The 459,253-nt window shown below is 60.5% G+C and carries 429 protein-coding genes, 2 tRNA genes and 12 pseudogenes (1 of these 443 cut by a window edge); 215 read left to right on the forward strand and 228 right to left on the reverse strand.

Going from position 1 to position 459,253, the window contains the following annotated elements:
* Positions 1–234 precede the first annotated feature (234 nt).
* Positions 235–429 carry a hypothetical protein gene (locus A6U98_RS18170; protein ID WP_003541553.1) on the reverse strand — a complete coding sequence of 65 codons (195 nt, stop codon included), beginning with the start codon at positions 427–429 and terminating at the stop codon, positions 235–237.
* Positions 430–552: 123 nt separating this feature from the next.
* On the opposite strand from A6U98_RS18170, the gene A6U98_RS18175 reads away from it, so the two are divergent.
* From A6U98_RS18175 to A6U98_RS18185, 3 genes are all read left to right on the forward strand, one after another.
* Positions 553–1,278, forward strand: a complete 726-nt coding sequence (locus A6U98_RS18175) for a LuxR family transcriptional regulator (protein ID WP_064651860.1) — start codon at positions 553–555, stop codon at positions 1,276–1,278.
* 181 nt (positions 1,279–1,459) lie between these two features.
* Entirely contained in the window at positions 1,460–2,125 is a 666-nt protein-coding gene (locus A6U98_RS18180) for an acyl-homoserine-lactone synthase (RefSeq protein WP_027683681.1), read from the forward strand.
* Positions 2,122–2,325, forward strand: a complete 204-nt coding sequence (locus A6U98_RS18185) for a hypothetical protein (protein WP_003541563.1) — start codon at positions 2,122–2,124, stop codon at positions 2,323–2,325. Before A6U98_RS18180 ends, A6U98_RS18185 begins: the two co-directional genes overlap by 4 nt.
* A gap of 120 nt (positions 2,326–2,445) precedes the next feature.
* On the opposite strand, the gene A6U98_RS18190 is transcribed toward A6U98_RS18185, so the two are convergent.
* On the reverse strand, positions 2,446–2,814 hold the full coding sequence (locus tag A6U98_RS18190) for a response regulator (RefSeq protein ID WP_064651861.1): 369 nt from the start codon (positions 2,812–2,814) through the stop codon (positions 2,446–2,448).
* A 199-nt stretch (positions 2,815–3,013) separates the two neighbouring features.
* On the opposite strand from A6U98_RS18190, the gene A6U98_RS18195 reads away from it, so the two are divergent.
* Positions 3,014–3,089 (forward strand) — tRNA-Ile (locus A6U98_RS18195).
* A gap of 45 nt (positions 3,090–3,134) precedes the next feature.
* Here A6U98_RS18195 and A6U98_RS37675 read toward each other — a convergent pair.
* Together A6U98_RS37675 and A6U98_RS18205 are read right to left on the reverse strand one after the other, a co-directional pair.
* Positions 3,135–3,432, reverse strand: a pseudogene (locus A6U98_RS37675) (integrase); the annotation flags it as partial.
* Between the two features lie 478 nt (positions 3,433–3,910).
* Positions 3,911–4,525 (reverse strand): super-infection exclusion protein B, encoded by a 615-nt coding sequence (locus A6U98_RS18205; RefSeq protein WP_064651863.1) that lies wholly within the window; start codon positions 4,523–4,525, stop codon positions 3,911–3,913.
* 619 nt (positions 4,526–5,144) lie between these two features.
* On the opposite strand from A6U98_RS18205, the gene A6U98_RS18215 reads away from it, so the two are divergent.
* From A6U98_RS18215 to A6U98_RS35965, 3 genes and pseudogenes are all read left to right on the forward strand, one after another.
* Complete coding sequence (locus tag A6U98_RS18215; RefSeq protein ID WP_064651865.1) at positions 5,145–6,161, forward strand: DUF2806 domain-containing protein; 1,017 nt, start codon at positions 5,145–5,147, stop codon at positions 6,159–6,161.
* 1,040 nt (positions 6,162–7,201) lie between these two features.
* Positions 7,202–7,396: a hypothetical protein gene (locus A6U98_RS37680; protein WP_064651866.1), complete on the forward strand. Its 195-nt coding sequence runs from the start codon at positions 7,202–7,204 to the stop codon at positions 7,394–7,396.
* Positions 7,397–7,474: 78 nt separating this feature from the next.
* A pseudogene (locus A6U98_RS35965) lies at positions 7,475–8,237 on the forward strand (IS5 family transposase).
* Between the two features lie 26 nt (positions 8,238–8,263).
* Here the strand turns inward: A6U98_RS35965 and A6U98_RS18230 are convergent.
* Both A6U98_RS18230 and A6U98_RS35970 read right to left on the reverse strand, forming a co-directional pair.
* Positions 8,264–9,487 (reverse strand): DUF6161 domain-containing protein, encoded by a 1,224-nt coding sequence (locus tag A6U98_RS18230; RefSeq protein WP_156667858.1) that lies wholly within the window; start codon positions 9,485–9,487, stop codon positions 8,264–8,266.
* A gap of 547 nt (positions 9,488–10,034) precedes the next feature.
* Positions 10,035–10,184 (reverse strand): transmembrane anchored protein, encoded by a 150-nt coding sequence (locus tag A6U98_RS35970; RefSeq protein ID WP_082243892.1) that lies wholly within the window; start codon positions 10,182–10,184, stop codon positions 10,035–10,037.
* Positions 10,185–10,727: 543 nt separating this feature from the next.
* Here A6U98_RS35970 and A6U98_RS37685 point away from each other — a divergent pair.
* Positions 10,728–10,922: a hypothetical protein gene (locus A6U98_RS37685; protein ID WP_082933939.1), complete on the forward strand. Its 195-nt coding sequence runs from the start codon at positions 10,728–10,730 to the stop codon at positions 10,920–10,922.
* Between the two features lie 557 nt (positions 10,923–11,479).
* Here A6U98_RS37685 and A6U98_RS18235 read toward each other — a convergent pair.
* Together A6U98_RS18235 and A6U98_RS35985 are read right to left on the reverse strand one after the other, a co-directional pair.
* Complete coding sequence (locus tag A6U98_RS18235; RefSeq protein WP_064651868.1) at positions 11,480–12,106, reverse strand: outer membrane protein; 627 nt, start codon at positions 12,104–12,106, stop codon at positions 11,480–11,482.
* 139 nt (positions 12,107–12,245) lie between these two features.
* Positions 12,246–12,437 carry a hypothetical protein gene (locus A6U98_RS35985; RefSeq protein WP_082933931.1) on the reverse strand — a complete coding sequence of 64 codons (192 nt, stop codon included), beginning with the start codon at positions 12,435–12,437 and terminating at the stop codon, positions 12,246–12,248.
* A 252-nt stretch (positions 12,438–12,689) separates the two neighbouring features.
* Between A6U98_RS35985 and A6U98_RS37195 the strand changes: the two genes are divergently transcribed.
* A complete protein-coding gene (locus tag A6U98_RS37195) occupies positions 12,690–12,836 on the forward strand; it encodes a hypothetical protein (protein WP_003561157.1) in 147 nt (48 codons plus the stop codon).
* 100 nt (positions 12,837–12,936) lie between these two features.
* On the opposite strand, the gene A6U98_RS18245 is transcribed toward A6U98_RS37195, so the two are convergent.
* Positions 12,937–13,383, reverse strand: a complete 447-nt coding sequence (locus A6U98_RS18245; protein ID WP_082933940.1) for a GNAT family N-acetyltransferase — start codon at positions 13,381–13,383, stop codon at positions 12,937–12,939.
* A gap of 196 nt (positions 13,384–13,579) precedes the next feature.
* Here A6U98_RS18245 and A6U98_RS18250 point away from each other — a divergent pair, with 196 nt between their 5' ends.
* On the forward strand, positions 13,580–14,320 hold the full coding sequence (locus tag A6U98_RS18250; RefSeq protein ID WP_064651870.1) for an SIMPL domain-containing protein: 741 nt from the start codon (positions 13,580–13,582) through the stop codon (positions 14,318–14,320).
* Between the two features lie 478 nt (positions 14,321–14,798).
* Here the strand turns inward: A6U98_RS18250 and A6U98_RS18255 are convergent, their stop codons facing one another.
* The 4 genes from A6U98_RS18255 to A6U98_RS18270 all read right to left on the reverse strand — a co-directional run bounded on the left by A6U98_RS18255 (position 14,799) and on the right by A6U98_RS18270 (position 16,705).
* A complete protein-coding gene (locus tag A6U98_RS18255; protein WP_064651871.1) occupies positions 14,799–15,134 on the reverse strand; it encodes a hypothetical protein in 336 nt (111 codons plus the stop codon).
* A gap of 174 nt (positions 15,135–15,308) precedes the next feature.
* Positions 15,309–15,614: a hypothetical protein gene (locus tag A6U98_RS18260; protein ID WP_064651872.1), complete on the reverse strand. Its 306-nt coding sequence runs from the start codon at positions 15,612–15,614 to the stop codon at positions 15,309–15,311.
* A gap of 209 nt (positions 15,615–15,823) precedes the next feature.
* The gene (locus A6U98_RS18265) at positions 15,824–16,246 is read right to left on the reverse strand and encodes a secondary thiamine-phosphate synthase enzyme YjbQ (protein ID WP_064652272.1); all 423 of its coding nucleotides are present in this window, start codon (positions 16,244–16,246) and stop codon (positions 15,824–15,826) included.
* 105 nt (positions 16,247–16,351) lie between these two features.
* On the reverse strand, positions 16,352–16,705 hold the full coding sequence (locus A6U98_RS18270; protein ID WP_064651873.1) for a DUF1428 family protein: 354 nt from the start codon (positions 16,703–16,705) through the stop codon (positions 16,352–16,354).
* Positions 16,706–16,913: 208 nt separating this feature from the next.
* On the opposite strand from A6U98_RS18270, the gene A6U98_RS18275 reads away from it, so the two are divergent.
* Positions 16,914–17,600 (forward strand): HAD family hydrolase, encoded by a 687-nt coding sequence (locus A6U98_RS18275; RefSeq protein WP_064651874.1) that lies wholly within the window; start codon positions 16,914–16,916, stop codon positions 17,598–17,600.
* A 122-nt stretch (positions 17,601–17,722) separates the two neighbouring features.
* Here A6U98_RS18275 and A6U98_RS18280 read toward each other — a convergent pair whose 3' ends face one another.
* From A6U98_RS18280 to A6U98_RS18290, 3 genes are all read right to left on the reverse strand, one after another.
* Positions 17,723–18,322: a DUF922 domain-containing Zn-dependent protease gene (locus tag A6U98_RS18280; RefSeq protein WP_064651875.1), complete on the reverse strand. Its 600-nt coding sequence runs from the start codon at positions 18,320–18,322 to the stop codon at positions 17,723–17,725.
* A 74-nt stretch (positions 18,323–18,396) separates the two neighbouring features.
* Positions 18,397–19,617, reverse strand: coding sequence for an MFS transporter (locus tag A6U98_RS18285; protein WP_064651876.1), 1,221 nt, complete (start codon positions 19,615–19,617; stop codon positions 18,397–18,399).
* 129 nt (positions 19,618–19,746) lie between these two features.
* Positions 19,747–20,466, reverse strand: coding sequence for a Crp/Fnr family transcriptional regulator (locus A6U98_RS18290; protein ID WP_064651877.1), 720 nt, complete (start codon positions 20,464–20,466; stop codon positions 19,747–19,749).
* Positions 20,467–20,600: 134 nt separating this feature from the next.
* Here A6U98_RS18290 and A6U98_RS18295 point away from each other — a divergent pair, with 134 nt between their 5' ends.
* Entirely contained in the window at positions 20,601–20,846 is a 246-nt protein-coding gene (locus A6U98_RS18295; protein ID WP_064651878.1) for a hypothetical protein, read from the forward strand.
* A 158-nt stretch (positions 20,847–21,004) separates the two neighbouring features.
* Here the strand turns inward: A6U98_RS18295 and A6U98_RS18300 are convergent, their stop codons facing one another.
* From A6U98_RS18300 to dnaG, 17 genes are all read right to left on the reverse strand, one after another.
* The gene (locus tag A6U98_RS18300; RefSeq protein WP_018242968.1) at positions 21,005–21,247 is read right to left on the reverse strand and encodes a hypothetical protein; all 243 of its coding nucleotides are present in this window, start codon (positions 21,245–21,247) and stop codon (positions 21,005–21,007) included.
* A gap of 81 nt (positions 21,248–21,328) precedes the next feature.
* Positions 21,329–21,727, reverse strand: coding sequence for a DUF427 domain-containing protein (locus A6U98_RS18305; protein WP_003541590.1), 399 nt, complete (start codon positions 21,725–21,727; stop codon positions 21,329–21,331).
* 97 nt (positions 21,728–21,824) lie between these two features.
* Positions 21,825–22,517: a phenylalanine--tRNA ligase beta subunit-related protein gene (locus tag A6U98_RS18310; protein ID WP_064651879.1), complete on the reverse strand. Its 693-nt coding sequence runs from the start codon at positions 22,515–22,517 to the stop codon at positions 21,825–21,827.
* 3 nt (positions 22,518–22,520) lie between these two features.
* Positions 22,521–23,417: a DMT family transporter gene (locus A6U98_RS18315; RefSeq protein WP_064651880.1), complete on the reverse strand. Its 897-nt coding sequence runs from the start codon at positions 23,415–23,417 to the stop codon at positions 22,521–22,523.
* Positions 23,418–23,774: 357 nt separating this feature from the next.
* Positions 23,775–24,581, reverse strand: coding sequence for an AraC family transcriptional regulator (locus tag A6U98_RS18320; RefSeq protein WP_064651881.1), 807 nt, complete (start codon positions 24,579–24,581; stop codon positions 23,775–23,777).
* 75 nt (positions 24,582–24,656) lie between these two features.
* Complete coding sequence (locus A6U98_RS18325) at positions 24,657–25,454, reverse strand: APH(3') family aminoglycoside O-phosphotransferase (protein ID WP_064651882.1); 798 nt, start codon at positions 25,452–25,454, stop codon at positions 24,657–24,659.
* A 100-nt stretch (positions 25,455–25,554) separates the two neighbouring features.
* Positions 25,555–25,716 (reverse strand): hypothetical protein, encoded by a 162-nt coding sequence (locus A6U98_RS37200; RefSeq protein ID WP_197496402.1) that lies wholly within the window; start codon positions 25,714–25,716, stop codon positions 25,555–25,557.
* A gap of 106 nt (positions 25,717–25,822) precedes the next feature.
* A complete protein-coding gene (locus A6U98_RS18335; protein ID WP_064651884.1) occupies positions 25,823–26,923 on the reverse strand; it encodes a DUF930 domain-containing protein in 1,101 nt (366 codons plus the stop codon).
* A 35-nt stretch (positions 26,924–26,958) separates the two neighbouring features.
* Positions 26,959–27,696 carry a DUF930 domain-containing protein gene (locus A6U98_RS18340; protein WP_064651885.1) on the reverse strand — a complete coding sequence of 246 codons (738 nt, stop codon included), beginning with the start codon at positions 27,694–27,696 and terminating at the stop codon, positions 26,959–26,961.
* A 175-nt stretch (positions 27,697–27,871) separates the two neighbouring features.
* Positions 27,872–28,165: a GYD domain-containing protein gene (locus A6U98_RS18345; protein WP_064651886.1), complete on the reverse strand. Its 294-nt coding sequence runs from the start codon at positions 28,163–28,165 to the stop codon at positions 27,872–27,874.
* A 314-nt stretch (positions 28,166–28,479) separates the two neighbouring features.
* Complete coding sequence (gene rpoD / locus A6U98_RS18350; RefSeq protein ID WP_064651887.1) at positions 28,480–30,537, reverse strand: RNA polymerase sigma factor RpoD; 2,058 nt, start codon at positions 30,535–30,537, stop codon at positions 28,480–28,482.
* Positions 30,538–31,005: 468 nt separating this feature from the next.
* Entirely contained in the window at positions 31,006–31,353 is a 348-nt protein-coding gene (locus A6U98_RS18355) for a GFA family protein (RefSeq protein WP_064651888.1), read from the reverse strand.
* Between the two features lie 9 nt (positions 31,354–31,362).
* Positions 31,363–32,400 carry an L-threonine 3-dehydrogenase gene (tdh, locus tag A6U98_RS18360; protein ID WP_064651889.1) on the reverse strand — a complete coding sequence of 346 codons (1,038 nt, stop codon included), beginning with the start codon at positions 32,398–32,400 and terminating at the stop codon, positions 31,363–31,365.
* 189 nt (positions 32,401–32,589) lie between these two features.
* On the reverse strand, positions 32,590–33,777 hold the full coding sequence (locus A6U98_RS18365; RefSeq protein ID WP_064651890.1) for a glycine C-acetyltransferase: 1,188 nt from the start codon (positions 33,775–33,777) through the stop codon (positions 32,590–32,592).
* Between the two features lie 67 nt (positions 33,778–33,844).
* Complete coding sequence (locus tag A6U98_RS18370; protein WP_064651891.1) at positions 33,845–34,573, reverse strand: class I SAM-dependent methyltransferase; 729 nt, start codon at positions 34,571–34,573, stop codon at positions 33,845–33,847.
* Positions 34,574–34,640: 67 nt separating this feature from the next.
* On the reverse strand, positions 34,641–36,509 hold the full coding sequence (recQ, locus tag A6U98_RS18375) for a DNA helicase RecQ (protein ID WP_064651892.1): 1,869 nt from the start codon (positions 36,507–36,509) through the stop codon (positions 34,641–34,643).
* Positions 36,509–38,518: a DNA primase gene (gene dnaG, locus A6U98_RS18380; RefSeq protein WP_064651893.1), complete on the reverse strand. Its 2,010-nt coding sequence runs from the start codon at positions 38,516–38,518 to the stop codon at positions 36,509–36,511. Before dnaG ends, recQ begins: the two co-directional genes overlap by 1 nt.
* Before the next feature lie 61 nt (positions 38,519–38,579).
* On the opposite strand from dnaG, the gene A6U98_RS36810 reads away from it, so the two are divergent.
* Both A6U98_RS36810 and A6U98_RS18385 read left to right on the forward strand, forming a co-directional pair.
* Entirely contained in the window at positions 38,580–38,879 is a 300-nt protein-coding gene (locus A6U98_RS36810) for a hypothetical protein (protein WP_156667859.1), read from the forward strand.
* 309 nt (positions 38,880–39,188) lie between these two features.
* A complete protein-coding gene (locus tag A6U98_RS18385; protein WP_064651894.1) occupies positions 39,189–40,079 on the forward strand; it encodes a hypothetical protein in 891 nt (296 codons plus the stop codon).
* A 3-nt stretch (positions 40,080–40,082) separates the two neighbouring features.
* Here the strand turns inward: A6U98_RS18385 and A6U98_RS18390 are convergent, their stop codons facing one another.
* Positions 40,083–40,538 carry a GatB/YqeY domain-containing protein gene (locus A6U98_RS18390; RefSeq protein ID WP_064651895.1) on the reverse strand — a complete coding sequence of 152 codons (456 nt, stop codon included), beginning with the start codon at positions 40,536–40,538 and terminating at the stop codon, positions 40,083–40,085.
* Between the two features lie 269 nt (positions 40,539–40,807).
* Between A6U98_RS18390 and carA the strand changes: the two genes are divergently transcribed.
* Complete coding sequence (gene carA / locus A6U98_RS18395) at positions 40,808–42,013, forward strand: glutamine-hydrolyzing carbamoyl-phosphate synthase small subunit (protein ID WP_064652274.1); 1,206 nt, start codon at positions 40,808–40,810, stop codon at positions 42,011–42,013.
* Between the two features lie 273 nt (positions 42,014–42,286).
* Positions 42,287–42,607: an antibiotic biosynthesis monooxygenase gene (locus tag A6U98_RS18400; RefSeq protein WP_064651896.1), complete on the forward strand. Its 321-nt coding sequence runs from the start codon at positions 42,287–42,289 to the stop codon at positions 42,605–42,607.
* Positions 42,608–42,624: 17 nt separating this feature from the next.
* On the opposite strand, the gene A6U98_RS18405 is transcribed toward A6U98_RS18400, so the two are convergent.
* Both A6U98_RS18405 and A6U98_RS18410 read right to left on the reverse strand, forming a co-directional pair.
* Positions 42,625–44,028 (reverse strand): MATE family efflux transporter, encoded by a 1,404-nt coding sequence (locus A6U98_RS18405; RefSeq protein ID WP_064651897.1) that lies wholly within the window; start codon positions 44,026–44,028, stop codon positions 42,625–42,627.
* Between the two features lie 142 nt (positions 44,029–44,170).
* On the reverse strand, positions 44,171–45,415 hold the full coding sequence (locus A6U98_RS18410) for a TCR/Tet family MFS transporter (protein ID WP_064651898.1): 1,245 nt from the start codon (positions 45,413–45,415) through the stop codon (positions 44,171–44,173).
* Between the two features lie 399 nt (positions 45,416–45,814).
* Here A6U98_RS18410 and A6U98_RS18420 point away from each other — a divergent pair, with 399 nt between their 5' ends.
* Positions 45,815–46,810: an aldo/keto reductase gene (locus A6U98_RS18420; RefSeq protein WP_064651900.1), complete on the forward strand. Its 996-nt coding sequence runs from the start codon at positions 45,815–45,817 to the stop codon at positions 46,808–46,810.
* A gap of 56 nt (positions 46,811–46,866) precedes the next feature.
* On the opposite strand, the gene A6U98_RS18425 is transcribed toward A6U98_RS18420, so the two are convergent.
* A complete protein-coding gene (locus tag A6U98_RS18425) occupies positions 46,867–47,787 on the reverse strand; it encodes a neutral zinc metallopeptidase (protein ID WP_064651901.1) in 921 nt (306 codons plus the stop codon).
* Between the two features lie 76 nt (positions 47,788–47,863).
* Positions 47,864–48,394 carry a DUF2306 domain-containing protein gene (locus A6U98_RS18430; protein ID WP_064651902.1) on the reverse strand — a complete coding sequence of 177 codons (531 nt, stop codon included), beginning with the start codon at positions 48,392–48,394 and terminating at the stop codon, positions 47,864–47,866.
* A gap of 47 nt (positions 48,395–48,441) precedes the next feature.
* Here A6U98_RS18430 and A6U98_RS18435 point away from each other — a divergent pair, with 47 nt between their 5' ends.
* Positions 48,442–49,218, forward strand: a complete 777-nt coding sequence (locus tag A6U98_RS18435; RefSeq protein WP_064651903.1) for a LytTR family DNA-binding domain-containing protein — start codon at positions 48,442–48,444, stop codon at positions 49,216–49,218.
* Between the two features lie 274 nt (positions 49,219–49,492).
* Positions 49,493–52,981: a carbamoyl-phosphate synthase large subunit gene (carB, locus tag A6U98_RS18440; protein WP_064651904.1), complete on the forward strand. Its 3,489-nt coding sequence runs from the start codon at positions 49,493–49,495 to the stop codon at positions 52,979–52,981.
* A gap of 56 nt (positions 52,982–53,037) precedes the next feature.
* On the opposite strand, the gene A6U98_RS18445 is transcribed toward carB, so the two are convergent.
* Positions 53,038–54,492, reverse strand: a complete 1,455-nt coding sequence (locus A6U98_RS18445; protein WP_064651905.1) for a UdgX family uracil-DNA binding protein — start codon at positions 54,490–54,492, stop codon at positions 53,038–53,040.
* A complete protein-coding gene (locus tag A6U98_RS18450; RefSeq protein ID WP_064651906.1) occupies positions 54,492–55,724 on the reverse strand; it encodes a putative DNA modification/repair radical SAM protein in 1,233 nt (410 codons plus the stop codon). Before A6U98_RS18450 ends, A6U98_RS18445 begins: the two co-directional genes overlap by 1 nt.
* 254 nt (positions 55,725–55,978) lie before the next feature.
* Here A6U98_RS18450 and greA point away from each other — a divergent pair, with 254 nt between their 5' ends.
* Both greA and A6U98_RS18460 read left to right on the forward strand, forming a co-directional pair.
* Positions 55,979–56,455, forward strand: a complete 477-nt coding sequence (gene greA, locus A6U98_RS18455; RefSeq protein ID WP_012758398.1) for a transcription elongation factor GreA — start codon at positions 55,979–55,981, stop codon at positions 56,453–56,455.
* Between the two features lie 27 nt (positions 56,456–56,482).
* Positions 56,483–57,541: a glycosyltransferase family 4 protein gene (locus tag A6U98_RS18460; RefSeq protein ID WP_064651907.1), complete on the forward strand. Its 1,059-nt coding sequence runs from the start codon at positions 56,483–56,485 to the stop codon at positions 57,539–57,541.
* 73 nt (positions 57,542–57,614) lie between these two features.
* Here A6U98_RS18460 and A6U98_RS18465 read toward each other — a convergent pair whose 3' ends face one another.
* Positions 57,615–58,949, reverse strand: a complete 1,335-nt coding sequence (locus tag A6U98_RS18465) for a dicarboxylate/amino acid:cation symporter (RefSeq protein WP_064651908.1) — start codon at positions 58,947–58,949, stop codon at positions 57,615–57,617.
* Between the two features lie 224 nt (positions 58,950–59,173).
* On the opposite strand from A6U98_RS18465, the gene A6U98_RS18470 reads away from it, so the two are divergent.
* Together A6U98_RS18470 and A6U98_RS18475 are read left to right on the forward strand one after the other, a co-directional pair.
* Positions 59,174–61,042, forward strand: coding sequence for an ATP-binding protein (locus tag A6U98_RS18470; RefSeq protein WP_064651909.1), 1,869 nt, complete (start codon positions 59,174–59,176; stop codon positions 61,040–61,042).
* Between the two features lie 4 nt (positions 61,043–61,046).
* Entirely contained in the window at positions 61,047–62,393 is a 1,347-nt protein-coding gene (locus A6U98_RS18475) for a sigma-54 dependent transcriptional regulator (protein ID WP_064651910.1), read from the forward strand.
* Between the two features lie 31 nt (positions 62,394–62,424).
* On the opposite strand, the gene A6U98_RS18480 is transcribed toward A6U98_RS18475, so the two are convergent.
* Positions 62,425–62,892, reverse strand: a complete 468-nt coding sequence (locus tag A6U98_RS18480; protein ID WP_003541645.1) for an Lrp/AsnC family transcriptional regulator — start codon at positions 62,890–62,892, stop codon at positions 62,425–62,427.
* Between the two features lie 230 nt (positions 62,893–63,122).
* Between A6U98_RS18480 and trxB the strand changes: the two genes are divergently transcribed.
* The 6 genes from trxB to A6U98_RS18510 all read left to right on the forward strand — a co-directional run bounded on the left by trxB (position 63,123) and on the right by A6U98_RS18510 (position 69,056).
* Positions 63,123–64,097, forward strand: coding sequence for a thioredoxin-disulfide reductase (gene trxB, locus A6U98_RS18485; protein ID WP_064651911.1), 975 nt, complete (start codon positions 63,123–63,125; stop codon positions 64,095–64,097).
* A 22-nt stretch (positions 64,098–64,119) separates the two neighbouring features.
* Positions 64,120–65,016 carry a LysR family transcriptional regulator VtlR gene (locus A6U98_RS18490; protein WP_018446649.1) on the forward strand — a complete coding sequence of 299 codons (897 nt, stop codon included), beginning with the start codon at positions 64,120–64,122 and terminating at the stop codon, positions 65,014–65,016.
* 553 nt (positions 65,017–65,569) lie between these two features.
* Positions 65,570–65,863: a metalloregulator ArsR/SmtB family transcription factor gene (locus A6U98_RS18495; protein ID WP_064651912.1), complete on the forward strand. Its 294-nt coding sequence runs from the start codon at positions 65,570–65,572 to the stop codon at positions 65,861–65,863.
* Between the two features lies 1 nt (position 65,864).
* Positions 65,865–67,031: an MFS transporter gene (locus A6U98_RS18500; protein ID WP_064651913.1), complete on the forward strand. Its 1,167-nt coding sequence runs from the start codon at positions 65,865–65,867 to the stop codon at positions 67,029–67,031.
* Between the two features lie 25 nt (positions 67,032–67,056).
* On the forward strand, positions 67,057–68,181 hold the full coding sequence (locus tag A6U98_RS18505; RefSeq protein ID WP_064651914.1) for an alkene reductase: 1,125 nt from the start codon (positions 67,057–67,059) through the stop codon (positions 68,179–68,181).
* 74 nt (positions 68,182–68,255) lie between these two features.
* Complete coding sequence (locus tag A6U98_RS18510) at positions 68,256–69,056, forward strand: aminoglycoside phosphotransferase family protein (RefSeq protein ID WP_064651915.1); 801 nt, start codon at positions 68,256–68,258, stop codon at positions 69,054–69,056.
* Here the strand turns inward: A6U98_RS18510 and A6U98_RS18515 are convergent.
* Entirely contained in the window at positions 69,053–70,072 is a 1,020-nt protein-coding gene (locus tag A6U98_RS18515) for an NAD(P)H-binding protein (protein WP_064651916.1), read from the reverse strand. The two genes, A6U98_RS18510 and A6U98_RS18515, sit on opposite strands and share 4 nt — an antisense overlap.
* A gap of 94 nt (positions 70,073–70,166) precedes the next feature.
* Between A6U98_RS18515 and A6U98_RS18520 the strand changes: the two genes are divergently transcribed.
* The 3 genes and pseudogenes from A6U98_RS18520 to A6U98_RS38030 form a co-directional block, all read left to right on the forward strand.
* On the forward strand, positions 70,167–71,066 hold the full coding sequence (locus tag A6U98_RS18520; protein ID WP_064652276.1) for a LysR family transcriptional regulator: 900 nt from the start codon (positions 70,167–70,169) through the stop codon (positions 71,064–71,066).
* A gap of 108 nt (positions 71,067–71,174) precedes the next feature.
* A pseudogene (locus tag A6U98_RS38025) lies at positions 71,175–71,444 on the forward strand (GrpB family protein); the annotation flags it as partial.
* 103 nt (positions 71,445–71,547) lie between these two features.
* Positions 71,548–71,793 (forward strand): annotated as a pseudogene (locus A6U98_RS38030) (GrpB family protein); the annotation flags it as partial.
* Here A6U98_RS38030 and A6U98_RS18535 read toward each other — a convergent pair.
* Entirely contained in the window at positions 71,790–72,077 is a 288-nt protein-coding gene (locus A6U98_RS18535) for a DUF2188 domain-containing protein (RefSeq protein ID WP_003541669.1), read from the reverse strand. The pseudogene A6U98_RS38030 and the gene A6U98_RS18535 overlap by 4 nt on opposite strands.
* A 231-nt stretch (positions 72,078–72,308) precedes the next feature.
* Between A6U98_RS18535 and A6U98_RS18540 the strand changes: the two genes are divergently transcribed.
* Entirely contained in the window at positions 72,309–73,406 is a 1,098-nt protein-coding gene (locus A6U98_RS18540) for a calcium:proton antiporter (protein WP_064651917.1), read from the forward strand.
* 108 nt (positions 73,407–73,514) lie between these two features.
* Here the strand turns inward: A6U98_RS18540 and A6U98_RS18545 are convergent, their stop codons facing one another.
* The 5 genes and pseudogenes from A6U98_RS18545 to A6U98_RS18565 all read right to left on the reverse strand — a co-directional run bounded on the left by A6U98_RS18545 (position 73,515) and on the right by A6U98_RS18565 (position 77,467).
* Entirely contained in the window at positions 73,515–74,384 is an 870-nt protein-coding gene (locus A6U98_RS18545) for a hypothetical protein (protein WP_064651918.1), read from the reverse strand.
* Between the two features lie 46 nt (positions 74,385–74,430).
* Positions 74,431–75,417, reverse strand: a complete 987-nt coding sequence (locus A6U98_RS18550) for a glycosyltransferase family 8 protein (protein WP_082933941.1) — start codon at positions 75,415–75,417, stop codon at positions 74,431–74,433.
* A 100-nt stretch (positions 75,418–75,517) separates the two neighbouring features.
* Positions 75,518–75,901 (reverse strand): annotated as a pseudogene (locus A6U98_RS37695) (type II toxin-antitoxin system VapC family toxin).
* Between the two features lie 2 nt (positions 75,902–75,903).
* Positions 75,904–76,163, reverse strand: a pseudogene (locus A6U98_RS18560) (type II toxin-antitoxin system prevent-host-death family antitoxin).
* A gap of 101 nt (positions 76,164–76,264) precedes the next feature.
* Positions 76,265–77,467 (reverse strand): pyridoxal phosphate-dependent aminotransferase, encoded by a 1,203-nt coding sequence (locus A6U98_RS18565; RefSeq protein ID WP_064651921.1) that lies wholly within the window; start codon positions 77,465–77,467, stop codon positions 76,265–76,267.
* 384 nt (positions 77,468–77,851) lie between these two features.
* Between A6U98_RS18565 and A6U98_RS18570 the strand changes: the two genes are divergently transcribed.
* Genes A6U98_RS18570 through A6U98_RS18580 form a run of 3 tightly spaced genes read left to right on the forward strand, consistent with a single transcriptional unit; the run spans position 77,852 to position 82,204 of the window.
* The gene (locus A6U98_RS18570; RefSeq protein WP_064651922.1) at positions 77,852–80,239 is read left to right on the forward strand and encodes a marine proteobacterial sortase target protein; all 2,388 of its coding nucleotides are present in this window, start codon (positions 77,852–77,854) and stop codon (positions 80,237–80,239) included.
* Positions 80,229–81,002, forward strand: a complete 774-nt coding sequence (locus tag A6U98_RS18575; protein WP_064651923.1) for a class GN sortase — start codon at positions 80,229–80,231, stop codon at positions 81,000–81,002. Before A6U98_RS18570 ends, A6U98_RS18575 begins: the two co-directional genes overlap by 11 nt.
* 59 nt (positions 81,003–81,061) lie before the next feature.
* The gene (locus A6U98_RS18580; protein WP_064651924.1) at positions 81,062–82,204 is read left to right on the forward strand and encodes a PQQ-dependent sugar dehydrogenase; all 1,143 of its coding nucleotides are present in this window, start codon (positions 81,062–81,064) and stop codon (positions 82,202–82,204) included.
* Positions 82,205–82,208: 4 nt separating this feature from the next.
* Here A6U98_RS18580 and A6U98_RS18585 read toward each other — a convergent pair whose 3' ends face one another.
* Positions 82,209–82,679: a hypothetical protein gene (locus tag A6U98_RS18585; RefSeq protein WP_064651925.1), complete on the reverse strand. Its 471-nt coding sequence runs from the start codon at positions 82,677–82,679 to the stop codon at positions 82,209–82,211.
* 104 nt (positions 82,680–82,783) lie between these two features.
* Between A6U98_RS18585 and A6U98_RS18590 the strand changes: the two genes are divergently transcribed.
* The 3 genes from A6U98_RS18590 to A6U98_RS18600 all read left to right on the forward strand — a co-directional run bounded on the left by A6U98_RS18590 (position 82,784) and on the right by A6U98_RS18600 (position 84,973).
* Positions 82,784–83,674, forward strand: coding sequence for a DMT family transporter (locus A6U98_RS18590; protein WP_064651926.1), 891 nt, complete (start codon positions 82,784–82,786; stop codon positions 83,672–83,674).
* A 486-nt stretch (positions 83,675–84,160) separates the two neighbouring features.
* Positions 84,161–84,376 carry a cold-shock protein gene (locus A6U98_RS18595; protein ID WP_003561293.1) on the forward strand — a complete coding sequence of 72 codons (216 nt, stop codon included), beginning with the start codon at positions 84,161–84,163 and terminating at the stop codon, positions 84,374–84,376.
* Between the two features lie 147 nt (positions 84,377–84,523).
* The gene (locus tag A6U98_RS18600) at positions 84,524–84,973 is read left to right on the forward strand and encodes a BA14K family protein (RefSeq protein ID WP_018446664.1); all 450 of its coding nucleotides are present in this window, start codon (positions 84,524–84,526) and stop codon (positions 84,971–84,973) included.
* A gap of 60 nt (positions 84,974–85,033) precedes the next feature.
* Here A6U98_RS18600 and A6U98_RS18605 read toward each other — a convergent pair whose 3' ends face one another.
* Positions 85,034–85,900 (reverse strand): oxidoreductase, encoded by an 867-nt coding sequence (locus A6U98_RS18605; RefSeq protein ID WP_064651927.1) that lies wholly within the window; start codon positions 85,898–85,900, stop codon positions 85,034–85,036.
* Between the two features lie 34 nt (positions 85,901–85,934).
* Between A6U98_RS18605 and A6U98_RS18610 the strand changes: the two genes are divergently transcribed.
* A complete protein-coding gene (locus tag A6U98_RS18610) occupies positions 85,935–86,396 on the forward strand; it encodes a helix-turn-helix domain-containing protein (protein ID WP_082933932.1) in 462 nt (153 codons plus the stop codon).
* Here the strand turns inward: A6U98_RS18610 and A6U98_RS18615 are convergent.
* The 3 genes from A6U98_RS18615 to A6U98_RS18625 are packed head-to-tail and all read right to left on the reverse strand — an operon-like array spanning position 86,393 to position 88,987.
* Positions 86,393–87,769 (reverse strand): ATP-binding protein, encoded by a 1,377-nt coding sequence (locus A6U98_RS18615; protein ID WP_025395442.1) that lies wholly within the window; start codon positions 87,767–87,769, stop codon positions 86,393–86,395. The genes A6U98_RS18610 and A6U98_RS18615 overlap by 4 nt on opposite strands.
* A 24-nt stretch (positions 87,770–87,793) precedes the next feature.
* Positions 87,794–88,495 (reverse strand): response regulator transcription factor, encoded by a 702-nt coding sequence (locus tag A6U98_RS18620; protein WP_011652933.1) that lies wholly within the window; start codon positions 88,493–88,495, stop codon positions 87,794–87,796.
* Positions 88,496–88,987, reverse strand: a complete 492-nt coding sequence (locus A6U98_RS18625) for a MarR family transcriptional regulator (RefSeq protein ID WP_064651929.1) — start codon at positions 88,985–88,987, stop codon at positions 88,496–88,498. It lies immediately after the preceding gene.
* Positions 88,988–89,290: 303 nt separating this feature from the next.
* On the opposite strand from A6U98_RS18625, the gene A6U98_RS36815 reads away from it, so the two are divergent.
* Entirely contained in the window at positions 89,291–89,452 is a 162-nt protein-coding gene (locus tag A6U98_RS36815) for a hypothetical protein (RefSeq protein WP_156667860.1), read from the forward strand.
* A gap of 129 nt (positions 89,453–89,581) precedes the next feature.
* Here the strand turns inward: A6U98_RS36815 and A6U98_RS18630 are convergent, their stop codons facing one another.
* Positions 89,582–89,851 carry a hypothetical protein gene (locus tag A6U98_RS18630; protein WP_003541697.1) on the reverse strand — a complete coding sequence of 90 codons (270 nt, stop codon included), beginning with the start codon at positions 89,849–89,851 and terminating at the stop codon, positions 89,582–89,584.
* A 185-nt stretch (positions 89,852–90,036) separates the two neighbouring features.
* Positions 90,037–90,654, reverse strand: coding sequence for a DUF1236 domain-containing protein (locus A6U98_RS18635; RefSeq protein WP_064651930.1), 618 nt, complete (start codon positions 90,652–90,654; stop codon positions 90,037–90,039).
* A gap of 287 nt (positions 90,655–90,941) precedes the next feature.
* On the opposite strand from A6U98_RS18635, the gene A6U98_RS18640 reads away from it, so the two are divergent.
* Entirely contained in the window at positions 90,942–91,601 is a 660-nt protein-coding gene (locus tag A6U98_RS18640) for an MBL fold metallo-hydrolase (protein WP_064651931.1), read from the forward strand.
* Between the two features lie 13 nt (positions 91,602–91,614).
* Here A6U98_RS18640 and A6U98_RS18645 read toward each other — a convergent pair whose 3' ends face one another.
* From A6U98_RS18645 to A6U98_RS18660, 4 genes are all read right to left on the reverse strand, one after another.
* On the reverse strand, positions 91,615–91,956 hold the full coding sequence (locus tag A6U98_RS18645; protein WP_064651932.1) for a tRNA-binding protein: 342 nt from the start codon (positions 91,954–91,956) through the stop codon (positions 91,615–91,617).
* Between the two features lie 10 nt (positions 91,957–91,966).
* Positions 91,967–92,794 (reverse strand): pyrroline-5-carboxylate reductase, encoded by an 828-nt coding sequence (proC, locus tag A6U98_RS18650; RefSeq protein ID WP_064651933.1) that lies wholly within the window; start codon positions 92,792–92,794, stop codon positions 91,967–91,969.
* Position 92,795: 1 nt separating this feature from the next.
* Positions 92,796–93,296 carry a YbjN domain-containing protein gene (locus A6U98_RS18655; RefSeq protein WP_064651934.1) on the reverse strand — a complete coding sequence of 167 codons (501 nt, stop codon included), beginning with the start codon at positions 93,294–93,296 and terminating at the stop codon, positions 92,796–92,798.
* Between the two features lie 389 nt (positions 93,297–93,685).
* Complete coding sequence (locus A6U98_RS18660; RefSeq protein WP_003541711.1) at positions 93,686–93,946, reverse strand: accessory factor UbiK family protein; 261 nt, start codon at positions 93,944–93,946, stop codon at positions 93,686–93,688.
* A gap of 202 nt (positions 93,947–94,148) precedes the next feature.
* Between A6U98_RS18660 and lgt the strand changes: the two genes are divergently transcribed.
* The 6 genes from lgt (at position 94,149) to A6U98_RS18690 (ending at position 100,130) form a co-directional block, all read left to right on the forward strand.
* The gene (gene lgt / locus A6U98_RS18665; RefSeq protein ID WP_017961465.1) at positions 94,149–94,997 is read left to right on the forward strand and encodes a prolipoprotein diacylglyceryl transferase; all 849 of its coding nucleotides are present in this window, start codon (positions 94,149–94,151) and stop codon (positions 94,995–94,997) included.
* Between the two features lie 18 nt (positions 94,998–95,015).
* Positions 95,016–96,116, forward strand: coding sequence for a class I SAM-dependent methyltransferase (locus tag A6U98_RS18670; protein ID WP_064651935.1), 1,101 nt, complete (start codon positions 95,016–95,018; stop codon positions 96,114–96,116).
* 111 nt (positions 96,117–96,227) lie between these two features.
* Complete coding sequence (gene pgeF / locus A6U98_RS18675) at positions 96,228–97,022, forward strand: peptidoglycan editing factor PgeF (protein WP_064651936.1); 795 nt, start codon at positions 96,228–96,230, stop codon at positions 97,020–97,022.
* A gap of 5 nt (positions 97,023–97,027) precedes the next feature.
* Positions 97,028–98,179 carry a Xaa-Pro peptidase family protein gene (locus A6U98_RS18680; protein WP_064651937.1) on the forward strand — a complete coding sequence of 384 codons (1,152 nt, stop codon included), beginning with the start codon at positions 97,028–97,030 and terminating at the stop codon, positions 98,177–98,179.
* 91 nt (positions 98,180–98,270) lie between these two features.
* The gene (locus A6U98_RS18685) at positions 98,271–99,092 is read left to right on the forward strand and encodes a hypothetical protein (protein ID WP_064651938.1); all 822 of its coding nucleotides are present in this window, start codon (positions 98,271–98,273) and stop codon (positions 99,090–99,092) included.
* A 105-nt stretch (positions 99,093–99,197) separates the two neighbouring features.
* A complete protein-coding gene (locus tag A6U98_RS18690) occupies positions 99,198–100,130 on the forward strand; it encodes a ribose-phosphate pyrophosphokinase (RefSeq protein ID WP_011652946.1) in 933 nt (310 codons plus the stop codon).
* A 223-nt stretch (positions 100,131–100,353) separates the two neighbouring features.
* Here A6U98_RS18690 and A6U98_RS18695 read toward each other — a convergent pair whose 3' ends face one another.
* Positions 100,354–101,904, reverse strand: a complete 1,551-nt coding sequence (locus A6U98_RS18695; protein WP_064651939.1) for a hypothetical protein — start codon at positions 101,902–101,904, stop codon at positions 100,354–100,356.
* Positions 101,905–102,006: 102 nt separating this feature from the next.
* Positions 102,007–104,090: pseudogene (locus tag A6U98_RS18700) on the reverse strand (EAL domain-containing protein).
* A gap of 296 nt (positions 104,091–104,386) precedes the next feature.
* On the opposite strand from A6U98_RS18700, the gene A6U98_RS18705 reads away from it, so the two are divergent.
* From A6U98_RS18705 to A6U98_RS18725, 5 genes are all read left to right on the forward strand, one after another.
* The gene (locus A6U98_RS18705) at positions 104,387–104,995 is read left to right on the forward strand and encodes a 50S ribosomal protein L25/general stress protein Ctc (protein ID WP_003541728.1); all 609 of its coding nucleotides are present in this window, start codon (positions 104,387–104,389) and stop codon (positions 104,993–104,995) included.
* Between the two features lie 185 nt (positions 104,996–105,180).
* Positions 105,181–107,532: an EAL domain-containing protein gene (locus tag A6U98_RS18710; RefSeq protein ID WP_064651940.1), complete on the forward strand. Its 2,352-nt coding sequence runs from the start codon at positions 105,181–105,183 to the stop codon at positions 107,530–107,532.
* A gap of 25 nt (positions 107,533–107,557) precedes the next feature.
* Entirely contained in the window at positions 107,558–108,271 is a 714-nt protein-coding gene (locus A6U98_RS18715; RefSeq protein WP_064651941.1) for a transporter substrate-binding domain-containing protein, read from the forward strand.
* Between the two features lie 191 nt (positions 108,272–108,462).
* Positions 108,463–109,194, forward strand: coding sequence for an aminoacyl-tRNA hydrolase (gene pth, locus A6U98_RS18720; protein WP_064651942.1), 732 nt, complete (start codon positions 108,463–108,465; stop codon positions 109,192–109,194).
* Positions 109,191–109,652, forward strand: a complete 462-nt coding sequence (locus tag A6U98_RS18725) for a GNAT family N-acetyltransferase (RefSeq protein WP_064651943.1) — start codon at positions 109,191–109,193, stop codon at positions 109,650–109,652. The genes pth and A6U98_RS18725 overlap by 4 nt, the downstream gene beginning before the upstream one ends.
* A 31-nt stretch (positions 109,653–109,683) precedes the next feature.
* On the opposite strand, the gene clpS is transcribed toward A6U98_RS18725, so the two are convergent.
* The 3 genes from clpS to A6U98_RS18740 all read right to left on the reverse strand — a co-directional run bounded on the left by clpS (position 109,684) and on the right by A6U98_RS18740 (position 110,756).
* Positions 109,684–109,995 carry an ATP-dependent Clp protease adapter ClpS gene (gene clpS / locus A6U98_RS18730; RefSeq protein WP_003541733.1) on the reverse strand — a complete coding sequence of 104 codons (312 nt, stop codon included), beginning with the start codon at positions 109,993–109,995 and terminating at the stop codon, positions 109,684–109,686.
* A 94-nt stretch (positions 109,996–110,089) separates the two neighbouring features.
* Positions 110,090–110,488 (reverse strand): type II toxin-antitoxin system VapC family toxin, encoded by a 399-nt coding sequence (locus A6U98_RS18735; RefSeq protein WP_064651944.1) that lies wholly within the window; start codon positions 110,486–110,488, stop codon positions 110,090–110,092.
* Positions 110,478–110,756, reverse strand: a complete 279-nt coding sequence (locus tag A6U98_RS18740; protein WP_064651945.1) for an AbrB/MazE/SpoVT family DNA-binding domain-containing protein — start codon at positions 110,754–110,756, stop codon at positions 110,478–110,480. The genes A6U98_RS18735 and A6U98_RS18740 overlap by 11 nt, the downstream gene beginning before the upstream one ends.
* A 153-nt stretch (positions 110,757–110,909) precedes the next feature.
* Here A6U98_RS18740 and ychF point away from each other — a divergent pair, with 153 nt between their 5' ends.
* On the forward strand, positions 110,910–112,013 hold the full coding sequence (ychF, locus tag A6U98_RS18745; protein ID WP_064652278.1) for a redox-regulated ATPase YchF: 1,104 nt from the start codon (positions 110,910–110,912) through the stop codon (positions 112,011–112,013).
* 99 nt (positions 112,014–112,112) lie between these two features.
* On the opposite strand, the gene A6U98_RS18750 is transcribed toward ychF, so the two are convergent.
* Positions 112,113–113,210, reverse strand: coding sequence for a hypothetical protein (locus A6U98_RS18750; RefSeq protein WP_064651946.1), 1,098 nt, complete (start codon positions 113,208–113,210; stop codon positions 112,113–112,115).
* Between the two features lie 81 nt (positions 113,211–113,291).
* On the opposite strand from A6U98_RS18750, the gene A6U98_RS18755 reads away from it, so the two are divergent.
* Both A6U98_RS18755 and A6U98_RS18760 read left to right on the forward strand, forming a co-directional pair.
* Positions 113,292–113,783, forward strand: a complete 492-nt coding sequence (locus tag A6U98_RS18755; RefSeq protein WP_064651947.1) for a MaoC family dehydratase — start codon at positions 113,292–113,294, stop codon at positions 113,781–113,783.
* Positions 113,780–114,247, forward strand: coding sequence for a MaoC family dehydratase (locus A6U98_RS18760; RefSeq protein ID WP_064651948.1), 468 nt, complete (start codon positions 113,780–113,782; stop codon positions 114,245–114,247). The genes A6U98_RS18755 and A6U98_RS18760 overlap by 4 nt, the downstream gene beginning before the upstream one ends.
* A gap of 24 nt (positions 114,248–114,271) precedes the next feature.
* On the opposite strand, the gene A6U98_RS18765 is transcribed toward A6U98_RS18760, so the two are convergent.
* The 4 genes from A6U98_RS18765 to petA form a co-directional block, all read right to left on the reverse strand.
* Positions 114,272–114,814 (reverse strand): adenine phosphoribosyltransferase, encoded by a 543-nt coding sequence (locus A6U98_RS18765; protein ID WP_003561340.1) that lies wholly within the window; start codon positions 114,812–114,814, stop codon positions 114,272–114,274.
* A gap of 115 nt (positions 114,815–114,929) precedes the next feature.
* A complete protein-coding gene (locus A6U98_RS18770; protein WP_064651949.1) occupies positions 114,930–115,814 on the reverse strand; it encodes a cytochrome c1 in 885 nt (294 codons plus the stop codon).
* A gap of 25 nt (positions 115,815–115,839) precedes the next feature.
* Complete coding sequence (locus A6U98_RS18775) at positions 115,840–117,108, reverse strand: cytochrome b N-terminal domain-containing protein (RefSeq protein ID WP_064651950.1); 1,269 nt, start codon at positions 117,106–117,108, stop codon at positions 115,840–115,842.
* 14 nt (positions 117,109–117,122) lie between these two features.
* Positions 117,123–117,701: a ubiquinol-cytochrome c reductase iron-sulfur subunit gene (petA, locus tag A6U98_RS18780; RefSeq protein WP_064652280.1), complete on the reverse strand. Its 579-nt coding sequence runs from the start codon at positions 117,699–117,701 to the stop codon at positions 117,123–117,125.
* A 283-nt stretch (positions 117,702–117,984) separates the two neighbouring features.
* Here petA and A6U98_RS18785 point away from each other — a divergent pair, with 283 nt between their 5' ends.
* Positions 117,985–118,917, forward strand: coding sequence for an endonuclease/exonuclease/phosphatase family protein (locus tag A6U98_RS18785; protein WP_064651951.1), 933 nt, complete (start codon positions 117,985–117,987; stop codon positions 118,915–118,917).
* On the opposite strand, the gene A6U98_RS18790 is transcribed toward A6U98_RS18785, so the two are convergent.
* On the reverse strand, positions 118,873–120,786 hold the full coding sequence (locus A6U98_RS18790; protein WP_064651952.1) for an ABC transporter ATP-binding protein: 1,914 nt from the start codon (positions 120,784–120,786) through the stop codon (positions 118,873–118,875). The genes A6U98_RS18785 and A6U98_RS18790 overlap by 45 nt on opposite strands.
* 162 nt (positions 120,787–120,948) lie before the next feature.
* Here A6U98_RS18790 and A6U98_RS18795 point away from each other — a divergent pair, with 162 nt between their 5' ends.
* Complete coding sequence (locus A6U98_RS18795) at positions 120,949–121,179, forward strand: ribbon-helix-helix protein, CopG family (protein WP_064651953.1); 231 nt, start codon at positions 120,949–120,951, stop codon at positions 121,177–121,179.
* Positions 121,180–121,216: 37 nt separating this feature from the next.
* On the opposite strand, the gene A6U98_RS36000 is transcribed toward A6U98_RS18795, so the two are convergent.
* From A6U98_RS36000 to A6U98_RS18810, 3 genes are all read right to left on the reverse strand, one after another.
* Entirely contained in the window at positions 121,217–121,531 is a 315-nt protein-coding gene (locus A6U98_RS36000) for a type II toxin-antitoxin system RelE/ParE family toxin (RefSeq protein ID WP_082933933.1), read from the reverse strand.
* Positions 121,528–121,797, reverse strand: coding sequence for a ribbon-helix-helix domain-containing protein (locus A6U98_RS18805; protein WP_003541771.1), 270 nt, complete (start codon positions 121,795–121,797; stop codon positions 121,528–121,530). The genes A6U98_RS36000 and A6U98_RS18805 overlap by 4 nt, the downstream gene beginning before the upstream one ends.
* 98 nt (positions 121,798–121,895) lie before the next feature.
* Entirely contained in the window at positions 121,896–123,752 is a 1,857-nt protein-coding gene (locus A6U98_RS18810; protein WP_064651954.1) for an ABC transporter ATP-binding protein, read from the reverse strand.
* A 386-nt stretch (positions 123,753–124,138) separates the two neighbouring features.
* Here A6U98_RS18810 and A6U98_RS18815 point away from each other — a divergent pair, with 386 nt between their 5' ends.
* Together A6U98_RS18815 and A6U98_RS18820 are read left to right on the forward strand one after the other, a co-directional pair.
* Positions 124,139–124,600 (forward strand): tRNA (cytidine(34)-2'-O)-methyltransferase, encoded by a 462-nt coding sequence (locus A6U98_RS18815; protein WP_064651955.1) that lies wholly within the window; start codon positions 124,139–124,141, stop codon positions 124,598–124,600.
* 216 nt (positions 124,601–124,816) lie between these two features.
* A complete protein-coding gene (locus A6U98_RS18820; RefSeq protein ID WP_064651956.1) occupies positions 124,817–126,463 on the forward strand; it encodes a Na/Pi cotransporter family protein in 1,647 nt (548 codons plus the stop codon).
* Between the two features lie 3 nt (positions 126,464–126,466).
* On the opposite strand, the gene A6U98_RS18825 is transcribed toward A6U98_RS18820, so the two are convergent.
* On the reverse strand, positions 126,467–126,727 hold the full coding sequence (locus A6U98_RS18825; protein ID WP_018243054.1) for a hypothetical protein: 261 nt from the start codon (positions 126,725–126,727) through the stop codon (positions 126,467–126,469).
* 178 nt (positions 126,728–126,905) lie between these two features.
* Here A6U98_RS18825 and hemF point away from each other — a divergent pair, with 178 nt between their 5' ends.
* The 3 genes from hemF to A6U98_RS18840 all read left to right on the forward strand — a co-directional run bounded on the left by hemF (position 126,906) and on the right by A6U98_RS18840 (position 128,490).
* The gene (gene hemF / locus A6U98_RS18830) at positions 126,906–127,817 is read left to right on the forward strand and encodes an oxygen-dependent coproporphyrinogen oxidase (RefSeq protein ID WP_064651957.1); all 912 of its coding nucleotides are present in this window, start codon (positions 126,906–126,908) and stop codon (positions 127,815–127,817) included.
* A gap of 103 nt (positions 127,818–127,920) precedes the next feature.
* On the forward strand, positions 127,921–128,190 hold the full coding sequence (locus tag A6U98_RS18835; RefSeq protein ID WP_003561356.1) for a hypothetical protein: 270 nt from the start codon (positions 127,921–127,923) through the stop codon (positions 128,188–128,190).
* 114 nt (positions 128,191–128,304) lie between these two features.
* Positions 128,305–128,490, forward strand: coding sequence for a DUF1059 domain-containing protein (locus A6U98_RS18840; protein ID WP_027683567.1), 186 nt, complete (start codon positions 128,305–128,307; stop codon positions 128,488–128,490).
* Here A6U98_RS18840 and A6U98_RS18845 read toward each other — a convergent pair whose 3' ends face one another.
* From A6U98_RS18845 to A6U98_RS18855, 3 genes are read right to left on the reverse strand one after another with little or no spacing between them, the layout of a single operon-like run.
* Entirely contained in the window at positions 128,491–129,744 is a 1,254-nt protein-coding gene (locus A6U98_RS18845) for a CCA tRNA nucleotidyltransferase (protein WP_064651958.1), read from the reverse strand.
* A complete protein-coding gene (locus A6U98_RS18850) occupies positions 129,741–130,391 on the reverse strand; it encodes a CoA pyrophosphatase (protein WP_064651959.1) in 651 nt (216 codons plus the stop codon). The genes A6U98_RS18845 and A6U98_RS18850 overlap by 4 nt, the downstream gene beginning before the upstream one ends.
* Positions 130,388–131,011, reverse strand: a complete 624-nt coding sequence (locus A6U98_RS18855; RefSeq protein WP_064651960.1) for a DUF1285 domain-containing protein — start codon at positions 131,009–131,011, stop codon at positions 130,388–130,390. Before A6U98_RS18855 ends, A6U98_RS18850 begins: the two co-directional genes overlap by 4 nt.
* A 158-nt stretch (positions 131,012–131,169) precedes the next feature.
* Here A6U98_RS18855 and A6U98_RS18860 point away from each other — a divergent pair, with 158 nt between their 5' ends.
* The 5 genes and pseudogenes from A6U98_RS18860 (at position 131,170) to A6U98_RS36005 (ending at position 138,415) form a co-directional block, all read left to right on the forward strand.
* Entirely contained in the window at positions 131,170–132,180 is a 1,011-nt protein-coding gene (locus A6U98_RS18860) for a MoxR family ATPase (protein WP_003541786.1), read from the forward strand.
* A 13-nt stretch (positions 132,181–132,193) separates the two neighbouring features.
* Positions 132,194–133,114, forward strand: coding sequence for a DUF58 domain-containing protein (locus A6U98_RS18865; RefSeq protein ID WP_064651961.1), 921 nt, complete (start codon positions 132,194–132,196; stop codon positions 133,112–133,114).
* The gene (locus tag A6U98_RS18870) at positions 133,111–135,924 is read left to right on the forward strand and encodes a DUF4159 domain-containing protein (protein ID WP_064651962.1); all 2,814 of its coding nucleotides are present in this window, start codon (positions 133,111–133,113) and stop codon (positions 135,922–135,924) included. Before A6U98_RS18865 ends, A6U98_RS18870 begins: the two co-directional genes overlap by 4 nt.
* Before the next feature lies 1 nt (position 135,925).
* Positions 135,926–137,995, forward strand: coding sequence for a hypothetical protein (locus A6U98_RS18875; RefSeq protein WP_064651963.1), 2,070 nt, complete (start codon positions 135,926–135,928; stop codon positions 137,993–137,995).
* Between the two features lie 4 nt (positions 137,996–137,999).
* A pseudogene (locus tag A6U98_RS36005) lies at positions 138,000–138,415 on the forward strand (GNAT family N-acetyltransferase).
* A 52-nt stretch (positions 138,416–138,467) separates the two neighbouring features.
* Here the strand turns inward: A6U98_RS36005 and A6U98_RS18880 are convergent.
* Complete coding sequence (locus A6U98_RS18880; RefSeq protein ID WP_082933942.1) at positions 138,468–139,031, reverse strand: N-acetyltransferase; 564 nt, start codon at positions 139,029–139,031, stop codon at positions 138,468–138,470.
* Positions 139,032–139,225: 194 nt separating this feature from the next.
* Here A6U98_RS18880 and A6U98_RS18885 point away from each other — a divergent pair, with 194 nt between their 5' ends.
* Positions 139,226–140,212, forward strand: a complete 987-nt coding sequence (locus tag A6U98_RS18885; RefSeq protein ID WP_156667861.1) for a glutathione S-transferase family protein — start codon at positions 139,226–139,228, stop codon at positions 140,210–140,212.
* Positions 140,213–140,218: 6 nt separating this feature from the next.
* On the opposite strand, the gene A6U98_RS18890 is transcribed toward A6U98_RS18885, so the two are convergent.
* Positions 140,219–140,698, reverse strand: coding sequence for an NUDIX domain-containing protein (locus A6U98_RS18890; protein ID WP_064651965.1), 480 nt, complete (start codon positions 140,696–140,698; stop codon positions 140,219–140,221).
* 70 nt (positions 140,699–140,768) lie between these two features.
* Here A6U98_RS18890 and A6U98_RS18895 point away from each other — a divergent pair, with 70 nt between their 5' ends.
* The 4 genes from A6U98_RS18895 (at position 140,769) to A6U98_RS18910 (ending at position 143,943) form a co-directional block, all read left to right on the forward strand.
* Complete coding sequence (locus tag A6U98_RS18895; protein WP_064651966.1) at positions 140,769–141,677, forward strand: metallophosphoesterase; 909 nt, start codon at positions 140,769–140,771, stop codon at positions 141,675–141,677.
* Between the two features lie 159 nt (positions 141,678–141,836).
* Entirely contained in the window at positions 141,837–142,397 is a 561-nt protein-coding gene (locus A6U98_RS18900; protein WP_064651967.1) for a hypothetical protein, read from the forward strand.
* A 188-nt stretch (positions 142,398–142,585) separates the two neighbouring features.
* On the forward strand, positions 142,586–143,095 hold the full coding sequence (locus A6U98_RS18905; protein WP_003541801.1) for an RNA polymerase sigma factor: 510 nt from the start codon (positions 142,586–142,588) through the stop codon (positions 143,093–143,095).
* A 2-nt stretch (positions 143,096–143,097) separates the two neighbouring features.
* Complete coding sequence (locus tag A6U98_RS18910) at positions 143,098–143,943, forward strand: anti-sigma factor (RefSeq protein WP_064651968.1); 846 nt, start codon at positions 143,098–143,100, stop codon at positions 143,941–143,943.
* Positions 143,944–144,000: 57 nt separating this feature from the next.
* On the opposite strand, the gene A6U98_RS18915 is transcribed toward A6U98_RS18910, so the two are convergent.
* Positions 144,001–144,981, reverse strand: coding sequence for an NADPH:quinone oxidoreductase family protein (locus A6U98_RS18915; RefSeq protein ID WP_064651969.1), 981 nt, complete (start codon positions 144,979–144,981; stop codon positions 144,001–144,003).
* A 5-nt stretch (positions 144,982–144,986) separates the two neighbouring features.
* Here A6U98_RS18915 and A6U98_RS18920 point away from each other — a divergent pair, with 5 nt between their 5' ends.
* A complete protein-coding gene (locus tag A6U98_RS18920) occupies positions 144,987–145,496 on the forward strand; it encodes a helix-turn-helix domain-containing protein (RefSeq protein ID WP_197496404.1) in 510 nt (169 codons plus the stop codon).
* Positions 145,497–145,601: 105 nt separating this feature from the next.
* Here the strand turns inward: A6U98_RS18920 and leuA are convergent, their stop codons facing one another.
* The 3 genes from leuA to A6U98_RS18935 form a co-directional block, all read right to left on the reverse strand.
* Positions 145,602–147,353 carry a 2-isopropylmalate synthase gene (leuA, locus tag A6U98_RS18925; protein ID WP_064651971.1) on the reverse strand — a complete coding sequence of 584 codons (1,752 nt, stop codon included), beginning with the start codon at positions 147,351–147,353 and terminating at the stop codon, positions 145,602–145,604.
* A gap of 429 nt (positions 147,354–147,782) precedes the next feature.
* Entirely contained in the window at positions 147,783–149,012 is a 1,230-nt protein-coding gene (locus A6U98_RS18930) for a benzoate/H(+) symporter BenE family transporter (protein ID WP_064651972.1), read from the reverse strand.
* 161 nt (positions 149,013–149,173) lie between these two features.
* The gene (locus A6U98_RS18935; protein ID WP_003561390.1) at positions 149,174–149,758 is read right to left on the reverse strand and encodes an ATP-dependent Clp protease proteolytic subunit; all 585 of its coding nucleotides are present in this window, start codon (positions 149,756–149,758) and stop codon (positions 149,174–149,176) included.
* 232 nt (positions 149,759–149,990) lie between these two features.
* Between A6U98_RS18935 and A6U98_RS18940 the strand changes: the two genes are divergently transcribed.
* Complete coding sequence (locus tag A6U98_RS18940) at positions 149,991–150,767, forward strand: DUF2076 domain-containing protein (RefSeq protein WP_064651973.1); 777 nt, start codon at positions 149,991–149,993, stop codon at positions 150,765–150,767.
* Positions 150,768–150,893: 126 nt separating this feature from the next.
* On the opposite strand, the gene queF is transcribed toward A6U98_RS18940, so the two are convergent.
* The 6 genes from queF to A6U98_RS18970 form a co-directional block, all read right to left on the reverse strand.
* The gene (queF, locus tag A6U98_RS18945) at positions 150,894–151,358 is read right to left on the reverse strand and encodes a preQ(1) synthase (protein WP_012758487.1); all 465 of its coding nucleotides are present in this window, start codon (positions 151,356–151,358) and stop codon (positions 150,894–150,896) included.
* Positions 151,358–152,272 (reverse strand): CDF family cation efflux transporter EmfA, encoded by a 915-nt coding sequence (emfA, locus tag A6U98_RS18950; protein ID WP_064651974.1) that lies wholly within the window; start codon positions 152,270–152,272, stop codon positions 151,358–151,360. The genes queF and emfA overlap by 1 nt, the downstream gene beginning before the upstream one ends.
* 154 nt (positions 152,273–152,426) lie before the next feature.
* Positions 152,427–153,098 carry a DUF2161 family putative PD-(D/E)XK-type phosphodiesterase gene (locus A6U98_RS18955; RefSeq protein WP_064651975.1) on the reverse strand — a complete coding sequence of 224 codons (672 nt, stop codon included), beginning with the start codon at positions 153,096–153,098 and terminating at the stop codon, positions 152,427–152,429.
* Positions 153,099–153,113: 15 nt separating this feature from the next.
* Complete coding sequence (locus A6U98_RS18960; protein WP_017961519.1) at positions 153,114–153,353, reverse strand: hypothetical protein; 240 nt, start codon at positions 153,351–153,353, stop codon at positions 153,114–153,116.
* A gap of 124 nt (positions 153,354–153,477) precedes the next feature.
* The gene (locus A6U98_RS18965) at positions 153,478–155,667 is read right to left on the reverse strand and encodes an anthranilate synthase (RefSeq protein ID WP_064651976.1); all 2,190 of its coding nucleotides are present in this window, start codon (positions 155,665–155,667) and stop codon (positions 153,478–153,480) included.
* A gap of 265 nt (positions 155,668–155,932) precedes the next feature.
* Positions 155,933–158,191, reverse strand: coding sequence for a TonB-dependent hemoglobin/transferrin/lactoferrin family receptor (locus A6U98_RS18970; protein ID WP_064651977.1), 2,259 nt, complete (start codon positions 158,189–158,191; stop codon positions 155,933–155,935).
* Positions 158,192–158,399: 208 nt separating this feature from the next.
* On the opposite strand from A6U98_RS18970, the gene A6U98_RS18975 reads away from it, so the two are divergent.
* Entirely contained in the window at positions 158,400–159,413 is a 1,014-nt protein-coding gene (locus tag A6U98_RS18975) for an extensin family protein (protein ID WP_082933943.1), read from the forward strand.
* Positions 159,391–159,732, forward strand: coding sequence for a hypothetical protein (locus tag A6U98_RS18980; protein ID WP_245304537.1), 342 nt, complete (start codon positions 159,391–159,393; stop codon positions 159,730–159,732). The genes A6U98_RS18975 and A6U98_RS18980 overlap by 23 nt, the downstream gene beginning before the upstream one ends.
* Here A6U98_RS18980 and A6U98_RS18985 read toward each other — a convergent pair.
* Positions 159,711–161,390 (reverse strand): formate--tetrahydrofolate ligase, encoded by a 1,680-nt coding sequence (locus A6U98_RS18985; protein ID WP_064651980.1) that lies wholly within the window; start codon positions 161,388–161,390, stop codon positions 159,711–159,713. The two genes, A6U98_RS18980 and A6U98_RS18985, sit on opposite strands and share 22 nt — an antisense overlap.
* A gap of 258 nt (positions 161,391–161,648) precedes the next feature.
* Here A6U98_RS18985 and A6U98_RS18990 point away from each other — a divergent pair, with 258 nt between their 5' ends.
* Positions 161,649–162,179: a TIGR00645 family protein gene (locus tag A6U98_RS18990; protein ID WP_082933934.1), complete on the forward strand. Its 531-nt coding sequence runs from the start codon at positions 161,649–161,651 to the stop codon at positions 162,177–162,179.
* A gap of 84 nt (positions 162,180–162,263) precedes the next feature.
* Here A6U98_RS18990 and A6U98_RS18995 read toward each other — a convergent pair whose 3' ends face one another.
* Entirely contained in the window at positions 162,264–163,946 is a 1,683-nt protein-coding gene (locus A6U98_RS18995; RefSeq protein WP_064651981.1) for a hypothetical protein, read from the reverse strand.
* 459 nt (positions 163,947–164,405) lie between these two features.
* On the opposite strand from A6U98_RS18995, the gene A6U98_RS19000 reads away from it, so the two are divergent.
* Positions 164,406–165,131 carry a LuxR family transcriptional regulator gene (locus tag A6U98_RS19000; protein WP_064651982.1) on the forward strand — a complete coding sequence of 242 codons (726 nt, stop codon included), beginning with the start codon at positions 164,406–164,408 and terminating at the stop codon, positions 165,129–165,131.
* 46 nt (positions 165,132–165,177) lie between these two features.
* Positions 165,178–165,639, forward strand: a complete 462-nt coding sequence (locus A6U98_RS19005; RefSeq protein ID WP_064651983.1) for a PAS domain-containing protein — start codon at positions 165,178–165,180, stop codon at positions 165,637–165,639.
* An 11-nt stretch (positions 165,640–165,650) separates the two neighbouring features.
* On the opposite strand, the gene A6U98_RS19010 is transcribed toward A6U98_RS19005, so the two are convergent.
* The 3 genes from A6U98_RS19010 to A6U98_RS19020 form a co-directional block, all read right to left on the reverse strand.
* The gene (locus tag A6U98_RS19010; protein ID WP_064651984.1) at positions 165,651–166,781 is read right to left on the reverse strand and encodes a DUF2333 family protein; all 1,131 of its coding nucleotides are present in this window, start codon (positions 166,779–166,781) and stop codon (positions 165,651–165,653) included.
* Between the two features lie 151 nt (positions 166,782–166,932).
* Entirely contained in the window at positions 166,933–168,006 is a 1,074-nt protein-coding gene (locus tag A6U98_RS19015) for a hypothetical protein (RefSeq protein WP_064651985.1), read from the reverse strand.
* 76 nt (positions 168,007–168,082) lie between these two features.
* Positions 168,083–168,685, reverse strand: a complete 603-nt coding sequence (locus tag A6U98_RS19020; protein WP_064651986.1) for a thymidine kinase — start codon at positions 168,683–168,685, stop codon at positions 168,083–168,085.
* A gap of 235 nt (positions 168,686–168,920) precedes the next feature.
* On the opposite strand from A6U98_RS19020, the gene A6U98_RS19025 reads away from it, so the two are divergent.
* From A6U98_RS19025 to A6U98_RS19045, 5 genes are all read left to right on the forward strand, one after another.
* Positions 168,921–169,877, forward strand: coding sequence for a choline ABC transporter substrate-binding protein (locus tag A6U98_RS19025; RefSeq protein ID WP_064651987.1), 957 nt, complete (start codon positions 168,921–168,923; stop codon positions 169,875–169,877).
* A 72-nt stretch (positions 169,878–169,949) separates the two neighbouring features.
* Positions 169,950–170,795: a choline ABC transporter permease subunit gene (choW, locus tag A6U98_RS19030; protein ID WP_064651988.1), complete on the forward strand. Its 846-nt coding sequence runs from the start codon at positions 169,950–169,952 to the stop codon at positions 170,793–170,795.
* Positions 170,792–171,844: a choline ABC transporter ATP-binding protein gene (choV, locus tag A6U98_RS19035; RefSeq protein WP_064651989.1), complete on the forward strand. Its 1,053-nt coding sequence runs from the start codon at positions 170,792–170,794 to the stop codon at positions 171,842–171,844. Before choW ends, choV begins: the two co-directional genes overlap by 4 nt.
* Positions 171,845–171,875: 31 nt before the next feature.
* Positions 171,876–172,625, forward strand: a complete 750-nt coding sequence (locus A6U98_RS19040) for a pyridoxamine 5'-phosphate oxidase family protein (protein ID WP_064651990.1) — start codon at positions 171,876–171,878, stop codon at positions 172,623–172,625.
* Between the two features lie 115 nt (positions 172,626–172,740).
* Entirely contained in the window at positions 172,741–173,058 is a 318-nt protein-coding gene (locus tag A6U98_RS19045) for a metalloregulator ArsR/SmtB family transcription factor (protein WP_003541857.1), read from the forward strand.
* Positions 173,059–173,316: 258 nt separating this feature from the next.
* Here A6U98_RS19045 and A6U98_RS19050 read toward each other — a convergent pair whose 3' ends face one another.
* A complete protein-coding gene (locus A6U98_RS19050) occupies positions 173,317–175,290 on the reverse strand; it encodes a PhoX family phosphatase (protein WP_064651991.1) in 1,974 nt (657 codons plus the stop codon).
* A 291-nt stretch (positions 175,291–175,581) separates the two neighbouring features.
* On the opposite strand from A6U98_RS19050, the gene A6U98_RS19055 reads away from it, so the two are divergent.
* Positions 175,582–176,907, forward strand: a complete 1,326-nt coding sequence (locus A6U98_RS19055) for an aspartate aminotransferase family protein (protein ID WP_018243099.1) — start codon at positions 175,582–175,584, stop codon at positions 176,905–176,907.
* 170 nt (positions 176,908–177,077) lie between these two features.
* On the opposite strand, the gene A6U98_RS19060 is transcribed toward A6U98_RS19055, so the two are convergent.
* A complete protein-coding gene (locus tag A6U98_RS19060) occupies positions 177,078–177,992 on the reverse strand; it encodes an HD-GYP domain-containing protein (protein WP_064651992.1) in 915 nt (304 codons plus the stop codon).
* Between the two features lie 233 nt (positions 177,993–178,225).
* Here A6U98_RS19060 and A6U98_RS37210 point away from each other — a divergent pair, with 233 nt between their 5' ends.
* The 3 genes from A6U98_RS37210 to ade all read left to right on the forward strand — a co-directional run bounded on the left by A6U98_RS37210 (position 178,226) and on the right by ade (position 181,801).
* On the forward strand, positions 178,226–178,474 hold the full coding sequence (locus A6U98_RS37210) for a hypothetical protein (protein WP_197496405.1): 249 nt from the start codon (positions 178,226–178,228) through the stop codon (positions 178,472–178,474).
* Positions 178,471–179,574: a branched-chain amino acid ABC transporter substrate-binding protein gene (locus A6U98_RS19065; RefSeq protein WP_011653012.1), complete on the forward strand. Its 1,104-nt coding sequence runs from the start codon at positions 178,471–178,473 to the stop codon at positions 179,572–179,574. Before A6U98_RS37210 ends, A6U98_RS19065 begins: the two co-directional genes overlap by 4 nt.
* Before the next feature lie 529 nt (positions 179,575–180,103).
* Positions 180,104–181,801, forward strand: a complete 1,698-nt coding sequence (gene ade / locus A6U98_RS19070) for an adenine deaminase (protein WP_064651993.1) — start codon at positions 180,104–180,106, stop codon at positions 181,799–181,801.
* Positions 181,802–181,873: 72 nt separating this feature from the next.
* Here the strand turns inward: ade and A6U98_RS19075 are convergent, their stop codons facing one another.
* Positions 181,874–183,520, reverse strand: coding sequence for an alpha-glucosidase family protein (locus A6U98_RS19075; RefSeq protein WP_064651994.1), 1,647 nt, complete (start codon positions 183,518–183,520; stop codon positions 181,874–181,876).
* A 286-nt stretch (positions 183,521–183,806) separates the two neighbouring features.
* On the opposite strand from A6U98_RS19075, the gene A6U98_RS19080 reads away from it, so the two are divergent.
* The 6 genes from A6U98_RS19080 (at position 183,807) to A6U98_RS19105 (ending at position 190,394) form a co-directional block, all read left to right on the forward strand.
* Positions 183,807–185,387 carry a peptide ABC transporter substrate-binding protein gene (locus A6U98_RS19080; RefSeq protein ID WP_064651995.1) on the forward strand — a complete coding sequence of 527 codons (1,581 nt, stop codon included), beginning with the start codon at positions 183,807–183,809 and terminating at the stop codon, positions 185,385–185,387.
* Between the two features lie 48 nt (positions 185,388–185,435).
* On the forward strand, positions 185,436–186,359 hold the full coding sequence (locus tag A6U98_RS19085; RefSeq protein ID WP_003541883.1) for an ABC transporter permease subunit: 924 nt from the start codon (positions 185,436–185,438) through the stop codon (positions 186,357–186,359).
* Positions 186,356–187,273 carry an ABC transporter permease subunit gene (locus A6U98_RS19090; protein WP_064651996.1) on the forward strand — a complete coding sequence of 306 codons (918 nt, stop codon included), beginning with the start codon at positions 186,356–186,358 and terminating at the stop codon, positions 187,271–187,273. Before A6U98_RS19085 ends, A6U98_RS19090 begins: the two co-directional genes overlap by 4 nt.
* Entirely contained in the window at positions 187,274–188,266 is a 993-nt protein-coding gene (locus tag A6U98_RS19095; RefSeq protein ID WP_064651997.1) for an ABC transporter ATP-binding protein, read from the forward strand.
* Entirely contained in the window at positions 188,259–189,245 is a 987-nt protein-coding gene (locus tag A6U98_RS19100; RefSeq protein WP_064651998.1) for an oligopeptide/dipeptide ABC transporter ATP-binding protein, read from the forward strand. Before A6U98_RS19095 ends, A6U98_RS19100 begins: the two co-directional genes overlap by 8 nt.
* A gap of 228 nt (positions 189,246–189,473) precedes the next feature.
* The gene (locus A6U98_RS19105) at positions 189,474–190,394 is read left to right on the forward strand and encodes a sugar kinase (RefSeq protein ID WP_064651999.1); all 921 of its coding nucleotides are present in this window, start codon (positions 189,474–189,476) and stop codon (positions 190,392–190,394) included.
* Between the two features lie 238 nt (positions 190,395–190,632).
* On the opposite strand, the gene gstI is transcribed toward A6U98_RS19105, so the two are convergent.
* A complete protein-coding gene (gstI, locus tag A6U98_RS19110; RefSeq protein ID WP_018243111.1) occupies positions 190,633–190,824 on the reverse strand; it encodes a glutamine synthetase translation inhibitor GstI in 192 nt (63 codons plus the stop codon).
* Between the two features lie 432 nt (positions 190,825–191,256).
* Here gstI and A6U98_RS19115 point away from each other — a divergent pair, with 432 nt between their 5' ends.
* Together A6U98_RS19115 and A6U98_RS19120 are read left to right on the forward strand one after the other, a co-directional pair.
* Positions 191,257–192,297: a glutamine synthetase beta-grasp domain-containing protein gene (locus A6U98_RS19115; protein WP_064652000.1), complete on the forward strand. Its 1,041-nt coding sequence runs from the start codon at positions 191,257–191,259 to the stop codon at positions 192,295–192,297.
* Between the two features lie 245 nt (positions 192,298–192,542).
* Positions 192,543–193,724 carry a glycosyltransferase family 1 protein gene (locus A6U98_RS19120; RefSeq protein ID WP_064652001.1) on the forward strand — a complete coding sequence of 394 codons (1,182 nt, stop codon included), beginning with the start codon at positions 192,543–192,545 and terminating at the stop codon, positions 193,722–193,724.
* Positions 193,725–193,730: 6 nt separating this feature from the next.
* Here A6U98_RS19120 and A6U98_RS19125 read toward each other — a convergent pair whose 3' ends face one another.
* Positions 193,731–194,744: an alpha/beta hydrolase gene (locus A6U98_RS19125; protein ID WP_064652002.1), complete on the reverse strand. Its 1,014-nt coding sequence runs from the start codon at positions 194,742–194,744 to the stop codon at positions 193,731–193,733.
* 161 nt (positions 194,745–194,905) lie between these two features.
* Here A6U98_RS19125 and A6U98_RS19130 point away from each other — a divergent pair, with 161 nt between their 5' ends.
* On the forward strand, positions 194,906–195,343 hold the full coding sequence (locus tag A6U98_RS19130; RefSeq protein WP_064652003.1) for a MarR family transcriptional regulator: 438 nt from the start codon (positions 194,906–194,908) through the stop codon (positions 195,341–195,343).
* Positions 195,344–195,597: 254 nt separating this feature from the next.
* Here A6U98_RS19130 and der read toward each other — a convergent pair whose 3' ends face one another.
* From der to A6U98_RS19145, 3 genes are all read right to left on the reverse strand, one after another.
* Positions 195,598–197,022: a ribosome biogenesis GTPase Der gene (der, locus tag A6U98_RS19135; protein ID WP_064652004.1), complete on the reverse strand. Its 1,425-nt coding sequence runs from the start codon at positions 197,020–197,022 to the stop codon at positions 195,598–195,600.
* Between the two features lie 18 nt (positions 197,023–197,040).
* Positions 197,041–197,724, reverse strand: a complete 684-nt coding sequence (locus A6U98_RS19140) for a tetratricopeptide repeat protein (protein WP_064652005.1) — start codon at positions 197,722–197,724, stop codon at positions 197,041–197,043.
* A gap of 103 nt (positions 197,725–197,827) precedes the next feature.
* Positions 197,828–198,412: an NnrU family protein gene (locus tag A6U98_RS19145; RefSeq protein WP_064652006.1), complete on the reverse strand. Its 585-nt coding sequence runs from the start codon at positions 198,410–198,412 to the stop codon at positions 197,828–197,830.
* Between the two features lie 121 nt (positions 198,413–198,533).
* Here A6U98_RS19145 and A6U98_RS19150 point away from each other — a divergent pair, with 121 nt between their 5' ends.
* Entirely contained in the window at positions 198,534–199,520 is a 987-nt protein-coding gene (locus A6U98_RS19150) for a hypothetical protein (RefSeq protein WP_064652007.1), read from the forward strand.
* 254 nt (positions 199,521–199,774) lie between these two features.
* Here the strand turns inward: A6U98_RS19150 and sbmA are convergent, their stop codons facing one another.
* Together sbmA and A6U98_RS19160 are read right to left on the reverse strand one after the other, a co-directional pair.
* Positions 199,775–201,040 (reverse strand): peptide antibiotic transporter SbmA, encoded by a 1,266-nt coding sequence (gene sbmA / locus A6U98_RS19155; protein ID WP_064652008.1) that lies wholly within the window; start codon positions 201,038–201,040, stop codon positions 199,775–199,777.
* 125 nt (positions 201,041–201,165) lie between these two features.
* Entirely contained in the window at positions 201,166–202,350 is a 1,185-nt protein-coding gene (locus A6U98_RS19160) for a YbfB/YjiJ family MFS transporter (protein WP_197496406.1), read from the reverse strand.
* A gap of 166 nt (positions 202,351–202,516) precedes the next feature.
* Between A6U98_RS19160 and A6U98_RS19165 the strand changes: the two genes are divergently transcribed.
* Positions 202,517–203,092 (forward strand): PadR family transcriptional regulator, encoded by a 576-nt coding sequence (locus A6U98_RS19165; protein WP_064652010.1) that lies wholly within the window; start codon positions 202,517–202,519, stop codon positions 203,090–203,092.
* Positions 203,093–203,413: 321 nt separating this feature from the next.
* Here A6U98_RS19165 and map read toward each other — a convergent pair whose 3' ends face one another.
* The 6 genes from map to A6U98_RS19195 all read right to left on the reverse strand — a co-directional run bounded on the left by map (position 203,414) and on the right by A6U98_RS19195 (position 208,721).
* Positions 203,414–204,172: a type I methionyl aminopeptidase gene (map, locus tag A6U98_RS19170; protein ID WP_064652011.1), complete on the reverse strand. Its 759-nt coding sequence runs from the start codon at positions 204,170–204,172 to the stop codon at positions 203,414–203,416.
* 256 nt (positions 204,173–204,428) lie between these two features.
* A complete protein-coding gene (locus tag A6U98_RS19175) occupies positions 204,429–205,490 on the reverse strand; it encodes an LLM class flavin-dependent oxidoreductase (RefSeq protein WP_064652287.1) in 1,062 nt (353 codons plus the stop codon).
* A gap of 255 nt (positions 205,491–205,745) precedes the next feature.
* Positions 205,746–206,213 carry an SRPBCC family protein gene (locus A6U98_RS19180; protein WP_064652012.1) on the reverse strand — a complete coding sequence of 156 codons (468 nt, stop codon included), beginning with the start codon at positions 206,211–206,213 and terminating at the stop codon, positions 205,746–205,748.
* Positions 206,214–206,313: 100 nt separating this feature from the next.
* Complete coding sequence (locus tag A6U98_RS19185; RefSeq protein WP_064652013.1) at positions 206,314–207,573, reverse strand: RNA polymerase sigma factor; 1,260 nt, start codon at positions 207,571–207,573, stop codon at positions 206,314–206,316.
* Entirely contained in the window at positions 207,570–207,944 is a 375-nt protein-coding gene (locus tag A6U98_RS19190) for a YciI family protein (protein ID WP_011653034.1), read from the reverse strand. The genes A6U98_RS19185 and A6U98_RS19190 overlap by 4 nt, the downstream gene beginning before the upstream one ends.
* Before the next feature lie 135 nt (positions 207,945–208,079).
* Positions 208,080–208,721 (reverse strand): HD domain-containing protein, encoded by a 642-nt coding sequence (locus A6U98_RS19195; protein ID WP_064652014.1) that lies wholly within the window; start codon positions 208,719–208,721, stop codon positions 208,080–208,082.
* Between the two features lie 111 nt (positions 208,722–208,832).
* Here A6U98_RS19195 and A6U98_RS19200 point away from each other — a divergent pair, with 111 nt between their 5' ends.
* Together A6U98_RS19200 and A6U98_RS19205 are read left to right on the forward strand one after the other, a co-directional pair.
* Complete coding sequence (locus tag A6U98_RS19200; RefSeq protein WP_082933944.1) at positions 208,833–209,819, forward strand: GlxA family transcriptional regulator; 987 nt, start codon at positions 208,833–208,835, stop codon at positions 209,817–209,819.
* A gap of 135 nt (positions 209,820–209,954) precedes the next feature.
* Positions 209,955–210,908: a hypothetical protein gene (locus A6U98_RS19205; RefSeq protein WP_064652016.1), complete on the forward strand. Its 954-nt coding sequence runs from the start codon at positions 209,955–209,957 to the stop codon at positions 210,906–210,908.
* A gap of 42 nt (positions 210,909–210,950) precedes the next feature.
* Here the strand turns inward: A6U98_RS19205 and glpK are convergent, their stop codons facing one another.
* Positions 210,951–212,444: a glycerol kinase GlpK gene (gene glpK, locus A6U98_RS19210; protein WP_064652017.1), complete on the reverse strand. Its 1,494-nt coding sequence runs from the start codon at positions 212,442–212,444 to the stop codon at positions 210,951–210,953.
* Between the two features lie 258 nt (positions 212,445–212,702).
* Between glpK and A6U98_RS19215 the strand changes: the two genes are divergently transcribed.
* The 4 genes from A6U98_RS19215 to xdhC all read left to right on the forward strand — a co-directional run bounded on the left by A6U98_RS19215 (position 212,703) and on the right by xdhC (position 218,525).
* On the forward strand, positions 212,703–213,479 hold the full coding sequence (locus tag A6U98_RS19215) for a 3-hydroxybutyrate dehydrogenase (RefSeq protein ID WP_064652018.1): 777 nt from the start codon (positions 212,703–212,705) through the stop codon (positions 213,477–213,479).
* Positions 213,480–213,506: 27 nt separating this feature from the next.
* Positions 213,507–214,973 (forward strand): xanthine dehydrogenase small subunit, encoded by a 1,467-nt coding sequence (gene xdhA / locus A6U98_RS19220; protein WP_064652019.1) that lies wholly within the window; start codon positions 213,507–213,509, stop codon positions 214,971–214,973.
* Positions 214,974–215,076: 103 nt separating this feature from the next.
* Positions 215,077–217,416: a xanthine dehydrogenase molybdopterin binding subunit gene (gene xdhB / locus A6U98_RS19225; protein WP_064652020.1), complete on the forward strand. Its 2,340-nt coding sequence runs from the start codon at positions 215,077–215,079 to the stop codon at positions 217,414–217,416.
* 293 nt (positions 217,417–217,709) lie between these two features.
* Positions 217,710–218,525 carry a xanthine dehydrogenase accessory protein XdhC gene (xdhC, locus tag A6U98_RS19230; protein ID WP_064652021.1) on the forward strand — a complete coding sequence of 272 codons (816 nt, stop codon included), beginning with the start codon at positions 217,710–217,712 and terminating at the stop codon, positions 218,523–218,525.
* On the opposite strand, the gene A6U98_RS19235 is transcribed toward xdhC, so the two are convergent.
* Entirely contained in the window at positions 218,501–218,692 is a 192-nt protein-coding gene (locus A6U98_RS19235; RefSeq protein ID WP_027683503.1) for a hypothetical protein, read from the reverse strand. The genes xdhC and A6U98_RS19235 overlap by 25 nt on opposite strands.
* A gap of 101 nt (positions 218,693–218,793) precedes the next feature.
* On the opposite strand from A6U98_RS19235, the gene gcvA reads away from it, so the two are divergent.
* The gene (gene gcvA / locus A6U98_RS19240) at positions 218,794–219,690 is read left to right on the forward strand and encodes a transcriptional regulator GcvA (protein ID WP_027664042.1); all 897 of its coding nucleotides are present in this window, start codon (positions 218,794–218,796) and stop codon (positions 219,688–219,690) included.
* Between the two features lie 88 nt (positions 219,691–219,778).
* Here the strand turns inward: gcvA and A6U98_RS19245 are convergent, their stop codons facing one another.
* A complete protein-coding gene (locus A6U98_RS19245; RefSeq protein ID WP_003541942.1) occupies positions 219,779–220,111 on the reverse strand; it encodes a hypothetical protein in 333 nt (110 codons plus the stop codon).
* 163 nt (positions 220,112–220,274) lie between these two features.
* Positions 220,275–220,961 (reverse strand): Type 1 glutamine amidotransferase-like domain-containing protein, encoded by a 687-nt coding sequence (locus A6U98_RS19250; protein ID WP_064652022.1) that lies wholly within the window; start codon positions 220,959–220,961, stop codon positions 220,275–220,277.
* A gap of 113 nt (positions 220,962–221,074) precedes the next feature.
* Here A6U98_RS19250 and A6U98_RS19255 point away from each other — a divergent pair, with 113 nt between their 5' ends.
* From A6U98_RS19255 to A6U98_RS19280, 6 genes are all read left to right on the forward strand, one after another.
* Entirely contained in the window at positions 221,075–222,313 is a 1,239-nt protein-coding gene (locus tag A6U98_RS19255) for a urate hydroxylase PuuD (protein ID WP_064652023.1), read from the forward strand.
* Positions 222,310–223,620, forward strand: a complete 1,311-nt coding sequence (gene guaD, locus A6U98_RS19260) for a guanine deaminase (protein WP_064652024.1) — start codon at positions 222,310–222,312, stop codon at positions 223,618–223,620. The genes A6U98_RS19255 and guaD overlap by 4 nt, the downstream gene beginning before the upstream one ends.
* A 121-nt stretch (positions 223,621–223,741) precedes the next feature.
* The gene (locus A6U98_RS19265) at positions 223,742–224,884 is read left to right on the forward strand and encodes an alpha-hydroxy acid oxidase (protein ID WP_064652025.1); all 1,143 of its coding nucleotides are present in this window, start codon (positions 223,742–223,744) and stop codon (positions 224,882–224,884) included.
* A 130-nt stretch (positions 224,885–225,014) separates the two neighbouring features.
* Positions 225,015–226,172: a PspA/IM30 family protein gene (locus tag A6U98_RS19270; protein ID WP_064652026.1), complete on the forward strand. Its 1,158-nt coding sequence runs from the start codon at positions 225,015–225,017 to the stop codon at positions 226,170–226,172.
* Between the two features lie 4 nt (positions 226,173–226,176).
* Positions 226,177–226,824 carry an OB-fold-containig protein gene (locus A6U98_RS19275; RefSeq protein ID WP_064652027.1) on the forward strand — a complete coding sequence of 216 codons (648 nt, stop codon included), beginning with the start codon at positions 226,177–226,179 and terminating at the stop codon, positions 226,822–226,824.
* Positions 226,821–228,578 carry a flotillin domain-containing protein gene (locus A6U98_RS19280; RefSeq protein WP_064652028.1) on the forward strand — a complete coding sequence of 586 codons (1,758 nt, stop codon included), beginning with the start codon at positions 226,821–226,823 and terminating at the stop codon, positions 228,576–228,578. The genes A6U98_RS19275 and A6U98_RS19280 overlap by 4 nt, the downstream gene beginning before the upstream one ends.
* Positions 228,579–228,712: 134 nt before the next feature.
* On the opposite strand, the gene A6U98_RS19285 is transcribed toward A6U98_RS19280, so the two are convergent.
* The 8 genes from A6U98_RS19285 to A6U98_RS19320 all read right to left on the reverse strand — a co-directional run bounded on the left by A6U98_RS19285 (position 228,713) and on the right by A6U98_RS19320 (position 234,214).
* Positions 228,713–229,453, reverse strand: a complete 741-nt coding sequence (locus tag A6U98_RS19285) for a metallophosphoesterase family protein (protein ID WP_064652029.1) — start codon at positions 229,451–229,453, stop codon at positions 228,713–228,715.
* A gap of 3 nt (positions 229,454–229,456) precedes the next feature.
* Entirely contained in the window at positions 229,457–229,813 is a 357-nt protein-coding gene (uraH, locus tag A6U98_RS19290) for a hydroxyisourate hydrolase (protein ID WP_064652030.1), read from the reverse strand.
* Complete coding sequence (locus A6U98_RS19295) at positions 229,810–230,310, reverse strand: ureidoglycolate lyase (RefSeq protein ID WP_064652031.1); 501 nt, start codon at positions 230,308–230,310, stop codon at positions 229,810–229,812. The genes uraH and A6U98_RS19295 overlap by 4 nt, the downstream gene beginning before the upstream one ends.
* 5 nt (positions 230,311–230,315) lie before the next feature.
* Positions 230,316–230,678, reverse strand: coding sequence for a HepT-like ribonuclease domain-containing protein (locus tag A6U98_RS19300; protein ID WP_064652032.1), 363 nt, complete (start codon positions 230,676–230,678; stop codon positions 230,316–230,318).
* Positions 230,675–231,175 (reverse strand): 2-oxo-4-hydroxy-4-carboxy-5-ureidoimidazoline decarboxylase, encoded by a 501-nt coding sequence (gene uraD / locus A6U98_RS19305; RefSeq protein ID WP_064652033.1) that lies wholly within the window; start codon positions 231,173–231,175, stop codon positions 230,675–230,677. Before uraD ends, A6U98_RS19300 begins: the two co-directional genes overlap by 4 nt.
* On the reverse strand, positions 231,175–232,098 hold the full coding sequence (gene puuE / locus A6U98_RS19310) for an allantoinase PuuE (protein ID WP_064652034.1): 924 nt from the start codon (positions 232,096–232,098) through the stop codon (positions 231,175–231,177). Before puuE ends, uraD begins: the two co-directional genes overlap by 1 nt.
* 115 nt (positions 232,099–232,213) lie before the next feature.
* Complete coding sequence (locus A6U98_RS19315; RefSeq protein ID WP_064652035.1) at positions 232,214–232,921, reverse strand: DUF1045 domain-containing protein; 708 nt, start codon at positions 232,919–232,921, stop codon at positions 232,214–232,216.
* A gap of 114 nt (positions 232,922–233,035) precedes the next feature.
* Positions 233,036–234,214 (reverse strand): FAD-binding oxidoreductase, encoded by a 1,179-nt coding sequence (locus tag A6U98_RS19320; protein ID WP_064652036.1) that lies wholly within the window; start codon positions 234,212–234,214, stop codon positions 233,036–233,038.
* Here A6U98_RS19320 and mnmD point away from each other — a divergent pair.
* A complete protein-coding gene (mnmD, locus tag A6U98_RS19325; RefSeq protein WP_064652037.1) occupies positions 234,213–234,956 on the forward strand; it encodes a tRNA (5-methylaminomethyl-2-thiouridine)(34)-methyltransferase MnmD in 744 nt (247 codons plus the stop codon). The two genes, A6U98_RS19320 and mnmD, sit on opposite strands and share 2 nt — an antisense overlap.
* Here mnmD and A6U98_RS19330 read toward each other — a convergent pair.
* Positions 234,950–238,351, reverse strand: coding sequence for a response regulator (locus A6U98_RS19330; protein WP_064652038.1), 3,402 nt, complete (start codon positions 238,349–238,351; stop codon positions 234,950–234,952). The two genes, mnmD and A6U98_RS19330, sit on opposite strands and share 7 nt — an antisense overlap.
* 319 nt (positions 238,352–238,670) lie before the next feature.
* On the opposite strand from A6U98_RS19330, the gene A6U98_RS19335 reads away from it, so the two are divergent.
* The gene (locus tag A6U98_RS19335; protein ID WP_064652039.1) at positions 238,671–238,979 is read left to right on the forward strand and encodes a hypothetical protein; all 309 of its coding nucleotides are present in this window, start codon (positions 238,671–238,673) and stop codon (positions 238,977–238,979) included.
* 127 nt (positions 238,980–239,106) lie between these two features.
* Here the strand turns inward: A6U98_RS19335 and A6U98_RS19340 are convergent, their stop codons facing one another.
* Both A6U98_RS19340 and A6U98_RS19345 read right to left on the reverse strand, forming a co-directional pair.
* Entirely contained in the window at positions 239,107–240,492 is a 1,386-nt protein-coding gene (locus tag A6U98_RS19340) for an MFS transporter (protein WP_064652040.1), read from the reverse strand.
* 196 nt (positions 240,493–240,688) lie between these two features.
* Positions 240,689–241,636 (reverse strand): dihydrodipicolinate synthase family protein, encoded by a 948-nt coding sequence (locus tag A6U98_RS19345; protein WP_064652041.1) that lies wholly within the window; start codon positions 241,634–241,636, stop codon positions 240,689–240,691.
* Positions 241,637–241,798: 162 nt separating this feature from the next.
* Here A6U98_RS19345 and A6U98_RS19350 point away from each other — a divergent pair, with 162 nt between their 5' ends.
* From A6U98_RS19350 to A6U98_RS19360, 3 genes are all read left to right on the forward strand, one after another.
* Complete coding sequence (locus A6U98_RS19350; protein WP_064652042.1) at positions 241,799–242,827, forward strand: LacI family DNA-binding transcriptional regulator; 1,029 nt, start codon at positions 241,799–241,801, stop codon at positions 242,825–242,827.
* 154 nt (positions 242,828–242,981) lie between these two features.
* On the forward strand, positions 242,982–244,097 hold the full coding sequence (locus tag A6U98_RS19355; RefSeq protein ID WP_064652043.1) for a DNA alkylation repair protein: 1,116 nt from the start codon (positions 242,982–242,984) through the stop codon (positions 244,095–244,097).
* Between the two features lie 246 nt (positions 244,098–244,343).
* On the forward strand, positions 244,344–246,077 hold the full coding sequence (locus tag A6U98_RS19360) for a DEAD/DEAH box helicase (protein ID WP_064652044.1): 1,734 nt from the start codon (positions 244,344–244,346) through the stop codon (positions 246,075–246,077).
* 122 nt (positions 246,078–246,199) lie between these two features.
* On the opposite strand, the gene A6U98_RS19365 is transcribed toward A6U98_RS19360, so the two are convergent.
* Positions 246,200–247,099: a DMT family transporter gene (locus A6U98_RS19365; protein ID WP_064652045.1), complete on the reverse strand. Its 900-nt coding sequence runs from the start codon at positions 247,097–247,099 to the stop codon at positions 246,200–246,202.
* Positions 247,100–247,530: 431 nt separating this feature from the next.
* On the opposite strand from A6U98_RS19365, the gene A6U98_RS19370 reads away from it, so the two are divergent.
* From A6U98_RS19370 to A6U98_RS19380, 3 genes are read left to right on the forward strand one after another with little or no spacing between them, the layout of a single operon-like run.
* Complete coding sequence (locus A6U98_RS19370) at positions 247,531–248,940, forward strand: circularly permuted type 2 ATP-grasp protein (RefSeq protein WP_064652046.1); 1,410 nt, start codon at positions 247,531–247,533, stop codon at positions 248,938–248,940.
* A complete protein-coding gene (locus A6U98_RS19375; RefSeq protein ID WP_064652047.1) occupies positions 248,940–249,881 on the forward strand; it encodes an alpha-E domain-containing protein in 942 nt (313 codons plus the stop codon). Before A6U98_RS19370 ends, A6U98_RS19375 begins: the two co-directional genes overlap by 1 nt.
* A gap of 12 nt (positions 249,882–249,893) precedes the next feature.
* Complete coding sequence (locus A6U98_RS19380; protein WP_064652048.1) at positions 249,894–250,718, forward strand: transglutaminase family protein; 825 nt, start codon at positions 249,894–249,896, stop codon at positions 250,716–250,718.
* Between the two features lie 169 nt (positions 250,719–250,887).
* Here A6U98_RS19380 and araD read toward each other — a convergent pair whose 3' ends face one another.
* The 6 genes from araD to chvE form a co-directional block, all read right to left on the reverse strand.
* Positions 250,888–252,627: an L-arabinonate dehydratase gene (gene araD, locus A6U98_RS19385; protein ID WP_064652049.1), complete on the reverse strand. Its 1,740-nt coding sequence runs from the start codon at positions 252,625–252,627 to the stop codon at positions 250,888–250,890.
* 61 nt (positions 252,628–252,688) lie between these two features.
* The gene (locus A6U98_RS19390; RefSeq protein ID WP_064652050.1) at positions 252,689–254,122 is read right to left on the reverse strand and encodes an aldehyde dehydrogenase family protein; all 1,434 of its coding nucleotides are present in this window, start codon (positions 254,120–254,122) and stop codon (positions 252,689–252,691) included.
* A gap of 69 nt (positions 254,123–254,191) precedes the next feature.
* Entirely contained in the window at positions 254,192–255,187 is a 996-nt protein-coding gene (araD1, locus tag A6U98_RS19395) for an AraD1 family protein (protein WP_064652051.1), read from the reverse strand.
* A gap of 119 nt (positions 255,188–255,306) precedes the next feature.
* The gene (gene mmsB, locus A6U98_RS19400; RefSeq protein ID WP_064652052.1) at positions 255,307–256,512 is read right to left on the reverse strand and encodes a multiple monosaccharide ABC transporter permease; all 1,206 of its coding nucleotides are present in this window, start codon (positions 256,510–256,512) and stop codon (positions 255,307–255,309) included.
* The gene (gene mmsA / locus A6U98_RS19405; RefSeq protein WP_003542034.1) at positions 256,509–258,047 is read right to left on the reverse strand and encodes a multiple monosaccharide ABC transporter ATP-binding protein; all 1,539 of its coding nucleotides are present in this window, start codon (positions 258,045–258,047) and stop codon (positions 256,509–256,511) included. The genes mmsB and mmsA overlap by 4 nt, the downstream gene beginning before the upstream one ends.
* A gap of 93 nt (positions 258,048–258,140) precedes the next feature.
* Entirely contained in the window at positions 258,141–259,205 is a 1,065-nt protein-coding gene (gene chvE / locus A6U98_RS19410; RefSeq protein WP_064652053.1) for a multiple monosaccharide ABC transporter substrate-binding protein, read from the reverse strand.
* Between the two features lie 271 nt (positions 259,206–259,476).
* On the opposite strand from chvE, the gene A6U98_RS19415 reads away from it, so the two are divergent.
* The 3 genes from A6U98_RS19415 (at position 259,477) to A6U98_RS19425 (ending at position 262,320) form a co-directional block, all read left to right on the forward strand.
* The gene (locus tag A6U98_RS19415; RefSeq protein ID WP_003542037.1) at positions 259,477–260,481 is read left to right on the forward strand and encodes a LysR family transcriptional regulator; all 1,005 of its coding nucleotides are present in this window, start codon (positions 259,477–259,479) and stop codon (positions 260,479–260,481) included.
* Positions 260,482–260,662: 181 nt separating this feature from the next.
* Positions 260,663–261,136 (forward strand): hypothetical protein, encoded by a 474-nt coding sequence (locus A6U98_RS19420; RefSeq protein ID WP_064652054.1) that lies wholly within the window; start codon positions 260,663–260,665, stop codon positions 261,134–261,136.
* A 305-nt stretch (positions 261,137–261,441) separates the two neighbouring features.
* A complete protein-coding gene (locus tag A6U98_RS19425) occupies positions 261,442–262,320 on the forward strand; it encodes a Hint domain-containing protein (RefSeq protein WP_064652055.1) in 879 nt (292 codons plus the stop codon).
* Positions 262,321–262,639: 319 nt separating this feature from the next.
* Here the strand turns inward: A6U98_RS19425 and A6U98_RS19430 are convergent, their stop codons facing one another.
* Positions 262,640–262,921 carry a hypothetical protein gene (locus tag A6U98_RS19430; protein WP_003542043.1) on the reverse strand — a complete coding sequence of 94 codons (282 nt, stop codon included), beginning with the start codon at positions 262,919–262,921 and terminating at the stop codon, positions 262,640–262,642.
* A 281-nt stretch (positions 262,922–263,202) separates the two neighbouring features.
* Between A6U98_RS19430 and iolG the strand changes: the two genes are divergently transcribed.
* Positions 263,203–264,195, forward strand: coding sequence for an inositol 2-dehydrogenase (iolG, locus tag A6U98_RS19435; protein ID WP_064652056.1), 993 nt, complete (start codon positions 263,203–263,205; stop codon positions 264,193–264,195).
* Positions 264,196–264,471: 276 nt separating this feature from the next.
* On the opposite strand, the gene A6U98_RS19440 is transcribed toward iolG, so the two are convergent.
* Complete coding sequence (locus tag A6U98_RS19440; RefSeq protein WP_064652057.1) at positions 264,472–265,713, reverse strand: ROK family transcriptional regulator; 1,242 nt, start codon at positions 265,711–265,713, stop codon at positions 264,472–264,474.
* 339 nt (positions 265,714–266,052) lie between these two features.
* Between A6U98_RS19440 and xylF the strand changes: the two genes are divergently transcribed.
* The 4 genes from xylF to A6U98_RS19460 all read left to right on the forward strand — a co-directional run bounded on the left by xylF (position 266,053) and on the right by A6U98_RS19460 (position 269,753).
* A complete protein-coding gene (gene xylF / locus A6U98_RS19445; RefSeq protein WP_003542055.1) occupies positions 266,053–267,093 on the forward strand; it encodes a D-xylose ABC transporter substrate-binding protein in 1,041 nt (346 codons plus the stop codon).
* A 266-nt stretch (positions 267,094–267,359) separates the two neighbouring features.
* On the forward strand, positions 267,360–268,673 hold the full coding sequence (locus A6U98_RS19450) for a sugar ABC transporter permease (RefSeq protein WP_064652058.1): 1,314 nt from the start codon (positions 267,360–267,362) through the stop codon (positions 268,671–268,673).
* A gap of 14 nt (positions 268,674–268,687) precedes the next feature.
* A complete protein-coding gene (locus tag A6U98_RS19455) occupies positions 268,688–269,470 on the forward strand; it encodes an ATP-binding cassette domain-containing protein (RefSeq protein WP_003542059.1) in 783 nt (260 codons plus the stop codon).
* A gap of 206 nt (positions 269,471–269,676) precedes the next feature.
* Positions 269,677–269,753, forward strand: a tRNA-Arg gene (locus tag A6U98_RS19460).
* Between the two features lie 37 nt (positions 269,754–269,790).
* Here A6U98_RS19460 and A6U98_RS19465 read toward each other — a convergent pair.
* The 3 genes and pseudogenes from A6U98_RS19465 to A6U98_RS19475 all read right to left on the reverse strand — a co-directional run bounded on the left by A6U98_RS19465 (position 269,791) and on the right by A6U98_RS19475 (position 271,175).
* Positions 269,791–270,132, reverse strand: a complete 342-nt coding sequence (locus tag A6U98_RS19465; protein WP_245304538.1) for a transposase — start codon at positions 270,130–270,132, stop codon at positions 269,791–269,793.
* 435 nt (positions 270,133–270,567) lie between these two features.
* Positions 270,568–270,696 (reverse strand): annotated as a pseudogene (locus A6U98_RS19470) (transposase domain-containing protein); the annotation flags it as partial.
* Between the two features lie 29 nt (positions 270,697–270,725).
* Positions 270,726–271,175 (reverse strand): hypothetical protein, encoded by a 450-nt coding sequence (locus A6U98_RS19475; protein WP_064652060.1) that lies wholly within the window; start codon positions 271,173–271,175, stop codon positions 270,726–270,728.
* 577 nt (positions 271,176–271,752) lie between these two features.
* Here A6U98_RS19475 and A6U98_RS19485 point away from each other — a divergent pair.
* The 8 genes from A6U98_RS19485 (at position 271,753) to A6U98_RS19520 (ending at position 284,787) form a co-directional block, all read left to right on the forward strand.
* Entirely contained in the window at positions 271,753–273,123 is a 1,371-nt protein-coding gene (locus A6U98_RS19485) for a DUF882 domain-containing protein (RefSeq protein WP_064652062.1), read from the forward strand.
* A 991-nt stretch (positions 273,124–274,114) separates the two neighbouring features.
* Positions 274,115–275,071 (forward strand): NAD-dependent epimerase/dehydratase family protein, encoded by a 957-nt coding sequence (locus tag A6U98_RS19490; RefSeq protein ID WP_064652063.1) that lies wholly within the window; start codon positions 274,115–274,117, stop codon positions 275,069–275,071.
* Between the two features lie 31 nt (positions 275,072–275,102).
* Complete coding sequence (locus A6U98_RS19495) at positions 275,103–276,323, forward strand: glycosyltransferase (RefSeq protein WP_064652064.1); 1,221 nt, start codon at positions 275,103–275,105, stop codon at positions 276,321–276,323.
* A complete protein-coding gene (locus A6U98_RS19500) occupies positions 276,317–279,319 on the forward strand; it encodes a trifunctional glycosyltransferase/class I SAM-dependent methyltransferase/polysaccharide deacetylase (RefSeq protein WP_064652065.1) in 3,003 nt (1,000 codons plus the stop codon). The genes A6U98_RS19495 and A6U98_RS19500 overlap by 7 nt, the downstream gene beginning before the upstream one ends.
* Before the next feature lie 7 nt (positions 279,320–279,326).
* Positions 279,327–280,403: a glycosyltransferase family 2 protein gene (locus A6U98_RS19505; RefSeq protein ID WP_064652066.1), complete on the forward strand. Its 1,077-nt coding sequence runs from the start codon at positions 279,327–279,329 to the stop codon at positions 280,401–280,403.
* Positions 280,396–282,150, forward strand: a complete 1,755-nt coding sequence (locus A6U98_RS19510; protein ID WP_064652067.1) for an ABC transporter ATP-binding protein — start codon at positions 280,396–280,398, stop codon at positions 282,148–282,150. The genes A6U98_RS19505 and A6U98_RS19510 overlap by 8 nt, the downstream gene beginning before the upstream one ends.
* Positions 282,147–283,271: a glycosyltransferase family A protein gene (locus A6U98_RS19515; protein ID WP_064652068.1), complete on the forward strand. Its 1,125-nt coding sequence runs from the start codon at positions 282,147–282,149 to the stop codon at positions 283,269–283,271. Before A6U98_RS19510 ends, A6U98_RS19515 begins: the two co-directional genes overlap by 4 nt.
* Before the next feature lie 1,309 nt (positions 283,272–284,580).
* A complete protein-coding gene (locus A6U98_RS19520) occupies positions 284,581–284,787 on the forward strand; it encodes a hypothetical protein (protein WP_003542083.1) in 207 nt (68 codons plus the stop codon).
* Between the two features lie 404 nt (positions 284,788–285,191).
* On the opposite strand, the gene A6U98_RS19525 is transcribed toward A6U98_RS19520, so the two are convergent.
* The 7 genes from A6U98_RS19525 to A6U98_RS19555 all read right to left on the reverse strand — a co-directional run bounded on the left by A6U98_RS19525 (position 285,192) and on the right by A6U98_RS19555 (position 290,873).
* The gene (locus tag A6U98_RS19525; RefSeq protein WP_003542090.1) at positions 285,192–285,440 is read right to left on the reverse strand and encodes a hypothetical protein; all 249 of its coding nucleotides are present in this window, start codon (positions 285,438–285,440) and stop codon (positions 285,192–285,194) included.
* Positions 285,441–285,543: 103 nt separating this feature from the next.
* Positions 285,544–286,251 (reverse strand): TfuA-like protein, encoded by a 708-nt coding sequence (locus tag A6U98_RS19530; RefSeq protein WP_064652069.1) that lies wholly within the window; start codon positions 286,249–286,251, stop codon positions 285,544–285,546.
* Complete coding sequence (locus tag A6U98_RS19535; RefSeq protein WP_064652070.1) at positions 286,248–287,456, reverse strand: YcaO-like family protein; 1,209 nt, start codon at positions 287,454–287,456, stop codon at positions 286,248–286,250. The genes A6U98_RS19530 and A6U98_RS19535 overlap by 4 nt, the downstream gene beginning before the upstream one ends.
* Before the next feature lie 42 nt (positions 287,457–287,498).
* The gene (locus A6U98_RS19540; protein ID WP_064652071.1) at positions 287,499–287,711 is read right to left on the reverse strand and encodes a hypothetical protein; all 213 of its coding nucleotides are present in this window, start codon (positions 287,709–287,711) and stop codon (positions 287,499–287,501) included.
* A 20-nt stretch (positions 287,712–287,731) separates the two neighbouring features.
* Positions 287,732–289,576: a hypothetical protein gene (locus A6U98_RS19545; RefSeq protein WP_064652072.1), complete on the reverse strand. Its 1,845-nt coding sequence runs from the start codon at positions 289,574–289,576 to the stop codon at positions 287,732–287,734.
* A gap of 9 nt (positions 289,577–289,585) precedes the next feature.
* A complete protein-coding gene (locus A6U98_RS19550) occupies positions 289,586–290,011 on the reverse strand; it encodes a helix-turn-helix transcriptional regulator (protein WP_064652073.1) in 426 nt (141 codons plus the stop codon).
* A 169-nt stretch (positions 290,012–290,180) separates the two neighbouring features.
* Positions 290,181–290,873: a methyltransferase domain-containing protein gene (locus A6U98_RS19555; RefSeq protein WP_064652074.1), complete on the reverse strand. Its 693-nt coding sequence runs from the start codon at positions 290,871–290,873 to the stop codon at positions 290,181–290,183.
* A gap of 526 nt (positions 290,874–291,399) precedes the next feature.
* Between A6U98_RS19555 and A6U98_RS19560 the strand changes: the two genes are divergently transcribed.
* Positions 291,400–292,290: a DUF6030 family protein gene (locus tag A6U98_RS19560; protein ID WP_064652075.1), complete on the forward strand. Its 891-nt coding sequence runs from the start codon at positions 291,400–291,402 to the stop codon at positions 292,288–292,290.
* A 30-nt stretch (positions 292,291–292,320) separates the two neighbouring features.
* Here the strand turns inward: A6U98_RS19560 and A6U98_RS19565 are convergent, their stop codons facing one another.
* Positions 292,321–292,695, reverse strand: coding sequence for a hypothetical protein (locus A6U98_RS19565; RefSeq protein WP_064652076.1), 375 nt, complete (start codon positions 292,693–292,695; stop codon positions 292,321–292,323).
* A gap of 206 nt (positions 292,696–292,901) precedes the next feature.
* On the opposite strand from A6U98_RS19565, the gene A6U98_RS19570 reads away from it, so the two are divergent.
* The 14 genes from A6U98_RS19570 to A6U98_RS19635 all read left to right on the forward strand — a co-directional run bounded on the left by A6U98_RS19570 (position 292,902) and on the right by A6U98_RS19635 (position 306,346).
* Entirely contained in the window at positions 292,902–293,975 is a 1,074-nt protein-coding gene (locus tag A6U98_RS19570; RefSeq protein WP_064652077.1) for an endo-1,4-beta-xylanase, read from the forward strand.
* A 31-nt stretch (positions 293,976–294,006) separates the two neighbouring features.
* Positions 294,007–295,158: a glycosyltransferase gene (locus A6U98_RS19575; protein ID WP_064652078.1), complete on the forward strand. Its 1,152-nt coding sequence runs from the start codon at positions 294,007–294,009 to the stop codon at positions 295,156–295,158.
* Complete coding sequence (locus tag A6U98_RS19580) at positions 295,158–295,664, forward strand: acyltransferase (RefSeq protein ID WP_003542119.1); 507 nt, start codon at positions 295,158–295,160, stop codon at positions 295,662–295,664. Before A6U98_RS19575 ends, A6U98_RS19580 begins: the two co-directional genes overlap by 1 nt.
* The gene (gene pssM / locus A6U98_RS19585) at positions 295,661–296,563 is read left to right on the forward strand and encodes an exopolysaccharide glucosyl ketal-pyruvate-transferase (protein WP_064652079.1); all 903 of its coding nucleotides are present in this window, start codon (positions 295,661–295,663) and stop codon (positions 296,561–296,563) included. The genes A6U98_RS19580 and pssM overlap by 4 nt, the downstream gene beginning before the upstream one ends.
* A gap of 151 nt (positions 296,564–296,714) precedes the next feature.
* Entirely contained in the window at positions 296,715–298,217 is a 1,503-nt protein-coding gene (locus tag A6U98_RS19590; RefSeq protein ID WP_064652080.1) for a lipopolysaccharide biosynthesis protein, read from the forward strand.
* Between the two features lie 32 nt (positions 298,218–298,249).
* On the forward strand, positions 298,250–299,254 hold the full coding sequence (locus tag A6U98_RS19595) for a polysaccharide pyruvyl transferase family protein (RefSeq protein WP_064652081.1): 1,005 nt from the start codon (positions 298,250–298,252) through the stop codon (positions 299,252–299,254).
* Between the two features lie 39 nt (positions 299,255–299,293).
* A complete protein-coding gene (locus A6U98_RS19600) occupies positions 299,294–300,115 on the forward strand; it encodes a hypothetical protein (protein WP_064652082.1) in 822 nt (273 codons plus the stop codon).
* A gap of 83 nt (positions 300,116–300,198) precedes the next feature.
* On the forward strand, positions 300,199–301,143 hold the full coding sequence (locus tag A6U98_RS19605) for a glycosyltransferase family 2 protein (protein WP_064652083.1): 945 nt from the start codon (positions 300,199–300,201) through the stop codon (positions 301,141–301,143).
* 171 nt (positions 301,144–301,314) lie between these two features.
* Positions 301,315–302,283 (forward strand): glycosyltransferase, encoded by a 969-nt coding sequence (locus A6U98_RS19610; protein WP_064652084.1) that lies wholly within the window; start codon positions 301,315–301,317, stop codon positions 302,281–302,283.
* 91 nt (positions 302,284–302,374) lie between these two features.
* Entirely contained in the window at positions 302,375–303,349 is a 975-nt protein-coding gene (locus A6U98_RS19615; protein ID WP_064652085.1) for a glycosyltransferase family 2 protein, read from the forward strand.
* Positions 303,346–304,230 carry a glycosyltransferase family 2 protein gene (locus A6U98_RS19620; RefSeq protein ID WP_064652086.1) on the forward strand — a complete coding sequence of 295 codons (885 nt, stop codon included), beginning with the start codon at positions 303,346–303,348 and terminating at the stop codon, positions 304,228–304,230. The genes A6U98_RS19615 and A6U98_RS19620 overlap by 4 nt, the downstream gene beginning before the upstream one ends.
* Complete coding sequence (locus A6U98_RS19625) at positions 304,227–305,204, forward strand: glycosyltransferase family A protein (RefSeq protein WP_064652087.1); 978 nt, start codon at positions 304,227–304,229, stop codon at positions 305,202–305,204. Before A6U98_RS19620 ends, A6U98_RS19625 begins: the two co-directional genes overlap by 4 nt.
* A gap of 210 nt (positions 305,205–305,414) precedes the next feature.
* Complete coding sequence (locus tag A6U98_RS19630) at positions 305,415–305,873, forward strand: glucuronosyltransferase (RefSeq protein WP_064652088.1); 459 nt, start codon at positions 305,415–305,417, stop codon at positions 305,871–305,873.
* Positions 305,870–306,346 (forward strand): glycosyltransferase, encoded by a 477-nt coding sequence (locus A6U98_RS19635; protein ID WP_064652089.1) that lies wholly within the window; start codon positions 305,870–305,872, stop codon positions 306,344–306,346. Before A6U98_RS19630 ends, A6U98_RS19635 begins: the two co-directional genes overlap by 4 nt.
* 42 nt (positions 306,347–306,388) lie before the next feature.
* On the opposite strand, the gene A6U98_RS19640 is transcribed toward A6U98_RS19635, so the two are convergent.
* From A6U98_RS19640 to A6U98_RS19655, 4 genes are all read right to left on the reverse strand, one after another.
* On the reverse strand, positions 306,389–307,084 hold the full coding sequence (locus tag A6U98_RS19640) for an SGNH/GDSL hydrolase family protein (RefSeq protein WP_064652289.1): 696 nt from the start codon (positions 307,082–307,084) through the stop codon (positions 306,389–306,391).
* A gap of 150 nt (positions 307,085–307,234) precedes the next feature.
* The gene (locus A6U98_RS19645) at positions 307,235–308,542 is read right to left on the reverse strand and encodes an HlyD family type I secretion periplasmic adaptor subunit (protein ID WP_064652090.1); all 1,308 of its coding nucleotides are present in this window, start codon (positions 308,540–308,542) and stop codon (positions 307,235–307,237) included.
* Positions 308,543–308,557: 15 nt separating this feature from the next.
* Complete coding sequence (locus tag A6U98_RS19650) at positions 308,558–310,324, reverse strand: type I secretion system permease/ATPase (RefSeq protein WP_064652091.1); 1,767 nt, start codon at positions 310,322–310,324, stop codon at positions 308,558–308,560.
* 468 nt (positions 310,325–310,792) lie between these two features.
* The gene (locus A6U98_RS19655) at positions 310,793–312,424 is read right to left on the reverse strand and encodes a right-handed parallel beta-helix repeat-containing protein (protein ID WP_064652092.1); all 1,632 of its coding nucleotides are present in this window, start codon (positions 312,422–312,424) and stop codon (positions 310,793–310,795) included.
* 688 nt (positions 312,425–313,112) lie between these two features.
* On the opposite strand from A6U98_RS19655, the gene A6U98_RS19660 reads away from it, so the two are divergent.
* The gene (locus A6U98_RS19660; RefSeq protein WP_064652093.1) at positions 313,113–313,811 is read left to right on the forward strand and encodes an Ig-like domain-containing protein; all 699 of its coding nucleotides are present in this window, start codon (positions 313,113–313,115) and stop codon (positions 313,809–313,811) included.
* Between the two features lie 235 nt (positions 313,812–314,046).
* On the opposite strand, the gene A6U98_RS19665 is transcribed toward A6U98_RS19660, so the two are convergent.
* The 5 genes from A6U98_RS19665 to A6U98_RS19685 form a co-directional block, all read right to left on the reverse strand.
* Positions 314,047–314,751 carry a hypothetical protein gene (locus A6U98_RS19665; RefSeq protein WP_064652094.1) on the reverse strand — a complete coding sequence of 235 codons (705 nt, stop codon included), beginning with the start codon at positions 314,749–314,751 and terminating at the stop codon, positions 314,047–314,049.
* Complete coding sequence (locus A6U98_RS19670) at positions 314,751–317,027, reverse strand: polysaccharide biosynthesis tyrosine autokinase (RefSeq protein WP_064652095.1); 2,277 nt, start codon at positions 317,025–317,027, stop codon at positions 314,751–314,753. Before A6U98_RS19670 ends, A6U98_RS19665 begins: the two co-directional genes overlap by 1 nt.
* Positions 317,028–317,078: 51 nt before the next feature.
* Positions 317,079–317,789 (reverse strand): sugar transporter, encoded by a 711-nt coding sequence (locus A6U98_RS19675; protein WP_197496407.1) that lies wholly within the window; start codon positions 317,787–317,789, stop codon positions 317,079–317,081.
* 74 nt (positions 317,790–317,863) lie between these two features.
* Entirely contained in the window at positions 317,864–319,075 is a 1,212-nt protein-coding gene (locus tag A6U98_RS19680; RefSeq protein ID WP_064652097.1) for a polysaccharide biosynthesis/export family protein, read from the reverse strand.
* Between the two features lie 289 nt (positions 319,076–319,364).
* Entirely contained in the window at positions 319,365–320,789 is a 1,425-nt protein-coding gene (locus A6U98_RS19685) for an O-antigen ligase family protein (protein ID WP_064652098.1), read from the reverse strand.
* Positions 320,790–321,098: 309 nt separating this feature from the next.
* Between A6U98_RS19685 and A6U98_RS19690 the strand changes: the two genes are divergently transcribed.
* The gene (locus A6U98_RS19690; protein ID WP_064652099.1) at positions 321,099–321,698 is read left to right on the forward strand and encodes a transglutaminase-like cysteine peptidase; all 600 of its coding nucleotides are present in this window, start codon (positions 321,099–321,101) and stop codon (positions 321,696–321,698) included.
* Positions 321,699–321,966: 268 nt separating this feature from the next.
* Complete coding sequence (locus tag A6U98_RS19695; protein WP_064652100.1) at positions 321,967–323,295, forward strand: UDP-glucose/GDP-mannose dehydrogenase family protein; 1,329 nt, start codon at positions 321,967–321,969, stop codon at positions 323,293–323,295.
* 121 nt (positions 323,296–323,416) lie between these two features.
* On the opposite strand, the gene A6U98_RS19700 is transcribed toward A6U98_RS19695, so the two are convergent.
* On the reverse strand, positions 323,417–324,208 hold the full coding sequence (locus A6U98_RS19700; RefSeq protein WP_064652101.1) for a metallophosphoesterase family protein: 792 nt from the start codon (positions 324,206–324,208) through the stop codon (positions 323,417–323,419).
* Positions 324,209–324,281: 73 nt separating this feature from the next.
* Positions 324,282–324,524 (reverse strand): annotated as a pseudogene (locus A6U98_RS37700) (TolC family protein); the annotation flags it as partial.
* 359 nt (positions 324,525–324,883) lie between these two features.
* On the opposite strand from A6U98_RS37700, the gene A6U98_RS19710 reads away from it, so the two are divergent.
* Entirely contained in the window at positions 324,884–325,126 is a 243-nt protein-coding gene (locus A6U98_RS19710) for a KTSC domain-containing protein (RefSeq protein WP_012758625.1), read from the forward strand.
* Between the two features lie 101 nt (positions 325,127–325,227).
* Here A6U98_RS19710 and A6U98_RS19715 read toward each other — a convergent pair whose 3' ends face one another.
* The 3 genes from A6U98_RS19715 to ung form a co-directional block, all read right to left on the reverse strand.
* Positions 325,228–325,833, reverse strand: a complete 606-nt coding sequence (locus A6U98_RS19715; protein WP_064652102.1) for an alpha/beta hydrolase — start codon at positions 325,831–325,833, stop codon at positions 325,228–325,230.
* Between the two features lie 12 nt (positions 325,834–325,845).
* Positions 325,846–326,778, reverse strand: coding sequence for a VOC family protein (locus A6U98_RS19720; protein ID WP_064652103.1), 933 nt, complete (start codon positions 326,776–326,778; stop codon positions 325,846–325,848).
* Positions 326,779–326,914: 136 nt separating this feature from the next.
* Positions 326,915–327,616 (reverse strand): uracil-DNA glycosylase, encoded by a 702-nt coding sequence (gene ung / locus A6U98_RS19725; RefSeq protein ID WP_064652104.1) that lies wholly within the window; start codon positions 327,614–327,616, stop codon positions 326,915–326,917.
* A gap of 238 nt (positions 327,617–327,854) precedes the next feature.
* On the opposite strand from ung, the gene A6U98_RS19730 reads away from it, so the two are divergent.
* From A6U98_RS19730 to A6U98_RS19740, 3 genes are all read left to right on the forward strand, one after another.
* Positions 327,855–329,279 (forward strand): phosphomannomutase, encoded by a 1,425-nt coding sequence (locus A6U98_RS19730; RefSeq protein ID WP_064652105.1) that lies wholly within the window; start codon positions 327,855–327,857, stop codon positions 329,277–329,279.
* A gap of 39 nt (positions 329,280–329,318) precedes the next feature.
* Positions 329,319–330,746 carry a mannose-1-phosphate guanylyltransferase/mannose-6-phosphate isomerase gene (locus A6U98_RS19735; protein ID WP_064652106.1) on the forward strand — a complete coding sequence of 476 codons (1,428 nt, stop codon included), beginning with the start codon at positions 329,319–329,321 and terminating at the stop codon, positions 330,744–330,746.
* A gap of 118 nt (positions 330,747–330,864) precedes the next feature.
* Positions 330,865–331,170, forward strand: a complete 306-nt coding sequence (locus A6U98_RS19740; protein WP_064652107.1) for a hypothetical protein — start codon at positions 330,865–330,867, stop codon at positions 331,168–331,170.
* Between the two features lie 29 nt (positions 331,171–331,199).
* Here A6U98_RS19740 and A6U98_RS19745 read toward each other — a convergent pair whose 3' ends face one another.
* On the reverse strand, positions 331,200–332,156 hold the full coding sequence (locus tag A6U98_RS19745; protein ID WP_064652108.1) for an endonuclease/exonuclease/phosphatase family protein: 957 nt from the start codon (positions 332,154–332,156) through the stop codon (positions 331,200–331,202).
* Between the two features lie 281 nt (positions 332,157–332,437).
* Here A6U98_RS19745 and A6U98_RS19750 point away from each other — a divergent pair, with 281 nt between their 5' ends.
* Positions 332,438–333,454: an NAD-dependent epimerase/dehydratase family protein gene (locus A6U98_RS19750; RefSeq protein WP_064652109.1), complete on the forward strand. Its 1,017-nt coding sequence runs from the start codon at positions 332,438–332,440 to the stop codon at positions 333,452–333,454.
* A 45-nt stretch (positions 333,455–333,499) separates the two neighbouring features.
* Here A6U98_RS19750 and A6U98_RS19755 read toward each other — a convergent pair whose 3' ends face one another.
* Both A6U98_RS19755 and A6U98_RS37215 read right to left on the reverse strand, forming a co-directional pair.
* Complete coding sequence (locus A6U98_RS19755) at positions 333,500–333,814, reverse strand: hypothetical protein (RefSeq protein WP_245304540.1); 315 nt, start codon at positions 333,812–333,814, stop codon at positions 333,500–333,502.
* Positions 333,815–334,065: 251 nt separating this feature from the next.
* Positions 334,066–334,218, reverse strand: a complete 153-nt coding sequence (locus A6U98_RS37215) for a hypothetical protein (RefSeq protein WP_003542181.1) — start codon at positions 334,216–334,218, stop codon at positions 334,066–334,068.
* Between the two features lie 434 nt (positions 334,219–334,652).
* Between A6U98_RS37215 and A6U98_RS19760 the strand changes: the two genes are divergently transcribed.
* The 6 genes from A6U98_RS19760 (at position 334,653) to A6U98_RS19785 (ending at position 340,859) form a co-directional block, all read left to right on the forward strand.
* The gene (locus A6U98_RS19760) at positions 334,653–335,354 is read left to right on the forward strand and encodes a CerR family C-terminal domain-containing protein (RefSeq protein ID WP_064652111.1); all 702 of its coding nucleotides are present in this window, start codon (positions 334,653–334,655) and stop codon (positions 335,352–335,354) included.
* Positions 335,351–336,364: a secretion protein HlyD gene (gene hlyD / locus A6U98_RS19765; RefSeq protein WP_064652112.1), complete on the forward strand. Its 1,014-nt coding sequence runs from the start codon at positions 335,351–335,353 to the stop codon at positions 336,362–336,364. The genes A6U98_RS19760 and hlyD overlap by 4 nt, the downstream gene beginning before the upstream one ends.
* Positions 336,361–338,106 (forward strand): ATP-binding cassette domain-containing protein, encoded by a 1,746-nt coding sequence (locus A6U98_RS19770; protein ID WP_064652113.1) that lies wholly within the window; start codon positions 336,361–336,363, stop codon positions 338,104–338,106. The genes hlyD and A6U98_RS19770 overlap by 4 nt, the downstream gene beginning before the upstream one ends.
* A complete protein-coding gene (locus tag A6U98_RS19775) occupies positions 338,103–339,230 on the forward strand; it encodes an ABC transporter permease (RefSeq protein ID WP_064652114.1) in 1,128 nt (375 codons plus the stop codon). The genes A6U98_RS19770 and A6U98_RS19775 overlap by 4 nt, the downstream gene beginning before the upstream one ends.
* A 1-nt stretch (position 339,231) precedes the next feature.
* Positions 339,232–340,341, forward strand: a complete 1,110-nt coding sequence (locus A6U98_RS19780; RefSeq protein ID WP_064652115.1) for an ABC transporter permease — start codon at positions 339,232–339,234, stop codon at positions 340,339–340,341.
* Positions 340,342–340,463: 122 nt separating this feature from the next.
* Positions 340,464–340,859, forward strand: a complete 396-nt coding sequence (locus A6U98_RS19785) for a DUF1236 domain-containing protein (protein WP_003542187.1) — start codon at positions 340,464–340,466, stop codon at positions 340,857–340,859.
* A gap of 9 nt (positions 340,860–340,868) precedes the next feature.
* Here the strand turns inward: A6U98_RS19785 and A6U98_RS19790 are convergent, their stop codons facing one another.
* From A6U98_RS19790 to A6U98_RS19815, 6 genes are all read right to left on the reverse strand, one after another.
* Positions 340,869–341,072, reverse strand: a complete 204-nt coding sequence (locus A6U98_RS19790; protein WP_064652116.1) for a hypothetical protein — start codon at positions 341,070–341,072, stop codon at positions 340,869–340,871.
* 97 nt (positions 341,073–341,169) lie between these two features.
* Positions 341,170–342,705, reverse strand: a complete 1,536-nt coding sequence (locus tag A6U98_RS19795; protein WP_064652117.1) for a winged helix-turn-helix domain-containing protein — start codon at positions 342,703–342,705, stop codon at positions 341,170–341,172.
* A 104-nt stretch (positions 342,706–342,809) separates the two neighbouring features.
* Positions 342,810–343,853, reverse strand: a complete 1,044-nt coding sequence (locus tag A6U98_RS19800) for a Gfo/Idh/MocA family oxidoreductase (RefSeq protein ID WP_003542190.1) — start codon at positions 343,851–343,853, stop codon at positions 342,810–342,812.
* 9 nt (positions 343,854–343,862) lie between these two features.
* On the reverse strand, positions 343,863–344,648 hold the full coding sequence (locus tag A6U98_RS19805) for a ThuA domain-containing protein (RefSeq protein ID WP_064652118.1): 786 nt from the start codon (positions 344,646–344,648) through the stop codon (positions 343,863–343,865).
* A 191-nt stretch (positions 344,649–344,839) separates the two neighbouring features.
* A complete protein-coding gene (locus A6U98_RS19810) occupies positions 344,840–345,181 on the reverse strand; it encodes an SMR family transporter (protein WP_018243243.1) in 342 nt (113 codons plus the stop codon).
* An 18-nt stretch (positions 345,182–345,199) separates the two neighbouring features.
* The gene (locus A6U98_RS19815) at positions 345,200–345,763 is read right to left on the reverse strand and encodes a TetR/AcrR family transcriptional regulator (RefSeq protein WP_064652119.1); all 564 of its coding nucleotides are present in this window, start codon (positions 345,761–345,763) and stop codon (positions 345,200–345,202) included.
* A 164-nt stretch (positions 345,764–345,927) separates the two neighbouring features.
* On the opposite strand from A6U98_RS19815, the gene A6U98_RS19820 reads away from it, so the two are divergent.
* Positions 345,928–346,338: a group II truncated hemoglobin gene (locus tag A6U98_RS19820; protein WP_064652291.1), complete on the forward strand. Its 411-nt coding sequence runs from the start codon at positions 345,928–345,930 to the stop codon at positions 346,336–346,338.
* Complete coding sequence (locus A6U98_RS19825; protein ID WP_064652120.1) at positions 346,335–346,706, forward strand: DUF423 domain-containing protein; 372 nt, start codon at positions 346,335–346,337, stop codon at positions 346,704–346,706. Before A6U98_RS19820 ends, A6U98_RS19825 begins: the two co-directional genes overlap by 4 nt.
* Before the next feature lie 283 nt (positions 346,707–346,989).
* On the opposite strand, the gene A6U98_RS19830 is transcribed toward A6U98_RS19825, so the two are convergent.
* From A6U98_RS19830 to A6U98_RS19850, 5 genes are all read right to left on the reverse strand, one after another.
* The gene (locus tag A6U98_RS19830) at positions 346,990–347,304 is read right to left on the reverse strand and encodes an antibiotic biosynthesis monooxygenase (protein ID WP_027663899.1); all 315 of its coding nucleotides are present in this window, start codon (positions 347,302–347,304) and stop codon (positions 346,990–346,992) included.
* Positions 347,305–347,313: 9 nt separating this feature from the next.
* The gene (locus A6U98_RS19835) at positions 347,314–347,586 is read right to left on the reverse strand and encodes a hypothetical protein (RefSeq protein ID WP_064652121.1); all 273 of its coding nucleotides are present in this window, start codon (positions 347,584–347,586) and stop codon (positions 347,314–347,316) included.
* Positions 347,583–347,990: a DUF2325 domain-containing protein gene (locus tag A6U98_RS19840; RefSeq protein ID WP_064652122.1), complete on the reverse strand. Its 408-nt coding sequence runs from the start codon at positions 347,988–347,990 to the stop codon at positions 347,583–347,585. The genes A6U98_RS19835 and A6U98_RS19840 overlap by 4 nt, the downstream gene beginning before the upstream one ends.
* A gap of 109 nt (positions 347,991–348,099) precedes the next feature.
* Positions 348,100–349,443 carry a TonB family protein gene (locus A6U98_RS19845; RefSeq protein WP_064652293.1) on the reverse strand — a complete coding sequence of 448 codons (1,344 nt, stop codon included), beginning with the start codon at positions 349,441–349,443 and terminating at the stop codon, positions 348,100–348,102.
* A gap of 56 nt (positions 349,444–349,499) precedes the next feature.
* On the reverse strand, positions 349,500–349,922 hold the full coding sequence (locus tag A6U98_RS19850; RefSeq protein ID WP_064652123.1) for a hypothetical protein: 423 nt from the start codon (positions 349,920–349,922) through the stop codon (positions 349,500–349,502).
* A gap of 176 nt (positions 349,923–350,098) precedes the next feature.
* Here A6U98_RS19850 and A6U98_RS19855 point away from each other — a divergent pair, with 176 nt between their 5' ends.
* The 7 genes from A6U98_RS19855 to A6U98_RS19885 all read left to right on the forward strand — a co-directional run bounded on the left by A6U98_RS19855 (position 350,099) and on the right by A6U98_RS19885 (position 355,128).
* Positions 350,099–350,281, forward strand: coding sequence for a hemin uptake protein HemP (locus A6U98_RS19855; protein WP_012758649.1), 183 nt, complete (start codon positions 350,099–350,101; stop codon positions 350,279–350,281).
* An 8-nt stretch (positions 350,282–350,289) separates the two neighbouring features.
* Positions 350,290–351,339, forward strand: coding sequence for a ChuX/HutX family heme-like substrate-binding protein (locus A6U98_RS19860; RefSeq protein ID WP_064652124.1), 1,050 nt, complete (start codon positions 350,290–350,292; stop codon positions 351,337–351,339).
* 11 nt (positions 351,340–351,350) lie between these two features.
* Positions 351,351–352,277: an ABC transporter substrate-binding protein gene (locus tag A6U98_RS19865; RefSeq protein ID WP_064652125.1), complete on the forward strand. Its 927-nt coding sequence runs from the start codon at positions 351,351–351,353 to the stop codon at positions 352,275–352,277.
* A gap of 2 nt (positions 352,278–352,279) precedes the next feature.
* Positions 352,280–353,392 (forward strand): iron ABC transporter permease, encoded by a 1,113-nt coding sequence (locus A6U98_RS19870; RefSeq protein ID WP_064652126.1) that lies wholly within the window; start codon positions 352,280–352,282, stop codon positions 353,390–353,392.
* A gap of 37 nt (positions 353,393–353,429) precedes the next feature.
* Positions 353,430–354,224 carry a heme ABC transporter ATP-binding protein gene (locus A6U98_RS19875; protein ID WP_064652127.1) on the forward strand — a complete coding sequence of 265 codons (795 nt, stop codon included), beginning with the start codon at positions 353,430–353,432 and terminating at the stop codon, positions 354,222–354,224.
* A 148-nt stretch (positions 354,225–354,372) separates the two neighbouring features.
* Complete coding sequence (locus A6U98_RS19880; protein ID WP_064652128.1) at positions 354,373–354,717, forward strand: DUF883 family protein; 345 nt, start codon at positions 354,373–354,375, stop codon at positions 354,715–354,717.
* A gap of 9 nt (positions 354,718–354,726) precedes the next feature.
* Positions 354,727–355,128, forward strand: a complete 402-nt coding sequence (locus A6U98_RS19885) for a hypothetical protein (protein WP_064652129.1) — start codon at positions 354,727–354,729, stop codon at positions 355,126–355,128.
* Between the two features lie 544 nt (positions 355,129–355,672).
* Here A6U98_RS19885 and A6U98_RS19890 read toward each other — a convergent pair.
* Complete coding sequence (locus tag A6U98_RS19890; protein WP_003542247.1) at positions 355,673–356,230, reverse strand: RNA polymerase sigma factor; 558 nt, start codon at positions 356,228–356,230, stop codon at positions 355,673–355,675.
* Between the two features lie 10 nt (positions 356,231–356,240).
* Complete coding sequence (locus A6U98_RS19895; protein WP_003542250.1) at positions 356,241–356,447, reverse strand: NepR family anti-sigma factor; 207 nt, start codon at positions 356,445–356,447, stop codon at positions 356,241–356,243.
* A gap of 89 nt (positions 356,448–356,536) precedes the next feature.
* Between A6U98_RS19895 and A6U98_RS38035 the strand changes: the two genes are divergently transcribed.
* The 5 genes from A6U98_RS38035 to preA all read left to right on the forward strand — a co-directional run bounded on the left by A6U98_RS38035 (position 356,537) and on the right by preA (position 361,793).
* On the forward strand, positions 356,537–356,671 hold the full coding sequence (locus A6U98_RS38035) for a hypothetical protein (protein ID WP_280818216.1): 135 nt from the start codon (positions 356,537–356,539) through the stop codon (positions 356,669–356,671).
* 33 nt (positions 356,672–356,704) lie between these two features.
* Positions 356,705–357,499, forward strand: coding sequence for a response regulator (locus A6U98_RS19900; RefSeq protein ID WP_003561916.1), 795 nt, complete (start codon positions 356,705–356,707; stop codon positions 357,497–357,499).
* 192 nt (positions 357,500–357,691) lie between these two features.
* Positions 357,692–358,687, forward strand: coding sequence for an HWE histidine kinase domain-containing protein (locus A6U98_RS19905; protein ID WP_197496413.1), 996 nt, complete (start codon positions 357,692–357,694; stop codon positions 358,685–358,687).
* A gap of 415 nt (positions 358,688–359,102) precedes the next feature.
* The gene (locus A6U98_RS19910) at positions 359,103–360,464 is read left to right on the forward strand and encodes an NAD(P)-dependent oxidoreductase (protein WP_064652130.1); all 1,362 of its coding nucleotides are present in this window, start codon (positions 359,103–359,105) and stop codon (positions 360,462–360,464) included.
* A gap of 15 nt (positions 360,465–360,479) precedes the next feature.
* Positions 360,480–361,793, forward strand: coding sequence for an NAD-dependent dihydropyrimidine dehydrogenase subunit PreA (preA, locus tag A6U98_RS19915; protein WP_003561920.1), 1,314 nt, complete (start codon positions 360,480–360,482; stop codon positions 361,791–361,793).
* 107 nt (positions 361,794–361,900) lie between these two features.
* Here the strand turns inward: preA and prfH are convergent, their stop codons facing one another.
* From prfH to ftrA, 3 genes are all read right to left on the reverse strand, one after another.
* Positions 361,901–362,515, reverse strand: a complete 615-nt coding sequence (gene prfH, locus A6U98_RS19920) for a peptide chain release factor H (RefSeq protein WP_064652131.1) — start codon at positions 362,513–362,515, stop codon at positions 361,901–361,903.
* A complete protein-coding gene (locus A6U98_RS19925) occupies positions 362,502–363,725 on the reverse strand; it encodes an RNA ligase RtcB family protein (RefSeq protein ID WP_064652132.1) in 1,224 nt (407 codons plus the stop codon). The genes prfH and A6U98_RS19925 overlap by 14 nt, the downstream gene beginning before the upstream one ends.
* A 200-nt stretch (positions 363,726–363,925) precedes the next feature.
* A complete protein-coding gene (gene ftrA / locus A6U98_RS19930) occupies positions 363,926–364,927 on the reverse strand; it encodes a transcriptional regulator FtrA (RefSeq protein ID WP_064652133.1) in 1,002 nt (333 codons plus the stop codon).
* A gap of 71 nt (positions 364,928–364,998) precedes the next feature.
* Between ftrA and A6U98_RS19935 the strand changes: the two genes are divergently transcribed.
* Entirely contained in the window at positions 364,999–365,409 is a 411-nt protein-coding gene (locus A6U98_RS19935; RefSeq protein WP_064652134.1) for a rhodanese-like domain-containing protein, read from the forward strand.
* Positions 365,410–365,467: 58 nt separating this feature from the next.
* Here A6U98_RS19935 and A6U98_RS19940 read toward each other — a convergent pair.
* Positions 365,468–366,490 (reverse strand): annotated as a pseudogene (locus A6U98_RS19940) (NAD(P)-dependent alcohol dehydrogenase).
* A gap of 101 nt (positions 366,491–366,591) precedes the next feature.
* Between A6U98_RS19940 and A6U98_RS19945 the strand changes: the two are divergent.
* From A6U98_RS19945 to A6U98_RS19955, 3 genes are all read left to right on the forward strand, one after another.
* Positions 366,592–367,491, forward strand: a complete 900-nt coding sequence (locus A6U98_RS19945) for a LysR family transcriptional regulator (RefSeq protein WP_064652135.1) — start codon at positions 366,592–366,594, stop codon at positions 367,489–367,491.
* A gap of 139 nt (positions 367,492–367,630) precedes the next feature.
* The gene (locus tag A6U98_RS19950) at positions 367,631–368,167 is read left to right on the forward strand and encodes a biliverdin-producing heme oxygenase (protein WP_064652136.1); all 537 of its coding nucleotides are present in this window, start codon (positions 367,631–367,633) and stop codon (positions 368,165–368,167) included.
* Positions 368,164–370,731 (forward strand): HWE histidine kinase domain-containing protein, encoded by a 2,568-nt coding sequence (locus A6U98_RS19955; RefSeq protein ID WP_064652137.1) that lies wholly within the window; start codon positions 368,164–368,166, stop codon positions 370,729–370,731. Before A6U98_RS19950 ends, A6U98_RS19955 begins: the two co-directional genes overlap by 4 nt.
* Before the next feature lie 5 nt (positions 370,732–370,736).
* Here A6U98_RS19955 and A6U98_RS19960 read toward each other — a convergent pair whose 3' ends face one another.
* Positions 370,737–371,387, reverse strand: a complete 651-nt coding sequence (locus A6U98_RS19960; RefSeq protein WP_064652138.1) for a TetR family transcriptional regulator C-terminal domain-containing protein — start codon at positions 371,385–371,387, stop codon at positions 370,737–370,739.
* 16 nt (positions 371,388–371,403) lie between these two features.
* Here A6U98_RS19960 and A6U98_RS37440 point away from each other — a divergent pair, with 16 nt between their 5' ends.
* From A6U98_RS37440 to hydA, 4 genes are read left to right on the forward strand one after another with little or no spacing between them, the layout of a single operon-like run.
* A complete protein-coding gene (locus A6U98_RS37440) occupies positions 371,404–371,679 on the forward strand; it encodes a hypothetical protein (RefSeq protein ID WP_210179353.1) in 276 nt (91 codons plus the stop codon).
* Between the two features lie 11 nt (positions 371,680–371,690).
* Positions 371,691–372,944, forward strand: coding sequence for a Zn-dependent hydrolase (locus A6U98_RS19965; RefSeq protein ID WP_064652139.1), 1,254 nt, complete (start codon positions 371,691–371,693; stop codon positions 372,942–372,944).
* On the forward strand, positions 372,941–373,558 hold the full coding sequence (locus A6U98_RS19970) for a hypothetical protein (protein ID WP_156667863.1): 618 nt from the start codon (positions 372,941–372,943) through the stop codon (positions 373,556–373,558). The genes A6U98_RS19965 and A6U98_RS19970 overlap by 4 nt, the downstream gene beginning before the upstream one ends.
* 26 nt (positions 373,559–373,584) lie before the next feature.
* Entirely contained in the window at positions 373,585–375,039 is a 1,455-nt protein-coding gene (gene hydA, locus A6U98_RS19975) for a dihydropyrimidinase (RefSeq protein WP_064652141.1), read from the forward strand.
* 58 nt (positions 375,040–375,097) lie between these two features.
* On the opposite strand, the gene A6U98_RS19980 is transcribed toward hydA, so the two are convergent.
* Positions 375,098–375,511 (reverse strand): cupin domain-containing protein, encoded by a 414-nt coding sequence (locus A6U98_RS19980; RefSeq protein ID WP_064652142.1) that lies wholly within the window; start codon positions 375,509–375,511, stop codon positions 375,098–375,100.
* A gap of 94 nt (positions 375,512–375,605) precedes the next feature.
* Here A6U98_RS19980 and A6U98_RS19985 point away from each other — a divergent pair, with 94 nt between their 5' ends.
* The 7 genes from A6U98_RS19985 to A6U98_RS20015 all read left to right on the forward strand — a co-directional run bounded on the left by A6U98_RS19985 (position 375,606) and on the right by A6U98_RS20015 (position 385,481).
* Positions 375,606–376,382 carry an ABC transporter ATP-binding protein gene (locus A6U98_RS19985; RefSeq protein ID WP_064652143.1) on the forward strand — a complete coding sequence of 259 codons (777 nt, stop codon included), beginning with the start codon at positions 375,606–375,608 and terminating at the stop codon, positions 376,380–376,382.
* Positions 376,383–376,620: 238 nt separating this feature from the next.
* Complete coding sequence (locus A6U98_RS19990; RefSeq protein WP_062943510.1) at positions 376,621–377,550, forward strand: ABC transporter permease; 930 nt, start codon at positions 376,621–376,623, stop codon at positions 377,548–377,550.
* Positions 377,547–378,674 carry an ABC transporter permease gene (locus tag A6U98_RS19995; protein WP_064652144.1) on the forward strand — a complete coding sequence of 376 codons (1,128 nt, stop codon included), beginning with the start codon at positions 377,547–377,549 and terminating at the stop codon, positions 378,672–378,674. The genes A6U98_RS19990 and A6U98_RS19995 overlap by 4 nt, the downstream gene beginning before the upstream one ends.
* 58 nt (positions 378,675–378,732) lie before the next feature.
* Positions 378,733–379,704 (forward strand): ABC transporter substrate-binding protein, encoded by a 972-nt coding sequence (locus tag A6U98_RS20000; protein ID WP_003542286.1) that lies wholly within the window; start codon positions 378,733–378,735, stop codon positions 379,702–379,704.
* A gap of 398 nt (positions 379,705–380,102) precedes the next feature.
* The gene (locus A6U98_RS20005; protein ID WP_064652145.1) at positions 380,103–381,293 is read left to right on the forward strand and encodes an efflux RND transporter periplasmic adaptor subunit; all 1,191 of its coding nucleotides are present in this window, start codon (positions 380,103–380,105) and stop codon (positions 381,291–381,293) included.
* A 12-nt stretch (positions 381,294–381,305) separates the two neighbouring features.
* On the forward strand, positions 381,306–384,632 hold the full coding sequence (locus A6U98_RS20010; RefSeq protein ID WP_064652146.1) for an efflux RND transporter permease subunit: 3,327 nt from the start codon (positions 381,306–381,308) through the stop codon (positions 384,630–384,632).
* Positions 384,633–384,797: 165 nt separating this feature from the next.
* A complete protein-coding gene (locus A6U98_RS20015) occupies positions 384,798–385,481 on the forward strand; it encodes a Crp/Fnr family transcriptional regulator (RefSeq protein ID WP_064652147.1) in 684 nt (227 codons plus the stop codon).
* A gap of 57 nt (positions 385,482–385,538) precedes the next feature.
* Here the strand turns inward: A6U98_RS20015 and ureG are convergent, their stop codons facing one another.
* From ureG to A6U98_RS20105, 18 genes are all read right to left on the reverse strand, one after another.
* Positions 385,539–386,150 (reverse strand): urease accessory protein UreG, encoded by a 612-nt coding sequence (gene ureG, locus A6U98_RS20020; RefSeq protein ID WP_003542294.1) that lies wholly within the window; start codon positions 386,148–386,150, stop codon positions 385,539–385,541.
* Between the two features lie 189 nt (positions 386,151–386,339).
* The gene (locus A6U98_RS20025; protein ID WP_064652148.1) at positions 386,340–387,011 is read right to left on the reverse strand and encodes an urease accessory protein UreF; all 672 of its coding nucleotides are present in this window, start codon (positions 387,009–387,011) and stop codon (positions 386,340–386,342) included.
* Between the two features lie 6 nt (positions 387,012–387,017).
* Positions 387,018–387,608 carry an urease accessory protein UreE gene (gene ureE / locus A6U98_RS20030; RefSeq protein WP_062942712.1) on the reverse strand — a complete coding sequence of 197 codons (591 nt, stop codon included), beginning with the start codon at positions 387,606–387,608 and terminating at the stop codon, positions 387,018–387,020.
* Positions 387,609–387,803: 195 nt separating this feature from the next.
* Positions 387,804–388,664 (reverse strand): GGDEF domain-containing protein, encoded by an 861-nt coding sequence (locus tag A6U98_RS20035; RefSeq protein WP_064652149.1) that lies wholly within the window; start codon positions 388,662–388,664, stop codon positions 387,804–387,806.
* 331 nt (positions 388,665–388,995) lie between these two features.
* Positions 388,996–389,667 (reverse strand): TIGR02117 family protein, encoded by a 672-nt coding sequence (locus tag A6U98_RS20040; RefSeq protein ID WP_064652150.1) that lies wholly within the window; start codon positions 389,665–389,667, stop codon positions 388,996–388,998.
* Between the two features lie 31 nt (positions 389,668–389,698).
* Positions 389,699–391,411, reverse strand: a complete 1,713-nt coding sequence (gene ureC, locus A6U98_RS20045; protein WP_018493805.1) for an urease subunit alpha — start codon at positions 391,409–391,411, stop codon at positions 389,699–389,701.
* A gap of 3 nt (positions 391,412–391,414) precedes the next feature.
* A complete protein-coding gene (locus tag A6U98_RS20050; protein WP_064652151.1) occupies positions 391,415–392,038 on the reverse strand; it encodes a hypothetical protein in 624 nt (207 codons plus the stop codon).
* Between the two features lie 16 nt (positions 392,039–392,054).
* Positions 392,055–392,462 (reverse strand): lysozyme inhibitor LprI family protein, encoded by a 408-nt coding sequence (locus tag A6U98_RS20055; protein ID WP_064652152.1) that lies wholly within the window; start codon positions 392,460–392,462, stop codon positions 392,055–392,057.
* Positions 392,463–392,484: 22 nt separating this feature from the next.
* Entirely contained in the window at positions 392,485–392,790 is a 306-nt protein-coding gene (locus tag A6U98_RS20060; protein WP_064652153.1) for an urease subunit beta, read from the reverse strand.
* A gap of 10 nt (positions 392,791–392,800) precedes the next feature.
* Complete coding sequence (locus tag A6U98_RS20065) at positions 392,801–393,052, reverse strand: DUF1272 domain-containing protein (protein ID WP_064652154.1); 252 nt, start codon at positions 393,050–393,052, stop codon at positions 392,801–392,803.
* Between the two features lie 10 nt (positions 393,053–393,062).
* Positions 393,063–393,365 carry an urease subunit gamma gene (locus tag A6U98_RS20070; protein ID WP_003561955.1) on the reverse strand — a complete coding sequence of 101 codons (303 nt, stop codon included), beginning with the start codon at positions 393,363–393,365 and terminating at the stop codon, positions 393,063–393,065.
* Between the two features lie 33 nt (positions 393,366–393,398).
* Positions 393,399–394,220: an urease accessory protein UreD gene (locus A6U98_RS20075; protein ID WP_064652297.1), complete on the reverse strand. Its 822-nt coding sequence runs from the start codon at positions 394,218–394,220 to the stop codon at positions 393,399–393,401.
* Between the two features lie 151 nt (positions 394,221–394,371).
* Positions 394,372–395,067 carry an urea ABC transporter ATP-binding subunit UrtE gene (urtE, locus tag A6U98_RS20080; protein ID WP_003542323.1) on the reverse strand — a complete coding sequence of 232 codons (696 nt, stop codon included), beginning with the start codon at positions 395,065–395,067 and terminating at the stop codon, positions 394,372–394,374.
* A gap of 198 nt (positions 395,068–395,265) precedes the next feature.
* On the reverse strand, positions 395,266–396,021 hold the full coding sequence (urtD, locus tag A6U98_RS20085) for an urea ABC transporter ATP-binding protein UrtD (RefSeq protein ID WP_026158829.1): 756 nt from the start codon (positions 396,019–396,021) through the stop codon (positions 395,266–395,268).
* Positions 396,022–396,026: 5 nt separating this feature from the next.
* Positions 396,027–397,190 (reverse strand): urea ABC transporter permease subunit UrtC, encoded by a 1,164-nt coding sequence (gene urtC / locus A6U98_RS20090; protein ID WP_064652155.1) that lies wholly within the window; start codon positions 397,188–397,190, stop codon positions 396,027–396,029.
* Positions 397,187–398,824, reverse strand: a complete 1,638-nt coding sequence (gene urtB, locus A6U98_RS20095; protein ID WP_064652156.1) for an urea ABC transporter permease subunit UrtB — start codon at positions 398,822–398,824, stop codon at positions 397,187–397,189. The genes urtC and urtB overlap by 4 nt, the downstream gene beginning before the upstream one ends.
* A gap of 115 nt (positions 398,825–398,939) precedes the next feature.
* Complete coding sequence (gene urtA / locus A6U98_RS20100) at positions 398,940–400,232, reverse strand: urea ABC transporter substrate-binding protein (RefSeq protein WP_064652157.1); 1,293 nt, start codon at positions 400,230–400,232, stop codon at positions 398,940–398,942.
* Between the two features lie 196 nt (positions 400,233–400,428).
* Positions 400,429–402,333 (reverse strand): phosphatase PAP2 family protein, encoded by a 1,905-nt coding sequence (locus tag A6U98_RS20105; protein WP_064652158.1) that lies wholly within the window; start codon positions 402,331–402,333, stop codon positions 400,429–400,431.
* 179 nt (positions 402,334–402,512) lie between these two features.
* Between A6U98_RS20105 and A6U98_RS20110 the strand changes: the two genes are divergently transcribed.
* Positions 402,513–405,899, forward strand: coding sequence for an ATP-binding protein (locus A6U98_RS20110; protein ID WP_064652159.1), 3,387 nt, complete (start codon positions 402,513–402,515; stop codon positions 405,897–405,899).
* Positions 405,892–406,809 carry a DNA-binding response regulator gene (locus A6U98_RS20115; RefSeq protein WP_064652160.1) on the forward strand — a complete coding sequence of 306 codons (918 nt, stop codon included), beginning with the start codon at positions 405,892–405,894 and terminating at the stop codon, positions 406,807–406,809. The genes A6U98_RS20110 and A6U98_RS20115 overlap by 8 nt, the downstream gene beginning before the upstream one ends.
* Positions 406,810–407,302: 493 nt before the next feature.
* Here the strand turns inward: A6U98_RS20115 and A6U98_RS20120 are convergent, their stop codons facing one another.
* The 6 genes from A6U98_RS20120 to A6U98_RS20145 all read right to left on the reverse strand — a co-directional run bounded on the left by A6U98_RS20120 (position 407,303) and on the right by A6U98_RS20145 (position 412,837).
* Complete coding sequence (locus A6U98_RS20120) at positions 407,303–408,424, reverse strand: branched-chain amino acid ABC transporter substrate-binding protein (RefSeq protein WP_003542332.1); 1,122 nt, start codon at positions 408,422–408,424, stop codon at positions 407,303–407,305.
* A 120-nt stretch (positions 408,425–408,544) separates the two neighbouring features.
* On the reverse strand, positions 408,545–408,898 hold the full coding sequence (locus A6U98_RS20125; RefSeq protein WP_017961754.1) for a DUF6867 family protein: 354 nt from the start codon (positions 408,896–408,898) through the stop codon (positions 408,545–408,547).
* Between the two features lie 19 nt (positions 408,899–408,917).
* The gene (locus tag A6U98_RS20130) at positions 408,918–409,661 is read right to left on the reverse strand and encodes an ABC transporter ATP-binding protein (protein WP_184500905.1); all 744 of its coding nucleotides are present in this window, start codon (positions 409,659–409,661) and stop codon (positions 408,918–408,920) included.
* Positions 409,661–410,539, reverse strand: a complete 879-nt coding sequence (locus A6U98_RS20135; protein WP_003542337.1) for an ABC transporter ATP-binding protein — start codon at positions 410,537–410,539, stop codon at positions 409,661–409,663. The genes A6U98_RS20130 and A6U98_RS20135 overlap by 1 nt, the downstream gene beginning before the upstream one ends.
* Positions 410,539–411,930 carry a high-affinity branched-chain amino acid ABC transporter permease LivM gene (livM, locus tag A6U98_RS20140; protein ID WP_064652161.1) on the reverse strand — a complete coding sequence of 464 codons (1,392 nt, stop codon included), beginning with the start codon at positions 411,928–411,930 and terminating at the stop codon, positions 410,539–410,541. Before livM ends, A6U98_RS20135 begins: the two co-directional genes overlap by 1 nt.
* Before the next feature lie 4 nt (positions 411,931–411,934).
* The gene (locus A6U98_RS20145; protein ID WP_003542342.1) at positions 411,935–412,837 is read right to left on the reverse strand and encodes a branched-chain amino acid ABC transporter permease; all 903 of its coding nucleotides are present in this window, start codon (positions 412,835–412,837) and stop codon (positions 411,935–411,937) included.
* 545 nt (positions 412,838–413,382) lie between these two features.
* Here A6U98_RS20145 and cysQ point away from each other — a divergent pair.
* Positions 413,383–414,180 (forward strand): 3'(2'),5'-bisphosphate nucleotidase CysQ, encoded by a 798-nt coding sequence (gene cysQ / locus A6U98_RS20150; protein ID WP_064652162.1) that lies wholly within the window; start codon positions 413,383–413,385, stop codon positions 414,178–414,180.
* 669 nt (positions 414,181–414,849) lie between these two features.
* Positions 414,850–415,575: a sugar transferase gene (locus tag A6U98_RS20155; RefSeq protein ID WP_026158830.1), complete on the forward strand. Its 726-nt coding sequence runs from the start codon at positions 414,850–414,852 to the stop codon at positions 415,573–415,575.
* 128 nt (positions 415,576–415,703) lie between these two features.
* Here the strand turns inward: A6U98_RS20155 and A6U98_RS38040 are convergent.
* Positions 415,704–416,549 (reverse strand): annotated as a pseudogene (locus A6U98_RS38040) (LuxR C-terminal-related transcriptional regulator).
* A gap of 391 nt (positions 416,550–416,940) precedes the next feature.
* Between A6U98_RS38040 and A6U98_RS20165 the strand changes: the two are divergent.
* Entirely contained in the window at positions 416,941–417,216 is a 276-nt protein-coding gene (locus A6U98_RS20165; protein WP_007533628.1) for a DUF1153 domain-containing protein, read from the forward strand.
* Positions 417,217–417,239: 23 nt separating this feature from the next.
* On the opposite strand, the gene A6U98_RS20170 is transcribed toward A6U98_RS20165, so the two are convergent.
* Complete coding sequence (locus A6U98_RS20170) at positions 417,240–417,797, reverse strand: paraquat-inducible protein A (protein ID WP_184500904.1); 558 nt, start codon at positions 417,795–417,797, stop codon at positions 417,240–417,242.
* Between the two features lie 55 nt (positions 417,798–417,852).
* On the opposite strand from A6U98_RS20170, the gene A6U98_RS20175 reads away from it, so the two are divergent.
* Positions 417,853–418,131 carry a GNAT family N-acetyltransferase gene (locus tag A6U98_RS20175; RefSeq protein WP_064652164.1) on the forward strand — a complete coding sequence of 93 codons (279 nt, stop codon included), beginning with the start codon at positions 417,853–417,855 and terminating at the stop codon, positions 418,129–418,131.
* 207 nt (positions 418,132–418,338) lie between these two features.
* Here A6U98_RS20175 and A6U98_RS20180 read toward each other — a convergent pair whose 3' ends face one another.
* A complete protein-coding gene (locus A6U98_RS20180) occupies positions 418,339–418,689 on the reverse strand; it encodes a hypothetical protein (protein WP_003542353.1) in 351 nt (116 codons plus the stop codon).
* 436 nt (positions 418,690–419,125) lie between these two features.
* Between A6U98_RS20180 and ctrA the strand changes: the two genes are divergently transcribed.
* Positions 419,126–419,827, forward strand: a complete 702-nt coding sequence (gene ctrA, locus A6U98_RS20185; RefSeq protein WP_003542362.1) for a cell cycle two-component system response regulator CtrA — start codon at positions 419,126–419,128, stop codon at positions 419,825–419,827.
* A 217-nt stretch (positions 419,828–420,044) separates the two neighbouring features.
* Here ctrA and A6U98_RS20190 read toward each other — a convergent pair whose 3' ends face one another.
* The gene (locus tag A6U98_RS20190; RefSeq protein ID WP_003542364.1) at positions 420,045–420,407 is read right to left on the reverse strand and encodes a response regulator; all 363 of its coding nucleotides are present in this window, start codon (positions 420,405–420,407) and stop codon (positions 420,045–420,047) included.
* A 121-nt stretch (positions 420,408–420,528) separates the two neighbouring features.
* Positions 420,529–421,176: a histidine phosphotransferase family protein gene (locus A6U98_RS20195; protein ID WP_064652165.1), complete on the reverse strand. Its 648-nt coding sequence runs from the start codon at positions 421,174–421,176 to the stop codon at positions 420,529–420,531.
* A 194-nt stretch (positions 421,177–421,370) separates the two neighbouring features.
* Here A6U98_RS20195 and A6U98_RS20200 point away from each other — a divergent pair, with 194 nt between their 5' ends.
* The gene (locus tag A6U98_RS20200) at positions 421,371–421,958 is read left to right on the forward strand and encodes an EipA family protein (protein WP_012758704.1); all 588 of its coding nucleotides are present in this window, start codon (positions 421,371–421,373) and stop codon (positions 421,956–421,958) included.
* Between the two features lie 116 nt (positions 421,959–422,074).
* Positions 422,075–423,235, forward strand: coding sequence for a hypothetical protein (locus A6U98_RS20205; RefSeq protein ID WP_064652166.1), 1,161 nt, complete (start codon positions 422,075–422,077; stop codon positions 423,233–423,235).
* Between the two features lie 89 nt (positions 423,236–423,324).
* Here A6U98_RS20205 and A6U98_RS20210 read toward each other — a convergent pair whose 3' ends face one another.
* A complete protein-coding gene (locus A6U98_RS20210; protein WP_064652167.1) occupies positions 423,325–424,149 on the reverse strand; it encodes an RNA methyltransferase in 825 nt (274 codons plus the stop codon).
* Between the two features lie 7 nt (positions 424,150–424,156).
* On the reverse strand, positions 424,157–424,543 hold the full coding sequence (locus A6U98_RS20215; protein ID WP_003542374.1) for a hypothetical protein: 387 nt from the start codon (positions 424,541–424,543) through the stop codon (positions 424,157–424,159).
* Between the two features lie 42 nt (positions 424,544–424,585).
* On the opposite strand from A6U98_RS20215, the gene A6U98_RS20220 reads away from it, so the two are divergent.
* A complete protein-coding gene (locus tag A6U98_RS20220) occupies positions 424,586–425,611 on the forward strand; it encodes an RluA family pseudouridine synthase (protein WP_064652168.1) in 1,026 nt (341 codons plus the stop codon).
* Positions 425,612–425,800: 189 nt separating this feature from the next.
* Positions 425,801–426,709 carry an RNA polymerase sigma factor RpoH gene (rpoH, locus tag A6U98_RS20225; RefSeq protein WP_003542378.1) on the forward strand — a complete coding sequence of 303 codons (909 nt, stop codon included), beginning with the start codon at positions 425,801–425,803 and terminating at the stop codon, positions 426,707–426,709.
* Positions 426,710–426,832: 123 nt separating this feature from the next.
* Here rpoH and A6U98_RS20230 read toward each other — a convergent pair whose 3' ends face one another.
* The gene (locus A6U98_RS20230) at positions 426,833–429,367 is read right to left on the reverse strand and encodes a hypothetical protein (RefSeq protein WP_064652169.1); all 2,535 of its coding nucleotides are present in this window, start codon (positions 429,365–429,367) and stop codon (positions 426,833–426,835) included.
* Between the two features lie 60 nt (positions 429,368–429,427).
* Positions 429,428–430,726 (reverse strand): adenylosuccinate synthase, encoded by a 1,299-nt coding sequence (locus tag A6U98_RS20235; protein ID WP_017961768.1) that lies wholly within the window; start codon positions 430,724–430,726, stop codon positions 429,428–429,430.
* A 191-nt stretch (positions 430,727–430,917) separates the two neighbouring features.
* Between A6U98_RS20235 and A6U98_RS20240 the strand changes: the two genes are divergently transcribed.
* Positions 430,918–431,835 (forward strand): DMT family transporter, encoded by a 918-nt coding sequence (locus A6U98_RS20240; protein WP_064652170.1) that lies wholly within the window; start codon positions 430,918–430,920, stop codon positions 431,833–431,835.
* Positions 431,836–431,858: 23 nt separating this feature from the next.
* On the opposite strand, the gene A6U98_RS20245 is transcribed toward A6U98_RS20240, so the two are convergent.
* The 7 genes from A6U98_RS20245 to A6U98_RS20275 all read right to left on the reverse strand — a co-directional run bounded on the left by A6U98_RS20245 (position 431,859) and on the right by A6U98_RS20275 (position 443,160).
* Positions 431,859–432,707 (reverse strand): GNAT family N-acetyltransferase, encoded by an 849-nt coding sequence (locus A6U98_RS20245; RefSeq protein WP_064652171.1) that lies wholly within the window; start codon positions 432,705–432,707, stop codon positions 431,859–431,861.
* Positions 432,708–432,981: 274 nt separating this feature from the next.
* Positions 432,982–434,805: a GGDEF domain-containing phosphodiesterase gene (locus A6U98_RS20250; protein WP_064652172.1), complete on the reverse strand. Its 1,824-nt coding sequence runs from the start codon at positions 434,803–434,805 to the stop codon at positions 432,982–432,984.
* A gap of 131 nt (positions 434,806–434,936) precedes the next feature.
* A complete protein-coding gene (locus A6U98_RS20255; RefSeq protein ID WP_064652173.1) occupies positions 434,937–436,721 on the reverse strand; it encodes an IlvD/Edd family dehydratase in 1,785 nt (594 codons plus the stop codon).
* Complete coding sequence (locus A6U98_RS20260; RefSeq protein WP_064652174.1) at positions 436,718–437,629, reverse strand: NAD(P)-dependent oxidoreductase; 912 nt, start codon at positions 437,627–437,629, stop codon at positions 436,718–436,720. Before A6U98_RS20260 ends, A6U98_RS20255 begins: the two co-directional genes overlap by 4 nt.
* 161 nt (positions 437,630–437,790) lie before the next feature.
* Positions 437,791–440,991, reverse strand: coding sequence for a multidrug efflux RND transporter permease subunit (locus A6U98_RS20265; protein ID WP_064652175.1), 3,201 nt, complete (start codon positions 440,989–440,991; stop codon positions 437,791–437,793).
* A gap of 119 nt (positions 440,992–441,110) precedes the next feature.
* Entirely contained in the window at positions 441,111–442,301 is a 1,191-nt protein-coding gene (locus tag A6U98_RS20270; protein WP_064652176.1) for an efflux RND transporter periplasmic adaptor subunit, read from the reverse strand.
* Between the two features lie 46 nt (positions 442,302–442,347).
* On the reverse strand, positions 442,348–443,160 hold the full coding sequence (locus A6U98_RS20275; protein ID WP_064652177.1) for an alpha/beta hydrolase fold domain-containing protein: 813 nt from the start codon (positions 443,158–443,160) through the stop codon (positions 442,348–442,350).
* 164 nt (positions 443,161–443,324) lie between these two features.
* On the opposite strand from A6U98_RS20275, the gene A6U98_RS20280 reads away from it, so the two are divergent.
* Positions 443,325–444,236, forward strand: a complete 912-nt coding sequence (locus A6U98_RS20280) for a LysR family transcriptional regulator (RefSeq protein ID WP_064652178.1) — start codon at positions 443,325–443,327, stop codon at positions 444,234–444,236.
* A gap of 265 nt (positions 444,237–444,501) precedes the next feature.
* On the opposite strand, the gene A6U98_RS20285 is transcribed toward A6U98_RS20280, so the two are convergent.
* Both A6U98_RS20285 and A6U98_RS20290 read right to left on the reverse strand, forming a co-directional pair.
* On the reverse strand, positions 444,502–445,404 hold the full coding sequence (locus tag A6U98_RS20285) for an SDR family oxidoreductase (protein ID WP_064652179.1): 903 nt from the start codon (positions 445,402–445,404) through the stop codon (positions 444,502–444,504).
* A gap of 86 nt (positions 445,405–445,490) precedes the next feature.
* On the reverse strand, positions 445,491–446,231 hold the full coding sequence (locus A6U98_RS20290) for an SDR family oxidoreductase (RefSeq protein WP_064652180.1): 741 nt from the start codon (positions 446,229–446,231) through the stop codon (positions 445,491–445,493).
* A 121-nt stretch (positions 446,232–446,352) separates the two neighbouring features.
* Here A6U98_RS20290 and A6U98_RS20295 point away from each other — a divergent pair, with 121 nt between their 5' ends.
* From A6U98_RS20295 to A6U98_RS20305, 3 genes are read left to right on the forward strand one after another with little or no spacing between them, the layout of a single operon-like run.
* Positions 446,353–447,261, forward strand: coding sequence for a LysR family transcriptional regulator (locus A6U98_RS20295; protein WP_064652181.1), 909 nt, complete (start codon positions 446,353–446,355; stop codon positions 447,259–447,261).
* Positions 447,262–447,300: 39 nt separating this feature from the next.
* Positions 447,301–447,615 carry a hypothetical protein gene (locus A6U98_RS20300; RefSeq protein WP_064652182.1) on the forward strand — a complete coding sequence of 105 codons (315 nt, stop codon included), beginning with the start codon at positions 447,301–447,303 and terminating at the stop codon, positions 447,613–447,615.
* 53 nt (positions 447,616–447,668) lie between these two features.
* Positions 447,669–448,286 (forward strand): DNA-3-methyladenine glycosylase, encoded by a 618-nt coding sequence (locus tag A6U98_RS20305; RefSeq protein WP_064652183.1) that lies wholly within the window; start codon positions 447,669–447,671, stop codon positions 448,284–448,286.
* A gap of 91 nt (positions 448,287–448,377) precedes the next feature.
* Here A6U98_RS20305 and A6U98_RS20310 read toward each other — a convergent pair whose 3' ends face one another.
* The 3 genes from A6U98_RS20310 to A6U98_RS20320 are packed head-to-tail and all read right to left on the reverse strand — an operon-like array spanning position 448,378 to position 451,598.
* The gene (locus A6U98_RS20310) at positions 448,378–449,919 is read right to left on the reverse strand and encodes a DHA2 family efflux MFS transporter permease subunit (RefSeq protein WP_064652184.1); all 1,542 of its coding nucleotides are present in this window, start codon (positions 449,917–449,919) and stop codon (positions 448,378–448,380) included.
* Positions 449,912–451,141: an HlyD family secretion protein gene (locus A6U98_RS20315; RefSeq protein ID WP_064652185.1), complete on the reverse strand. Its 1,230-nt coding sequence runs from the start codon at positions 451,139–451,141 to the stop codon at positions 449,912–449,914. The genes A6U98_RS20310 and A6U98_RS20315 overlap by 8 nt, the downstream gene beginning before the upstream one ends.
* On the reverse strand, positions 451,134–451,598 hold the full coding sequence (locus tag A6U98_RS20320) for a MarR family transcriptional regulator (RefSeq protein ID WP_064652186.1): 465 nt from the start codon (positions 451,596–451,598) through the stop codon (positions 451,134–451,136). The genes A6U98_RS20315 and A6U98_RS20320 overlap by 8 nt, the downstream gene beginning before the upstream one ends.
* Before the next feature lie 250 nt (positions 451,599–451,848).
* Between A6U98_RS20320 and A6U98_RS20325 the strand changes: the two genes are divergently transcribed.
* The 3 genes from A6U98_RS20325 to A6U98_RS20335 all read left to right on the forward strand — a co-directional run bounded on the left by A6U98_RS20325 (position 451,849) and on the right by A6U98_RS20335 (position 458,017).
* Positions 451,849–453,393, forward strand: coding sequence for a cation:proton antiporter (locus tag A6U98_RS20325; RefSeq protein ID WP_064652187.1), 1,545 nt, complete (start codon positions 451,849–451,851; stop codon positions 453,391–453,393).
* 263 nt (positions 453,394–453,656) lie between these two features.
* Positions 453,657–454,832, forward strand: a complete 1,176-nt coding sequence (locus A6U98_RS20330; protein WP_064652188.1) for an efflux RND transporter periplasmic adaptor subunit — start codon at positions 453,657–453,659, stop codon at positions 454,830–454,832.
* Complete coding sequence (locus tag A6U98_RS20335) at positions 454,829–458,017, forward strand: multidrug efflux RND transporter permease subunit (RefSeq protein WP_064652189.1); 3,189 nt, start codon at positions 454,829–454,831, stop codon at positions 458,015–458,017. The genes A6U98_RS20330 and A6U98_RS20335 overlap by 4 nt, the downstream gene beginning before the upstream one ends.
* Positions 458,018–458,047: 30 nt before the next feature.
* On the opposite strand, the gene A6U98_RS20340 is transcribed toward A6U98_RS20335, so the two are convergent.
* Complete coding sequence (locus A6U98_RS20340) at positions 458,048–458,824, reverse strand: metallophosphoesterase family protein (RefSeq protein WP_184500888.1); 777 nt, start codon at positions 458,822–458,824, stop codon at positions 458,048–458,050.
* A gap of 164 nt (positions 458,825–458,988) precedes the next feature.
* Between A6U98_RS20340 and A6U98_RS20345 the strand changes: the two genes are divergently transcribed.
* On the forward strand, positions 458,989–459,253 hold the 5' portion of the coding sequence (locus A6U98_RS20345) for a monooxygenase (protein WP_064652190.1). The gene runs 863 nt beyond the window's last position; only the first 265 of its 1,128 coding nucleotides appear in the window; its start codon is at positions 458,989–458,991; the stop codon falls past the right edge of the window.

Consider the following 459,253-nt stretch of genomic DNA (forward strand, 5'->3'; position numbering starts at 1 on the left):
TCTTCGTCAACCCGTTTTGACACAAATCGATGAAATAGTGCGGGTTTATTAACCGTATATCCGAAAACGCTATCGTCCTACGCTTCCATCGTAGAATCGAATCGCGACAAGAATGAAGACGTGTTCATCGATAGTTATATGAAAAGGCGGCGGGACTTCCTTGCTGCCGCGCCCGGGTGGTGCGCTGTTTAGCCAAGGAGAAAAGCCTGAGCCGTTCTTCCGCAAGGCTGATTGTCAGAAGGCGTTGGTTTCCTGGCAGAGCGCCCGGTGAACCTCGGTCCAGAACAGCGCCAGCGGCGTGTCGCCGTTGCGTTCGGCAACGAGCGCGCGGATCAGCGCTTCGGAACCTGCCATGTCCTGCCAGCTGGATTTCAGGCCCTTGGCCGCCTGTTGGCATTCGGCAATCTCGAATGGTCTCTTGCTGTCCATATGAGGTCTCCTCATGACAGGCGCTAGCAGATGGGGCCCGGATTGTCATTCCCCGCATATGTGGGGATGCCTTGTATTTATGACGGCCCTCGCGGTAGGATTGAGGGGATTGGGGCAGTGGAAATGATTGAAAATACCTACAGCGAAAAGTTCGAGTCCGCTTTCGAACAGATCAAGGCTGCGGCCAATGTCGACTCCGCCATCCGCATTCTCCAGGCGGAATATGGCCTCGATTTCGTCACCTACCATCTCGCCCAGACGATCGCGAGCAAGATCGATTCGCCCTTCGTGCGCACCACCTACCCGGATGCCTGGGTCTCCCGCTACCTGCTGAACAGCTATGTGAAGGTCGATCCGATCGTCAAGCAGGGCTTCGAACGCCAGCTGCCCTTCGACTGGAGCGAGGTCGAGCCGACGCCGGAGGCCTATGCCATGCTGGTCGACGCTCAGAAACACGGTATCGGCGGCAATGGCTACTCCATTCCCGTCGCCGACAAGGCGCAGCGCCGCGCCCTCCTGTCGCTGAACGCCCGCATACCGGTCGAGCAATGGACCGAACTTGTCCGCCGCTGCCGCAACGAATGGATCGAGATCGCCCATCTGATCCACCGCAAGGCCGTCTACGAGCTGCATGGCGAGAACGATCCCGTGCCGTCATTGTCGCCGCGCGAGATCGAGTGTCTGCACTGGACGGCGCTGGGCAAGGACTACAAGGATATCGCAGTCATATTGGGCATATCGGAGCACACCACGCGCGATTATCTGAAGACTGCCCGCTTCAAGCTCGGCTGCGCCACGATCTCTGCCGCCGCCTCCCGGGCCGTGCAATTGCGCATCATCAATCCCTAAAGATTCGCTCCTCGCGCTTTAGCTCTTTGTTTTACGCATATCGTTGTCGCAAAACCGCGGCACAGTTTTGCGCGACATGCTCTGCCCCCCCTCATCTGAGGGGGCCCATCTGAGGGAATTTCCGATCCGGCCCGCATGAACCATTCTGCTTTCCACGAACTTGAAAACGCTGGAGGGCAAAATGTTCGTTATCATTCAGGCACATGAGTATCAGAAATACGCTGCCGTACTCGACCAGATGTTTCGCCTGCGAAAGAAGGTCTTCGCCGATACACTCGGCTGGGACGTTCCCGTCATCGGCCCTTACGAACGCGACAGCTACGATTCGCTGGCTCCCGCCTATCTCGTCTGGTGCAACGACAGCCGCACCCGCCTTTATGGCGGCATGCGCCTGATGCCGACGACGGGCCCGACCCTTCTCTACGATGTCTTCCGCGAGACGTTTCCAGATGCCGCCAATCTTATCGCCCCCGGTATCTGGGAAGGCACGCGCATGTGCATCGACGAGGAGGCGATCGCCAAGGATTTCCCCGATATCGACGCCGGCCGCGCCTTCTCCATGATGCTGCTTGCGCTTTGCGAATGCGCGCTCGATCACGGCATCCATACGATGATCTCCAACTACGAGCCCTACCTCAAGCGCGTCTACAAGCGTGCCGGCGCTGAAGTGGAAGAACTCGGCCGTGCAGACGGCTACGGCAAATACCCCGTCTGCTGCGGCGCCTTCGAAGTCTCGGACCGGGTGCTGCGCAAGATGCGCGCCGCCCTCGGCCTCACCCTACCCCTTTATGTCAGGCACGTGCCGGCCCGCTCGGTCGTGACCCAATTCCTGGAGATGGCAGCATGAACCGCCTCGCTGAAACCGCTACGCAGACCGCAATACAGAAGGATATCGGCGCGCTGGAGCGCCATGTTCTCGCATCCCGCGACATCGCCACGCAGATAGGGGATCCCTTCCTCTCCTATCTCCTCTCGATGGCGCTGTTCACGATCTACGAAAAAAAGGCCCATCATGAGAACGAGGCGCTGAAGAGCAGCTTCAGCTGAGGGTGCGGTTCCCCTCCGCCCGCCTGAAGACGAGCATGTCTCCCGGCGCCTCGCGCGCAGCCGCAAAAACAGTCCCCGTTTTGCGGCTGCGCGCCCTGTCCTGTCATCAGTGTATTGCCGTTACGTCATCAGGGAATTGATGGTCGAAATCAGCGTGTCGTGCATATAGGGCTTCGGCAGGAAGGCGGTATTGGCGGGCAGCGCCATCGGATCAAGCCGCACCATGCCCGAGGTGATGATGATGCCGATGTTCGGACGCATCGCCCTCACCCGATTGGCAAGCTGGAGACCGTCCATCGAACCGGCCATATTGACGTCGGTGAACAGGATATCGACATCCTGCCTGCCCTTCAGCACCACCAGAGCCTCGTCGGCATTCGCCGCCTCCAGCGCCACATGGCCGACCTCCTCCAGCACATCGAGGATATTGAACCGGATCAGCGGTTCGTCTTCCACGATGAGCACCACGGCACTGTTCAAAGCCACCATCTGCGATCGCCCTCTTCATGCGGAATGTGACTTGAATAAGTGTAACCCGCACGAGAAGGTTCCAGTGGCTGCCCACGAATTATGCATCGTCCACAGATGCTTGCGCTCACCGCTTGTGGCTCCCGCGGATTTGCGTTAGAGCGAACCGATGCTCGCGGGAACCATTGCCCCGGCATCACGGTGCCGCTACCGGCGCCAAGGGCCTGTAGCTCAATGGTTAGAGCCGGCGGCTCATAACCGCTTGGTTGGGGGTTCGAGTCCCTCCGGGCCCACCATTTTTCTCTTGTTTCAAGGTGTTTAGAGAGTGGTTAGCCAACTGGTTAGCCACGCTTCTTTTTGCCCTGCACAAGTGGTGTGACCTTGCTCGTGCCGTCTTTGGCCAGAATCGCCTGTGAGGCCTCTTGGCTGCAGAGCTCCGCATGCTCGATATCGTCATGTCCGAGAGTTTCCATCAGTTGGCGAGTACTGCCCCAGGAGCCATCATGCCGGTAAGCGACTTCTCGCTGTAGGGATTGCCATAGGCGTTCATCAAACGAAGTCCGTCGTTCGGTCGAGCGGTGCAAGAATCTCCAGCAGCATCGGGGTGATCGGCAAGACAAGCTCTTTGTCGCCCTTCTTTTGCATTGATGCAGTGGAGCGCTGACGGTCGCGGCGCCTGCCGGGTGATCAGCCATGTCCAAGCTGACGAGTTGCCGACAATCTCAGGAGAATCTCCCCATGACGCAACAGCTTGATTTCTTCGATCTCTTAAACTGGACGGCGACCATTCTGGCGTTTCCTCCGGGTCACCTCACGCGCTAGGTGGAAGCCGTTGCCGAGTGCGTCCACTATGCCGGCCCTGACGCCCGGCAAGCGCCGCTGAACGAGGCCAGTCTGTTTCAGCTCCGATACATCGTGGCGGGCATCGATGGCGACAAGGCATACAGCCTCGCCAACGAGATTGAGCAAGCCACCATAGCCGAAGTACATCGGCTGAAGTGGAGCGGTCGCCGGCCGGACCCGCGAGGTGTCGCGTGAGCACGCGCCCCCGGCCGCTACCGTCCGGGGCCTTCGTTCGCAGTGAGAGCAAAATACGCACCCCCTTTGGGTTAGAAGCTCACCAACGATCGAAAGGCCGGACGCCGATGAGTGCGCTCAGATTTTCGCCCTGCAGACCTTCCTTCAAAGCCTTCCAGATATGATCTGGTATCAACAGTGGCGTCTCGTTTATGCTGTGACTGCCGGGAGTTGTCAGAAGATAGCCCCTGGTGATCAGGCCTTTGACGTGGGCGTTGAAGTACGGAGCGGCGACAACTTGCGTGCTGTTGGCTATGGCCCAAGCAAGTATGTATCGTTCTGAATCGGGAAGATCTTCAAGTCCGGCAACGTGCTCCGCTTGCCATGCGAGACGCCGCTTTCTCATAAATGGCTTTCTCGCGAGATTGATGAGCGACTTCAGCGCCGAGACAATCAGGACGCTTCCGCTGAAAAGCGCGGCTACGAAAGCAGCGCCAGGCGCCCATTTTGGCAATGATGCCAAGTAGGATGAAGCGACGTTGTCCGCGTATAGGATACCGCTGGACGCGAGCAGGACACCCAAGGCAATGGGCCAGCTTGCTCCCATGAACTCCATGAGGTCTTTCAGTGATGGCATGAACTGTGTGCCCCTGGGGTCGCCGAGCTCCCTTGTCCTCAACCCAAGCAACTCCGCGGCGGCGAACAGCGGATGCACGTCGAAAATCGATGCAATTCGAAACAGACAACGATGCTGCCGACTGACGGTTGGCCCTTTCCTTTATCCGAACAAACGTTGTCCCCAAGAGTTTGAGTGCAAAGGCTTAAGGGGCACAAACTCTTTGAAGCTTTTGAAAGGCAGAAACTCCTTTAAGCCCTTAAAATTTTCCAATTGTTTGAGTGGTTTGAGCTGGCCGCCGGCCGCGGCGGCTGAGAAGTAAGAATGCCCGCCGTTGTGGTCCATTACCCAGCCGTCTTCAAGCCAACCAACATGTCTTCCCGTAAACGAATAGATGTTTCCACCGTCGAGATAAGCTAACGGTTCCCGCCCCACGCGTAAATCGTCTCGCCATCCTCATCAACGTACGCGACGGCCGCACCGTCCTGATCATAGAATTTCATTGTTCATTTCCTTTGCTGGTTGCATCGGTAGCGCAACATGCACGTAGTGAGTCGGCATCGGTCCAGTGTTGTTTTTCGCCCGTTCTCAATGTAATCCACACTTAGGCCTTTATGAGCCGCCACTTTGCCCATCACAGCCTCGTCTAGCTGATGCACCGTTGCCACGAATCGCATTCAACCCGATGCTGTGCTCGCACATAAAATCGGGGCGATACATGGCGGAAGATCATCTCAGCAACGAAACATCTGTCTCTGCGGAGCTTACTGATACTGGCGTCAAAGCTGCTGCCAAAAGTCGTGCCGTGGCCGCGATCGACCGCTTGGCAGGGAACATCGCGGATCTCGGTAACTCTTGGCTCGAAAGTATCAATATTCGCCGCCGAGCGAAGTCCGAGGGAGAGCGCCAACTTATTGAGGCGACGGCGAGATATGGGATCGAACGACTGCAAATCGATGAAGCGTTCGCTAACCGTGCTTTCGAAAACCACTTCAAAAAAATCGCTGGTCAGCAGGTTAACAAGGACGCTGTGGTTACAGAAGCGATCGACGATCTTCGACGGACGCCGCCTACTGATGACGAAGCCCCAGCCGGACCTGCAGCCGTGAGTGAAGAGTTCATGTCTCGCTTCGAGCACTTTGCAGAGGCAGCAACCTCGGAAGAGCTTCGCGAGCGCTGGGGCCGCGTCCTAGCGGGTGAGATCCGAAAGCCGGGTACCTTCAGCCCCAAGGTTCTTCGCGCGACGGATGAACTTGATAGGGAGGCGGCCGCCCTTTTCGAAAGTCTTATGCCTTACCGTGTGCGTGATCTTCTAGTAATTTCGATCATGCCGGAACTCTCGTTTGAGGAGAAATTATTGTTGGTTTCTGCCGGCCTTATTGTTGAGCCGGGAACTTCAGGACATCGAAACACGTTTGGGACGATAAAGGTAAAGGGCGAAGAAGAAGCATGGGCGTCTTCTTTCGGAAGTCTCACGCTTTCTTTCCCAAAATCTGTTTCAGTTTCCCATAAAAATAGTGAGATAATTTCTTTGGCTCGACAAGAACCAGCTTTTGGCGTCTATATTTTGACCGATGTAGGCAGAGCCTTGAGTTCAATCCTACCTTTCAACGAGATCCAGGTTGGCGTTGAGTACGCAAAGCGACTCATAACTGAAATCCCTGCTGCGAATATCTCTTTCTGGCAACAGTATGAACCCGGACAATACGCCAGAATACCCTCTCCTCTGGCTTAGTGAGCGAGGACTCAGCATCGGCCAAGCCGGCTTGCAATTTTCAATATTACGGCGTTGCGCGGAAGCAAACCGAACCCAACACCGACATCGAATATGGTGCAGGGCGCGTTCCCCGGCGCCGAAACGCCGGAGATCGAAATCGAAGAGCCCAACTGGCCCCTCACTATCAACGTCAAGGAATGGGCAAGCGCCGTGCGAAGATCGTAGCGGTGGTGGCGCCGCCTCGGACGGTGCTACGACTATTCTCACTGCTTCTAGGCGAGTCGGCATGGCTTTGAACTGTCCGTGCCCGAAAAGTCCCTTCCCATAGTCGGCCTCATTCCCGAAATAAGGCGGGTCGGAATATTGCTGCTGTCACTCGCACATTCCTCTGCTCCGATCGTCCGAGCGCAATATTTCAGCTTTCCCGGGCGGCTCTTCTAATTTGATGGCCCGGCGCAAAAGCCGAATTTCCCAGTCGCAGGTTGTTCCCCCTATAATTTAAGCTCCCTACTGGTTGGAAAGACTTGCGACAAGGATATCTGCCCTGTTTTCCAAAGCCCTCTTCGTTGCCGCTTGCTGTTCTTTTGCCGTGGAACCCAAGCGTTTCAATGCGACCTGACCCTGTGCGCGCTGGATATGGCATCCGCGCCTCGAGGCGCCTTCTGCCAATGCAAGCTGCTGGATGTCCTCGAGTAGAGCGCCTATTCGGCCGTCCTATCTCCTTTGTGAAAGGCGACCACCTCGGCGAATCCGTCGCCGACCGGGCGACGCTTCGCTCTGCATTGATTGCCGCACCCATGAGCCTCCTACTACTCCGGATCTGCAATCGACCGGGGTGAATCGGAACCCTTTGAACAGGCTGCGGCTCCCTATATCGTTGTCCAAACAAACGACATCTGCAAGCGTGGCCGAGGCAGCCGTGATCGCGGCAGCGAACGCTGGCGAAGGGGTTTTCACACAATAACAAAATCTTGATCGACAACGACAGTTATCGGAACGCCTCATTGGCCCTACTTGCCAGGATTATACGGACACTTTGGCCAGTAAGGGGTGGGGAGATGCTTCAAACTCGCAAACTATCGGGGGCCATGGCAGCCGTCTTCGTCATTGCCATATCGGCGTCGTCGTGTACCACGAGCTTGAGCGACTCGGTGCAGACGGGTTCGGTCGGCTATACCGCTCAGAGCGCTGAATTTGCCCTCCGGCCTGCCTGCCGCGATGGATTCGGCAATGATCGTCCGTGCAGCTATTAGGCTGAGGTGACAAATTAATGATTTGGGATTCCGTTTGAGGAGCAAATCAGATTCAACGCTGACTTTTGGAGGTCAGCGATGGAAGGTGAAGTTCTCCGGGATGATCAGTGGGAGCGGCTGAAGCCGTTTGTGCCTGGCGGTCGCAAAGGCAGGCGGGGTCCACGCAGCGACGGGCGGCGGTTCTTCAATGCGATCTTGTGGCTGGCCCGCTCCGGTGCGCGTTGGCGCGACCTGCCTGAAGACCGCTTCGGCCCTTATCAGACAGTCAAACGGCGGTACTACCGCTGGATCGATCAAGGCGTATTCGACCGGATATTCGAAGCGGTGGCTGCCGATCCGGATATGGAATGGCTGTCCATCGATGCCACCGTGATCCGAGCGCAGGCGCAAGCAGCTGGCGGACGCCGCAAAAGGGGGGACCGCAAGCCCAGGCTCTCGGCCGCTCCCGTGGCGGATTTGGCAGCAAAATCCATGCTGTAGTGGATGCCCTCGGGCTGCCGGTTCGTTTCCATCTCGGCCCGGGACAGCAGAACGACATGGCTCCGGCTTGCGACCTCGTTCGTGGACTGCCAGCCAAACAGGTGCTCGCCGATCGCGCCTATGATGCCGATAGTCTGCATGACATCATCCTTGATCAGGGCGGGGAACCGGTCATTCCGCCGCGGCGCCATCGCAAGCATCAGCATGCCTACAACCGCATCGCCTACAAGCAGCGCTGGGGCATCGAGAGTTTCTTCGCCAAACTCAAACATGGCGACGCCTCGCCACACGCTATGACAAACTCGCAGCCAATTTCCTCGGCTTCATCAAGCTGGCAAGCATCATGCTCTGGCTCAAATAGTTAATTTGTCACCACAGCCTAGCTCGCTAGCCTTTGCTGACTGCCTTTTCGAGTAATTCCGTGAAGTTCGGCGGCTCCACAGCTTCGGACTGTTGCCCAGGCGTAGGACGGAACAACGCATTGAGAACGAGCGCGCGGTCTGTCTTTGTCGCCGCATCCTTCTCAATCAGGTGGAAGTACGTATCGAGCATCGTATGACGCTGGCGCGCATCATCCAGAAGCATCTGTGCCCTCATATTGTACCGGACCAGCAGGCGAACGATCCAGAAATAGAGCGCGATTGGCACCGTTACGACGACGACCCTGTTGATCGCGATAGCGGTTAGAGCTGCAGGACTCAAAGTAGCAGCGTTGAAGCCGATTAGGGTGGTCTGCATCACATGGCCCAAAATCGCGAGCACTTGGTCTAGGTGATAGAGAGCAACCACCGGGATTACGATCAGGAAGGCACAGATGACGGCCGCCGAGCACCAAAAAGCGATGGCATTGATCGTGGCACGGCGATCCCAAAGCTTCCTCGCGGTATCGATCTTGGTGGCCTCAAGAACGGCCGACTTGAACGCGGAGATGTTGCCTTCGGCTGTCGACGCAATCTCCGCGGCTTTTTGCGATGCTTCCGCCGCCTGATCCGACTGGCGTTTTGCCATCCCGATGGCGTTTCCATAACTGTCGAGGCTAGCGGAAAACCTAGTCTCCTCGTCCGATATTCTCTTGATGGCGTCCGCAGTGCGTGATTGGAGCTCGATTACCTCGTTGCTCGCGGCCTGCAGCACATGGGCGGAATCCGCCGAGAACTTTTCCACCTGCTGAGCTTGCTGCTCTAGAACTCGGGACACGGCTTTGTCGAAACCGCTAAAGCGGGACTTTGCAGTTTTCCAGGCCTCATAGCTCGCAATTTCTGCCTGGATCGGAATGCCGAACCTGGTGTCAGCGAACTTGATACCGAATGCATGATACTTGGTCTCGGCAACTAGAGCGGCAATGAGCGAAATTATAAGTTCGACCTGCTCTTCCGGCGAAGCGTGGTCGAAGGCTGACTCGAACCTGGGGCCGAAGTCACGGACGTTGTCGACGTTCAATTGCGGGCGCATCATTTTGCCGCCTTTGAGAGTTGACCTCTGAAGGGTACCTAACAGTCCTGCCAAGTCCCCCTCTTTTTCGATGCGACTGACATACCGAATGGCAATGGTGATGATTTGGACTAGCGGCGGAGTTGCCTGTGGGTCTTGAATAATTATCTCGTCAGGCATTACCGTTTCCTGCGCCGGCAAGAACGGGAAATTGACGAGTTCGAACGTTAAGACATCCATCGTACCACCGCGCAGCAAATGACGACCTGAAGTCGCAAGTTCTAATTGGATTCGATCTTCCGCTGCAAGCGCAGACCACCATCTGCGATTGAGCTACGGCATGCCGTACTGTGGCACTTGCTACATGACAAGCGGTTTTATAATCTAGCCCCGACGCTTCGATCCGGATTTTCAGGATAGGGGCGAATCGACGACATATTCCATTCTTCGGCGACCGAAGTAGAGTAAGTCGACCGGGTGCATCAGCCCTTGATCGACGGTTACGTGACGAGATGGCACGCATTGCTGAAAAGGTCTTGCAAAGGTGGCATCTGCCTGTAGAGGATGTCCGGCTCGGCCACGCCACGATTCCTGTCGGGTATTCAATCCCCACGATCGTGCGCACAATCACCATCCACTTTGATTATAGGTCGAGATGCGATCGTCGGGCGAGGTGATGGACATGGCGGGATGCTCTTCCGACATGCCCTATCATGCAAAGCACAGGCTATTCGCCGCCGTCCCTTTGATCTGCAGCCCTGCCGCCGCAGCGAGACCCATCCGAAGCGCGATCGGACGATGTCTGGCAGTTCCCTGCTACAGCGATGGATGGAATGGCAAACGAAAGCAAGATGATCGCAATGATGGTCTTCGTCATGATATCCCCTTTTGGTTGAAGAGGTCGGGACTAGTACACCTTTTGCGTCTATCTGCAATTGGTAAATTTAGGACTATCTAATACTAGATGTCTGGCGCACGCGATGGAAAAGCACGCTTCAATTCGGACGTCCTTCGGGTCCGCACGAACAGAGACGTGAGTAGGCTCCAGCCCATGTAAATGGTGGCAAACGAACCTAGAAAGGAAAACGCCGTGCTCATTTAATTTCCGGTCAAGCCGAAGGTGCCCACCCTCAATGTCCAGCTCCCTCGCATTTGATGCCGACCCCCGCATAGACCAAATAGCGAAATCCACCGGGTGAATGAGACCCCTTTGAACCGGCTGCGGCTCCCTATATCATCGTTGTCCAAACCAACGACATCTGTAGGCGTGGCCGAGGCAGCCTTTGATCGTGGCAGCGAACGCTGGCGAAGAGGTTTTCAGCCAATAACAGAATCTTGATCGACAACGACAGTTATCGGAACGCCTCATCGGCCCTACTTGCCAGAATTATTCGGACACTTTGGACAGATGGGTGGGGAGATGCTTCAAACTCGCAAACTATCGGCAGCCATGGCAGCCATCTTCGTCATTGCCATGTCGGCATCGTCGTGTACCACGAGCTCAAATGACTCGGTGCAGACGGGTTCGGTCGGATATACCGCTCAGAGCGCTGACTTTGCCCTTCGGCCTGCCTGCCGCGATGGATTCGGCAATGATCGTCCGTGCAGCTATTAGCGCTGGAAAATGAGAAGTCTGATTGCCGCGATGGTTCGTCTCTGGGGATGGCCACTATTACACGACTTCGTCCGGCTGCATCATGCCCGATCGGCGCACAATTCTATAGCTGCAAGAACGCCCATCATTAGGTCTGAACCCACCCCCACAGGCTGGGTTGAGCGGCAGTTCCTCCCGATAGGAGCCCGATCGGGGAAGTCGGGTCGACACGGTCACAGGGCCGGACTGGAGTGTCGCTGCTTGCATCCCTGGACGACGTGCGCGTTTGTTAGCAGTCAGCCGCTCCGGGTTACTGCGAAACCGGTACCCGACGACGTCGGGGCATCGGCAAGGCATGTGGAAGCAAGGGCAGCGGAAAGGAAGGCGCTCAGGATCGAGCGACGCACGGTTACCATTAGCATATCCCCAGTGTCTGGAGCTTAGACGTTTGACCGAGCGCTTTTCAACCGGCACTTGCAGTCGGGCTTAGTCGAAGGATTTTCCTGGCATTGTCATGAAACGCACAAAGCCCCGCTTTTTCCGGCGGGGCTTTCCTCCTGCTGATCCGACAGCCAATCTTAGAACTTCACGCCGATTCCGAACTTGAGTTCGTGCTGATCGAGGTCGACATCTACGCCGAGAATGTCCTTCTCGCCGAAGTCATTATACCGATACTCGCCGCGGGCGAAGATGTTGTTGGTGATGGCAAAGTCGACGCCAGCGCCGACGGTGTAACCGTTGAAGGTCTCCGTTTCCTTGTCGAGTCCCGGCAGGTCAACATATCCGCGCGTGGCGGTCCAACCAGCTGCGCCGTAAAGCAGCGCTCTGTCGAAGGCGTAGCCGACACGGCCACGAACAGCGCCGGCCCAATCGGTCCCAACGTCCGCGCCCAGCGCTTCCTCTTCGTTCCAGTTGTATTCGAGGTTGCCCTCGATACCGACAACGAAGTTGTTGTCGAACTGGAAATTGTAACCCACAAATCCACCGAAGACGCCGCCGTTGAAATCCTGAGAATCGCTGGCGCCGCCGACGCTGAAATCACCATTCAGCCAACTGGCGCCGCCATCGATACCGAGATACGGGCCTGACCAGGTGAAAGCCGGCGCAGCCGCAACGGGTGCGGCCGGGATGTACTCTACGGCATCCGCTGCAAGCGCGGTCGTTGCGACAAGCGCTAGAAAAGTGGTGGCGATCGTTAGCTTCATTTTCGTTTACCCCATGTCTTACAACACGCCAGAGGATACAGCCAACTCAACAAATAGATGCAACGCTAAAGACACACTCGCATAACTATACGATTAGAGAACATATGCGCCAAAGTGGTCGTGACAAGTATCGCGCCATCTAATAACTGCAAGAACGCCCATCACTCGGTCTGAACCCACCCCCACACGCCGGATTAAGCGGCTGACGCTCATAATATCCGCCGCCGATCGACGACGTCTGGTCGAGGCTTCCGGATGAAGTGCAGCCCGACATGATCGTGGCAAGGCTGATCAGCGTTCCAGTCGCGACAAATGCGAAAAATCGGTTCATCTGAGCTTCTCCTTCGGAGGGGATCTTTGGCCCAAGATTGCAATTTACCACGCCATCACGAGGGTAGGCGAGGACTTATAGGGCCTGAGCAGCCTCAGCGGCCCCCTTCTAACGCCAATGTGATCGTTTTTCAGCCCCACTGCCTCAAGCCATGCACCGTCACATAACTGTCATGCAAAATTGCCCATTGTTATGGCAGCCTGGGCAAAATATATGCTGCCAGCTAACAAAAAAAAGAATGAGTGAACTGCCATGAGTGCCATACATAAACTTTTCAACCGCAATCTCCTGACCCGCTTCGTCGCTGGTCTCGGTGCGGTTCCCCAGCGTATTCGCGACGCACGCGAAGAGCGCAAGCCCGCTATCCATCCATCCTTCATGGACGATTTCGGCGCCTAGTAGGACAATTGGCGAGTCAACCGGCTCGTCTGCCCCCGCGATTACGTCCTCCAATATCATTTCAGTTGATATCTGATGGGAAGCCGCCAGCGACTTCTGATCAAGTTGCGGCGGCAAATTCCTTCCGGAACCAGATCCGGTCAACGGGCCGGCCTCCGGCATGCCCGCTGACCCTGCCGAATTCGACATATCCAAGCTTCGGATAAAAATCCGGGGCCTGGGTCGAGAGCGTGTCGACGCAGGCCGCGACCGCGGCGCGGCGGCGCCCTTCCTCTTCCGCCGCCGCCATCAGCTTCCGGCCGATGCCGCTGAGACGCAGCGATTCAGCGACCCACAGATTGCCGATGAAAAGAACCGAGAAGGAAACGGACGCCGTTATTCCGGCGATAAGCCCCCCGTTCTCCCGCCAAACGATGGCGAAGGCCTCGCGTCTGATCTCAGCGCTCTCGTTGAAGGCGTTCAGGCCATCGGAAATCGCGGTGGCGATCTCGGACGGGACGGGATCGAGCGTTTCGAACATTGCTTCCTCGTCGTTGGTGGTCGCCATATGATAGTGAGCCGTCGGTTCCGATCCAGCCATTTCGGCTTTTAAGGTCGGCGGACGTCCTCCGGGTTCAAGCTCCAACGCATGCGCCCCTTAGATTTTTTTCTTGCTACGCATGCGCCTGTCTTTTCCGCCGTAATAGCTTCACAATCAACCGACAGAAAGCTGTTCCGGGAAACGACAACCAAGGAATGAAAACATGGCGCCGATCTATACCAGAACTGTCCTGATGACCGCCCTTCTGGCGCTGCCGCTCGCCGCCGCAGCGCCCGCCTTCGCGCAGGAGGCAAAACCGCGCGAGCCGGTGATTTCGGTGACCGGCGATGGCGAATCGTCCGTCGCTCCCGATATGGCCGTCGTCAATCTCGCCGTCGTCAAACAGGCGAAAACCGCCCGCGAAGCGCTCGACGAAAACAACAAGGCGATGAACGACGTGCTTGCCGCGCTGAAGAGCGGCGGCATCGCCGAGCGCGACCTGCAGACCTCAGGCTTTTCCATCCAGCCGCAGTACAATTATCCGCAGCCGGTCGACGGCCAGCAGCAGCAGCCGCAACTGATCGGCTACCAGACCATCAATTCGGTCACCGTCAGGCTGCGCGATCTCGCCAAGCTCGGCGCGGTGATCGACCAGTCCGTCACCCTCGGCATCAACCAGGGCGGCGAAATCCAGTTCACCAACGACAAGCCGGACGCAGCGATCGAAGAGGCACGCAAGAATGCGGTCGCCGATGCCGTCAAGAGGGCGAAGACGCTGAGCGAAGCCGCCGGCGTCAAGCTCGGCCGCATCCTCGAGATCAACGAGAATGTGCCGCGCGCAATGCCGCAGCCGGTCTATCGCGCCACGATGATGAAGGAGGCCTCCGACGCTGCCGTTCCCGTCCAGGGCGGCGAGAACAATTACAATGTCAGCGTCACCGTGACCTTCGCCATCGAGCAGTAAAATGAAAGCGCCGCGTGTCTTTCCAGACGCGCGGCGCTCAGACTGCCGACAAAGTCGGCCAATTACCCTTTCGCCATGCTCGGGCTTGTGCCCCAAGCATTTGCCTCGGTTGATCCTCGGCACAAGGCCACTGCTGTCCGGTTCGCGCCGGCGACTGCCGCTCACCCCTCCCCAACCCCTCCCCACAAGGGCGAGGGGCTAGCCTGCGGCACTGTCGCACTTCGACCGCACTCGCTGTTGCGTTAATCGCGTGGCGAGGCGGCGCGGCAGGTTAAGCCCCTCCCCCTTGTGGGGAGGGGTTGGGGAGGGGTCTTGGATTCATACACAAGACCCACGATGACGCCGGAGGAAAGAGCGCAGTCAAACCGAGCGCAAAAAGAATCCGACAAAAAGAAAACCGCCCTTGCCGATCCGGGGAGACTGGCAAAGGCGGTTGTGGCCGCCGCATCGGGGAGACGAGGCGGTATTCTGTTTGATATCAGCGGCGCAGGGCGGGGCAACCGCGCACATTGCCGAAGCTCATTTCACCGGGACCACGACGCGTCCAGCCCTGGACGATCACGCGACGCGGCGTGATATCGACGACCCTGGCGCGACGAAAGCCGTAATCGCGAGCGAGGTTTTCGGCGAGCTGCGGATTGCAGCCGCGCGACGGCCGGTCGCGGCCCGGCGGGCGGCGGTAATCTTGCGGCGGACCACGGTCCGGCTCGCCAATAATGATATTCAACTGAGCGGCGGCCGGGACCACCGTGCCGGCAAGAGTACCGGCTGTCAGCATGACGGCAAGACCCGCCTTTGCCAGAAACTGCATCATCGAAAAACCTTTCGTTTGAAAGTCGGTGCGGTCGAGCCGCCCTCCACTACTCCGCATGACGCCGAAGCGTCATTTGAGAATCACTCATACAGGTCAGAGAAGAGACGGCTGAAAGTGTCACCGTCAAGGCAAAAACGGGCGGCAAGCGCCGCATCGGCGCTTGCCGCGGAGTCCTCAGCGCCGGATCAGCGGGCAGCCGCGGACATTCGCGAAGGTGATCCTGTCCCAGCCGCGGCGGTCGCGCCCGGCAACGACGACGACCCGCGGCGACATGCGGGTGACATGGGCTCTCCGCAGGCCGAAATCACGCGCTTTGCGCACCGCGTGCATCGGCGAGCAGCCGCGGATCGGACGATGGTATTGCGCCTCGACGATATAGCTCGTCTGCGGTCCGGCGGCGGCGGCCGTGGAAACAGTGGCCGGAATGGTGCAGAGGGCGAGCAGAGCGGCAAGCGAAGCCTTGGTCAGGAAATGCGTCATGTTGTGTCTCCGTCGATTGAATTCCAAGCTCTCCCTTCAGGGATTGTCTCGACAGTAGACCCAGCAAACTGAATGGGGTTCGAACCGGGCATTCAGTTTGCATTCACAAGAGCATGATGCCGAAAAGTGTAAGCGGTTTTCGGACGACATCATGCTCTCCTTCTTCGATCTAGATCCGGATGATGATCGGGATCTGGCATTCAACGATTTCAGGTGCAGAGATGCAGCACGATTTCGCGCCGGTGCGGCCGGTCGCGATGTTCGAAAAGATAAAGCCCCTGCCAGGTGCCGAGCATCAAACGCCCCCTGGCGACGGGAATGCCGATCGAGACCTGCGTCAGCGCCGCCTTGATATGCGCCGGCATGTCGTCCGGCCCCTCGGCCCTGTGCACGATCCAGCCCATGTCGGGATCGGAGGCCGGCGGCACGAGGCGGCGGAAGAAGGCGAGAAGATCGGTGCGCACATCGGGATCGGCATTTTCCTGGATCAGCAGCGAACAGGATGTGTGGCGCACGAAGACGGTGAGAAACCCCTCTTCCCGCCCCGATGCGTTGACGAAGGCCTCCGCCTGGTCGGTGAATTCGTAAAGGCCCTGTCCGCGTGTGGACAAGGTGAGGATCGTCTGGGCCAAGGCGTTCTCCTGCTTCGAGATGACATCTCGCGGGAGTTGGCGCGCCGTGACGGCCAAGTCAATGCTTGCCTCACGCAAGTCTACACGCGCTCTGGCAAAGCGGCATCAAAGCCTGAGCAGTGTCTCGAAGCCGCCGTAGATCATCCGCTTGCCGTCGAACGGCATTTGCCACTGATCGCCCTTGAGCCTGGCATCGGCCATCACCTTGGCATTGATATCGTCGCGCTCCTGGCGCGAGCCGTAGACGATCCAGGAAAACACCACCACCTCTTCCTCCTTCGCCTGCACGGCGCGGGGAAAGGAGGTCAATTCGCCATAGGGCACGTCGTCGCCGATACATTCGACATATTCGAGCGCGCCATATTCCTTCCAGATCGAGCCGGCGAAGGTCGAGAATTCCTTGTAGGCCTCGATATTCTCTTTCGGCACCGCGACGATGAAACCGTCGACATAGGACATTGCGCTTCTCCTCCACCTGCCCTCGTTAGCGGGAGAGATAGGAGGGCGGTCGAACAGGTCCAGGGATGAAGCGGTCGACCGCCTTTTTCATCTGTGATTTGCGCCAGAGTCGATCGTTCATTCAATTCGTGAGGTTTGACCCCGATCCGGTTTTCGGCTCTACCGACTTTGCAGAACAATCCTTCAAGTAAGCATCGGGCGGGACACCATGATTAGAGCGGTCCTTTTTGATCTTGACGAGACCCTCATCGACAAGACCGCTACCGTCCTCACCTTCCTGCCGCTCCAATATCAGCGGTTTCGTCTTGGCGAGCACGGCGTCGACGAACAGCGCTACATCGCTGAATTCCTGCAGCTGGAGAAGGCCGGCCTGGTAAGGAAGCGCGATCTTTATCCGCGCCTGGCGGAGACATTCGGTCTTCCAGCCGAGCTTGCAGCAGCCCTCTTCCACGACTTCGAGACAGTATATCCCGGCATGGCTGTTCCCATGTCAGGGGCAAAACAGACCATTTCGGCGCTGAAGCAATATGGCGCTCTGGTCGGCGTCGTCAGCAATGGCGAAGGCAATGTTCAGCGACCGAAAATCGCGGCGGCGGGACTGAACGAAGGGCTCGACCTGGTGGTCATTTCAGGAGATGTCGGCCTTCGTAAACCGGCACGGGAAATTTTCGAGCTGGCTGCTGGCCGTCTCGACCTGCCCGTCGACAACTGTCTCTTCGTCGGCGACAATCCCGAGGCCGATATTCTGGGAGCAGACAGCGCGGGCATGCATGCCGTCTATTTCGGCCCGAAAAACGCCTGGCCCGCTTCGCTGCCCTCGCCGCGGTATCGAATAGAGTTGCTGCCACAGCTGATCGCCCTTGTCCGCGACCTGAACGCACCCACCGAGACTTGACAGCGACGAAGCGCCCACTCCGAAAGGCGACGGCCATGCATCTGGCTGCGGCCTGATAGCCTTGCCCGACGCTTTCCGTCTATACCGCTTTGAGAAGCTCGCCCGTTATCCGCGTCAGCCAATCACGGCCCATTGACCAGCTTGAGGATGAGCTGCTGGATATTGCCGCCATCACCCATTTCGATCTTGTCGAAGTCGCGGCCGCGCTGGCGCTGTCTTTGGGAGATCTCGCCGAGCCGGCGGGTCAGCTCGATCCTGATCTTCTTGCAATCGGGATCGTCGGCAACGGTGAGGCCGATGCTTGTCGCCTCGATCTCCTTGACCATCTCCTTGATGGTCTCGCCATGCACCCGCTCATGCGCCTGCACACCTGATATGAAGGCCTCCCAGTTGCTCTTCACGGCGGCTGGCAGCTCAGCAGATGGTTTCGGCAGCGTATAGCTGATGATGAGCTTCGGCCGATTGGTCACGATAACGCAGGCATTTCCCTGCGGTTCGTATTTCCTGGTCCAGGTCAGCTTGAACGTCGTATGCGCGATTGCCCGGCCGAAGCCGCCCGCTTTCGGCCCACGCTCGCCGATCGAAGCATAGAGCCCGGCCCCCGACGTGCCTGATATCGAATAGGGCCGCACCTCTTCGACCGCCTGCCACTCGGCCAGCGCCACGGCCGGCACCGACGTGAAAATCGCAGCAAGCACACAGGATAGAAAATTTGTCGTCACGCGCGGCTCCGCCGAATGATGTTTGGGCCGAACCTAACGGGAGCGGTCACCGCTTTCAACGCGTCATACATGCGCTAGCCCTGCAGCGTCTTGACCTTGGTGAGATCCGGGAAGAGCCGCATCCACAGCAGCACGACGACGATCGTGCCGAGCCCGCCGACAACGCCTGTGGCGACGGGCCCGAGGGCTGCCGCCATCATGCCGGATTCAAATTCGCCGAGCTGGTTGGAGGTGCCGATGAACAGCGAGTTGACGGCGCTGACGCGGCCTCGCATCTCGTCGGGCGTCAGAAGCTGCACCAGCGAGCTGCGCACGACGACGCTCACCGTATCGGACGCGCCGATGACGAACAATGCCAGCACGGAAAGCGCGATGTTGGTGGAGAGCGAGAAGACAATGGTGGCGACGCCGAACACGGCGACGGCGGCGAGCATCTTGCGTCCGACATTGCTGCTCAGTGGCCGGCGGGCGAGCACGATAGACATGGCGAGGGCGCCGACCGCCGGGGCCGCGCGCAGAAAACCGAGGCCCCAGGGACCGGCATGCAGGATATCGCTGGCGAACATCGGCAGCAGCGCCGTCGCGCCGCCGAGCAGCACTGCGAAGAGATCGAGCGAGATCGTGCCGAGCATGACCGGCCGGCTGCGGATGAAGGAGACGCCGGCAAAGACCGAGGCGAGCGTCACCGGCTCACGCTTGGCGGGGCTCCATTGCATGCGGATCGAGATGACGTTGAAGCTTGCGACGGCAAAGAGCAGCGCCGCTATAGCAAAAGGCGCGACGGGGTGGAGACCATAAAGCAGGCCGCCGAGCGAGGGGCCGATGATCATCGCCGTCTGCATCAACGAGGTCGAGGTTGCGACCGCCTTCTGCAACATCGAGGCCGGCACGATGTTCGGCAGCAGCGCCGCCATGGTCGGGCGCTCGAAGGCGACGACGGCGCCGAGCACGGTGACGGCGGCAAGGATGCCGGCCGGCGTCAGCCATTGCTGCCAGGTTGCAACCGCCAGCACCAGCGCCGTCACCGCCTCGATCACCTGGCAGACAAGCCCGATGCGCCGCCGGTCGAACCGGTCGGCGACATGGCCGACGACGAAGGTCAGCACCGCCATCGGCAAAAACTGGCACAAGCCGACGAGGCCGAGCGCAAAGGCGCTGTGCGTCTGCTCGTAGATCATCCAGCCCATGGCGATGCCAATGGACTGGAAGGAAAGCGAGGAAAAGACGCGGGAGGCAGCGAAGTTCAGATAGCCGGGGTGGCGAAGAACGCTCCCCGGGCTTTGGGATATGTCCATTGCGATGTCACCGGCCGGCCAAGGCTGCGCCGGCCTTTATGAGAGTTTTCAAGGTCGGAGCGGTGTTCTGCCCGAATGGATGAATTGTCAATCGCAATGAACTGGTGTCAACGGATTGTGTGATACCTCTCACCGCGGTTCCCGGAAGATGCTGAGATAGCCAGGATCGAATTCGGCGATTTCCTGCAGGCGTTCCCAGTCGACGATGGTGATCGTCCGGTTCTCCCATATGAACACGCCCTCGCGCCTCAGCGCCTGCAATGTCTTGTTGAGGTGGACGACGGAGACGCCGAGCACATCGGCCATTTCGATCTGCGTCAACGGAAACTGGAAGCTCGCGCCCCGCGTCCGCTTCACCACCTGCAGCCGCACGAAGAGTTCGCAGACGAGATGGGCGATATGGGAACGCTTGGAGCGCCGGCCCATGGCGACGATCCACTCGCGGTGGATGGCGCCATCGACCAGCGTATCGAGCCAGAGCAGCCGGGTCAGATGCGGCATTCGCTCGGTGATCGCCTTGAGATCAGCGTGATCGGCGAAGGCGACATGACAGGACGACAGCGCGACGATGCCGTGATCCATCTTCTTGATCGGGAAAGCATGCAGATCGACGAAATCGCCGGCGACATGCAGCGCGGTGATCTGGCGGCTGCCATCGGCCATCACCTTATAGCGCGCCGCAAAACCATCGAGCAGCAGCGTGCTGTAGCCCGGTCGGCTCCCTTCGGAGACGAGATCCTCCCCGGCAGCAAAATACCTGTCTTTGACGATGATCGCTCTGAGATGGCTTTCCTCTTCGGCCGACAGCACATCGCGGCTTCCGAGGTTCAGCAGCAGGGATTCAATCACGGTCTTGCCCGCCGATATCGCTGGAGCCCGACCGATTTTCGCTGCGACCCATATTTTCTATAAGAATCAATGCCTAGCCTCTGGAACAATTGTCTTCATCTGTGATTTCTCCCTGTGACGCGCAGGGAAAAAACATGGCTCGCTACTATTTCGATCTACACAACGGGGAAGGTCCCACGCGCGATGAGCACGGCACCGAGCTCAGATCTCGTGAAGACATTCCGAAAGAAGTGACCCGCATCCTGCTGGATGTGGCCCGCGACGAACTGCCCGCGGGTGATCGCATGACCATCGCCATCACGGTTCGTGACGAGAGCGGCGATCCGGTCACGGTTGCCAGCCTCGTCTTCAACAATGAATGGCTCGACGTCTTACGATAGCGGTCGCCGTTTAAGGGCTGCCGCCGGTCACTCCTACGCATCAATCCGACTCGGTCGTTGGCGCGACGCTAAGACCCGCCTTCATAGCCAGCAATTAAATTTGACATAGTCTTTTGATTGCTTTGGCTCGAGCGACCGGCATTCACAGCTTGGCGTGCCTATCGTGGCTGTTTCGCAATTTCTTCGAGAATCAGCCGGATTTCCGCGAGAGGGCGCCGGCTTTCATCGAAGAGCTCCACCGACATCATGTTCAGAGGTGCTGCCGGCAGGCCTTCGGTGGCCATCTCCGCCAAGACGCGCCGTGCCTCCGCTTTCGCAGCTTCGATGGATTCAAAATCATATGCCGTCTCGGTCGTCCCGGCGCCATCACGATCGAAGAGCTGAAAATAGAATTTTGGCACGACACATCTCCCCGCTAGATGATCCTAACGGTCCGGCGGCAAACATGTTCCGCCGGAACGGGTTCAATGTCATGCGTGACGTCAGAAGGCGCCGGCTTCCGGAGAGGCCATCTCCTCGATGCCGTCGACACGGTCGGGATAGAAGGCGAGATGGTCCTTGATGCTGCTGACCGCGGCATTCGGGGCCTCGTAGGTCCAGACGGCATTCTTCGAGCGCTCGCCGCCCGGAATGATGCTGTAATAGGAGGCGTCACCCTTATAGGGGCAATGGCTGCTATGGTCGGTGCGCTGAAGCAGCGACATGTCCACATCCCTGCGCGGAATATATTGCACCGGCGGATAGGAGGCCTCGCACAGAGTCAGCGCATCGCGCGTATCGGCAATCGTCTTGCCGCCGAGCGTGACGACGACGCGGGAGGGATTGTGCTCGACGGTGATCGGATGATCCGGCCCCGGAATCTTGAACGACTTGTCTGACATCGGGTTCGTCTCCAGAAGCTATCGATCGCCTAGAGATAGGGCGGGCATGCCGCCAACCCAAGGCCCGGAACACCACCTTTGCTGAAGTCTCGCTCCCTTAGAATTCGAAGCGCGGCGATAGCGGACTGAGTATCGCCGTTTTCGCCACCACCGGCCAGTGACGTGCAAGCGCATCCGCAACTGTTTCGACCAGCCTAGCGATATCGTCGCCGGCGGAGGCATGCAGGGCCTCGGCAACGATCAGCACCGAGCACGTCGTCTCCCGCACCGCCGAAAGCCCGCTCTGCCGGTTCGTCCAGCGCCGCGCATGTGCCCTGTGCTCATCGTCTGCGAAGATCACTTCGTTCACCTCCGGATGCTCGATTTCACCGCCGAAGGTCAGATAGGTCTCGTCACCCTTGGCTCGCCGGACTTCGAGATCGCCAGCGATCTTTTCAGCGTCGAAGACGGCGATCGGAATGGCGAAGGCGAGCGAAATCGCATTGCAGAGATCGATGAGCGGATGCAGGCGCGGCAGCGCATATTCCTGGCGGAAGCGGCGCAGCAGCGCCTCGGAAGCGCAGCGATATTGCGTCGGCTTCAGCCCCATGCGGGAAAAGCCGCGCCGCCAAGCCTGGATTTCAGGGAATTCGCCTTCCTGCGCTTTGGCCAGGCGGCCCTCGGCGATCGCGTTGAAGTCTGCGATCGCCGCCTCGACATCGGCACCCGCATGGATGCCTCCCGCATGCAGCGCGCCGGCGCGAAGCTCCGGAAAGGCCTGCCATAGGGCATCGGAATGGCTGAACTGCATGATCTATCTCCCCCCGGCAAGTTTGACGGTGCGGTTCCCGGCAAAGGCAAGTCCGAGCACGGCCGCAAGCACGCAGGCGATGCCGGCGATCTGGCTGAGCCCGACCGGCTCACCAAGGATGATGAAGGCAAGCATGACGGCGGAAACCGGCGCCAGCGCGGTGAAGAGCGCGGCCTCCGTGCCGCTCACCCTTTCTGCCCCCGCATACCACAGCAGAAATCCGCCGACTGTCGGCACCAGCGCATAATAGACGACGGCGGCGACAGCGCTTGTCGAAATGCCATGTGCGAAAGGCGCTTCGAAAATGGCCGGGATGGCGGCGACGATGAAGCCGATGCCGGTCATCAGCGCCGACTGGGCAAGCGGCGCAATCTCCGTCTTCAGCTTCTTGTTCAGCAGGATGAACAGTCCCTCGCAGACGACCGCCAGGAAGATCAATGCATTGCCGGAGAGCGATCCTCCGGCCGCATCCGGCGTGAAGGCGATCGATAGCACGCCTGCCGTCGCAAGCGCCACGGCCAGAAGCAGGGCACGCTGCGGCCGTTCGCGAAGCAGCAGGATGGAGATTGCGGCCGACACGACCGGCAGCGTGCCGACGATGACGCCGGCATCGGCCGCCGAGGTCAGGCTGAGGCCGGAAATCAGCAGCGTCGTATAACCGACACTGCCGGCCCCCGCCTGGATTAGCAGAATGAGGCGGTCTTCCCTGCAGAGTTTCGGCAGCCGCGCGCCAGTCGCCCGCATCAGCAGGAGCAAGACAGGAAAGGCGATGGCGAAGCGCAATGCGGTGGCGCCGAACGGCGGCAGACCCGACGCGATGAGTTTGCTTGCGATCACAGTGCTTCCGACTGTCAGCATCGCCAGCGCCAGATAGAAAAACCCAAGAACCTGTCTCGACATTCAGCGTCTCCTGTTGGAAGCGCCGAGAAAACAGCAGGGATGGATCAGGGTCTTGAACGAAATTGCAGGCACAAAACAAAGAACTAAAGCGCGGCGGCCAGCCCCGTCCTTCGAGGCCCCTTACGGGGCACCTCAGGATGAGGCTGGAGAGAGGTGGCAGCCGGCGGTACCCACGATCAGCCCTCATCTTGAGGCGCGCAGGCTGCAGGCCGGAGCCTCGAAGGACGAGGGCGGGTGGCTGTACCTCAAGCACGGAGGACTGATCTCTCCATCACCTACCCGACATCCTGCTGATCGAAACCCCGGCATCCGCCAGCATCGCCGTGCCGGTGACGAAGCTCGACATGCCGGCATCGCTCAGAGAAAAGCGCCGGCATAGAGGCGCGGCGACAGACCGTATTTGCGCACGAAGACACGCGTCATGTGGCTCTGGTCGGCAAAGCCGCTGGCAAAAGCCGCTTCCGCAAGCGGCATGCCCTGAGCGATCAGCCGGCGGGCGATATGGATGCGGGCCTGGACGAGATAGGCGTGCGGCGTCAGGCCGGTCGCCCTGGCAAAACCGCGCAGCACCTGGAAGCGGCTGAGGCCGCTTTCTTTGGAGAGATCGGCAAGCGAGACGGCGGCAAGCGGATCGTCGTCGATCAGGTTTCGAGCCGCGCGGATCGACGCCGGCACCAGCGGCCGCTCTTCGCTACCAGAACACTCCCGCATGACATCGGCGACGAGTTGCAGAAGCAGTTCCTCGCAGAGCAGCTCCGCCGCCGCCCTGCCGCCGGTCACCGCGTCAAACAGCATTTCGAAGCGGGCGGCGATCACCGCATTGCGGATGACAGGATGCGGGATTTCCGATCGCCCTGCCCCGCTTTCGCTGATCTCTTGCGACAGACCGCTGACGATGGCGGGATCGAAATAGAGGATGCGCCACGACCGCCCCTCGCCGATCGGCGCGCCGTCATGCACTTCGTTCGGATTGACCGTGATGATGTCGCCGGCCTCAGCCTCCACCATGCCGCGGCCGCTGAGCGACGACTGCGCACCGGCGGACATCAAGCCGATGCCGAATTGCTCATGCGTGTGCCGGTCGAAGCTGTGAGGCGTTTCTGCTTCCACCGCTTCGACGCCAGCCAGCGCCGAGCGCAACATCCTGAATTGGTTCTTCGCCATCGTCTGTCCACAGATCCGATCACCGGGCACTTTGCCAGCCGCTTGGACATGACGCAATCGTTGCAGCCTGGAGGCCTAAAAGAACTCATCGAGCAGCTGATAGTATTCGAGCCGAGCCGGATCAGTGGCCGGCATGCCATAGCGATCAAGGAAGGGCTGCACCAGCGCCTCGCCGAAATTATGGGCGATGCTGCGGCAGGCGAGCGCGATATCCTGGTGGCGGTCGGCGACACCGAGCCGGCTGCAGTCGATATAACCCGAAAATCCCTCTTCCGATGCGATGAAATTCGGCAGGCAGGCGTCGCCGTGGGTGACGACGAGATCCTCGCCTTCCGGCCTTTTCCGCTCGAGTTCGGCAAACAAGGCTTCAGCACTCTTTCCAAGCCGCGTCTCGTCAAAATCGGTCTCGTCGACGATGCCGGCCTGCATCCGCGCTTTTGCGGCCGCGATACGTCTCTCCAGCCGATGATCGAACGGGCAGGATGCGATCGGCAGGCGATGCAGGTCAAGAAGTCCCGCCGCCAGCAGCTCGACCCGCGCAAGCGGCATCAGCACTGATGCACTGGCGAGATCACTCCCGGACAGCGCACTGATCAGCAGCCGGTTGTGCACACCGTCACTGTCCTCTGCAATGATATCGGGACAGGACAGACCGCAAGTCTTGAGCCAGCGAAGCCTGGCTGCCTCGTCGGCGAGTTCGCCGAAAGCACCAGCCTCTTCGACCTTCAGATAAAGCGTCGGCAATCCGGGAGCTTCCAGCCGAAAAACGCTCGCGGCCGAACGACCGAGCGCATCGCGTTCGAACCGGTAACCGGCTAGGCGGGCATCAAGTGCGCCCGCTGACAACGGTTGATCCTCTTGTGAAATCGACATGATATCCGCGCCATTGACGCTGCCGTATTATCGCGACAAGGCGACGCACTACAAGCGGCACGATCAGTCAGCGCACATCGGCACTGAACCTTCGGAGACCTCAATGAACGGTGTCGGCGGGGGCAGCTTCGAGCAGGATTTCGAAAGCCTCTTCCAGAGCAGCCACAAGAATATCGGTCAGTTCATCGCCCTTGTTTTCCAGGAACAGCGTGCTCACGGCCTCGTCCTGACGCTCAAAGAAACGCTCGATCTCATTCGACATATCATTGTCCTCTTCTTCACCGGATCATCACGGCCATGGGAAGAAGCTAGGTAGGGTTGCTTGCGCGTGGCTGTTGCCGGTGAGACGCAATCCAGGATCACGAGGACTAGTCACGAATTTCATATTTCGCATACTGACTGCGGGGGATCAATCCACCAACCTCGTGGGCAAACGACACGACTTTCGTCGCTTCCTCATCCACCTCGCACCGGAAACGAACCTGGTACCAGCCCTTGACTGTGCCAAAGGCGGCATCCCTTACATCAAGGATGGTACCGGCTCGCAATCCAAAACTAGGCAATGCGGACGGGAAATAAGGCGGCGAACCGTGAACGAGTTGGCCCTGAAGCTCGGTGGTGCAAAGCGTGGCCACTCGATCTTTGCGTGGAAGACCACTGACCGCAGTTTGCGCAAACAAACTGCCATCTTCCGTCCGTGAAAACAGCGTTTTTGCCTTGGGCAGATCGTCTTTAGCTATCACTTTCGGTTTCTCAGCGGTCTGCTGCTCCGGCGGCTTGGTCTGCTCGATACTTGTATTGGCTTCGCCGGAGACGTCTGTCGGCGGCCCATTGCGCTCCGGAGAAACTTCAGTCGTCGCGACCTCCGGAAGCTTCACATCGTCCGGCACCGGCTTTGACGGAGGCTCCTCAGTTTTTGGTTTTTCTGCAGCAGTCTTTGTCGGCATCTGCGCCGGGTCGGCATCGTGCTGCGGCGGAGTTGTTGCGGGTTTGGTTTCGCCCTGAGAAGAATTTCCCGCCAACGACTTTTCGGGGCCACTATTCCTGTCGCCAAACTCGATGACAGGGCTCAGAGTCGGCATGGGCCTCGGCTTAGCTTGCTCGGGAGTCTTGCTGGCCGGCGGCGGAGGTGGTGGCGGTGGCGGTGGCGGAGGTGGTTCCTTCTTCGCCTCTTCCGGCGGCTTCGGTTCCGGTGGCTTTTCCTCGGGCTTGGGCTCCGGCTTCTTCTCCTCCGGCGGAGGAACGAGCTCCACCTTCACGCTCTCGTCTTCGACAGGCTTCGGCTCGATCTTCGGCAGCCCGAAAATGAGAAGAGCAACGATAGGAATATGGGCAGCAACGGACGCAACGACGCCCCAGCGGATTTCAGGCCGCTGCTTTCCCGTTTCGTGCTGCGCTTCCGCCGGTTCTACGTCTTCTTCTGTCACAGCAGCGATGTGGCCTCTAAAGCCGGCAGCATCAAGCCACAAAAGAAAAAAACCGCGTGATCGAGCAGCAATGGGAGCTATTGATCGGCGGCTCCGTCCTCGGCCAACAGATTGTGCTCCTGCCATTCACCTTGCGGAATGGCATCGCCGACGAGGAAGGCGAAGGAGACGACCTTGCCGGAGCCGGCATCGAGCTCGCATTTGAACTGGATGTTGTACCATTTTCGTTTGCTGCGGAAAGCGCCGCCCTTCACCTCGACCCTATTGCCACTGACCTTCTCCGCCGCCATCGCATAGGGCGCAAGCGCATCCGGCGCCGTGGCCGGCTGCGCCCGGCGGACCTGCTCCAGCGCCTCGAGATCACAGAGCTGCAGATTGCGCTCGCTGCCAGCAAGGCCGCGCAACGCCTCGCGGGCGCGGCGGCTGCGGGGATCGGCAAGGACCTTGTCGGAAAACAGCTGCCTTGCCTCGACGAATTCAGCCGGCTTTGGCACCGGCAAAGTGATCGGTGCCACAGAAGGCATTGCCGCAGCAGGCGGATTATTTGCAACCGGCGCCGCCGGCTCGGCTTCGGGTTCTGCGACCTCGGGCTTAGCCTGTTCCGGCGAAGGCGCTATGATGGGCTCAGGCATTTTCAGCGATTCCGCGGCCTGAGGGACGATCTCCACCGAGAGACCGTCATCCGGCAATGGCAGCGGCGGCTCGGCCTTCGGCAACAGCAGCAGAAGGAGCAGGATCGCGATGGCATGCAGAGCGAACGACGCCGTAGCGCCCCACCGGATCCCGTCATCCCACTTGCCCGCCGCCAGTTCCATCGGTCAGGAAGCGGCTGTCGGACGATCGATGACGATCATGAAACTGAGGAGCGCTTTCATCATGAGCTTGCCGAAAAGTCGGGCCGGAGCCTGCCGCGGAAATTGAAGCACACCGCGACACTGCCAGCGCAGCGAGTGCTCCGCAACATCTAAGATCGACGATCTCTGGCTCCGGCTACCCGAGCGAGCCGATGAGATCCCGGTAGGCGGCCTCCGGGAATGCCTTCAGCGTCTCCGTGCGGACATTGCCGCCCATCGCCAGCGAGAGGGTAAAATGCGCCATGACGGCGTCATCGGGCGCCTCGCAGACGGCGACCATGTCATGCCCGCCCATCGTCAGATAGAACTGGTTGAAGGAGCCGCCGACGCTGGTGAGCAATTTCTTCGCCGCATCGAGCCGTTTTGCCGAGTCGCGCACATTGCGGATGCCCTGATCCGTCCAATTGATCAAAAGAATGTAAGTGGTCATGTCGCACCTCCCAGAGCAGGATGCCGAAAAGTGTCAGCGGTTTTCGGACGACATCACGCTCTATTTTTGGGTGTAGATCCGAATTCAGATTTTGGCCGGTCAGGCCTAAAATTATTCGGATCTAGGGAGGACTGGCCCATGCAGGCATACATCGACCCTCGGTCGCGCGTTGCGATGCCTTCCCCCGTGGCCGGATTATAGGCTTGTCACCATGGAGGGACAAGAAAGGCGCCAGGATCATTGGTATTAATCAGGAAAAGCAAAAGCCGGGCATAAAGCCCGGCTTTTCCAATCAGAACGGCGTGGCCGAAGCCTTAGCTGTCGAGGAAGCTTCTCAGCTTTCTAGAGCGGCTCGGATGCTTCAGCTTGCGCAGCGCCTTCGCCTCGATCTGGCGGATACGTTCGCGGGTGACCGAGAACTGCTGGCCGACTTCTTCGAGCGTGTGGTCGGTGTTCATGCCGATGCCGAAGCGCATGCGCAGAACACGTTCTTCGCGTGGCGTCAGCGAGGCGAGAACACGGGTCGTCGTTTCGCGCAGGTTCGCCTGGATGGCGGCGTCGATCGGCAGCAGCGCGTTCTTGTCCTCGATGAAATCGCCAAGATGCGAATCCTCTTCGTCACCCACCGGGGTTTCGAGCGAAATCGGCTCCTTGGCGATCTTCAGGACCTTCCGGACCTTTTCAAGCGGCATGGCAAGCTTTTCGGCCAGCTCTTCCGGCGTCGGCTCGCGGCCTATCTCGTGCAGCATCTGGCGCGATGTGCGGACGATCTTGTTGATCGTCTCTATCATATGCACCGGAATGCGGATCGTGCGGGCCTGGTCGGCGATCGAACGGGTGATCGCCTGACGGATCCACCATGTCGCATAGGTCGAGAACTTGTAGCCGCGGCGGTATTCGAACTTGTCGACCGCTTTCATCAGGCCGATATTGCCTTCCTGAATGAGGTCGAGGAACTGCAGGCCGCGGTTCGTGTACTTCTTGGCGATGGAGATGACCAGGCGAAGGTTCGCTTCGACCATTTCCTTCTTGGCGATGCGCGCTTCGCGCTCGCCCTTCTGCACCATATGGACGATGCGGCGGAATTCTGAGATCGAGATACCGGTTTCGGTCGCCAGATTCTGGATTTCCTGGCGGATGTCGCGGATCGTCGTGTTTTCGCCCCTGGCGAATTCCTTCCAGCCGCGGGCAGCCAGATTGCCGATCGACTTCATCCAGTTCGGATCGAGCTCGGCGCCCTGGTACTGCTCCAGGAAGGAGTCGCGCTTGACGCCGTAGGATTCGGCCAGACGCAGCAGGCGGCCCTCGTTGGAAACGAGGCGCTTGTTGATGTCGTAGAGCTGCTCGACGAGGGCGTCGATGCGGTTCTGGTTCAAGGACAGAGATTTGACGGCCTTGATGAGCTCATCTTTGAGTTCCTTGTAGCGGCGCTCCTGGGCAGTGGACAGCGTGCCGGAAGCCGACAGCCGCTGCTCGACCTGCTGGTCCTGCAGCTTGCGCAGCTTCTTGTAGGTCTCGGCGATCGTATCCAGCGTCTCCATCACCTGCGGGCGAAGCTCGGCTTCCATCGCCGCCAGCGAAAGGTTGGATTCGTCCTCGTCCTCTTCCTCCTCCTCGGGAGGCAGGCCTTCGCCGCCGACATCGGTGATGTCGTCGTCGCCGGAGCGGGCGCGACGGGTCTTTTCCTTCTCTTCTGCCAGCTTGCGATCGGCTTCGATCTTTTCCGGGCTCTGGAACTGCGGCGCAGCCTTGGCTTCAGGGCCGGAATAGGTCGTTTCGAGATCGATGATCTCGCGCAGCAGCGTCGTGCCTTCGTTGAGTTCGTCGCGCCAGATGATCAGCGCCTGGAAGGTCAGCGGGCTTTCGCAGAGACCCGCGATCATCGTCTCGCGGCCGGCCTCGATGCGCTTGGCGATCGCGATTTCGCCCTCGCGGGAAAGAAGCTCCACCGAGCCCATCTCGCGCAGGTACATGCGAACCGGATCGTCGGTACGGTCGGTCGGTTCTTTTTTCTTGGCGGTCGCCAGCGCCGTGCCGCTCGAAGGCGCGAGTTCGCCGCCTTCGCTCTCCTCGTCGCTGCCGGCATCGTCGTCATCGCTGCTGCCGGAAGCACCGGCTTCCTCGGCTTCCTCGTCTTCGATGACGTTGATGCCCATGTCGGACAGCATCGACATCGTGTCTTCGATCTGCTCGGACGTCACTTCTTCGGACGGCAGGACCGCGTTGAGCTCGTCCATGGTCACATAGCCGCGCTTCTTGGCGGCTTTGATCATCTTCTTGACCGCGTCGTCGGAAAGATCGAGAAGGGGGCCGTCGCTTGCGCCGTCGCGTTCGACTTCCGCGTCTTCGTTCTCTTTGACCTTGGTTGCCATTTATATCGTCGCCTTCCTGACGCTATCCAATCTCGCTACGGTGAACGGGCTGTCTCAGGGCCTGACGCGCCGCACGCGCCGCCCTCGAATCACCTTTGCCCACCTAACGGGATGACATTTAAAGCCTGATTAACCACGATTACCGGCACCGGACAGCAAAGCTTTCTTGCTCTTGGATTTCCGGCCATGGTTGCGCGATCCGCCTTGACCCAGTTCACCATTCAACAAGTCGAACGGTGATTCCCACATTTTTTGTTCTCGTCAAGCTTTTCCAGAAAAAAAGCCCACAAAAATACGGAAAAAGCCTTATCCACAGGCTTCGAACCGCGGCAGCGATTGCGAACCCTTATTTAAGATGCGGCGAACAAAAGACAAGGGCAGCAAATATTTTGCCCGGGATACCCGTCATTTCCGCCATTTCTGCGGTTGTGCCGACGACATATGCGCCTTTGGCGTGAGGCTCTTGGCCTAACGCGCCGCGCCGTCATACGCCGTCACCTTCAGCGCACCGAGATCGACCGCCGGGATGCAGCGCAGATTGATCGAGGCCATCGCCGAGCCGTCCGGGGCCACGCCTTCGCCGAACGGTGCAATGCCGCAATTGGCGCAGAAGTGATGCCGGATGACATGCCGGTTGAAAGTATAGGTGGAGAGATTGTCCTCCGCCGTTGTCAGCACCAGCTTCTCGCGCGGCACGAAGGCGAGAAGTCCGCCGCGCCTGCGGCAAAGCGAACAATTGCAGTCGAGCGCCTCGGTGAATTCGCCTTCGACTTCGAAAGCCACGTTGCCGCAATGGCAGCTTCCTTCATAGAGCATGTCGTCTCCTCACATCCAGTCCATCACTACCTTGCCGGAATTGCCCGACCGCATCGCCTCGAAACCGTCGCGGAAGTCGTCAATGCCGATCCGGTGGGTGATGATGGGCGCGAGATCGAGGCCGCCCTGGACGAAAGCGATCATCTTGTACCAGGTCTCGAACATCTCGCGGCCATAGATGCCCTTGAGATTGAGCATCTTGAAGATCACCTTGTTCCAGTCGATCTCGAAGCCCGCCGGCGCGATGCCGAGGATGGCGATCTTGCCGCCATTGTTCATTTTGTCGATCATGTCGCGGAAGGCAGGTGCGGCCCCCGACATTTCGAGGCCGACGTCGAAACCCTCCGTCATGCCGATCGACTTCATGACGTCGGTGAGGTTTTCCTTCGATGCGTCGACGACGTGATCGATACCGAGCTTGCGCGCCAGCTCCAGCCGGTGTGGATTGATATCGGTGATGACGACCTTGCGGGCGCCGGATCGCTTGGCGACGAGCGCGCCCATGATGCCGATCGGCCCGGCGCCGGTGACGAGCACGTCCTCGCCGACGAGATCGAAGGAAAGCGCAGTGTGCACGGCATTGCCGAACGGATCGAAGATCGCGGCAATCTCGTCGGAAATATCATCCGGGATCGGCACGACATTGCTTTCGGGAATGCAGACGAATTCGCCGAACGAACCCGGCCGGTTGACGCCGACACCGAGCGTGTTGCGGCAGAGATGCCCCCTGCCCGCCCGGCAGTTGCGGCACTTGCCGCAGACGATATGCCCCTCGCCGGAGACCCGCTCGCCGACATGATAGCGGGTGACCGCAGAACCGATCTCGGCGATCTCGCCGGAGAATTCATGGCCGACCACCATCGGCACCGGAATGGTCTTCTGCGCCCACTGGTCCCAGTTCCAGATATGGACGTCGGTGCCGCAGATCGCCGATTTCTTCACCCGGATCAGCACATCGTTCGGCCCGACCTCGGGCACCGGCACATTCTCCATCCAGAGCCCGACTTCCGGTTTCGCTTTGACCAGCGCCTTCATCATGTTCGACATATCTGTATTCCTTGGCCCCGTATCTGTCGCAGCCCCTCATCCGCCTGCCGGCACCTTCTCCCCGCAAGCGGGGCGAAGGGATATGCAGCACCGGCTTCCTTCCCCTCGACGCTGCGTTTGGCAGGTCCCCTCTCCCCGCTGGCGGGGAGAGGGTTAGGGTGAGGGGCAAGCCCTATTCTCAAATCCCACTCAAATCACACCCAGTTCCCGCCCTGTCTCGGCAAAGGCCGCGATCGCCCGCTCGACGTCCGCCCGCGAATGCGCCGCCGACATCTGCGTGCGGATGCGGGCCTGGCCTTTCGGCACGACAGGGAAGGAGAAGCCGATCACATAGATCCCCTTCTTCAGCATCAGGCCGGCCATATCCTGGGCGAGTTTGGCGTCACCCAGCATGACGGGGATGATCGGATGGCCTTCGCCGGCAAGCGTGAAGCCGAGCTTGGTCATTTCTGTGCGGAACAGATCGGCATTGTCCGAAAGCCGCTTGCGCAGGGCATCGCCGTTTTCGATAAGGTCGAACACCTTGAGCGAGGCGGCGGCGATGACGGGCGCCAGCGTGTTCGAGAACAAATAGGGCCGCGAGCGCTGCCGCAACCATTCGACGACTTCCGTCTTGGCGGAGGTATAGCCGCCCGAGGCGCCGCCGAGCGCCTTGCCGAGCGTGCCGGTGATGATGTCGATCCGGCCCTCGACGCCGCAATATTCCGGCGACCCACGGCCGTTCTTGCCGACGAAGCCGACCGCATGGCTGTCATCGACCATGACCATCGCCCCGTATTTCTCGGCGAGATCGCAGACACCGCCCAAATTGGCGATGATGCCGTCCATCGAGAAGACGCCGTCCGTGGCGACCAGCTTGAAGCGGCTGCCTTCGGCCTTTTTCAGTTCTTCTTCCAACGCCGCCATATCGTTGTTGGCGTAGCGGAAACGCTTGGCCTTCGAAAGCCTGACGCCGTCAATGATCGAGGCGTGGTTCAGCGCGTCCGAGATGATTGCGTCCTCTTCCGACAGCAACGTTTCGAACAGGCCACCATTGGCGTCGAAGCAGGAGGAATAGAGGATCGTGTCCTCCATGCCGAGGAAGGAGGAGATGCGCGCTTCGAGCTGCTTATGCTCTTCCTGCGTGCCGCAGATGAAGCGCACCGAAGCCATGCCGTAGCCGTAGCGGTCGAGCGCCTGCTTGCCGGCCTCGGCCAGTTCCTCGTTGTCGGCAAGGCCGAGATAGTTGTTGGCGCAGAAATTCAGCACCCGCTCGCCGGTGGAAATCGCGATCTCGCCCGCCTGCTTGGAACTGATGACGCGCTCGGATTTGTAGAGGCCGGCATCCTTCAGCGCTGAGATCTCGTTGCTGAGATGGGAGAGAAATTGCGAGGTCATGGACGGCCTTTCCCAGAGATTTCCGTTTTGCCCGCCGGGTTAGCATATTGCCGCCGGCTTGTCTTCTTCAGCGCTGGACCGCAATCAGCAGGAACATCGGCCGGTCCATCTCCTCCGCCCAATCGGGATTGTCGCGCAATTCCTGATCGTTCGGGCTCCACTCCTCGACATGGCGAAGGGCAAAGCCGGCCGCGATCAAGCTGTTGAGCGTCGTGCCGAGCTTGCGGTGCTGCTTGACGACACCCTTGGCGAGCCAGTCGGTGGTGCGTGGACCTTCGACGGAATAGCGGTCGAGCGGCCAGATGCGCCGCCCCTCGGCATCGGCCGCCCAGGCCGGGTTGGTCGGCGCCATGAAGATCGGATGCTCCATGGTGAAGACGAATTGCGATCCCGGTAAAAGCGCGCGATAGACGGTCGCGACGAGACCGGCGAAATCCTCGATATAATGCAGCGCCAGCGAGCTGTAGGCGAAATCGAAAGAAGCTTGAGCAAGCGTCAGATGCTCGAGATCGGCGATCTCGTAGGTGATCACGGCTTCAGCCGTATCGGCCCTCGCTCTGGCGATCATCTTTTCCGAGATGTCGAGCGCCAGCACGCTGGCAGCACCCTGGCTCACGGCGAAACGCGAAAACCAGCCGAAGCCGCAGCCGAGATCGACAACCCGCCTGCCGGCAAGATCGGGCAGCAACGCGCGTACCGCCGGCCACTCGGACGCTCCGTCGAGACCATGGACGGAGCGGCGCATCTGACTGTATCCATGAAAGAATTCCGGCTTGTCGTAGATATTCTGCGCCATCAGCTCTCCCCTCTGGGCAAGCATCTACCATGCTCCCTCGCCCGACCTCAAGGATCAGCGAACCCGCTTAGCCGTTATCCTGCGCCAGGATGATCTCCAGGAAGGCATCGCCGTAGCGTTCGAGCTTCGCCTGCCCGACACCTGATATGGCGAGCAATTCCTTGCGGCTGCGCGGCTTCTCGGTTGCGAAGGCGATCAGCGTCGTATCGGGAAAGACGACATAGGGCGGTACGCCGAGCGATTTCGCGATCGCCATGCGCTCGGCCCGCAGTGCCTCGAAGAGACTGCCGTCGGCGCCTGACAGTCCCGATTTGCGCTCGCTGCGCTCTGCCTTGTTCGTGCGACGCTCCGAGGCCGGCCGGTCCTTGCGGAAGAACACCTGCCCCTCGTGTTTGAAGACGGCGCGCGCCTCCGGCTCCAGCTTTAGCGCCCCGTAAGCCTCATGATCGACACGGATCAGTCCCATGGCGAGCAACTGGCGCAAGACCGACTGCCAGACGCGCGCCGGAATATCCTTGCCGGCCCCGAAGACCGGCATTTCGGCATGGCCGAAACGTTCGGTCTTTTCGTTGACGTTGCCGAGGAGCACATCGACGACATGGCCAGCGCCGAAACGCTCGCCGGTGCGATAGACGGCGGCCAGCGCCTTGATTGCCGCCTCGGTGCCCTCCCAGGTCTCGACAGGCTTCAGGCAGGTGTCGCAATTGCCGCATTGTCCGGCATGCGCCTCGCCGAAATGGGCAAGGATTGCCTGGCGGCGACAGGAGGCGGTCTCGCAGATCGCCAGCAATGCGTTGAGCTTGGCGCGTTCGACCCGCTTGATCTCCGCGGCGGCATTGCCCTCGTCGATCATCCGGCCCCGCTGGATGACGTCGGCCATGCCGTAGGCCATCCAGACCTCGGACGGCAGACCGTCGCGGCCGGCGCGCCCGGTCTCCTGATAATAGGCTTCCACCGAACCCGGCAGGTCGAGATGGGCGACATAACGCACGTTCGGCTTGTCGATACCCATGCCGAAGGCGACGGTGGCAACCAGGCAAAGATTCTCTTCTTTCAGGAAAGCATCCTGATTGGCGTCACGAACCGCCCTGTCCATGCCTGCATGATAGGCAAGCGCGCGAATGCCCTGCCCGTTCAGCCATTCGGCCGTATCCTCGACCTTGGCGCGCGACAGGCAATAGACGATGCCGCTGTCGCCCTTGTGGCCGGACAGGAACCGCAGCAGCTGCTGGCGCGGCTGGTCACGCTCGACGATCTCGTAGGCGATGTTCGGGCGGTCGAAGCTGGTGGTGAAGATCCGGGCTGTATCCAAACCCAGCCGCTCGATCATGTCGTCGCGCGTATGCGGATCGGCCGTCGCCGTCAGCGCCACCCTGGGCACACCGGGATATTGCTCGCCAAGCCGGCCGAGCTCGCGATATTCCGGCCGGAAGTCATGGCCCCATTGCGAGACGCAATGGGCCTCGTCAATCGCAAACAGCGCGATCTTCTCGTTGGCGATCAGCTCGCGGAAACCATCCGTCAGAATACGCTCGGGCGTCACGTAGAGAAGGTCGAGCTGGCCCGCCGAAAGCGCGCGGCGAACCTCGACGAACTCCTCCCGCGACAGCGACGAATTAAGCGCTGCCGCCCGGATGCCAAGCTGCTTCATCGCCTCGACCTGATCGCGCATCAGCGCGATCAGCGGCGAAACGACGATGCCGACGCCGTCGCGGCAGAGCGCCGGGATCTGGAAACACAGCGATTTGCCGGCACCTGTGGGAAAGAGCACGACCGCATCGCCGCCTGAAACCAGATGCTCGACCACCTGCTGCTGCTTGCCGCGGAAGGAGGAATAGCCGTAGACCTGCTTGAGGATATCGAGCGGCGAGCGGCCGGAAGAAAGCAGCGCGCCGGAAGCGGAAAAGCCCGGTTCATTGCGTTCGGTCAGCGACATCAGTGGTTCGCCGCCCCTTTGACACGGCCGGAAAGCACGCCGAAACCATCGATGATCGCCTCCTGGTTCTCAAGGCGCACCCCTTCGAAATGCACTTCCTGCTGCGCTCGCATCAGCTGAACGATCGCCTCGCCGTCGCCGGCTTCGGTCGCCAGCGCGATCTCGCGCTCGAGCTCGATCTTCTGCCGGCGCAGCGCCTTCGCCCGCTTGTGGGAGGCCAGCGCCTGCCGGTATCCCTCACGCGCATCCTCCATCGCCGCCTCCTCGGTCGCGATCCACAGCCGGGCATTGCGCACCTGCTGGTCGAGGCTCTTGATGAGCGGACCGAAGCCTTCGAATTCCAGCCTTTCGGTCAGATATTCGCGTGTCAGATGCGGGCCGGCGACGGCTGCGGCCGCTCCCAGCATCGCCGACCAGAGCCGCTGCAGCTCGCGGCTGTCATATTCGATCGCGGCGATCTCGTCATAATCGTCGATCATCAGCGAGGGGTGATTGACGACGGTCAGCGCCAGCACGCTTTCCCGCAGCGCCGTATTGTTCTGGTGGCCGCGCACGGGGCCTGAGCGCGCGAGCCTTTCGGAAATGACGCTCGGGCTTTTCGGCCCGGCCTTGCCCGCATTGTCGCGGCCCGTCCGGTAATTGCCGTTGCCGTTGAAGCCGCCGCGGCGATCGCCATTATTGCGGTTCTGGAACTGCGGCTGGAAGAAGGCGTTCAGCCGGTCGCGAATATCCTGCTGGTAGTGACGGCGCACGTTCTCGTCGGCGATGACGGCGACCAGTTGCTTCAGCCGCGCCTCGAGTTCGGCACGCGCCTCCGGCGTGTCGAACTTGCCGGTGTTGACCTCCCGGCTCCACAGCATCTCAGACAGCGGCTTTGCCTGGCTCATCACCTTGTCGAAAGGCGCGCGCCCGTCATCGCGCACGAGATCGTCGGGATCCTTGCCATCGGGCAGAAGCGCGAAGCGAACGGAACGGCCGGGCTTCAGATGCGGCAACGCCAGTTCGGCGGCGCGATTGGCGGCGCGGATGCCGGCGCCGTCGCCGTCGAAGCAGAGCACCGGCTGCGGCACCATCTTCCAGAGCAGCTCGAGCTGGTTTTCGGTGAGCGCCGTGCCGAGCGGCGCGACGGCATTCTCGATGCCCGCCTGATGCAGCGCGATCACGTCCATATAGCCTTCGACGGCGATGATGGTGCCGGTCGCATTGTCGTCCTGAGGATCGCCGCGGCCCGGTCCCTGGATCGCGCGCCGCGCACGGGCGAAATTGTAAAGGACATTGCCCTTGTGGAAGAGCTCCGTCTCGTTGGAGTTCAGATATTTCGCCGGCGCGTCGGCCGACATGGCGCGGCCGCCGAAGGCAATCACCTTTTCCCGCGACGAAAGGATCGGGAACATGATGCGGTCGCGGAAACGATCGTAGGAAACCGGCACGTTTTCATGGACGACCAGACCGCAGGCCTCGATCTGCTCCTTGGAGACACCCTTGCCGGCGAGGAATTCCTTGAGCGCATTGCGGCTGTCGGGCGCATAGCCGAGACGGAAGGTCTCGATGGTGCGCCCCGTCAATCCGCGGTCGCGCAGATAGGCGCGCGCCCTCGCCCCATTCGCCGTCTGCAGCTGATCCTGGAAAAATTGCGTCGCCATTTCCATGACGTCGATCAGCGAGCCGCGCTCCTTCTCGCGCTTCTCCATGACAGGGTCGGCAAGCGGCATCGGCACGCCGGCCATATCGGCGATCTGCTGCACCGCCTCGGGGAAACTCAGACCTTCAAGTTCTGTCAGGAAGCGGAAATGGTCTCCGGTGACGCCACAGCCGAAGCAGTGGTAGCGGCCCTTTCGGTCCTCGCAGTGGAAGCTCGGCGATTTCTCGCCGTGGAACGGGCAACAGGCCCAGTAATCACCACGCGACACATTGGTCTTGCGCTTGTCCCAGCTCACGCGGCGCGCGATCACGTTCGAAATCGGAACGCGGTCGCGAATATCATCGAGAAAGGTGTTGGAAAAGCGCATTTATACCTCTTGGCCACTCTCCATATAAGCTGCTTTTCCGCTCCATGCCACGAAACTTGTCATGAAAACCCACTATTCACAGGCTTTACGGCCGTCTTCAGCGGCGCGGATTATCCAATCAACAACACGTTATCGCCCCCTGCGACAGGGTGCGACATTATTGTCCTTTCAGAGCCAGAATTCCGCCGTCGGAAAAGCTTCAGCAAGAGCGGAGACCTTCAACAAATTTAAGAAAAAATCTCTAGGAAACAATGGATTATTTTCTCAGGTGATTGCGCATCATCATCATCCGCGCCCCTTCCGCGAGTCAACTTCGAAGCCTCCCAAACCGCCGATTTCGGCAATTATTATTTTTTTGTAATTTGAATAAGCCGCCGCACCGCAATAGGTTCGATCTCAACAAAGCGATCCCCGAGCGAAGCACCATCCCTACCCCCGGCGCCGCTTCGCAAGGGTGCCTTTGCAAATACCCTCCGGCTTGGGCTTCGGCCCTGCGTGCCGGTGGAAGCAAAGAGCAAGAAGGCAGGAGCGCCCCCAGCTCCTGCCTTCTTAAATTTTTGGCTCTCCCTGCGACAACTCTCCCTTTGAAATTAACCGCTTATTGACAAAACCGTTGACAGGCGGCGCTCGCATGAAAGATGTATGCGCCGAACTCCCTGGACCTCTCCAAATGGCTTTTACCGCGGACAATCTTGCAGCAGACGATCGCTTTCTCGCTGCCATCCTGCGTTGCGCCGATCAGATGCTCGCCATCTATCGCGAGAGCCCGCGCATCGCCTCGATCTTCGCCGCGCAACAGCGCTGGCTGATGGCCCATGCCGGCTTCGCGCTCCATTACGGTTATTCCGACGACGGGAAGAGCGGCGGTCTCTATTCCGGCCGCTTCATCGATTTTGCGGTCAGGAACGACATCGCCAGCCGCAACACGGCCGCGGCCTTCATGCAGGAGATGCTGGCCTATCGCTTCCTGCGACCGGTCCCCGGCCCCGACAAGCGCACACGCTACCTCGAGCCCACCGAAATCGCCGAGCAGCATTTCACCCGATGGCTCGTCGCCCATATGATGATCCTCGACAGCCTCGACGGCGGTGAGCGCGCCGATAAGATCACCGCCAACCCCTCGGCGATGATGACAGCGATCCAGCCACTGATCGCAAGGGCGATCATCGGGAGTGAAGCGGTGCGCAATCCGGGCGCCACCTTCAACCTCTTCAACTGGGCAAATTCCGGCGGGCTGGTGATGGACTATATGATCTCGCGCCTTCCCGAATTTCCAAGGACGGCCGATCGCGTCGTGCTCGGCCCTCTGTCGCTCAGGGAAATCCGCGAACAGTTCATGATCTCCAACACCCATTTGAAGCGGCTTCTGATGCAGGCAGCGACCATGGAGAGCATCGGCTGGACAGAGCCCTCCCGCAAGGGCGACTTCTGGCTGTCGGCCCATTTCATCGGCGAATACTGGAATTATCAGGCGGCGAAATTCGCCATTATCGATGCCGCCGCCGAAGCGGTGCTCGGGCCTGCGGTCCGTGACGAACCGCAGGCAAGAAAGGCGATCTGAGGCTTATCCGTTCAACAGTTCCTTGACGGTCGCCGACGCCTTGGCGAAATCCATCTGGCCGGCGTAACGCTCCTTCAGCGCCGCCATCACCTTGCCCATGTCCTTGGCACCCGCGGCACCCGTCTCGGCGATGATCGCCGAGACGTTGGCGCGCACTTCGCCGTCCGAAAGCTGCTTCGGCATGAAATCCTGGATGACGATGATTTCTGCGCGCTCCTTGGCGGCAAGCTCCGGGCGGGAATTCTCCTCGTAGATCTTTGCCGATTCGTCACGCTGCTTCACCATTTTAGCAAGGATCTGCAGGATCTCGTCGTCGCTCGCCTGTTCCTTGCCAATGCCGCGATTGGCGATATCGCGGTCCTTGACCGCGGCCTGAATCAGCCGGACGGTGGAAAGCCGCTCCGCATTCTTGGCCTTCATCGCCTCTTTCAGCTGGGTGGCGAGTTGATCGCGCAGCATGGTCTTCACTCCTGTTTTGATGCCGCTTCATAAACCACGCTGATGCGGCGGATCAAATAAATTGCGCGGTCAGCGCGATAAAGCGCAGGAAAACAGCAGCGATCTCGGCTACAAAGATTGACGCTAAGCGATTGCGTGGCTATTTACCGCCACCTGCACCAAAATTCGTGATCAGGCCTGAAGCGCGCGGCATTGCCGTGTCCAAACGCCTGCGAAATCAAATGGCGACGAGCGCGGCAACGCGCCCACCTGCCGGAAACGGGATGAAGATGACCGCGACAGCACCCTGGACAATCGAAAAGCCGACCGCCCTACTCGTTCTTGCCGACGGCACGGTCATCGAAGGCAAGGGCATCGGCGCTACCGGCAAGGTGCCGGCCGAAGTGGTCTTCAACACCGCGCTCACTGGCTATGAGGAGATCCTGACGGACCCCTCCTATCTCGGCCAGATCGTCACATTCACCTTCCCGCATATCGGCAATATCGGCACCAATGATGAAGACATCGAGGATCTGACGCCTGCCGCCCGCCACGGCGCCGTCGGCGTCATCTTCAAGGCCGACATCACTGAGCCCTCGAACTACCGCGCCGCCAAGCACCTCGACCAATGGCTGAAGGCCCGCGGCGTCATCGGTCTCTGCGGCATCGACACGCGGGCGCTGACCGCCTGGATTCGTGAGAACGGCGCCCCGAACGCGGTGATCGCCCACGATCCGAACGGTGTCTTCGACATCGAGACGCTGAAGGCCGAAGCCAAAGCCTGGAGCGGCCTTGAAGGTCTCGATCTCGCCAAGATCGCCTCGTCGGGCCAGTCCTCGCAATGGACCGAAACGCCGTGGGTGTGGAATGAAGGTTACGGTGAACTCAAGGCGACTGACGCGAAATACCACATCGTCTGCCTCGATTACGGCGTCAAGCGCAACATCCTGCGCCTGTTTGCCGGCCTCGACTGCAAAGTGACTGTCGTGCCGGCCGCAACGAGCGCCGAAGACGTGCTCGCCATGCAGCCGGACGGCATCTTCCTGTCGAACGGCCCTGGCGATCCGGCGGCAACCGGCGACTATGCCGTGCCTGTCATCAAGACGCTGATCAAGACCGATATCCCGGTCTTCGGCATCTGCCTCGGCCACCAGATGCTGGGCCTGGCACTCGGCGCGAAGACCGAGAAGATGCATCAGGGCCATCACGGCGCCAACCACCCCGTCAAGGACCACACGACCGGCAAGGTCGAGATCGTCTCGATGAACCACGGCTTCGCGGTCGACTCGAAGTCGCTGCCGGATGGCGTTGAAGAGACTCATATTTCGCTTTTCGACGGCACCAATTGCGGCCTGCGCGTCCTCGGCAAGCAGGTCTTCTCCGTCCAGCACCATCCAGAAGCCTCTCCCGGCCCGCAGGACAGCCACTATCTCTTCCGTCGCTTCATCAACATGGTGCGCGAGAAGAAGGGCGAACCGGCGCTTGCTGAACGCTAATTTCTAGCGATTTCCGACCGCCAAGGTCGGCCTTTAACTTGTTGACAAACCTCACTCTTCGTCATCCTCGGCCCTGTGCCGAGGATCTGCCACATATCGACCGAAGGCAGATGCTCGGGACAAGCCCGAGCATGACGAAATAGGAGTTGGCCGCTTTGTCAGTAGCCCAAAGGTTCGCCCAGGCGGGCCCTTTTCTTTATCCGCCTATTGACCTCAGCTTAACTTGAGGAATTACAGATCTGCCTGCAGACATCTGATGCAGGAGAAAACTGGATGAGCGGAGCTTTCTTTCGAGTCGACAAATTCATCGTGCCGGCGGCGGCACGCGAGGAATTTCTCGTCAAAGTGATGATGACCCACAAGGTGTTGGAGACGCAGGACGGTTTCATCGATCACAGGGTGCTGGAGCAGGTCGCCGGTCCAGGCGAATTCAATTTCGTCACGATCGCCGAATGGGAAAATGCCGAGGTCGTCGAGCGCGCGCGGGCAGCCGTGGCGGCGGCCCAGAAGGCCGCCAATTTCGATCCGCAGGAAATGTTTGCGCGTCTCGGCATTCACGCCGATATCGCCAGCTACAAGCCTGTCGCGGCCTGACAGCAGAGGCGGCTGGCTCAGGCGTGCGTCAGTTCCGCCTCGCGGCGCAGGAGAAGGTAGAAGCGCGCACAGAGCATGACGGCGGCGGCCGCCAGCCCGACGAGAAAGCCGAACCAGATGCCGATGCCACCGAAACCCAGCGGGAAGGCAAAGGCCCAGGCGAGGAAGAAGCCGATCGGCCAATAGGCGATCAACGCCATGATCATCGGCACGCGTGCGTCCTTCAGGCCGCGCAGCAATCCATTGGCGATCACTTGCAGCCCATCGACGAGCTGGAAAAGCCCGGCAACGACGATCAGCGGCCCGGCATAGGCAAGCACCTCGGGCGCCTCGGGCGAGTTGACGTCGAGGAACCAGCTGCCGAGGAATTGCGGCATGGTGGCAAAGAGCACGCTGCCCACCGCCGAAATGGCGCAGGCGAGGACGAGCACGGTGATCGAAGCGCGCACCAGCCCCTGATAGTCGCCCTGCCCGTGGGCGACACCGACGCGCACCGTTGCCGCCTGGCTGAGGCCGAGCGGAATCATGAAAGCGATCGAGGCCCATTGCAGGGCAATGCCATGAGCCGCAAGCTCGATGGTGCCGATATAGCCCATCAGCAGCGAGGCCACCGTGAACAGGCTGACCTCGGCAAGGAGGGTAACGCTGATCGGGAAACCGAGCCGGATGACCTCCAGCAGCGCGTGCCAGTCGGGTTTCCAGAACCGCACGAAGATCTCGTAGCGCCGCGTCTCTTCCCGCCGCTGCACGAAAGCCAGGATGAAGAGGAAGCCGGCCGTCTGCACGACGACCGACACGATCGCCGCGCCCTCGAGCCCCATCGCCGGAAAACCGAAATGGCCGAGCACGAGCATATAGGCGAAGATCGCGTTCATCACCAGCGTGGCGATGGTGACGTTGAGGATGATGCCCGCCTTGCCGATGGCGCTGACGAGCGAACGCATGACGTTGAAGAGCAGGCCCGGCAGCACGCCGAACTGGCCGATCATGATATACCCATGTGCGAGCTTGGCCACCTCGGGCTTCTGCTGCGCAAAGAGCAGGATCTGTTCCGCATTGAAGAAGGCCGGTTGCATGATGATCCAAAATCCGATCACCACCCAGAGACCCATGCGCAGCGATCGGCGCACCGAGACGACGTCGCCGCGGCCATAGGCCTGTGCCACCATCGGAATGACGGCGATGGCAAAGCCCGAACCGAAGATGAGGATCGTGAACAGGAACTGCGCCGACAGCACCATCGCCGCCAGCTGCTCAGCGCCGAGGCGGCCGACGATCATCACATCGGTGGTGTGGATACCGAGCTGGGCGAGCTGCGCGCCGATCAGAGGAATGCCGAGCGCCAGCGTGGCACGGAAATGTGCGCCCCAACGATTATCGGTTGTCGGCGCAAGCCTGCGCGCGTCGATCGGCGTGTCCATGACACCAGTCCTGTGATTGAAATATGCATCGCCGCAGCTTGCGGCGAAATATCATCCGGACTTAGATCAAAGCCCCGCAAAGAACTACCCCAAATGAGGCAGATGATGAAAAATTCATCATCGCATCAGCGTTTCTGATCGATCAACTTGCCGCTTCCAGCGCCTCGGCCGGCTGACGGACCCGGACCCGCAGGAGGAACACGCCGGCCGCCACCAGGATGAACAGGGCGGCAGCAAGATAGGGCGCGCCGGCAAAAGTGACCGGCGCCTCGGGCCGCGTGAAGTAGCCGAACATCTGCGTGAAGATCAAAGGCCCAGCAATGGTGGTGATGCTGCTGAGGCTGGTAAGCGCGCCTTGCAGCTCGCCCTGCGCCGAGGGTGGCACCATGCCGGCGGCGATGCTGCGCAGCGGCGGATCGGCGACGTTTTCCATGACAGTCGCAACGATGATGACATAGACGATCCAGCCCTCCCAGGCGAAGGCATAGCCGGTGAGACCGACGGCCGAGAAGCAGAGGCCGAGAAGAGCGGTCTTCCACTCGCCGAGCACCGGCACGATCCGCGGCAGAACCAGCCCCATGACGATCACGGCGCCGATGCCATAAATGCCGAGTGACAGCCCGATCTGTCCCTCGCTCCAGCCGTAGCGATAGGTCGAGACGAACGCCCAGACCGAGGGATAGACGGCATGCGCCAGGAAGAACAGGAACATGACGAGGCTGACCCAGCCGATGCCGGGATAATGGCGCATCTGGCGCAAAGCGCCGAGCGGGTTGGCACGTTTCCACTCGAACCGACGGCGGTTCTTCGCCTCCAGCGTTTCCGGCAGCAGGAAGCAGGCGGCGATGAAATTGACAAGCGACAGCGCGGCCGCACCGAGGAATGGCACACGCGGGCCGAATTCGCCGAGGACACCGCCGACGACGGGGCCGATGGTGAAGCCGACGCCGAAGGCGATGCCGATCAGCCCGAAATTCTTCGCCCGGTTCTCCTCCGTGCTGATATCGGCAATATATGCCGAGCACGTGGCAAAGCTGCCGCCGCTGATGCCGGCAAGCACGCGGCCGACGAACAGCATCCAGAAGCTGGTGGCGATGCCGCAGATGAAATTGTCGATCGCGAAGGTCAGCACCGAAAGCAAAAGGATCGGCCGGCGGCCGAAACGGTCGGACAGGTTTCCGAGCAGCGGCGCGAACAGGAATTGCATGCCAGCATAGACGAGCATCAGCCAGCCGCCGTCGATCGCCGCATCGCTGACGCTGCCGCCAGTCAGTTGCTCCAGATAGGCAGGCAGCACCGGCATGATGATGGCGATGCCGATAATGTCGAGGAAAAGGATGATGAAGACCAGGAAAAGGCCGCGGCGCACGAATTTCGGGTCAAGCATGAGGCATCTCTACAGCGGTTGGTTCTGAAAAGACGATCTCGTCGCCGAGAAAGTGACATAGCTCAGAAAAGAAACCGAAACAATCCGTGAACATTTCAAAGTTTTTGATAATGCGCAACGGGAAATTTATGATAGGCCTCAACCGGTGGGCGCGCGCCGTAGTCCCAGTTTCAGAAAATCGCCAGCCGCCCAGCGGATCGCCGGGCAATGCGTTCCCTTGCAATCGCCGCGACGGCATCCAGATCAGAAGACAAGACCGATCATTGTGCATTTCCCCGCACAGCCTGTTCGATGCCGTCCGATTATCGCCCAAATGCGAAAGCGGTAAAACGGCGTCCGGCAACGCCGCCCGGCGCGGATGCTCGATCGCACCGCGCGGAGCAGAAATAGGAGAAAACTATGCAGACCTATCGTTTGGGAAAGACCGGACCCGATGTCTCGGCCATCGGCCTCGGCTGCATGGGCATGTCGGGCATGTACGGCCCCTCCGATCGCGCAGAAAGCATCGCGACGATCCATGCCGCGCTCGATGCCGGCATCAACCTGCTCGACACCGGCGATTTCTACGGCATGGGCCATAACGAAATGCTGATTGGCGAGGCATTGAAGGGCCGCAGGCGCGAGGACGCCGTCATCAGCGTCAAGTTCGGCGGCCTGCGCGATCCCGTCGGCGGCTGGAGCGGCATTGACGCCCGGCCGGTCGCGGTCAAGAATTTCCTCGCCTATACGCTGCAGCGCCTCGGCGTCGACTATATCGACATCTACCGTCCCGCCCGCCTCGATCCGAACGTGCCGATCGAGGACACAGTCGGCGCCATCGCCGACATGGTCAAGGCAGGTTATGTCAGGCATATCGGCCTGTCGGAAGTCGGCGCCGACACCATCCGCCGCGCCGCTGCTATCGCCCCGATCGTCGACCTGCAGATCGAATATTCGCTGATCTCCCGCGGCATCGAGGAGAAGATCCTGCCGACGACACGCGAACTCGGCATCTCGATCACCGCCTACGGCGTGCTCTCGCGCGGCCTGATCAGCGGCCACTGGCAGAAGGGTCAGGGCGGAACGGCAGGCGATTTCCGCGCCTACAGCCCGCGCTTCCAGGAGGGCAATATCGAGCAGAACCTCGCTTTGGTGGAGAAGCTGCGCGAGATTGCCCAGGCAAAGAGCGTCTCTGTCGCCCAGATCGCCATCGCCTGGGTCGCCGCCAAGGGCAAGGATATCGTCCCGATCATCGGCGCTCGCCGCCGCGATCGGCTGACCGAGGCGCTCGGCTCACGCGCCGTCGACCTGTCGCCAGAAGATTTCGCCGTCATCGAGCGCGCCGTGCCGAAAGACGCGGCCGCAGGTGGGCGTTATCCCGAGCATATGCTGCAGCATATGGACAGCGAGAAGTAAGCAAGGAGTGGAAGGGGCTGCGATGTGCTTTGTGCCATGCGTCCCTTCATCTCTCCTCAAACCGGTCCCGAGAACGTATCGCAGGCCGCCAGCTGGCCGCTGTCGAAGCCGCGCTTGAACCATTTGACCCGCTGCTCCGAGGTCCCGTGGTTGAAGCTTTCCGGAACGACATAACCCTGTGACCGCTTCTGCAGCGAATCGTCACCGATCTGCTGGGCGGCGTTCAGCGCCTCCTCCAAGTCGCCTGACTCGAGCAGCCCCTTCTGCTGGGTATATTTGCCCCAGATGCCGGCAAAGCAATCGGCCTGCAGCTCGACGCGCACCGACATCTTGTTGGCGTCGGCCTCGCTCATACGCTGGCGGGCCTGGTTGAACTTCGGCAGGATGCCGAGCAGGTTCTGCACGTGATGGCCGACCTCATGGGCAACGACATAGGCCTCGGCGAAATCACCTGACGCGCCGAAGCGGTCGGAAAGCTCCTGGAAGAATTCGGTATCGAGATAGACCTTGTGGTCGCTCGGGCAGTAGAACGGACCTGTTGCAGATGATGCGGAGCCGCAGGCCGATGCGGTCGAGCCAGAGAACAGCACGAGACGCGGCTCCTCGTAATTCTGGCCCTGCGCCTGAAAGATGCCCTGCCAGGTATCCTCGGTCTCGGCAAGAACGGTGCGCATGAAGGCGGTCATCTCGTCATTGGCGGGCGTGCGCGTTCCGCCGGACTGGCTCTGCTCATAGCCTGGGCCGCTCGTCGTGCCGCCGGTATCGAGCATCTGCAGCAGATCGATGCCCATCATCTTGAAGATGAAATAGATCACGACGAGGAAGATGATCGTGCCGATGCTGAGGCCGCCGCCGGCACGGCGAACGCCGCCGCCGGAAGGAAAGTTGAAGCCACCGCCGCGGCCGAAACCGCCGCCGGTCGAACCGCCACGGCGATCCTCGATATTGTCGGACTGACGCCGGCCTCTCCATTCCATCTTCGCTCTCCCCGGCAATGCCTGTGCTTGCGCTCAAGGAGTTATATATCCGTCGGCGGCCGGAATTCCAGCGGCTTCATCGGGCAATCAGGCGCCCGCGTCGGCGGCGCAGCACGATCGCGGCCAGGATCGAGCCGATCACCGCCGCAGCAAGGACAGCCGGCCATTCCGCACCGGTGAAGACGACCGCATGCATGATCCGGCCAGGCACGAAAGTGAACAGGCCGGCGAGGATGATGCCGCCGAAATAAAGGCCGGCGACGATGCGTTTATGCAGAAGGATATCGCCGCGGCGGGCCGCCGTGATCGCATTCCAGCTGCCGAACAATGTTGCGATCGACAAAAGATGGATCGGGCTGAACCCGTAGAAGAGATCGAGTTGGTGAATGAAGAAGCTCGATATCGCCGTTACAATCATCAGCACCATCCAGATCCTGCCGAGCAGCCGGTGCAAAGGCGTTCCCTTGGGGCGCAGCAGGATATAGGCGCCGAGAAGGGCCGCCGGCGTAACAGCGGCGACATGGATCTGAACGGCGAGCGGGGCATCAAAGAGCGGTTCGAGGGTCATGAGCGGCATCCGGTTGAATTCGATCGCTCTTTCCGCCAAGACTTCATCCGCCTCAATCCGAACCGCGCGAACGGCAGGAAAACTTCGTGATTCACCCCTTCTTGCAATCCACGCTTCGCGAATTGCAGGTCTTTCTCCACTCCCGGCGCTTCTGGGGAACCTTTGCCGCGATCGTCCTGCTCTTTGCCGTCACCGGCCCCTACGGCACGATGGAAAGCATGGCCTTCGGCGAACGCCTCGCCTATTGGCTGAGCCTGCATGCCCTTGCCTGGGTGATCGCTATCCTCTGCGCGGTAGTGGCCGAAAGACTGCTGCGGAGGATGCTCACTTCCATGTTCGCCCGCATGATGGCGGGTTCGCTCGCCGCCGCCCTGCCGATCGGTTTTGCCATCGGCCTCGTCGACTATGTCTTCACCGGCGAAACGACCACGCTGGACAGCGGCCTGCACCGCGCGCTTTTTGCGTTGCCGCTCTGCGCCCTCTTCTGTCTTTTGACCTATATGGCGATGAGCCAGAAAATCGCCGAAGCCGCAGCCCCTGAGGAAACCAGCCCCGCAGCCTCGATCCTCGACCGGCTGAAGCCTGAGAACCGTGGCTCGCTGCTGCGCCTTTCCGTCCAGGATCACTATACCGAGGTGGTGACCAGCCGCGGGCGCGAACTGGTGCTCTTGCGTTTCGCCGACGCGCTGAAAGAAACCGCCGCGACGCCGGGCCTTCGCGTCCATCGCTCGCACTGGGTGGCCGACGCCCATGTCGAAAGCCTGAAACGCGACAATGGCAGGCTGCTGATCCTCACCCGCGACGGCACGAAAATCCCGGTCAGCCGCAGCTATGCCGAGGATGTGCGCCGCCGCTTCGCGTAAAGAAGACGCGCGGCGCTGCAGGTGCTTGACGGGACTCACGCTTTCGCTCTTCCGCAAGCAGGGCTACGAAATCCGGCTGCTCGTCGGGCCTGACGAGAAAATCGGCTTTCGCGCCGTGTTGGATTCCTGTCGATTCCGCGATTTATGGGGTTCCGTTTGCAAATACATTTGCCTATAAGCCGCTTCTAGCCTGAAAAGACCCAGCATGCGCGACCCGACCCGGTGATCTCCCACCCTGGCCGGCTTTCTGCGCAGCCAGAAAACGGAAGCACTCATGCCGAAGCGCCAAGATATCAAATCGATCCTCATCATCGGCGCGGGACCGATCGTCATCGGCCAGGCTTGTGAGTTCGACTATTCCGGCACCCAGGCCTGCAAGGCGCTGAAGGAGGAGGGCTACCGCGTCATCCTCGTCAACTCCAACCCGGCGACGATCATGACCGATCCGGGCCTTGCCGACGCCACCTATGTCGAGCCGATCACCCCCGAGGTCGTCGCGAAGATCATCGCCAAGGAGCGCCCGGATGCGCTGCTGCCGACCATGGGCGGCCAGACGGCGCTGAACACCGCGCTTTCGCTGAAGCGCATGGGCGTGCTCGATCGCTACAATGTCGAGATGATCGGCGCCAAGCCCGCCGCCATCGACATGGCCGAGGACCGCGCGCTGTTTCGCGAGGCGATGGCCCGCATCAGGCTGGAAACCCCGCGCTCGATGCTGGCGAACGCCACCGACATCAAGGACCTCGACCGCAAGACGCACGAGGCCGAGCGCAACAAGCTGCGCGACAGCCTCTCCGGATCCGATCTCGACAAGGCCCTGGACGAGCTGGAAAATCAGTGGAACCTTGGCGAGAGCGACCGCAAGCAGCGCTACATGAGCCATGCCATGGCGATTGCCGCCCAGGCGATCGACCATGTCGGTCTTCCCGCCATCATCCGTCCCTCCTTCACGCTCGGCGGCACCGGCGGCGGCATCGCCTACAATCGCTCGGAATTCTTCGAGATCGTCGGCGGCGGCCTCGATGCCTCGCCGACCACCGAAGTGCTGGTCGAGGAATCGGTACTCGGCTGGAAGGAATATGAAATGGAGGTCGTCCGCGACAAGGCGGACAACTGCATCATCATCTGCTCGATCGAGAACATTGATCCGATGGGCGTCCACACCGGCGATTCGATCACCGTCGCGCCGGCGCTGACGCTGACGGACAAGGAATACCAGATCATGCGCAACGCCTCGATCGCGGTGCTGCGCGAGATCGGGGTCGAGACCGGCGGCTCGAACGTCCAGTTCGCCGTCAATCCGAAGGACGGCCGTCTCGTCGTCATCGAAATGAACCCGCGCGTCTCGCGCTCGTCGGCGCTCGCCTCCAAGGCCACCGGCTTCCCGATCGCCAAGATCGCCGCCAAGCTCGCGATCGGCTATACGCTCGACGAACTGGATAACGACATCACCGGCGGCGCAACGCCTGCCTCCTTCGAACCGTCGATCGACTACGTCGTCACCAAGATCCCGCGTTTCGCCTTCGAGAAATTCCCCGGCGCCTCGCCGGTGCTGACGACAGCGATGAAATCGGTCGGCGAAGTCATGGCGATCGGCCGCACCTTCGCCGAATCGCTGCAGAAGGCGCTGCGTGGCTTGGAAACCGGACTGACCGGCCTCGACGAAATCGAGATCCCCGGCTTTGAAGAGGGCGAATCCAGCCAGAACGCCATCCGCGCCGCAATCGGCACACCGACGCCCGATCGCCTGCGCATGGTCGCCCAGGCGCTGCGCCAGGGCATGAGCGAAGCCGAAGTCCACGAAGGCTGCAAGATCGATCCCTGGTTCATCGCCGAACTGAAAGCGATCGTCGAGATGGAGGCTCGCATCCGCGAGCACGGCCTGCCCCAGGATGCCGCCAACCTGCGCATGCTGAAGGCCATGGGCTTCTCCGACGCGCGCCTGGCGACCCTGACCGGCAAGCGCCCGAAGGAAGTCGCCGAATTCCGCAACAGCCTCAACGTCCGGCCGGTTTTCAAGCGAATCGACACCTGTGCCGCCGAATTCGCTTCACCGACCGCCTATATGTATTCGACTTACGAGACGCCTTTCGTCGGCGCCGCCCGCTCCGAGGCTGAAGTCTCCGACCGCAAGAAGGTTGTCATCCTTGGCGGTGGCCCGAACCGTATCGGCCAGGGCATCGAGTTCGACTATTGCTGCTGCCATGCCGCCTTCGCGCTGAAGGATGCGGGTTATGAAGCGATCATGATCAACTGCAACCCGGAAACCGTCTCGACCGACTACGATACGTCGGACCGCCTCTATTTCGAGCCGCTGACGGCCGAGGACGTGATCGAGATTCTGCGGGCAGAACAGGAAAAGGGCGAAGTTGTCGGCGTCATCGTCCAGTTCGGCGGCCAGACGCCGCTGAAGCTTGCCGAGGCGCTGGAAAAGAACGGCATCCCGATCCTCGGCACCGCACCCGATATGATCGACCTTGCCGAGGACCGCGACCGCTTCCAGAAGCTCCTGATGAAGCTCGACCTCAACCAGCCGAACAACGGCATCGCCTATTCGGTCGAGCAGGCCCGCATGGTCGCCACCGAAATCGGCTTCCCGCTGGTCGTGCGTCCCTCTTACGTGCTCGGCGGCCGCGCCATGCAGATCCTGCATTCGGAAGGCCAGTTGCAGAGCTACCTGCTCGATACCGTGCCTGAACTGGTGCCTGAGGATATCAAGCAGCGCTATCCCAACGACAAGACCGGCCAGATCAACACCCTGCTCGGCAAGAACCCGCTGCTCTTCGACAGCTATCTCAGCAACGCCATCGAAGTCGATGTCGACTGCCTCTCCGACGGCACCGATGTCTATGTCGCCGGCATCATGGAGCATATTGAGGAAGCCGGCATCCATTCCGGCGACAGCGCCTGCTCGCTGCCGCCACGCTCGCTGTCGGTCGAACTGCTCGACGAACTGGAGCGCCAGGCCAAGGCCATGGCCAAGGCGCTCAATGTCGGCGGCCTGATGAACGTCCAGTTCGCCATCAAGGATGGCACCGTCTACGTTCTCGAAGTCAATCCGCGCGCCTCGCGCACCGTACCCTTCGTCGCCAAGACCATCGGTGCGCCGATCGCCAAGATCGCCGCTCGCGTCATGGCCGGCGAGAAGCTCGATGCGACCTTCGCCGCCTATGGGCAAAAGCCCGATCCGCGCAAGCTGAAGCACATCGCCGTCAAGGAAGCCGTCTTCCCCTTCGCCCGCTTCCCCGGCGTCGACACACTGCTCGGCCCGGAGATGCGCTCGACCGGAGAAGTCATCGGCCTCGATACTGATTTTGCGCTGGCCTTCGCCAAGTCGCAGCTCGGTGCCGGCGTCGAGCTGCCGCGTGACGGGACGGTCTTCGTCTCCGTCCGCGACGCGGACAAGCCGCGTGTGCTGCCGGCGATCCGCATCCTCGTCGAGCAGGGTTTCAAAGTGCTGGCGACCGGCGGCACTGCCCGCTTCCTTGGCGAAAACGGCATCACCGCCACCAAGATCAACAAGGTGCTCGAAGGCCGTCCGCACATCGAGGACGCGATCCGCAACCGCCAGGTCCAGCTCGTCATCAACACCACCGATGGCAACAAGGCGATCTCGGACTCCAAGTCGCTGCGCCGTGCGACGCTGATGCAGAAGGTGCCCTACTACACGACGATGGCAGGCGCCGAGGCCGCCGCGCAGGCGATCAAGGCGCTGAAAGCCGGCAATCTGGAAGTGCGGCCGCTGCAGAGCTATTTCGCCTGAGATACGGAACGCCATCGCTCGATCAGCGATGGCGCCAGCCTTGCCATTGAATCAGTTTATGCAGCCGCCAGCATAAGGCGCTGAACCGTCAGCATATCTTCGCGAAATCGTGCCAGCTCATCCGCTTTCAGCCGCTCGTCTGGAATACGCAACAGATAGGATGGGTGCACCGTCACGAAGAGCGTTCGCCTTTCGTCGATCGCGATCGCTTTCCCCCTGACATCCTGCAGCCGCTGTTTTGTATCGGTCAGCGCCGCGAGCGCCGTCGCCCCCATCGCAACGACCAGCTTCGGCTTGATCAGCGCCATCTCCAGATCGAGCCACCAGCGGCAATGCTTCACCTCGCCCATATTGGGCTTCTGATGGATGCGGCGCTTGCCGCGCGGCTCATATTTGAAATGCTTGACGGCATTGGTGACGTAAAGCGTTGAGCGGTCGATGCCCGCTTCAGTGATCACTTGATCGAGGAGCCTGCCGGCCGGACCGACGAAGGGGCGCCCTGATATATCCTCCTGGTCGCCCGGCTGCTCGCCGACGAACATCACGTCGGCATCGCGCGGCCCCTCCCCGAATACGGTTTGCGTGGCCTTCGCATGAAGCGGACATCGGGTGCAGGAAGCAGCTTCCGCGCGCAGTGCTTCCAGCGTGCCCGCCGGCGCTGCGGGCTCGGCAGGAATAGTGCGCGCGGCTTCCTGCAGGCGATCGTGAAAGGGCAATGACTGGGTCGCCTCCCGTGCGGCCATGGCCCGCACCTTGCTCTCCGCCGATGCGATCAGCCCAGGGATGAGATCGGCTTCCGGCAGGTTCTTCCAGTATTTTTTCGGCATCTCCGCCTGCATCGCCTTCAGCTTCAACCGCGCCGGATTGAAAATGCTGGCGTAGTAGGTGCGCCAAAGTTCATCGGCAGCATCGGTGAGATTGGGTTTTTCGCACGGCTCGTCGCTCATCGTCAGCCGCTCGCCGTCCCAGGCGGCCGATCCCTTGGGCGTTGCGATCAGCCAGTCCATGTCGGTGAAGCGCCGTTGGAAGAAAGGCGCTGTGCGCCTGACGATATGGTGATCCGGCTCAAGCCAGGCGAGGAATTTTCGACGGTCGGCCGATACAGCATCAACCTCTTTGAAGCGGACGAAGGCCGTCATCTTGTGCGCGTCGCGTCGAACGGTTTTCGCCATCAGCCTGGCACGGGCGACGTCCTCATCAGAAGCCACTTCAAGCAGTTGCCGGTCCAGTTGCAGCCGCCAGAGCAGACGGTAAAGCAGGGAAAAGCGCGCCGGGTCGGAATGGCAGAGAACTGTCTCCGCGAGCTCGATGAAGGCGGGCGGCACCGTCATCGGCTTGCGTGCCATGATCGGCGCCGGCGGCATGGCGTCACGTTGAAACGCAAGGTCCGCCTCCTCGCCCTTTTCGCGCCAATCGATCTCTTCCGGCAGGATGCCCGCAGCCGCGAAAGCGCGCGCGGCGTCACGCCATTCGGCAAGCTCCCCGCGTCCTGCAAGTACGATCCGGCGCATCACAGCAACGACAATTGTTCGGGTTGCGGTTCGAACATAGCGCGAAGGTCGGGGCGCTCGATCAATCGACGCGGCGACCAGCCTTCCGCCGAGATGAAGGACTGAACCTTCTTGATCGAAACGCCGAGCCGCTGGAGATCATCGAGCCGCAACCGGCGAAAACGCCGGGCCGAAACGATCGCTTTGACCGTCTTGGTGCCGAGACCGGGCACACGCAGCAACCGCTCGCGCTCGGCCTTGTTGATATCGACGGGAAATTCGGCCCGGTTGGCGAGCGCCCAGGCAAGTTTGGGATCGAGGCTGAGATCGAGCATGCCTCCCGCCTGGTTCGCGGTGATCTCGTCTATGCCGAAACCGTAAAATCGATAGAGCCAATCGGCCTGATAGAGCCGGTGTTCCCGCATCAGCGGCGGTTTGATCAGCGGCAGATTTTTCGACGAGTCCGGAATCGGGCTGAAGGCGGAATAATAGACGCGCTTCAGCCCGTAGCTGCTGTAAAGCCGGCCGCTGGTCGCAAGGATCGTCGCATCGCTCGCGCCATCGGCGCCGACGATCATCTGCGTGCTCTGGCCGGCCGGCACGAAACGCTGACGCTGCTTCGTCCGCAGCGTCGGTTCGCTGGCGGCCTCGATCTTCAGCCTCAGATCCCCCATCGAACGCCGAATATTGGCAGGCTTCTTCTCCGGCGCGAAGCGGGTGATGCCGTTATCCGTCGGCAACTCGATATTGAGCGACAGCCTGTCTGCATGAAGCCCCGCCTCCTCGATCAGACGCGGCGACGCCTCGGGGATCGATTTCAGATGGATATATCCGCGGAAATTGTGGGTCACACGCAGTTCGCGGACGATGCGGACCATCTCTTCCATCGTGTAATCGGATGAACGAATAATGCCGGAGGAAAGGAACAGGCCTTCGATATAGTTGCGGCGATAGAATTCTAGCGTCAGCCAGATGACCTCCTCGGGCGTAAAGCGCGCCCGTTCGACATTGCTCGACGAGCGATTGACGCAATAGGCGCAATCGTAGATGCAGAAATTGGTCATCAGTATTTTCAGAAGCGAAATGCACCGCCCGTCCGGAGCATAGGCATGACAGATGCCGGATCCCTCGGTCGAACCGAGCCCGCCACTAGCCCGAGAATCACGCTTCACCGTTCCACTGGAAGCGCAGGAAGCATCATATTTCGCGGCATCGGAAAGGATTGCCAAGCGTTCTTTTAGCGACTTCTTCATTAGTATGTTCACTATATGTTCCGCCATGCAGAGTCAATCGGAACGATTCGATTTTCTGCCCATTTTCAAGTCGCACCACCTGATATCGGGGCGGGCCGCGTTTCTTTTATGCGAATTTTCTGGAAATCGGCCTTGGCGATCTGCTATAAGCGTCCGACTAAGATTGTGGCACGGTTCCGAAGCTCCCCTTCGGGACCTGTTTTCTTTTGTGTTCGCCGCTAATTGTGCGGATACGAGGATTGAAGGACAGAAAAATGGTTGAAAAGGTACCCATGACACCGGGCGGTTTCGTCAAGCTGCAGGAAGAGCTGCGCTGGCGTCAACAGGAGGAGCGCCCTCGAATCATCGAGGCGATCGCCGAAGCCCGTGCCCATGGCGACCTTTCCGAAAACGCCGAATACCACGCCGCCAAGGAAGCCCAGAGTCACAATGAAGGCCGCATCAGCGAGCTGGAAGACCTGACGGCGCGCGCCGAGGTCATCGACCTCACCAAGATGTCGGGCGACAAGATCAAGTTCGGCGCCAAGGTAAAACTCATCGACGAGGACACCGATGAAGAAAAGACCTACCAGATCGTCGGCGACCAGGAAGCCGACGTCAAGGCCGGCCGCATCTCCATCTCCTCGCCGATCGCCCGTGCTCTGATCGGCAAGGAAGTCGGCGATTCCATCGAGGTCAATGCGCCGGGCGGCTCCAAGGCCTACGAAATCCTCCAGGTTTCCTGGGGCTGATCGCCCACCGGCCGCGAGACCCCTCCCTTGCCCGATATCCGTGACGTCGAGATCATTGCGCCCAATTTCAAGCGCCGGCTCTCCGGCGTCACGTCGACGATCGTCCAGCTCATCCCGTGCCAGATCCGGCTCGGCATCAAGATCGCGACACTCGGCCCCGGCCTGCCGGAGGACCTGCCGAAACTTGAGTGGCGGCAGCTCTTCGGCCTCTGGCGCCCGCCGGCACGCCGGCGCCGGCGCGTCTGGCACGCTCGCCGCAACAACGAGATGGCAGTCGGCATCCTGCTGCGCCATCTGTTGCGCATGCCGCTGAAGCTTCTCTTCACCTCGGCCGCGCAACGCCGCCACACCGCCTATACGAAATGGCTGATCCGTCGCATGGACGCCGTCATCGCGACCAGCGATCGATCCGGCTCGTTCCTCGAGGTGCCGCATACGGTGATCCAGCACGGCGTCGACCTTGCTCTGTTCCATCCGCCGGAAACGGCGGAGGACGGCATCGCCGCCACCGGCCTGCCGGGCCACTATCTCATCGGCTGCTTCGGCCGTGTGCGCCATCAGAAGGGCACTGATCTTTTCGTCCAGGCGATGATCGAACTGCTGCCGCAGCACCCCGAGTGGACGGCGGTCGTCTCCGGCCGGGTGACGGCCGAACACACGGCATTTGGCGACAAACTCAAGGCGGATGTCGCGGCCGCCGGGCTCAGCGACCGTATCCTCTTCCTCGGCGAAGTACCTGACATCAAGGTCTGGTATCGCCGCGTGACGCTTTACGTCGCCCCTTCCCGCAACGAGGGTTTCGGCCTGACGCCGCTCGAAGCCATGGCCTCGCGCACCGCGGTGGTGGCATCGGATGCGGGCGCCTATGCCGAGCTCATCGTCACGGGCGAGACGGGGTTCGTCGTCGCCGCCGGCGATGGCAAGGCGCTGACGCGGGCAATCGCGCCCTATATCGCAGATCCCGCTCTGGCGATCGCTCATGGCGAGAATGCGCTGCGGCATGTCAGGACGAATTTCGCGCTGGAGAAGGAAGCGAGCGCGATCGGCGCCGTTTACGACCGCCTTCTCGGCGACAATCGCGGCTGAAGCAGAAAAGAGAAACGGCCCGTTGGATAACGGGCCGCTGCAGGGAGTCTAAGGATGAAGGGATAGCGGCTGACTATTCGGCCGGCTGCAGCCCGGCAGCCGAAGTATCCTCTCCGGTCTGGCCGCCCAGTGCCGCGGCGAGCTGCGCCGTATCCAGCTCATTTTCCCAACGTGCCACGACGATCGTCGCGACCGCATTGCCGACGAGGTTGGTCAGCGCCCGGCATTCCGACATGAAGCGGTCGATGCCGAGAATGAGCGCCATGCCGGCGACCGGCACGGATGGGACGACGGAGAGCGTTGCGGCAAGCGTGATGAAGCCGGCGCCGGTGATCCCTGCGGCACCCTTGGAGCTCAGCATCGCCACCAGCAGCAGCAGGATCTGGTCACCCCAGGAGAGATGGATGCCGGTTGCCTGAGCAATGAAGAGCGCTGCCAGCGTCATGTAGATGTTGGTGCCGTCGAGATTGAAGGAATAGCCTGTGGGGATGACGAGGCCGACGACCGAGCGCTTGCAGCCGGCCTTTTCCATCTTGTTCATCAGCCCCGGAAGGGCCGCCTCCGAAGACGAGGTGCCGAGGACCAGCAGCAGTTCTTCCTTGATGTAGCGCAGCAGCGCCACGATCGAGAAGCCGTTGTAGCGGGCAACAGCACCGAGAACGATGAAGACGAAGAGCAGAGACGTGATGTAGAAGGTCCCGATCAACATGGCGAGGTTGGCGATCGATCCAACACCGTACTTGCCGATGGTGAATGCCATGGCACCGAAAGCGCCGATGGGGGCAGCCTTCATGAGTATGGCGACGAGCTTGAAGACGGGAGCCGTCAGGGAATTGAGGAAGTTGACGACCTGCTCGCCCTTTTCGCCGACCATGGCGAGCGCGATACCGAAGAGCACCGAGAAGAACAGCACCTGCAGAATGTCGCCATCGGCAAAGGCGCCGACGATCGTCGTCGGGATGATGTTGGTGAGGAAGCCGACGATGCTCTGCTCATGCGCCTTGGCGGCAAAGGTGGCGACGGCGGCCGGATCCAGCGAGGCCGGATCGATGTTCATGCCGGCGCCTGGCTGGACGACATTGGCGACGATCAGGCCGATGATGAGCGCCAATGTCGAGAAGGTCAGGAAGTACAGCATCGCCTTGCCGGCGACGCGGCCGACCTTCTGCAGGTCGCTCATGCCGGCAATGCCGGTCGCAACCGTCAGAAAGATCACCGGCGCAATGATCATCTTAACGAGCTTGATGAAGGCATCGCCGAGCGGCTTCAGCTGGGTGCCGAGTTCGGGATAGAAATGGCCGAGAAGGATACCCGCAGCGATGGCCACGAGAACCTGAACGTAAAGATGGCTATAAAAGGGCTTCTTGCCCTTGCTGCCTGCGACTGCATCGAGTGGTGCTGCGATCATGATGTCCTCCTAGTGGCTCGTCCGGAACGAACTCCGGCCTCCCGAGCCGTTCGCTTCAAGTCCAACAGCTCAGCCGTTGTTGCCACCTCCTTCGCAATCGCCGTGCCAGTTTTACGCCGCCCACCAACGAATTGAATTTATTAAGAAAAAATTTGCGGGACTGCTGACAACCAATTAATCAATGCGGAAATCCGCACAAATCCATTTGCGTTTCGTGCAGAAGAATGCACAAATCCGCCATGTCCATGGCGCAGAAATTGTGGCCTTCCCTGCCCGTGCAACACCGCATCCGCCGGATGTGGTGGGCCTATGCCGTGCTCGCCCTTCTCGCTGTCGTCGCAAGCCTGTGGGCCAGCGGCGAGATCGGCCGGCACCGGGCGGAGGCTGCCCTCGAGGAACAGGCCCGCATGGATGCGAGGCTGAATGCGGCGTTGCTGCGCACAGTTCTTGAAAAATACCGGGCGCTTCCCTTCGTGCTATCGCAAGATACCGCAATCGCCGCGGCCCTGGCGGGAAACGATGCCGGCACGTTCGCCCGGCTCAGTCAGAAGCTGGAAATGCTGGCAGCGGGCACCAAGGCCGCCGTCATCTATGTCATCGACAAGGACGGCATGGCGGTTTCAGCCAGCAACTGGCGCGAGCCGACGAGCTTCGTCGGCAATGACTACCGCTTCCGGGAGTATTTTCAGGGGGCGGTCGAACGAGGACAGGCCGAGCACTTCGCGCTCGGCACGGTCAGCAAGAAACCGGGTCTCTATATCTCCCAGCGGATTTCGGGCAGCAATGGCTTGCTGGGTGTCGTTGTGGTCAAGGTCGAATTCGACGACGTCGAGGCGGACTGGAACGCCTCAGGCACCCCGTCCTACGTCGTTGACGAGCGCGGCATTGTCCTCATCACCAGTCTTCCATCATGGCGGTTCATGACGATCGGCCGGATCGCCGAGGACCGGCTGACGGCGATCCGCGAAAGCCTTCAATTCGGCGATGCGCCGCTTCAACCCTTGCCCCTCGACATGGTCCGAAACCTCGGCGCCGGGCTCGATGTCGTCGAGATCGTCATGCCTGGCGATGCCGGGAAAACCAGGTTTCTCGATGTCGGGATGCCGGTTCCGGCCACCGGCTGGCATTTACAGCATCTCGTGACGCTCGGGCCGTCCGTTGATGCGGGGATTCGTGAAGCCCGCATGCTGGCCTTGCTCATACTCTTGCCGCTGCTGGCCGGAGCAGCCTTCCTCTTGCGCCGCCGCCATACGATCGCCCTGCGAATCTCCAGCGAACAGCAAGCACGAGAGGAACTGGAACGGCGGGTAGTCGAGCGGACGCTCGATCTCAGCCAGGCGCGGGACCGGCTGCAAGCTGAAATCATCGGCCACAAGAGCACGGAGCAGAAGCTGCAGGCCGTGCAACAGGATCTGGTGCAGGCCAACCGGTTGGCCATCCTGGGTCAGGTGGCTGCCGGCGTTGCCCATGAGATCAACCAGCCGGTCGCAACCATCCGTGCCTATGCGGATAACGCCCGCACCTTCCTCGATCGCGGCCAGACGGCGCCTGCCGGCGAAAATCTCGAAAGCATCGCGGCGCTGACGGAGCGCATAGGTTCGATCACCGAGGAGCTGAAGACCTTTGCCCGCAAAGGCCGCGGCAGCGCCGAACCAACCGGATTGAAGGACGTCATCGAGGGCGCGGTGATGCTGTTGCGCAGCCGGTTTGCCGGCCGCATGGATACGCTCGACATCGACCTGCCGCCCGACGAACTGCAGGTGATGGGAAACCGGATTCGTCTCGAGCAGGTCCTTATCAACCTGCTTCAGAACGCCCTGGAGGCGGTGGCGCCGAAGGCCGGAGAGGGTCGCGTCGAGATCAGAACATCAACTGACGCGGGGATGGTAACGGTGACAGTCGCCGACAACGGCCCCGGCATTCCGCCTGATATTCGCAAAGGCTTGTTCACGCCGTTCAATACCTCGAAGGAAAGCGGTCTCGGCCTTGGCCTCGTCATCTCCAAGGATATCGTCGGCGATTACGGCGGCCGGCTGGAGGTTGCAAGCGACAGCGGCGGTACCCGGTTCATCGTTCAGCTGAGGAAGGCTTGAGGTCATGGACACACTGATGCCCGTTGCGCTGATCGACGACGACAAGGACCTGCGCCGTGCCACCGCGCAGACGCTCGAACTCGCCGGATTTTCCGTTTCCGCCTATGACGGTGCGAAAGCCGCGCTGGCGGATCTGCCGGCGGACTTTGCCGGCCCCGTCGTCACCGATATCCGCATGCCCGAGATCGACGGACTGCAGCTCTTCGCCACGCTGCAAGGGATGGATGTCGACCTGCCGGTGATCCTGATGACCGGCCACGGCGATATTCCGATGGCCGTTCATGCGATCCAGGACGGCGCCTATGATTTCATCGCCAAGCCCTTCGCAGCCGATCGGCTCGTGCAGAGCGTGCGTCGCGCAAGCGAGAAGCGGCGGCTTGTTCTGGAAAACCGCATGCTGCGGAAGGCAGCCGAAGATGCGCAGGAGAATTTGCCGCTGATCGGCCAGACGCCAGTCATGGAAAATCTCAGAAACATTCTTCGGCATATTGCCGATACAGATGTGGACGTACTCGTCGCCGGTGAAACGGGCAGCGGCAAGGAAGTGGTTGCCCAGCTCCTGCATCAGTGGAGCCACCGCCGGAAGGGCAATTTCGTAGCGCTGAACTGTGGCGCCCTGCCCGAAACCGTCATCGAAAGCGAATTGTTCGGCCACGAGGCCGGCGCCTTTACCGGCGCCCAGAAGCGCCGCACGGGCCGCATCGAACATGCAAGCGGCGGCACGCTGTTCCTCGACGAGATCGAAAGCATGCCGGCCGCCACCCAGGTCAAGATGCTGAGGGTGCTGGAGATGCGCGAGATCACGCCGCTCGGCACCAATGAGGTGCGTCCGGTCGATCTTCGCGTCGTCGCGGCTGCCAAGATCGACCTCGGGGATCCCTCGGTGCGCGGCGATTTTCGCGAGGATCTCTATTACAGGCTGAATGTCGTGACGATCTCCATTCCGCCGCTGAGAGAACGTCGTGACGATATCCCGCTGCTGTTCTCCCACTTCGCCGCTCGTGCCGCGGAGCGCTTCCGCCGCGATGTCCCGCCGCTTTCACCGGATGTGCGGCGGCATCTCGCCTCCCACACATGGCCGGGCAATGTCCGCGAGCTCTCGCACTATGCCGAACGCGTGGTGCTTGGCGTGGAAGGCGGCGGAGCGGCAGCGGCCCCTCCGCAGCCGACGGATGCGACGCTTCCTGAACGGCTGGAACGTTACGAGGCGGAGATCATTCGCGACGCGCTGTCGGCCAATGACGGCGACGTGCGCCGCACCATCGAGGCGCTCGGCATTCCGAGAAAGACGTTTTACGACAAACTTCAGCGCCACGGCATCAACCGGGGCGGCTATATCTCGCGCAAGTAATCGGCGATGACGGTTTATCTGCCGAGTGGCTTTAGACTTCGACCAGTCCCAGCTTCTTCACCTGCCGGATCGTCAGCATGGTGCGCACGGTATCGACATGTTCGTTCGCCGTCAGCACCTCGATGACGAAATCCTGAAACCGGGTGAGGTTCTCCGCCACGCAATGCAGCAGGAAATCGCTGTCGCCCGAGACCATCCAGGCCTGGCGCACCAGCGGCCATTCGGCGGTGGCAGCGGCGAAGGCTTTGAGATTGCCTTCCGACTGGTGCTTGAGGCCGACCATGCAGAAAGCGACGAGGTCGAAGCCGAGCTTCGGGCTGTTCAGCATCGCGTGGTAGCCCTCGATGATGCCGGCTTCCTCGAGCTTGCGCACCCGGCGCAGGCAAGGCGGCGCCGAGATACCGACGCGATCGGCAAGCTCCACATTGGTCATGCGGCCATCGGCCTGCAGTTCCCGGAGGATCTTTATATCGATGACGTCGAGTTCCGCACGCCCCACATCATTGCCTTTCTTTAATTCTCCGCGGGGAGCTTCTATATAAAGCCGCGGAATACGCAAGAAAGTTTCACGCCGATGACGGATTCTTGCACATCCGGGCGATTTGCCTTGTTGGTAACGCAAGGCTGCCCTTGAATAAAAGCATTGGACGTTCATAAATGGCGCAGGGACGCGAAACGGCCGCAATCGCGATTTAGCCGCCGCCCTCCTGCCAGTCGAAAGGAAATGACATGCCCGCCCGCCATACGAAGGTGCTCATCATCGGTTCCGGACCCGCAGGCTATACCGCCGCGGTCTATGCCGCGCGCGCCATGCTCAAACCGGTTTTGATCGCCGGTCTCGAGCAGGGCGGCCAGTTGATGATCACCACCGATGTCGAGAACTATCCGGGCTTTGCCGATCCGATCCAGGGTCCCTGGTTGATGGAACAGATGCTGCAGCAGGCAAAACATGTGGGCGCCGAGATTGTCAACGACCTGGTGACCGAAGTCGACATGAACCAGCGTCCTTTCGTCGCCCGCACCGACAGCGGCCAGGTCTGGACCGCCGATACGCTGATTATCGCCACCGGCGCCAAAGCCAAGTGGCTCGGCATCGAGAGCGAGCAGCATTTCCAGGGCTTCGGCGTTTCGGCTTGCGCCACTTGCGACGGTTTCTTCTATCGCAACAAGGATGTGATCGTGGTTGGCGGCGGCAACAGCGCCGTCGAAGAGGCGCTCTATCTCTCCAACATCGCCAAGTCGGTTACATTAGTTCATCGTCGCGACTTCTTCCGCGCCGAGAAGATCCTGCAGGAACGCCTGTTCTCCAAGGACAATGTCAAGGTCCTGTGGAATACCGAAGTGGCTGAGATTACCGGCACGCCGGCCAAGCCGCCGATGCCGCAATCCGTATCCGGAGCGCGCCTGCGCGACGTCAGAACCGGCACGCTCACCGACATGGTGATCGATGGCGTCTTCGTCGCCATCGGCCATGCGCCGGCAACCGAGCTCTTCAAGGACAAGCTGAAGCTGAAGGACAATGGTTATCTCTGGACCGCGCCGGATTCGACTGCGACCAGCCTGGACGGCGTCTATGCCGCGGGCGACGTGACGGATGATACGTTCCGCCAGGCGATCACTGCCGCCGGCCTGGGGTGCATGGCTGCACTTGAAGCCGAGCGATATCTGACGGGCCACATGCCCGTCGCCGTGGCCGCGGAGTAAGATCGGCATGAGGGGTGGGGGAATGCCATTGGATTGGGACAAGCTGCGTATTTTTCACGCAGCGGCCGAGGCGGGTTCGTTCACGCATGCGGCGGATAAACTGCATCTGTCCCAATCCGCCATCAGCCGCCAGGTCAGCGCGCTGGAGCAGGATGTCGGCACCAAGCTGTTTCATCGCCATGCGCGAGGACTGATTCTGACGGAACAGGGCGAGCTGCTTTACCGCACCGCCCATGACGTGCTGCTGAAGCTCGAAACCGTGAAGATGCAGCTCACCGAAACGACCGAGACGCCATCCGGCAAGCTGCGCGTCACGACGACCGTCGGCCTTGGCCAGGGCTGGCTGACCGACAAGATCCAGGAATTCCTGCAGCTCTATCCCGATGTGCAGATCCAGCTGATCCTCGACAATGAGGAAGTGGATGTGAACATGCGTCATGCCGACTGCGCGATCCGCCTGCGCCAGCCGCAGCAATCCGACCTCATCCAGCGCAAGCTCTTCACCGTGCACATGCACGTCTATGCGGCCCCGTCCTACATCAACCGCCACGGCGAGCCGCAGAAGGTCGAGGATCTCGACAATCACCGCATCATCACCTTCGGCGAGCCGGCGCCGAGTTACCTGCTCGATGTCAATTGGCTTGAGGTCGCCGGCCGCTCCTCCGATAACAAGCGTATTCCGCATCTGCAGATCAACAGCCAGACCTCGATCAAGCGCGCCGCCCTGCTCGGAATCGGTGTCGCCTGCCTGCCGGATTACATCGTCGGCCGCGACCCCGGCCTGATCCAGCTGGCGATCAATGCCGACGTCCCCTCCTTCGACACCTATTTCTGCTATCCCGACGAGATCAAGAACGCCGCCAAGCTGAAGGCTTTCCGCGATTTTATCGTCAGCAAGGCCAGAAACTGGAACTTTTGAGCCCGGTTTTATTGATGAATTGCCGACTATGCAGAACGTGCATGACTGGCATGCACAAATGAGGGTTGCCGTTTGCCCAATAAACCACCATATCGCACATAGCTGATGCACATGGTGGCTTTTCCTCCCAGTTCCACCGCATTAGCTGTTCCCCTCTGGAGGTTTTTAACCTTCACACTTATAAGGGCCCTGGTTTTCCAGTGGCCCTCTTTTTTTGCCCTTGCTTCCTCGATAAATGCCGCACCGCAAAAAATTTGTGCGGCGCATAGCAGACATGCACAAAAAAGCATTGAAACCTGCTCAAGGAAGCACCATATCCCTCTCAGCTGATGCATCTTGTGGTTTCTCTCCCAGTACCACCGCATTAGCTGTTCCCCTCTGGAGGTTTTTGACCTTCACAATTATAAGGGCCCTGGTTTTCCGGTGGCCCTCTTTTTTTGCCCAAAATTTGCGCATTCACCAAAAGCTACCGCCTCACGCCTCCGTGATTTGCATATCGAAGTCTGACGATCGATATATCGCCGAGACACGATTTATAGTTCGGCGAAAGACGATGGACAAAGACGAAATTATCAAGGCGCTCGCCCATCCCACCCGGATGGAGATTCTGAACTGGCTGAAAAATCCCGAGGAGCATTTCCCCTCGCAGGAGCATCCTTTCGAAATGGGCGTCTGCGCCAGCCAGTTCGAGCGCTGCGGCCTGTCGCAGTCGACGGTCTCGGCCCATCTCGGCACGCTGCATCGCGCCGGCCTCGTCACCACCAAACGCGTCGGCCAGTGGATCTTTTACAAGCGCAACGAAGAAACCATCGCCGCCTTCCTCAAGCAACTGACGCAGGACCTTTAGAATGCCCCTCGCCCTCCTCGTTCTTGCCTTGAGCTCGTTTGCGATAGGCACCACCGAATTCGTCATCATGGGTCTCTTGCCGGAGGTCGCCGCCGATCTTTCGGTCAGCATCCCGCAGGCCGGATGGCTGGTAACCGGTTATGCCCTGGCGGTCGCGATCGGCGCGCCTGTGATGGCGATTTCGACTGCGAAGCTGAAGCGCCGCACCGCCCTGATTGCGCTGATGGCCTTCTTCATCGCCGGCAACCTGCTTTGCGCTCTGGCGAGCGACTACTGGGTGCTGATGATCGCCCGTGTCGTGACAGCACTCTGCCACGGCGCATTCTTCGGCATCGGCTCGGTGGTCGCCGCCGGCCTCGTTGCCGAAGACCGCAAGGCCCGCGCCGTCGCGCTGATGTTTACCGGCCTGACGCTCGCCAATGTTCTCGGCGTGCCGCTCGGCACGGCGATCGGCCAGGCCTATGGCTGGCGCGCCACCTTCGGCGTCGTCACAGTCATCGGTATCGTGACCATTCTCGGCCTGATCGCCATCCTGCCCAGGGACAAGCAGCAAGAAAACAGCAGCATCCTGCGCGAGATCGCAGCACTCAGGAATGGCGGCCTGTGGCTGGCGCTCTCTACCACCGTCTTCTTCGCCGCCTCGATGTTCGCCCTCTTCACCTATATCGCGCCGCTGCTGCGCGACGTCACCGGCGTGTCGCCGGAAGGCGTCACCTGGACGCTGTTCCTGATCGGCCTCGGGCTGACCATCGGCAACCTCGTCGGCGGCAAGCTTGCCGATTGGCGGCTCGGCGCGACGCTTGCCGGCGTCTTCGCCGCAATCGCCATCACGTCGATCGCCTTCAGCTATACGAGCCGCTTCTTCATTCCGGCTGAAATCACTCTCTTCCTTTGGGCGATGGCAAGCTTTGCCGCCGTGCCGGCGCTTCAGGTCGGCGTCGTCGGCTTCGGCAAAGACGCTCCGAATCTCGTCTCGACGATCAATATCGGCGCCTTCAACACCGGCAATGCGCTCGGCGCCTGGGTGGGCGGCCTAGTCATCGACGCCGGGTTCGATCTCACCCGCGTTCCGCTCGCCGCAGCCTTGATGGCCCTGATCGGCCTCGGCGCCACAGCACTCACCTATCTCTCCGCCAGGGGCCGGGCCGCCCTCGCCCCTGCCGAGTGATCCTCCCGCACAAGAAAGGACCAACATGGCCAAGCTTTTCGACCCCACGAAAGTCGGCGACATATCAGTCAAGAACCGCATCGTCATGGCGCCGCTCACCCGCAACCGCTCGCCGGGCGCGATCCCCAACGACCTCAACGTCGAATATTACCGCCAGCGCGCCACCGCCGGCCTGATCATCACCGAAGCAACCGCGATCACCCATCAGGGCCAGGGTTATGCCAACGTGCCCGGCCTTTATAGCAAGGAAGCACTCGAGGGCTGGAAGCGCGTCACCGACGCGGTCCATGCATCAGGCGGCAAGATCGTCGTCCAGATGTGGCATGTCGGCCGCATCTCGCACACGACGCTGCAGCCGAACGACGGCAAGCCGGTTTCATCGACCAATCGCGTCGCCAAGGCCAAGACCTATCTGGTCAATGCCGACGGCACCGGCAGCTTTGCCGACACCTCCGAACCGCGCGCGCTCGAAACCGCGGAAATCCCCGGCATCATCGAGGATTACCGCAAGGCTGCCCGGGCAGCGATCGACGCCGGCTTCGACGGTGTCGAGATCCACGGCGCCAACGGTTACCTGCTCGACCAGTTCATCCGCGACGGCGTCAATGACCGTACTGATGCATATGGCGGCTCGATCGAAAACCGCACCCGTCTGACCTTCGAAGTCGTCGATGCCGTGGTGAAGGAAATTGGCGCCGGTCGCACGGCGATCCGCATCTCGCCGGTGACGCCGTCCGGCGAAAGCTACGATTCCAATCCGCAGGCGACCTTCACCCATGTCGTCGAAGGACTGGCCAAATACGACCTCGCCTATATCCATGTCATCGAAGGCCAGACCGGCGGTGACCGCGACTACAAGCAGGGCGACAATCCCTCCTTCGATTACAAGGCACTGCGCCAGACTTATGAAAAGGCCGGCGGCAAGGCCGACTGGATGGTCAACAATGGCTACGATCGCGGTCTGGCGATCGATGCAGTGGAAAGCGGCCGCGCCGATCTCGTCGCCTTCGGCAAGCCTTTCATTGCCAATCCCGATCTCGTCGAGCGCTTGGTACACAATCTGCCGCTCAATACGCCTGACCAGTCGACCTTCTATGGCGGCACCGGCAAGGGCTATATCGACTATCCCATTCTCGAAAAGGTCGCCTGACCTTTCACACGCGAACGCGAATCCCGCCGAAAGGCGGGATTTCCATCTTCGACGCGTTTTTGTAGGGTGCCGCCATGTTTGCTCCCTATCTTGATCGCTGGTCGCTGATATCAGACGGCGAGCCTATCATCACCCACTCCAGCCGCCTCCTGCCGGTCCTCTGGCAGGACAGGCCTGCCATGCTGAAAGTGGCGGCCGATATCGACGAACGATACGGCGCGCTTCTGATGCAGTGGTGGGACGGTGACGGCGCAGCCTATGTCTACGCCCATGAGGGCGACGCGGTACTGCTCGAAAGGGCGACGGGAAAACGCTCGTTGCTTGCCATGGCGATGAACGGCGAGGACGACGAGGCAAGCCGCATCCTCTGTGCGACGGCGGCACGGCTGCATGCGCCGCGCGAAAAACCGCTTCCCGATCCCATCCCCCTTACCCGCTGGTTCCGCGATCTGGAGCCGGCAGCAGGCATGCATGGCGGTACGCTTGCCGATTGCTCGGCGATCGCCAACGTCCTCCTTGCCGATCAGCGTGATGTCACCATCCTCCACGGCGACATCCACCATGACAACATTCTCGATTTCGAGGCACGCGGCTGGCTGGCGATCGATCCGAAGCGGCTCCATGGTGAGCGCGGCTTCGATTTCGCCAACATCTTCGCCAACGAGGAACTGCCTGTTATCACCGATCCCGCCCGTTTCCGCCGCCAGTTCGCCATCGTCTCAGCAGAGGCGAAGCTGGAGCCGAAGCGGCTGCTGCAATGGATCGCCGCCTATTCCGGTCTTTCCGCCGCCTGGTTCCTCGGCGATCCGAATATTCAGCAGGCAGAAACGGCCCTGACGGTCGCCCGGATCGCGCTGGCAGAACTCGAGAGCTAACCCGCTTCCTGCGACGGGTGCCCAATAAGAGCGGCCGTGTCGCGATGCGGTTCGGGCAGGCAGCCGAGCGCCACGAGCGAAGCCCTGACCGCCTCGTCGATCGGCGTTTGCGGTTCGCTGCCGAGTTCGGCCGCAAGTTTGGTGTTGCGCATCCGCACCGGCACCTTCCAGAGATAGCGCATCTCCTTGACCTCCCGCATCACAGGAATAAAGGGCGCTGCCAGCGGCACGATCCACCAGGGGAAGTTGCCGATCTTCGCCTTACCGCCGACGACGCGCTTGATTGCTTCGGCCATCTGCATGCCGTCCGCATCCCAGAAGCCCTCCATATGATAGACGGCGAAGGCCGGCAGCCGATCGGCCCGCTCGATGAGCTGGGTGATGGTTTCCGCCATGTCTGGCAGGTAGGCCCATTGATGACCGATGCCGCAACGACCTGGGTTCCTGATCGTGCCGACCGGCTTGCCTGGAGTCACGAGGCCAGCCGAAAACCAGCTATTGGCCGTCGTGCCTGGGCCGAAGAAATCCCCCGCCCTGACAATGATGACGCCGGCGCCGGACTGTGACGCCGCCCTCAGCCGCTTCTCCATTTCCACACGGATCGCCCCCTTCTTCGTCACCGGATTCTGCGGGCTTTCTTCCGTCGGCGCCGGCAGGGCGTCGGGACCGAAATTATAGACGTTGCCCGGCAGCACGATGCGTACACCGACAGCGCGCGCAACGGCGATGGTATTGTCGAGCATAGGCAACACCAACGTTTCCCAGTCGCGGTAGCCGGGCGGATTGACGGCATGAACGATCAGGCCGACGCCTTCGGCCGCACTCAGGACGTCACCGGCATTCATCGCATCGCCCTGCACCCATTCGAAAGCCGGCTCACTCCTCGACGCCTTGGCGGCGTCGCGGTTCAGCGCCCGGATGCGCCAGCCGCGCGCAAGCAGCCTGCGGGCAACCGCGCTGCCGATACCGCCGGTCGCGCCGAGAACGAGGGCCGTCGTCTTCATTTCGCTGCTCATGACAATCATCTCCTTCGATCGGATCAGAGGATCATGCCATCAGAATGGCATAAACGAAATTGACGAAAGAAATTCATCTGCTATACAAAAATATATGAGCATGGAGCCGAGCTGGGATTTCTACCGCAGTTTTCTGACCGTGCTTCAGCAGGGGTCGCTTTCGGCCGCCGCCCGCGAACTGGGTCTGACCCAGCCAACGATAGGCCGCCATGTCGACGCACTGGAACTGGCGATCGGCGCCGAACTCTTCACCCGCTCACCGAACGGCCTGCTGCCGACCGACGCCGCACTGGCGCTGAAGCCCTATGCCGAAACGCTGGCGGCAACCACCGCCGCCCTTTTGCGCACCGCATCCGGTGAGCGCGAGCGCGTGGCGGGAACGGTCAGAGTCAGCGCCAGCGAGGTCATCGCCATCGAAGTGCTGCCGGCGATTCTCGGACCGCTGCAGGAGACCTATCCCGAACTGCAGATCGAGCTCTCGGCATCCGATATGATCGAGGACCTGGTGAACCGCGAGGCCGATATTGCCGTGCGCATGGCCGAGCCGCAGCAGGCAGCACTCGTCGTGCGCCGCATCGGTGATATCCCCCTCGGCTTTCATGCCCATCGCCGCTATCTCGAACGACACGGCATTCCGCAAACCCTGGCTGACCTCGCACGCCACCGGCTCATCGGCTTCGACCGGCAGACGGCCTATGTCCGCATGGCGATGAAACGCTATGCAGTGCCTGACATCAAATTCTCCTACAGAACCGACAGCAATCTTGCCCAGCTCTCGGCGATCCGCGCCGGCGTCGGCATCGGTCTTTGCCAGATCGGACTTGCCCGGGAGAACCCTGACCTGGTGCACGTCCTGCCCGATGCCTTCGCCATTCCGCTCGGCACGTGGGTGGCGATGCATGAGAGCCTGAAGACTTCGCCGCGCTGCCGTGCCACCTTCGATGCATTGGTCAAGGGCCTGCAGGACTATCACCGATATTCGGCCGGTGCGTGACCACGAAAATCGGAATCGATTTTCGGAAAGAATCATGCCCAAATTTCAAAATAATGGAGCGTCCTTAGCGCATTCTGTCGGACGCGCGCCACTCCAGGCGAGATGCATATGACAACGAACAATCCGGTTGAACTCGTGCCCTATGATCCGCAATGGCCGCAAGCCTTCCAGCACATCCGCGACAGACTGCTGATCTTGCTGCCGCAGGCGCTGTCCGTCGATCACATCGGCAGCACGTCGATACCGGGCATGATCGCCAAGCCGCTCATCGATATCGACATCGTTTTTCCCGGCCTCGGGCACATCGAGGACGCCACACGCGTGCTTCTGCCCGAAGGCTATGAGCCACGCGGCAACCGCTATGACGACGAGGTCTACAGCGCCGCGCGTCTTTTCAGACGCGCAAAGGACGCTGTAGCACTTTGAATGGCTGCATAATTTTACTCTTAAATCGATTCCGATTTAAGGAATTATGCAGCAGGCTTTTCTATCGAGAGGTTCAGTGCCGGCGCAACGGGTCTACCTTTGCCCGGCCGGTAACGGCACGCATCGAAACAGGCTGGCTTTCCGGGATTATCTCATCGCGCATCCACATGCGGCGGCCGATTATGCCGCGCTCAAACGCAGGCTGGCAGCCGAATTCCGGATGGACGGCGTCGGCTATACTGCGCATAAGCGCGAATTCGTCGATGCGATCGTCGCGCGGGCATTGGCGGGAGATGGCTAGCTTCCGATGCCTTGCGAGGCCTCGGCCGTGCGATCCTTCCACTGGCCGTCCACCACCTCGGTTTCCGGCCGGTCGCCGCCTTCTGCATATTCCTCATGCCACTTGCCGTTCTCGTCCTGCCAACTGATCTCGGCGGAATCGCCGCCGACCTGCTGTTCGGCCGCAACGATGCGCGCAGCTTCGAGCGCCTCGGCATGGGTCGGGAATGCCTCTGAATAGACACCTCCCAGCCTGTAGGCCCAGCCGCCGTCATGCGGCACGACTTCGTAGACCACCTTGATCATGCATCAGTCTCCTCATCTTCTTGTTGCGCATTCGCACGCTTCCGGAAAAGATCCGGATCATCGCGGCCGCTTGACGAGAATTCGAGGACGCCGCGATCTGCTTTTCGGCCCCGATGACGTTCAGTATTCCATTAAACGCCGAAGACTGCAAATGGCACTCGACCGGGGCTTACTTGATATGCGAAATCAGTGACTTAGATAGAACGCATGAATCGGGACAGGAGCTAGGGCTTGGGGATCGCGTCACGCTTTAAAGAGGAAAAGTTTCTGGTCGTCGCACTTGTCGTTGCAGCGATCGCCTATTTCTTGGAACACGCGGTCATCGAGATGGGGCGCGGCGTCGCACTGATTGCCGCCGCTGGCCTGGTCGGCACCATCGTACTCGCCTCGATCCGCGTGGCCCATCATGCCGAGCTGCTCGCCGTCAAGGTCGGCGATCCCTATGGCACGATGATCCTGACGCTTTCGGCCGTCGCCGTCGAAGTCATCATCCTCGCCATCATGATGAGCGGCGAGAGCTCGCCGACGCTGGTGCGCGACACGATCTACTCGGCCCTGATGCTCGATATCAACGGCATTCTCGGCCTGGCCGCCCTGCTCGGCGGCCTCAAGCACGGCGAACAGCCCTATAACGACAATTCCGGCAAGACCTACGGCGTAATGATCCTCACCGCCATGGGCATTTCGATGATCGTGCCGGAATTCGTGCCTAGCGACAAATGGCACTATTATTCCGCCTTCACCATCGTCGCAATGATCGCGCTCTACGGCCTCTTCTTGCGCATGCAAGTTGGCCAGCACAGCTATTTCTTCAGCTACAGCTATCCGCGCTCCGAACGGAAGAAGGAAAGTCCGCACACGCATGGCCCCGACGAGTCGGCCGCGATCTCGATCGCCACCATTCTCGTCGGCGTCGTCATCATCGGCCTGCTCGCAGAGTTCATGGCGGCCTTAATGACGGAAGGCCTGCGCGACAGCGGCGCGCCGATCGCCGTGACCGCCGTCGTGGTCGCAGCGATTTCGGCCGCCCCCGAGATCCTGACCGCGTTGAGGGCAGCACTGAGGAACCGCATGCAGGCGACGGTCAACATCGCCATGGGCGCCTCGCTGTCGACGGTCATTCTGACGGTGCCCGTCATGGAGGCGATCGCGCTCTATACCGGCCAGCCCTTCATCATGGCGATGACCCCGGTACAGACGGTGATGGTGGCGATCACGCTGATTGCCGCGGCGATCAACCTCAACGACGGCGAGACCAACGCCATCGAGGGCATGACGCATTTCATTCTCTTCGCCACCTTCATCATGCTGACGGCGCTGGGGCTTTGAAGGCTGCGTCTCCCCGACAAAAGGAGAACGGAGAGCAGTTATCCGCGCACGTAGCGTCAACCCCCAGAGCGGCCAGACAGCCCACCGTTTGAGGAGAGCTTTCGACAGTCATTCCTTCGACTTTTCGAGGAAACGCTGCTTGCGGGTTTTCGGCTTAAAGCGCCGGAAGAAACCCTCGATGGCGCGGATGGATTTGGTGACGGACATGAGCCTGTCGATCTGGCTATTTGCGTTGTGGAGCCGTTCCGACAGGACTTCGGCCGCCGTCATCGCGATCTCGATCGGCGGCACCTGTGGAAACCGTCTGGCAAGTGCCGCATAGGGGCTAGCATCCACGCCGCCCATCATCGAGATCGTACCTATCCGGGCAAAGAGACGCAGGAAGATCTGCTCGAACGTCCAGTCGTGCACGTCGAAGACCTTCCACTTCTCGCTCCTCTTCGCCGAAAAGCCGGCAAGCAGGACCTTGCCCGGCAGTTGCAGCTCGGCGAGCCACAGCGCCACCGCAAAACCACTCGTCGCAATCTTGCCCACCGGATAGAGATCGACGAGCATTTTCGTCAGATCAAGGTGACGGGTTTCAGCGCCTTCAAAGCGGCCCTCTTCGCTGAAGTTTTCCTCCGGGGAAACGCGAATGTTGACGACGCCCAAAAAATCGTCGCCGGCAAAGAAGCGCAGGACATCCGCCGCCTCGCGCCTGTGGACGATATTGGCGCCCATCACGCCGCTGCGGGCAAACAGCACCGCATGGCCGGCGAAGGGCTCGTCGAGCACCTTATAGACATTGTTGAAGAAGACGTAGAGCGCCGTTTCCGGCAATTCGCTTCGCAGCCGTTTGAAATCGACAGCTTCGCTGTTTGCCACCAGCACGATATGGGAATAGCGCGACAGCAGCGCCTTCCACGCCTCCGGCGTCAGGAAATTGAAGCCGCTATCCGGGGCGGCCATGGTCTGCGTGTCGCTGGGGATTGCTTCCATATCGGCTCACATGCACTTTCCAAGGACGATGCGCTTTGCCGTCCCACTAGCTGTTGCTGAAATAAGCGCGTGTCCGCGCCAGCCGCGCCAGCCCGCCGATCCACTTTCCCAAATGCGAAAGGAACCCCGCGATCCGGCCCGTCATCGACGGCTGCCTGCAGAAGGAAGCCCATGGCGTATTGGCGAGATCCTCGGCATAACGCTTGGCCATCCGGCGATGCACCCACGGTACAGTCGCCTGCCACGGTTTTTTCCGGCCGGTGAAATGGATGATCGCCGGCTGGCCAACGAAAGGCAGGAGGCCGGTCTGCGTGTTCCAGCGCGGGTCGAGCACCAGCCAGTCGCCATCGAAAGTGACGTTCAGCGCATCCTGGTCGTTATTCTCGAAAAGATGCGACCGCTCCTCGAAAATCTCCCGTGTCCTGGCAAAAAGTCCCCTCGACCGGCAGGCCGACCAGTCGAACAGCAGCACGCCGGCATTGAAATAGCGCCCGCCCTCGCGCATGCCGATCTTCCGCTGCCGTGCGCCGGCCTTCTCGGGAAAGGCCATGACATAATCGTCTATGGCGGCAAGCGCCTTGCCCTGCAAATCCATGGCGAAGAGATCATCGACCGGTGCAACCGCAAGCACATCGGCATCGAGATAAAGCAGCCGCTCGACATGACCGGGTATATGCAGATCCATGTAGAGCCGCGCCAGCGTCGCGCCCGACCAGCGGCCTCGCGCCTGTAGCGCCGTATCCGGCGTATTGTAGGGCAACACCTTGATCGCCATGTCGTGCAGCCGAGCGAAATTTCCGACCTCGGCGATCTCGTTCGGCTTGAGGTCGATGCCGAGAAGCAGGAACTCCACAGTGGAACTTGAGAGATTGCGCTTGACGGAAAGCAGGGTGCAGCAGGCGGCCGGCAGCATGTTGACATCCGAACAGACGATCACGGCACTCTGCTGCAAAATCCCGGCCTCCCGAAGCGGCGACTTAAACTGATGCCGGATATCTAGTTGGTTTGATGCCAACCCGCAACCGCAGATCACCCATTGGACCGTCACTCTGCGTCACGTTTTGAATCGGAATTCAACGACTTGCAAGGCAAAGCGGAATCATCTGCTCAGCATGTTGAATTGGGATGTGAGCTCAAAGCCGCAGCGCGAGCGGATGGCCGACCAGCAGCCGGTCGACTATCGCAAGCTTCAGGCCCTCGACCTTGCATTGCGCCAGCAGCAACCGGTCGAACGGATCGCGCGTCTCCGGCTCGGATCGGCAGCGGTGACGACGTGTGGGACGTCGATGGGCAAGACCGTCAACCCGGCCTCCTGGAGATAGACGGGAATAGTCTCCAGAGGCAATCCTGGCTGCAATTTGCCAAGCCGCGTCTTGATGGCAATTTCCCAGAGGCTGGCGACACTGACGAAGCCGCTGGCCGTAAAGTCCGAAAGCAACTGCCGAACACGCGGAAAACGTTCCGTCAGCTTCCGCTGGGCAATCGCGAACCACATGTGTGTCAAGCAGCACACGCATGGTCACGGCAGCGGCTTCAGCAGAAAATCGTCCGGCAACGATCGTCGAAGTCGTCGGCGATATACATCTCCGTCCTCGTGATACCCTGGGAACGAAGATAGGCTTCGCCGGCTTCGAGGTTCAAACCGCCACGCTTCCGATGCGGCACGAGATCGAACACCGGCCGGCCGTTGCGCGTCACGACAATGGTCTCGCCTTGCTCGACCTCGCGGGCAAACTCGGTCAGGCGGTTCTTCGCATCGCGGATCGAAACGGTCTTCATGCCGTCAAATGTAGCCACATGCAGCTACATCATCAACGTCGCGCACAACAAAAAGGCCCGCCGTCACCGGCGGGCCTTGGGTCGCTCTGATTGCAGTCCGCTTATTTACAGGCGCCGCAGAAGCGCTGGATGCGGCGGCAGGCTTCCTCGAGCTGCTCTTCCGAGGTCGCATAGGAGATGCGGAAGTTCGGGCCGAGACCGAAGGCCGAACCGTGAACGACAGCGACGCCTTCGGATTCCAGCAATTCAGAAACGAAATCCTCGTCCGTCTCGATCACCTTGCCCGACGGAGCCGTTTTGCCGATCAGGCCGGCGCAGGACGGGTAGACATAGAAGGCGCCTTCCGGCACCGGGCAGACAATGCCCTTGGCCTGGTTCAGCATGGAAACGACGAGATTGCGACGGCCTTCGAAGATCTTCTTGTTCGCAGGGATGAAGTCCTGCGTGCCGTTCAGCGCTTCGACAGCCGCCCACTGTGCGATCGACGTCGCACCCGAGGTCTGCTGACCCTGGATCATGTCCATGGCCTTGATGAGCTGGATCGGACCGGCTGCATAGCCGATACGCCAGCCGGTCATCGCATAGGCCTTGGAGACGCCGTTCATCGTCAGCGTGCGGTCGTAAAGCTTCGGCTCGACCTCCACAGGCGTGACGAACTTGAAGTCGCCATAGGTCAGGTGCTCGTACATGTCGTCGGTCAGCACCCAGACCTGCGGATGTTTCATCAGCACATCCGTCAGCGCCTTCAGCTCGTCCTGGGTATAGGCCGCCCCCGTCGGGTTGGACGGTGAGTTGAAGATGAACCACTTGGTCTTCGGCGTGATCGCCTTTTCGAGATCGGCGGCCTGGAGCTTGAAGTTATGCTCCTGGGTGGCAGAAACGAAAACCGGCGTGCCGCCGCACAGCGCCACCATCTCAGGATAGGAAACCCAGTAAGGTGCCGGGATGACGACTTCGTCGCCGGGGTTCAGCGTCGCCATGAAGGCGTTGAAAAGGATCTGCTTGCCGCCGGTGCCGACGATCGTCTGCTCCCAGGAATAGTCGAGGCCGTTCTCGCGCTTGAACTTGGCGGCGATCGCCTTGCGCAGTTCCGGGATACCGGAAACCGGCGTGTACTTCGTCTCGCCGCGGTTGATCGCGTCGATGGCGGCCGTCTTGATATTATCAGGCGTATCGAAATCCGGTTCACCCGCGCCGAGGCCAATGACGTCACGTCCTTTTGCTTTCAGCTCGCGCGCTTTCTGGGAGACGGCGATGGTGGCTGAAGGCTTCACACGGGAAAGAGCATCGGCAAGGAAAGCCATGATAACGGTCCTAATGGTTGAAACGGGCAGAAAGCCGGGACCGGAGTTCTGCGGTTAGCTCTATGTCCAATGTATGACGGCATTTCAAGCGGAAAGGCGTCATGGTGGCATGATTCTTATTGATCGGTTCGCCACGCCGCCCATCCGGCATGCCGCCCCTTTCGGAGAGGCTTGCGTCACGCGGATGAAACGCCATGCGCAGATCTTGAATCAATCTCTGAAGTCATCCGGATTTATCCCCTGAAATCAGTGGCATCGTCGAATTCGGCCATTGCCACGAATAAGCCGCAACAAATGCCGCGCCACGCCGCAATTCGGTCGCGAGCGCGCCGAGATCGAAGCCGCATCATCGGGCATCCGAAATTGGTTATTGAGGGTATGCCAATGTTTCTGGACGATGAGTTTACCATAGGGCGCATTCGTGCGCGCCGAATTTCCGTTTCAGTCCTTATTGCCGTCACCGCCTTTGCCGCCTGCATCGCCGCGATGCTGGGGTTTGCCTCCGCCGCCCGCGCTGCCGAGACGCCGCAGGCATCCGCCCAGCTCGCAGCGCTTGTCCGGCCGAACGACGTCAATAGCGGCTCGCTGCTCTTCCCGTCGAAGGAGCCGGGCTTCTATGTCGAAGCGCCGCGGCTGAAGACCGATGTCGCCATCGATGTCTCCGGCCCGATCGCCAGGGTGAAGGTGACGCAGCGCTTCCAGAATCCGAGCCAGGGTTGGGTCGAGGGCACCTACGTCTTCCCGCTGCCGGACAATTCCGCCGTCGACGCGCTGAAAATGCAGATCGGCGAACGCTTCATCGAAGGCCAGATCAAGCCGCGCCAGGAAGCCCGCGAGATCTACGAGCAGGCCAAGGCCGAGGGCAAGAAGACGGCGTTGCTCGAGCAGCAGCGGCCGAACATCTTCACCAACCAGGTCGCCAATATCGGTCCCGGCGAAACCATTGTCGTCCAGATCGAATACCAGCAGACCATCCACCAGTCGGGCGGCGAGTTCTCGCTGCGCTTCCCGATGGTCGTCGCTCCGCGCTACAATCCGGCGCCGATCGTCCAGACTGTCGAGTTCAACAACGGTGCCGGTTTCGCCACGCCGCGCGACCCGGTGGAAAACCGCGACAAGATCGAAGCCCCTGTGCTCGATCCGCGTGAGAACGCCAGGGTCAATCCGGTTTCGCTGACCGTCGACCTCAAGGCCGGTTTCCCGCTCGGCGACGTCAAATCGTCCTTCCACGCGGTCGATATCGGCCAGGACGGCGACCAGGCGAGGACGATCAGCCTGAAGGCGGACACCGTTCCCGCCGACAAGGATTTCGAACTCACCTGGAAGGCTGCTCCCGGAAAGATGCCGAGTGCTGGCCTCTTCCGCGAAGTGATTGATGGTAAGACCTATCTGCTCGCCTTCGTCACCCCGCCCGCGGCCCCAGATACGGCAGCGCCGCCGGCAAAACGCGAGGTGGTCTTCGTCATCGACAATTCCGGCTCCATGTCCGGCCCGTCGATCGAGCAGGCAAGGCAGAGCCTGGCGCTTGCCATCTCCAAGCTGAACCCCGATGACCGCTTCAACGTCATCCGTTTCGACGATACGATGACTGACTATTTCAAGGGTCTTGTCACTGCCACCCCTGACAATCGCGAAAAAGCGATCGCCTATGTCAGGGGCCTGACCGCCGACGGCGGCACGGAAATGCTGCCTGCCTTGCAGGCTGCGCTACGCAACCAGGGTCCGGTCGCAAGCGGAGCACTGCGCCAGGTCGTCTTCCTGACGGATGGTGCGATCGGCAACGAACGGCAACTGTTCCAGGAAATCACCGCAAATCGCGGGGATGCCCGCGTCTTCACCGTCGGCATCGGCTCGGCGCCGAATACCTATTTCATGACCAAGGCTGCCGAGATCGGTCGCGGCACATTCACGGCGATCGGCTCGACCGATCAGGTGGCAAGCCGCATGGGCGAGCTTTTCGCCAAGCTGCAGAACCCAGCTATGACCGATATCACTGCCACCTTCGAAGGTATCGAAGCCGAGGATATCACGCCGAACCCAATGCCGGACCTCTACAACGGCGAGCCCGTCGTGCTGACCGCGGAGCTACCTGAGGAGAAGCCCGCCGGCAAGCTGCAGATCGTCGGCAAGACAGGCGATCAGCCTTGGCGCATCGAGATGGATATCGCCAATGCCGCCGACGGCAACGGCATTTCCAAGCTCTGGGCGCGGCGCAAGATCGACGATTTCGAGGCCCGCGCTTATGAACGTCAGGATCGTGCCGCGCTCGACAAGGATATCGAGACCGTGGCGCTCGCCCACCATCTCGTCTCCCGCGTCACCAGCCTGGTTGCCGTGGATGTCACCCCGTCGCGCCCGGTCGATCAGCCGCTCGGCTCAACCAAGCTGCCGCTCAACCTGCCGGAAGGGTGGGATTTCGATAAAGTCTCCGGCGAAAACACTGCCCCTCTTGGCGGCGCAGAACGCCATGGCTCGGCTACGCCGGCAGGAAACGCCGGACTGGAGCAGGCTGCAGCCGAAACACAGGATCTCGCCGCATCGCCTGAGATCGCAAGCATGATGGCCGCAGCCCCGACCGCCAAGGCTGCCAGCATGATCGCGCAGAAGAGCTCGACCGTGAACCTGCCGCAGACGGCGACGCGTGCCGACGAGCAGATCATCCGTGGACTGACCATGCTGCTCCTGGCGCTGACGGCGGCAAGCGGGCTGGCCGTTTGGCGGCGGCGCCTCAAGCGCATTATCGCGGTCGGAGCCAAGCGAAATGGTCTCTAGGCTCTCCGCAAGCCAGAACGGGGAAGCGGCCGAATTCGAGCCGCTTCCGACCTATCTGGAACTCGCCATGGCCGCCGCCATGGCCCACGACATGCCGAAGCCGCGCCAGCGGAAGGGTTTCTTCCTCTGGCGTCTTTCCTCGATCGAAAAGGCGATCGCCTTTGCCATCGCCGGCCTTGCCTTTTATGGCTTGGCGCTGATCGGCGACGGCTTCCTGCTGAAGGCGAAGGCAGAGCTTTCTCAGGTTCTGCTGAAACGTGCCTTCGCCGCGGAGCTGCAGGGGAAAGAGACAAAACCCTGGCCCTGGGCGGATTTCACCACGGAGGCCAAGGTGCGTGCCCCGCGCCTCGGCAAGGAGGCGATCGTGCTCTCCGGCGCCTCCGGCGAAGCTCTCGCCTTCGGTCCGGCGTGGCTCGTCAACACGCCACAGCCGGGCGAGGAAGGGACGTCCGTGATTGCCGCCCATCGCGACACGCATTTCCGCTGGCTACAATATATAAGGCCCGGCGATACGATCGAGGTCACCCGCCGCGACGGCAAACTATTGACCTTCAAGGCCGGCGAGGGCCGCATCGCCCCGTGGGATGCCAACGGCATCGATCCCTCCTCCGATGGCCATCGCCTGGTGCTGACCACTTGCTGGCCCTTCAATGCCACCGAACGCGGGCCGTTGCGCTACATCCTCGAGGCGGAATTGGTCGACGACCAGGCGACGGGCTCGGTTCAACCGGTAAACACAAAGCCGTTATTGCAGGTCGAATGAGGGTTGAAGCCCTTCCCTACCCGCTCCACGTTCCGCATAGAGAAACGACGGGGAGCAACATGAAGAGAATATCCGCCTTCCATTTCGCCGCAGCGCTGGTCCTGTTCGGCGCCGTGTCCGCGGATGCGGCCGACACCGTCAACACGCAGGAACTCGCCGTCCGTGTCGACAAGCTCGCCGACGGCCTCGAACATCCCTGGGCGGTCGAAGTGTTGCCCGACGGCGCCTATCTCGTCACCGAGCGGCCGGGCCGCATGCGCATCGTCCGCGACGGCAAGATCTCTGACCCGATCGGCGGCGTGCCTAAGGTCAGCGCCCGTGGCCAGGGTGGCCTGATGGACGTGGCGCTCGCGCCGGACTTTGCGACATCTCGCAAACTCTATTTCACCGCCGCCATCGCCAACAGCCAGGGCTCCGGCACCGAAGCCTTCAGCGCCACGCTTTCAACTGACGAAAAGACGCTCGATGCCGTGACGCCCATTTTCACCATGCGGCGCTTCACGTCAGGCAATATCCAGTACGGCTCGCGCATCGCGATTGCCGCCGACGGTACGCTGTTCATCAGCGTCGGTGATCGCGGCAACCGCGACCGCTCGCAGAACTGGCAGGACGATGCCGGCTCGATCATCCACATCAATGCCGATGGCAGCATCCCTGCCGACAATCCATTCAAGGACGGAGGCAAGGCACTGCCGGAGATCTGGTCGAAAGGCCACCGCAACCCGCAGGGCATCACCTTCGACGCCAAGGATGGCAAGCTCTATACCGTCGAACACGGTGCGCGGGGCGGCGACGAGATCAACCAGCCAGAGGCCGGCAAGAATTACGGCTGGCCGATCATCACCTATGGCCGAGACTATTCGGGCGCCGAGATCGGCGAAGGCACCGCCAAGGAGGGGCTTGAACAGCCGCTGCATTATTGGGATCCTTCGATCGCGCCTGGCGCGCTCGTCGTCTATCGCGGCGCCATGTTCCCGGAATGGGACGGCAATTTCATCGTCGCGGCGCTGAAGTTCCAGTTGCTCTCGCGCATGCAGCGTGACGACGGAGGCGCCTTCGTCACCGAAGAGCGGCTGTTCGAGGGCGAATACGGCCGCGTCCGCGACGTTGTCGTTGCTCCCGACGGCGCGCTGCTGATGGTGACTGACGAGGACAATGGCGCGCTGCTCAGGATCTCCAGAGCGCAAGCCCGTAACGGCTGACACGTCACAACGCGCCGCGCAGTTCCTTGCGGATGACGAATTTCAACCCGGACCAGATCTCGTCAACGGCGCAAACCTTGATGTCGATCAGACCGGTTGGGAGCAAAACCTCCCGCAGCACGTCCTCGGTGATATCGGTCGAAACCCGTGAGCTCTTCTTGGGCCAGGATACCCAGACCATGCCGTCCCGCCTCAGGACACGGAAAAGCGTGGGCGCTATGGCCTCCAGCGCCGCACGTTCTGTCGTAAACAGATGCACGTAGTCGAATGCACGCTGAGGCGTCTCGGGAAGCGCATGGACGACCGAAGCAAAACCATCGAAACCATTGATGTCGCCGATCGTTTCCGGAATGCCGAGAAGAGCGGCCGCCTGCCCCTGTGCAAGGCCGAGTTTCCTCACAAGCGGCGTGCCGGAATAACCGGCCGCCTTGGGCGCTGCCGTGTCGTCAGCCTGCGGCCTCTCTTCGCCTCGCATGCATTCACCTCCGTCAACCGGCACGAAGTCTTCACCCTTGCGGAAAGGAAACGCAACTGCTAACCGCTTCGGCACATCACCGCCCTTCCCTCATCGAGGATCACATGACGCGCGTTCAGGCGAACCTCCTCCTATTGCTTGCAGCTGCCATCTGGGGCGGCGGCTTCGTCGCGCAGTCGACGGCGATGAAGGCAATCGGCCCCTTCTGGTTCATTGGCCTGCGCTTTGCCGTCGCCACACTGGCCGTGCTGCCCTTCGTCCTTTTTGAAGCGCGCAAGGCAAAGGAGAAGACCAGCGCACGCCATGCGAAGCTCTATATCCTGATCGGCCTTGCCCTTTTCGGCGGCGCAGCCACGCAACAGGTCGGCCTGCAGACGACGACGGTGACGAATTCCAGCTTCATCACCGGCCTCTATGTCGTCTTCGTACCTGTTATCGCCGTGTTCTTTCTGCGCCGTGCCCCGCATTGGATCATCTGGCCGGGCGCGCTGATGGCGCTCACCGGCATCTATCTCCTGTCCGGCGGCCATCTCTCGGCGCTGACACCTGGCGATCTGCTGACTGTCGTCTGTGCCGTCTTCTGGGCGGTCCAGATCACCCTTGCCGGCACAACCGTTTCCGAGACCGGAAGACCGCTCGCGCTGTCCGCCACGCAATTCGCCGTCACCGCAGTCTGTGCGCTGGCCGTTGCCGCAGCCGTCGAACCGGTCAGCCTTTCGGCGATACGGGCCGCAGCGCCGGAGATCCTTTATGTCGGCATCTTCTCCTCGGGCGTGGCTTTCGTGCTGCAGGTAATCGGCCAGCGCTATACGACGCCCTCGCAGGCCGCGATCTTTCTTTCTTCCGAAGCGCTCTTCGGCGCCTCACTCGCCGCCCTGCTGCTCGGCGAGACGATGCCGGTGACAGGCTATGCAGGTTGCGCGCTAATGTTTATCGCTATGCTTGTAGTCGAACTCGTGCCGGGCTTGACCCGCCGGCGCTTGCCAGCCGCGTGAACACGCGTCCAAATATGGGTGTGTCACGCATCGGAAAAAAAATTCATTTGCCGCCAGAGACGCGTTCACGTTGCATTTTTGGGAAAATCTGCTCTGAACTTATATTGCAGACGATATAAAACGTTAATCATTCCCTATCAGCGAAGGAAATTTTGCGTTTTTGCGCAAATTGGATATCGGCCGGGGTGTGCCCGCAACGACACGTTAAAAAACTTTTGCTTGCCAAAATCCTTTAAACGCAGCACTCTCAGCGCGTTCGGGCATTTTGCGAGCATGGGAAGTCCTTAAGTATTTGCGCGCCGGGAACGCTAATATCCCGGTCAGCCGGTTCCGAAAATGGCGGGCGGAAGCCCTGCCTGGAACAGGCCGAGGTAGAGGGGACCTTTTTCTCACATTTCAAGAATTGCCTGCCAACACCTCCCGCAAGGAGGCAATGCTATGATGCTGCCCGTGTGGATGGCGGGCAGAGAGAAAAGGACCTGAGGCATGGCAGAGACTGGCACTGTAAAGTTCTTCAATACCGACAAAGGCTTCGGCTTCATCAAGCCGGACCGGGGCGGCGCCGATATCTTCGTTCACATTTCTGCCGTTCAGGCCTCCGGCCTGGCCGGTCTGACGGAAAACCAGAAGGTAAGCTTCGACACGGAGCCGGATCGCCGCGGCAAGGGCCCGAAGGCCGTCAATCTGCAGATTGCGGGCTGAACCCTTAACAAGGCTGGCGAGTTCGAGTTGAAGCCCGGCAGCAATGCCGGGTTTTGTCGTTCAGCCTTCGTTCAGCTAGAAATCTGTACTTCTCTCATCATCGAGAAAGGGGCCGGCGTTCGGTTCCCGGGATTAGGATTTGTGCTTATGAACAGGCTCGCAAAGACCATTCTGCTGACGGCAACCGCTGCCGCACTCACGCTTTCTGCCATCGGTGAAGCGTCGGCCCGCGACCGCCACTGGCGCCACGGTAATCACGGCAACAACGATGCGTGGGTCGGCGGCGCCGTCGGCCTTGCCACCGGCCTGATCGTCGGTTCGGCCATCGCCAACGCCAATAACGGTCCGGTCTACGAAGAACGCCGCTACATCGACCCGGCCTACGAGCCGGATTATTACGAGCCCGCTCCGGTCTATCGCGCGCCCCGCCGCGTCTATGTCGATCAGCCGCAATATTACGCGCCGGTCCGCACGGCGGTGGAGCCCTGGTCGCCGCAATGGGAGCGTTACTGCTCTTACCGCTATCGCTCCTTCGATCCGCGCAGCGGCACCTATGTCGGCAATGACGGCCGCAGCCACTTCTGCACCGCCGGCTGAATCGTCGAATATCCCTGATGCAAAGCGCCGCTTTTCAGCGGCGCTTTTGTTTTGCCTGGGTCAACTGGCCTTCTTGTTCCAGGGCACGGACTCGGCCTCGGCATCAAAATCGGTCGAGACGCTCACGGTGCGCCACATCCGATCGGCTTCGATACGGGCCGCATCCGCCTTTTCGACGTTGCGTACCGCATCGCTGCCGAGCAGCAGCCGGAACGGCGGCTCTTCGAGACCGGCGATGTGGATGACGACTGCAGCCGCTCTGGCAGGATCGCCGGGCTGGCGACCATCGTACTCACGCTGAAAGCGCACCGTAGCGCCGACCGTCTCCGCATACTCCTGCCGCCCCTCGGCAAGCACCGTCGAGGAGCCGGCGAAATCGGTCCTGAAGCCGCCGGGCTCGATCACCGTCACCCTGATGCCGACCGGCGCGACCTCTTTCGACAGTACCTCGGAAAAGCCCTCGACACCGAATTTCGCTGCCGAATAGGCGCCGCGCCCGGCAGGTCCGATCCGGCCGCCGACCGATGAGAACTGGATGATGTGCCCCGCCCCTTGCCCGCGCATCCGGGCGATGACCGCCTTGGTCATGATGATCGTGCCAAAGAGGTTGGTCTCGATCTGGGCGCGGAAATCGGCAAGACTGGTATCCTCGATCGAGCCGACATTGCCGTAGCCGGCATTGTTGACAAGCACGTCGATGCGCCCGAACCTCTTCACACCAGCCTCAACTGCTGCCGCTGCCGCCACCTCGTCGGTCACATCAAGCGCCAGCGTCAGCACCTGATCACCATACCGCTCGGAAAGATCGGCAAGCTGGCCGGGATCGCGCGCAGTTGCCACCAAATTATCGCCGGAGGCCAAAACCGCCTCCGCCAGCGCCCGGCCAAGACCGCGCGAACTCCCTGTTATCAACCAGACTCTGAACATCGGAAACCCTCCTGCTTTGGTTCCCGGCTCATGTATGGTCTATTGTATCCGATCGAAAGAAGGCACCCGGACGATCTATACACACCTTGAGGTAACTGAGTTGACCAGTGACATGTTCGATTTCTGCAGCAGCATGACGGACGAACAGGATGGGCGGGCCCGTGAACTGATCGAGCGGGCGGCGGCGAAATGGCCGCTGCGCATCCTGCACGTACTCTCCGATGCCCGCGCACCCCTGCGCTTCTCACGCCTTATGGAGAGGGTCGAGGGCATCAGCCAGAAAGTGCTGACGCAGACGCTGCGCACCCTCGAAAGGGATGGCCTCGTCATCCGCACGCTTTATCCCCAAGTACCGCCGCGCGTCGAGTACGAGTTGACGCCGCTCGGACGCGATCTCCTCATGCAGGTCGTCTCGCTATGGCGCTGGATCGTCGAACACCTCGACGATTTCGATGCATGCAAAGCCGTCAAGCTGACGGCGACCGCCAACGCTTAAGCGGGAATGCGGATCGTTGCCCTCAGCCCGCCGAGCGGGCTGTCACTGAGCGTGACGTTGCCGCCGTGGCTGCGGGCGATGTCGCGGGCAATCGCAAGGCCGAGGCCGGTGCCCGACGCATCCAGGTTGCGCGCCGTATCCAGCCGGAAGAATGGCTTGAACACGTCCTCACGGTTCTTTTCGGGAATGCCAGGCCCGTCATCGTCGAAGATGACAGTCAGCCATTTGGCATTGTGCTTGGCCTCGATGTCGAGCCTATCGGCATAACGGCGCGCGTTCGAGGCAAGGTTGGTGACGAGACGCATGAAGGCGTTCGGCCTGACGGAAATATCGTCATCGCCTTCGATCGAATAGCTGAATTTTTTACCGTGCAGGGCGAAATCGGATTCCAGCTTCGCGAAGATCTCACTGAGTTTCAGCTCGCCGACATCCTCTTCGACCTCGCCGCGTGCAAAGGCCATGTAGGCCTCCAGCATGGTCTGCATGTCGTTGACGTCATCGTTGAGGCCATGCAGGTCGGGATTGTCGCCAGCCAGCGCCAGTTGCAGCTTGAAGCGGGTGAGGATGGTGCGCAGGTCATGGCTGACGCCGGAGAGCATCGCGGTGCGCTGTTCGATCTGCCGTTCGATTCGCTCCCGCATCAGAATGAAGGCAAGACCGGCGCGCCTGACCTCGTCGGCGCCGCGCGGATAGAAATTGTCGGGCTTCTGCCCCTTGCCGAAGCTTTCGGCCGCTCGCGCCAAGGTCAGGATCGGCCGGATCTGCCCGCGCAGGAAGAGGATCGAAATGCCGATCAGCACCAGCGAGGTGCCAACCATCCAGACGATGAAGATATGGGTGTTCGACGCATAGGTCTGGCTGCGTTTGGTCAGGACCCGCAGGATCTTGTTGTCGAGTTTGATGCGGATCTCGACGAGGTTTGAATTGCCGACCGTGTCGATCCAGAAAGGCCGGTGGATCTCGTCGGTGATCTCGTCGCTGAGGATGCCGTCGAGGATCGAGAAGAACGGCTTGACGCGCGGCGGCGGCAGGTCGCCGTCCGGCTCGATCGAGATCTGCAGGCTGAGCTGGTCGCGGGCGATGCGGATGATCTCGCTATAGTCCGAATTCTGCGGATAGGTCTCGATGATCTCGATGATGGCGGCGATGTCACGGGTGACCGCAAGCGACAGCCGCTCCGTCACCATTTGCCAGTGGCGCTCCATGAAGACGGCGGCGACGACGGATTGCAGGAGCACCATCGGAATGATGATGATCAGCAGCGAGCGCGCGTAAAGTCCGGTCGGCAGCCGCCGGCGTAGCCAGCGGACGATCGAGCGCCAGCCCGGCGCAGAAGTGCGGTCTTCCCGCCGCAAGCTGTCGATCGTCACCATCAGCGCCGGTCCCGAACCTTGAGTTTAGTCGATGCTAAGCCTGTATCCGATGCCGCGCACGGTCTGCAGCCAGACAGGATTGGCGGGATCGTCCTCGATCTTACGCCTCAGCCGGTTGATCTGCACGTCGATCGTCCGCTCGCCGACTTCGGTATCGTTGCCGATCAGTTCATGGCGGGGGATCGTGTCGCCGGCGCGCCGCGCAAAGAGCAGCATGATCTCCTGCTCGCGGTCGGTGAGCCGGATCACCTCGCTGGCTTTTTTCAGCTCCTTGCGGGTCAGCGAGAAAGTGTAGGGGCCGAACATCACCTGTTCGATCTTCGGTCCCTCGCCGCCGGCGTTGCGGCGCAGGATGTTGTTGATGCGCAGCACCAGTTCGCGCGGGTCGAAGGGCTTGGAAAGATAGTCGTCGGCGCCCGCCTCTAGGCCTTCGATACGGTTGCCCGATTCTGCCAGCGCCGTCAGCATGATGATCGGGACGTTCTTGATGGCGCGAAGCCCGCGGGTAACCTCGATGCCGGATTCGCCGGGCATCATCACATCCATGATGATCAGGTCGAAGTCGAGACCCGCAAGCTTGCGCTGCGCCTCGGCGCCGTCGGCGGCGACGGTGACGCGGAAGCCGTTCTCGGCGAGATAACGATTGAGCAGCGCGCGGATGCGGGAGTCGTCATCGACCACCAGCAAATGCGCCGCATCGTCGGAAATATCTGTCTTGACCGCCATTCAATCCGCCTTCTGTCTGTCCCGCATGCCGCTGAGGAAAGCTTTTACGCCCTCCCGCACCTCCGCAGAAGCCCCTTCGAATGCCCGCTCAATGCGGCGCGATTGCGGCTCGGCAAGGGCAAGCGCCAGCTCTCGCCCCGATTGCGTCGGATAGAGCTTGCGCTGCCGCCGGTCCTCGGGACCTGCCACCTGGCGAATATAGCCTGAGTCGATCAGCTGTTTCAGCACCCTTGCAAGGCTCTGCTTAGTGATCTTCAGCGTTTCGAGAAGATCGGCTACGGTCATGCCGGGATTGCGGTTGACGAAATGCACGACGCGATGGTGCGCCCGGCCGAAGCCGCTCTTTTCAAGGATAGCGTCAGGATCGGAAACGAAGTCGCGATAGGCGAAGAAGAACAGCTCGATGATCTCGAAATCGATTATCTCAGTGTCTTCCATCGGCGTGGCCAGCGGCTCTGGCTTGCCTGCTTTCGGGCCGGTCTGTCGTGACACTCGGCATTCCTTTCTCTTTCCGCGCACTGCGGGAAACTTTCGCGAAGATACGTCAGCTTTGTTGACGCAAATTTTCGTCGCTATTAGCTTCCGCGAACTCTGCGGGAGCCTCGCACGGTTTCTCGGTTCCCTGGCATTCCTCTGGAAACCAAGGCCCGTCCGGCACTCCGACGCAATACGCGATTTCCCCTCGGGTCTGTGGATAAAACGTAATGGGGACAACAATCAACAGGCATGGCGCATCAAGCGCCGGAGGAGCTTAGGGATGGCTTCGGCTCCTTTTGACCAGTTGGACGGCCAAATATGGATCAATGGGAGTTCGTCGCCTCGAAAAACGCCAAGATTCCCGGGCACGGCCTGCATTATGCCAGCCGTCCTCGAAGGCGAGCGCGCCCGTCGACGATCTCCGATAGGCTGATGAACGACTACAAGGAAGTCTATCCGGCGGCGATCGCCGCCGAATAACACCCTCACGCGATCGGTCCGGCCACTGCATAATTCCTTAAATCGGAAGCAGCAGTTCAAAGTGCTACAGCGTCCTTTGCGCGTCTGAGAAGACGCGCGGCGCTGTAGATACAGACCCGTCGGGCCTTTTTACCTGTGCGCCCGTGCCATGACCAATCCGGCGAGCGTCGAGAGAATGCCGCCGCCGATCAGGCCGCCGATGCCGTCGGCGATCAGGCCGGTCATAGCCGCTTCCCCACCGACCATGCTGAGCAGCATGCCGCCGGCGACGCCGCCGATCGCACCGGCGATCGTACGGGCGACGACGTTGATCGCCTGCTGCTTCAAAGCGGCGCTCGCGGCGTTGCCGCCGATTGCACCGGCAATCAATTGTGTGATGAGCGGAAGTAGCGCTTCCATCATTTCCTCCTCCGGCGATCTCCCCGATCGCCCAGCTACGCCGACCTTTGGCGTATTAGAATTTTATCATATTAGGGAGGAACGCGTAGGAAAAAATCAACCCATACGGGCGGGAAGATAAGAAGAGAAGCCACCAAGAATGGGGCGGCCCGATGGCCGCCCCGTTTTGCTGTTCTTTGATCACGTCATTGATAGACGTAGACGATCCGGCGTGTGCCGGGATCGACCAGCACCGGCCGGTCGTTGATCCTGGTATATCGGTACTCGTAATCCGGGATCGACTGGAAGGTGACATCGCCAGGCACTTCAGCGCCAACGACGACGTCGCCGCCGAGCTGCACCGTCTGGCCCGGATTGGTGTCGATATAGGTGCGGACCGTCTCCGGCGGGGTGATGGTCTCGACCGCTCCGACGGGGCCGAGCAACTCGTCGCCCGGCGCCGGCTGCGGATCGACCGGAACGACACTCGCGGTCGACTCGTAAGTCACGCTGGGAACGCCGATTTCGGCGCGATGCTGCTCGACGATGACAGAGCTGCCGCCATGATCGACCTGCAGATAATCGGCATAGACCCAGCCGCGCATGCCGTTGACGTCGACGCGGCACCAGCGGCTGCCTTCGATGCATCCGTCGAGCACCGCGGTCGAGCCGCGGGTGGCAAGGCCGACCGAGGGATATTGCGGGCCCGGGCCGGCGCGAACGTTGAGATCGTTAACCGTTGTCGCCATCATCTCCGCCTGCGCAAGACCGGCGCTCGCCAGGAGCACGGCTCCAGCCAACAGAATGTTTCTCTTCAAGGTCATGTGAGCGTCTCCTTGGTTTCGATGGGCTGACAACGCGCGGCGTTCCACGATGTTCCCCGGCACTCCCCCCAGCGAAACACCGCTTGTGGGAGATTTCATCCAAGTGCCTTGAAGAATTGAACAAAATTCGATTTTGCCGCTCTGCGGCAATGGGGAAGACAGGCATAAACTCTTGTTGCAGTCCGTCTTTTTGCCGTGAGGCAGGCAGCCATGACGGAAAATTCCGCCTGTCCTTGCCGCGGTTTCGGACTATACCCGAAGCAGCAGAGACACCAAGCGAGGCACTTATGGGCATGCTCCAGGCCGGCATCATTCCGGTGACACCCTTCCAGCAGAACTGCACGATCTTCTTCGATCCCGATACCAAGGAAGGCGTCGTCGTCGATCCCGGCGGCGACGTGCCGCTCATCCTGCAGGCGATTGCCCAGAACGGCCTGACTATCAAGGAAATCTGGCTGACACACGGCCATCTAGACCATGCCGGCGGCGCCAGCGAGCTGAAGGAGGCCCTCGACGTCGACGTGGTCGGCCCGCATCAGGACGATCTGCCGCTGTTGCAGCGGATCGAAACCCAGGCTGAAAAATACGGCATATCAGGATTGCGCGACGTCGTGCCCGACCGCTGGCTGAAAGACGGCGACAAGATCTCTTTCGGCGCCCACGAATTCGAGGTCTACCACACGCCCGGCCATGCCCCCGGCCACGTCATCTATTTCAACCGTGCGCAGAATTTCGCGCATCTCGGCGATGTGCTTTTCAACGGCTCGATCGGCCGCACCGACCTGCCCGGCGGCAATCATCAGCAGCTTCTCGATTCGATCCGCGACAAGGTATTGCCGCTCGGCGACGACGTCGGCTTCATCTGCGGCCACGGCCCCGGCAGCCGCATCGGCGACGAGCGGCGAAGCAATCCATTTCTGCAGGAGATCAAACCTCGGAGTATCTGATGCGAGCTCACGCTCACATCATCTTTCGGCCGTTCGGCACCGGCTGTTCGACCGCAGCAAGCACGATCGCGCCGTTCTCGTCCTCGAAACCCAGCGTCAGCACTTCCGAGCGGAACGGCCCGATCTGGCGCGGCGGGAAATTGACGACGCCGAGCACCTGCCGGCCGATCAGGCTTTCCAGCGTATAATGCACGGTGATCTGCGCTGAGGATTTTTTGATGCCGATGTCAGGACCGAAATCGATCAGGAGTTTGAACGCCGGCTTGCGCGCCTCCGGAAAAGGACTGGCTTCGATGATCGTGCCGACGCGGATATCCACACGCTCGAAATCGGCGTAGGTGATCTCTTCTGCCATATAGTCTCCGTCAGCCAGCCAGTTCCTCGGCCCGCTTGCGCGCCGCCGCAAGGGCTGCGTCGAACAAGGGCTGCATGCCGTCTTCGGCCATCAGCACGGCGAGCGCCGCAGCCGTCGTCCCGCCAGGAGAGGTCACATTCTCCCGCAGCCGCGAAGCGTCGTCGGGGGACTGGTGCATGAGTTCACCAGCCCCCGCGACTGTTTCCCGCGCAAGACGCATGGCGAGGTCCGCCTGCAGGCCGAGTTTACGGCCTGCCTCCGCCATACATTCGACGAGATAGAATACATAAGCCGGACCGCTGCCCGAAAGCGCTGTCACGGCATCGATATCGGCTTCCGCCGGCACCCATTCGACTGGCCCCGAGACGCGCAGAAGGGAATGGACTCGTTCGCGCTGCGGATCGCTGACCCCTGAATTCGCAAAAGCGCCGGTGACGCCGCGCCCGACCATGGCTGGCGTGTTCGGCATGGCTCGCACCATGGCTGCCTTGCCGAGATGTCTCTCAAGGAAACCGAGCGTCTTGCCGGCCGCGACCGAGACGACAACCGTGTCCGGCCCGACGGCACTCTTCACCGCCGGCAGCACGGTCTCCATCACCTGCGGCTTGATCGCGAGGAACAGCACGCCTGCCTTCAAATCCGTGGGAAGCGCAGTCAGATGGGTCGCGCCAGCCTCGTTGATCGTCGAAAGCATGGCCGGCGACGGGCCGGGATCGACAACGATGACGGCCGAGCCCGGAACGCCGCTTTTCAGCCAGCCGGAGAGCATCGCCCCGCCCATGTTTCCGGCACCGATCAGAACGACGGGATGTGTCGAGGAGAAAGCCTTCGTCGGCATCTTATGCCTCGCCGACCGTTTCAAACAGCACGGCTTCCATCGCCTTCGTCGCGTCCATGCCGGACCAGACGACGAACTGGAATGCCTGGAAATAGGCCTCGCAGGTATCGAGCGCGCTGGAAAGCAGCACCTCCACCTGGCGATTGGTAGGCTCCGCACCGCCGGCAAGCAGCAGCGATTGGCGGAAAATGACGACATCTTCCTGGCGCCAGAGGTCGAAATGACCCATCAGCACCTGCCCGTTGATCCCCGAGAGCAGCTTGACCACCTCGTTGACCCTGATGTCGGGAACTTTGATATCGAAGGCGCAGCCAAGATGCAGCGCCTCGAATTCCTCCATCCAGGAGAAGGAGACGTGGTAGTCCGTCCAGCGCCCCTCGACCGTCATCGCGATCTCGTCCTCGCCGGACCGTTCGAACGACCAGTCGTTGTTGGAGGCAACGTACTCGATCATATCGACCGGGTTCGACTGACGCTCGACTTCCAATTCCATCAGGTTCATGCAGCACCTTCTTGACCGGAACGAATGCGACCTAACTTGGTGTACGAACACAAGCAAGACACACGCAAAATACCGGAACCACCACTCGGATGATCGTTGAACCGCTGCCAGACTTAACGCAGATAACCTGCCCGGAGCTTACCAAGTCGCTTCGAATCATCATTTAAAATCAGTGTATAGCGCCACCTGCCCCCTGCCAGCCCCCCGAACGGAAAATAGGACCGGCCACTGTGGAAAGGCTCTTCGAAATTCAATTCAGAAGGGAGAATAAGCGACTCTGCGAATTGGCTTTTTTGGCAGTGTCCACAGGTGGAAAACTCACCTGGCTTTTTTACGGAAGATGCGGCGTGTGGCATCAAGGCAACGCCGCATCTGTGTCGTATCGGGACTTAAGCGCCCTCGCCGGCAAGCTTCGCCTCGAGTGCTGCGATGCGGGCGGCAAGCGCCTCGTTCTCGTCGCGTGCCTTGATCGCCATCTCGCGCACGGCCTCGAACTCCTCGCGCTTGACGATGTCCATGCTGTTCAGCCAACGCTCGGCCTGGGCGTTGAAGGCGGTTTCGATCTCCTTGCGGACGCCCTGGGCGGCACCAGCCGCATCGGTCATCAGCTTGGCGAATTCGTCCATGATGCGGTTCGTTCCGGTCGTCATGGCGTTTTTTCTCCCTTGGCATGAGGTGAATTCAGCCCTTCAGGGCCTCAAGGATTGAGGTAGGGCTTCGCCATCGACGATGCAAGCGCTTTACACGGGATAAGCTTGCCGGAACCGGCCGGGAACGGGCCATCACGAACAATGGACTTGACCGTCCGGGATCGCAGCGGCATGTTCCGCGCAACTCAACAGGTGGAAAACTTTGCCGACAGCAGCCGATCTCCTTGCCATCATGCCTTTCCCGGATATCGATCCGATCGCCTTTTCGATCGGTCCGCTGGCGATTCACTGGTACGGTCTGGCTTACGTCGCCGGCATCCTGCTCGGCTGGGCCTATGCGCGCCGCATCGCCGCCAATGACAGTCTCTGGCCCGGCAACGTCTCGCCGATATCCAAGACGCAGCTCGATGATTTCATCGTCTGGGCAGCGCTCGGCGTCGTCCTCGGCGGTCGTCTCGGCTATATTTTCTTCTATGATCTCCCCGCCGTCCTGCGCAGTCCCGTCCGTGCGCTTGAGATTTGGAACGGCGGCATGTCCTTCCACGGCGGCCTGACCGGCACGACGATCGCCATGATCCTCTTTGCCCGCCGCAACGCCATCCCGGTCTGGAGCCTGTTCGACATTGTTGCCGCCGTCGTTCCCTTCGGTCTGTTCTTCGGCCGCATCGCCAATTTCATCAATGGCGAGCTCTGGGGCCGGTTGACCGACGTGCCCTGGGCCGTGGTCTTCCCGACCGGCGGTCCCTTCGCCCGCCACCCAAGCCAGCTTTACGAAGCCGGCCTCGAAGGCATCGTTCTGCTCCTGGTGCTGGCCGCCTTCGTCTATGGCATGCGCGCGCTAAAAAGCCCCGGCTTCATTACAGGCGTCTTCGTTTGCGGTTATGCGCTGTCGCGCATCTTCGTCGAATTCTTCCGCGAGCCTGATGCCCAGCTCGGTTACCTCCTCGGCACGAACTGGCTGACCATGGGCATGGTGCTCTCGTCCCCGATGATCCTGCTTGGCCTCTGGGCGATGCTGCGGGCCCGCCGCCAGGCTGCGCTGCAGCTCTGAAACGGCAGGACGCGCGACATGACCACCGCTCTCGGCGAAAAGATCAAGGCGATCATCCAGGCCAACGGCCCGATCAGCGTCACCGATTATTTCTCGCTCTGCCTCGCAGACCCCGAGCACGGCTATTACCGCACCCGCGAGCCCTTCGGCCGTTCCGGTGATTTCGTCACCGCGCCGGAGGTCAGCCAGATCTTCGGCGAGATGATCGGCGTCTTCATCGTCCATGCGTGGCAGCGCCACGGCACACCGACGGACGTCCGCCTCGTCGAGATCGGCCCCGGCCGCGGCACCATGATGGCCGACATGCTGCGCGTCATCTCCCGCATCGCTCCACTGCTTTTCGACGCGATGACCGTGCATCTCGTCGAAACCAGCGAGCGCCTGCGCGACGTCCAGAGCCAGACGCTCGAACCCCACGGCGAGAAGATCACCTGGCACGATGGTTTCGACGAAGTGCCGCCCGGCTTCACGCTGATTGCCGCCAACGAACTCTTCGACGCCATCCCGATCCGCCAGTTCGTCCGCATGCCGACGGGTTTCCGTGAGCGCATGGTCGGCATCGATGCCGATGGCGAGCTGACCTTTGCCGCCGGTGTCGCCGGCATCGACCCCACCTTGCTGCCCGAACCGGTGCAGAACGTGCCGGTCGGCACCCTCTTCGAGATCTCGCCTGCCCGCCAGGCGGTGATGATGGCGATCTGCGAGCGGCTGCGGGCCTTCGGCGGCACGGCGCTTACGATCGACTACGGCCATCTCGTCACCGGCTTCGGCGATACGCTGCAGGCGGTGCGCATGCATGAATTCGACCCGCCGCTCGCCCATCCAGGTGAAGCCGATCTGACGAGCCATGTCGACTTCCAGCAGCTTGCCGAAACGGCGCTTGCAGCCGGCCTCCATCTGAACGGCGCCCTGCATCAGGGTGATTTCCTGACCGGCCTCGGCATCCTCGAGCGCGCAACCGCCCTCGGCCGCGATCGCGAGCCGCACACCCAGCAGGTCATCCAGGCGGCGGTCGAAAGGCTCGCCGGCGCCGGTGAAGGCCGGATGGGCGAACTCTTCAAGGTGATGGCGGTCTCCTATCCCGCCCTCGATCTCATGCCCTTTCGTCCGGTGGATTGACAGGGCGCACGCGGCTGGTTCAACATCCGCCCGAAACAAGAACTTGAAGCGCGCCGCATATGCGATGCGCTTGGGATCATGACAAACCCCTCGAAAACCCCGGAATCACAGATGCAGGACGCGGCCTCTCCCGCACCGATCGAAAGCGCGCTCCTGAACCAGGCGGCGGGCAGCACGATCCGGCACGGTTATTTCACTCGGGCCGGCGGCGTTTCCGAAGGGCTGTATCGCGGCCTCAATGTCGGCCTCGGCTCCAGCGACGAACGCGACAAGGTCCTGGAAAACCGCCGTCGCGTCGCCGCCTGGTTCGGCTTGCCGGTCGAGCGGCTGGCAACCGTCCATCAGGTCCATTCCCCCGATGTCGTGACGATCGGCGCCGATTACGACGGCGCTCGCCCCGACGCGGATGCGATGGTAACGCGCACCCCTGGCATTGCGCTGGGCGTGCTCGCCGCCGATTGCGGACCCATCCTGTTTGCCGACCCCGACAATCGCGTCATCGGTGCTGCCCACGCCGGCTGGAAGGGCGCGCTGACGGGCGTGCTCGAAAACACCATCGCCGCCATGGAGGCCCTGGGTGCGGACCGCGCTCGCATCGTCGCTTGCCTCGGCCCCTCGATCAGCCAGGCGAGCTATGAGGTCGGCCCTGAGTTCGTCGAGCGTTTCGTCGCCGAAAACCCGGAGGACGAGCGCTTTTTCCTGCCTTCCGCAACGCCCGGCCACGCCATGTTCGACCTGCCGGCGCTGACCGTCGACCGGTTAACGAAAGCCGGCGTGCGTGCGGAAAGCCTCGGCCTCTGCACCTATCCGGACAACCAGCGCTTCTTTTCCTACCGCAGGACGACACATCGCAAGGAGCCGGATTACGGCCGCCAGATTTCCGCGATATCAATCAGGGAGAATTGAGCAGAATGGCACTGCATTTCGAAAAGGCCGAATTCGCAAGCCGGCTTGCGCGCCTCACCGAGAAGATGAAGGAGGAAAAGCTCGACGCCTTGCTGCTCTTCGCCCAGGAAAGCATGTACTGGCTGACCGGCTACGACACCTTCGGCTACTGCTTCTTCCAGACGCTGGTCGTCAAGAGCGACGGCACCATGGCGCTGATCACCCGATCGGCCGATCTTCGCCAAGCGAAGCATACCTCGATCCTCGAGGACATCCATATCTGGGTCGACCGGGTCAATGCCGACCCGACGCTCGACCTGAAGAACCTGCTGGTCGAGATGGACCTGCTCGGCGCCCGCATCGGCGTCGAATATGATACCCACGGCATGACCGGCCGCGTCGCCCGTCTGCTCGACGCGCAATTGACCACCTTCGGCCAGATCGTCGACGCCTCCTACCTCGTCAGCCGCCTGCGCCTAATCAAGAGCCCGACGGAGGTCGCCTATGTCGAGCGCGCCGCCGTTCTCGCCGACGATGCGCTCGATGCTGCGATCCGACTGACAAAACCCGGCGCCGACGAGGCCGATATCCTCGCCGCCATGCAGGGCGCAATCTTTTCCGGCGGCGGCGACTACCCCGCCAACGAGTTCATCGTCGGCTCCGGCGCCGACGCCCTGCTTTGCCGCTACAAGGCCGGCCGCCGCAAGCTCGACGCCAACGACCAACTGACGCTCGAATGGGCCGGCGCCTATGCGCATTACCATGCCGCCATGATGCGCACGATCGTCATCGGCGAGCCGACGCATCGCCACCGCGAGCTTTACAACGCCTGCCGTGAAACCATCGAGGCGATCGAGACCGTGCTGAAGCCCGGCCAGACCTTTGGCGATGTCTTCGACATGCATGCCAGGATCATCGACGAGCGCGGCCTGGCTCGCCACCGGCTGAATGCCTGCGGTTATTCGCTCGGCGCCCGCTTCTCGCCCTCCTGGATGGAGCATCAGATGTTCCATGTCGGCAATCCGCAGCCGATCGAACCGAACATGTCGCTCTTCGTGCACATGATCATCGCCGATTCCGATACGGGCACGGCGATGACGCTCGGCCAGACCTATCTGACGACAGCGGATGCGCCGCGCGCGCTATCGCGCCATCCACTCGATTTCATCGGGCTCTGACCGGTGAGAATCCGGAATTGACAGACGACCGTCCCCACCCGCATAAATTCGGGTGGGGCTGATTGCGAATGCGGGAAGGACGGACCAAGGGATGACGCGAGCTGCGATTGTGCCCACGCTCCTGTTCGTCATGGCTCTGCTGACAGCCTGCAACACGACCGATGCGCTGACGCCGCAGGTCGATATCGGCAATTCCTCCGGGGGCGCCCCGTCGAGCCCGGTGACGCAGAGTGAAGCCGAGCGTTTGGCAGGCACCCGCCAGCCGCGTTTCTCGGGAAGTTCGCAGCAGGGCGGCTACCATCCAGCCTATGATCAGTCGCAGCAGGCCTATCGGCCCGGCACCGGCGCGGCGCCGACGACGATGCAGGAACAGGCAGACGCCCTGTCGAGAACCGGCTCCTCACCGGCCGCCTCTGCTCCGATCGACGGACAATCGCTCCCCCCGCCGGCGGCCAGTGGTGAGCTTGCCGCACAGCCGGCTCCGCCGGCCGAAGCGCAACAGCCGCAGCAGACCGCCGCCTTCCCCCCAAGTTCCTCCTCCGCCCGCGGCAATACCGTGCGCTTCCTGCCGATCATCGGCGCGCCGGTGCAGGCCGTGACACCGCTCTCGCGCCAGCTCGGCGCCGAGGCGCGCGCGCACGGCCTTTCCATCAAGAGTTCGAACGACGCCAGCAGCGACTACATCCTCAAGGGCTACCTCTCCGCCTTCAGCGACGACGGCAAGGTCACCGTGGTCTATGTCTGGGACATTCTCGACAGCGCCGGGGGCCGCCTGCACCGCATCCAGGGACAGGAAAGCGTGCCGACGGCCGCGGCAGATCCATGGGCGGGCGTTCCGGCCTCGGTGATGCAGCAGATCGCCTCGAAAACCATCGCGGAATTCTCTTCCTGGCGGCAGGCTCAGGGCGGTTAGTCACAAACTTTTTGCAAATATGGAAGCCTGTGGCGCCTTTGCCCTTGCATTCACGGGGAAGCTGACTAAAAAGCGCGGCTATCAGCGCGTAACAGGCGGACCAAAATGAAGGTTTTCGCGGGCAATTCGAACCGGCAACTCGCCGAAGCGATCTGCAACTATCTCAACGTTCCCTTGGGGAAAGCCAGTGTTCGAAGGTTTGCCGATCAGGAAATCTTCGTGGAAATCCAGGAAAATGTGCGCGGCGAGGACGTTTTCCTTGTACAGCCCACCGCTTTTCCCGCAAACGACCACCTGATGGAACTGCTGATCATGATCGACGCCATGCGTCGTTCCTCAGCCCGCCGCATCACCGCCGTCCTTCCCTATTTCGGCTATGCGCGTCAGGACCGCCGTGCTTCAGGCCGCACGCCGATCTCCGCCAAGCTGGTTGCCAACCTCATTACCGAAGCCGGCGCTGATCGCGTCATGACTCTCGATCTCCATGCCGGGCAGATCCAAGGCTTCTTCGATATCCCGACCGACAATCTCTTCGCCATGCCCGTGCTGACGCGCGACATCAAGAGCCATTATGACCTCAGCAACGTCGTCGTCGTCTCGCCTGACGTCGGTGGTGTGGTTCGCGCCCGCGCGCTTGCCAAGCGGCTGGACTGTCTTCTGGCCATCGTCGACAAGCGTCGCGAGCGGCCGGGTGAATCCGAAGTCATGAACATCATCGGCGACATCACCGGCAAGGACTGCCTGCTGATCGACGACATCGTCGATTCCGGCGGCACGCTCTGCAACGCGGCCGACGCGATGCTGGCCAAGGGCGCATCCAGCGTCACCGCCTATATCACCCACGGCGTTCTCTCGGGCGGCGCAGTCACCCGCGTCACTTCCTCGAAGCTTCGCGAACTCGTCATCACGGATTCGATCCAGCCGACCACGGCGGTTCTCTCGGCGCACAATATCCGCATCGTGACCACGGCCCCTCTGATCGGCGAAGCCATCAGCCGAACAGCTCAGGAAGAGTCCGTCTCCAGCCTCTTCGATTAAAAAGAGCCGGCATTCGACCGGCTCTTTCAATTTCTGCATTCGGATGGACCAAGCTATTACTGGGCATGCTCGCCGAGCCGCACGAATTGCTGGCGTGTTGATTGTCGCCGAGCCGCGTTCGGCGACAACGAAAGCCCAGACTAAATCGCCGTTCCGATCGTTGGGCGCAAAAAAGCCGGCACAAGGCCGGCTTCCTTTCATTTCTGATCCCAATTGATAACGCTCAAGGCTGCTGCGGCGGCGCAGGTACCGCGTCCTGACCCTGATCCGGTTCCTGCTCCTGGTCTGGCTCCAGCCCCTGATCTTGATCCTGATCCGGACCATCCGGCCCCTTGACCACCTGCCCGTTGACGGCGATCGCGCCGTCGCGGCTGACGCTGATGTCCCAGCGCGAGCGGCCATCTGCATCGGTCTTGGCGAAACCCTTCACCATCATGATGCCGAAGGAGACCTGGTTGAGATCGGGATCCGTCTTGGCAAGCTCCTGAACCGCGGCAATCGTCTTGTCGAGATCGCGGGCAAGGATCGTCGCCTCCATCGAATAGTCCTTTTCGGTGTCGACCCGCCCCTCGATCTTGCCAGTCATGTCGACGTCGTAGACATCGGACTTGGCGCTGACCTTAGGAAACTCAACGGTGAGACGACCATCAGGGAAGAGCTTCTTGCTCATCTCCTCGCCACTCGTCTCCGGCGCCTTGTCATTGAAATCCATCGCCATGAGGGCTTCGCCAAAGGTGGCGAAATCCAGATTCGGCATGGCGAGTTGCAGCTCGAAGCTGGCCGGCACGAAAGGTGAATAGCTTGCCGGCATCAGCGGGCTGTCGAGGCTGATATCCTGCGCATTGATGCCGAAGCCGAAACGCATGGCGTCGCTCGGCCCGTCGACAGCCACATTGTAACCGAATGCCTTGACGCCGCCATTGCCCATCTGGCTGCTGATGGTCAGATTATTGACCCCGATCGTCTCGCTGAAAGATGCAAGAATCGGGAAGGCTTGCTTGAGCATTCCCTTTATCTTGTCGCTATTCTCCGGGCTTAGTTCCTTCTCCTCGAGATGGTCGAGAACGAAAAGGACGATCTCGCGGATTTGCTTGGCCGGCAGGCCGTTCACCTTGGCATCGAAATCGATCGAATCGGCACGGATTTCAACGGGCGGCATTTGCAGGCCGGAAACCTGTTCGACGAAAGTGGACATCGAGCCGCTGCCCGCAAAATCGATACGCCCGTTTCCGCCTGCGCTGTCCGTCGAACTCAGCTTTTGGTCGATCGCGGCGATGCTGGCATGGACTTCCTCGGTGTCGGACTTGCTGGTGACCTTGATGTCCTTGCCGGTGAAGGTGCCGGAGCGCAGATAGCTGATCGCCGGGTCGAAGACGCCGGTATAGACGAGCGAAGCGATGGAATAGGAAAAATCCGTCGGCTTCTGGTCGGGGCCTTTGAAATGGCCGGAAACGTTGAGGTTGTTGTCACCCTCGATGTTCCAGAGCCCGCTGTCGAGCGGCGTGGCGAACATCGACAACGGCGTCAGCCCGTTGATCGCGAATGTCGCCGGATCGGCTTTGGCAAGCAGCTTCGCCAGATCGTAGATGATCTCGTATCGCGCCCCCGCCGGATTGACGGTGATCAGTCCGCTCTTCGCCAGATCCTCGGGAAGCAGCTTCGTCAGCGTCTCCTTGACCGCATTGGCGCCATCCTGATTGATCTCGACACCCTGGGCCGTGGTGACAAGGCAAAGTGCCAGCAAGCTCGTTGCCGTGACAAGTTTGAGACGCATAGTCCGATTTCTCCTCAGCCGCTTTTTTGAATGCGGGCCATCCAAAGATGCGAAGCGCGCCGATGTCAACCTCAGCTGCGGCAGAGAATGGCAATTTGCCGCTCACGCGGCCGCGGATTTCTTCACGGCCGGCGCAAGAACCGTTTCCTGCTGTACGGCCGGCACCTCGCCGTTGACGATCGCCTCGATGCCCGAGCGCGGTCCCGGCTTACCGAAGAGGAAGCCCTGCACCTGCAGGCAGCCTTCCCGTCGCAGGAAGTCGATATGGTCTTCGTTTTCGACGCCTTCAGCAAGTACCGGTATGTCGAGGCTTGCCGCAAGAATCAGCGTCGAACGCACGATTGCCGCAGACTGCTTGTTGGTGACGACGCCGTCGACGAAGGCGCGGTCGATCTTGATCTTGTCGAACGGGAAGCTCTGCAGTGTCGACAGTGACGAATAACCCGTGCCGTAATCGTCCATCGCCACCTTCACGCCGAGCGCTTTCAGCCGACGGATTGCCTGCAGCGCATGTTGATGATCGGCGATGATGCCGGATTCGGTGATCTCGATCTCGAGTCGCGCCGCCGGCAGGCCGCTCTCGAGAAGGATCTGATGCACGATCTGCGGTAGGCGGTTGTCGCCGAGCTGCTGCGGCGCGACGTTGACGGCGATGCGCAGCGGGTTCTTCCAGGTTGCCGCTTCCGCTCAAGCGGCCCGCAGCACCCATTCACCAAGCTCGATGATAAAGCCGGTCTTTTCCGCGATCGGAATGAATTCGACGGTGAGATGTAGCCGCGCACGGGATGTCTCCAGCGCAGGAGCACTTCCAGGCCAACGATGTCGCGCGTCAGCGTGTCATTCTGCTGCTGGTAGAACAGCTCGAATTCGCCGCGCGCCAATCCCTCCCGCATCTCGCTCGCCAGCGCGTTGCGTTCGCGCGCTGCCTGGTCCATCGAGGGCTCGTAGAAGCATATGCTGTTGGTCGCAGTTGATTTTGCCCGATACATGGCGATATCGGCCTGCGACAGCAGGTCGTCCAAAGTGTCCGCCTGTCCGGGATAGGTGGAGATACCGATACTGGAGCCGACGGTGAGCGCATGACCGTTCCATTCGATCGGCCGGGCGATCTCGTCGAGCATGCGTTGTGCCAGTCCCTTGGCGTCCGAACGGACGAAATAATCGCACATGACGGCCACGAACTCGTCGCCGCCGACCCGCGCCACGAACTGGCCGCTTTGCATGATCCTGGACAGCCGCTCGGCGACGGCGCGCAGCACGGCATCGCCGGCGGCGTGGCCGTGAACGTCATTGATTTCCTTGAAACGGTCGAGGTCAAAGGAGAGCACGGCGATATTGGCCGTCATGTCCCTCGGCTTGTTGACCAGCGCCGACAGATGCTCGTTGAAGGCGGCGCGATTGGCAAGATTGGTCAGCGGGTCATGCAGCGACAGATGGCGGTAACGCTCGACGGCTGCCTGCGTCGACTGCATGTCGATGATATAAGTGGAGGCGCCCAGCGCTAGGATGATGATCATCACGGCGCTGACGAGACCGGTCATGATGCCGTCCGAGATGATCTCGGTGGGTGCCGCAACAGTGGCATCCGGCAGGATCGTCAGCCCCGCCATGCCGGTGAAATGCGTAAGCACGATCGCAAGGATCAGCGAAAGGGCAGCCCCGTGGCGGCAGAAACGCGTGATCGGCCGGCCGATGCGATTGGTGGCGACTGCGCCGAACAGGCCGGCCAAGACCAGCGAGGCGACGACATAGGAGGTCTGCCATTCGAGACGACCCTCGATCTCGTAACCGGCGATCCCGACATAGTGCATGACCGCGATGCCGAGGCCGACGATCACGCCGCCTGCCTCGATAAGCGCGCTTTTCTGCGCGATTGACGCGATGGCAAATCCGATCATCGTCGTCGCGACGGCGGCAAACAGCGACAGCAGCGTCAACGTCGGGTCATAGCCGTTCGCCACCGGCGTCTGGTAACCGAGCATGGCGATGAAATGCGTCGTCCAGATGGTCGAGCCGCCAACGAAACCGGAGAGAAACAGCCAGTTGGTTTTCTGCAGCCCCTGCGATCGGCGCACCCGGGTGAAGAGGCGCATCGACAGCATCGATCCGAGCACACAGATAACGGTGGCGAAGATCAGATGCGGAAGGCTGTGTTCGACGGTGATACAGGAAAGGACGCGCAACATGAGGGGCAACCGGCAAATTGAGACGGGCCTGCTTATATTGGCGGGTAAACGCAGGATTTATTAATCGCCGCCGATTTCGTTTTCGATGGTTAAACCTTGGCGAAAGCGTGTATATGGGCAAAAAACAACCCAAATCCGCAACTTGCGTTTCCGATCGACTTATAATATAGGCGACCGGTCCGTGTAGACACCCTTGGAGGCAACGCGGATGAGGTCGGGTCATACCGCCTCCGGTTCGTCGGAACAAGGCTTTTGCCCGCCGCCGAACTCTCCAAATAACCTCGAAAGGAATAGCCATGAGCCAGGAAACTTACGAGCTCAAGGCCGAGGCGCGCGAACGGGTTGGTAAGGGGTCCGCCCGTGAACTTCGCCGCAACGGTTTGATTCCCGCTGTCATCTATGGTGACAAGCAGGCCCCCATTGCCATCGCTCTCAACACCAATGAGGTGACGAAGCGCATTCACGCCGGTGGTTTCATGACCACCGTGGCAACGATCGACGTCGACGGCAAGAAGCACAAGGTTCTGCCGAAGGACTACCAGCTCGATCCGGTCCGTGACTTCACGATGCACGTCGATTTCCTGCGCGTCTCCGGCAACACCCAGGTGACCGTCGAAATCCCCGTTCACTTCATCAACGAAGAGAAGTCCCCGGGCCTCAAGGTCGGTGGCGTTCTGAACATCGTTCGCCATGAAGTCGAAGTTCATTGCCCGGCCGATGCGATCCCTGAATTCTTCAACATCGACCTCAGCGGCAAGAAGATCGGCGACAGCATCCATATCGCGGAAGTTACCTTGCCGAAGGGCGTCACCCCGGTCATCGACCGCGACTTCACGATCGCGACGATTATCGCTCCGGCTGCCGGCATCGACGAGAGCGCCGCGGAAGGCGAAGCAGAAGCCTGATCGCTTCGACCAATTTGTAAAGCATATGGCCCGCTTTCCCCCTGGAAAGCGGGCTTTTCATTGCCCGGAAGCGCCCCGTTTCAGCAACATTTAACAAATTCGTGAAAGCATGCTTCGTCAGCTGCGAAGAAGCCCGCCTCAACGCGCGACAGCAAATATGGTCGGCCCGGGGAGTAGACGGAACCATGAACAATTCCGTTGAGAACAGATTTTTTGCGATAGTTTGCGGAGCGCTGCTTGTTTTTGTCGCTCCCCTCTTTGTTCTCTTCCTTTTTCTTTCCTCGGAGCGGGCCGACAAGGAAATACGCGACCATATCTCCGTTCTTCTTGTCGCCAATGCCCAGGCGCTGGCCAAACCCCTGTGGGACCTCGATGAGGACAGCGTCACCCAGATCAGCGCGACGGTCGTTTCCCAAGGCGCCATCGTCAAGGTCGAAGTGCGTGACCAGTCAGGCCAGCTCGACGTCAGCCAGTCCACCATTCCGCGCTCCTTCGACGGCAAGCTCGTGCAGGTGTCGCGCGCCATTATCTACAACACCGTCGACGGTCCGAAGAACCTCGGCAGCATCAGCGTCTATTATCCTGCGCTTGGCCTGTTTTCCGGCCTGAAGCAGGAAGAGGTCGTCTTCATCTCGATCTTCATCTTCGCGGTGCTGACCGTTTTCGGCACGGCGCTGATCGGCAACCGCTTCTTCGTCATCCAACCGCTGATGCGGCTGACGGCGGCGATCGAGGCCACACGCCAGTTGGGCTCCCGCCATCATGTCGACTGGCAGTCGAACGACGAGATGGGACGGCTTGCCCATAGCTTCAACGAGATGCAGACCAAGCTCGAAAGCGAGGAAAAGGAGCTGAAGCTCGCCCACCGCCGCGCCACCGACATCTACAATCTGACGCCCGCCATGCTCTTCTCGCTCGACGAGGAAGACCGCATCACCGCCGTCAGCGATTATTGGCTGCTTGCCACAGGTTATAACCGCGCCGCCGTCATCGGCCGCAACTTCGCCAATCTCGTCACCCCCGCGACCCGCGACAAATTCGTCAAGCGCCGCCAGGCCGAAAGCGGCATGACTGTCACCGTCAAGTTCGTTTGCCTGGATGGCCGCACCATGGACGTCCTCATCATGGAATCGGAGGCGGGAGCTGGTGCTCAAGATCCCCTCTCGCTATCGGTCATGACCGATGTGACCGAACTCAAGGCGTCCGAGGACCGCAACCACCGCCAGGCGATCACCGATCACCTGACCGGGCTTCTCAATCGCCAGGGCTTCGAAGCCGTCCTCGACAACAAGATCGCCGCCGCCGACGCCGCCGGCCAGGAACTCGCCTGTCTCTTCGTCGATCTCGACCGCTTCAAGTGGATCAACGACAATATGGGCCATGCCGCCGGTGACGTGGCGCTGGTCGAGCTCGTCGAGCGCCTGAAGACCCATCTTGCCCCCTCCGACGAGGCGGCCCGTCTCGGCGGCGACGAATTTGCCATCCTGCTGCCGGCCAAGGACGCCGAAAACCGAGCCAAGGTGATGTGCGAGCAGATCGCCTCGATCTTCGAAACGCCATTCGCCCCCGACATGCATCTGAGCGCCTCCGTCGGTATCGCCATCTATCCGCATCATGCCGAAACCGCGGCCGAGCTGCTCCAAAAATCCGACATGGCGATGTATGCCAAGAAACGCGACGGCAAGAACGGCGCGCAACTCTTCGACAATGCTATGCTCGACCGTGCCCGCAGCCGCGCCGAAATCGAGGCCAATATCGAAGCCGGCCTCGTCGACAACTGGTTCGAAGCCTTCCTGCAGCCGATCGTCACCCTGAACGGCCGCGGCATATCAGGTTTCGAGGCGCTGATGCGCCTCAACCATCCGCAGAAGGGCTTGATGCCGCCGGCCGAGATCATAAGCGTCGCCGAGGAAACGGCAAAGATCGTCCGCGTCGGCAACGTCATCATGGAAAAGGCGATCGCCAACCTCGCGAAGATTTCCCGCATATCAGGCATGCAGGATACCTATCTCGCCATCAACTTCTCGCCGCTGCAGTTCGAGCCGGCGCTGCCGGCCCGTCTTGCCGCCATCGTCGGCCGCCACGACATCCGGCCCGAGCGCATCGTCATCGAGATCACCGAAGCCGTACTGATGCACGACAACCCACAGATTCGCTTGATCGTCACGGAGCTTCGTCGCTTCGGCTGCCGCATCGCGCTTGACGATTTCGGCACGGGCTATTCGTCGCTGAGCTACCTCAACCGCTTCCCCGTCGACATCATCAAGATCGACCAGTCCTTCACCCGCGCAATCAACGACGGCGACGACGACGTGCGTCAGAAGAGCCGCATGCTGATCGAAGGCATCACCACGCTTTCCCACAAGATGAACTGCACCGTCATTGCCGAGGGCATCGAGACCGAAGAGGAATGCCGCACGCTCCACCAGATGGGGCTTGACTACGGCCAGGGCTATCTCTTCCATCGTCCGCAGCACGCAGCCACGCTGATCGAGGAACTGACGGCCTCGCAATCGGCCGTCGCACGCGCCTCGTGAACGAAGAACCAAGGAGATGATACGGATGAAAAGGCTCCTGCTTCTTGCGTGTCTGGCGCTGCCCTGCACCGCCCATGCGCAAACGGTGACGTTCACGACCGAGGACTATGCCCCCTTCAACTATCGCGAAGGCAAGGAGATCAAGGGCGCGACCGTCGAGCAGGTCGAAAAGGTGATGGCCGCGATCGGCGTCGACTACACGATCGACATCATGCCCTGGGCGCGCGCTTTTAGCCTTGCCCGCACGGCGCCGATGACCTGTGTCTTCGCAACCGCCCACAACGGCGCACGCGACCCGCTGTTCAAGTGGGTCGAGCCGCTGCTCATCGATCGCAACATCCTGATCACCCGCAAGGGTTCGGGCGTCACCGCCGGCAATCTGGACGAGGCGAAGAAATATACGGTCGGCACGCAGCGCGAGGATTATACCGAGACGATCCTGAAGGAGAAGGGTTTCACCAAGCTCGATGTCGCCAGCGACTTCAATGCGACGCTGCGCAAGCTGCTTGGCGGGCGCATCGACATGATGCCGATCTCCGAACTCTATTTCGAAAAACTGAAGGCCGACCAGCCGGTGGAATTGGTGACCGTGCTCTCCGCCCAGCCAATGGGCATCGCCTGCGAGAAGAACTTTCCGGACGAACTGCTCGCCAGGATGCAGGCTGCCCTCGACAAGCTGATCGCCGATGGCGACCAGAAGCAGATCTTTCTGAAATACGGAATGAACCTGTCGGAATGACTCCGAAGACAACTGCCCTTTCCGCTTGACTTTGCTTTCATTTCGCGGTGGTGAACGGCGGGAAGTTCTAAAGCGCGTCGCGATCTTTCAGATTCGCTTGTCGTGCTTTAGGTCTTTGTTTTTACGCATGTCGTTGTCGCAAAACCGCTGCACACTTTTCCGCGACATGCTTTAGCGAGGAAAAACAGGCCATGCTGATCATCGCGGGTCTCGGCAATCCCGGCGGCAAATACGTCGGCAACCGCCACAATATTGGCTTCATGGCCGTCGACGCCATCCATCGGCGCCATAGCTTTTCGCCCTGGTCGAAGAAGTTCAGGGCCGAGATTGCCGAGGGCGAGATCGGCGGCGAGAAAGTGCTGCTGATGAAGCCGCAGACCTTCATGAACCTTTCCGGCGAGTCCGTCGGCGAGGCGATGCGTTTCTACAAGCTCCAGCCGGCCGATCTCGTGGCCATCTACGACGAGCTCGACCTTCCTGAGGGCAAGGCGCGGCTGAAGACCGGCGGCGGCCACAACGGCCACAACGGCATCAAGTCGCTCGATGCGCATTGCGGCAGGGAATACCGGCGGCTACGCCTCGGTATCGGCCATCCCGGCATCAAGGAAATGGTGCAGAACCATGTGCTCGGCGATTTCGCCAAGGCCGACAAGGCCTGGCTGGAGCCGCTTCTCGACACGCTCGCCGACAATGCCGACATGCTGGTGCGAAACGAAGATTCGCAGCTGATGAACAAGATTGCGCTGGCGCTCGGCGGAAAGGCCGAGGAGGAGAAACCGGCGAAAGAAAAGAAGGACGCCGAGAAGAAGCCGGCCGGCCAGTCGCATATCCACCAGGCCCGCAACCACAATCAGCCGAAGTTGCCGGCCACCGGCCCGATGGCCGACATGTTGAAAAAGATGTTCGGCAAAAAGGGCGATTGAGACCGATGCCGGATCAAGACGTCATCATCCGCCCGGCTGCCCGCGGCGATCTCGCCGATCTCATGACGCTTTACCGCCACCTGAACCCCACCGATCCGGTTCTTGACGAGGCCATTACCGAAGAACGCTTTTCCGCCATCTTGGCCCAGCCCGGCATGACCATCTTCATCGGTTTTTCGGGGGAGGTCGCCGTTGCCACCGTCACAAGCGTCGTCGTGCCGAACCTGACACGGAACGGCGCGCCCTATGCGCTCATCGAAAACGTCGTCACCCATGCCGAGCACCGCAAGCGCGGTTATGCCCGCGCCGTCATCGGCCACGCGGTCGCCGAGGCCTGGAACGCAGGATGCTACAAGGTGATGCTGCTTACCGGCTCCAAGAATCCGGCAACGTTGCGCTTCTATGAGGATTGCGGTTTCGCGCAAGACAAGACCGGCTATCAGATCCGCCGCCCCTGACTCCATATTCGCGGCGGGCCTCGGAATGCGTCTATTCCTCCGGTTCGGTGGTAAACATCAGCGGAAAGCCCATGCCCTTGGCAAGGTCGATGCCTTCCTTGGCCTTGGTCTCGGCGATGTCCCTGACGCAGACCACGACCACGCAGGAACCCAGCTTGTGCGCCGTCATCATCACCCGGTAGCCGGTCTCCTCGCTCATGCGGAAGACGGCCTTCAGGATCATGATCACCAATTCGCGCGGCGTATAATCGTCATTGACGAGAATGACCTTGTAGAGCTTCGGCTTGTCCAGCTTGAGCTTCACTTTGGCCTTCGGTTTCAGGGCAATGTCATTGTCACTCATCGGAAAAATCCACCCGTTGATGACATGGAAAAGGCGGAGAAACGTCCGCCACCAATATATTGCACCGTAAGCACGGCAGTTCAATGACGGAGTGTTATTCCGTGGAGAGCAGGAGGCAATTCTGGCCGGCTTTTTCCAGGATTGCGGCAGCCTTCTTGTCGAATGTCACAAATGTTTCGCCGCCAAGCCTGCGACCTTCGAAGTCGATGATGCCATCGGCGAAATCCCCGCCAGCATCGAGAAAGGATAATCCGGCTTCGACGGCAACTCTATCATAGACAACCTTCCTGTCCGATATCAGCAGCCGGATGGCCGCTGATATCTCTGAAGCGCTGTTGCGATAGACCCGGCTGGCGACCCAGACGAATTCGCAAAACGTCAGATTGGAAATGAACAGGCGTTCGGCCTCGCGCATGAACGTCCTTGCACGCTCAGTTTGCTTCGGATCGTCATGCACGGCCGAACGTACGAGCACATTCGTATCAACGATCATTGTCGACGCCGACCTCGCCTGCCCAACCCGCCTTTATGGCCTCATCGATCTCTTCGAGCGTCGCATGAATATTCTCCTTGTTCTCCAGACTCCCGAAGAAGCTTTCCACCGAGCCGGCGACCGACCGCCTTTCAACGGCAATGACCTCGAGTTTGCCGCCAGGCAGGAGATCGACATCGATCTTGTCGCCAGGCCTGACCCCGAGATGCTGAAGCACCTCCTTTTTCAGGGTGACCTGCCCCTTTGCCGTCACAGTCAGAGTTGTCATGCTGATGGTATCCTTTGCTCCAAAAGTAAGGCTAACCCGCCTTACCTTCAAGCCGAGCGCCTCAGCTTTTTCAATTCATGTTGCGAACCCTTGACCCAGGGCGGCCATTCCCGCATAGGCAGGGCAAAGTTACCAATAGATATGGATCAAGCCATGGGCTTCAAATGCGGTATCGTCGGGCTGCCGAATGTCGGCAAATCGACCCTCTTCAACGCGCTCACCAAGACGGCGGCGGCACAGGCGGCGAACTACCCCTTCTGCACCATCGAGCCGAACACCGGCGAAGTCGCCGTTCCCGATCCGCGCATGCGCAAGCTTGCCGACATCGCCAAGTCGAAAGAACTGATCCCGACCCGCATCTCCTTCGTCGATATTGCCGGCCTGGTGCGCGGCGCCTCGAAGGGTGAAGGCCTCGGCAACCAGTTCCTCGCCAATATCCGCGAGGTCGACGCCATCGTCCATGTGCTCCGCTGCTTCGAAGACAGCGACATCACTCATGTCGAGGGCCGCATCAACCCTGTCGCCGATGCCGAGACGATCGAGACCGAGCTGATGCTTGCCGACCTCGAAAGCCTGGAGCGCCGCACCGAGCAGACGCGCAAGCGCGCCACCGGCAAGGACAAGGATTCGGTGGCGATGCTGCCGATCATGGAAGCCTCGCTGAAGCTGCTCAACGAAGGCAAGCCGGTGCGCACGCTGCTGTCGACGCTCGATGCGGAAGAAATCGTCATCCTCAAGAGCCTCAATCTCCTGACCTCGCATCCGGTGCTCTACGTCTGCAACGTCGCCGAAGGCGATGCTTCGACCGGCAACGAATTCACCAAAGCCGTCGCCGTCATGGCGAAGGAACAAGGTGCCGAAACCATCACCATCTCGGCGGCGATCGAGGCTGAGGTCGCCCAGCTTCCTGAAGAGGAAGCCAAGGAATTCCTCTCCGCTCTCGACCTTGACGAGGCGGGCCTCGACCAGCTGATCCGCGCCGGCTACAAGCTGCTCCACCTCATCACCTATTTTACCGTCGGCCCGAAGGAAACGCGCGCCTGGACGATCGAGCGCGGCACCAAGGCGCCGCAGGCCGCCGGCGTCATCCATTCGGATTTCGAGCGCGGCTTCATCCGTGCCAACACCATCGCCTATGACGACTACATCAAATACAACGGTGAAGTCGGCGCCAAGGATGCCGGCAAGGCGCGCGACGAAGGCAAGGAATACGTCGTCCAGGACGGCGACGTCATCCATTTCCGCTTCAACACCTGAAGCAATTCCAGGAAAAGCTGAACCGCTCCAACCGGAAACCGCTGCTGTCCCGACCAATGTTTTGTCGCCCAACTGCTCAGCAGATTGGGCGACGTAGCTTTACGGCGTCGCCGCCAAGACGGCAGGCGGCAGTCTTTGCGAAATGGCGGCCGGCAGCGCCCGCAGCACGATGCGGCGCAGCGGCATCCAGCCTGTTCCGATGATCAGCACAATCGCACCGACGACGATCAGCGTCGTGGAGATATAGGTGTCAACCGTCGCACTCCCCTGCCGGAAAATGCCGTAGATCGCAAAACCGAGCGACAGCAGGCCTGACGTGACGAAGGCGCGCCGGTCGATGACAAGGCCGATCAGCATCAACACCACCACGCTGATAACAATGATGGGCGTCTTGATCGACACCGTCTGGGCAACATCGAGCAAATTGCCGTCGAACGACATCAGCAGCCTTACGCTGAAGAGCAGAGCCGGTGCCGCGCCGAGGTGAAGCCAGAAGGCGATATCGGAGCGTGTCGTCCGGCGCAACCGATCGCCGAGATCGAAATAGAGCGCCGTTGCAAACAGCCCGAGCGCGCAAACGAGGAAGACCACCGCGAGCAGGAGGGGATGGTTGGAGAAGAATTGCGGATCGCCGCTCGCCCATTGCATGAGGCGCAATAGCAGGGTGAGTACCAGCGCAAGGGCCGACATGATGCAGAGCGCCAGCGACAGCGGCACGCGGTACCGGGCATAATAAAGGCCGAGAATGATCGGGAAGCCGGCGACGAACTGCGGCGCCTCCGCCCCAATATCATTGAAGGCTGATGTTCCCGGCTTGAAGAAGAAGGACATCAGCAGAAATGTCCAGCAGAGCAGTGCAATCGTCAGGCTGACGGCCGGCAAAGCGAGCCGCTGGCGGCGCACCAGGATTTCCGAAAGCACGATAATCGCAGGCAGCACGGCGTAGAGGGCGGCAAGCCCCCAGAGGCCGCCGAGCGCCACCACGACGCCGATGGTGATCAGCACGTCGTGGAAGCCGCGCACGAAGCGTGGCGTCTCGGTATCCGACCAGGCCTCCCCCTCCGCCGCCATTGCCGGCTGCGCCTCAGCCACGACGACCCCGCGCTCCGTCAGGAACGGCAAAAGCCGCCCGCCCGCCTCCGGCGAAATCAGTTCCTGGCGCACGGCCTCGTCGAGTATCGACCTTAGTTCAGTCATGCCGGTTTATCTCCCCGGAATCATTGAGCCCGCGCGGATGCTATTGTAAGCATTGTGCGCTGCATATGGCGGGAGGAGCGAATGTCGGCAGAAAAGCTTTCCTTCGAGGATTTTCAGCCCGGCCGCCGCTTCGCGCTTGGCCCGAAGCCGGTGACCACAGAGGAAATCATTGAGTTCGCAAGCGAATTCGACCCGCAACCAATGCATCTCGATGAGGCTGCCGGCCGCGCCAGCATTCTCGGCGGCCTTGCCGCCTCAGGCTGGCATACTTCTTCGATGTTCATGCGCATGATGGCCGACAGTTATGTGCTGCATTCGCTCTGCGAGGGCGCGCCGGGCGTCGATCTGATGGAATGGCGAAAGCCGGTGCTTGCCGGTGACACGCTCTCCGGGCACTCGACCGTGCTTGAAGCCCGGCCGATGCGCTCGCGCCCCGGCATGGGCATCGTCAAGTTTCGCCACGAGGTGGAAAACCAGCGCGGCGAACTCGTCTGCGTCTCGGAGAATTCGGTCATGTTCGGCATGCGCGCCGGCCCCGCGGATATCGGCATAAGCCCGGAGACATCAGCATGAGGATGTCCGAGCTTTACGCGGTTGGCGAGAAGGCCGAGATCGGCAGCTACACTTTTACCGAGGAAAACATTCTCCGTTTCGCGACGCACTACGATCCGCAGCGTTTCCACGTCGACAAAGAAGCCGCCAAAGACACGCTCTTCGGCGATCTCTGCGCCTCGGGCTGGCACACCACCGCCGCCTGGATGCGAACCTTCCTCGCCTTTTGGGAAAGGCAGAGCGCTGCACTCGCGCAAAATGGCCTGACGTCGCCGAACCTCGGCCCGTCACCCGGTTTCCAGAAACTGCAATGGTTGCGGCCGGTCTTCGTCGGCGACGTCGTGACCTATTCCGTCGCCTTCCTCTCCAGCCGGGCGCTCGCGTCACGGCCGGGATGGCACCTCAACACCATCCTCTGTGAGGGCGTCAATCAAAACGGCGATGCCGTTATCCGCTTCGAAAGCGGCGTGCTCGAATTCGACTGACGCTGCAGGCAGTAGGACGAGGGCTCAGTGGCCGGAGAATTCGACCAGCGTGTGCACCACAACGCCGAGCTCTTCCAGCTTCTTGCGGCCGCCGAGATCCGGAAGATCGATGACGAAACAGGCGCCGACCACTTCCGCGCCGATCTGGCGCAGCAGCTTCGTTGCACCCACCGCCGTGCCGCCGGTGGCAATCAGGTCGTCGACCAGGATCACCTTCTCGCCGGGCTGGACAGCATCGCGATGCATCTCCATCTCGTCGACGCCATATTCCAGGCTGTAGGCGATGCGCACGGTCTCGTGCGGCAGCTTGCCCTTCTTGCGGATCGGTACGAAGCCTGAGGAAAGCTGGTGCGCCACCGCGCCGCCGAGGATGAAGCCGCGCGCCTCCATGCCGGCGATCTTGTCGATCTTCGTGCCCGCATAGGGCTGCACGAGTTCATCGACCGCCCGGCGGAAAGCCCGAGGGTTGCCGAGCAGCGTGGTGATGTCGCGGAAGATGATACCGGGCTTGGGATAGTCAGGAATGGAGCGGATGCTGGCTGCGAGCTCCGAAGTCGTATTGTTCATGGAAAATCCATATCTGCGAACGCATGAAACTGGCCGCACCCTATCAAGTGCCAGGGGCGGAACCAACAAAAAAGGCGGCCCGTAGGCCGCCTTTTGAAATCCGGCGGGGCACCGCTCAATGTTCCTTATTGGCGTAGATCGAGCGCTTCGTCAGGTAGATCAGCACGGTGAAGATCGCCAGGAAGATCATGACCATGAAGCCGGTGCGCTTGCGCTCCTCGAGATGCGGCTCGGCGGCCCACATCAGGAAGGCGGAGACATCCCTTGAATACTGGTCGACCGTCGCCGGCGCGCCGTCGTCATAGGTCACCTGCCCGTCGGAGAGCGGCTTCGGCATGGCGAGGACGGCAGCAGCGTTGAAATAAGGGTTATAATGTCCACCCTGCGGCACGTGGAAACCGGCCGGCGGCTCTTCATAGCCGGTCAGCAACGCGTGGATATAGTCCGGGCCACCTTCCTGATACTGCGTGAAAATGTCGAAAACGAACTGCGGAAAGCCGCGCTCGATTGAGCGGGCCTTGGCGATCAGCGAAAAATCGGGCGGAGCCGCGCCGTTGTTGGAAGCAGCTGCGGCTTCAGCATTGGGGAAAGGCGATGGGAAGTAATCGGAAGGAACCGCCTTGCGGGTAAACATCTCGCCGCTGGCGTCGGGACCGTCCTGGACCTCGTAATTCGCGGCGAAGGCCTTCACCTGCGCCTCGGAATAGCCGAGTTCGTCGAGCGTGCGGAAAGGCACGAGCTTCATCGAATGACAGGCTGCACAGACTTCCGTGTAGACCTTGAGGCCGCGCTGGAGCTGGCCCTTGTCGTAGTGGCCGAACGGACCGGCGAAAGACCATTCCTCCTCCTTCGGATGCTTCAGCGGATAATGCGGCGTCTCACCTTCCGCGTGATGGGCCGGAGCTGCACCGTTGGTGGGCGTCGCCTCCTGGGCCAGCACCGCACTGCCGAGACCGGCGGCGAATGCGAACGAGAGAATGCTTGTAACAAGCGTTTTCATATTTCTATTCCCTTCCGTCGCTCGCTTATGCCTTGACCGCTGCGGTCTTGTGGCGCTTTTCGAGCACCGCTTCGGTGATCGAGTTCGGGATGCGGCGCGGTGTTTCCACCAAGCCGAGAACCGGCATCGCGACCAGGAAGAAAGCGAAGTAGAGGAGTGTGCAGATCTGCGAGATCGTGGTGAACAAGCCTTCCGCCGGCTGCGAGCCGAGCCAGCCGAGGATGATCGCGTTGATCACGAACAGCCAGTAGAACAGCTTGTACCAGGGGCGGTAGACGGCGGAACGGACCTTTGAGGTATCGAGCCAGGGCAGGAAGAACAGCACGATGATCGCGCCGAACATCACGAGCACGCCGCCGAGCTTGGAGTCGATCGGGCCGATGTTGAAGGTGATCGAACGCAGCATCGCGTAGAACGGCAGGAAGTACCATTCCGGAACGATGTGGGCCGGCGTCTTCAACGGATCGGCCGGGATGTAGTTGTCGGCGTGGCCGAGGAAGTTCGGCAGGTAGAAGACGAAATAGGCATAGACCAGCAGGAAGATTGAGACGCCGAGAGCATCCTTCATCGTCGCATATGGCGTGAAGCGCACCGTGTCCGTCTTCGTCTTGACCTCGACGCCCGTCGGGTTCGTCTGGCCGACGACGTGCAGCGCCCAGATGTGCAGGATGACGACGCCGGCGATCATGAAGGGCAGCAGGTAGTGGAGCGAGAAGAAGCGGTTCAGCGTCGGGTTTTCGACTGCGAAACCGCCGAGCAGGAACTGCTGAACCCATTCGCCAACCAGCGGGAAAGCCGAGAAGAAGCCGGTGATGACGGTGGCGCCCCAGAAGGACATCTGGCCCCAGGGCAGGACGTAGCCCATGAAGCCGGTCGCCATCATCAGGAGGTAGATGACCACGCCGAGAATCCAGAGGATTTCGCGCGGCGCCTTGTAGGAGCCGTAATAGAGGCCGCGGGCGATGTGCAGGTAGACCGCGACGAAGAAGAAGGATGCGCCGTTGGCATGCATATAGCGCAGCAGCCAGCCCTGGTTGACGTCGCGCATGATCTTTTCAACGGAGTTGAAGGCGACCGACGATTCAGCGGCGTAATGCATGGCGAGCGTGACGCCCGTCATGATCTGCACCACCAGCATGACGGCGAGCATGGCGCCGAAGGTGTAGGCATAGTTCAGGTTACGCGGAACCGGATAGGCGATGAAGCTGTCATAGACCATGCGCGGCAGCGGAAGGCGCGCATCGACCCATTTCTCGAGGCCGGTTGATGGCTCGTAGCTGGAATGGCCACTCATTAATCAGTCTCCCCTCAACCGATCTTGATCTTGGTATCGGACAAAAATGAAAAGGTCGGAATCGCCAGGTTCTCCGGCGCCGGGCCTTTACGGATGCGGCCGGCCGTGTCGTAGACCGAGCCATGGCAGGGACAGAACCAACCATTGTATTCGCCGGCCTGGCCAAGCGGCACACAGCCGAGATGCGTGCAGGTGCCGACCATGACGATCCAGTTTTCCTTGCCCTTGCCGCCCGAACGGTCAACAGCCGTTGCCTGAGCGTCGACAGGAAGGTTTGCATTGCGCGCGATCGGGTCCTTCAGATCAGCAAGCTGGACAGCGTTTGCCGCTTCCACTTCCTCAGGCGTGCGATTGCGGATGAAGATCGGCTTGCCGCGCCACTTGACTGTCAGCGACATGCCGGGCTCGAGGCTGGCAACGTCGACTTCGATGGAGGCGAGAGCAAGCGTCGAAGCGTCAGGACGCATCTGATCGATGAACGGCCAAGCGACCGCGACGGCGCCGACGGCGCCTGCCATACCAGTGGTGAGATAAAGGAAATCACGGCGAGTGGGTTCGCCCGTGCCCTCGCTTGTCGTTTCGTGTTCGCTCACGGCTAACATCCTCTGCGCAATTTTCGCGGAATTCCGCCCTACCCCTCTACCGGCGAATCTCTCTAGACACAATTCGGCCATAGATTCCCCAGCAATCCGGCGCGTTCTATGCTTGATCGCAAATTATGTCCAGCCTTGGCAAGGGGATGAGGGCACAATGTCGCGGGAAATTTCGGATGAATTTTTTAAGGCAAACACGCGCTTGCCATTATGTTGCATTGCAACAAAAATGCCCTCGTGATAGGCGCAGTCCAAGCCATGCCAGTGAGCCGGACCGGAGCGGATGAGAGACACGATTTTTTGCGTATTCAGCGTTCTGACGACGCTCGTTCTCGCCATCGTCTCCCTGCGATACATCACCGATTTCTATCTGCTGTCCTTCTTTTACAGCTTCCAGGTCCATCTGGCGGCAGCCGGCGCGGTGGCTTCGGTCGCTGCCCTTCTCGTCAAGCGGCACTGGTATGGCCTGCTGACCCTCGCGGTATCGGTGGCCCTTGCTGTCCACGGTGTCGTGATGATGCGCGAATTCGTCGAACCATCAGTCGAGGAGAGCCGCCCCGCCCTGTTCAGGCTGATGTCCTTCAATATCGAGAACGATAATTTCGCAAACGGCCCTGACATTGCCGATATGGTCATCGCCTCAGGCGCCGACGTCGTCAACATCCTGGAGGCCGAACCGCTGCTGTCGGAACTGCCGCGGTTGTTGAAGATCTATCCCTATTATATCGGCTGCGGTGTCGGCATGGAGCAATGCGATACGCTGGTGCTGTCGAAGCGTCCGCTGATCGAACCCCGAATCCGCAATCTCGGCCTGCTCTGGCGCAATCGGCTGACGATCTCGACGATCGATTTCGATGGCCAGAAGGTCAATTTCCTCGCCGCGCATCTGACCAAACCTTATTACGACGAGTTCCACGGCCTGGAGGTCTGGGATCTCGCGGAAGTCATCCCTACCCTTTCGGGACCGCTCGTTCTCGCCGGTGATTTCAATACATCGATTCTCGCGCCCGACGTGCAGTATCTCATGCGCACGCAAGGCTTGGGCACGGCATCGCTGGAGCCCGCGACATGGCCGATCCGTGCCGGCGCCTTCGGTATTCCGATCGACCACATCTTTACCCGGGCGCCGCTGCGGCTGAAATCGGTCCGCCGCATCGAGAACGGCTTCGGATCAAATCATTTTGGCCTCATGGCGGAATTCGTCGTCGACCCCTAGGCCCGCATCCTCATCCGTAGCAAGGAAGCCGCCGGACTGGCGCGCCCAAAGTTCGGCATAGAGCCCTCCGTAGCGAAGCAATTCGTCATGGCTGCCTTCCTCGATGATCCGTCCGAGGTCGACGACGATCAGCCGGTCGAGCGCGGCGATCGTCGACAGCCGATGGGCGATCGCAAGCACCGTCTTGCCTTCCATGATCTGATGGAGATTGGACTGGATGGCTTCTTCCACTTCCGAATCGAGCGCCGATGTCGCCTCGTCGAGAACGAGGATCGGGGCGTCCTTCAGCATGACGCGGGCAATGGCGATGCGCTGCCGTTGCCCGCCTGACAGTTTGACGCCGCGTTCGCCGACATGCGCATCGAAACCTTTGCGGCCCTGCTGATCCTGCAGGCGGGCGATGAAATCGATGGCTTCGGCGCGTCTGGCCGCCTCGACCAGCCCCTCCTCGCCGGCATCCGGCCGACCGAACAGAATATTGTCGCGCACCGAACGATGCAGCAGCGAGGTGTCCTGGCTGACGACGCCGATCTGCATTCTGAGGGATTCCTGCGTCACGGCTGATATATCCTGGCCGTCGATGAGAATGCGGCCATCCTGAATATCGTAAAGGCGCAGCAGCAGATTCATCAGGGTCGATTTCCCGGCGCCCGAACGGCCGACGATCCCGACCTTTTCGCCCGGGCGGATGGTCAGGGAGAAATTCTCGACGACCGGCTGGTGGCCCTTGCCGTAACGGAAGGAAACATTGTCGAAGCGGACACCGGGCTGCCGGATCACCAGGGTCTTCGCATCGGCCCGATCGACGAGCCCCAGAGGCTGGGAGATCAGCTCGGCGGCGTTCTGGATGGTGCCGAGATTGCGCATGATGCCGTTGAACTGCGTCATCAGCCGTCCGAGCAAGAAATTCAGCCTGAGCACCAGTGCCAGCGAGAATGCCACGGCACCCGAGCTGACCAGGCCGCGCAGCCAGAGATCGACGCTCAATCCCGCCATCGTCACGATCATCAGGCCGGAAAGCAGCGCCATCGAAGCCCTGACGCCGGTGATGAAACGGGTGAAGCGCAGCACCGTATCCTGATAGATATCGAAGCCCTGCCGCATGTAGCGGTCGCTCTCCTCGTCGCGTGCAAACAGCTTCAGAGTCTGCATGTTGCTGTAGGAGTCGACCATCCTGCCGTTCAGCATTGATCCGGCTTCCGCCGTTTCGCGGGAATGATGGCGGATCCGCGGGACGAAGTGGCGGGCAAGCAGACTGAAGGCGCCAAGCCAGAACAGCACGACGGCCGCAAGGGAAAAGTCCAGCCGGGCGACCAGTACGAGCGTCGTTACGGCATAGATGCCGACGAACCAGACGCTTTCCATCAGCGAGGTGACGAGATCGCCGGTGGCCTGCCCGGCCGACCAGACCTTGGTGACGATGCGTCCCGAAAAATCGCTCTGGAAGAACGACAAGGATTGCCTGGAGACGTGAAGATAGGATTGCCAGCGTGCGAGATTGTAGAAGCCCGGCGTGATCACCTGCTGGTCGACGAGCGCGATCAGGAAGGCGACGACGAAGCGCACCAGCCCGATGAGGGCGAGCATGCCGAACAATTCGCCGCCATGGGCTGCGAGAAGGCCGCTCCAGCCGGCACCCGGCGTGATGCTGCCGAGGATATCGACGAGCCGTCCGACGAACCAGAAGAGCGCTGCCTCGATCGCCGCCGATGTCCCACCGAGAACGAGCATGACGATGAACGGCATCCTCGCCTGGCCGATATAGAACCAGATGAATCCGAGCGTCGAGCGCGGCGGCTGGAGATTGGCGCGTGGGCGGAATGGATCGATCCAGGTTTCGAACCGGCGGAGGATGGAGTGCAGCAACATAGAAGCGATATAGGCGGATTAGCCGGACCGGCAAAGGGAATGAAAAGCGGACAGAATGTTATATTTTGGTAATTATCGGTAACATCGGCGGCATACCCATTGAATGCCCCCGAACCGGTCACAATCTCACGTTACGATCGCGCTTTACCGGAGACCACTTCCATGGAAACGAAAATGCTCGATGCGCATATTCCGCTTCCGCTTGCAGAAAGGCTGGATGCCCTGGCATTCGCCCTGGGGTTGCCGCGCGACGAGATCGTCGCCGAGGCCATTGTCACTTGGATCGATCAGGAGGAGCACCGCCGCCTCGTCGCGCTGCGCACGATCGCCGCCGCCAACACCATGGTCGTCGTCGAAACTCACCGCGTGATCGATTGGGCCGACAGTCTGTGAGCAGAAAAAATGAGCTCAGCATGGTCGTCGGCGGGCGTCAATTGTCGCCAAGAATGCCGATAACATCCCGACGGCCGTGCAGAACGCGCAAGATCGTAACTGCTTTGCTCTCAACGATATAATAGGCGCGAATATCCTCGAAACCTGAAACAGGCCATGATCTAACGCCCGTCAAATGCGAATTGACGAATGCTTTAGGCGTGCCGGAATGAGGATAGTCGAGAAGGCGTCTGAAAGACTGCTCGGTCGCATGCAGGAACCGCAGACCGAACTCCTCTCCGCCATGCTCCGCAAGATAGGCAAGCTGCAACAGAATATCGTTGCGAGCTGCCGGCTTGACTGTAAGCCTCACGGCGACTTCTTTTTGCTCTGCGCGGCTAGCAACTGCGCGGCATCTTTTCTCAGATCGCTCCAGAATGCCGGCGTTGCCTCCACGGCATCACCCGATGCTAGGCCCTCAAGCAGCAAAGCCTCGAGCCGCGCCTCGTTTTCGCGCGCCTGCGCATCACGAACGAGGCCGCGGAAATATTCGCTGACATTGCCATAGCCCTTGCTGGCCATCTGACTTTCGACAAAAGCCTTTAGGCTGTCTGGCAGTGAAATCGTCACGGTCGCCATAGGCGATATCCTTGTTGAGACCAGGAAATGTAGCACAGCTTCTTAATTGTTCTCAACAGTTAAGCAGCCCTCCCCATTTCCGCAGGGAGGGCCGAGCTTTATTCCGCAGCCTCTTCCGCTTCGTCGGCGTGATCGGAGAGGAAGCCGCCGGACTGGCGGTTCCAGAGGTCGGCATAGATACCGCCTGCTTCGATCAGTTCGCTGTGCGAGCCGGCCTCGATGATCCGGCCCTTGTCGAGCACGATCAGCCGGTCCATCTCCGTCAGCGTCGACAGCCGGTGGGCGATGGCGATCACCGTCTTGCCCTCCATCAAGGCGAAGAGGTTTTCCTGGATCGCCGCCTCGACTTCCGAATCGAGCGCCGAGGTCGCCTCGTCGAGCACCAGGATCGGCGCGTCCTTCAGGAAGACGCGGGCGATCGCGACGCGCTGCCGCTGGCCGCCGGAGAGCTTGACGCCGCGTTCGCCGACCTGCGCGTCGAGCCCCGCGCGGCCCTGCATGTCGACGAGGCCTTCGATGAACTCCCAGGCATTGGCGCGTTTGGCGGCCTCGATCACCTCGTCGTCCGTTGCTTCGGGACGACCATAAGCGATGTTGTCGCGGATCGAGCGATGCAACAGCGAGGTGTCCTGCGTCACCACGCCGATCAGCGAACGCAGGCTTTCCTGCGAGACGCCTGATATATCCTGCCCATCGATGGTGATGCGGCCGGCCTCCAGATCGTAAAAGCGCAGCAGCAAGTTCATCAGCGTCGTCTTGCCGGCGCCGGAACGGCCGACCAAACCGACCTTCTCGCCTGCCTTGATGTCGAGCGACAGGTTGTCGATGACGCCCTTGCTCTTGCCGTAATGGAAGCGGATGCGGTCGTAGTGGATCGCGCCCTTCTTCGCCGTCAGGGTGGGTGCGCCCGGCTTGTCGACGATGTCGTGCTGTTTGCTCATCATCTCCATGCCGTCATAGACCGTGCCGATATTCTCGAACAGCGCCGAGACTTCCCACATGATCCATTGCGACATGCCGTTGACGCGCATGGCAAGACCGATGGCGATGGCGATGGCGCCGACCGAGATCGCCCCGTTCAGCCAGAACCAGATCGACAGGCCCGAGATGACGAAGAGCGCAACGCAGTTGTTCACGTAGACGAAGATGTGGAAGAGCGTCACCTTGCGCATCTGCTTGTGCACGGTCTGCAGGAACTCGTCCATGCCCTCCTTGGCATAGACCTCCTCGCGGCCCGCATGCGAAAACAGCTTGACCGTCGCGATATTCGTATAGCTGTCGACCACACGGCCCGTCATCATCGAACGCGCATCCGCCTGCGCCGCCGCGATCTTGCGAAGCCGCGGCACGAAATAGGCGACGATGCTGATATAGACCGCGAGCCAGACGAGGATCGGGATCATCAGCCGCCAGTCCGCCGCCGCAATCACGATGATCATCGTCAGGAAGTAGGTGACGACATAGACGAAGACGTCGAGGATCTTCATCACTGTTTCGCGTACGGCAAGCGAGGTCTGCATCACCTTGGTGGCGACACGCCCGGCAAACTCGTTGGCGAAGAACGACATGCTGTGGCGCAGCAGGAAGCGGTGCATCTGCCAGCGTGCGATCATCGGATAATTGCCGAGCATCATCTGGTGCATGATGAGCGAATCGAGCCCGGCTACCACAGGCAGGCCGATCAACACCAGCGCCGCCATCCAGAAAAGCTTGTGGCCTTCTCTCTCCAGGAATGTGGCGCGATCGGCATTGGTCAGCCAGTCGACGATGTCGCCGAGGAACTGGAAGAGCGCCACTTCGCCGATAGCGATCAGCGCGGTCAGCACGGCCATCAGGCCGAGCCAGGGCGCAGCCGGCTTGCTGTAATGCCAGCAAAAGGCAAACAGACCTTTCGGCGGGGCGACAGGGTCCTCGCTTGGAAAGGGATTGAGTCGCTGTTCGAACCAGCCAAACATGAAATTGCTCCGAAACGTCAGCGTTCCGGCTCCCGGCTTCGCGCCATCCCAGCGCACTGCAAGCACATATGGGAACCGAACGTTCAAGGGGCGAGGCTGAGACAGCCGCACAAGGGATCAAAAAAGGAAATTCAGGGAAGAAACCCGCACTATCGGCGGAAAATCGCACCGCTTGGCATCACGGCCGGGAGGCGCACATACAGCAAAATATTCATTCTGGCGCTCCTTGCTGGCGATTGAAGATATGCACCGATAACGCGAAAACGAGGAATTTTCCAGCCCTGTTGTGCCAAAAATTTCATCTCTTCGGGTCAAAACGCGCCCTGTTGCGCCGAAATCACAGTTACATTAGGCCTTGAGCGGCGAAAGCGGGAAAACGGCGCATCATGACTTCACTCAGATTGGCACTCTATCAGCCGGATATAGCAGGCAATACCGGCACCATCCTGCGTCTTGCCGCCTGCCTTGGCTTCGCAGTCGATCTGATCGAACCCGCCGGCTTCGACATCTCCGACCGCAACCTGAAACGGGCCGGCATGGACTATATCGCCGCCGCCGCCCTCACCCGCCATGTCAACTGGGACCGCTTCGAGGCGTGGCGTCTGAGCACCGGCCGCCGCCTGATCCTCGCCTCGACAAAGGCTGCGGAGCGCTACACCGATCTTGCCTTCCGCCCGGACGATATCCTGCTCTTCGGTCGCGAAAGCGCCGGGGTGCCGGATCAGGTGCATGAAACAGCCGATGCGCGCGTGCTGATCCCGATGGTCAACGGCCAGCGGTCGATCAACGTCGCCGTCTCGGCCGCGATGATCATCGGCGAGGCGATGCGCCAAACCGTCTGGGCCTGACCGACGCCGGCGCTGGCGGAGCAAAGCCCGCGGAATTGCCGATCCGCTCCCGAATATGTCGCAAAATAACGTTGTCTATCCGTCAAACCGGCGTATATTTATTAGCCGGGCAATCAAAAATTCAGTATTGGCCTCCATGATTCCAACACGTTGGAATGGCCATGTGAGGAAAACCGCATTTCTCCAGATCTGTGAAAGAAGAATAAAAACAACAAAATGGACTCTACAATCATCATGATCAACCTGTTCGGCGCCGTGGCTTTGCTGCTGTTCGGCCTCGCACAGGTAAAGGATGGCGTATCCAGAGCCTTTGGCGCCCGCCTGAGAACGGGGCTGGCTACCGGCACGCGCGGCAGTCTTCGTTCCTTCCTGTCAGGCCTCGTTGCAACCGTCGCTCTGCAGAGCTCGACGGCAACGGCGCTGATGACGGCCTCCTTCGTCGAGCGTGATCTGATCAAGCCGCGCATGGCGCAGATCGTTCTGCTCGGCGCCAATGTCGGTACCGCGATCACCGCCTGGATCGTCGCCACCGGCATCGAATGGCTCTCTCCTCTTCTAATTCTTGTTGGCATTGTGCTTTACCGCGGCCGTTCAAGCACCAGCCAGGGCGGCGGCACAGCGCTGATCGGCATCGGGCTGATGCTGCTGTCGCTGCACCTCCTTGGTCTTGCGACAGAGCCGATGCGCGCCTCCCCTGCTCTCGCCGCCTTCATCGGCCTGCTGGACGGCGCCCTGCCCGTGGCAATGATCGTCTCGGCAGCACTTGCCTTCGCATCCTCGTCGAGCCTTGCGGTGGTGGTGCTAATCCTGTCGCTCGCCTCGGCCGGCGTCGTCTCCGCCGAACTCGTCATCGTGCTCGTGCTCGGCGCCAATCTCGGCGGCGCAATACCGCCTGTCGTCGCGACATTGTCCGGCCCGGTTTCGGCCCGGCGCGTCACCCTCGGCAATCTCGCCGTCCGCACGCTCGGCTGCCTTATCGCCTTGCCGCTGGCGGGTTATGGGGCGGAACTCATCCAGATGCTGCCCTTCGGCCCTGCCAAGCTGCCCGTCGACGCGCATCTTGCCTTCAACCTTCTGCTGGCGGCGCTGGCCTGGCCATTCTCCCGGCCGCTCGCCGCCCTGATGGCCCGGCTGGTGCCGGATCAGGCCGAGCCTGACAGCGCCCCGAAATATCTGGATGCGCAGGAGCTTTCGACGCCGGTCGTTGCCCTCGCCAGCGCCACCCGCGAAGTGCTCGGCGTCGGCGACCTCATCGAGCGCATGCTGATCCGGGTGTCCGAAGCTTTCGAACGTAACGACGCATCGAAACTTGCCGAGATATCCGCCCTCGAAGAGCGTGTCGACCGGCTGCAGCAGGCGGTGAAGGTCTATCTCTCAAAGCTCGGCCGAGAGGGTCTCAGCGACGAGAACGCCCGCCGCTCGATCGTCGTCATCGATTATGCGATCAACCTCGAACATATGGGCGACATTATCGAGAAAGGCTTGCTGGAGCAGGTGGCGAAGAAGGTCTCCCTCGGCCTGAAATTTTCCGAGGACGGTCATCAGGAGTTGCGGAAGCTGTTCGACCTGACGATCGACAATCTGCGCGTCGCCCAGACGATCTTCGTCACCCGTGACTTCAATCTCGCGCGCCAGATGATGGAGGTAAAGGTCGAGGTGCGGCGGATGGAAAAACAGTCTGCCGAGCGCCACCTCGAACGCCTGCGTGACGGCCGCGCCGATAGCCTGCAGACGAGTTCGCTGCATCTCGACATGCTGCGCGACCTGAAGCGCCTCAACGCCCACATCGTCTCGGTGGCGCATCCGATCATGGATGAAAACGGCCTGCTGATCGAAAGCCGCGTGCGTGCCACTGCGAAGTGACGGTCAGTCGGCCGAAGGCAGTCGGCGCATGGTGAATTCGATCTGGTCGCCGTCGAGCTGGCGCCAGCTTTCCACCTCGGTCCAGTAGGCGGCTTTCGGATATTCGTCGAACCATTCGCGCGCCTTGGCGCGTGCGTCCATGAGGCCGAGGCAATATGTCTCACGCACGAAATGGTCTTTCCTGCTCGGGGGATTTTCCGCCCGATGTCTCGCTATCCTGCGCTTCAGGCCGTCAAAGGACGGAGGCCCTGGAACTTTCTTCATCAAACCTACCTCCTCGGAAAAGGTAATATCGAAATTCTTGATTTGCGAGTCGAATCTTGGAAGTGCTCGGCGGTGCTTGGCCACGCTTGGCGAGATGCAGCACCAACTGCTAATCATGGCGTGCAATGAAGAATGAGCGAGTCGCCTCCGAAGGAGATGCCGACCGTCGGAGGCGTAAATGGAAAGACCGGAACTGCCGATCGGCTTGCCTGACGATATCGAAGAGAAGAAGGCTGCCGCCCGCAATTGGTTCGAGGGATTGCGCGATACGATCTGCGCCTCCTTCGAGGCCATCGAGGATGAGTTGGAAGGACCGCTTTCCGACCAGGAGCCCGGCCGCTTCGTCGCCAAGGACTGGTCACGCGAAAACGGCGCCGGCGGCGGTGGCCGGATGTCGATGATGGAAGGCCGCGTCTTCGAAAAAGTCGGCGTCCATACCTCCACTGTCTACGGCGAATTCGCCCCGGATTTCCGCGCCCAGATACCCGGCGCCAAGGACGATCCGCGTTTCTGGGCCTCGGGTATCTCGCTGATCGCCCATCCCGTGAACCCAAACGTTCCGGCCGTGCACATGAACACTCGCATGGTCGTCACCACCAGCCGCTGGTTCGGCGGCGGGGCCGACCTGACGCCGGTGCTGTCGCGCCGCCGTACGCAGGAGGACGAAGACAGCCAGCTCTTCCACAAGGCCATGGAGATCGCCTGCCGTAATCATGCCGTCGCCGATTACCATGCGTACAAAGCCTGGTGCGACGAATATTTCTTCCTGAAACACCGCAACGAGGCCCGCGGCATCGGCGGCATCTTCTACGACTGGCTGCATTCAAGCGAGGAAGCCGGCGGCTGGGACGCCGATTTCGCCTTCACGCGTGATGTCGGCCGGGCTTTCGCCATGGTCTATCCAAAAATCGTCCGCTCCAACTTCAATAAATTGTGGACAGAGGCCGATCGCGACGAACAATTGATCCGCCGGGGCCGCTACGTCGAATTCAATCTGCTGTATGATCGCGGCACGATATTCGGCCTGAAGACCGGCGGCAACGTTGAATCCATTCTCTCTTCGTTGCCCCCCGTCGTCCGCTGGCCATGAAACTGTGATATCTCATCGATAAATTCGAGGTGATAGACCTTCACGAAAACTCAGTGCGTCCTAACTTTATATGTATGTGCGTAACAATCGGAGGAGGATTGTCATGACGATACAAAGTGGCTCGCCAGCGTCTACGGATGTCCAGGAAACATCCCGCACGATCGACACATCCGAGTTTCTGACGCGCATTGCCGAGAAACTGCGGACCAAGAGCGGCTCGGATCTGCCGCTGTCCTGCTTCATCGAGCAGGTCAAGCTGCAACTGGCCGGCGGAAAGTCACCGGAACAGCTGCAGAACGAAGCAGCGGCCGCCAACAGCAACATGCCCGAGCACCTTTCGGATACTTACAAAGCCTGGGCGATGCCCGACTGATACTGCTTTCGCCGGCTGGCATGTCGATGCCGGCCGGAACCTTCTCTCCTCCCGCACATTCATCAGTCGCGTGAAAGCGCGATTGTCGTTGTGTTCAGGATAGAGGAAAAGACCATGCGACTTTTCGAATGTGGCACACTCGTTCCCGGCTGCGCCTGGCATACCAGGGCAGATAATGACGCCGAGGTCGTCCGCCGGGCCGTCGAGCACCTGAAAGACGCTCACGGCGAAACCACGATCCGCGAGAACATGGTGGATAATATCAAGGCTCGCATCCGCGACGAGGCGAACGCAGCCTGATTATTGCAGGCGTTCCTGCAGCCGGGCGAGCAGCGCCGCCCGGTCGGAAACGAAGTTTTCCTCCACCCACTGGTTTTCCAGGCCGGCAAGCAGCTCGCCGACGCGCGGGCCGGACGCAATTCCTGCCGAAATCACGTCGCCGCCATTCAGCGGAAACTGTGGCTTTTTCCAATGCATTGCCCTGTCCAGCAGCTTGTTAAGCCGCGCCGACCGCGCCATTTCGTCGAAATCGCTTTCAGCCTTGCCGCGCGCAACCGCAAGCGCCAGCTTTAGCCGTGTTGTGATGCCGTCGGGGCCGTTGCGGTAAAGCAGCCGTTCGAAGGCCGCCGACGACATCTCGTCATTAACGGGCGCTGCCATGGTCCAGGCCTTGAGAGTGGCCGCTTCCGCATTCGAGAGCTTGAGCCGGGCTGCGAGCGCCTCCATGCGCGCCGCATCGGGCGGCACGATCGCCGCAAGACGCAGCAGCGGATCGGGCGTCCAGCCGAGCGCCTTTTCGGTGCTGATCAGCGACGGGATCGCATCGATCCCCCATCGTTCCGATTCCGGCAGGATTTCCGTCAGCACTGCCACCTGCCGCATCCAGAGCAGCGCCCGGCCAGGATCGTCGGCGCCAAGCAGCTTTCGCAGTTCGGACCAGACGCGTTCTGCCGAAAGCGTCGTCAGTTTCGAACGCGCCGCGGAACACGCCTTCAACCCCTCGGCATCCGGCCGCCCGGAACCGTAATAGGCAAAGAAGCGGAAGAAGCGCAGGATACGCAAATGATCCTCGGCAATACGCGTTGCGGCATCGCCGATGAAGCGGATGTTGCGCGTCTCAATGTCGGCAAGTCCACCAACGAGATCCACCACCTCGCCCTTTGCATCGGCGTAAAGCGCGTTGATCGTCAAATCCCGCCGTTCGGCATCTGCCTTCCAGTCGGTGCTGAAGGCAACCTTGGCATGGCGTCCGTCGGTCTCGACGTCGGTGCGAAGGGTCGTCACCTCGAAGGGCTTGCCGTCGATGACGAGCGTTACCGTGCCGTGCTCGAGGCCGGTTGGGACTGCCTTTATGCCGGCCGCCGCCGCCCGCTCCATCACCGCCTCCGGTCTGAGTGTCGTGGCTATGTCGACATCATTGACGGGCAGGCCCATCAGGCTGTTGCGCACCGCTCCGCCAACCACTCGCCCTTCCCCGCCATCGGCGTTGATAAGCGCTAAGATCCGGCCAAGCGCCGGGTGGCGGAACCATGCTTGGTCGGCGATGCCGGTCATGCATAAAGCCTTTCATAAAGCGTGCGGACGATGCCGGCGGTGATGCCCCAGATCATTCTGGTTTCATAGGGCACGCGGTAGAAATGCCGGTCGACGCCGTCGATGACACGTCTGTCGCGGGTGTGATTGGCAGGGTCCATCAGGAAGGAAAGCGGCACCTCGAACACGTCGTCCACCTCGGTCGGGTTCAGTGTCAGCGCAAAGCCCGGCGAGACGACACCGAGCACCGGCGTAATGCGGAAGCCCGTCGAGGCAAGGTAATTCGGCAGCCGCCCGACGGTTTCGACGAAGGAACCGGCCAGGCCAATCTCCTCCTCCGTCTCGCGGATCGCCGCCATTTCGGGCGAGATATCGGCGGGATCGATCGAGCCGCCGGGAAAGGCGATCTGCCCGGAATGTTTGCGCAACGTCGCCGTGCGCTTGGTGAAGATCACATGGGCTTCCTCGCCGTCGTCGACGACGGGCACGAGCACGGCGGCGTCGCGCAGCTTGAAGGTCTCGACCTCGGCGACGATATCGGGATTGAGGATGTGGTCGCCGTGATCGCGCCAGGCATGATCGACCGGGCCACCATTCTGGTTGAGCGCGCGGCGGCGGAATTCGGCTGCGGAAAACAGCGGATAACGTTGGGTAATCGCATCATTCATCGGGAAAGCGCATCCAGTTCATCGGCCGGCATCATCGCAAAGACCTTTCCGGCCGAGCGGACGGCGAACATCGCCTGTCCCTCGACCTCGATCGTCTCGCCGAGCGCCACCAGTTCATACATCACCGCACGCGACACCAGCGCCTCCAGCCGCCCGCGCACATGCAGATAGGGTTTCAATTCGGCATTCTCGCCCGCAATGGCAAAGCGCAGCCGATGCTCTCCTCCCGCCTCCACGACATCGCCGACATTGGTGCGGAAGGTCAGCACCTGTTGGCCCTGCCCCTCCGTCACGCTCATCTCCACGGCGATGAAAGGCGCGTCGACGACCCTTATACCGACCTTTTCCACAGGAGTTACGAGATAGGTCTTCTGGTCGTCGTCTTTTCTTAAAACCGTCGAAAACAGCCGCACCAGCGCCGGTCGACCGATCGGCGTACCCATGTAGAACCAGGTGCCGTCGGCACGGATTTCCATGTCGATATCGCCGCAGAAAGGCGGATTCCACCGTTCGACCGGCGGTAATCCTCGTTTTTTACCGGCATTCTCCTGAGACGCGCGCGAAATCAGTGCGGCAAGTCCCGCCGCATCCGCCTGTCCGCTGATTTCCTCGGCTGCCATTCTTCCGTCCCGGTTTGTCCTTAACGAAGTAAAGTCACGAGATAGTCATTCGCAACGAACTTGTCAGCCCGTCACATCTCCATAACTCTATCGGGTATGAGGCACATGTATAAGTCCGCCGATTCGCTGCCGAATGATTTCAGCCGTTGGAGATACGCATGGGTATGATGAAGACCGAAGCCAGCCTCGATGAAAAGGCGATCGTCGCCGCCGCCGAAAAGGCGCTCTCCGATATCGCCGCCATCCGCGGGGAAGTCTCGAAAGTGATCTTCGGTCAGGAAAGCGTCGTCGAGAACACCATTCTCGCTGTACTGTCAGGTGGTCATGCCTTGCTCGTTGGCGTTCCGGGTCTTGCCAAGACCAGACTGGTGACCACGCTCGGCGAGGTGCTCGGCCTTGCCGCCAACCGCATCCAGTTCACGCCGGATCTGATGCCCTCCGATATTCTCGGCTCCGAGGTGATGGACCAGGACGACAGTGGACGCCGCTCTTTCCGTTTCGTCAAGGGCCCGGTCTTCGCCCAGCTCCTGATGGCCGACGAGATCAACCGCGCCTCGCCGCGTACCCAGTCGGCCCTTCTGCAATCCATGCAGGAATATCACATCACGATCGCCGGCCAGCGTTATGACCTGCCGGCGCCCTTCCATGTGCTCGCCACGCAGAACCCGCTCGAGCAGGAAGGCACCTATCCTCTGCCCGAAGCCCAGCTCGACCGCTTCCTGCTGCAGGTCGACGTCAACTACCCTGAACTCGCCGCCGAGCGCCAGATCCTGCTCGAGACGACGGGCCTGGGCGAAACCCGGCCGGAAGCCGTCATCGATGCGCAGCGGCTGATCGAGATCCAGACCCTGGTGCGCCAGATGCCGGTGAGCGATACCGTCGTCGATGCCATCCTGGCGCTGGTGCGTTCCGCCCGTCCCGGACAGGGCAATGCCTCGACCGACAAGAATGTCGCCTGGGGCCCCGGCCCTCGCGCCGGCCAGGCGATGATGCTCTGTGCGCGTGCCCGCGCGCTCTACGAAGGCCGTCTCGCCCCGTCTCTGGACGATATCTTCGCGCTCGCCGAACCCATTCTTCAGCACCGCATGGCGCTGACTTTCGCCGCCCGCGCCGAAGGCATGTCGGTGCGTGACGTCATCGCCGGACTGGTCAAGCAGGCAAAGGGATAAGGAAGCCGGACGCGTGGCATCTATCGGACAGATCGTCAATCCGACACCCGGCAGCGATGCCCTTTCCCGCGCCAGGCAGCGGGCCGCTTTAGTGCCGGACTGCCTGGTGGAAGCCAAGCGCATCGCCAACACCGTGATCGCCGGCTGGCATGGACGCCGCAAGCGCGGCATCGGCGAGAATTTCTGGCAGTTCCGTCCCTATTCCGAGGGCGAGAGCCTGTCGCGCATCGATTGGCGCCGTTCCGCCCGGGACGATCACACCTACGTGCGCGAGCGCGAATGGGAGGCCGCGCACACGATCTGGCTCTGGTGCGACATGTCGCCCTCGATGATGTACAAGTCGAGCTATGGCAGCGTCTCCAAGGAAAGCCGCGCGCTGGTCATCATGCTGGCGCTTGCCGAAATCCTCGCCCGCTCCGGCGAGCGCATCGGCTGCCCCGGCATCATGGAACCCGCCTCCGCCCGCAACGCCGCCGAACGCCTCGCAGCCGCTCTCATGCACACGCCGCTGACCGGCGGCCTGCCGGAAACGGCGATGATCCGCGGCTGGAGCGACCTCGTCCTTATCGGCGATTTCCTCGACGATGCGCCGGCAATCATGGAACGGCTCGGCCCGCTTGCCCGCCGTGGCCTGCGCGGCCACGTGGTCGAGATATCAGATCCCGCCGAAGAGATATTCCCCTATAGCGGCCGCACCGAATTCACCGATCCGGAGAGCGGCGCCAAGCTTATCTCCGGCCGCGCCGAACATATCCGCGAGGCCTATCGCAACGCCTACCTCGCTCGCAGGGACAGCCTCGGCCAATCGCTGCGCCATCTCGGCTGGACCTTCGCAACCCACCGCACCGATCATCTTGCTTCGGAGGCGCTGGTCGCGGTGCACATGTATCTGTCAGGCATGCCGGCCAAGGCTACGCATGGAGGGCAGCTATGAACGCCCTTCCCTTCGCTTTCGCCTATCCCGCCATTCTCGGCGCGCTCCTTGCCTTGCCGGTCATCTGGTGGCTGCTGCGGCTGACGCCGCCACGCCCGAAGACCGAAGTCTTCCCGCCGCTGAAGATCCTTGCCTCCGTGCTGAAACGCGAGGAGACGCCGGCGCAAAGCCCATGGTGGCTGACGCTGCTGCGCATGCTGCTCGCCGCCGCCATCATTCTTGCGATCGCCGATCCGGTTTTTAATCCGCGCACCAGTTCGCTCGCATCAGGTGGCCCGCTCGTGCTCTTCGTCGACAACAGCTGGGCAGCGGCACCCGACTGGGAGCGCCGCATCCAGACCGCCGACGCGTTGATAGATGACGCCGAATCCGCCGGCACGCCTGTGTCGATCGCCTTTACCGCCGACCCGACCAACGACGCCGTGCCCGGCACCGCTGCTGCCGCCCGCGACAAGCTGCGCGCCGCCGAGCCGCGACCGCTGGTGCCGGACCGCGAACGCGCCTTCCAGGCGCTGCGCGCCGCCCTGAACGGTATCAAGCCCGGTACCCTCGCCTTCCTGACTGACGGCGCCGCCGCCAAGCCCGACGACGCGACGGTGCGAAGGCTCGCCGAACTCCAGCCCGCCGATCTCCGCCTGATCGAGGGCGATGCCACAAGGACGGTCGCGATCACCGCGGCCAACAATGCGGCAGATGCCATGACCGTCAAGGTTACGCGGCTCAACAGTTCGCAGGCAGCATCGGTAGCGCTGAACACCGTCGATACCCAGGGCCGCTCGATCGCCAATGGCAGGGTGGATTTCCGCCCCGGCCAGAGCGTCGCGACGAGTTCGATCACCGCCCCCTTCGAGATGCGCAACGATTTCGCGCGCGTCAGCGTCGACAACGGCGCGACGGCAGGCGCCGTCCACCTTCTCGACGACGCATTCAAGCGCCGCCGCGTCGTCTTGCTGTCAGGTGAAGGAGGGGATGAGTTCCAGCCGCTGCTCTCGCCGCTCTATTATATCCAGCGGGCGCTGCAACCCTATGCGGATCTGATCCAACCCGCCGATTCCGATCTTTCGGTCGCAATACCAAAACTTCTAGCCAGCAATCCCTCGATCATCATCATGGCCGATATCGGCCGGCTGCCGGAGGAGACCTACGAGCCTCTGACGCGCTGGATATCGAATGGCGGCATGCTCCTGCGTTTTGCCGGCCCGCGCATGGCGGCAGCCCCTGCGGACGATCCGCTGATCCCTGTCATCCTGCGTCAGGGAGAACGGGCACTGGGCGGCACTTTGTCCTGGAGCGAGCCCCAGTCGCTTGCCGAATTTCCGAGTTTCGGGCCTTTCGCCGGCATAGCGCGTCCCGCCGATATCGTCGTCAAGCGGCAGGTGCTTGCCGAACCGACACCCGATCTTGCCGAACGCACCTGGGCGAGCCTGGCCGACGGCACGCCACTCGTCACGATGAAGCAGATCGCATCCGGCCAGATCGTCCTGTTTCACGTCACCGCGGAAGCGACCTGGTCCGATCTGCCGATCTCCGGCACTTTCGTCGACATGCTGCGCCACCTCCTGCAGATATCGCGCTCGGGCGGCGTGACATCCGAGGCGCGCGGCAATGCGCGTGTCTCCGAAACCCTGCCGCCATTCCGCATGCTGACGGCCAAAGGCACGCTCGTCTCCGAGACGGGATCGGCGCGGCCGCTCATTCCACAGGCCGGAGTCGAACCGACGGCGAATTTCGACAACCCTCCCGGACTCTACGGTTCGGAGGATGGTTTCACCTCCCTGAACGTGCTGCCCGAGAACGCCGAACTGAAGCCGATCGACACAACAGGGACCAATGCCGTGCGCGAAGGCCTGATCGGCGGCGAAAGCTGGTCGGCAAAACCCGCCCTCTTTCTTGCAGCCTTCCTGCTGCTCTTGGCCGATAGCCTGATCGTCCTCTTCATGAATGGCGCATTCTCGCGATTGCGCCCGGCTGTCCGCACCGCCGCGATGATCGCGGTCGCCGTCTGCGCCGGCTTTCTCATCCAACCCGGCACCCTTCACGCCGACGACTCCCAGCCCGGCGACGACCTCATCCTGCAGAGACTTGATAACACCCACCTCGCCTATGTCGTCACCGGCGAACAGGACGTGGACAATATATCCGAGCGCGGCCTCGAGGGACTGACCCAGTTCCTCACTTTTCGCACGACGCTGGAGCCGGCGCCGCCCGTCGGCATCGACCTCACCAAGGACGAGCTCTCTTTCTATCCGATCATCTACTGGCCGGTTTCGGCAACCGCGCCGATGCCGTCGACCGCGGCGATCAGCCGTATCGACGCCTATATGCGCAATGGCGGCACCGTGCTTTTCGATACGCGCGATCAGATCAGCGCATTGGACAATGGCGGCAATGTCAGCGCCAATGGTGAGAGGCTGCAGGCAATCCTCGCCAATCTCGACATCCCGGCGCTCGAGCCGGTACCATCAGATCACGTGCTGACGAAATCCTTCTATCTCCTGTCGAGCTTTCCCGGTCGTTATGCCGGCAGCCCTCTCTGGATCGAGGCCCGGCAGGGCGGTCAGGGGCCGAGCGAAAAATCGGCGGCGACCGCCGACGGCGTTTCGCCGATCCTGATCACCGGCAATGATTTCGCCGGCGCCTGGGCGATCGACGAAAATGGCGTACCGATATTGCCGACCGTGCCGTCGGATGAAACGCAGCGCGAATATGCCTACCGTTCCGGCGTCAACATCATGATGTATATGCTGACCGGCAACTACAAGACCGACCAGGTCCATGTTCCCGACCTCCTCGAACGGTTAGGACAATGAGATGACATTCGACTTTTCGCCCTTCCTGCCCTGGTCGGTTCTGGCTGCATTGGCTGTCGTCAGCGCTGTTATCGCCGCCTTCGCCATCTGGCGCGGCATTCGCGGCGCCTGGATCAGAACGCTGGCGGCACTCGCCATGCTGACCGCCCTTGCCAATCCGGTGCTGCTGCAGGAAGATCGGGATCAGTTGTCGACGATCGTCCCGGTTCTTGTCGATCGAAGCCAGAGCCAGCAGACGCCCGATCGCGTCAAGATGACCGACGATGCGCTTGCGGCCTTGAAGGGACAGCTCGCCCGCTTTCCCCAGATAGAGCCCCGCTTCGTCGATGTCGAAGGCGACGTCAATTCCGACGTGCCGTCCACGCGCCTGTTCGACGCGCTGTCGGCCAACATTGCCGATGTCCCGCCTGCCCGTATCGGCGGCGCCATCATGCTGACCGACGGTGAAGTCCATGATGTTCCGGGCGCCAATCAGGCGCTCGGTTTCGACGCGCCGATCCATGGCCTTGTCACCGGCAAGGCCAACGAATTCGATCGCCGCATCGAAGTCATCAAGGGACCGCGCTTCGGTATCGTCAACGAAGAGCAGCAGGTAATCTTGCGCGTCTTCGACGACGGCCCGAGCCCCGGCGGCACGGCCGATGTCACGGTGAAGCTGAATGGTGACGAGATCGCCACCCTGCAGGCGACGCCCGGGCAGGATACGCCCTTCTCCTTCAAGGTGCCGGGTGGCGGCAGCAATGTGCTCGAATTCTCGGTCGCAGCACTTCCCGGCGAAGTCACCACTGCCAACAACCGCGCCGTCCATGTCATCGACGGCATCCGCCAGAATCTCCGCGTCCTGCTTGTCTCCGGCGAGCCGCATGCCGGCGAGCGCGCCTGGCGCAACCTGCTGAAATCAGATGCCTCGGTCGATCTCGTCCACTTCACCATCCTGCGTCCGCCGGAAAAGCAGGACGGCACGCCGATCAACGAGCTGTCGCTGATCGCCTTCCCGACGCGCGAGCTCTTCGTCGACAAGATCAAGGATTTCGACCTGATCATCTTTGATCGCTACCAGCACCGCGGCGTGCTGCCGCTGCTCTATTACGATTACATCGCGCAATATGTCGACAACGGCGGAGCGCTGCTGATCGCCGCCGGTCCCGAGCATGCCGGCCCCGATTCCATTGCGCTGACGCCGCTTTCCTCGGTCCTGCCCGCAACGCCCACCGGAGAGATGATCGAGAAGGCCTTCTATCCTCGCCTTTCCGAGGAAGGCCGCAAACATCCCGTCACGCGCGGCCTTGATGGTTCGGGCGAGGACCCGCCGCATTGGGGCCGCTGGTTCCGCAGCGTCGATGTCGACCGGCCGCAGGGCGAGACGATCATGCTCGGCGCCGACAACCACCCGCTGCTGGTGCTGAACCGCGCCGGCCAGGGCCGCGTCGCCATGCTGCTTTCCGATCAGGGCTGGCTCTGGGCCCGCGGCTTCGAAGGCGGCGGTCCGAACGTTTCGCTCTATCGCCGTATCGCCCATTGGCTGATGAAGGAGCCGGCGCTCGAGGAAGAAGCGCTGACGGCGCGCGCCTCCGGCCGGACCCTTGAGGTCACGCGCCAGACGATCGGCGACAATCCCGGCAATGCCACCGTGCGTTATCCCTCCGGCAAGACCGAAACCCTGCCGCTCACCCAGTCCGAACCGGGGCTCTACAAGGCCGAGAAGAGGATGGACGAAATCGGTCTCTTCGAAATCCGCAACGGCAGGCTGTCGACGCTTGTCCATATCGGCGCCGTCGACGCACCGGAATTCAAGGCGATGATCTCGACGACCGATGTACTGCAGCCGGTCGCCGACAGAAGCAAGGGTCTCGTCGCCCGCGTCTCCAATGCAAATGGCGCGATCTCCGTGCCGCCGATCCTGCCGGTGCGCGGCCAGGTCCGCGTCTCTGACAACGATCGCATGATGATCCGCATGACCAACGAGACGGTCTTGAAGGGCATCAACACGCTGCCGCTCTTTGCCGGTTTCGCCGGCGTCGGCATCCTGCTGCTCGCCTTCGGCGCCATGTGGTGGCGCGAAGGGCGCTGATCTCATGCCCGAATTCGAGCTCACCGCCTCGCCCTCGCCGGAGGAACTGGCAGTGATCACCGATGCGCTCTCGGCCTTCAACAACGCCGATGTCGGCCCATCGGATCGCCGGCCGCTCGCGGTCCTCATCCGCGATACCGACGGCAAGGTGACGGGCGGTCTTTCAGGCTTCACCGCCTGGGGCTGGCTGTTCACCCAGATGCTCTATATTCCCGATACGTTGCGCGGCACGGGTATCGCCGGCAATATCCTCGCAAAGGCGGAAGAAGAGGCGAGAGCCAGGGGGTGCGGCGGCGCCTGGATCGACACGTTCAGCCCGGAAGCCCTGCGCGTCTACTGCGTCAGGGTTATGAAATTTTCGGAGAACTTAAGGATTTCCCGGAGGGCCGCACGCGCAGCTTCCTCCGGAAAGGTCTCTAGCGAATTGAGAGTTAGAGCACTGTGCGTCCGGAAGGACGCACAGTGCTCTAAATCATTCGCGCCAGGCGATCGTGCCCTTCAGCCGCGTGTGCACGCCCTCGGCGATCGGAACAACGAGCACACGGCCGGGATCGACCGGGCCTGGAAAAGACAGCGCGTTATAGGCGACCTTCTCGAAGCCGAGCGGGCCGTAATAGGGTGGATCGCCGACGAGGATGACGGCTTCCGAGCCCTTGCGTCTTGCCGCCTCCACCGCAATCCGCACCAGTTCCCGGCCGATGCCCTTGTTCTTGTGAGAGGGGCGGACGGCGAGCGGGCCGAGCAGATGGCCCTTCACCGTGCCGGCCAGCACCGGCGTCATGCGCACGGAGGCGATCGTCTCACCGTTATCGGTGCAGATGAAGGAAAGCGACAGATCATGAGGCCCCTGCTCACGGATGCGCGCGGCAGCGCGCGTGAAGCGGCCCGGACCGAAGGCTTCTTCGTTGATGTGTTCGATGGCGGCGTCATGAGACGCGTCTTCAGTGAGGTAGACGAGATCGTGCTTGTACATGATGACAGAAACCGGATGGACAGATTGATGGGTCTCGAACACGCCTTGGGCGTTCGGGAGCATCAGCGTCGTCGCGGGTTTCTGGAAATGAACATCAGGCAGGGGTCCGAAAATCGTGAACAGGCCGATAGCAGGAAAAATTTCCGCCGTCCAACGCAAAATGCGCGACGTGACGCACTGTTCAATCTTTGCCGCCTGTAAAGCCCTGCCATCTGCGATATCTTCCGTTCCAACACGCAATCAAGGGAATGAAGATCATGGGAATGCTGGTGGACGGCGTCTGGCATGACGCCTGGTACGACACGAAGGAGAGCAAGGGCCATTTCAAGCGGCAGCCCTCACAGTTTCGCAACTGGGTGACATCGGACGGTGGGGCCGGCCCTTCCGGCAGCGGCGGCTTCAAGGCCGAGGCTGGGCGTTACCATCTTTATGTCTCGCTCGCCTGCCCCTGGGCGCATCGCACGCTGATCTTCCGCAAGCTGAAGAAGCTCGAAGAGCTGATCTCGGTCTCCGTCGTCGATCCGCTGATGGTCGAGAACGGCTGGGAATTTAAGGTCGGCGACGGCGCCACCGGCGATCACCTCTTCGGAGCGTCCGCGCTTTGGCAGATTTATGTCAGGGACGATCCGCACTATTCCGGCCGCGTCACCGTTCCCGTGCTCTGGGACAAGAAGACCGGCACGATCGTCAGCAACGAATCCGCCGAGATCATCCGCATGTTCAACAGTGCCTTCGACGGGCTGACCGGCTCGACAGCTGATTTCTATCCCGAGGACCTTCGCGCCGACATCGATGCACTGAACGCCACCATCTACGACACAGTCAACAACGGCGTCTACAAAGCGGGCTTTGCCACCACCCAGGAAGCCTATGAGGAAAATGTCGGCAAGCTGTTCGAAACACTCGACACGCTCGACGAACGCCTCGGCAAGGGCCGCTACCTCTTCGGCAACAGATTGACCGAGGCCGACTGGCGCCTGTTCACCACGCTGGTGCGCTTCGACCCCGTCTATGTCGGCCATTTCAAGTGCAACATCCGCCGCATCGCCGATTACCGCAACCTGCCTAGCTATCTGCGCGACCTCTACCAGACGGCAGGCGTGGCCGAGACGGTGAACCTCAACCACATCAAGCAGCATTACTACCGCAGCCACAAGACGATCAATCCGACCGGCATCGTCCCCGTCGGTCCGGCGCTCGATCTCGACAGCCCGCATGGCCGCGCCAGGCTAAATGCCGCCTGATACTTCTTACCAGCGGTGATCGGGCTCCCGCTCGCCCCGAAGCTCGGCGAGGCGGCGATGCGTCGCCTTGGTCGTGCCCTCGGGCAGGCTGTCGAGGAAAAAGAAGCCGCTGTCGGATATCTCCCAGTCCGGCGGCCGCGGCGCCGTCTGCTCGACGGTCGCCCGGTAGAAGACGACATGGTCGCGCCTTGTGGTCGTGGTATTGAAATAGACCTGGAACAGCTGCGGCTTGCCGATGATCCTGAGGTTGCCCTCCTCGCGCAATTCCTTGACGAGCGCTTCCTCGACTGTCTCGTTGCGCTCCAGCCCGCCGCCCGGCATATGCCAGCCGCCGATATAGCTGTGGCGCACGAGAAAGATGCGCCCCTCTGCATCGAAACAGGCGGCCCGCACGCCCACAGTCATGCTGCGGACGAAACTGAAATAGACATGCAGCAGGCGCAACGCCAGCCTCGTGTAGAGGGGCCTGTTCTCTTTATCCACCATCGCTCCGTTTCAGCTCTTCATCGCGCCGGATGTGTTTGATTTGTCAATAAGCTGGTCTATGTCTCGTAGCATGTTCAAGCTCGCGCATATCTCCGACGTCCACCTCGGGCCGTTGCCCAGTCTTTCCATTCAAGAGCTGTTTTCTAAACGCATAACAGGCTTTGTGAACTGGCATCGAAATCGACGCAAGCACCTTTTCGGCAGCACGTTGGATCTGCTGCTCGACGATATTCGCGCCCATCAGGCCGATCACGTGGCCGTCACCGGCGACCTCGTCAATCTGGCGAGCGGTATTGAGATTCGCGCCGCCGCTGCATGGCTGCGCGCGCTCGGCGATCCCGCAGACACGTCGGTCGTTCCCGGCAATCATGACGCCTATGTGCCAGGCGCCTATGAGAAGACGATGCGCGCCTGGTACGATTACGTCCGCGGCGATCTCGCTCCGCCGCAATGGCAGGACGACCGCCATATCTTCCCCTATCTGCGCGTCCGCGGCAAAGTCGCGATTGTCGGCTGTTCGACCGCGGTCGCCACTCCGCCCTTCGCCGCCTCTGGCTTTTTCGGCGCGCGACAGGCCCGCGATACTGTCAACATACTGCGTGCGGCTGGCGAAGCCGGTCTCTTCCGGGTGGTCATGATCCATCACCCGCCGATCCGCGGCGCCACGGCCTTCTACAAACGGATGATCGGCATCCGCCGCTTCGCTGCCGTGATTTCGACGGGCGGCGCCGAACTCGTGCTGCACGGCCATACGCACCTGAACACGCTGCATTGGCTGCGCGGCCAGATGCAGCCAGTGCCGGTCGTCGGCATCGCCTCTGCCTCGCAGGGACCGGGCAGCATCAAGCCGCCCGCCGCCTACAACCTCTTCTCCATCGATGGCTCTCCCGGCGCCTGGGAGCTCAGCGGCGAGCGCTTCAGCCTCAACAGGGCCGGCGACGCGGTGATGCCGGAAAGCGCCGATATTTTCGCGCCTTAGCGCTGGTTCCTAGCTCTTTTTGTGCGGCACTTGAATCGATCTGCGAGGACATCAGTCCACCGTCGCAACATTTGCCATAGAGGTTGCTTACCCTCTTGGTATTTTTAGTGGTAAGCGTACAATCCGAGCAACTGCATTGCCTGAGAACGGAGCGCGCCGATGATTTCTTCTTTCCGCCACCTGTCCAGACTTTCGCTCGCCGCCGGCTTTGCCTTTGGCATCGCCACGGCCGCCTTCGCGGCTGGCGACAGCAACGATGACACCAATCCGCCGCCGAAGACCCAGACGACCAAGACCTGCACCGGCGGGAAGGTTTGGGACAAGGCCAAGAAGGAATGTGTCAACCCGAAGAAGAGCAGCTTCAACGACGACGATCTCTATCAGTTCGCCCGCGAATTTGCCTATGCCGGCCAGTATGACAACGCCATCACGGTGCTCAATCTCGCTCGCAACCAGAACGACCCGCGCGTCCTGAACTATCTCGGCTACGCCAACCGCAAGGCCGGCCGCATGGAGCTCGGCATGTCCTACTACCGCAAGGCGCTGCAGGCGGACGAGAATTATATCCTCGCCCGCTCCTATATGGGCATGGCGCTGGTGGAACAGGGAGACATCCAGGGCGCTCGCGTCCAGCTTGTCGAAATCCGTGATCGTGGCGGCGAAGGCACCTGGGCCTATCGCTCCCTGCTGCAAAGCTTGAACGGCTACAAAACATATTGACGCAAGCTTTGCAGGCCACAATACGAAAATCCCTTGGGAAAGAGTGATGAAGACGACCGGATGCTTGCGAAGTGCAGGAGACTTGTTTCATAAAGCACATGCATCGACGGCGTCGATAAAGTCGGTTTTCGCGCCCGACGGCGAACCCTTCGTCCGCGAAACCATTGTGAATGCTTCTTGGATAGACAATGCGTCAGCCCGCAACGACCATCGATCTCCGACGTGATCTCGTCGGCCTCCTGCCCCGCCTTCGCCGCTTCGCGATCACGCTCGCGGGTGAGGTTGCCGTGGCCGATGAACTCGTTCAGGCCGTCTGTCAGCGCGCCATCTCCAAAGGTCATCAATGGAGCGGCGAAGGCCGGCTGGAAAGCTGGATCTACACGCTTGCCCGCCAGCAATGGACCGACGACAACCGTAAGCGCAAGCCGAAGGCTTCCGTCCGCGGCAACGTCACCGATATTCGCGAGGCCGCGCGCGAACGCTCGGCCGCGGTCGATCCCGACACCATCCATCACATGATTTCCGATATGCCGGATGGTGTTTCCAGCATGTTCCTGCTGGTCGACGTCGAAGGCCACAGCTACCAGCAGGCGGCCGACATCATGGGCATTCCGGTGGCAAACGTCGTCTCGCAGCTCGCGACCGCGAGGCTGCATTTCGCCGGGCTTGCCGGCACCCACCCGATCCACAGGTTCTGAATTTGCTCGATCTTAGGAAATTGCCGCTCGAAGCCCAGCTCACCGCCCTTCTCGACGGCGAAGTCTCGCCCGAACAGCGGCACGAACTGGAGCAGCGTCTGGCAAGTGACGAGAATGCACGCCGACTGCATGAGAAGCTGCGCCACGGGGCTGATTTCGGCCGCCGCCGCCTCGACGATATCCTGAAGGAGCCGGTGCCGCTTGCCCTCGTCCGCTCGATCAAGAGCACGCAGCCGCCGAAGACGCCGATCGCCCAGCGCGCCACGCGCCCGCAAGTGAAACTGGCGCCGAGCGGCCCGCAGGCGCTGGCCGCCGCCCTCATCCTCTTTGTCGTCGGTTGTGGTATCGGCTATTTCGTCGGCACCGCGCCGGATGCCGACGAGATTGCCAGCACGGCTACCACCAATGCGGCACCGGCCAATACCAGTGACTGGCTGGGCGACGTCACCGCCTATCAGCGCCTGCTGATCCGCCAGCCCCGTCATCTCGTCGAAGTGCCCGCCTCGCAGGCCGAGGAAATCTCCAGCTGGCTGACGACGGCGATCGGCGTGCCCTTCCGGGTGCCGGATCTGAGCGCCGAAGCCTGGACCTTCCAGGGCGCGCGCGTCATCCTCGGCGACAGCCGCCCTGTCGGACAGCTCGTCTATTCTAATTCCGACGGCGACATCATCTCCATTTGCTTCCGCAAGGACGCGCAGCCGCCAGAGACCGACGACTTCAAGGAAACGATCAAGGACGAGATCGGCCTCGTGACCTGGCACAATGCCGGCACCTCCTATGTGCTTGCCGGCCCCTCCGCCGAAGCAACGCTCGGCCAGCTCGCCATGGAGATCGCCACCGCGATCTGATTGCCGGAGCATGGTGCCGAGCGGTAACGCACGACATCGTGCGTCGCCTTCTTTGATTTAAGGCACCAGCACCACCTTGCCGACCGCCCGCCGCCCTTCGATGGCGCGATGCGCTTCCGCCGCTTGATGCAGTGGGAAACGACCGCCGTCGATAACTGTCACGACGCCCGCTGCGGCAAGCTCGAAGAGGTCGGTAAGATCCTCCTGCACCCCCTGAGGCGTCAGCAGCGGCAACAGCGAAAATCCCTTGATTGACTGATTATCATCAAGCATGTGCTCGACATCGGCCGCCTCAAGCCCGAACCGCCCCATCGCCGCCAGCACAAGCTCGCCGCAAGGCGCCAGCGCATCCAGTGCCGCCCTTGAAAACACGCCGCCGACGGTTTCATAGATGATATCCGCGCCGAGCCCTCCGGTCAGCTTCTTGACGTCCTCCTGCCAGCCGGGCGCCGTATAATCGGCCGCATGATCGGCGCCGAGAGATCGGGAAAGCGCCCTCTTCTCGTCACTGCTCGCCGCCGCGATCACCATCTTCGCCCCGTCACATCTCGCGAGCTGCACAAGCAGCGACCCGACACCGCCCGCCGCAGCACTCACGAGAACATTCTTGCCTTTCGCGGGACTGCGGCGCAGCAGATGCAGCGCCGTCAGTCCCTGCACCATCAGCGCCGCAGCCGCCTCGAAAGAAACCGCATCCGGCAGTTGCACCACCGCCCCGCCGTCGACCGTGACGAATTCGGCATAGCCGCCCGAACCGCGTCCGATCGCAAACAGAGGAACGGCGACCCGCGCACCGATAATCGATGGATCAGCCCCCGGCCCTGCCCGCTTGACCGTTCCCGCAATCTCGACACCGGGAAACATCGGCAGGTCGGGCGTTACGGCATAACGGTCGGCCCGCATCAGCACCTCGAAGAAGTTGACGCCAGCCGCATGGACGCGGACGAGAACCTCCCCCGGCCCCGGCTCGGGCACCGGCATTTCTACGACCTCGAGGACATCGGGCGGACCGAAGCGAGTGAATTGGACGGCTTTCATGGCAGATGAACCTCACGACTGATTGGCGTGGGGCAGGTTTAGCAATAGGATATCAGCCAAAAATACACACTCTTTCGTTCCCTACCCACCAGGAGGTGACCATGGCCGAGCCGATGAAAAGACTCCCCGAGCTGCCGGTGGAGCGCGCGCTGAAGGTGATCTCGGGACGCTGGAAGCCCGTCATCCTCTATTACGTCTTCTCCGGCCCGAAGCGTCTGTCGGAGCTGAAGCGGATGATGCCCGCGATCACCCAGAAGGTGCTGATCCAGCAACTGCGCGAGATGGAAGAACACGGGCTGGTCACCCGCCAGGTCTTCGCCGAGGTCCCCGCCCGCGTCGAATACAGCGCGACCGAACTCGGCCTTGGCCTCGAACCGGTGCTGCTGGCGCTCTGCCAATGGGGCCAGCGCCACGCCGAGGCGCGCAACGAAGCCGGCAATATCGCCGACTGCATCGTCAGGCCGCGCCGCGCTACAGCGCCGCGCGTCTTTGCAGACGCGCATACGGCGCTGTAACACTTTGAATTGCTGCATAATTTTCTCCTTAAATCGATTCCGATTTAAGGAATTATGCAGTAGTGCGATCGCGGCCTGAAACTTGTCTGGTCAAACCTTGGCCGATCAGGCCTTGCCGGCCTTCACGTCGAGCACGCGGTTGGCGGCCGAGACGATCGCTTCCAGCGATGCCGCGACGATGTTGGTATTGATGCCGGCGCCGAAGAGTTTGCCGCCTGGATAAGAGGTCTCGACATAGGAGATCGCCGCCGCGTTCGAGCCATGCTGGAGCGAATGCTCGGAATAGTCCTCGACCGACATCTCGATGCCGAGATAATGCGACAGCGCATTGATGAAGCCGTCGATCGGACCGTTGCCGCGCCCTTCGATGCGCTTGATCTCCCCATTGTCGGTGATCTCGGCTGCGACGATCCGCTGGCCCTTGTGCTCGGTGTCGGGATAGGTGTGATGGTCGACGAAGCGCAGGCGCCCTTCCGACTGTGTCACGTAGCGCTCGATGAAGCGATCGTAGATGCGCCGGGACGGAAGCTCCTTGCCCTCTACGTCGGTGATACGCTGGATATCCTCGCGGAATTCCACCTGCAGGTTGCGCGGCAGGTTCAGCCCGTAATCCTGCTGCAGGATATAAGCGATGCCGCCCTTGCCGGACTGAGAGTTGATGCGGATGATCGCCTCGTAGGAACGACCGACATCGCGCGGATCGATCGGCAGGTACGGAACCTCCCACACGGGATGATTGGCGACCTGTGCTGCCTTCATACCCTTGTTGATCGCATCCTGATGTGAGCCGGAGAAGGCCGTATAGACCAGTTCGCCAACATAGGGATGACGCTCACCGATCGCCATCTGGTTCGAATATTCGAACACTTCCTTGATGCGCTCGATATTCGAGCAGTCGATCTCGGGATCGACGCCTTGCGTGAACATGTTCAGCGCCATCGTCACCATGTCGACATTGCCGGTACGCTCGCCATTGCCGAACAGCGTGCCTTCGACGCGGTCGGCACCTGCCAGCAGTGCCAGTTCGGCAGCGGCAATGCCGGTGCCGCGGTCGTTATGCGGATGCAGCGAAACGATCAGGTTCTCGCGATTGTCGAGGTTGCGGCACATCCATTCGATCTGGTCGGCATAGACGTTCGGCGTCGCCATCTCGACTGTGGACGGCAGGTTGATGATCAGCTTGTTGTCGGGCGTCGGCTTGACGACCTCGATGACGGCATTGCAGATCTCCAGCGCCACCTCGAGTTCCGTGCCGGTGAAGCTCTCCGGCGAATATTCGAAACGGTAACCGCCGCCGGCCTTCGTGGCCATATCGGTGATCATCTTGGCGGCATCGACGGCGATCTGCTTAATCCCCTGCACATCCTTGGCGAAGACGACGCGGCGCTGCAACTCGCTGGTCGAGTTGTAGAAGTGCACGATCGGCCGGTTTGCGCCTTCCAGCGCTTCGAAGGTGCGGGTGATGAGTTCCGGGCGGCACTGTACCAACACCTGCAAGGAGACATCGTCGGGCACATTGCCCTCCTCCACGCACCAGCGGGCAAAGTCGAAATCGGTCTGCGAAGCCGAGGGGAACCCGATCTCGATTTCCTTGAAGCCCATCTCGATCAGCAGATGGAACATGCGCGCCTTGCGATCGTGGCCCATCGGGTCGACGAGCGCCTGGTTGCCATCGCGCAGGTCGACCGAGCACCAGACCGGTGCCTTGGTAATGGTCTTCGTCGGCCATGTGCGGTCGGGAATGTTCACCTGCGGATAGGCCCGGTATTTCACCGCGGCGTCGGGCATGCCTTTTGCGGGGCTCACCCCGCTCTTGGAGGCCATCTTATCTCGGGGGGATTGCGTCTTCGCGTCCATCGTATCGTCTCCTCGTCCCGGCATTTGCCCGCTCTTAGCCGATCACGTCGGGCTTGGCGATAAACAAATGCGGACCTTGTCGGTCGTTAGGTCAATTTTGAAAGTGAGTCGCGAGGAGCGATGGCCGGGCGGGCTTTCGGCCGCCGGGCGCTCCTCAAAGGACCCGGCAACCGCGCGTAAGGCCGAGGAGAAGAAGCGAGGTCAGGGCGCGCGTATTGTCACGCAGGGCGATGCGGCCGCGTGCAATCGTGTCAGAAATTCTGGCGCCAGTGGTCTTCATGACCGCGCTTATAACCTCGGGCGGTGACGCTGGCAAGTCCTTGCCCGGCCTTTGGTCGTCGCCAACATTCGACGAACAGCCAGCCTATTGCCGGCGGAGTTGCCTGAAAGCGCCGGGATCCGCCATTTGGAGAGCAGAACGACCTTCCGTTACCTCGACTGAGCCCGGTCTTTCCAAATCTTCACCAGCCGCGACAGCGCCAGCATCAGCCCACCCGCGATCAGGCCCCAGAAGGCGCCGGAAATGCCGCCGAAAGAAACGCCGGAGGCGGTGACGAGGAAGGTGATTGCCGCCGCCTCACGTGAGTCCGGCGCCTGGAACGCTGACATCGCCGAAGACGAGAAGGCTCCGACCAGCGCCAAGCCCGCCACCGCCTCGATCAGGATCGAAGGCGCGAGCGCGACGAAGGCCGTCACCGCGCCGGCGAGCAGCCCGAGAATGATATAACCGACACCGGCGATCAGTGACGCCCAATAGCGACGCTTCGGATCGGCATGGGCGTCCTGTCCGGCGCACATCGCCGCGGTGATGGCCGCCAGATTGACCGCGTGGCCGCCGAACGGCGCCGAGAGCAGCGAGAAGAAGCCGGTGACGGCAAAGAGCGGACCGGGCTTTGGATCGTAGTGGTTGACCTTCAGCACCGCGATACCCGGAATGTTCTGCGAGGCCATGGTGACGATGAAGAGCGGCAACGCGATCGAGATGAGGCCGGCAAGATTGAACACCGGCCGGACGATCTCCACCGTCGGCACCAGTGATTGTTCCAGCGAGCCGAGCGCACCGTCAGGGATATCGACGCCGAAGACAAGCACCAGCACGAAGGCCGCGAGTGCTGCCGGCACCGCCCAAAGCCGCTTGAAGGCGCCGACAACGATCCAGGCGACGACGATCGGCAGACCGAACAGCGGATTGAAGCCGATCGCCTTCACCGGCGCGAAGCAGAGGCCGATCAGCACGCCGGCGAGCATCGCGTTGGCGAGTGGTGCGGGAATGGCGGCAACCGCTCGCCCGAGCGGCTTGAACAGCCCCGCGACGATGATCAGGGCGGCGCAGATCAGGAATGCCCCGACCGCCGCATTGAAGCCGCCCTCGATCGCCCCGGTGCTTGCCAGCAGTGCGGCACCCGGTGTCGACCAGGCGATGCTGATCGGCAATCGGGTCACGGCACTCAGCACGATCGCGCAGACGCCCATGGAAATCGACAATGCCATCAGCCCGGAAGCCGCCTGCACATCCGTGGCGCCGACCGCCTCAAGCCCGTGCAGCACAACGGCGAAGGAGCTGGCGGAACCGACGAAGGCGGTCAGCAGGCCCATGAACAGGGCTTGGACGGAAAAATCTTTGAGCATGGCGGGACTCGAGCTGCGCGAATGGCGCATGGAGCATGATGGTTGCCCCAGGCGCAAGTCCGGATTAAGCGCTTTCCGTTCAGACCTTGCCGCTAGGAGATCATCTCCGTCCGAGCACTATCCGAAAACAGAACGCCCTCACCTGCGATCGGCAGGCAAGGGCGGGTTCTTGGCAGCTTTGGCTGATAAACTTAGATATCGGCCTGCGACGTGACGATCCGTGAAACGAGGCCATACTCCTTCGCCTCTTCGGCCGAAAGCCAGTAGTCGCGATCCGTATCCTTGTCGATCTTGTCAAGCGGCTGGCCGGTGGCCGCTGCCATGATCCTGTTCAGGCGCTCGTTCATCTTGATGATCTCGCGCGCCTGGATTTCGATGTCGGATGCCATCCCGCGCGTGCCACCGGATGGCTGATGCAGCAGGAAGCGCGTGTTCGGCAGGCACAGCCGCCGCTCCTTCGGAGTGGCGACATAGATCAGCGCGCCGGCGGAGGCGACCCAACCGGTGCCGATCATCCAGACCTTCGGCTTGATGAACTTGATCATGTCATGAATGGAATCGCCGGATTCGACGTGGCCGCCGGGCGAATTGACATAGATGCGGATGTCCTCGTCGCTGGCCGCGGCAAGCGCCACAAGCTGCGAGCAGACCTTCTGCGCCAATTCCTGATTGATCGGTCCGTAGATGAAGATCGAACGCGACTTGAAAAGATTCGCCTCCGTTTCCTTGCCGAGCGGCAGTTCCTTCGTCTTGTCGTCCTGGTCTTCGTCGTTCATTCGAACCTCTTGGAGATGAATTCGGGTTCCTCGCACATAGTGCGACTCAATGCCTAAAACAATGCGGGAAAAACACAAGGCACCGAAGCGATGGAGATATCCTTAAGAAGCCGCGCGCCGTTCTGCAAGCCTTACTGAATTGTAACGGCGAAAGGCTTTGAAAAGCCTAAATCGGTTCCTACCTCAGCCCTCACGCGGCAAACGCCGCATCAGATGATTAGGAGGCAGGACAATGTCACCCGAAGAACGCCAATTGCTGACCGCCCTCTTCGACCGCGTACGCACCGCCGCGGCCACACCGCGCGACCGGGACGCCGAAGCCCTGATCGACCAGGCGACGCGCGAACAGCCCTCCGCCACCTATTATCTCGCCCAGGCCGTCATCGTTCAGGAAAAGGGACTGGAGGCGGCCGCCAACCACATCAAGGAACTCGAAGAGCGTGTCCGCCAGCTGGAAGCCGGCGAGAGCGAACACCATCAGGCCGAACAGGGCGGCGGTTTCCTGAGCTCGATCTTCGGCAATACGCAGACGCAGCAGCCCGCGCCCGTCCCCTCCAACCCCGGCCCATGGGGCCAGTCCTCCCGCGGTTATGACGATTCCCGTGGCTACGACCGTGATGTCCGCCAGCCGCCGCAACAGCCGACCGGCCCTTGGAGCCAGCAGGCCAATGCACCGTCGGCCGGTGGCAGCTTCCTGCGCGGCGCGCTCGGCACGGCAGCCGGCGTTGCCGGCGGCATGCTGCTTGCCAATTCGCTGAGCGGCATCTTCGGCAACCACATGTCCTCGCTCGGCTGGGGCTCGCCCTTCGGCGCCAACCCCTCCGGCAATGCCAGCGCGCCGACCGAAGAAACCGTCATCAACAATTATTACGGCAACGACGACACCCGCCAGGCCTCCGACAATGTCGACGACAAGGACAATGACAACGGCAACGTACAGCAGGCTGACTATGACGACAGCGACGATTCCACCGACGACTCATCCGGCGACGACGTTACGGATGTGTGAGATCTAGCGGCCGGAGACGGATAGCGACTGCCGCACCGGTAGCCCGGCCCATGCGCTTAGGCTCAGGGCGTTTGCCGCTGCAATCGATTCACTGGATCGATTGCTCGGGCTGCGCCCGAACGCAACTCACCCTCGGCCGCGATAGGTGGCAACGCCTTGCTCCGGCAGCCACACGCCTTCCGGCGGCTTGCCCGTCTGCCAGAAGACGTCGATCGGAATGCCGCCGCGTGGATACCAGTAGGCGCCGATCCTGAGCCACCGGGGATCGAGCAGCTCGACGATGCGCTTGGCGATGTAGACCGAGCAATCCTCGTGGAAAGCGCCGTGATTGCGGAAGGAATGCAGGAAGAGCTTCAGCGACTTCGATTCCACCAGCCATTCGCCCGGAATGTAGTCGATGACGATATGGGCGAAATCCGGTTGCCCGGTCATCGGGCAGAGCGAGGTGAATTCCGGCGCGGTGAAGCGCACGACGTAATCGGTGCCGGCATGGTTGGACGGCACTTTTTCAAGCACCGCCTCCTCCGGCGATTGCGCGGTTTCGGTCTGCTGACCCAGCATCGACAGGCTGGAAACATCGGTATTCGGCATCATGCCTCCTTAACGACTTTGACGCGGATGCCGTGAGCCTTTTCGCCCTCCGGTTCCACATGAATTGCGATAGTGGCGCCCTCGTGCACCGCCCTGATGGCATCCTCAAGGCGGTCGCATATATCATGCGCCTGCCGCACCGACATCCCGCCGGGCACCACCATGTGGAAATCGATGAAGGTGACGGTGCCCGCCCGCCTCGTTTTCAGGTCATGCACGCCGATCGAGCCCGTCGCGTGGGTGGCGATCGCCTGCTTGATCGCCTCCTCCTCCTGCGGCTCGACTGCCTGGTCCATCAGCCCGCCGATCGATTGCGAGATCACCTTCCAGCCCTGATAGAGAATGTTGACGGCAACGAGAATGGCAAGCACCGGGTCGAAGATCGCATAACCCGTTGCCAGCGCCAGCAGCAGACCGACGAGCACGCCGACGGAGGTGACGACGTCGGACATGATATGCTGTCCATCCGCCGTCAGCGCTGCCGAGCGATGTCTGCGCCCGGCTCTGATCAGCAGCCGCGCCCAGATCGCATTGATGACACCGGCCGCGACGTTGATCGCAAGGCCGAGCACGGGTGCGTCCAGCATGCGCGGCTCGGCGAGATAACCAACCGCCTCGTTGACGATCAGCAGGGCGGCGACGACGATCAGCACGCCCTCGGTGACGGCAGACAGATATTCCGCCTTGTGATGACCGAAGGGATGGTCGTGATCGGCCGGCTTCTGCGCATAGCGGATGACGAAGAAGGCGATGAAGGCGGCAACGACGTTGACCGACGATTCGAGCCCGTCCGACAGCAACGCCACCGAACCGGTGACCCACCAGGCCACCATCTTCAGCCCCATGACGCCGAGCGACAGCGGAATCCCCCACATCGCCAGCTTGCGAACCGTAAGATCGCCGTTGTCACTCATATCGTTCCCCTGCGGTTGCGAATGAATTGCAGCTTTCAAGCCGTTGAAACGCAAAACCGCCCACGCGAATGTCGCGCAGGCGGTTCAGTTGATGGTGATATGGGGGAAGACGGCGGATTTGTCAAAGGGCAATGAAGTTCCCCTTCCGCGTGGCTCAAGGAGCAGGCTCGGAGAGAATAGTCTGCGGCCAGCGCAAGAGCGCGGCCTGCCCTGCAGCCGTCAGGGCGTAGACGCCCTTCTCCTTGCGTTCGAACCATCCGTAGACGTTGTCGAGCAGGATTCGGCCGGCATTGGGCACCTGAGCCTTCATATCCCGCGGCCGCCCGACCCCACGCTCGATTGCGGCGGCGCAGAGCAGCACCTGCTGACGATAGGCGGTCATGATTGGCGCCCGCGTGCTGCCGCCGACGGCGGGATCGCCGTGGCGGCGCTGATGTTCCTTGACGAGGCGCGTGCGCCGCTTGGGATTGGTGCGCGGCATCGGCGAAACGGAACTGACGATGATGCTGACCTCGCCGGCATCGGAGACGCCGAGCATGCCGATGCCGAGCCTGCGGCAGAGATCGCGATAGCGTTTGTCGGTCTCCCGCCCCCGACCCTTGGCGGAGACGCGGGCCGCGATCCAGACCTCATCGCTCATCGCCGCGCGGTCGACCGCCTGGAGAAGCAGTTCGAGGTTGAATGAGAGCTTGAGTTCGCAGACCACCACGACCGGCGGCTCGGCATCGCTGAGGCCCACGAGATCGCACCCGCCGACCTCACCCTTCACGACATAACCCGCCGCCTCCAGGAAAGCTTTGACCGGCAGGTAAAGCGATGTCTCCATATTGAAACCCGCGCCTCAGGCGGCGTTGAGATCGGCAATCTCACCGTATTTTGCAAGCAGCCGCGGCGAGGACATATCCCCGGTTTCCTCATCGACGATCACGGCATAAGCCGCCACGCCGACGAAACGCTCCGACATCGCCGAGGCGATTTTCTCCGCGCTGACGGAGTTCGATGCCTGGCGCATTTCACCGGGGACGAGATTGCCGCGGTTCTTGCGATAGGGAAGAACGATGAACTTTTCAGCATTGGCCACGTCGAATATCCCGATTGATCGTTCCTGAAATGTTCTGATTTGGCTGAAGAAGTCAACCGGCCTTTCGAAAACGGCGTGCCCCCCGCAATCGGGGAAAGGGCAGGCCGAATAACCGTCGAAATCCTCAGGCAGCCTTCGTCTTCACCTTGCGCGCCAGATGCGCCACGACATTTTCGATCATCCGCATCCCGGCATCGCCTCCAAGCGTCATGATCGACTCCGGATGGAACTGCACCGCGGCGATCGGTTCCTTGGCGTGTTCGATGCCCATGATAGTGCCGTCGTCGCTTTCCGCCGTGATGATGAACTCGCGCGGCAGCGTCGAGGGATCGGCGAAGATCGAGTGGTAGCGCCCGACCGTCACCTCCTTGGCAAGGCCGGAGAAGACGATGCCCGGCTCCAGCACGCGGATACGCGAGGGCTTGCCGTGCATCGGCAGCGCCAGATGGCGCAGTTCCCCGCCATAGGCTTCGGCGAGCGCCTGCAGACCGAGGCAGACACCGAAGATCGGCAGGTTACGCGCCCGCGCCTTCTTGATCGTCGCCTTGCAGTCGAAATCCTTGGGCGTTCCGGGGCCGGGCGACAGCACGACGAGGTCCGGGTTCAGCCGGTCGAAGATTTCCTCCGGCACCGGCGTTCGCACGGTTGAAACCGTCGCCCCCGTCTGGCGGAAGTAATTGGCGAGCGTGTGGACGAAGCTGTCCTCGTGATCGACGAGCAGGATGCTGACGCCCTGGCCGACGCTCGCAACGTCGCGCTGGACCCTGCCGGAATTGCCCGTCTTGGCGTCTCGGATGGCGGAAAGCATGGCAGAGGCCTTCAGTTCTGTTTCGGCTTCTTCTTCGTCAGGAATGGAATCGTTGAGCAGCGTCGCGCCGGCGCGCACCTCGGCGATACCATCCTTGATGCGCACGGTGCGCAGCGTCAGGCCTGTGTTCATGTCGCCGTTGAAGCCGACCATGCCGATCGCTCCACCATACCATGCGCGTGGGCTCTTTTCATGGCTCTCGATGAAGCGCATCGCCCAGAGCTTCGGGGCGCCGGTGACGGTGACGGCCCAGGCGTGGCTGAGGAAACCGTCGAAGGCGTCCATGTCGTCGCGCAGCCGCCCTTCGATATGGTCGACCGTGTGGATGAGGCGCGAATACATCTCGATCTGCCGGCGGCCGATCACCTTGACCGAGCCCGGCTCGCAGACACGGCTTTTGTCGTTGCGGTCGACATCCGAGCACATGGTGAGCTCGGACTCGTCTTTCTTGGAATTCAGGAGCTTCAGGATCTGCTCGCTGTCAGCGATCGGGTCATCGCCGCGCTTGATCGTGCCCGAAATCGGGCAGGTCTCGATGCGACGGCCGGAAACGCGCACGAACATTTCGGGCGAGGCACCGACCAGATATTCCTGATGGCCGAGATTGATGAAGAAGGAATAAGGCGACGGATTGATCGCCTTCAGCCGCTTTGAAATGTCGGACGGCTTGCTGTCGCAGCGCTCCATGAATTTCTGCCCGGGCACGACTTCGAAAAGGTCGCCCTTGCGAAAACTCTCCTTTGCCTTGGTGACGAGCTCGGCATATTCGCCCGGCCGGTGATCGCTCTTCGGCGGAATGGCATCCGTGGGTTTGAAGGGCTCCGCCGCGATATCCTGCGCCTTGCCCTCGGTCGACACGCCGCCTTTTTCGAAGTCGTAACGGTCGACCCAGGCCTTGGCGGAATAGTTGTCGACGACGAGGATCTCGTCCGGCAGGTAGAGCACCATGTCGCGCTGGTCGGAGGGTCGCGTCAGCTTCAGATCGATCGCGTCGAACTGGAAGGCGATGTCGTATCCGAAGGCGCCGTAGAAGCCGAGGCTCGCATCCGCCTGCGAATAAAACAGGTCGGTGACGGCGCGCAGCACGGTGAAGACCGTCGGCATCTTCGAGCGTTCCTCCTCGGTGAACACCCGGTCCGGTGTCTTGACGGTGAGGTCGAGGCGGCGGGCCGAGGAGGCGCCGAGCACGATGTCGGAGACTGTCTTCAGCCTCTCGGTCACGAAGCCGAGAATCACCTCGCCGCGTTCATTATAGGCCTCGATCCAGACGTCGCGCCCGAAGGAAGAGATGCCGAGCGGCGGATCGACGACGGCGGTATCCCAGCGCGTATAGCGGCCCGGATATTCGTAGTTCGACGAAAACACCGCGCCGCGGCGCTCGTCGAGCTTATCGACATAGGAAGAGACCGCATCGCCGTAGGGGATCGCCCGCCGCTGCCGCGTGACTGAAATGCCGCCCTTGGTCTCGTAGATTTCCGCACCATCATCCCGCAGGATCGTTACCATTGTTCCACTCCGTTATCGGGGCCCGGACGACAGGCGGCCATAAAACAAAAAAGCCGCCTCGAAGTTTCGGGCGGCTCACTCGTCGTCTTTGAACACGATTGATCGAGGCCGCCTTAGCGAACCCACCACCAAACTACAATGTTCAAGGACTTGATCATGGAAAAATTGTTAGCCTGAGATCAGCCATTGCGCAAGAGGCGAATGCGGGATTGAAAAAGGGCGGCCCAAAAGCCGCCCCTCCCCAGCCTTGAAGGCGTGATTGGCGTCAGAAGGTCTTGGTGATCGACACCTTGAATGTACGGCCTGGCTCCGAATACCACTCCTGCGGCTGGGACGCCGTCGTCGAGCTCAGGTTGACCTCGCGCACGGCGAGCGCGTTGTAATGTTCCTGATCAAAGATGTTGTAGACACCCCCCTGGATACGCAGGCCCTTCATCTGCTCCGGCGTCCACCATGCCGTCAGATCGACGATACCATAACCGGGCGCATCGAAGGTCGTATCTGCGGTCGTGCCGACGGTATCGAGATGGTCGGTGAGCATGCCGGCCGACAGCGTCGAGGAAAGGTCGAAGCCGAAAGTCTCGTTGCTCCAGCCGCCGCCGACGATCGCCTTGAACGGTGCCACCGAGCGCAGGCGCTGGGTGGTTTCTTCATTCCTGCCATAGGCATAGGCAAGCGAGGCATGAAGATTGATGCCGTTGTTGAAAGTCTTGGCGGCGCTCGCTTCAATACCCGAGATCGTCGCTGCAGCCACGTTGGTGTAATTAAACTCCGTAAAGTTGGCCGTGGCATCGAAGGTCGTCACCGTCTCGATAAAGTTCTGGTAGCGGGTGTGGAAGGCCGCGACCCGACCGGTGAAATCGCCCGTGTCGAAATTGGCGCCGATTTCGACGCCGCGGCCGATTTCGGGTTCCAGATCGGGATTGCCGAGCTGGGCGTAGCGACCCGTCGGGTTGTAGAAGCGGCTGTAGAGTTCGTCCACGGTGGGTGCGCGGAAGCCGACTGCCAGCTGCATGTAGAGCTGCACGTCAGGCGTCAGCTCGTATGTCGCAAGAATCTTCGGTGACAGGCCGGCTTCCGTTCGGTCGTTCAGGTCCCCGAAACGGGTAAGCCCGGTGTTGCTTGCGAAACTCCCGCCGGTCGAGGGATTGTAGTTGAACCAGTCAAAGCGGAAGCCGGGTGTCAGCGCGAAGCCGGTATTGCCGATTTCGATCTTGTCTTCGACAACAAGCCCAAGATTCTGGCTGTCGACATTGGGCACTTCCGCCTGGTTGTTCAGCGACGGGCAGGTCGTCGATGTCGGGCAAAGGGCCCAGCTATACTGGCTCCAGCTCGAAACGCCGACGTCGAGGCCCACCCGAACAGAGTGGCTGAGACCGGAATACTCGAAATCCTTCGTCGCCGTGCCGCTGAAGCCCCAGGTTTCGTTTTCAATCTCGTTGTTACGTCCATAGGCCACATTGGCGGTCGTACGGCCCCTGCTGCCGGCTTCCTTCTTCAAATCCAGCCAATAGAGCGTGGCACGCGCACTGCTGAAGAACGCGTCGGAGGACTGCGCTTCATAATCATAATCGAGCGATACCCGATCGCGGTCACGCAGTTCGCGACCGTCATAATTGTCGATCATGAAGTTGCGAGGACTGGTGCCTCCCTGGAGTTGGCGCAGGTCGGTCTTGAGATCGCGGCGGAATCGTTCCGCTGTCAAGCCGATGCGATGGCCGCCTTCCAGCTCCTGGCGTAGTTTGAAGAGCAGGTTGTTCTGATCGAAATCAGCCGGATTCGCCTCGGTGCGGAAACGACCGTAGCTGTCATTGTCGCCCATGTTGTCGCGTTCGTGACCCTTGCGGTAGCCGCCCTGAAAGAGGATCGACGTGTTGCCGATCTTCTTGGCAGCGGCGGCCGAGCCGGAAATGCTGCGGTCTTCGCTGTCATACGTCGACTTGACGATCGCACCCCAGTCGCGGCCTTCTGGAATAAGATCCTCCGGCTCCAGCGTATTGAGAACGATGGCGCCGCCGAGCATGCCGGAACCACCCTTGCTCGAATCCGCGCCGCGCACGATATCGAGCGAGGACAGTGAATCGAAATCGAAGGTGTCGCCGCCGCCGTTGGCGTTGGCCGGCGCAAAGGCACCCTGGCGCGAGCTGTTCGAAATATAAGGTATCGGAATGCCGTCGATGGTGGTCAGGATGCGAGCGCCGGAAAGGCCGCGCAGGTTGAAGCCTGCGTCACCACGCGAATAATTTACGCCGGCATCGACGCTGCGGCCGATATCGTCAAAATTGGTGACCTGCTTTTCTTCGAGCTGCTTGGCGGTGATCTCGGTGGCAAGCGGCGTGTCGGCGACGCTGCCCGGCGCCACACGTTTGCCCTTGACGACGATCTTCTGCAGAACAGTGCTGTCCTCCGCGGTCGCTTGCGGCGTGGTGGCCGGAGCGCTTTGCGCGAAAGACTGCAAAACGGGAAGAACAACTGTGGCTGCCGTGCAGACCAATAGAACCGAGCGCCAATGCCGGACGATCATAACCTACCCTCTAATGATGATTACCGGGCTGGCTGGTCGTGGCGTTCGCACGCTCGAGGGGCTGGCTGGGTTTTTACGGATGAAGGCGGAGCAGAATTCCGCCTTCTTTTTGCCGCATAAAAAACATGAGGAGTATTGTCAACATAAGCCACCGCTTTATGTTGAATATATCCATCAAGTTTTAGCGATCGTCAATGACGTTGCACAATTGCAACGAAAAACGCCCTCATGCGTTGTCTTTAGCCACGGATACGAGGAATCGGACGCATTGAGAAAACTTTCGATATTGGCGATCCTTCTCGCCGCTACCGCCCTTCTTGCCGGCGCCAGCCTGCCCCCGCGAGGCCCGATGCCCGAACCTCGGCCAGATTCCGGACAGGCGGCCAGCCCCACCTCCCCCTCTTCGGAAAAGGCGCAACCGCCCGCGCCTGAAGAGGTCCCGGCCCCTCAGCCGAAACCCGATGTAAAGGATCCGGAGGGGCCGGCATCGAGCCCACCGCCAGCGCCGCAGGCCGCACCTTCAAAGCCCGGGCCGGCAGAGCCGATGCAAGGTCCGCCGCGGCCGCCTGGCAGCCCCGAAAGCTCGCAGCCGCCGACGGAAGAAGGTAAGCCACCCGGCGAGCAGACACTTGAAGAGCAAAACCTGACGATCGAACCCGAAAGCGATGCCAAGCATGCCGAATGCACGGCCGCCCTTCAGTCCCTGGGCGTCGTCTTCAAAGAAGCGCCGCGCATCGACGACGGTAATGGCTGCGGCATCGACAAGCCGATCATCGTCGCCGAAGCCCTGCCCGGCATCAAGCTGAAGCCGGAGGCGACGATCCGCTGCCCGGCGGCGCTCGCCCTTGCTCGCTGGATGAAGGACAGCGTCATCCCCGCTGCCTCCGCCGCCCTGCCGGAGCAGGGCCGCATCACCACCGTCAACCAGGCAACGTCCTATATGTGCCGCCTGCGCAACGGCGCCGGAACCGGCAAGATCTCCGAACATGCCCGCGGCAACGCCATCGATATTGCGAGCTTCCACTTCGAAAAGGGCGAGGATGTCGCCGTCCGCTCCCGCCGCGAGGATCCGACGCTCACTGGCGCCTTTCAGCGTACCGTCAGCGCCGCCGGCTGCCTCTATTTTACCACCGTCCTCGACCCCGAAAGCGACGCCGCCCACGAAACGCATTTCCATCTCGACGTGATCGAGAGGAAGGGTGGCTATCGTTATTGCCATTAGTCATTTCAAGGAGTTGCGCGTCACGCTTGAATCGAGAACCGAAGTACCCAAATCAAAGCTGCAGTTGTCCATGGAAGGGCCATCGCGAATGAGGATCATCGCAGGTTACGCGATCTTGGCTCTCGTTTTCCTGGGCATTGGATTCGTTTTAACCGGCAAACTGCATTGGTTCCTTGCCGTCGGAATGTTGCTGACAGGCACTTTGGAACGGCTGGTCCTCTGGCTGCTCATAGGTCCCGAGCGGGAAAAAAGCCATCGGCTTCGTCTATTGAGGCAGCCAGCCAAACCATCACCCGATCAGAACAATCCCTCGATATAACCTTGGTCGTTCAAGAAAATCCGTTCCGCCGACGGTGATTTCGGCAAGCCCGGCATCGTCATGATCTCGCCGGTGATCGCGACGACGAAGCCCGCTCCGGCCGAAAGCCGCACCTCTCGCACGGTGACGATGTGGCCTTCCGGCGCGCCGCGTAGGTTCGGATCGGTGGAGAAGGAATATTGCGTCTTCGCCATGCAGATCGGCAGCTTGCCGTAACCCTGCTCCTCCCATGTCTGCAACTGGTCGCGCACCGCCTTGTCGGCCGTCACCTCGCCGGCGTGATAGATCTTCGAGGCGACGATCTCGATCTTCTCGAACAGCGAAAGATCGTCGCCATAGAGCGGCTGGAATTTCGCCTGCCCGGATTCGGCCAGTTCCACTACCTTGTGCGCCAGTTCCTCGATGCCGGCCGAACCCAGCGCCCAGTGGCGGCAGAGGATGGCCTCGGCGCCGAGCCTCGAGACAAATTCCTTGACCGCCGCGATCTCGGCGTCGGTATCCGAGACGAAATGGTTGATCGCCACGACGACGGGCACCCCGAAGCGGCGCACATTGGCGACGTGCCGGCCAAGATTGGCGCAGCCCTTCTTCAGCGCCGCGACATCCTCCGCACCGAGATCGTCCTTCTTCACCCCGCCATTCATCTTCAGCGCCCGGACGGTCGCGACGATCACCGCCGCATCCGGCTTCAGCCCCGCCTTGCGGCACTTGATGTCGAAGAATTTTTCCGCTCCGAGATCGGCGCCAAAGCCTGCTTCCGTCACCACATAGTCGCCGAGCTTCAGCGCCGTCTTCGTCGCGGTCACCGAATTGCAGCCATGGGCGATATTGGCGAAGGGCCCGCCATGCACGAAGGCCGGATTGTTCTCCAGAGTCTGCACCAGGTTCGGCTGCATCGCATCTTTCAACAGCACCGCCATGGCGCCGTCGGCCTTCAGGTCGCGCGCATGCACCGGCGTCCTGTCGAAACGATAGCCGATGATGATGTCGCCGAGCCGCCGCTCCAGATCCTTGAGGTCGATGGCGAGGCAGAGGATCGCCATCACCTCGGAGGCGACGGTGATGTCGAACCCGCCCTGGCGCGGGAAACCGTTGGCGACGCCTCCGAGCGAGGAGACCATGCTTCTGAGCGCCCGGTCGTTCATGTCCATGACCCGCCGCCAGGTGATGCGGCGGATATCGATATTCTCTTCGTTGCCCCAGTAGATGTGGTTGTCGACCATCGCCGCCAGCAGATTGTGCGCCGATGTGATCGCATGGAAATCGCCGGTGAAATGCAGGTTGATGTCTTCCATCGGCACGACCTGCGCATAACCGCCGCCGGCCGCCCCGCCCTTGACGCCGAAGCAGGGACCGAGCGAGGCCTCGCGGATGCAGACTACGGCTTTCTTGCCGATCCGGTTCAGTCCATCGCCGAGCCCGACGGTGGTGGTGGTCTTGCCCTCACCCGCCGGTGTCGGATTGATCGCGGTGACGAGGATCAGCTTGCCGTCCTTCTTGCCCGCTTGCGCGGCGATGAACTCGGCGCTGACCTTCGCCTTGTCGTGACCATAGGGAGCGAGCTGCTCGACCGGAATGCCCAGTTTCGCCCCGATTTCGAAGATCGGCTTTTTGGCCGCGGCGCGCGCGATTTCGATATCGGATTTGATTGATGGCATGGCTGTTCCCCCGTCCGGCCCCGCGGGAGCGGAGTCGCTGTTTTTCTCTTCATCGAGATAGCGAAATATCGGCGGGGTGTGAATAGCGCTACGCCTTGCGGCCGCCACGCTTACAGCGCCGCGCGTCTTTTCAGACGCGCAAAGGACGCTGTAACACTTTGAATCTACGCATCGACCCAAAAATCGGTTTCGATTTTCGGGTCGATGCGCTAGGCGTTTATGTGGCGGTCAACGATTGCGGCTTCTTAGGGTGAAGACATGAAAGCATTGGAAATCTTCGTTGAGCGCATCATCCTGTCGAGCCGCTGGATCCTCGTGGTCTTCTATATCGGCCTGGTGCTGGCGCTCGCCGTGTATGCCGTTTCCTTCGGCTACAAGCTTCTGAAGATTGCCGCCAGCGTCTTCGTACTGGACGAAGCTGGGATGATCCTTGCCATGCTCAGCCTGATCGATGCTGCCCTCGTCGCAAGCCTGATCGTCATGGTGATGATCTCGGGCTACGAGAATTTCGTCAGCCGCTTCGATGAGGCCGGCGAGGCCGACAACGAGGTTTCCTTCCTCGGCAAGCTCGATTCAGGCAGCTTGAAGATCAAGGTCGCCTCCTCGATCGTCGCCATCTCCTCCATCCATCTACTGCAGGTCTTCCTCAACGCCGACCAATACGAGGACGGCAAGATCATGTGGCTGACCCTCATGCACCTCGCCTTCGTCGCCTCCGCCGTCATGCTCGGCTTCCTGGAGAAGCTGATGAGCGTCACGTCGAAAAATGATCTGAAGGATAAGGATTGACGGGCGGCACAGAGGCGCTTTCGGAGGCTGAACAAGCGGCAGCTCGACGCAAAACGTCGAGCTATCCTCTCTCACGTCCTGAGATCAATTGACCGAAGCAGCAACAGGAACGATCTCTGCCTCAGCTTTTTTCGGGCATCGAAGGCTTTCCTTCGCCTCTGGCCCACAGACGTGCAAGCCGGGCTCTTCATCATAAGGGATGATACCATTGATGATGCCAAGCGCGAGCGCCTGAGAAGGAACTATGATCCTCCCTCGCTCAGTTGATGTGGCGGGCATCATCGTCTCGTATGTCTCGGAATTGACGCCCATCTCGTCGAAATAGGCGGAAAATCTCGTATATTCAGCCGTCGTGGGCCTGACGAGACCGATCGAGGAATATCCGACAATCCGGGGCGTTCCGCTCATCAGGACAAGAGTACAGCTCGAAAGGCAGTACGCACGGCCGGCAAAGACTTCGCCCTCGGTCGGTCCGCTTTTGGCGATGCTGGCTTTGCAACGCGGATCCAGCTTTGGACAATTCGGCAACTGCGTTCTGCCAATCGAGGTCTCCAGACCTGCAGCACGGATCATCCGCCCCATCGCGAAAGCCGCATCCATGTCCCCGCCATTAGATTGAAGGACGATCGGCAACTTTCTTTCGCCGAGCGTCGTCAACATCGCCTTCAGCTGAGCCGGCGTATCCGGCGTGATATCTCCATCCGCAGAAATCCACTGCGTGCACTCTTCCCGGCAGTTGCCATTGGACATCAGGACGAAGTCCATCGGCTGGGTTTTCGGCAGTTTCTCGCTTGTCTCTGCGGCCGCATCCTGCACGGGCGCTCGAGATACAGGCGTCTTGGCCAGCACAAGGGCTTCGGCCACCGGATGGCTGTGACAGACAGCCTCGGCCACTGCATCTGGGGCGCAGAGCGGCATGCCGGGCCACTCATTGTAGGACAACATCTCCGTGATGAGACCTGTTCGAAGTGCCTCTGCAGCCGGTACGATATTGATGTTGTCAGGCGTGGCGCTCATCATCAGACCGATCACATCTTCGCTGACGCCCATTTCCTTCAAATAGGCGGTCAAAGCAGCGGTAGCCTTCTTTCCAAGTTTGGTGGAACTGCCCTGCCCCGCCACCTTGCGTCCGACCTCCTTGCGGGAGATTTCCTTCTTCTTCCCATTCACGATCTTGTATTCGATGCGATAGGAAACACGCACCTTGTTGTAGACGGTCGTGATCTGGTGGACTCCGATAAAGGCCCATTGCGATGCGACACGCGACGTACCGCCGGCGAGGGCCAGCGGACAGGCAGAAAAGCAATAAGCGCCGGCCGAATAGGTGTCACCGACCGCGGTGCCGTCCTTGGCAACAGCGGCTTGACAGCGCGTATCCCCAACGGGGCATCCCTGCAGCCGCGTGCCGCCTACCGCCGTTTCCAGCCCGGCCTTACGGATCATCCGGCCCATCGCATAGGCGGCATCGACGTCGCCGCCTTCCGAACGGAAAACGACAGGCAATTTACGGCCACCGATCTTCTTGAGTATTTTTCTCAGTCGCGCGGGCGTATCGGAGGTTATGCGCCCCTCCGCCGATATCCATTCCGGACAGTTTTCCTGGCAGAGGAGACTACGCACGAGGATGAAACTCATCGGGGGATGCGCTGCCTTCTTCTCCCCGGCGGCCTGCGAGGTTGCCGCGCCGATCGGCAAGGTCAAAAGGAGAAAAACAAGTAATAATCTGGAAAATAGACACTTCACCAAAAAGGAAATTGCAAAGCGCACGATTAAATTGCCTCAGTTGTACTGAGCGTAGGCTTAGCAATTGGCTTGACTGCCAGCAAGTCGGATTTCGCCGCCTGCTATTCTCATCGCAATCGGGCTGAAACAGCGATCCGCTGCGGCCGCGTTCACGCAGTTCACCTGCTCCAGCGCCAAGCGCTGCAGGCAGATCGGTCCGCCGCCTTTGCGCCCGTGCCGGAGAGACCGGAGTTCTCCCCCGAAAACCTCCCAAGTGATTCTCTGCTTGCCCGGCTGCGCGAAACCATTGCTGTGCCGCCATGAAAGAACTCAAGGATACCGCAACGCTATTTTTGCAAGTCGAAACTCAACCGAAGCGCGAGCTACCGTGGCCAATTTTTCACAATTCGAATGAATCGGCTTGCGCTAGGTCAATTGGGGCTAGCATCCCGCCGATTTTCTGTATTTGATAGCGGTAACATTGGGGCTGCCGGGGGCGTACAAATGTCTTACATGACCACCTCTGAAAGACAGTCATTGCTTTCGGCAGAACTTTCGACCGCACGAACGCGCGGCCTGTTTGCACAGGCGCTTGGCAGGGTCTCTACAGCCTTCGGATTGTCGCATGCGACGCTGATGCACGCCCCCTCCCCGGAAGACCTTCTCTTGAAACCCCTGCTGATCGAGAGCTCGCTTCCGGCCGCCTATGTCAGGGATTTCGACCGTGCCCACATGATGCGCGGCTGCCCTTTCGGCGTAAGGTTAAGAGCGTCTGCCGTGCCGCCCGCCTGGCACCTCAACGACGCCTCCAATGGTCAGGCCTTTCCCGCCGAACTTCGTGCTCTGATGCTGCGCCATGCCATACCGGCAGGCGTTGCCATGCCGACCATTGCGGCCGACGGCCAGCGTCTGATCTTTTGGTTCTGCGGCGAGCGCGCCGCACTCGGCCAGAGCGAAATCAACGAGATGGCGATGATCATTCTCCATGCACTCGATGCATACAATGCAGTCAAACGCAACGAGGAAAGCGCGCATAACGCGCTGTCGACTCGGGAACTAGAGGTTGTGCGCTGGACTGCCCAGGGCAAGACCTCGATCGAAATCGGTCAGATCCTCACGCTCTCGGATCATACGGTGAACGCCTATATGACGAACGCGATCAAAAAACTCGATTGCGTCAACCGGACCCAGTTGGTAGCTAAGGCAATTCGATTGAAGCTGATCAACTGAGGAATCAGAAGAGAGTCGGCACGTCGTCCCGTGATCTGGGGGAATCGTGCCTCTTCATTTCGAACAGCCCGTTATTGACAAGACGGAACAATCCCGCGCCCACATCGGCATCACCGATGCGGAAGTTGTCCAGATGCTTGCTGCCTATCGTCTTTTCGGTTTCTGGCGCATCGACATCGAGACAGGACATTTCTTTGCCAGCGAGGATGTCCACGCGATCTTCGGCCTCTCCTACAGCGACGGCCCTGTCAACCTGACAGAGCTGATGTCGCGCATCCACGAGGAGGACCGCGGCCTGATCGCCCAAACCTTCGAAGAGGCGAGCCTTCACGGCGTCGGCTTCCACTTCGTTTATCGCGTCGACAACCGGCTTGGCGGCTACAAGCTGGTGCGTAGCGTCGGCCGCTTTCGAAACGATGGAAGCGGCCGCGGCATTGTCGGCATCACCTATGAATTCGTCGAGAAACTGCGCGTCGTCGGCTTCGAGGACAACACGAAACCCCGCTGACTCCAGACGTTTTAGCGGTCAAGCACCGAGCGAACCTCGACGAGGTTCGAGCGCACCCTCAGAATATAGAAGCCCATGGTGGCGAGATGGCTCGGCATGATCCAGCCGTCTTCGCGCCCGTTCGAGATGATCGCCGGCTGGATGCGCAGCGCCGACTGGAACTGCCGCATGGTCCCGCCCCAGATCGCTCCGAGATTGCGTTCCGCCAGCACCTGCGAGAAATCCGCCTGGGCGGCCGCCATGATCGCATAATAGCCGTAGAGCTGGCCGTAAGCGAACCAGAACCGGTCGTCGGCGCGCGTATCGAACCAGCCGCGATTGTGGTTTTCCGAGCGTTCGGCGAGCATGTCGGAGGTGCCGCCGAGATCGTTGGCGATGCGATCGATGAACTGCATCAGATTGTCGGCGCGGCCGTCGAAAATGACGTTGCAGAGGGCGAGATCGGTGTTGAACTTGCGCAGACTGCCGATCGCCGAGCGGTAATAGGAAGGAGTCGGCGTCTTCGGCCCGAAGGGATTGAGCCCAAAATACCAGCTGTTTTCGTCGAACTGCAGATTGCCGCGCGCGCTCTGCAGATCGTTGTTGATGCCCGACGTGCCGCGCACCCGCCCAAGCGTATCGACAAGCTCCGCCGAAGTCCGCCGGACCGCCTGGTTGACGCCGCGCTGGAAGGACGCCTTGTTGTCGAGGAAAGGCGTGTGATCCCAGTCGATGCCGAAGAAGCCCATCTTGTAGAGCAGCATGGAGGAGATCCATGCGTTCTGGTTGACGTTGAAATCGGTCAGATCGGCCGCTACGTCGACGATCGCCGAGCGTTGGCAGGTCTTCGGCCCCGTCGTATTGGCGCCCTCGGCGGCCGGCACTTCTTGCCCGGCGGCAACCTTGCGTTCGGAAAGCCGGTACTGATCGACGAAGGCGGGGTTGAAATTCGTCCAGACCTGCGTCTGCAAGAAGAAATAACCGTAGAGGGCGACCAGCAGCGCCACGAAAGCGATGACCGGCAGCCGGATCATCCAGCTCCGGCGCTGATACCAGCCGTGCGCGGCAAGAAAGGGCCAGAAGGCCCAGGCGGAAAACAGGCGGGCCCAGCGGCCGATCATCTGGCCGATCAGCCTGAAAAAACCGGCTATCCGGTCAAGCATTGTCGTCTCCTGTCAGGCGAGGCGAACATCGGGACATTGCCGCCCCGCTGCATCCCACATATGCGCTCGATGGGCCGAGCACAACACGAGCCCTTCGTTTTTACGGAATGAAAGCATTGCGCAAGAGGGATACTGCCCGCGCCCTTGCTGGTCAGGAGCGCAGGAAAGGCAGGCTGAAACGAAAAGACCTGCGGGCCGTGTCGATCAGAGGCGCTCCCGATGTTTCCGGCGGCGGTTCGGCATAGGTCGGAAACCTTCTGGCGAATTCGAGATCGGCGCGGCTCTTGCGCCGCTCCAGATCCTGGGCGACCAGCATGCCTTTCTCGAACAACCTGATCGGTGCGGCGATATCGGGAAAGAGCTCCGGCTTGATCCTCACCTTCATGCCCGGCCGGTCGGTATCGACCTGCGCCTGGTAGATGATCAGGCGCTCCTCCACGTCGATCAACAGCTTGCGCAGCAGCGCGTTGCAGGCGGCGATCCGGCCGTTCAACGAATCGACGAAGGCCTGGAACAGACCGATGAAGCGCTCGCGCCGCTGGCTGTCGTCGCGCATCTCATGCTCCCCGGCGGAAATCCGCTCGGCCTCCGCCTTCAGCGCCCGCCGCTCCGCCTCCATCTGCTCCCAATGCGCCCTGTTCCCATAGACGCCGATACGGCCTTGCGTCGTCAGCGCCTTGGCATTGAGTTCCTTCATCTTGAGGCGGGCGATATCGATGGAAACGACTAGCCGGCGCCGCTGCTCGACGATATCGACAAGGCTGAGTTCGGCGGCCTTGTGCCGTTCGGTGATCGCGGCGCGCTGGCCGGCGATCAGCCCCGCGAGCGCGTCCGATTTCGTCAAAAGGTCGAGCAGCCGCTCGATGACGGGCGCCTCACGCACGCGTTCGGTATACATGCGCCACATCCTTTGGCGCGACACCCAGCCGGCCATCTTCTCGCGCAGCGTCAACCCCCGGAAACTGTCGAGATCGGCTGAGACCTCGGCCGTCAGCCGGTCGAGGGAAAAGACCAGCTCGGCCAGTTGGGCGTCGAGCCCCGCAGCATCGGCGATATGGGCCTGGAAGCGGGCATTCTGCTCGAGGAAGACCTCGTCGGCCGATCGTGTTTCGTCGCCGCTGAAGGCGCCGATAGCGGCCACGCAATAGGCTCCCTCGGCCGCAATCCTTTCGACAAGGCTGCCTGCGGCTTCATACTGGCTGTCGAATGGCGGGGGTTTGCGCACCAAGCCTCTCCAGGGAATCTCCTGCCCCCAAGCTAGTCGCTTGCGGCGCCAAAGAAAACAGGCAGCGTCGCCGACCTTAGACCGGCTCGGCGATCCAGGCACCGTTCATCGCGTCATCCCAGTGCCTGCGGCAGAGCGAGACATATTTCTCATTGCCGCCGACATCGATCTGCGCGCCTTCGTGCAACACCTTTCCTTCCGCGTCGAGCCGCACAACCATCGTCGCCTTGCGCCCGCAATGGCAGATCGTGCGCACCTCGCGCATTTCGTCAGCGATCGCCAGCAGTTCCTGCGAGGCCGGAAACAGCTTGCCCTGGAAATCGGTTCTCAGCCCGTAAACCATCACAGGGATGCCGAGCCTGTCGACGACGCGAGCAAGCTGCCAGACATGGACGGGTGTCATAAAATGCGCCTCGTCGACGAAGATGCAGGAAATCGGCGCCCCTTGGCCGCTCAGCGTCGCGACCAACCGGAACAGATCCTCATGCGGCTCGAAGGGAATGGCGCTCGCCTCCAAGCCGATCCGCGAGCCGATGACGCCTCGGCCCGCGCGCTCGTCGAAGGCGGCGATCAGTTGCACCGTGCGCATGCCGCGCTCCTGGTAATTATAGGAGGCCTGCAGCAGCATCGTCGACTTGCCGGCGTTCATCGTCGAGTAGTTGAAATAGAGTTTTGCCATCCGATTTCTCCTTGATCGGCTTATTGAAAGCTGGAATGGCAAAGAAAAGCCCTGAGAGAGCGATAATCACAGGAATCCGGCTCGAAAACCGCCGAAAGCCCCGAAAACAAGGCATTGCGAAAAAATCCGCCGACGTCGCAATCGCATGGGTCGATACGGCGCAAACGCACTGAGGTCGCTTGTCAAACTCGGTTATTGATGGTTGGCTTGGGAACTTAAAGACTGGGAGTCTAAAATGAAAACAACAAGCACGTTCAAATTCGTTACCGCAACTGCCGTCGCCGCCCTCTCCGTTGCGACCGCCGCCTTCGCTGCCGATCCCGACAGCTGCTCCACCGTTCATTTCTCGGACGTCGGCTGGACGGATATCACCGCCACCACCGCCACCGCATCCGTCATCCTGAAGAGCATCGGCTACCAGACCGACGTCAAGGTTCTCTCGGTGCCGGTCACCTATACCTCGCTGAAGAACAAGGACATCGATGTCTTCCTCGGCAACTGGATGGAGACGCAGGAGAAGGACGTCCGTCCCTATCTCGATGACAAGTCGGTCGAATCCTTCGGCCCGAACCTCGTCGGCGCCAAGTACACGCTCGCAACCAACGCCAAGGGTGCAGAACTCGGCATCAAGGACTTCAAGGATATCGCCGCTCACAAGGACGATCTCGACGGCAAGATCTACGGCATCGAGCCCGGCAATGACGGCAACCGCCTCGTCATGGACATGATCGAGAAGAACGAGTTCGACCTGAAGGATATGGAAGTCGTCGAATCCTCCGAACAGGGCATGCTCGCCCAGGTCGCCCGTGCCGATAAATCGGGCAAGCCCGTTGTTTTCCTCGGCTGGGAACCCCATCCGATGAACACCAACTTCAAGCTGACCTACCTCACAGGCGGCGACAAGGTCTTCGGTCCTGACTTCGGCGGTGCCAAGGTCTTCACCAACGTGCGTGCCGGTTATCTCGACGAATGCCCGAATGTCGGCATGATGTTGAAGAACTTGAAGTTCTCCCTCGACATGGAGAACCAGATCATGGGCAAGATCCTCAACGACGGGAAGGAACCGGAAGCTGCGGCTTCCGAATGGCTGAAGGCGAACCCCGCAGCGCTCGAGCCCTGGCTTGCGGGCGTCAAGACCCGCGACGGCAGCGGCGAAGCCCTCGCGGCCGCCAAGACCGGGCTCGGCCTTTGATGATATGAACGGGGCGGCTCGCCGCCCCGTTTCATTTTTGTCCGATTGTTGTTTTTCTGGATAGGCGCGCCCTTGAATTGGATCACCGAATTTAAGATTCCCGTTGGCCCCTGGGCCAAATCCTTCGTGGATTGGCTGACCTCGAACGGCGAATGGTTCTTCAACCAGGTCGCCTTCCTGCTGTCGAGCGCCATAGACGGCCTGCTCTTCGTGCTGCAGAAGCCTCATCCGCTGATCGTCATCGCTGCCATCACCGCCATCGCCTTTTGGCTGCGCCGGTCGATCGCGGTCGCCGTCTTCACCTGTCTCGGGCTGCTGCTGATCGTGAACCAGGACTATTGGAAGGAAACGACGGAGACGCTCGCTCTTGTGCTCGCCGCCACCTTCGTCTGTATGGTAATCGGTATTCCGCTCGGCATTGCCGCCGCCCGCCGCCCTTGGGTCTATGCCGCCATGCGCCCGGTGCTCGATCTCATGCAGACCATACCGACATTCGTCTATCTGATCCCGGCGCTCATCCTGTTCGGCCTCGGCATGGTGCCGGGCCTGATCGCGACCGTCATTTTCGCAATCCCCGCGCCGATCCGGCTGACGCGCCTCGGCATCATCTCGACGCCGCCGTCCCTCGTCGAAGCCGCCGTCGCTTTCGGCGCGACACCGATACAGGTGCTGCGCAAGATCGAGCTTCCCTACGCCACGCCGCAGATCATGGCGGGTCTCACCCAGACCATCATGCTGTCGCTGTCGATGGTCGTCATCGCCGCCCTTGTCGGCGCTCCCGGGCTTGGCGTGCCCGTCGTCCGTGCGCTGAACACCGTCAATATCGCCAAGGGCTTCGAGGCGGGCTTCTGCATCGTCATCCTGGCAATCATTCTCGACCGGATGTTCCGCACCACGGGTGAAGGAGGCGCTGCATGACCGCGGTAAGCTTTAACAATGTCAGCATCGTTTTCGGCGATCGGCCGGAAACCGCGCTTGCCATGGTCGACCAGGGCAAATCGCGCGACGAGATCGGCGCCGCCACCGGTCTGGTGCTCGGTGTGGCCAACGCCTCGCTGACGATCGAGGAAGGCGAGATCCTGGTGCTGATGGGTCTTTCCGGCTCCGGCAAGTCGACGCTGCTGCGCGCCGTCAACGGGCTCGCTCCCGTGGTGCGTGGCGATGTCGCGGTCTCGGCGGCCACCGGCCCCGTCAACCCCTATAGATGCAATGCCAAGGCGCTACGCGACCTGCGCACCCACACAGTCTCCATGGTGTTCCAGCAATTCGCCCTCCTGCCCTGGCGCACAGTCGCCGACAATGTCGGCTTCGGTCTCGAGCTCGCCGGCATGCCGGAAGCCGAACGCAAGCTCCGCGTCGGCGAACAGCTTGAACTCGTCAACTTGACGAAATGGGCAGGCCGCAAAGTCAACGAGCTTTCCGGCGGCATGCAGCAGCGTGTCGGGCTCGCCCGCGCCTTTGCCACCGGCGCCCCGATCCTGCTCATGGACGAGCCTTTCTCGGCGCTCGACCCATTGATCCGCACCCGCCTGCAGGATGAGCTCCTGGAATTCCAGCGGCGGCTGAAGAAGACCATCCTCTTCGTCAGCCACGATCTCGACGAGGCCTTCCGCATCGGCAATCGCATTGCCATCATGGAAAGCGGCCGCATCATCCAGTGCGGGACGCCGCACGATATCGTCAAGAACCCCGCAGACCAGTATGTCGCCGATTTCGTGCAGAACCTCAATCCGATCAATATGCTGACGGCAGCCGACGTCATGCAGCCGGGCCTCGGCCAGACTGCCGCCGGCATGAGCGTCAGCGCCACAGCCCGCGCCGCGACCCCGCTCATCGATATCCTCGATGCCCTTGCCCGCCAGCCGGGCAGTATCGGCATCGTCGAGAACGGCGCGATCGTCGGCACCATCTCGGCTCAGGATATCGTCGCCGGTCTCACCCGCCATCGCCGCAAGCAGGACGCTTGATGTTTTCCATCCGCTTTGTCACAAAGCGGATATGAAAGATCAGCCCTCGCCCTTACGCGAAACCGACGACGATGCCCGCAAGCTCGCCCGCGTGCTTCTGCGCTCCGCCCGGCACGCGGCGATTGCCGTTCTCGACCCTGAGACCGGCTTTCCCTCCGCCAGCCGCGTGCTGGTCGCCACCGATATCGACGGCACACCGGTCATCCTGGTTTCGCAGCTGTCGGCCCATACCAGGGCGCTGGCCAGAGACCCGCGCGCCTCGCTCCTGACCGGCGAGCCCGGCAAGGGGGATCCCCTCGCCTATCCTCGTCTGACGACCCAGTGCGTGGCAGAATCCGTCGAGCGCAGCAATGCATTCTACGAGCGCATCCGCACGCGGTTTCTCGCTCGCCACACCAAGGCGAAGCTTTATATCGACTTTCCTGATTTCCTGTTCTTTCGTCTCAAGCCGGAAACAGCCAGCCTCAATGGCGGCTTCGGCCGCGCCTACCAACTCGATGGGAAAGATCTCGTAATCCAGTCGGCCGCGAATGAGGAGATTGCCGCCGGGGCGGCGGAAACAGTGCGAGATTTAATAGAACGCTATCCCGATGTTGAGGAAAGCCTTGCTACCAGGCTAAAGGCGCCGGAATCGGGCTCTTGGCGCATTTGTGGTATCGATCTCTCAGGTTTCGACATGATTTCCGGCGATTTTCTGCTGCGATACGAGTTCGAAACCCTCGCTGTGGATGCCGATCACATTTGTTCAAACATATCTAAAATAGCATACTCGATACCTTAAATTTAGGTATATACAATCTTCGAGCTCAGTTGCTAGTTTTTGATGTCAGTCAAAATCCCGGCTGGCGGCCTGCGCCAATACACTTGATGTACGTTTCGCATTAGGAAGATAACATATGGAAACCTCTGATTTGGCCGATCACACGACCGTGGCGGCAGCTTTATTATCGGCCATGGCCAATCCGAAGAGATTGCTGATCCTGTGTAGCCTCGTGAAGGGCGAAGTGGCCGTCGGCGTGCTTGCGACGCAGGTCGGGCTCAGCCAGTCGGCTCTTTCACAGCACCTGTCGAAGCTGCGCGCTCAAAAGCTGGTCAAGACCCGCCGGGACGCACAAACCATCTATTATTCGAGCACCTCCGAGCCGGTCATGAAGATTCTGGCAACGCTCGAAGACATCTACCTCGTGCAGAACAGAAATAGATCCGCCGCTTGATGATAGCGCTGACATGAATGTCGGCCGATGTCCTGCTGAAGGGGATGTTCCCGGAGGCTTGGCAACGATATTTCAGCACCTGAACCTTATGGCGACCGGCAAATCTTCCGATTTGCCGGTCGTGCCTTTTCAAAACCGCCCTGCATGGTTGCGCAACATGCTCTAAAGCGCGTCGCGATCTTTCAGATTCGCTCCTCGCGGTTTAGGCCTTCGCATATCGTTCTCGCAAAACCACTGTACACTTTTGCGCGATATGCTTTAGCTGCCAACCACGCCGTTATCGGCGCGGCTCAGTACCACCAGCGCCGGGCGGGCGGGCATGCCGGGCTTGAAGTCGGGCCAGTTGGTGCCGGCATCCTCCATCGAGCTCGCATCTTCGTTATCGGCCATCCGCAATTCGCCCGGATGCTGGACCGAGAGGAAGACGCTGGTGCCATCCGCAGTGAAGGTCGGCGAACAGGTTTCCGAGCCGACGGGCGCAATATAGAACAGCTTCGGCAATGCCCGGCCCGGGCCTTCGGTATCCATCACATAGACGGAATCGGCAATGCCTTCCGGCGGCGGGCCGTCGGTGGTAACCCAGAGGCGTCCGGCTGGATCGACTGCTAGATTGTCGGGGTCTGTGAACCAGCCGGCCGAGGTCGTGGCCGGATGGAACATCGTCTGATCCTCAGCCTTGGCAGGATCGCCGCAGAGGATGAAGACGTCCCATTTGAAGCTCTCGGCTGCGTAATCCGGCTTTTCGGGACCGCCAGGTGCTGCGAGTTCCAGCAGGTGACCGTGCGGGTTGGGGCCGCGCGGATTGGCGATGTTGACCATCTCCTTCTCGTCGCCGCCCTCAACCTTGGGCAGCCGGTCCTCGTTCTCGGTCATGGCGACATAAAGCTTGCCGGTGCCGAGATGCGGGATGAAGCCTTCCGGCCCGTCCATCGGTGTGGCGCCGACGAGATCGGCGGCGGCGCGCGTCGCCAGCACGACGTCGGCCTGGCTCTTGAAGCCGGCTTCGGCGCTCAGTGGCCCCTCGCCAGCAATAAGCGGGATCCAACGCATCGTGCCGTCGCTTTCGAACTTGGCAACCGCGAGGGTGCCGTGGTCGAGCAGATCCTTGTTGGCGGCGCGGTCGTTCGGGTTCCAGGGATCGCGGGTGACGAAACGGTAGATATATTCGAAGTCGTCGTCATCGCCCATGAAGACCACCACGCGGCCGTCAGGGGCGACGCAACACTGGGCGCCTTCATGCGTCATGCGGCCGAGCGAGGTGCGCTTGACCGGCTTTGCCGTCGGATCGAACGGGTCGATCTCGACCACCCAGTCGAAACGCATCCATTCATTCGGCTCTTCCTCGAACTTGAAGCGCGGCTCGACGCGGCTGATGGAATAGATATCGTTCTCGTCCTCGTCCCAGCCCTGGCGCTCGACCAGCTCCTGGTTCGGCAATTTCTTGTAGTCGCCGGAAAAGACGTCCATCGCGCCTTCCTCGCCTGAAAGCATCGTGCCCCAGGGCGTGATGCCGCCGTTGCAGTTCGAGATCGTGCCGAAGACGACCGTGCCGGTCGGATCGGCCTTGGTCTTCAGACGGTCGTCGCCGGCTGCGGGACCGGAGATGGCGATTTCAGTGCTCATGTGAACGCGGCGATTATATTTGCCGTCCTTGACGATCGCCCATTTGCCGTCCGTCTTCTTCACTTCGAAGATCGAGACGCCGAGGGCGGCCATGATGGCGCGGATCTGATTGTTCGTCAGCTTCTCGCGATAGTTTTCGTCGGTCAGGCCGGGAAACATCAGGAAAGGCGTTGCATATTCATGGCTGACGACCATGAGCCCATGGTCAGAGTTCTTCTCGCCCCAGGGCAGCGGCAGAAACTGCGTGAAGTCATTGTTGTAGCCGAACTGACGCTCGGCCGCCTTGCCGTCCAGCGTCGCGATATCGAATTCGGGGCTGTCGGCAAACAGTGCATCACCCCAGCGTGCCAGGATCTGGCGATCGTAACCCTCCGGCCAGTGGTCGGCGGTATCACGCACGCGCTTGAGTTCCGGAAATGTCAGGCTGGAGCCGGCAGCCTCGGCATGACCGGTTCCAAGCGCCGGCGAAAGTGCCGCAGCGCCCATCGCTGCGAGAAAGCCCTTGAGCACGCTGCGGCGGCGAACGCCCTCTTCGAGAATGGCGCCATAACTTGGCGCGAATGCATGGCGCCGCGTGGGGCGCGCCCTTGTCTTCTGGCGGTCAGACATAAGTATCTCCGATCGAAATATCTTTTGATTTCAGTGAATTGGTGAAATGCAATTGCGCCTTGCGAGCCATCGGTTTTTGTAACAAGCCGAGGCAAAGGATTGATGACGGCCAGCCTGCAGTGCCTGACCCTGGATATTTCCGGATCGAGCCAAGCAAGTTCGGCCTCCTGTCAGGAGGGGCTCTGGGGACTTTTCCCGTTGACGCCTTGGGAAGCCCTGATAATTTGACCGGGCAGTAAAAATATGGGCGTGAAGCCCCGGGAAAGGGCCGTCGGCGGCCAGGAGAACAGCATGTCCAATCGCCTCAATGCACCGAACGATCTTCGCGCCTTCTGGATGCCGTTTACGGCAAATCGCCAGTTCAAGAAGGAGCCGCGTTTGTTCGTCGGCGCCAAGGACATGTACTATACGACCCATGACGGTCGTCAGGTGCTGGACGGCACGGCTGGCCTCTGGTGCGTCAATGCCGGCCACTGCCGCCCGAAGATCACCGAGGCGATCCGCGAGCAGGCCGGCGAACTCGATTACGCGCCGGCCTTCCAGCTCGGCCACCCCAAGGCCTTCGAACTGGCGAACCGCCTGGTCGACATTGCCCCTGAAGGCCTGAACCACGTTCTCTACACCAACTCCGGTTCCGAATCCGTCGAGACCGCGCTCAAGGTGGCGCTCGCCTATCACCGTGTGAAGGGCAATGGATCACGCTTCCGCCTGATCGGTCGCGAGCGCGGCTATCACGGCGTCAATTTCGGCGGCATCTCCGTCGGCGGCATCGTCACCAACCGCAAGATGTTCGGCACGCTTCTGACCGGCGTCGACCACATGCCGCACACCCACCAGCCCGGCAAGAACAACTTCACCCGCGGCGAGCCCGAGCATGGCGGCGACATCGCCACCGAGCTCGAGCGCATCGTCACCCTGCATGACGCCTCCACCGTCGCCGCCGTCATCGTCGAGCCGGTGGCGGGCTCGACCGGCGTCCTGATCCCGCCGAAGGGCTACCTGCAGAAGCTGCGCGAGATCTGCACCAAACACGGCATCCTTCTGATCTTCGACGAGGTCATCACCGGCTTCGGCCGCCTCGGCGCCCCCTTTGCCGCGCAATATTACGACGTCAAGCCCGACATGATCACCGCCGCCAAGGGACTGACCAACGGCGTCATTCCGATGGGCGCCGTCTTCGTCACCTCCGAGATTCATGATGCCTTCATGAACGGCCCGGAACACATGATCGAGTTCTTCCACGGCTACACCTATTCCGGCAACCCGATCGCCTCCGCCGCCGCGCTCGCCACGCTCGACACTTACAAGGAAGAGGGCCTGCTGACACGCGCCGCCGAGCTTTCCGATTACTGGGCCGACGCGCTGCATTCGCTGAAGGACTGCCCCAATGTCATCGACATCAGGAACACAGGGCTGATCGGCGCGATCGAACTCGACCCGATCGCCGGCGAGCCCACCAAACGCGCCTTCACCGCTTTCCTGAAAGCCTATGAAAGCGGCCTGCTCATCCGCACCACCGGCGATATCATCGCACTCTCCCCGCCGCTGATCATCGAGAAGCACCACATCGACGAGCTCTTCGGCAAGCTGCGGACCATCCTGCAGAACAACATTTGAGAAAGCTCTGAAGACTTCGGGCATCACGGCCTGCGGCGAATCTCCTGCATAATTCCTTAAATCGGAATCGATGCAGCAATTCAAAGTGTTACAGCGTCCTTTGCGCGTCTGAAAAGACGCGCGGCGCTGTAGATCCATGCAGGCCCTTTTGTTGGGAAGACCGATAGGCCTCAAGTCACGGCGGCGACGGAAAGGCAGAGGGCAAATTTCTTCAGCAGCCGTCGATCGAATTGCCCTTCGTTGCCAAGCATCCATTTCAGTGCTTGGCTGGCGCTCCATGGCGCCTTGTACGGCCGCACGGAGGTCATGGCGTCATAGACGTCGCAAATCGCAGCAAGACGCGCATGGAAGCTGACCTGCGTCTCGGAAAGCCTGCGGGGATAGCCCTTGCCGTCGATACGCTCATGATGGTTCAGGCAGACGTCGAGAACGATCTCCGGCATGCCTTCCTGGCGTGACAGGATTGCATGCCCCTTTTCCGGATGATCGCGGATCATCTTGATCTCGTCCTCGTCGAGGCGCCCTTCCTTGTTGAGGATCTCGAGCGGAATTTCCAGCTTGCCGACGTCGTGCAGCAATCCTGCTGTGCCGAGCGTCTGCACGGTCGTCTCGTCAAGTCCGAGATGACGGCCGAAAAGGATCATCAGCGCACTCACCGAAAGGGAATGCAGAAACGTCACTTCGTCCTTGGATTTCAGACGCGTAACGCTCAGAAAAATAGTCGGATTGTCATCCATCGACTTGGAGACCGAGGAAATCACCGGCGCCACCTGATCGAAGCTGATCCCATCGCCATGCTGGAGACGGCCGAAAACGCTTTCCAGCACCTGCACGGATTTCTGGATGGTCTCGCGTGCCGCCTTGGTGTCGATCTCGATATTGCCGCCTGGCAGACCGTCGATGTCGAGGCCTCTGCTGGTGTTGATGATAACACCTTCAATGCCGCTCTTGCGAAGCTTCAGGGCATCGACTTCACGGCGCAGCAGAAATCTTCGCTTGGACAGAAGAGGATCCTGCCATACACCCTCGATCGCCTCCACAAACATTCCGTTGCGCACCTGTCTGGCTTCGATACGCTTGAGCATCAAGATCTCTGTTCCTGAAATATCTCTCTGTTTATTATCGACCGTTCTTTTGCATCGCAGCAATATATGCACGAACAATGATTCTACTCTAATTGGTAGAATCAAGTGTTAATCTCAAAACGGAATTCGACTATTCAGAAAGACGAAGAGTTTCGCGAAATTCGGCAGGTTCATCAGCACCCGCAGATGAGGGTACAGCATCCTCCAGAGATCTGCAGACGGCGTCACGATCGATGATTTTGGATTATTTCGCGCCGAATCGGCTCGATTCTCGTTTCATTTTGTTATCAACTTGCGAAATCTCACCAAAATTCCTAGAAATCTTGCCGTTGCACCCGTCCGAGCCAAATATGGCCGGAGGGCGCATTGATCGCGCCGATATCGATCGTCCTTGGCACGGCCTGGGGCCGTTGAACGATCCGGAATACGGCGCGGCACCTCATCGCGGGTCGAATGACCCCATCCAAGGAGACAGACAATGACCCTCAAGACATTGACGGCGACCCTCGTCGCGTCACTCGCCTTTGCGCCGCTTGCCCATGCCGATATCACCATCGGCCTGATCGCTCCGCTGACCGGCCCCGTCGCCGCCTATGGAGACCAGGTGAAGAACGGTGCGCAGACCGCCGTCGACGAGATCAACAAGAAAGGCGGAATTCTCGGCGAGAAGGTCGTCCTCGAACTGGCCGATGATGCCGGCGAACCGAAACAGGGCGTTTCCGCCGCCAACAAGGTCGTCGGCGACGGCATCCGCTTCGTCGTCGGCCCGGTGACATCGGGCGTCGCCATTCCCGTTTCGGACGTGCTTGCTGAAAACGGCGTGTTGATGGTCACCCCGACCGCGACGGCCCCCGACCTGACCAAGCGCGGTCTGACCAACGTGCTGCGCACCTGCGGCCGCGACGACCAGCAGGCCGAAGTCGCCGCCAAATATGTGCTGAAGAATTTCAAGGACAAGCGCGTCGCCATCGTCAACGACAAAGGCGCCTACGGCAAGGGCCTCGCCGACGCCTTCAAGGCGACGCTGAACGCCGGCGGCATCACCGAAGTCGTCAATGACGCGATCACGCCTGGTGACAAGGATTTCAGCGCGCTCACCACCCGCATCAAGTCCGAGAAAGTCGACGTGGTCTATTTCGGCGGCTACCACCCGGAAGGCGGCCTACTCGCCCGCCAGCTCCATGACCTCGCCGCCAACGCGACGATCATCGGCGGCGACGGACTCTCCAACACCGAATTCTGGGCAATCGGCACGGATGCGGCAGGAGGCACGATCTTCACCAACGCTTCGGACGCCACCAAGAGCCCGGATTCCAAAGCCGCAGCCGATGCGCTCGCCGCCAAGAACATCCCGGCCGAGGCCTTCACGCTGAACGCCTATGCCGCCGTCGAAGTGCTGAAAGCCGGCATCGAGAAGGCCGGCAGCGCCGAGGATGCGGAAGCCGTCGCGACCGCGTTGAAGGACGGCAAGGAGATCCCGACCGCCATCGGCAAGGTCACCTACGGCGAGACCGGCGACCTGACCTCGCAGAGCTTCTCGCTCTACAAGTGGGAAGCCGGCAAGATCGTCGCCGCCGAATAATCGACGGGTCCGCCGAAACAGGATCGGGCGCTTTACGGCGCCCGATTTGCATTTGCGGAGGCTGAACGGCCCATCAGTCGGCCGTCTTCGCATCCTGACGCATATAGTCTTCCAGCGTAGTGGGCGTAACGAGAACCAGCGGCTGAAGATAGGTCCTGTTGGGCAGAGGCTTAGGAACTACCTCGTAGAAACGAGAAATAACACCGCGCTTAAGGCTCGCGTCCATAATGTCGCTTCCAGATGACTTCTCGAAGGTGACATCGCTAACTCTTCCGTGCTCGTCGATTGTGAATTTGGCCCAATTCTGAGTTGTGGTTGTCGTCGCACAGCCGCTCTACAGAAAAACCGCTGCGCAGGCTGCCGAAATAATTGCTTTCATATCATGACCTTGAGTTGGAAAACGACATCTGTATTCTCGCTTCACTAGCACTGCTGCCACCGAGGCAAAAGCAGCGGGAAATACAATCCAAATGTTTCCAGCATCCGTTCGGCACCAGCGGCAGAAAAACAATCGAAGAGGTAGCAATCCATGACCACGAAGCTCGAACGTCTCATCGATCAGGGCGTTGGCCGTGTGCCGGCCGATATCGTGCTGAAGGGCGGCTGCTTCTTCGATCTCGTCACCGGCGAACTCGTCCAGTCGGACATTGCGATCGGCGCCGATCGCATCGTCGGCACCTCAGGCAATTATGAGGGCGAAACCGAGATCGATATCTCGGGCAGGATCGTCGTTCCCGGCTTCATCGACACGCATCTGCACATCGAATCTTCGCTCGTCACACCGCATGAATTCGATCGCTGCGTTCTGCCCTATGGTGTCACCACCGCCATCTGCGATCCGCACGAAATCGCCAATGTGCTCGGAACCGCCGGCATCGAATTCTTTCTCCAATCCGCGCTGGAGACGATCATGGACATCCGTGTCCAGCTCTCCTCCTGCGTTCCGGCGACGCATCTCGAAACCTCCGGCGCCGATCTGCCGATCGAGCGCCTCCTGCCCTTCCGCCACCATCCGAAGGTCATCGGCCTTGCCGAATTCATGAATTTCCCCGGCGTGATCCACAAGGATCCCGTCTGCATGGCCAAGCTCGACGCCTTCCAGGGCGGCCATATCGACGGTCACGCGCCACTGCTCTCAGGCAACGACCTCAACGGTTACCTCTCGGCCGGCATCCGCACCGAGCACGAATGCACGACCGCCGGCGAAGCCTTGGAAAAGATCCGCAAGGGCATGCACATCCTCGTGCGCGAGGGTTCGGTCTCCAAGGATCTCGCGGCGCTGATACCCATTATCACCGAGCGGCTTTCACCCTTCCTCGCGCTTTGCACCGACGACCGCAATCCGCTCGATATCGCCGAACAGGGCCATCTCGATCACATGATCCGCACGTCGATCGCAAGCGGCGTCGAGCCCCTGGCGATCTACCGCGCCGCCTCGATTTCGGCCGCCCGCGCCTTCGGCCTCAAAGACCGTGGCCTGGTCGCGCCGGGCTGGCGCGCCGATCTGGTGGTTCTTGACAGCCTGGAAAACTGCCGTGCCGACATGGTCTTTTCCGCCGGCCGCCGCGTCACCGATGCACTGTTTTCCTCGCGCAGACCGGTTGCCCCGATCGGCCTCGACAGCGTCAAGGCCCGGCCCGTCAACGCCGCCCATTTCGGCGTGCCGGTCGCCGAGGGCGAGACGCCTGTCATCGGCGTCATGCCGGGCAAGATCATCACCGAGCATCGCCGTTATCGCCTGCCCGTCAGGGGCAATGAGACGACGGTCGATCTTGCCAACGATATCATCAAGGTCGCCGTCATCGAGCGCCACGGCAAGAATGGCAACCATGCCAATGGCTTCGTCCAAGGCTTCGGCCTGAAGAAGGGTGCGATCGCCTCGACCGTCGGCCATGACAGCCACAATATCTGCGTGGTCGGTGTCAGCGAGGACGACATGGCGCGTGCCGCAAACCGCCTCGGCGAGATCAAGGGCGGCTTTGTCGTCGTCGAAGACGGCAAGGTCACCGGCGAAATCGCCCTGCCCATCGCCGGCCTGATGAGCCTCGAGCCCTACGAGACGGTCCGCGATACGCTCCATCATCTGCGCAAAGCCGCCTTGGCACTAGGCGCCACGCTGGAGGAACCCTTCCTCCAGCTCGCCTTCCTGCCGCTGCCGGTCATCCCGCACCTGAAAATATCCGACCGCGGCATGGTGGACGTCGACAAGTTCGCGCTGATTGGGTGATGCAATTCCAGGGCTGACTCCGCAGTGGGCCAACCTTTGGCCCTCGTCTTCATGGATATGGCAGCACGAACATCAAACGCGCGCGCAAAACCCATCGAGCGCCGCAAGCTTCACCGATCCCGCGCCCGCCACCGCCTCGAAGCCCGGCATCTCAAGCGTTTCCCCGAGCACCATGCCATCAGGCAGGCGGAATTCCGCCGGTTTGCGCGTCAGATTGAAAATGAAGAGCAGTTTTTCACCGTTCTTTTCGCGAGTGAAGGCGAGCAGATCCTGGTTGGTGCCGATGAAGGTCATGCCGCCGTTGATCAGCGCCGGGTGGCTCTTCCGGAATTCGAGCGTCCTGCGGTAGTGATGCAGCACCGAGCTCTCGCTCGCCTCCTGCGTATCTACGGAAAGCGCTGCCTGCTCGTAAGGCACCGGCAGCCAGCTCTTTTCCGCGGAGGTGAAGCCCGCATGCGCCTTGCCTGCTTCCCAGGGCATCGGCGTGCGGCATCCATCGCGGCCCTTGAAGGCCGGCCAGAAGCGGATGCCGTAGGGGTCGCGCAGGTCTTCGAAGGCCAGTTCCGCCTCGGGCAGGCCGAGTTCCTCGCCCTGGTAGAGGCAGATCGAACCGCGCAACGCCGCCAGCACCGAGATCGCCAGCTTGGCGATGACAGCCCGCTCTTCTTCCGTCTGCGCAAAGCGGCTGACATGACGCATGACGTCATGGTTGGAAAAAGCCCAGCAGACCCAGCCGTCGGTTACCGCTTTCTGGAAGGCTTCGACGCAACCACGAATATGCTCGGCGGTGAAATCCGGTCCGAGCAGATCGAATGTGTAGCACATATGCAGCTTGTCGCCGCCGCTCGTATAGGCGCCAACCGTCTTCAGCGAACGCGCCCCGTCGCCGACCTCGCCGACGGTCGTGCGGTCCTCGTACTGATCGAGCAATGCCCGGAAGCGCTTGAGGAAGTCGACATTTTCCGGCTGCGTCTTGTCGTAGAGGTGGTTCTGCATACCGTAGGGATTGCTGTCGGGCGCATCGAGGCCTGCGTCATCCTCATCAGGCTCGTGCGGAGGATTGCTTCTCAGCAGCTTGTCGCAGAAATAATAGTTGACCGTGTCCAGGCGGAAGCCGTCGACGCCGCGGTCGAGCCAGAACTTCACCGTCTCGAGAACCGCATCCTGCACGGCCTTGCTGTGGAAGTTGAGGTCCGGCTGCGAGGTCAGGAAATTGTGCTGGTAATATTGCCGGCGCACGCCATCCCATTCCCAGCCCGGCCCGCCGAAGATCGACAGCCAGTTGTTCGGCGCCGTACCATCCGGCTTCGGGTCGGCCCAGACATACCAATCCGCCTTGGGATTGGTCCGGCTCGACCGGCTCTCGACGAACCAGGGATGCCGGTCGGAGGTGTGCGAGATCACCTGGTCGATGACGACCTTGATGCCGAGCTTGTGCGCTTCGCCCATCATCTCGTCGAAATCGGCGAGCGTGCCGAAGATCGGGTCTACGTCGCAATAGTCGGAAACGTCGTAGCCCATGTCGGCCATCGGCGACTTGAAAAAGGGCGAGAGCCAGATCGCATCGACGCCGAGGCTGGCGATATGCGGCAGCCGACGGGTGACTCCCCTGAGATCGCCGAGACCGTCGCTGTTGGTGTCCTGAAAGGAGCGCGGATAGACCTGATAGATCACCGCACCGCGCCACCAGTCCGCACTCCCGCCTGCCTGCAATGCCATCGGCTACATCTCCTGCCTCGTTTGCGCTCGCCACACTAAAGCGGACGAAACAAAAGACAACCATGTGAAGCGGTTATGAAGGCGTTGCGAAAGGCCGCGACGCATCGTCGCGATATGACAAGGGGGAGACGTATATAGGCTTGTCCACAACCCGTTTCCATCCTCCGCATTTGGGGTTGCAACGCAAAGCCTTTGCGATAATGTGCGCGCTGACCTGCACGTAAGAGGTCAAACACCGGGAACAAATGTCTAATAAAGGCGAAAAGCCTAGAAAGGTGGACCCACCATGAACCATTCCGCGAAAAAATTTCTCGCCTCTGCAATGCTTGGCACATTGCTGGCGTTTTCGGCCCATGCGGCCACGCTCAACATTCACAATGGTGGCGACCCGCAGTCGCTGGATCCGCAGAAGCTTTCCGGCGACTGGGAAAACCGTATCGCCGGTGACATTTTCGAAGGCCTTGTCACCGAGGACGCCAAGGATAATCCGATCCCCGGCCAGGCTGAAAGCTGGACGATTTCGCCTGACGGCAAAGTCTACACCTTCAAGCTTCGCGACGGCATCAAGTGGTCCGATGGCCAGCCGGTAACGGCAGGAGACTTCGTCTTCGCCTTCCAGCGCCTCGTCGACCCGAAGAATGCCGCCGATTATGCCTACCTGCAGTTCACCATCAAGAATGCCGAAAAGATCAACAAGGGCGAGATCACCGATCTCAACCAGCTCGGCGTCAAGGCGATCGACGACAAGACGCTCGAAATCACCCTCGAAAACTCCACTCCCTATTTCCTCAATGCTCTGATGCATTACACAGCCTATCCGCTGCCGAAGCATGTCGTCGAGGCGAAGGGGCAGGATTGGGTCAAGATCGGCAACATCGTCACCAACGGCCCTTACAAGCCGGTCGAATGGGTTCCGGGCTCGCATGTCACCACCGTCAAGAACGACCAGTGGTACGACACCAAGGACCTGAAGATTGACGGCGCAAAGTTCTTCGTGCTTGAGGATCAGGAAGCCGCGCTGAAGCGCTACCGCGCCGGCGAGTTCGACATCCTCACCGACTTCCCGACCGACCAGTACGAGTGGATGAAGAAGAACCTGCCGGGCCAGGCGCATGTCGCCCCCTTCTCCGGCCTCTACTATTACGTCGTCAATTCGCAGAAGCCGCCCTTCAGCGACAAGCGTGTCCGCCAGGCTCTCTCCATGGCGATCAACCGCGAAGTAATCGGCCCGCAGATCCTCGGAACCGGCGAACTGCCGGCCTATTCCTGGGTGCCGCCGGGCACGGCAAATTACGGCGAACCGGCCTATGTCACCTGGAAGGACCTGCCCTATGGCGAGAAGGTCGCAGAAGCCAAGAAGCTGCTGACCGAAGCCGGTTTCGGCCCTGACAAGCCGCTGCACGCCGTGCTCAGCTACAACACCAACGACAACCACAAGCGCATCGCCGTCGCGATCGCTTCCATGTGGAAGCCGCTCGGCGTCGATGTCGAGCTCGTCAATGCCGAAACCAAGGTGCATTACGACCAGATGCAGCGTGGCCAGGTCGAAATCGGCCGCGCCGGCTGGCTCGCCGACTACAACGACCCTGATAATTTCCTGAACCTGCTCGTCACCGGCGTCCAGATGAACTACGGTCGCTGGTCCAATCCCGAGTACGACAAGATGATCAAGGAAGGCAACGCCGAGACGGATCTCACCAAGCGTGCCGCTATCTTCAAGAAGGCCGAGCAGTTGGCGCTCGATGAATCCGCCGCTCTGCCGATCTACTACTATGTCTCGAAGAATGTCGTTTCGCCGAAGATCGAAGGCTTCGTCGACAACATCCAAGACATCCACCGCACCCGCTGGCTGTCGATGAAAGAGTAAGGGAAAACGGTCCTTTCCGCGCTTTGCGGAAAGGACCGGCCCACGACCATGATCAAATACGCACTCCGTCGCCTGCTATCGACGATCCCCGTTCTGTGGATCGCCGTCACAGCCTGCTTTTTTGTTTTGCGCCTTGCCCCCGGCGGCCCTTTCGATGGCGAAAGGCCATTGCCGCCGGTGATCCTGAAAAACCTTGCGATCCACTACAATCTCGACAAGCCGCTCATTCAGCAGTACCTGATCTATGTCGGCGACCTGCTCCGGGGCGATCTCGGCCCCTCCTTCGCGAGTGAGGATTTCACCGTCGCCCAGCAGATCATGATCGGTCTGCCCTACACCTTCACCATCGGTACGGCTGCCTTCCTGATTGCCATCATTGTCGGCGTGGCGGTCGGCTGTCTTGGGGCGCTCTATCAGAACAAGGCACCGGATTATATTCTCGGCGCCCTCATCCTGATAGGCGTCGTGCTGCCGAACTTCCTGATTGCGCCCATCCTGCAGCTCGTCTTCGGCATCCATCTCGCGTGGTTCCCGGTCGGCGGCTGGGGCGACGGCTCGATCAAATACCTCATCCTGCCGATCGTCGTGCTGGCCCTGCCGCATGCCGGCCGTATCTCGCGCATCACGCGCGGTTCGATGATCGAGGTAATGAACCAGAACTTCATCCGCACCGCCAAGGCCAAGGGCATCGGCCCGAGGCTGACCGTGATGCGCCATGCGCTGAAGCCCGCGCTGATGCCTGTGGTCTCCTATCTCGGACCGGCTGCAAGTTACCTTCTCACCGGCTCGCTGGTTGTCGAGAGCATCTTCGGATTGCCCGGCATCGGCCGCTATTTCGTCAACGCAGCACTGAACCGCGATTACGGCATGGTTCTCGGCACGGTCATCTTCTACATGGTGCTCATCGTGTTCCTGAATCTTCTCGTCGATATCGCCTATGCGTGGCTCGATCCGAAAGTGAGAAACCGATGATCCTCAACCCCGCAAAACGCGAGCTGCTTGCCCAGGAGCTGCTGGAGGCGGAGGGCCTTGCGCCCGAAAGCCGCTCGCTCACCAAGGATGCCTTGCGCCGCCTCGGGCGAAACAAGGCAGCCGTTCTGTCGATCGTCGTCCTGACGGTTCTGATCCTCGCCGCCTTCATCGGCCCGTGGTTCATTCCCTTCAACTATGAGGATCCGGATTGGGCGGCCTTCCGCATACCGCCCTCGATCGAAACCGGCCATTATTTCGGCACCGACCCGAACGGTCGCGACCTCCTCGCCCGCGTCCTTTACGGCACCCGCGTCTCGCTTGCCGTGGCGCTGACGGCGACCGTCGTCTCCGTCTTCATCGGCGTGCTCTACGGTGCGGTATCGGGATATATCGGCGGCAGGCTCGATGCGATCATGATGCGCTTCGTCGATATCATGTATGCGCTTCCCTATATCCTCTTCGTCATCCTGCTGATGGTGATCTTCGGCCGCAACGTCTATCTGCTCTTTGCCGCGATCGGCGCGCTGGAGTGGCTGACTATGGCCCGCATCGTGCGTGGCCAGACGCTGTCGATCAAGCATCGCGAATTCATCGAAGCGGCGCGTGCATCCGGGCAGCGGCCGTTCAAGATCATCATCAAGCACATCATTCCGAACCTCGTCGGCCCGGTGGTCATCTTCGCGGCACTAACCGTGCCTGAGATCATCGCCACCGAAAGCTTCCTTTCCTATCTCGGCTTCGGCGTGCAGGAACCGCTGACTTCGCTCGGCACTCTGATCGCCGAGGGGACCGATGCCATGGAAAGCATGCCTTGGCTGCTGGTCTTCCCGGCAAGCTTCCTCGTGGCCCTGCTGCTCAGCCTGCTCTTCATCGGCGACGGCCTGCGCGACGCGTTCGACCCGAAGGATCGTTAAATGACGGATACCCTCCTCGAACTCAAAGACTACTCGATCACCTTCAAGACGCCTGATGGAGAGGTGAAGGCAGTCTCGAACATGAACCTGACGGTCAAGCGCGGCGAGCGCATCGCCATCGTCGGCGAATCCGGCTCCGGCAAGAGCCAGACCTTCCTCGGCATCATGGGCCTGCTCGCCAAGAACGGCAAAACGACGGGACAGGCGCTGCTCGAGGGCAAGGACGTGCTGGCGCTGAAACCGCGCGAACTCGACCAGATCCGCGGCAAGGACATGGCGATGGTTTTCCAGGACCCGATGACCGCCCTGAACCCGTCGCTGAAGATTTCCCGGCAGCTGACGGAACAGCTCGAAGTGCACGGCGGCCTGACGGCGCACGCCGCATCCGCCGCCGCACTCGACATGCTGAAACGCGTCGGCATCCCCGACCCGACACGGCGCTTTCACCTCTACCCGCATGAGCTCTCCGGCGGCATGCGCCAGCGCATCGTCATCGCCATGGCGCTGCTCACGAGGCCGAAACTTCTGATCGCCGACGAACCGACGACGGCACTCGACGTCACCATCCAGGCGCAGATCCTCGATCTCTTCAACGACCTGACGGCGGAGATGAACACGGCGCTGATCATGATCACCCACGATCTCGGCGTCGTTGCCGGCCTCGCCGACCGCGTCGCCGTCATGTATGCCGGCCGCATCGTCGAGGAGGCGCCCGTCGACGAACTCTTCGACAACCCGGCCCATCCCTATACCGCAGCACTGCATGCCTCGATCCCGCGCCCGGACCAGGATGTCGACGACCTCGTCGTCATCCCCGGGCGTCCGCCGAACCTGAAGCACCTGCCGAAGGGCTGCAATTTTTCGCCGCGCTGTTCGCAGGTCCAGGACGATTGCATCGACCGCCCCCCGCCGCTCGAAACCCTCGCGCCGCACCATTGCGCCGCATGCTACCACCCCTTCCCGCGTCGCGAGGAGCTGCTGAATCATGGCTGAACGATCGCTTCTCAGGGTCGAGAACCTGACGACCCAATTCGAACTGCCGGCGAAGGGCCTCTTCAAGCCGCCGATTTTTCTCACCGCCGTCAACAATGTCAGCTTCGACCTCAGCGAAGGCCGCACGCTCGGCATTGTCGGTGAATCCGGCTGCGGCAAATCCACGCTCGGCCGCTCCATCTTGCGGCTGTTGAAATCGCAGAAGGGCCGCATCCTCTGGCAGGGCCGCAACCTTCTCGACCTTTCGGACGAGGAAATGCGCGCCGCCCGCCGCGACATGCAGATCATCTTTCAGGATCCGATCGCCTCGCTCGACCCGCGCATGACGGTCGGCGACATCATAGCCGAGCCGCTCACCGTCTTCGAGCCGAAGCTTACGAGAGCCGAACGCACCGAACGTGTCCGCGACATCATGACCGCCGTCGGCCTGGTGCCGGAGATGATCAACCGCTATCCGCACGAATTCTCCGGCGGCCAGGCGCAACGCATCGGCATCGCCCGTGCAGTGGTCACCAAACCCAAGCTCATCATCTGCGACGAGCCTGTTTCGGCCCTCGACGTCTCGATCCAGGGCCAGGTGATCACGCTTCTGCGCAAGCTGCGCAAGGAGTTCGGCCTGACGCTGATCTTCATCAGCCACGACCTCTCCGTGGTGCGCCTGATCTCGGACGATGTGCTGGTGCTCTATCTCGGCAGGGTAGTGGAAGCCGGCGACTGCGCTACCGTCTTCGATCACCCCGCCCATCCCTATACGCAGGCGCTTTTCTCCGCCGCGCCGATCCCGGATCCGAAGCTTGCGCGCCTGCGCACCCGCATCCGTCTGCAGGGCGATCCGCCTTCGCCGCTTAACCCGCCGAAGGGCTGCGTCTTCTCACCGCGTTGCTGGAAGGCGACCGACATCTGTCGCACCGAAATGCCGCCGACCGAGGAGGTCCGCCCCGGCCAGAAGGCCGCCTGTTATCACATGGACAGGCCATGAGCGGAACGAAGGTCGCGCAAGCGGCCTTCACCTCGCCCGCGTAAGTGAGGGTTCCACCTTCCTTATTCGGCGCTTGCCACCTTCATGCTCTCCGCGTATCAGCGAATGAGGACCAGCGCCCAACCCCGAAAATCGGAATCGATTTTCGGGGTTAGGCGCCAATTCAAAGTGATAGAGCGTCCTTAGCGCGTCCTTGGACGCGCGGCGCTCTAGTGCCGGGAGGACAAGGTGAGCAGACGGTTTCTATCGATCGGTGAATGCATGGTGGAACTCTCGCAGACAGGCGATGGTCTGCTGCGCAAAGGCTTCGCCGGCGATACCTTCAACACCGCCTGGTATGCCCGCGCCTGCCTTGCCGCCGACTGGTCGGTCGACTACTTCACCGCGCTCGGCGACGACGCCATGTCGGACGAGATGGTCGCCTTTATCGACAAGGCGGGCATCGGCACCAGCCTCATTCGCCGCATCAGGGGCAGGACGCCGGGCCTTTACATGATCAACCTGAAGGACGGCGAACGCTCCTTCAGCTACTGGCGCGACAGCGCCGCCGCCCGCAGCCTGGCAGCCGATCCCGACCGCCTGCGCGAGGCGGTGGAGAGCGCTGAAGTCGTCTATTTCTCCGGTATCACCCTTGCCATCCTGCCGCAGGAGGATGCCGAGACGCTGCTTGCCGAAGTCCGTCGCGCCAAGGCCGCCGGCAAGCTCGTCGTCTTCGATCCGAACATCCGCCCGCGCCTCTGGTCCAGCTACGACGTCATGCACACGACGATCAGCGAAGGCGCTCGCTCCTCCGTGCTTGTCATGCCGAGCTTCGATGACGAGGCGGCCCATTTCGGCGATGATTCCATCGAGGCGACGATCCACCGCTACCGCGCACTCGGCGCCATTCATATCGTCGTCAAGAACGGCGCTGACGGTGTCACGCTGAATTTTGCCGGAGAGCAAACCTTCGTTCCGGCTGAAAAGGTGGAGAAGGTGGTCGACACGACCAGCGCCGGCGACAGCTTCAATGGCGCCTTTCTCGCACGATATATCGAAGCCGGCGATGCACCTGCCGCCGCCCGCTTCGCAGCAAAGGTCGCTGCCCGCGTCGTCAGCGAACATGGTGCATTGGTCCCGAGGGAAAAGCTTGGATTGGATGGCGGCTAAAGCGGCGCGATCTTTTAGATTCGCTTAGCGAGACATGCTTTTAGGCCGCACATGCTGACGCAGTATGAACGCCATGTGCGAGCGCTCCCCGCTTTCGGCATCGTTTGCCCCGCTGCTAGAGTATGATGCCGAAAAGTGTGCGCGGTTTTCGGACGACATCATGCTCTATTTCTTTGATCTAGATCAGGATTCAGATTTCAGGCCGATCAGGCCTAAAATCATCCTGATCTAGGGGAAATCAGGACTTCGTCGGCCGATCGGACTCGCGAACTGCCTCGTCATGGTACCAGCAGCTGTCGAGCGCAGCATCGCAGACGTCTGCTGCCTCGCGCTCCATCAGCCTGGCGCGTTCGAACCGGTTGGCGTTTCGTATCGCCTTAACGGGAAACTGGTAGATCGTTGCGGATTCACGATGGAAACCGGTGGGCATGAGATCGCCTCCATTCAGTTCGGCGCATCAACATTTCAGGACCATCTACATAGCACAATGCACATAGTTTATGCAAATTGCATAAAATAAGGGCAATGTTGTAATTGTAATCGGTCGGCATGCTGTCTCGGCTAAAAGCTTCCGATAATTTGTTTAACACTTCATCATTTCAGCCTAACGCCGCAATTTTCATCCGGTTCCGGATGGGAAAAGTGCGATTTGATGGGCGATACCGCCTGTGAGCGTTAAAAACAGCCCGATTTTCCAAAAGGGAAAAAATCGGCCGGCACCCTGATTCGCGATTTTTCTTTCGCGTGGCGCCAAAACTGGCACGCTACGTGCTTTTAAAGCGTCATCCCTGGCGGTCGGATGCGCTTGCGCGCCGAGATCACCTCCGGATTTGCTCACCTTCGTAGCATTGAGAGAGTCACGATGACAAAATATAAGCTCGAGTATATTTGGCTCGATGGGTACACTCCGGTACCGAACCTGCGTGGCAAGACGCAGATCAAGGAATTCGACGTATTCCCGACGCTGGAACAGCTTCCGCTCTGGGGCTTTGACGGCTCCTCGACGCAGCAGGCTGAGGGCCGCAGCTCCGATTGCGTGCTGAAGCCGGTCGCCATCTATCCCGACCCGGCCCGTACCAACGGCGCTCTCGTCATGTGCGAAGTCATGATGCCGGATGGCGTCACGCCGCACGCATCGAATGCCCGCGCCACCATCCTCGACGACGAAGACGCCTGGTTCGGCTTCGAGCAGGAATATTTCTTCTACCAGAACGGCCGTCCGCTTGGTTTCCCTGAGCAGGGCTACCCCGCTCCGCAGGGTCCGTACTACACCGGCGTCGGCTATTCCAACGTCGGCGACGTTGCCCGCGAAATCGTCGAAGAGCATCTCGACCTCTGCCTCGCTGCCGGAATCAATCACGAAGGCATCAATGCCGAGGTGGCCAAGGGCCAGTGGGAATTCCAGATTTTCGGCAAGGGCTCCAAGAAGGCCGCCGACCAGATCTGGATGGCACGCTACCTCTTGCAGCGCCTGACCGAAAAGTACGGCATCGACATCGAGTATCACTGCAAGCCGCTCGGCGACACCGACTGGAACGGCTCGGGCATGCATTGCAACTTCTCGACCAAGTACATGCGCGAAGTCGGCGGCAAGGCCTACTTCGAGGCGCTGATGGCGCAGTTCGAAAAGAACCTGATGGACCACATCAACGTCTACGGTCCTGACAACGACAAGCGCCTGACCGGCAAGCACGAAACGGCCCCGTGGAACAAGTTCTCCTACGGCGTTGCCGACCGTGGTGCTTCGATCCGCGTGCCGCACTCCTTCGTCAAGAACGACTACAAGGGTTATCTGGAAGATCGCCGCCCGAACTCGCAGGGCTGCCCCTACCAGATCGCTTCGCAGGTTCTGAAGACGATTTCGGAAGTTCCGACTGCAAGCTCGGCTTCCGCTGCCGCTTAACCTCCCAAGCGGCGCCGGTCCACGACCGGCGCCGTGACCATCTTCTTTCAAATGAAAAACCGCCGCCAGCCACTGACATAATCGGGGCGATCAGGCCGGCGAAAGCCCTGCAATCCTTGCAATATGGGCTGTAATATTTCCATCATGGTCATGCCTCAAAATAGAGAAGCGGGAATCGCCGTTCCGGAACCCCGCTTTGGGGTTGAGCGTTGGCATATCACTGCGACGCGGATGGAAATCGTGACATGCTGCAACGTCCGGCAAACACTTATAGCGGCGAGAGCTGGGCCAATGCCGCAGCCGCCGGGAACCTGCCTGAGAGGCTGGTGATCGTCACCGATGCCTGGCACCCGCAGGTCAACGGCGTCGTGCGCTCGATCGAGAACACCAACCGCGAACTGGCGAAGATGGGCGTCGAGGTTTCGATGGTGACGCCGGAGCGCTTTAACAGCATCCCCTGCCCGACCTATCCTGAGATCCGCCTGTCGATCGCCAACTACCGCCGCATCGCCCGCGAGATCGAAAAGCACAATCCCTCCTACGTGCATATTGCCACTGAAGGCCCGTTGGGGCTGACCGCCCGCCGCTGGTGCCTGAAGAACCGCATGCCGTTTTCGACGAGCTACCACACCCGCTTCCCGGAATACGTCTCCGCGCGCCTGCCGATACCGAAGAGCTGGCTCTATTCCTTCGTCCGCTGGTTCCACAATGGCGGCGCCGGCTGCATGGTGGCGACGCCAAGCCTTGCCCGCGAACTGTCGGAAAAAGGCATCCGCAACCTTATGCCCTGGAGCCGCGGCATCGACGCCACGCAGTTCCGTCCGATGGAGCTCGAGGAAAACCCGTTCGGCTTGGCGCGCCCGATCTTCATGACCGTCGGCCGCGTGGCGCTGGAAAAAAACCTGCCGGCCTTCCTCGATCTCGATTTGCCGGGCTCCAAGGTCGTCGTCGGCGACGGTCCGGCGCGCGCCGAGCTTGAAAAGCAATATCCGGACGTCTTCTTCGCCGGCGTGCAGTTCGGCGAGGATCTGGCGAAAATCTATGCCCAGGCCGACGTCTTCGTCTTTCCCTCGCTCACCGACACCTTCGGCAACACCATCCTCGAAGCACTGGCATCGGGCGTACCGGTCGCAGCCTATCCGGTCACCGGCCCGCTCGATATCATCGGCGAGGACAGCGAAGTCGGGGCGCTCGACGCCAACCTGCAAGCAGCCTGCCTTGCCGCCCTTTCCGCCTCGCGCGGCAAGGCGCGTGAACTCGCCATGCAATATTCCTGGGAAGCGGCGACGCTGCAGTTCATCAACAATATCCGCGCTGCCAACGGCGTCATCACGCCGAAATGGAAGAAGGCCTGGCAGTTTGCCAAATCGCTTCCAAGAAGCAGAAAGCCCGGCGAAACCGCCGGGCCTCTCCCGTCCGCAGACTGATTGGTTTTACTTGTGAAGCGCGCTGCGAAGCGTGTCGTTCGCGACCGCAATCGCGCTGCGCGCGGCAGGCGTTTCGGCAATCGCGTTCAGTAGCACGAAGTCGTGGATCGTGCCGTTATAGCGCATCGACGTGACGCGGACACCGGCCTGGCTGAGCTTGCGGGCATAGGCTTCACCCTCGTCGCGCAGCACATCGTTCTCATCGACGATGACGAGCGCCGGCGGCAGGCCGTTCAACTGCTCCAGCGACGCCTGCAGCGGTGAGGCCGTCGGCTCCTTGCGCTTGGCCTCGTCGGGCAGATAGGCGTTCCAGAACCACTTCATCGCTTCCTTCGTCAGCCACGGGCCATCGGCGAACTCATTGTAGGAACCATTGTCGAAATTGGCGTCGGTGACGGGGTAGAACAGCACCTGCTGGTCGATGGCGGGACCGCCACGTTCCTTGGCAAGCAGCGTCACAACCGCCGCCATGTTGCCGCCGACGCTATCGCCTGCGACCGCCAGCCTGGAGGCATCGACCTTGAATTCCTTGGCATGCTCGGCGACATATTTGGTCGCAGCATAAGCCTGCTCGATCGCGACGGGATAACGGGCTTCGGGCGAGCGCTCATAATCGACGAAGACGACAGCGGCATCGGCGCCGTTGGCGATCTCGCGCACCAACCGGTCATGCGTATCCGCATCGCCCAGCACCCAGCCGCCGCCATGGAAATAGAGAATGACCGGCAGCGTGCCCTTGGCATGTTCCGGGCGGACGATGCGCAGCTTGATGCTACCTGTCGGACCAGCCTTGATGACCCTGTCCTCTTCCTTGGCGGCAAGCTTCTTCACATCGCCCTTCTGCGCGCCGGCCAGGACATTGCGGGCATCGGCCGGCGACAGCGTGTAGATCGGCTTGCCGCCGGCAAGCCCGTCGATGAATTTCTGCGTTGTCGGTTCGAGTACCGGATCGGCAAGCGCGCCGACGGCGGAGGCTGAGAGCAGTGCTGCTGCGGAAACTACGGTCTTGATGGTCGACATTGTCTTGTCCTCTCGGGTTCGATGTTCGTCCTGAACACCGTTTTTATATCGCGCACGATTTATTATCGGGCAATTTAAATTTGCGCATAGCAGCCATGCATAAAAATCGCTTACGATTATTTATCGTACGATATAGTCTCCATCAGTTTTGGAGATACCCCATGCAGGATCAGCTGAAGCTCGACAATTTCATCTGCTTTGCCGTCTATACGGCAAGCCACGCACTGAACCGCGTCTACAAGCCGCTGCTTGAGACACTCGGCCTCACCTATCCGCAATATCTAGCGATGGTTTCTCTCTGGGAACAGGATGGCCAGACCGTCGGCGGCTTGGGTGAAAAGCTCTTCCTGGAATCGAGCACGCTGACCCCGCTGCTCAAACGCCTGGAAACCGCAGGTTATGTCAGACGCGAACGCAGCCGGGAAGACGAACGCGTCGTCGTCATCCGCTTGAGCGAAGAAGGCATTCGCCTGAAGGAAAAGGCGATCGGCATCCCGGGTTGCATCGCCGCTGCCAGCGGTCGCGATGCAGTCGACCTCACCCGCCTGCAGGCCGAGATCGTGGCGCTGCGTGAGGCGCTGAATCGAAGCGTGGTTTAGATTGCCGGATAGCTATCACAGTGCCTGTGATACCCCCCTCTGCCCTGCCGGGCATCTCCCCCACAGGTGGGGAGATCAGATGGATGTCCCGGCTTCCCCGAACAATTACCGTTTGGCGATCAGAACATCGATAGAGAGGGACTGAGTGTTCGCCTCCTGCCGATCTCCCTCTTGTGGGGGAGATGCCCGGCAGGGTAGAGGGGGGTGGCCACACGCCGTGCGTCAGAACTCACCAATCAGCGCGAGCTCCCAGCCTACGTCCGCCTTTTCTTGCCTTCGAACGGATTCTCGGACGAGCGGAAATGGATGCGGATCGGCACGCTCGGCATATCGAAATCAGCGCGCAACCCGTTGATCAGGTAGCGCGTATAGGATTCCGGTAGCGCATCCGAGCGGGTGCAGGAGATCATGAAGGCCGGCGGGCGGGCCTTCACCTGCGTCATATATTTCAGCTTGATGCGGCGGCCGGAAACGGCCGGTGGCGGATGCTGGACCTGCTGCGTCTCCAGCCAGCGGTTGAGCCTGGCCGTCGAGATGCGCTTGTTCCAGACCTTGTCGGTATCGATGATCGACTGCATGAGCTTGTCGAGCCCCCAGCCGGTCTGGCCGGAGATCGGCACGGCGCGGATGCCGCGCGCCTGTGGCAGTAGCCGGTCGGTCTTTTCGCGCAGATCCGCAAGCACCGCTTGGCGGTCTTCGATCATGTCCCACTTGTTGAAGGCGAGCACGGCGGCCCGGCCCTCTCGCAGCACGAGGTCGACGATCTGCAGGTCCTGCTTCTCGAAGGGGATCGTCGCATCGAAGACAATGACGACGGTTTCGGCGAAGCGGATGGCGCGCAGCGCATCGGCAACCGAAAGCTTCTCCAGCTTCTCGATCACTCGCGCCTTGCGGCGCATGCCTGCCGTATCGAACATCTTGATGGTGCGGCCGCGCCAGTCCCATTCGACCGAGATGGAATCACGGGTGATGCCCGCTTCCGGCCCGGTCAAAAGGCGGTCCTCGCCGAGGAAGCGGTTGATCAGCGTCGATTTGCCGGCATTCGGCCGACCGACGATCGCCACCCTGAGCGGCTTCGTCTCGTCATAGGTTGGCTCTTCGTCCTCGTCACTGTCCTCGCCTTCAGTCTGCGGAATGTCGACATCTGTAACAGCGACATCCTCCTTGGCGGGATAGGCCCGGTCCTCGCCGATTGCCGCAACGATCGCATCGCGCAAGTCGAGCATGCCCTGGCCATGTTCGGCCGAAATCGGCGTCGGTTCGCCGAGCCCGAGCGTGTAGGCGTCATAGAAGCCGCTGTCGGAGCCTCGCGCTTCGGATTTGTTGGCGACGAGCACCACCGGCTTGCCGCGCCGGCGCAGCATCTCCGCAAGGTCGGTATCGACGGGCGTCAATCCGCTCTTGGCATCGACGACGAAAAGCGAAATGTCCGCCTCGTCGATCGCCGCTTCCGTCTGCGCCCGCATCCGGCCCTGCAGGCTTTCCGCGTCAGCCTCTTCCAGACCAGCCGTGTCGATGATCGTGAAAGTCAGGCCCATCAGCCGCGCATCGCCCGGTCGGCGGTCGCGGGTAACACCCGGCGTGTCGTCGACAAGCGCCAGCTTCTTGCCTACCAGCCGGTTGAAAAGTGTCGACTTGCCGACATTCGGACGACCGACGATGGCGACCGTGAAACTCATATCTTGTCCTTAACGCGATCAGCCCTGAGCGGCGGGCGCCTTGCCGGATGCGGTAATCAGATCAAGCATCATATGGGCGCGATTGGCAATATTGCGCGGGCTGTCGGTATCATCGACGATCGACTGAAACCATTGCCGCGCCTGCGCCATGTTGCCGGCTTTGTAAGCGGCAAGGCCGAGTGCCTCGCGCGCCGAATGACGGAAGGCGTTGCCCGGAACGGCCATTTCCTCGATTGCCGCCGAAACCTGTTCGTAACTGCCGTTCTCGATGAGCAACCAGCCGGCCCGCATCTTGGCGGCATCGCGCACGGCGGCTGGAACGGCATTGTCCTTGCCGATCTCGTTGAAGGCGGCGATTGCTGCGGCGGCATCGCCCTTCTGCACCTGCACGGTCGCGGCCCGCATGCGCGCCAGCACCGGGTAGGCGCCATGGCCTTCCTTCTCGAGCTTGTCGAGCGCGGCCAGCGCCTCGTCGTTCTTGTTCTCGTCGGCTAGCTTCATCGCCGCCAGGAACTGGTCGCCGGTGCCGGAGGAGCGGTTGTCGTCCCAATAGTCGTAGAGAACCTTGCCGGCGGTGCCGACGACGATCAGGATGGCGACGACGACGATATAGCGGCCGAACCGGCGCCAGACGCCCTTCATCTGGTCAGACCGCAATTCCTCATTGACTTCACGGATGAAGCTGTCGTCGTTGAATGCCATTCTCGTCTCCGGCCGCGGAAATACCCATACACCATGCAAAACGCATATTGTCGGGCCTTCTACTCCATTTTGCAGCCGTTGTAAGGGGGATGTGAAAGATTCGTCAGATGACGAGCGGCGAAACCCCGATCAACCATTCGTGCAGCTTCCAGATGATCAAGGCCCAGACGACGATGCCGATGACGATCGCATAGAGGTCGTATTTGGCCGAGACGAACGGTCGGAGCGTGATTTCGCCTGACCGCTGCCGCCGTTTCAAGGAAATGCGCAGGATGACGCCCCAGGCGAGAAAGGCGGTAAACAGCAGAACCGACGACGTCTCGCCATTGGCAAGCAGGTGCGCCAACGCCCAGATTTTCACCGACAGCACCATCGGATGTTTGGTCTTGGTCGCGATATGCCCCGCCGGCAGCAGCGAGGCGACGAGACAGATCATCGCGATCAGCATCAGCGTGATTGCTATATGCGCCATCCAGACCGGGGGATTGTAAAGCACGCCGGTCGCCTGCCGTGCCTGTCCGAAACCGTAGATCAACAAGATCAGCGTGGCGATGCTGGCAATGGAATAGGCCGCCCGCCAGCCCTTCTCGCCGAGGCTTGCGATCATCGAACGGCGAAAGTCCGGCACCAGCACCCGCACCAGATGCACCCCGAGGAAAAGTATGATGCCGACGATAAGCAATGTCATTGCGGATCCCTTCCGTGCAATTTGTCATGGCTTAGCGAGTTGCGCGAAAAAATGCCAGCGCGACCGCAGCTTCGCCGCAATTCTATCAGAGGGAAACCGCGAACAAATTGTCGCGGTGCCCATGTCTCGTTTCCTCCTCTCCGCCTGCCTTTCTGTTTCGCTCCTCGTTCCGGCAATTGCAGAGGCGGCCGACCGGCCGAAACAGCTCGTCATCATTTCCTTCGACGGCGCCCACGACAACGCGCTCTGGCTGAAGAGCCGCGAGATGGCGGCGAAAAACGGCGCCCATTTCACCTATTTCCTTTCCTGCACTTTCCTGATGAACGAGGCGGGGAAGAAGGCCTATCAGGCGCCGCACCAGAAACGCGGAAAATCCAATGTCGGCTTCGCCCAGACCGACGACGAGATCCGCGAGCGCCTCGGCAATATCTGGCACGCCCATCTCGAAGGACATGACATATCGAGCCATGCCTGTGGCCATTTCGACGGCCGCCTCTGGAGCGAGGCCGACTGGTCGGCCGAATACGCCACCTTTCATGCGACGTTGAAAAACGCCTGGAAGAGCGTCGGCCTGCAGGAGCCGGCCGGCTGGCAGAATCTGGTCGATCACGGCATCAAGGGCTTTCGCGCCCCCTATCTCTCGGCAACTGCGGGCGCTGACATGATCGCCGCCGAAAAGAAGGCGGGCTTCACCTATGATGCCAGCCTCGTCACCAAAGGGCCCGCCATGCCTGTCGAGGAAGACGGCATCATCCGCTTCGGACTGCCGCTGATCCCCGAAGGCCCGAACGACAAGCCGATCATCGGCATGGACTACAATCTCTTCGTCCGCCATTCCAAGGGTGAGGAAGATACGGCCGATTCCGCGGAATTCGAGGATCGCGCCTATGCAGCCTTCAAGGAGGCTTTCGACAAGCAATATGCCGGCGCCCGCATCCCGCTACAGCTCGGCTTCCACTTCGTCGAAATGAACGGCGGCGCCTATTGGCGGGCGCTCGACAGGCTGGTCAGCGACGTCTGCCACCGAACGGATGTGGCCTGTGTCAGCTATTCGGAAGCGATCCCGATGATCGAGGCCCGCGGGAAATTGCAGACGTCAGGTCTTTGATGGTGGCTATGGGCGCTGTCGAACCGGCAAGGCGCCCTAGGTTCCCTTGAACGAGATGAGGTGCCGTGCCGCCCCCTCATCTGACCCTTCGGGCGAGACGTCGCGACAAGTCTCTTCTCCCCAGCGGGGAGAAGGTGCCGGCAGGCGGATGAGGGGGGGGGGCGGCACGCAGGACATTTCCATCCTGCCACAATAAAACCCGCTAGCCCTATCGACCACCGCCTACCCTTCCCGATCCGGGAAAATCTTACCCATCAACCGTCGGCGTGCACGACGCCCGTCTCACGCTCCAAGTAGCGCTGATCAATCTCCGGCAGCGGTTCGTCGTCGATTGCCGCCTCGAAGGCCTTGAGGCGTTTGTGGATCGAGAGCAGTTCAATGATCGTCGTCCAGGAGTTGACGAGATACTGGAACGAATTGCTGACCTGTCCGAAGGCCGTCGAGATTTGCTGGAAGATACCGTAAGTGATGGTGCCCGCCACGATCGTCGGCACCAGCATGAAGACCACGAAAAGCGCGTCGGCTTGGATATAGAAATATCGGGCGACATTGAAATACATGTAGTGGAAATACATGCGGTAATAGTTCCGGCGAACATTGCCGAAGAGCTCCCTGACGGTCAGCGGCTCAGCCCGTTCCGCATGGTCCTCGCCATAGACGAGCTCCTTGCGATACGCCGCTTCGACGCGCTGGTTGCGGAAATTCAGCCCCGGCAGCTTGACGCCGGCGACCGCCAGCAGAAGCGTGCCGAACGCCGACCAGAACAGCGCCAGCCAAAAAAGCGAATTCGCCACCGGCCCGATGAACGGCAGCTCGGTCACGTAATGCGACAGCGCCAGAAGGATCGGAAGGAATACCACGAGCGTCATCACCGAGTTGATGAGGCTGATGCCAAGACCTTCGAGCGTGCTCGAAAAGCGCATCGTATCTTCCTGAACGCGCTGGGAGGCACCTTCGATGTGACGAAGTTTTTCCCACTTCGACATGTAGAAATTGTTCATCGCCGTTCGCCAGCGGAAGATGTAGTGGCTGGTGAAGAAGTCGGTCATAATCGATACGAACATGCTGAGGAATGCGATCTGGCAGAAGACCCACATCAGGCTGTAGAAATTGTCGACGGAAATGCCTGGCTGCTTCGACAATGCGTTCTGCAGGAGGTCGCCAAACGGCCGGCGCCAGTTATTGATCACAACGCTGATCTGGACGCCGAAGTAGGTCACGAAGATGATCAGTGCCGAACCCCAGATCGACCAAATCTTCCAGGGGTGGTTCAGCGCCTTCAGATGCCATGCACTGCAGAAGATCACCGCCGACAGAAGGAAATAGCCGTAGAACCAGACATTTTCGGGCATCAGGAAGAACGAAAGGTCGATCGGCTGCTGCTCTTCCGAAACCGGCGCATAACCGAGCGATACACCGAGGCTGGCGGCGAAGAGATACCAGCCGGCAATGGAAATCAGGGTCCAAACGACGAGCGAACTGAAGAACGCCTTTGGCTGCGGAAAAAAGGAATGAAACACGGGAGGCTTTGCTTTCCTGAACTGTGAGTCTCGGGAGTGTCGTCGAACACTGATTGTGCCGGAAACTAAGGCAGTTCGAAGGAAGCAGCAATGGGTTCGGCCGATTGTTACGGAGATGTAACCGGTTAAGAGATTTTCTTGATCACCGGCATCACCAGCGCTGCGCAGGCGACGAGTGCCACGGCGGCGATCACTGTCGGGACGGTGAAGCTGCCGCTACGTTCGGCGATCCAGCCGGCAACAACAGGCCCAACGATCTGGCCGAGGCCGAAGGCGGCCGTCATCATCGCCAGGATCCGCCGCGGACTGTCAGGCGAAAGCTTGCGGCCGATCTGCAGCCCGTAAGCGGTGATTGCCAGGAACGTCGCCCCGAATAGCGCCCCGCCGATCAGCGGTGCGACGGAAGGCGGCAGCGCTACGGTCGCAAGCACACCGGCTGCCTCGACCAGAAGGGCCGCGACGTAAACGCCCCCAAGCCCGAGCGGCTTGACCAGCGGCTTCCAGGCAAACAGCGCCACCGTCGCGGTCAAGCCGGCGATGAACCAGCAAAGGAATTCGACGAAGGGTCCCGTTGCAGAAAGACGTGCGATGGTGACGAGGAAGGTCGCGGTGATGACGTAGCCGAAGCCGAACAGGCCGTAGGACAGCGTCAGCAGCACCATCGGCCGGTTCCAGACCAGCGCAGGCTCCTTGCCCGACTGCGCCGATTGCGCCGGCGACGACGGCAGCAGCAGGAAAACGACGACGAGGCTTGCCGCGCAATAAAGCGCCCCGCCGATCCAGTCGGCGCGCCAGCCGCCCGGCCCGTCGTGAAAGCCGAGACCGATCAGAAACACCATGACCGAGGACAGCGCGATGCCCGCCCCCGGCCCGCCGAAATGCGCTGCTTGCACATGATCGTTGCCGGCGGCAGCCCCGTGGCTGAGCACGATCGACGATGTGAAGACCATCGCAAAGGCGCTGGCGACACCGGCCAGGAAACGAATGATGGCAAAGACGGCGACGGAATCGGTGGTGGCCATGGCGGCAAGCAGGATCGCGGTTGCCAGCAGCGACAACAGCGCCACCGGCCGCTCCCGCCCCGCCGCCCAGCCATAGGCTGCAAGCACGGCGCCGACGAGATAACCGACGAAATTGGCCGACGCGATAAAGCCTGCATCCGCTGCCGAAAGCGGCACGCCGCTGATCATACCGGGCAGGATCGGCGTGTAGGAGAAGCGCCCGAAGCCCATGGCAGCGGCCATCGCAACGGCGCCGGCAGCGGCGGTGGAGACAAGATTCGGCGGGGACTGACCGGTGCGCACGAGCATGCAGCGCTTATCGCGCTGCAGCACCCGCATCACAATCAAGTAATTCTGATCGATCGATCAATTTCCCGAAACATCAAAAATACTCGGTCGCTCTTGAAAGCTATTATCGTACGATATATGTTTTACGACATAGCTAACGATACGTCTAACGATGAAAGGAAGAGCCATGAGAGGTTTTAAAGGCGGCATGTTCGGCGGAGATTTCCGCATGGGCCGTAAATTCGCGGCCGGCGATCTGCAACTGGTCATCCTGGCCCTACTCGCTGAGCAGCCTCGCCACGGCTACGAATTGATAAAGATATTGGAGGAGCGTTCCGGCGGTTTCTATGTACCGAGCCCCGGCGTCATCTATCCTGCACTCACCTATCTCGAGGAAACCGGTCTGGCCGAGGTGGAGGCTGAGGGCGCCAAGAAGCTCTACCGCATCACCGAGGCCGGCCGCAGCCGCGTCGAGGAAAACCGCGCCATGATCCTGCAAACCTTCGCCAAGCTGGAACGCATCGGCGAGAAGATGGCCCATGTGAAGCGTGTCTTCGAAACTGACCGTCACGGCGCCGACGACGGCGATGACGGCGATTTCATGCAGGATGGCGGCGATATCCGCGCCGCCCGCATGCTGCTGCGCTCGGCGCTCAGGATGCGCTATCCCTGGTCGAAACCCGAAGCCGCCCGCATCGCAGGCATCCTCGAACGCGCCGCCACCGAAATCCTGCAAGGCGGCAGGCCGGGAACGCGGAGCTGAAGGTGCATCACTGGGAATGCCGCGCTCCCAAAAGCAACGTTGGGATGCCGCCAACGCTGAAGAGAGCCTCGTCCTAGCCCCCCGCAGGGGCCTCGACGCCTCGATGCACGCAAGGAGCAGCCTTGAGCGCGTCCTTCGAGGCTTCGCCCTGAGGGCTGCGCACCTCAGGATGAGGGACGTTGGAGAATGCCGCGTTCCCAACAGAGACGTTGAGGAATGCCGCGCCAGGCTGAAGAGAGCCTCATCCGGAGGTGCCCCGCAGGGGCCTCGAAGGACGAGGCGGGCGCTCCGACCCGGTGGGAATGAAGGCAGACGCCGGCCTTACGCCCGCGCATCCGGCAAGGTCAGAACCACCGGCCCGTTGCGTGTCGCGACCACCGTGTGCTCGTATTGCACGGTCGGCGCCTTCGGATCGGCATAGAGCGTCCAGGCATCGTCGCCGCCTTCGGCCCATGTCGTGCCGAGCGAGAGAAACGGTTCGACGGTGAAGACGAGACCTTCGGTCATCATCCGTTTTTCCGAAGGGTCCGGCCAGGTCGAGAGCTCGGCCGGCTCCTCATGCAGCGAGCGGCCGACGCCGTGGCTCGCCAGATTGGTGACCAGCGTATAGCGGTTCTTCTGCGCAAAGGCGCCGACGGCTGTGCCGATCTTTGCCAGCGGCTCGCCCGATTTGACCTGGTTGAGCCCGATCCAAAGCGCCCGCTTGCCGTCGCGGCAAAGCCGCTCGATCTTCGGCTTGACCGGCGGCATCGTAAAGGAGGCGCCGGTATCGGCGAAGAAGCCGTCCTTTTCCGCCGAGACATCGATATTGATGAGATCGCCGGCGCGGATGACCCGCGGGCCGGGAATGCCGTGGGCGATTTCCTCATTGATACTGATGCATGTGGCACCGGGAAACTGGTAGCAGAACTCCGGCGCCGAACGCGCGCCCGAATCCTCGAGCACCTTGCGGCCAATCTGGTCGAGCTCCAGCGTCGTCATGCCTGGCTCCATCGCCGCCGCCATCACCTGAATGGCGTTGGCGCAGATGCGGCCGATCTCCTTGAGCTTTGTCAGTTCGTCGTCGTTTGCGATAACCATTCGTCTGTTCCGGCCTTGCGCAGGGCGGCAGCGGCCGCCCTAGAGCATGATGCCGAAAAGTGTGAGCGGTTTTCGGACGACATCGTGCTCTAACTATCTAATTTAGAACAGGATGATTTTAGGCCGACCCGGTCTAAAATCATCCTGTTCTAGAGCGCCGCGCCTCCAACAGGAAGCCCTAGGGACGCTCTGTCACTTCGAATCTGCGCATACTCAGTTCAGAAAATCGATTCCGATTTTCGGCGTTATGCGCTCGTCAAGCCGTGGCTTTCGCCTCTTCGCTACTATCAGTCAACGCCTTTCTGACGATCGGCGCGACTTTCGTGCCGTAAAGCTCGATGCCGCGCATGATCTCGGCATGCGGCATCAGGCCGATCGCCATCTGCAGCAGAAAGCGGTCGTTCTTGAAGAGCGCATGATGGGCGATGATCTTTTCCGCGACCACCTCGGGATCACCGACGAAGAGCGCACCGTTCGGCCCGCGCGACATGTCGAAATGCGCCCGGTTCGTCGGTCCCCAGCCACGCTCGCGGCCGATGCGGTTCATCACCTCGGCTTGAGGCCCGTAGAACTGGTCGGCCGCCGCCGCCGTCGTATCGGCGATGAAGCCGTGGACATTGATACTGGTCTTCAGCTTCGACTGATCCTGCCCTGCCCGGCGCGCCGCCTCGCGGTAGAGATCGAAGAGCGGCGCAAAACGGCGCGGCTCGCCGCCGATGATCGCCAGCGCCACCGGCAGGCCCAGCGCACCGGCGCGCGCCACCGACTGCGGCGTGCCGCCGACGGCGACCCAGAGCGGTAGCGGATCCTGCAGCGGTCGCGGATAGACGCCGCGCCCGTTGATCGGCGCGCGAAGCTCACCCTTCCACTCCACAACCTCGCTGTCACGCAGCGCCAGCAGCAGATCGAGCTTCTCCTCGAAAAGTTGGTCGTAGTCTTCGAGATTGTAGCCGAACAGCGGGAAGGACTCGATGAAGGAACCACGCCCCGCCATGATTTCGGCGCGGCCGTTGGAAATCAGATCGAGCGTCGAAAACTGCTGGAAGACCCGCACCGGATCATCGGAGGAGAGCACGGTGACCGCACTGGTCAGCCGGATATTCCTGGTCTTGACGGCAGCCGCCGCCAGCACGACCGCCGGAGCAGACGCCGCATAGTCCGGCCGGTGATGCTCGCCGAGGCCGAAGACGTCGAGCCCAACTTGATCGGCAAGCTCGATTTCCTCGATAAGATGCTTCAGCCGCTCGGCCCCTTCCGCGCCCTTGCTGCGGGAGGGGTTGGGATTGACGTCGGCGAATGTGTAAAGCCCCAGTTCCATCATCGGCATCCTGTTGAATTCTCGGCTGAGATAAGGATGCCGGGGATAGAGCGCAAATACAAATTCTGGAACGGAATGTTCGAGAATCTCGATAGCGGCATGATGTCTTTGGCGATCTGGAAGACCGATCGACGACCAATTCGAATCTGAATTCAACGACTTCGAAGCCCCAGTGGAATCATCTTTCGAACCGCCTCAAACTTTGCTTCAAGCGTCAGGACGACGCGGTCTCACCACGCCGCCCCACCGCGCCGCTCACATCTTCGCCAGCAGCTCCGCGAGTTGGTCCGCAGCCTTGCCCCATCCCTCGTGGAAACCCATCTTCTCGTGCGCCTCCTTGTCCTCGGCGCGCCAGTGCAGCGCCTTGGCCGTATATTTCGTCCGACCGTTGCCGAGATCTTCGAGCAGGATAACGCCCGTGAAGAAAGGTTTCTCGGACGGCACCCAGGCGCTGGTATAGGCATCGGTGAAGACGATCTTCTCGTTCTCGACGATCTCGAGATAAACGCCACGGTTCGGGTATTGATTGCCCTCGGGGTCATGCATGACGACGACGCTGGAACCGCCGGGGCGGACGTCGAGCGTTGCTTCCGCCACACCCCAGGGACGCGGCACGAACCACTGCTTCAGCAAATCAGGATTAGTCCATGCCTTGTAGATCTTCTCGCGCGGCGCGTCGAATTCGCGAACGAGGACGAGTTCATGTTGTGTGCTGGCGGTCATTTTGACATCTCTCCATTTGAATGAAACCTGTTTCCTGTCAGGTTGTTACAAGGACGTGTCGAAGTTCGCCGTTCGACACCGCGCCGGCCTTTTCGCATTTTTATTTTGCGATCGGCTGCGTGGCCTCTTCCTGCATCTTGTCGATCTGCCGGCGGATATGGGCTGCCTCCGCCGCCGAATGGGCCAGTGCAATGGCGCGGTCGAAGGCTTCCCGCGCTTGGCTGGTCAGGCCAAGCTGCTTCAGCAGCCCGCCCCGCAGGCCATGATAATAGAAATAGCCGCCGAGTTTTTCGCCAAGCGGATCGATGAGGTCGAGCGCATTCTGCGCACCTTGGAGCTTGGAAACGACCACCGCCCGGTTGAGCGTGATTACGGGCGATGGCTGGAGACGCTCCAGCGCGCGATAGAGCAGATCGATCTCCACCCAGTCTGTATCCTCGGCGCGTTTTGCGCGGGAATGAACAGCCGCGATGGCTGCCTGAATCTGATAAGGAGCAGGCTTGCGGTGGCGCAGCGCCTTGTCAAGCAGCGCTAGCGCCTCGTTGATGAACGGCTGATTCCAGAGCGCCCGGTCCTGATCTTCGAGCAGCACGATCTCGTCCTCGGCGTTGAAGCGCGCCGGCCGGCGCGAGATCTGCAGGAGCATGAGCGCAAGCAGCCCCATCAACTCCGGTTCGGATGGGAAGATATGCAGCATCAATCGCGCCAGCCGGATCGCTTCGTCGCTGAAGGCAGCCGCCTCATGCCTGGGATCGGCCTGGCTGTAGCCCTCATTGAAGATCAGGTAAATCATTGTGCTGACGATCGAGAGCCGTTCGGCTCTTTCCTGCGGGCTCGGCGTTTCGAAGGGCACGCCGGCCTTGGCGACGCGCGCCTTGGCCCGGGTGATGCGCTGTTCCATGGCGCTCTCGGAAACCAGGAAGGCACGGGCGATCTGCGGCACCGAAAGGCCGGAGACGATGCGCAGCGCCAGCGCGATCTGCTGGGTCGCGGGTAGATCGGGATGACAGCAGATGAACAGCAGCCGCAGAATATCGTCGCGATAATTGGAATCGTCCAGCCGCTCGACGATGTCGCTTTCGGCATCTTCGGTATCGGAGATAACGTCCTCATCCGGCAGAGCCCGGATCTTCGCCCGCTTGCGCACCGCATCGATGCCGCTGTTGCGGCCGACGAAGATGAGCCAGGCTGTGGGATCGCGCGGTGGCCCTTTCTCCGGCCATGTCCGGATCGCCCTCAGGCACGCCTCCTGAAACGCCTCTTCCGCGGTATCGAGATTGCGGAAATAGCGCAGCAGTGCGCCGAGCGCCTTCGGGCGGGCCGATGCAAGCGCGAGGTCGATCCAGGCAATGTCTGTCATGATGAAGCATCTCCGGGCCTGAAGACGTAGAAAGGCCGAATTTCATAAGAGGTCGAACCTGGATTGACGGATGAAAGCTGCTTCGAGAAGGCGATCGCCTCGTCGAGCGTTTCAAAGTCGACGACGTAGAAGCCGAGAAGCGCCTCTTTCGTTTCCGCAAAAGGTCCGTCGATGACCAAAGGCTCGTCCTTGCCCTTGCGCACTGTGGTCGCGGCCGTCGTCGGCATCAGCCGGCCGACGGGGCCGAGTTTGCCGGATGCGGCAAGCGGCTCCTGCACAGCGTAGAGTTTCTCCATGACGGCAGCTTCTTCCTCCTTGCTCCAGGCGAAGACTGTTTCCTCATGCGCGTAACAAAGGATTGCATAAAGCATCGCTCACTCCTCTTCTTGAATGACGAAGGAGTAACCGCTTGGCCGACAGCGTGCATCAAAAAATTATTGATGGGAAATAAAGCGCTATTGATAAATAAAGGCGCGGCCACCGGAGAAAGCGGCCGCTCTTTTGCGTCAGCTTGCCCAGTGCGAGTAGCGAATGACGCTGCAGAAATTGCCGCGGTGGAAATGCGGATCCTTGTCGGCCAGAACATCGGCCTTGACGTTGCCGAAGGTGGTCTCCGGCTTGTGCTTGATGCCGTCATAAAAGGTCTGAATGATATTTTCCTTGAACTGCTCGCCGCGCGGATGCGCATGCACCACCGCTTCGCGCTGAGCGTCGCTGTACTCCTTATAGGTCAGCCCGAGCACATCCATTTCGACGCCCGCCGTCACCAGCGCCACGACGGGATGCATATGCTGGGGAATGCCCGGCGTCGTATGCAGCGCGATCGCCGTCCAGACGGTATCGATATCGGCCTGGGCAATGCCGCGGCTCTTGAGGAAGTCGCGCGCCGCATTGGCGCCATCAACCTCGAAACGCTCATCCGCGCTGCTGTGCTGATGGGTGAGCCCCATGTCATGGAACATCGCGCCGGTATAAAGCAGCTCCGGATCGAAGCTGAGGCCACGTTGTTTGCCGGCGAGCGCACCGAAATAATAGACGCGGCTGGAGTGGTGGAAGAGCAGCGGGGAGGCAGTGTCGCGCACCACCTCCGTCACCTCTCGCGCCAGCTTGCTGTCGGGAATGCTGATGCCGTCGATCGTCAGGGCCATGGCCTTTTTCCTTGCGTTTGAACCTGTGTTCACATTAGAACAGGCGTGGATGTCAGCAATTGACGTAATATGGCATTTTCTGCCAAAACCGGTATCGTCAGGACGTGCAGCGTGAACCGAGTGAAGACCATTGCCATTCTCGCCGTGCCGGGCGTCCAGCTTCTCGACGTCTCGGGACCGCTCGACGTCTTTGCCGAAGCCAATGTCCAAACAGGCAGGGAGGTCTATCGACCCGTGGTGATCGCCGTCGGCCATGGCCATATCCGCAGCTCCTCCGGCGTTCGGCTGGTGGCGGACTACGTCATCGGCGACAACATCGGCGCGGTGGATACGCTGCTGGTCGCCGGCTGTCCGAATGCGGCGGATATTCAACCGGATACCGCGATGGTCGCCTGGCTGCGCTCGGCCGCGCCTGAGGCTAGGCGATACGGCTCTGTCTGCAGCGGCGCCTTCCTGCTTGCGGCAACCGGCCTGCTCGACGGCCGCCGCGTCACCACCCACTGGGCGGTCGCAGACAGGCTGGTCGAAGCCTACCCTGACATCATGGTCGAGGAGGACGCCATCCATGTGAGGGACGGCCGGTTGCGAACCGCAGCGGGTGTCACCGCCGGACTGGATCTTGCGCTCGCGCTCGTCGAGGAGGATCTCGGCCATGGGATCGCCATGAAGGTCGCCGGCCAGTTGGTGATGTTCTTCAAGCGGCCGGGCGGACAGATGCAGTTCAGCCGCAAAGGCGAGGCAGCGCCTGCCGGCCGCTCGGCGCTGCAGGAGGTCCAGCGCTGGATCGCCGCCAATCCCGCGGTCAACCACAGCGTCGCGACGCTGGCGCAGCGAATGGAATTGAGCCCCCGCCACTTCGCTCGGCTGTTCCGCGACGAGGTCGGCATGACACCCGCCGCCTGGGTGGAAGCGGCGCGCATCACGGCCGCACGACGGCTGCTGGAAGAAGGCCATGCGCCGAAGCAGGTCGCCGTCGAATGCGGCTTTGCCGATGCCGATACGCTGCGCCGAGCTTTCGCAAGGCAGATCGGTGTGACGCCTGCCGAGTATCGCAAGCGCCACGCCAAGGTGCATCTCGGCGCGCTGAAAAATGACTGAACCCTGCCGTTAACGAAGGCCGTGCCGCACGATTAACCACCTCGCTGGTTCTGGGGCAGATGTCACGGAGTTGCCCATTTTGCATCGGATGTGTCTGCCGCTGCACCGATCAACTCGCGGCTATCAGGACGCAAAATGAAACCGCTTCAAAGCCTGCTGTTTGCCTGCGCTGTCTTCGTTTCCCTGCATCAGGCAGCATCCGCCGCGGAGAATTTCATCTACACCAGCTCCGGCGAGCTCGAGGCCTCGAAAGCGCTGTTGTCGCGGCCGGATATCTCAGGGATCCAGATCGTCTACAACTGGAAGAGCCTGGAGCAGGCCAAGGGCCAATATGATTTCTCGGAGATCGAGAAAGATCTGGCGCTCGCAGAGAGCCTGAATAAGAAGCTCTTCATCCAGGTCCAGGACCGCTTTTTTGAGCCGAAGGCGCGCAACATTCCCGAGTACATGCTGAACGATCCGGAATATGACGGCGGCCTCACCGCCCAGTTCGACAATCCCGGCGAAAACAAGCCGGTCAGCTCCGGCTGGGTGGCGCAGCAATGGAACCCGGCCGTGCGCGAGCGTTATCAGGCGCTACTGAAGGCTCTGGCCGAAAAGTTCGACGGCAAGGTTTCCGGCGTCAACCTGCCGGAAACCGCGATCGATCTCGACCCCAGGCACGAGCCGAAGGGATATAGCTGCGACGCCTATTTCGATGGCGAAATGGCCAACCTCGCCTTTGCCAGGAAGGCCTTCGCCAAATCGATGGTGGTGCAATACGTCAACTTCTGGCCCTGCGAATGGGAAAACGACCATAACTACATGAGCCGTCTTTTCGACTTCGCGGCGAAGAACAATATCGGCCTCGGCGGCCCCGACATCGTGCCGAACCGCAAGGCGCAGATGAAAAACTCCTATCCCTTCTTCAACAAGTACAAGGGCAAGCTCGCCTATGTCGGCATGGCTGTGCAGGAACCGACGCTAACCTACAAGAACCCGGCGACGAAGAAGCCATTCAGCAAAGCTGGATTCACCGCTTTCGCCGAGGATTACCTCGGCGCAAACGTGATCTTCTGGAGTACGGCGACGCCGTGGCTGAAGAAATAGCGAGCCATCGCGCGCAAGCGGGCGGGCTATACTGCGGCTCCCTCACCCCTCGCTCAGTGTTCGCCGAACGGCATTCTTCCAACCCTTGAGCTTTGCCGCCCGCACCTTCTCGTCCATCTCGGGCTCGAACCGCCGATCCCGTTTCCACGTCGCCGAAAAATCGTCCCGGTCCGGCCACACCCCTGCCCGGCTGCCGGCGAGCCAGGCAGCCCCCAGCGCCGTCGTCTCGAGAATGACCGGGCGATCGACCGGGGCGTCGAGCAGGTCGGCAAGGCGCTGCATCGTCCAGTTAGAGGCAACCATGCCGCCGTCGACGCGCAGCACCGTGTCCTCGGTGCCGTTCTTCCAGTCCTTCTGCATGGCGTCGAGCAGATCGCGGGTCTGGTAGCAGACGGCCTCCAGCGCCGCCCGGGAGAGTTCGGCGGGGCCGCTGTTGCGCGTCAACCCGAAGATCGCGCCGCGCGCCTTGGCGTCCCAATGCGGCGCGCCGAGGCCGGTGAAGGCGGGCACGAGATAAACCTCCTGGGTCGGATCGGACCTTTCGGCAAGTGCGTTGGTCTCCGCCGCGCTGCCGATGATGCCGAGCCCGTCCCGCAGCCACTGCACGGCCGCACCCGCGATGAAGATCGACCCCTCCAGCGCATAGGTCGTCTCGCCGTCCAGGCGATAGGCGATGGTGGTCAGCAGCCGATTTTTGGAGCGCACCATGTCGGCGCCGGTGTTGAGCAGCGCGAAGCAGCCGGTGCCGTAGGTCGATTTCATCATGCCTGGCGCAAAACACGCCTGGCCAATGGTCGCCGCCTGCTGGTCGCCGGCAACGCCGAGAATCGGGATGGCAGCACCAAAAATATCAGGATCTACCGTGCCGAAATCCGCGGCGCAATCCTTGACCTCCGGCAGCATGGCGGCGGGGACCCTCAGAATATCGAGTAGATCCTCGTCCCACGCGTTTTCGGCGATGTTGTACATCAGGGTGCGCGAGGCATTCGTAGCATCGGTGACGAAACTCTTGCCACCCGTCAGCCGCCAGATCAGGAAGGTGTCGATCGTGCCGAAGCAGAGATCGCCCCTGGCAGCGCGCGCCCGCGCACCCTTCACGTTAGCCAACATCCAAGAGAGCTTGGTGCCGGAAAAATAAGGATCGAGAATGAGGCCGGTCTTCTTCGTGAACAGCCGCTCGAGATCCTGCCTTTTCAGATTGTCGCAATAGCTTGCCGTGCGCCGGTCCTGCCAGACGATGGCATTCTGGATCGGGCGGCCCGTCTCGCGCTCCCAGACGACAACGGTCTCGCGCTGATTGGTGATGCCGAGTGCTGCAAGATCCCTAGCCTCGATCCCGGCATCGCGCAGCGCCATGTGGACGGTGGAGACGACCGAATCCCAGATCTCCTCGGGATCATGCTCGACCCAGCCGGAGCGCGGATAGATCTGGGTGAATTCCTTCTGGCCCTTGCCGGCGACATGCATGTCGCCATCGAAGACGATTGCCCGTGTCGACGTCGTTCCCTGATCGATCGCCAGAACATATCCGCTCATGAAAGCCCTCCCGCTAGAGCAATTCCAGCAAAAGTGCGCAGCGGTTTTGCGTCCGGAATTGCGTGAACAAAGACATAGAGCATTTCCGTGATTCGGAGAAAAACGGAAATGCTCTTGCATGTCGATTATCGTGACAAATCAATAGGACACGGATGCGGGCGAGAAAAGCGAATAAAGCGGAATTGCCAGCCCGCCGGCTTTGGGCATAACCTCTGAGCCAACGCTGCAACGCAGCATCGCCATTTCAGGGAGAACAGCATGAGCAGAACAGTCGTCGTCACCGGTTCCACCAGCGGCATCGGCCTTGCGATCGCCACTACCTTCGCAGAAACGGGCGACAACATCGTCATCAACGGGTTCGGAAAGGCAGATGAAATCAAGGCGATCGTCGAACGGCTTGAATCATTGTCCAAAGGCCGGGCGCTCTATCATCCGGCCGACATGACGAAGCCCGCCGAGATCGCCGACCTGATCGAAACGGCTGCCAAGACCTTCGGCGGCGTCGATGTCCTGGTCAACAATGCCGGCATCCAGCACGTCGAGAAGATCGAGGATTTCCCGATCGAGAAATGGGACCAGATCATCGCGATCAATCTGTCGAGTTCCTTTCATACCATGCGCGCAGCGATCCCGCTGATGAAGGCGAAGAAGTACGGCCGCATCATCAACATTGCCTCGGCCCACGGGCTCGTCGCCTCCCCTTTCAAATCCGCCTATGTCGCGGCAAAGCATGGTATATTGGGTCTGACGAAGACGGCAGCGCTGGAGCTGGCCGAATTCGGCGTGACCGTAAACGCCATCTGCCCCGGCTACGTACTGACGCCACTCGTCGAGAAGCAGATACCGGATACTGCCAAGGCGCGCGGCATGACCGAGGAACAGGTAAAGAGCGAAGTCATCCTCAAGGCGCAGCCGACGCACGAATTCGTCAAGGCCGAGGAGATTGGCGCGCTGTCGCTCTACCTTGCCAGCGATGCGGCCCGGCAGGTGACCGGAACGCATATCTCGATTGACGGTGGCTGGACGGCGGCTTAACCATTTGGAAAAACAACCGGGAATATCATGAACGACAGCATCCGCTTCATCCTCAACGGCGAGGACATCACGCTCAGCGATGTCAGGCCAACCGAGACGCTTCTCGATTTTCTGCGGTTGAAGCGACGCCTGACGGGCACCAAGGAAGGATGCGCGGAGGGCGATTGCGGCGCCTGCACCGTACTCGTTGGTCGGCTGGCGGACGGCAAGCTCGCCTATGAATCCGTCAATGCCTGCATCCGTTTCATGGGCTCGCTGCACGCCACCCATGTGGTAACTGTCGAGCATCTGGCCGGCAGGGACGGCGCGCTGCATCCGGTGCAGCAGGCATTGGTCGATTGCCATGGCTCGCAATGCGGCTTCTGCACCCCGGGCTTCGTCATGTCGCTTTACGGCCTCTGGCTCGCCAAGGAAAAGCCCAGCCGCCAGGAAATCGAAAAGGCGCTGCAAGGCAATCTCTGTCGCTGCACGGGCTATGAGCCGATCGTCAAGGCCGCCGAGCAGGTGAGCCTGATGCGGCCGAGCACGCTCTTCGACCCGCTGGAACGGACGCGCTCTGAAATCGTCTCGCGGCTTTGGGCAATGCAGGCGAGTGGCACGATCAAAATCGCGAATGGCGAAGACCGGCTGATCGTGCCGGCTTCGATGCAGGCATTGGCCGAAGTTCTCTCGCAGGAACCCGACGCGATCATCGTCGCCGGCGCGACCGATGTCGGCCTCTGGGTGACGAAGCAGATGCGCAGGCTGAGCCCGGTCGTCTTCATCAATCACCTCAGCGAATTGCAGTCGGTCACGGAAGGCGAGGACGGCGTCACCATCGGCGCCGGCGTCAGCTACACCAGGGCCTTCGAGGCGATCTCCAAGAAAATCCCGGCGCTCGGCCGGTTGATCGATCGCGTCGGCGGCGAGCAGGTGCGCAACATGGGCACGATTGGCGGCAATATCGCCAACGGCTCGCCGATCGGCGACAGCCCGCCGCCGCTGATCGCGCTCGGCGCGACGCTGACGCTGCGGTCCCTGCAAGGCCAGCGCAGAATGCCGCTCGAGGATTTCTTCATCGCCTATGGCAAGCAGGACCGAAAGCCCGGCGAATTCGTCGAGAGCGTCTTCGTGCCCTATCCGGCAGCAGCCAGCCGCTTTGCCGCCTACAAGATCACCAAGCGCCGCGACGAGGACATCACTGCCGTGCTCGGCGCCTTCCTTCTGACGCTCGACGAGGCAGAAATCGTTACCGACATCCGCATCGCCTTCGGCGGCATGGCTGCGACGCCGAAACGCGCTCGCACGGTGGAGGCCGAACTGATCGGCAAACCATGGACGGAAGCGACAATCGACGCAGCCCGCCCCGCCTTCGACGCCGATTACCAGCCGCTGACCGACTGGCGCGCCACGGCGGAATACCGACAACTGACGGCGAAGAACCTGTTGACGCGGTTCTATCTCGAAACCGTCGGCGCGCCGGCGGAGCTGAAGCGGTTCGAGGAGATGGCGTGATGGAAAAATCGATCTTCAGCCTGATCCCCAAGACCTGGTCGCAAGCTTCGATGGGAACGGTCGCGGTCGCATCCCATCACTCCCTTCGTGGAGGACATCGCTGATGGACAAGTCCACCTTCGAAGACCGCAAGGCCATCATCGCGGGCCCGATGCACGGCTCGCTGCGGCATGATTCAGCACATAAGCACGTCACCGGAACCGCCGATTATATCGACGATATTCCCGAACCCGCAGGTCTGCTGCATGGCGCCCTCGGCCTCTCCGACCGGGCGCATGCCGAAATCCTCAGCATCGACCTTTCCGCGGTCGCCGCCTATCCCGGCGTCGTCTGGGTCTTCACCGGCAAGGACGTGCCCGGCGTCAACGACGTCAGCTCCAACGGCAGCCATGACGAGCCGCTGCTGGTCGAAACTTTAGTTCAGTTTCATGGCCAGCCGATCTTTGCCGTTATCGCCGAGACGCGTGATGCCGCCCGCCGCGCCGCGCTGCTAGCGAAGATCGACTATCGCGACCTGCCGCATTGGAGCGATATCGACGGCGCGCTCGCCAATGGCAGCCCGCTCGTCATCACCCCGATGACGCTGCGGCGCGGCGAGCCGGACACGGAAATGAGCAATGCCGCCATGCGTCTGAAAGGTCAGATGCGCATCGGCGGACAGGAACATTTCTACCTCGAAGGCCATATCGCTGTGGCGATCCCCGGCGAGGACGACGAGGTCACCGTCTGGTCGTCGACGCAGCACCCGAGCGAGATCCAGCACATCGTCGGCCACGTGCTCGACATTCCTTCGAACGCCGTGACCGTCAATGTGCGCCGCATGGGCGGCGGCTTCGGCGGCAAGGAGACGCAGGGCAATCAGTTCGCAGCCCTCGCCGCCATCGCCGCCAAGAAGCTCGGCCGCGCAATCAAATTCCGCCCTGATCGCGACGAGGATATGAGCGCCACCGGCAAGCGCCATGACTTCCTCGTCGATTACGAACTCGGCTTCGACGCCGAAGGCCGCGTCCATGCGGTCGACGCCACCTATGCGGCGCGCTGCGGTTTCTCCTCCGACCTCTCAGGGCCGGTGACCGACCGTGCCCTCTTCCATGCCGATTCCAGCTACTTCTATCCGCATGTGCATCTGACCTCGAAGCCGTTGAAGACGCACACCGTCTCCAACACCGCCTTCCGCGGTTTCGGCGGGCCGCAGGGCATGCTCGGCGCCGAACGCTTCATCGAGGAGATCGCCTATGCCGTCGGCAAGGACCCGCTCGATGTCCGCAAGCTGAATTTCTACGGTCAGCCGGGCTCCGGGCGTACGCTCACCCCCTACCATCAGGAGGTCGAGGACAATATCATCGCCCGCATCGTCGAGGAACTGGAGGAAACGGCCGAATACCGGGCGCGGCGCAACGCCATCATCGCCTTCAACCGCGACAGCCGCTACATAAGAAAGGGCATCGCACTGACGCCGGTGAAATTCGGCATCTCCTTCACCATGACCGCCTTCAACCAGGCAGGCGCCCTCGTCCACATCTACCAGGACGGCTCGATCCACCTGAATCATGGCGGCACCGAAATGGGCCAGGGCCTCTATACCAAGGTGGCGCAGGTGCTGGCCGATAGCTTCCAGGTCGATATCGACAGGGTAAAGATAACCGCGACGACGACGGCCAAGGTGCCGAACACCTCGGCCACCGCCGCCTCTTCCGGCTCGGACTTGAATGGCATGGCAGCCTTCGACGCCGCCCGCCAGATCAAGGAACGGCTGGTCGCCTTTGCCGCCGAGAAATGGGATGTTGGGCCTGCCGACGTCGTCTTCCTGCCGAACCGCGTGCGCGTCGGCGAGATCGAGATCCCCTTCCCCGATTTCATCAAGCAGGCCTATTTCGCCCGCGTCCAGCTTTCCGCCGCAGGCTTCTACAAGACGCCGAAGATCCACTGGGACCGCAAAGCCGGCCGCGGCACGCCCTTCTATTATTTCGCCTACGGCGCGTCCTGCACCGAGGTTTCGATCGACACGCTGACCGGCGAATATCTGATCGACCGCACCGACATCCTCCACGATGTCGGTCGCTCGCTGAATCCGGCAATCGACATGGGCCAGGTCGAAGGCGCCTTCGTGCAGGGCCTGGGCTGGCTAACGACGGAAGAACTCTGGTGGGACGACAAGGGCCGGCTGCGCACCCATGCTCCCTCGACCTACAAGATCCCGCTCGCCTCCGACCGTCCGAAGATCTTCAACGTGCGCCTCGCCGAATGGTCCGAGAACGCTGAAGCCACCATCGGCCGCTCCAAGGCCGTCGGCGAACCACCCTTGATGCTGGCGATCTCGGTGTTGGAAGCCTTGTCGATGGCGGTAGCAAGTGTGGCCAACTACAAGGCCTGCCCGAGGCTCGACGCCCCGGCGACGCCGGAACGGGTGCTGATGGCGGTCGAGCGGATGAAGCGGGTATAGGAGATGGAAACGCGTCCGGCTGGTTTGTTGGCTGAGCAGGATGGGCAGAGAGCTTGGAGTGAGCGATACCCCCCTCTGTCCTGCCGGACATCTCCCCCACAAGGGGGGAGATCAGCAAGACGGAATGCTCTGCGCCTTACTACCCTGCCGCTATATCACCAAAGCCCAACTTTACACTACGACTTTGCTGTTCCGCGAAGCCGTCGCCTCATACCGATCTCCCTCCTTGTGGGGGAGATGTCCGGCAGGACAGAGGGGGGTAACACACCCACGCCCCCATCGGCCCTCCACCGATGACCGACATCCACCCCTTCCTCGCCGCCCACCCGGACTGTATCCTCGTCGACATCACCGGCACGCAAGGCTCGACCCCGCGTGAGGCCGGCACCTTCATGCTCGTCTTGGCTGAGGCCCTGTGGGGTACGATCGGCGGCGGGCAGTTCGAGTTCATGGCGATCGCGAATGCGCGGGACATGTTGGCGGGAACCGGCGGGATGGCGGAGATGGATATCCCCCTTGGGCCTGACATCGGCCAGTGCTGCGGTGGGCGCACGCAACTGCGGTTTCGCCGGGTGACAAAAGCAGTTGCCGAAGAAATCGAAGCCAGGCTAACCAGCGAGATCGAGCGTCTGCCGGAGGTCTATGTCTTCGGTGCCGGCCATGTCGGCCGGGCGCTGGCAACGGCTCTTGCGCCGCTGCCGCTGTCGGTGACCGTCGTCGAGACGCGGCAGGAAGAGCTCGCAAACCTACCTGCCGAGACGAAGACGCGGCTCGTGCCGATGCCGGAAGCACTGGTGAAGGATATTCCGGCCGGCGGCGCAGTCGTTATCCTGACGCACGATCATGCGTTGGATTTCCTCATCGCCCGCGAAACACTGGAAAGAACGGATCTCGCCTATGCCGGCATGATCGGCTCGGCGACCAAGCGCGCCACCTTCGCCAGCTGGCTTTCCCGCGAAGGCGGCGGCGAGCGTGGCTGGATGGAGCGGCTGACGCTGCCGATCGGCGGCACGGCGGTCAGGGACAAGCGCCCTGAAGTGATCGCCGCCATGACCGCCGCCGAGATCCTGACGGCGCTTGGCGCCTACCGCATGCGCTCGTCTTCGTAGTAGGGATCGCGTCCGTCGAGGAAACCGAGATCACGCTTGACGCGATCGGGCGCCGTGTCGAGATCGAGGCTGGGCAGGCGCCAGATCCGCGCCAGCCGGCCACCGATGCGCCGGAAAATTCCAATGGTCGGCTGCGGCGGGCTCTGTTCGATAGCATAACAATCCATGACATCACCTCGATGGTTTGATGGTATGAGTTGCAGTTTGCGGCCAAAAGTGCTGCAATTCCAATCGAACAACCGTCTGTCTGCATCAAGAGAACTTATCCATGAAACTCTCCAAACAATTCCCGCTGAATGCGTTGCGCGTCTTCGAGGCCGCTGCCCGGCTCGGAAGTTTCACCAAGGCGGGCGACGAACTCGGCATGACGCAGACCGCCGTCAGCTACCAGATTAAGCTGCTGGAGGAGAATGTCGGCGAGCCGCTCTTCCTGCGCCGTCCCCGCCAGATCGCACTGACAGACACCGGCGAGCGGCTGGCGCCGAAGGTGACCGAAGCTTTCGCCATGCTGCACGACGCGATGGCGACGGCGCGCGACAGCGTCGAAGGCACACTCGCCATCAGTTCGACCCATACCTTCGCCTCGAAGTGGCTGGCGCCGCGCCTTGGCTCCTTCCACTTGAAACATCCGGCCATCGCTGTGCGCTTTCAGGCGAGTTCGGATATCATCGACTTCGCCCGCGAGCAGATCGATGTCGGCATCCGCTGGGGCGACGGCAACTGGCCGGGGCTGGCGCTGCACCGGCTGATGGGCCTGGAGTTCACGCCAATGCTGAGCCCGAAGCTGGCGGAGGCGGCAGGCGGCATCAGGGAGCCGCGCGATCTCCTGAATTTCGATCTCTTCGACGCCGGCGACATCTGGTGGAAACAATGGTTCGAGGCAGCCGGCGTCACAGACACGGATCTCGATCGGCGCCCGCGCAACCAGCTCGGCTCTCAGGCGGTGGAAGCCGATGCGGCGATCGCCGGGCATGGCGTCGCCATCCTTCATCCTGCCTTCTATGCGGCCGAGATCGCGCTCGGCCGGCTCTATCAACCCTTCGAACTGACTCGCAGCGACGGCAAAGCCTACTGGCTCGTCTACCCGGAAAACCGTCGCAATGTGCCCAAGATCAAGGCCTTCCGCAACTGGATCCTCGAAGAGATGAAGGCAGCCGGAAATTGATGCATGTCACCTAAAAATGTGCAGCCATTTTCGGACAACGACATGCCGGACCCGGTTCGTGAGCCGGGTCCGGTCCTGTGGTCCGCCTTCAAAATCCCATTTCCGGCGCATAGAAACAGCGCGGCGTATCCTCGTTCGGGAACAGACAGAGATGATAGTCGTTATCCCCGGATTGCATCGCCTTTGTCATCGGCAGCAGGAAGACATGAGCATGCGTGACCAGCCGGTGGTCGCCCGGCATCAGCGTCACCCGATATCCGCCTGGCGTCACCGCCACGCTTTTCGAAGGGATCATTTGGCAATCGCCATTATGACTGTTGCCGTTGCAACAATAGGGGTCATAACTCCACCCCGAGGGTGCGTCGTGAGCCATCGCCAACGACGCATACGCAATCATCACACACGTCAGAATGCTGCGCATGGGCATCTTCTCCGTCGATGAATGCGCCGCCGATGATCTAGCGGTTCTTATTTTATTCCGGCGGCCTGCAAAATAACTGTAATCGAGTCGTCATAGATCAAGGTCTGCTGAATTAGCAGATCAAGCAGAAAGCAGAGATAATGCACAGCCTTCTCGGCAGCTTTTAGGCACGCGACAGCAGATCGGCGATCCGACCGCGATCGGCAGCTTCCGCAAAACCGCCGGAAATCATCAACGGAGCGCCGAAGATCTCGATGAGCCCGTTGCCGAGGATGAGACCTTCGCCGTCCCGGCATGCGAAAATAGGGGTTGCTGTCGTCTTGCTGTAGCGAAGCAGCGCGGAGAGATAGCCGGGATCGTCGTTCAGATGCGGAAAGAACTCGAAGGGTACCAGACCGAGAGCCGCGCCATCCCGCACCGCATCGGGGGAACCGCCGGAAAAGAGCGCGTCTGCGGCGATCGTCGGCGTCATCAAAATCGCCCCGGCACTGGTTCCGACGACGATACCGTCATCACGCGCCCATGCGCGTAGCTTCTCCAGCATGCCGCTTTGGCGCAGCCGTCTCAGAAAATCACCAGTGTGGCCGCCTGTGAGATGAATGGCGCTACAGGAAAACAGCCGGCCAATCTCCTCGTCACCGGAAAGCACGTCGAGATCGAAGAAGAGATCGAGGGAAAGCCCGTAGCTGAGATAATAGCGCCGTTTCTCGTTGAAAAACTCTCGCTGCGGCTCCGGACCGGAGGCGATATAGCCGATGCGGTTACCGCGCGACAGAATGAGCGCGGCAAGCCGCCGGTCCATTGCCGCGTTTTCGGCGATGACCTGATCGCTGTAGAGTGCGGTGATCATTCCATTGCTCCTTTGGCCGCGTCAGCGATTGAGCGTGTGGTCCTTCAATCTCCTCTTCCCTCCCCGCCGAAATTTCCGCAATGTCACGAGTCGGAGGAAGATAGGGGAACTCGATGTATGAATATGCCATAGCATGGGAATGGCTCGCCTTCGCGGCGCGATGGTTCCATGTCATTACTGCGATCGCCTGGATCGGATCGTCCTTCTATTTCATCGCGCTCGATCTCGGACTGGTGAAACGCCCACATCTGCCACCCGGCGCCTATGGCGAGGAATGGCAGGTCCATGGCGGCGGCTTCTATCATATCCAGAAATATCTGGTGGCGCCGGCCCAGATGCCAGAGCACCTGACCTGGTTCAAATATGAGAGCTATTTCACCTGGATATCAGGCTTCCTGATGCTGTGCATCGTCTATTACGGCGGCGCCGACCTCTTCCTGATCGACCGGCATGTGCTCGACATCAGCCCACCGACGGCGATCCTGATCTCGCTGGGGTCGCTTGCCCTCGGCTGGGTCGTCTACGATCTGCTCTGCAAGTCGCCGCTCGGGCGGAACACCTGGGGACTGATGGCGGTGCTCTATGTCGTGCTCGTCTTCATGGCCTGGGGCTATACGCAGCTCTTCACCGGCCGCGCCGCCTTCCTGCATCTCGGCGCCTTCACCGCGACGATCATGTCGGCCAACGTCTTCATGATCATCATTCCGAACCAGAAGATCGTCGTCGCCGACCTCATCGCCGGACGGGTTCCCGATCCTAAATATGGGCAGGTCGCCAAGCAGCGTTCGCTACACAATAACTACCTGACGCTGCCCGTCATCTTCTTCATGCTGTCGAACCATTATCCACTGTCCTTCGGTACGCAGTTCAACTGGGTGATCGCGGCTCTCGTCTTCCTGATGGGCGTCACCATCCGCCACTGGTTCAACACGACGCATGCCAGGAAGGGCCGGCCGACCTGGACCTGGATCGTCACCGTCATTCTCTTCATCCTGATCATGTGGCTTTCGACCGTGCCGAAGCTGCTGACCGGCGAAACCGATGCGGCGGCGGTCGCGCCTGCCTTCCAGCAATTCGCCGGCGATCCGCATTTCCCCGCCGTCAAGCAACTGGTCTCGACGCGCTGTTCCATGTGCCACGCGGCCGAACCGGTCTATGAGGGTATCGTGCGGCCACCCAATGGCGTGATGCTCGAAAACGACGCGGAAATCGCCGCCCATGCCCGTGAGATCTATATACAGGCGGGCCGCAGCCATGCCATGCCGCCCGGCAACATCACCGACATTACGCCGGACGAGCGCAAGCTGCTGGTCACCTGGTTCGAGAGCGCAGTCGAAGGCAAGAAACAATGACGACGACACTCCTGCGCGGCCGCCTGCTTTCTTTCCATCGCGCGCCGCTAAGCCTCGCCGACAGCCAAAGCTATCTTTACGAAGAGGATGGCGGCCTGTTAGTCGAAGATGGGCTGATCACGGCAATCGGCCCTTATACCGAGGTCAAGGCAAAAGCAGCCGCGGACACGGTCGAGATTGACCACCGCCCGCATCTGATCATGCCCGGCTTCATCGACATGCATCTGCATTTTCCGCAGATGCAGGTGATTGCCTCCTACGCCGCCAACCTGCTCGAATGGCTGAATACCTATACATTTCCCGAGGAATGCCGTTTCGTCGAAAGCGCCCATGCCGAGAGGATAGCGACGCATTTCTACGACGAGTTGATCCGCCACGGCACGACGACGGCGGTCGCCTATTGCTCCGTGCACAAGACTTCGGCCGACGCCTTCTTCGCCGAGGCGATGAGACGCAATATGCGCATGGTCGGCGGCAAGGTGATGATGGACCGCAATGCCCCGCAGGGCCTGCTCGACACGCCCGAGATGGGCTATGACGAGACCCGCCAGGTGATATCGGACTGGCATGGCAAGGGCCGCAACCACGTCGCCATCACCCCGCGCTTCGCCATCACCTCGACACCGGCGCAGATGGAAGCGACATCAGCCCTTGCCCGCGAATTTCCCGATCTGCACATCCAGACGCATCTTTCGGAAAACCACGACGAGATCAAATTCACCTGCGAACTCTATCCCGACGCGCTCGACTATACCGACATCTACGCCCGCTACGGCCTGCTCGGGCCGAAAAGCCTCTTCGGCCACGCCATCCACCTGTCCGAGCGCGAAGCCGATGCCATGAGCGAGGTGGGTGCCGTCGCCGTCCACTGCCCAACCTCGAACCTCTTCCTCGGCTCAGGCCTGTTTCCGCTGAAGGCGCTGGCGCGGCGCGAAAAGCCGGTTCGCATCGGCGTGGCGACCGATATCGGCGGCGGATCCAGCTATTCGATGCTGCGGACGATGGACGAGGCCTACAAGATCCAGCAACTGCTCGGCGAACGGCTGAACCCGCTGGAAAGCTATTACCTGATGACCCGCGGCAATGCCGAGGCTCTGTCGCTGGCGGACCGGATCGGCACGCTGGAACCGGGTACCGAGGCCGATCTCGTCGTTCTCGATGCCGCGGCGACACCAGCCATGGCGCTGAAGATGGAAGTGGTGAAGACGCTGCCCGAGGAGCTTTTCCTGCTGCAGACGATGGGTGACGACCGGGCGATCGCCGAGACCTATGTGGGCGGCGTTGCGTTGAAGAAGGAGCTTCAATGACACGCCCCGTCGCCCTTGAAATCGGAGCGTGAAAGCTGCCTGGCACGGCCAGTTTCCCGTAACACTCATGCCAAATTCATGTTATGGCCGATAGCCGCATTCAGATGTGAAGGTTCAATTCATGGCCGCTCCGCTCACCATCGCTGACCTGAAAAAGCTTGCACAGCGCCGTGTGCCGAAGATGTTTTTCGACTATGCGGATTCGGGCGCCTGGACGGAATCGACCTACGCGGCGAACGAGAGCGATTTCAGTCAGATCAAACTGCGCCAGCGGGTAATGGTCGACATGACCGACCGCACGCTGGAAACGACGATGATCGGCCAAAAAGTGTCGATGCCGGTGGCCCTGGCGCCGACCGGACTGACCGGCATGCAGCATGCCGATGGCGAGATGCTGGCGGCACGCGCCGCCGAGGAGTTCGGCGTTCCCTTCACGCTTTCGACGATGAGCATCTGCTCGATCGAGGACGTGGCGTCAGCGACGACACGTCCCTTCTGGTTCCAGCTCTACGTCATGAGGGACAAGGATTTCGTCCTCAACCTTATCAATCGCGCCAAGGCCGCCGGATGCTCGGCGCTGGTGCTGACGGCCGACCTACAGATCCTTGGACAACGGCACAAGGACCTGCGCAACGGTCTGTCGGCGCCGCCGAAATTCACCCCGAAACATGTCTGGCAGATGGCGACCCGGCCGTTCTGGTGCCTGGACATGCTGCAGACCAAGCGCCGCAACTTCGGCAATATCGTTGGCCATGCGAAAAATGTCACCAATATCGCCTCGCTGTCCGCATGGACGCACGAGCAGTTCGACCCTCGGCTGTCCTGGGCGGATGTCGCCTGGATCAAGGAACAATGGGGCGGCCCCCTGATCATCAAGGGCATACTCGATCCGGAGGATGCGAAGGCCGCCGCCGACACCGGTGCCGATGCGATCGTCGTCTCCAATCACGGCGGCCGCCAGCTTGACGGCGCCCCCTCCTCGATCAGCATGCTGCCGAAGATCGTCGATGCCGTCGGCGACCGCATCGAGGTCCATCTCGATGGCGGCATCCGCTCCGGCCAGGACGTGCTGAAGGCCGTGGCGCTCGGCGCCAAGGGCACCTATATCGGCCGCCCCTTCCTTTATGGTCTCGGCGCCATGGGCAAGGAAGGCGTATCGCTGGCGCTCGGCATCATCCGCAAGGAGATGGACATCACCATGGCGCTCTGCGGCAGGCGCGACATCAACGATGTGAATTCGTCGATCATCGCAGGACGGCAGTGAACCTGCCGCCAGCGACGCACGTAGCAACGGCTCCCCAAATATCTCGATACTGGACGCTGTCTCAGTCCTTCTAACCGCACGTTAAGCTTAGGTTGTATTTTTAGCGCGACATCTTGAAAGCACAAAAGCGGTGCTTTATGTTTTGACTATGGCAACCACAGGCAAGACACCGCATCCATCGCAGCTGCGCTACACGCTGGCGCCTGACGACAGTGCCCGGCAGGCGCTGGACGACACCATTGCCGCCTATCTCAGGATGATCGAAATCCTGACCGGCCTCGTCTCCCACAGGACGGGCGCCAATCTCGTCGTCCTGCATGACCTTGCCTATGAAACCGTCCGAGAGAAGACGGGCTTGCCGGCAAGGCTGGTCACGCTCGGCCTTCGCGATTTCGCCGCCAATCGCGGCGTCACCGACGATCCGCCGCATCTGCCGCTCGATGACAAGCTCTTCGCCATCAAGGGGCCCTCGGACCTGACGATCGCCACGGTGCACGGACGTGTTGCCGTGCCCTTCGATGTCGCGGGTTATTCCAGGGGATGGGAGAGTATTTTTCCGGCCTACCTCGTTGCGGGCCAGGATCGCTACGAGATTCACATCGGCGTCACGCCGAATTCCGCTCGGATGGAGGAAAACATGACGAACGAAGGCATTCTCTCACGCATGGGCCGTCTGATCGCGGGCATCGCGAATGCGGCGATCGACAAGGCGGAAGGCGTAAACAAGATCGCCGTCATCGAACAGGCGGTCCGCGAGATCGATGCGGCGGCTGATGAGGCCCGCACCGATCTCGGTAAGGCGCGCGCGGAGGAATACCGCATCCAGAGCCGCAGAGACGAAATCGTCGAAGACATGAACGCGCTAGACCAGAAGATCCGCCTCGCCGTCTCCTCCGGGCGGGATGAGCTGGCAAAGGCCGGCGTCGCCCGTCAGATCGATCTCGAATCCCAGATCGCAGCGCTCGATAAGGCGCTGGCCGATGCTAGGGAACAGGTGGACGAAGGCCAGAAAGCCTTGCAGGCCGTGCTCGCCACGCGCCGCGAGGCGGACGCTCGCCTTGCCGATTTCAAGCGCAGTATCGCCCGGCATCCCGAACAAGCAGCGACCGGTCACAGCCAGCCCGCACCGGGTGCAGATGCTGCCCGCGCTGCCGCAGCCGTCTCGCGGCTGACCGGAGTTCCGGCTGGCGAGCATGGCCACAGTTCCGAATTGGACGAACTGGACCGACTGCACCGCGAACAGGCAATCGAAGCCCGGCTCGCACGCTTCAAGGCGGATAACCGATAACACGATGGCACTCCTTTTTTCCCCTGAATGTGCGCCCTTTGCCATCGCCGCAGCGATCCTTGTCGGCCTGACCGCGATCGAGATGCTCGCGATGGTCATGGGTTTTTCGATGACGGAATTTCTGGGAAAGCCGGAGGTTCATGGTCATGACGGCATCCTGGCTTACCTTTCCTGGCTCAATCTCGGCGGTGTTCCGCTGCTGATTCTCATGATGCTGACGCTCGGCTTCTTCGCGATGACGGGCTTTGCGTTACAGGCCGTCGCCAACGCCTTCTGGGCGCCGCTGCCAAGCTTCATCGCCGTCATACCTGCCGCGCTGGCAACCATCCCCATGGTCAGGGCATCGAGCAGAACCGTGGCGCGGATCGTACCGCACGACGAAACCTATGCGGTCGATCTCGACGCTTTGCTCGGCCGGACAGCCGAGGTGTCGATCGGCCCGCTCGATCAGGGACTGCCGGGCCGCGTCCGCGTCAAGGATCAGCATGGAAACTGGCATGTGCTTCGAGCCCGAGCCGCCAAGGGCGAAGGTCCGCTCGCGATCGGCGCTTCGGTTCTTCTCGTCGATCACAAGGCAAATGTGTTTATCGCCATTCCCGCGCCGGTCGACCCCGCCGATGCGGACAATCAATCTTTGAGGGAGCAGCAATGATGTACGACGTTATTCTACCAGCCGGCATTGGGATTGTTCTGATCTTCGGCATCGGTTTTGTCCTCGCCTCTCTTTACACGCGCTCCAGCCGCGATGAGGCCTATGTGCGCACCGGTCTCGGCGGCCAGAAGGTCGTGCTCGACGGCGGTTCGGTCGTCCTGCCGATCTTCCATTCGACTGCCCGGGTTAACCTGAAGACACTGCGCCTTGAGGTTCGCCGCGGCGAAGGCGATGCACTGATCACCAAAGACCGCATGCGCGTCGATATCGGCGCCGAGTTCTATGTCCGCGTGAAACCCGATGCCTCCTCGATTGCGCTTGCCGCCCAGACGCTCGGAAATCGCACCAACGACGCCGAGGCTCTCCGCATCCTGATCGAGGCGAAATTCGTCGACGGCCTTCGCTCGGTGGCCGCGACGATGAATCTCGACGCGCTGCAGGAACAGCGCATGGATTTCGTCAAGGCCGTGCAGGAAGCTGTCGGCGCCGATCTCCAGTCGAACGGCCTCGAGCTCGAATCCGTGTCGCTGACACGCCTCGACCAGACCGATATCAAGCATTTCAACGCCAACAACTTCTTCGACGCGCAGGGTCTTGCGGCATTGACCCGCATCACCGAGGGACGCAAGAAGGAGCGAAACGAGATCGTTCGCGATACCGAAGTCGCCATCGCCCAGAAGGATCTCGAGGCCCGCCAGCAATCGCTGACCATCGAGCGGACGAAGCGAGAGGCCGAACTCAGCCAGGAAAGAGACATCGCCAACAAATCTGCGGCGACACGCGCCGAAACCGCCCAACAGGAGCAGGCAGCAAAACGCGCCGAGGAGGAAGCCCGCATCGCTTCCGAGCAAGCGATCGCCGAACGCGAGGCATCTGCCAAGCAGGCTCGCGAAAGCGCCAACATCGACGCCGCCCGCGCCGTCCAGCAACGCGAAACCGAGGCCAAGCGTGACCTCCAGATCGTGGCACAGGAAAGCGCCATCGCCGTCGCCAACAAGAGCCGTGAAGAATCCGAAGCGAAGGCGGCTGCGGAAACGGCCCGCGCGCTGGCGATCGCGGCAGAAGAAAAGGTCGGCACCGCCAAGGCGATCGAGATTGCCGAACGCGAAAAGCAGATTGCCGTGATTGATGCGCGCAAGAAAGCCGAGACGGAAGCAACCGCCGTCACCGTCGGCGCGGAGGCCGAAAAACAGGCAGCAAGCGACCAGGCCGAGGCCATCAAGACGCTCGCGACTGCCGAGGCGGATGCGGCGATCATCAAGGCCAAGGGTATTCTCGAAACCGGCAAGGCCGCGGCCGAGAGCGAAGCATTGCTCAACGACGCTCGCAACAAGCTGAGCTCTGCTATCATCGAGTTCGAGATCACCCGCGAACGTATCCGCATCATTCCGCAAGCACTCGCCGAGGCGGTCAAGCCGATCGAGAAGATCTCCGATATCAGGATATTCGATACCGGCGGCATGCTCGGCCGCGGAAACGGCGCAGCAGGCGGAAACGGCATCGGGCTCGGCGATGGACTGGCCGGCCAGCTCCTCTCCTACCAGGCCAACAAACCGATCCTGGACAAATTGCTGAAGGAAGCCGGCTTCGAGGGCGACGATGCCATCTCATCCCTTCTTGGAAATCTCGATGGCGCAAGACCGGCAAGAGCGGTAACGCCCGCCGCAACCCCCGCGAAGCCCGCAACACCGACCGTAGCCCCGACACAAACGATCATTCCTCCGGCCCCGAAGCCGGCACCAAAGAAAGACTGATCGCCGCGCAAGTGGGTCTGGACTAGAACAGGATGATTTTAGGCCGGTTCGGCCCAAAATCTGAATCCTGTTCTAAGCTAAATAGTTAGAGCATGATGTCGCCCGAAACCGCACACACTTTTCTGCATCATGCTCTATCTCACCCAACCCGTTGCCAGTGCACCCGCCCAGTCGGCACGGCCCCTTTCGGTGGCCAGTGCTGACATCGCCATATGGTCGTAGGCGACGGTTCGGAACTGCCATATCCATCCGGCCGCCGTCTTTTCCAGAATGGCGTAGCTCGCCAGGGGATGGCCGACTTCCACCTTGTGGTAATAGGGCAGCTCGTCGTCATAGGCCGCGCAGCCGACGCTGCCGGGGTTGACGATGAGGCGACCGTCGGAAAGCCTGATAGCGCGGGGGATGTGGCTGTGGCCGCAAAGGATCAGCGGCAAGTCGATGCCGTCGGCCAGCGCCTCGATTGCCTCGATCGGCTTCAGGAAGACGAAACCCTCCGGCGAAACGGATTCCAGCCAGTAGAGATTGTCGTCCTTCGGCGTCGCATGGCAGAGATAGACCTCATCGCGATAGACGGTATCGAATGGAAGACTACGAATCCAGTCGAGATGGGCTGGCGACAATTGGTGATAAGCGGCGGCATCCGAAACATGCAGCGCCGCCGGGTCCTGTTCGATCAGGTATCGATCATGATTGCCGCGGACCGACGTCAGCCCGAGCGGCATCAGCAAGTCTGCCGTCTTGCCGGCCTCGAGCGGGCCGCTGAAGAAATCACCGAGATTGACGATCTCATCGATCTCCTGCGCACGAATATCCGCAAGCACCGCCTCGAGCGCCAGATGGTTTCCGTGGATATCGGCAATTGCCGCAAACCGCATTTTTTAGCTCCCGCGATAGGTAGAATAGCCATACGGCGAAATCAGCAGCGGCACATGGTAGTGCGCCGTGACGTCAGCAATGCCGAAGCGGATCGGCACGAGATCGAGGAAGGCCGGATGCGGCAACGGCGTGCCGCTGGCCCTCAGATAGTCGCCGGCGTGGAAGACCAGTTCATAAGTGCCGGCCCGAAAATTTTTGCCAATGAGGATGGGGCCACCGTCGACCCGGCCGTCGGCATTGGTCTCGACCGTCTTCAGATGCCTGCGGATCTCGCCGTCGAGCTGGAAAAGATCGATCCTCAGGCCTTCGGCCGGCTTGCCGAGAGCGGTGTCGAGAACATGCGTGGTCAGTCCGGTCATGGGGCTGGCTCTTTGATGACATAGGGGGTTTCAAAGAAGAATTCTTCCAGATTATTGCCCGGGCCGTCGCGGTCGACGACCAGGAAATCACAGGCTTGGCCGAGCGCCATCAGCGGATGATGCCAGACGTTGCGGCGGTAGTTCACGCCCTGGTCGCCACGCGCCTGAAACACCTGCGGCCTGCCCGGGCGACCGTTCTCATCCTCGGAGACGACGACGAGAAAAGGACGGCCAGAGACCGGCGAGAAACTCTGGCTGCCGAGGGGATGGCGCTCCATCATGCCGACCTCGTAGGGGAAGCTGCGCGGGTGGCCGCGAAAGAGATTGATGATGACGCGTGCGCCCTCACCTGTCACTTCTGCGGCGGCCAGTGCATGGAAACGCTCCGTCGTCCCGCCGTTGATCAGCCGCAGCGAGGCCGGGTCTGCTTCGATCACCTCGCCGAAGGGCGTAAAAGTGGATCTGGTCAGCGGGCGGACGTCGAGAAACTCAGTCAATTACCTTACTCGCCTTGGGCATGCCAGTTGAGGACGCCATCGATCGCGGCAAGAAGCTCCGGCAGCGTGCGCTGCGTCGCCTCCCAGATTTCCGAGGGATCGAGATCGAAGACGTCGTCGAGGATACGGTTGCCCGTCCCGCAGATTTTCGTCCACGGCAAATCGGGATGTTCGGTTGCAAATGCCGGATATGTCACCAGCAGACGGGATGCTGCCATCCCGATGGTGAAATGGCAGAAGGCAACCGCCTTGAAGATCAGTTTATCCCCGGAGAATGCCTCCCCATCCATTCCGCCGACAAAGAGCAGCGCATCGGATGCCGCCCGTTGCATATCGTCGAGATAATCGACAGCGCGCCGCTCGCTCATTCAGCCTCCGGAAACATGGATGTGAGGCGCAGCAGCGCGATCTTTTCGACCTGCGCCGTCGCGGTCGCGAATTCCTCGTCCTGCCCGTTACCGATGCGTGTTTCGAAGGCTGAAAGGATGTCATCCTTGCCGAGCCCCTTCACCGCGATGATGAAGGGAAAGCCGAATTTTTCGACATAGGCCGAATTGAGCGCCGTGAAGCGGGCATGCTCGGCCGGGCTCAGGCGATCGAGACCGGCGCCCGCCTGCTCCTTCCTGCTGTCCTCGGTGAGTTCGCCGGATATGGCGAGACGGCCGGCAAGATCGGGATGGGCGCGCAAGACGCCCAGACGTTCCTGCGGGCTTGCCGCACGGAAGACGGCAACGAGTGCGGCATGCACGCCGGATGCCGTTAGCGGCTCGGTCACGCTGCCGGCGTCATAGACGCGCTCGGCGATGAAAGGGGAATGCTCGAAGACGCCGCCGAAGCGGGATACGAAATCGGTGCGCGATATCATCAGACCGCGTCCGGCTGGTGGTGCTTGTGCCAATGCTCGGCGATCTCGATGCGGCGCGGAATCCAGACCTTGTCATGCTTCAGCACATATTCGATGAAGCGCTTCAGCGCTGCCGCCCGGCCGGGACGTCCGACGAGGCGGCAATGCAATCCGACCGACATCATCTTCGGACTGCCCGCCATGCCTTCCTCATAGAGTGTGTCGAAGGCATCCTTCAGATAGGTGAAGAACTGATCGCCGGCATTGAAGCCCTGTGGCGTTGCAAAACGCATGTCGTTGGTTTCGAGCGTATAGGGGATAATCAGGAAGGGTTTCCCGTCGACGCCCTTCACCCAGTAGGGCAGGTCGTCGGCATAGGAATCGGAGGAATAGAGGAAACCGCCCTCCTCCTGCACCAGCCGAAGCGTATTGTCGGAAGGCTTGCCCTGGTACATGCCGTAAGGCCGCTCGCCGGTGAGTTCGGTGTGCAAGCGTACGGCTTCGAGGATATGCTTGCGCTCCAGATCTTCCGGAAAATCCTTGTATTCCAGCCATCGGTAGCCGTGGCTGGCGATCTCCCACCCGGCCTCTTTCATCGCGGCAACGGCCTCGGGGTTGCGGGCCATCGCAAGCGTCACGCCGTAGACAGTTGCCTGCACCTTGAGATCGGTGAACATCCGCCAGAGCCGCCAGAAGCCTGCACGCGAACCATACTCATAGATCGACTCCATGTTGAGGTTGCGCTGCCCTGGCCAGGCGGCCGCGCCGACGATCTCCGACAGCAGGTTTTCCGAAGCCGGATCGCCGTCGAGGATCGAGCTTTCGCCGCCCTCCTCGTAATTGATGACGAACTGCACGGCGACGCGTGCCTCGTCCGGCCATTTCGGATCGGGCGTTAGACGCCCGTAACCAACGAGATTGCGCGGATAGGTCTCGGATACCATCAAATCACCTTCTGAAAAGACGGGGAACGGTAGCATCCGCAGCCGGAATGTCGAGACGGAAACTGCTCCGCCGGATTTTGCCTTTGCAGCACAAGCCTTTAGCTCATCAGCATCCTTAGGCGATTTTGCGCGCGCTGACCTTGCCCATCGGATGCAGCGAATGAACGCGGAAAGGACCGCCAGTGCCCTCCTCGATCATCAGCGCCACGTTCGAAACCGTCACAGGTTCGCAGAGGACAGGCTCGAAGATGGTCCGCAACACCGGCTCGATGCGCGGCATGTCGATCGCGTTGACGGGGCCTGTCACAGGCATATGAAAGCGGAACTCCTCCATCACATAGGGATTGCCCCAGCGATGCAGATTGGAAAATTGCGTCGCCGACAGCCCGTCCGGATCGCTGCGTTCGATCTCGGCCTCGCTGAGCGGTGCGCGAAAACGATCGAATTCCTGCACGATCGCCGAAGCGAGATACTGGATCTGCTCGCAGGGAGTGCTCGGCAGCAGGCTGTAGAAATTGCCGAGCCGGGCGACTTCGATACGCGGAATCTGAAAGGGAACGAAGGTCCCGGAAAAACGCATCAGATCGCGTAGGAGTTGCGATTCGGGCATGTCGTGGGACAGATGAAAGGGCGCCTTCAAAACACCGTGAAAACCGTAGCGCCGCGGTACGGCGGTATGGAAGGCGATCTCGTGAATACCAAGGCCACGAACTGCCGGAGGCTCCATCATATCGCCCGAAAACACGTTTCGGCCAAGCCAATTGGCGGCCACGAGCGACAGCGGGTCGCCCGCCGGAGGCGTGAAGCAAATGGCATAGCGCATGCAATTTCCTCCATCAAGGAAGTGAGCGCCGTTGAGATCCGGCGCTGTCGATGCGCAAGCAGATAGGTGATTTGCATGACAGAATAACGAAACGCAGCGGCGTATAATTCACGTTTAACGTGAAGCTGCCGCGATGTGGCTTGAAATTCCGAAGCTTTCCGGCAGCAAAAATCCGCAGTCTGTATCGCCTGCGATACATATCGCCGCCTCCGCCAGCCGGTGGGCGAGGCCAAAGCTGACCTTGAAGCCGCCGGTCAGCGCGATCAGGTGCGGGTGATCGGGATGGCGGCCGATCATCGGATCCCGGTCAATCGCCTTCGGGCGAAGCCCGGCCCAGCGCTCGACAACGGGGGCGTCGCGAAGGGGTGGCACGATGCCGCGCGCCGCCTCGATCAGCACGTCGAGCTGGGCGTCGGTCGACGCGGGATCGTTAAAACGGTTCTCACTGGTGCTGCCGATTGCCGCGTGTCCGCCTTCATGCGCGACGACATAAAGCCCGTCGAGGAAGATCGTCGGAAGCGCCGGGTCGATATCGGCTTTCAATAATGCCGCCTGCCCCTTGACCGGTTGGCCGAGTGGTTGTTTCAGCCCCGGTGTCAGTTCTTGGAGCAATGGAAAGGAGCGATGGCCGGCGGCCAGGATGCAGTGACTGAAAGCGATCGTTTCACCGTTGATTTCGGTCGTGCCGCGATCAGGGTCAAGGCCGGCAACCGTCGCATGCTCCAGGATACGAACATGCTTTGCTCGCCGCAGGAAGGCGATAAGCGCTGCGATCAGCAAGCGGGGCGCAACGCGGGCGGCGAGCGTGTCGTGGACGAAGCCGCTCGCGCCGGCAGACGGCTCGATCCAACCGTCTACATCAGGCCCGTCGAGCACATGCCAGTGGAAGCGGCGGTCGCCCGCCCGCCAATGGCGTTCGGCGTCCTCGAAATGGCCGCGCGCTATTGTGTTGAGATGCGGCTTCGGCAGCGGGATCAGCCGTCCGGAACGGCGGTAGCCAGCGGAAAGTCCGGTCTCGGCTTCGAGCGCTGCGATCTCGGCTTCGAGCGAGACCAGCGCATCGAATTGGAACTGCTTCTTCTCCGACCACCGGTCCGGCATATGCGGCATCAGCGCGCCGAGCAGGCCGCCGCTTGCACCTTGGCCCAATCTGCCGGCGTCGCTGATCAGAGTCCGGATGCCCCGGCGCTCGGCATGGACGGCTGCCCAGAGACCCATGATGCCGCCACCGACGATCAGCAACTCTGAGGACGATTGACCTGAGACCGGCGCAGGACTATCGGCTTTTTCCATGACAGACGTGAACCCCGATCAGATTAGCGCGGGCGCGCCGCAGCCGCTCGAATGGCGCGACGGCGATATGCCCTATTCCACCGCCTTTGGCGATCACTTTTATTGCCAGACCGATGGGCGGCTGGAATGCGGCCACGTTTTTCTCGCCGGTAACGGCCTGCCGGAACGCTGGAACGGGCGGCAGAGATTCCGGATCGGAGAACTCGGCTTCGGCACCGGCCTGAATTTCGCCGAAACGTGGCGACAATGGAAGCTCCACCGTGCAGACGGCCAACACCTGCATTTCACCTCCTTCGAACTCCACCCGATGCGCGGCGAAGAAATCGGCCGGGCGCTGTCGCACTGGCCGGAGATCGATGCCGAACGTCCGGTGCTGACGGCGGCTTGGCCGGAAATACCGGCCGGTATCGTGCGACTCGATCTCGACGCCCAGACGACGCTCAGCGTCGTATGCGGCTATGCCTTGGACGGCGTCGCGGCAGCCGAAGACGACTTCGACGCCTGGTATCTCGACGGCTTCGCCCCGTCGCGCAACAGCGATATGTGGTCGGAGGAACTGATGCGGCTCGTCTGCGAGAAAAGCGCAGCCGGCGGCACCTTCGCCACCTATGCGGCGGCCGGCTTCGTGCGCCGCAATCTCATCGCCGCGGGTTTTGCCGTCGAACGCCGCCAGGGCTTCGCCGGCAAGCGCGAAATGCTCTGTGGCATCAAGGCATCCCCCAGTCAGCGCGCAGATCAGTAGCTGGTGCGCTCCGGCTGCTGCTCGCTCGTTCCGAGCCACTGGCGGATTTTTTCCTCGAGCAGTTCGGGGCTGATCGGCTTCGACATATAGTCGTCCATGCCGGCATCGAGGCAGAGCTCGCGGTCGCTTTCGAGCGCATGGGCGGTGACGCCGATGATCGGCACCCGCTGGCCCTGCCCCTTTTCCCGTTCGCGGATCATCTGCGTCGCCTGATGGCCGTTCATGACGGGCATCGAGACGTCCATCATGATGATGCGCGGCGTATGCCGCTCCCAGGCGGCGACCGCCTCCTCGCCATTCTCGACGACGAGGAAGGAAAGGCCCGTTCCCTGCAGGATCTGCGTGAAGACGATCTGGTTGACCTCGTTGTCCTCGGCGACGAGCACATCGACGAATTCAGCTGCCCGCTTCTGCGGCACGGGTGCTGGCGTCTTCGCTGGCGCCGCCGCTTCCGTCTGCAACCGCGCAATCTCGGCCTCGGAAGCCTGCTTGACGCGGCTGGCGCGCACCACCTCGACGACGGTGTTGCGCAGCACGTTGGCGCGCGCCGGCTTCATCAGATGCGCGTGGCCATTCAACGCCGCGAATTCCTTTTCCGTGCCGGAAATATCCATCGACGTCAGGAAGATGATCGGCAGTTCGACGAAGCGGGGATCGGCGCGTAGCCTGCGCGCGACATCGGCGCCGTTCATGTCGGGCATATGATAATCGAGCACGACGGCATCCACGGTGACGCCGAGATTGGCCGCCGCCTCCAGAATCGCAAGACCGGTACCGCCGCCTTCGGCGGCCACGCCGTCGAAGCCCCAAAGAGACAGCTGCTCGGTGAGGATTCGCCGGTTCACTTCGTTGTCGTCGACGACGAGGATGCGTGCACCCTGCACGTTGATCGGCAACGGCTTCGGTTCAAGGCGGGCGGCCGCGACCGCAAACGGCAGGTTGACGGTGAAGACCGAACCCTTGCCCCATTCGCTCTCGACATTGAGATAACCGCCGAAGAGGTCGACGAGCCCGGCGGTAATCGCAAGGCCGAGGCCGGTTCCCTCGTGCCGCCGGGTCGATGAGGCGTCCACCTGCGAGAACTTGTCGAAGACCGATTCGAGCTTCTCCGGCGGAATGCCGATACCAGTATCCTCGATGCGGATGCTCGCCATGATCTCACCGCCGGCAGCCGGCAGGAAGCCGACATCGACAAAGACATGGCCGCGCTCGGTAAACTTAACGGCGTTGCCGACGAGATTGGTGACGATCTGGCGGAAGCGCCCGGCGTCGCCAATGATCGCGGCGGGCAAATCGGGCGCGGCTCGCACCAAGAGCTCGATGTTCTTCTCGGCGGCGTGCGAGGACAAGAGTGTCGCTACGTCCTCCACCGCTTCGGTGATATCGAAGGCGGCTTTGCGCAGTTTCATCTGCCCGGCATCGATCTTCGAGAAGTCGAGGATATCGTTGATGATCGTCAGCAGCGCATTGCCCGACTTGACGATGATATCGACAAAGGTCTTCTGGCGCGTATCAAGATTGGTCTTGGCAAGCAGTTCCGCCATCCCAAGCACGCCGTTCATCGGTGTGCGAATCTCGTGGCTCATATTGGCAAGGAATTCGGATTTGGCGCGGTCGGCGGCTTCAGCGCGCGACAGCAGCTGGCGCAGTTCCTCTTCGCGGCTCTTGAGTTCGGTGACGTCGGTAAATAGCGCCACCCAATGCTGTCCTCGGCTGACCGTCGCATCCATGTTCACCCAGCGCTCGCCGCCGACATGGAAGGCCGTGGAGATCGGCAATCTGGCCGCGATATTGTCGCGCCAACCCTGCAGAATCTCGGCCGCGTCCTCGTGAAAATCGCCGCGCGCCGCGCAGAATTCGAACATGCCGAGCCAACCTTGCCCGGTCTCGATATAGGTGGCGGGAATCTCCAGGATATGAGCCAGCGCCTCATTAGACATCCTGATAATGCCGTCCTGGACGATGGCGAGGCCCTGCGGCATGGCGTGTGTCGCATCGCGCATCAATTCGCCGAGATGCTCCAGCGCGGCGCGGGCCTCGTGGACTTCGTTTTCCCGTTCACGCACGGCCGTGATGTCGGCATAGGTCAGCAGGATCCGGTCATTTGAGATACGGCGGCTGTCGAAAATGACGGATTTGCCACCCGCCCAGCCAAGCTCGATCGGCTCGGGCTCCTCGGTTTCGAACAGGTGCTTGCGGAAAGCGTAGATCTCCTCGGGCGTCTGCGTGCCGTCGTAGCGACCGAGCTCATAATTACGGCGGATGACGTCGATGAAGGGGCGACCGTCGAAGGGATCGTCGAGCGGCAACTCCCAGATGCTGTAGAACTCGTCGTTGACGGAGAGGATTCGGTGGTCGTTATCGAGAATCAGCACGCCGATCGGAAGCGAGCGTAGGATATTCTCGATATCCCGGTGCAGCGCCTCTTCCTGCTTCTGCGCCTCGATCAGCGCCTTCTCTCGTTCCTTGAGTGGCGAGATGTCTGAAAAGGAGCCGACGACATAGGGCCGACCATCCGCTGTCACGACGCGGTTGACGCGCGAGAGGACGGAATAGATATGGCCGTCCTTGCTCGGCAGCAGGCTTTCGATCTCCTTCGACTGGCCTCCCTGCAACGCCAGCAGGTTTTCCTGGTAGATCGCTTCGCCCCCGTCCGGACCGAACATTTCGTGTTCGGTCATCCCAAGGACCCGAGAACGGCTATGACCGCTGAAGGTCTCGTAATATTGATTGGCATAGACGAGGCGATGCTTCTCGTCGCGCACAAAGGCTGCGACCGGTAGATCCTCCAGGATGGTCCGCAGCAGGTCGAGCTCATTGACGCTCTCGTGCCAGGCCGCGTCGCTGACAGCCGCAGGCTTTGCGTCGTTGCGATAGGCGGCGTTGACGATCAGCGGCCGGCCATCTTCGGCAAAGATGCCGATCGGATGGTCGTGCTGTTCCAGCGCCTCGCGTACGCGAGCGAAATCGGCGGCGACACCGGCGGCGCTAGTCATCCGAGGGTCGCCAGCGATCCCAGCGTCGCCAATCGCCCGACGCGGCGGCTCGCGCACTTCGAAGATGCCGAGCACATAGGCCCGCTCCGGCGACGGTGAGAAGCTTTCGATCTGGATGCGCTCATGGCCGACACCCGCCGCATCGAAGCAGATGGCGTTCTCCTCGGTGCCGAATACCAGCGCGCGGCGCTCCTTGTCCTCACGATCCTCTTCCTCGGGACGGTCGAGGAGCTCGCGGCTGCGCCTGCCGATGAAATCGGAGATTTCGCGACCTAGAAAACGGGCATAAGCCTCGTTGACGGCGATATAACGCAGGTCGCTGTTCTTGACATAGGCCGGGGTATCCAGATCAGCGATCCGGCGGCAAGCCAACTCCAGAAGTTCCCCGGCTGATTTCAAAAAATATCGCTCCCGCAATGAATGAAATATCGACTACAAAAACTATAACGCCAAGGCTTTTAACAAGGTTTTAACCATAAATTTCGATAGCGGAATTTTACGAGCCGGCTCACCAAGCCGAAGATAATTCGAGATTACCAGCCCCGGCTTGCACGGGACTGAAAGATCGTCCGTCATAAATCCTTTCGACGTCGGGATCCGTTGAAATCATGACGAAAATTTAATACCGAAACCGCTTGCACGGCCATTGCGCCGCCGCGATCCGGGCCGAGTCTCCGGCATGGCTTTATGGAAGCCATGCCCATGAAAGGAAAATACCATGTCCGTTCTTCATAAGACCATGGCGACGGGCCTGATTGCGCTGACCTTTGCCGGCGCCTCGCTCGCCACCGCCACCACCGCCGATGCCCGTCCACGCGATGCCTTCTGGGGCGGCCTTGCCGCCGGCGTCGTCGGCGGCGCCCTGCTGTCGGAGGCAGCCCGTCCCGCCTACCCGGTCTATCCGGCCTACCCTGCCTACCGCCCCTACCCCGTTTACCGGACTTACTACCGGCCGGGCTATTGCCATCTCGAATGGCGCTATGATCGGTGGGGCCAGCCCTATCGCGTTGAAGTCTGCCCGCAGTAGCAGAAACCGCGTCCGGCGCCGCCTGACCTTCCGGCGGGCGCCGATCCATTAGCCGTAACTGCAATCAAACGAAACTGGCGGAATTTCATCCGCCAGTTCAAAGCCGATCACACCGTGTTTTAAACCGTTACGGAGAAAGCTCCTCCAGTACGCGGTCCTTGGTTTCTACCGCAAACAACATCGTGATGATTGCACCAACGATCAGAATGGCTGCGAAGCTCACAAAGACATACTGGATGCCCATGGAAGACATCACCGTGCCGACGAGGATCGGGCCGGCCGATGATCCCAGGCGAAGCCAGGCACTGCCGGTTCCTGTTCCCAGCGCCCTGAGGCGCGTCGGGTAGATCTCTGCCGAGTACAGGTAAAGGGAGAATGTGACGGTCTGGACGATCGCATAAGCGAGGCCGGCTAGAACCAGAACCTGGATAGGAGAGGTCGCGCCGAGCCATGCGAGAGCCAGCAGCGGCACGGGAGCGAGAAGCAGCGCCCCCGTGTACCAGCGCTTGCGTCCCACTTTGTCGATGAGCAGCGCGCAGATGACAGCGGCGATCACGCCGCCGACCGATGTCAGGAACCCATAGAAGATGCTGGTTTGAAGCGGCAGGTTGAAGACCTGTCGATACAGGGTCGGCAGCCAGGTGATCGTACCGTTGGCAACCGTATAGGCAGTGAACCACATTGCCCAGATGGAAAGCGTCCGCTTCAAGTACACGCCCTGGAACAGCTCGCGCCAGTCCGACTTGCGGTGGACCGGCGCCTGGATAAGCTTCGGCTCGGGCAGTTCCTTGCCGGCGGCGCGAGCACTCTCTTCCATGCGGGTGACGATAGCGTTTGCTTCGCCATAGCGGCCGTTGGCAGCCAGCCAACGCGGTGATTCCTTCAGGAACCAGCGCAGAGGAACCATGATGATTGCCGGAACGAGACCGACGACGAACATCGCCTTCCAGCCGTAAACCGGTACCATGAAGTAGCCGATCAGCCCGGCGCCGACGAGGCCCAGCAGAAACATGACCTCATAGAGGAGGAAGAACTTGCCGCGCCCCTTCGACCCGATCAACTCGTTGATATAGGCGCTGGCGACCGGAACCTCGCCGCCCGTGCCGATCCCCTGGACGAAACGGAAGGCCATCATCATGCCGGCCCCGGCAGCAAACAGGCATGCGACATCCATGCTGACGAACAGCAGGATGGTGAACAGAAGAACTTTCAGCCGGCCGATCTTCTCGGCGAGCCAGCCAAACAGGATCGCACCGATCAACTGCCCCAGATAGCCCATCGACAGGATCATGCCTGTCTGTGAGGGCGTCAGGCCCCACTCGCGGACGAGGACGGGCATGGCATAAGCGATGGCGATGACCGTGTAGCCGTCGAAGAACGTTGCGGCGCCGACGATATTGCGCGCCCAGAATACCTCGCGGGTGATGGGAAGGCGCTCCAGACGAGCGCTGATTTCGGCCTGATGATCAGCGGCATTCGCCGTCTCAGCCGGCATAGGCTGCATGACATTCATTGGTTCCTCCTTCTCGCCCCGTGGCCTACCACTCTCCCGGCCAGGGGCGCTCCTGCTTGATGGTTGCTACTGCGCGTCAGTTCGTCCTGTCGGAGCAATGGCCTTCAAGACGTTCAAGTCTGCCTCGGCGAGTTTCCATGGTTTCCTCCTCCCCTCGGAATGCGCCCCTGCGACCTGCGCAGGGGCGCCAAAGAGGTCACTCGGCAGCCAGCAACTGGTCAACGCGACCAATACCGGCGGCGTCGAAGGCAGCAAAGATCTCCGCTTCGGCCTTTTCGCCCAGGCTCTTCAGCGGCTCGCGGATCGTAGCGTGGTCAAGGACACCGCGGTGCACGAGGCCGAGCTTCAGGGCCACGGTGCCTTCCATATGAGAGCCGCGGTGATAGACGGCACGCGTCACCGGAAGAAGGCGTTCGAAGATCTTGCGCGCTTCCGGATAGTCCTGCGCCTTGCCGGCTTTGATCAGGTCGATCAGCAGTTCCGGCGCGATATTGCCATAACCGACGAGCAGACCGTCGACATCGAACATGGTCGGCAGCAGCCATTCATCGTGGCAGCTCAGAACCTGCAGCTTTGGATTGGCTTTCTTCAGTTCCGGAATTTCGACATACCACCGCTTCATATTGCGCACGCCGTTCTTGGTAGCGACGACGCCTTCCTGGGTAGCAATCGCAAGCTGTGTATCCAGATCGTATGATGCCTTGGTGGCGTCGGGATACTGGAACAGGATGCACTGGAGGCCAGACTCCTGCCAGATTGCCTTGTAGCGATCCTGAGGCGCTCCCTTCTGGAAGCCGAAACGCAGCCAGCCGTGGTTCGGATAGACGAGTGCGCCGGTGGCACCGGCAGCCTTGCATTTCCTGGCCTCTTCAGCAGCGACCTTCGTGCCTTCACCGGTAATCCCGGCAATGATCGGAACGGCACCGTCGACCGCTTCAACATAGGTACGGATGAGAGCGAGGCGCTCCTCTTCCGTGAGGAAAGTGCCCTCGCCGGCATGGCCGAGGATGACGAGGCTTTTGACGCCTTCCATCGAGACCAGCCATTTGGCGAGCTTGGCGTTGGCTTTGTGATCAACTTCACCGTCGCGGGTGAAAGCGGTAACGGGGGCCGGGCTCAGCCCGCGCATATCCATCGGCTGCATATTGGTCTCCTCCTTCGTGCGATCGCGGTTCACTCGCGATCGATATAGGATCGTTTACGGGAACGTTCCCACTATCGTTCTCGAATTCTCTGGAGTCAATATCTTTTTTGGTGCATGCTGAGAGAGCGGCAGCGTCTTGCTGACTCGATTGGAAAAGGCTCAATGAATTCAAAGACGGATGAAGTTCCGGGGCAGACCCGCGTCACTATTCACGGCGTCGCTGCCGCAGCCGGTGTCTCCAAGTCTACCGTCTCCCGCATTCTGGATGAGAGGCTTCCGCGCTCCGACAGCGAGACCGCGCGCCGCGTGCGCAAGGTTGCCGAAGAGCTGGGATATGTTCGGGATGTTTCTGCAGCGAGCCTGAGGCGCGGCAACACAATGACAATCGGGGTGATCGTACCCAGGTTGACGGATACGGTCATGGCCATGCTTTATGAAGCACTGGCCAAGGCATGCAGCCGTAGTGGCCGCTTCGCGATTGTCGCAACGACCGACGACAAGCCAAAGGCAGACCGGCTTGCGGCCGAGTCTCTGCTGAAGCGCGGTGTCGATGGACTGATTCTTTCGACAGCGCGGGAAGACGATGACTTTCCGGACGAGCTGGCAAAACGCGGTATTCCCTATGTCCTGGCCCTCCGGACGGATGGCCACAGCCTCTCGTCGGTCGGCGATGACAGGCTCGGTGGGTACCTCGCGGCCCGCCACCTCCTCGATCTCGGCCATCGCAGAATTGGCGTCATTGCCGGTCCATCTTATGCCTCCAGTTCGCGGGGCCGAGTGGAGGGTTTCCGGCACGCCCTGGAAGAAGCTGGACTGAATGCAGATCCCTCATACATCATTCCCTCGACTTTCGGCATCGAGTCCGGTGCGGTAGCCGTCGAGACACTAATGCATCTTAGTCCGCGCCCAACCGCTATTTTCGCCGTCAACGACAACACCGCCATCGGCGCCTTGTCGGGACTGACGAAACTTGGCCTTTCCGTGCCGCAGGACATCTCGATCGTAGGCTATAACGACATTCCGATTGTCAGCCACCTCCCCACGCCGCTCACGACGTTGCGGGTGCCGTTTGAGCAAATTGCATCAAACGCCCTGGATCTTCTCTCCGGTGACAACAGCCCTGCCGACGAGCGTATTCGGATCTCTGCCCCAACTCTCATTCCAAGGAAATCGACGGCACCGATACGCTAAAGCTCGCGCCACACGCACACCCCACTATCTGCACACGATTGCTCGAGTGGGTGCGATCACTCTATTCTCCGACAGCAAATCGCCAGATGTTTCCCAGACCATGCCGCCCTCATGCGGCCGGCATGCGGCGGTCGCATAAAGAGGAAGGACCAGCATGCCGGAACCGCTCAAGAACCTGCTGCATGAAGCATTGGTCGGCGATATGGCCGATCGCATTGCCGGCAACGCGCCGACCTTCGATAACAACCGCTTCGTGATGCTGGCAACCGACGGCCTCCGAGCGCTGGAACTGATGGAGCGCTCGGCCCTGATCCGCGACGCGCTGTTTGCCACCCTTCCCGGTGATTTCCGGGAGGCCGCAGCCATTCTGAAGGCGAGCCTGCCTGCCGCCGGCAGGCCGGGGCTCTCCGGCTGGATGCTGCTGCCGGTCAATCAGTTCATCGCCGCGCGCGGCCCCGATCATTTCGATCTCGGTCTCGATCTCCTGAAGGCGCTGACGCCGCATTTCACAGCCGAATACGGCATCCGCCCCTTTATCCACCGAGACCAGCAGCGCGCACTGGCCATCATTTCAGCCTGGGTCGACGATCCCGATCAGCATGTGCGCCGGCTGGCGAGCGAGGGAACGCGGCCGCGCCTGCCCTGGGCGATGCGCCTGCCGCAGCTCGTGAAGGATCCGGCGCCGATTCTGCCCATCCTGACCGCGCTGATGGATGATCCGGAGGATTATGTGCGCCGATCCGTGGCCAACAGCCTGAACGACGTCGCCAAGGATCACCCGGATCTGGTCGCCGCCTTCATCGCCAGTCATATCGACGGCGCTTCATCCGAACGCCGCTGGCTGCTGAAACATGCCTCGCGCACGCTTCTGAAGAAAGGCCACGCGCAGGCGCTTGCCAATTTCGGATTCGCCGCGGCCGCTTCGCTCGAATGCGAATTGCGGCTCCGGAATGCTGAGGTGATGTTCGGCGAAGGGCTGGATTTCGAAATCCGGGTGACCAACGCCGGCGAGCTAGCGCAGTCGCTGATGATCGACTACGCCATTCACCATGTGAAGAGCGACGGTTCGCTCTCACCCAAGGTCTTCAAGTGCAAGGCGATAATGCTCGCTCCGGGGCAAAGCCATACAATTGGGCGCCGCCACGCCCTACGGCCGATCACGACGCGACGCTATTATCCAGGCGAACATCGCATCGCCATCCTCGTCAACGGCGCGGAGACCGCATCACAGAGCTTCGTCCTCGTCATGCCCTCACCTGACCCAGCTTGAGGCTTTCTTGTGCACTGCACTTGACTTTCCACGCGAACTAGCCCAAATGCGGGTCAGCTTTCACCCTTCCGGCCGCCGCGTGAGCGTGCCCCTGCTGAAAAATACAGATGCAGGAAGAAGGGACAAAAGCGCATTTCGATAGAGCGCCGCACTCCCATGAGCGGCCAGAAGCGCTGGAAAGCTTTTTCCAACTCACAAGTTCCCACTTCACGCGGGGTTCTTGACGCCAGAATGAAACCGGATCGCATGGTGCGTTCCGGCGATAGTCATTGTGGCGCCCCGAAAGGTTATACCTTGACTAATTTTGAATCGCTTGGTGTCTCCAAGCCGATCGTCGCTACTTTGTTCCAGCTCGGCATCGAAACGCCGACGCCGATCCAGGAACATGCCATTCCCCTCCTCCTCGAAGGCCGCGACCTGATCGGCCTTGCCCAGACCGGCACCGGCAAGACGGCCGCTTTCGGCCTGCCGCTGATCGAAAAGCTGCTTGCCGACGAACGGCGTCCCGACAACCGCACGACGCGTACGCTGATCTTGGCGCCGACCCGCGAACTGGTGAACCAGATCGCCGAGAGCCTGAAGAAGTTCATCCGCAAGTCGTCGCTACGCATCAATGTCGTCGTCGGCGGCGTCTCGATCAACAAGCAGCAGCTTCAGCTTGAAAAAGGCACCGACATTCTCGTCGCCACGCCCGGCCGCCTGCTCGACCTCATCAATCGCCGCGCGATCACGCTGACTGCGGTTCGCTATCTCGTGCTCGACGAAGCCGACCAGATGCTAGACCTCGGCTTCGTCCACGATCTGCGCAAGATCGCCAAGATGGTGCCGATAAAGCGCCAGACCATGCTGTTCTCGGCCACCATGCCGAAGGCGATCGCCGATCTTGCCGGCGAATATCTCGTCGATCCCGTCAAGGTCGAGGTCACGCCTCCAGGCAAGGCCGCCGACAAGGTCGAGCAGTACGTCCATTTCGTTGCCGGCAAGAACGACAAGACGGAACTGCTCCGCAAGTCGCTGACCGAAAACCCCGATGGCCGCGCCATGGTCTTCCTGCGCACCAAGCACGGTGCCGAGAAGCTGATGAAGCATCTCGAAAACATCGGCTATTCCGTCGCCTCGATCCACGGCAACAAGAGCCAGGGTCAGCGCGAGCGGGCGCTGAAGGCCTTCCGCGACGGCAGCATCAAGACGCTGATCGCCACCGACGTCGCCGCCCGCGGCATCGACATTCCTGCTGTCAGCCACGTCTACAACTACGACCTGCCTGAGGTGCCTGACGCCTATGTCCATCGCATCGGCCGCACGGCGCGCGCCGGCCGCGACGGTATCGCCATCGCTTTCTGCGCTCCCGACGAAGCCAAGCTGCTGCGTGATATCGAGCGCCTGATGGGCATCGACATCACTGTCGCAAGCGGCGAAGCGCCGGCAAACATCAGCGGCGGACCCCGCCGTGCCAACGGCAATGGCAACAACCGCAATCGCAATGGCGGCCAGGGTCGCGAAGGCCAGGGTCGTGGCGAAGGCCGTGGCGACCAGAACCGCTCCGAGCATCGCGGCAACCGTCAGGAACGCCGCCCGCGCCGTGAAGGCGAAGGCAGCGAAGTCCGCGCCGGCGGCGAGGAGCGTCGTCCGCGTCCGGAGCGCCCGACCAGCCGCAACGAGGACTTCCGCGGCCAGCGCCGCGGTGAAGCGACCCCGGATCTCGGCCCCGACAACGATCTGGCCTCGACCTCCGATTTCCGCGCCTCTGCAAAGCCACAGCGTCCAGCCCATCATGGCGCCCATGCCAATGGTGAGCCGAGCGGTCATCATCGCGGCAACAGCCGTCACGCCCATGGCCGTCCGGCCCGCAAGCATGGCGAGGACCGCGGCCCGCAGCAGGCCCAAGCCGGCGAACCGCGCCGGGACGGCAACGGCGGCAATCGCCGCGGTGGCTCCGGCTCCCGCAACGGTGGCGGCCAGCGCCGCGAACGCGCCTGATCGTTGAACGACTGAAAAGCAAAAAGGCCGGGGATCTCCGGCCTTTTTGTTATCCAGCGCATCGGTGCGTAGATTCAAAGTGTTGGAGCGTCCTTTGTGCGTCCGAAAGGACGCACGGCGCTCTAAACCTCCGCAGGCCTATGCTCGCTGAACGCCTTGCGATTCGTGAGATAGACGCCTGTCACGACCACCACGGTGCCGACGATCAGCGGCAGGGTCAGCGGTTCTCCGAAGGCGATGAAGGCTTCGAGAGCGACCGCTGGCGGCATCAGGTAGATCAGCGAGGCAGCGCGTGACACCTGACCCCGGCGGATCAGATAGAGCAGCAGCCCGACGCCGCCCATCGACAGGCCGAAAACCGACCAGGCCAGCGCGCCGTAGGCCTGCGCGGCGCCGTCGAAATGCTGATGCTCGAAGACTAGCGAAAGCGGCAGCGTGAGGATCAGCGCGCCGACATATTGCAAGGTTGCGATGGTTCTGAGGTCGCCGGATTGCAGGTGTTTCTTCTGATAGAGCGTGCCGTAGGTGACGGACGCCATAGCGACCAGGTTGATCGCCAGCGGCAGGGCGGCATGCGTGAGATCGGCGGTCGCCGGATCGAGCAGCTTCGGCGAAATGGCAATGGCAATGCCGATGAAGCCGAGGGCAAGGCCGAGCTTCTGTGCCTGCTGCAGCCGCTCGCCGATGAGGAAGGGAGCTGCCATCGCCGTCAGCAATGGCTGCAGCGCCGCGATGATGCCCGATATGCCGGCCGGCACGCCATTCGCGATCGCCCACCAGAGACCGGCGAGGTAGAAACCATGCAGGAAGAAGCCGGAATAGACGGCGCGCAGCGCCGTCGCCCGGCTCGGCCATTGCGCCCGCACCACAAGGCAGAGCGCCAGGAATGCCGCCGCCGACAGCGCGTAGCGTATCGAAAGAAAGGTGAAGGGCTCGGAATGCAGCGAGGCGTATTTCGCCACCACCCAGCCCGTGGACCAGAGCAGGACGAAAACGGCGGGGGCAAGGCGATCGAGGGACATGGGGCGGCTCGGGAGAGAAGAGGTTGCCGTGCTGATAGCCCCACCCGCCCGCCGCGGTCAAAGGCGAAGCGTTGATGCTTATCTGAAATTTCGCTGATGGCAGCGATCCGGTGACCGGACCGCCCATAGCGCCGCGCGCCTTTTCAAGAGGCGCAAAGGACGTTGTAGCACTCTGACTGCTGCATATTTCACCCTTAAAGCGGAGTCGATTTAAGGGTGAAATTATGCAGTAGGCCGAACGAAAAACAGTCACATGCTCAGATTTTGCGCAAGCCTCGAGATCCACTATCCACCATGCCGCACCGCATCACTTTAAATGCCCAGATTTTCAGCCGTTTCCCGCAGCGCAAAATCTTTTCCCCGAAATGCGCATGGTTCTTGCATTGCCATTTGCGTTGTATTCAAATGAACAAAAAAGGGGAGCCGAGCCTTTGGCATTTGATGAAATGATTACCGGGGACGAAAGTTCTCGCCCGCCTTATGAAAAATACTTCGAGTGGTACAACAGCCAAGACCGGGCGCATCTGATTGCCAAATCCCGCGATGCGGAAAACATCTTCCGGAAGACCGGCATCACCTTCGCGGTCTACGGCCATGCCGACAGTTCCGAAAAACTCATCCCCTTCGACATCATTCCCCGCATCATCTCCGCCCGCGAATGGCGCAAGCTCGCCCAAGGCATCGAGCAGCGGGTGATCGCGCTCAATGCCTTTCTGGACGATATCTATCATAAGCAGGAGATCATCCGCGCCGGCCGCGTTCCGCGCGAGTTGATCGAAAACAACGTCACCTTCATCCCCGAAATGATCGGCTTCCGCCCGCCCGGCGGCGTGTATACCCACATCGTCGGCACCGACATCGTGCGCACCGGCGAGGACCAGTTTTACGTGCTGGAGGATAATGCCCGCACGCCCTCCGGTGTCAGCTACATGCTGGAAAACCGCGAAACCATGATGCAGATGTTCCCTGAGCTCTTTCACGAGAACAAGGTGCAGCGTGTCGAGGATTATCCCTATCTACTGCGTCAGAGCCTAGCCTCGCTGGCCCCTCCCGGCTGCAAGGGCAAACCGCGTGTCGCCGTGCTGACGCCGGGCATTTACAATTCCGCCTATTACGAGCATTCCTTCCTCGCCGACATGATGGGCGTCGAACTGGTCGAGGGCGCGGATCTGCGCGTCATCGACGGCAAGGTGAAGATGAGGACGACACGCGGTTACGAAGCGATCGACGTGCTCTACCGCCGCGTCGACGACGACTTCCTCGATCCACTGACCTTTCGGGCCGATTCCGCTCTCGGCATTCCCGGCATCATGGATGTCTACCGCTCCGGCAACATCACCATCGCCAATGCGCCGGGCACCGGCATTTGCGACGACAAGGCGATCTATTCCTATATGCCCGAAATCGTAGAATTCTATACCGGCCGCAAGGCACTGCTCGAAAACGTGCCGACCTGGCGCTGTTCGGAAGCCGACAGCCTGAAATATGTGCTGGAGCATCTGGAAGAACTGGTGGTCAAGGAGGTGCACGGCTCCGGAGGCTACGGCATGCTGGTCGGCCCGACGGCGTCGAAGAAGGAGCGCTCCGATTTCGCCGAGAAGCTGAAGGCCAAGCCGAACAATTACATCGCCCAGCCGACGTTGTCGCTCTCCACCGTGCCGATCCTCGTCAACAAGGGCATCGCGCCGCGCCATGTCGACCTTCGCCCCTATGTGCTTGTATCCGACAAGGTACAGATCATTCCAGGCGGGCTCACCCGCGTGGCGCTGAAGCAGGGCTCGCTGGTGGTCAATTCCAGCCAGGGCGGCGGCACCAAAGACACTTGGGTATTGGAGGACTGATGCTCGGAAGAACAGCAAACGGCCTCTACTGGATGTTTCGTTACATCGAGCGCGCCGAAAATATAGCCCGCCTGATCGATGCGGGGTTGCGCATGTCGCTCACCCGCAGCAGCACTGGCGATGACAATTGGGATGGCGTGCTGCAAAGCGCGGGCGTGCGCGAGGCTTATGACGAAGGCCACAGCAAGCTGACCAACGCCGACGCGATCGACTATCTCCTGCGCGATCGCACCAATCCGTCGAGCGTCATGTCTTGCATCGATTCCGGCCGCAACAATGCCCGCATGGTGCGCACGGCGCTGACACGTGAGACGTGGGAAGCCACCAACGAATGCTGGATCGACTTGAAGTCGCTGCTCGAAAAGCGCGTCAAGGCGGCCGAAATGCCAGAGGTGATCGATGTCATCAAGCGCCGCGCCGGCCTCATTCGCGGCGCCTTCCATGGCTCGACACTGCGCAACGAGCTCTATAATTTTGCCCGCATCGGCACCTTCATCGAGCGGGCCGACAATACCAGCCGCATCCTCGACGTGAAATATTACGTGCTGCTGCCCTCGGTCTCGGCCGTCGGCTCCTCTCTCGACAATGTGCAGTGGGAATCGATCCTGCGCTCGGTCTCCGCCCACCGCGCCTATAGCTGGGCCTATGACGGCGAATACCGGGCGATGAACATCGCCGACTTCCTGACCCTCAATGTCCAGATGCCGCGCTCGCTTGCCTATTGCTACGAGAAGATCGTCAGTAATCTCGGCTATCTCGCCCAGGATTACGAGGAGCGGCTTCCTGCCCACGATACCGCGGATTCAATCCGCACCACGCTGCAGACGGGGGCGATCCGGGATATCATGGATCAGGGCCTGCACGAGTTCCTGGAGGATTTCGTCTCGCGCAACAACAAGCTCGGCGCGGAAATTTCCGACGGCTACCGGTTCTATGTATAAGCGGATAACAACATGAGACTGAAGATCAGCCACCTCACCGAATACCGCTACGACGGACCGACGCAGTTCTCGCTGCAAAGGCTGCGGCTGACGCCGCCGACGACATCAGCTCAGAAAGTGCTCGGCTGGGCGCTGAACGTCGAGGGCGCCACGCCCGAGGTGGAATATGACGACCAGTATGGCAATCACGTCAATCTGGTCTCGCTGGAAGGCGAACAGGATGTGACGCGCATCCTCGCCGAAGGCGAGGTCGAGACGGAGGACAATAACGGCGTCACCGGCCCGCATACCGGCTTCTGCCCGCTTTGGCTCTTCCTGCGCGACACGCCGCTGACCAAGGGCGGCAAGCTGGTGAAAGAACTGATCAAGGGCGTCAGCGGTGACAATGAGCTTGCCCGCATGCATGCGCTGATGGCGGCGATCCATGAGACGGTCGATTATAAGCCCGGCACCAGCAACACCGAGACGACGGCCGAACAGGCGCTGGAGAGGAAGAGCGGCGTCTGCCAGGACCATGCGCACATCTTCATTGCCGCCGCCCGCGCCCTGCAGGTGCCGGCGCGTTACATCTCCGGTTATTTGATGATGGAGGAAAAGATCGAACAGGCGGCGACCCATGCCTGGGCAGAGGCGCATATTCCCGGCCTCGGCTGGGTCGGCTTCGATCCCGCCAACGAGATCTGCCCGGATGCCCGTTACATCAGAGTCGCCTCCGGCCTCTGCTATCGCGACGCCGCGCCGATTTCAGGCATGCGCATTGGCACGCCGGGCGAAACGCTATCGGTCACCGTGAAGGTCGAGGACGGCGGGCAGATGCAAAGCCAGAGCCAGAGTTGAGCGTACCGCAAAGACAAATGGCCGGCGATCCGTGCGCTCTTCGAACATGGCGTCGACGAGGATCACCGCATGGCGATCTCAAACGGCTGATTGCCGTTAGCCTGGGAAAACCGGCGGACAAGAAAAAAGCGGGGTGATGCCCCGCCTTTTCCAATCTTGGATAATCCGACTAGTGGCTATCCTTGCCGACAGCGTTTCCGCGACATCCCTTGAGGAAGTCGAGGTCGGCGCCGGTATCTGCCCCTTCGACATGCTGCTGATGCAGGAAGGCATAGCCTGATGTGGGCAGATCGTGGTTCGGCTGCCATTCGGCGAGCCGCCGTGCCAGTTCCTCCTCGGAAATGTCGAGATGCAGACGACGGTTCGGCACATCCAGCTCGATCATGTCGCCGTTTTTCACGACCGCCAGCGGTCCGCCGACCGCCGCTTCCGGCGAGGTGTGCAGGACGACAGTGCCGTAGGCCGTTCCGGACATACGGGCGTCGGAAATGCGCACCATATCGAGGATGCCCTTCTTCAGCACCTTCGGCGGCAGCCCCATATTGCCGACCTCAGCCATCCCGGGATAGCCCTTCGGCCCACAGTTCTTCATGACCATGATGCAGGTTTCGTCGATGTCGAGGTTATCGTCGTTGATCTTAGCCTTGTAGTCGTCGATGTCCTCGAAGACAACAGCCCTGCCCTTGTGCACCAGCAGATGCGGCGAAGCCGCCGAAGGCTTCAACACCGCGCCCTTCGGCGCGAGGTTGCCGCGCAGCACGACGATGCCGCCCGACGCTGTCAGCGCCTTTTCGGCCGGCAGGATAACGTCTTCGTTCCAGTTGACGACGTCCTTGACCTCGTCCCAGACGGTCTCGCCGGATACCGTCAGCGCATCCTTGTGCAGCAGACCGGCTTCGCCGAGCCGCTTCAGCACCACCGGCAGGCCGCCGGCATAGAAGAACTCCTCCATCAGGTACTTGCCCGACGGCATCAGGTTGACGATGGTCGGGACGTCACGACCGCAGCGATCCCAGTCATCAAGCGAAAGATCGATGCCGACACGGCCGGCGATGGCGAGCAGGTGGATGACGGCATTGGTCGATCCGCCGATGGCCGCGTTGGTGCGGATGGCATTCTCGAAGGCTTGCTTCGTCATGATCTCGGAGGGCTTCAGGTCGTCCTTGACCATCTGCACGATACGCCGGCCAGTCAGCTGCGCCATGACCTTGCGGCGGGAATCGACGCCCGGGATCGCAGCATTGCCTGACAGTGCCATGCCGAGCGCCTCGGTCATGGAAGCCATGGTGGAGGCGGTGCCCATGGTGTTGCAGGTGCCAGACGAACGGCTCATCGAGGCCTCGGCCTCGAGGAATTCGGCCTGCGTCATCTCGCCGGCCTTCACCATCTCGGAAAATTTCCACAGATGTGTGCCCGAGCCGACCCGTTCACCGCGGAAATAGCCGTTCAGCATCGGCCCGCCTGTAACGACGATCGAAGGCAGATCGCAGGAAGCCGCCCCCATGATAAGCGACGGCGTGGTCTTGTCGCAGCCGACCAACAATACGCAGCCATCCATCGGCTGGCCGCGGATCGCCTCTTCTACTGCCAGCGCGGCAAGATTGCGGTACATCATCGCGGTCGGGCGGAAGGTATTTTCGGATGCCGAGAACACCGGCACCTCAAGCGGGAAGCCGCCAGCCTCCCATACGCCCGCCTTCACCTTCTCGGCGAGCTCTCTGAGATGACCGTTGCACGGGGTCATATCCGACCAGGTGTTGAGGATGCCGATCACCGGCCGGCCGTCGAACAGGTCGTGCGGATAACCCTGGTTCTTAAGCCAGCCGCGGTGATAAATCACGTCGCGGCTCGTACCGCCGTACCATTCCTGCGACCTCAGCCTGCGCGGCCATTCCGCTTTCTTTTTCATCGTCTCTATCCTTCAGGATATCGCCGGACCGCCTCGTACGGCCCAGGTTATCGCACTTGTCTCAAGCCAGGGTGTAGGCGGTTTTGACGGTTGTATAGAATTCGGCGGCGTACTTGCCCTGCTCGCGCGGGCCGTAGGACGAGCCCTTGCGGCCGCCGAACGGCACGTGGAAATCGACGCCTGCCGTCGGCAGGTTGACCATCACCATGCCAGCCTCGGAATTGCGCTTGAAGTGCGTCGCATGTTTCAGGCTGGTCGTGGCGATGCCGGCCGAAAGGCCGAACGGCGTGTCGTTGGCGATGGCAAGCGCCTCGTCGTAATCCTTCGCCCGGATCACCGAGACCACAGGCCCGAAGATCTCCTCGCGCGAAATGCGCATCTGGTTGGTCGCTTCGGTAAACAGCGTCGGCTGCAGGTAGAAGCCGGGCGTTTCGCGCGAGATGACCTCGCCGCCGAAGGCGAGTTTGGCGCCTTCCGACTTGCCGATCTCGATATAGTCGGTGTCGGTCTTCAGCTGCCGCTCATCGACGACAGGGCCGATGTGGGTGCCGGCCTTCAGCGCGTTGTCGACCACCAGCGTCTTCAACTTGTCGGTGAGCGCTGCGACGAACTTGTCGTGAATGCCTTCGGTGACGATCAGGCGCGACGACGCCGTGCAGCGCTGGCCTGTGGAGAAGAAGCCGGAATTGGCGGCCGCCTCGACGGCGACGTTGAGATCGGCATCGTCGAGCACGACCATCGGGTTCTTGCCGCCCATTTCCAGCTGGAACTTGCGGTTATGCTCGATGGAGGCGGCGGCGACGCGCCTGCCGGTGCCGGTGGAACCGGTGAAGGTGATGCCGTGAACGTCGGGGCTTTCGAGCATGGCCTGGCCGACGACCGAGCCCTTGCCCATGACGAGGTTCAGCACGCCCTTCGGCAGGCCGGCGCGATTGAGAATATCGACGATCGCCCAGGAACAGGCGGGCACCAGTTCGGCGGGCTTGAAGACGATGGTGTTGCCGTAGCAGAGCGCCGGCGCGATCTTCCAGGCGGGAATGGCGATCGGGAAGTTCCACGGCGTGATGATGCCGATGACACCGAGGGCCTCGCGGGTGATCTCGACGCCGATATTCGGGCGAACCGACGGAATGACTTCACCGGCCAGCCTGAGCGCTTCACCAGCGAAGAATTCGAAAATCTGCGACGCGCGGATCACCTCACCGGTGGCTTCCGGCAGCGTCTTGCCCTCTTCGCGGGCAAGCAGCGCGCCCAGTTCGTCCTTGCGCGCCATGATCTCGTCGCCCGTCTTCTTCAGGATGACGTGGCGCTCCCAGATGCCGGAGCGCGACCATGCTGGGAAGGCGGCCTTGGCGGCAGCGATGGCATTTCTCGTGTCATCTGCGCTGCCGTCGGCGTAGAGGCCGACGACCTCATTCGTATCCGACGGGTTGATATTCTTCGTCGCGTTCGAGCCGACCCATTCGCCGGCGATCAGGTTTTGATAAATGGTCATGGGCTTAACAAGCCTCCTTTACCGTTTACGAGCAAAGAGCCGGCCGCCGAATGCGGCCAGGTCTTGAATTCAGAGCTGCCTGACGGCGATCTCTTCCTCGGCGGCCACCTTCAGCGGGTTGCGGAGCGCCAGGCCGAATTCGGCCACTTCGATCTCGAAGACGTCGCCCTCTTCGGTCTTGACGCCGTCGGCAAAGGAAAGGGTCGCCGTGCCGAACATATGGACGTGAACATCGCCCGGGGCACGGAAGAGGCCATATTTGAAATGGTGATATTCCAGATTGGCGAAGGTGTGCGACATGTTCGCCTCGCCTGATAGGAACGGCTTTTCGAAGATCACCTTGTCGCCGCGTTTGATACGCGAGGTGCCGCGAATATCCTCCGGTGCCGCGCCGACGCGGATTTCCGGGCCGAAGCTGGCCGGGCGCAGCTTCGAATGGGCGAGATACAGATAGTTGATCCGCTCGGTGACATGATCGGAAAATTCGTTCGACAGCGCAAAACCGATACGGAAGGGCGCGCCGTCCTTGGCAATCACGTAGATGCCGGCCATCTCCGGCTCCTCGCCGCCGTCGAGCGCGAAGGAAGGCGAGATCAGCGGGGCGCCGGGGGCTGCAGCGCCATGGCCGTTGCCCTTGTAGAACCATTCGGGCTGGACGCCCTTTTCGCCGGCCTTCGGCTTGCCGTTCTCAAGGCCCATCTTGAACATCTTCATCGAGTCCGTCAGGGTTTCCTCGGCGGCTTCGGTGGTCTTCTTGTGCATCGAATCGCGCGTTGCCGCCGAGCCCAAATGCGTCAGGCCGGTGCCGGTCAGATGCAGGTGCGCGGCATCTGGATGAGTGATCGGCGAAAGGAAACGGCCTTCCGCATAGGCCTTCTCAAGATCGACGGCATCGCTGTAGCCATGCGCTTCGATGACCGAGGCAAGAGGCTTGCCGCCGTCTGCGGCCTCCATCGCCAGCGCATAGACGCTGACGGCATTCTTGACCGACCTTGCAGCGCCGCCCTGCTCACGCACGGCGACGATGATCTCTCCGTTTGCACCCTTGATCTGTGAAATAAGCACGTCTTCGATCCTTCTCGTTTCGGCGAAGACAGGAAAAAGCTCCGCCTGTCCGGCTCCATCAGGAGCCGGAATCCATCATTCATAGGACTGCGAATGCCTGGCTGGCGCCCTTGAAGCGCTCAGCCCTTGTTCTTGTTGTAAACGTCGAAGAACACTGCGGCGAGAAGCACGAGGCCCTTCACCATCTGCTGGAAGTCGATGCCGAGCCCGACGATCGACATACCGTTATTCATGACGCCCATGATGAACGCGCCGATGACCGCACCGGTGATCTTGCCGACGCCGCCGGACGCCGAGGCGCCGCCGATGAAGCAGGCCGCAATGACGTCGAGTTCGAAACCGACGCCGGCCTTCGGCGTTGCCGAGTTCAGGCGCAGCGCGATGATCATGCCGGCAAGGCCTGCAAGCACGCCCATATTGACGAATGTGTAGAAGCTCAGCCGCTCGGTATTGATGCCTGAAAGCTTGGTCGCCTTCGAATTGCCGCCCATCGCATAGATGCGACGGCCGATCGTGGTCCGGCGGGTGATGAAGGCGTAGATCGCAATCAGCACCAGCATGACGACGAGAACGTTCGGCAGGCCTTTATAGGTGGAGAGCTGATAGCCGATCCACAGGATGGCGAGCGAAACGACCAGGTTCTGGACGATGAAGAAGCCCATCGGCTCGACATCGATCCCGTGGTCTTCGTTCACCTTGCGGCGGCGCCAGGCGAGGTAGAAGAGGATGACGGGCAGGATCACGGTCAGGATCAGCGAGGTCGACTGCACGGGTGTGCCGGCAATGTCGATCATGCCGCCCGGCAGGAAGCCGGTGCTGATAACCTGGAACTCCTTCGGGAACGGACCGATATTCTTGCCGTTCAGGACCGTCAGTGTCAGACCGCGGAAAACAAGCATGCCGGCAAGCGTCACGATGAACGACGGAATGCGGTGATAGGCGATGAAATAGCCCTGCGCCGCGCCGATGATGCCGCCCACGATCAGGCAGATCAGGCCGGCAAGCCAGAAGTTCATGCCCCATGACACGGTGAAGATCGCCGCGAGCGCGCCGACGAAAGCGACGATCGAGCCCACCGACAGGTCGATATGGCCGGCGACGATGACGAGCAGCATGCCGAGCGCCATGATGACGATGAAGGAGTTCTGCAGAACAAGGTTCGTCAGGTTGACCGGCTTGAAGAGAATGCCGCCGGTATAGAACTGGAAGAACACCATGATCGCGACGAGTGCGATGAGCATGCCGTATTCACGAATATTGCCGCGGATGTAATCGGCAACGGAAACGACGTTGCTATGCTCGGTTGTCGGGTTGACCGGAGTCATTGTCTCTTCTCCCCTGAGCGCATGATAGCGCGCATGATAGTTTCCTGGCTTGCTTCTCCCTTCGGCAATTCCGCGACGATGCGTCCTTCGTTCATCACGTAGATGCGGTCACATGTGCCAAGCAGTTCGGGCATTTCCGACGAGATCATCAGAACGCCCTTTCCATCGGCGGCAAGCTGGTTGATGATAGTATAGATTTCGTACTTTGCGCCAACGTCGATGCCGCGAGTCGGCTCGTCGAGGATCAAAATATCGGGATCGGAAAACAGCCACTTCGACAGCACGACCTTCTGCTGGTTGCCACCCGAAAGATTGACCGTTTCCTGGAAGACGCCGGAGGAGCGGATGCGCAGCTTCGACCGGTAATCGGTCGCGACCTTCATCTCCTTGATGTCGTCGATGACGCTATTGCTCGAAATCCCATTGAGGTTGGCAAGCGTCGTATTGTGCAGGATGCTGTCGCTGAGCACGAGACCGAGTTGCTTGCGGTCCTCGGTGACATAGGCAAGACCGGCGTCGATCGCCTTGCGCACAGTGCTTACATCGACAGCCTTGCCATTGACGAAGACCTCGCCACTGACTTTGTGGCCATAGGATTTGCCGAAGACGCTCATGGCGAATTCGGTGCGGCCAGCACCCATGAGACCGGCAATGCCGACGACCTCGCCCTTGCGGACGTTGACGTTGATGTCGTGCAGTACTTGGCGGTCGCGGTGCTGCTGGTGATAGGCGTTCCAGTTCTTCACTTCGAAGATCGTCTCGCCGATCGGCACCGAGCGCGGCGGATAACGGTCGGCCAGATCTCGGCCCACCATGTTCTTGATGATGATGTCTTCGCTGATCTCGTCCGTGTGACAGTCGAGCGTCTTGACGGTCATGCCGTCGCGCAGCACGGTGATCTGGTCGGCGACCTTACGGATCTCGTTCAGCTTGTGGGAAATGATGATCGAAGTGATGCCCTGATTGCGGAACTCGATCAGCAGATTGAGCAGCGCGTCCGAGTCCTTCTCATTGAGCGAAGCGGTAGGCTCGTCGAGGATGAGCAGCTTCACGCTCTTCGACAGTGCTTTGGCGATCTCGACGAGCTGCTGCTTGCCGACGCCGATGTCGGTGACCAGCGTGTTCGGAGATTCGCGCAGGCCCACCTTGGTGAGCAGCTTCTTCGTGCGGTTGAACGTCTCTTCCCAGCTGATGACGCCATTCTTGGCGTTTTCGTTGCCGAGGAAGATGTTTTCGCCGATCGACAGCAGCGGCACGAGTGCCAGCTCCTGGTGGATGATGACGATGCCGATTTCTTCGGAGTCCTTCAGGACCTTGAAGTTGCGCGTCTCGCCTTCATAGACGATGTCGCCTTCATAGCTTCCTGTCGGATAGACGCCCGATAGCACTTTCATCAGGGTCGATTTGCCGGCCCCGTTTTCGCCTACCAACGCGTGGATTTCACCCTGGCGAACCTTGAGGTTCACATTCTCCAGCGCCTTGACGCCCGGGAAGGTCTTGGTGATGCTCCGCATTTCGAGGATGGTATTGTCCATAGTCAAAGTTCCAACGCCTCCGGCCGTCGAGCGGCCGGGCGATCATAAAATCGAAGACCGGAACCCGCAAGCGCGGGTTCCGGCCATCTCGTATTACTTCAGCTTGTCTTCGGTGTAGTAACCGCCGTCGACGAGGATCTGCTTGTAGTTGGTCTTGTCGACAGCAACCGGCTTCAGCAGATAGGACGGAACGATCTTGACGCCGTTGTCGTAGGTCTTCGTGTCGTTGACCTCGGGCTCCTTGCCGGACATGACGGCATCGACCATGGCAACAGTGACCTTGGCGAGTTCGCGGGTGTCCTTGAAGACCGTCGAGTACTGTTCGCCAGCGATGATCGACTTGACCGACGGGACTTCAGCGTCCTGACCGGAAACAACCGGAAGCGGCTGGTCCGGAGTGCCGTAGCCGACGCCCTTCAGCGACGAAATGATACCGATCGACAGACCGTCATAGGGAGACAGGACGGCATTGACCTTGGCGTCGGTGTAGTTCGCCGAAAGCAGGTTGTCCATGCGGGCCTGGGCCGTTGCCGGATCCCAACGCAGCGTGCCGACCTTGTCCATGCCGGTCTGGCCGGACTTCACGACGAGCTTGCCGCTGTCGATGTAGGGCTGCAGGACGGACATTGCGCCATCATAGAAGAAGAAGGCGTTGTTGTCGTCCGGCGAGCCACCGAACAGTTCGATGTTGAACGGACCCTTTCCATCCTTGAGGCCGAGGGCGTCAACGATGGAACCGGCCTGCAGAACGCCGACCTGGAAATTGTCGAACGTCGCATAGTAGTCGACGTTGGCCGAGTCGCGGATCAGACGGTCATAGGCGATGACCTTGATGTTGGCGTCATGAGCCTTCTGGAGAACGTCGGAAAGTGTCGTTCCGTCGATCGAAGCGATGACGAGAACCTTGGCACCCTTGGTGACCATGTTTTCGATCTGCGAAAGCTGGTTCGGAATATCGTCGTCAGCATACTGCAGGTCGGTCTTGTAGCCAGCGGCCTCGAGCTGCTTGACGATGTTGTTGCCGTCGTCGATCCAGCGAGCCGAAGACTTCGTCGGCATTGCGATACCGACAAGACCTTTGTCCTGCGCCATTGCCGGCATAACGAACGAAGCGACGCCGAAGGCAGCCGCAGCCATCAATGAGATAATGGATTTCATTTCTCTCTCCCTTGTTAATAGAGCAGCGGACGAAAAATCGCCCGCCCCGAAACTGTGGCAGGTTCCGTATTGGATAGTTACTTCAGATGGTGAGAAACGAAGTAGGTCTCCTCCACGATCTCACACGTGTTGAGTGCCAACCAGCACACGGCGGCAAACTGGTATGGATTCCTATAACTGTCAAATAGAATAAGTGGTAATATGCATAACAATTTTGGTATATCGTTAAAAAGTATTACTTTTGATGGAGCGCAGTGAGGAGGCCGCAACCATGACGATTGTTTCCGAGCCATTTTCGATGGATCATGTCGATATCCACAGCGATAATTTCGGCGATGACAGCCTTTTACGTGCAGGACTTAAGCTGAATCACTTGCGTATGATCGTCGCAATCGAAGATAGCGGACAGATTTCCGCCGCAGCAGAAGTTCTGAACATTTCGCAGCCCGCCGCATCGCGGATGTTGTCCGAAATGGAATCGATCACCAAGACGTCGCTCTATGAGCGCGTGGCGCGCGGCGTGGTGCTGACGACCTTTGGCGCAGCGCTTGCCCGAAGGGCTCGGAAGATCCTCCTGGAGCTGCGCGAGGCGAGCCGCGAGATCGGTGAATTGAAAAGCGGCAAGGGCGGCTCGGTCTTCATCGGCGCGGTGACGGCGCCGGCCATGAGCCTCGTCGTTCCGGCGATCAACAAGGTGCGCAAGGCCTATCCCGGCATTGAGATCAACATCCAGGTGGAGACGAGCAACGTGCTTGCCCGCGAGCTGCTCGCCGCCCGCCATGACTTCATCATCGGCCGCATTCCCGATGATCTCAATCCGCGCCTGTTCGAGGTGACGGAGATCGGCATCGAGCGGGCTTGCCTGATCGTGCGCAGCAGCCATCCGCTTATGAAGCAGAAGACGAGCAGCCTCGCCGACGTCAGGGATTACGACTGGGTGTTCCAGCCGCCGGGCACGCTGCTGCGCCGCACGATCGAGGACGTTTTCCTATCGCGTGGCGTGGCGCTGCCCGAAAACATCGTCAACACCTCCTCGCTGTTGCTCACCTGCGCCATCATCTGCGAAACCGATGCGATCGCTCCCGTCGCCGTCGACGTCGCCCAGTTCCTTGCCAGCCAGGGCTCGAATGCCTCTGACGTGCGCATGCTGCCGATCGATTTCGACATCAACGTCAAGCCCTACAGCATGATCACGGCGAGGGAACGGGCGCTGCCGCCGAGTGCAAGGCTGCTCTACGACATCATCCTCGAGGAGAGCCGCAAGCAGGCCGGCTGACGACACCCGCAAGCCCTGCGCCATCTTGCCCGCCTTTAATGCGCCTGGAGCAATTCCAGCAAAAGTGTGCAGCGGTTTTGCCGGGAAAAGCGCGAAGCGACTTTCCCAGGAATTGCGTGAACAAGGAGATAGAGCACTTCCGTGATTCGAAGAAAAACGGAGATGCTCTCAAGGGAGGCGGATGCTGTTCGGACAGTCGGTATTTCAATCAGTCCTCGAGCGACTGAAGGCGGAGGACGGGACGGACGAGGACGCCGAGGCGCCGTCCGCCCATCGGGTTCCCGGCCTTGCCACCGGGCTTGCCTTCGATGTCATGGAAGGTGTCTCGGCCGCCTCACAACGTGTCGGCCAGGCCTATTTCGACAATCTGGACCTCGATCCCGCCGCCGGGATCGCGGAGGAACCGGTGGCTGCGCCTCCACCCGAACCCGTCATGCCGGACCATCTCGCCCGCATCGCTCCGGAAGAGATTGCCGCGGAACTGGCGATCGCTGCCACCGATACCCAACAGACGCTGAACGAGAAACGCCGCGCCTTTGCCAAGGCCAATCACCCTGATGGCGTCGCAGAGCCTTTCCGTGACAATGCCAACAGGCGCATGATGATCGCCAATCTGCTGATCGACGAGGCGATGCGTCGCCTGCCGCATAGCTGAAGCTTTCTCGAACGCAGGCAAACGTTCCGAGGCTGGAAGAGCCGCCGTTTCCGGCTCGATTCGCGAACTCCATATGGGCTGTTTTCCTGCGATTCAACCGATGCCCTTGTACTCAGTTTGATTCTTTCGCGTTCGGGTAGCAGATAAATCCTCCGCTTTTTGGTACCGGCAACAGCGTATTTCGGGACCCCAATAGGCCACGCCTACGCCCTTTTCGGTAGGTCGTAACGCTATTTAGCGGAATGGAATGCGATACAACCTATTGTAACATATGGCGGTGTAAATGTTTTCAGGAGAGCGCCGACATGTCATCTACGGAAGATCCCAAGCTGCCACGCAACACCGCGCGCAGACATTTTCTAAGTGCAGCCGCCGCCGCGGGTGCTCGTCTTGCCGGCGTGGCTGCCTTGGCCGCAGCAATTTCCACCTCTCCGGCCAACGCGCTGGGACGGCTTTGGGGACGGGGCGGCACCGATGGAAACGGAGGCTCTGGCGGGAGCGGTGGCTCTGGCGGAAGTGGTGGCTCCGGTGGCGGCAGCGGGAGCGGCCCACAGTGTTTCCTGCGGGGAACGGCGATCCTCACGGATTGCGGTGAGAAGCCTGTCGAGGATCTGCGCATCGGCGATCGCGTTGCCCTTCCTGACGGTAGCACCCGTCCGGTAAAGTGGGTCGGCCGCCAGAGCTTCAAGAAGAGCGGCGCGCGCTGGCAGAAGGACGTCGTGCCGATCCGGGTTTCACGCCACGCGCTGGACGGGCACACACCCCATTCGGATCTCTATCTGTCACCTGGCCATGCGCTGCACCTGAACGGCATTCTGATCCAGGTGAAGGACCTCGTGAACGGCAAGACGATTGCATCGGTCACTCCCGCCGCCGACGTATCGATCGATTACTATGCCGTCATGCTGGATACGCACGAAGCTATCCTTGCCGAAGGTGCTGAGGCCGAGTCCTTCCATCTGAAGAACAGCAATCACGAGAACTTCTGCAATTTTCCGGAGTACGAGCGTCTCTATGGCAAGGAACGCATCGTGATGACATCCTTTGCGCCGTTGCTGGGAGGTGGCTGGTCACATTTGAAAGCGCTTCTCCTGCTCGGCGTTTCGCCGCTGGTACCGATGCACGATCCATTCGGGGATGCCTGCGAAAAGATCGACGCGCAAGCCAAGGAACTGTCATTCTGACAGGAAGGGAATGAGCCGGGGATCGGGCTGGCTGCACGCGAAGCCGTGCGTCGGTTTTGCGATAGTATCAAACAAAGACGTCAAGCGTGGCGCGCATCGGAAAGATCGCGGCACGCTTCTTCTCTTCGTCAACTGCCGGCTCGTCCCCGCCCGCGTCATTGGGCGTGACAACTGCCGCCGTCCCCGGCGGTTTCGGCCAGCACGCCCGCGCCAATCACCCCCGACAGTGTTCCCCTGCCCTTCGCGACAATGCGACGAAGCAGATGATGCTCGCCAATCTGTGCTGATCGACAAAGCCCTGCGGCGATTGGGCCGCTAATTATTCCGCCTGCCCGTCCTTGGAAGGCTTTTCAGCGGTCGCCGCAGGCCCTTCTTCTTCCTCGGCGTCAGGTTGCGCGGCCGGCTCGGTGGCCGGCGGCTGCGGCTTGAAGGTCCAGAACAATATATAGAAGGAATAGGCGCCCGCCCCGCCCGCGAGCACGCCCCAGAACGGATCGCCGGTGACGAACTCGACCACGGCCCAGCCGAAGCAGACGGCAACGATGGCAACTCGCACCCAGAGGCGCCGGTATGCCGGATGGTTCGGATCGATCAGCTGCATCTTTACCCCGCGGTCGGATATGTCGCACTGCCCTCGGCCTGTGCCGCGCTTGTCTCTAAAGCCTTTCCTGGCCAGATTAAAGTATTCTGTTGGCTCAAACGGTATCGAATGTTCGAGCGGCCGGCTCCGGCAGAACGCTTCAATCCGAACCGGAAATGCTCTGGTTCGAATCTTGCAAATGTGAAAGATCCGAGGCCTTGACGCGACGCAGAGAAGATGGAATGAAAATTCCAGAAATTTGACAATTCGGTTTATTTGTTCCGAATTCAAGGGAGGGTGGAATGACAGTGAGATTTGGTCTTCTCGGCGCCGGCCGCATCGGCAAGGTTCATGCGAAGGCTGTCAGCGGTGACGCCAATGCAAAGCTCGTCGCGGTCGCAGACGCCTTTCCGCAGGCTGCCGAAGCCATCGCCTCCGCCTATGGCTGCGCGGTCCGCACCATCGAGGCGATCGAGGCAGCCAAGGATATCGACGCCGTCGTCATCTGCACGCCGACGGATACCCATGCCGATCTGATCGAGCGCTTCGCCCGCGCCGGCAAGGCGATCTTCTGCGAAAAGCCGATCGATCTCGACGTCGCCCGCGTCAAGGCCTGCATCAAGGTGGTGGAAGAGACCGGCGCCAAGCTGATGGTCGGCTTCAACCGCCGCTTCGACCCGCATTTCATGGCGGTGCGCAAAGTCATCGACGAAGGCAAGATCGGCGATGTCGAAATGGTGACGATCACCTCGCGTGACCCCGGCGCCCCGCCGGTCGATTACATCAAGCGCTCCGGCGGTATCTTCCGCGACATGACGATCCATGACTTCGACATGGCCCGCTTCCTGCTCGGCGAAGAACCGGTGTCGGTTTTCGCGACCGCTGCCGTGCTCGTCGACAAGGCGATCGGCGAAGCTGGTGACTATGACAGCGTTTCGGTGATCCTGCAGACCAAGTCTGGCAAGCAGGCCATCATCTCCAACTCCCGCCGCGCCACCTATGGCTACGACCAGCGCATCGAGGCGCACGGCTCCAAGGGCCTCGTCTCGGCCGAAAACCAGCGCCCGGTCTCGATCGAAGTCGCAAACGGCGAAGGCTACACCCGCCCGCCGCTGCATGACTTCTTCATGACCCGTTATACCGAAGCCTATGCCAACGAGATCGCCAGCTTCATCGCAGCGATCGAGAAGGGCTCCAAGATCTCTCCATCCGGCGCCGATGGTCTCGCAGCGCTGGCACTCGCCGATGCCGCGGTCCAGTCCGTCAAGGAAGGCAAGCTTATCAAGATCGGCTGACGGCCCTCTCCCGACCGGAAGCCATGCATGAGATGGCCGGGCTCCCGCCCGGCCATTTCGCGTTTGATGACACCCGCAGGTGCGTGACCAGAAACCCCTCCCCACCCCCTCCCCACAAGGGGGAGGGGCTAAGATGCCGGCTTTCCATTTCACGGTTTAATCCGCAGAAAGGTTGATGCTTGCCGCACTCGGCCGCAGCACGTTAGTCCCTCCCCCTTGTGGGGAGGGGTTGGGGAGGGGTTTCGGCAGCCGTCGGAGCACAGCAGGCTCTCTCCTTCAATCCGTCTCTTGAGTGACCACCGATCCCTGAACGCCCGAGAGAACGATATCCTCGTCGATCACCGACAGCGCCCGGTTCAAATGTCCTTCGAAGACGAGGATCTGCTCGTCGGCCACCACCCTGATCTCGGGCATGCCTTCCATGCGCACGATATGCGACTGCCCCAGACCCTCTTCGATCCCCTGCCGAAGAAGGTCGTAATAACGCGTGCCCGGCCCGGTGATGGCGATCGGCATGCGCTCCGTCAGGCTCAGCATGCGCGACAGTCCGTTGCCGAGCGCCAGCCCCGCCTGGCGGAAGGCGAAGGCGGGGACGCGGTTGCCCTGGCGCGCCTTTGTGGCGATCTTGTCCAGTTCCGCCACCGGCACGAACTTTGCCGGAATCGTATCGAGCGGCACCTCGAAGGCGCTGCGCAGGATCGCGTAGAACCCGGCATAGGCCTCGATGCAGCCGCGGGTGCCGCAGCGGCAGAGCCCACCATTGGCCATGTGCAGCATGTGCCCGAAATTGGGCGCCGATATCTCCTGGCCTGTCTGGTTTCCGCGCCTGACGATGCCGAGCCCGACGCTATGGCCGAGCGAAAGGGCTGCGAGCGAGCGGAAATCGGCGCCTTTCACCATTTCCTCACGCGCGCCGAGCGCTGCTGCCACCAGCAGCGTCTCGTTGTCGAGGATCACCTTGGCCTGCCATTCCGGCCGCAGTGCCGATTCGAAATCGATCTGGTCGCTGCCGAAGATCGGCGACCAGACGAGAACCGGCTCGGTGGAATTGACCAACCCCTTGCTGCTGATCGAGATCAGCAGCACCTTTTCTTGGCTGATCTTCGAGCGATCGAGAATGCGCAAAAGCCCGGCCCGCACTGCCGCGACGAAGCGGCCAGCACCCGCAGGATCATGCGAACGTTCCTCGCTGAAGCGGTCGATCAGCTTGCCGGCATAATCGACCAACGAATATTGCACCGCATCCGAGGAAATGATGACGACGATGAGATAGCCGCAATCGCGTCGCTGGCGCAGCAACACGCGTGGCCGGCCGCGGCCGCTTGCCGGCTGGTGTTCCGATTTTTCGATGATCTGGGCTTTTTCCAGCTCAGTGGTGATGGCCGAGATGGTGGCCGATGACAGCCCGGTGAAATCGGATATTTCGGTATGCGCGAGCGCACCGTGGCGACGCAGCACGGACAGCACGAGCACGCTGTTTCTCTGCCGGACCAGCTCCGTGCTCGACTTGGTCAGCATGAATGCCGCCCTCTCTCCCTGCTAGAACAGGATGATTTCAGGCCGGGTCGGCCTAAAATCTGAATCCTGTTCTAAATTCATAGTGAGAGCATGATGTCGGCCGAAAACCGCTCACACTTTTCGGCATCATGCTCTAATTCCACCCTTGGTTTCCACTGCATCTCCAGCCGATGTTTCGCAAGGAAATTAAGCTGGCAGTGCAGTGTTGACAGTTGAAAAAATCTCTGACACTAAATTTCTCGACTGTCGAGAAAAAAATCCGAACCTTTCTCGACAGCTTTTCGCGGTGGCCGGAGGAAGCATGGGCTGGGCCGGTCGCAATCCACTCGGGAGGACACTATGAAGTCTATTTTGAAATTGATGGCCGGTGCGGCCATCCTCGTTTCCGTGCATACCGCTGCCATGGCTGCCGATCTCGTCGTCGGTGTTTCCTGGTCGAATTTCCAGGAAGAACGCTGGAAGACGGACGAAGCCGCCATCAAAAAGGCTCTCGAAGCCAAGGGCGCCAAGTATATTTCCGCTGACGCGCAGTCTTCTGCCGCAAAGCAGCTTACCGACGTCGAATCGCTGATCTCTCAGGGCGCCAACGCGCTGATCATCCTCGCCCAGGACTCCGACGCAATCGGCCCGGCGATCGAAAAGGCCGCCGCTGAAGGCATCCCGGTCGTCGGCTATGACCGCCTGATCGAAAACCCGGCTGCCTTCTACATCACCTTCGACAACAAGGAAGTCGGCCGCCTGCAGGCTGAAGGCGTTTTCAAGGCCAAGCCGGAAGGCAATTACGTCTTCATCAAGGGCTCGTCTTCCGATCCGAATGCCGACTTCCTGTTCTCGGGCCAGCAGGAAGTCCTGAAGGCCGCCATCGACGCCGGCAAGATCAAGAATGTCGGCGAGGCCTATACCGACGGCTGGCTGCCGGAGAACGCTCAGCGCAACATGGAGCAGTTCCTGACCGCCAACAACAACAAGGTTGACGCCGTCGTCGCATCGAATGACGGCACCGCCGGTGGCGCGATCGCTGCTCTCGACGCACAGGGCCTCGCCGGCTCCGTTCCGGTTTCCGGCCAGGACGGTGACAAGGCAGCGCTTAACCGCATCGCTCTCGGCACGCAGACGGTTTCCGTCTGGAAGGACAGCCGCGAACTCGGCCAGCGCGCCGCTGAAATCGCTCTCGACCTCGCCGGCGGCAAGGACATGAGCAAGATCGACGGCGCCCAGGCTTTCAAGGGCGGCCCGAAGGGCGTCGAAATGCAGTCGGTCTTCCTGAAGCCGCTTGCGATCACCAAGGACAACCTGAACGTCGTCATCGACGCCGGCTGGATCTCCAAGGCTGAAGCGTGCCAGGGCGTCAAGGCAGACAGCGTCGCTGCCTGCAAGTAAGCCAAGGGCTGTGAACTGAAATTGCCGGCGCCGCAGCGGAACACCGTTGCGGCGCCGGATGCGGATGAGAATTCCAACGACGAAGTTTTCTCCGCCTCGCCGCACCATCGCGGGTTTTCATTCCCTGCCGGAACGGTGTCGCGACGCCACGCGACCGGTTTCCGGAAGCATCGCGATGGTGAGTTGAAGAACAGACGCATGACGCCGATGGCAGCCTCTAGCACGCCGGCGCGTCCGTCCAAACAAAGTGGGGGAACGGCAAACCCATGGCCGAAATGGTAAAATCCACAACATCAAGCGGACCGCGAGCGGCGGAAGCCAGTCCGGTGACCCGCTTCTTCCGCGCCACCGAGATCGACACGCGTCTGCTCGGCATGATCGGCGCGCTGATCATCATCTGGATCGGTTTCCACATCATCACCGGCGGTCTCTTTCTGACCCCGCGCAATCTCTGGAACCTCTCGGTCCAGACGACAGACATCGCCGTCATGACGACGGGCATGGTGCTGATCATCGTCACCCGCAACATCGATCTGTCGGTCGGCTCCGTGCTCGGCCTCTGCGGTATGATCATGGGCGTGACGCAGGCCAAGATCCTGCCGGAATATATCGGCTTCGATAGCCCCCTCACCTGGGCGATCACGCTGCTGGTCGGATTGGCGGCAGGCTGCCTGATCGGCGCCTTCCAGGGCATCATCATCGCCTTCCTCAACGTTCCCTCCTTCATCGTCACGCTCGGCGGCCTGCTCGTCTGGCGCGGCGCCACCTGGCTCGTCACCAGCGGCCAGACGGTTGCCCCGATGGACCAGACCTTCCGCATCATGGGCGGCGGCGCCGAGGGCTCGATCGGCGCCACCTGGAGCTGGATCGTCGGCATCGGCGCCTGCCTCTTCGTCATCGCAAGCATCGTCGGCTCACGCCGGCAGCGCCGGCGCTTCGGTTTCCCGCGCCGGCCGATGTGGGCTGAATATTTCCTCGCGGTCCTGAGCTGCGTGCTCATCCTCGGCGCGGTCTGGATCGCCAACAGCTATTACTGGCCGATCAACATCGCCAAGAAATATGCCGAGACCAACAATATTCCCTGGCCCGAAACCGGCCTGGACATTCCCTACGGCATCGCCGTGCCGGTGTTGATCGCCATCGTCGTCGGCATCATCATGACCTTCATCGCGACCCGGCTGCGCTTCGGCCGCTATGTCTTCGCGATCGGCGGCAACCCCGAAGCGGCCGAGCTCGCCGGCATCAAGACCCGCTGGGTCACCGTGCGCATCTTCGCGCTGATGGGCATTTTGGCCGCTATCGCCGCCGCGATTTCCACCGCCCGCCTCAATGCCGCAACGAACTCGCAGGGTACGCTCGACGAGCTCTACACCATCGCCGCCGCCGTCATCGGCGGAACGTCGCTGGCAGGCGGCACCGGCACCATCGCCGGCGCCATGCTCGGCGCGCTCGTCATGCAGTCGCTGCAATCGGGCATGGTGCTCGCGCATGTCGATACGCCGTTGCAGAGCGTTGTCGTCGGCACCGTCCTTGTCGTGGCGGTCTGGCTCGACACCGTCTACCGCGCCCGTGCCAAGTGAGAGGAGCCCTAGACATGGCTGATCAACGCACTCCCCTCGTGGAACTGAAAAACATCTCGATCTCCTTCGGCGGCATTCACGCAGTGGACAATGCCTCGGTCGATCTCTACCCCGGCGAAGTGGTCGCCCTGCTCGGCCACAACGGCGCCGGCAAGTCGACGCTCATCAAGATCCTCTCCGGCGCCTACAAGCGCGATGGCGGCGAGATCCTGATCAATGGCGAGCCTGCTGACATCCGCAATCCGCGCGATGCCAAGAAATACGGCATCGAGACGATCTACCAGACGCTCGCCGTCGCCGATAATGTCGACGCCGCCGCCAACCTCTATCTCGGCCGCGAGCTGAAGACCCGCTGGGGCACGCTCGACGACGTCGCGATGGAAGCCTCGGCCCGCGAGGTGATGGGGCGGCTCAACCCCAACTTCAAGCGCTTCAAGGAGCCGGTGAAGGCGCTTTCGGGCGGCCAGCGGCAATCGGTGGCGATCGCCCGTGCGATCCTCTTCAACGCCCGCATCCTGATCATGGACGAGCCGACGGCTGCGCTTGGCCCCCAGGAGACGGCGCAGGTCGGCGAACTGATCAAGCAGCTGAAGAAGGAAGGCATCGGCATCTTCCTCATCAGCCACGACATCCACGACGTCTTCGATTTGGCCGACCGCGTCTCGGTGATGAAGAACGGCCAGGTCGTCGGCCATGCCCGCACCGAGGACGTGACCAAGGACGAAGTGCTGGGGATGATCATCCTCGGCAAGGTGCCGCCAAAGGCGATCCCCGGCCCCGGCGCCATGCAGATCTGACCGCCAAAAGGCGACAGTCCGCGACAACAACGCTCCGCCGCCCGCAAGGCCGGCGGAGTTTTTTATATAACGTTCCCCGGGCTGACGGATAAAAACACCCTGCAAAGCGCAAGCACCCGTATTTCTGAGAATTTCGCGATTGAAGCCAGCCGCAAGCTAGGCTAAGAACCACCCATCGGACAGGCGATTCAAACCGCCTTCGGCATGCACCCGTAGCTCAGCTGGATAGAGTGTTGGATTCCGATTCCAAAGGTCACAGGTTCGAATCCTGTCGGGTGCGCCACTTCCGAACGGTCCGTTCTGGACACATGGATTACGGTTTATTCCTGAGACATAGGTAACACTTTTGAGCCGAAAGGGTTCGGCAGCGGTTCGAGTCTGCATGTTTCGTCATCGAAGTATCCCAGATCGTAATCCATGAAGCTTGCGAGCCAGATATGGTCTTCGACCTGTTTGATGCCGACGGCCTGACCGGCGAAGACCAGACTGCGATTGATCTTCTTCCGTTTGTAGCAGATGCATCCGCATGTTGTGACGGTGACCGACTGGTCGTTCAAAGCAGCTCGGTAGGAAGGCGGATAGACACCACAGGAGATTATCGTGGGGCAGACCACACGGGCCTTGGGTCCTGCAAAGTCGCTGGCAAGAGCCGAGGTGAGCACGCCCGTTCCTACAGAAGCAAGAAATCGGCTCTGCTTGTGGCCGTTGGCGATAGCAGTGAGCGTAGCGGTCAGATAGGCAGACGCATCGAGGGACGCATTGATTGATGGCGTCGCCTCGGCGCTGACATCGACGAATTATTGCGAGTGAGTCGGACTTCGGTCCGATGGTAGACAGCAATCTCTCTGCTAATTTCCGTTCCGCTGAGACTGCAAAACTCAGCACGAAAAGGGTGTCTGCCCCTGATCCGGAGCACCCTTTTCACTCGTTTTCGGGAATCCCCCTTAACCCTCGGCACCGACGGTTTGCGGGCCGCCAACCTCCCAATTGATCACAGGGTATAGGTAATCTGTCGGAGCATCTTGCGTGCGATGGTGTTGCCAGTTCCATCGCATTTTAAGCGGGCGGTCGTCAAAGTCGAAGTCTGTGATTTCCTTCCACGGCAATAGGTCATCGATACGGCTCTGCTTGTGACTATTGACGATGGCAGTGAGCGTGGCGGTCAGATAGGTCTGCGGATCGACGGCATTTAGTTTGCAGGTCTCGATGACCGAAGCGATGGTCGCGCGCGTGAGCAACACGTCTTCGAGCAAGATCAGCCCTGGTTTGGTAACGGCTTACCCTCGTAGCGCACGCGAAAATTCCTCCTTTGAAAATCCTGCTCGAAGCAGACGAAGACGAGTTCCAGGTCATTGGCGCTGTCGCGCTTCCCAAGGAGACTGAGGGTGACAACGATAACGCCACTGTATCCGCGCGTCAGGCGGAAAGCCGCGTTGCGGATGTCAGTCCCTTCTGGATCCTTCCGGTCTTCGCGGCGCTCATAGATGACCCAGAAGCGGGCAGCATCCCAAGTCTGCCGTAGGATTTGGCTGACCTCTGCCTTGAACTCTTCGGCATGCATTGCCGGCCCCCAAGACAATGCCGTCTCGCCCGCATCGCCAACGACATTGAGGTAACCGTCATATCGGTAAGCCCCTGACAGTGACCGTTCGATCATCTCGAATGCCGTGTTTTCGCTGATTGTAGTTTTGAAGAGAATTGCCATGGAATCGCTGCGTGCCACTGCCGATATGTCGGTGAGACGGCGAGACTACTGGGTGTCGCCTGGGCGAGCAACGGTGACTTAATTGTCGGGCATCCGAGTCCGCCGCTTCTTTCCGGAAATCTGACTGTCCATACCGGAGACATAGGTAACAGAACGTCCCTAAGACAAGGGTGATAACCTTGTGCCGAACGGGTTCTCGATGGTTTGCAAAGTCCTCCGCTCCAGATCGATATATCCGAGATCATAGCGCATGAAGCTGACGAGCCAAACGCCGTCATCGACCTCCTCGACGTCGAACCTCTGGCCGGCCGTGACCGTGAAGATATTGATTTCTTGCGGTACATGCAGATGCGGCCGCAATTGGTCACCAGTACGTCACGCTCGCGGAAGCGGATTTGTGCTTGGCTCCGATGAATGGGCGCAGGGGCGCAATTCGCCTCGGATGGTGGCCCGCCTCCTCAACTCACCAACCTTCCGCATCCGCTCGTTAGCAATTTATTGACCATAAGCTGGCTTTACTAAGCGTGATGGATGCGGAGGTTCCCGCACGTCGTCGAGTGGTTGGTGTAGGACGGAATTGTTCGTGTTGAAGTATCCAGTGCAAGGGTTATCGGGCGCAGCCTTGGGCGGAATTGCCACGCTGCTGTCGCGTGCGGAACGGTTCGTCGCGAAGACCATTCTGCCGGCTCTGTTTGCGCTGCCGGCACTTGTCGGCTCTGCTTCATTTGCCTCGGCGGAAGATCGTGCCCTGAAGCTGTTCTTTACCCATACGGGCGAGAGGGCCACGATTACCTACAAGCGGGACGGAAAGTTCGATCCAAAGGGCCTCGCCCAGATCAATCGGTTTCTGCGCGACTGGCGAAGGAACGAGCCGACCCGGATGGATCCCCGGCTGCTCGATTTGGTCTGGGAGGTATACAAGCGCAGCGGCGGCAAGGACTACATCCACATCGTCTCCGCCTATCGTTCGCCCACCACCAACAACATGCTCCGCAACCGTTCGCGCAGCACGGGCGTCGCCAAGAAGAGCCAGCACATGCTGGGCAAGGCGATGGATTTCTACGTTCCCGGCGTGAAGCTTTCGACGCTGCGTGCGCTGGCGATGCAGATGCAGGTCGGCGGTGTCGGATATTATCCGACCTCGGGATCGCCCTTCGTGCATCTCGATGTCGGCAATGTCAGGGCCTGGCCCCGCATGTCCCGGCAAGAACTCGCTCGAATATTCCCGAATGGGCAGACGGTGCATCTCCCGGCCGATGGCCGGCCGCTGCCGGGATACAATCAGGCGGTTGCGAACCACAGGAAGCGCGGCAGCACTACCTCGATCCAGATCGCCAGCACCGCGGGCGAAGACGAAGACGTGAGCGCGTCGACCAGGTCGAGCGGCGATACCAAAGACAATAAACTCGTGACGGCGCTTCTGCCCACGCCCCGAAGCCGAGCATTGAATGCGCTCGCGCTGCAGACCGGCGCGGTCGAGCGCGATGACAAACGGTCCGCTCCGGATCTTTCGCCTTTCCCGATTCCGGTACCAGCGATGCGCCCACCCGCCCTCGAGCACGACGCGGGCCTGGATGACAAACTGGAAACTGCGTCGATCGGCCCAATTGATGTCCTTCCGGATAAACCGGCGTCTGCATTGCCGGCCTATGCCCGCTTCGAACCCCGCCTTGTTGCACACCAGGCCTCCAAGCAGGGCACGAACATGATCGCCTCCCTGCCCATCACCGCTTCCTGGGAAGAAGCAAGTTTCTTTGGATCGACGTCCGACGCGGCGCTGATGAAATGGGCGCTGCATTCTCCTGGCGAGATGATTGAATTGAGTGCGCCTCGCGTTTCCCCGCGCACGGTTCATCGTCAGGCAAATGTCGCGACGTCAGGTGAGGATATCATTCCGGTCGCCGCCCAGTTCGATGCCAACCGGCTTGCGTCGCCCCCGGAGGGCTGACCTCGATCATCAAGGCTTGATGGCAGCATGAAGCCGATCAGACGCGCCAGAACGGCCATGGTGAGAACCGGGCTTGTAGTGCCGAGAAACCAGGCGCCGCCGCCCGGCGCCAGCCTGTGCGGTCACCAACAACAGCCGAGCGTCACCACAAAGGCGGACATCCCATGTATCTGCATGGGAATGGAGGCCCGCGCTGCGGGCGACTAGCTTTTTTTAGCACCTCCTAAACAAGCGCCATTTCTTACAGGCGGTGCTCGCGCATCGGCTCCAAAATCGGAATCTATCCTCGGGAAAAGTGAGGTAGATCCAACGTGTTAAAGCGTTATTTAGGCGCTTGAAAAGACGCGCAGGCGCCATAGCTTGGATTTTCGAACGGCGACGACGATCGTTTCCACGCTCGGGATATTCAGACCAAAGTCCGACCCACCCCGGACTTCGTGCCCATACAAAACCTTCGATCACTGTAATAACAATAATATATTCTCAAGTAACGAGGCGAGACGATGTGAGAAACTGCGTTGACTTCATTGGATCGCATTTACGTGACGACTTCTACTTGGAAAATGATACCCAGAAACTGGTTGTTGTTGACAATCTTTGCACCGGACCTTTCGAAAATATCACACACATTCGGGATGCCCGCTTCCACAGGCAACCTCAGCTCCCTGGATCCGGAACTCGTTGGAGAGGTTCTCGATACCATGCTGGCTCCTTCGATCGAACTGCTGATGGCGGCCGCCGTCTCATGGGGATAGTCGAGATTGGCCGGGTCGTGATGATCCTGCAACGATCACCTGTAACATCCGGTCCGGCGCGGCGGCCCGTTATCGAGCGCAGCATCGGCAGCGACAAGCGTCGCCTTAAAGTAGGTAGATTTAACGATTAAAATTAATACGCGAGTATTTCTTAGAACTTTTCTAAGTAATTGTCATGCATTACAGGCGATGCTAATAGACAAGCAGCTTAATCTCAAGTCACGAGGCGCAAAGCAATGAAGAGCGTATTGATTTCTGGCGGGGCTGGCTTCATCGGATCCCACATGTGTGATCGACTTTTGCTGAGGACGGACATTCAGAAGCTGGTCGTTGTTGACAACCTCTGGACCGGGCTTTTCGAAAATATCGCCCATATCAGGGACCCCCGTTTCCACTTCGTGAAATCCGACGTCGAGACGCTGCAGACCTCGGATAAATTCGACGAAATCTATCACCTTGCATCCCCTGCATCGCCGCCGTGGTACATGAAGGAGCCGAAGAGGACGATCTCCGCCAATCTTCTCGGGGCGTTCCGGTTGCTCGACTTGCTGAAGAAGGGCGGACGTTTCGGTTACACCTCTTCTTCCGAAGTCTATGGCGATCCTCTGGTGTCGCCGCAGCCGGAATCCTACAAGGGCCAGGTCGACTGCACCGGACCGCGCTCATCCTACGACGAGAGCAAAAGATGCACGGAATCGCTGCTGTTCGAGATGCAGCGCACCCAAGGGCTCGATGTCAAGATCGTTCGCCCCTTCAACATCTATGGTCCCCGGACACGCTCCGACGATGGGCGCGCGGTCTCCAACTTCATCACCCAGGCGCTTTCGGGTCGCCCGATTACCGTGTTCGGCGACGGCCTTCAGTCACGCAGCTGGGGCTATGTCGATGACGTTGTCGATGGTTTCGCGCGATATTTCTGGATAAATGAAACCGACTATAAGGGGCCTCTAAACGTCGGCAATGATCGCGAGATTTCGGTTCTCGAGGTCGCGCAATATGTCTCCAAACTGGTTGGCGGCGTGCCGATCGTCTTCGAGCCGTCACCGCCGCAGGACCCCACGAACAGACGGCCGGACCTGACCAACGCGCACTATGTCATGCCCGAGTGGTCGTGCAAGATCACCTACGAACAGGGCGTGGCGATGACGCTCGATTGGTTCAGGGACCAAATGAAGGCGCACGCTGCAGAATAAACCATAATGACTTTCAAGGCTCGCGTCCTGGGTGCAGTTGGCGTATGTTCACGGTGCGATTGAGAGAGTGATGATGCGAGAACCAATTCCGTCCGATCTGAAGGATATAAGTTTTCCCATACCGATTCACTATCTTGATCTCGCCACCTCTCACCTTGATGCCGTTTCGCCCCTGGTCTCCGATGGGCTCGTGGTCTTTCTGTCGGATGGTCTTCCCGTCGGACAGACCTATATCGAAAGGCCCGAGACGGCGGCGGCACTCGCCGAGCGTGTCGTGCGACCTGAGACGCTCGAGCATGCGCGTCAAGTCGCGCAAACCCCTGTGCGAAACCGCGACGTCAGCATTCTGATTTGCACGAAGGACCGGCCGGAGGAACTACGCCGTTGCCTGGCCTCGATCCCCAAACAGTCGCTTGAGCCCGTCGAGATCATCGTGGTGGATAATGCCTCTGCAGGCGAGGCGACGCGTCGCGTGGTAGAGGAATCGGGCGCAACCTATGTCCGTGAAGATCGGGTCGGGCTGGATTATGCGCGCAATGCGGCGGTTCGTGCGGCAAGAACCGAATTCGTCGCGTTTACCGATGACGACGTCGTCCTCCACGAGCGGTGGCTGGAGAACCTGATGAAGGGGTTCGATCTGCCGGAGATCGCCTGCGTAACCGGGTTGGTCCTTCCCGGAGAACTGGCAACGCCCGCACAGTTTATCTTCGAAAAGCATTGGAGTTTCGGCCGGGGCTATCTGCGGCAGGATTTCAATCAGGACTTCTATAACAAGGATGCACGTTACGGCGCTCCGGTCTGGACGATAGGAGCCGGCGCAAGTCAGGCCATCCGCCGCAAGGTCTTCGACGAGATCGGCCTGTTCGATGTCCGCCTGGACATGGGAGCGGCCGGATGCTCGGGCGATTCCGAATACTGGAACCGGCTCCTCCATCATGGCCACGTCTGCCGCTACGAGCCGACGGCGGTAGCCTGGCACTTTCATCGCAAGGATATGAAGGGGCTCGCCAGACAGATCTACCAATATATGAGTGGCCATGTCGCAGCCCTGCTGGTCCAGTATCAGAACACGGGAAATAACGCCAATCTGCGGCGCATCCTGCTCTCGTTTCCGAAATATTACGCCGGAAGGCTCCGAAGACGGCTTCGTAAAGGCACGACATCGCACGACGTCTTCCTGAAGCAGGAGATGCTCGGAAGCGTAAATGGCGCTCTCTACGTTCTGCGGCGATGGAAGAGGCCCGCATGGTGATCGCCGCAACGCCTGACATTTCATTCCTCATCCCCGCCTATAACGCAGCCGATACGCTTGCCGAATGTCTTGCCAGCCTCCAGCAGCAGTCGCGATCGAACTGGCAGGCTGTCGTGGTCGATGACGGTTCGACCGACCGCACCTGGGAGGTTCTCGAGAGCATCGCAAAAACGGACAGCCGCATTCTCCCCGCCCGTCAGTCGAATGCCGGCGCCGCCGTGGCGCGGAACCATGCAGCACGCCTCGCGGTCGCTCCCCTGCTCTGCATGCTGGATGCCGACGACTGGCTGGATCCCACCTTCATCGAAAACATGCTGCCAGTGACGGAGAATTCATCTCCAGCAGCCATCGCCTATTGCGCCTTCCGCCGCGTCGCCCCAGACGGCAGGCTTATGCAGGTAGAGCAACCTCCCATCTTGACGGGAGACGTCGCCAAGCGTGAGTTTTCCTCCTTTTGTGCACTCGCCATCCATACGGTTGTCTTTCCCAGAAGCCTTTTTGAGCTAGTAGGAGGCATGGATGAGACCTTGCAGACCTGCGAGGACTGGGATCTTTGGCTTCGCATGGCCTTTGCGGACGCAGAATTTCGCCGTGTCGACAAATGCCTCGCTTTCTATCGCATGAAGTCGGGCTCGCTATCCGGCGATCCGACCAAAATGGTGCGTGACGCCGTTCGCGTGACATCGAAGGCGCAGGCGCTGCAGGCGCAGGAAGGCTTCTCGACTGAGGGACCGGAGACAGGCTGGATCACGCCCCCCGTTAGCCAACTGCGCATGCTCGCCTGGGTCGTCGCGACCAAGCTCGATCCGACTTTGGATATTGCAGCCCTTGCGGCGCTTCTGCCTGAGATGCCGGACGCAGCAGGCTACGAAAACTTTCTTGCCGGTGTAATCCTGCATGGCTTGCAGACCGGGCTCTCTACTGATCGGGCCGACGATCTTATTGATGTGCTCGATAAATGGCGGCCGACGGTCCTTTTGCTCATCCAGCTGATTCAGAGCTATTCCTTGCCCGGCACTGGGCGCAAGATCATTGAGGCCGCTTCCTGGCACATATCCGCCGCAAACCCTTTGCGGTCATTCACGCTTGGCAACGTCCAGGTGGTCAGTGCCACTCTCGAAACGCTTTCGCGAATCCCCAAGGCCGAGCCAGCCGACACGCTCATCATGCACGCCTTGTCCGGCGGGCAACATGTCGGCTCCTTTGTCGGGCCATTCTGGGGCGATCTTTCGATCCGGGCGCAGATCAGGCTGATCATGCATGAGATGCAGGCAGAAGAACATCTGCAGATGCCGCCCACCCTCGTCTATATCAGTTCGTGGACAAGGGAGGCTTTGCGCGGCTACAGAGCCTTCGGCGGGTTGATCATCAGGAATGGCCAACGGCGAGGACGTCTCGAACGAATTTTGGTGCGTATCGGGCGCAAGGCTCTTCTTGCCTGCGTGCCAAGCGACAAACAAGACAACGACGCCCGACTGTCCGACCTGCTACAAAATCTCCAAGGCGGTCTGGCTCCACGATTCCGAAACCCCACTCGCCTGCGGCCCGACGATAAAAAGGGAGCTGCCCCCGTTCAGTCGGAAGAAGAGTACTGGGAACATATTTTTGAACGCCCGGATCCATGGAACTACGTCTCCGTCTACGAGCAGGTTAAATATGCGCAGACGTTGAGCCTGATCCCGGAAGGGATCGAGAGGGCCCTCGAGCTCGCCTGCGCCGAGGGGATCTTTACCGAGAAGCTGGCGCGAAAGGTCGGTCGGCTGGCGGCCACGGATATTTCCCAGCGGGCAATCGACAGAGCTGTCGAGCGGTGCCGCGAGCATCGCAACGTCGAGCTTCGCGTGCTCGACTTCGTCAAGAGCGATGTTCCGCCAGAACAGGACCTCGTCGTCTGCTCCGAGGTCCTTTACTACATGAAAGACGAGGAGATGCTTGGGGCGGTCTGTCAGAAGATGGCCGCAGCAGTGAAGCCGAATGGCTACTTGATCACTGCCCACGCCCATATCCGCCGGGACGAACCCAATCGGACCGGTTTCGACTGGGACAATCCTTTCGGTGTCGGGACGATCAAACAGCTGTTAGCGGCACAACCTGAACTGTCCCTGGAAGAGACGATCGACACCGAACTTTACGCCATCCACCGGTTTAGGAAAGGCCCGGTGGCAGATCCTGTCCTACGGGTCGAGCGGCATGGAACTCCGCTGGACGCGGATGTGGCAAAGCACATCATCTGGGGGCCGGTCGGCGTTGAGCGTGGGGCGGCATGGACGACGGAGGTCACGACCTCGGTTCCCATCCTCATGTATCACAGGATCGCAGAGGAAGGACCCGCGGCACTCCAGCGCTTCCGCACGCCGCCGGAAATCTTCCGCAAGCAGATGAAGTTCCTTCGGCGACAGGGTTTTTACACGGTGACGGCGCAGACCCTGGCGGGGCTTCTGCGCAGCGGCAAGCCGATCCAGGGCCGGCCCGTCATGCTGACTTTCGACGATGCCTACTCGGATTTCCTGGAGGACGCCTTCCCGATCCTTGCCGAGAATGATTTCAGCGCTGACGTATTCGTCGTGACTGATAAAGTCGGCGGGCGGTCAGATTGGGATTCTGCCTATGGAGAGCCTGCACCGCTGATGTCGTGGTCGCATATTCAGGCATTGCACCAGAAGGGCATCAGCTTCGGCTCCCACCTCGCATCCCACGCACCAGCCAGTGCAATTGATAACGAAGCCCTGCTGGCCGAAGCCATGCGATCGCGCAATGCGCTGCAAAGCCGACTGGAAAGTTCCGTGGAATCGATCGCACTGCCCTATGGCTCGACGGACTTCAGGGTCCCAGGCATTCTGGCGTTAGCCGGCTACGGAATCGGCTTCACGACACGACCGGCAAAAGCCACATTTTCCGATAATCTCTTCGGTCTGCCACGCCTCGAAGTCCGCGGCGATCGTCCTCTCGAAGCCTTCCCTGAACTGATGGGCCTGCCGGGAGCTTATATCGGATGACAATACCATGACTGGCGCAACGGCTCCTCTCATCACCGTCGTCATACCGGCCTACAACGCCGAGAAGACGCTTGCCGAAACATTGCAAAGTGTCTCCGACCAGTCCTACGACAAGCTCGAAATCCTTGTGGTCGACGACGGATCGCGGGACGGTACCTTCGATCTTGCTCGCGACTTCAGCCTGACCGATCGCCGTGTCCGTGTTCTCCGCCAGGAGAATGGTGGGGTTGCGCGCGCGCGCAACCACGGCATCGAGGACGCACGCGGCCTTTATATAGCCCCCGTCGATGCCGATGATTTATGGCACCCTCGCAAAATCGAACTCCAGCTCGAGGCACTAGGGAAATTTCCGGACGGACGCGGGGTCGCCTACAATTGGTATGCAGCGATCGACGAAAACGGCATCATTTTCGGTAATTCGCGACCAGTCCTGCATCAAGGGACTATCTTCGAACCCCTGTTGCGGGAAAATTTCATCGGCAATGGCAGCACACCCTTGATGCCGCGGGCGGACATTCTTCGCTGCGGCGGCTATGACGCCAGCCTGCGCGACAACGGCGCCGAGGGATGTGAGGATCTGAAACTTTATCTGGCCTTGGCCGAAACCTTGCCCTTTGCGTTGGTTCCCGATTTCCTGACCGGTTATCGCTTTACCAGGGGAAATATGTCCAGCAACGCCTACAGGATGCTGAAGTCCCACGCTCTGGTCATGGCCCCGATCATCACGCGTTATCCGCATTTTACGCGCGACATCCAGACAGCCGAGTTCAACACCGCACGCTGGTATTTCAAAAAGGCGTTTCTGGGCAATGACTTTGCCCAGGTCAAACAGCTGGCGCCGATGATGGTCAGAAAATATTCCTCGCGCCTCGTCGTCCATGGGGTGCAGCAGGGCTGGCGCCAAGCAAAACGCGTCCTGCGGACTGCAAAGCGCGCCCTCGGCAAGTCTTCGGCACGGCCGAAAATCCGCCTCGGGAGCGCGCCCCTGCCGCAACCCGGAACAGCATTCAGCGATCGTTTCGCGGCCACGCCTGCCAGGGAGACAATAAGCCTGGCCTCTTCGCGGATGGTCGACAATGAATAGGTTTCGAAAGCCGCCTTCCGCTAAACCCGCAAGAGCCTACAACCTGGTCGTTGCGTCTCGGTTTCGCGAGCTTCGGCAACTCGTACCGGCGCTGCGGCTCAAGATGACGGTGATGATCATCCTGGGAATTCTCACAGGGTTCTCCGAAATGGTCGGCATCACCTTTCTGGTCAGCCTCGTCTTTCTTCTCGGGCAGCAAGGTCCCGTTTCCGGCTCCGCCGTGGCATGGCTTCCGGCGTTTTTTGGCGGCATCGACCTCAGTCTTTCGAAGCCTGTCCTGATCGGCATTCTCATCGGCTCCATCCTGTTCCGGATTTTTTTGGGATGCGCCAATTCGCTCATTGCAAGCGCAGTGAATCACCGGATTAGCGACCGCATGCGAGACCGCCTCTACGCCAAGGTCTTGACCATGCCCTTCCAGCGCTTTCAGGACTATGAGCGCAGCGATCTGATCAACGTCATCGCGACCGAATCCTATGCGGTGTCGTCGGCGCATGCCAGCCTCGTACGTCTGGGGGTCAATTTCGGTACGATCGTGATCTTCGGCGTCGGCATGCTGGTCATGGCCTGGCCGATCGCCTTGCTCGCGCTCGTCTTCGGCTTCATCCATAATTTTGTATTGGGTTTCTTTGCCGGTGCCTACCGCCGTCTCGGTGCCTCTGCACTGGCTGCCGTCGAAGCCTTGACACAGTTGAGCTGGACAACGCTACAGACTTTGAAGGCCGTCAAAAGCTTCGGCATGGAAAAGCGCCACCAACAACTCTTCGAGGCGCTTTCCAACGACGTCGGCCAGACCTGGCGCCGGTCGGACTGGATGGGAGCGATAACCTCGCTTCTCAGCGAAATCCTGACCTTCGGGGTCATCCTGACGATCATTCTGTCCTCGGAATTCCTGCCGGTCGATTTCAAGGCCGCGCTCTCGGCCACGATCCTTCTTTACAGGCTTCAGCCGCATATCAAGGGATTTGATTCCCAGATTCTCAGCCTTTACGAGATGGAAGCGTCCCTGCAAAACGTACTGGCGCTGCTTGCAGAGAAGGATGACATCAAGCAAGCCTCGCAAGGGGAGAAGGTAAGCCGCCTGGCGGAAGCAATTGTCTTCCACAACGTCTCGTTCGCCTATGAGCGATCGAACGCGCCGGCAGTTCACGATCTCAGCTTCACAATCAGAGCAGGCGAGACGACGGCTGTGACGGGGCCAAGCGGCTCCGGCAAAACCACAATCCTCAACATGATTCTCGATCTGAACCCGCCGACCCGGGGCCGGATCACCGTCGACGGCAGGGATCTGACAACCATCGACCGTTCCAGCTGGCTGGAACTGCTTTCCGTATCGGGTCAGGACGTTGAACTGATGGAGGGCACGGTCCTCGACAACATCCGGTTTCGCCGCGATATCTCGGACCAGGATATCCGCTGGGCTGCCGATGTGGCCTGCGCAACGGAGTTCATCAACGATCTGCCGTATGGCTTCGATGAATGGCTGGGCGACGAGGCGATCCGGCTTTCGGGCGGGCAAAGGCAGCGCATAGGTCTGGCGCGCGCGCTCGCCAGCCGGCCTCAAATCCTGCTGTTGGACGAAGCGACAAGCGCGCTCGACGAAGATACCGAGATGCGGGTGTTTTCGGCGATGAAAGAAGACGCCGGCAGAACGCTGATTGTCGTCAGCCATCGGCCCGCCGTGGCCAGGCTGATGAAGAACCGGATCGATCTCAGCCCACCCACCCCCACATCCAAGCTCGGGTGACGGCGATGGAGATGCCAACCACATCCCGCATTCAAGTGGCCGTCGTTATCCCTGCTTATAACGCCAGCCCCTACCTAGCCCAGACGCTCCAGTCCGTCATCGACCAAACCCACAGGGCGCTGGAGATCGTCATCGTCGACGACGGCTCGACGGACGACACAGCCTCGATCTGTCGCCATTTTGCCGCGGGTGATCCAAGGATCCGGATTGTCTCGACTGAAAACCGTGGCGTCGCTGCGGCCCGCAATACCGGGATCGAAGCATCGAAATCCGACTATATCGCTTTCCTCGATGCGGACGACATATGGCATCCGACCTATGTCGAAAGAATGCTTTCGGCTCTCCATCCCCTGCCGAATACCTGGGGCGCGGTCTATGCCCTTCACCGTCACATCGATCCCGAGGGATATTGCACGAAATCCGGTTCGTCACTGAACGCCAGGGACACCATTTTCAACCGTCATCTCGTATTCCGCTTCGTCGGCAATGGCAGCGGCTTCATGGTTCGCCGCGCTGTCTTTGACAAGATCGGCGGTTACGATTCAAGCTATGCCAGACAGGGTATCGGAGGATGCGAGGATTTCGACTTCGAACTTCGTACAGCTGAGCATTTCAAGATCGAGACGGTGCCGTTAGGTCTGGTGGGATATCGTATTCATTCAGCAGCCATGTCTTCCGACTGGTCGCGAATGGCGCTATCGCTTCTGGCTGTGACCGAGCAATGTATCGCCCGCAATCCACAGCTTCCGACTTTTGTCGCCAATTGCGCCCGCACGTCGGCGCATCTTTATGCATTTTCAAAATTTGCCGCTTTGAAAGATTGGCGCCGCGCCGCGACCTCGCTCAAGCACATTTATCATCATAGCCCAATGCTTGCTTCCGACGTCCTATACAAATTGATCCTTTCAAAAGCCAAGAGAGCCGCACGCAGGACATTGTCCAAAGCCTGGCCGGTCAGAGAACAAAAGATAAAGAACTTCAGGAAATTCGAAGAGATAGACCCGCTTGTCCCATTGGTTGGCGGTTGGTCACGCTTCAGGACGAAGGCATTGTTCAGGCGCTTGTCGGAGATCGATCGGTCCGGCGAATGCTCTGCCGCGACCTCGTCGCAGGAGGCTTGATGCCTGCCGGCTACAGGTCTGTCGGTGGCGCCAGCGCTGATGGCAGTTTTCGCTCGCCTGCTGAAACAGCTGAAGGTTTAACAACCATCACTTCAATCGGCGTGGCGGTTACCTTGCTACATTCTATTACGAACTTCCATAGTTAAGAAGAATAGTAATTAGTAAAAAATCAAACAATTTATGAAAAAAGCAATCACCCCAATAATGTTCTGTGACAATACCGAGTTTTACTGTAATAATCCTCACGCACGTGCAAGCATTCCTACCGGAGGACCCGTCACCCACCCCGGCGGGTCCTCGACTTTGCTTTTTGGCTGGTTGCCACAATGCGACACCCGTCATTGCTGCATCAACATAAATAGACTTTACCTCGGATAGCGGTATTATGCTGTTGAGCGGTTTGATCAGAAAATCCCCCATCATCGGCAAGTGAAGAGCAAACTTCGGGTCCTCTTCTGTCAATATTTCGCCTATCATCTCAATTACTCTCGGGAGTGTTTTCGGATCCGCAATGAAATTGCGGAGACAGAAAGATCGTCATCAAATCGAGATTATTATCCGATAGAACTTCATACGTATCACTGCCGCAATGAAAAATAACACCTCCTACGACCACCATATTGTAAAGATTTAATCGTCCCATAATTGAGTTTTAAATACAACCACTGTCTGAAATTAGTAATTTTACCTTTTGATAAATTTTTACTTGCTGAACTCAATTATCCAGCTGAACTTATTGTGCATACATTTTCAAAAGCATCGGCAGTACCTTTGACTCGGGAACAGAAGATCTACCGAAAGCTACTTCCCGCACCGGGTTCTCAACGATCCGGCAAATGCCTGCATCATTGGTGAGATTGTCACAGCCTATGGCCGCAACAATCCTGGGACGGCAGCAGGGAGAAAAGTTGCCGATGCAAAACAAGACTGCTGAATTAAAGCGTAATATATTGATAAATAACCATATTTCTTAAATATTTGCGGCCCGCACCGACCAATTCCGCCAACAACATTCGGTCTATTTTTCAAAAGTCGGCATATGTGTCTGGACTCGCAAATTGAAATGCCGGCACAAAACTCAATGATGTAAAACATCCCTGTCCTCTTTGGCGAGCCTCCCGATACGACACAAGCGATTGCTCGAGGCGAAGTTGACCTGTCCTGATTCAACACGCCGGCGGCCCGTGAGTCGGCTGACCTGTGTCGAAATGGTCGCACCTCCCAAACGAATTAACCCTTCATAAAGCATTTGCTTGCTCAACTTATAATTTGTGTCATGGTCACTGTAAGTAGTGAGGGAGCCGACCTGATGAGTGATATAGCATCGCAGATTCCGGAATTTGGTTACGATGAGCGCGTGATGATCTGCCGGAAGCAGATCGAGAAGGCGGTCTATCAGTTCATTGCAAATACGAAGGTCGAGGGATGCGATCCGGCGGAAGTCGCAATGGCCATCGCAGACATCGCCGACGATTACATTCTGTTGCTGGCCCAGAAGCGCAACCTGACCCATTAAGATGAAGGGTCGGTCGTCGATCGGCTGGTCGTGCAGAAGACATTGAATGCGAGATCGCGCCGCTTCCCTGCCCGGAGGCAACGTTAGCGAAGCTGCTTACCCCTCGCTCGAAACCATCCGTGAGACGGATTTCGAACAGCTCCTGAATAAAGCGCCAGCGGCCGGAAACGAGTCGGGCTTCCCTAACCTACAATTGACCCGAAGCGCCGAAACATGGGCACATACCAAGCGTGGGTTTCAGCGCGTTATCTCACTGCGATTGAAACAAACGGCTCCGTTCGATTGACGACTGCCCGGCTGCGCGCAACCACACGCATAACCCCGAAAATCGAAGCTGATTTTCGAGGTTATCGCGGGTTTGAAGTGATGGAGCGTTCTCGGCGCGTCCTATCGGACGCGCCGTACTAGTGACTTCTCACACTCACTTGCGGAACCGGGGAGCTCAATTCGGCCAGTTCCCTGGTCAAACCCTCCCCGACCTCCTGCTTCACTGCCTCGAGCGCAAGGTCAAGGCAATTCGTCGCGAACGGCAGTTTGACATCCTGAGCGACCTGTCGCGCATAGGCAATCATCCGCGCCAGCGCGACGAGCTCTTCCAGACCGTCTTCCGCCCCTTGGTCTGCATCTATCTTAACAACCGATGTCACGCCCATGCCCCATTTCTCCAACGAATTGAAGAAATGATACGCGTGTGGAGGTGATCCAGCCCGTGAAAAAAGCGTGACACAACCCTCGGTGACTATTGCCGGCTTCGGTTCACAATGCAGGGCGCGTGGGGAATGAGGTGTCGTGCAGTTTCCAGGGCAGATCGGCAGTCGAGCGAATGTCGTGGACGTCCTGCACGGCTTTCAATAATTCCAAGGCATCGATGCGTTTTTGATCGACGGCGTTCGACAGAAGCGCCGCCAGCAGGTCCGCACGATCCGGTTCGGCCAGCCCTGCACATTGCTCGACGACCGCCCGCCACGTTCGTTTCTTGAAGAATATCGCGGTTGCGGCATCTTCGACCTGTTGGCGCAACCGACTTTCCAGCAGTCCGCGATCCTCCATCGCATCGAGTGTTGCGCTGACATTGACGAGCGGTACCGTCAGCGGCTTGCTGCCCAGCGCGCTCGGCGCGTGCGTGAGCGCGACGGCGGCATCGTCGACCAGCCGGCCGGTGCAATAGTCTTCGAAAATGCGGCCGATCCCGATCATACCGAATGGATGGCATTCGGCAGCGCGCAACGCGCCCATGCTTGCCGCCCCGAGAACCGCAACGCCGAGCGACAGAGCATGGAGAATTTCCTTGTGCCAGACCGGTGCGGCATATTCGAAGCCGCCGTCGATAAGGCCGATGACATTGGCACCTTGCTCCACTGCGGCTAGGACATCGCCTTGCGTGGCAGGCGGCAAGACGCGTATCCCCTCGCCGGCCAGCGACGCCGCATCGGGAAGACTGGGACCTGCGAAAATGAGCTTCAAAACCCTATTGCCCTGGCAAGCGCCCTCGTTCCAAATCGCCGGGCGCGCGCTCCCTCCGGATTTTCGAGCTCAGGAATGACAATCTTGGCAACACTGAACGGAAGCGTGTCCTTGCTGAGGCGCACGGCGATCACCGAAACGATCCCCCTGTTTCTGAGCGCGTCGAGCACATGTTGCAGCAACTGCGCCAGATCCTGTTGCCGATGTCCTACCACCCCGTCACTGTAGATAGTGGCAGCGGGCGCTGCGGCAACCGCATCGAAGGCCTGCCGCATCAGCGGCGGCAGACATCGTGAGAAAGTTGCGGGAGAAATATCGTCTCTGGCTCCACTGATATAGGTCAGTCGGGATTGCACGGCTTCCGTCACCGCCCGAATGGCCGCGCGGACGGGAGACGGGTGAGCGCCGGTACCGCCGGTCACCTCGACGAGGCGAATGTCCCCAAGCCTAATAACCCCGGCGGCGTGAAGATCCGGGGGGCCTAGAAGGGGATTCCCAGGACCCAGCATGGCGGTGAAACAGGGGATCCCGATGTCGCTGGTGATATCGAAGAGCCTGAGCGCCAATCCCGATGTTTCGATCTTGTCGATCAACCCGTTCAGGGCGCCGTCCTCAAAGCCGCGGGGATCGACGCAGCCGGCATAAAGATCCGCTTCTGCGCCTACCTGCCACAACACATGGGCGTCACGCTCGATACGCTCCAGGACCCCGTGAAAGATCGCCTCCTCGACATTATTTCCCGATGCCAGGCCATCCGACGACATCCAGTATCGCGCGTCACGCGTGCGGTCGAGCACCACCGCTTCAAAGGGGACATAGACCTCCTCGCCGGTGAGGATATTGACGCCGGCAACCCATTCCGTCTCCTCGTCCGGTCCGAGATCGGGTTTATGGACAGCGGTCAGGCAATTCAGCGCGTCGGTCTTGTGCCCCATTTCCTGCAGACCGGAAGAGGTGCCGTGGACGAGATCGACGGAGGGTTCGCCGGCGACCGCCCGTTCGAGGGCTTCCATGACAGTGGATACTTTGGCATCGAGATCGGTCAGACCCTTTCCCTGGGCAATCACGATCGAGCGGGAATTCGGGGCGTATGCGCACCAGACGGGGATTCCGATATCGTCCAGTCCGGTATGTCGCGCAACCCTGGTGATGCCGAACCCGGCCAAAAGAGGTTCGACGCGGGAAAGGGTTTCCCGCGGCGACATGACCCTGTCGGAATATATGGACCGGTGCGTCAGAATGCCAGCTCAGCCGTCGACGTGACCGGAAAGGGCAACCTGCGCCGAGGAAACCGCGACGGCGAGGTCGACGCCCTTCACGAACGTGCCGCCGGCCTTGCGCAGGCCGTTTGCAGTCGCCAATTCCCCCGTTGGATTGAGAGGCTTGACCGTACCCGTGTCGAGATCGACAAGCCAGAGACCCGCCTCACCAGGTATACCTATAATGACAGCTTTCGCCATGTAATGCCCCTCAGCTATTGTTAAAAACCGGCCTTCAGCAGGCCCTCACGATAAAGCTTTTTTTGCCAATCTTCCTTGAAGGGAACGATGGCGAGCCACTTCTCGACGTCGAAGGCCGGGTTGATACTTTCGGCCCGTTGCCGATGGAAGAGCGCCCGTTTTCGATCGCCGATCATTGCGCAACTGGCCGCGGCGATGCGATGGGCCGGCGCTTTGTCTTTCATCGCCTCAACATAAGCGATGGCCTCCTCGTACTGTTCCAGGAAGAAGCTCGCTCCCGCAGCGCACCAAAGGTAGGCGTCAGGCGCGATCGGATTGAGCGAAATCGCTCTTCTGATCTTCGCGAGCGCGTCGCCAGGGCGGGATGCATGCACGAGCGTGTCAGCATGGCTGTAGATAACATCAGCAAAATGCGGGCTGAGTTGTTCCGCCAGATCAAGTGCGGCGACACTGGCATCGACATCGCCGAGATAGAGTTTGGTGACGCCAAGCTCGCGATGGCCCGCCGCCGATGCCGGATCCCGCTCGATGGCCCGAAGCGCGTGCTGCTCCGCCAGATGCAGCAGTTCATTGTTTCCCTGCGCCGTCACGAGCCACTCGCTGGTGAAGGTTCTCGCCAGCCCGGTAAATGAGGGAGAGAAATCCGCCTTATGCGACAGCGACTGCTTGAAAGCTTTTCGTGCCCGGCGGATATGCGGCAATGTCAATTTGCTCATCAGGCTCGAGCCCACCAGATAGGCGTGATAGGCCTCAGGATCGGCTTCGAAGCGTAAGCGCTCTTCCTCGTTTTCAGCCAGCTCGCGGGCCACCGACATGGTCAGTTGCTGCGCGATTAGCCGTCTCTGACGCGGCAATATATCGGGCGTCATCGCAAAGCGATTGGCCCAGATGATCTCGTCCGTGGGAAAATAAACCAGCTGAGCGAATAATCCCTCTTCGGAAAGCCGTGTATCCAGAAGATAGGCGATCGAGTGACGGGCGACCACGGCAGCCTTCTCGGAGTCGCGGCGGATCTGGCCGGCCGTATGGGGTGCTACGATCGAAATGTTTCTGAGCGCGCAGAGTTCGATAGTGACGTCTTCGATCAGGGCGTTGGCAAGCGCAAGCCCGGCATCGGCATGTTTCGATGTCGGGGGAAGCAGCACCAGCCGAGGCAGGATCAGCGGCGCCTGCGATACGCGTTCGATGTCGGCAGTTGTCTCACCGCCGGTCTCGGAACGCTTCACCTGCACCCCGCCATGGCCGTCGCCGTTCGGCAATCTCTCGGTGAGGGACGAACCGCCAGATAGTCGGTGCAGCAGGGCTCTGACCTGCTCGTCATTCGGATCTCGTTCGAGGATCTGCAAGGCAGCGCCGGAAATGGAGCGCGCAGCGCCGGGCTTTTGCGCATCCGGCAACGCATCCAGCAATGCCTGCCGCAATTGCAGCGCCTGAGCGTCCCGTTGCGCCCTGATCCAGGCGTCTATCAGCTTTGTCGCTGGTTTGATATTTCCGATGAACCCACGCTGGGTCAGTTCGGCGATCGCGTTCAGCCGCTCCAGCGGCGAACCGTCAGCGTGAAAAATATCCAGATCGCTGGAAACTGCCTGCCTGTTGAGACGAACCGTGGTGGCGGTGAAATCGAAGGGCATTTCGGCGCGTCCGCCATCTGTCTCGCGGATGCGGGAAAGCAGTTTGCGCAGATTGAGCCGCGCAAGCTCGGGTTCGACGTCATTCCATAGAAACTGAGCCAATTCATAACGGCTGAGATCATGGGCGCCGGCATAGAGATGGGCCATCATCAACAGGCCCTTGATCGGATAGCGAACCGGGTCGCCATTCGTCTCGATCAACCGCAGATCGCCGAATGTCTGCAGATGAAGCACGATCTGTCCTCAGCTGTTCACGACCGAATCCTGCAGCTCACTGTCGCTGTCAGGCAATCCCGCGGCTGCCAGGCTTCTGGCCAACGCCACCAGCTTTTGCCTGATATTCGGATCCTCGATGGCGATGAATGCCTTGTTGAGCGCCAGCCCCTCCTTCGAGGACAAAAAGCTGTTCAATTCATTCGTCGCGCCGTCGATCGGCCCGGAGCCGCCGTTCTCGAAGAAAAAGCCGACGGGCACGCGAAGAATCTCGGATATGCGCTGAAGACGGCTGGCGCCTATTCTATTCGTTCCCTTTTCGTATTTCTGAATCTGCTGGAAGGTAATGCCTAGAAGTTCGGCCAAGCCGTTCTGGGTCATCCCGAGCGTCTTTCGCCGAACGCGCACGCGGTTGCCAACATAGACGTCAATCGAATTCGGCGATTTAGCCTTCATGTGAATAAGTCTCCCGCTTTATCAGCACGCCCGGCTGTATAATGGAGAGTTTAAGCAAGAATGCAACTAAAAGTAAATATTTCGTAAGGATTTTTTTCAGCGGCTCACACAGTAAAAAACAACCTGTGGAATATCGCAGCTCGCCATTTGGCGCGGGTGCACCCGCGCTCTATCGCGCACTTCGCAGCGGACGAACGTTATCCGAATTCGTTGCCGCTCCGACACCCTCTCTGAGAGGTTTTTGCGCAATGGCGATCATCGACTTGGCGAGAACGGGAATCCTTCCAACATACTCAAAACGAACATTGTCGAAGCCGGCATCCAGCAGCAGCGTCCTCAGCGTGTTTTTCGACCAGAACTTGATATGCCCATGCTCCTTTAACGGCATGAAATGGTCATCCATTTTCCCCATCGCAGCCAGGGCAAGGTTCTTCAGATAGCCGTGATAGGGTGTCGACATGACGGCGATGCCGCCCGGCTTGACGAGATCGTACATCGTCGAGGTGAAAGCCTTCGGATCGTAGACATGTTCGACGACCTCCAGGCTGATGACGGCATGGAAGGTGCCATACTCCCTGGAAAGGTCGTCATAGGCCGAGCCGACATTCAACGGCAGTTCGGGATAGTTGACATTGGCCTTGGCGATGCCATCACTGGAAGGATCGACGCCGACGACGTAATATCCCCTTCCTGCAAGAGCCGCTGCCGCCCCGCCGGTACCACATCCCAAATCAAAGACGTCGTTCTGAAGAGAACCGTCGAAATGGCTCTCCAGTACGTCGAGCACGGCTGGCAAGATATAGGCGCGCGCGGTTGTCGGTCTGGCGTGAACATAAGTGGTTGCGTCTAGCTCTACGGACATTGCCCTCTCCTCGGCGATTGCGCGGCAACCGTATCGAGGAATACGTCGAAAATTTGATGAGACCCGTCGAATTACAAGAATAACCAAAATATAATCTATGATTTTATAACAAAAAACAAAACTTTTGCGTGAAAACTCGCCATAATAAATTATAAACTGATGTGATTTGACATTTTATCTAATAATTCTTGAAGATATCCTATAGAAATTAGCAGATCTCATAATGATAACGGAAAACAACATTTATAAATCAGAATTGTTCGAATATAAAAATCGTCAGTTCATGGGTCGAATGGCGATATCATCGGCTGTTTGCCACTGCGATTGTCCGCAGTTGCATTCGAGATTCCCGATTGAAATGGCGTTAAAGCGCCTCCGCCGAAATCTGTAGCGCCCTTTCCCGATGACGAGGCACAAAGGTGCCCAATTGCCGACAAGAAGCCAAAGATATTTAACGGATAAATGTATACTGCTGGATTTAGACAGCCCGATAGAAACCCCTTCTCGCGCGCCGGAGAAGACAAGCTTGCCCGATAATTCGTCGTCCGCATATGCGAAACAGCCGGTGGGGAAACCGCGGGTTCCCGTGGTCTTCTGGTTGCTGCTGACGATTTCCCTCTCGCTGGTCATGGGAACGGTGCTGCTTTCCAACGACATGAAGCATTTAAAGACGGTCAGCCATTATTTTGGCTTCGATCTCTTTCCCCCGGAGGTCAGGCCACCGCCCCCCAAAGCCCTTCCCCGCCCGACTCCACCGGCCACCTTCATGCTTCCATTGCATGTCATCGAACCCCCAATGGTACAGACCGCGTCGACTTTCCTGCGGACATGGCGGATATCCGGCGCCGCAATGTGTGCGGCGCTGCGCGATGCCGGCATCGAAACCAGCGATTGGGCGGCGGCGAGTTTCAACGCCGATACATTTGAATGCTTTTTCGAGCGGAGCGGCAAGCGGGAGAAGGATCAACTCCCGAGCTCCATCTTCGTCATCGTTCGCGGCGACGCCGCCGGCACGATCAACAATATGCGCGTGAAAATCATCAATCCCGAGACCGATGAAAATGGCCAGCTCGATCCCGGCATTCTGCGAATTTTCGAAATCATGCTGCGGCAACCGCAATGGCTCGATTTTCACGAGACCCTCAACGCGATCAAGAGCCTGAAGGACATCAAGGAAGACGGCTTCGGAGCCAGTATCGGCTTCACCCGCGAGGTACTTAATCCCGGGAATTACAACTTCACGCTCTCGCTGGATGCGACTTCAGGACCTCAGAAAAGTACCAGAAATTATTTTTCCGGCAGAAGATGGCTGCCGTTGCCGGACCCCGCAGTCGAGATCGACAGCGCGCAACCGGAATCAGTCTCCAAGCCCCCCCATACCGAAGCGCCGGCTGAAAGTCAGGAACATCGGCATTAGGTCTTCGGCTTCATGCCACGCACGGATTGATCACGCCATGTGACTTGCATCATCGTGATGTCTGGCCATTATCTTGTAGAGCTCTTTCAAACTGTCCGCACTCGGCCGTTCGGTGCTGTCCCCACCCGCCAGACGCCAGACACGCTCGACATTGAGGTCCTGCGTGACTTGCGCAAGGTCTTCGTTCAGCGAGCGAATGACGATCTCCGATCGGCGCAACCGCCACGACATTCTGACCAGCGCTGCGAACGGGAGGAAAATGATGCCGATGATGCCGAGAACAAGGACTGCGAACTGCCAGTCATCGAGAAGGGACAGACCGTTTCGAATGGTCGCCATAAAAAAAACGGCATTTTGAAATGCCATGTGAAAATAGCTCATCAGATAGCTGGACCAATCTTCCATCACGAGCGGCCCTCCCCGAGCGGTTTATATCTTGGAATATGCTGAAAAGTCTAGCAGACGCTAACAATATCCCCTGCCGGGAAAGTATATTTGAGGTTGTATTGCTCTGCTGAATTGAACGCGAATCTCGTGATGGATCGGTGCCGACGAGTCCGGCCTTTCAAATTCCACCGCGGACATGAAAAAAGCCAACAGTGAGAGATAGAATGAATAGAAGACGTTTCCTCGCCTCGGTTCCGCTCGCTCTGTTCTATGTCCGCACGGGCCAAGCCCTGGCACAGGTGCCTGCCGCTGCAGGGCTGCGCGTCCTTGCCGACAGGAGGTCGTTCCGATTCGGATCGGCAATCGATTTTCAAAACATCAACGATCCAATCGCTGCCGAGATCTACATCGACAACGTCAATTCAATAACGCCGCGAAACGAACTGAAGTGGAGTGCGACGGAAAAGAGACCGGGTGTTTTCAGCTTCGGCAGCGCCGACCGCATGGTTGCATTTGCGCGCAAAAACAACATGAGGGTTTATGGCCATACGCTGATCTGGTATCGCGTCCCGGGCTGGGTGTCTGATATCACGGACGCAAAGACCATTCAGGCGACCATGAACCGTCATATAAAACAGGTTGTCACTCGCTATAAGAACTCGATCGATGCATGGGATGTAGTGAACGAACCGTTGGAGTATGATGCACCGGATTTGCGGGATTGTGTTTTCCGACGCCTTCTTGGCGACGAGTATATCCGTATGAGTTTCGACATGGCGCACCAGGCCAATCCCGGCGCGACGCTGGTGCTCAACGAAACGCATCTGGAGAAAAAATCCGACGTGTTCGAACAGAAGCGCGCGCGCATTCTGAAAATCGTCGAGGATCTCGTCGCCAAAAAAACGCCGATCAATGCGGTGGGACTGCAGGCGCATTTCCGCCCCGGCCTCGACCGGATCGATCCGGAAGGAATGGGGCGCTTCTGCGCGGCGCTGAAGGATATGGGTGTCGGCGTTTTCATCACCGAACTGGATGCGTCCTGCCACTTCCTGAACCGCGACAAAGCCTTCACGCCGGCCTCCTACGCCGATATTTTCAGCGAGGTGATCACTGTCGCGGCCGAACATGGCGACTTGAAAGGCGTGACGGTATGGGGCATGTCGGAAAAATACGGAGCGCCCGATGAGAAAGCGACCGATCCCGCTGCGGCTTGCACGAAGCGCGTTAATCTCTACGACGAAAATAATGCGCCAAGAAGTGCAGTTGATGGGATCCGGCGGGCAATAGAGGCGATGTGATGCACAAGACAACGGAGACGCGAACAGATTCATGAAAAAAGCCGTTATTTATGTGGAAAAATTTTTGCCTGCCAGCCAGGCATTTGTTCTCAACCAGGCGGTAGCGTTTCGTTCTTTCGAAGCTGAAATTCTTGCTGGCTCGCGAATTTCTTCGGCCCATACAAAAAAATCCACTGTTCCGGTTCATGACATCCGTCGGTCGCCCGTTGCACGGGCCGGTGAACTGCTTCTGAAAATCCCGCAGATCGGCCTTCCCTTCCTCTTTCCCGCGATCGGCAAAGCCGATCTCGTTCACGCCCATTTTGGCAAGAACGGGTATGTCATCGGCCCATTGGCGCGCGCCGCCGGCAAGCCGCTGGTCACGACGTTCCACGGCTTCGATGCCACCTATCGCGGTGACCCGAAAAAGCCGGGCGGCTTCAATCAGGTGCGTTTCTTCGCCAAGGGCCGGAGCGAGATGGCCGGCTGGAACAGCTGGAACATCGCCGTTTCCGATTTCATCCGCGACCGGCTGCTGGCGCTCGGCTTTCGTGCCGAACGTGTCTATCGCCATCACATCGGCATCGATCTCGATCTCTTCAATATGGAGCCTCGTCCGCGAAAAAAAGGGCTCGTGGTTTCAATTGCCCGCTTCGTCGACTACAAGGGCCATCGCTTCATGATCGATGCGCTTTCACGGGTGGCCGCCGCCGGCACCCCGGTCGAATTCGTCATGGTCGGCCAAGGTCCGTTGAAGGAGGAAATCGAAGCACTGGCGCGTCGTTCCTTGCCAAGCGTCACGATCCATGAAAATCTGTCGCAGACTGAGATAAGAGATCTGCTCGCCAGTGCGGAGCTTTATCTTCATGGAAGCGTGACCCTCGACAATGGTCACGCCGAAGCTTTCGGCCTCGCCAATCTTGAGGCGGAAGCCGTCGGTACTCCGGTCGTCGCATTTCGCTCGGGAGGTGTGGGCGAAGCGATCGAAGAGGGGAAAACTGGTTATCTCGTGGAGGAGCGGGATGTCGCAGGAATGGCGGAGGCGGTCGGAAGGCTGCTCAACGACCAGGCTCTGTGGACAGCCTTTAGCGCGCGGGCACCGCTTCTGGTGGCCGAGCGTTTCGACTTACGTCGCCAAACGGGGATGCTCGAGGACTATTACAGTTCCGTGCTAGACGAATTTTCCAGCCGGGGTCGGACTTGATGGTGCAGACAGGAAAAAAGCCGAAGTGGGGACTGAATGTATTTCGGCCGCTGCGGAACAGCATTGTGACGGCCAAATGGCTCTACTATACGAAGTTCTGGGGAATGGACATCGATCCGACGGCAAGCTTTTCCTTGAGCGTTCGTTTCGACAAGACCAACCCGAAGGGATTGCATATCGGCGCGGAAACTTACGTCGCCTTTGAGGCTGCGATTCTCACCCACGATCTCACACGCGGGCTTTACCTCCACACGAGGATCGGCAAACGCTGCTTCATCGGAGCCCGCAGCATCATTCTGCCCGGCGTCGAGATCGGCGACGAATGTGTCATCGGCTCGGGCTCGGTGGTGACCAAGAACGTGCCGCCGCGCTCGCTCGTGGCGGGCAATCCGGCAAAGATTATCCGCAGCGACATCAAGATCATTTCGCGTTACGGACGCATGGCACGCGAAGACGAGACGGTCTCGCAGATCGTGACGCACTTGCCGACTGGAGAAGCACGATGAAGATGTTTGCCTACCGGGGGAAACACGAGAATTTTGGCGACGAACTGAACCATTGGCTCTGGGAGCGTCTGCTGCCCGGCTTCTTCGATGAGGACGAAAGCCAGCTCTTTCTCGGCATCGGCTCGATCCTCTACGACAATTTCGACCCGAACATGCAGAAGATCGTCTTCGGCTCGGGCTATGGCGGCTACACCAACCCGCCGAAAGTCGACGGCAACTGGACCTTCTATTTCGTGCGCGGAAAGAAGACCGCCGAGGTCCTCGGCATCGATCCGAGCTACGCCATCGGCGATTCGGGCATCCTCACGCGCAGCTGCTGGGATGCGAAAAGCATCGAAAAGCGATACCCGGTCTCCTTCATGCCGCACTACGAAAGTGCCATGTACGGCAGTTGGGACAAGGTCTGCGAGCTCGCAGGCATTCACTATATCGATCCGCGCTGGCCGGTGGAAAAGGTTCTGACCGAAATCAGCGCATCGCATAAAGTGGTCTCCGAGGCGATGCATGGCTGCATTATCTCAGACGCGCTGCGCGTTCCCTGGCGGGCGATCCGGCCGATCGCGCCGGGGAACCGCGCCAAGTGGTACGATTGGGCAAGTGCGCTTGATCTGGAGATTGACTTCGACCCGATTGGCCCGTCAAACGTCGTCGAAGCAGGAGCATCACTGGTACGGAATAACACCTACCTTTTGAAGAACATAACGTTCCGCCACCGCCGCATTCGGCAGCTCACTGGCAATTATGTCTTCGGGTCGACGGTCAAGACGCTCCAGCGGGTAGCAGAGAAGCCGGGACAACTGAGTTCCGACACGTCCATGGTAAATGCGCACAACAGAATGCTGCTGGAACTGGATCGCCTGAAGCAGGATTTTTCCAAGAAAACGGCAAGCGTCCTGTGACCCCGCAAACCCGATTCGTGACGAGGCGATAAGGCATGATCCTTTCTAACTCCATCAACTCCCTCTCTTCCCGCAAGGGGGAGAAGTACTTTGGAAGGGCGCTTGGCCCGCTTCAGCGTTCAATGTCATTGACGTGCGGAGCCGTTCGACCATGAGCAGTGTTACCGACCGGCTGATCCAGGGCAGCATGTGGCTGAGCCTGTCCCGCGCCATCGTCAACGGGCTTTCGGCGCTCAGCACCTTCGTTCTCGCCTGGTACCTCGCACCGTCCGATTTCGGTCTCGTTGCCATTGCAACGACGATCCAGGTCATCCTGAGTTCCGTCACCGAACTTTCGCTCAATCAGGCGCTCATCCGCCACGAGGACCCGAGCGAGGTTCATTTCAGCGCGGTTTGGACGCTGAGCGTGACAAGAAGCGCGATCCTGGCTTTGCTGTTTGCCGCCAGTGCCTTTCCAATTGCCGAATTTTATAACGAGCCCCGGCTGACAAGCGTCATGCTTGCTTTGAGTTTCAGCTTGCTTCTCAGCGGCCTGGCCAATCCACGTCGCGTCATGCTCCAGCGTGATCTGATCTTCTGGCAGGAATTCGTTCTCAACGTATCGCAAAAGCTGGTCGGCTTCGTCGTGACGGTGGCAATCGCTGCGATCTACCAGAGCTATTGGGCTCTTGTTCTCGGCACCCTCGCCTATCAGATCACCAATATCATCGTTTCCTATACCGTCTTGCCCTTCGTGCCGCGCGTAACCTTCCGGCATGCGCGAGAATTGTTTTCGTTCTCGCTGTGGCTAACGGCAGGACAGATCGTCAACACGCTGAACTGGCGCATCGAGTATCTGTTGATCGGCAAGATGCTGGGCGCCACGCAGCTTGGCCACTATACCGTCGGCAACACCCTTTCGACGCTGCCGACCCGTGAGGCCACGGCACCGTTGAACCAGACGATTTATCCGGGCTTTTCCAGAGTACGCAACGACCCAGTCCGGCTGATCGCAGCCTATCAGCGCGCGCAGGCGCTTTTGGCTGCAGTGGCGCTTCCGGCTGGAATCGGCATGGCCGTTGTAGCTGATCCGATGATGCGGCTCGCCTTGGGAGAGAAATGGATTCCCGCCATCTTTATCGTTCAGGCGCTCGCATCGGTCTTTGCTCTGCAGACGCTCGGTTCACTCGTCCAGCCGTTGGGCATGGCAAAGGGTCATACCAAGTTGCTGTTCATCCGCGACGCCCAGATGCTGGTGGTCCGCGTTCCCATTATCATCGTCGGCCTGATGATTGCCGGACTTCCAGGCGTCGTCTACGCGCGTGTGTTGACGGGTTTGATTTCAACCGCGGTCAATATGCTTCTCGTCAAGCGACTGATCGGCCTGCCGTTCTTTCAGCAACTCGGGGCCAACTTCCGCGCGCTTGTCAGCGTGGCATTGATGGCCGCCGGCGTCTGGGGACTGTCACATGTCCTGAACATGCCGACCGATAAGCTGGGCCTGGCCCTTCATCTGGCCATACTGGTCATCACCGGCGGTATTCTCTATGTCGGTTCCAGCTTTGTCCTTTGGCTCGCGATGAAGAAGCCAAATGGCCCGGAAACCGAAGTTCAGCGTATCTTTGTCAAGTTCCTGTCAAAAGCCAAACGTATGGCCATACCCAAGTCGGCCTAAAAGCTAAAACGAACATCAACAAGAGAGGCAGAATGACCAGCCAATCCAGAACGGAGCTGATCGCAAAACTTAATGGTATGATCCATGATTGCCTGAAAGACTATGTCTCACGCGATGAACCGCTTGCAATCCTCGATTTCCCCGACATCCGCAATTGCGGCGACTCCGCAATCTGGCTGGGCGAAATGGCCTATCTGAAGGATCGCTTCGGCAAACGCCCGGACTATGTTTCGAGAACAGCGGATTTTTCCGCAGATGAGCTGAAAAAGCGTGTACCGACCGGTCCGATTTTCATTCATGGCGGCGGCAATTTCGGTGACATCTGGGTTTCCCATCAGGATTTCCGCGAAGCCATCATGGAGCGTTTCCCGGATCGGCAGATCGTCCAGTTCCCGCAGTCTATCCACTACAGTTCACCTGAGCGCATCGAGCAATCCGCACGCGCAATCGCGCGTCATAAGAATTTCGTCCTGCTCGTGCGCGATGAAGAATCGAAGGAATTTTCCGAGAAGCACTTCGACTGCACCGTCCGGCTATGCCCCGACATGGCCTTCGCCATCGGGCCGCTGCCGGACAGGGCTACGCAAATTTCTGTCCTCGCCATGCTGCGAGAGGATGCGGAACGGGTTGGCGGCACCGATCGTAAGATCCCTTCCGATATTCCTGTGGAAGACTGGATCACTGAGTCGAAGCGGAAGGTGGATATCGCCAAGAAGTTGGGAGCAGCTTCGGCTTTCCTGGCACTGAAGCCGAGCGAAGTGGCATTGCGCAAGCTGGACGCCGCAGCGCACAACCGCTTCGAGCGCGGCATCAGCCAGATTTCACGCGCCCGCGCCATCGTTACCGATCGCCTGCACGTCCATATCTGCTCGCTATTGCTCGGCCGGCCGCATGCCGTGCTGGACAACAGCTACGGAAAGATCCGTCGCTTCATGAATGCCTTCTCCGGCGGGACCGAACTTTCATACAAGGCAACATCGCTTGAGGATGGAATCGAGTGGGCGCGTCACCAGGCCGGGCAAGGAGCGCGCGGATGACAGAGACGCTGCACCCTTGCAGGATCAGGAGGTAATCCGATGACACTTGTCACCTTCATTATCCCGGTCCGACATCAGGACAATGCCCGCGACTGGAGCAGGCTGAAGGCAAATCTGACCCAGACCGTGGCTTCCATTTCCAACCAGACCAATGGGGACTGGCGCGGCATCATCGTGGCAAACGAAGGCGCCGATCTGCCTGACCTGCCGGAAAAATTCTCCGCCGTGCGTGTCACCTTTCCGCCGAACGATCTGCATGAGCTTGGAAAGGGCAGCAAGGAAGACTTCCTTGATGCCTTCCGGGCAGACAAAGGCCGTCGCGTTCTAAATGGCATGCTGAATGCCACCGACAGTCGCTTCTTCATGATTGTTGATGACGACGATTTCGTCAGTTCGCGAATCGTTCAACACGTGTCCGAAAATCGGGACGCCAACGGATGGACGATCGACCATGGTTATATCTGGGACGATGGCGGTAACTTCCTGTTTGGCCACGACGACTTCAGCCATCTCTGCGGTACCTCATTGATCATTCGTGCAGATCTCTACGAACTACCTGAACGCTTTGAGGATGCTTCGCTCGACTGGATCAAGTCGATGCTGGGCAGCCATGTCCGCATAGCGGATATTCTTGCGCAACGGGGAGCGCCGCTCACGAAGCTTCCCTTTCGCGGGGCAGTCTATCGGGTCGCCCACGGCGGATCGCATAGTCAGGCACCGAGCCTGCTGCGACAGTATTTCCTGAACCGCGGCGTACTCACCAAACCGCGGCGGTGGTTGCGCAATCTTCGTAAGCTGAGGGTACTCGGCGAGGGTCACAGGCGCGAGTTTTTCGGTAAGACGCGGTCGAACCCCGCGTAAGCGCCGATCCCATTCGAACATCGCACAGGCAGTCAAAATATGAAGCTTTTCTCTTTCGACTTCACCAAGAGGGTTGATAACTGATGTCGGATCTATCGGTCAGCGTGCTCTTTTCATCCTACAATGGCGCCAGCCGCCGGCTGCGCCACACTTTGGATTCCTTGGTGCGCCAGGAGCTTCCCCATGATCGGTGGGAACTGATAGCCGTCGACAACAATAGCAATGACGGCACGTTTGAACTTTTGGAAACCTATAGTGACAAGCTTCCCATCACCATCCTGCAGCAGCGCAAGCCGGGAAAGTCCGGCGCGCTGAATATGGCCTTGGATCGGGTGAAGGGGGATCTCATCGTCTTTACGGACGACGATGTTCGTGCCGAACCGAACTGGCTGAAAGCGATCGTCGACTGCGCCGCAGCCCATCCGAGTTATGGCGTCTTCGGCGGCAGAATCGTCCCTGAATGGGAGAAAGAACCAAAAGACAGGTTTATCGAATGGATTCCGATGGGATCCACCTTTGCGATAGTCGATGACACCCAAAGTGGACCGTGTGACCCGACGAAAGTCTGGGGCCCGAATACGATCGTCCGGCGAGAGCTGCTCGGGACAAGCGTGCGCTACCGCGAAGATATCGGTCCTCTTCCCGGAAAGATTTTTGCCATGGGTGAAGATGCGGAAATCATCATTCGCCTGGCGGCCAATGGCGCCAAGTCCTACCGATGCGCCGAGGCCGTGGTCCATCATTGGATTCCGGCGTCGAGCGTGACGGAGGATTGGGTACAGAAAAGAGGCGAGCGGCTTGGCTACGGCATGCCGGCGCTCTTTCCCGACGAGGTGCCTGGAGGGGTGAGGTTAAGCGGAGTTCCGCTTCCGACCTGGATCGAAAGCGCACAATGGGCCTTCCGGGCAGCAATGCTTTATCTCCTGCCGCGATCGAAGAAACGTTTCTGGGCGATCTGGAAATATTATTACATGCGTGGCTATCGCGCCGGAATTCGCCGATACGTTTCTCAGACGATGACGCAGTAATCGATTGCACAGGAGGCAGTAATTTGAAACTCTCGGTGCTCATCAAAAGTTTATGGCAGTATTTGCGCCCACGCATCGACAGCGTTCTATCGCAGGCCCAAGACATCGGCAAAGGCGTGACCCGAATCGCACAGCGAAGCGATCCGACCGAAATGAGGTCCGGAGCATCAAATGAGCAAAGTCAAGGCTACAATACTGTTCTCAACTTATAACGGTGAGAAGACTCTGCCAACGATGCTTGACGCACTATGCGCCTCCACCCTACCGCAGGAAGAATGGAAAATCGTTGCAGTCGACAACAACAGCAGCGACGACACTGCAGCAGTCTTGAATTCCTATAAGGAGCGGCTTCCGCTGGAAGTTTATTTTGAGCCAAAACAAGGTAAGCAGTACGCATTGACTTTGGGTTTCCGTTATCTGGAAGGCGAACTCGTCATTTTAACCGATGACGACGTCATTCCCGCGCCGGATTGGATCGAGCAGTTTCTCACCTTGGCAGATGAGCAGCCACAGTTTGCCATATTCGGCGGCCTAATAACGCCCGAATGGGAGGAAAGGCCGGCATCATGGCTTATCAAATACGGGCATCTGGGGATTCTTTATGCGCTAAATAGCGGTCTACCCGAGGGGCCGATTTCAGCGGCATTGATATCGGGGCCGAATTCGGCCTTCCGTCGTTCCATTTTAGGATCCGGCTATATCGTTCACGACGGCCTCGGCCCGGATGCCACTGTCGCTCAGTTCCCCATGGGCGAGGATACTGCTTTCGCTCTCAGGTTGGAGAAGAATGGAGCCAAGGCTTTTCACTCGCGGCATCCCGGGGTTCGGCATATTATTAGGAAGGGCTACGTGAACGAAGGCTGGGTTTTGCGGCGCGGCGAGCGTTATGGCATGGGCTTGGTTATCGTTCGGCCGGACCTCTTCGACAGCAAAACGAAAATTGGCGGTCTGCCCATCGCTAGCGCCTTGAGATGGCTTCTGATGGTGCCGGCCAACGTCGTCGTCAAGAGATTTCCGCTAAGCGGCGTTCGCTTCAAATTGCTCTGGGCGCAGTCGGTGAGACAGGGGATCCTGCGCCAATTTCTCAAGCAGCGATCTGCGATGAATAAAACGATCTACTCTCAGGTCGGTGCCAAATGAGGAAAGTACTAAACCGCGGCATCGACAGGAAGCGCTCCAGCTGCGGAGGCAGCGGGCAGGATTTTCGCACGTCAGGAGGCGAGTGGGTTTGATGACGGATCCGAGAATTAGTGTCATCTTTTCGTCCTTCAACGGCGCCAGCAGACGGCTTCAACAGATGCTGGATTCGATGTTGGGGCAAAATCTTCCAGTCGAACAATGGGAACTGATTGGCGTCAACAACAACAGTAAAGACGAAACACAGGAGCTTCTCGATCAATATGCAAAGAAGCTTCCAATTGTTGTTGTTAATCATACCCGCCCAGGCAAATCAGGCGCTATGAACGCAGCTCTGGCAATAGCTCGAGGAGCGCTGATCGTTTTTACGGACGACGACGTCGAGGCAGATGCGAACTGGTTGAGTTCGATCGCTGCATGTGCGGAGGCGAACCCGGATTTCGGCGTTATCGGCGGCCGAATTCTTCCAAATTGGGAGCATTATCCCCATGGGGATCCGCTGTTGGACTGGATTCCCATGGGATCAACCTTCGCCATAGCCGACCAGGAACCCAGTGGCCCATGCGACCCGACTAAAATTTGGGGCCCGAACACGACCGTGCGTCGCGAATTGCTTGGCAGCAATGTTCGATTCCGCGAAGATATCGGGCCGCTTCCAGGAGGCCTTTTCGCAATGGGAGAGGATACGGAAATTGTCAGCCGGCTATCCCGAAGCGGCGTGAAAACCTATCGGTGCGCCGAGGCCATCGTTCATCATTGGATTCCAGCCTCTAGCGTGACAGAGGCTTGGGTACAGAAGCGTGGGGAACGTCTTGGCTATGGAATGCCGGCGCTCTTCGCCGAGGACATTCCAAAAGGTATAAAGATCGGGGGAATCCCCTTAAGAACCTGGATCGAGAGCGCCAACTGGGCGGTTCGGGCAGCCCTCCTTTATCCGTTGCCGCGATCAAAGAAGCGGTTCTGGGCCATCTGGAAGTACTATTACATGCGTGGTTACCGCGCCGGACTTCGCCGATACGCACCGGCAGTAAATCATTCTGGTCGACTAGCACAGGAGGTCGTGCATTGAAATTATCGGTGCTTATCAACAATTTCAATTACGGCCAGTATTTGCGCCCATGCATCGACAGTGTTCTGTCGCAGGTCTATCCCGACTTCGAAGTGATCGTGGTCGACGATGGGTCCACCGATGATTCCCAAGAGATTCTTGCTTCCTATGGCGAGCGGATCCTGACCGTGTTGAAGGAGAATGGTGGACAGGCCTCGAGCTTCAATGCCGGTTTTGCGGCCGCAAGCGGCGATATCCTCTTTCTCCTCGATGCCGATGATGCGTTTCTGCCCGGCAAACTTGCTCGTATCGCCGAGATCTACGATCGCAACGAGATCGACTGGTGCTTCGACCGGGTGACGACCGAGGAAAGCGACCAGCCTCCTGCTGAGCTGCAAGTGACACTGTTCGACAAGCGGGACACGCTTCGCAGGGGCGGCTTTCCCTCGCTTCCGGTTCCGACATCGGGCTTGAGCTTCCGCCGCAATCTGCTGTCCCAGATACTGCCGATGTCGGTCGCGACAGACGTCGTCCTCAGCGACAATTATATCAAGTTTGCTGCTGCCTTTCTCGGCCGCGGCGCCATCGTCGAAACACCGCTGACATTTCAGCGCATTCATGAGTCGAACCGGTACACGGGCACAAGCAGGGCAAAGACACTGCGCCCGCGGATCATGATCGCGACTGGGCTCGAACTGGCACGCCGCTATGACGGGCTGCAGGCACTCGGCAAAAGCCTGGTGGCCGGCGGAATTGCCGAAACGACATCGCTTCTGAAGCTCCCGAGCGAAGCTCGCAACACGGTGGCCGGCGGTCCGTTCGGCGATGCTGCAGCGACCGAAGTGGCCTTGATGGCGGCGCGCAAGCGTTTGGGAAATATGCTGCGGAGAGGACAGTCATGAATCAGCAAGAGACTTTTCCGCATTCATCCGTCGGCACAGAAGCAGCCGCACCGCTTAAGATCGCCGTCGGTGTGCTGACCTATCGCCGCCTCGACGGGATCGCCAAGCTGCTTGACGTCATGACGCGCCAGGCCAGGCACCCGACTCGCCCCTATCATCTCACCATGGTGATCGTGGATAACGATGCGGCGGGCAGCGCAAGAGCTACGGTAGAGAGCTTTGGCCAAACAGGTGCCTACGACCTGATCTACGTCATCGAACAAAACCAGGGCATACCCTTTGCACGCAATCGCGCACTGGATTCGGCACCTCCAGGCACCGACCTCTTCTGCTTTCTCGACGATGACGAATGGCCGGTCGACGGCTGGCTGGATGCGATGCTGGAGACACGGGAAAAAAACCGCGCCGATTGCGTCTATGGCCCCGTCCAACCGGTCTATCCCGAAAACCCGCCGGAATATTTCATCAAGGCAAGGGTGTTCGAGCGCAAGAAGAACAAGGACGGTCAACGCATTTCTTATGCGGCCTCGAACAACGTCATGTTCGACTATCCCTTGATCCGTTCATGGAATCTGCGTTTTGAAGAGAAGATGCGCTTCACCGGGGGCACGGATTACCTTTTCTTCAACCAAGCCATCCGCCGTGGCATGCAGGTCTTCTGGGCTGACAAGGCGCTTGTTCATGATATCGTTCCGGCCAGCCGGATGACCTGGAAATGGGTATTGCAAAGACAATACCGGCTCGGCAATACCTTCGCAGTCAGCGAGGTCCTGCATGGCAACCTCAAGCGCCGGATCTATCGCGCGGCCTATGGCGCCACGAGAGTTGTGCTTGGGATGGTCATGCTGCCGGCGATCTTGATTTCACCCTATTGGGGCATGCGAGCCCTCACCCACGTTTTACGCGGCGCGGGCATGGTTAATGGAATTCTCGGACATGCATACCAGGAGTACAAGCCCAATGCCGCTCTCTGATATTGTTTGCGCAAGCGCCCTTGGAAGAGTTCTGACCTCTATTATGTTCGAGCTAAAACATCACAAGTGATTGGCTGTCCATGAACTTCAAGGCTTCAATCAACCGGGCCAAAAATGGTACACTTCTACTGAACCACCGTGACACAATCGCTGTTCGAACAGAACGGTTTTCGCCCTTATCCATCGGTCAAATATAGGAGATGCCTGTCTATGGCTGACAAAAAATTGAAGGTTCTAGCTGCCTCGTCGGGAGGCGGCCACTGGGAACAACTGATGGCCATGCGCGGCGCATTCGAGGGCTGCGATATCGTCTTTGCAACGACCATCCCGGGACTGCTTGCAAAATACGACATTCGGGGCGGACTAGTCCTTCCCGATTGCAGCCGCGACTCGATAACCATGTCGATCCGGTGCTTTTTCACCGCCTTCTCCATCGTCATCAAGCACAGGCCCGACGTAATCATCTCGACCGGTGCCGCACCCGGGCTTTTTTGCCTGCTGGCCGGCAAATTGACGGGCAAGCGGACGATCTGGATCGATAGCGTCGCCAATGTCGAGAAGCTGTCTCTATCGGGTAAACTGGCCGGCCATATTGCGACGCTCTGGCTCACGCAATGGCAACATCTGTCGAGGCCGGATGGCCCCCATTACGCAGGAGCTGTCCTTTGATCCTTGTCACCGTCGGAACGCAGCTGCCGTTTGATCGCCTTGTCAAATCTGTCGACACCTTCGCAAACGAACTGTCGAAACCGGTTCTGGCGCAGATCGGCAAGGGCACCTACACGCCACAGAATATGAAATGGATCAAGAATATCGAGCCCAAGGACTTTGATAACGTCTTTCGCGATGCAAGTGTCATCGTCTCTCATGCGGGAATTGGCACCGTGCTTACGGCCAAGCGTTTTGGAAAACCGATCATTCTCGTCCCCCGACAGGCGGCTCTCGGCGAGCACCGAAACGATCATCAGCTCGCCACGGTGAGCCAGCTCGTGGGCCGACCGGGCATCTATGTCGCACACACCGATGACGATCTCCGGAACTATCTGCTCGAAGAGTTGGATAGCCCATCTCACGAAGATTCGTCGGAAGCCGGTCGGGCTTCACTGGTCACCTACCTGAAAAACTATATTACGGCAGTCTGACCCCGAGAGCCGTCATAGCCTCTGACGCTTACGAGCGAATTTTCATTCTCCGCAATTGTTGCCGGCGATACGTTTGACGAGCTCAGGCGCAATGATTTTCGAGGCTATGTCGGGCAGAGGATGCACGCCATCAGGAATTGCCGTGGCCAGATCATCCGGCGTCAGACGCTCCCAATTGGGCCGGTGGTCGACAAACTCCAGACCACGTTTTTGCGCCTCCGCCTCATGTGCGGAGACATAACTGTCGACAAAGGGACGGATCAGCCCACGCAATCCTGAAAACGGATTCATGGCCATGACGATGATCCGCGCTTGCGGCAGGCGCTGCTGGAGCTGGTCGAGGATGTTGCCGATATTCTCTCGGCTTTGCGCAAGCGACACGAACCGATGTAATGTCGCATCATTGGCGTAGAGCTCAATCAGGATGATATCCGGCTGCTCGGCAACGACGCGATCAATCTGGGTCAGCGCCCATAGTGACGTTTCACCGCTTTTTGCCACGCTCTCGACCTTCACAGGCCTCTGCAGGCAGGCTGCAAGCTCTGTCTCAAGGGCAGGCTGCCATCCCCCGCGCGCCGTCAAGGATGTTCCGAAGGCCACTATTTTCAGCGGTGGAGGACTATCGGCATAGCTGTTCCTGACCGCCGAAAGCATCACCAGACCCGCCAGAAACAAAACCAGTCCACAGGCCGGCCGCCTCTCAGTCCGCACTGCTCGCCAAAACTGCAAACATATCATGAAGAGACCTTGCAGCAGGCTTGAGACAATTTCGTGAAATGGCCGCGCATGCCTGTCCGAGCAATGCGAAATCATCCAACCACCATCCTGGCGGATGACAACGGCTGCTTTGAAGCGTCGGGGCTCTTAACGACGTAAAACAGCCGCCAATTACTCCTGGCGAAATACGTGCTGCATCTGATCGGTCAGCGGCTTCGTCAGATAGGATATCACCGTCCGATCGCCGATCTTGATAAAGACCTCGGCCGGCATGCCGGGATAGAGCTTTATCGTCTTCATCCTGGCAATGCTTTCGGGCTTCGGCTTGACGCGCAGGGGATAGTAGCTGATGCCCGTGCGCTCATCCTTGACGATATCGGGCGCGATCGAGGTAATCTCACCGCTCACATCAGGCGTCGTGCGTTGATCGAAAGCGCTGAAACGCACATCGACGGACTGGCCGACGTGAACCTGGTCAATATCGCGGGTGGCGACTTTCGCCTCGACCATAAGTTCGTTATTTTCGGGAACGACGAGCATCAGCGTCTGACCGGGATCGATGACACCATTGACGGTGTGAACCGAAAGTTCGTGAACGCGCCCAGTCAACGGTGCGGTAATGTCGAGACGGTGCAACTGATCGACTGCGGTTCCGCGGCGCTCTTCATATTCGGCGATCTGCGCCTCGACGTCGGTCAGATCCTTTGCAATCTCCGAACGACGATCCTCATCCAGCTGGATCGACTGGCGATCGATCTCGATTGCCTTACCCTCGGCCTCCGCCTTAGCTGCTATTTCCTGGCCGCTGTTGCCCTGGAGATCGGCGCGGGCGCGCTTGAGCGTATTCAAACGCTGAAGCGTGACGAGGCCCTTCTTGTAGAGCGTATCAATGCCCTCAAGCTCCTGTTCGATCAAGCCCAAGGCATCGTTGGTGGCATTGATCTGAACGACCAACCCCTTTACCTGCTCGCCCAGTTGGTCCTTGCGCGATGCCAACTGGCTCTTCATTCCAATAAGCGCAGTCCTGCGACTGTCGAACAACTTCTGCTCGCCATCGAGAAGCTTCTCGGCGGAGGTGCTGGATGTCAGATCCCTGATATTTTCCTCGACCTCGAACGAATCGGCCCCGATTCGTTCCGCCTTCAGACGAGCGCGGCGCGCATAAAGCTGAGCGAGCGTGCTTTCGACAATCGAGAGATTCGCTCTTGTCGTCGTCCCATCGAGCCGTATCAGCACCTGCCCGGCCGTTACATGGTCGTTTTCGGAAACCAGCAGTTCCGACACGATACCACCTGTCAGGTGCTGGACCTTCTTGACATCGCCGTCGACGACGATCACGCCCTCGCCGATGACGGCGCTCGAAAGCTCTGTCGTCGCCGCCCAACCGCCAATGCCGCAAACGAGGGCTATCGACAACACACCGACAACGGCAACATGCCGATTGAGGGAGCGTTTCGATTCACTGATAACCTTGCTCACAATTTTCCCTCTGGCCTATTCGGCCGCATTTATGCCGTCGACGACGACTTTAAGCTGAGCCACGCGCTCGGCAATCGGGGTGCGCGCCGCTTCCGGCCGGCTGACTCTGGCCAGAACTTCCTCTTTGGGGCCGAACGCGATCATCCGACCGTCCTGCATCATCAGCACGAAGTCGCAGACCGCCAGAACGCCGGACCGATGCGCGATGACAACGACGATGCCGCCGCGCGCCCGCACGCTCATGATCGCAGCACTCAGTGCCCGCTCTCCTTCTTCATCGAGATTGGAGTTTGGTTCGTCGAGCACGACGAGGAATGGTTCGCCGTAAAGCGCTCTTGCAAGTGCGATACGTTGTCTTTGGCCAGCTGAAAGCGCAGCACCGCCTTCGCCGATTTCGGTTTCGTAACCGTTCGGCAGACGAAGAATGAGATCGTGAACGCGCGCCGCCCTCGCAGCGGCAACCACCGCCTCAGGCGACATCTCTTTCGCAAAACGGCAGATATTCTGCGCAACAGTCCCCGAGAAAAGCTCCACATCCTGCGGGAGATAACCAATATGCCGGCCAAGTGCGTCGCCGTCCCACTGGTCGAGTGCTGCGCCATCAAGGCGAATAGATCCTCTGACGGTCGGCCAGATGCCCATCATCGCCCGTGCCAACGACGATTTACCCGAGGCACTGTAACCAATAACCCCAAGCGCGCTCCCTGCCCTTAAGCCGAAGCTGACATCGGAAATGACCAGGCGCTGACCCGCCGGCGGCCCACTCGCCAGTCCTTCGACGGTGACTTGCTTGGTGGGAGCCGCGAGCGCAAGGGGGGCTGGAATCTCAGGAATGGTTTTCAGCAGGCTCGAAAGCCGCGCCCAGCTCTGCTGAGCAGAAACGAAACCACGCCAATTTCCGATCGCCGCTTCGACAGGGGCCAGAGCGCGAGAGGTCAATATCGAGCCGGCGATGATAATTCCCGAAGAGGCCTGTCCCTGAATGACCAGGATTGCGCCGGTCGCGAGCGTTCCCGATTGCAAAGCAATACGGAAAATCTTCGACAAGGTCGCATATCCATTGCCGACATCCGATGCCTGCCGGGTGATCGTCCGGTATTCACTGTTCTTGCGGTCCCAGATTTCGGCCATCGTGCCTGCCATGCCCATGGCGTGAATAACCTCGGAATTGCGGATCGAGGTCTGCGCGAAGGCATTTCGCATATTGGCGGAGTCAGACTGCTTTTTTGAGAGCGTACGCGTTCCCTGATTGGTCAGGAACGTCAGGATGGCGAGAACCAGCGATCCACCGATCGCGATATATCCGATCGCCGGATGAAAGAGAAAGCAGATCACGATATAGAACGGCAGCCAGGGCAGATCGAACATCGCTGTCGGGCCCATGCCGGACAGGAAGGTTCTGATCTGGTCGAAGTCGCGCAATGGCTGAAGCCCGTCGCCGCCGATTTTGACCTTCAACGGAGCCTTGATCAGCGCCCGGAACACACGCCCGTTCACCATCTCGTCAAGCGCACCAGCAACACGCACCAGCATCCTGCTTCGCAGAACCTCGAACGCTCCTTGAAAGGCGTAAAGCATTAACGCAAGTATTGCCAGGACAGCCAGCGAAGGTATGCTTTTGCTGGGAATGACCCGGTCATACACCTCAAGCATAAAAAATGAACTTGTAAGGTATAGGATATTGATAAGCGCGCTTGCTATTCCAATGAAAACAAGCCCCCCCTTGCATTTTTTTAATGCTTTGGATGGCTCGCTGACATCAGCTGCTGAACTCTGAAACACGAAGTAGTCCCTCTCTTACCGCATCGCACGAAAGCAAATATGCTGGCGCACACTCCAGCTCCGGGTCCATCACGCCCGATCAATGACACGACTGCCTTGGACCCCCGACACCTGCGCCGGACCCGCTTGCAAGCCCACGACCTATTACATGAATCCAACCAAAAAGTGACCAAAGAGTCCAATTTATAACGAGCGGCTTCAGGGATTCTGACTTGACGCTACGCTAAATATACCAACCTAAGCAAGTGAAAATCGCAAATTGCCCAACAACGGCGCAGAGGGATAAACGTATCGCGCGCATATTAGCGAAATTTACTGGGGCGTTAACTACAAATTCAATCTATAGTTCATTTTTCCTGTGAACGGCGGAACTATTTTTTTATCCACCCCCTCGACCGCCGACACCCCTTCATCATCAAGCTTTCAAGTGTTGAACAGCGGGGCCGTCGCACTCTAGTTTGGCGTGATTCAAACCAGCAGGTGCGACGCTTGGCTGCTATGGAACGCGTCCACATTGATATACACGCCGAGCGAGTCGGTATCGATGTGAGAAGCGCCGTCAGAAATCTTATATTGGAAAGATTCGCTGACCTTTCCGCTGAGACCGGCGATTTTCACCGCATCGACCGTATAGGTGTAATCACCATCGCTCTCCACGTGGATGACGCCGTATTTCCCGGTCAGCGTCAGGCCATGCTTATCCACTGCACTGTCACCGAAGCGACGAAGCAGCACGGTTCCGTTAGAGGCACTGTCGTTTTCGAGAAGATTGCCATGATAGGCGCTGCCGGTGTCGGTCGAGATCTTCAGATTGTCATGGACTGCGACGATCCGTGGGGTCGCGATAAGCGGTTCGGTAGATGCGGACTTCTCTGTTGTTGGCGCGCTTACCTGCGGCTGAGGTGAAGCCTCCACTTGCGGTTCGGTAGCCGGGAGGGCAGTCACGTGCTCGACAGTCGACCCCGAACTGGCATTCGTATCACCAGCGCCAACGCCACCTTGGCTTTCTAACGCGGCCTGGGCCTGTTCGAGCGTCTGGGTGTCACTGACCGGAAAGGTGTTCGCGGCGATGATTGAGGGAGATATGCTCTGCGTCTGCACGAGGCTGTCTACGATGTTGTCGTGGAATGAGCCCGATGCGGGCCTGTCGACCTTCAGCGCCGCCGAGGACAGGTCGTCGAAGACGTTGTCGTGGATCTCGACATTTTCACGAACATAGGTCGGAGTGCCGGCAGCACTGATCGACACACCCCATACGCCGTCGTGGATGTAATTCCCTGAAATGTCGTAGTTCTTCGCGTCGCCCTGGTCGCCAAGACCGATGGCATAGGACCAGCTGTAACCACCGTATCCAGAGATATCGTTGTCGTGGATAGCAATATTCGTGCCCGCCTGGGCGCTCACTCCGAAGCCGCCGCCAACCAGCGTATTGTCCTCGATCACGGCATTGACCGCCCGAACGAGTGCTATGACACCCTTTGGCGTAACGGCATCCGTCTGGTCGAGATGATTGCCGCTGATCAGGATATTGCTGCTGTCGTTCAACTGAATGGCATCTGCCGTGGTACCGTGGCTGTTGGTGATGGTGTTGTTGAGAAGTGTGACGCCTTTAACTTTCTCCATCCAGATGCCATCACCGTTCACGCCGGTGATCGTGCTGTTTTCGATCGTGACGTTCTGGCTGCTCTTGAAATTGACCGAACCAGCCTTGGTGGAGCTTCCCGTATTGTCCACCTCGACGTTGCGGACTGTCCAGTTCCAGACGTTTGCTGCGTATATTGCCGCGCCTGATGTGTCTGATATCTTGATGTTTTCGATAATGATATTCGACGCATTTGAAGTGTGAATGCCGTCACCGCTGCTATGAATAACAGGCGCATCGCCAACGCCATAACTGCCGATCGTGATCGGAGCGGCAACGCTGCCGGAGTATTTCAAATCGAACTGTTCGTTGAAAACGCTTCCGGCAGCCAGGAGCACGCTATCACCGGGATTGAGCTTGAGCGCCTCGACAGCGGAAAGCGTCGCGAAAGCCGACTGCTCGCTCACCCCACTGTTCTGATTGGATCCTGTTGCCGAATTTACATAGTAGACGGTCACGCCGTGATCTCCCAAAGATACTGGAAAATCTTTTAACCGCGGACCTCTCTCTGCCTGCTAAAATGGAACACTAAAATGCATTCTATCTCGCGATAATTCTTACGTTCCCCAAAAAATACCTTCATTTCTCAAATATTTCGCATTGCAAAAAAAAGTTGCGCTGCACAATTATGAATAAGTAACCTGATATAGGCAGTGACAATAATATATCTTCTGTGACACCCATATTAACTTATAAAAATTACGCCTCGAAAGAAACATTACTTGATAAACATATATTACAAGAGACCGACATAAGTTACTTCGCAGGAAAGCATGAGATAGAACGGGCAACAAAACAAAACAGCGATGTCACGCCATAGCCCGTAGTGATTATATCTAGGTCTCATCTGTGCATCAGAATCGCAGCGTATTCTTATAAATTGCCCCTGAATAAACATTCTTCTCTTCTGAAGAAATATTGGTTCGTATCTGTCGTTTGAGAATTTCACTTATTATTAACGTAATAATCACCAAGCGTTTCATTGCCTTATGCGAGTTGTAGGTGTGTCATTATTGTACAACATGCCCGAAAATGTTCACTTGCTGTTAATTACACGCTTGACTCTATGTATTAAGATATCCTTAATCGGGCAGCTCGCTAAAGGTCAGAATTGACCTAGCAAAGAATAATTCAAGGAGAGAACTGATGGCTGTTCACGCAACCGACGATAGTGCAACATTCCTGGAAACCGACGCCATTTCAGGAAATCTGCTTTCCAACGATTCATCTGATAACGGACACTTGTTCCTGCGCGCCTTCGACGGCGCGAGCGTTGGCGCCAAGAGCGGCAACAGCCAGGTCACCGAGATCCAGGGCGATTACGGCACCTTCTTCGTCAAGCCCGATGGCAGCTACACCTATGTGCTAAGCGATGCTGCCAAGGTCAACTTCACCAATGGTGAGTTGCTCCAGGAGAAAGTCGCGTACAAGATCTCCGACGGCAGCGGTCATACCGATGTCGGCCTGTTCACCCTGAACATCCAGGGCGTAACCCAGGTCAAGCCGATAGCGGTCGATGACCACTACAGCTTCACCGAAGGCGACGCCATCGGCGGCAACGCTCTGGACAACGACATTGCCGGCGACAATGGTCATCTCTTCCTCCGTCAGTTCGGCACCACGACCATAAATGGCGACCCGAGCGCAACGACTGATGTCGCCGGCACGTATGGCACGTTCCATGTCAAGGCGGATGGAACATTCACCTATGATCTGGCAGTAGATGTCGCTCCGGGCGATCACGTCACGGAAACCATCCAGTTCTACAAGATCTCCGACGGCGAAGGCCACACCGACGCCGGCGTTCTGACACTCAACATCACTGGCGCTGACGCAGAAGTCTGATCGTCAATAGCCAATCAAAAACAACGCCCGCCGCGTAAGCAGCGGGCGTTGTTTTATGCAAGTTGAGCTCCGGTCAAGAGAATGAGCCGTAGTGCGCAGCAGCCGGCAAGCAGAAGGACCACTAACTTCAGCGGCGCTCGGAACGGCCTCCAGAACAGCACGATTATATTCCATCGGGCATTGGTTCAGTGCCATTTTGGAGCTTGGAACTGTCTTTGAAATCCGCCTCGGTGATTTACTTGCTGCAACGCTGCCGAAACCGCGCCGTCGCAGCGTCTCCGACGCTTGTCCAGGTTTGATCGAAGATTGGACGAAGCTGTGGGCTGATCTCTTTTATCGTGGCGTTGACCCGGCAACGATCGCCCCGTTTCAGCATGGTCATGAGATCGCTATCGAGCGCGCTCTTTGCCGCGGCAAGTGTTGCATCAGTGAAATCGTTCCAGAAATAAAATCGTGTCAGGATCATCACCTGGTCGTGGGGCGCGAGCACAACCGAACGCTTCATCATTCCCGCGATCGAGACCGGCTCTTCTGCAATTGTCGACTGCACTGCCGCAAGACGAAGCCAAAAATTGCTGTTCGTCGGCATACACGAAAGCGCATGCCGCAGATACTGGCGCGCACTCGACGCCGCAGCGGCCCAGCCGTCGTAATTGATATTGACATTCTGCCGATCGAGTTGCGCCAGAACGAGGGTGACGCCAGCAGCCACAATGTCGGATCGGCAGTAATGACCGTCAACGACGTCGACACTACGCGACGCATATTTGGCCACGACATCGTCCGCGACGGTCTCGCCACGCTCGATCCTTTCGGCGACGATCGAGATGCTGGCCGTTCTTATCGAAGCATACAGCTCTCGACCGGCCAGCACCACAAAGACGACGGTGACGATAACGAAAGCGATCCTGGTAACCGAAACGAACGGACCGCGGAACATCAGCTTTCGGTATAGTATCGCGAATAACGCTTATAATAATACTCGCTCGAACCGAATGTCCGGTAGAGTTTCATCTGCGACGGGTCGACCTTGGTCAATATGGTACCGACGCATTTCGCATAGAGTTCCGGCTCGGACAGCAGGGTCGACTGCACGACCTTACGCGATGTTTTTCCCCACTCGATAACGAAAACCACCGCATCAAGCTTCGAATTGATGGCGCGCGCATCCACAACCGGCGCCAAGGGTGGCAGGTCGACGATAATATAGTCGAAGCTTTGACGCGCCGTTTCAAGAAGCTGATCCATGCCGCGTGACGCGAGTAGCTCCGACGAATGCGGAACACGATATCGTGCCACCGTCGGCAAAAATGCGAGCTTCGTTTTTGGATCGAGAAGGATCAGATCCTTGAGCGGACGGCCGTCGACGATCGCCTCGAGCAAGCCGGCCTCGGCATGGCGGCCGATCGCCCGGGTGGCACCGGGATTGCGCATGTCGCCATCGATAAGCAGGCAACGTGCACCCTGCATTGCCAGGAGCTTGGCAAAATTGATGGATGTCGTCGACTTCCCCTCACCGGGCAAGCTCGATACGACACCGATGACCTTACAGCGCTGATCGGCAGCACTGAGGTCGATGGCAATCTTGGCGCTTCGAAGCGTCTCGGCAAATGCCGAGAGCGGATGCTCCTCGACATAGGTCGTGGTCTTTCCACCCCTGGCGATGCTTCGCGGATTGCTGGGATCAACGAGCGTCGGATCGTCGACGTTGTTTTCAATCAGCGGCATGACACCGAGAGACTCGACATCGAGCACGTCCCGGACATCGTCGCCAGTGCGGAAGAACCGATCCCGGAATTCGCGGAATGCCGCTATACCACTTCCAAATGCACATCCCACGAACATCGCGAAAGCAACGACGAGAGCTCTCTTCGGAGCGCTTGGCTTCGTCGGCGTCTCCGCCGTCGTGATGATGCGCGCAGCGGTAATCGGAAAACTCTGCTGCTGGATTGCTTCCTGGTAGCGCGTCAAGAAGCTCTGATAGAGATTCTTATAGGTATCGCGCGTGCGCTCGAGCTCGCGAAGCTGCACCTGCGTTTCGCCAGCCGTTGCGGCAACGCCGGTCGCCTGCGTGACACTGTCGCGCAAAGAATTTTCTCGCGATTTCGCAACCTGCAGCTCGCTTTGATAGCTCTCGGCGATGCGGTTCAACTCATCGAACATGAGCCTTTTATATTCTTCCATTTCCGCACGAAGCCGAACCGCCTGGACGTGATCAGGGCCGAGCCGCGCCTCGATTTCGGTCTCGAGCTTGGAAGCCTCCAGATATTTCTTGCGCAGGTCGTTCGAAATGGAGCTATCGAGCACATCCGTGACGATCGCATCGGTCTGCTTGGCGTCGATGATCGACTTGACGCGCGCATATCTTGCCTCGGCCTTCGCTGTCTCGGCCTGCGCATTGATCAATTGGGTATTGATCTCGGAAAGCTGCTGCTCGCTGATCAGCGTACCGGATCCGGCCTCGACAAGCCCATGCTCGCCGCGGAATTTCTGAACTGCAAGGTCGGTATCCAGCGCCTGCTGCCGGAGCTCTTCGATACGCTCCTGCAGCCATTGGCCGGCCCGGCGCGTCGCCTCGTATTTGGAATTGAGCTTGTCGACCAGATAGACGTCGGCGATCCCAGCCGCGATATCACGCGCTAGGTCGGGCGACTGCGCTGTATAACTGACATCGAGGACGTAGGAGCGGCCGACGCGTTCGACATCGATATTGCCTGCGACAGTCTCGGCAGCGCCTCGCCGCCTCATTTCCGGATTAGGTGCTACGGCTGTGTCATCGGCAAACCACGACCGAAAATTCATAAAGGATTTGAGCGTTGAGACAGAAAAAAGCGAGCTTTTCGGTCCCATGAACTCCGGATTGTCGACGAGTTTCAGCTTGTCGACAACAGCATAGGCGATGGTGTCGGACTTCAACAGCTCGACCTGACTGAGGACAGTCCCTTCGTCATCGTCCATCTGGCCGAAAGCCGCCAGCTGATTGATCACCTGACTATCGCTGCGGTCGATCAGCACGCTCGTGTCGGCGGTGTAGACAGGCACCGAAGTCAATACATACACAATGCCGAGAATGGCAAAGGCGAAACCGCACGCCGCAACCATCCGCCACTGTCGGCGGGCGATTGCGATGAGCTTGTCGAAATCGATGAAATCAGCATCATTTCCGGTATCGCGGGAGGGGTCGATACGCGGCGTAAGTTTATCTGGCGATAGCAATTTCGATCTCCAACAAAGGCGTCAAGCGCTAAGATCTAAGGGCAATTCCAGCTATTGTATGACCGGGACACTCTGACTCGTCGACTCCGTCGGATCGGTGGACGACTGTCCTCCCGCTCCGGCGCTGAGGATCGTCGTCGTTGAAGTCGATGAATCATCTGCGCCGGCATTGGAAACCTTCAGCGTACCCGCTGTTGTCGCAGCGCCGTCGAACGGCGTACCATCGTCCGCTCCAGGCCCGGTTTGTCCAACTTGCCCGTCATTGCCGATGCCGGGTGCGGCCGCGGCTGCACTTGCACCCGGGCCGAGCGCAGCGGTCCCGCCTTCGGCAAGAACCTTTGCAAAGGCTGCAAGCAGCGGCGCCAGGTTCGGATCGGCGCTCGCCGCCTCGGCAACAGCCTTTTCGATCGCCAGCTTGAATTGCGGATCCGTGACCTGGCAGCTGTTTGCGGCCCGTCCGAGACCGGAACCGATAGCCGCCATCTGTGCGACACTGGCCTTCTTGGCCTGCTCGATCACCGGCGACAGCGCATCATTGCTGCTTCCAACAAGCGCGCGAACACGCGATGACAAAACCAACGGATCGGACATATCGAGCAGAACGGCCGGGCTAGCCGTAAATCCGCTGACATCGACGGAACTCAGATTTGCCGGACCCAAACAAGCTGCCGCAAAAGCGCTTGAATTCATGCCGGCAATCATCGCGACGACAATTCCGCTATATGCAAGCTTACGATAAACAGCTGACCTTGCCATAACCATAGTCCTTCATCAAATCCGCCATATAGGCCGCCGGCATTGATCATCCGCGATCGATGCCGGCCCGCCTATTGCAATCAATTTCCAAGATCCTGTACCGCGTTGCGGGTATCATTCGCATCGTCGGCCACTCCGGAAACAGTGGATGATACCGAGTTCACGATGTCAAGGAACTTGACCAGTTCAACAGAGTCCGAATTGGAAATATAGATAATATCCTTGTCTTCCATCTTGAATTGCTGAACGGCAAACAAGGTTGCCGGGTCGCGCATATTCGCACGAATGATCACCGGAACCATTTCACTCGCAAATCTCGTCGTGTCCACGTGCATCGCTTGAACCGTTTTCTTCGGGACAAGACGATAGAGCAGGACCTGAGCCGGGTCGGCGCGGTCGTCGCGTAGGCCGCCCGCCTTGGCGATTGCCTCTCCTAGGGTCAGGTTAGACTCTTCGAAATCGAAGCGACCGCTGGTGCCTGCGGCACCGAGCGCAAGAAAGGTGCGACGCTCATGATCGATCGAGATCGTATCATCCGGCGCAACGTAGATATTTTCCGCCGGGTTCTTCAACAGCGTAGTATAGGCGACGGTTGCCGTCTTGCCGCGGCGCTGCAGCGTCACATTCGTTTCGATATTGTTGGTCGTCAAACCGCCCGCGGCGGAAATGACATCGAGAACACGCTCACCGGCCGGGCTGATCTCGACGCGCTGGGGATTGTTGACATCGCCGAGGATGGCAACCTGGCTGGAGCGGCTTGTCGTTGTCGTAATAACCACCTGCGGTTCGATCGCGCGGCTCGCCAGGCGATCCTCGACATCCTGCTCAACGGTCTCCTTCAGGCGACCGGCAGCCGGAACCCGACCAGCATAGGGAATTGTGATCGTTCCGTTTCTATCGATGGTCTGCTCTGGCAGCGAGATGTAATTGCCGGGTCTGCTACCTGCATCGGACGGAATGAAGAGACCGCCCGACTGGGCTTCGAAGATGGCAACCTGAACGACGTCGCCGTAACCGAGCGGGATTTCAGGCGCCCCGCCTCGACCACCACCGAACCCTTTGAAGGAGGTCGGCTGGGGAGCGGTAAAATACGACAGGACGTTCTTGCTGAGATCAACCAACGCGTAATCGATACCGACGCGACGATCCTTCGTTGTCACTTTCACCGCCGCGTCTCGATCAACGTCTTTGTGATCGGGACCGGATCTTGGCAACGAGGTGCAGCTTGCCAATATAGTCGTTAGCGCTACAACAATGGCGACGCGTGTACTACCGATACGAGAACAACCCATAGAATACCCTGCGTTTACGCCCCTGAAGCTACTGCCCCGCGATCTGACAAAATACAAGACAATCCCCGATCAATAACACTTAAAGCCGATTAACATTCCCCTAACTGTGGCAGGCTGGCAACGCCGAGCCCCTTAGGAAGCGAAAAACGACTTCGGTCCGACTTTTCTTGCGTCGCAACAATCCGAAGGCTGCACCCGCTATAAAATTTCTTGGGTTTCAGAGTCAACCGTTCGCACCTGCACAATCGATCTTTTCCGAAAATCTTATTAAAATCCATCCATTTAAACTTTACGTGGTTAACGGCCGCTCATATGCCATGTCCGCGTTTCCATTGCTCCGTCCGAGGCATATCGCGACAACCGCACTCAGGAAGGCTGAGTAAAACACCGCAAAACCCGGTATCTGCAGCGAAAAATCGACCGCCGCATGAAGGGCGACCAAAACGGTCGCTGCCAGGCCAAGAAGAACATAGTGCCTGAGACGCCGTCTTTGGGCGAGCCCGTGCCGGAACACTCTGGCAAGTACCGAAAAGGCAATGACTGTCGCAATCGGGAACAATATTCCGAGACCCAGAAATCCTTCGAGATAGAAATTATGCGCACGGTCGAAGACCCCGAAAATTCCGCAAGCCGGATCGCGGTAGGCGGAAAACACGGTCCGGAAGGTTCCAAGTCCCGTTCCCGTCAACCAGTGATCCGAGATGGCACGCCATATGCCCGGCAGAATGCAAAACCGATCATCATCCTCGAGTCGCCGCTCTTGCGCGCGCAAAATCGCCTGGCCCGCAAACACCGTCAGCAGCAGCACGACGAAACCAGTCGCCGAGAGGAGTTTCAGCAACGAACGCCATCTCGGCGCCGGTCTCAGATGACGCCTCGAGCCGTTCCAGTTGATGACAAGCCATGGAAAATAGATGAGAGCGGCAACAAAGGTGGCAAATATCCCGGCGCGCGAGCGGCTCAGCATCAGCGCGGTGAAGCATGCGCATAAGAGCAGGATATAGATCCACGATCTCAAGAGAAGCGCGTTTCGGCCCGGCTCGCCGGGCGGATAGTTCGAATAGGCTCGGGTAATGTCCCTGACCAGGGTCAGCATCAGCAGCGTTCCAAGCCCAAGGAAGGTCGCGGCGGTATTGCGGTTGACGAAGACCGCAGTCAGGCTGTCGAGGTAGGCGCGTTTCTCCACGACGATCAGGATGTTGGGAAACAGCAAAAACTGTAGCAGGCCGAAAACAGCGATGACGCCCGCCGTAAGCCCGAGCCCTGTCAGCACTTTCCGCGCGCGCTGGTCAGTATCGCATAAGAGCAGCCCGGTCAGAAATGTGACGAAAGGCAGGGCAACCCAGAGAATCGACGCGAGCGTGTCGGCCGGTTCGACCGAAATCGCCGCGGATTGGGCACCTGCCAGGTCACGCGCGGCATTCCAGGCGGGATTCGCCAACCAATTGGAGGGCAGTTCGATGCTTTGAATGAACGTCCAGCCCGCCAGGACGACGAGTAGAAACAAAGCGATACTGAAAACCCATCTGCTTTGTCTCGGCTCTCCGAAAAGCAGTCCCGAAATGATGGCGAGGGCAAACATCCCGATCGCGGCGAAGGCGAAGGGAAAGGGTGTAACGCTCCCGAACGGTATGAGAGTCAATATAACGAGGCCGATGAAGGCAAAAAGCAAAACCTCTCGCAAGACCCGCTTATTGATGAGGTTGGAGAACATGTGAATTCGTTTACCAGAGTAGGCAGCGACCAAAGCCATTGCAACCGAAGAGATTAATTTACTCGTACTAACATAAGTTGAACATCAGACACTTGCGTGCTAAAGTGTAATAGAATTCCACATCGTTTAAAATTGTCGCGAAAGGTTTAAGCCAATCGAGACAAGGCCCGGCTATGCTCCTTCCAAGCAGCAGAAACGGGACAGATATTCTGCGCCCAATACTTGGCAGATCATCAGATCGCCATGCCATTGACCGAGAAAAAAGGCAAGCCTGATCTCAATCGGTTGCCCGTAACGGGGATTTAAGAGATGAAGAAAACTGTCGTTACACTTCTGGCACTGGCCTTTACAGCAGGCAATGCATGCTCGGCATTTGCCGCCGGTCCCGCAGGTTTTGCCCGCGGCCTGACTGGTAATTCGGCGGTCAGTTATATCTCTGAAAAAGGCAAGATCATTCCGCCGTTCGCCCAGGTGCTGTTCTGCGCCCAGAACCCGTCCGAATGCCGCGACAACAATGGGTTGGCCGTCGTTGCGCTGACGGACAAGCAAATGCTGCAACTGAAGGACGTCAACAGCGCCGTCAATCGTACGATGATCGGCCGGAACGACTCTCGCAACGAACTGAATGGCGACGTCTGGAAGGTGAATGTGCGCAGCGGCGATTGCGAAGATTTCGCTTTGACCAAGCGCAGCCGGCTGATCGCGATGGGCTGGTCGTCGCGCGCTTTGCGGATCGCGACGGCATATACGCCCTCCGGTGAAGGACATGCGGTCCTCGTCGTCAGAACCGACAAGGGCGATCTCGTCCTCGACAACAGGAAAAGCAGCATCAAGAACTGGCGCGATACCGATCTGCGCTGGGACAAGATTCAATCGGGAACAGACCCCTACGTCTGGTACCGGCTATAGCAGCCGAGGCAGCGACATAGACTGATTGATCCTGTTTCCGGAGTGAAGTCGAGCCTGCTCTGACGAGCCGCTCGACTTGTCATATCGCCCACACAAACCTATGTTTTGGCTATCGACGGGGCAGCGCGCAGCAAGTTGCGGTGCCCGGAGTTCGATTTCCGATGTGGGTTTCAGGCGATCTTCGGTATTGTCTTTTCGTCCAGATTAACTATGACGAACTCATGCTGCGACGCAGCATGACGTTCTACTCTAATGATTTGAGGGAAATATGCGCATCACGATGATTGGATCAGGCTATGTCGGCCTCGTTTCAGGCGTTTGCTTTGCGGATTTCGGCCACGACGTCATCTGCGTCGACAAGGATCTGAGTAAGATCGAAGCCCTTCGCGAAGGCCGCATTCCGATCTACGAGCCGGGTCTGGAGCAATTGGTCGCGGAAAATACCAGCACCGGCCGGCTGTCGTTTTCGACGGATGTCGGCGAAAGCGTCCGCAGCGCCGATGTCGTGTTCATCGCAGTCGGCACCCCGTCCCGGCGCGGCGACGGTCACGCGGATCTCTCCTATGTCTACGCCGCTGCGCGCGAGATTGCTACCTACGTGGAAGGCTTCACCGTTATCGTCACCAAGTCGACGGTGCCGGTCGGCACGGGAGACGAAGTCGAGCGCATCATGCGCGAAACCAACCCCACGGCAGATGTCGCCGTCGTTTCCAATCCGGAATTCCTGCGTGAAGGTGCTGCGATCGAAGACTTCAAGCGTCCCGACCGTATTGTCGTCGGCCTGAACGACGACCGGGCGCGCGAAACCATGACCGAGGTTTATCGCCCGCTCTATCTCAACCAGGCCCCCTTGGTCTTTACCACCCGCCGCACCTCCGAACTGATCAAATATGCGGCCAATGCATTTCTCGCGATGAAGATCACCTTCATCAACGAGATCGCCGATCTCTGCGAACGGGTCGACGCAAACGTCCAGGACGTTTCGCGGGGAATCGGTCTCGACGGTCGTATCGGCTCCAAGTTCCTGCATGCCGGCCCAGGTTACGGCGGTTCGTGCTTCCCCAAGGATACGCTTGCCCTTGCCAAGACGGCGCAGGATTACGACGCGCCGATGCGTCTCATCGAGACGACGATCTCGATCAACGACAACCGCAAACGGGCGATGGGACGCAAAGTCATTTCAGCCGTCGGTGGAGACATTCGCGGCAAGAAGATCGCGATCCTCGGCCTGACCTTCAAGCCGAACACCGACGATATGCGTGACAGCCCGGCGATCGCAGTCATCCAGACCCTGCAGGACAACGGCGCGCAAGTGGTCGGCTACGATCCCGAGGGCATGGAGAACGCCCGCAAGGTGATCGAGAACATCGAATATGCAAGCGGACCCTACGAAGCGGCCGCCGGTGCGGATGCGCTTGTCATCGTCACCGAATGGAACCAGTTCCGCGCGCTCGATTTCAATCGCCTGAAGCAGTCGATGCGCGCTCCGATCCTGGTCGATCTGCGCAATATCTACCGCAGCGACGAAGTCCGCAAACACGGCTTTACCTATACCGGCATCGGCACCAACCTCTATCAGGAAACGACCGGCGCCTGAGATAGCGAACTTTTATTGTCCTGACGCCGCGGAGCGCAAGTCCCGCGGCGTTTGGTTTTGAGCATGACGCCGAAAAGTGTAGGCGTTTTCGGACGACACCATGCTTGCCGATCTAGCCGATTTAGAGGATTCCGACCCGCGTCCCTTTTATCGTCAGCACCGTCAACCGGCCCGTCGCCGAAACCGCAGTGTCGATACCGATGCGTTGCGGACCGAATGTCGGGATTCGCGCCGGGGTGTGGCCGTGGATCACGAGGACCGGAAGCTGCGGCCCTTCATTCAGGAAGGGCTGACGGATCCACATAAGGTCGCTGTCTTTTTGCCTCTTGAGGTCGATGCCCGGCCTGATGCCCGCATGAACAAAGAGGATCCTTCCCATCCGCAGCATGACCGGCAGCGATTCCAGAAATTGGATATGCCGCTCGGGTATCATGTTGCGAATGACGCGGGCAATTGATTCGCTTCCAGCCGCCGACTGCAGCAGATGCTCGATATCGATACCGTATGAGTGCAGCGTCTCCGTTCCGGCAAAGCCAAGCCATTCAAGAATGCGCGCCGGTTTGCGATAGAGATTTACCAGTTCCGCATCATGATTGCCGCAAAGGACAAAACGTTGAAACCCCGGCGGCGGGGTCTTGCTCAGGAATTCCAGCACCGCGCTCGAATCCGGCCCGCGATCGACATAATCGCCGAGCATGACGATGAGTTTCGGCCCCGAAATGCGCGCGGCATCCTCCTCGATGCGGCGATGTGCCTCGACGAGTTCTTTATAACATCCGTGAACATCGCTCATCGCGTAGACCGCAGCGAAGTCGCCTTCGGCAAACGTCAGCCGAGCGCGTCTTTTACGGTTGCCAGCCAGCATCGGTATCTGTTGTCGCCACGGCACTAGATAGTTAAACATGGAACCCATTTATGAGACCCGACCGGATGGCGGGTTGTCGGAAACAATCCATCTCTTATCCATCGCTGCAACGGCATGAGGCTCAGAGTTCATAAGAATTTGGCCTGATCGCGGCCCCACCGAAGTTGTAACGCGAACCGATTGCCACATTCAGAGCGACATAGCCTTTCGCCATTTGCTTCACCGCCTGCGCCAGGCTGGCCTGACTGGTCGCGGCCGAACGCTGCGCATCCAGCACATCAGGCACGGATGATTGTCCATCCTTGTAGCTCCCGATTGAAAGCGCAAGAGTCTCCTGCGTGGTCTTCACCTGAGCACGCAGCGCCGGCGACTCGGCAAACACCAATATTGGCCGTTGCAGCGGCGAGGCCACGCTCCGCATTGCGGATGTAATCATTCATACTCGGGAGGGTGCTGCGGTTAATATTGCGCTATAGTTTGCTATATGATGGTTAATCCGGCGTTAAACCGGCGATTATTGCGTTTCTCGCGACGTTATCGGCTAATATTCCCCAAATGGAGGAGCCACAAATATCGGATTTCCACAGGCCACACCTTCGAAAAAGCTGTAAAAATCAACCATAACGATAGCTATCCGGAAAAAATGAACGTTAAAGAAGATGATGCTTGACGCCCCCGCGGCGCAGCATAATGATGGCGCGTTGCGAGTGTGAATGACATTTCTTGATCAGGAATCTCAGATCCAAAACTGCGGGGTGCAAAGTGGAAACTGCGGTTGATTCGAAACTTATCGAGGCGATCACCTACGACGAAGACAGCCGGCATCTACGGGTCTATCTGACCAACGGTCAGAGGCGAGAATATGAAGGCGTTCCCAAGGGCGTCGTCGTCGGGTTGACGATGGCGGAATCACCGGGAAATTTCTACATGAAGGCAATCAGGGGCAAATATCCTCCTCGCCCCTAATGTCCTATCGATCACGACGATAGGATCCTTGTCCCGGCAAAGACGCGGGACCGGCATTCCCGGTCCCGCAATCATTTTCCCACCGAGCGGCGGTGCACACGTCAATAACTGTCGAGGAAATCGCGAACCGCGTTGATCTCAAGCGGCGCAATCTCGTGACCCCCGGGATGCCATACCGTCCGGACCTCCGCCCCTCGGTTTTTTAGATGCTCGGACAGCGCCTCGGTCATGGCGACGGGCGCAATCGGGTCCCGCTGCCCGGCCGTGATCAGCACCTTTCTTCCCGCCAGCGCCGACTGGACTTCGGGTTGAAACGGAATGAGCGGGTGCATCAGAACCGCGGCATCGAAGATACCCTTCTCGATCAGCACATTGGCAAGAATATTTGCGCCGTTCGAAAAACCCAGGCCAAGAATATGGGAAGCCTGGTACTCGTCAGCGAATGCCTTGACGTAGGCGGCCATCTTCTCCGTCGCGCGTGAGAGATCGGGCATGTCGTAGACACCCTCCCCCGTGCGGCGAAAGAACCGCGCCGCGCCGTGTTCGGAAACATCGCCGCGCGGCGAGAGAATCGTCGCTTCGGGCAGCAGACGCCGACCGAAGTCGAAGAACTGGTTCTCGTCGCCGCCGGTGCCGTGCAGCACCAGCAGGATGGGTTTATCAGGTGCACCGGCATGCAGCCGGTGCACATATCCGGTTTCGGTCATATCGCCTTCTCCTTACGCTTCGAGCGGCTGCAGGTGCTGCTCGAGCAGCGCGCGAAGATGGGCGTGCTGCTGCGGCAGTTTCAGGGCTTCGCCGAGATGAGCCGTGTCCTCGTCGCGGTCGAAGCCGGGCTCATTGGTCGCGACCTCGAACAGCACGCCGCCCGGCGTGCGGAAATAGATCGCCCAGAAATAATCGCGGTCGATCACCGGCGTGACCTGATAGCCGGTGTCCATCAGCGCCTTGCGCACCTCGAGTTGCTTCTCGCGGTTTTCGACGGCGAAGGCGACGTGATGGACCGAGCCGGCGCCGGGCAGCGCACGGGCAATGTTCGGCATGGTCTCGAGATCGATGAGATGCGCACCATTGCCGGAGGGCCTGATCAGCCGCTTGACGCCATTCCTTTCCTCGGCGACCTCGTAACCCATGAACTTCAAGAGTTCGGCCGTAGCGCCTTCGTCCCTCAGCCGCATGGCGACGGAGTGGAAGCCGCGAATGGCATGGTCCTCACTGATGCCGCCATCTGTCCAGGGCTGGCGGGCATCGTCTTCGACCTCGACGAGCGCGAAGCCGTCACCATCGGGACCGGAGAAATTCAGACGCTTCTCGCCGAAACTTTCCTCGGCCTTCAGGCCGCCGACACCAAGCGTGGCAAACCGATCGCTCCAGAAGCCGAGCGAGCCTTGTGGAACGGAAAACACCGTCGTGCCGACTTCGCCGGTACCAGGACGGCCCTGCGCCATCTTCGGGAACGGGAAATAGGTCATGACCGTGCCGGGTGCACCGGTCTCGTCACCATAATAGAGGTGATAGACATCGGGCGCGTCGAAATTCACCGTCTTCTTGACGCGGCGCAGGCCGAGCGCATTGGTGAAAAACTGGTTGTTGGTGCGGGCGTCCTCCGCCATCGACGTGACGTGGTGCAGACCCTTGATCTGATCGAGCATTTTGAGACCCCTTTCATGCCCGCCGTTGCGGGCTTTCGATGAGGCTAAGATGCGCGCTGAAACTCCCGTAGAACAGACCCGTAGACCAAAACGCATTGTCTTCTTTTAGTGAACGAACGCCAATCTCTGTTCACATCTAGGCGTCATGGGGATTGGCCGGCAATTGCCAGTCGATCGGCGCGCGTCCGCGTGACTGCAAGAAGGCATTCGCCTTCGAAAAATGCCCGCAGCCGAAAAAACCGTTATGGGCCGAAAGCGGCGAGGGATGCGGCGCCCTGAGAACGAGATGCTGTGTCGTATCGACAAAGGCGGCCTTGCGCTGGGCATAGGAGCCCCAGAGCATGAAGACAACGGATTCGCAATCATCGTTGACCTTGCGGATGACGGCGTCGGTGAAGCGTTCCCACCCCTTGCCCTGATGAGCAGCCGCCTGCCCTTCCTCGACAGTCAGCACGCTGTTCAGCAGGAGTACGCCCTGCTTTGCCCAATGTTCGAGAAAACCGTGACGTGCCGGCGCTATGCCAAGATCCGCCTCCATCTCCTTGTAGATATTGACCAGCGAGGGCGGTATGCGCACGCCCGGCCGGACACTGAAGCACAGCCCATGGGCTTGCCCGAGCCCATGATAGGGATCCTGGCCGAGGATGACGGCCTTGACGTTGGAGAGCGGCGTCAGATCGAGGGCGCGGAAGTATTCGCTGCCCTTGGGGAAAATCCGCTTGCCAACCTGCTTCTGCGCGACGAGGAAGGATTTGAGCTGTTGCATGTAGGGGCTTGAAAACTCCCCCTCCAGCGCAGCCTTCCAGCTCTCCTCGAGACTGACGGATGTATCATTCATCTAGGAAAATCCTTCGCATAGGACGAAACAACGGACACACGGTTCTAACAAAATCGATCTACGCTGCAATGCCTGCCGGCGCGGCAATGCGTCTACACCTTCAGAATTCGGTGAGAGAAGATTGCGAGAGGTGTCCGAGGCATCATCGTCCGTATTTAACTATATGATGGCTTCGGTATTTACGCCGGCAGGCGGCCTGAGTAGAACCTTGATTGTGAAATCGGAGTCATGTCTTCCTATGAAATTCGGCACGAGTGGCCTTCGCGGACTTTCAGTGGATCTAAAGGGACATGCCTCCGCCCTTTATGCCACGGCGTTCGGCAAATATCTGCTCGGAACTGGTAGGGCCAAAGCTGGCGATGCCATTCTGATCGGCCGCGATTTTCGCGATTCTAGCCCTGAAATCTCGGGAAATTGCGCCGATGCACTCGCTGTGCTCGGCTTTCGGATATTCGACTGCGGCAATGTACCGACACCCGCACTCGCCCTCTATGGGCTCGAGAGCAACGCCGCATGTCTGATGGTTACGGGCTCGCATATTCCGGCGGACCGCAACGGCATCAAGTTTTATCGCCCGGATGGCGAGATCGACAAATCGGACGAGGCGGCGATTACTACATTGGCTGCCGAGATCGAACGAAACGGCGAAATGGTGGTACAAGCACCGGCCAAGACGGAAGACCACGAGGCCGCTTGCCTGCAGCTCTTTTTTGAACGCAATGCGACTCTGCTTCCGCAAGGTGCGCTGTCCGGCCTGAAGATCGGCGTCTACCAGCACAGCACCGTCGCCCGCGACCTGCTGGTTGACGTTCTCGCCCATTACGGCGCCGAGATCACCGCTCTTGGACGTTCGGAGAGTTTCATTCCCGTCGACACCGAAGCCGTTTCCGACGAGACGATCACGCTGATGAAGCGCTGGGTGTCCGAGCACAGGTTCGATGCGATCGTCTCGACCGATGGCGACGGCGACCGCCCGCTGGTCGCAGACGAAACCGGCACACCGCTGCGCGGTGACCTTCTCGGCCTTGTGGCAGCCAATTTCCTCGGCGCCGGCACGGTGGTCACACCGGTTACCTCCAATTCGGGCATCGAGGCCGCGGGCTCTTTCGCCGTCAGGCGCACCCGCGTCGGCTCGCCCTTCGTCATCGCTGGCATGGAAGAGGCCGTAGCGGCCGGCGAAGACCATGTCATGGGCTTTGAAGCCAATGGCGGGCTGCTGACTGCAACTGTATTCGATATCAACGGCAGAGGCGTTCGAGCCCTGCCAACGCGCGATTGTTTTATCCCGATGCTCGCGATCCTGTCGCTCGCTGCCATTCGCAGGCAGCCGCTTTCTGCCGTTGCTGCCTCCTATCACCTGCCCTTTGCCGCCGCCGATCGCCTGGAGAATTTTCCGCTGGAGACGAGTGCCGCGCTGATGGAGCATCTGCGCGCTTCGGAAGAAAATCTCTCGGCTTTCCTGCAGCCGATCGGCGAGGTAGCGACGAAATCGGACATCGACGGACTTCGGGTGACGCTGAGGGATGGCGGCATCATTCATTTCCGCCCGTCCGGCAATGCCCCGGAAATGCGCTGCTACACGGAGGCCGGCAGCGAAGCTGCAGCCCTGGAGCTGCTGGATACAGGGCTCAATCGAATCACAGACTGGGCAGGCGCCCGGTAACATGCGACGAACAAGCCGTTTATTTCAAGGAACCCGCCTATGACGCAGAAAATCGTTCCCGTGATCATGGCCGGCGGCAAAGGCACGCGGCTCTGGCCGCTTTCCCGTGCCACCGCACCGAAACAATTCATCCAGTTCGTCGGCGACAAGACGCTGTTTCAGGAAACTCTCGAACGCGTTTCCGATCCCGAACTCTATGAAGCCCCGATCGTCGTCACCAATGAGGAATTCCGCTTCCTGGTCGCCGAACAGGCACGTGAACGCGCCATCCCGCTCGCAGCGATCCTGCTCGAACCGGTCGCCCGCAACACAGCCGCGGCGGTGGCAGCGGCCGCAACGCTTGCCGCCGACCTCTTCGGCAAGCACACCATCATTCAGATGCTCGCCTCGGATCACGAGATCCTTGCCGACAAGAGCTATTTCGATTGCATCCGCATCGCCCGCGATGCCGCTGCCGAAGGCAGCCTCGTCACTTTCGGCATCACCCCGACGGAGCCGGCGACGGGTTACGGCTATATCGAGATCGGCGCTGCCCTCGAAAACGGTGCACACAAGGTCAAGCGCTTTGTCGAAAAGCCGGCACTCGAGAAGGCCGAGCAGATGCTCGCCGACGGCGGCTTCTACTGGAACTCAGGCATCTTCATGTTCCCGGTGACGGAACTCATCGCCGAACTGCAGGAACATGCGCCCGATGTGCTTAAGGCGGCCAGCAAGGCCGTGTCGAAAGCAAGCCGCGACCTCGATTTCACCCGCCTCGACGCCGACCATTTCGCCAAGAGCCCCGATATCTCCATCGACTATGCGATCATGGAAAAAACGTCCAAGGCCGCCATCGTCCCCTCGCCGTTCAAATGGTCGGACATGGGTAGCTGGGATGCCGTCTGGAAATCAGGCGCACGCGACGACAACGGCAACGTCGCCGCCGCCAACACCACCGTCGTCAATACCCGCAACTCGCTCGTCATGACCCATGGCGTGCATCTTGCCGTCCAGGGCATGGATGATGTCGCCGTCATCGCCAGCGAAGACGCCGTCTATGTCGGACCGCTCAAAGACAGCCAGAATGTCGGACAATTGGTCAAGATGCTGGCCTCTACGTCCGCCACGGCGAAATTCGCCGAAACCCATCCGACATCCTATCGCCCCTGGGGCGGCTATACCTCCATCTTCAACGGCGATCGTTTCCAGGTGAAGCGCATCTTCGTCACGCCGGGCAAGAAGCTATCGCTGCAAAAACACCACCATCGCTCCGAACACTGGATCGTCGTCAAGGGAACGGCTGAGGTGACGGTCGGTGAGAACGTGCGTATGCTGCGCGAGAACGAAAGCGTCTACATTCCGCTGGGCGAAGTCCACCGCCTCGCCAACCCCGGAAAGATTCTTCTCGAGCTCATCGAGGTTCAGACGGGCTCCTATCTCGGCGAGGACGACATCATCCGTATCGTCGATGAGTTTGGAAGAACGTAAATCGCAGCCGGAGCGATGGTCGGGCTTTTTCCGGCGCGACCATCCTCGCTGTTGAATTTCCTCTTGGGGTTCTCGTAGAATGGATGTACCGACAGACATGACCGGAGATAGCCCCCTGATGCGTACCTTGCCCGTCCTCGCCGGATTTCTTGCAATCATGGTGCCGGGAATGGCGTTTGCCGAAACGGCAAGCATGCGAACCGCAAACGAGTCGGAAATTCGCCAGCACCTGCCCGGTACGTCCGAACTGAAAGAAAGCAAGAACGGCTACGAATATCGCGACGGCAATAAGAATGGCTACAAGATAACCAATGGCCAGGTGTGCGTCCTGTTCCCCAGCAAGAAGACCGATTGCGTCAACGTGAAAACCGACGGCAAGAAGTTTCAGATGATCGACAAAAAAGGCGGCCGAACCAGATTCTGATTTGGCAAGATTTCCTTGCCCAGGCAAAGTCAATTTGCCGGTGAAGTTTCGCCGTTCTTGTCGAGAATGAAGTCGGCGACCAGACCCGAATGGTTCGAGCCGAGGTTGTCGTCGAGACGTTTCAGCGATGTCAGATGAAGCGGCGCGCGCGCAAATATGTGGTCGATGGCGATCCCGAGCGCGCCGGCGCCGATTGGCCATGTTGCCGGTTCTGGCGTGATCGTTTTCAGCTTCTGCTCACGCAGGAAAGCTTGGATGCTCGGGGCGATCGCCGAGGAGTTGAAATCGCCTGACAGCACCAGAGGGCCGTCGATCGAGCCAAGCGCTTTGCCGAGATCTTCCAATTCGGCCATCTGGAAATCGTCGAAATATGGTTTTGTCAGGTGCGCCGAAACCACATTGATGGTCTCGCCTCCGAAGTCGACGCTTGCTATAACAAGCCTGTTTTTTCTGAGACTCCCCATACTTGCGACCTGCCGGCTGACGAACGGGCGTTTGGACAGCACCAGCGTATCGCATGTATCCTTCCCGGCATCGCAGCCGATATGGTAGGGATAGGCCTTGAACAATTGCTGCAGGTGAAACGTCAGCGGCTTGGCTTCGAGCAGATTGACGACGTCGGCATTTGACGCGATCACCATGTCGGTGATCTCGGTCGAGTTTTTCCAGTTGTCGATCGCGATGTTGAACGACATCAGACGAAAAAGCGGCGGCCTGTCGGTGCCTCTGTCGCCCTCCGAGAACTCGCGCAGCATGATCACGCCGTGAACGACGAGAAAAAGCGAGACAAGCAAAAGGATAAAGCCGTAAATCTGCCTTTTGATAGCCAGAACGACGAGACCGGCAGCAACGAACACGACGCCGAGGTGAATCTGAAAGCTGTAGACGAAGGACAGAAGCCAGAAGTTCGTCACATAGCGTAACGACACGATCGCGATGGCAACGGTCAGAAACGCGCAGAGAATCCAATAAATTATATCTCTCATCGATGCTGACCTGCTTGCAGACGACCGGCCGGCCATAACATGCAAGCCACCATGTTGCAATGCAGCATAACGGCCGGGAGTTGCGGCTGACCGACGGACGATATCGATGCTCCCGCTCTCATCCGGCAAGGCAGCTGAGGACAGGCCGCCGACGGTAGTGACGGTGCTGTGGCCTTCTCGTTCAAAGATCTATCGACTCGGCCTCTTTTTATCTTGTAAGTGGGGTCACTTGATACGGAATCGGCTCTTTGCCGTCGGCAGGAAGTCGAGAAAAGGTGGGAATGCGCTACTTCATTACAGGGACTGCCGGCTTTATCGGTTTCCATCTGGCCAGGCGCCTGCTGCAAGAGGGGCATGACGTCACAGGCTTCGACGGCCTGACCCCCTATTACAACGTCAAGCTCAAGGAGATGCGCCATGCGGCACTCTCCCAGTTTCCGGCCTTCAAACCCGTCATCGCGATGCTCGAGGACCGCCCAGCGCTGGAAGCGGCGGTTCTGGCGGCCAAGCCCGACATTCTGATCCACCTCGCCGCACAGGCCGGCGTGCGCTACAGCCTGGAAAATCCAGAGGCCTATCTTCGTTCGAACGTCGAAGGCTCGTGGAATATCATGGAAATCGCGCGTCGCGTCGAAATCCGCCATCTGATGCTGGCCTCGACATCATCGATCTACGGCGCCAATGCAACCGTCCCCTTTCGCGAAACCGATCGCGCCGACGAGCCGCTGACCATCTATGCGGCGACGAAGAAATCGATGGAACTGATGGCGCACAGTTATGCCCATCTTCACAAGATTCCGACCACGGCCTTTCGTTTTTTCACCGTCTATGGCCCGTGGGGCCGCCCTGACATGGCGCTGTTCAAATTCACCAAGAACATGCTTGAAGGCCAGCCGATCGAGATCTACGGCGAAGGCAACATGAGCCGTGACTTCACCTATATAGACGATCTCATCGAGGCGATCGTCAGGCTATCGGCGGTCGTCCCGTCCGAGGAAAATCGCCTCGAAAACACGGCTGTCGAAACGCTCTCGCACCAGGCGCCCTTTCGCGTCGTCAATATTGGCGGAGGCCAGCCGGTCAGCCTGATGGATTTCGTCGAAACGGTGGAAAAGGCGCTTGGCCGTCCTGCCATTCGCAAGATGCTGGCGATGCAGAAGGGTGACGTGCCGCGCACCTTCGCAGCCCCCGATCTGCTGGTCGCGCTGACCGGATACAAGCCGGATACGACCTTGGAGGTCGGCGTCAAGGCCTTTGTCGACTGGTATCTCGACGTACGCAGCGGACTCGACGCCTAGATAAGGATGATTTTAGGCCGGATCGACCTAGAATCTGGCCAGGTGTCAGCGAAGAAACGTAACGGCCTGGACGGCCTCGACCGCCGTCGAAAACACGTAACCGACGACAACGGTCAGGCTCTGCGAATAGGTCTTGAGCCGATAGCCCTCGCCCTCGACCGCAGCCGGGCTGCGCAGGACGAAAGGAACGCCTGGGCGCACGAAACCGGCGCGGGTCGTCAGCGGAACTTCGGGCGCATGGCCGATGGCGGAGGTGTACATCAGGTCGCGGGCAAGGCTGGCGGGGCCGATCGCGAATGCCGGCTCGGCAGCAGCAGTGATGGTCAGGGTCAAGGCGATGACGGCAAGAGTTCTGTGCATGTTGAAGTCCCCGTTTGCGGATCGGCGGGCTTTCGGTTTGCCCGGCTCCAAACGATCGATGCGTCTGTCCACGCTTCGGTCGCTTTCATGAGACCACTCTACACATCAGTATTTTCAGGGCTTTTAAGCGGATCGGTCAAATTTTACGAAATTTGATTTTCTGTCCAAAAGGGCTTGAGACGAAAAAAATGGGGTCCGGCCCGCGGTCCGAGTGCACAACATCGGCAATGACCTGGATGCTGTATCGCAGTCTACAAAATGCGATCCAGCTTCTTGTTGATATGCAGGTTCGGCATCACGCCCGCGCTTTGCGCGGCATGATAGGATTCGCGCGCCGCATCGAACGAGATCGACCACATGATGGCGCTGAGCAGCAGCGCGATAATATAAATTTGAATACGCATCGAAACGGCGATACGGAAAGAGCAAGGCAGTTTTGTGTCAAAACATAGCCGCAAGGATCACGAAAAAGTGGCGGGCTTTTTGTTTCGCAGCCGGTGGGCACCAGACATATTAGTGTCGTGAAAATTAGCGATATTGTATCGCTACCTGTTAGCAGCCGACCCCGAGGCTTGGTTCCTCTTCCCACCCCGAGAACCCTGAGAGACCCGTCCCCACGGGCCTCTTTGCCTTGTTTCCGAACATTTTCCAGAACAGCTGAGATCGCCCTACGCTGAACCGCTGAACGGCACATCTCGACCCCCAATCAGACCACGCGTCCAGCCATGAGCGATGTCACGTTCTTGCCTTTGCCTCAGCAAAGGCATCGGTCGATAAGATCTGCTTTCAAAATATATCAATCGATTGACTTATTTCTCCATCAGCGTTATGAACTGTCATGACCCAAGAACACAACAACCCGTCACCGGCCTCCGCCCGTGCCGAGATCGCGCGTCAGAAGATGCTATCCGCCGCCCTCGATGTCTTCGGCCGTTATGGCTTCGACGGCGCCTCGACGCGCCAGCTCACGGAAGCGGCCGGCGTCAACCTGCAGGCGATCCCCTACTATTTCGGCAGCAAGGAAGGTCTCTACATCGCCACCGCCGAATATCTGATGATGCGGATCAATACGCATGTCGGTGACATGAGGGCGCGCGTCGGCGCGCATCTGCTGGCGCTCGACGCTGCCGGCAAACCGCTCGGTGAAGCGGAGGCTCGCCATTTCCTGACCGAGATTTTGCAGACCATGGTGACGCTGTTCGTCGGCAAGGAATCCGAATCCTGGGCGCGCTTCCTGATCCGCGAGCAGATGGAGCCGACAGAAGCCTTCACACGGATCTATCAGGGCCTCATGCGGCCGATGATCGAGATGGGCCGGCGGCTGATCGGCACCATCCTTCATGAGGATCCCGCCTCGGAACATGTACGCCTGCGCACCTTCACACTTCTCGGCAGCATCCTCGTCTTTCGCGTCGCCCATGCAGCCGTGCTCGCCCAGATGGAGTGGGACGGCGTCGGCCCGGAACAGGTGGAAACCGTGCGCGGCCTCGCCGCAGAGCTGGTCGATGCCATCAGCGCACCAAAAGGAAGTGCAGCATGAAACGCATCCTTCCCATCGCCATCCTTCTTCTCGTTGCGGCAAGTGCTGCCGCTTGGTGGCACGGCCTGCCCGAAAAGCTCGGCTGGTTGCCCGAGGCCCGCCGCGAGTTCGTCCTTTACGGCAATGTCGATATCCGCCAGGTCTCGCTCGGTTTCCGTGTCAGCGGCCGTCTCGCCGAACTCCATGCCGACGAAGGCGACGTCATCAAAACTGGAACGGTTCTGGCAAAGCTCGATGCAGCACCCTATGAATTCGCGGTCCGCTCGGGCGAAGCCAATGTCGCAGCCCTCCAGGCAACGCTCGACAAGCTGAAGGCCGGTCCGCGGCCGACCGAGATCGCCCAGGCGCGCGCCGCCTATGACGAAAGTATCGCCGATCTCCGCAATGCCAACCTCGCCTATGACCGCGCCCGCCAATTGCGCCCCCAGGGCACGATTTCCGAGGCAAGCCTTGATCAGGCGACCGCTGCAAGGGCCATGGCCGCCGCACGCTCCGACTCCGCCAATGAGGCGTTGAAACTGCTGTTGGAAGGCTCCCGTGTCGAGGATATCGCCGCTGCCGACGCCCAGCTGAAGGCGGCGCAGGCAACGCTTGCCTCCGCCCGCACCTCTCTGGAAGATACCGAACTGCGCGCGCCGAACGACGGCGTCATCCTCTCCCGCGTCAGAGAGAATGGCGCGATCGTCTCGCCGGCAGACACCGTCTTCGTGTTGTCTCTGACCCAACCCGTCTGGGTGCGTACCTATGTCGCCGAACCCGATCTCGGCCGCATCCATCCCGGCATGAAGGTTTCTGTCGCCTCCGATACGTCGCCTGACAAGCCCTATGAAGGCACGATCGGCTTCATCTCTCCGGTCGCCGAGTTCACCCCGAAATCGGTGGAGACGCCGGAGCTCCGGACCGACCTCGTCTATCGCCTGAGGATCGTCATCGACAAGCCCGGCCCAGATCTGCGCCAGGGCATGCCGGTCACCGTGCGCTTTCCCACACCGACAGCGGGCGAACAATGAGCGCCGCCGAGACCGGCCGGGACGACAAGCCGCTCGTCCGGATCGACGGCGTCACCAAGCGCTTTGGCACCGCGCCGGCCGCCCTTGACGCCGTCTCCGGCGCGATCGGCGGCGGCGCAATCACCGGCCTCGTCGGCCCTGATGGCGCCGGCAAGACAACGCTGATCCGCCTGATGACCGGTCTGATGCTGCCCGACGTGGGAACGATGGAGGTTCTCGGCTTTGACACCAGGAAGAATGCCGCCGGCATCCAGGCGGCGATCGGCTACATGCCGCAGCGCTTCGGCCTCTATGAGGACCTCTCGGTGCAGGAAAACCTCGATCTCTATGCCGATCTGCGCGGGCTGCCGAAGAGCGAACGCGCCAGCGCCTTCGACGAATTGCTCACCTTCACCGACCTCAAACGCTTCACCGGCCGGCTGGCCGGAAAACTCTCCGGCGGCATGAAGCAGAAGCTCGGCCTTGCCTGCGCGCTTCTGAAAAAGCCGCGCCTGCTGCTGCTCGACGAGCCGGGCGTCGGCGTCGACCCGATCTCGCGCCGCGACCTCTGGAAGATGGTCGAGAACCTGACGAAAGAGGGCATCGGCGTGCTTTGGTCGACCGCTTATCTGGATGAGGCGGAAGCCTGCGATCACGTGCTGCTTTTGAACCAGGGCAAGCTGCTCTTTTCGGGAAAACCGATGGAGATGACCGAGCGCGTCAAGGACCGGGTCTTCAGGGTATCCGATGTCAGCGGCCGCCGCCGGCAGGTGCTTGCCGAACTCCTGCAGGCCGATGGCGTCATCGACGGCGTGATCCAGGGCGAGGCGATCCGCCTCGTCGCCGCCAAGGACGCGAAACCGGATATCGGCTCGGCCGGCGATGGCGCGACGCTCGCCCCTGCCCCGCCGCGTTTCGAGGATGCCTTCATCGACATGCTGGGCGGCGGTCCCGGCGGCCGCTCGCGGCTGGCAGAGGCGCAGGAGCCAGTGAAGGATGATGGCGATCGGCCGGTGATCGAGGCAAAGGGGCTGACCAAGCGCTTCGGCGATTTCACCGCTGCCGACAATATCAGCTTCGATATCCGCCGCGGCGAAATCTTCGGCCTGCTCGGCCCGAACGGCGCCGGCAAATCCACCACCTTCAAGATGCTCTGCGGCCTGCTGAAGCCGACCGGCGGCGAAGGCCGCGTTGCCGGTTTCGACCTTCGCCGCGATGCCGCCGAGGCCCGTAACCAACTTGGCTATATGGCGCAGAAATTCTCGCTCTACGGCGATCTGACCGTCATGCAGAACCTCGAATTCTTCTCCGGCGTCTATGGCCTTCGCGGAAAACATCGGCGCGAGCGCATCGCGCTGATGGCCAGCATCTTCGATTTCGGCCGCCATGTCGGCCAGCCGGCCAAGGACCTGCCGCTCGGCCTGAAACAGCGGTTGGCGCTCGCCTGCGCCGTCATGCACGAGCCTCGCGCTCTCTTCCTCGACGAACCCACCTCCGGCGTCGATCCTATCACCCGGCGCGAATTCTGGACGCATATCAATGCGCTGGTCGAAAAGGGCGTCACCGTGCTCGTCACCACCCATTTCATGGACGAGGCAGAATATTGCGACCGGATCTCACTGATCTATCGCGGCCGCTCGATCGCGCTCGGTTCGCCCGATGAATTGAAGGCCCGCGTCGCGACCAAGGAGCTGCAGGACCCGACGATGGAGGACGCCTTCATCGCCCTCGTACAGCAATCGGAAGCGGAGGATGCCGCATGAGCGCCTCCTCCGGTCGACTTCGGCGTCTTTCAGCTCTGGTGCGCAAGGAAAGCTTCCAGGCGATCCGCGATCCAAGCAGTATCCTCATCGCCCTCGTGCTGCCGCTGATCCTGCTATTTCTCTTCGGCTACGGCGTCTCGCTCGATACCACCCGCACCCGCATCGGCCTCGTGACCGAGGAGATGACGCCGCTGACGCAGGATCTATCGGCCAGTTTCCAGGCTTCGCGCTATTTCGATGTGGCCATCGGCCGCGACCGGCGTCTGTTCGAGGAAGACCTCGTGCTCGGCAAGCTGCGCGGCATTGTCGTCATCCCCGCCGATTTCACCACGCGCTACACCGCCGGCAACCGGCCCGATATCCAGGTGATCGTCGATGGCTCGGAACCGAACACGGCGAATTTCGTGCAGAATTATGCCCAAGGCACTGTTGCCAACTGGGAGCGGCAGAGGCAGGCGGACGTCGCCTCCCATAGTCCCGCCATTTCGGTCGAGCAGCGTTTCTGGTTCAATCCTGAACTGACCAGCCGCAATTTCCTCGTGCCAGGCTCGATCGCCATCGTCATGACGCTGGTCGGCACGCTTCTGACCTCGCTCGTCGTCGCCCGCGAATGGGAGCGGGGTACGATGGAGGCGATGATGGCGACACCGGTGACGGCGGTCGAACTGCTCGCCGGCAAGATCCTGCCCTATTTCCTGCTCGGCCTCACCTCGATGACGCTCTGCGTGCTGCTTGCGGTCTTTCTCTTCGGTGTGCCGTTCCGCGGCTCCGTCGCCGCTCTTTACGCGCTGTCGGCCGCTTTCCTGATCCCGGCGCTTGGCCAGGGCCTGTTGATATCGACGGCCACGAAAAACCAGTTCCTTGCCTCGCAGCTGGCGCTGATCTCGGCCTTTCTCCCTGCTTTCCTGCTGTCTGGATTCCTCTTCGAGATCAATTCCATGCCGGTGGTGATCCAGTGGATCACCTTCATCGTGCCGGCGCGCTACCTAATCCCCAGCCTGCAGACGGTGTTCCTGGCCGGCGACATCTGGCCGATGTTTCTGCAGGCAATCGGCGTGATGCTGACGATCGGCGCCATCATGTTCGCGCTTGCGGCCCGCAGCACCAGAAAGAGGATCGGTTGAGATGTGGACAAGGCTCTACGCCCTGATCGTCAAGGAATTGCTCGCCGTCCTGCGTGATCCCAAGGGTCGCGCCATCCTGATCGGCCCGCCGATCGTCCAGCTTCTCGTCTTCTCCTATGCGGCGACGCTCGAAGTCCGCAATGTCGACGTCCTGATCCTCAACCGCGACAGCGGTCACTGGGGCCAGGAACTGATCGAGCGCATCGATGGCTCGCCGACCTTCCGGAAAATCGAGATTGCAGGAAGCCAGACGGAGGTCCGGGCAGCGATAGACAACCAGACGGCCATTGCCGCCCTCGAGATCGGCCCGGACTTTTCCCGCAATATTGAGGCGGGAGCGCCGGCCGATCTGCAGGTGGTGCTCGACGGCCGCCGCTCCAACGCCTCGCAGATCGTCGCGGGTTATCTCTCGCAGATCGGGGCGGCGCTTGCCGCCGAGACGCCGGCCGGCAAACGTGCCGGCGCCGATATCGTCTCGACCGTGCCGCGCAACTGGTTCAACCCGAACCTCACCTATCAATGGTTCATGGTGCCGAACCTCATTGCCAGCATCGCGCTGCTGATTGGCCTGATCGTCACGGCGCTGTCGATCGCCCGCGAGCGCGAGCTTGGCACCTTCGACCAGTTGATGGTCTCGCCGCTGCGCATCCACGAGATCCTGATCGGCAAACTGATCCCGCCGATGATGATCGGCCTCTTCCACATCACCGTCTATATCCTGGCCGCCGTCTTCCTCTTCGAGGTGCCACTGCGCGGCTCGCTCTTCCTGCTGTACGGCAGCGCAATCTTCTATCTCGGTTCGGTCGCCGGCCTTGGCCTGTTCATCTCGGCGCTGTCGATGACACAGCAGCAGGCGATCCTCGGCGCCTTCCTGTTCATGGTTCCGGCCATGCTGCTCTCAGGCTTTGCAACGCCCATCGAAAACATGCCCGGGTGGTTGCAGCCGGTGACCCTGATCAATCCGCTGCGCTATTTCCTGGTGATCGTCAAAGGCGTCTTCCTCAAGGATATCCCCTTGAGCGAGGTGGTGAATCAGACGATCCCGCTGGCGCTGATTGCAGCCGTCACCCTCAGCGCAGCCGCCTGGCTCTTCCGACGGCGGCTGGAATAAACCAGTGCTTCGGCCACCTCACAGAATGTGAACCGGCCTTCCAAAGCGTGACTCTCTCCTGCCGGAACCTCGGATTGGCGCGGTCGTTACTCAAGCGCAACCCCAGCAAAGGAGAAGCAAAAATGTACAAGATCCTACTTGTCTCCAGCGCCCTTGCGCTGTCGTCTCTTGCCACCAATGCTCTGGCTGACGGAGCCGTCACCGGTGCCGCCGGTGGCGCCATCACCGGCGCGATCGTCGGTGGTCCCGTGGGTGCTGCTATTGGCGGCGTGGCTGGCGGTGTCGCCGGTGCCGTTGTCGATCCTCCGCCGCGCGAGGTCGTCACCTATGTCCAGCAGCAGCCGGCCCCGACCGCCTCCGTGGTGGTCCAGGAACCGATCGTCGTCGGCAAGCCGCTTCCAGCAGACGTTGTCGTGACGCCGGTGCCTGACAATCCGAAATACGCTTATACGGTCATCAACAATCAACACGTGATTGTCGAACCCCGCACACACCGCGTGGTGCAGGTGATAGAATAATCAGGCAACCTAAGCCGCCTGTTGCGGCTCGGCAACTTCCGGCCCCGCTTCGGCGGGGCCGTTTTTCGTGCGTCTGCACCAGGTGCCGATCCGCTTAAACAGGCGGAGAAGGTGACGTGGCAGCGTAAACCCCTGCGGCAGCGCCTCTATTGGAATTCGGTCACCGTAAAGCTTGCCTTGTTTGAGCGATAGAATGTGCATGCTGGAAAGCATGAGCCGATCCCCCATCCCGGTTGATGGGATCAGCGTGGCCCACGCGTCATGCTATGTCTTTAAGGTCTAACTAAAAGTTGCAAAAACTTGCAAAGGCCTATAGGCGCGGCCGCATGCCGGCGCGCGCCAGCCCTTCCAGAACCGGCGCAAAACGCTGGGGATCCTTGGCCGGCTGGCCTGCCAGAATGCCTTCCAGCGTTACATCAGGTGCAATCGCTCCGAGCGCGCGCAGGAACTGCTGCGCCTGCTCCATATTGCCGAGATGCGCGTGTGCGGCGATCAGCATCCAGTAGGTCGGGTCGAAATGGGCATTGAGCGCCAGCGAACGTGACGCGTATGAAAGTGCCGCCTCGTAATTGCCGCGGAAGATTTCCGCCATGGCAATGCCCGTCAGCGAAAAACGCGCATCAGGATCGCGGGGTCCCAATCTCACCGCGCGGTGCAGGCGCACGAGCGCATGTTCGATATCGCCGCAGTGCAAGGCGGCAATACCGGAACAGGCCGCCACCAGAAGATCGTTGGGATTGGCCGCAGCGGCAGCCTCCAGCACGGCCATGCCGCCTTCATAATCCTTGCCCACCTGCAACAGCGCCATGCCGCAATGAGCCATCACCCGAGGATCGCCCGCCGAATGCTGGAGCCCGCGACGGGCAAGGCTGATGCATTCCGCCTTGTCGTCCTCTCCAAGCCGCGGCCAGCCCATGGTAATGCGGTGTTCGAGCGCCCAGGCGGCATGCGAAAGCAGCATCGCATTTTCCGGCTCCATGGCGAGAGCCTCCTGCAGCAAGGTATAGGCGGCGGCGTTGCTTTCGATCGACTCGTCGATGATCGCGGCAAGCGCACGCAGATAGAGATCATAAACTGCCGGGCTGTTCGGCCTGTCGCGTCGTGACCTCTGGATTTCGGCGATCTCTATCGCCGGCTCGACGATCGAGGCGACGCGTTCGGTGATACGGTCCTGGAAGGCGAAGATGTGGCTTATGCCGTCTTCAAAATGATCAGCCCAGAGGTTGGCCGCCGTCACGCCGTCGACCAGTTGCACATTGATACGCACCTGCCCGCCTTCCCGCCGGATGCTGCCTTCCAGCAGGTAGCGCACTCCCAATTCCCTGGCCACCTCTCGCACATCGATGCTGCGTCCCTTGTAAATGAAGGCGGAATAGCGCGAGACGACCGAAAAGGAGCGGAAGCGCGCAAGGGCCGTGATGATCTCCGTCACCACGCCATCGGCAAAATAATCCTGATCGACATCGCCGCTGAGATTGACGAAAGGAAGAACCGCGACGGAAGGCAGCTGCGGCGCTGCAGGCGCCATCCCTGCATCGTCCTGGCGCGGCAGGCGATAACCGACCCTGGGAACGGTGACGATCCAGTCCGTGCCATCGGACCTTGCGCCCAGAAGCTTCCTGAGCGTGGCAATCTGAACCGTGAGGTTGCCTTCTTCCACGGCAAGCCCCGGCCAGGCCCGCTCTATCAGATCCGCCTTGGTGACGACCCGGCCCTCGGCCTCCAGCAGCATGCCCAGCAGCGCTACCGGCCGCGCTCCTGTCGCAACGGACTTCCCGTCCCGCCACAGGATTCCTGTCACGGGATCGTAAACGAACGGACCAAAGGAGAGCGTCGAGCTGACCATGCAGAAGCATAGCGTGAAAGTCTCGCAAACGAAAAGCGGATCAACGCGCCGATGCGCTGGATAAGCTGCCGTCGGATGAACGGCGGCCTATCCAGCGGACAGGATCAGACCTTCAGCTCGCGCCGCTCGCGCTCGGTCACCATCGCAAGGTCGAGCACCTTCTGCAGGTTGGCGGCGTGGCGGAAGTTCGGATCCGGCTGGATGCCGCTTGCCACGGCCTCGGCAAAACGCTGGTAGTTGGTCGCCACCGGTTCAACCTCGATCTTCGTCCAGGTGGCGGTTTCGACATCCTCGCCGAGGCAGCCATGCAGCTCGGAGCCGCTGGGACGATGGATGACCTCAAGGCTGCCTCTCTCGCCATAAATGCGCAGCTTCAACTCGTTCAGATGCCCTGTCGCCCAACGGCTGGCATGGATGACGCCGAGTGCACCATTGGCGAAATCGACAGACATGGTGAAGCTGTCATTGGCATCGAGCAGATATTCGCCGATCTGGCCGCCCGGCGCCTTGTTAAAGGTCTTCAACCGCGCAAAGACGTGGTCGATGTCGGTCGCCGCACCATAGGCGGCGAAATCGAGGATATGGATGCCGACATCGCCGAGCACGCCGTTCGAACCGTGCCCGGTGGAAAGCCGCCAGAGCCAGGTCGATTCCGTGCGCCAGTCGCCCCAGGCGCGCGACACCAGCCAGCTCTGGAGATAAGAGGCTTCCACGTGCCTGATCGTGCCGAGCTCGCCGGCGAGCACCATCTCACGGGCGCGCTGCAGCGGCGCCACGTTGCGATAGGTGAGGTTCACCATGTTGATGACGCCGGCTTTTTCGGCCGCCTCCGTCATCTCCAGCGCCTTCGCATAATTCTCCGCCAGCGGTTTTTCGCAGAAGACGTGCTTGCCGGCGGCAATCAGAGCCATCGTCGTCGGGTGATGGATGCGGTCGGGCGTCACGTTCGTCGCCGCATCGAATTCACCCCAGGCGATCGCCTCCTCCAGTGAAAGAAACCGCTTTTCGATGTTGAACTTGTCGGCGAAGGCCGAAAGCCGCTCAGGATCGGTGTCGACGGCGCCGACCACCGTCACGCCGTCGATCAGGGGGAAGCGAGCGAGCTGGTTTTTCGCCATCACGCCGGTGCCAAGAACGAGTAGTCGCATGGATGCTCCTCAGCGGTAACCGGCTTCGCCGGAGTGGTGCAGTTTCGGGCCGCGTTCGACGATCGGCTCCAGTGCTTTTTCTACCGGCACATTTGGGGCGTCGGTGATACCAGTCAACGACCCCTGAGGGTTATAAGCCCACTTCACACCATTGATCAGCACCTTCTGGACATTGACGTCGTGATAGGTGGGATAGGTCTCGTGGCCGGGGCGGAAATAGAAGATATTGCCGGCGCCACGGCGCCAGGTCAGGCCCGAGCGGAACACTTCGCCGCCCTGGAACCAGGAGATGAACACCGTTTCGAGCGGCTCCGGCACCGAGAACTGCTCGCCGTACATTTCCTCGTTCTCAAGCTCGAAATGCTCGCCGATGCCTGCGGCGATCGGATGGCGCTGATTGATCGTCCACAGACGCTCGCGCTCGCCCGCCTCGCGCCATTTCAGCGCGCAGGGCGTGCCCATCAGCCGCTTGAAGATCTTGGAGAAATGGCCTGAATGCAGCACCAGCAGGCCCATGCCTTCCCAGACGCGCTTGGCGACACGCTCGACAACGACATCGGAGACCGCGCCGTGATCCTTGTGGCCCCACCAGGTCAACACGTCGGTCTCAGTAAGGCGGGCTTCGCTGAGGCCGTGTTCCGGCTCCTGCAGCGTCGCTGTCGTCGCCGAGATATCGGAATCGCTATTCAACGCGTTGGCGATCGTCGTGTGCATGCCTTCGGGATAAATATCCCGGACGATGGCATTGGTATTCTCGTGGATATTCTCTCCCCAGACGACGGTGCGAATGGCCATGATGTGCTCCTGTAGAACCTGGAAGTATCGATAGGCGGGAAGGCAGGATTCAAAGCGCTTTGGAAAACAGCGCTGGCTGCGCCTCGTCTCCTCCACGTCCAAAGAACACATAGACCTTTGTCAGTATTTTGACAAAGGGGAAAATTTACCGGCCGGAGGCGGAGAAACCGCCTGCCAATATCGCAGCAATATCAATGCGAAACGGATTTCGAGAATAGATTGACGACCACAACGCCCGATATGATCAGCCCGAGCCCCACGACTGCCGGCAGGTCGAGGCGCTGCTTGAAGAAGACCAGACCGACCGAGGAAATCAGCACGATTCCCAAAGCGCTCCAAATCGCATAGGCGATACCGACGGGGATGCTTTTCAGCGTGAGCGACAGGCAATAGAAGGCGGCAGCATAACAGGCGACGACGAGTGCCGTCGGCCCGATGCGGGTGAACTGCTGCGATAGCTGCAGCGCGGTCGTGCCGATGACTTCGAGCACGATAGCTGCAAACAGCAGCCCGTAGACGGCGGCCTGGCTCATGGCGGATTCCTTTTCGAATTACCTGCCGGTCAGTTCGACAAGGCGATCGATAAGATCCCGCCTCAGAACGCCGTTGATATCATGGCTTTCCAACGTGTCCGCGAACCAAAGTCCGTCGGCGGCGAAACGCACGACTTGCGTGTCGAGGGAGGAATCGGTGCCGATATATTCCTCGGCTCGCGCCTGCACCCATTGGCGCCAGCGAAGACGCAGCCGGGGCTCGGCAAGAAGCGCGATCGTCACTTGCGTCCAACTCCGGGAATCGTCGGGGCGTTCCTTGAGACCGGATACCGCTCTGAGATAGGCGCGGGTGAAGCGCCCCTGCGGCAGCGGATCGCCGCGCATCAGTTCCTCTATATCGGCGTCGAACTTTTCGAGCAGGCTCTCGAACAGGGCATCGAGCAGCGCATTCTTTGTTGGGAAGTGATGCAGCAGCCCACCCTTGCTGACGCTGGACGCAGCGGAAACCGCATCGAGCGTGACGGCGGCCATGCCGTCGCTGGCAGCAAGGCGCGCGGCGACCTCCAGCAACTGCTGGCGCACGAGCACGGGCTGTTTCTTGCGATGATGAGCGTTCGACATGCAAATAAAAGATACCGTCCGGACGGTTTTGTCAAGAGGAATCGGCCACGCCCTTCCGTCCCGGCATTATGCGCGAAATGCCGCGGCACCTTGATGACAGTTGCGATCATTTTCCGCCCGGTGCATGAAGGGCCTGGGGGATCAGGATGGCATGGGATGGTTTCGTGACGGAAAAGGTCACCACACTCTATGAGGCGATCGGCGGCGATCCTGTCGTACGGGCGTTGACGCACCGCTTCGACGAGCTGATGGACACGCTGCCGGAGGCGAGAAACGTGCGCGCCGTGCACCCGCCGAGCCTTACGGGCAGTGAAGAGAAATTCTACGAGTATATGAGCGGTTATCTCGGCGGCCCCCCGCTCTATACCGACAAGCGCGGCCATCCGCGCCTGCGCAGCCGCCATTTCGTCGCCGAGATCGGCCCTGTGGAGCGCGACGAATGGCTGCTCTGCTTCCGCCGCGCCCTGGACGAGACGATCGCAAGCCAGGCGCTGCGCGATCTCATCTGGGCGCCGGTGGAACGGCTCGCCTATCACATGCAGAACAAGGTCCCCGACAACAAGGAACAACCATGAGCTTGAACGCGCGTCTGGAGCCGGTGCTCTATCTCTTCGCCGGCCTGTTCGGCGTTGCCGGCGTGGCGCTTGCCGCCCTTGCTGCCCACGGCGGCGGCGAGGCCAATCTTGCGGCATCCGCATCTGCCATGTGCCTTGCCCACGCCCCCGCCCTGCTGGCATTGGCGCTCGGCAACGCCAGGCTTAGAACCGCCTGGCTGGCCGGTTTGCTAATGATTGTCGGAACACTGCTTTTTGCGGGCGATCTCGTCACCCTGCGATTTGCCGGCTCCGGCCTCTTCCCCTATGCCGCGCCGACCGGCGGCTGGGCGATGATGCTTGGCTGGCTGGCCGTTGCGGCAGGCGCTGTCTTCCGGGTTAAGGCGTGAGAAGCGTCGGGGCGGCTCCCCTTCTGAAGACGCGCTCGTAAAATCGCTCGCGGCATGCGGGATATAGAGGCGGCTGACGGGAAGTTTCGCCTCTCCTCCCTCATCCTGTGACAAGCACAGTAATGACGGGAGGGGAGGTGCAGAGCGAATGGAAAAACCAAGCATTAGCGAGGCAAACCGCTTAACCTCGATCAGCTCCAGCCGGCTTGCTCCTGCAAGTCGAAGCTTCAACACCCGGGCGTCGCTTTCCCGCCTTTGCGCATGAAAACCGCAACAACCAAAATTAAATGCCGTCGACCACGTTAAAGCCTTCGAAGACCGGCGGCCCCTTGTAGATCGCCTTGTGATCGCCGGCATTGCGGTGCGCCGCGCGAAAGCTCTCGGACTTAGTCCAGTTCTGAAAATCCGCTTCGCTTTTCCAGACCGTGTGCGAGGAATAGAGCGTATAGCCCTCCTCTTCGTTGGCCTTGCCGCGCAGCAGGCGGAATTCGACGAAACCAGGCACCTCGGGCAGGCTGGAATCGCGATTACGCCAGACCGTCTCGAAATCGCCTTCGCTGCCGGTTGCAACCTTGAAGCGGTTCATTGCGATATACATGGAATCTCCCTACGATTTCCTCTTGCCCGCCCTTGCAGAACGCAAGGGAAAGGCGAGAACATTATCGCCGTTTGCCGCTGCTGGGCCAAGCGGTCTTGTTGTCGCTTCCCCGGGCATGCGCGCTTCCCAGGTCGGGAACAGCGTCACATTCTGGTAGATCTGCTGGCGTTCGGCATGCTGCTGGAAAAGTTCATAGAGTTCGGGCACGAGGCCCTCGCCTGTCTGCGCGGCGAGCTTATGCAGGCCGATCATGGTGAAGCCGTCGGGGCGCTGGTCGTTCATCGGGAATTGTCTCGTTCGCTCATCGTCTGCAGCGCACGCTCCAGGCTGGACTTGCTGCCGTTGCGAAGCGGGATGAAGGTCTTGCTGAACTTCTTGCAGCCGGTCTTCACACGCAGGCAGGCATCGTGGCTGATACAGTCGATGGGGCAGAAGACGCAGTCGACCGAGGGAAGCAGAGTATCGATGCGGGAAACCGCTTCGCGCAGACCGCCATCATGGTGGATGAGCTCAGCGCCGAAATTGCTGGCGATCTGGCGAAGATGCGCCACCTGGCAGTCACGGCCACCGACATAGAGGAAACTGCGGCCATCCAGTTTGGACCGTCCGAGGGATGCCTGACCGGTGTCCTCGCCCGCGCTATCGCGGACCTCCCGGTTCGAACCCTTCTTGCCCTTGCGAGCCATATGCCACCCGTTCGCTCGTTGATCGTCACACGATTCCTGCGTGTGCGGGTGGACCTTATTAAACTTGATTTTTAGAGTAAAGTATAAAGTTGATTGTTTTTATCATATTTTATCGAGAGGTAACCTGAACCTCCTGAGTGAAGCTCCAGCTAGCCTTGCCCCACTGGGGGGGCAATGGCGGAAACGGCGCGGCGCGGCGCACGCCGTCAAGAGCAGCCTTGTCCAACTCCGGAATACCTGAACTGCCGGCAACGGAGACTGAGGACAGCCTACCCGTTCCATCAATCGTCAATCTGACGCGCACGGAAATGGCCTCGCCCATTCTCTTGTATTCGTTAGGCACTCGAATTGCGCGGCGAATACGCTTCTGCACCTTGCCTGGATAATTCGCTACAGCTGCGCTTCCAATGCCGTCGCCTCTGCCCGCTGTCGTTGCCATGCCATTAAACTCTGGCGCGTCCTGACCGGTCGCTACGCCCCTCGTCGTGTCTTTGCGATCCGTGCCATTTTTTCCACCCGTAGGCTCCACCTTCTTCCGAGGCTGCTTCTTTTCATCCGGTTTCGGCTTTTCAATCTTCGACTTCGGTTGCGGCTCGGGCCTTTCTTCAGGCTCCGGCGAGACTTCGGCAGCCTCGACTGGCTTCACTTCCTCTGGCTGAACTTCGGTCGGCTGCACCGTCGCCACCTGTTCTGGTACTGTAGTCGGCATGATTTCAGGCGCGGGCTGCTCCGGCACTGCCATTGCCATCGGCTGTGCGACGAAAGTTTCGGCAGGATTCTGAGAAACAAGAATCTCCGGCTCCGCGGCTACAACTGTCTCGGGCGAAGCACGTGTCACCTCCTGCGAAGGCGACACGGCTTCCACAGATTCGGCCTCAACTGGTTTCGCCTGCTCGGGCTGCATCTCTGTTGGTTGAACTTCGTCAGTCTCAGTGGTCGATTGGACCGTAGCCGGCTTAACCTCCTCAGCGGCAATTTCCTCCGGCTTCACTTCCAGCTCGGGATCACCTGCCGACGTCTGGTCAACATCGAAGTCACCAAATACGACGACGCTGACGGCCTCACCGGCATCTTCAATCACTTCGTTCGGTGGTTTCGGCACAAACAGAGTAAGAGCGACCACCAAACCTGCATGGAAAAAGAACGACCCGACACAAGTCAGCGCCACCCGTCGCCGCACCGGCTTCTTCTCGTCTTCCTGCTTTTCGACCGCCGCATCCATCGGCGGCGCGGCGGCGACAGCATCCGACGCGGTTTCCGGATGATCGGGAAAGGAGGAGATTTGCGCGAAGCGCGCATAATGGACCACAGCCTCGCCGGCGGGCTGCCGCTGCACATTGCGCAGGTCGGAAAGCTCGTGGCCGGGATGCATGTTATTGTCGTTCAGACCGCCGTCAGCGTCCGGCTCCCCGATGAGCACCTGTCTCGATCTGGTCTTCGCTGAAATTGCCATTTGTATGCCTCGGACAGCCTGAAACATGTCCGCCGGGAATCATCCCCGGCGTATTCTTAGCCCTCGAAGGGAACCGAAATCTGCGAGCGGGTGACGAGACCCTTCATGCATTCGCCGGCCGCCGGACCGTCGCAGACAGGCGTATCGTTGATGAGGATGCGCGTGACCGTCTCGCACTTCACATTCGGCATATCGAACTGGCGCACGCGCTTCTTGCCCTGCGGCAGATCGCGGAAGTCGAGTACGGTGATGCGGTCGACGGCATTCTTGTCGTTGAAGAAGGCAAGCTCGAAGGAGATCTTGTTGATCGGCGTCTGGAGATTGTTCTCGGCGACGAAGGTCATCATGCAGCCCTTTTGCGATGGCGCCAGAGCGTTGAGCTCGACATCCAGTTTGGCGGTTGCCGCATCCTGCGCCTGGCATATACCTGAAACCGCCATCACCATGCCGGCTGCAACAGCCGCAAACCTCACCGTCATCATCTTCTCCGCCATTGTCGCGAACCGCCGCCAGGCAGCCTCATATCAGCAATCTCAAAAACTTGACTGCATTAGTCTCCTATTGCGTCTTTAAAAAACTATGAGTAAGAAAGTCAAGATAATTGTCATCACAACCGGGGACCCTGATCACCGGCCTCACGGAATTGCCAACCGAAATGATGGTTGAAAAGCCAGATAACTTTAAGCACGTGCCGCTGCAGAGCGAGCCTGCGGCGCAGCACCGGATCGTCGAAAGCGCGGATCTTTTCCGCGGCACGAACGAGATCATGATTAGACACGACGGCCTGGTCTATCGCCTGAAGATCACCCGTCAGGGCAAGCTCATTCTCAATAAGTAGGGTAGGACATGACCGAACAGACAAGACCGGCGCCAGCCGAAATCCGCGCGTTTCGCGCTGAGAATCCGAAACTGCGCGAGCGCGATATCGCCGCCCAACTGAAGATTTCCGAGGCAGCCCTCGTCGCCGCCGAAACCGGTATCAGCGTGACGCGCATCGATGGCAGCGCGCTGAAGCTTCTCGAGCGCGTGGCCGGCCTCGGCGAAGTGATGGCGCTGTCGCGCAACGAAAGTGCCGTTCACGAGAAGATCGGTGTCTTCGAAAACATCAAGAGCGGCGCGCAGGCCGCGATCGTTCTCGGCGAGAATATCGATCTGCGCATCTTCCCGAGCCGCTGGGAGCATGGTTTCGCCGTATCCAAGAAGGATGGTGACCAGGAGCGCCTCAGCCTGCAATATTTCGACAAGGCGGGCAACGCCGTGCACAAGGTGCACCTGCGCCCGAGCTCGAATGTCGAGGCCTATCACGCAATCGTCGCCGAGTTGAAGCTGGAAGACCAGTCGCAGCAATTTGTCGAGGCTGAGACCCTAAATGCCGTCGATGAAACCGCCGACGTCAGCCGCGACGAGCTGCGCGACAACTGGAGCAAGCTCACCGATACGCATGAGTTCTTCGGCATGCTGAAGCGCCTGAAGATCGGCCGCCAGGCGGCTGTGCGCACCGTCGGCGACGACTATGCCTGGAAGCTCGACAACAGCGCGACGGCAGACATGATGCATGCCTCGGTGAAATCCGGCCTGCCGATCATGTGCTTCGTCGCCAATAACGGCATCGTCCAGATCCATTCCGGCCCGATCTTCAACGTGCAGCCGATGGGTCCGTGGATCAATATCATGGACCCGACCTTTCACCTGCATCTGCGCCAGGATCACATCGCCGAGACCTGGGCCGTACGCAAGCCGACCACGGACGGCCATGTCACCTCGCTGGAGGCTTACAATGCCGAAGGCAAGATGATCATTCAGTTCTTCGGCAAGCGGAAGGAAGGTTCCGACGAACGCGCCGAGTGGCGCGAGATCATGGAAAACCTGCCGCGGGCAGCAAGTGTGGCCGCATAAGGATCGCAACGATGACGATGCGTAACAATCTGCGCCGGATCCGCCCTTGGGAACTGGCCCTGACGGCGGCGGTCATGGCGCTGCCGCTGATCCCGACGGGGCCGATCGAAGGCTTCTCCTTCGTTCGTGCCGCTCACGCCGAGGAAAAGAAGCTCGACACGTCGCGCCTGGTTTCGGTCGGCGGCGACATCACCGAGATCGTCTATGCGCTCGGCGAGGAAAGCCGGCTCATCGCCCGCGACACGACGAGCATGTATCCTGAGGCGGCGCTGAAGCTGCCCAACGTCGGTTACATGCGTGCGCTCTCGCCGGAAGGCATCCTCGCCATGAACCCGACGGCAATCATCGCCGTCGAGGGTTCGGGCCCACAGGAAGCGCTGGCCGTGCTGAAGAATGCCAGCGTGCCCTTCGAGACCGTGCCGAGCGCCTTTACCCGCGACGGCATCATCGCCAAGATCGACCGCGTCGGCACGCTGCTGGGCGTGCCCGACAAGGCGAAGGCACTTGAAGAAAAAGTCGCAGCCGATCTCGACGCGGCGATCGCCGATGCCGAAAAGCGCCCGGAGGCCGAGCGTAAGCGCGTTCTCTTCATCCTCAGCGCCCAGAACGGCCGGATCATGGCATCGGGCACCGGCACGGCCGCCGATGGCATCGTCAAGCTCGCCGGCGCCATCAACGCCGTCGGCGCATTCCCGGGCTACAAGCCGCTGACGGACGAGGCGATCATCGAAGCCAAGCCCGACATCATCCTGATGATGAACCGCGGCGACGGCGCAGGCACCAAGAACGAGGACCTGCTGGCTCAGCCGGCGATAGCACTGACGCCGGCAGGCGAGAAAAAAGCGATCATCCGAATGGATGGCGTCTACCTGCTCGGCTTCGGCCCGCGCACCGCAGCCGCCGCGCGTGAGCTCAACACGGCGATCTACGGGGGCTGATCATGGCCCTGCCGCAAGCCATGATGGAACAAAGGCGACGATTCCCGATGGCGGACATCCGCGAAATCAGGCAGGCGGGCGACAGGACGCGGCTCGCCTTGCTGGCGATCGCGCTGCTCGTCGTCGGCTCGGTCTTTTCGATGCTGTTTTCGGTGACGACAGGCGCCTCGGATGCCTCGATCCTCGACGTCATCAGCAACATGGCCGGCTCCGAGGCGGCGCTCAGCACGCGTGACCGGATCATCATCTTCGATATCCGCCTGCCGAGGGCGATCCTCGGTTTCGTGATCGGCGCTTCGCTGGCCGTTTCCGGCACGGTGATGCAGGGCCTGTTCCGCAATCCGCTAGCCGATCCCGGCCTCGTCGGCGTCTCCTCCGGTGCAAGCCTCGGCGCGGTCGCAATGATCGTGCTCGGCGGCGGCATCGCTGCTCCGCTCGAAGCACTTCTCGGTATCTACGCTCTGCCGACGGCGGCCTTCGGCGGCGGCCTCGTCACGACGCTGCTGCTCTACAGGATCGCCACCCGCCATGGCCAGACCTCGGTGGCGACGATGCTGCTTGCCGGCATCGCGCTCGGCGCACTCGCCCTCGCCATTACGGGACTGCTGATCTACATGGCCAACGACCAGCAGCTGCGCGACCTGACCTTCTGGAGCATGGGCTCGCTTGCCGGCGCCACCTGGACGAAGATCGCCGCCGCCAGCCCGATCATCCTGTTGTCCTTCACCGCCCTGCCCTTCATGGCCCGCGGCCTCAATGCCATCACGCTCGGCGAGGCGGCCGCCTTTCATATGGGCGTTCCGGTGCAGCGGCTGAAGAATGTCGCGATCGTCGGTGTCGCTGCGGCGACCGGCGCGTCCGTCGCCGTCAGCGGCGGCATCGGTTTCGTCGGGATCGTCGTGCCGCATATCCTGCGCATGGCGATCGGCCCCGACCATCGTTTCTTGCTGCCAGCCGCAGCTCTTCTCGGCGGCTCTCTGCTGATCTTCGCGGATGTCCTGGCGCGTACCCTGGTTGCCCCGGCCGAGCTGCCGATCGGCATCATCACCGCGGCGGTCGGCGGACCGTTCTTCCTGTGGATCCTGCTGCGGCAGCGTTCGCGCCTTGCCCTGTGAGTGACCCCGGTGAGTGACCCCCGCGAGTGACATTTAGATGATCGAAGTTTCCGGCGTCTCCGTGCGCCTTTCCGGCAAAGCCATCATCAGCGACGTCTCCTTCACCGCAAGAGCCGGGGAGCTGACGGCGATTGCCGGGCCGAACGGCTCCGGCAAGACGACGACGATGAAAGCCATCTCCGGTGAACTTGCCTATGGCGGCTCGGTGCGCATCGGCGGCAAAGAGGTGAAGGTGCTGAAACCCTGGCAGCTTGCTGCCATTCGTGGCGTGCTGCCGCAGGCAAGCACCATCTCCTTTCCCTTTACCGTGCGCGAGATCGTCCGCATGGGCCTGACATCAGGCCTCAACCTGCATCCCGACAAGGCCGAGCAGACGGCGGCGGCAGCGCTTGCATCCGTCGACTTGACCGGCTTCGAAGGCCGTTTCTATCAGGAACTCTCCGGCGGCGAGCAGCAGCGTGTGCAGCTTGCCCGCGTGCTCTGCCAGATCGCCGAGCCCATCATCGACGGCAAGCCCTGCTGGCTGCTGCTTGATGAACCGGTCTCGAGCCTCGACATCAGCCACCAGCTGACCATCATGACGCTCGCCCGCAATTTCTGCGAACGCGGCGGCGGTGTCATCGCCGTCATGCACGATCTCAACCTGACGGCGCTCTTTGCCGACCGCATCGTGCTGATGAAATCCGGCCGCCTCGCCGCCGCCGGCAACATCGGCGAAGTGCTGACGAACGAAACGATGCTCTCGGTGTTCGGCTGCGCGCTGCGCATCAACCAGGTGCCGGCCGATGGCACGCCCTTTGTGCTCGCCCACAGCGCCATTTCCCGCCCCTGAACGCCGCGCGGGCGGAACTTTTGATCGCCCGGCACGTTGTCGGCAGTGATCTGGGTCAATGCCGGGCGATATCATTCATGCAACGGACGGTGGTGACCCTCGTGCGAAATAGGCGGGCTTGCGCGCGCCCCAGCCAATGGAGACAGCCATGAGCTATTCTATCTTCCAGTCCGGCCGCAGCCGCCGCAACGGGACCTTCCACAATTTGGAATCCGGCATCGAGGAGCAGGTCGAGGCGCTGCGCGGCGAACTCGCGGAACTGACGCGCCTCGTCGGCAAGAGCTCACGCCACCAGGGCGAAAAAATCCGCAGCCAGGCCGGCGCAGGCTATGAGGAACTGCTCGGCCGCAGCGAGGATCTGCTGCGCGAATTGCAGCACGGCTATGAGCGCGGCGCGACGGAAATGCGCGATACCGTGCGCAAGCATCCGCTGGCAACCATCGCCGCTGCAGCCGCTTTCGGCCTTGCCATCGCCTTCCTCGCCCGGCGCTGAGGAAGCGCGATGCTATTTTCGATCCTCAGCCTGCTGACGGGGGCAAGCGTGCACCGGACCGTTGCGCGCGCAAAGCGCAATGGCATCTTCATTGCGCTTGCCGTGCTCTTCCTTCTCACCGCCTATGCGCTGGCCGTCACCGCCGGCGCCATCTGGCTCGCCGGCATCTACGGCCCGGTCGGCGCTGCCCTCTTCCTGGCCGCCTGCGCGCTGCTGATCGCAATCATCGCCCTGGTGGCGATGTCAATCATCAACGCCCGGGAAGCACGCCGCGCCCGTGAACGCCGTGCGTCGCTCGAATCGCTGGCAACGGTGGGGCTCGGTCTTATCCGCGCCCAGCCGCTGCTGACCGCCGGTGTTCTGGCAGCAATCGTCGCGGCCAATCTGGTAGGTTCAAAGCGCGAGGATTGATGGCGGGACAAGGCCGCCCCGCACCAAAACCAGGGAGAAGGCCACTCAATTGGTATGGGATGGATGCTTTAACGGCTCATCCCATCTCTCCAGCCTTCAGTTCCTGGTGTCCGGAGCGGCGCGCGAAGTCCACTCATGCTTCGGCCGTTGAGCATCAAGCCGGAGGAGTCTGGGGCAGGCCAGAGCGGGATAGCTGCTCTCCAGACCGATTGCCAGCCCCTCGGGAGAGTTTTATCTTGAGTGGGTATAGGCTATGCAACGTTGTCTACGGTTTAAGAGTTCGTGGACAACCGCTCATGCACGCCGGCAGTAATCCAGCCACGGCGCGTCCGCGCCGTGAGTGAACCAATACCAAGTGGAAAGAGTCTTTCGCGCCCAAGGACTTGGGCGCACTTGATTCCTGCGACAAGCACAGGAATGAGGATGAGAGGTAGTGCCTCGAATGGCCGTCCCATCCCGTGGAGCCCGTCCTTCTCCCCACCCTTCAACGCAAAAAAGCCGGCTCCCCGAAGGTAGCCGGCTTTCCTCCCAAATATAACTCCTGTCAGAATGCGAAAGCCTTCGATGTCAGCGGCGCGGACGTAGCGTCGGGGCCGAAATCAGCCTCGCCTGATATCTGTAGCAACTCCTGCAGCCGCTGACGGGCCCGGTTGACGCGGCTCTTGATGGTGCCCACGGCACAACCGCAGATTTCGGCCGCCTCCTCGTAGGAAAAACCCGAGGCACCGACGAGGATGATCGCCTCGCGTTGATCCGGCGGCAACTGGTCGAGCGCCTTCTTGAAGTCCTGCAGATCGAGAGCGCCATATTGCGAGGGGTGCATCGCCATCGATTCGGTGAACAGCCCGTCGCTGTCCTGCACTTCGCGGCCACTCTTGCGCATCTGGCTGTAGAGTTCGTTGCGCAGGATCGTAAAGAGCCAGGCCTTCATATTGGTGCCCATCTCGAAATGATCCTGTTTGGCCCAGGCTTTCATGATGGTGTCCTGCACGAGATCGTCGGCACGGTCGTGCCGCCCGATGAGCGAGATTGCGAAGGCGCGAAGACTTGGGAGTGCCGCCAGCAGTTCCCGCTTGAAGCTGGGTTGCGATTTATCTTCCATGCGGGCGATCCTATTCGGCCATCTTGGCAGAAGCCATCATTTCAGCATGGTCGAGCTTTTCGAGAAGGTCGAGAAAACGATCGGGGATCGCCTCATCCTGTGCGGCCGAATAAAGCGACCGCAGCCTGACGCCGATCTGATTGTTCGGGTCCAGGATGTCGCTTGCCCGCAGCTCCAGCTTTCGCTGATCGGCTGCTTCTTTCTTGCGTGTAGTCATCAATTCGTCTTCTCGCCGGTTGTCTGTTCGAGGGGCGTGGATGGGATCAATCACGATTTCAACCATCGACATCGAACGTTCGATTGTCGATGTCGCTGGTATTTGCCGGTGCATGGGTCAAAACGCTACGCCCTTTCTTCGTCGGCTGGAATAATGCGGCGCAACGAAAAAAGTTCCTGCCGTTCCGGAACTTTTTTATCAAGGCGGCGTTAACCGCTCATTGAAGCCAATGCCGGCCTGTATGCAGGAGCCCATTAATGACACTTTCTACTCGGATTGCGCCGCACCTTCCTTATCTGCGCCGCTATTCCCGCGCCCTTACCGGCACTCAGACTTCGGGCGACGCTTATGTCGCCGCCGTTCTCGAAGCCATCATCGCCGATCTGTCGATTTTCCCAGATACAGCGAATGACCGGGTCGCACTCTACAAACTGTTCACGCAACTGTTTGGTTCCACCGCAGTCCAGATTCCAGAGCCGACCTCGCCCTATGCCTGGGAGCAACGCGCCACGCTGAACCTTTCCAAGGTTTCACCGCGCGCCCGTCAGGCCTTCCTGCTCGCCTCCGTGGAGAATTTCCGCGTCGCCGAAATCGCCGAAATTCTGGATACCGAGGAACAGGATGTCATGCATCTGCTCGACGTAGCGTCGCAGGAGATTTCCCGTCAGGTCGCAACCGATATCATGATCATCGAGGACGAACCGCTAATCGCCATGGATATCGAGCAGATGGTCGAGAGCCTCGGCCATCGCGTCACCGGCATTGCCCGTACGCATGCCGAGGCCGTTGCGCTCTACAACAAGACCAAGCCGAGCATGGTGCTAGCCGACATCCAGCTTGCCGATGGCAGCTCCGGTATCGACGCAGTGAACGACATCCTCAAGACGTCGAGCGTACCGGTGATCTTCATCACCGCTTTCCCAGAACGGCTTCTGACCGGCGAGCGCCCGGAACCGACTTTCCTTGTCACCAAGCCGTTCAATCCCGACATGGTCAAGGCATTGATCAGCCAAGCTCTTTTCTTCAATGAATCGACCAGAGTAGCCGCCTGAGACGCAATTTTCCGACCTTCGGAACCAAATCGCCAAAGCAGGCGTTCCGGTGCTACCGGGACGCTCCGGTGGCTTTAACGGTTTTTGCAGCGCTTTGTTCTAGAGTTGGCAGGCGGTGTCTGGAAGGGCGCTCCCTTCAGCGACGTTCAAGATGTCACAAGGAAAGGCGGCCGAGTGAATACGACTGAACCATTGTCCGGCATGCCTTTTACCGTCGAAGGCAAAGCCGCAATGATGGAACGCGCGCTCGGCAGCGCCGGGATTTCGATCCTCTGCCAGGACGCCCGACTGTCGATTTTCTACGCCGAAAATCTCCCACCGCATTTTGCCGCGCTCTTTGCACCCGGCAGCAGCGACGCTGTCCTTTTTGGGGATGCGCACGGCCGTTATCTGACGGCGCTGAAGCACAAGGTGCTGGAAACCGGCATCCCTAACAATGCCGAAGTCGAGATCGACGTCGACGGCGAAAGACGCACTTATGAACTGAAGATCCAGCGCACCGGCGAACGCGGCGCACATGGACTTCTATCCGTGATGGCTGAAGTCACCGAAAGCCGGCATCGCGAAAAAGTTCTGAAATCGCTGCTGCGCGAACTCTCACACCGCTCGAAGAACCTTCTCGCCATCATCCAGGGCATTGCCACCCAGACGGCCCGCAACACGCTCTCTCTCGACAGCTTCCTCCTCAAATTCCGCGGACGGCTGCAATCGCTTTCCAACTCGCAGGACCTGATTACGGATTCGAGTTGGCGCGGCGCCTATCTCTTCGAACTCGCCGAAAAGCAGTTTGCTCCCTATTGGCCGGAGACGGCCGGCTCCATGCCGATCTATGGCATCAACGCTCACCTGACGCCGAATGCCGCCGTGCATCTCGGGCTCGCTCTCCACGAACTCATCGTCAACTCCGCCTCCTTCGGTGCTATATCAGGCGGTGCCGCCTCCATCACGCTGAATTGCCGCGAAGCCATGATCAACGACAGAAAGGCGATCGAAGTCGCCTGGGCGGAAGTTCTTCATGATCAGACAGAAGTTCACGAATTCAGCGACAACAGCTTCGGCCGCACCGTGCTGGAGCGTGTCGTGCCTTCGTCGGTTAACGGCAAGGCGGAGTTGAACCTCGTTCCCGGCCGCATCGAATACCGTCTGACCATTCCGGAAACCGAATTCGAGATCTTCAAGCGGGTGTGAAAGCCCCGGAGACAGCCGAGAACGGAAAAACAGCCGGTGCGAGGGCGGCGCACCGGCTGTCTTCACTCACCGGGAGGGGACCGTGAGTACGTCCGGATAGTGGGTTGGGGGCGCGCATGTTGGGTCGATGCGATCACCATCCGGATATCGCAATAACGGCGACATCAAAGTTTGGTTCCCTGCCATCCGAAAAAAATTCGACTTTTTTGAATCTTTTTTCGGAGGCCCGGCGACGCTGTTCGCCCCAGCTATTTCGTAGGCACGGGCTGCCGAAAAAATTGCCTCTCCCTCATGAAAACAAGGGCTTGAGTGCGCCAGGCGCAACAAAATTGCCAAAATTTTACCGTTTGATAAATTTTTAAACCTGAGTTACGCTTTCCCTCACAGGCCGTTTACCAATAATGAGGGAACTTCAATGGAACGACTGGAAACCGGGATCCATGCCGGCCGGCTTTCGCCCGCCGAGTATGAGGCAAATTTTTCCGATCTGCATCCACGCCTCGACAATCACGAGGCGCTGGTCGCCGCCGACCGCTGTTATTTCTGTTATGACGCGCCGTGCATGACGGCCTGTCCCACCTCGATCGACATTCCGCTGTTCATTCGCCAGATCTCGACCGGCAATCCGATCGGCTCGGCAAAGACGATCTTCGATCAGAACATCCTCGGCGGCATGTGCGCCCGCGTCTGTCCCACCGAAGAACTCTGTGAACAGGCCTGCGTGCGCAACACCGCTGAAGAGCGCCCCGTCGAGATCGGCCGCCTGCAGCGTTATGCGACCGATGCCGCCATGCAGGCCGGCCGGCAGTTCTATGCCAGGGCCGAACCGAGCGGAAAGACGATCGCCGTTGTCGGCGCAGGCCCGGCCGGCCTTGCCGCCGCCCATCGGCTGGCCGTGAACGGCCATTCCGTCGTCATCTATGATGCCAGGGAAAAATCCGGCGGTCTCAACGAATACGGGATCGCCACTTACAAGACCGTCGACGACTTCGCCCAGAAGGAAGTCGATTACGTCCTTTCGATCGGCGGCATCGAGGTCCGGCATGGACAGCTTCTCGGCCGCGATTTCTCGCTTTCCGATCTGCAAGCCCAATATGACGGCATCTTCCTCGGTATCGGACTTGCCGGCGTCAACGCGCTGCGCATCGAGGGCGAAAACCTTACAGGCGTCGACGACGCCGTCGATTTCATCGCCGCACTCCGCCAGGCCCCAGACAAGGGCGAAATCGCCGTCGGCCGCCGCGTCGTCGTCCTTGGCGGCGGCATGACGGCGATCGACGCTGCCGTGCAGGCAAAGCTTCTCGGCGCCGAGGAGGTGACGATCTGTTACCGCCGTGGCAAGGAGCAGATGAACGCGTCGGAATTCGAGCAGGATCTGGCAAGCTCCAAGGGTGTCATCATCCGCCACTGGCTGGCGCTGAAATCGATCTTGTCGCAGGATGGCAAAGTCGCCGCCATCGAGGTGGAATATACCAAAATCGTCGATGGCCGCCTCGTCGGCACCGGCGAAACCGGTGTAATTGCCGCCGACCAGATCTTCAAGGCAATCGGTCAGAGCTTTGACGCCTCCGGTCTCGGTTCGCTGCGCATGGAATCCGGCCGCATCGCTGTCGATGGCGAAGGCCATACCTCGCTCGGCGGCGTCTGGGCCGGCGGCGACTGCGTCTTCGGCGGCGACGATCTCACGGTTTCGGCCGTCGCCCACGGTCGCGATGCAGCTGAATCCATCCATCGTGCCCTCACCGCAGCAGCCGCTCCGGCTGTCGCAGTTGCTTGAAGGGGAGAATGAACAATGGCTGATCTCCGCAATAATTTCGTCGGCATCAAATCCCCGAACCCGTTCTGGCTGGCGTCTGCGCCGCCGACCGACAAGGCCTACAACGTCGAGCGCGCCTTCAAGGCCGGCTGGGGCGGAGTAGTCTGGAAGACGCTGGGCGAAGAAGGCCCGCCGGTCGTCAACGTCAACGGCCCGCGTTACGGCGCGATCTGGGGCGCCGACCGCCGCCTGCTCGGTCTGAACAATATCGAGCTCATTACCGACCGCGACCTCTACACCAACCTGCGGGAAATGAAGCAGGTGAAGATGAACTGGCCGGACCGGGCACTGATCGCCTCGATCATGGTGCCCTGCGAGGAAGAGGCCTGGAAGGCGATCCTGCCCTTGGTCGAAGAGACTGGCGCCGACGGCATCGAGCTCAATTTCGGCTGTCCACACGGTATGTCAGAGCGCGGCATGGGCTCGGCCGTCGGCCAGGTGCCTGAGTATATCGAGATGGTCGTGCGCTGGTGCAAGCAGTACACCCGCATGCCCGTCATCACCAAGCTGACGCCTAACATTAGCGATATCCGCCGCCCCGCCCGCGCCGCCAAGGCCGGCGGCACGGATGCCGTGTCGCTGATCAACACGATCAATTCGATCGTCTCCGTCGATCTCGATAACTTCGCCCCTAACCCGACGGTCGGCGGCAAGGGCAGCCATGGCGGTTATTGCGGCCCGGCGGTGAAGCCGATCGCGCTCAACATGGTGGCCGAGATCGCCCGCGATCCCGAAACCTACGGCCTACCGATCTCCGGCATCGGCGGTATCACCACCTGGCGCGACGCGGCCGAATTCCTCGTGCTCGGCGCCGGCAACGTCCAGGTTTGCACGGCGGCGATGACCTACGGCTTCAAGATCGTCCAGGAGATGATCACGGGTCTCTCCGACTGGATGGACGAGAAGGGCCACCGCAACCTCGAAGATATCACCGGCCGCGCCGTCCCCAACGTCACCGACTGGCAATATCTGAACCTCAACTACATCGCCAAGGCGAAGATCGATCAGGACGCCTGCATCAAATGCGGCCGCTGCTACATCGCCTGCGAGGATACCTCGCACCAGGCGATCACCAACTTCGTCGACGGCGTTCGCCATTTCGAGGTGATGGACGAGGAATGCGTCGGCTGCAATCTCTGCGTCAGCGTCTGCCCGGTCGAGAACTGCATCACCATGGAGCAGCTTCCCGCTGGCGCCCTCGACAAACGCACCGGCCGCGTGGTCGACCCCAACTACGCCAACTGGACGACGCACCCGAACAACCCGATGGCGCGCCAAGCGGCGGAGTAAGGATCTGCAACGCTGCGGCAATCCGCGGCATGTCGTGACCTGTGAAAACGGCGCCCTTCACGGAAGGGCGCCGTTTGTTATTTGTGGTCAGTCCATGTGATTGCAGATTACAGCTTGAAACTCTTGACTTCGTTGCCTCTCTCGATGGTCCGGTTGGCGATGAAGCGCCCGGATTTGGCCGCCTCCTGCTTCTCCAGTTCGAGATGCCGCAGCATTGCCTCCAAACGCCGGAGCGCCAGGGCCTTGTTGCGGTGCTGGGAACGCTCGTCGCGTGCGGTCGCGACGAGACCCGTCGGCCGATGCAGGACGCGAACCGCGCTGTCGGTCGTATTCTGGTGCTGCCCGCCCGGCCCGCCGGCTCTCAGCGTCTCGAAACGCAGGTCCGAGGGATTGATCGTCACCTCGCCACCGCCTGGTTGTGAATCGATACGCTGAACAGCGACGTACCAGTTCTGCCGTTTGTGGCCCGGACGCACCTGGCTCTTGAAGGTGAAGCGGATTGTGCCACAGTAGTCTGTGGCGATCCGCTCCGCCTCGAAACCGTCGAGGCTGACGATCGCCGACTTTGCACCGTGCTGATCCGGCATCGGGCCAAGATTGGTTTCGAAAGAGCAACCGAGCCGTACAGCCTCCCGCTCGAGAATGTCGAGAAGCGCCGACAGCGCCATGCGGCATTCCACCGGGCCGTTGCCCGCGGTAATGAGAAGATCAATAGCGCTCATGGCCACGCCCTCCTTCCCTGCGATATTCGGGTTTTCGCCGACGCTGCTCGGCCTCCACTTCGTCAACCGCCTTCTTGAAAGTGACAAGCGGCCGCATGCTGGCGAGCCCGATGATCAGGCCCTCACTTTGCAGATCGGCCATCACCTGCCCGGCATCCTTGTATGCGGATGCCGCTTCCTCAACGACAAGCGCACGATCGTCGCAAATGGCGACACCGCCCCAGGAGTTGCGCAGCAACTGTTCCCGTTCGGAACGATTACGGCCGACACGCCCAAGCATGGTGGCGCGGTCATATTTGCGACCGGCCCCATGCGAGATGCCGTTAAGCGAGCGGCTAACGCCTGATGTCGCGAGAACCACATGGCTGAGGCTCGCGCGAGATCCCGCAATCGGCGCGAGCTCGCCGGCTGCGACGGTCGCTGCACCCTTGTAGTGCACAAAACCACGATCGCAGGAACGAACGAGATTGTGTGGCACATCAGCGATAAGGCGCAGATCGGCACGAAGCGCTGCGGCGGCCCGCGCAGCGATCAATCGCCGGTTCAGTGATGCCCAGGCAACGCACCGATCATGGCTCGCAAGCCAGGCGGCGCCCGCCTCCGAACCGGGATCGAGACCGGCTGCAAGTCCTGAATGAGCGGCCACCGTCTCCGAAAATACGGCGGCACCAAGAGCACGCGAACCGGAATGAACCAGCAGATAGAGCCCCTGATCGTCCAGGCCAGCTGTATGTCCGCCATCGGCAAGATCTTCCACGGCCTGCAACTCGCAGAAATGATTGCCGCCACCGATCGTGCCCAGTGCACCGGGCGACAGATCGATAGGCAGACCGGCTTCCACAAGCAGCTCGGAGGCGTCGCCGATCGCCTGCGCTTCAAGCCGGCGAAGCCGTTCCGCCGCCTTGTCGACCTTCAGCTTGCGCAAAGGCAGGTCCAGGCCGAAGAGCGACATGCCGCAGCCGATATCGTTACCGATCAGCAGCGGGTGCAACTGGGACGACAACAATGCCACGCCGGTCGCACCATATTTTCCGGGGTGCAGATCCGGAAAGGCGGCGATTTCCAAAACACCCGGCAGCCGGGACATTTCGTCAAGTTGGTCTAAAGCGGCGCCTTCGATCCAGGAGCTACCGGAAAAGAAATGATTGATGACTGCCGGATGTGCCGACGACGTCATCGGGGAGCTTTCGCGCCCAATGGAATTGCCCATGATAATGAACTCTGGATATGAGTGGTCTTTCATCGCCAAAATGGCGACGTTCAACCGGCATTCATCGGCCCGTTGGCCGAGTTAAGCCGAAACCCTCTCGGGGCGTACTGAGATATTCGTCATCGTGGCGCTCCCTTTCCAGAAACAATCGAGAGCGCCCCTTTAAGTGAAATGGCAAAGAAATGCAAGCATGGGATGCTCTAACCGCCGAATGACTTCCGATAGGCATTGGGGCTGGTCCCCAGTCGCCTGCGAAAATGATGGCGCATGGTCGCCAGTGTTCCAAAGCCGCTGGCGGCAGCGATATCATCGAGCGAAACGGCAAGTTCCTTCTCCAGCAGGTCGCGGGCATGCCGCAGCCGCTCCGTGAGCAGCCATTCGCCGACGCTGAGGCCCGTCGTCGCTTCGAAGCGCCTCTGGAAGGTGCGCATACTCATGCCGGCTCTTTTGGCAAGCAGGCTGATCGGCTGCTCCTCGGACAGGCTTTCGCGCATCCATTCGATCAGCGGCCCCAGGCGGATGCCCTCGCGTTCCTCGGGAACCGGCGCGTGAATGAACTGCGCCTGTCCGCCTTCGCGGTGCGGCGGCACGACGAGGCGGCGGGCGACGCTGTTTGCGGCCTCCGAACCGAAATCGCCGCGCACCACATGCAGGCAGAGATCGATGCCGGCGGCACTCCCCGCCGCCGTCAGCAGGCTGCCCTCGTCCATATAGAGAACGTCGGCATCGAGCGCGATCTCGGGATAACGTGCGGCGATCGAGGCGACATAGCGCCAATGTGTCGTCGCCCTGCGGTTGGCAAGCAGCCCCGATCCGGCAAGAACCGCAACACCGGAGCAGAGCGACATGATGCGCGCGCCGCGCTGATGCGCTGCCCTGAGCGCTGCGGCGAGCAGTGCCGGCACCGGCGCATCGATTGCTCGCCAGCCGGGCACGACGATCAGGTCCGCCTCATCGAGCACCTCCAGGCCCTTGTCGACCGCGACCGTCAGTCCTCCCGCTGCGCGAAGCGGCCCCGGCTCTATGCCGCAAACCGAGAAACGATACCAATCCTCACCCATCTCCGGGCGCGGCAGGCCGAAGACCTCGTAGGCGATGCCGAATTCGAAGGTGCAGAGCCCGTCATAGGCAAGCGCTGCGACCAGCGGTCCTTTGGTCTGCTGCGGCGATGAGTTTGGCATGATCTTTACGCTGTCAGTCATGAAGGCCAATTTCGCAAAGCTTTAGCATTGGCGATACCAGGCGGCAATTCGAACCCAAAAGGAAATCGCAAATGCCAAGCCCCGTCGCAGAAATCCCCGCCGCCGCCGCTGAAATCGCCGCCGCCCATTTTGGAGCCAAGCTTGCCTTCGAGACCGATTGCTCCGATGTCCACGCCGTCTTTGCATCGGGCAAGGTCGATTTCGTTCTCCTCGACGCGCGCTCGCCGACGCTCTTTGCACAGTCCCACGTTCCCGGCGCCATCAACCTGCCGCATGGGAAGATGACTGCGCATCGCATGTCGTTCTGGCCCTCCGATACGCTTTTTGTCGTCTATTGCGCCGGCCCGCATTGCAACGGCGCTGATAAGGCCGCACTTCGCCTCTCCCGTCTCGGGCTGTCCGTAAAGCTGATGATCGGCGGCATGACCGGTTGGGCCGATGAAGGCTTCATCTTCGAACAGGGCGTTTCCACTGCCGCCTGATGACAGGGCCGCGTGTCTCTTTAGACCCGCGGCCCTGTAACACTTTGAATCGCCACCGTCAGAACTCGACGACCACCTTGCCGAAAGGCCCGCGATAGAGATGATCGAGCGCCTCAGGGAATTCGTCGAAGGCATAGCGCCTGTCGATCACGGGCTTCAGCCCGGTCTGGTCGATTGCCCGCACCAGGTCTTCCAGCGCACGGCGATGGCCGACGGAAATGCCCTGCACAACAGGCGCCTTGAGCAGCAGCGGGCCGGCGGGGCCGGAGATCTCGAACCCTTCGAACACGCCGATGACGGAAATGCGGCCATTGATCGCCACCGCCTTCAGCGCCTGGCCGAGATGCGGGCCGCCGACGATCTCAAGCACGTGATCGGCGCCATAGCCGCCGGTCAACTGATAGAGTTGTTCAACCCAGTCGCCCTCATGGCGGTTGATCGCGTGATCGGCGCCCAGCGCAACGGCGCGGCCGAGCTTCTCGGCGCTGCCTGATGTGATGAAGACCTCCGCACCGTGCGCCTTGGCGATCTGCAGACCGAAGAGGGCGACACCACCGGTGCCTTGCACCAGAACCTTGTCGCCGGCCTTCAGACCGCCGCGTTCGATCAGCGCGAACCAGGCAGTCAGCCCGGCGCAGGGCAAGGTGCTTGCCTGCGCCGCATCGAGCGTCTCAGGCGCGCGTGAATACCATTCCTCCGACAACACGGTATATTGCGAGAGAACGCCGGGATAGAAGCCGCCGCGTGTCTTGTAAGGTGGGGTGCGCGCATCGCCCAACCCGCGTCCGTCGATCCAGTCGGGCGAAAAGGTCGAAATGACCCGGTCGCCCGGTTTGAAACGGCTGACTTCAGGTCCGACTGCCTCGACGACACCCGCCATATCGGAAGCTGGCACGAAGGGAAATTGCAGCGGCAACCCCATGCCGCTCTACATCACCAGCCGGTCGCGGAAATTGAGCGAGACGGCTTCGGTCCGGACCAGAACACTGTTTCCCGAAACCGGTTCGAGCTTCCGCTCGCCGATCGCGAGATGGCGCTCCGGTCCAACCGCGTCGATCTGCCATTGCCGTGTTGTCTGCATTGTCTTGCTCCTTGTCCATTGCGGGAGCCGAAACCATATCGTTGAATATTTCGCACCAGTTGCGATATTAATTCTCCAGAATGGTTCCAAAGAGGAAACAAATGGAACAGCTGAAGGGTATCTCGATCTTTGTCGAAGCCGTCGAGGCAGGTGGCTTTTCGGCTGCCGCCGAGCGGCTCCATCTCACGCGTTCGGCGGTCGGCAAGACGATCGCACGTCTGGAACAGCGTCTCGGCGTGCGCCTCTTCAACCGCACGACACGCATGCAGAGCCTGACCGAGGAAGGCCGCTTCTTCTACGAGCGCTGCCTGCGGGCGGTCGAGGAAATCCGCCTCGGCGAAGCAATGTTGGAATCCGGCCGGCGTGACGTGCGCGGCCGATTGCGCATCTCGATGCCCGTGCTCTTCGGCCGCCACTGCATCGCGCCGATCCTCGCACGCCTGCTCGATGAACATCCGAACCTCGAACTCGACCTTTCCTTCAACGACCGGATCGTCGACCTGCTCGAGGACGGCTTCGATCTTGTCATCCGCAACGGACCGCTGAAGGACAATCCGGATCTGATGGCCCGGGCGATCGCCCGCCAGCGGATGACCGTCTGCGCATCGCCTGCCTATCTGGAAAAACATGGTGCGCCGCAGACGGTCTTCGATATTCCCCGGCATGAAGGCATTGTCTACAGGCGGGGCGACGACGACAAGGGTTGGATCTTTCCAACTGCGGCCGATCCCGTGCGGCGGCTGGTGCCAAAGGCGCGACTGCGGCTCGACGACCTCGCTTCGATTTCCGATGCGGCCGTCGCCGGGCGCGGTCTTGCCTGGCTCCCCTGCTGGCTGGTCCGCGAGGAGGTGCTGGCAGGCCGGCTCATTCAGGTGTTGAAGCAGGAACCGGCCAATGTCTTCGATGCCCATGCCGTCTGGTTGCGCTCCCCGGTGATGCTGCCCAAGGTGCGGCTCGCGATCGATACGCTCGCCGCCAGACTGCCGGCAATGATGGGCTGAAGCGCTCGCCGCGCGTCTGCTAGCGACGAGAAACCCATGTTATTCTTCGGCTTTCTCTGGAAATAACGCGATGCCGCAGTATATCCGCCAAGTCACCGTCCGTTGTGGGTGGCCGCCATATCACTCGGAAAACGTCAGCATGTCACTTCGCAGCGCCCTCCGCGCACAAACTGCAGATTGCCACGCCGCGGTGGACACCCTCTTTGGCAGTTTCAACCTCTCACGCACCCAGGATTATAAGGCTTTCTTGCGCGCGCATGCCCGGGTCGTACCATCTGTGGAGCATGCGCTTGAGAATGGAGGAATCGGCCGTTTGCTGCCGGACTGGCCGGAACGACGGCGCGCGCACCTGCTGGCTGCCGACATAAGGGAACTCGATGATCGATTGCCCGCACCGCTTCCGCAACCTGCCTTGGACTGCGAAGCAGCGGTCTGGGGCGCCGCCTATGTCCTCGAAGGTTCCAAGCTCGGCGGCGCACTGCTCGCCAAGGCCGTCCCTGATCTCTTGCCCAGCAGCTACCTGAGCCCGCAAGGGCCGAAGGGCGCCATGCGGCTTTTCATGGATCGTCTTGACGCGAGCAAGGTGGACGATCCCGGTGCTGCTGTCGCCGCAGCCCGCGATGTCTTCGATCTCTTCCTCAAAGCGGGGCAAGTCGAACTGGAAGCCGTCCCATGAGCGGCACGCACGAACCCGTCGATCTCACCAACTGCGACCGAGAGCCGATCCACCAGCTCGGCTCGGTCCAGCCCTTCGGCTTTCTGTTGGCGGTATCCTCAGACTGGATCGTCATGCGCGCCTCCGCAAATCTGGCGGAGTTTCTCGGAGTGACAGACGCCAACGCGGTCGGCCGTCCCGTTATCTCTCTGATCACCCCCGAAGCACTCCACGCAATCCGCAACAAGCTCACCACGCTGCGCGGTTCCGACGTCGTCGAGCGTATTTTCGGCATTGCCCTGATGCCCGATCAAAACAGGTTCGACCTTGCCGTGCACCTGAACGGCGGTCAGGTCATCATCGAAGGCGAGCGCTGCCAGGAAGACAGGCACGACGCCGCGTCGCTCTCGATGCGCAGCATGATGTCGCGCCTCGACCACACGGAAACACTGGAAGCTTTCTTCCGCGAGGGTGCAAGACAGGCGCGGGCGCTCACCGGCTTCGATCGGGTCATGGTCTACCGTTTCGACGAAAGCGGTTCCGGCGAAGTGGTGGCGGAAGCCGCCCGGGCCGGTATCGGATCGTTCCTCGGGCTGCACTATCCGGCTTCCGACATTCCGGTACAGGCGCGCGCCCTTTATCTGCGCAACCTGTTCCGTATCATTGCTGATGTCGACGCCGTCGCGGTCCCGATCCTGCCGCAACTCGACGAGCACGGTCAGCCGCTCGACCTCTCCATGTCGGTCTTGCGTTCGGTCTCGCCGATCCATATCGAATATCTGAAAAACATGGGCGTTGGCGCCTCGCTTTCCATATCGATCGTTGTCGACGGCAGGCTCTGGGGCCTGTTTGCCTGCCATCACTATGGCCCGCGTCTGCCTTCGGCCCAAAGCCGCTCCACCGCCGAACTCTTCGGTCAGATGTTTGCGTCGCGCCTTGAAAGCCGCGAACGGCGACTGGCTCTCGACTACGAGACCAAGGCGCGCCGCATCGCCGACCGGCTCCTCACCTCCGTCGCAGACAATGCGAGCCTGCTCGACGATCCGGCCTGGCTGATCGAGGCGCTCGCCGACGCCATTCCTGCCGACGGGATCGGCGTCTGGATCAACGGCCGGCTGGCACTTGCCGGCATCGGGCCGGATGAGAGAGGTTTCGCAGCCCTCGTCCGCCACCTCAACCGCAACGCCGCCGGCCGCATCTATGCCGTGGACAGGCTCGCAGAAACCTATCCGGATCTTGAGATCGACGATGTGGTGGCAGGCATGCTCGCCATCCCGATCTCGCGTTCGCCGCGCGATTATGTCGTGCTTTTCCGTCAGGAATTGGTGCGCACCGTTCGCTGGGCTGGCGATCCGCACAAGCCGGTGGAATACGGCCCGAATGGCCCGCGGCTGACGCCGCGCAAGAGTTTCGAAGCCTGGTCGGAACTGGTGCGCGGCCGCTCGCTGCCCTTCACCGATGCCGAGCGCCGTGTCGCCGAAACGATCCGCGTCACATTGATCGAGGTGGTGTTGCGCCTCACCGACGAGGTCAGCATGGCGCGCCAGACGGCAAACGAGCGCCAGGAACTGCTGATCGCCGAGCTGAACCACCGTGTCCGCAACATATTGAGCCTCATCACCGGTATCATCCGGCAGTCGCAGGCAACGTCGGTCGGCCTTGGCGATTACATTCGCCAGCTCGAAGGCCGCATCCAGTCGCTCGCCCGCGCCCATGACCAGATCACCCGCGATCACTGGGCGCCCGCTTCGCTCCGGCAATTGTTGCTGGCAGAGACCGCCGCCTATCTCGGGAAAAATGCGCAACGCATCCAGATGGGCGGCGAGGATGTATTGCTGGAACCGCACGCCTTTTCCACCGCCGCCCTTGTCTTCCATGAGCTGATGACCAACAGCTCCAAATATGGCAGCCTTTCCGGCACCGGCAGCGGCACGGTCCAACTTGGCTGGCATCGCGACGACGACGGCAATCTGCGCATTGGCTGGCGCGAAAAGGATGGTCCGCCCGTCGTCGAACCCAAACGCCATGGCTTCGGTTCGACCATCATCCGCCGCTCGATCCCCTATGACCTCGGCGGCAAGGCGGAGGTGCGCTACCTCAGGGATGGGCTCGAGGCCGATTTCTCTATTCCGGCGCGACATGTCGTCGGACCGACGAGCGAACGGTCAAATCCGCCTCCAATCGGAGCAACCGGAGGCAAGACGATTCCCGACGATCAGCCGCTTTCCGGCCTGAACGTGCTGCTGGTGGAAAACAATTTGATCATCGCCATGGATGGAGAGGACATCCTGCGCCGCCTGGGCGCCGACGTCGCAACGGCACCAAGTGTCACTGCGGCGATGGAAATTCTGGCCGACCAGTCCTTCGATCTGGCGCTTCTCGATGTCAATCTTGGCGAGGAGACGAGTTTCGGGATTGCCGACCGGCTGGCAGCTGATGGCGTGCCCTTCATTTTTGCCACGGGCTATGGGGAAGGCATCGCCCAGGCAAACAGCCACTCGGACGCGCCCGTGCTGCAGAAGCCTTATACGACGGAAGGAGTGACGGATATTCTTGCCCGGGTGCGGCTCCTGAGGAGAGGGTAAAACCCTCACCCCCCAAGAGGATCCGGTCGCAGCCCGCCGATGAAGAGCTGTTCCAGAAACCGCGCCGCATCCTCGAAACGCCCTTCGCCCGAATGTTCCTGCCCCAGCACGGCACGCACCTGAACGTCGAAATCCGCGTAATGCTGCGTCGTCGACCAGATGGAAAAGATCAGATGGTAGGGATCGCATTTGACGATCTTGCCGGCTTTCGCCCAGGCGCGGATGACCTCCGCCTTCTCGTCGACCAGTTCCTTCAGTGGCCCCTTCAGCTCGTCCTCGATATGCGGTGCGCCCTGCAGCACCTCATTGGCGAAGAGCCGGCTCTCGCGGGGGAAATCACGGGCCATCTCCAGCTTGCGGCGGATGTAACTGCGGATTTCCGTCTCCGGATTGCCTTCGGCGTCGAAGGCGCGCAGCGGCTCCAGCCAGGTGTAGAGCACCCGGTCGATCAGCGCCCGGTGCATCGCTTCCTTGGTGCGGAAATAATAGAGCAGGTTGGGTTTCGACATGCCCGCCACTTCGGCAATCTGGTCGATGGTCGAGCCGCGGAAGCCGCTTGCCGAAAACACATCGAGGGCCGCTTCCAGGATCTGCTCTTCCTTCTCTTCCTGGATTCGCGTCCGCCTCAGGGTTTTCGCTGCTCTCGGTATGGTCACAGGCTGTTATTTCCCCTTGAAATTCAACTTCTTCGCTCAAGTTTGGGTTGGGGACGACCCTCGCCGCTTCCTTGAGCAACTGCCCGCATTTTTATCGGCGATTTTCGTGATTTTCGTCTTGAGCCCGGCGGTGGAAGTTGTAATGTTTACCAATCGGTCAAATTATCCGTCAGATGTAAAACAAAGGCAACTGGCGATTTTCCGGCGCTCGACAAAACCAATAAGGGAGCGCAGGAAAGGACCACGGGAACAGGCGGGCATGCCTCTCTGCATGACTGCCGCAAACAGGTGAGGGCATAAAGAATGGTGGCAGCACCAGGCGAGAACATGCGCGTCAATGGCGACCGTCTCTGGGACAGTCTCATGGACATGGCGAAGATCGGCCCCGGCATCGCTGGCGGCAACAATCGCCAGACGCTGACAGATGCCGATGCGCAGGGCCGCAGCCTTTTCAAAAAATGGTGTGACGATGCCGGTTTGACCATGGGTGTTGACCGCATGGGCACGATGTTCGCCACCCGCCCCGGCACCGATCCCGATGCCTTGCCCGTCTATGTCGGCTCGCATCTCGACACCCAGCCGACCGGCGGCAAATATGACGGTGTGCTCGGCGTACTTGCGGCCCTCGAAGTCGTGCGCACCATGAACGATCTCGGCATCAAGACCAAACATCCGATCGTCGTTACCAATTGGACGAATGAGGAAGGCGCGCGTTTTGCCCCTGCCATGCTGGCGTCAGGCGTCTTCGCCGGGGTGCACAGCCTGGACTTTGCCTATAATCGCAGAGACCCCGAGGGCAATCTGTTCGGCGACGAATTGAAGCGCATCGGCTGGGTCGGCGACGAAGAGGTCGGCGCCCGCAAGATGCACGGCTATTTCGAATATCATATCGAGCAGGGGCCGATCCTCGAAGCCGAAGAAAAGCAGATCGGCGTCGTCACTCATTGCCAGGGCCTCTGGTGGCTGGAATTCACGCTGACCGGCAAGGAAGCCCATACCGGTTCGACGCCGATGAACCTGCGCGTCAATGCCGGTCTCGCCATGGCCCGCATCCTGGAAATGGTCCAGGACGTGGCGATGGGCGAACAGCCGGGCGCCGTCGGCGGCGTCGGACAGGTGTTCTTCTCACCGAACTCCCGCAACGTGCTGCCCGGCAAGGTGGTCTTCACCGTCGACATCCGCTCGCCCGACAAGGAGAAGCTTGATCGCATGCGGGCAAAGATCGAGGCGAAGGCGCCTGAGATCACCGATGCACTCGGCGTCGGCTGTTCCATCGAGGCGATCGGCCACTTCGAGCCGATCACCTTCGATCCGAAACTGGTCACGTCGGTGCGCGAAGCCGCCGAGCGGCTCGGCTACAGCCACATGAACATCATCTCCGGCGCCGGCCACGACGCCTGCTGGGCCGCCAAGGTCGCACCTGCAACGATGGTCATGTGCCCCTGCGTCGGCGGGCTCTCGCACAACGAGGCGGAAGAAATCTCCAAGGAATGGGCGGCCGCGGGCGCCGATGTGCTGTTCCATGCGGTAGTCGAGACGGCGGAGATCATGGTGTGATGGCGCCAGACTTGCCAACGACTTATCTCGACTATGCCGATGCCTTTAAGTTCGGAATTCAGCGAACTGCCGACGACCTTGCATGGGCCACCGCCAATGTGACGCCAGTGAGCGAAGGACCGTGGGGCGAGGTCCCTGGTGTGCAGATCTTCTACATTGGCATCAATACAGGAGGCGAGCGGATCAGGCTTCCGCAAATATCGAGTTTTTGGCGATATAAACCTTCTGGGGTTCAGCTGACCGATTCAGATGACCGAGCCCCAGATTCGCTCCACCAAACCTACTATATCTCTGGGCCTGGGCCCGGTGTCGTTCGGATCGAACTCGGCCCTTCCATGCCCGGAATCTTGATCGAACGTCCCAAAGGCAGCCAACCCATACAAGCAACCGGACTGATCGATGGCAAGGATTTCTACTTTCGCGAAAGCGATGGTTTTTGGTCCTTGTCAGTTGGCGGCACCGATGTCGTTGAGCGGCCCGACTGGTATTATGAGGAAGAGCATGACGCGGCCGATGAGTTGAGTGAGGAGGCAGTCTACAGCCTTGTTGCCAAGGGTGCAGGGCTCTTTAGAAAAGGCACGCCGACAATGGCAATAGAGCCGCAAGAGCAATAGGACCGCAGGGAAAAGGAACAGCAGCCATGACCACTGTCATCAAGAACGGCACCATCGTCACCGCCGACCTGACCTATAAGGCTGACGTGAAAATCGACGGCGGCAAGATCATCGAGATCGGGCAGAACCTCTCGGGCGACGAGACGCTGGATGCCACCGGCTGTTATATCATGCCGGGCGGCATCGATCCGCACACCCACCTCGAAATGCCCTTCATGGGCACCTATTCCTCCGACGATTTCGAGAGCGGCACCCGCGCCGCCCTTTCCGGCGGCACGACGATGGTGGTCGATTTCGCCCTGCCCGCCCCCGGCCAGTCGCTGCTCGAGGCGCTGACCATGTGGGACAACAAATCGACCCGCGCCAATTGCGACTATTCCTTTCATATGGCGGTCACCTGGTGGAGCGAGCAGGTCTTCAAGGAGATGGAGACCATCGTCCGCGACAAGGGCATCAACACCTTCAAGCACTTCATGGCCTACAAGGGCGCGCTGATGGTGGACGATGACGAGATGTTTGCCTCCTTCCAGCGCTGCGCCGAACTCGGCGCGCTGCCGCTGGTGCACGCCGAAAACGGCGACGTCGTCGCCTCGATGTCGGCAAAGCTGCTGGCCGAAGGCAATAACGGCCCTGAGGCGCATGCCTATTCCCGGCCCGCCGAAGTGGAAGGGGAAGCCACCAACCGCGCCATCATGATCGCCGACATGGCCGGCTGCCCGGTCTATATCGTCCACACCTCCTGCGAACAGGCGCACGAGGCGATCCGCCGCGCCCGCGCCAAGGGCATGCGCGTCTACGGCGAACCGCTGATCCAGCACCTGACGCTCGACGAAAGCGAATATTCCAATCCCGACTGGGATCATGCGGCCCGCCGGGTGATGTCGCCGCCCTTTCGCAACAAGCAGCATCAGGATTCACTCTGGGCGGGGCTTGCCTCCGGCTCGCTGCAGGTCGTCGCCACCGACCATTGCGCCTTCACCACGGCGCAGAAGCGTTTCGGCGTCGGTGATTTCACCAAGATCCCGAACGGCACCGGCGGCCTCGAAGACCGGATGCCGATGCTTTGGACCCATGGCGTCAACACCGGGCGGCTGACGATGAACGAATTCGTCGCCGTCACCTCGACCAACATCGCCAAGATCCTCAACATCTATCCGAAGAAGGGCGCGATCCTTGTCGGCGCCGATGCCGACATCGTCGTCTGGGACCCGCAACGTTCCAAGACCATTTCGTCCAAAGCCCAGCAGTCGGCGATCGACTACAACGTCTTCGAAGGCAAGGAAGTCACCGGCCTGCCGCGCTACACGCTGACACGTGGCGTCGTGGCGATCGAGGAAGGCGCGATCAAGACCCGCGAGGGCCACGGCGAATTCGTCAGGCGCGAACCTGTCACGGCTGTCAGCAAGGCGCTTTCCCAGTGGAAGGACATCACCGCGCCGCGCAAGGTGACGCGTAGCGGCATTCCGGCAAGCGGCGTATGACGATGGCGCCTGACGATACGGTCATCAACCGGGGACCGCTGCCTCTATGCCAATGACCTCACGCACGCACCAAAGCGTCCAACTCCGGCAGAAGCACGACACTTTCCTGCTCGTTCGGATCGGTGCGGGCGATGATCGCCGTGCACGGCGTGCTGCTGAGGTTCGCCGGCAGGTGCGGCACACCCGCCGGGATATAGAAAAGTTCGCCGGCATGGACGATGACGTGATGCTCGAGCCGGTCTCCGTACCAGGTATGGGCTTCGCCGGAGAGCACATAGATCGCCGTCTCGTGCGCCTCGTGCAGATGCGCTCTGGCGCGCACGCCAGGCGGGATCGTCAGGAGATGCATGCAGATGCCCTTGGCGCCGACCGTCTCGGCCGCGACCCCCTGGAAATAGCTGAGCCCCTGCTTGCCGTCATAGGCATGATTGGGGCGAACGATGTGGCAGGTGGGCTTTGATGTCACGTCCATCCTCATCCTCCATGGAGTGTGTCGTCGATAAAACCGGCGGTAATGATAACATGCAAACCGCGCTCCCGCGGGGAAAACAAGACTGGTCGCATTGATGCAAGCACCCTCCGTCGTATCCGCCAAGGATCTCTGTCTCACCTACCAGGCGAATGACGGCCCGGTGCGTGCACTGAGCAATGTCAATCTCGATGTCCGCAAAGGCGATTTCGTCTCTTTCATCGGCCCCTCGGGCTGCGGCAAGACGACTTTCCTGCGTGTCATCGCTGATCTCGAGAAGAGCACGTCTGGCGAGATCTCGATCAACGGCATGACACCGGAAGAGGCTCGCAAGGCCCGTGCCTATGGCTATGTCTTCCAGGCGCCGGCGCTCTATCCCTGGCGCACCATCGAAAACAACATCGCCCTGCCGCTGGAGATCATGGGCTATTCCAGCGCCGACCGGACGCGGCGCATCGCCGAAGCGCTCGATCTCGTCAGCCTTTCGGGCTTCGAGAAGAAATTCCCCTGGCAGCTTTCCGGCGGCATGCAGCAGCGCGCCTCGATCGCCCGCGCGCTCGCCTTCGACGCCGACCTGCTGTTGATGGACGAGCCCTTCGGCGCCCTGGACGAGATCGTCCGCGACCATCTGAACGAAGAGCTGCTGAAACTCTGGACCCGCACCAATAAGACGATCTGCTTCGTCACCCATTCCATCCCCGAGGCGGTCTATCTCTCGACCAAGATCGTGGTGATGTCTCCGCGCCCGGGCCGCGTGACCGATGTGATCGACTCGACCCTGCCGGCCGAACGCCCGCTCGACATCCGCGAAACCCCCGAGTTCCTGGAAATCGCCCATCGCGTCCGCGAAGGGCTGAGGACGGGGCACGCATGAGGAGCGGGAGTTTGATTTCGGGGTTTACCCCCCTCTGCCCTGCCGGGCATCTCCCCCACAAGGAGGGAGATCGATATGCCGCGCCGGCTTCCCCAAACAATGATCGCCGGTCCGTTCGCCATAGAGGCAACGGGGAACGAGGCGCTGTCCACCAGCCAATCTCCCCCCCTGTGGGGGAGATGCCCGGCAGGGCAGAGGGGGGTGTCTCCATACTCAACACCACATGGGAGCCAATCCCGTGAAACCCGACACCTTCAAGGACAAGATCGTCCCTGTCACCACAATCCTGCTCGCCCTCGTCGTCATCTGGTATGTCGCCGCCATCCTGATGAACGCGCCGTTCCAGCGCGACATGGACGGCCGCGCCGGCGCCACACCAACGACCCTCGAATTCATCGGCAAGACGCTGGCGCAGCCGAAGCCGATCCTGCCCGCGCCGCATCAGGTGGCGCAGAACGTCTACGAGAACACCTTTCTGCGCAGCCTTTCGAGCAACCGCAGCCTCGTCTATCACAGCTGGGTAACCCTCTCCTCCACCCTGCTCGGCTTCGGCTTCGGTATGCTGCTCGGCATCCTTCTCGCCGTGCTGATCGTCCATAACCGCGCCATGGACCGCTCGCTGATGCCCTGGCTGGTGGCGAGCCAGACCATTCCGATCCTTGCCATCGCGCCGATGATCGTCATCATCTCCTACAACGTACTGACCGGCGACAATGCCATTGCACATCTGCTGAACCTCGATTCAGACGCCTCCCGCCTCGTCTCCAAGGCGCTGATCTCCACCTACCTCTCCTTCTTTCCGGTCGCCGTCGGCATGGTGAAGGGGCTGCGGTCGCCTGAGATCATGCATCTCGACCTGATGCGCACCTATTATGCCAGCCCGATGCAGACTTTCTGGAAGCTGCGCGTTCCAGCCTCGATCCCTTTCCTCTTCACCTCGATGAAGGTGGCGATCGCCGCCAGCCTCGTCGGCGCCATCGTCGGCGAACTGCCGACGGGTGCCGTCGCCGGCATCGGCTCGAAGCTGCTCGCCGGCTCCTATTACAGCCAGACCATCGATATCTGGGCGGCGCTTGTCGCGGGATCGCTGCTGGCGGGCATTCTGGTTGCGATCGTCGGCGTTGCGGCGAAGATCGTCGACCGCGCCATGGGCGGGAGGCCGGCATGAGACATCTGACCTTCTCCTGGCAATGCGTGGTCGCCCTCCTTCTCTGCGCCGGGGCACTGACGGCTTTGCCGCTCCTGGCCGAGGGCGCGACGCGCCCCCTCACCGACGGCACGGCAAGCCTCATTTTCACCATCGTCATCGCGGCTGCCCTGCTGTCATTCGCACCGCAACCGCCGGCCTATCGGGCCACCGTGCTGTTTATCGGCGCGCATGGCGCCGCCTGGATGCTGCTTTCGGCTCTTTCCGGCAATGAGGGCACGGCGACGCGGGCTTTCTTCCTGCTGCTTTTTGCCTGCTGGCTGCTTGCCTGGCGATGCGTCACCGAACTGTCGAAACTGCAGCCCGTCACCACTTTCGGCAAGTCGGCACTCCAGCTGTTGATCCCGGCGATTTTTGGCGCCTGGATCCTCATTCTCTGGGAGGCGGTCACGCGTGGCGCCGGCGTTCCCTTCATCCTGCTGCCGCCGCCGAGCGCCATAGGCGCGCGGTTCATGGCATCGCTGCCGATCCTCGGCGCGGACGTCAGGCAGACGATCTTCAAGGCGGTGCTGATCGGTTATATCGTCGGCTGCCTCAGTGGCTTCGTCGTCGCGGTGCTCGCCGACCGCATCGCCTTCCTGCGCCGCGGCCTTCTGCCGATCGGCAACATGGTTTCGGCCCTGCCGATCATCGGCGTCGCCCCTGTCATGGTCATGTGGTTCGGCTTCGACTGGCCGTCGAAGGCCGCCGTCGTCATCATCATGACCTTCTTCCCGATGCTGGTGAATACCGTCGCCGGCCTTGCCGCCTCCGGCAGCATGGAGCGCGACCTGATGCGCACCTATGCCTCCGGCTATTGGCAGACGCTGCTGAAGCTCAGGCTTCCGGCGGCAATGCCCTTCATTTTCAACGCACTGAAGATCAACTCGACGCTGGCGCTGATTGGTGCCATCGTTGCGGAATTCTTCGGAACGCCGATCGTCGGCATGGGCTTCCGCATCTCCACCGAGATCGGCCGCATGAATGTCGACATGGTCTGGGCGGAAATCGCCGTCGCGGCGCTGGCCGGCTCGATCTTCTATGGCATCATCGCCCTGACCGAACGGGCGGTGACGTTCTGGCATCCGTCTATCCGTGGTGGCTAGGCGCGCGCGGGCTCCAGAAACGGGCCCGGGCATAACTTCAGAGGGTAAGGATAAGAAAATGAGAAAGTTGATGGTTGCAATGATGGCGAGCGCAATGTCGCTTGCATCGGCCCATGCGATGGCCGCCGACAAGGTGGTGCTGCAGCTGAAATGGGTCACGCAGAGCCAGTTCGGCGGTTATTACGTCGCCAAGGACAAAGGATTCTACAAGGAAGAAGGCCTCGACGTCGAGATCAAGCCGGGTGGCCCTGATATCGCCCCCGAGCAGGTGATTGCCGGCGGCGGCGCCGATGTCATCGTCGACTGGATGGGCGGTGCCCTGGTAGCCCGCGAAAAGGGCGTTCCGCTCGTCAACATCGCCCAGCCCTACCAGAAGGCGGGCCTGGAAATGGTCTGCCGCAAGGACGGCCCGATCAAGACCGAAGCCGACTTCAAGGGCCACACGCTCGGCGTCTGGTTCTTCGGCAACGAGTATCCCTTCTTCGCCTGGATGAACAAGCTCGGCCTTTCAACCGAAGGCGGTCCGAACGGCGTTACCGTGCTGAAGCAGAGCTTCGACGTGCAGCCGCTCGTCCAGAAGCAGGCCGACTGCATCTCCGTCATGACCTATAACGAATACTGGCAGGCGATCGATGCCGGCTTCAAGCCGGAAGAACTGACGGTCTTCAACTACACGGAAATGGGTAACGATCTTCTCGAAGACGGCCTCTATGCGATGGAAGACAAGCTGAAAGACCCGGCCTTCAAGGAGAAGATGGTCAAGTTCGTCCGCGCTTCGATGAAGGGCTGGAAATATGCCACCGAGAACCCCGACGAAGCCGCTGAGATCGTCATGGACAATGGCGGCCAGGACGACAACCATCAGAAGCGCATGATGGGTGAAGTCGCCAAGCTGGTCGGCGACAGCTCCGGCAAGCTGGACGAGGCGCTCTATGCCCGCACGGCAAAGGCGCTGCTCGACCAGAAGATCATCAGCAAGGAGCCGTCGGGCGCCTGGACGCACGATATCACCGACGCCGCTTCCAAGTAATTTCGGCAAGATTGCGAAGCGAAACGCGCGGGAGATTTCCCGCGCGTTTTGTCTATTTTTGCGCAACCGAAAAAAATGCCTTGCAACTGTCGCATTTATCGGGCGTCAAACGTCTTAGGGATGAGCGCGATCAATCTTCGTAATGTTGACATAACCTTGCGGTGATTGATTGACGTCGGAATGGTAATTATTATCGCCGAATGGGGAATTGTTTTCTGCCGGACTTGTAGATCGAGCAAATCGATACCACCTACAAGCCGAATTTGCCGGCGAGGGATGAAGACGGCAAAGGATCGGCGGATACCTCTGAGAATGCAGGAAGGGCAGTGGCCTGATCGCGCGCTGAGTGGCAGACGCTCGAGTTCGGCCAACCTTATCATAAGATTGGACGAAGACGCATGGCACGCAAGCCGATTGGAATTCTAGGCGCCTCTACTCTTTTTGCAGCGGCACTTGCTGCATCCACCGCATTTTCGCAGGAAGCGCCGGTCGCAAAACCGCAGCAGAACCTGCCGGCGATCGTCGTTACCACGGCGGTCAATCGCACCCTCGTCGACCGTGTCATCGGCACCGGAACGGTCAAGCCCGTCGAGGAAGTCTATATCCAGCCGCAGGTCGAAGGCCTCTCGATTCGCACGCTGAAAGCCGATGTCGGCGACAAGGTTCAGGCCGAAAGCACGCTGGCGACGCTCAACGATGACGCAGTGGTCCTGGAAAAGAGCCAGATGATGGCGACGAAGGCCAAGGGCGAGGCAAGCCTCGCCCAGCTGCGCGCCCAGCTCATCGAGGCGCAGGCCAATGCCGAACAGGCAAGGCAGCAGCAGGCCCGCGCCCAGGAAATGGTCAAGAAGGGCACGGTTTCCACCGCCCAGGTCGAACAGGCCGATGCGACTGCCGCCGCAGCCAATGCCCGCGTCGTCTCCGCCGAACAGGCGATCGAGGTCTCCGAAGCCGATCTCAAGGTCTTTGACAGCCAGATCGCCGATGCGGATTTGAAGCTGGCGCGCACCGATGTGAAGACGCCGGTCGCCGGCACGGTCTCGGCGAAGAACGCCAAGGTCGGCGCCATTGCCGCCGGCAACGGCGATCCGCTGTTCACCATCATCCGCGACGGCGATATCGAGCTTGTCGCTGAGGTCGCCGAAAGCGATGTCATCAGGATCATGGCCGGCCAAAAGGCAACGATTTCGCTTTCCGGCAGCCGTGAGAAGCTTTCCGGTGCCGTGCGCCTGGTTTCGCCCACCGTCGATCCGATTACCCGCCTCGGCCTCGTCCATATCTCCATCGATGATGACAGCAAGGCGCGCTCCGGCATGTATGGCAGCGCCGAGATCATCGTGCGCGAGACTGAAGGCGTAGCGCTTCCCTTGACCGCGGTACTCACCGGCAATGAAGGCTCCTCCGCCCGTAAAGTCGAAGACGGCGTGGTGAAATTCGCCAAGATCGAGACCGGCATTCAGGACGGCGCCTATGTCGAGGTCATCAATGGATTGAAGTCCGGCGACGAGGTCGTGGCCAAGGCGGGCGCTTACGTCCGCGACGGCGACCACATCACGCCGGTGCGTGAACAGCCTGCGGCTTCCAACTAAAGAGACCATCCGATGAATTTTTCAGCCTGGTCCATCCGAAATCCCATTGCACCACTGCTGGCCTTCTGCCTGTTGGTGTTCATCGGCATGCAGTCCTTCAACGCGCTGCCGATCACGCGCTTTCCGAACATCGACGTGCCACTCGTTTCGATCAACGTGACGCAGAGCGGCGCTTCGCCGGCCGAGCTCGAAATGCAGGTGACGAAGGAGATCGAAGACGCGGTGGCCTCCATCACCGGCATCGACGAAATCCAGTCGACGGTGACCGACGGCAGCTCGCAGACCGTCGTCATGTTCCGGATGGAAGTGCCGACCGAACAAGCCGTGCAGGACACCAAGGATGCGATCGACCGCATCCGCAGCGATCTCCCGACTACGGCTGAAGCACCGATCGTCTCCAAGGTCGATGTCGAGGGACAGGCGATCCAGACCTTCGCCGTTTCCTCGCCTGCCATGTCGCTGGAAGAACTTTCCTGGTTCGTCGACGATACGATCAAGCGTTCGCTGCAGGGCCAGGCCGGCATCGGCCGTGTCGACCGCTACGGCGGCGCAGAGCGTGAAGTGCGCATCGAGCTCACCCCTGACAAGCTAAATGCCTACGGTATCACCGCCGCGAGCGTGAACCAGCAGCTGCGCGGCACCAACATCGACCTCGGCTCAGGCCGCGGCCAGGTGGCGGGAAGCGAACAGGCGATCCGTGTTCTCGGCGACGCCCGCAACGTCGCCGACCTCGCCAACACGACGATCGGCCTGCCGAACGGCCGCTTCGTCAAACTATCCGATCTCGGCGTCATCAAGGACACCTATGAGGAGCCGAAATCCTTCTCGCGCTTCAACGATACGCCAGTCGTTACCTTCGGCGTTTTCCGCTCCAAGGGCGCCAGCGAGGTCAGCGTCGCCGAAACCGTGGCGCAGAACCTCGACAAGGTGCGGAACGAAAATCCGAATGTGAAGATCGAACTGATCGACGATTCGGTCTATTTCACCTACGGCAACTATGAAGCCGCCATCCATACGCTCCTCGAAGGCGCGCTGCTCGCCGTCATCGTCGTCTTCCTGTTCCTGAGGAACTGGCGCGCGACGCTGATTTCGGCAATCGCCCTACCCTTGTCCGCGATCCCGACCTTCTGGATCATGGACATGATGGGTTTCTCACTGAACCTCGTCAGCTTCCTCGCTCTGACGCTCGCCACCGGTATCCTTGTCGACGATGCGATCGTCGAAATCGAAAACATCGCCCGCCACATCAAGATGGGCAAGACACCCTATCGAGCGGCGATCGAGGCGGCTGATGAAATCGGCCTTGCCGTCATCGCCACCACCTTCACCATCATCGCCGTTTTCGTGCCCGTTTCCTTCATGCCGGGCATCCCGGGCCAGTACTTCATCCAGTTCGGCCTGACCGTCGCCTTCTCCGTCTTCTTCTCGCTGATGGTCGCGCGACTGATCACCCCGATGATGGCCGCCTATCTGATGCGCGCCGAAGACGGCATGGAAGACCATCACGACAATGACGGCCTACTGATGCGGGGATACACCCGGCTCATCCGTGGCACGACTGGACGCTGGTACACGCGTTATGCGACGCTGATTGTCGCGTTCGCTTTCCTGGTCGGATCCGTTTTGTTGCTGATGCAGGTTCCCGGCAGCTTCCTGCCGCCGGAAGATGCCTCGCGCATCGTTCTCTCCGTCGAACTGCCGCCCAATGCGCGCCTTGACGATACCGAGAAGACGACAGATGCGATCTATGACAGGGTCAAGGACATCAATGGCGTCGATAGCGTCTTCGTCCTCGGTGGCGCATCGCCGAAGGGCGATCTCGAACTGCGCCGTGCGACCATTACACTGGCACTCGACAAGCTCGACCAATCGCTGGTCAAGAAGGTGGTCAACGACGTGCTCGGCGACATCCCGGTCGTCGGCCCGATGCTGCCGAAAGTGGAAGTCCACGGCCGTGAACGCCCGCAATGGGATATTGAAAAGGAAGTCTTCGCCAAGCTGCGCGACATTCCCGACGTCCGTATCCTGAAGCTCAACGACCGTGGCGAACGCGACCTCTCCTTCAACTTCCTCTCCAAGAACGACAAGGATCTGAACGACGCCGTCGGCATTCTGGAATCGAAGCTCCGCGCCGATCCGCTGCTTGCCAATGTCAGCGCCGACGGCTCCCTTCCCCGTCCGGAACTGCAGGTTCATCCGCGCATGGATGAGGCGGCCCGCCTCGGCATTACGCCGCAGCAGATCTCCGAGACGATCCGCGTCGCCACCATCGGCGATGTCGATGCCGCCCTTGCCAAGATCTCGCTCGACGATCGCCAGATCCCGATCCGCGTCCAGGCCGCACTCGACATGCGTCGCGACCTCGCGGCCATCCGGACGTTGAAGATCCAGACCGCCAGCGGCGGCACCGTTCCGCTCGCGAGCGTCGCCAATATCGACTATTCGGAAGGCGTAAGCTCGATCAAGCGCAACAACCGCTACCGTGTCGTCTCGATCGGCTCGGACCTTCCCCAGGGCGTCGCACTCGACACAGCCTCCGCCCGCTTCCGCGAGATAGTCAATGGGGCCAATATTCCGGCGTCCGTGCGACTTGCAGAAAGTGGCGACACCAAGGTGCAGACCGAGATGCAGCAGAGTTTCGTCAACGCCATGTTGATGGGCCTGCTGTTGGTGCTGACGGTGCTGATCCTGCTCTTCAAGGACGTGATCCAGCCCTTCACCATCCTGTTCTCGCTGCCGCTCGCCATCGGCGGTGTCGCGGCCGGCCTGATCCTCACCAGCAATCCGCTCTCGATGCCCGTCATGATCGGCATCCTGATGCTGATGGGTATCGTCACCAAGAACGCCATCCTGCTCGTCGATTTCGCAATCGAGATGCGCCATCAGGGCATGTCCCGCGTCGAGGCCATGGTCGAAGCCGGCCGCAAACGCGCCCGGCCGATCATCATGACCTCGATCGCCATGTCGGCAGGCATGCTGCCTTCCGCTCTTGGCGTTGGCGAAGGCGGCTCGTTCCGCGCGCCGATGGCGATCGCGGTGATCGGCGGCATCATCGTTTCGACCGTGCTCTCGCTCGTCGTCGTGCCTTCCTTCTTCCTGATCATGGACGACCTCTCCCGCCTGCTCGGTTGGGCTTTCGGCCGCCTGGTCGGCAAGAAGGACAATGAGGAGCTACCGCTATCGCGCGAGGATCTCACCCGCGTCACCCGGGAGAACCGCGGCGATATCGACTCGCTGGAGGAGCGCCTGACCGCGATCGAAAAGCCGGAAAGCAAACGCAAGACCGCCAACGGCAACGACACCAACGTGCTGCGCCTGCCGCCCTTCGCGGCGGAATAAGCAAAACCCAGGAAATGAGCGGGCCGGGAGCGATCTCCCGGCCCGTTTCGTTTTTTTGGTCATGTCTGACGGTTGACCAAAATCAATTCCGTCGCCGTCTCCCTCCGGTATTTTGCCCGGCAGCATAAAGAATTGAAAAGACCGGCCAGATCAGGAGACCGGGAGATGAACAGAACGCTGACATTCAACGGCCATGAGGCCGCTGTGCTCGCCAAGGCCGCCTTCATGGCCGGGCTCGACCATAACGAGGCTGACGCCCTGCGCGCCTGCGCCACCATTCTCCTCTGCGACCCCCACGAAGTTCTCTTCGAGGAGGGCGACAGGGCGGCCTATTTCTATTGCGTGCTCAGCGGTTATGTCAGGCTCTATCGCCACAACAGCGACGGCAGACAGGCCGATATCCGCATCTGCGAGCCCGGCGACAGTTTCGCCGAATGCCTGATCCACGCCGACGAAACCTATCGCACCGGTGCGCAAGCGATGGATCATGCCGTGTTGGCGGGCTTCCACATCGGCAAGGTCCGGCTGTTACTGGACGAGAGGCCGCAGATCGGCAAGGCGATCATGCGCAGCCTGTCACTGCATCTGATCTCGACGATGGAATGCCTGGCAGGCGACCGCATGCAGACCGCACCGCAGCGCGTGGCGCACTATCTGCTGACCCATTGCGTCGAGGACGGTGCGACCGCTTCGCTGCGGCTGCCCTTTCCCAAAAATCTGCTTGCCCGCAAGCTCGGCCTCGCGCCGGAGGCGCTTTCGCGCGCCTTCTCGACGCTGAAGATGAAAGGTGTCACGGTGCGCGGCCGGGCGATCGCCATCAGCGACGTCAAAGTGCTGCGGCAGATCTGACGGTTAGAGCATGATGCCGAAAGGCTCTAAGCATGTCGCGCAAAAATGTGCAGCGCTTTAGAGCCCGCCCTGCTCCCTGAGGAAGCTAACGATCGAGCTGACTCCGTCACCGCGCTTCATATCGGAGAACACGAAGGGGCGGCTCGCACGCATCCGCGTTGCATCCCGGTCCATGACCTCGAGATCGGCGCCGACATAGGGCGCCAGATCCTTCTTGTTGATGACGAGCAGGTCCGACCGGGTGATGCCGGGGCCTCCCTTGCGCGGGATTTCCTCGCCCTGGCAGACGGAGATGACATAGATGGTGATATCGGCAAGATCGGGCGAAAAGGTCGCCGCCAGATTGTCGCCGCCGGATTCGATGAAGACGACGTCGAGATCGGGGATCCGCTGGTTGAGGCCGGCGATCGCCTGCAAATTGATTGTCGCATCCTCGCGGATGGCGGTATGCGGGCAGCCACCGGTCTCGACGCCGACGATGCGGTCCGAAGTCAATGCCTGCATCCGCACCAGCGCCTCGGCATCCTCCGTCGTGTAAATATCGTTGGTGACGACGGCGACGGAATAATCGTCACGCATCGCCTTGCAGAGCTTTTCGGTCAGCGCCGTCTTGCCCGAGCCGACCGGCCCGCCAATGCCGACACGCAAAGGTCCGTTTCTTGATTTCATGTGCCTTACTCCAATCGAACCCCGATGATAACGAAGCCGCCCGCCTGCGCCACCGTCAAATGACTTAGAGCGCTTGTTTTTCTTCGAATCACGGAAGCGCTCTATCTCTTTGTTTTCACGCAATTCCGGACGCAAACCCGCTGTGCACTTATGCAGGAATTGCTCTCGCCGCAACGATATTTCGGACAATCACGAGCGGAACAGCCGCGTCGCCTGCGTCTCGTGGCGGAGGCTGGCAATTTCGGCCTGCACCGTCGCCGAACCCAGATCGTCAAGCGTCGAGGCCGCCGCCCGCCGGGCCACCTCCGCGATATGGTCTTCCAGACCGGCAAGAACGGCGAGGCCATCCCTTTGCCCGGCGACACCGAGGCGGATGCCGGATGAAACCGCTTGTGAGACATAGGCATGCAGGAAGGCGGCGAGCGCCTTCTCCGGCCTTATACCATGGGCGCCCGTCACCGCGCCGACCGCAATGGGATAAGCGACCCTGTCAGGTAGCCGCTCGAACACCCCGTCCGGCCAGGCCCGCGCCGCTGCGAGAAAAGCCTCGCCGAGCAACATCGTTTCCTGATACCGCTCGCGTGATCCGGCCAACGCCTCGGCGAGTGCAGCGACTTCGGCAAGGCGTGCGGGTTCTGCCTGTTGCCGGTGGCTTTCGGCCAGAAGCACCGCATCGTTCCAGGCCGAACCATTGCCGACCAGCGTGCCGATCCAGGACGCAAGCGAGGCCGCGTCCGCAACGAGCCCGTCGGCAACCGCCCGCTCCAACCCGCCCGAATAGGCAAAGCTGCCGATCGGAAAGGCTGGTGACAGCCATGCCGTCAGGCGCAGCAATGCCTGCAGCTCGCGATCCCCGGTCATCAAGGCTCAGTCGTGCTTGTGGTCATGATCATGCCCGCGATCGTGGCGGTGCTCATGCTCATGCTCGTAGCCATGTTCGTGATCATGGTCATGGCCGTGATCATGCCCGTGGTCATGCCCGTGGTCATGGTTGTGATCGTGATCATGCCCATGCGAATGCCCGCCTTGGGAATGATAGGCGCCGCGCGCCGGCTGGAACGGCTCGTCGATCTCGAGGACGACGGCGCCGAGGCCCTGCAGCATGGCGCGAATAACATGATCGCGCAGGATGACGATGCGGTCTTCCTCGATCTGGGCCGCAAGATGCCGGTTGCCGAGATGCCAGGCGAGCTCGACGAGATGCGTGCGGTCGCGTCCACGAACCTCGAAGAGCTTCTCGTCGGCGGCGAGGATCTCGATCAGTTCGCCGTCGTCGCGCACCAACAGGTCGCCATTGGCGAAAAGCACCGGATCCTTGAGATCGAGCATGACCATCTCGCCATTTTCCAGATGCAGCAGCTTGCGGCGCAGATGGCGCAGATCATGCGGCAGCTTGACCTGGGCGATCGGATGGGAGGAAGGGGTTCCGGCGGGAAGATAGGAGGTGACGCGCTGCATGATATGTCCGTTTTGCTGAGAGGACGACCATGCAAAATAGCTCTTCCCGATGCAAGCACCAATGGCCTTTCGTCTAGATGCGGATGATTTCAGGCCAATTCGGCCTGAAATCATCCGCATCTAAATCAAAAAATAGAGCATGATGTCGTCCGAAAACCGCAAACACTTTTCGGCATCATGCTCCAGGCCCGGCTTTTATATTCCGTAAGCCTGCATCACATTGTCGCTTGGTTCTCTGTTCTCGCCATCGACGCCGTTATCGACGAGCCCGTGCCAGGCGTGATGCAGACCTTCCCGTTCGTGTACGACGCGATTGCGCCCAAGCGCCTTGGCGAGATAGAGCGCCCGGTCGGCGGAAGCATAGACCGCCTGCTTGTTGCGTTCGGCGACGAGATCGGCAACGCCGCCGGAAACGGTGATGCGGATATCGTGCCCCTCAGCCCTGATGGCGCCGCCGGCGATCCGGGCTCGGACGCTTTCGATGCGCTCCATCCGTGCCTCCAACGGCTCGCCGGAGACGATGACGCCGAACTCCTCTCCACCCAGCCGTGCGACGACGGACATCTCATCGAAGGCGGATGTGAGCATGGCCGAAACGGCGATGATGACAGCATCGCCGCAGCCATGGCCGAAGCGGTCGTTGATCGCCTTGAAACGGTCGACGTCAAAAATCACCAGCGACGCGTTGCCATCGGTATTCTCAAGCGCCTCGGTAAAGGCGCGCCGGTTGAGCAGCCCGGAAAGCGTATCCGTGCGGCTGAGCTTTTCGAACTCCGCCCGCGACAGAGCGAGGTCGCGCATGGCAAAGCCGGCAAACAGCGACAGCATGCCGGAAACGGTACCGCCGATCAGCCAGGAAAAGATCGCGCTGAAGCCGATTGCATGGGCGAGCGTTACCGGCAGAAGACCGAGAAGATCGAGCGACGGCATCGTCAATGCGATAATGACTCCTGAGAGAATAACCGCAAGAAAAGCCATCTTCAGGGCAAAGACATAGACGTTTCTGCGGTATTGAAGATCGCCAAAATCGGCCTGCAGCGAAATCCAGTTTCTCATGAGAATCAACCTTCCTGCTCGGCGTTTCCAGGCATTGATAAGAGCCCAATTGCTGCGGGTGTCTTAATTGACTCGTTAAAATTCGAACGGTTTTGGACGTTTCGGTGGACAGAATTTTTCTAGCAGGGGATGCAGCTTTCCAATCCCTGAATCGAACAGTGCGGAGAGACAGATAAACAATTGATATAAAAGGGATTTATTGAGCTTCTGGATGTGGCTGTTCCAGAATGGCTTAGCTGGAGAAAATACCGGTTTTTCCACCGATTTTTACAACCATATGGAGAGCGCTATTCACAATTCACTTTAAGAGCGGACTGGCCCGACAGCTGCTTCAATTGTAGACAGAAACAGACAATCGCAATGCTTGTGGGAGCGGGTTCCATATGCCGGTTCGAAGCCCAGCCGAGCGCAGGGCAGCGGCGGTCCAGGTGTTGCAGCCGAAGAGGGCGTTGAAGTATCCCCTGGCCTCGAAGAACCGGTCGATCTCGCCGTAACCCGCATCCGGAATCGGCACCACCGCGCCCCCGTCACGGACGAAGCTGTCCGAGATAAAATCGCGCAGCTGCGCCAATTGATCCTCACCGACATTGAATGCCGTAACGGTGGGCTGCGGCTCGGTGATAGGACCGGCAAGGTCCACATGCAGCACCGAACGGTCGATCGTCAGCGCGCGCAACACCGGCAGCGGCTTCAGCTCCGCCCATGTGGGCGTTTCCAGATAGAAGGCACGACCGCCCCAGCCGATAATGAGCCACTCCGCGTTCGGATGGCCGAGCGGAAAATCGGTATTGTCGAGGAAGGAAAAGGCAGCCCGCGTTTCCGCGTCGAGCGGAATGGCAATATCGGTATGGATCGGGCCTGACAGCAGCAGAATCCGATGCGTCACCGCCGCAGATGACGCCTTGACCGGGGCAATCAGTGGCCGGGGAATGAAGGTTCCGCAGGCCGCCGAAAGCAGAAGCAGGAATACGATCCGCGACAACCAGCGGATGCCTGTCCTCATCGCAGACGTCCATCACGCATCGGACGCGGGCCTAGAACAGGAAATAGCGCTGCGCCATCGGCAGCACCGTCGCCGGCTCGCATGTCAGCAGCTCACCGTTCGCCCTTACCTCGTAGGTCTCCGGATCAACCTCGATCTCGGGTGTCAGGTCGTTGTGGATCATCGACGCCTTGGAGATACCGCCGCGCGTATTCTTCACCGCTACCAGTTCCTTGGCGACGCCGAGCCGGCCCTTCAGGCCGGCATCGAGCGCGGCCTGGCTGACGAAGGTAACGGAGGAATTGGTGAGGCTCTTGCCATAGGAGGCAAACATCGGCCGGTAGTGCACCGGCTGCGGCGTCGGGATCGAGGCGTTCGGATCGCCCATCGGGGCGGCCGCGATCGAGCCCCCGAGCAGCACCATATCGGGCTTCACGCCGAAGAAGGCCGGATTCCACAACACGAGGTCGGCTCGCTTGCCGACTTCGACCGAGCCGATCTCACGGCTGAGACCATGGGCGATCGCCGGGTTGATCGTATATTTGGCGATATAACGGCGGACGCGGAAATTGTCGTTGTCGCCCTTTTCCTCCTTCAGCCGGCCGCGCTGGCGCTTCATCTTGTCGGCGGTCTGCCAGGTGCGGATCGCCACCTCGCCGACGCGGCCCATGGCCTGGCTGTCGGACGAGATGATCGAGAAGGCGCCGATATCGTGCAGGATGTCTTCGGCGGCGATCGTCTCCTTGCGGATCCGGCTTTCGGCAAAGGCGATATCTTCGGGGATCGACGGCGACAGATGGTGGCAGACCATCAGCATGTCGAGATGCTCGGCAATGGTATTGACCGTATAGGGACGCGTCGGATTGGTCGACGACGGGATGACGTTTGGCTGGCCGCAGATCTTGATGATGTCAGGCGCATGCCCGCCGCCCGCCCCTTCCGTGTGGAAGGCATGGATGGTGCGGCCCTTGATCGCCCCGATCGTATCCTCGACGAAGCCGCTTTCGTTCAGCGTATCGGTGTGGATCATCACCTGCACGTCGTATTCGTCGGCAACCGACAAGCAGCAGTCGATCGCGCCAGGTGTCGTGCCCCAATCCTCGTGCAGCTTCAGCGAGGTGGCGCCGGCCAGCACCATTTCGGTCAGCGCCCCTGGCAGCGAGGCATTGCCCTTGCCGGCAAAGGCGAGGTTCATCGGAAAGGCGTCGGCCGCTTCGATCATACGCGCGAGATGCCAGGGGCCGGGCGTGCAGGTAGTGGCAAGCGTGCCGTGTGCAGGACCGGTGCCGCCGCCGAGCATGCAGGTCATGCCGCTCATCAGCGCTTCCTCGATCTGCTGCGGCGCGATGAAATGGATATGGCTGTCCATGCCGCCAGCGGTGACGATCTTGCCTTCGGCGGCGATCGCCTCCGTGCCCGGGCCGACGATGATGTTGACACCCGGCTGCATGTCGGGATTACCGGCCTTGCCGATCGCGACGATGCGCCCATCCTTGAGGCCGATATCGGCTTTGTAGATGCCTGAATGATCGACGATCACCGCATTGGTGATGACCGTATCGACCGCGCCATCGGCCCGCGTCACCTGGCTTTGGCCCATGCCGTCGCGGATCACCTTGCCGCCGCCGAACTTCACCTCCTCGCCATAGGTGGTGAAATCCTTCTCGATCTCGATGAAAAGCTCCGTATCGGCAAGGCGCACCTTGTCTCCGGTGGTCGGTCCGAACATGCCGGCATAGGCGGCGCGCGAGATCTTGTAGGGCATCCATCAGGCTCCTTGGGAGGAAGATACAGGTGTTTCTCCGCCAAGCCGCATGAGGCGGCCGGCGGCAATATAACTATCGACAAGCTGTCGTTCGGCCGCAAATGGGTGCCATTCCCAGCCGGCGTGACCGAAGCCGGCAAGTACCACCTCGGCATCGGCATGTGTATTCAGCACCTCGGCAATGACGATCATGCCACTGCTCGGCACGACATATGACTGCGGATCAAAGGCCGAAAGCGACGCGTCGACGGCATCGTGGATCGACTTGCCGATGACGACGTGCGTCTTGCCGGTGTTGGCGCAGAAGCCGCTGAACTCATCGGTATAGTCGTCGCAGAAATCGTCGAGTTCCGGATGCGAGACGGCAAGCGACGCCCGCATCGCGGCGAATTTTTCCGGGTCGCGCACGCTCCAGATTTCGCCGGCCGACACGACGCCCGGATGGGCGCGCCACTCACGCGAACCGAGCATCGCCTTTGCCGGCCTGCCGGTATTGCAGACCGCAACGGCATCCGTGCGGCTGCCGCCGGCCCCATAGGAGCGGCAATCATTGAAGCGGATGACGAAATCGGCGGCATCGATGATGCCTGCTATCCCCTCTCCGACTTCGCCATTGCCGACGATCATGATCTTCCTTATCACCCTAGTTGCTCATCGTATCTTCGAGCTCTTTCAGCTCTTTGGTGCGTTTGTCCGTAATGTTGGCGAGACATCCGGCGACCAGCATCGGCTCCATCGTGCCGCCGCGGGCCTGAAAGCCGAAGGCGTCACATTCGGCGTCGCGATAGTCGATCCAGGCGCGCTGCGCCTTGACCAGCGCCTGCTCCGCACCCTTCATGTCGCCATCCAGGTCCTTGTCGATCGCTGCCAGCACAGCGCGGGTCTTCTTGTATTGCGCATTCAAAGCCTTGTCGGCGGCCTCATGGCGCCCCGCCTCGCAGGCAGTCATGTCCGATTGCGTCTTGGGACTGTTGCAATCGATATCCTCAGCTAAGGCAGCACCTGCCGTCAGCAGCATCGCCGCCCCGACGAGGCAGATATTCAAGCGCATGCATTCCTCCAGATTATTGTTCTTAAAGCTTGCCCATCACCAGCTGGCGGAAGCCGTAAACCTCGCGCTTGCCGGAAAGCGGGATCAGCGTCACCGAGCGCGTCTGCCCCGGCTCGAAGCGCACCGCCGTCCCCGCCGGGATATCGAGCCGCTTGCCATGCGCCGCCGCGCGATCGAAGGAAAGCCCGGCATTGGTCTCGGCGAAATGATAGTGGCTGCCGACCTGCACCGGCCGATCACCCGTATTGGAAACCTCCAGCGTCACCGTCGACGCGCCGGCATTCAGTTCGATGTCGCCGCTTGCGGCAATGATCTCACCTGGAATCATCTCATCCTCCTTAAGCCGCCTTGGGCGCGCAGCCCTCGGCTTTCAGCACACGCTTCGTCGACGCCGGATTTTTGGCAAGCATCCCCGCCGGCCGAATAGGCCTCGCAACGAGATTGCCGCCGCAGTTCGGGCAGACACCCTCCAGCACGCCGTCCACGCAATCGGCGCAGAAGGTGCATTCATAGGTGCAGATCCTTGCCTCAGTGCTACCAGGCGGCAGATCCTTGTCGCAGCATTCGCAATTGGGCCTGAGCTCAAGCATTCCTATCTCCTCACCGGATCGGCTCGTGCACGGTGACGAGCTTGGTTCCATCAGGAAACGTCGCCTCCACCTGCACGTCGTGGATCATCTCGGCAATGCCCTCCATCACCTGGTCGCGGCCGATCACATGGGCGCCGGCTTCCATCAGCTCGGCAACCGGGCGACCATCGCGGGCGCCTTCGACGACGAAGTCGCTGATCAGCGCGATCGCTTCGGGATAGTTCAGCTTGACGCCGCGCTCCAACCGCCGCCGCGCCACCATCGCCGCCATGGAAATCAACAGCTTGTCTTTTTCTCTCGGAGTGAGGTTCATCGCTTGTCCATCTGCTTGACCGAATGCTTAAGTTCAGAGATTCCAGACTTTCGGCACAGGCGCACCATTGCGCAAGGCGGAAATGACGGGGATCAGGATTTTTCTGAGTGAGAAGCCGTCGGCTGCGGCAAGGCGGACGACGAGTTTGCCATTCCAAGCGCTCGCACCGCCCATCGATCCTTCGACGAGCGGCCGGACTTTGCCAAGATAGGCTTCGGAAAGCGGCCCGGCATAAAGCAGCGTCGCAAAGGCCACCTGTCCCCCGAGTACCGCCTGTCGCGCCGCCAGCGCCGCCACACCTTCGGAAAGTCTGAGTTCTTCGGCGTGGATCAGTTGACCCGAGCGGCGGATGCGCCAGCGGTCGCGGAACAGCCCTGATACCACCGTCTCACCCATCGCCTTGCGGCCGAGTAGCACGGCTTCGACAGCCAGAAATTCGGCATTCTCATCGAGATCGACATCCAACCGGCGCGACAGCGAGGCGCGGTCGAAAAGGATCGTCTCCTGCGGCAGCCAGTCGACGCGGGCGCCGGCGCCGACCTCGATGCTGGTCGAAACCTCTGCCGTGCCGGCCGAAGCCTTGTAGATCTTCTCGCAGGCCTGGGTGGTGACGTCGATGCGCGTACCGGCACCGGCAACAACGCTCCAGGACATGCGGTCACCGCCTGTCAAACCGCCAGCAGTATTGATGATGACGGCTTCCATGGAGGCATCGAAGGTATCGGGCAAGCGGATCTTCGCGGCCCCTTCCTGATAGAGTTCACGGATGCGCGTGCGGCCATCAAACAGCTTTGCCGCCAGATGCCCGCGCCCTTCCGCTCTTTGCGGTCTCGTGCCTGCCGCCGCGATCGTCATATCGTCCCTTTCGGTCGCGCCCCTGGTTTTCATTCAAGCGCGCAGATAGCGGAAAGCAAGCAATTCCTATGCCGCCCCGAGCAGACCCTTGGCGGCGGTGGAAGGTTTTCCAGGCGCCGCGTCCTCTGCTGCAAAATGCGGCATCTGCCGGTCAGACAGTCAGGTGGCGGCGGGCCTCCGGGGTGTCCAGCGTTTCAGCAAGCCCTTCATGGACGATCTCGCCGCGATCCATGATGTAGACATAGTCGGCAAGCTCTCGGCAGAAATCGAGATATTGTTCGACGAGCAGGATCGCCATGCCTGTGGAGTCGCGCAGATAGCGGATCGCCCGGCCGATATCCTTGATGATCGATGGCTGAATGCCCTCAGTCGGCTCGTCGAGCACGAGAATCCTCGGCCGCGTCACCATGGCGCGCCCGATCGCCAATTGCTGCTGCTGCCCGCCGGAAAGATCGCCGCCGCGACGTGACAACATCGACTTCAGCACCGGGAAGAGACTGAAGATGTCATCGGGGATGTTGCGGTCGCGGCGGCCAAGCGGAGCAAAGCCGGTTTCGAGATTTTCCTTGACTGTCAGTAGCGGGAAGATTTCGCGCCCCTGCGGCACATAGCCGATGCCCTGCTTGGCGCGGGCAAAGGGCGGCAGGCCGTTGAGCTTGGTATCGTTGAAGGTGACGGTGCCGGCCGACAGCGGATGCTGGCCGGTAACGGCGCGCAGAAGAGAACTCTTCCCCACGCCGTTACGCCCCAGCACGCAGGTGATCTTGCCCATCTCGGCCTTGATCGAGATGCCTCGCAGCGCCTGAGCGGCGCCGTAGTGGAGGTTTGCGTTTTCGACTGTCAGCATCGGTTTCCCTTTACATTCAAACTGCTGCAGGAGCAGGCCGCTGCCCCTCATCCGGCTGCCGCCACCTTCTCCCCGCTTGCGGGGAGAAGGGAATATGCCGCGACCTGTCCGTCCCTCGTCCACCTCTCGCATGGCACGTCCCCTCGCCCCGTTTACGGGGAGAGGGTTAGGGTGAGGGGCATCCGGCAAACACGACGCTCACCGCCCCAGATAGTTCTCGATCACCTTCGGATCGGAGCTGACGAAATCGATCGACCCTTCGGCCAGCACCGAGCCTTCTGCAAGGCAGGTCACCTTGACGCCGAGGTCTCGGATGAAGCCCATGTCATGTTCGACGACGACGACAGACCGGGTTTTGGCGATATCCTTGAGCAGGATCGCAGTTTCCGCCGTCTCCGCATCGGTCATGCCGGCCACCGGTTCGTCGACGAGCAGGAGCTTCGGCTCCTGCGCCAGCAGCATGCCGATCTCCAGCCATTGCTTCTGCCCGTGCGAGAGATTGGCGGCGAATTCGTCGCGGCGATGCGTCAGCCGCACCGTTTCGAGGATCTCCTCGATGCGCGCCTTGTCCTCGCCCGAAAGCCGGTAGAACAGCGTCGAGAACACGCCGCGACGACGGTTCAGCGCCAGCTCCAGATTGTCCCACACCGTATGGCTTTCGAAGACCGTCGGCTTCTGGAACTTGCGGCCGATGCCGAGCTGGGCGATATCGGCCTCGTCCTTCTTGGTAAGATCGATCGTGCCGTTGAAGAAAACCTCGCCCTCATCGGGCCTGGTCTTGCCGGTGATGATATCCATCATCGTCGTCTTGCCGGCGCCGTTCGGGCCGATGATGGCGCGAAGCTCGCCGGGTTCGATGACGATCGACAGCGAATTCAGCGCCTTGAAGCCATCGAAGGAAACCGAGACACCGTTCAGATAAAGCACGCTGGTGGGTTTGACGTCGGGGATCATGGCGCTCACTCCGCTGCCTGGATTTTCGGCTCGATACCGTCTTCCTCAGCCGCCGGTGGTGCCGCCTTGGAGACGACCTTCCGCTTGCCGAGATATTGCGCAATCGTGCCGACGACACCCTTGGGCAGGAACAGCGTGACGGCAACGAAGAGACCGCCGAGTGCAAACAGCCAGAACTCCGGGAAGAGGCCGGTGAAGATCGTCTTGCCGCCGTTGACGAGGATCGCGCCGATGATCGGGCCGATCAGCGTCGCCCGCCCGCCTACCGCCGTCCAGATGACGACTTCGATCGAATTGGCAGGCGCGAATTCGCCGGGATTGATAATGCCGACCTGCGGCACGTAGAGCGCACCGGCAATACCAGCCATCATCGCCGAGACGACGAAGGTGAAGAGCTTGAAGTGCTCGACGCGGTAACCGAGGAAGCGCGTGCGGCTTTCCGCATCGCGCACGCCGACCAGCACCTTGCCGAACTTCGAGCGCACGATCGCCGAAGCGAGCAGCAGCGATAGAGCAAGGAAGATTGCAGTTGCGGCAAAGAGGACTGCACGCGTGCCGTCAGCCTGGACGTTGAAACCGATAATGTCCTTGAAATCGGTAAGGCCGTTATTGCCGCCGAAGCCCATGTCGTTACGGAAGAAGGCCAACAGCAGCGCGTAGGTCATGGCCTGGGTGATGATCGAGAGATAGACGCCGTTGACGCGTGAGCGGAAGGCAAACCAGCCGAAGACGAAGGCGAGCAGGCCGGGCACGACGAGCACCATCAGCGCCGCAAACCAGAAATGGTTGAAGCCGTACCAGAACCAGGGCAGATCCTTCCAGTTCAGGAACACCATGAAATCGGGCAGAACAGGGTCTCCATAGCTGCCGCGCGTACCGATCTGGCGCATCAGATACATGCCCATCGCATAGCCGCCGAGCGCAAAGAAGGCACCGTGGCCGAGGGAGAGGATGCCGCAGAAGCCCCAGACGAGATCAAGCGCCAGCGCCAGCAGCGCATAGGTCAGATATTTGCCGAACAGCGACATGATATAAGTCGGCACATGCAGCGGATTGGTCGGCCCCGTCATCAGGTTCAGGACCGGCACAAGGACGGCGACCAGAAGCAGGAGGGCGATGGCAATGACGATCTTGCGATCGAGTGATCGGAGAAGGAAGGCCGTTATCATGCTTCCACCGCCCTTCCTTTGAGTGCGAAGAGCCCGCGGGGACGCTTCTGGATGAAGAGAATGATGAGGACGAGCACCAGGATCTTGCCGAGCACGGCACCGGCGAAGGGCTCGAGGAACTTGTTGACGACGCCGAGCGACAGAGCGCCGACCAGCGTACCCCAGAGATTGCCGACACCGCCGAAGACGACGACCATGAAGCTGTCGATGATGTAGGATTGACCGAGGTTCGGCGAGACATTGTCGATCTGGCTGAGCGCCACGCCGGCGATGCCGGCAATGCCCGAGCCGAGCGCGAAGGTGAAGGCATCGACCCAGCCGGTGCGGATGCCCATCGACGACGCCATGCGCCGGTTCTGCGTAACGGCACGCATCTGCAGGCCGAAGGCGGACCGCTTGAGCAGCAGGAGCAGCGCCACAAAGACCACCATCGAAAAGACGATGATCCACAGTCGGTTCCAGGTGATGGAGAGCCCGCCGAGATCGAAGACGCCGGACATCCAGGTCGGATTGCGGACCTCGCGGTTGGTCGGGCCGAAGGTGCTGCGCACCGCCTGCTGCAGGATGAGCGACACGCCCCAGGTGGCGAGCAGCGTTTCGAGCGGCCGGCCGTAGAGATAGCGGATGACGGCGCGCTCGATCACCAGACCGACGAAGCCGGTAAAGACGAAGGCCGCAGGCACGGCAAAGGCCAGCGAATAATCGGCAAGTTCAGGAAAGGCGGAGGTAATGTATTCCTGCACCACATAGGTGGTGTAGGCGCCGATCATCACCATTTCGCCATGCGCCATGTTGATGACGCCCATGACGCCGAAGGTGATGGCAAGGCCGATCGCGGCAAGCAGCAGTACCGAGCCGAGAGACAATCCGTACCAGATGTTCTGGACGATATCCCACAGCGCCAGGCTGCGATTGATGGAGCTGATATCCGCCTGGATCGCCGGCTTCAGGTCGTCGGGCGCGGTTTCGAGTGTGGTCGTGAGGATGGTCAACGCATCGCGATTGCCGCGCGCCGCGATCGTATCGATCGCAGCCTTCTTGTCTTCGACGCTCGCATCCGTCTTGAGCAGCAGCACTGCGCGCGCCGCTTCCATCGTATTCTTGATCTCAGCGTCCTTTTCGGCCGCAAGCGCTGTGTTCAGCAGGTCGAGATTGGCGGGATCGGCATCTTTCAGTAGGCCCTGCGCCGCAGCAAGCCGCGCGGAACGGTCCGGGCTCATCAGCGTCAACTGGCTGGTGGCAGCGCTGATGACGCCGCGAAGCGCGTTGTTGATCTTGACCTTCGTCATCAGATCCGGATCGACATCGGCGGCGGCTTCGCCGGTGATCGGATCGGAATAGGTCGGTTCGTCATCGGTACCGCCCTGGAGGAGAACTGGGCCGCCATCGGAATTGACGTAGAGAAGGCCGTCGCTCAGCTGCTGCAGGATCTGGCTGACATGCTGGTCCTTGGAAGCGACCAGCGCCTTGATGGCCACTTCGCGTTCCGGGAAATCGCCGACACCGAGCGCATCGATGAGCACGTGGATATCGTCCTGGGCCTGGACTTCGCTCGAGATCATCACGCCCGAAAATGTCAGGCTCGAAAATGCCAGGCAAACCGTGATGAGGAAAATCTTTATGGCGCGATACATCGGCTTTCTCGCCCTTGATAGTGTTGGCCTCGCGGCGCAATCGCTGGGACGGAGCTTCCGCCCGGGATCAAACCCGGACGGAAGCCTTCAGGCAATCATCGGATCGAGGTCGTACTCAGGAACCCTTGCCACCGCACTTGCCCGTAGCAACGTTGAAGTTGCCGCAGGACATCGGCTTACGCCAATCAGAGATCAGGTCCTTGGAGTCAGGCAGGTAATCTGACCATTCGTCGCCGACGACGGCAGGTGTCTGCTGGACGATTTCGAACTGGCCGTCGGCCTGGATTTCACCGATCAGCACCGGCTTGGTGATGTGGTGGTTCGGCATGACGGTCGCATAGCCGCCGGAGAGGTTCGGAACGCTGACGCCAATGATGGTGTCGAGAACCTTGTCGGTATCGGTCGTGCCGGCAGCCTGGACGGCCTTAACCCATGCGTTGAAGCCGATATAAGCAGCTTCCATCGGGTCGTTTGTCACGCGCTTATCGTTCTTGGTGAAAGCGTGCCAGTCCTTGATGAACTTCTTGTTGGCCGAGCTTTCGACCGATTCGAAGTAGTTCCAGGCAGCGAGATGGCCGACGAGCGGCTTGGTGTCTAGGCCGGCAAGCTCTTCTTCGCCAACCGAGAAGGCGACGACGGGGATGTCGGTTGCCTTGATGCCCTTGTTGCCCAGTTCCTTGTAGAACGGAACGTTGGCATCGCCGTTGATAGTGGAGACCACAGCGGTCTTCTTGCCAGCCGAACCGAATTCCTTGATCTTGGAAACTTCGGTCTGCCAGTCGGAGAAGCCGAACGGCGTGTAGTTGGTCATGATGTCTTCTTTCGGAATACCCTTCGAAATCAGGTATGCCTCGAGAATCTTGTTGGTCGTGCGCGGATAAACGTAGTCCGTACCTTCGAGAACGAAGCGCTTGACGCCTTCTTTTTCCATCAGGTAGTCGACAGCAGGAATGGCCTGCTGGTTCGGAGCAGCACCAGTGTAGAAGATGTTGCGCGAGGACTCTTCGCCTTCATACTGGACCGGATAGAAGAGGATCGAGTTGGTCTCTTCGAAAACCGGCAGAACGGACTTGCGCGACGAGGACGTCCAGCAACCGAAGACGGCGGCAACCTTGTCCTTCTGGATCAGCTCACGTGCCTTTTCGGCAAACAGCGGCCAGTCGGAAGCCGGATCGACGACGACAGCCTCGAGCTTCTTGCCGAGAAGGCCGCCCTTCTTGTTCTGCTCGTCGATGAGCATCAGCATGGCGTCCTTGAGCGTGGTCTCGGAGATGGCCATGGTGCCGGAGAGCGAGTGCAGAATGCCGACCTTGATCGTGTCATCGGCGGCAACTGCACCGCCGAAGGCGGCCGACGCCGCCATGACGGCGCCGAGCGCTGCGCCCGTAATAGTGGATTTGAGATTCATCTGGTTGAACTCCCCTCTTCTTGTTCCGCAACAGACCGGAAACGGAGATTAACTGTTGCTTAAAGAACTATCGGGTGCTGCAGCGCGAAAACACATACGTCGATTGACGTAGGCGCGGGGGGCAAACAGGCAGCAGGCCGGAAGAGAGGTGGCATCCCCCACCGCGGGAGATGCCCTGTCGATTCTTTCGGAGGAATTATCCGTCGATCGTCAAGGTAACTGATGTCGGGCCGTAGGAGAGGCTCGCCTTGTGGCCGGAGACGGTGACCTTGCCGAAAGTGCCGGTCACGGCACTCGCCTTCAGGATTTCGATCTTGGTTCCGGGCGTCGGGACATAGCCATCGACAAGCGTCACGTCGAGGTCGCCGGCCAGCGCCGCCTTGCCCTCGACGACCAGCGTGCCTCCGCCGTTCGCGCCGAGCGCCGGCTTCGTCGTGGCATTGGCGAGCTGCTGATAATCGCCGCTCACGGTCAACGGCTTGCCGGCCGCCAGAACGAGCGAACCACCGTTAACCGTCAGCCCGCCACGACCGAAGGCCGACGGCGACAGGGCCACCAGCGCGCCCTCTTCCAGCATGGTGCCGCCGGTATAGCTGTTGGCGCCCGACAGCCCGAGGATGCCTTTGCCGCGCTTCACCAGCCCGCCCTTGCCGGTGATGTCGTTCCGCCAGGTATCGATCGAATTGAAACCGCCCTTTGCCGCGTCCATCGTCACGGTGACGTCCTGTTCGAACGCACCGTAACCGTCGGCGGCGGCAAACAGGTTGAGACGGCCGAAACCTTCCGCGTCGTCGAGGAGCGGGTAGCCGGAGGCAATCTCCGTCGTCTTCAGCACGTCGCGGCGTTGCTCGCCGTCCAGATAGGGCAGACGCGTTTCGAGAAGCGCTTCGGCGCCCTGCGGCACGCGCGCCGGCTGATCGGTCGCATGGATCGTCGGCAGGCCGTAGCTCAGGCGCTGCAGCACGTAAGCGCGATTGGCGTCATGATCAGCGAAGCGATCTGTAGCCAGCGGTGCCGCATGGGCGGCAACCTCGAGCGCGCCCGCATCCGCAACGCCTGATTTGGCGACAAGCCATGCCTGCGCTTGGGCGTAAGCATCGCTCTTCAGCGCCGCATTGTCGGCCTTGTTCAGATTGTAGACGACCGTAGCGGTGCCGAGCATCCGGCCGCCCATCACGTCGAGAGGAGAATGCATGCCGGCGAGGATGCGGTCTTCGCCGAGTTCGCTGGCGCGCGTGATCATTTCCTGAAAGCGCTGCGGTACGAGATAGGCCATGGCGAGCGCATCCCGCCAGGCTTCCGCCGTATGCCCGCTCGGGAAACCGCCGTCCTCGACCGGCTTGCCGCTCTTGGCGGGTTCCAGCGTCGGAACGACCGACACGTCTTGGCTCCAGCGGTAGGGACGGCCATATTTGAAATAGCGCTTGGCAGGCTCCGTCGAGCCGTCACCGCTTGCGGCGTTGATGAAGTCGATTGCAAGGCCCATGTCGGGGTTGGCATCGGTCTTGTTTTCCGCGTCCGGCTTGCTGCCGGCGCCGCGATTGTTGCCCTTGTCGTCATATTTGATCGTCGTCGCGTCGGCCGCCACCGCGGTGATCGTGGTGGTCTGCTTCGAGCCGGCCTTCCAGGCATCGGTCAGCGGACCGAGGCCATCGACGATGCTGGCATTCTTGCCGCGCCGATCGTCGAGATAGGCAGCCACCGCCTGATCGGCCGTCCGCGCCCGCGTCGCATTGACGACATAGGCAATGTTGGCGTCATGGACGGCCTGGTTGACGATATGGCCGTCCGTCTTGCTGGCGGGAATACCATCCCAATCCGTCTTGGCGACCGCCGGGCAATTGTCCTTGGCCGGGGCTTCGACACCCGCATCGACAAAAGGCGTGCGCGGGGTCCAGATTTCGAGGAAGCCGGAGAGGAGATGAACGGCGGCGTTGGTGTCCGCCGTCGAGAAGCAGGCGTCACCACGCTTGTTGGTATTTCCGGCCTGCGCATAAGGCGCTTTCGCCGCCGTGGCCTGCTCGGCGCTGGCAAGCGATGGCACGATGGAAAGAAGGCAGACGAGGGCGGTGCTCAGGCGGCAAAGGCTTAAAACAGACATGGTGATACCCGAAATGGTTGAACGAACGCCGGGAGAGTTAGAGCTCTCATGCGACAGATCAATTGCAAAAATATTGCCATTCTATGAACCAGCCGGTGCTCGCCTCTTGCCTTTCCAATCCATCCCGCCAAAACTGCCGGAGAGACGATGACCCCAACCGGAATGCCGGAAAGGAAGACATGGCAGCGCGCCAACGCATCATTCCGGTAAGACGCGAATATAATCGCTGGGTCGCCAACCAGACGCTGGAAGATTACGCGCTGCGCTTTACCGCAAAGAGCGCCCGCCATTTCTCGTCGCAGCGCATCTCGCAGACGGCGATCGGCGCGATCTCCTTCCTGGCGCTGGAGGCGATCGGCGGTGCGATCACCCTCTCCTACGGCACCACCAACGCCTTTTACGCCATCATCGTCGCCTCGATCGCCATGCTGGCGATTGGCCTGCCGATCAGCCGCTACGCTATCCGCCACGGCGTCGACATCGATCTTCTGACGCGCGGCGCGGGCTTCGGCTATATCGGCTCGACCATCACTTCGCTGATCTATGCAAGCTTCACCTTCATGCTGTTTGCGATCGAGGCTTCGATCATGTCCGGGGCGTTGGAGCTCACCCTCGGCATCCCGCTCTGGATCGGCTACATCATCAGCGCCGTCATGGTGATCCCGCTGGTGACGCACGGCGTGCGGCTGATCAGCAAGTTCCAGCTGATGACCCAGCCCTTCTGGATCGTGCTGAATATCCTTCCCTTCATCTTCATCGCCCTGTTGGACTGGGAAAAATTCGATCTCTGGCGCGCCTTCGCCGGCATCCGCCATGCCTCCGGCCCGCCCGGCACCATCGCCGAATTCGATCTGGTGGAGTTCGGCGCTGCCTCCGCCGTCATCCTGGCGCTGATGTCGCAGATCGGCGAACAGGCCGACTTCCTGCGCTTCCTGCCGCCGGACCCGCAGCGCAAGTGGCGCCACCGCCTGGCGATCTTTCTCGCCGGGCCCGGCTGGGTCATCATCGGCGCGCCGAAGTTGCTTGCTGGTTCATTTCTGGTCGTACTGACCTTCACCTCGGGCGTCCCCCTCGATCGCGCCGCCGACCCGGCGCAGATGTATCTGACCGCCTTCGGCTACATGGTCCCCTGGCATAATGGCGCACTGCTGTTGATGGCCGCCTTCGTCGTCGTCTCGCAGCTGAAGATCAATGTGATGAACGCCTATGCCGGTTCGCTCGCCTGGTCGAACTTCTTCTCGCGGCTGACCCACAGCCATCCCGGCCGCGTCATCTGGCTGGTCTTCAACGTCGCAATCGCCCTGCTTTTGATGGAACTCGGCATCTACCGGCTGCTGGAGGAGACGCTCGGCATCTTCTCGATCATCGCCATGGCCTGGCTCTGCACGATCTCTGCCGATCTCTTCATCAACAAGCCGCTGGGGCTGGCTCCTCCCGGCATCGAGTTCAAGCGTGCCCACCTCTACGACATCAACCCGGTCGGCCTCGGCGCCATGACGCTGTCGGCGACAGTGTCGCTGATTGCCCATTTCGGCGCCTTCGGGGAGATCGCCGCCTCGCTCGCGCCCTATATTACCCTTGTCATCGCGCTGGTCACCTCGCCTGTCATCGCCTGGGCGACGAAAGGCAAGTTCTATCTCGCCCGCAAGCCGCGCCAGAGCTGGAAAAACCTGACGAACATCACCTGCTCGGTCTGCGAGCATCCCTTCGAGCCGGAGGACATGGCCTGGTGCCCGGCCTATGCCGCGCCGATCTGCTCGCTCTGCTGCTCGCTCGACAGCCGCTGCCACGATATGTGCAAGCCGGCCGCCCGTTTCAACGCACAGGTCGGCACCGTCGCCAAGGCGCTGCTGCCGGAAGCCATTCTGGGGAAGCTGACGACGCGCCTTGGCCGCTACGGCATCGCCGTCGTTTTGGCATTGACCGCTATCGGCGCGATCCTGGCGATGATTGCCCATCAGGTCGCCTCCGCCTCGCCCGAGACGGGTGAGGTCGTCAATCGCACCATCCTCATCGTCTTCTTCGTCTTCTCGGTGATCTCAGGCGTCGTCTGCTGGTTCTATGTGCTCGCCCATGACAGCCGCGTCGTTGCCGAGGAGGAATCCTCACGCCAGAACACGCTGCTGCTCAAGGAAATCGCCGCCCACAAGAAGACCGACGCCGCCTTGCAGAACGCCAAGGAAACCGCCGAGGCCGCCAACCGCGCCAAGAGCCGCTATGTCGTCGGGCTCAGCCATGAATTACGCACGCCGCTGAACGCGGTGCTCGGCTACGCCCAGATCCTCGAACGCGACGAGACCATCCCGGCGCCGCGCCAATCCTCGATCAAGGTCATCCGCCGCAGCGCCGAACACCTCTCCGGGCTGATCGACGGCCTGCTCGATATTTCCAAGATCGAGGCCGGCCGCCTGCAGGTCTATTCCAACGAGATCAACATCCAGGATTTCCTCGACCAGATCGTCGATATGTTCCGCCCGCAGGCGCAGGCAAAAGGGCTTGCCTTCATCCATGAGCGCGCGCCGGCCTTGCCGCAATTCGTCCGCACCGACGAAAAGCGCCTGCGCCAGATCCTGGTCAACCTGCTCTCCAATGCCATAAAGTTCACTGACGAGGGCAGCGTCACCTTCGACGTCGGCTATCGCAGCCAGGTCGCGACCTTCACCGTTGCCGATACCGGCCGCGGCATCACCGAGAAAGACCTGCCCCGTATCTACGAACCCTTCCAGCGCGGCGAGGCCGAAAGCGTGCGGCCAATGCCGGGGCTCGGCCTCGGCCTCACCATTACCCGGCTTTTGACCAATACGCTTGGAGGCGAGATTTCGGTTTCGAGCATAAAGGACGAAGGCTCGACCTTCCGCGTCCGGCTGATGCTGTCCGCCGTCATGCGTGCCGTGGCCGCCGCGCCACAGGAGAAGCGCGTTGTCGGTTATGACGGCCCGCGCCGCACGATCGTCGTCGTCGACGATAACGAGGACCACCGCGAGATGATGCGCGAGATCCTGGCGCCGCTCGATTTCATCGTGCTGACGGCGGCAGGCGGCGGCGAATGCCTGACGCTGATCGAGGGCATCATGCCGGACCTTTTCCTCGTCGATATTCTGATGCCCGGCATGAACGGCTGGCAGCTCGTCTCGCGTCTGCGTGAGGCCGGCCAGATGGCGCCGGTGCTGATGCTGTCGGCCAATATCGGTGATGCGGCCGTTCTTAGCGACAGTGACGACAGCCACAATGATGCGATCGGCAAGCCGGTCGACATCCGCCAGTTGCGCGACAAGCTCGCCCTGCATCTTGGCCTGACATGGATCTATGCCGATGCCACGCCAGCCGTTCCTGTCGAGATCGAAGCGCCGATGCTGAGCCCAGGTGCTGCCCATGTGCAGGAATTGCTGCGGCTCGGCGAGATCGGCTATATCAGAGGCATCGAAGCCAAGCTTTCGGACCTTGCCAAGGTGGAGGCAAATCAGCCATTCACGGGGGAACTTCGCGCCTATGTCGCCGCCTTCGATCTCGCCGGCTTCATGACCTTCCTGCACGACTTCGACGAAAAGGTGGAATCCATTGGCTGAGCCGGCCCTTCCCCGCGACATCGTTCTGCTGGTCGACGACTCCGCCGAAGCACTCGGCTTCATGACCGACGCGCTCGAACAATCCGGCTTCTCCGTGCTGATCGCCACATCGGGCGCGGCGGCACTTGGTATCGTCGAGCGCATCACGCCCGATCTCATCCTGCTCGACGCTGTCATGCCCAGCATGGACGGCTTCGAGACCTGCCGCCGGCTGAAGGCGAATGCCGCGGTGGCGCAGGTGCCTGTCATCTTCATGACCGGTCTGACCGAGACGGAGCATGTCGTGCACGCGCTGGAATCCGGCGGCGTCGATTATCTCAGCAAGCCGATCAACATCGACGAACTGCGCGCCCGCATCCGTGTTCATCTGCGCAATGCCCGCTCGGCCCAGAGCGCCCGCGTGGCGCTCGACGCAGCCGGCCGCCATCTGTTGGCAGTCAAGGGCGACGGCGCCATCCACTGGTCAACGCCGCAAGCGACACGGCTGGTCAATGCCGCCATGGGCAGCGACGATGGCATGGAAATCGTCGTCCGGCATATCGCCGGCTGGATGCGTGACCGCGTCGCCGCGGTGCGCGACGGCATCATCTCGATCGCCCATGCCGGCCAGGCAGCGCTTCAGCTCGCCTTCCTCGGCGCAATCGGCCCTGACGAATATCTCTTCCGCCTCACCGCCGCCAATCAGCGCAGCGACGACGAGGTGCTGCGCCAGCGCTTCTCGCTCACCCAGCGCGAATCCGAAGTGCTGCTCTGGATCGCCAAAGGCAAGGCCAACCGCGACATCGGCGAAATATTGGGACTGTCGGCGCGGACGGTGAACAAACACCTCGAACAGATTTACGTGAAGCTCGGCGTCGAGAACCGCGCCTCGGCCGCCGTGAAAGCCACGCACGTGCTGTACGAGATGTAAGAGGGTGATGGAGGCTAAGCATGTCGCGCAAAAGGGTGCAGGGGTTTTGCGCTAACGACATGCGCAAAAACAAAGATCTAAAGCGCGACGAGCGAATCTGAAAGATCGCTATGCGCTTTGGTCGCTAAACCAGCCGATGCGGCACATCGCTGCCCTCGAAAAACGCCGTCACGTTCTCGACCACCTTCATGCCCATGGCCATCCGCATCTGTTCCGTGGCGGGTCTCCATCTGCCCCGGCGCCTCAGCTTCCGCGTCGTAGACGTCAAGCCCCGCTCCACGGATCGTGCTGTTTTCCGGTGCCGAAATCGGCCGCCGTCAACAACCCCTCCACCGAAGCGAACTGCCGGGCACCGTAACGCGCCGTCTTCCTGGGGACGATCGATGAGCGATTGCGGCACTATAGCCAGGCCGGAATTGAAACACTCGCCAAAAGAAAGAAGCCCGGTCGGAACCGGGCTTCGATAATCATCTCCCATAAAGGGAAGCGAGGCTTACATGCCCTGCGGGAAGTAGCTGTACTTGCCGTCCGGACCCTTCTTCCATTCGTACATGATGTAGCCAGGAATCTTCGGGTCGCCCTTCTCGTCGAACGAAATGTCGCCGAGAACGGTCGGGAACGGTCCCTTTTCCTTCATGGCCTTGGCAACGGCCTCAGGATCCAGCGAACCGGCAGCCTTGGCGGCCCCGGCGATCGTCTGCATCGCAGCGTAGGAATAGAGCGTGTAGGCTTCCGGATTGAAACCAGCGGCCTTGAACTTTTCGACGAGTTCCTTGTTTGCAGGGTTCGCCGTCGGATCGGGACCGAAGGTGTTCAGCGTACCGGCGACGGCGTCGCCAGCGATCGAGGCCAGTTCGTTCGAAACGATACCGTCGCCCGAAACCAGCGTCGCCTTCAGGCCCTGGTCGGCCGCCTGGCGGATGATGAGACCGGCTTCGGTGTGCAGACCACCCCAATAGATGATCGAGACGCCGGCTTCCTTCATCTTGGCGATAAGGGCCGAGAAGTCCTTGTCGCCGACGTTGATGCCTTCGTAGATGACTTCCGTGACGCCGGCGGCATTCATTGCCTTCTTGGTTTCGTCGGCAAGGCCCTGACCGTAGGGGGTCTTGTCGTGAACGACAGCAATCTTGGCGTCCTTGAAGTGATCGGCAAGATATTTGCCGGCGATGGCACCCTGCTGGTCGTCACGGCCGCAGGTGCGGAACGTGTTCCAGAGGCCCCGTTCCGTGAAGGTCGGGTTCGTCGCGGCCGGGGTGATTTCGAGGATGCCGTTTTCGGCATAGACTTCCGAAGCCGGGATCGAAACGCCGGAGTTGAAGTGGCCGATGACGAACTTGACGCCGTCAGCAGCGAACTTGTTGGCGACCGAAATGCCCTGCTTCGGGTCGGAGACGTCGTCGCCGAGCTCGATCTTGATCTGCTCGCCGTTGATGCCGCCAGCCGCGTTGATGTCGGCGGCTGCCTGTTCAGCACCCTTCTGGAGCTGAGCACCGAACGCGGCGTTCGGGCCAGTCAGCGGACCAGCGACAGCGATGAGAACGTCGGCCCACGCGTTGCCGCTGAAGGCGACCATCGCCGTCAGAGCCACTGCCGACAGAAGAGACTTCTTCATATTATTACTCCCAATTTTTGGGCGGGTTCCGGTCCAAGGCCCAGCGCACTACCCACCATTGACTGCGCCAGGAAAGCTGTTCCACTCGGAAGGCAATTCATGCCTAGTTTCAACGGACTGTCAATGTTTGTCCTTCCACGAAAACGCGGAAGTTTTTTCGTACAGCCAGTAATAGTTGTTAACCATCTGATTGGTGCGGCGGTAGCGGAAGCCGGCCGTCGAGAACACCAGCAGCGTCACGAAGTCGAGGATATAGTAGAAGGCGTTCAGCATCGGCCCATTGAACAGGGCATGATGCAGGAACTGCATCGCCCAGGCGAGCAGAAATGTATAGACGATGACCAGCGGATAATCGCTCCAGCCCTCGGCAACCGCTTTGCCGGCGCGCCACGCCGTCCAGAAGCCTAAGAGCAAGACGATGACACGGATCGCCACAAGGGGGCCGGCATCCGCTTCGAAGAAAAGTCCCTGCATGTCAAACTCTCCTTTCGACCTAGTGTCTTCCGCCTTCGAGATAGGCGGCGCGGACCTCGGGATTGGCAAGAAGCTCCTTGCCGGAGCCGCTCATCGTCACCTTGCCGTTCACCATCACGTAGGCGCGGTGAGAAAGCCTGAGCGCGGCGAACGCGTTCTGCTCGACGAGGAAAACGGTCAGCCCCTCCGCCTCGTTGAGCTTCCTGATCGCCTCGAAGATGCCCTTGACGATCAGCGGCGCAAGACCGAGCGAGGGTTCGTCCAGAAGCAGCAGCTTCGGGCGCGCCATCAGCGCGCGGCCGATCGACAGCATCTGCTGCTCGCCGCCCGAAAGTGTTCCACCCCGCTGGGCGTGACGTTCCTTGAGGCGCGGGAAGAGCGTGAAGATCTTCTCGACGTCTTCGGCGAAGTGTTTCAGATTATCGAGGCCAGCGCCCATCTGAAGATTTTCCAGAACTGTCATGCGCGGGAAGATGCGGCGGCCTTCCGGCGACTGTGCAATGCGCAGACGGGCGATTTCATGCGTCGGCATGCGGGTGATGTCGCGGCCCTCAAAGACCACCGAACCGGTGCGCGCCTGCGGGCTGCCGCAGATCGTCATCATCAGTGTCGACTTGCCAGCGCCGTTGGCGCCGATCAGGCTGACGATCTCGCCCTTGTTGACGTGGACATCGACGCCGGCCAACGCCCGGATATTGCCGTAATAGGTTTCGACGCCATTCACCTGAAGGAGCGGTTGACCCGTCATTGCTTCATCGCCCATCAGTTTGCGCCTCCTTCGAGCTGCTCGACGGCTGCGATCACCTCTTCCACTTCTTCATCCTCGACACCGAGATAGGCCGCGATGACCCGCGGATCGTTCTTCACGTGATCCGGTGTGCCATCGGAAATCTTCTGACCATATTCGAGGACAACGACGTGGTCGGAGATTTCCATGACCACAGACATGTCGTGCTCGATCAGCAGGATCGACGTTCCGGTTTCGGCGCGAATGCTCTTCAGCAGCGCGTTGAGTGTTGCCGATTCCCGTGGGTTGAGGCCGGCAGCCGGTTCATCCAGGCAAAGCAGCTCCGGGCCGGTGCACATGGCGCGGGCGATTTCGAGACGCCGCTGGGCGCCGTAGGGCAGATCGCCGGCGGGGTCGTCGGCGCGGTCGATCAGGTCGGCCTTCTCAAGCCAGAAACGAGCAAGCTCGATTGCCTCGGCGGCTTCCCGCCTATAGGGGCCGACACCGATAAGGCCGAGGATCGTATAACCGGATGCCTTCATCAGCTTGTTGTGCTGGGCAACCAGCAGGTTTTCGAGAACGGTCAGGCCGGAGAACAGCCGGATGTTCTGGAAGGTACGCGCAACCTTGGCTTCCCTGGTGATGCGAAAGTCCGGCAGGCGCTCCAGCAGGTATTGCTTGCCGCTCTTCTGGTTGAACGTGATCATGCCCATCGTCGGCTTGTAGAAGCCGGTGATGCAGTTGAAGACGGTCGTCTTGCCGGCGCCGTTCGGCCCGATCAGCGCGGTGATATCGCCACGCTTGGCTTCGAAGGAGAAGTCGTTGATGGCCATCAGGCCGCCGAACTTCATCGACAGGTGTTCGACCTTGAGAAGAGTGTCGTCAGACATCGTATTCGTCGTTACGGGGCTCATCAACCATGGCCCTCCTTGATGAAGCTTCCGGATATCGCCTTGCGCTCTCTGAGGAAGGCTGTCGGCTCACGCGAGCCGACGAAGCCGCGCGGCTTGAACAGCATGACGACAACCATGGCGAGGCCGAAGATCAACATGCGGTAGAGTTCCGGCGTAAAATCTGGTCCGAAGATGAGCTTTAGGAAGCTCATCTCGCGCAGCAACTCGGTGCCGCCGACCATGACGATGGCGGCGATTGCGATGCCGGTCAACGACCCCATGCCGCCAAGGACAACAATGGCGAGAATGACGGCCGATTCCAGGAAGACGAAGGATTCCGGCGAGACGAAGCCCTGGCGGGCAGCGAAGAACGAGCCAGCGAAACCGGCAAACATCGCGCCTGTCGCAAAGGCGGTGAGCTTGGTCGTCACCGTATTGATGCCGAGCGAACGGCAGGCGATCTCATCTTCGCGCAAAGCTTCCCAGGCGCGTCCGATCGGCATGCGCCGCAGCCGGATGGTGACATAGGCCGTCAGCATGCAGAGCGCCAGGATCAAATAGAACAGGAAGATCTTGTAATAGGCCGAGGAGATCGGCAGGTGAAAGAGCTTGGCAAACCCGCCGGCCGTCGCATCGAAGGGAATGCCGAAGAGTGTTGCCTTCGGGATGCTCGAGATACCGAAGGTGCCCTTCGTCACTTCAGTCCAGTTGATGAGGACGAGACGAATGATTTCACCGAAGGCAAGCGTCACGATGGCAAGGTAATCGCCGCGCAGGCGCAGCACCGGGAAGCCGAGAATGACGCCCCAGAGTGCCGCGAAGACGCCCGAAAGCGGCAGCAGCACCCAGAAGGACAGGCCGAAATAGCTCGAAAGCAGCGCGTAGGAGTAAGCACCGACGGCATAGAAGGCGACATAGCCGAGGTCCAGCAGGCCGGCGAGGCCGACGACGATGTTCAGCCCCCAGGCGAGCATCACATAGATCAGGATCTGGATGCCGAAGTTGTCGACATATGTCAGCGAGCCCTGAGGGCCTTTGATCGCCACCACCACCATGGGATAAAGCAGCAGCGCGATCAGCGCGATCTTCAGGAAATGCCGGTGGAAGAAGCTCTTCTCTGTCGAGAGGTCGAGCTCGCCCTCGCGCGCCTTGCTGAGCTTGCGGCGGTCGATATTCGGCCTGATGAAAACGACCATGGCGAAGCGGCCGATGGCGGCGACCGCGACGAAGATCGCAAGCAGGCCCCAGCGCTGGACAATGATCAACTCGTTGCTGATGTTCTGATCGGTCTTGAGGCCGACATAGAGAACGAACATGCCGAACGACAGGACGGCGGCGAAAAGAGCTTCGGTAAGGCCTTTGCGGACAAGTCCGGCATCGGGCTTGCCTGCAGAATTTTCGATGTTTGCCATGACGTTATACCTTCTCGACTTCCGGCCGCCCGAGGATGCCGGTCGGCTTGAAGATCAACACGAAAGCCAGGATCGCAAAGGTGGCGACGTCCTTGTAGGCGATGGTGAAGTATGCCGACCACAGCGACTCGATAAGGCCGATAAGGAGACCGCCGAAGACGGCGCCGGGCAACGAACCGATCCCGCCGAGAACGGCTGCCGTGAAGGCCTTCACACCAGGCGTGAAGCCGTCGTTGAACGAGGCGACGCCATAATACATCAGGTACATCGTGCCGGCCACGGCCGCGAGTGCCGCACCCATAACGAAGGTGATGGAGATCGTCTGGTCGACGTTGACGCCGAGCAGCGCCGCCATCTTGCGATCCTGCTCAGTGGCGCGCTGGGCACGGCCGAGTGCCGTACGATTGACGATGTACCAGAAGATCGTCAGCAGCACTGCGGTGATCACGATGATGATGATCTGCTTCAGCGACACCGAGATGTTGCCGAACTGGTAGACCGAGCTCACCATCGGCGGGATCGGCTTGTTGCGTGGACCCTGCGTCACCTGGATGAAGTTGGACAGCGTGATCGACATGCCGATCGCGGTAATCAGCGGCGCCAGGCGGAAGGACCCGCGCAGGGGCCGGTATGCGACGCGCTCGATCGTCCAATTCCACAAACTCGTCATCAGCATCGCAACAACAAGCATCACCAGCAGCAGAACGGCCACCGGGAGACCTGCGAAGATGGATGTGAGGACGAGGAAGACGATAAGAGCGGCGAAACCACCGAGCATGAAGATGTCGCCATGGGCGAAATTGATCATGCCGATAATGCCGTAAACCATCGTATAGCCAATAGCCACGAGGCCATAGATGGATCCGAGCGTCAGCCCGTTTAAGAGCTGCTGGACGAAATACTCCATATGTCGTTTTCCCCTGGATGCGAGCGAAACATGCTGCATCTCTTTTTGGTTCTTCGGTTCCCCGTTTCAGGGAACCTCATAGGCCGAATGCATAGCGGTTTCGTCGAAAATGTGAAGACAAAAAGGATTTACTCCGACAGATTCTTGCGGAAACAGGGTTAACTGGCGCATTTTGAACCAAAATCCACAGAAAAACGGCAGAGCGGGGCCCATTTTTAGCCAGAAACTGCCATTGGGTTAACCATCCGGAGATGTCGCCGTCGATTTCCTGCACTGCTTGCTGCGTAAGCTATTCCACAGAATTGGAAGATGGAGCAAATTCCGACCCCAAGGCGGCCGCTTGGACGAATGCCATTTCACGAGTGATGCCGCATCTTCGTCTGACAAGGCTGAAAACTTATGGTAGCATCATCAGGCTGCGTATTGAGGGATGCGGAGCACAACGGGGAACACCATATAAGCTTGCGTATCTGGTTGTGACAGGGATGGTTTGCGGACGAGCGACAGCGGGGTGCTCGGCCCGCGTGGCGAACGGCAAAAGGACTATGCTGAGGACATTTGAAAAGGCGGCGCTCGAAGCCGGCAAGGCCATCATCACGGTCTTGCGCGAAGGTTTCCCCGTCGCCATGAAGGCGGATGCAAGTCCGGTCACGGTCGCCGACGAGGAGGCCGAACGTATCATCCTCACTCATCTCGCCAGAGATTATCCCGAAATACCCGTCGTGGCGGAAGAATCGGTCGCCGCCGGCAAGGTGCCCGACATCGCCGGCCGAGGCTTCTTCCTGGTCGACCCTCTCGACGGCACCCGTGAATTCGTCGACGGACGACAGGAATTCACCGTCAACATCGCCTATATCGAGAATGGCGCCCCGGTGGCTGGCATCGTCTATGCGCCGGCGCTGGGGCTTGCCTTCTCGGGAGAACGCGGCCACGCCGAAAGGCTCGTCGTCATGGACGATTTCACGGTTGGCGCACGCAGCGCAATCACGGTGCGCGAACAGCCGGACGACAGGCTGGCGCTTGCAAGCCTTCGCCACAACAGCCCGGAGACCGGAAGCTTCCTCGCCGACCACGCGATTTTCAAATGCACCAATATCGGCTCCTCTCTGAAGTTCTGCCTGCTGGCCGAAGGCAAGGCCGACGTCTATCCGCGCTTCACCCGCACGATGGAATGGGACACCGCGGCCGGCGATGCTGTGCTGCGCGCCGCTGGCGGTTCGACGGTGACGCTGGACGGAACGCCGCTGACCTACGGCAAGACGGGAACGGCGGCCGATTTCGACTTCGCCAACCCGAACTTCATCTCCTGGGGTGGCAGGAAACGCGTCCTAGAACCGGCGTGATCACCCGCGGGAATCACTGAATAGCGGCAAGTGGCGCAATCCTTTGCATCGTCGCCACGCGTTCGGGCCCGTCGCAACAATCCGCGATCGACCTCCGGGCGTCCCCATTTGAGCGGGCCGTCCCATTACCCGCCAAACATCCTCCCCCTCCGCGCCTGGAAACGTGTCCACGACCCATTTGCAGCTGTGGAGTGATTCGCGCGATTGGTCCTCCCTAGTGATTCTGGCCGTGAACTTGTCGCTCTGTATCTTTTCCAGACGCTATACCGCCACCAATTCTGCCTTGATTTTGTCACATTCTGACACGGCATCGACAACGATCGATATCTTCATCAGAAAAATTTCGCCTCGTCTTCCGTTAAGAAATCCGCTCGAGAGCCATGGGCCACGTGTCGAAACGGCACGTCACCAGCCCCCGCCGAACCCCTCCAAAGGCCTAGAAACTTTGACAAAATTTCAATTATTAACGAAATATCATGAGCTTGCCTCAACTTAACGCAAATGCGAAAGATTTGCTGCGATGCGATATTTCTCTGGACACCATTACACAATTGTCGCATTTTTCCGTTTTAGTAGGGTTACCAAGACCTGAGTGCAGCCCTGGTGACAGGGTTAACCATTGATCGCCTATTGCCGCCGCGCCCCCTCGAAGACAACAGAGTACGATCCTTGAGCATCACAGAACTAAACAACAGCATTTCGACAGAGTCCTTCCGGCCGAGCCGCCGCCAGCAGCCGAGCCTGAAGATCCAGACCCCTGTTATCCACAGCGATGCGCCGCAGGCGCCGTTGGTGGATCTGGTCCTGAAGCGGGCGTTCGACATTGTTTCGTCGTTGAGCGCCCTCCTCGTCCTTGCCCCTTTCCTTCTGTTCGTCGCCCTGCTGATCAAGATCGATAGCCCGGGCCCGGTACTCTTCAAGCAGACCCGCTGGGGCAAGAACTGCAAGGCCATCAAGGTCTACAAGTTCCGTTCCATGCGCACCGACCTCTGCGACGTCTCCGGCGTTGCCCAGACGGTAATGAACGATCCGCGCGTCACTCGCGTCGGTGCCATTCTGCGCCGCACGAATGTCGATGAGTTGCCGCAGCTGTTGAACGTGCTGCTGGGCCACATGTCGGTCGTCGGCCCGCGCTGCCATGCGATCGGCATGCGCGCCGGCGGCGTGCTCTACGAAGAGCTCGTACCGGAATACCATCAGCGCCATGCGATGCGCCCTGGCATGACGGGTCTTGCCCAGATGCGCGGCCTGCGCGGCCCGACCGATCGTCCGGCCAAGGCGCGCGCTCGCATCGCCAGCGATCTCTACTACGTCGGGAATTTTTCGATCTTGATGGACATGCGCATCATTTTCGGAACCGTCGTGTCGGAGCTGACCCGCGGAAAAGGCTTCTAAAGCGCGTCGCGATCTTTCAGATTCGCTCCTCGCGCTTCAGTCTTTGTTTTTGCGCATGTCGCACAAAAAGCGATGCACACTTTGCGCTTGCTTCCCAGCCTTAGCTTTGTGAGAAAGGGCCGGCTGCCTCAGAGCAGCCGGTACCGCAATGCTCTGGCGACCGCCTGCATGCGGCTGACCGAATCGAGCTTGCGCATCGCGCTGTTCAGATAACCCACCACCGTATGCGACGAGAGATCGAGAATGATCGCGATCTCGTCGCTGCTCTTGCCGGCCGCCGACGACAGGGCCGCGGGTCTTTTTAGACGCGCAAAGGACGCAGTAGCACTTTGAATTGCTGCCTGATTCCTTAAATCGATTCCGATTTAAGGAATCAGGCAGCGTCGCAGGCATTCGATTTCGCGCCGGGTGAGCGTCTCCCCAACGGGCCATCCTCCATGCTCCTACTACGCGAAACCTTGTCCGGGAGCTCCATGCAGCCGTAGAGCAGCGCCATCGCCTGCTCTCGCGTGGGCGGGACAGCCGCCTGAGAAGGCGAAGATGTATTGTTTCAGGTCAGCGTCGTGCAGCGTGAAGGCGAAGGTATTCTTCAGCCCGTGCATCTGAAAAAGCACGTTGAGTTTGCGGTTTTCCCGATTGGCGGCGCTGCCCGCAAACGCCCCATCCTCGCAAAAGATCGGCACAATCGTCCGCTTCATCGCGGTCACCAGTCTGCTGCAATAGAAGAGATCGGCAGCCTCGTAAAAGCCGATAAGGCTTTGCGGCCAATTGCTGATCAACCGGTTTTCGGTGAAAGCTGTGCGGTCGCCTCGCGGGAAAGCCGAGAGCAGCGAGAAATCGAAGCCCGCAAGCTTCGCCATCGCGTCGAGCCGTTCCTTGCCGTCGTCGGCCGAAACCCCAGCGCCATCGGCCTGCGAAGGCGAAAATGCAGCATCCTCAGCGCAGTCGCCGACTGCGCGTTCACGTCTTTTCAACTTCATATCCTCGTATGGCCAGCTTCGGCTCGGCCTCGCTGCCGGCGGCGAAAAGCCCGACGCATCAGCAAAGACGGTTTCTGCCCGCATCCCGAGGATACGAAGCATCGAAAACGCGAACTGGACGATACAGCGGGAAGAACGGAGACGAAGTCTTGCGCTCATTCTATGTTGCCGCACTTATCAGATCGTCCCTGGAAATCAGCTAATATTTATTCCGCATGGCTCCCATGCAGGCGCTACAAATTGACGTAGCGGCAGGCAGCCGCCCCCATCACCAGCCAGGGCGGGCGTCTAAATTTGTTATCAAAGTCTTACGATGGGTTTAGGCAATTTTTAAATGTGGCAGGCTAGAGTGGGGCTCGTGGTCTTGCGTTGTGTAGAGAGTCCAATGACCGAAATGATACGTCCCCGAGTAAAATATGTCATCGGCCCCGATGGCAGCCCCCTGACGATCGCGGATCTTCCGCCGCCCAATACGCGGCGCTGGGTGATTCGCCGGAAGGCAGAGGTTGTCGCGGCTGTCCGCGGTGGCTTGTTGAGCTTGGAAGAGGCCTGCGAGCGTTACACGCTCACGGTCGAAGAATTCCTGTCCTGGCAGTCGTCGATCAACAGCCACGGTCTTGCCGGCCTGCGCACCACGCGCATTCAGCAATATCGTCACTGATCACACCCCAGCATTGACGACATTTATTTCGGGCCGGACGCATCTCCCATGAGGGAATGAAGAAGGCCCGAAATCATTGACGAGGCCGCGTAGCACCAGAGGCCGGGCTGCGTGAATGCATCCGCCAGCCCCGTCGTCTTCGCCGCCGCAATGACGATCGCGACGAGCAGCACATCCATCATCGACCACTTGGATAGATGCGGTACGACGCGACGATAGAACAGGCTGGCGGCCCCCCCGGCGGCCGTCGCTTCTGCGGTGATCCCCATCGCCTCCACGGTGATGCCGATCATCTTCAGAAACGGGAGCAGGATCGAAACCAGGGCGACGATTGCCGCCAGCAGCCCGTCCCCGCCCTGCCAAAGCGAGACGATGATTTCGATCAGCGACGGCGTCTTGTCGAAGAAATACAGCGTCTCGAAACGGACCAGCGGCAAGACGAGGCCGAGCGCCAGGAAGAACGGCGCGGCCACGAGAAGCACGGGGCGAGCCATCGAAAGCGCACTCATTGCATTGAACCCGATCCGACATTTTGCATGAACACTCTGTCTCCTGCCTGTATTGCCTCCACGGCTTGGCACGACCGCGCCACCATGTCACGGTCTGCTACGACAATATCGGTTATGAGGAAAGACAATGGACATTCGAAGTGAGGAAGGCGTCTCCGGCGGCCGCTATGCCGCAAAGGTCGAAGGGCACGAGGCGGAGATGACCTATTCACGCACATCGCCGAAGCTCATCATCATCGATCACACGGCCGTTCCCGATGCGCTGCGCGGCAAAGGTGTCGGCCAGGCACTGGCGCTCCACGCCGTGGAGACAGCCCGCACCGGCGGCTGGAAGATCATCCCGCTCTGCCCCTTCTTCAAGGCGCAGGCGCAACGCCATCCGGAATGGAAGGATGTCGTGAATTAATGCATGTCGCCCAAAAGTGCACAGCGGGTTTTGGGGACAAAGACATGCATAAGACAAATCGTCCCCGCAGGTGACGAAGTTCGTTTCCGATGGGAGCGACACCGTAAGGCAAACACCAAAAGCCATGTATGACGGACAGCGCGCCCATCATACATGGCTTCTCAGTGGCCATCCCAGGGCGCCGAAGCCGGCACCCAGCCGTTTCTGTTACGCCCTTGCTCTGGCGCCGCCGTCACGCTCTTCCAGCGCTGTGGCCCTTGCATATTCCGCCTGCATCTCCTCGAGCGCCATTTCCAGCGTCTCTTCCTGCATCTTCAGTTCCTTGATCGAAACCTGCAGGTTGTCGGCCCGCTGACGTGCGGCCTTGGCGAAGGTCGGATAAGCAAAGTGATTCGGATCGGAAATACCGGACTTCTTTTCCTCGACGACGATCTGGCTCTCCAGATCCTTCGTCATCCGTTCGAATTCAGACATCATCATCTGCAACTGCTGCAACTGACGTCGTTTTTCGTTCACCTGAAATTCCTTCAGGCGAACGAGACTTTCTCGCGACTTCATACGCATTACTCCCGTGATGCGAGACCCCGGCTCAACTTGAAACCGCCCTGCGCGCCGCTTTGACACGGTTTGCTAAAAAATTTCCTGCGATATTAACAAATACCTACCGCTGGTAACCTTTCGTTTACGGGCATCGTTAATGATAGGCCCGATGATTTAAGGGTCGGTAAATGCCGAGGCATGAAGTTCGAACCTTTTCATTGGCGAGTCGGATGAATCACTTAGCGCTGTTTCCTAATGTTAAAGTTGAGGAGCACCTTTTTGAGATTCCTATTGGAAAACAGAGAAATGGAAAAATTGTTTAATAAATTCGATACTCCTTGCCAGAGTGAATTAGAATTTGTTAACCATTTCGTGGCAGCTTTCAAATCACGTAGCGTGTTCGGTATCGTGTAGGGGGCCAGACCACCTTTCGGCGGCGGTAAAGGGGATAATTATGCGGGTACTTCTAATCGAGGATGACAGCGCGACGGCGCAGAGCATCGAGTTGATGCTGAAATCAGAGAGTTTTAATGTTTATACCACCGATCTCGGTGAAGAAGGCGTCGATCTGGGCAAGCTGTATGATTATGATATCATCCTTCTCGATCTGAACTTGCCCGACATGTCCGGATATGAAGTGCTTCGCACTCTTCGGCTGTCCAAGGTCAAGACGCCCATCCTTATTCTATCGGGCATGGCCGGTATCGAAGACAAGGTTCGCGGCCTCGGTTTCGGTGCTGACGACTACATGACCAAGCCGTTCCACAAGGACGAGCTCGTCGCCCGCATCCACGCTATCGTCCGTCGCTCCAAGGGCCACGCCCAGTCGGTCATCATGACCGGCGAACTGATCGTCAACCTCGATGCCAAGACGGTCGAAGTCGGCGGCCAGCGCGTCCACCTGACGGGCAAGGAATATCAGATGCTGGAGTTGCTTTCGCTCCGCAAGGGCACCACCCTCACCAAGGAAATGTTCCTGAACCACCTTTACGGCGGCATGGACGAGCCGGAACTGAAGATCATCGACGTCTTCATCTGCAAGCTCCGCAAGAAGCTTGCCAACGCCGCCGGCGGCGCCAACTACATCGAGACCGTTTGGGGCCGTGGTTACGTTCTTCGCGAGCCGGATGGTGCCGAATACGCCGAAACCGCCTGATATTTTTTCCGATCCCCCTTATCGGATAAACGAAGATCCCGCCTTTCGGCGGGATTTTTCGTTTCTGCCTGCGCAATAGGATCCGCCCTCACCTCAGGCCGGATCGGCCTGAAATCCTCTGTTATTTCGATCTAGGAAATAGTTCGGGTCGGCCGAAACCGCTTGCACGCGGCATCATGCTCCAGTGATGCTATGTCGGCGGAAAGAGATCTGCCCGTCAGGCGGCGATCGCTCGGTTTCCGAAAACGGCGGTCAGAATCTTGCGATCGAACGGCTTCAGTAGGAAGTCGGTGGCCCCGGCCCGTTTGCCCGCCATGAGTTTCTTCAGATCCGCCTCGACGACGCAGTAATAGATCTTGACCTCTTTGCCGCCCTCCATAGCACGGATGGCAGCGATAAGGTCGAGGGCGCCTTCCATGCCGGAATCGACGATCAGATATTCCGGCAGCTCCGCCTGGCAGCGCTGCAGCGCCTCGCCGGCGTTGGAGGCCTCGCTGACGAGAAAGTCGAGTTCGGAGAGAATGCGCTTGCCGACCTTGCGGACGATGTCCGAATTATCGGTGATCATGAACCTTTGCATGGCCGCTCCTTTGCCCCCGCATTCGTCGCAGCAAGAGGCCTCTTACAACCCTGGAGAATAGGTCCATCAGGCTAACGAATCGTTACCGGACGGGACGCCGACACATGTCAGCGCTCCGAAATCAGGCCGCCACAGCTACTGCCGTGAACACCAGTTCGTCGGCGCTGGCGCTGTGATCAAGCGTCATTCCGCACTCCTGCGCCAGAAGCACGGTGTAATAGGGCTGGATCGAATGGGCATCGATCGCTTCCTCGATAGTGCCGGTCGATATCTCGACGAACTTCGGCGGCAAGCGCATCAGTTTGCCTTTGGACGTGAGCTTGAACTTCGCATCGAACTCGGGATTTTCGAGCGTTACCTCGAGCACGCCGCCGCGCGGAATGGCGGAATAGGCAACGAGGAAGAGGTTGAGCAGCAGCTTGACACGGTTCTTGGCGACGATGGCGCGCGGTCCGTTCCAGATCACCTCGGTCTTTTTTTCGGCGACGGCGAAATCCTTGGCTGCACGCTCGGCCTCGCCGGTGTCGATCGAGGCGCCGACGGAGCCCGACGCGCCGAAGGCGAGACGTGCGAATTTCAGGCGGACGGAAGCATTGAGAGCGCTGGTGCGGATCAGGTCCATCGCATCGGCATCGGCGCCCCCTTCATCCAGAAGCTCCAGTCCGTTATTGATCGCGCCGACCGGCGAGATGACATCGTGGCAAACGCGGCTGCAAAGAAGCGCGGCCAGATCCGGGCCGGACAGGGTGAGATTGGGGTTCTTGGACATCATTGTCTCCTGATGGGCGGCAATTTCATTGCGCCCGGAATATGCTTCATCAAAATTGCGCGAAGTTTGCGATCGTACTCGGTGCCATAATGACACCATATTTGGTAAACCGATTGTTAAGATCATCGGCGCAAAATGCACCAATCGCCGCGAGCGGTTGCCCGCTCTTAGCCAAACGACGAACGGATGACACCATGCGCCCTCGATTTCCGCACCGATTCATCGGCTTCTGCAGGTTACTTTCGGCCCTCATCTTCTCCTCGCTGATGGTTGCCGGGCCGGCCGCCGCCCAGGACAACGGCCAGTACACGATGCAGGAAATCGTCGATGCCGGCCACTCCTTCTTCGGCTCCGCCAGCGGCGGACTAGCGAAGGTCGTAGAGAGTGCCTTTCAGAAATACGGCCTGCCGAACGGCTATATCCTCGGACAGGAAGGCGGCGGCGCCTTCATCGCCGGCCTTACCTATGGCGAAGGCCAGCTGAACACCAAGAACGCCGGCGAACATAATCTCTACTGGCAGGGACCCTCGCTTGGCCTCGATTACGGTGGTCAGGGCTCACGCGTGATGATGCTGGTCTACGACCTGCCCTCCGTCAACGGCATCTATGCCCGCTTCGGTGGCGTCAGCGGCTCGGCCTATGTGATCGCCGGCTTCGGCATGACGCTGCTCAAGAACAACGACGTGCTGGTCGTACCGATCCGCACCGGCGTCGGTGCTCGCCTCGGCGTCAATGTCGGCTATCTCAAAATCACCCAGGCGCCGACCTGGAACCCCTTCTGAGGCCGCAAAGCCGCTGGAATCTACCGCCGTCCCCACCGGCGGCCTTGCCATGCGCGTCACGCGTGCTTAATCATCGCGGCTGACCTCGTATCAACCTTCTTACCGATGGCCGCGCCGTGATCGAATATGCTCTCTTGTTCGGATTGGGCTTCCTGACCGCGGCCTTCCTCGTCTTTCTGGTCTCGCCCGCCGTTCACCGCCGCATCGTCTGGTATACGGAGAACCGGCTGAAAGCGACGATGCCGCTGAGCCCGCAGGAGGTCCGCGCCCAGAAAGACATGGTGCGCGCGCTCTATGCCGCCGAAAACGCCCGCACTACCCAGGACCTTCTGCGTGAGCGCGAGAAATCCCTGTCGTTCCAGCTTCGCCACGACGCCCTCGCCGTCGATGCGGGCAGGCTTGCCGCCGAGATCGGCGAATTGCAGGCCCAGATCGGCGAGATGCATGTCGAGGCGGCTGACCAGCGCTCGCATCTGCGCAAGGACGAGAACTATATCAGCCAGTTGAAGACCAATCTGCATATTGCCGAGCAGTCCGCTGCCAACAAGGAGAGCGAATTGGCGACGATGCGGACGCGGCTGAGCAAGCTCGGTGAACAGGCCGATGGACTGAGAATAGACTTGGCCGCGCGCGAGACGGAGGCGGAAAGCCTGAAATTCCGTGTCAACGCGCTGCGCGACGAACGCGACACGCTGCGCCAGGACGTCAGCCTGCTGCAGAAGCGCGCCAAGGATGCTGAACAGAAACTGACGCAGCAGCAGCATATGGTGATCCGCCTGGAGGATAAGGCCGCGCGCGAGAGCGCTTCCGCCACCGAAAAGGAAACCCTGGTCGCTCGCCGCCAGCAGGAGATCGCCAGGTTGAAGGAGCAGTTGAAGGCTGCCAACGCCGAAATCCGCAAGGTCAACCGGGTGCTGCGCGACGCCGGCCTTGCCGGGATGGTCGCCGAGCTGCCGGCGGAAATGACGGCCGAAGACACGACCGCGTCCGCGCTCGACACCGCTGTCGTCACAGGCGAGATGGGCGAAGATGTCCGCAAACGCAGCGCCGCGCTGGCCGAGCGCCTGCAAAAGGCAAAGGCGGTAGCCGGACGCGATGGTGCGATCCGCGAGGAGATCGCCTCGATCGCCGCCAATATGGTGGCGCTGACCGCCCTGAACGAGGGTCCCTCCTCGCCGATCCGCACGCTCCTCGTCGAAGCTGCGGAAAAGAACCCGAGCGATCGTGTCAGCCTTGCCGACAGGGCAACCGCGATCCTCGCCGATCCCCCGCGCTGACGCGTTAGCGCGGCGCGCGCATCATGTTTGACCATCATGTTTGAATTTACGCAGAACCCTGAAATCAATCCGATTTAAGAGGATATGCGTTAGACCCGGCCCATTGCCGAGGCCATGGAAAACAGCGCGATCCCCGTCGCCGTCGCGGCATTGAGGCTATCGAGTTCCTCCGACTGTGGAATGCGCGCGCTCTGGAACCGCGCAAGCAGCGCCTCCGGCAACCCCTCGCCCTCGGTCCCGACGACGAGCGCCATGCGCGTCGAGGCCGGAATGGCGCGGATATCGGTCTTGCCGTGCGGTGAAAGCGTCCAGATGGCAAAGCCCCGTTCGGCAAGCGCCACGAGCACATCGAGCGCCTTGCCGCCGCGACGGTGCGGAACGCTCAGCACCGAACCGACCGAGACACGTAGCGCCTTGCGGTAGAGTGGATCACAGGAGGTTTCGTCGAGCAGCACCGCATCCGCCCGGAAGGCGGCCGCATTGCGGAACATCGAGCCGGCATTGTCGTGATTGGAAATGCCGCAGCCGACGAGCACCAACGCCCATTCCGGCAGCGCGTCGAGAAGTGCCGCCTCCCCACGGTCCTGTCGCCGGCCGAGCGCAAGAACGCCGCGATGCAGATGGAAACCAACGACGCCATCGAGCACATCCGCCCCGGCGACATAGACCGGCACATCGGCCGGAAACCGCTCCAGGATGGGCAGCACACCCTCGACGCGGTTGCGCAGCAGCAGGATCTTCTCGGCGAAAAAGCCGCGGCCCGCCGCATGCGCCTCGGCGAGCATGCGCAGCACGACCGTGCCTTCGGCGATGAAGCGGTTCTCTCGGCCTGTCAGGTCGCGCTCGCGGATCTCGCGGAATTCAGCGACGCGCGGATCGTCGGCGTTGTCGATGTCGATCGGGACGGCGGCCATGCCGGCCTCAATTGCCGGTAACAGTGACGTCGGCGACGGTGCGGCCGGTCCTGAGATCGTAGACCAGCGCCTTGTTCTTGCCCTCGACCGTTTCGCCGTAGAACAGAAGCTGTCCTGCCGAAAACGAGGTGGACTGCACCTTGAAGCCGAGCGGCAGGGAAACGGTTGCCGCAAGCGGCGCATCCGAGGGCACGCCGGAGGCGGTAACAGCGGACGCCGTCTCCTTCGGCTCGCTGTGCATCACCTTGTAGACAACCGCGCCGAAGACCGCCATAAGGCTCACGAACATGATGGCGCCGGAGACGATCTGCAGGCGGACCATCTTGCGCCGGACACTTTCCATCGCCGGATCAAGGGGCTTCTCTTCCTGGTCGTCTGGCTCGATTGCTGTCATCTGTGCGTCCCGTTCTAAAAAATACGTCGGAGAAGAAGCGTCTTGAGCGACCCCTTTAAACAAGCAGCCGGCAATAGAAAAGTCCTGACCGCCGATGAAACTGCCGAAGGCCGGTTGGACGCCTGGCTGACGGCGCAGGTCGGCGAGGAATTTTCGCGCAGCCGCATCAAGGCGCTGATCAAGGACGGCCAGGTTTTTCTGCGCGGCGAACCCGTCACCGACCCTCAGCGCAAAGTGCGCACCGGCGACAGTTTCGAACTCACGCTGCCCGAGCCGGAAGACCCGACGCCGCAGGGCGAGGACATCCCGCTCGATATCCTCCATGAGGACGACGACGTCATCGTCATCTCCAAGCCTTCCGGTCTCGTCGTCCATCCCGGACCCGGCAATTGGACAGGGACACTCGTCAACGCGCTGATCCATCATTGCAGCGATACGCTCTCCGGCATCGGCGGCGTGCGCCGCCCCGGCATCGTCCACCGGCTCGACAAGGACACGACAGGCGTCATGGTCGTCGCCAAGAACGACATTGCCCATCGCCACCTGTCGCTGCAATTTGCCGACCATGGCCGCACTATGCCGCTCGAGCGGGCCTACCAGGCAGTCGTCTGGGGGCGGCCGCGCACGCTGTCGGGCACGGTCGACGCGCCGCTCGGGCGCGCTACCGGCGACCGCACGCGCCGCGCCGTCAAACGCCCCGACAGTCAGGACGCCGACGAGGCGATCACGCACTACCAGGTGATCGAGCGCTTCCATGAGAAGCCGGACGCCACCGCGTTCGCCTCGCTGGTCGAGTGCCGCCTCGAAACCGGGCGCACCCACCAGATCCGTGTCCACATGGCCCATATCGGCCATCCGCTGCTCGGCGACACGGTTTATGGTGCCGGCTTCAAGACCAAGGCCAATCTCCTGCCCGAAGAGATCCGCAAGATCGTCAATGGTTTCGGCCGCCAGGCGCTGCATGCCTTCATGCTGCAGTTCGAGCATCCCCGCACCGGCGAAATCATGCATTTCGAGGTGCCGCTGCCGGATGATATGGTCGAACTGGTCGAAGCGCTGCGGCGATAAAGCCGGGCTCCGAATGCCGCCTGCCCAACTCACACCTGCGTGAGCGGCACCTTGAACCGCCGTTTCGCCACACTTATCTGTATATTGACTTAGTGCGGGCTCGGAGAGAGCCGCACGTCCCGGTTTGCCTTTTTTAACGCGAGGATGCGTTTCCATCGGGAACCGGAATTCACTTTAGGAGGGTGCACTATGGCCCGAAATACCTTGCCGTCCATTACCGCCGGTGAAGCCGGTCTCAATCGTTACCTCGACGAAATCCGCAAGTTCCCGATGCTGGAGCCGCAGCAGGAATACATGCTCGCCAAGCGTTATGCCGAGCATGGTGACCGTGATGCCGCCCACAAGCTAGTCACCAGCCATCTTCGCCTCGTTGCGAAGATCGCGATGGGTTATCGCGGTTACGGCCTGCCGATCGGCGAAGTCGTCTCCGAAGGCAATGTCGGCCTGATGCAGGCCGTCAAGAAATTCGATGCCGAGCGCGGCTTCCGCCTCGCCACCTACGCCATGTGGTGGATCAAGGCCTCGATCCAGGAATATATCCTGCGTTCGTGGTCGCTGGTGAAGATGGGCACGACCGCCAACCAGAAGCGCCTGTTCTTCAACCTGCGCCGGCTGAAAGGTCGCATCCAGGCAATCGATGACGGCGACCTGAAGCCGGAGCACGTCTCGGAGATCGCCACCAAGCTGAACGTCTCGGAGGAGGAGGTCATTTCGATGAACCGTCGCCTCTCCGGCGACGCCTCGCTGAACGCGCCGATCAAGGCGGCCGAAGGTGACGGCGGCCAATGGCAGGATTGGCTGGTGGATGACCATGACAGCCAGGAAGACGTGCTGATCGAACAGGATGAGCTCGACACCCGCCGGCGCATGCTGGCGAAAGCAATGAGCGTGCTGAACGAGCGCGAACGCCGCATCTTCGAGGCTCGCCGCCTCGCCGAGGATCCAGTGACCCTGGAAGACCTTTCGACTGAATTCGACATCAGCCGCGAACGCGTTCGCCAGATCGAGGTCCGCGCCTTCGAAAAGGTGCAGGACGCCGTCCGCAAGGAAGCCCTGGAACGCGCCAAGGCCGTCCGGGTCGTCGAAGCCACGGCATAAGCCTGTCGCCTGATACAATTGAAGAAGGCGGGTCCTTGCGGCCCGCCTTTTCTGTTTCGTTCATCTTTGTCCGCAGCCTCAGCTCGGCGCCAAGACCCGGGAACGCTGGTATTGCGAAAACCGTCACTGGCTCGTCGACACGTCTCCGAGCGCAGTCCATTCCTTGATCGCTGTATTAAAGGCGTCCGTTCCCGTACCGCCCTTTTCCATCGTCAGCAGCGCGCGCCGGCCGTTGCGATAGGTGATCGGTATATCGATCCAGCTGCGGGTTGACATCAGGTCGAGATTGGCCTTGCGCGCATCAGGATAGTCGTTGAGCGCGATCATGTGGAAATCGTCGGTGATCTTGGCCGGAACCGCGATCAGCGCGTCGCCGCGGTCCTGCTCCGTGCGCTTCATCGAGATGCGCTGGACACTGTCGATGCTGCCGCCTTCGAAATTCGGCGGCACCGAGAAGACGATCTCGACGAGATGGCTTGCCGGCAGCGACGGATCGGAATTGCGCTTGAAGGTCACGAGAGCCGAGAGATTGCGCTCGGGAACCGTGACATTGCCCTGTACCGTCGCCTCTTGCCGGCCATCTTGGCCGGCCTCATGCTGCACGCTCCAGACGACCGATCCCTCGATCGCCGTCGGCGAACTCTGGCCGATGCGCTCCTCATAGAGGAACATCTTTTGCGACGAACCGACGGGCGCGGTCTGCGGCGGCGGCGCCACCGGGCCGCCGTTCGGCGTCCGCGTGTCGGCGGGTGCCGCATCGCCCTGCGCGCTGGCAGGCGGCGTATCGGCTGCCGCGACATTCTGTTCGGCGACCGATTTTCCTTCCGCGGTCGGCGTTCCCGGCACCGTCGCCGGTCCGCTGTCGACCTCAGTTCCATCGGTCAGTAGCCGCTGGGTGAATTTCGAATTGGCCGCAGCGCCGTCATTGTTCACTGACGCTACCTGCGGGTTCGGCTGCACCGGCGCCGCTGGAGTATTTTGCGCTCCTGGTGTGGTTGGCTGGGCTGGAGTCACCGCGCCCGGCTGGGCAGGCGTCGTCGTCGAGCCGTCCGGCGGGGTTGCCGCCTCGTTCCTGGTCGCCTGCGACGGTGCCGAGCTGACGAGCCCGTCGACCATCGCCACCAGCGCCTCTCTGTTCGTCCAGCCGGCATAGGCGCCGCCACCGATCAGGATGAGTGCGAAGATGAGCGTAATCACGGTGCCGATGCCGAAGCGGCGGCGCTTCGGCTCCATACGGAAGCTCTTGCCCTGCAGCTTGGAGGCGACAATCTGATCGATATCCATCGACGGATTGGCGTCATCGTCATCAGCGGCGACCGAGCCGCGGCGGTCGTAACCTCGCAGCGCCTTCGCCTCTCGCCAGTCCTCGCTCGGCGCGCCGCTAGCAGGCGCCGGCTTGCCGTTGTGCACTTCCGCGAAGATATCGACATCGTCGAAATGAGAGCCAACCGGCGTCTTCTTATTGTTCCCGGCCTCGATCGGCTTATTGTTGCCGGCCTCGATCGGCGGCAGATCGTCGAAGGCGGCCGTCTCCCAGGAAAAACTTTCCTTGGCGGCCGGCATGACGGCGGTGGGTGCCACTTTTTCGAGGCTCGATATCACCTCCTCGAAGGCGCGCGCCGAGGCATCGGCGGTAATCGGCGCCGGCGCCGTCTCCGAATATTGCCGGAGTTCCTCTTCCGCCCATTCGGTCTCCGCATCCTTGGGCGCCGGAGCCGGAGTTTCGGCAACGGGCTCGGTCCAGACGGGGTCGAAATGCGCCGCAGCTTCGGCCTGCAACGGCTCCTCGCGGCTGTGCTCGACGAATTCCTGCGGACGATCGAAATCGGCGACCGGCTCCACCAGGCGGTTGGATGCGTGGTCTATGCCGCGGGTGATCGGCTGCAACGGCTCGTCGGGCTCGTAAGCCTCTTCGGCCTCCGGCTCGTCGCTTTCCACCGCCGCGGGTTCGTCCGCGATCTCGTCGGCTTCCAGAGGATGCTGCGCGTCGGCACGGTCTTCGCCGGCTTGCTCGTCGCGATGTTGGGCAGGTGGCGCTTCCCAGCCATCATGTTCGGCCGGCACGTCTTCAGCTGCGACGTTGCGCGCCTCGCTGGCATGCCATTCCTCGGCTGGCGCTTCCTCCTCATGCGAGGGATGCCAATATGTCTCGGCGGGAACGGAGGCCTCTGGCGAAACCGCGGTCTCGGCGGAAACAGGGATTTCCGCGGGAACAGGTTCCTCCGCGGAAAGGGACTCCTCTGCAGCGACCTCTTCCTCAGCTTCCTCTAGCGCGGCGGCTTCCAGGTGATCGGCCTCGGCCGCCTGCGGTTCCGCGTAGGCTTCGTCAACCGGCTCCTCAACAGCCGTCTCCGGCGCTGACGCTGGTTCGCTTTCGCCGGGAACCGCTTGTTCTTCGAAGGATTCCGAAGCGACGACGGCCGCAACCGGTTCATCGAGCGGCATCGCCTCGGAGTGTTCGCCCTCCACTTCGCGGATGGCAGCCTCGAGCTTTTCGAGCTGACGTTGCAGCATGGCTTCCGGCGGACGCGGCTTCATGTTCTCGAGCTGCCGCTGCACTGCGCCGCGGGCACGTTCGTAGACTTTCACCCGCATCTCGGGGGTATTTTCAGCCAAGCCGTCAACGGCCCGCCGAATGACTGCAATAAAATCCGCCATCAGTACTTTCTCAAGAAGTCCGGTACCCTACCGAACCATCCTCCACAGTGACCCGTGAGCTTAATCCTCAAACGGATCGGTCACAAGTATCGTATCATCCCGCTCCGGGCTGGTGGACAGGAGCGCGACAGGCGCCCCGATCAGCTCTTCGACCTGGCGAACATATTTGATCGCCTGCGCCGGCAGATCCGCCCAACTGCGGGCGCCGACGGTCGATTCCTTCCATCCCTCCAGCGTGACGTAGATCGGTTCGACCCTAGCTTGCGCTCCTTGGCTTGCGGGAAGATGATCAATCTGTTCGCCGTCGAGCATATAGCCCACGCAGATCTTCAATTCCTCGAGACCGTCGAGCACGTCGAGCTTGGTGAGCGCGATGCCCGTGATGCCATTGGTGGCGACCGACTGGCGTACGAGTGCCGCGTCGAACCAGCCGCAACGGCGCTTACGCCCCGTCACAGTACCGAACTCATGCCCCTTCTCGCCCAAGAACTGGCCAATTTCGTCGGTGAGCTCGGTCGGGAACGGGCCTTCGCCGACGCGCGTCGTATAGGCCTTGGTGATGCCAAGGATATAACCGAGCGAGCCGGGTCCCATGCCGGAACCGGCTGCCGCCTGACCGGCCACCGTGTTCGAGGAGGTCACGAAGGGATAAGTGCCGTGATCGATATCGAGCAGGCTGCCCTGCGCGCCTTCAAAGAGGATGCGAGCACCCTTGCGGCGCTCCTTGTCGAGGAAGAGCCAGACCGTATCACGGAAAGGCAGCACCCGATCGGCGATCGAGGTCAGTTCGTCCATGATCGCCTGGTGGCTGACTTCAGCAACGCCGAGGCCGCGGCGAAGCGCATTGTGATGCGTCAGAATACGGTCGACCTTGCCGGAAAGACTCTCGAGATCGGCAAGATCCATGACGCGGATGGCGCGGCGGCCGACCTTGTCTTCATAGGCCGGACCGATGCCGCGGCGCGTCGTGCCGATCTTGGTGCCGCTGTTCGACGCAGCATCCTCGCGCATCGCGTCGAGCTCGCGGTGCAGCGAAAGAATGAGCGTTGCATTGTCTGCAATGCGCAGATTGTCAGGCGTAACCGTCACGCCCTGCGCCTCCAGACGGCCGATCTCGGCGATCAGCGCATGCGGATCAACGACGACGCCGTTGCCGATCACCGCCATCTTGCCCGGGCGCACGACGCCGGACGGCAGCAGCGAGAGCTTATAGCTCGTACCGTCGATGACGAGCGTATGGCCGGCATTGTGTCCGCCCTGATAGCGCACAACGATATCCGCACGCTCCGAAAGCCAGTCGACAATCTTGCCTTTGCCTTCGTCACCCCATTGCGAACCGACCACGACTACGTTCGTCATCCAACTCTTCCTGTTACCGGCGCGGAACCGCGCACCTGCTCAAACCCGCGCATCTATAAAGCTTTGTTTTTTGGAAAGCGACCCTGTTGTCACAGCAGATTGGGCTTTTTACGTGACAAATCAGCAGCCGACAGGCTATTTCCCCTCACAAAACGCCGCACGGCGATCGCAGAAAGACGGGAAGAACGCCCTTGCAAGCCACGGCCTATATCTGCCTCGTTATCGCCACCCTTTGCTGGGGCGGCAATTCCGTCGCCGGCAAACTCGCGCTCGGGCATATCAGCCCCATGATGCTGACCTTCCTGCGCTGGTTCCTCGCCGTGGCGATGATCGCCGTGATTTCAGTACCGCAACTGCGGAAAGACTGGCCGGTGGTGAGGAAGAACCTGCCGCTGCTCCTTTTCTACGGCGTCATCGGCTACACCCTTTTCAACGCTATGCTTTACTCGGCCGTGCAATATACGACGGCGATCAACGTCGCCATCGAGCAGGCCGGCATCCCGATGCTGATCTTCCTGCTGAATTTCATGTTCTTCCGTACCGGCATCTCGCTGGCGCAATGTCTAGGCTTCGGCATGACGCTGATCGGCGTCGCTCTGACCGCCGCCCATGGCGACCTCGCAACGCTGCTGCAACTCAGCCTCAACCGCGGCGACGGGCTGATGCTGATCGCCATTGCCGCCTATTCGGTCTACACGATCTTCCTGCGCTGGAAGCCGCCGCTCGACTGGCGCACGCTGATGGCGGTCCCGGCGCTCGGCGCCATGCTGACCTCGCTGCCGCTGCTCCTCTGGGAAGCCGACCGGGGTGCCGCGCAGTGGCCGGACCAGGCCGGCTGGGTCATCACTCTCTACACGGCGATCTTCCCCTCGCTGGTAGCGCAAATCCTCTATATCAAGGGCGTCGTGGCAATCGGCGCCAACCGGGCCGGCCTCTTCATCAATCTCGTGCCGGTGTTCGGAACGTTGCTCTCCGTCGCCCTGATTGGCGAGAAGCTGCAGTCTTTCCATGTGATCGCACTGGTGCTGACCTTGGGCGGCATCGCGATCGCCGAAAAGGGCCGTCCGAAAGCTTCGTCGCCGACCGTGCCCGCCTCACCCATGGATTAAAACCTCTTCTGGTCAGGAAAGGTCTAACCAAGCTCCAGCGTCGTCACGCCGAAGACGTGCTTCAGCGGGATGGCCGGTGCCGGTCCGCGATACATGCGTGTCGTCTCGAATACCGGTTGAAGGCCTATGCCTTCGGCAAGCGCGACCGCCTCGTGGTTCTCTGTGGGAATATCGATGAAGACCGCGGCTCCCTTCGCCTCGGGGATCAATTCGGCAAGCAGCGCCGCGGCGCTGTCGGCATCGTTGGCAAAGAGCGGGCCGATCTTGTAGCCCTCGTAGCAGCGGCGGATCGTGCCATAACCACGGATCTTGTGGCTCTTGCGCACCACTGCCGAACGACGGCCCTTGCGGGCGGTGCACCAGGCAGCGAGAAAGGCATCCCGCGGCTGCGGAAAGATCGCCGAATCATATCGCTGCAGGCCTTCGAGACGTGAATCCAGCACCGGCTGCGCAACAAGCGTCGAGACAGGCAAGGCAGTAGCGACACCGCCGTAGCGAATGGTGGAATAGGCGGGTTCGAAGCCCGCCTTGCGGTAGTTGTCCTGCTGTGCGGCGACGCCGTCGAGACCGATCGTGCGATCTCCCGCGCTGGCGATGCCCGCCGCCCAGATCGCCTTGCCGTAACCCTTGCCGCGAAAATCGGGATGGACGATGTAGAGGCCCAGGAAGGCGAAACTTTCGCCATATTTGACGACCGAGATCGAGCCGACGGGGACTTCACCGATGGAGCCGACAAAAAATCCCGACGGATCGGCCTCGTTGAATGCAAGCGAATCGTCGAGGCCCGGGTTCCAGCCTTCCTGACGCGCCCATTCGAGCACGAGTTCCAGTTCGCCGGGCCGCATCGAACGAACGGCAAATTCCGAATTCATGCAACTTTCCCAGATTGAATGTCCCGCAAGTCCATCCCGGCAACGGCAAAGCAATTGTCGGGCCCCAGCCCCCGATTGCACCTGCGAACGATGGAGAGCCGCGCTCATGGACTTGACGACGCGTATAATCATTTTTCGATGCAATGCAGAAAGCTTCGTTTCCGCATTACCATGAAACAATGCCGTTGCAAGCTCAAGAAAATTACTTGCGCGCCAATTATCTTCCTGACGATACGAATAAAACGCCGCGCCCGAAAAGTCGCCTGCGGACAGATCACCGGCCGTTTAGCACTGCGGTCTTCTGCTTTTCGGTCCCGCTCGTGGTCGATGAGAAAAGACGCTCTGTCTCGGCCGCCGGCGCGGGATAACCGAACGCATAACCCTGCAGGCCGTCACAGCCGAGCTGCGCCAGCACGACGGCATGCGCCTCGGTCTCGATGCCCTCGGCGATCACCTCGACGTCGAGTGCCTTGGCGATTTCCACGATCGAACCCACCACGCGCCGCTGCTCGGCGGAGGTGACGACCTCGTTGACGAGCTGCCGGTCGATCTTCAGCCGCTTCGGCCGCAGCTTGACGAGACCGATCAGCGAAGCATGGCCGGATCCGAAGTCGTCGATCTCGATGTCGATGCCCATCTGTTTGATATCGCCGATATGATCGAGCAGTTTTTCGTCGCTGTCGTCGAGGAAAATCGTCTCCACAAGTTCGAAGACGATCACGCCGGGCGGGATATCGAGTTTCCTCAGCTTGTCGAGCAACGCCGGATCGGCAAGGCGCGACGCCGAGATATTGACGGCGATGCGCGGAACCGCAAGGCCTCGCAACAGCCAGAACAGCCGGTCTTCGAGAACGCTTTTGAGGATCGCCGCGTCGATCTCCGCCGCAAGTCCGTGCTCGTCGGCGATCTTCAGGAATACCCCCGGGGCGAGCACGCCCTTCTCCGGATGGTTCCAGCGCGCCAGCGCTTCGAAGCCGATGACTTCCCGCGTCCGGGCGTCGAGCTGCACCTGATAATAGGGAAGGATCTCGCCGCGCTCCAGCCCGAGCTTCAGTTCTTCGGCGAGGCGACGCTTGGAGCGCAGATCCTCCTGCAATTGCCGCGTGAAGAATTCGACGCGGTTGCGCCCGAGCTTCTTGGCCTGGTAGAGCGCCAGGTCGGATTCGGCAAGTAGATTGCGCGCCCGCCGATCGCCGCTCCAGGAAACGCCGATCGAGGCGCCGGACTGGAGCATCTCCTGGCCGAAGCGGATCTTCTTCCGCAGCCGGCGCTGGACGTCTTCGGTGATCTGCTTCAGCTCTGTGAGATCGGTGAAATTGACCAGAACGATGACGAATTCGTCGCCGCCGACGCGGGCAACCATGCCATTCGCAGGAATGGCAGCAGTGATGCGAAGGGCCGCGGCCCTGAGCACGGCGTCGCCTGCCGCATGACCGTGGCTGTCGTTGATCTGCTTGAACTGGTCGAGGTCGAGATGCAGCACGCCAAGCGTCGTGATGCTCTTGTCGGCCGGCAGCTCCGCCAGCCGCTTGTCGAGCAGCCGCCGGTTCGGCAGGCCGGTAAGATAGTCGTGATCGGCGACATGCTCGATGCGGGCATTGCTTTCCTCCAGCGCCAGCGCCCTCGCCTCGGCCACCACCTTCTGCCGCGCAAGTTCCGCGTTGAGCAATACGTCGGCAGTCACATCCCATTCGGCGCCGATGAAGGAGGGCAGCCCCTCCGCATCGACATAGAAATGCGCGCGCGAACGCAGATGGCGGATTTCGCCGCTCGGCAGCACGATCCGGAATTGTGAGTTATAGGCGCCGCGCGTCCCGATCGCCTGCTCGAAGTCGCGTTCGGCCCGCTCGCGATCATCGGGATGGATGGCGTTCGACCAAAGCGAAGCCGGCACCAGTCGGCAGGTCTCGCCGGTCTCGTAGAGACGATGCATCTGCGCATCCCACAAGATCCCGTCCTGCTCGATGCTGTGCTCCCAGACACCGATCCGGGATGCATCGAGAGCGAGTTCGAGCCGACGCAGAAGATCCTGAAACTCGTGTTCGGATCGTGTGGCTTTGTTCTCTGGCAAAGCGGTCCCAGCCTTAGAAGCTTGCATAACGGCAATATGGTCTCAAGCCGGCATTAATGAAGCCTTGTCCTGATGACCGAACTAGTGACTAGGTGAACTGTTCGTTACGACTTTCCCCTTTTGGATCAAAGAACTTGCAGTCTGCGGCACCTTCAACATCAGTGGTTGTGCCGAGGCGGGTTTTTTGCGATCTGGCGGAATTCCGTCGCTCCCTCCAGCACCGCCCCGTCCGACAATTGCGTAACCGAGCGGCGGTAAATCTGCTGCCACGGGGTGGCATCCGGCGGCACTGGCGGGATGCCATCGCCCTTGCGCCGTTCGATCTCGGCGTGCTCGACCAGCATGTCGCAGCGCCCGTGGTTGAAGTCGATGCGGATGATATCGCCGGTACGAAGCCAGGCGAGGCCGCCTCCGGCGGCACTTTCCGGCGAGGCGTTGAGGATCGAGGGACTGTCCGCCGTGCCCGACTGGCGGCCGTCGCCGATCGTCGGCAGGCTGCGGATGCCGCGCTTCAGGAGATGATCCGGCGGCTGCATGTTGACGACCTCAGCCGAACCCGGCCAGCCGATCGGCCCGGCGCCGCGGATGACGAGGATGGTATTCTCGTCGATGCCGAGTTCGGGATCGTTGATGCGCTTGTGATAGTCCTCGGAACCGTCGAAGACCACCGCCTTACCCTCGAAAACGCCTTCGCGTCCTGGTTCCTCAAGATAGCGCCGGCGGAAATCCTCCGAGACCACGCTCATCTTCATGATCGCGAAATCGAAGAGATTGCCCTTGAGAACGAGGAAGCCTGCCCGCTCCTTCAGCGGCTCAGCAAACGGCGTGATGACCTCGCGGTCGCGCGCTTCCTTGCCCTCTAGGTTCTCAGCCATGGTCCTGCCCGTCACGGTGCGACAGTTGCCGTCGAGCTTTCCGGCCTGCAGCAGTTCCCACATGATCGCCGGCGTGCCGCCGGCGCGATGGAAGCGCTCGCCGAGATAGGCGCCGGCCGGCTGGACATTGGCCAACAGTGGGATATCGAAGCCGTGCACCTGCCAGTCTTCGGGATAGAGTTCGACGCCGGCGTGCTTCGCCATCGCAGCCAGATGCGGCTGCGCGTTGGTCGAGCCGCCGATCGCCGAATTGGTGCGGATCGCATTCAGGAAAGCCTCCCGCGTCAGTATATCCGACGGCTTCAGATCCTCGAACACGATTTCGACGGCGCGTCGCCCGGTGCGGTAGGCCATCTGGCCGCGCTCGCGGTAAGCGGCCGGAATGGCGCCACAGCCGGTCAGCGAAAGGCCGAGCGCCTCGGCCAGCGCATTCATCGTCGAAGCGGTGCCCATCGTATTGCAGTGGCCGACGGAAGGCGCAGAATCGAGCGCCGCCTGCAGGAATTCCTCCCGATCGATCTCACCCGCCGCATATTTCCGCCGCATCCGCCAGATCACCGTGCCGGAGCCCGCCAGCTCCCCCTCGTGCCAGCCGTCGAGCATCGGGCCGCCGGAGAGCACGATCGCCGGGATATCCACCGTCGAAGCCGCCATGATCGCCGAAGGCGTGGTCTTGTCGCAGCCGGTGGTCAGCACGACACCGTCGAGCGGATAGCCGTAGAGGATTTCGACGAGGCCGAGATAGGCGAGATTGCGGTCGAGTGCGGCCGTCGGCCGCTTGCAATTCTCGAAGATCGGATGTGTCGGAAACTCGATCGGAATACCGCCGGCATCGCGAATGCCATCGCGCACGCGCTTGGCAAGCTCGACATGCACCCTGTTGCAGGGCGTAAGATCGCTGCCGCTCTGCGCGATCCCGATGATCGGCTTGCCCGAGCGCAGCTCTTCCGGCGTAATGCCGTAGTTCATGAAGCGCTCGAGATAGAGCGCTGCCATATCGATATGGTCGGGATTGTCGAACCAGTCCTGCGAACGCAGGCGCCGCTTCGGCGAATGGCTGTCCGTCACTTCTTTCCTCCCGACCGGGCATTCTTCTCTTCGAGGTGGAGGAGCAGGCCGCTGTGATCCTTTTCGCCATTGCCATTGGCGACAAATTCGCTGAATTCGGCATGCACCACCGCAGTCAGCGGCAGCGTCAACGACAGTGTCTTGGCCGTCTCCATGGCTGCGTTCAGATCCTTCAATTGGTTGCTGGACGAACCGCCTGGGGTAAATTGCCGCTCGACCATACGCTTGCCATGCAGTTCGAGGATACGGCTCTCGGCAAAGCCGCCGCGAATGGCGTCCCGGAAGGCCGCCTGCGAGCCGCCGCCCGCTTCAATCAGCATCATCGCTTCGGCGACGGCGCCGATCGTCACCGCGACGATCTGCTGGTTGGCAAGCTTGGCAAGCTGGCCGGCCCCGCTGGGACCGACGCGGGTCACGCGCCCCATCGGCGCAAAGACATCGGCAAGCCCGTCGACCACGTCCTTGTCGCCGCCCGCCATGATCGCAAGCGTACCCGCTTCTGCGCCGACGACGCCGCCTGATACCGGCGCATCGACGTGATGGATGTCGCGGTCGGCAAGCCTCGCCGAATGGTCGCGGGCGAAATGCGGGGCGATCGAACTCATGTCGATGACGGTTGTGCCAGGCGCCATCGCATCGGCCGCTCCGCGGTCGAATAACACGTCCTTCACCGCCTCGGCGTTGGTCAGCATGGTGATGACGACGTCGGCGCCTGAAACGGCATCCGCCGGTGTTTTCGCGCAGACCGCGCCGTCTCCCGCAAGCGGTTCGGCCTTGCTGGGATCGCGATTCCAGACGGTGACGGCAAAGCCCGCACCAAGCAGCCGGCGAGCCATCGGCGCCCCCATCAGGCCGGTGCCGAGAAAGGCGATCCGCCTGCCGTCATGACCTTCTCTCGAACTCGTCATTCAGTCCTCCCAACTGTTGTCCGTCTTTGATAGTCCCCTCGCCCATCGTTGCAAACCGTTTTGACGGACGTAACGCATTTTTGTCACATGCCCTGAAAACGATACGGGCGAGAACCGAAGTTCCCGCCCGATTTACTCGACAAAGGAAGGTTGAATTCCGTTTATTCCGCCGCGAGCCGGATGACCTCCGCCTCTTCTTCCTTGTGTTCGTCCGGCTTGTGCTGGATGAGCGGACGGTTGCCCGTCAGCCGCCGCAGCAGCACATAGAACACCGGCGTCATGAAGATGCCGAAGAAGGTCACGCCGATCATGCCCGAGAAGACCGCGACACCCATGGCCGCGCGCATTTCCGCGCCGGCGCCGGTGGAGACGACGAGCGGCACGACGCCCATGATGAAGGCGAGCGAGGTCATGAGGATCGGGCGAAGGCGAAGGCGGCTGGCCTCGATCGCGGCCTCCCGCGGCGTTCTCCCCTCGAACTCCAGTTCGCGGGCGAATTCCACGATAAGGATCGCGTTCTTCGCCGATAGACCGACAAGCACCACGAGACCGATCTGGGTGAAGATGTTGTTGTCTCCACCGGTGAGCCAGACGCCGGTCAGCGCGGCCAGCACGCCCATCGGCACGATCATGATGATCGCAAGCGGCAGCGTCAGGCTTTCATACTGGGCGGCCAGCACCAGGAAGACGAGCAGCAGTGCCAGGGGGAAGACGACGATGCTCGAATTGCCGGCCAGGATCTGCTGATAGGTCAGATCCGTCCATTCGAAGTCGATACCCGCAGGCAGGGTCTCGTGAAGAATCTTCTCGATTGCCGCCTGCGCCTGACCCGACGAGAAGCCCGGTGCCGGACCGCCGTTGATATCGGCGGCAAGGAAGCCGTTGTAGCGGTTCGCGCGTTCCGGACCGGTGCTCGGTTCCACCTTCAAGAGGGCCGAAAGCGGGATCATCTCACCCGATGCCGACCGGACCTTCAACTGGCCGATATCTTCCGGCTGGGCGCGGAATTTCGCATCGGCCTGCACACGGACGCTGTAGGTGCGGCCGAAGGCGTTGAAGTCGTTCACATAGAGCGAACCGAGATAGATCTGCAGCGTCTGGAAGACGTCGGTGACGGAAACTCCGAGCTGCTCGGCCTTGGCACGGTCGAGATCGGCGTAGAGCTGCGGAACGTTGATCTGGAAGCTGGAGAACAGCCCGGCGAGCTCAGGCGTCTGGTAGGCCTTTGCAAGCACGGCCTTGGTCGCCTCGTCGAGCGCCTGGTTGCCGAGGCCGGCGCGATCCTCGATCTGCAGCTTGAAACCGCCCGTCGTGCCGAGACCATTGACCGGCGGCGGCGGGAACATGGCGATGAAGGCATCCTGGATGACTGCGAATTTCTGGTTCAGCGCCATGGCGATTGCGCCGCCCGCGAGATTAGGCGTCTTGCGCTCTTCGAAGTCCTTCAGCGTCACGAAGACGATGCCGGCATTCGAGGAGTTGGTGAAGCCGTTGATCGACAGGCCCGGGAAGGCGATGGCATTGGCAACGCCCGGCTGCGCCAGCGCGATGTCGGTCATGCGCTTGATGACGTCTTCCGTGCGGTCCAAGCTTGCGGCATCCGGCAACTGCGCAAAGCCGATCAGATACTGCTTGTCCTGCGACGGCACGAAGCCGCCGGGGACCGTGCTGAACAGACTGTAGGTCGCACCGACCAGCGCCAGATAGATCACCATAACGATGCTCTTGCGCGACAACAGCCCGCCAACGCCCTTGCCGTAGGCATTCGAGCTCGCTCCGAAGACACGGTTGAAGCCGCGGAAGAACCAGCCGAAGATGGCGTCCATGAACCGCGTCAGCCAGTCCTTCGGCTGATCATGGCTCTTCAGGAGAAGGGCTGCCAGCGCCGGAGACAGCGTGAGCGAGTTGAAAGCCGAGATGACGGTCGAAATCGCGATCGTCAGCGCGAACTGGCGGTAGAACTGACCCGACAGACCGGAGATGAAGGCAAGCGGCACGAAGACCGCGACGAGCACCAGCGCGATCGCGACGATCGGACCGGAGACTTCCCTCATCGCCTTGTAGGTGGCAGCCCGCGGCGACAGGCCTTCCTCGATATTGCGCTCGACGTTTTCGACCACCACGATCGCGTCGTCGACGACGATACCGATCGCAAGCACCAGTCCGAACAGACTGAGCGCGTTGATCGAGAAGCCGAAGACATACATCACCGCGAAAGTGCCGATGATCGAAACAGGAACGGCGATCAGCGGGATGATCGAGGCGCGCCAAGTCTGCAGGAAAAGGATGACGACGAGGACGACGAGCGCGATGGCTTCGAGCAGCGTGTCGATGACCTTCTCGATCGACGCCCGCACGAATTTCGTCGTATCGTAGACGATCTCGTATTTGACGCCCTCAGGCATGGCGAGCTGCAGCTGATCCATGGTCGCGTTCACATTGTCCGCGATCTCGATCGCGTTCGAACCCGGCGCCTGAAGAACGGCGACGGCGACGGCCGGCTTGCCGTCGAGCAGCGAACGCAGCGTGTAGTCCGCAGCACCGAGCTCGATGCGGGCGACATCGCGAAGGCGGGTGATCTCGCCATTGGCGCCCGTCTTGACGATGATGTTGCCGAACTCCTCGGGCGTGCGCAGGCGGCCCTGGGCATTGACGTTGAGCTGCAGGTCCACACCGGGCTGGCTCGGCGATGCGCCGATGATACCGGCGGCGGCCTGGATGTTCTGGGAACTGATCGCGCTGCTGATGTCGCTGGCGGCAAGATTGTGCTCGGCGGCTTTCTGCGGGTCGATCCAGACACGCATGGAATAGTCGCCGGCGCCGAAGACCTGCACCTGACCGACGCCTGCGATGCGGGCGAGCCGATCCTTGACGTTCAGGGTCGCGTAATTGCGAAGATAGGTGATGTCGTGATTATCCCCGTCGGAGACGAGGTTGACGACCATGATGAAGTTGGGTGAGCTCTTGACCGTCGTGATGCCGAGCGAACGGACTTCCGCCGGCAGGCGCGGTTCGGCCTGTGAAACGCGGTTCTGTACGAGCTGCTGCGCCTTGTCGGGGTCGGTGCCGAGCTTGAAGGTAACGGTGACGTTGAGCACGCCGTCCGATGTCGCCTGGCTGGCCATATAGAGCATGCCTTCGACGCCGTTGATCTGCTCTTCGAGCGGCGTCGCCACCGTTTCGGCGATGACGCTTGGGTTGGCGCCGGGATAGGTAGCGCGCACGACGATCGACGGCGGCACGACCTCCGGATATTCGGAAATCGGCAGCGCGCGCAGGCCGATCAGGCCGGCAACCAGGATGAGGACCGAAAGAACGCCGGCAAAGACCGGGCGGTCGACAAAGAATCTGGAGATGTTCATATCAAAGCCCTCTCCGGGGTGAACATGGATGCAAAGTCCCTCTCCGGCGGTTTGGGAGCCGCCGGCGGGTCGTATCATTTCGAGTATTGGCCCTCCCTCTCAGGGGAGGGCGAAAGTCTTTACTGCGCTGTCGCGACCTTCTCTTCCATCTGAGGCGCGACGACCGCGCCTGGACGGATGCGCTGCAGACCGTTGACGACGATCTTCTCGCCGACGTTCAGGCCGCCTTCGACCACCCGCTGACCGTCAGCCACTGTGCCGAGCTGGACCTGCCGATAGGCGACCTTGTTCTCGCCATCGACGACGAAGACGAACTTCTTGTCCTGGTCGGTGCCGACGGCGCGGTCACTGATGACGATCTTGTTCTCGGCCTTCGGCTGGCCCATGCGCACCCGCACGAACTGGCCGGGGATGAGACGCCCGCCCGGATTATCGAAGACGGCGCGAACGCCGATCGTGCCGCTGGCGGCATCGACCTCGTTGTCGATCAGTTGCAGCTTGCCCTTGATCGGCGTGCCGCTGTCGGTCAGCGTGCCGACCTCGACCGGGATCTGCTCGACGGCAGGCAGGGCGCTGTCCGTCTGCGGAAGCTGGGCGAGCGCCCGCGTCACCATCTCTTCGCTGGCATTGAAGCTCGCATAGATCGGATCGACCGAAACGAGCGTCGTCAGCGCCGGCGAGGCCGACCCGGCCGCAACAAGGTTACCGGCGGTCACCTCGATCTTGCCGATGCGGCCGGACACTGGAGCCCGCACCTCGGTGTAATCGAGATCGAGCTGAGCCGACTGCAGTGCGGCCTGCGCCGAACGCAGCCCCGCCTGAGCCTCGGCCAGCGTACTCTGGCGCTGATCGAGATCGCTCTGGGAGATGGTGCGGTTGTCGGAAAGCCTGCGGCCGCGATCGAGTTCGGTCTGCGCCAGGCTGACCTTGGCTTCAGCCGAAGCGACCTGGCCTTGCGCCTGCGCCACGCTCGCCTGGTAGGGAGCCGGGTCGATGGTGAAGAGCAGGTCGCCCTGCTTGACCAGCGCCCCTTCGCGGAACGCCACCGAAAGGATGGCGCCGGCGACACGGGAACGCACCTGCACCCGGTCGACTGCTTCGAGACGGCCGGAGAAACTTTCCCAGGCCGTCACGTCGCGCGCCGCGACGACGGCAACCGTCACCGGCACAGCGGGAGCCTGCGCGGGGGCGGAAGCAGCCGTGGCGGTCGTGCTCATCGGCAATTCGAAAAACAATGCAGCGCCGGCAATGGACGCAACAAGGCCTATGCCGGCGCCCATCAGGGCCCAGCGCTTACTTCTGGACGTCATTATTACTCTCCTTGCGGCTCTAAGCCGCCGAAATATCAGGTCTTCTTCAATGCAATTGCGGTTGGACGCTTACCTCCCGAAGGAAGCTTCCGAAATGGCGGCTGACGTTTTCCTGCCAGTCGGGCGCTCCGTCGGATTTCCCACCATAAATCGAGGGCCAGCCCGTCCCGGCGGGAAGGACATGCTGGCGCACACCGACGCCGGCCTGTTTCAGGCGGACACCGTAACCAATTGTCTCGTCGTGCAGAGGATCGTCCTCCGCGGTGAATATCAGCGCCGGCGCGACGCCTGAAATACGCGAACAGAGGCAAGGCGCCGCATAAGGGTGGCAACCACCGCCGCTCAGATAGTGGCTCCAACCTTCCGTCCAGCGCTGGCGCATGCCGATGGCTTCAGCCTTGCGGATCGAGGAGGTACCCATGAAGGGATCGAGCAGCGGCGAAATCAGGACCTGGCCGTCGAGTGCGTCCGGCATCTGGTCGCGCGCCTTCAGCGCCACGCCGGCGGCGACATTGCCGCCCGCCTCTTCGCCCGCAACGAAGAGCAGCGACTTGCGGTCGCCGAGACCGGCGCGTTTGTTGGCGAGATAAGTGAAGACGGAGAAGGAGACTTCCAGCGCTTGCGGGAATATGTTGCCGGACAGGTTGCTGTAATCGGCGGCGACGACGATGGCGCCGGCCTTGGCGAGACTCATCGCCACTGGCCGGTCGACGTTTTTGTCGCTATCCAGAAACGCGCCGCCATGCAGGTAAAGTACGATCGGCGGACCCTTGCCGTAATCGGCGCCCTGGTAGATACGTGCGGAAACGGGGCCGATGGCCACCTTATCCAGCATCATATCTTTCCATTCCACCGTCATGCTTCCGGTCTCTTCTGTGTCGGCGACGTGCAGACAACGTCTGTCGCTTGCATTTTGTACAAAAAAGATATTGTTATTCCAACCAGGGAATAAGAAGCTATAACGCGATAACACTGTTCCAGATCTCGAACAATGGTGCAACGCAAACTGCGGATTTGAAACCGATGGATCAGCTCTCGGCAATGCGCGTCTTCATTCGCGTCGTGGAGACGGGCAATTTCACCCGCGCCGCCGACATGCTCGCCATGCCCAAGGCGACGGTGACCAATCTCATCCAAGGCCTGGAAGCGCATCTGCGCACCAAGCTTTTGAATCGGACCACGCGCCGGGTCATGGTGACCACGGACGGCGCGCTTTATTACGAACGCGCCGCCCAGATCATTTCGGAACTGGAGGAACTCGATGGCAGCCTTTCCAACTCGCAGAGCTTGCCGAGCGGACGGCTGCGTGTCGAGATGGCTGGCGCTTTCGCCGATTGGATCGTCGTTCCAGCACTTTGCGATTTCTATCAGCGTTATCCCGATATCCGTATCGACCTCGGTGTCGGCGACCGCACGGTCGATTATCTTGCAGAAAATGTCGATTGCGCGCTGCGGGCCGGCACGCCGGCCGACCAGTCGTTGATTGCGCGGCGCGTCTCCGAAGTCGAGATGATCACCTGTGCTTCGCCGAGCTACATCCAGAAATTCGGCATGCCCAAGCGGCCGGAGGATCTGGAGGCGGATCATTACACCGTCAACTATTTCCGCGCCCAGAACAACCGGACGCTGCCCTTCGAATTCCGCCGGCACAACGAGGTGATCGAGACCAGTCCGCGCTACATCGCCTCGGTCAACGATAGCCGCACCTATCTGACGGCGGCGCTGACGGGCCTCGGCATCGCGCAGGTGCCGATCTTCATGGCGCGCGAGCCGATGGCAAGGGGCGAACTCGTCCGCGTGCTGCCGGACTGGCGCCGCGATCCGCTGCCGCTCTATGTCGTCTATCCGCCGAACCGCCACCTCAGCAACAAGGTCCGCGTCTTCGTCGACTGGCTGGTGAAACTTCTGGTCGAGGCGAGACTGAACGACGTCTGAGCGCCAAGACAAATACGGCCCGGAAGGCAGGGAAAACCTTCGACGGGCCGCAATCTACAACTTTGAACATCAGGTCGGTCGCACCGTGGAAAGGGCGCGGCAGGCTTTGGAGGTCGGAAGAGAGCGGCAGGGAATTCCACTCTCTCGCGATAAAACAGATATACGCACTCTCCGCAGGATTGTAAGGAAAACTTCCGCAATCACGTTCAAATAATTGCGATGACAGCTTGGCGCTCATGTTCCCGCGTCAGCGGCGGGCCGGATTTCAATTCCCGACGGCCGGCTTCAGCAAGTCCTCGAGGCCGATGCGACGGAACAATTCTGCCCGGACACGGTCGGCGACGCCGTTGACGATCTCCGCGCCGTCCTCGGATGGATCGATATGGACGCGGAACGGTCTCGTACCGAATGGCTTGCCGACGACATCGACGATGGCGACGGCTACCGCGCCGGCATCGGCGTCGGCGGGTTCGAGTGCTGCCAGGCCCTGCAGCGTCTGTTCCGGCACGCCCTTATAGGGTCCTTCATTGTATTCGGCGGCGCGGGCCGTATCGGCGGGCGAGCCGGAATGGGCGAAATGGTTGGTGCCCTTGGTGAAGGCGCCAGGCACGATGATCGAGGTCTCGATGCCCCAGCGGGTAAGCTCGCCGGCATAGGAGACGGCAAGTGAATCCATCGCCGCCTTGGCGGCGAAATAGGGCGAGAGGTAGGGAGGCGTACCGCCGCGGCTGCTCGACGACGATACCCAGACCACCAGGCCCTTGCCCTGCTTGCGCAGATAGGGGAGTGCCGCGCGGTTGACGCGCTGGGTGGAGAGCACGTTGATGTCGAAGAGTTCGGCGAACTGTTCCGGCGTGAAGGCTTCGGCCGGGCCGAAGGACATATGGCCGGCATTGTGGATGATGACATCGAGGCGACCCGCATCGGCGATGATCCTGGCGATACCTGATACAACCGACGCGTCGGAGGCGACATCGAGTTCGACCGAGCGCAGATCGACATTGTTCTCCTTGGTGAATTCAGCCGCATCGGCGACGGCGGCAGCGTTGCGGCCTTCCGTGGCGCGCATGCCGGCATAGACGGTGTGGCCGGCCTTAGCGAGAGCGCGGGCGGTAAGCGCGCCGAAACCACTGGAAGCGCCTGTTATGACGATGACGTGCTTGCTCATGATCCTATTCCTTCTGGGCTCGATTGGGGTTGCTTGAAGTGAAAACTTTGAGCTGCGGCAGCCTGGAGACCGCCGCCGGTCTTTCTTCAGATCACGCCGCCATTGGCGCGCAGCGTCTGGCCGTTGATCCAGCCACCATCAGGGCCGGCGAGGAAGGCAACCGCAGATGCGATGTCTTCCGGTGTGCCGAGACGCTCCAGCGGGTTCATCTTCGCCATGCGGGCGACGAGTTCGTCCGACTTGCCGTTGAGGAAGAGGTCTGTGGCGACGGGACCGGGCGCGATGGCGTTTACGGTGATGCCCCGACCGCGCATCTCCTTGGCCATGATCGCCGTCAGCGTTTCGACCGCAGCCTTGGTAGCGGCGTAGACGCCGTAGGTTTCGAGCTTCAGGCCGACGACGGATGTCGAGAAGTTGACGACCCGGCCGCCGTCGCGCAGACGCTTGGCTGCCTCGCGCAACGTATTGAAGGTGCCCTTCAGATTGACGCTGATCTGGCGATCGAAATTGGCGTCATCGGCCTCGGCAAGCGAAGAGAGCATCATGATGCCGGCATTGTTGACGAGAACGTCGACGCCGCCGAAAGCGGTCTCCGCTGCATCGAACATGCGGCGAACGGCTTCCGCATCGCTGACATCGGCCTTCGCCGTCAGCGCCTTGCCGCCGGCCTGCTCGATCTTCTTTGCCAGTTCCTCGGCCGGAGCGGCATTGCCGGAGTAATTGATGACGACGGTGAAACCGTCCTTGGCGAGGCGCTCGGCGACTGCTGCGCCGATACCGCGGGAAGCGCCGGTCACCAGTGCGACCTTGTTTTCGTTGCTGGCCATTTTCGTTCTCCTTCAGGGATGCGCCACAGCGCGTTTTCGATGAGGAGAAGATGCCGCTTTTCCAACGGCGGATAATCAGGCATTATTCGACATCACCATCCGGGAATCACGAACAAATAAGATGGACAGATTCGATGCCATGCGGGTCTTTTCCCGCGTCGTGGAGCGCCGCAGCTTTACCCTTGCGGCCGAAGACACCGGCCTGCCGCGCTCGACCGTCACCGATGCGGTGAAGCAGCTGGAAGCCCGCCTCGGCGTGCGCCTGCTCCAGCGCACGACCCGCCATGTCAGCCCGACGCTTGACGGCGAAGCCTATTATCAGCGCTGCCTGTCGATCCTTGCCGATATCGAGGATGCCGAAGGCGCCTTTGCCGGCGCCAAGCCGAAGGGTATGCTGCGCGTCGACGTGCACGGCACACTTGCCCGCCATTTCGTATTGCCGAGCCTGCCGTCCTTCCTGGAAACCTATCCTGACATCGAGTTCTACATGAGCGAGGGCGACCGGCTGGTCGATCTGGTGCGCGAAGGCATCGATTGCGTGCTGCGCGTCGGCACGCCTATGGATAGCGACATGGTCGCCCGGCGCGTCGCCATGCTCGACGAGGTGACACTCGCCTCCCCGGCCTATATCGCCCGTCATGGCCTGCCGCAGCATCCCGACCGGCTTGACGGCCATCGCATGGTCGGCTTCCGCTCCAGCGGCACCGGCAGTCTGCTGCCACTCGAATTCATCGTCGACGGCGCCGTGCACAACATCACCGTTCCGGCCACCGTCGCGGTCAATGCCGCCGAAAGCTATATTTCAGCGGCAAGGCTCGGCCTCGGCATCATCCAGATCCCGCGCTATCACGCTGAAAACGACCTTGCCGAGGGCACGCTGGTCCATGTGCTGCCGGATTTTCCGCTGACCCAGACACCGGTGTCCCTGCTCTATCCCCGTAACCGCCAGCTTTCGCCGCGCGTGCGCGTCTTCATCGACTGGCTGGTGAAGGTCTTTGCTCGACAAAATTCCGAAAACGCGCTTCACTAAATTGCGCCTTGCTAATATGAGCACCCTCGGAGAACGGCCATGGCACTCAACGATATCACCGTCTACCAGACGGAAGACGGCTTCGTGGTCGAACTCGGCGGCGAAGGCGAAGACAGCATTGCCGTGACACTGCGAAGCACGCCTGAATTGACGTCGGAAAACGCCGTCTTGCGGGCCAAGGCCCTGCTTGCCGCAGCAATCGAACCGGCCCATGGCGACGGCGCGCGCAACAAGGATCCCGCTTTGCTCGAAGAAGAGCTGGAGGAGGGTCTGGAAGATTCCTTCCCGGCGAGTGACCCGGTCTCGGTCACCTCATCTTCGATCCCGATGCGCGATCCGAATGCCGGTCGCTAATGTCTGTGAACCAAAAACATGAAGCGGTTTCGGGATGACGGCGTGCGCGCTGAATGTTATCTGCGTCTGATATGACCGATGGTGGAACGATATCAGGTGCGATTGGCACCGGCACGCTCACCGGCGAAAGCCTCAGGAAGTTTTTCGAGCGCGATGCGATCGCCGTCTCTCGCGACCTGCTCGGCTGCCATCTGAGCGTAGATGGCGTCGGCGGACGCATCACCGAGACCGAAGCCTATTTCCCCGATGACGAGGCTTCGCACAGCTTCCGCGGCCCGACCAAGCGCAACGGCGCCATGTACGGCAAGCCGGGCAACGTCTATATCTACCGCATCTACGGCATGTACTGGTGCCTGAATTTCGTCTGCCATCCGGGCTCGGCTGCACTCATCCGCGCCCTGGAGCCGGAAACGGGAATTCCTCAGATGATGGAGCGGCGCGGCACCGATATGCTGACGTCGCTCTGCAGCGGTCCCGGCAAGCTCTGCCAGGCGCTTGGCATCGATATTGCGATCAATGACAGGCTGCTCGATCGCCCGCCCTATGCGATCGCGCCGTCGGCACCCGTGCCGATCGTCTCGGGAAAACGCATCGGCATCACGAAAAATGCCGAAGCACCATGGCGCTTCGGCATTCAGGGGTCGCGTTATCTCAGCAAGCCGTTTCGCTAAAGCAATTCCAGGAAAAGTGCGAAGCGGTTTTCCGTCCGGAATTGCGGCAACGCCTACCGCATAGTGTTACAGCGTCCTTTTGCTGTAAAGTTCATTCCATCACCGCGCTGTGGTCGACGGCGGGTGCTGCCTTCGGCTTGCGCAGCAGCAGCACCAGCGGAATGACCGCAAGCGACATCAGCATCAGCAGCTTGAAATCGTCCATATAGGCGATGATCGTCGCTTGCAGCGTGATGATCTCGTTGAGCGAGGCGCGGCCGGCCGCCGTCACCGGGCTGAGCCCCTGCGCAGCCACCGCATTGAAGGCGTGGTTGAACGGCGTCACATAGGCCGCGATCGATTCATGATTGCTCTGCGTGTTCTCGACGATCAGCGCCGAGACGATCGAGATGCCGACCGCCGAGCCGATGTTTCGCGACAGGTTGTAGAGACCGGTGCCGTCGCCGCGCATATGGGCGGGCAGCGTGGAAAAAGCGATTGTCGTCAGCGGCACGAACAGAAAGCCGAGGCCGGCGCCCTGAATGAAGCCGACCGAGATGATCGTCCATTGCGAGACGTCGGGTGTCCAGCCGGTCATGTCGTACATCGCCCATGCGGTGAGCCCCAAGCCGAGCGCCAGCAACGCGCGCGTATCGACCTTGCCGACCAGCCGACCGACGATGAACATGCAGAGCATGGTGCCGAGCCCGCGCGGCCCCATGACGACGCCGGCGGTGATGACGGGATAGCCCATCAGCGTCTGCAGATAGGGCGTCATCAGCGCCAGTGAGGCGAGATAGGTAATGCCGACCACGAAGATGAAGATCATGCTGATCGAGAAGTTCTGGTCGAGGAACAGCTTCGGGTTCACGAAGGATTTCTCCGCCGTCAGCGTATGCACGATCAGCAGATAGAAGGCTGAGGCGCAGATCAACGCCTCGAGCATGATCTCACCGGAAGAGAACCAGTCGAGCTGTTCGCCGCGGTCGAGGAAGAGCTGAAGCGCGGCGATGCCGAGGCTCATCATCCCGAAGCCGAACCAGTCAAGTTTGGCGAGCAGATCCCTCTTGGTCTCGGTGACGAAGACGACAATGCCCATGAAGGCCAGCGCGCCGATCGGCACGTTGATATAAAACACCCAGCGCCAGCTGATATTGTCGGTCAGCCAGCCGCCGATGACAGGCCCAAGCACCGGCCCGACCATGACCGAGACGCCGAAAAGGGCCATGGCCGAGCCGCGCTCCTCGACCGTATAGATGTCGAGGAGGATGCCCTGGGAAAGCGGCACCAGCGATGCCCCGAACAGGCCTTGCAGCAGGCGGAATGCGACGATCTGGTTCAGCGATTGCGCCAGGCCGCAGAGAACGGAGGCCGCTACGAAGCCGGCGATGGCGACGAGCAGCACGCGTTTGCGACCGAACTTGGCGGCAAGGAAGCCCGACGGCGGCGTCATAATTGCCGCCGCGACGATATAGGAAGTCAGCACCCAGTTGATCTGGTCGGCAGACGCCGACACGCTGCCCTGGATATAGGGCAGCGCCACGTTGGCGATCGTCGTGTCCAGCGCCTGCATGATGACGGCGAGAATGACGCAGGCCGTGATCGCACCGCGATTGGCAATCGGCGTCGCCGGAGAAGCGAGAGCGTTACTCATGATCCTTGCCCTGAGGCCGGCCCAGAAGCTTGTTGACGAAATCAGGCAGGCCGCGGGCATGACCGGTCTCGACATCGACCACCGTGCTCATGCCGACGCGCAACGGCGGCTTGCCGTCGGTGTCCTCGATGCTGACGCGCATCGGAATGCGCTGGACGACCTTCACCCAGTTGCCCGTGGTGTTCTGCGCCGGCAGCAGCGAGAAGCTGGAGCCGGAGGCCGGGCTGATGCTCTCGACCTTGCCCTTCCATGTCACGCCGGGATAGGTGTCGACATAGATCTCGGCCGTCTGGCCGGGCTTGACATAGGTAAGCTCGGTTTCCTTCGGGCTGGCGGCAATCCACAGACGGTTGGTGGCAACAAGCGAGAAGGCCTGCTGCGAAGCCTGCAGGTAGGAGCCCACCTGCAGCGCGTTGACATTGGTGACGATGCCGTCGAACGGCGCCTTGACGACACTGTGGTCGAGTTCGCGCTGGGCACTGTCGACATTCGACTTGGCCTGCAGGTAGAGCGGGTTTTCCTCGGCCGGCTGGTCGGCATTGCCGCCGAGCTGGGCGAGTGTCGTTGCGGCTTCCGCCTTGGCGACTGCAACCTTCTGCTGCGCGGCTTCCAGATTGTGCTTGGCTTCGTCATAGGCCGACTGCGTCGCGCTGCCGTTGTTGACGAGGTTCTGCTGCCGGTCAAACTGATTCTGATAATAGGGCAGGTCGGCTTGCGCCTGCGTGATCTCGGCAAGCGACTGCTGATAGCTGGCCTTGAGATTCATGATCTGGTTGCGCTGCGCGCCGAGCTGCGCCTTGGCGCCATCGAGCGCAATCTTGAAAGAATCCGACCGCAGGCTGAAGAGCACCTGTCCCGCCTTGACCGCCTCGTTCTCATGCACATTGATCTGGTCGACGATACCCGAGACATCGGTGGTAAGCCCGACCATGTCGGCCTGGATATAGGCGTTGTCCGTCGACATCACCTGGCCGCCATTGACGTAATAATAACCGCCAACGACGAGCGCCACCGGCAGCAAGGCAAACAGGATCGGCCGCGTGAGACTGCGCCGGCGGCGGACCTTGTTGCCGCCAGGCGCAGCCACGGCGGCAGCCGGCGCTGAATTGGATGAAGGCGCTTCGGCTACCGTTTCCTGCTGTTTCGCTTCGTTGTCTTCGACAGGAGTTTTGGTCTTGGCATTGGCGTCGGCAACGACGCGGAGGGGGGATTGATCAGCCATCGTTCGTCTCATTCTCGTCAACCGGGCTCCGGCATGCCTGAACCAGGTTCGTCTTCATTACGGATAGGATGTGGAAAAGCTGCTCGCGCTGCTCGGCTGAGATGCCTTGCAGCGCTTCCGCGCGGGTGGTGTCGCCGAGCTCGCGCATTTCGGCAAGCAGCGGGTGCGCCTCGTCGCGCATATAAAGCAACCAGATACGCCGGTCGGTCGGGTGCTGGCGGCGCTCGATCAGCCCGCGTTCGGCGAGCTTGTCGAGAATGCGCACCAGCGTGATCGGCTCGACTTCGAGGATTTCGGCAAGGCCGCCCTGATGGATGCCTTCATTATTCGAGAGATAGGCAAGCGTCTGCCATTGCGACCGGGTCAGCCCAAGGCACTTCGCCCGCTGCTCGAACCGCTTGCGCAGCAGCCGTGCGACGTCATGGAGAAGGAAACCGAGGGTCGGAGTGGCGTTCATGAAAACCTGTGACCGTTATTTATAAGCATCCTTATAATATCGGTAGATATATTGAGCATGCGCGCTGCACAAGGGCATGGACGGCAGATTCGGCAATGGCGGCTAAAATGCCGCAGACCGGACCGGGTCAAGCGTATCCTGCAGTTTCTCGTTTCGCCGTTTACAAAGCGCCGGACGGTAGCCGCAGCCCAGCTCCGCCCTAATTCTGCGGCAGGAACAGCCTCCGCCGGAGGCGCGCGTGGGGAGCTCGATGGCGTTCTTCGAAAGCATGCTGACGCTGCTGCTGGTGGCGATCGTCTTTCTGCAATTCTCCAGGAAGTTCCGGATCCCCTATCCGACAATGCTGGCGATCGCGGGCATCATCGTCGCGGCCGTGCCCTGGGCGCCCGAGGTCGCGATCGATCCCGAGCTTGCGCTGGCACTGCTGATTGCGCCCGTACTTTTCGACGCCGCCTATGATTTGCCGCCGAGGACATTGAGACGCAACTGGCTGCCGCTGTTCTCGCTCGCCGCTATCGCCGTGATCTTGACGGCCGCAGCCGTCGCCACCGTCAGCGTGACGATAGCCGGCCTACCGCTTGCCGCAGCCGTCGCACTCGGCGCCATCGTCGCGCCGCCGGATGCCGCGGCTGCCACCGCCATGCTCGACCGCTTCACCCTGCCGCGCCAGACCTATGTGATCCTGAAGGGTGAAAGCCTCCTGAACGACGCCGTCGCGCTGCTGATCTTCAGCGCCGCGGTGGCAGCCGCTGCAAGCCCCACCTTCTTCGCCGGCGCCCTGGCCGAGCTGGCGCTCGCCGTACCTGGTGGCCTTATCCTCGGTTATCTTCTGGGCCGTCTCTACATGGTCGTCGGCCTGAGGCTCGCCGGCACGCTCGGCGGCACGCTGCTTGAATTCGTCGCCACTTTCGGTACGTGGATCATCGCCGAGCGGCTGCACCTTTCGGCAATTCTGGCGATCGTCGTCTATGCGATGGTGATCGCCCGCTACATGCCCGAGCGGCAAACGGCCCGTCACCGCATTCATTCCTATTCGGTCTGGGAAGCCGCGGTCTTTCTGCTCAACGTGCTCGCTTTCCTGCTGATGGGCCTGCAGGCCCGCCAGATCGTCCTCGACCTCGATCCCGGCCGCCTGAATTTCGCGATCACCTTCGCCGCCATGGTCTTCGTCACCGTCATCGTCGTCCGCCTGGCCTGGGTGCTCTTCTATAACCGGGTCATCAACTTTCTCGCCGCGCGCGGACGCACGAAACAAGCCGTTCCGACTTTCGCGACCAGCCTGCTTGCCGGCTGGTGCGGCATGCGCGGCCTCGTTACGCTGGCGACCGCGCTTGCTTTGCCGATCGATTTTCCCGATCGCGACATCATCCTGCTTAGCGCGCTCGCCGTCGTCCTTGGCACGCTCATCGTCCAGGGCCTGACGCTCGGGCCGTTGATCCGTTTCCTGAAATTCGACCCGGACACTTCCCTGGACCGCGACCTCGCCAGAGCCCGCGTCACGTTGATCGATGCGGCCCTTGCCGAACTCGCCGGCGGCGAGGACAAATCCACCCGCATCCTGCGCGACGTCTACACCTCCGAGCGCGAAATCGCAGCTGACGGGAAACACCCGCGCGAGGTCAGCAGGCTCGACAAGCAGCGCCGCAACGTCATCGTCGCGAAACGCCGCAGATTGGCAGCGATGCGCCGCGCCGACGAGATCGACGATGATGTCTTTCACATGCTGGAACAGGAGCTCGACTGGGCCGAACTCGCCGCCCTGCCACCCGGCAGAGACGAGATCGTCGAGAGCTGATTGCCCTCTGTGACGTTTTGATGGATTCCGGAATCGTTACCAATTGGCATTTGCAATTTTTCGCCGCTGCCGTTTATAGTCCAATTCCATAGGGTTACGATTTTTCTGATCGGCATTGCCTGCCGGCCCTCCTTTCCAAGGGATGGGATGCCGGAGAAATTACGGGGCCAGAGGCCTTCGTTCAAAGCAGCAAGACATGAATAGCAGCACTTCATCTTAGGTTTGGCGGCAGGGAAATCGACCGTCGAGATTGGGGGACCGGTATGACTTACGCGCTTCGACAGATGGTGGTGCTTGGCTGTATCGCCGCATTCATGCCCCTCCCCGCGCTAGCCCAGAGCGCCCCGCCGGCGCCACCCGTCACGGTCGCCAAGCCGGTCGTTCGCGATGTCGTCGACAGCGACGAATTTATCGGCCGGTTCGAGCCAGTCGATGAAGTCTCCGTTCGCTCGCGCGTCGGTGGTTACCTGCAGGAAATCCATTTCCAGGACGGCGCATTGGTCAAGCAGGGCGACTTGCTCTTCGTCATCGACCAACGGCCATTCGTTACCGCGCTCAATCAGGCAAAGGCGACACTCGAATCGGCGCAATCCGCCCTGGTCTTTGCCGATGCGCAATACAAGCGCACGCAATCGCTTGCTTCGAGCGGTAGCCAGTCGGCGCAGACGCTGGATGATCGCCGCCGCGAATTTGATTCGGCCGAGGCCAATGTCCGCGGCGCACAGGCCGCAGCCGACCGCGCCTCTCTCGACATGGAATATACCGAGATCAAAGCGCCGCTCAGCGGCCGCATCGACCGTCGACTGATCTCGGCCGGCAACCTCGTGCAGACCGACCAGACTGTACTGACGACGATCGTTTCGCTCGATCCGATCGATTTCTATTTCGACGTCGATGAACGCCGATTGCTGAATTTTGCCGACACGGCGCGCAAACTGGGCAAGGATCTCCAGCAGGGCGGTGGCGGACTGGATGTCTCCGTCACGATCTCGGATCCCACTGCCAAACCATTCAAGGGAAAGCTCGATTTCGCTGAGAACAGGGTCGACAATGAGAGTGGCACCATTCGTCTGCGTGCCCGCTTCCCTAACCCCGATCTCGTCCTTCAGCCCGGGCTCTTCGGTCGCATACAGGTGGAAGCCTCCAACACCTACCAGGCCATTCTCGTCCCCGACGAGGCAATCGGCTCGGACCAGAATGAGCGCGTCGTCTATGTCGTCGCCGAGGACGGCACGGTGTCGACAAAGCCCGTGAGACCCGGGCCGCGTCTCTACGGCTACCGCGTCATACGCGAGGGCCTCGACGGCACCGAGACGATCATCGTCAACGGCCTGATGCGCGCCCGGCCGGGTGCAAAGATCACGCCTCAGATGACCGAACTGCCCAAGGAGCGGCAGGACGCTCCGCCGGAAACCGCCGGTGCGGAGAACGGACAATGAGATTTGCTCATTTTTTCGTAGACCGGCCGATCTTTGCGGCCGTCATCTCGATCCTTTTTCTCGTCGTCGGCAGCATTGCCTATACGCAGCTGCCGGTATCGCAGTATCCCGAGATAGCGCCGCCGACCATCGTCGTGCGCACCTCTTATCCGGGTGCCGACCCGCAGACGATCGCCGATACCGTTTCGACGCCGCTTGAACAACAGATCAACGGCGTCGAAGACATGCTTTACATGTCATCCTACTCCAGCGCTGACGGCGCCATGTCGCTGACGATCACCTTCAAGCTCGGCACCGATCTCGACAAGGTCCAGGTGCTTGTCCAGAACCGCGTTTCCATCGCCCTTCCCCGCCTTCCCGAGGAAGTCCAGCGGCTTGGCGTCACCACCGACAAGAGCTCGCCTGATCTCATGATGGTGGTGCACCTGCTGTCGCCGTCGCACCGCTACGACCAGCTTTACGTCTCGAACTACGCTCGCAACCGCATCCGCGACGTTCTCGTGCGCCTTGACGGCGTCGGCGACGTGCAGATCTTTGGCGAGCGCCAGTATTCGATGCGAATCTGGCTGGATCCAGAAAAGCTCTCCGCCTACGGGATGACCTCCGATGACGTCGTCTCCGCGTTGAGAGACCAGAACGTCCAGGTATCAGGCGGCAAGATTGGGGCACCACCCGTCACCGGCAAGAATGCATTCGAATATACGGTGCGAACCGATGGCCGTTTCTCCGACGTGCGCGAGTTCCGATATGTCATTGTGAAATCGACGACATCGGGCCGCCTCGTGCAGTTGCAGGATGTCGCCCGGATTGAACTCGGCGCACAGGATTACGTCACCAACAGTTATCTCAACAACGATCCCGCGGTTGCTCTTGGCATCTTCGCCCGGCCGGGAACCAACGCCCTGGACACCGCCCATCAAGTCCAGACGCTCATGAAGGACATATCCCAGAGTTTCCCGCCGGGCCTGGAATATCGTATCGTCTACGACACGACCGAATTCATCTCGGACTCGATCACCGAGGTCTATCGAACCATCGCCGAAGCGGCCATCCTCGTGGCGATTGTCGTTCTCGTCTTCCTGCAATCCTGGCGAACCGCGATCATTCCCATCATTGCCATCCCGGTATCGCTGATCGGCACCTTCGCCGTCCTGCTGGCCTTCGGCTTCTCGCTCAACATGCTCACTTTGTTCGGCCTAGTGCTGGCAATCGGTATCGTCGTCGACGACGCGATCGTGGTGGTGGAAAACGTCGAGCGCAATCTGGCGCGCGGGATGACGCCGAAGCAGGCGTCCCATGTCACGATGGACGAAGTCGGAACCGCCGTCGTCGCCATCTCGCTGGTGCTGATCGCCGTGTTCGTGCCGACAGCCTTCATTCCAGGCATCTCAGGACAGTTCTACAGGCAGTTCGCGGTCACGATCTCCGTCACCACTGCAATTTCCGCATTGAATTCGCTCACACTGTCGCCCGCCCTCGCAGGCATATTGCTGAAAACCCATGACCATGAAACCAAGCGTACGAATGTCGCAGCCCGTCTAGGAAGAGGGCTGGCAGACGGCTTCAATCATGGATTCGATCGGCTGAGTTCCGGCTATTCATGGACCGTTCGGCATCTGGTCAGCAGCTGGATTGGGTTGACAGCCGCGATGGTCACCTTCGTCTGCCTGCTCGGAGCGACCTGGTACATGGGCACGAAAGTTCCCGCGGGCTTTATCCCGACCATGGACCAGGGCTACGCCATCATCGTCATTCAGCTGCCTGATGGAGCGTCGCTCGCGCGTACCGATGCCGTCGTCAAACAGGTGGGCGATATCGCCCGCACCGTGCCCGGCGTCGGCAATGCCGTGCAATTTGCCGGCTTCAGCGGGGCGACGTTCACCAATGCCTCGAATGCCGGCGTCGTCTTCGTCCCGTTCAAATCCTTTGCCGAACGTGAAGAAGGCGGAGAGAACGCCAACAAGATCATCGGCGAGCTTTACGGAAAGCTGCAAAGCATCCAGGAAGCCTTCATCATTGCCATTCCACCGCCATCCGTGCGTGGCGTCGGCAATTCCGGCGGCTTCAAGATGCAGATATCCGATCTCGAAAACGCCGATATGACCCGCGTGCTCGGCCTCGCCCGGCAGATGATGGGTGCAGCGGCAACGACCGAGGGGCTGACCGGTGTCTTTACGACATTCTCCGATGCCAGCCCGCAATACTTCCTGGCGATCGACCGCGACAAGGCACGCTTCCTGAATGTGCCGATCCCCAATATCTTCAACGCCCTTTCGATCAATCTCGGCGTCGCCTACGTCAACGATTTCAATGCGTTCGGTCGCGTCTACCAGGTTCGCGCCCAGGCCGACCGGCAATACCGCATGGACCGGGAAGACATCCTTGCCCTGAAGGTCCGCTCGGCCACCGGCGCGCTGGTTCCGCTCGGAACCTTGATGGACATCCAGGATGCCAGCGGCCCTGCCCTTGTCCAGCGCTACAACATGTATGTCTCGGTGCCGCTTCAGGGCAATCCGACTCCAGGCACGTCGACGGGCGATGCCATCGCCAAGATGGAAGCGCTGGCGGCGAAGATCCTGCCGCAGGGGACGACCTTCGAATGGACGGAACTTGCCTATCAGGAGACCCACACAGGCAACACCGCCATCTACATCTTCGCCCTGTCCGTCGTCTTCGTCTTCCTGGCGCTGGCGGCACAATATGAAAGCTGGGTTCTGCCGCTCGCGATCATTCTCATCGTCCCGCTTGCGGTGCTTGCGGCGCTGATCGGGGTCTCGCTGAGGGGAATGGACAACAATGTCCTGACTCAGATCGGTCTGATCGTCCTGATCGGCCTGGCGGCCAAGAACGCCATTCTGATCGTCGAGTTCGCCAGGCAGGCAGAAGACGAAGGAAAGTCGCCGGTGGAGGCGGCCATCGAGGCCAGCCATCTTCGCCTGCGCCCGATCCTGATGACGGCATTCGCCTTTATCTTCGGTGTTCTGCCGCTTGCGATCGCCACCGGCCCCGGCGCCGAAATGCGCCAGTCGCTCGGCACCGCCGTCTTCTCGGGCATGCTCGGCGTGACGATCTTCGGCCTGTTCCTGACGCCGGTCTTCTACGTCGTGCTGCGCGGCTGGCGCCGTAACCGGCCGGCCACTGTAGAACCAGCGAAGACAGAGCCGGTCGAGGAAGGGGTCGTCTGAGACGATCCCACCCGGCTGAGGAAACGGAAGTCAGGTCGAAAACAGATGCACCTTGCCCTGCCACAGGCGGGCGACGGTGAGTTTACCGCTGCGATAGGCGCGCGTATCGATGTTGAGCCGCCTCGGCCTTACGTCGGGTTCATCGTTCGGCGTATGACCGTGAACGACGAGTTTCGGCAACGGCACCCGGCTTTCGAGAAACCGCTGGCGGATGAGGAGCAGATCCTCGTCCGTCTGCCTGTCGAGCGGCAGTTTCGGATTGATGCCTGCATGCACGAAAATCACGCTCGGGGTCTCCAGCAGGACAGGCATCGCCCGCATGAAATCGATATGCGTCCGCGGAAGCGACTGGCGGATGAAGGCATCGAGCTTCGCGCCGGAGGGAAAGACCAGCGGTAGATGCTCCGGATCAAGGCCATAGGACTTGAGCAGCTCCGCTGACCCCATCTGCATCCAATCGTCATAGGAGATCCAGCCATCGATATAGTCGAGCATGGCGATTTCGTGATTGCCGGCAAGGCAGATGCGGTCGAATCCATCAGGCGGTGGCTCCATGAGATGGGCTATGACCTGTGACGATTCCGGGCCGCGGTCGATATAGTCGCCGAGCGTGACGATCAGCTTTCGCCCGGGCAGCCGCGCACTATCACGCAGGATCGCCGCCTCGGCTTTCACAAGCAAATCGTACCGACCGTGAATATCGCCGATCGCATAAGTTGGGATAGCGGCAATATCCAGCGTCAGGCGCGGTCTCGGCTGGCGTGCCATTTTCGAAACCTCGCTGTTGCGAGCACGAGAGTCGCTCATCATGTTTCTCGATTAAGGAAGCCCCACTTCACCCTAAGTAGAGTAAACGACAAGGCAATCAAGCTGGTAAGAAAATCCAAACCATTTGGGTTTTGTAGAAAAACCGGCCTTATCATTCGAGGACTAATCCCTCACTCCTGTATCCGTTGAGAAAAGAGTGACCGATGGGAACGGTATCGCAGTTTCATGAGAGCCTGAGGCCTCCCGCGCATCGCATCGAAAGCGAAGAGGAGGCGATATCCACGGCCCGCGACCTCGCCGCCGCATTCCGGCATCAGGCGAGCGAACGTGATATCAACCGCATCCTGCCCGTTGCCGAGCTTGATGCGCTGTCGGTATCGGGGCTGACGGCAATCACGGTTCCGCCAGACCATGAAGGGCTCGACGTGTCGAACGCCCTGCTTGCCGAAATCGTTGCAATCATCGCTG

This window comes from Rhizobium sp. WYCCWR10014 (assembly GCF_001657485.1).
In the GTDB taxonomy this organism is placed as follows: Bacteria; Pseudomonadota; Alphaproteobacteria; order Rhizobiales; family Rhizobiaceae; genus Rhizobium.

Bases quoted from the DNA above. Each gene is read 5' to 3' on its own strand.
- A6U98_RS18640 (WP_064651931.1), top strand. From the start codon at position 90,942: ATGGGCATGCTCCAGGCCGGCATCATTCCGGTGACACCCTTCCAGCAG.
- A6U98_RS19590 (WP_064652080.1), top strand. From the start codon at position 296,715: ATGAGCAGTGTTACCGACCGGCTGATCCAGGGCAGCATGTGGCTGAGC.
- A6U98_RS20275 (WP_064652177.1), bottom strand. From the start codon at position 443,160: ATGACGGTGGAATGGAAAGATATGATGCTGGATAAGGTGGCCATCGGC.
- A6U98_RS18545 (WP_064651918.1), bottom strand. From the start codon at position 74,384: ATGGAAGCAATCCCCAGCGACACGCAGACCATGGCCGCCCCGGATAGC.
- A6U98_RS20250 (WP_064652172.1), bottom strand. From the start codon at position 434,805: ATGCAAGCTTCTAAGGCTGGGACCGCTTTGCCAGAGAACAAAGCCACA.
- A6U98_RS19010 (WP_064651984.1), bottom strand. From the start codon at position 166,781: ATGCTTGACCGGATAGCCGGTTTTTTCAGGCTGATCGGCCAGATGATC.
- A6U98_RS18815 (WP_064651955.1), top strand. From the start codon at position 124,139: ATGACTTCACTCAGATTGGCACTCTATCAGCCGGATATAGCAGGCAAT.
- A6U98_RS18855 (WP_064651960.1), bottom strand. From the start codon at position 131,011: ATGGCAGCCGAGGAAATCAGCGGACAGGCGGATGCGGCGGGACTTGCC.
- A6U98_RS19505 (WP_064652066.1), top strand. From the start codon at position 279,327: ATGACTGGCGCAACGGCTCCTCTCATCACCGTCGTCATACCGGCCTAC.
- A6U98_RS18405 (WP_064651897.1), bottom strand. From the start codon at position 44,028: ATGGACACGCCGATCGACGCGCGCAGGCTTGCGCCGACAACCGATAAT.
- A6U98_RS18795 (WP_064651953.1), top strand. From the start codon at position 120,949: ATGGAAACGAAAATGCTCGATGCGCATATTCCGCTTCCGCTTGCAGAA.
- recQ (WP_064651892.1), bottom strand. From the start codon at position 36,509: ATGTCGCTGACCGAACGCAATGAACCGGGCTTTTCCGCTTCCGGCGCG.
- carA (WP_064652274.1), top strand. From the start codon at position 40,808: ATGACCGCGACAGCACCCTGGACAATCGAAAAGCCGACCGCCCTACTC.
- A6U98_RS20055 (WP_064652152.1), bottom strand. From the start codon at position 392,462: ATGCGCTTGAATATCTGCCTCGTCGGGGCGGCGATGCTGCTGACGGCA.
- A6U98_RS19085 (WP_003541883.1), top strand. From the start codon at position 185,436: ATGATCAAATACGCACTCCGTCGCCTGCTATCGACGATCCCCGTTCTG.
- A6U98_RS18250 (WP_064651870.1), top strand. From the start codon at position 13,580: ATGGCGCCGATCTATACCAGAACTGTCCTGATGACCGCCCTTCTGGCG.
- A6U98_RS20105 (WP_064652158.1), bottom strand. From the start codon at position 402,333: ATGTCTGTTTTAAGCCTTTGCCGCCTGAGCACCGCCCTCGTCTGCCTT.
- mmsA (WP_003542034.1), bottom strand. From the start codon at position 258,047: ATGGACAATACCATCCTCGAAATGCGGAGCATCACCAAGACCTTCCCG.
- A6U98_RS20075 (WP_064652297.1), bottom strand. From the start codon at position 394,220: ATGACGATCGCGGCGGCAGGCACGAGACCGCAAAGAGCGGAAGGGCGC.
- hemF (WP_064651957.1), top strand. From the start codon at position 126,906: ATGGAAAGACCGGAACTGCCGATCGGCTTGCCTGACGATATCGAAGAG.
- A6U98_RS20320 (WP_064652186.1), bottom strand. From the start codon at position 451,598: ATGAACGCCACTCCGACCCTCGGTTTCCTTCTCCATGACGTCGCACGG.
- xdhC (WP_064652021.1), top strand. From the start codon at position 217,710: ATGACCGACATCCACCCCTTCCTCGCCGCCCACCCGGACTGTATCCTC.
- A6U98_RS20005 (WP_064652145.1), top strand. From the start codon at position 380,103: ATGGCACGCAAGCCGATTGGAATTCTAGGCGCCTCTACTCTTTTTGCA.
- A6U98_RS19575 (WP_064652078.1), top strand. From the start codon at position 294,007: ATGAAAAAAGCCGTTATTTATGTGGAAAAATTTTTGCCTGCCAGCCAG.
- A6U98_RS19150 (WP_064652007.1), top strand. From the start codon at position 198,534: ATGTCTCGTTTCCTCCTCTCCGCCTGCCTTTCTGTTTCGCTCCTCGTT.
- puuE (WP_064652034.1), bottom strand. From the start codon at position 232,098: ATGGTATCCGAGACCTATCCGCGCAATCTCGTTGGTTACGGGCGTCTA.
- A6U98_RS19890 (WP_003542247.1), bottom strand. From the start codon at position 356,230: ATGGAAGATAAATCGCAACCCAGCTTCAAGCGGGAACTGCTGGCGGCA.
- A6U98_RS19380 (WP_064652048.1), top strand. From the start codon at position 249,894: ATGAGACTGAAGATCAGCCACCTCACCGAATACCGCTACGACGGACCG.
- A6U98_RS35985 (WP_082933931.1), bottom strand. From the start codon at position 12,437: ATGAACCGATTTTTCGCATTTGTCGCGACTGGAACGCTGATCAGCCTT.
- A6U98_RS20135 (WP_003542337.1), bottom strand. From the start codon at position 410,539: ATGAGCCCCGTAACGACGAATACGATGTCTGACGACACTCTTCTCAAG.
- A6U98_RS19100 (WP_064651998.1), top strand. From the start codon at position 188,259: ATGGCTGAACGATCGCTTCTCAGGGTCGAGAACCTGACGACCCAATTC.
- ctrA (WP_003542362.1), top strand. From the start codon at position 419,126: ATGCGGGTACTTCTAATCGAGGATGACAGCGCGACGGCGCAGAGCATC.
- A6U98_RS19250 (WP_064652022.1), bottom strand. From the start codon at position 220,961: ATGATCACCGCACTCTACAGCGATCAGGTCATCGCCGAAAACGCGGCA.
- A6U98_RS19640 (WP_064652289.1), bottom strand. From the start codon at position 307,084: ATGATATGTTTGCAGTTTTGGCGAGCAGTGCGGACTGAGAGGCGGCCG.
- A6U98_RS19610 (WP_064652084.1), top strand. From the start codon at position 301,315: ATGAGCAAAGTCAAGGCTACAATACTGTTCTCAACTTATAACGGTGAG.
- A6U98_RS19125 (WP_064652002.1), bottom strand. From the start codon at position 194,744: ATGTCGACCATCAAGACCGTAGTTTCCGCAGCAGCACTGCTCTCAGCC.
- A6U98_RS18565 (WP_064651921.1), bottom strand. From the start codon at position 77,467: ATGGCTTTCCTTGCCGATGCTCTTTCCCGTGTGAAGCCTTCAGCCACC.
- map (WP_064652011.1), bottom strand. From the start codon at position 204,172: ATGGTTATCGCAAACGACGACGAACTGACAAAGCTCAAGGAGATCGGC.
- A6U98_RS20145 (WP_003542342.1), bottom strand. From the start codon at position 412,837: ATGGAGTATTTCGTCCAGCAGCTCTTAAACGGGCTGACGCTCGGATCC.
- A6U98_RS19430 (WP_003542043.1), bottom strand. From the start codon at position 262,921: ATGCAGCTGATCGATCCGAACCATCCGGCATACCGGCGCCTCTGGGTG.
- A6U98_RS19255 (WP_064652023.1), top strand. From the start codon at position 221,075: ATGTATGAATATGCCATAGCATGGGAATGGCTCGCCTTCGCGGCGCGA.
- A6U98_RS19350 (WP_064652042.1), top strand. From the start codon at position 241,799: ATGAATTCAAAGACGGATGAAGTTCCGGGGCAGACCCGCGTCACTATT.
- A6U98_RS18260 (WP_064651872.1), bottom strand. From the start codon at position 15,614: ATGACGCATTTCCTGACCAAGGCTTCGCTTGCCGCTCTGCTCGCCCTC.
- A6U98_RS18630 (WP_003541697.1), bottom strand. From the start codon at position 89,851: ATGGAAGCGCTACTTCCGCTCATCACACAATTGATTGCCGGTGCAATC.
- A6U98_RS19875 (WP_064652127.1), top strand. From the start codon at position 353,430: ATGATCGAAGTTTCCGGCGTCTCCGTGCGCCTTTCCGGCAAAGCCATC.
- A6U98_RS19455 (WP_003542059.1), top strand. From the start codon at position 268,688: ATGGCTGATCAACGCACTCCCCTCGTGGAACTGAAAAACATCTCGATC.
- A6U98_RS18775 (WP_064651950.1), bottom strand. From the start codon at position 117,108: ATGAGTGGCCATTCCAGCTACGAGCCATCAACCGGCCTCGAGAAATGG.
- A6U98_RS18245 (WP_082933940.1), bottom strand. From the start codon at position 13,383: ATGGCGACCACCAACGACGAGGAAGCAATGTTCGAAACGCTCGATCCC.
- pgeF (WP_064651936.1), top strand. From the start codon at position 96,228: ATGCAGGACGCGGCCTCTCCCGCACCGATCGAAAGCGCGCTCCTGAAC.
- A6U98_RS19145 (WP_064652006.1), bottom strand. From the start codon at position 198,412: ATGACATTGCTTATCGTCGGCATCATACTTTTCCTCGGGGTGCATCTG.
- A6U98_RS20035 (WP_064652149.1), bottom strand. From the start codon at position 388,664: ATGAGAAACTGGATTTCGCTGCAGGCCGATTTTGGCGATCTTCAATAC.
- A6U98_RS19020 (WP_064651986.1), bottom strand. From the start codon at position 168,685: ATGGCAAAACTCTATTTCAACTACTCGACGATGAACGCCGGCAAGTCG.
- A6U98_RS19925 (WP_064652132.1), bottom strand. From the start codon at position 363,725: ATGGGCAATTCCATTGGGCGCGAAAGCTCCCCGATGACGTCGTCGGCA.
- A6U98_RS20125 (WP_017961754.1), bottom strand. From the start codon at position 408,898: ATGCAGGGACTTTTCTTCGAAGCGGATGCCGGCCCCCTTGTGGCGATC.
- A6U98_RS18570 (WP_064651922.1), top strand. From the start codon at position 77,852: ATGTTTCTGGACGATGAGTTTACCATAGGGCGCATTCGTGCGCGCCGA.
- A6U98_RS18880 (WP_082933942.1), bottom strand. From the start codon at position 139,031: ATGCTCCCGAACGCCCAAGGCGTGTTCGAGACCCATCAATCTGTCCAT.
- A6U98_RS18275 (WP_064651874.1), top strand. From the start codon at position 16,914: ATGATTAGAGCGGTCCTTTTTGATCTTGACGAGACCCTCATCGACAAG.
- A6U98_RS18420 (WP_064651900.1), top strand. From the start codon at position 45,815: ATGCAGACCTATCGTTTGGGAAAGACCGGACCCGATGTCTCGGCCATC.
- A6U98_RS19750 (WP_064652109.1), top strand. From the start codon at position 332,438: ATGCGCTACTTCATTACAGGGACTGCCGGCTTTATCGGTTTCCATCTG.
- A6U98_RS18390 (WP_064651895.1), bottom strand. From the start codon at position 40,538: ATGCTGCGCGATCAACTCGCCACCCAGCTGAAAGAGGCGATGAAGGCC.
- A6U98_RS18615 (WP_025395442.1), bottom strand. From the start codon at position 87,769: ATGGTGACGATCGACAGCTTGCGGCGGGAAGACCGCACTTCTGCGCCG.
- A6U98_RS20265 (WP_064652175.1), bottom strand. From the start codon at position 440,991: ATGAACATCTCCAGATTCTTTGTCGACCGCCCGGTCTTTGCCGGCGTT.
- prfH (WP_064652131.1), bottom strand. From the start codon at position 362,515: ATGAGCGCTATTGATCTTCTCATTACCGCGGGCAACGGCCCGGTGGAA.
- choV (WP_064651989.1), top strand. From the start codon at position 170,792: ATGACCGCGGTAAGCTTTAACAATGTCAGCATCGTTTTCGGCGATCGG.
- A6U98_RS18885 (WP_156667861.1), top strand. From the start codon at position 139,226: ATGGGAATGCTGGTGGACGGCGTCTGGCATGACGCCTGGTACGACACG.
- A6U98_RS18610 (WP_082933932.1), top strand. From the start codon at position 85,935: ATGGTCTATTGTATCCGATCGAAAGAAGGCACCCGGACGATCTATACA.
- A6U98_RS18715 (WP_064651941.1), top strand. From the start codon at position 107,558: ATGAAAAGGCTCCTGCTTCTTGCGTGTCTGGCGCTGCCCTGCACCGCC.
- A6U98_RS18575 (WP_064651923.1), top strand. From the start codon at position 80,229: ATGGTCTCTAGGCTCTCCGCAAGCCAGAACGGGGAAGCGGCCGAATTC.
- A6U98_RS19805 (WP_064652118.1), bottom strand. From the start codon at position 344,648: ATGGCCATTCGCACCGTCGTCTGGGGAGAGAATATCCACGAGAATACC.
- livM (WP_064652161.1), bottom strand. From the start codon at position 411,930: ATGGCAAACATCGAAAATTCTGCAGGCAAGCCCGATGCCGGACTTGTC.
- A6U98_RS20195 (WP_064652165.1), bottom strand. From the start codon at position 421,176: ATGTCCAAGAACCCCAATCTCACCCTGTCCGGCCCGGATCTGGCCGCG.
- A6U98_RS19355 (WP_064652043.1), top strand. From the start codon at position 242,982: ATGCCGGAACCGCTCAAGAACCTGCTGCATGAAGCATTGGTCGGCGAT.
- A6U98_RS19665 (WP_064652094.1), bottom strand. From the start codon at position 314,751: ATGTTCCGCGGTCCGTTCGTTTCGGTTACCAGGATCGCTTTCGTTATC.
- A6U98_RS18765 (WP_003561340.1), bottom strand. From the start codon at position 114,814: ATGAACAATACGACTTCGGAGCTCGCAGCCAGCATCCGCTCCATTCCT.
- A6U98_RS19165 (WP_064652010.1), top strand. From the start codon at position 202,517: ATGAGAGGTTTTAAAGGCGGCATGTTCGGCGGAGATTTCCGCATGGGC.
- A6U98_RS19500 (WP_064652065.1), top strand. From the start codon at position 276,317: ATGGTGATCGCCGCAACGCCTGACATTTCATTCCTCATCCCCGCCTAT.
- A6U98_RS19570 (WP_064652077.1), top strand. From the start codon at position 292,902: ATGAATAGAAGACGTTTCCTCGCCTCGGTTCCGCTCGCTCTGTTCTAT.
- preA (WP_003561920.1), top strand. From the start codon at position 360,480: ATGGCTGATCTCCGCAATAATTTCGTCGGCATCAAATCCCCGAACCCG.
- A6U98_RS20290 (WP_064652180.1), bottom strand. From the start codon at position 446,231: ATGGCCAGCAACGAAAACAAGGTCGCACTGGTGACCGGCGCTTCCCGC.
- A6U98_RS18740 (WP_064651945.1), bottom strand. From the start codon at position 110,756: ATGACAACTCTGACTGTGACGGCAAAGGGGCAGGTCACCCTGAAAAAG.
- xdhA (WP_064652019.1), top strand. From the start codon at position 213,507: ATGAACGACAGCATCCGCTTCATCCTCAACGGCGAGGACATCACGCTC.
- A6U98_RS19735 (WP_064652106.1), top strand. From the start codon at position 329,319: ATGACGCAGAAAATCGTTCCCGTGATCATGGCCGGCGGCAAAGGCACG.
- A6U98_RS18475 (WP_064651910.1), top strand. From the start codon at position 61,047: ATGGACACACTGATGCCCGTTGCGCTGATCGACGACGACAAGGACCTG.
- A6U98_RS18790 (WP_064651952.1), bottom strand. From the start codon at position 120,786: ATGTTGCTGCACTCCATCCTCCGCCGGTTCGAAACCTGGATCGATCCA.
- carB (WP_064651904.1), top strand. From the start codon at position 49,493: ATGCCGAAGCGCCAAGATATCAAATCGATCCTCATCATCGGCGCGGGA.
- A6U98_RS20060 (WP_064652153.1), bottom strand. From the start codon at position 392,790: ATGATTCCAGGTGAGATCATTGCCGCAAGCGGCGACATCGAACTGAAT.
- A6U98_RS20285 (WP_064652179.1), bottom strand. From the start codon at position 445,404: ATGAGCAAGCACGTCATCGTCATAACAGGCGCTTCCAGTGGTTTCGGC.
- A6U98_RS20230 (WP_064652169.1), bottom strand. From the start codon at position 429,367: ATGGCGGATTTTATTGCAGTCATTCGGCGGGCCGTTGACGGCTTGGCT.
- A6U98_RS18190 (WP_064651861.1), bottom strand. From the start codon at position 2,814: ATGGTGGCTTTGAACAGTGCCGTGGTGCTCATCGTGGAAGACGAACCG.
- A6U98_RS19130 (WP_064652003.1), top strand. From the start codon at position 194,906: ATGCAGGATCAGCTGAAGCTCGACAATTTCATCTGCTTTGCCGTCTAT.
- A6U98_RS20300 (WP_064652182.1), top strand. From the start codon at position 447,301: ATGGCACTCAACGATATCACCGTCTACCAGACGGAAGACGGCTTCGTG.
- A6U98_RS18400 (WP_064651896.1), top strand. From the start codon at position 42,287: ATGAGCGGAGCTTTCTTTCGAGTCGACAAATTCATCGTGCCGGCGGCG.
- A6U98_RS20190 (WP_003542364.1), bottom strand. From the start codon at position 420,407: ATGCAAAGGTTCATGATCACCGATAATTCGGACATCGTCCGCAAGGTC.
- A6U98_RS19185 (WP_064652013.1), bottom strand. From the start codon at position 207,573: ATGACAGACATTGCCTGGATCGACCTCGCGCTTGCATCGGCCCGCCCG.
- A6U98_RS18850 (WP_064651959.1), bottom strand. From the start codon at position 130,391: ATGAATGATGCGATTACCCAACGTTATCCGCTGTTTTCCGCAGCCGAA.
- A6U98_RS18410 (WP_064651898.1), bottom strand. From the start codon at position 45,415: ATGCTTGACCCGAAATTCGTGCGCCGCGGCCTTTTCCTGGTCTTCATC.
- A6U98_RS18870 (WP_064651962.1), top strand. From the start codon at position 133,111: ATGAACGCCCTTCCCTTCGCTTTCGCCTATCCCGCCATTCTCGGCGCG.
- A6U98_RS19335 (WP_064652039.1), top strand. From the start codon at position 238,671: ATGTCCGTTCTTCATAAGACCATGGCGACGGGCCTGATTGCGCTGACC.
- A6U98_RS19785 (WP_003542187.1), top strand. From the start codon at position 340,464: ATGTACAAGATCCTACTTGTCTCCAGCGCCCTTGCGCTGTCGTCTCTT.
- A6U98_RS37680 (WP_064651866.1), top strand. From the start codon at position 7,202: ATGCTTCAAACTCGCAAACTATCGGGGGCCATGGCAGCCGTCTTCGTC.
- A6U98_RS18845 (WP_064651958.1), bottom strand. From the start codon at position 129,744: ATGACCGGCATCGCCGACCAAGCATGGTTCCGCCACCCGGCGCTTGGC.
- A6U98_RS19265 (WP_064652025.1), top strand. From the start codon at position 223,742: ATGGCCGCTCCGCTCACCATCGCTGACCTGAAAAAGCTTGCACAGCGC.
- A6U98_RS20025 (WP_064652148.1), bottom strand. From the start codon at position 387,011: ATGACCGGGGATCGCGAGCTGCAGGCATTGCTGCGCCTGACGGCATGG.
- A6U98_RS18890 (WP_064651965.1), bottom strand. From the start codon at position 140,698: ATGGTGGATAAAGAGAACAGGCCCCTCTACACGAGGCTGGCGTTGCGC.
- A6U98_RS19280 (WP_064652028.1), top strand. From the start codon at position 226,821: ATGATGTACGACGTTATTCTACCAGCCGGCATTGGGATTGTTCTGATC.
- A6U98_RS18735 (WP_064651944.1), bottom strand. From the start codon at position 110,488: ATGATCGTTGATACGAATGTGCTCGTACGTTCGGCCGTGCATGACGAT.
- A6U98_RS19160 (WP_197496406.1), bottom strand. From the start codon at position 202,350: ATGCTCGTGCGCACCGGTCAGTCCCCGCCGAATCTTGTCTCCACCGCC.
- A6U98_RS18305 (WP_003541590.1), bottom strand. From the start codon at position 21,727: ATGTCAGACAAGTCGTTCAAGATTCCGGGGCCGGATCATCCGATCACC.
- iolG (WP_064652056.1), top strand. From the start codon at position 263,203: ATGACAGTGAGATTTGGTCTTCTCGGCGCCGGCCGCATCGGCAAGGTT.
- xylF (WP_003542055.1), top strand. From the start codon at position 266,053: ATGAAGTCTATTTTGAAATTGATGGCCGGTGCGGCCATCCTCGTTTCC.
- A6U98_RS18755 (WP_064651947.1), top strand. From the start codon at position 113,292: ATGTCGGCAGAAAAGCTTTCCTTCGAGGATTTTCAGCCCGGCCGCCGC.
- A6U98_RS37195 (WP_003561157.1), top strand. From the start codon at position 12,690: ATGAGTGCCATACATAAACTTTTCAACCGCAATCTCCTGACCCGCTTC.
- A6U98_RS18835 (WP_003561356.1), top strand. From the start codon at position 127,921: ATGACGATACAAAGTGGCTCGCCAGCGTCTACGGATGTCCAGGAAACA.
- A6U98_RS37200 (WP_197496402.1), bottom strand. From the start codon at position 25,716: ATGTCGAATGAGATCGAGCGTTTCTTTGAGCGTCAGGACGAGGCCGTG.
- glpK (WP_064652017.1), bottom strand. From the start codon at position 212,444: ATGAGCGGATATGTTCTGGCGATCGATCAGGGAACGACGTCGACACGG.
- A6U98_RS18620 (WP_011652933.1), bottom strand. From the start codon at position 88,495: ATGGCGGTCAAGACAGATATTTCCGACGATGCGGCGCATTTGCTGGTG.
- A6U98_RS18920 (WP_197496404.1), top strand. From the start codon at position 144,987: ATGAACCTCACGACTGATTGGCGTGGGGCAGGTTTAGCAATAGGATAT.
- A6U98_RS18905 (WP_003541801.1), top strand. From the start codon at position 142,586: ATGCGTCAGCCCGCAACGACCATCGATCTCCGACGTGATCTCGTCGGC.
- araD (WP_064652049.1), bottom strand. From the start codon at position 252,627: ATGAAAAAGAAAGCGGAATGGCCGCGCAGGCTGAGGTCGCAGGAATGG.
- A6U98_RS19075 (WP_064651994.1), bottom strand. From the start codon at position 183,520: ATGGCATTGCAGGCAGGCGGGAGTGCGGACTGGTGGCGCGGTGCGGTG.
- A6U98_RS18505 (WP_064651914.1), top strand. From the start codon at position 67,057: ATGGCCAAGCTTTTCGACCCCACGAAAGTCGGCGACATATCAGTCAAG.
- A6U98_RS19540 (WP_064652071.1), bottom strand. From the start codon at position 287,711: ATGGCGAAAGCTGTCATTATAGGTATACCTGGTGAGGCGGGTCTCTGG.
- A6U98_RS18520 (WP_064652276.1), top strand. From the start codon at position 70,167: ATGAGCATGGAGCCGAGCTGGGATTTCTACCGCAGTTTTCTGACCGTG.
- A6U98_RS19095 (WP_064651997.1), top strand. From the start codon at position 187,274: ATGACGGATACCCTCCTCGAACTCAAAGACTACTCGATCACCTTCAAG.
- A6U98_RS18185 (WP_003541563.1), top strand. From the start codon at position 2,122: ATGAACCGCCTCGCTGAAACCGCTACGCAGACCGCAATACAGAAGGAT.
- A6U98_RS19860 (WP_064652124.1), top strand. From the start codon at position 350,290: ATGACCGAACAGACAAGACCGGCGCCAGCCGAAATCCGCGCGTTTCGC.
- A6U98_RS18985 (WP_064651980.1), bottom strand. From the start codon at position 161,390: ATGCCATCAATCAAATCCGATATCGAAATCGCGCGCGCCGCGGCCAAA.
- A6U98_RS18900 (WP_064651967.1), top strand. From the start codon at position 141,837: ATGATTTCTTCTTTCCGCCACCTGTCCAGACTTTCGCTCGCCGCCGGC.
- A6U98_RS18175 (WP_064651860.1), top strand. From the start codon at position 553: ATGATTGAAAATACCTACAGCGAAAAGTTCGAGTCCGCTTTCGAACAG.
- A6U98_RS18805 (WP_003541771.1), bottom strand. From the start codon at position 121,797: ATGGCGACCGTGACGATTTCACTGCCAGACAGCCTAAAGGCTTTTGTC.
- A6U98_RS19680 (WP_064652097.1), bottom strand. From the start codon at position 319,075: ATGGGTTGTTCTCGTATCGGTAGTACACGCGTCGCCATTGTTGTAGCG.
- A6U98_RS19065 (WP_011653012.1), top strand. From the start codon at position 178,471: ATGACCCTCAAGACATTGACGGCGACCCTCGTCGCGTCACTCGCCTTT.
- A6U98_RS19535 (WP_064652070.1), bottom strand. From the start codon at position 287,456: ATGTCGCCGCGGGAAACCCTTTCCCGCGTCGAACCTCTTTTGGCCGGG.
- A6U98_RS20070 (WP_003561955.1), bottom strand. From the start codon at position 393,365: ATGAACCTCACTCCGAGAGAAAAAGACAAGCTGTTGATTTCCATGGCG.
- A6U98_RS19205 (WP_064652016.1), top strand. From the start codon at position 209,955: ATGAAACCGCTTCAAAGCCTGCTGTTTGCCTGCGCTGTCTTCGTTTCC.
- A6U98_RS18450 (WP_064651906.1), bottom strand. From the start codon at position 55,724: ATGAAGAAGTCGCTAAAAGAACGCTTGGCAATCCTTTCCGATGCCGCG.
- ftrA (WP_064652133.1), bottom strand. From the start codon at position 364,927: ATGACTGACAGCGTAAAGATCATGCCAAACTCATCGCCGCAGCAGACC.
- A6U98_RS20295 (WP_064652181.1), top strand. From the start codon at position 446,353: ATGGACAGATTCGATGCCATGCGGGTCTTTTCCCGCGTCGTGGAGCGC.
- A6U98_RS20305 (WP_064652183.1), top strand. From the start codon at position 447,669: ATGTTATCTGCGTCTGATATGACCGATGGTGGAACGATATCAGGTGCG.
- A6U98_RS20270 (WP_064652176.1), bottom strand. From the start codon at position 442,301: ATGACGTCCAGAAGTAAGCGCTGGGCCCTGATGGGCGCCGGCATAGGC.
- A6U98_RS20210 (WP_064652167.1), bottom strand. From the start codon at position 424,149: ATGGCCGCCGTCCCGATCGACATCGACAACGCCGACGATCCGCGCGTC.
- A6U98_RS18750 (WP_064651946.1), bottom strand. From the start codon at position 113,210: ATGACTGAACTAAGGTCGATACTCGACGAGGCCGTGCGCCAGGAACTG.
- A6U98_RS20245 (WP_064652171.1), bottom strand. From the start codon at position 432,707: ATGAATTCGGAATTTGCCGTTCGTTCGATGCGGCCCGGCGAACTGGAA.
- A6U98_RS19910 (WP_064652130.1), top strand. From the start codon at position 359,103: ATGGAACGACTGGAAACCGGGATCCATGCCGGCCGGCTTTCGCCCGCC.
- A6U98_RS19700 (WP_064652101.1), bottom strand. From the start codon at position 324,208: ATGGGTTCCATGTTTAACTATCTAGTGCCGTGGCGACAACAGATACCG.
- A6U98_RS18915 (WP_064651969.1), bottom strand. From the start codon at position 144,981: ATGAAAGCCGTCCAATTCACTCGCTTCGGTCCGCCCGATGTCCTCGAG.
- A6U98_RS19060 (WP_064651992.1), bottom strand. From the start codon at position 177,992: ATGCTCAAGCGTATCGAAGCCAGACAGGTGCGCAACGGAATGTTTGTG.
- A6U98_RS19440 (WP_064652057.1), bottom strand. From the start codon at position 265,713: ATGCTGACCAAGTCGAGCACGGAGCTGGTCCGGCAGAGAAACAGCGTG.
- A6U98_RS20120 (WP_003542332.1), bottom strand. From the start codon at position 408,424: ATGAAGAAGTCTCTTCTGTCGGCAGTGGCTCTGACGGCGATGGTCGCC.
- A6U98_RS19695 (WP_064652100.1), top strand. From the start codon at position 321,967: ATGCGCATCACGATGATTGGATCAGGCTATGTCGGCCTCGTTTCAGGC.
- ychF (WP_064652278.1), top strand. From the start codon at position 110,910: ATGGGCTTCAAATGCGGTATCGTCGGGCTGCCGAATGTCGGCAAATCG.
- A6U98_RS19845 (WP_064652293.1), bottom strand. From the start codon at position 349,443: ATGGCAATTTCAGCGAAGACCAGATCGAGACAGGTGCTCATCGGGGAG.
- A6U98_RS18255 (WP_064651871.1), bottom strand. From the start codon at position 15,134: ATGATGCAGTTTCTGGCAAAGGCGGGTCTTGCCGTCATGCTGACAGCC.
- A6U98_RS19040 (WP_064651990.1), top strand. From the start codon at position 171,876: ATGAAAGATCAGCCCTCGCCCTTACGCGAAACCGACGACGATGCCCGC.
- A6U98_RS19415 (WP_003542037.1), top strand. From the start codon at position 259,477: ATGACGATTGTTTCCGAGCCATTTTCGATGGATCATGTCGATATCCAC.
- A6U98_RS20015 (WP_064652147.1), top strand. From the start codon at position 384,798: ATGAACAGAACGCTGACATTCAACGGCCATGAGGCCGCTGTGCTCGCC.
- A6U98_RS19275 (WP_064652027.1), top strand. From the start codon at position 226,177: ATGGCACTCCTTTTTTCCCCTGAATGTGCGCCCTTTGCCATCGCCGCA.
- rpoD (WP_064651887.1), bottom strand. From the start codon at position 30,537: ATGGCAACCAAGGTCAAAGAGAACGAAGACGCGGAAGTCGAACGCGAC.
- A6U98_RS20010 (WP_064652146.1), top strand. From the start codon at position 381,306: ATGAATTTTTCAGCCTGGTCCATCCGAAATCCCATTGCACCACTGCTG.
- A6U98_RS19760 (WP_064652111.1), top strand. From the start codon at position 334,653: ATGACCCAAGAACACAACAACCCGTCACCGGCCTCCGCCCGTGCCGAG.
- A6U98_RS19835 (WP_064652121.1), bottom strand. From the start codon at position 347,586: ATGAACGACCAGCGCCCCGACGGCTTCACCATGATCGGCCTGCATAAG.
- A6U98_RS19795 (WP_064652117.1), bottom strand. From the start codon at position 342,705: ATGGTCAGCTCGACGCTCTCCTTTGGTCCGTTCGTTTACGATCCCGTG.
- A6U98_RS20110 (WP_064652159.1), top strand. From the start codon at position 402,513: ATGGCAGCGCGCCAACGCATCATTCCGGTAAGACGCGAATATAATCGC.
- A6U98_RS20325 (WP_064652187.1), top strand. From the start codon at position 451,849: ATGGCGTTCTTCGAAAGCATGCTGACGCTGCTGCTGGTGGCGATCGTC.
- A6U98_RS19550 (WP_064652073.1), bottom strand. From the start codon at position 290,011: ATGAAGGCTAAATCGCCGAATTCGATTGACGTCTATGTTGGCAACCGC.
- emfA (WP_064651974.1), bottom strand. From the start codon at position 152,272: ATGAGTGACAACGGCGATCTTACGGTTCGCAAGCTGGCGATGTGGGGG.
- hydA (WP_064652141.1), top strand. From the start codon at position 373,585: ATGACCACTGTCATCAAGAACGGCACCATCGTCACCGCCGACCTGACC.
- A6U98_RS19980 (WP_064652142.1), bottom strand. From the start codon at position 375,511: ATGGACGTGACATCAAAGCCCACCTGCCACATCGTTCGCCCCAATCAT.
- hlyD (WP_064652112.1), top strand. From the start codon at position 335,351: ATGAAACGCATCCTTCCCATCGCCATCCTTCTTCTCGTTGCGGCAAGT.
- A6U98_RS19375 (WP_064652047.1), top strand. From the start codon at position 248,940: ATGCTCGGAAGAACAGCAAACGGCCTCTACTGGATGTTTCGTTACATC.
- A6U98_RS20260 (WP_064652174.1), bottom strand. From the start codon at position 437,629: ATGACGAGTTCGAGAGAAGGTCATGACGGCAGGCGGATCGCCTTTCTC.
- A6U98_RS18285 (WP_064651876.1), bottom strand. From the start codon at position 19,617: ATGGACATATCCCAAAGCCCGGGGAGCGTTCTTCGCCACCCCGGCTAT.
- A6U98_RS19660 (WP_064652093.1), top strand. From the start codon at position 313,113: ATGGCTGTTCACGCAACCGACGATAGTGCAACATTCCTGGAAACCGAC.
- A6U98_RS18315 (WP_064651880.1), bottom strand. From the start codon at position 23,417: ATGTCGAGACAGGTTCTTGGGTTTTTCTATCTGGCGCTGGCGATGCTG.
- ureG (WP_003542294.1), bottom strand. From the start codon at position 386,150: ATGAAATCAAGAAACGGACCTTTGCGTGTCGGCATTGGCGGGCCGGTC.
- der (WP_064652004.1), bottom strand. From the start codon at position 197,022: ATGAGTTTCACGGTCGCCATCGTCGGTCGTCCGAATGTCGGCAAGTCG.
- A6U98_RS19790 (WP_064652116.1), bottom strand. From the start codon at position 341,072: ATGCTTTCCAGCATGCACATTCTATCGCTCAAACAAGGCAAGCTTTAC.
- A6U98_RS20165 (WP_007533628.1), top strand. From the start codon at position 416,941: ATGACCGAAATGATACGTCCCCGAGTAAAATATGTCATCGGCCCCGAT.
- A6U98_RS19115 (WP_064652000.1), top strand. From the start codon at position 191,257: ATGACAAAATATAAGCTCGAGTATATTTGGCTCGATGGGTACACTCCG.
- A6U98_RS20180 (WP_003542353.1), bottom strand. From the start codon at position 418,689: ATGAAGTCGCGAGAAAGTCTCGTTCGCCTGAAGGAATTTCAGGTGAAC.
- A6U98_RS19870 (WP_064652126.1), top strand. From the start codon at position 352,280: ATGGCCCTGCCGCAAGCCATGATGGAACAAAGGCGACGATTCCCGATG.
- A6U98_RS18685 (WP_064651938.1), top strand. From the start codon at position 98,271: ATGACGCGAGCTGCGATTGTGCCCACGCTCCTGTTCGTCATGGCTCTG.
- A6U98_RS19140 (WP_064652005.1), bottom strand. From the start codon at position 197,724: ATGGCATTCAACGACGACAGCTTCATCCGTGAAGTCAATGAGGAATTG.
- A6U98_RS18445 (WP_064651905.1), bottom strand. From the start codon at position 54,492: ATGCGCCGGATCGTACTTGCAGGACGCGGGGAGCTTGCCGAATGGCGT.
- A6U98_RS18710 (WP_064651940.1), top strand. From the start codon at position 105,181: ATGAACAATTCCGTTGAGAACAGATTTTTTGCGATAGTTTGCGGAGCG.
- A6U98_RS18695 (WP_064651939.1), bottom strand. From the start codon at position 101,904: ATGCGTCTCAAACTTGTCACGGCAACGAGCTTGCTGGCACTTTGCCTT.
- A6U98_RS18690 (WP_011652946.1), top strand. From the start codon at position 99,198: ATGAAGGTTTTCGCGGGCAATTCGAACCGGCAACTCGCCGAAGCGATC.
- A6U98_RS19740 (WP_064652107.1), top strand. From the start codon at position 330,865: ATGCGTACCTTGCCCGTCCTCGCCGGATTTCTTGCAATCATGGTGCCG.
- A6U98_RS19745 (WP_064652108.1), bottom strand. From the start codon at position 332,156: ATGAGAGATATAATTTATTGGATTCTCTGCGCGTTTCTGACCGTTGCC.
- A6U98_RS18605 (WP_064651927.1), bottom strand. From the start codon at position 85,900: ATGTTCAGAGTCTGGTTGATAACAGGGAGTTCGCGCGGTCTTGGCCGG.
- A6U98_RS20330 (WP_064652188.1), top strand. From the start codon at position 453,657: ATGACTTACGCGCTTCGACAGATGGTGGTGCTTGGCTGTATCGCCGCA.
- A6U98_RS19360 (WP_064652044.1), top strand. From the start codon at position 244,344: ATGGTGCGTTCCGGCGATAGTCATTGTGGCGCCCCGAAAGGTTATACC.
- A6U98_RS18470 (WP_064651909.1), top strand. From the start codon at position 59,174: ATGCACAAATCCGCCATGTCCATGGCGCAGAAATTGTGGCCTTCCCTG.
- A6U98_RS18490 (WP_018446649.1), top strand. From the start codon at position 64,120: ATGCCATTGGATTGGGACAAGCTGCGTATTTTTCACGCAGCGGCCGAG.
- A6U98_RS19855 (WP_012758649.1), top strand. From the start codon at position 350,099: ATGATGGTTGAAAAGCCAGATAACTTTAAGCACGTGCCGCTGCAGAGC.
- A6U98_RS19320 (WP_064652036.1), bottom strand. From the start codon at position 234,214: ATGGAAAAAGCCGATAGTCCTGCGCCGGTCTCAGGTCAATCGTCCTCA.
- A6U98_RS19025 (WP_064651987.1), top strand. From the start codon at position 168,921: ATGAAAACAACAAGCACGTTCAAATTCGTTACCGCAACTGCCGTCGCC.
- A6U98_RS19055 (WP_018243099.1), top strand. From the start codon at position 175,582: ATGTCCAATCGCCTCAATGCACCGAACGATCTTCGCGCCTTCTGGATG.
- A6U98_RS19600 (WP_064652082.1), top strand. From the start codon at position 299,294: ATGACACTTGTCACCTTCATTATCCCGGTCCGACATCAGGACAATGCC.
- A6U98_RS18940 (WP_064651973.1), top strand. From the start codon at position 149,991: ATGTCACCCGAAGAACGCCAATTGCTGACCGCCCTCTTCGACCGCGTA.
- leuA (WP_064651971.1), bottom strand. From the start codon at position 147,353: ATGGACGCGAAGACGCAATCCCCCCGAGATAAGATGGCCTCCAAGAGC.
- A6U98_RS19995 (WP_064652144.1), top strand. From the start codon at position 377,547: ATGAGACATCTGACCTTCTCCTGGCAATGCGTGGTCGCCCTCCTTCTC.
- A6U98_RS18320 (WP_064651881.1), bottom strand. From the start codon at position 24,581: ATGGCGAAGAACCAATTCAGGATGTTGCGCTCGGCGCTGGCTGGCGTC.
- A6U98_RS18935 (WP_003561390.1), bottom strand. From the start codon at position 149,758: ATGAACGACGAAGACCAGGACGACAAGACGAAGGAACTGCCGCTCGGC.
- A6U98_RS18965 (WP_064651976.1), bottom strand. From the start codon at position 155,667: ATGGTAACGATCCTGCGGGATGATGGTGCGGAAATCTACGAGACCAAG.
- A6U98_RS19815 (WP_064652119.1), bottom strand. From the start codon at position 345,763: ATGTCGAACGCTCATCATCGCAAGAAACAGCCCGTGCTCGTGCGCCAG.
- A6U98_RS19625 (WP_064652087.1), top strand. From the start codon at position 304,227: ATGAATCAGCAAGAGACTTTTCCGCATTCATCCGTCGGCACAGAAGCA.
- A6U98_RS18515 (WP_064651916.1), bottom strand. From the start codon at position 70,072: ATGAGCAGCGAAATGAAGACGACGGCCCTCGTTCTCGGCGCGACCGGC.
- A6U98_RS19090 (WP_064651996.1), top strand. From the start codon at position 186,356: ATGATCCTCAACCCCGCAAAACGCGAGCTGCTTGCCCAGGAGCTGCTG.
- A6U98_RS19615 (WP_064652085.1), top strand. From the start codon at position 302,375: ATGACGGATCCGAGAATTAGTGTCATCTTTTCGTCCTTCAACGGCGCC.
- A6U98_RS19510 (WP_064652067.1), top strand. From the start codon at position 280,396: ATGAATAGGTTTCGAAAGCCGCCTTCCGCTAAACCCGCAAGAGCCTAC.
- A6U98_RS19365 (WP_064652045.1), bottom strand. From the start codon at position 247,099: ATGTCCCTCGATCGCCTTGCCCCCGCCGTTTTCGTCCTGCTCTGGTCC.
- A6U98_RS19935 (WP_064652134.1), top strand. From the start codon at position 364,999: ATGCCAAGCCCCGTCGCAGAAATCCCCGCCGCCGCCGCTGAAATCGCC.
- A6U98_RS19120 (WP_064652001.1), top strand. From the start codon at position 192,543: ATGCTGCAACGTCCGGCAAACACTTATAGCGGCGAGAGCTGGGCCAAT.
- proC (WP_064651933.1), bottom strand. From the start codon at position 92,794: ATGCCGACGAAGGCTTTCTCCTCGACACATCCCGTCGTTCTGATCGGT.
- A6U98_RS37215 (WP_003542181.1), bottom strand. From the start codon at position 334,218: ATGCGTATTCAAATTTATATTATCGCGCTGCTGCTCAGCGCCATCATG.
- greA (WP_012758398.1), top strand. From the start codon at position 55,979: ATGGTTGAAAAGGTACCCATGACACCGGGCGGTTTCGTCAAGCTGCAG.
- A6U98_RS20130 (WP_184500905.1), bottom strand. From the start codon at position 409,661: ATGGGCGATGAAGCAATGACGGGTCAACCGCTCCTTCAGGTGAATGGC.
- A6U98_RS19830 (WP_027663899.1), bottom strand. From the start codon at position 347,304: ATGTATATCGCAATGAACCGCTTCAAGGTTGCAACCGGCAGCGAAGGC.
- A6U98_RS19685 (WP_064652098.1), bottom strand. From the start codon at position 320,789: ATGTTCTCCAACCTCATCAATAAGCGGGTCTTGCGAGAGGTTTTGCTT.
- A6U98_RS19900 (WP_003561916.1), top strand. From the start codon at position 356,705: ATGACACTTTCTACTCGGATTGCGCCGCACCTTCCTTATCTGCGCCGC.
- A6U98_RS18785 (WP_064651951.1), top strand. From the start codon at position 117,985: ATGAGAGACACGATTTTTTGCGTATTCAGCGTTCTGACGACGCTCGTT.
- A6U98_RS37685 (WP_082933939.1), top strand. From the start codon at position 10,728: ATGCTTCAAACTCGCAAACTATCGGCAGCCATGGCAGCCATCTTCGTC.
- A6U98_RS20050 (WP_064652151.1), bottom strand. From the start codon at position 392,038: ATGATCGTCGGCAATGGCGAAGTCGGAGAGGGGATAGCAGGCATCATC.
- A6U98_RS19555 (WP_064652074.1), bottom strand. From the start codon at position 290,873: ATGTCCGTAGAGCTAGACGCAACCACTTATGTTCACGCCAGACCGACA.
- A6U98_RS18930 (WP_064651972.1), bottom strand. From the start codon at position 149,012: ATGCGCCATTCGCGCAGCTCGAGTCCCGCCATGCTCAAAGATTTTTCC.
- A6U98_RS20315 (WP_064652185.1), bottom strand. From the start codon at position 451,141: ATGGCTGATCAATCCCCCCTCCGCGTCGTTGCCGACGCCAATGCCAAG.
- A6U98_RS20175 (WP_064652164.1), top strand. From the start codon at position 417,853: ATGGACATTCGAAGTGAGGAAGGCGTCTCCGGCGGCCGCTATGCCGCA.
- A6U98_RS38035 (WP_280818216.1), top strand. From the start codon at position 356,537: ATGTCGCTGGTATTTGCCGGTGCATGGGTCAAAACGCTACGCCCTTTC.
- A6U98_RS18425 (WP_064651901.1), bottom strand. From the start codon at position 47,787: ATGGAATGGAGAGGCCGGCGTCAGTCCGACAATATCGAGGATCGCCGT.
- A6U98_RS19825 (WP_064652120.1), top strand. From the start codon at position 346,335: ATGAGCTTGAACGCGCGTCTGGAGCCGGTGCTCTATCTCTTCGCCGGC.
- pssM (WP_064652079.1), top strand. From the start codon at position 295,661: ATGAAGATGTTTGCCTACCGGGGGAAACACGAGAATTTTGGCGACGAA.
- A6U98_RS18970 (WP_064651977.1), bottom strand. From the start codon at position 158,191: ATGATCGTCCGGCATTGGCGCTCGGTTCTATTGGTCTGCACGGCAGCC.
- rpoH (WP_003542378.1), top strand. From the start codon at position 425,801: ATGGCCCGAAATACCTTGCCGTCCATTACCGCCGGTGAAGCCGGTCTC.
- A6U98_RS36815 (WP_156667860.1), top strand. From the start codon at position 89,291: ATGGATCAATGGGAGTTCGTCGCCTCGAAAAACGCCAAGATTCCCGGG.
- A6U98_RS19215 (WP_064652018.1), top strand. From the start codon at position 212,703: ATGAGCAGAACAGTCGTCGTCACCGGTTCCACCAGCGGCATCGGCCTT.
- A6U98_RS19300 (WP_064652032.1), bottom strand. From the start codon at position 230,678: ATGAGCGAGCGGCGCGCTGTCGATTATCTCGACGATATGCAACGGGCG.
- urtB (WP_064652156.1), bottom strand. From the start codon at position 398,824: ATGTATCGCGCCATAAAGATTTTCCTCATCACGGTTTGCCTGGCATTT.
- A6U98_RS18385 (WP_064651894.1), top strand. From the start codon at position 39,189: ATGGCTTTTACCGCGGACAATCTTGCAGCAGACGATCGCTTTCTCGCT.
- A6U98_RS18590 (WP_064651926.1), top strand. From the start codon at position 82,784: ATGACGCGCGTTCAGGCGAACCTCCTCCTATTGCTTGCAGCTGCCATC.
- A6U98_RS19180 (WP_064652012.1), bottom strand. From the start codon at position 206,213: ATGACCGCCAGCACACAACATGAACTCGTCCTCGTTCGCGAATTCGAC.
- urtE (WP_003542323.1), bottom strand. From the start codon at position 395,067: ATGCTGACAGTCGAAAACGCAAACCTCCACTACGGCGCCGCTCAGGCG.
- A6U98_RS18770 (WP_064651949.1), bottom strand. From the start codon at position 115,814: ATGAAAACGCTTGTTACAAGCATTCTCTCGTTCGCATTCGCCGCCGGT.
- A6U98_RS18235 (WP_064651868.1), bottom strand. From the start codon at position 12,106: ATGAAGCTAACGATCGCCACCACTTTTCTAGCGCTTGTCGCAACGACC.
- queF (WP_012758487.1), bottom strand. From the start codon at position 151,358: ATGCCGAATACCGATGTTTCCAGCCTGTCGATGCTGGGTCAGCAGACC.
- A6U98_RS18955 (WP_064651975.1), bottom strand. From the start codon at position 153,098: ATGGAGACATCGCTTTACCTGCCGGTCAAAGCTTTCCTGGAGGCGGCG.
- A6U98_RS18990 (WP_082933934.1), top strand. From the start codon at position 161,649: ATGAAAGCATTGGAAATCTTCGTTGAGCGCATCATCCTGTCGAGCCGC.
- A6U98_RS19045 (WP_003541857.1), top strand. From the start codon at position 172,741: ATGGAAACCTCTGATTTGGCCGATCACACGACCGTGGCGGCAGCTTTA.
- A6U98_RS37210 (WP_197496405.1), top strand. From the start codon at position 178,226: ATGATTTTGGATTATTTCGCGCCGAATCGGCTCGATTCTCGTTTCATT.
- A6U98_RS19390 (WP_064652050.1), bottom strand. From the start codon at position 254,122: ATGACCATTTATCAAAACCTGATCGCCGGCGAATGGGTCGGCTCGAAC.
- uraD (WP_064652033.1), bottom strand. From the start codon at position 231,175: ATGATATCGCGCACCGATTTCGTATCCCGCTTCGGCGGCGTCTTCGAG.
- urtD (WP_026158829.1), bottom strand. From the start codon at position 396,021: ATGATCCCCGACGTCAAACCCACCAGCGTGCTTTATCTGAACGGTGTC.
- A6U98_RS19955 (WP_064652137.1), top strand. From the start codon at position 368,164: ATGAGCGGCACGCACGAACCCGTCGATCTCACCAACTGCGACCGAGAG.
- A6U98_RS19190 (WP_011653034.1), bottom strand. From the start codon at position 207,944: ATGCTTTATGCAATCCTTTGTTACGCGCATGAGGAAACAGTCTTCGCC.
- ade (WP_064651993.1), top strand. From the start codon at position 180,104: ATGACCACGAAGCTCGAACGTCTCATCGATCAGGGCGTTGGCCGTGTG.
- A6U98_RS20040 (WP_064652150.1), bottom strand. From the start codon at position 389,667: ATGAGGACAGGCATCCGCTGGTTGTCGCGGATCGTATTCCTGCTTCTG.
- A6U98_RS19755 (WP_245304540.1), bottom strand. From the start codon at position 333,814: ATGCACAGAACTCTTGCCGTCATCGCCTTGACCCTGACCATCACTGCT.
- A6U98_RS20215 (WP_003542374.1), bottom strand. From the start codon at position 424,543: ATGACAGCAATCGAGCCAGACGACCAGGAAGAGAAGCCCCTTGATCCG.
- uraH (WP_064652030.1), bottom strand. From the start codon at position 229,813: ATGACCGGACTGACCACGCATGTTCTCGACACCGCTCTCGGCAAGCCG.
- A6U98_RS19985 (WP_064652143.1), top strand. From the start codon at position 375,606: ATGCAAGCACCCTCCGTCGTATCCGCCAAGGATCTCTGTCTCACCTAC.
- A6U98_RS36810 (WP_156667859.1), top strand. From the start codon at position 38,580: ATGAAAACCCACTATTCACAGGCTTTACGGCCGTCTTCAGCGGCGCGG.
- urtC (WP_064652155.1), bottom strand. From the start codon at position 397,190: ATGATAACGGCCTTCCTTCTCCGATCACTCGATCGCAAGATCGTCATT.
- ureE (WP_062942712.1), bottom strand. From the start codon at position 387,608: ATGCAGCGCGTCACCTCCTATCTTCCCGCCGGAACCCCTTCCTCCCAT.
- A6U98_RS19285 (WP_064652029.1), bottom strand. From the start codon at position 229,453: ATGCGGTTTGCGGCAATTGCCGATATCCACGGAAACCATCTGGCGCTC.
- A6U98_RS18585 (WP_064651925.1), bottom strand. From the start codon at position 82,679: ATGCGAGGCGAAGAGAGGCCGCAGGCTGACGACACGGCAGCGCCCAAG.
- A6U98_RS18875 (WP_064651963.1), top strand. From the start codon at position 135,926: ATGACATTCGACTTTTCGCCCTTCCTGCCCTGGTCGGTTCTGGCTGCA.
- A6U98_RS19475 (WP_064652060.1), bottom strand. From the start codon at position 271,175: ATGGCAATTCTCTTCAAAACTACAATCAGCGAAAACACGGCATTCGAG.
- A6U98_RS19840 (WP_064652122.1), bottom strand. From the start codon at position 347,990: ATGGCTCGCAAGGGCAAGAAGGGTTCGAACCGGGAGGTCCGCGATAGC.
- A6U98_RS18215 (WP_064651865.1), top strand. From the start codon at position 5,145: ATGGCGGAAGATCATCTCAGCAACGAAACATCTGTCTCTGCGGAGCTT.
- A6U98_RS19520 (WP_003542083.1), top strand. From the start codon at position 284,581: ATGAGTGATATAGCATCGCAGATTCCGGAATTTGGTTACGATGAGCGC.
- A6U98_RS18355 (WP_064651888.1), bottom strand. From the start codon at position 31,353: ATGCTCTATGAAGGAAGCTGCCATTGCGGCAACGTGGCTTTCGAAGTC.
- gcvA (WP_027664042.1), top strand. From the start codon at position 218,794: ATGAAACTCTCCAAACAATTCCCGCTGAATGCGTTGCGCGTCTTCGAG.
- A6U98_RS19720 (WP_064652103.1), bottom strand. From the start codon at position 326,778: ATGCTCGATCAGATCAAGGGTCTGCACCACGTCACGTCGATGGCGGAG.
- A6U98_RS20065 (WP_064652154.1), bottom strand. From the start codon at position 393,052: ATGCTTGAGCTCAGGCCCAATTGCGAATGCTGCGACAAGGATCTGCCG.
- urtA (WP_064652157.1), bottom strand. From the start codon at position 400,232: ATGAATCTCAAATCCACTATTACGGGCGCAGCGCTCGGCGCCGTCATG.
- A6U98_RS19195 (WP_064652014.1), bottom strand. From the start codon at position 208,721: ATGGCCCTGACGATCGACGGCATCAGCATTCCCGACAGCAAGCTGGCG.
- A6U98_RS18370 (WP_064651891.1), bottom strand. From the start codon at position 34,573: ATGGCGCAGAATATCTACGACAAGCCGGAATTCTTTCATGGATACAGT.
- A6U98_RS18600 (WP_018446664.1), top strand. From the start codon at position 84,524: ATGAACAGGCTCGCAAAGACCATTCTGCTGACGGCAACCGCTGCCGCA.
- A6U98_RS35970 (WP_082243892.1), bottom strand. From the start codon at position 10,184: ATGACGAAGACCATCATTGCGATCATCTTGCTTTCGTTTGCCATTCCA.
- A6U98_RS19580 (WP_003542119.1), top strand. From the start codon at position 295,158: ATGGTGCAGACAGGAAAAAAGCCGAAGTGGGGACTGAATGTATTTCGG.
- A6U98_RS18270 (WP_064651873.1), bottom strand. From the start codon at position 16,705: ATGTCCTATGTCGACGGTTTCATCGTCGCGGTGCCGAAAGAGAATATC.
- A6U98_RS19420 (WP_064652054.1), top strand. From the start codon at position 260,663: ATGCTGTTCGGACAGTCGGTATTTCAATCAGTCCTCGAGCGACTGAAG.
- A6U98_RS20280 (WP_064652178.1), top strand. From the start codon at position 443,325: ATGGATCAGCTCTCGGCAATGCGCGTCTTCATTCGCGTCGTGGAGACG.
- A6U98_RS18860 (WP_003541786.1), top strand. From the start codon at position 131,170: ATGGGTATGATGAAGACCGAAGCCAGCCTCGATGAAAAGGCGATCGTC.
- A6U98_RS19965 (WP_064652139.1), top strand. From the start codon at position 371,691: ATGGTGGCAGCACCAGGCGAGAACATGCGCGTCAATGGCGACCGTCTC.
- A6U98_RS19345 (WP_064652041.1), bottom strand. From the start codon at position 241,636: ATGCAGCCGATGGATATGCGCGGGCTGAGCCCGGCCCCCGTTACCGCT.
- A6U98_RS18465 (WP_064651908.1), bottom strand. From the start codon at position 58,949: ATGATCGCAGCACCACTCGATGCAGTCGCAGGCAGCAAGGGCAAGAAG.
- A6U98_RS18895 (WP_064651966.1), top strand. From the start codon at position 140,769: ATGTTCAAGCTCGCGCATATCTCCGACGTCCACCTCGGGCCGTTGCCC.
- A6U98_RS18810 (WP_064651954.1), bottom strand. From the start codon at position 123,752: ATGTTTGGCTGGTTCGAACAGCGACTCAATCCCTTTCCAAGCGAGGAC.
- A6U98_RS19885 (WP_064652129.1), top strand. From the start codon at position 354,727: ATGCTATTTTCGATCCTCAGCCTGCTGACGGGGGCAAGCGTGCACCGG.
- A6U98_RS20000 (WP_003542286.1), top strand. From the start codon at position 378,733: ATGAGAAAGTTGATGGTTGCAATGATGGCGAGCGCAATGTCGCTTGCA.
- trxB (WP_064651911.1), top strand. From the start codon at position 63,123: ATGCCCGCCCGCCATACGAAGGTGCTCATCATCGGTTCCGGACCCGCA.
- guaD (WP_064652024.1), top strand. From the start codon at position 222,310: ATGACGACGACACTCCTGCGCGGCCGCCTGCTTTCTTTCCATCGCGCG.
- mmsB (WP_064652052.1), bottom strand. From the start codon at position 256,512: ATGACTCCGGTCAACCCGACAACCGAGCATAGCAACGTCGTTTCCGTT.
- A6U98_RS19315 (WP_064652035.1), bottom strand. From the start codon at position 232,921: ATGCGCTATGCCATTTGCTTCACGCCTCCGGCGGGCGACCCGCTGTCG.
- A6U98_RS18670 (WP_064651935.1), top strand. From the start codon at position 95,016: ATGACCACCGCTCTCGGCGAAAAGATCAAGGCGATCATCCAGGCCAAC.
- A6U98_RS19945 (WP_064652135.1), top strand. From the start codon at position 366,592: ATGGAACAGCTGAAGGGTATCTCGATCTTTGTCGAAGCCGTCGAGGCA.
- ung (WP_064652104.1), bottom strand. From the start codon at position 327,616: ATGAATGATACATCCGTCAGTCTCGAGGAGAGCTGGAAGGCTGCGCTG.
- A6U98_RS19565 (WP_064652076.1), bottom strand. From the start codon at position 292,695: ATGGAAGATTGGTCCAGCTATCTGATGAGCTATTTTCACATGGCATTT.
- cysQ (WP_064652162.1), top strand. From the start codon at position 413,383: ATGCTGAGGACATTTGAAAAGGCGGCGCTCGAAGCCGGCAAGGCCATC.
- A6U98_RS18655 (WP_064651934.1), bottom strand. From the start codon at position 93,296: ATGAACCTGATGGAATTGGAAGTCGAGCGTCAGTCGAACCCGGTCGAT.
- A6U98_RS19425 (WP_064652055.1), top strand. From the start codon at position 261,442: ATGTCATCTACGGAAGATCCCAAGCTGCCACGCAACACCGCGCGCAGA.
- A6U98_RS18500 (WP_064651913.1), top strand. From the start codon at position 65,865: ATGCCCCTCGCCCTCCTCGTTCTTGCCTTGAGCTCGTTTGCGATAGGC.
- A6U98_RS19780 (WP_064652115.1), top strand. From the start codon at position 339,232: ATGTGGACAAGGCTCTACGCCCTGATCGTCAAGGAATTGCTCGCCGTC.
- A6U98_RS18705 (WP_003541728.1), top strand. From the start codon at position 104,387: ATGAGCCAGGAAACTTACGAGCTCAAGGCCGAGGCGCGCGAACGGGTT.
- A6U98_RS20200 (WP_012758704.1), top strand. From the start codon at position 421,371: ATGCGCCCTCGATTTCCGCACCGATTCATCGGCTTCTGCAGGTTACTT.
- A6U98_RS19175 (WP_064652287.1), bottom strand. From the start codon at position 205,490: ATGGAACTGGGGCTTTACACATTCGCCGACGTCAATCCCAACCCCTCC.
- A6U98_RS19675 (WP_197496407.1), bottom strand. From the start codon at position 317,789: ATGGTTATGGCAAGGTCAGCTGTTTATCGTAAGCTTGCATATAGCGGA.
- A6U98_RS18325 (WP_064651882.1), bottom strand. From the start codon at position 25,454: ATGTCGATTTCACAAGAGGATCAACCGTTGTCAGCGGGCGCACTTGAT.
- A6U98_RS19810 (WP_018243243.1), bottom strand. From the start codon at position 345,181: ATGAGCCAGGCCGCCGTCTACGGGCTGCTGTTTGCAGCTATCGTGCTC.
- A6U98_RS19490 (WP_064652063.1), top strand. From the start codon at position 274,115: ATGAAGAGCGTATTGATTTCTGGCGGGGCTGGCTTCATCGGATCCCAC.
- A6U98_RS18510 (WP_064651915.1), top strand. From the start codon at position 68,256: ATGTTTGCTCCCTATCTTGATCGCTGGTCGCTGATATCAGACGGCGAG.
- A6U98_RS18180 (WP_027683681.1), top strand. From the start codon at position 1,460: ATGTTCGTTATCATTCAGGCACATGAGTATCAGAAATACGCTGCCGTA.
- A6U98_RS19235 (WP_027683503.1), bottom strand. From the start codon at position 218,692: ATGGATTGTTATGCTATCGAACAGAGCCCGCCGCAGCCGACCATTGGA.
- A6U98_RS18295 (WP_064651878.1), top strand. From the start codon at position 20,601: ATGGCTCGCTACTATTTCGATCTACACAACGGGGAAGGTCCCACGCGC.
- dnaG (WP_064651893.1), bottom strand. From the start codon at position 38,518: ATGCGCTTTTCCAACACCTTTCTCGATGATATTCGCGACCGCGTTCCG.
- A6U98_RS20235 (WP_017961768.1), bottom strand. From the start codon at position 430,726: ATGACGAACGTAGTCGTGGTCGGTTCGCAATGGGGTGACGAAGGCAAA.
- A6U98_RS18660 (WP_003541711.1), bottom strand. From the start codon at position 93,946: ATGACGACCGGAACGAACCGCATCATGGACGAATTCGCCAAGCTGATG.
- tdh (WP_064651889.1), bottom strand. From the start codon at position 32,400: ATGTCGAACATGATGAAGGCGCTGGTCAAAGCGAAACCGGAAGTCGGG.
- A6U98_RS19730 (WP_064652105.1), top strand. From the start codon at position 327,855: ATGAAATTCGGCACGAGTGGCCTTCGCGGACTTTCAGTGGATCTAAAG.
- A6U98_RS19450 (WP_064652058.1), top strand. From the start codon at position 267,360: ATGGCCGAAATGGTAAAATCCACAACATCAAGCGGACCGCGAGCGGCG.
- A6U98_RS20335 (WP_064652189.1), top strand. From the start codon at position 454,829: ATGAGATTTGCTCATTTTTTCGTAGACCGGCCGATCTTTGCGGCCGTC.
- A6U98_RS18230 (WP_156667858.1), bottom strand. From the start codon at position 9,487: ATGCCTGACGAGATAATTATTCAAGACCCACAGGCAACTCCGCCGCTA.
- A6U98_RS19950 (WP_064652136.1), top strand. From the start codon at position 367,631: ATGTCACTTCGCAGCGCCCTCCGCGCACAAACTGCAGATTGCCACGCC.
- A6U98_RS19050 (WP_064651991.1), bottom strand. From the start codon at position 175,290: ATGTCTGACCGCCAGAAGACAAGGGCGCGCCCCACGCGGCGCCATGCA.
- A6U98_RS19340 (WP_064652040.1), bottom strand. From the start codon at position 240,492: ATGAATGTCATGCAGCCTATGCCGGCTGAGACGGCGAATGCCGCTGAT.
- A6U98_RS18820 (WP_064651956.1), top strand. From the start codon at position 124,817: ATGGACTCTACAATCATCATGATCAACCTGTTCGGCGCCGTGGCTTTG.
- A6U98_RS19800 (WP_003542190.1), bottom strand. From the start codon at position 343,853: ATGCGACTACTCGTTCTTGGCACCGGCGTGATGGCGAAAAACCAGCTC.
- A6U98_RS19595 (WP_064652081.1), top strand. From the start codon at position 298,250: ATGACCAGCCAATCCAGAACGGAGCTGATCGCAAAACTTAATGGTATG.
- A6U98_RS18645 (WP_064651932.1), bottom strand. From the start codon at position 91,956: ATGGCAGAAGAGATCACCTACGCCGATTTCGAGCGTGTGGATATCCGC.
- A6U98_RS19525 (WP_003542090.1), bottom strand. From the start codon at position 285,440: ATGGGCGTGACATCGGTTGTTAAGATAGATGCAGACCAAGGGGCGGAA.
- A6U98_RS18535 (WP_003541669.1), bottom strand. From the start codon at position 72,077: ATGATCAAGGTGGTCTACGAAGTCGTGCCGCATGACGGCGGCTGGGCC.
- A6U98_RS19000 (WP_064651982.1), top strand. From the start codon at position 164,406: ATGTCTTACATGACCACCTCTGAAAGACAGTCATTGCTTTCGGCAGAA.
- A6U98_RS20340 (WP_184500888.1), bottom strand. From the start codon at position 458,824: ATGAGCGACTCTCGTGCTCGCAACAGCGAGGTTTCGAAAATGGCACGC.
- A6U98_RS18340 (WP_064651885.1), bottom strand. From the start codon at position 27,696: ATGGAACTGGCGGCGGGCAAGTGGGATGACGGGATCCGGTGGGGCGCT.
- xdhB (WP_064652020.1), top strand. From the start codon at position 215,077: ATGGACAAGTCCACCTTCGAAGACCGCAAGGCCATCATCGCGGGCCCG.
- mnmD (WP_064652037.1), top strand. From the start codon at position 234,213: ATGACAGACGTGAACCCCGATCAGATTAGCGCGGGCGCGCCGCAGCCG.
- pth (WP_064651942.1), top strand. From the start codon at position 108,463: ATGCTGATCATCGCGGGTCTCGGCAATCCCGGCGGCAAATACGTCGGC.
- A6U98_RS19690 (WP_064652099.1), top strand. From the start codon at position 321,099: ATGAAGAAAACTGTCGTTACACTTCTGGCACTGGCCTTTACAGCAGGC.
- A6U98_RS18840 (WP_027683567.1), top strand. From the start codon at position 128,305: ATGCGACTTTTCGAATGTGGCACACTCGTTCCCGGCTGCGCCTGGCAT.
- A6U98_RS18310 (WP_064651879.1), bottom strand. From the start codon at position 22,517: ATGCAGTTCAGCCATTCCGATGCCCTATGGCAGGCCTTTCCGGAGCTT.
- A6U98_RS20310 (WP_064652184.1), bottom strand. From the start codon at position 449,919: ATGAGTAACGCTCTCGCTTCTCCGGCGACGCCGATTGCCAATCGCGGT.
- A6U98_RS18680 (WP_064651937.1), top strand. From the start codon at position 97,028: ATGGCACTGCATTTCGAAAAGGCCGAATTCGCAAGCCGGCTTGCGCGC.
- A6U98_RS19245 (WP_003541942.1), bottom strand. From the start codon at position 220,111: ATGCGCAGCATTCTGACGTGTGTGATGATTGCGTATGCGTCGTTGGCG.
- ureC (WP_018493805.1), bottom strand. From the start codon at position 391,411: ATGCCCTACAAGATCTCGCGCGCCGCCTATGCCGGCATGTTCGGACCG.
- gstI (WP_018243111.1), bottom strand. From the start codon at position 190,824: ATGCCCACCGGTTTCCATCGTGAATCCGCAACGATCTACCAGTTTCCC.
- A6U98_RS19895 (WP_003542250.1), bottom strand. From the start codon at position 356,447: ATGACTACACGCAAGAAAGAAGCAGCCGATCAGCGAAAGCTGGAGCTG.
- A6U98_RS18365 (WP_064651890.1), bottom strand. From the start codon at position 33,777: ATGACCTCGCAATTTCTCTCCCATCTCAGCAACGAGATCTCAGCGCTG.
- chvE (WP_064652053.1), bottom strand. From the start codon at position 259,205: ATGAAATCCATTATCTCATTGATGGCTGCGGCTGCCTTCGGCGTCGCT.
- clpS (WP_003541733.1), bottom strand. From the start codon at position 109,995: ATGAGTGACAATGACATTGCCCTGAAACCGAAGGCCAAAGTGAAGCTC.
- A6U98_RS18345 (WP_064651886.1), bottom strand. From the start codon at position 28,165: ATGACCACTTACATTCTTTTGATCAATTGGACGGATCAGGGCATCCGC.
- A6U98_RS19850 (WP_064652123.1), bottom strand. From the start codon at position 349,922: ATGACGGTGAGGTTTGCGGCTGTTGCAGCCGGCATGGTGATGGCGGTT.
- A6U98_RS19770 (WP_064652113.1), top strand. From the start codon at position 336,361: ATGAGCGCCGCCGAGACCGGCCGGGACGACAAGCCGCTCGTCCGGATC.
- A6U98_RS18760 (WP_064651948.1), top strand. From the start codon at position 113,780: ATGAGGATGTCCGAGCTTTACGCGGTTGGCGAGAAGGCCGAGATCGGC.
- A6U98_RS19080 (WP_064651995.1), top strand. From the start codon at position 183,807: ATGAACCATTCCGCGAAAAAATTTCTCGCCTCTGCAATGCTTGGCACA.
- A6U98_RS18635 (WP_064651930.1), bottom strand. From the start codon at position 90,654: ATGACCTTGAAGAGAAACATTCTGTTGGCTGGAGCCGTGCTCCTGGCG.
- A6U98_RS19775 (WP_064652114.1), top strand. From the start codon at position 338,103: ATGAGCGCCTCCTCCGGTCGACTTCGGCGTCTTTCAGCTCTGGTGCGC.
- A6U98_RS19880 (WP_064652128.1), top strand. From the start codon at position 354,373: ATGAGCTATTCTATCTTCCAGTCCGGCCGCAGCCGCCGCAACGGGACC.
- A6U98_RS18580 (WP_064651924.1), top strand. From the start codon at position 81,062: ATGAAGAGAATATCCGCCTTCCATTTCGCCGCAGCGCTGGTCCTGTTC.
- A6U98_RS19865 (WP_064652125.1), top strand. From the start codon at position 351,351: ATGACGATGCGTAACAATCTGCGCCGGATCCGCCCTTGGGAACTGGCC.
- A6U98_RS19605 (WP_064652083.1), top strand. From the start codon at position 300,199: ATGTCGGATCTATCGGTCAGCGTGCTCTTTTCATCCTACAATGGCGCC.
- A6U98_RS18825 (WP_018243054.1), bottom strand. From the start codon at position 126,727: ATGAAGAAAGTTCCAGGGCCTCCGTCCTTTGACGGCCTGAAGCGCAGG.
- A6U98_RS18495 (WP_064651912.1), top strand. From the start codon at position 65,570: ATGGACAAAGACGAAATTATCAAGGCGCTCGCCCATCCCACCCGGATG.
- A6U98_RS19630 (WP_064652088.1), top strand. From the start codon at position 305,415: ATGGCTGACAAAAAATTGAAGGTTCTAGCTGCCTCGTCGGGAGGCGGC.
- A6U98_RS18595 (WP_003561293.1), top strand. From the start codon at position 84,161: ATGGCAGAGACTGGCACTGTAAAGTTCTTCAATACCGACAAAGGCTTC.
- A6U98_RS19715 (WP_064652102.1), bottom strand. From the start codon at position 325,833: ATGACCGAAACCGGATATGTGCACCGGCTGCATGCCGGTGCACCTGAT.
- A6U98_RS18170 (WP_003541553.1), bottom strand. From the start codon at position 429: ATGGACAGCAAGAGACCATTCGAGATTGCCGAATGCCAACAGGCGGCC.